At 64.1% G+C, this 456948-nt stretch carries 429 protein-coding genes, 7 tRNA genes, 1 other RNA gene, 23 pseudogenes and 1 riboswitch (2 of these 461 running past the window's edge); of the genes and pseudogenes, 179 read left to right on the forward strand and 281 right to left on the reverse strand.

What is annotated here, in order from left to right:
• From OKW39_RS02135 to OKW39_RS02145, 3 genes are all read right to left on the reverse strand, one after another.
• Positions 1-1462, reverse strand: partial view of a glycosyltransferase family 4 protein gene (locus OKW39_RS02135; protein ID WP_429561951.1) — the 5' portion only. 992 nt of this gene lie to the left of the window's left edge; only the first 1462 of its 2454 coding nucleotides appear in the window; the start codon lies at positions 1460-1462; its stop codon lies beyond the left edge, outside the window.
• Positions 1459-2925, reverse strand: a complete 1467-nt coding sequence (locus OKW39_RS02140; RefSeq protein ID WP_184033630.1) for a flippase — start codon at positions 2923-2925, stop codon at positions 1459-1461. Before OKW39_RS02140 ends, OKW39_RS02135 begins: the two co-directional genes overlap by 4 nt.
• Positions 2926-2987: 62 nt before the next feature.
• Positions 2988-5189: a hypothetical protein gene (locus OKW39_RS02145; protein ID WP_429561952.1), complete on the reverse strand. Its 2202-nt coding sequence runs from the start codon at positions 5187-5189 to the stop codon at positions 2988-2990.
• A 559-nt stretch (positions 5190-5748) separates the two neighbouring features.
• Between OKW39_RS02145 and OKW39_RS02150 the strand changes: the two genes are divergently transcribed.
• From OKW39_RS02150 to gmd, 3 genes are read left to right on the forward strand one after another with little or no spacing between them, the layout of a single operon-like run.
• Entirely contained in the window at positions 5749-6831 is a 1083-nt protein-coding gene (locus OKW39_RS02150; protein WP_429561953.1) for an acyltransferase family protein, read from the forward strand.
• Complete coding sequence (locus tag OKW39_RS02155) at positions 6828-7577, forward strand: SGNH/GDSL hydrolase family protein (RefSeq protein WP_429561954.1); 750 nt, start codon at positions 6828-6830, stop codon at positions 7575-7577. Before OKW39_RS02150 ends, OKW39_RS02155 begins: the two co-directional genes overlap by 4 nt.
• Before the next feature lie 56 nt (positions 7578-7633).
• A complete protein-coding gene (gene gmd / locus OKW39_RS02160; RefSeq protein WP_090804840.1) occupies positions 7634-8677 on the forward strand; it encodes a GDP-mannose 4,6-dehydratase in 1044 nt (347 codons plus the stop codon).
• A gap of 45 nt (positions 8678-8722) precedes the next feature.
• Here gmd and OKW39_RS02165 read toward each other — a convergent pair whose 3' ends face one another.
• The 15 genes from OKW39_RS02165 to OKW39_RS02235 form a co-directional block, all read right to left on the reverse strand.
• On the reverse strand, positions 8723-9088 hold the full coding sequence (locus OKW39_RS02165) for a response regulator (RefSeq protein WP_018418019.1): 366 nt from the start codon (positions 9086-9088) through the stop codon (positions 8723-8725).
• Positions 9089-9119: 31 nt separating this feature from the next.
• Positions 9120-10106 (reverse strand): chemotaxis protein CheX, encoded by a 987-nt coding sequence (locus OKW39_RS02170; protein WP_429561955.1) that lies wholly within the window; start codon positions 10104-10106, stop codon positions 9120-9122.
• A gap of 33 nt (positions 10107-10139) precedes the next feature.
• Complete coding sequence (locus OKW39_RS02175) at positions 10140-10679, reverse strand: hypothetical protein (protein WP_090804836.1); 540 nt, start codon at positions 10677-10679, stop codon at positions 10140-10142.
• On the reverse strand, positions 10676-11407 hold the full coding sequence (locus OKW39_RS02180; protein WP_429561956.1) for a methyl-accepting chemotaxis protein: 732 nt from the start codon (positions 11405-11407) through the stop codon (positions 10676-10678). The genes OKW39_RS02175 and OKW39_RS02180 overlap by 4 nt, the downstream gene beginning before the upstream one ends.
• A 37-nt stretch (positions 11408-11444) precedes the next feature.
• Positions 11445-13823: an ATP-binding protein gene (locus tag OKW39_RS02185; RefSeq protein WP_429561957.1), complete on the reverse strand. Its 2379-nt coding sequence runs from the start codon at positions 13821-13823 to the stop codon at positions 11445-11447.
• Between the two features lie 330 nt (positions 13824-14153).
• Positions 14154-15320, reverse strand: coding sequence for a glycosyltransferase family 4 protein (locus OKW39_RS02190; protein WP_429361258.1), 1167 nt, complete (start codon positions 15318-15320; stop codon positions 14154-14156).
• Positions 15321-15390: 70 nt separating this feature from the next.
• Positions 15391-16620: a glycosyltransferase family 4 protein gene (locus OKW39_RS02195; RefSeq protein ID WP_429336445.1), complete on the reverse strand. Its 1230-nt coding sequence runs from the start codon at positions 16618-16620 to the stop codon at positions 15391-15393.
• Positions 16617-18119, reverse strand: coding sequence for a glucose-6-phosphate isomerase (locus tag OKW39_RS02200; protein WP_429361262.1), 1503 nt, complete (start codon positions 18117-18119; stop codon positions 16617-16619). Before OKW39_RS02200 ends, OKW39_RS02195 begins: the two co-directional genes overlap by 4 nt.
• 3 nt (positions 18120-18122) lie before the next feature.
• Positions 18123-19283 carry a glycosyltransferase family 4 protein gene (locus OKW39_RS02205; protein ID WP_429561958.1) on the reverse strand — a complete coding sequence of 387 codons (1161 nt, stop codon included), beginning with the start codon at positions 19281-19283 and terminating at the stop codon, positions 18123-18125.
• A complete protein-coding gene (locus OKW39_RS02210) occupies positions 19280-20221 on the reverse strand; it encodes a glycosyltransferase family 2 protein (protein WP_187610089.1) in 942 nt (313 codons plus the stop codon). Before OKW39_RS02210 ends, OKW39_RS02205 begins: the two co-directional genes overlap by 4 nt.
• 56 nt (positions 20222-20277) lie before the next feature.
• Entirely contained in the window at positions 20278-22476 is a 2199-nt protein-coding gene (locus OKW39_RS02215; protein ID WP_429563442.1) for a polysaccharide biosynthesis tyrosine autokinase, read from the reverse strand.
• A 136-nt stretch (positions 22477-22612) separates the two neighbouring features.
• Positions 22613-23833, reverse strand: coding sequence for a polysaccharide biosynthesis/export family protein (locus tag OKW39_RS02220; protein WP_429561959.1), 1221 nt, complete (start codon positions 23831-23833; stop codon positions 22613-22615).
• On the reverse strand, positions 23812-24267 hold the full coding sequence (locus OKW39_RS02225) for an exopolysaccharide biosynthesis protein (protein WP_090804816.1): 456 nt from the start codon (positions 24265-24267) through the stop codon (positions 23812-23814). The genes OKW39_RS02220 and OKW39_RS02225 overlap by 22 nt, the downstream gene beginning before the upstream one ends.
• Before the next feature lie 33 nt (positions 24268-24300).
• A complete protein-coding gene (locus tag OKW39_RS02230) occupies positions 24301-25746 on the reverse strand; it encodes a UDP-glucose dehydrogenase family protein (protein ID WP_429561960.1) in 1446 nt (481 codons plus the stop codon).
• 80 nt (positions 25747-25826) lie between these two features.
• Positions 25827-27224 (reverse strand): undecaprenyl-phosphate glucose phosphotransferase, encoded by a 1398-nt coding sequence (locus OKW39_RS02235; protein WP_429561961.1) that lies wholly within the window; start codon positions 27222-27224, stop codon positions 25827-25829.
• A 607-nt stretch (positions 27225-27831) separates the two neighbouring features.
• On the opposite strand from OKW39_RS02235, the gene OKW39_RS02240 reads away from it, so the two are divergent.
• A complete protein-coding gene (locus OKW39_RS02240) occupies positions 27832-29391 on the forward strand; it encodes a mannose-1-phosphate guanylyltransferase/mannose-6-phosphate isomerase (RefSeq protein ID WP_429561962.1) in 1560 nt (519 codons plus the stop codon).
• A 69-nt stretch (positions 29392-29460) separates the two neighbouring features.
• Here OKW39_RS02240 and OKW39_RS02245 read toward each other — a convergent pair whose 3' ends face one another.
• The 3 genes from OKW39_RS02245 to OKW39_RS02255 all read right to left on the reverse strand — a co-directional run bounded on the left by OKW39_RS02245 (position 29461) and on the right by OKW39_RS02255 (position 31932).
• Complete coding sequence (locus tag OKW39_RS02245) at positions 29461-30651, reverse strand: transposase (protein ID WP_429561963.1); 1191 nt, start codon at positions 30649-30651, stop codon at positions 29461-29463.
• A 572-nt stretch (positions 30652-31223) separates the two neighbouring features.
• A complete protein-coding gene (locus OKW39_RS02250) occupies positions 31224-31523 on the reverse strand; it encodes a YciI-like protein (RefSeq protein ID WP_018418036.1) in 300 nt (99 codons plus the stop codon).
• A 151-nt stretch (positions 31524-31674) separates the two neighbouring features.
• Entirely contained in the window at positions 31675-31932 is a 258-nt protein-coding gene (locus OKW39_RS02255) for a hypothetical protein (protein WP_429561964.1), read from the reverse strand.
• A gap of 39 nt (positions 31933-31971) precedes the next feature.
• Here OKW39_RS02255 and OKW39_RS02260 point away from each other — a divergent pair, with 39 nt between their 5' ends.
• From OKW39_RS02260 to OKW39_RS02270, 3 genes are all read left to right on the forward strand, one after another.
• The gene (locus OKW39_RS02260) at positions 31972-32271 is read left to right on the forward strand and encodes a PsiF family protein (protein WP_090804806.1); all 300 of its coding nucleotides are present in this window, start codon (positions 31972-31974) and stop codon (positions 32269-32271) included.
• Positions 32272-32507: 236 nt separating this feature from the next.
• Positions 32508-32957, forward strand: a complete 450-nt coding sequence (locus OKW39_RS02265) for a hypothetical protein (protein ID WP_090804804.1) — start codon at positions 32508-32510, stop codon at positions 32955-32957.
• A 386-nt stretch (positions 32958-33343) separates the two neighbouring features.
• Positions 33344-33931 (forward strand): BPSL1445 family SYLF domain-containing lipoprotein, encoded by a 588-nt coding sequence (locus tag OKW39_RS02270; protein WP_090804802.1) that lies wholly within the window; start codon positions 33344-33346, stop codon positions 33929-33931.
• Positions 33932-34135: 204 nt separating this feature from the next.
• Here OKW39_RS02270 and OKW39_RS02275 read toward each other — a convergent pair whose 3' ends face one another.
• The 10 genes from OKW39_RS02275 to mltG all read right to left on the reverse strand — a co-directional run bounded on the left by OKW39_RS02275 (position 34136) and on the right by mltG (position 43960).
• A complete protein-coding gene (locus OKW39_RS02275) occupies positions 34136-35203 on the reverse strand; it encodes a glycosyltransferase family 4 protein (protein ID WP_090804800.1) in 1068 nt (355 codons plus the stop codon).
• 269 nt (positions 35204-35472) lie between these two features.
• Positions 35473-36885, reverse strand: coding sequence for an alpha,alpha-trehalose-phosphate synthase (UDP-forming) (otsA, locus tag OKW39_RS02280; protein WP_429336436.1), 1413 nt, complete (start codon positions 36883-36885; stop codon positions 35473-35475).
• 186 nt (positions 36886-37071) lie between these two features.
• Positions 37072-38295: a mechanosensitive ion channel family protein gene (locus tag OKW39_RS02285; protein ID WP_429561965.1), complete on the reverse strand. Its 1224-nt coding sequence runs from the start codon at positions 38293-38295 to the stop codon at positions 37072-37074.
• Positions 38296-38414: 119 nt separating this feature from the next.
• Positions 38415-38771: a Rap1a/Tai family immunity protein gene (locus OKW39_RS02290; RefSeq protein ID WP_090804794.1), complete on the reverse strand. Its 357-nt coding sequence runs from the start codon at positions 38769-38771 to the stop codon at positions 38415-38417.
• Between the two features lie 185 nt (positions 38772-38956).
• Positions 38957-39688 carry an ankyrin repeat domain-containing protein gene (locus OKW39_RS02295; protein WP_090804793.1) on the reverse strand — a complete coding sequence of 244 codons (732 nt, stop codon included), beginning with the start codon at positions 39686-39688 and terminating at the stop codon, positions 38957-38959.
• A 52-nt stretch (positions 39689-39740) separates the two neighbouring features.
• The gene (locus OKW39_RS02300; RefSeq protein WP_429561966.1) at positions 39741-40532 is read right to left on the reverse strand and encodes a TatD family hydrolase; all 792 of its coding nucleotides are present in this window, start codon (positions 40530-40532) and stop codon (positions 39741-39743) included.
• A gap of 93 nt (positions 40533-40625) precedes the next feature.
• Positions 40626-41141: an N-acetyltransferase family protein gene (locus tag OKW39_RS02305; protein ID WP_429361279.1), complete on the reverse strand. Its 516-nt coding sequence runs from the start codon at positions 41139-41141 to the stop codon at positions 40626-40628.
• Positions 41142-41190: 49 nt separating this feature from the next.
• A complete protein-coding gene (locus OKW39_RS02310; protein ID WP_429561967.1) occupies positions 41191-42234 on the reverse strand; it encodes a DNA polymerase III subunit delta' in 1044 nt (347 codons plus the stop codon).
• Positions 42235-42329: 95 nt separating this feature from the next.
• Entirely contained in the window at positions 42330-42950 is a 621-nt protein-coding gene (gene tmk / locus OKW39_RS02315) for a dTMP kinase (RefSeq protein WP_429561968.1), read from the reverse strand.
• Positions 42950-43960, reverse strand: a complete 1011-nt coding sequence (mltG, locus tag OKW39_RS02320) for an endolytic transglycosylase MltG (protein ID WP_429336430.1) — start codon at positions 43958-43960, stop codon at positions 42950-42952. The genes tmk and mltG overlap by 1 nt, the downstream gene beginning before the upstream one ends.
• 534 nt (positions 43961-44494) lie before the next feature.
• On the opposite strand from mltG, the gene OKW39_RS02325 reads away from it, so the two are divergent.
• The 3 genes from OKW39_RS02325 to OKW39_RS02335 all read left to right on the forward strand — a co-directional run bounded on the left by OKW39_RS02325 (position 44495) and on the right by OKW39_RS02335 (position 47186).
• Positions 44495-44791: a hypothetical protein gene (locus OKW39_RS02325; RefSeq protein ID WP_090804775.1), complete on the forward strand. Its 297-nt coding sequence runs from the start codon at positions 44495-44497 to the stop codon at positions 44789-44791.
• 310 nt (positions 44792-45101) lie between these two features.
• Entirely contained in the window at positions 45102-46169 is a 1068-nt protein-coding gene (locus OKW39_RS02330) for a YgfZ/GcvT domain-containing protein (RefSeq protein ID WP_429561969.1), read from the forward strand.
• Positions 46170-46319: 150 nt separating this feature from the next.
• Positions 46320-47186, forward strand: coding sequence for an NRDE family protein (locus OKW39_RS02335; protein ID WP_018418053.1), 867 nt, complete (start codon positions 46320-46322; stop codon positions 47184-47186).
• A gap of 65 nt (positions 47187-47251) precedes the next feature.
• Here the strand turns inward: OKW39_RS02335 and OKW39_RS02340 are convergent, their stop codons facing one another.
• The 5 genes and pseudogenes from OKW39_RS02340 to OKW39_RS02360 all read right to left on the reverse strand — a co-directional run bounded on the left by OKW39_RS02340 (position 47252) and on the right by OKW39_RS02360 (position 52322).
• Positions 47252-48211 carry an alpha/beta hydrolase gene (locus OKW39_RS02340; RefSeq protein ID WP_429363711.1) on the reverse strand — a complete coding sequence of 320 codons (960 nt, stop codon included), beginning with the start codon at positions 48209-48211 and terminating at the stop codon, positions 47252-47254.
• A 92-nt stretch (positions 48212-48303) separates the two neighbouring features.
• Positions 48304-49185, reverse strand: coding sequence for an SDR family oxidoreductase (locus OKW39_RS02345; protein ID WP_429561970.1), 882 nt, complete (start codon positions 49183-49185; stop codon positions 48304-48306).
• A 52-nt stretch (positions 49186-49237) separates the two neighbouring features.
• Positions 49238-50236 (reverse strand): NADP-dependent oxidoreductase, encoded by a 999-nt coding sequence (locus OKW39_RS02350; protein ID WP_429561971.1) that lies wholly within the window; start codon positions 50234-50236, stop codon positions 49238-49240.
• 28 nt (positions 50237-50264) lie between these two features.
• The gene (locus OKW39_RS02355) at positions 50265-50750 is read right to left on the reverse strand and encodes a PaaI family thioesterase (RefSeq protein ID WP_026225390.1); all 486 of its coding nucleotides are present in this window, start codon (positions 50748-50750) and stop codon (positions 50265-50267) included.
• 64 nt (positions 50751-50814) lie between these two features.
• Positions 50815-52322, reverse strand: a pseudogene (locus OKW39_RS02360) (PLP-dependent aminotransferase family protein).
• Between the two features lie 178 nt (positions 52323-52500).
• On the opposite strand from OKW39_RS02360, the gene OKW39_RS02365 reads away from it, so the two are divergent.
• A complete protein-coding gene (locus OKW39_RS02365; RefSeq protein WP_429361287.1) occupies positions 52501-52893 on the forward strand; it encodes a hypothetical protein in 393 nt (130 codons plus the stop codon).
• Positions 52894-52962: 69 nt separating this feature from the next.
• Entirely contained in the window at positions 52963-53472 is a 510-nt protein-coding gene (locus OKW39_RS02370) for an LEA type 2 family protein (protein WP_090805759.1), read from the forward strand.
• Positions 53473-53492: 20 nt separating this feature from the next.
• Here OKW39_RS02370 and OKW39_RS02375 read toward each other — a convergent pair whose 3' ends face one another.
• From OKW39_RS02375 to OKW39_RS02385, 3 genes are all read right to left on the reverse strand, one after another.
• Positions 53493-54671: an acetyl-CoA C-acyltransferase gene (locus OKW39_RS02375; RefSeq protein ID WP_429561972.1), complete on the reverse strand. Its 1179-nt coding sequence runs from the start codon at positions 54669-54671 to the stop codon at positions 53493-53495.
• A gap of 147 nt (positions 54672-54818) precedes the next feature.
• Positions 54819-56909: a 3-hydroxyacyl-CoA dehydrogenase NAD-binding domain-containing protein gene (locus OKW39_RS02380; protein ID WP_429561973.1), complete on the reverse strand. Its 2091-nt coding sequence runs from the start codon at positions 56907-56909 to the stop codon at positions 54819-54821.
• A gap of 147 nt (positions 56910-57056) precedes the next feature.
• Positions 57057-58748 (reverse strand): 3-(methylthio)propionyl-CoA ligase, encoded by a 1692-nt coding sequence (locus OKW39_RS02385; RefSeq protein WP_429561974.1) that lies wholly within the window; start codon positions 58746-58748, stop codon positions 57057-57059.
• 155 nt (positions 58749-58903) lie between these two features.
• On the opposite strand from OKW39_RS02385, the gene OKW39_RS02390 reads away from it, so the two are divergent.
• The 5 genes from OKW39_RS02390 to OKW39_RS02410 all read left to right on the forward strand — a co-directional run bounded on the left by OKW39_RS02390 (position 58904) and on the right by OKW39_RS02410 (position 62777).
• A complete protein-coding gene (locus OKW39_RS02390) occupies positions 58904-60460 on the forward strand; it encodes a protein adenylyltransferase SelO (RefSeq protein WP_429336419.1) in 1557 nt (518 codons plus the stop codon).
• Between the two features lie 98 nt (positions 60461-60558).
• Positions 60559-60981: a peptide-methionine (R)-S-oxide reductase MsrB gene (msrB, locus tag OKW39_RS02395; RefSeq protein ID WP_429361292.1), complete on the forward strand. Its 423-nt coding sequence runs from the start codon at positions 60559-60561 to the stop codon at positions 60979-60981.
• 162 nt (positions 60982-61143) lie between these two features.
• Positions 61144-61674, forward strand: coding sequence for a septation protein A (locus tag OKW39_RS02400; protein ID WP_090804756.1), 531 nt, complete (start codon positions 61144-61146; stop codon positions 61672-61674).
• A gap of 1 nt (position 61675) precedes the next feature.
• Positions 61676-61987, forward strand: a complete 312-nt coding sequence (locus tag OKW39_RS02405; RefSeq protein WP_013089413.1) for a BolA family protein — start codon at positions 61676-61678, stop codon at positions 61985-61987.
• A gap of 10 nt (positions 61988-61997) precedes the next feature.
• Complete coding sequence (locus OKW39_RS02410) at positions 61998-62777, forward strand: peptidylprolyl isomerase (protein WP_429336418.1); 780 nt, start codon at positions 61998-62000, stop codon at positions 62775-62777.
• Between the two features lie 165 nt (positions 62778-62942).
• On the opposite strand, the gene purL is transcribed toward OKW39_RS02410, so the two are convergent.
• Positions 62943-67232, reverse strand: a complete 4290-nt coding sequence (gene purL / locus OKW39_RS02415; protein ID WP_429561975.1) for a phosphoribosylformylglycinamidine synthase — start codon at positions 67230-67232, stop codon at positions 62943-62945.
• Between the two features lie 268 nt (positions 67233-67500).
• Here purL and OKW39_RS02420 point away from each other — a divergent pair, with 268 nt between their 5' ends.
• The 3 genes from OKW39_RS02420 to pgi all read left to right on the forward strand — a co-directional run bounded on the left by OKW39_RS02420 (position 67501) and on the right by pgi (position 72585).
• Positions 67501-68796, forward strand: coding sequence for an FAD-dependent oxidoreductase (locus OKW39_RS02420; RefSeq protein WP_429561976.1), 1296 nt, complete (start codon positions 67501-67503; stop codon positions 68794-68796).
• 178 nt (positions 68797-68974) lie between these two features.
• Positions 68975-70615 carry an NAD(P)H-hydrate dehydratase gene (locus tag OKW39_RS02425; RefSeq protein ID WP_429561977.1) on the forward strand — a complete coding sequence of 547 codons (1641 nt, stop codon included), beginning with the start codon at positions 68975-68977 and terminating at the stop codon, positions 70613-70615.
• Between the two features lie 347 nt (positions 70616-70962).
• The gene (pgi, locus tag OKW39_RS02430) at positions 70963-72585 is read left to right on the forward strand and encodes a glucose-6-phosphate isomerase (protein WP_429336414.1); all 1623 of its coding nucleotides are present in this window, start codon (positions 70963-70965) and stop codon (positions 72583-72585) included.
• 136 nt (positions 72586-72721) lie between these two features.
• On the opposite strand, the gene OKW39_RS02435 is transcribed toward pgi, so the two are convergent.
• Positions 72722-73408, reverse strand: a complete 687-nt coding sequence (locus tag OKW39_RS02435) for an ABC transporter ATP-binding protein (protein ID WP_026225394.1) — start codon at positions 73406-73408, stop codon at positions 72722-72724.
• On the opposite strand from OKW39_RS02435, the gene OKW39_RS02440 reads away from it, so the two are divergent.
• Both OKW39_RS02440 and OKW39_RS02445 read left to right on the forward strand, forming a co-directional pair.
• On the forward strand, positions 73407-74111 hold the full coding sequence (locus tag OKW39_RS02440) for an arylesterase (protein ID WP_429561978.1): 705 nt from the start codon (positions 73407-73409) through the stop codon (positions 74109-74111). The two genes, OKW39_RS02435 and OKW39_RS02440, sit on opposite strands and share 2 nt — an antisense overlap.
• A gap of 117 nt (positions 74112-74228) precedes the next feature.
• The gene (locus tag OKW39_RS02445; protein WP_090804745.1) at positions 74229-74570 is read left to right on the forward strand and encodes a hypothetical protein; all 342 of its coding nucleotides are present in this window, start codon (positions 74229-74231) and stop codon (positions 74568-74570) included.
• A gap of 82 nt (positions 74571-74652) precedes the next feature.
• On the opposite strand, the gene OKW39_RS02450 is transcribed toward OKW39_RS02445, so the two are convergent.
• The 8 genes from OKW39_RS02450 to tig form a co-directional block, all read right to left on the reverse strand.
• Complete coding sequence (locus OKW39_RS02450) at positions 74653-76587, reverse strand: SurA N-terminal domain-containing protein (RefSeq protein WP_429361299.1); 1935 nt, start codon at positions 76585-76587, stop codon at positions 74653-74655.
• Positions 76588-76673: 86 nt separating this feature from the next.
• Positions 76674-76750 (reverse strand) — tRNA-Asp (locus OKW39_RS02455).
• A 47-nt stretch (positions 76751-76797) separates the two neighbouring features.
• A tRNA-Val gene (locus OKW39_RS02460) sits at positions 76798-76873 on the reverse strand.
• A 101-nt stretch (positions 76874-76974) separates the two neighbouring features.
• On the reverse strand, positions 76975-77247 hold the full coding sequence (locus OKW39_RS02465; protein ID WP_429561979.1) for an HU family DNA-binding protein: 273 nt from the start codon (positions 77245-77247) through the stop codon (positions 76975-76977).
• A 318-nt stretch (positions 77248-77565) separates the two neighbouring features.
• The gene (gene lon / locus OKW39_RS02470; protein ID WP_018418078.1) at positions 77566-79986 is read right to left on the reverse strand and encodes an endopeptidase La; all 2421 of its coding nucleotides are present in this window, start codon (positions 79984-79986) and stop codon (positions 77566-77568) included.
• A 201-nt stretch (positions 79987-80187) separates the two neighbouring features.
• On the reverse strand, positions 80188-81459 hold the full coding sequence (clpX, locus tag OKW39_RS02475; RefSeq protein ID WP_013089402.1) for an ATP-dependent Clp protease ATP-binding subunit ClpX: 1272 nt from the start codon (positions 81457-81459) through the stop codon (positions 80188-80190).
• Positions 81460-81655: 196 nt separating this feature from the next.
• Positions 81656-82309, reverse strand: a complete 654-nt coding sequence (clpP, locus tag OKW39_RS02480) for an ATP-dependent Clp endopeptidase proteolytic subunit ClpP (protein ID WP_429361301.1) — start codon at positions 82307-82309, stop codon at positions 81656-81658.
• A 194-nt stretch (positions 82310-82503) separates the two neighbouring features.
• Positions 82504-83850: a trigger factor gene (gene tig / locus OKW39_RS02485; RefSeq protein WP_187610119.1), complete on the reverse strand. Its 1347-nt coding sequence runs from the start codon at positions 83848-83850 to the stop codon at positions 82504-82506.
• A 542-nt stretch (positions 83851-84392) separates the two neighbouring features.
• Between tig and OKW39_RS02490 the strand changes: the two genes are divergently transcribed.
• From OKW39_RS02490 to OKW39_RS02500, 3 genes are all read left to right on the forward strand, one after another.
• Positions 84393-85538, forward strand: a complete 1146-nt coding sequence (locus tag OKW39_RS02490; protein WP_429561980.1) for a glycerate kinase — start codon at positions 84393-84395, stop codon at positions 85536-85538.
• 63 nt (positions 85539-85601) lie between these two features.
• Positions 85602-86051 carry a MarR family winged helix-turn-helix transcriptional regulator gene (locus OKW39_RS02495; protein ID WP_429561981.1) on the forward strand — a complete coding sequence of 150 codons (450 nt, stop codon included), beginning with the start codon at positions 85602-85604 and terminating at the stop codon, positions 86049-86051.
• 119 nt (positions 86052-86170) lie between these two features.
• Positions 86171-86458 (forward strand): hypothetical protein, encoded by a 288-nt coding sequence (locus OKW39_RS02500; protein WP_090804736.1) that lies wholly within the window; start codon positions 86171-86173, stop codon positions 86456-86458.
• A 120-nt stretch (positions 86459-86578) separates the two neighbouring features.
• Here OKW39_RS02500 and OKW39_RS02505 read toward each other — a convergent pair.
• Positions 86579-86665, reverse strand: a tRNA-Leu gene (locus OKW39_RS02505).
• 230 nt (positions 86666-86895) lie between these two features.
• Here OKW39_RS02505 and OKW39_RS02510 point away from each other — a divergent pair.
• On the forward strand, positions 86896-87732 hold the full coding sequence (locus OKW39_RS02510) for a squalene/phytoene synthase family protein (protein WP_429361305.1): 837 nt from the start codon (positions 86896-86898) through the stop codon (positions 87730-87732).
• Between the two features lie 42 nt (positions 87733-87774).
• On the opposite strand, the pseudogene OKW39_RS02515 reads toward OKW39_RS02510, so the two are convergent.
• A pseudogene (locus tag OKW39_RS02515) lies at positions 87775-88819 on the reverse strand (DUF1501 domain-containing protein); the annotation flags it as partial.
• Between the two features lie 415 nt (positions 88820-89234).
• Complete coding sequence (locus tag OKW39_RS02520; RefSeq protein ID WP_187610122.1) at positions 89235-89561, reverse strand: hypothetical protein; 327 nt, start codon at positions 89559-89561, stop codon at positions 89235-89237.
• Between the two features lie 227 nt (positions 89562-89788).
• Between OKW39_RS02520 and ompR the strand changes: the two genes are divergently transcribed.
• From ompR to OKW39_RS02535, 3 genes are all read left to right on the forward strand, one after another.
• Positions 89789-90523 (forward strand): two-component system response regulator OmpR, encoded by a 735-nt coding sequence (ompR, locus tag OKW39_RS02525; protein ID WP_006048917.1) that lies wholly within the window; start codon positions 89789-89791, stop codon positions 90521-90523.
• Between the two features lie 43 nt (positions 90524-90566).
• The gene (locus OKW39_RS02530) at positions 90567-91916 is read left to right on the forward strand and encodes an ATP-binding protein (RefSeq protein ID WP_429336409.1); all 1350 of its coding nucleotides are present in this window, start codon (positions 90567-90569) and stop codon (positions 91914-91916) included.
• Between the two features lie 76 nt (positions 91917-91992).
• Positions 91993-92541, forward strand: a complete 549-nt coding sequence (locus OKW39_RS02535; RefSeq protein ID WP_090804730.1) for a peroxiredoxin — start codon at positions 91993-91995, stop codon at positions 92539-92541.
• A 34-nt stretch (positions 92542-92575) separates the two neighbouring features.
• Here the strand turns inward: OKW39_RS02535 and ispF are convergent, their stop codons facing one another.
• Complete coding sequence (ispF, locus tag OKW39_RS02540; RefSeq protein WP_018432029.1) at positions 92576-93055, reverse strand: 2-C-methyl-D-erythritol 2,4-cyclodiphosphate synthase; 480 nt, start codon at positions 93053-93055, stop codon at positions 92576-92578.
• Between the two features lie 82 nt (positions 93056-93137).
• On the reverse strand, positions 93138-93851 hold the full coding sequence (ispD, locus tag OKW39_RS02545; RefSeq protein ID WP_429449702.1) for a 2-C-methyl-D-erythritol 4-phosphate cytidylyltransferase: 714 nt from the start codon (positions 93849-93851) through the stop codon (positions 93138-93140).
• Between the two features lie 122 nt (positions 93852-93973).
• On the opposite strand from ispD, the pseudogene mfd reads away from it, so the two are divergent.
• From mfd to mscL, 4 genes and pseudogenes are all read left to right on the forward strand, one after another.
• Positions 93974-97454: pseudogene (gene mfd, locus OKW39_RS02550) on the forward strand (transcription-repair coupling factor).
• A gap of 170 nt (positions 97455-97624) precedes the next feature.
• Positions 97625-98857: an acetylornithine deacetylase gene (gene argE / locus OKW39_RS02555; RefSeq protein WP_429561982.1), complete on the forward strand. Its 1233-nt coding sequence runs from the start codon at positions 97625-97627 to the stop codon at positions 98855-98857.
• Positions 98858-98946: 89 nt separating this feature from the next.
• Positions 98947-99981, forward strand: coding sequence for a threonine ammonia-lyase (locus tag OKW39_RS02560; protein WP_090804696.1), 1035 nt, complete (start codon positions 98947-98949; stop codon positions 99979-99981).
• Between the two features lie 99 nt (positions 99982-100080).
• On the forward strand, positions 100081-100527 hold the full coding sequence (gene mscL / locus OKW39_RS02565) for a large conductance mechanosensitive channel protein MscL (protein ID WP_090804694.1): 447 nt from the start codon (positions 100081-100083) through the stop codon (positions 100525-100527).
• Between the two features lie 123 nt (positions 100528-100650).
• On the opposite strand, the gene OKW39_RS02570 is transcribed toward mscL, so the two are convergent.
• The 4 genes from OKW39_RS02570 to OKW39_RS02585 form a co-directional block, all read right to left on the reverse strand.
• The gene (locus OKW39_RS02570; RefSeq protein WP_429561983.1) at positions 100651-102624 is read right to left on the reverse strand and encodes a response regulator; all 1974 of its coding nucleotides are present in this window, start codon (positions 102622-102624) and stop codon (positions 100651-100653) included.
• 28 nt (positions 102625-102652) lie between these two features.
• A complete protein-coding gene (locus OKW39_RS02575; RefSeq protein ID WP_167368652.1) occupies positions 102653-102805 on the reverse strand; it encodes a hypothetical protein in 153 nt (50 codons plus the stop codon).
• An 80-nt stretch (positions 102806-102885) separates the two neighbouring features.
• The gene (locus OKW39_RS02580) at positions 102886-104496 is read right to left on the reverse strand and encodes a sensor histidine kinase (RefSeq protein ID WP_429561984.1); all 1611 of its coding nucleotides are present in this window, start codon (positions 104494-104496) and stop codon (positions 102886-102888) included.
• Between the two features lie 143 nt (positions 104497-104639).
• Complete coding sequence (locus OKW39_RS02585) at positions 104640-104813, reverse strand: hypothetical protein (RefSeq protein ID WP_167368651.1); 174 nt, start codon at positions 104811-104813, stop codon at positions 104640-104642.
• Between the two features lie 68 nt (positions 104814-104881).
• Between OKW39_RS02585 and OKW39_RS02590 the strand changes: the two genes are divergently transcribed.
• A complete protein-coding gene (locus OKW39_RS02590; RefSeq protein WP_090804689.1) occupies positions 104882-105373 on the forward strand; it encodes a hypothetical protein in 492 nt (163 codons plus the stop codon).
• Between the two features lie 149 nt (positions 105374-105522).
• Here OKW39_RS02590 and OKW39_RS02595 read toward each other — a convergent pair whose 3' ends face one another.
• The gene (locus tag OKW39_RS02595; protein WP_429561985.1) at positions 105523-108006 is read right to left on the reverse strand and encodes an AsmA family protein; all 2484 of its coding nucleotides are present in this window, start codon (positions 108004-108006) and stop codon (positions 105523-105525) included.
• Positions 108007-108176: 170 nt separating this feature from the next.
• On the opposite strand from OKW39_RS02595, the gene OKW39_RS02600 reads away from it, so the two are divergent.
• Both OKW39_RS02600 and OKW39_RS02605 read left to right on the forward strand, forming a co-directional pair.
• Entirely contained in the window at positions 108177-108917 is a 741-nt protein-coding gene (locus OKW39_RS02600; RefSeq protein WP_429561986.1) for an ABC transporter ATP-binding protein, read from the forward strand.
• Positions 108914-109720 carry an ABC transporter permease gene (locus OKW39_RS02605; protein WP_090804683.1) on the forward strand — a complete coding sequence of 269 codons (807 nt, stop codon included), beginning with the start codon at positions 108914-108916 and terminating at the stop codon, positions 109718-109720. Before OKW39_RS02600 ends, OKW39_RS02605 begins: the two co-directional genes overlap by 4 nt.
• Before the next feature lie 69 nt (positions 109721-109789).
• Here OKW39_RS02605 and OKW39_RS02610 read toward each other — a convergent pair whose 3' ends face one another.
• Both OKW39_RS02610 and OKW39_RS02615 read right to left on the reverse strand, forming a co-directional pair.
• The gene (locus tag OKW39_RS02610) at positions 109790-110338 is read right to left on the reverse strand and encodes a DUF6013 family protein (RefSeq protein WP_090804681.1); all 549 of its coding nucleotides are present in this window, start codon (positions 110336-110338) and stop codon (positions 109790-109792) included.
• 233 nt (positions 110339-110571) lie between these two features.
• The gene (locus OKW39_RS02615) at positions 110572-111588 is read right to left on the reverse strand and encodes a zinc-binding alcohol dehydrogenase family protein (protein ID WP_429561987.1); all 1017 of its coding nucleotides are present in this window, start codon (positions 111586-111588) and stop codon (positions 110572-110574) included.
• 112 nt (positions 111589-111700) lie between these two features.
• Between OKW39_RS02615 and OKW39_RS02620 the strand changes: the two genes are divergently transcribed.
• Entirely contained in the window at positions 111701-112669 is a 969-nt protein-coding gene (locus tag OKW39_RS02620) for a LysR substrate-binding domain-containing protein (RefSeq protein ID WP_429561988.1), read from the forward strand.
• Positions 112670-112694: 25 nt separating this feature from the next.
• On the opposite strand, the gene OKW39_RS02625 is transcribed toward OKW39_RS02620, so the two are convergent.
• The 4 genes from OKW39_RS02625 to OKW39_RS02640 all read right to left on the reverse strand — a co-directional run bounded on the left by OKW39_RS02625 (position 112695) and on the right by OKW39_RS02640 (position 118424).
• On the reverse strand, positions 112695-112997 hold the full coding sequence (locus tag OKW39_RS02625; RefSeq protein ID WP_429561989.1) for a hypothetical protein: 303 nt from the start codon (positions 112995-112997) through the stop codon (positions 112695-112697).
• Positions 112998-113084: 87 nt separating this feature from the next.
• The gene (gene ligD, locus OKW39_RS02630) at positions 113085-115901 is read right to left on the reverse strand and encodes a DNA ligase D (protein ID WP_429561990.1); all 2817 of its coding nucleotides are present in this window, start codon (positions 115899-115901) and stop codon (positions 113085-113087) included.
• Positions 115902-115949: 48 nt separating this feature from the next.
• Complete coding sequence (locus OKW39_RS02635; protein ID WP_429561991.1) at positions 115950-116987, reverse strand: Ku protein; 1038 nt, start codon at positions 116985-116987, stop codon at positions 115950-115952.
• 201 nt (positions 116988-117188) lie between these two features.
• Complete coding sequence (locus OKW39_RS02640) at positions 117189-118424, reverse strand: cytochrome P450 (protein ID WP_429561992.1); 1236 nt, start codon at positions 118422-118424, stop codon at positions 117189-117191.
• A 216-nt stretch (positions 118425-118640) separates the two neighbouring features.
• Here OKW39_RS02640 and serB point away from each other — a divergent pair, with 216 nt between their 5' ends.
• Positions 118641-119480, forward strand: a complete 840-nt coding sequence (gene serB, locus OKW39_RS02645) for a phosphoserine phosphatase SerB (RefSeq protein ID WP_429561993.1) — start codon at positions 118641-118643, stop codon at positions 119478-119480.
• Positions 119481-119558: 78 nt separating this feature from the next.
• Here the strand turns inward: serB and OKW39_RS02650 are convergent, their stop codons facing one another.
• From OKW39_RS02650 to OKW39_RS02715, 14 genes are all read right to left on the reverse strand, one after another.
• Positions 119559-119690, reverse strand: coding sequence for a hypothetical protein (locus tag OKW39_RS02650; RefSeq protein ID WP_260321381.1), 132 nt, complete (start codon positions 119688-119690; stop codon positions 119559-119561).
• 51 nt (positions 119691-119741) lie between these two features.
• On the reverse strand, positions 119742-120191 hold the full coding sequence (locus OKW39_RS02655) for a hypothetical protein (protein ID WP_244144987.1): 450 nt from the start codon (positions 120189-120191) through the stop codon (positions 119742-119744).
• 183 nt (positions 120192-120374) lie between these two features.
• A complete protein-coding gene (locus tag OKW39_RS02660) occupies positions 120375-121559 on the reverse strand; it encodes a cystathionine beta-lyase (RefSeq protein WP_429336394.1) in 1185 nt (394 codons plus the stop codon).
• A gap of 84 nt (positions 121560-121643) precedes the next feature.
• Positions 121644-122321 (reverse strand): hypothetical protein, encoded by a 678-nt coding sequence (locus OKW39_RS02665; RefSeq protein WP_176078939.1) that lies wholly within the window; start codon positions 122319-122321, stop codon positions 121644-121646.
• Between the two features lie 63 nt (positions 122322-122384).
• A complete protein-coding gene (gene bktB, locus OKW39_RS02670; RefSeq protein WP_429361320.1) occupies positions 122385-123569 on the reverse strand; it encodes a beta-ketothiolase BktB in 1185 nt (394 codons plus the stop codon).
• Positions 123570-123656: 87 nt separating this feature from the next.
• Positions 123657-124607, reverse strand: a complete 951-nt coding sequence (locus OKW39_RS02675) for a sugar kinase (protein WP_429561994.1) — start codon at positions 124605-124607, stop codon at positions 123657-123659.
• A gap of 3 nt (positions 124608-124610) precedes the next feature.
• Positions 124611-126005, reverse strand: a complete 1395-nt coding sequence (gene rimO, locus OKW39_RS02680) for a 30S ribosomal protein S12 methylthiotransferase RimO (RefSeq protein WP_429561995.1) — start codon at positions 126003-126005, stop codon at positions 124611-124613.
• An 81-nt stretch (positions 126006-126086) separates the two neighbouring features.
• Positions 126087-127130 (reverse strand): tRNA dihydrouridine synthase, encoded by a 1044-nt coding sequence (locus tag OKW39_RS02685; protein ID WP_090804657.1) that lies wholly within the window; start codon positions 127128-127130, stop codon positions 126087-126089.
• A 273-nt stretch (positions 127131-127403) separates the two neighbouring features.
• Entirely contained in the window at positions 127404-128030 is a 627-nt protein-coding gene (gene phaR / locus OKW39_RS02690) for a polyhydroxyalkanoate synthesis repressor PhaR (RefSeq protein ID WP_429336390.1), read from the reverse strand.
• Positions 128031-128167: 137 nt separating this feature from the next.
• Positions 128168-128908 carry a 3-ketoacyl-ACP reductase gene (locus OKW39_RS02695; RefSeq protein WP_090805746.1) on the reverse strand — a complete coding sequence of 247 codons (741 nt, stop codon included), beginning with the start codon at positions 128906-128908 and terminating at the stop codon, positions 128168-128170.
• A gap of 227 nt (positions 128909-129135) precedes the next feature.
• The gene (locus OKW39_RS02700) at positions 129136-130317 is read right to left on the reverse strand and encodes an acetyl-CoA C-acetyltransferase (RefSeq protein WP_090805745.1); all 1182 of its coding nucleotides are present in this window, start codon (positions 130315-130317) and stop codon (positions 129136-129138) included.
• A gap of 196 nt (positions 130318-130513) precedes the next feature.
• Positions 130514-132328, reverse strand: coding sequence for a class I poly(R)-hydroxyalkanoic acid synthase (gene phaC, locus OKW39_RS02705; protein ID WP_429563443.1), 1815 nt, complete (start codon positions 132326-132328; stop codon positions 130514-130516).
• Positions 132329-132933: 605 nt separating this feature from the next.
• A complete protein-coding gene (gene pgeF, locus OKW39_RS02710; RefSeq protein WP_429361325.1) occupies positions 132934-133797 on the reverse strand; it encodes a peptidoglycan editing factor PgeF in 864 nt (287 codons plus the stop codon).
• The gene (locus tag OKW39_RS02715) at positions 133794-135044 is read right to left on the reverse strand and encodes an RluA family pseudouridine synthase (RefSeq protein ID WP_429561996.1); all 1251 of its coding nucleotides are present in this window, start codon (positions 135042-135044) and stop codon (positions 133794-133796) included. Before OKW39_RS02715 ends, pgeF begins: the two co-directional genes overlap by 4 nt.
• A gap of 38 nt (positions 135045-135082) precedes the next feature.
• Between OKW39_RS02715 and OKW39_RS02720 the strand changes: the two genes are divergently transcribed.
• Entirely contained in the window at positions 135083-135943 is an 861-nt protein-coding gene (locus OKW39_RS02720) for an outer membrane protein assembly factor BamD (RefSeq protein ID WP_090804648.1), read from the forward strand.
• A 93-nt stretch (positions 135944-136036) separates the two neighbouring features.
• Here OKW39_RS02720 and rlmD read toward each other — a convergent pair whose 3' ends face one another.
• From rlmD to surE, 6 genes are all read right to left on the reverse strand, one after another.
• Positions 136037-137467: a 23S rRNA (uracil(1939)-C(5))-methyltransferase RlmD gene (gene rlmD, locus OKW39_RS02725; RefSeq protein ID WP_090804646.1), complete on the reverse strand. Its 1431-nt coding sequence runs from the start codon at positions 137465-137467 to the stop codon at positions 136037-136039.
• Between the two features lie 149 nt (positions 137468-137616).
• On the reverse strand, positions 137617-138393 hold the full coding sequence (locus tag OKW39_RS02730; RefSeq protein WP_429336387.1) for a 3'-5' exonuclease: 777 nt from the start codon (positions 138391-138393) through the stop codon (positions 137617-137619).
• A gap of 4 nt (positions 138394-138397) precedes the next feature.
• The gene (gene rpoS / locus OKW39_RS02735) at positions 138398-139486 is read right to left on the reverse strand and encodes an RNA polymerase sigma factor RpoS (RefSeq protein ID WP_429336386.1); all 1089 of its coding nucleotides are present in this window, start codon (positions 139484-139486) and stop codon (positions 138398-138400) included.
• An 11-nt stretch (positions 139487-139497) separates the two neighbouring features.
• Positions 139498-140448, reverse strand: a complete 951-nt coding sequence (locus OKW39_RS02740) for a peptidoglycan DD-metalloendopeptidase family protein (protein WP_090804640.1) — start codon at positions 140446-140448, stop codon at positions 139498-139500.
• A 5-nt stretch (positions 140449-140453) separates the two neighbouring features.
• Positions 140454-141665: a protein-L-isoaspartate(D-aspartate) O-methyltransferase gene (locus tag OKW39_RS02745; RefSeq protein WP_429561997.1), complete on the reverse strand. Its 1212-nt coding sequence runs from the start codon at positions 141663-141665 to the stop codon at positions 140454-140456.
• Positions 141662-142420, reverse strand: coding sequence for a 5'/3'-nucleotidase SurE (gene surE, locus OKW39_RS02750; RefSeq protein ID WP_184063695.1), 759 nt, complete (start codon positions 142418-142420; stop codon positions 141662-141664). The genes OKW39_RS02745 and surE overlap by 4 nt, the downstream gene beginning before the upstream one ends.
• A 344-nt stretch (positions 142421-142764) precedes the next feature.
• Here surE and OKW39_RS02755 point away from each other — a divergent pair, with 344 nt between their 5' ends.
• On the forward strand, positions 142765-143739 hold the full coding sequence (locus tag OKW39_RS02755; protein ID WP_090804634.1) for an NADPH:quinone oxidoreductase family protein: 975 nt from the start codon (positions 142765-142767) through the stop codon (positions 143737-143739).
• A gap of 78 nt (positions 143740-143817) precedes the next feature.
• Here the strand turns inward: OKW39_RS02755 and OKW39_RS02760 are convergent, their stop codons facing one another.
• The 8 genes from OKW39_RS02760 to ffs all read right to left on the reverse strand — a co-directional run bounded on the left by OKW39_RS02760 (position 143818) and on the right by ffs (position 152253).
• Positions 143818-144642 (reverse strand): ABC transporter permease, encoded by an 825-nt coding sequence (locus OKW39_RS02760; RefSeq protein WP_429361331.1) that lies wholly within the window; start codon positions 144640-144642, stop codon positions 143818-143820.
• 71 nt (positions 144643-144713) lie between these two features.
• Positions 144714-145526, reverse strand: a complete 813-nt coding sequence (locus OKW39_RS02765; RefSeq protein ID WP_184064908.1) for an ABC transporter ATP-binding protein — start codon at positions 145524-145526, stop codon at positions 144714-144716.
• 127 nt (positions 145527-145653) lie between these two features.
• A complete protein-coding gene (locus tag OKW39_RS02770; protein WP_429561998.1) occupies positions 145654-146691 on the reverse strand; it encodes an ABC transporter substrate-binding protein in 1038 nt (345 codons plus the stop codon).
• 160 nt (positions 146692-146851) lie between these two features.
• Positions 146852-148093 (reverse strand): CaiB/BaiF CoA transferase family protein, encoded by a 1242-nt coding sequence (locus tag OKW39_RS02775; RefSeq protein ID WP_184028952.1) that lies wholly within the window; start codon positions 148091-148093, stop codon positions 146852-146854.
• 108 nt (positions 148094-148201) lie between these two features.
• Positions 148202-148798, reverse strand: a complete 597-nt coding sequence (gene recR / locus OKW39_RS02780; RefSeq protein WP_018418135.1) for a recombination mediator RecR — start codon at positions 148796-148798, stop codon at positions 148202-148204.
• A gap of 227 nt (positions 148799-149025) precedes the next feature.
• Positions 149026-149352 carry a YbaB/EbfC family nucleoid-associated protein gene (locus OKW39_RS02785; RefSeq protein WP_008923976.1) on the reverse strand — a complete coding sequence of 109 codons (327 nt, stop codon included), beginning with the start codon at positions 149350-149352 and terminating at the stop codon, positions 149026-149028.
• Positions 149353-149425: 73 nt separating this feature from the next.
• Positions 149426-151972, reverse strand: a complete 2547-nt coding sequence (locus OKW39_RS02790; protein WP_429561999.1) for a DNA polymerase III subunit gamma/tau — start codon at positions 151970-151972, stop codon at positions 149426-149428.
• A gap of 182 nt (positions 151973-152154) precedes the next feature.
• An RNA gene (ffs, locus tag OKW39_RS02795) (signal recognition particle sRNA small type) lies at positions 152155-152253 on the reverse strand.
• A 508-nt stretch (positions 152254-152761) separates the two neighbouring features.
• Here ffs and trxA point away from each other — a divergent pair.
• The 7 genes and pseudogenes from trxA to OKW39_RS02830 all read left to right on the forward strand — a co-directional run bounded on the left by trxA (position 152762) and on the right by OKW39_RS02830 (position 159989).
• Complete coding sequence (trxA, locus tag OKW39_RS02800) at positions 152762-153088, forward strand: thioredoxin TrxA (RefSeq protein ID WP_013089343.1); 327 nt, start codon at positions 152762-152764, stop codon at positions 153086-153088.
• A gap of 281 nt (positions 153089-153369) precedes the next feature.
• The gene (gene rho, locus OKW39_RS02805; RefSeq protein WP_090804624.1) at positions 153370-154638 is read left to right on the forward strand and encodes a transcription termination factor Rho; all 1269 of its coding nucleotides are present in this window, start codon (positions 153370-153372) and stop codon (positions 154636-154638) included.
• 110 nt (positions 154639-154748) lie between these two features.
• Positions 154749-155231 (forward strand): annotated as a pseudogene (locus OKW39_RS02810) (MFS transporter); the annotation flags it as partial.
• Positions 155232-155264: 33 nt separating this feature from the next.
• Positions 155265-156098 (forward strand): zinc-dependent peptidase, encoded by an 834-nt coding sequence (locus tag OKW39_RS02815; RefSeq protein ID WP_090804623.1) that lies wholly within the window; start codon positions 155265-155267, stop codon positions 156096-156098.
• Between the two features lie 180 nt (positions 156099-156278).
• On the forward strand, positions 156279-156542 hold the full coding sequence (locus OKW39_RS02820; RefSeq protein WP_090804621.1) for a type B 50S ribosomal protein L31: 264 nt from the start codon (positions 156279-156281) through the stop codon (positions 156540-156542).
• A gap of 307 nt (positions 156543-156849) precedes the next feature.
• Entirely contained in the window at positions 156850-158607 is a 1758-nt protein-coding gene (locus OKW39_RS02825) for an ArnT family glycosyltransferase (protein ID WP_429361333.1), read from the forward strand.
• 2 nt (positions 158608-158609) lie between these two features.
• The gene (locus tag OKW39_RS02830; RefSeq protein WP_429361335.1) at positions 158610-159989 is read left to right on the forward strand and encodes an MATE family efflux transporter; all 1380 of its coding nucleotides are present in this window, start codon (positions 158610-158612) and stop codon (positions 159987-159989) included.
• Positions 159990-160109: 120 nt separating this feature from the next.
• On the opposite strand, the gene OKW39_RS02835 is transcribed toward OKW39_RS02830, so the two are convergent.
• Positions 160110-160520 carry a carboxymuconolactone decarboxylase family protein gene (locus OKW39_RS02835; protein WP_090804613.1) on the reverse strand — a complete coding sequence of 137 codons (411 nt, stop codon included), beginning with the start codon at positions 160518-160520 and terminating at the stop codon, positions 160110-160112.
• Positions 160439-160966 carry a MerR family transcriptional regulator gene (locus OKW39_RS02840; RefSeq protein WP_090804611.1) on the reverse strand — a complete coding sequence of 176 codons (528 nt, stop codon included), beginning with the start codon at positions 160964-160966 and terminating at the stop codon, positions 160439-160441. The genes OKW39_RS02835 and OKW39_RS02840 overlap by 82 nt, the downstream gene beginning before the upstream one ends.
• Positions 160967-161276: 310 nt before the next feature.
• Between OKW39_RS02840 and OKW39_RS02845 the strand changes: the two genes are divergently transcribed.
• Positions 161277-161852, forward strand: coding sequence for a ComEA family DNA-binding protein (locus OKW39_RS02845; protein WP_429562000.1), 576 nt, complete (start codon positions 161277-161279; stop codon positions 161850-161852).
• A gap of 102 nt (positions 161853-161954) precedes the next feature.
• Positions 161955-162386 carry a YidB family protein gene (locus OKW39_RS02850; RefSeq protein WP_429562001.1) on the forward strand — a complete coding sequence of 144 codons (432 nt, stop codon included), beginning with the start codon at positions 161955-161957 and terminating at the stop codon, positions 162384-162386.
• A gap of 179 nt (positions 162387-162565) precedes the next feature.
• On the opposite strand, the gene clpB is transcribed toward OKW39_RS02850, so the two are convergent.
• Positions 162566-165163: an ATP-dependent chaperone ClpB gene (clpB, locus tag OKW39_RS02855; protein ID WP_090804607.1), complete on the reverse strand. Its 2598-nt coding sequence runs from the start codon at positions 165161-165163 to the stop codon at positions 162566-162568.
• Positions 165164-165333: 170 nt separating this feature from the next.
• Complete coding sequence (locus tag OKW39_RS02860) at positions 165334-165864, reverse strand: Rrf2 family transcriptional regulator (protein WP_429562002.1); 531 nt, start codon at positions 165862-165864, stop codon at positions 165334-165336.
• Between the two features lie 265 nt (positions 165865-166129).
• Here OKW39_RS02860 and OKW39_RS02865 point away from each other — a divergent pair, with 265 nt between their 5' ends.
• The gene (locus OKW39_RS02865) at positions 166130-166684 is read left to right on the forward strand and encodes a group III truncated hemoglobin (RefSeq protein ID WP_429562003.1); all 555 of its coding nucleotides are present in this window, start codon (positions 166130-166132) and stop codon (positions 166682-166684) included.
• Positions 166685-166756: 72 nt separating this feature from the next.
• On the opposite strand, the gene OKW39_RS02870 is transcribed toward OKW39_RS02865, so the two are convergent.
• The 6 genes from OKW39_RS02870 to OKW39_RS02895 form a co-directional block, all read right to left on the reverse strand.
• On the reverse strand, positions 166757-167233 hold the full coding sequence (locus OKW39_RS02870) for a molybdenum cofactor biosynthesis protein MoaE (RefSeq protein WP_090804601.1): 477 nt from the start codon (positions 167231-167233) through the stop codon (positions 166757-166759).
• A 56-nt stretch (positions 167234-167289) separates the two neighbouring features.
• Complete coding sequence (gene moaD / locus OKW39_RS02875; RefSeq protein ID WP_090804599.1) at positions 167290-167547, reverse strand: molybdopterin converting factor subunit 1; 258 nt, start codon at positions 167545-167547, stop codon at positions 167290-167292.
• 45 nt (positions 167548-167592) lie between these two features.
• Positions 167593-168828, reverse strand: coding sequence for a molybdopterin molybdotransferase MoeA (locus OKW39_RS02880; RefSeq protein ID WP_429562004.1), 1236 nt, complete (start codon positions 168826-168828; stop codon positions 167593-167595).
• Positions 168829-169042: 214 nt separating this feature from the next.
• Positions 169043-170494: a threonine synthase gene (thrC, locus tag OKW39_RS02885; protein WP_429562005.1), complete on the reverse strand. Its 1452-nt coding sequence runs from the start codon at positions 170492-170494 to the stop codon at positions 169043-169045.
• Between the two features lie 8 nt (positions 170495-170502).
• Entirely contained in the window at positions 170503-171834 is a 1332-nt protein-coding gene (locus OKW39_RS02890; protein ID WP_090804593.1) for a homoserine dehydrogenase, read from the reverse strand.
• A 102-nt stretch (positions 171835-171936) separates the two neighbouring features.
• Positions 171937-173184 (reverse strand): pyridoxal phosphate-dependent aminotransferase, encoded by a 1248-nt coding sequence (locus tag OKW39_RS02895; RefSeq protein WP_090804591.1) that lies wholly within the window; start codon positions 173182-173184, stop codon positions 171937-171939.
• Positions 173185-173638: 454 nt separating this feature from the next.
• Here OKW39_RS02895 and OKW39_RS02900 point away from each other — a divergent pair, with 454 nt between their 5' ends.
• From OKW39_RS02900 to OKW39_RS02960, 13 genes are all read left to right on the forward strand, one after another.
• Positions 173639-174013: an Mth938-like domain-containing protein gene (locus OKW39_RS02900; RefSeq protein ID WP_090804589.1), complete on the forward strand. Its 375-nt coding sequence runs from the start codon at positions 173639-173641 to the stop codon at positions 174011-174013.
• 95 nt (positions 174014-174108) lie between these two features.
• Positions 174109-175950 (forward strand): glycosyltransferase family 39 protein, encoded by a 1842-nt coding sequence (locus tag OKW39_RS02905; RefSeq protein ID WP_429336371.1) that lies wholly within the window; start codon positions 174109-174111, stop codon positions 175948-175950.
• Positions 175951-175974: 24 nt separating this feature from the next.
• Positions 175975-176346 (forward strand): SMR family transporter, encoded by a 372-nt coding sequence (locus OKW39_RS02910; RefSeq protein ID WP_013089326.1) that lies wholly within the window; start codon positions 175975-175977, stop codon positions 176344-176346.
• Positions 176347-176522: 176 nt separating this feature from the next.
• Entirely contained in the window at positions 176523-177674 is a 1152-nt protein-coding gene (locus tag OKW39_RS02915; RefSeq protein WP_429562006.1) for a DegT/DnrJ/EryC1/StrS family aminotransferase, read from the forward strand.
• Between the two features lie 6 nt (positions 177675-177680).
• On the forward strand, positions 177681-178724 hold the full coding sequence (locus OKW39_RS02920) for a glycosyltransferase (protein ID WP_090804585.1): 1044 nt from the start codon (positions 177681-177683) through the stop codon (positions 178722-178724).
• The gene (locus tag OKW39_RS02925) at positions 178721-179650 is read left to right on the forward strand and encodes a formyltransferase (protein ID WP_429562007.1); all 930 of its coding nucleotides are present in this window, start codon (positions 178721-178723) and stop codon (positions 179648-179650) included. Before OKW39_RS02920 ends, OKW39_RS02925 begins: the two co-directional genes overlap by 4 nt.
• Positions 179647-180693: a bifunctional UDP-4-keto-pentose/UDP-xylose synthase gene (locus OKW39_RS02930; RefSeq protein WP_090804581.1), complete on the forward strand. Its 1047-nt coding sequence runs from the start codon at positions 179647-179649 to the stop codon at positions 180691-180693. The genes OKW39_RS02925 and OKW39_RS02930 overlap by 4 nt, the downstream gene beginning before the upstream one ends.
• A 10-nt stretch (positions 180694-180703) precedes the next feature.
• On the forward strand, positions 180704-181597 hold the full coding sequence (locus OKW39_RS02935) for a polysaccharide deacetylase family protein (RefSeq protein WP_090804579.1): 894 nt from the start codon (positions 180704-180706) through the stop codon (positions 181595-181597).
• 208 nt (positions 181598-181805) lie between these two features.
• Positions 181806-182267 (forward strand): peroxiredoxin, encoded by a 462-nt coding sequence (locus OKW39_RS02940; protein WP_429361345.1) that lies wholly within the window; start codon positions 181806-181808, stop codon positions 182265-182267.
• Positions 182268-182384: 117 nt separating this feature from the next.
• On the forward strand, positions 182385-182519 hold the full coding sequence (locus tag OKW39_RS02945) for a hypothetical protein (protein WP_260321379.1): 135 nt from the start codon (positions 182385-182387) through the stop codon (positions 182517-182519).
• 103 nt (positions 182520-182622) lie between these two features.
• On the forward strand, positions 182623-184470 hold the full coding sequence (locus OKW39_RS02950) for a PhoH family protein (RefSeq protein ID WP_429562008.1): 1848 nt from the start codon (positions 182623-182625) through the stop codon (positions 184468-184470).
• A 213-nt stretch (positions 184471-184683) separates the two neighbouring features.
• Positions 184684-185835, forward strand: coding sequence for an NlpC/P60 family protein (locus tag OKW39_RS02955; RefSeq protein ID WP_429361347.1), 1152 nt, complete (start codon positions 184684-184686; stop codon positions 185833-185835).
• A 51-nt stretch (positions 185836-185886) separates the two neighbouring features.
• Positions 185887-186693 carry an SDR family oxidoreductase gene (locus OKW39_RS02960; protein ID WP_090804571.1) on the forward strand — a complete coding sequence of 269 codons (807 nt, stop codon included), beginning with the start codon at positions 185887-185889 and terminating at the stop codon, positions 186691-186693.
• A gap of 141 nt (positions 186694-186834) precedes the next feature.
• On the opposite strand, the gene OKW39_RS02965 is transcribed toward OKW39_RS02960, so the two are convergent.
• The 10 genes from OKW39_RS02965 to OKW39_RS03010 form a co-directional block, all read right to left on the reverse strand.
• Positions 186835-187845, reverse strand: a complete 1011-nt coding sequence (locus tag OKW39_RS02965) for an inorganic phosphate transporter (RefSeq protein ID WP_090804569.1) — start codon at positions 187843-187845, stop codon at positions 186835-186837.
• Positions 187845-188471: a DUF47 domain-containing protein gene (locus OKW39_RS02970; protein WP_090804567.1), complete on the reverse strand. Its 627-nt coding sequence runs from the start codon at positions 188469-188471 to the stop codon at positions 187845-187847. Before OKW39_RS02970 ends, OKW39_RS02965 begins: the two co-directional genes overlap by 1 nt.
• 115 nt (positions 188472-188586) lie before the next feature.
• A complete protein-coding gene (locus tag OKW39_RS02975) occupies positions 188587-189975 on the reverse strand; it encodes a replicative DNA helicase (protein WP_090804563.1) in 1389 nt (462 codons plus the stop codon).
• A 168-nt stretch (positions 189976-190143) separates the two neighbouring features.
• Positions 190144-190596, reverse strand: a complete 453-nt coding sequence (rplI, locus tag OKW39_RS02980; RefSeq protein ID WP_090804561.1) for a 50S ribosomal protein L9 — start codon at positions 190594-190596, stop codon at positions 190144-190146.
• A gap of 27 nt (positions 190597-190623) precedes the next feature.
• Positions 190624-190899 carry a 30S ribosomal protein S18 gene (rpsR, locus tag OKW39_RS02985; protein WP_013588504.1) on the reverse strand — a complete coding sequence of 92 codons (276 nt, stop codon included), beginning with the start codon at positions 190897-190899 and terminating at the stop codon, positions 190624-190626.
• A gap of 2 nt (positions 190900-190901) precedes the next feature.
• The gene (gene priB, locus OKW39_RS02990) at positions 190902-191201 is read right to left on the reverse strand and encodes a primosomal replication protein N (RefSeq protein ID WP_008922420.1); all 300 of its coding nucleotides are present in this window, start codon (positions 191199-191201) and stop codon (positions 190902-190904) included.
• Between the two features lie 69 nt (positions 191202-191270).
• On the reverse strand, positions 191271-191645 hold the full coding sequence (gene rpsF, locus OKW39_RS02995; protein WP_013089311.1) for a 30S ribosomal protein S6: 375 nt from the start codon (positions 191643-191645) through the stop codon (positions 191271-191273).
• A gap of 190 nt (positions 191646-191835) precedes the next feature.
• A complete protein-coding gene (locus tag OKW39_RS03000; protein WP_429562009.1) occupies positions 191836-192852 on the reverse strand; it encodes an anti-sigma factor family protein in 1017 nt (338 codons plus the stop codon).
• Positions 192842-193714 (reverse strand): RNA polymerase sigma factor, encoded by an 873-nt coding sequence (locus tag OKW39_RS03005; protein WP_429336364.1) that lies wholly within the window; start codon positions 193712-193714, stop codon positions 192842-192844. Before OKW39_RS03005 ends, OKW39_RS03000 begins: the two co-directional genes overlap by 11 nt.
• A gap of 175 nt (positions 193715-193889) precedes the next feature.
• A complete protein-coding gene (locus OKW39_RS03010) occupies positions 193890-194804 on the reverse strand; it encodes a substrate binding domain-containing protein (RefSeq protein WP_184029161.1) in 915 nt (304 codons plus the stop codon).
• A 172-nt stretch (positions 194805-194976) separates the two neighbouring features.
• Between OKW39_RS03010 and gcl the strand changes: the two genes are divergently transcribed.
• The 3 genes from gcl to OKW39_RS03025 all read left to right on the forward strand — a co-directional run bounded on the left by gcl (position 194977) and on the right by OKW39_RS03025 (position 198675).
• Positions 194977-196752, forward strand: a complete 1776-nt coding sequence (gcl, locus tag OKW39_RS03015; protein ID WP_187613692.1) for a glyoxylate carboligase — start codon at positions 194977-194979, stop codon at positions 196750-196752.
• Between the two features lie 129 nt (positions 196753-196881).
• The gene (gene hyi, locus OKW39_RS03020; RefSeq protein ID WP_429336363.1) at positions 196882-197691 is read left to right on the forward strand and encodes a hydroxypyruvate isomerase; all 810 of its coding nucleotides are present in this window, start codon (positions 196882-196884) and stop codon (positions 197689-197691) included.
• A gap of 72 nt (positions 197692-197763) precedes the next feature.
• On the forward strand, positions 197764-198675 hold the full coding sequence (locus OKW39_RS03025) for a 2-hydroxy-3-oxopropionate reductase (RefSeq protein ID WP_429361353.1): 912 nt from the start codon (positions 197764-197766) through the stop codon (positions 198673-198675).
• Between the two features lie 259 nt (positions 198676-198934).
• On the opposite strand, the gene OKW39_RS03030 is transcribed toward OKW39_RS03025, so the two are convergent.
• The 6 genes from OKW39_RS03030 to OKW39_RS03055 all read right to left on the reverse strand — a co-directional run bounded on the left by OKW39_RS03030 (position 198935) and on the right by OKW39_RS03055 (position 205371).
• Positions 198935-199981: an asparaginase gene (locus OKW39_RS03030; RefSeq protein WP_429406202.1), complete on the reverse strand. Its 1047-nt coding sequence runs from the start codon at positions 199979-199981 to the stop codon at positions 198935-198937.
• Between the two features lie 178 nt (positions 199982-200159).
• A complete protein-coding gene (locus OKW39_RS03035) occupies positions 200160-201086 on the reverse strand; it encodes a CysB family HTH-type transcriptional regulator (protein ID WP_090804544.1) in 927 nt (308 codons plus the stop codon).
• Positions 201087-201204: 118 nt separating this feature from the next.
• On the reverse strand, positions 201205-202263 hold the full coding sequence (locus tag OKW39_RS03040; protein ID WP_184064820.1) for a sulfate/molybdate ABC transporter ATP-binding protein: 1059 nt from the start codon (positions 202261-202263) through the stop codon (positions 201205-201207).
• Positions 202264-203271 carry a sulfate ABC transporter permease subunit CysW gene (cysW, locus tag OKW39_RS03045; protein WP_429336360.1) on the reverse strand — a complete coding sequence of 336 codons (1008 nt, stop codon included), beginning with the start codon at positions 203269-203271 and terminating at the stop codon, positions 202264-202266. It abuts the gene before it with no gap.
• Positions 203268-204164, reverse strand: coding sequence for a sulfate ABC transporter permease subunit CysT (cysT, locus tag OKW39_RS03050; protein WP_429336359.1), 897 nt, complete (start codon positions 204162-204164; stop codon positions 203268-203270). Before cysT ends, cysW begins: the two co-directional genes overlap by 4 nt.
• Positions 204165-204324: 160 nt before the next feature.
• Positions 204325-205371, reverse strand: coding sequence for a sulfate ABC transporter substrate-binding protein (locus OKW39_RS03055; protein WP_429562010.1), 1047 nt, complete (start codon positions 205369-205371; stop codon positions 204325-204327).
• A 311-nt stretch (positions 205372-205682) separates the two neighbouring features.
• Between OKW39_RS03055 and lexA the strand changes: the two genes are divergently transcribed.
• The 3 genes from lexA to OKW39_RS03070 all read left to right on the forward strand — a co-directional run bounded on the left by lexA (position 205683) and on the right by OKW39_RS03070 (position 207517).
• Positions 205683-206333, forward strand: coding sequence for a transcriptional repressor LexA (gene lexA, locus OKW39_RS03060; RefSeq protein WP_026225415.1), 651 nt, complete (start codon positions 205683-205685; stop codon positions 206331-206333).
• Positions 206334-206435: 102 nt separating this feature from the next.
• On the forward strand, positions 206436-206780 hold the full coding sequence (locus OKW39_RS03065) for a hypothetical protein (RefSeq protein WP_429361361.1): 345 nt from the start codon (positions 206436-206438) through the stop codon (positions 206778-206780).
• A 119-nt stretch (positions 206781-206899) separates the two neighbouring features.
• Complete coding sequence (locus tag OKW39_RS03070; protein WP_090804533.1) at positions 206900-207517, forward strand: DUF2939 domain-containing protein; 618 nt, start codon at positions 206900-206902, stop codon at positions 207515-207517.
• 118 nt (positions 207518-207635) lie between these two features.
• Here OKW39_RS03070 and OKW39_RS03075 read toward each other — a convergent pair whose 3' ends face one another.
• Entirely contained in the window at positions 207636-208103 is a 468-nt protein-coding gene (locus tag OKW39_RS03075; RefSeq protein WP_090804531.1) for a universal stress protein, read from the reverse strand.
• Between the two features lie 419 nt (positions 208104-208522).
• Between OKW39_RS03075 and nodI the strand changes: the two genes are divergently transcribed.
• A complete protein-coding gene (gene nodI, locus OKW39_RS03080) occupies positions 208523-209437 on the forward strand; it encodes a nodulation factor ABC transporter ATP-binding protein NodI (protein ID WP_184063813.1) in 915 nt (304 codons plus the stop codon).
• 19 nt (positions 209438-209456) lie between these two features.
• Positions 209457-210285 (forward strand): annotated as a pseudogene (locus OKW39_RS03085) (ABC transporter permease).
• 92 nt (positions 210286-210377) lie between these two features.
• Here OKW39_RS03085 and OKW39_RS03090 read toward each other — a convergent pair.
• Positions 210378-210800, reverse strand: coding sequence for a hypothetical protein (locus tag OKW39_RS03090; protein WP_090804526.1), 423 nt, complete (start codon positions 210798-210800; stop codon positions 210378-210380).
• Positions 210801-211080: 280 nt separating this feature from the next.
• Positions 211081-212064: a LysR family transcriptional regulator gene (locus tag OKW39_RS03095; protein ID WP_429361364.1), complete on the reverse strand. Its 984-nt coding sequence runs from the start codon at positions 212062-212064 to the stop codon at positions 211081-211083.
• Positions 212065-212319: 255 nt separating this feature from the next.
• On the opposite strand from OKW39_RS03095, the gene OKW39_RS03100 reads away from it, so the two are divergent.
• Complete coding sequence (locus OKW39_RS03100) at positions 212320-213744, forward strand: M20 family metallopeptidase (RefSeq protein WP_429562011.1); 1425 nt, start codon at positions 212320-212322, stop codon at positions 213742-213744.
• A gap of 93 nt (positions 213745-213837) precedes the next feature.
• On the opposite strand, the gene OKW39_RS03105 is transcribed toward OKW39_RS03100, so the two are convergent.
• Complete coding sequence (locus tag OKW39_RS03105; protein WP_429562012.1) at positions 213838-214890, reverse strand: NADP(H)-dependent aldo-keto reductase; 1053 nt, start codon at positions 214888-214890, stop codon at positions 213838-213840.
• A 168-nt stretch (positions 214891-215058) separates the two neighbouring features.
• On the opposite strand from OKW39_RS03105, the gene OKW39_RS03110 reads away from it, so the two are divergent.
• Both OKW39_RS03110 and OKW39_RS03115 read left to right on the forward strand, forming a co-directional pair.
• Complete coding sequence (locus tag OKW39_RS03110; RefSeq protein ID WP_018418198.1) at positions 215059-215286, forward strand: DUF3820 family protein; 228 nt, start codon at positions 215059-215061, stop codon at positions 215284-215286.
• Positions 215287-215534: 248 nt separating this feature from the next.
• Complete coding sequence (locus tag OKW39_RS03115; protein WP_018418199.1) at positions 215535-215780, forward strand: hypothetical protein; 246 nt, start codon at positions 215535-215537, stop codon at positions 215778-215780.
• Positions 215781-215950: 170 nt separating this feature from the next.
• Here the strand turns inward: OKW39_RS03115 and OKW39_RS03120 are convergent, their stop codons facing one another.
• The gene (locus tag OKW39_RS03120) at positions 215951-216286 is read right to left on the reverse strand and encodes a sulfotransferase (RefSeq protein WP_429563444.1); all 336 of its coding nucleotides are present in this window, start codon (positions 216284-216286) and stop codon (positions 215951-215953) included.
• Between the two features lie 346 nt (positions 216287-216632).
• Here OKW39_RS03120 and OKW39_RS03125 point away from each other — a divergent pair, with 346 nt between their 5' ends.
• The gene (locus OKW39_RS03125) at positions 216633-216998 is read left to right on the forward strand and encodes a hypothetical protein (protein ID WP_429336353.1); all 366 of its coding nucleotides are present in this window, start codon (positions 216633-216635) and stop codon (positions 216996-216998) included.
• Positions 216999-217360: 362 nt separating this feature from the next.
• Positions 217361-218107: a trypsin-like peptidase domain-containing protein gene (locus OKW39_RS03130; protein ID WP_429562013.1), complete on the forward strand. Its 747-nt coding sequence runs from the start codon at positions 217361-217363 to the stop codon at positions 218105-218107.
• Positions 218108-218139: 32 nt separating this feature from the next.
• Here the strand turns inward: OKW39_RS03130 and OKW39_RS03135 are convergent, their stop codons facing one another.
• The 3 genes and pseudogenes from OKW39_RS03135 to OKW39_RS03145 form a co-directional block, all read right to left on the reverse strand.
• The gene (locus OKW39_RS03135) at positions 218140-218292 is read right to left on the reverse strand and encodes a hypothetical protein (protein WP_429562014.1); all 153 of its coding nucleotides are present in this window, start codon (positions 218290-218292) and stop codon (positions 218140-218142) included.
• Positions 218289-218468, reverse strand: a pseudogene (locus tag OKW39_RS03140) (SOS response-associated peptidase family protein); the annotation flags it as partial. The gene OKW39_RS03135 and the pseudogene OKW39_RS03140, both read right to left, overlap by 4 nt.
• A gap of 149 nt (positions 218469-218617) precedes the next feature.
• The gene (locus OKW39_RS03145) at positions 218618-219517 is read right to left on the reverse strand and encodes a LysR family transcriptional regulator (protein WP_187628925.1); all 900 of its coding nucleotides are present in this window, start codon (positions 219515-219517) and stop codon (positions 218618-218620) included.
• Between the two features lie 242 nt (positions 219518-219759).
• Here OKW39_RS03145 and OKW39_RS03150 point away from each other — a divergent pair, with 242 nt between their 5' ends.
• Positions 219760-220602 carry an NmrA family NAD(P)-binding protein gene (locus OKW39_RS03150; protein ID WP_429562015.1) on the forward strand — a complete coding sequence of 281 codons (843 nt, stop codon included), beginning with the start codon at positions 219760-219762 and terminating at the stop codon, positions 220600-220602.
• Between the two features lie 300 nt (positions 220603-220902).
• Here the strand turns inward: OKW39_RS03150 and OKW39_RS03155 are convergent, their stop codons facing one another.
• Positions 220903-221862, reverse strand: a complete 960-nt coding sequence (locus OKW39_RS03155) for an SOS response-associated peptidase family protein (protein WP_429562016.1) — start codon at positions 221860-221862, stop codon at positions 220903-220905.
• A gap of 530 nt (positions 221863-222392) precedes the next feature.
• Positions 222393-223199 carry an HNH endonuclease gene (locus tag OKW39_RS03160; RefSeq protein WP_429562017.1) on the reverse strand — a complete coding sequence of 269 codons (807 nt, stop codon included), beginning with the start codon at positions 223197-223199 and terminating at the stop codon, positions 222393-222395.
• 142 nt (positions 223200-223341) lie between these two features.
• On the opposite strand from OKW39_RS03160, the gene OKW39_RS03165 reads away from it, so the two are divergent.
• From OKW39_RS03165 to OKW39_RS03180, 4 genes are all read left to right on the forward strand, one after another.
• Positions 223342-223965 carry a hypothetical protein gene (locus OKW39_RS03165; RefSeq protein WP_429562018.1) on the forward strand — a complete coding sequence of 208 codons (624 nt, stop codon included), beginning with the start codon at positions 223342-223344 and terminating at the stop codon, positions 223963-223965.
• Positions 223966-224370: 405 nt separating this feature from the next.
• Positions 224371-224886: a hypothetical protein gene (locus OKW39_RS03170; RefSeq protein WP_429562019.1), complete on the forward strand. Its 516-nt coding sequence runs from the start codon at positions 224371-224373 to the stop codon at positions 224884-224886.
• An 855-nt stretch (positions 224887-225741) separates the two neighbouring features.
• A complete protein-coding gene (locus OKW39_RS03175; protein ID WP_429562020.1) occupies positions 225742-226683 on the forward strand; it encodes a hypothetical protein in 942 nt (313 codons plus the stop codon).
• A 95-nt stretch (positions 226684-226778) separates the two neighbouring features.
• A complete protein-coding gene (locus OKW39_RS03180) occupies positions 226779-227489 on the forward strand; it encodes a hypothetical protein (RefSeq protein ID WP_429562021.1) in 711 nt (236 codons plus the stop codon).
• Between the two features lie 810 nt (positions 227490-228299).
• Here OKW39_RS03180 and OKW39_RS03185 read toward each other — a convergent pair.
• Positions 228300-228890 carry a hypothetical protein gene (locus tag OKW39_RS03185; protein WP_429562022.1) on the reverse strand — a complete coding sequence of 197 codons (591 nt, stop codon included), beginning with the start codon at positions 228888-228890 and terminating at the stop codon, positions 228300-228302.
• Between the two features lie 1091 nt (positions 228891-229981).
• Here OKW39_RS03185 and OKW39_RS03190 point away from each other — a divergent pair.
• Positions 229982-231193, forward strand: a complete 1212-nt coding sequence (locus tag OKW39_RS03190) for a hypothetical protein (RefSeq protein ID WP_429562023.1) — start codon at positions 229982-229984, stop codon at positions 231191-231193.
• A gap of 126 nt (positions 231194-231319) precedes the next feature.
• Here OKW39_RS03190 and OKW39_RS03195 read toward each other — a convergent pair whose 3' ends face one another.
• From OKW39_RS03195 to OKW39_RS03275, 17 genes are all read right to left on the reverse strand, one after another.
• Positions 231320-231565 carry a hypothetical protein gene (locus OKW39_RS03195; protein ID WP_429562024.1) on the reverse strand — a complete coding sequence of 82 codons (246 nt, stop codon included), beginning with the start codon at positions 231563-231565 and terminating at the stop codon, positions 231320-231322.
• Positions 231562-231882 carry a hypothetical protein gene (locus OKW39_RS03200; protein ID WP_429562025.1) on the reverse strand — a complete coding sequence of 107 codons (321 nt, stop codon included), beginning with the start codon at positions 231880-231882 and terminating at the stop codon, positions 231562-231564. Before OKW39_RS03200 ends, OKW39_RS03195 begins: the two co-directional genes overlap by 4 nt.
• Before the next feature lies 1 nt (position 231883).
• Positions 231884-232435: a glycoside hydrolase family 108 protein gene (locus tag OKW39_RS03205; protein ID WP_429562026.1), complete on the reverse strand. Its 552-nt coding sequence runs from the start codon at positions 232433-232435 to the stop codon at positions 231884-231886.
• The gene (locus tag OKW39_RS03210) at positions 232419-232880 is read right to left on the reverse strand and encodes a hypothetical protein (protein WP_429562027.1); all 462 of its coding nucleotides are present in this window, start codon (positions 232878-232880) and stop codon (positions 232419-232421) included. The genes OKW39_RS03205 and OKW39_RS03210 overlap by 17 nt, the downstream gene beginning before the upstream one ends.
• A complete protein-coding gene (locus OKW39_RS03215; RefSeq protein ID WP_429562028.1) occupies positions 232861-233268 on the reverse strand; it encodes a putative holin in 408 nt (135 codons plus the stop codon). The genes OKW39_RS03210 and OKW39_RS03215 overlap by 20 nt, the downstream gene beginning before the upstream one ends.
• 95 nt (positions 233269-233363) lie before the next feature.
• On the reverse strand, positions 233364-233888 hold the full coding sequence (locus OKW39_RS03220) for a hypothetical protein (protein ID WP_429562029.1): 525 nt from the start codon (positions 233886-233888) through the stop codon (positions 233364-233366).
• Positions 233885-234778 carry an arabinofuranosidase catalytic domain-containing protein gene (locus OKW39_RS03225; RefSeq protein WP_429562030.1) on the reverse strand — a complete coding sequence of 298 codons (894 nt, stop codon included), beginning with the start codon at positions 234776-234778 and terminating at the stop codon, positions 233885-233887. Before OKW39_RS03225 ends, OKW39_RS03220 begins: the two co-directional genes overlap by 4 nt.
• The gene (locus OKW39_RS03230) at positions 234775-235617 is read right to left on the reverse strand and encodes a hypothetical protein (protein WP_429562031.1); all 843 of its coding nucleotides are present in this window, start codon (positions 235615-235617) and stop codon (positions 234775-234777) included. Before OKW39_RS03230 ends, OKW39_RS03225 begins: the two co-directional genes overlap by 4 nt.
• Before the next feature lie 150 nt (positions 235618-235767).
• Positions 235768-236247 carry a hypothetical protein gene (locus tag OKW39_RS03235; protein WP_429562032.1) on the reverse strand — a complete coding sequence of 160 codons (480 nt, stop codon included), beginning with the start codon at positions 236245-236247 and terminating at the stop codon, positions 235768-235770.
• A 62-nt stretch (positions 236248-236309) separates the two neighbouring features.
• Positions 236310-237239: a hypothetical protein gene (locus tag OKW39_RS03240; protein WP_429562033.1), complete on the reverse strand. Its 930-nt coding sequence runs from the start codon at positions 237237-237239 to the stop codon at positions 236310-236312.
• A complete protein-coding gene (locus OKW39_RS03245) occupies positions 237229-237906 on the reverse strand; it encodes a DUF2612 domain-containing protein (protein ID WP_429562034.1) in 678 nt (225 codons plus the stop codon). Before OKW39_RS03245 ends, OKW39_RS03240 begins: the two co-directional genes overlap by 11 nt.
• Before the next feature lie 2 nt (positions 237907-237908).
• Positions 237909-239126 carry a baseplate J/gp47 family protein gene (locus OKW39_RS03250; protein WP_429562035.1) on the reverse strand — a complete coding sequence of 406 codons (1218 nt, stop codon included), beginning with the start codon at positions 239124-239126 and terminating at the stop codon, positions 237909-237911.
• Entirely contained in the window at positions 239126-239479 is a 354-nt protein-coding gene (locus tag OKW39_RS03255) for a hypothetical protein (RefSeq protein ID WP_429562036.1), read from the reverse strand. The genes OKW39_RS03250 and OKW39_RS03255 overlap by 1 nt, the downstream gene beginning before the upstream one ends.
• A 76-nt stretch (positions 239480-239555) precedes the next feature.
• Entirely contained in the window at positions 239556-240299 is a 744-nt protein-coding gene (locus OKW39_RS03260; protein WP_429562037.1) for an oxidoreductase, read from the reverse strand.
• Complete coding sequence (locus OKW39_RS03265; protein ID WP_429562038.1) at positions 240289-241170, reverse strand: baseplate hub protein; 882 nt, start codon at positions 241168-241170, stop codon at positions 240289-240291. Before OKW39_RS03265 ends, OKW39_RS03260 begins: the two co-directional genes overlap by 11 nt.
• Positions 241167-241463, reverse strand: coding sequence for a phage baseplate plug family protein (locus OKW39_RS03270; protein WP_429562039.1), 297 nt, complete (start codon positions 241461-241463; stop codon positions 241167-241169). The genes OKW39_RS03265 and OKW39_RS03270 overlap by 4 nt, the downstream gene beginning before the upstream one ends.
• Entirely contained in the window at positions 241463-242254 is a 792-nt protein-coding gene (locus tag OKW39_RS03275; RefSeq protein WP_429562040.1) for a hypothetical protein, read from the reverse strand. Before OKW39_RS03275 ends, OKW39_RS03270 begins: the two co-directional genes overlap by 1 nt.
• Before the next feature lie 124 nt (positions 242255-242378).
• Here OKW39_RS03275 and OKW39_RS03280 point away from each other — a divergent pair, with 124 nt between their 5' ends.
• The gene (locus OKW39_RS03280) at positions 242379-242774 is read left to right on the forward strand and encodes a hypothetical protein (protein ID WP_429562041.1); all 396 of its coding nucleotides are present in this window, start codon (positions 242379-242381) and stop codon (positions 242772-242774) included.
• A 17-nt stretch (positions 242775-242791) separates the two neighbouring features.
• On the opposite strand, the gene OKW39_RS03285 is transcribed toward OKW39_RS03280, so the two are convergent.
• The 23 genes and pseudogenes from OKW39_RS03285 to OKW39_RS03395 form a co-directional block, all read right to left on the reverse strand.
• On the reverse strand, positions 242792-244789 hold the full coding sequence (locus OKW39_RS03285) for a phage tail tip lysozyme (RefSeq protein WP_429562042.1): 1998 nt from the start codon (positions 244787-244789) through the stop codon (positions 242792-242794).
• On the reverse strand, positions 244773-244943 hold the full coding sequence (locus OKW39_RS03290; RefSeq protein ID WP_429346359.1) for a transglycosylase: 171 nt from the start codon (positions 244941-244943) through the stop codon (positions 244773-244775). The genes OKW39_RS03285 and OKW39_RS03290 overlap by 17 nt, the downstream gene beginning before the upstream one ends.
• A 53-nt stretch (positions 244944-244996) precedes the next feature.
• Entirely contained in the window at positions 244997-245368 is a 372-nt protein-coding gene (locus OKW39_RS03295) for a hypothetical protein (RefSeq protein WP_429562043.1), read from the reverse strand.
• A gap of 11 nt (positions 245369-245379) precedes the next feature.
• Positions 245380-245814 carry a phage tail fiber protein gene (locus OKW39_RS03300; RefSeq protein WP_429346357.1) on the reverse strand — a complete coding sequence of 145 codons (435 nt, stop codon included), beginning with the start codon at positions 245812-245814 and terminating at the stop codon, positions 245380-245382.
• Between the two features lie 82 nt (positions 245815-245896).
• Positions 245897-247387 carry a DUF3383 domain-containing protein gene (locus OKW39_RS03305; protein WP_429562044.1) on the reverse strand — a complete coding sequence of 497 codons (1491 nt, stop codon included), beginning with the start codon at positions 247385-247387 and terminating at the stop codon, positions 245897-245899.
• Between the two features lie 63 nt (positions 247388-247450).
• Positions 247451-248047 (reverse strand): phage neck terminator protein, encoded by a 597-nt coding sequence (locus OKW39_RS03310; protein ID WP_429562045.1) that lies wholly within the window; start codon positions 248045-248047, stop codon positions 247451-247453.
• 3 nt (positions 248048-248050) lie between these two features.
• The gene (locus tag OKW39_RS03315; RefSeq protein ID WP_429562046.1) at positions 248051-248446 is read right to left on the reverse strand and encodes a hypothetical protein; all 396 of its coding nucleotides are present in this window, start codon (positions 248444-248446) and stop codon (positions 248051-248053) included.
• Complete coding sequence (locus OKW39_RS03320) at positions 248443-249024, reverse strand: hypothetical protein (RefSeq protein WP_429562047.1); 582 nt, start codon at positions 249022-249024, stop codon at positions 248443-248445. Before OKW39_RS03320 ends, OKW39_RS03315 begins: the two co-directional genes overlap by 4 nt.
• Positions 249024-249458: a DUF4054 domain-containing protein gene (locus OKW39_RS03325; RefSeq protein WP_429562048.1), complete on the reverse strand. Its 435-nt coding sequence runs from the start codon at positions 249456-249458 to the stop codon at positions 249024-249026. Before OKW39_RS03325 ends, OKW39_RS03320 begins: the two co-directional genes overlap by 1 nt.
• Positions 249459-249475: 17 nt before the next feature.
• Positions 249476-249958, reverse strand: a complete 483-nt coding sequence (locus tag OKW39_RS03330) for a hypothetical protein (RefSeq protein ID WP_429562049.1) — start codon at positions 249956-249958, stop codon at positions 249476-249478.
• A gap of 72 nt (positions 249959-250030) precedes the next feature.
• Positions 250031-251134: a hypothetical protein gene (locus tag OKW39_RS03335; RefSeq protein ID WP_429562050.1), complete on the reverse strand. Its 1104-nt coding sequence runs from the start codon at positions 251132-251134 to the stop codon at positions 250031-250033.
• A gap of 81 nt (positions 251135-251215) precedes the next feature.
• Positions 251216-252106: a phage cement protein gene (locus OKW39_RS03340; protein WP_429562051.1), complete on the reverse strand. Its 891-nt coding sequence runs from the start codon at positions 252104-252106 to the stop codon at positions 251216-251218.
• A 27-nt stretch (positions 252107-252133) separates the two neighbouring features.
• Positions 252134-253510 (reverse strand): DUF2213 domain-containing protein, encoded by a 1377-nt coding sequence (locus tag OKW39_RS03345; protein ID WP_429563445.1) that lies wholly within the window; start codon positions 253508-253510, stop codon positions 252134-252136.
• A gap of 156 nt (positions 253511-253666) precedes the next feature.
• A pseudogene (locus OKW39_RS03350) lies at positions 253667-253999 on the reverse strand (NUDIX hydrolase); the annotation flags it as partial.
• Between the two features lie 59 nt (positions 254000-254058).
• Complete coding sequence (locus tag OKW39_RS03355; RefSeq protein ID WP_429562052.1) at positions 254059-254739, reverse strand: phage minor head protein; 681 nt, start codon at positions 254737-254739, stop codon at positions 254059-254061.
• 188 nt (positions 254740-254927) lie between these two features.
• Positions 254928-256508 carry a DUF1073 domain-containing protein gene (locus tag OKW39_RS03360; RefSeq protein WP_429562053.1) on the reverse strand — a complete coding sequence of 527 codons (1581 nt, stop codon included), beginning with the start codon at positions 256506-256508 and terminating at the stop codon, positions 254928-254930.
• Entirely contained in the window at positions 256505-258088 is a 1584-nt protein-coding gene (gene terL, locus OKW39_RS03365; protein ID WP_429562054.1) for a phage terminase large subunit, read from the reverse strand. The genes OKW39_RS03360 and terL overlap by 4 nt, the downstream gene beginning before the upstream one ends.
• The gene (locus OKW39_RS03370) at positions 258039-258434 is read right to left on the reverse strand and encodes a hypothetical protein (protein ID WP_429562055.1); all 396 of its coding nucleotides are present in this window, start codon (positions 258432-258434) and stop codon (positions 258039-258041) included. The genes terL and OKW39_RS03370 overlap by 50 nt, the downstream gene beginning before the upstream one ends.
• 14 nt (positions 258435-258448) lie before the next feature.
• Positions 258449-259870 carry a site-specific DNA-methyltransferase gene (locus OKW39_RS03375; protein WP_429562056.1) on the reverse strand — a complete coding sequence of 474 codons (1422 nt, stop codon included), beginning with the start codon at positions 259868-259870 and terminating at the stop codon, positions 258449-258451.
• Positions 259871-260029: 159 nt separating this feature from the next.
• Positions 260030-260653: a DNA-binding protein gene (locus OKW39_RS03380; RefSeq protein ID WP_429563446.1), complete on the reverse strand. Its 624-nt coding sequence runs from the start codon at positions 260651-260653 to the stop codon at positions 260030-260032.
• 21 nt (positions 260654-260674) lie between these two features.
• On the reverse strand, positions 260675-261142 hold the full coding sequence (locus OKW39_RS03385; RefSeq protein WP_429562057.1) for a hypothetical protein: 468 nt from the start codon (positions 261140-261142) through the stop codon (positions 260675-260677).
• A complete protein-coding gene (locus tag OKW39_RS03390; RefSeq protein ID WP_429562058.1) occupies positions 261139-261705 on the reverse strand; it encodes a Lar family restriction alleviation protein in 567 nt (188 codons plus the stop codon). Before OKW39_RS03390 ends, OKW39_RS03385 begins: the two co-directional genes overlap by 4 nt.
• The gene (locus OKW39_RS03395; RefSeq protein ID WP_429562059.1) at positions 261702-262184 is read right to left on the reverse strand and encodes a DUF1643 domain-containing protein; all 483 of its coding nucleotides are present in this window, start codon (positions 262182-262184) and stop codon (positions 261702-261704) included. Before OKW39_RS03395 ends, OKW39_RS03390 begins: the two co-directional genes overlap by 4 nt.
• Positions 262185-262216: 32 nt before the next feature.
• On the opposite strand from OKW39_RS03395, the gene OKW39_RS03400 reads away from it, so the two are divergent.
• Complete coding sequence (locus OKW39_RS03400) at positions 262217-262483, forward strand: hypothetical protein (protein ID WP_429562060.1); 267 nt, start codon at positions 262217-262219, stop codon at positions 262481-262483.
• A 14-nt stretch (positions 262484-262497) separates the two neighbouring features.
• Here the strand turns inward: OKW39_RS03400 and OKW39_RS03405 are convergent, their stop codons facing one another.
• The 6 genes from OKW39_RS03405 to OKW39_RS03430 all read right to left on the reverse strand — a co-directional run bounded on the left by OKW39_RS03405 (position 262498) and on the right by OKW39_RS03430 (position 266560).
• Positions 262498-262830, reverse strand: a complete 333-nt coding sequence (locus OKW39_RS03405; RefSeq protein WP_429562061.1) for a hypothetical protein — start codon at positions 262828-262830, stop codon at positions 262498-262500.
• A gap of 226 nt (positions 262831-263056) precedes the next feature.
• Positions 263057-263278 carry a hypothetical protein gene (locus OKW39_RS03410; RefSeq protein ID WP_429562062.1) on the reverse strand — a complete coding sequence of 74 codons (222 nt, stop codon included), beginning with the start codon at positions 263276-263278 and terminating at the stop codon, positions 263057-263059.
• Positions 263275-264411: a DUF1376 domain-containing protein gene (locus OKW39_RS03415; protein ID WP_429562063.1), complete on the reverse strand. Its 1137-nt coding sequence runs from the start codon at positions 264409-264411 to the stop codon at positions 263275-263277. The genes OKW39_RS03410 and OKW39_RS03415 overlap by 4 nt, the downstream gene beginning before the upstream one ends.
• Entirely contained in the window at positions 264381-265379 is a 999-nt protein-coding gene (locus OKW39_RS03420) for a phosphoadenosine phosphosulfate reductase family protein (protein ID WP_429562064.1), read from the reverse strand. Before OKW39_RS03420 ends, OKW39_RS03415 begins: the two co-directional genes overlap by 31 nt.
• Complete coding sequence (locus OKW39_RS03425) at positions 265376-266134, reverse strand: hypothetical protein (protein WP_429562065.1); 759 nt, start codon at positions 266132-266134, stop codon at positions 265376-265378. The genes OKW39_RS03420 and OKW39_RS03425 overlap by 4 nt, the downstream gene beginning before the upstream one ends.
• Before the next feature lie 105 nt (positions 266135-266239).
• Positions 266240-266560, reverse strand: coding sequence for a CII family transcriptional regulator (locus OKW39_RS03430; protein ID WP_429562066.1), 321 nt, complete (start codon positions 266558-266560; stop codon positions 266240-266242).
• A gap of 493 nt (positions 266561-267053) precedes the next feature.
• On the opposite strand from OKW39_RS03430, the gene OKW39_RS03435 reads away from it, so the two are divergent.
• A complete protein-coding gene (locus OKW39_RS03435; protein ID WP_429562067.1) occupies positions 267054-267320 on the forward strand; it encodes a hypothetical protein in 267 nt (88 codons plus the stop codon).
• A 111-nt stretch (positions 267321-267431) separates the two neighbouring features.
• Here the strand turns inward: OKW39_RS03435 and OKW39_RS03440 are convergent, their stop codons facing one another.
• Positions 267432-267674 (reverse strand): hypothetical protein, encoded by a 243-nt coding sequence (locus OKW39_RS03440; protein ID WP_429562068.1) that lies wholly within the window; start codon positions 267672-267674, stop codon positions 267432-267434.
• A gap of 95 nt (positions 267675-267769) precedes the next feature.
• Here OKW39_RS03440 and OKW39_RS03445 point away from each other — a divergent pair, with 95 nt between their 5' ends.
• Positions 267770-268006 carry a hypothetical protein gene (locus OKW39_RS03445; protein WP_429562069.1) on the forward strand — a complete coding sequence of 79 codons (237 nt, stop codon included), beginning with the start codon at positions 267770-267772 and terminating at the stop codon, positions 268004-268006.
• Between the two features lie 68 nt (positions 268007-268074).
• Here OKW39_RS03445 and OKW39_RS03450 read toward each other — a convergent pair whose 3' ends face one another.
• Entirely contained in the window at positions 268075-268344 is a 270-nt protein-coding gene (locus OKW39_RS03450) for a Cro/Cl family transcriptional regulator (protein ID WP_429562070.1), read from the reverse strand.
• Here OKW39_RS03450 and OKW39_RS03455 point away from each other — a divergent pair.
• Complete coding sequence (locus tag OKW39_RS03455) at positions 268343-268861, forward strand: helix-turn-helix domain-containing protein (protein WP_429562071.1); 519 nt, start codon at positions 268343-268345, stop codon at positions 268859-268861. The genes OKW39_RS03450 and OKW39_RS03455 overlap by 2 nt on opposite strands.
• 320 nt (positions 268862-269181) lie before the next feature.
• Here the strand turns inward: OKW39_RS03455 and OKW39_RS03460 are convergent, their stop codons facing one another.
• Positions 269182-270150: a LysR family transcriptional regulator gene (locus OKW39_RS03460; protein WP_429562072.1), complete on the reverse strand. Its 969-nt coding sequence runs from the start codon at positions 270148-270150 to the stop codon at positions 269182-269184.
• Positions 270151-270818: 668 nt separating this feature from the next.
• On the opposite strand from OKW39_RS03460, the gene OKW39_RS03465 reads away from it, so the two are divergent.
• The 14 genes from OKW39_RS03465 (at position 270819) to OKW39_RS03530 (ending at position 278347) form a co-directional block, all read left to right on the forward strand.
• The gene (locus OKW39_RS03465; protein WP_429562073.1) at positions 270819-271046 is read left to right on the forward strand and encodes a hypothetical protein; all 228 of its coding nucleotides are present in this window, start codon (positions 270819-270821) and stop codon (positions 271044-271046) included.
• 20 nt (positions 271047-271066) lie between these two features.
• The gene (locus tag OKW39_RS03470) at positions 271067-271261 is read left to right on the forward strand and encodes a hypothetical protein (protein WP_429562074.1); all 195 of its coding nucleotides are present in this window, start codon (positions 271067-271069) and stop codon (positions 271259-271261) included.
• A gap of 127 nt (positions 271262-271388) precedes the next feature.
• Complete coding sequence (locus tag OKW39_RS03475; protein WP_429562075.1) at positions 271389-271772, forward strand: hypothetical protein; 384 nt, start codon at positions 271389-271391, stop codon at positions 271770-271772.
• Positions 271769-271939 (forward strand): hypothetical protein, encoded by a 171-nt coding sequence (locus tag OKW39_RS03480; RefSeq protein ID WP_429562076.1) that lies wholly within the window; start codon positions 271769-271771, stop codon positions 271937-271939. Before OKW39_RS03475 ends, OKW39_RS03480 begins: the two co-directional genes overlap by 4 nt.
• Positions 271936-272067, forward strand: coding sequence for a hypothetical protein (locus OKW39_RS03485; RefSeq protein WP_429562077.1), 132 nt, complete (start codon positions 271936-271938; stop codon positions 272065-272067). The genes OKW39_RS03480 and OKW39_RS03485 overlap by 4 nt, the downstream gene beginning before the upstream one ends.
• A 110-nt stretch (positions 272068-272177) precedes the next feature.
• Complete coding sequence (locus OKW39_RS03490) at positions 272178-272399, forward strand: hypothetical protein (protein WP_429346328.1); 222 nt, start codon at positions 272178-272180, stop codon at positions 272397-272399.
• A 5-nt stretch (positions 272400-272404) separates the two neighbouring features.
• A complete protein-coding gene (locus OKW39_RS03495) occupies positions 272405-272710 on the forward strand; it encodes a hypothetical protein (RefSeq protein WP_429562078.1) in 306 nt (101 codons plus the stop codon).
• Between the two features lie 75 nt (positions 272711-272785).
• Positions 272786-273046, forward strand: coding sequence for a KTSC domain-containing protein (locus OKW39_RS03500; RefSeq protein WP_429562079.1), 261 nt, complete (start codon positions 272786-272788; stop codon positions 273044-273046).
• Positions 273043-273843: a RecB family exonuclease gene (locus OKW39_RS03505; protein ID WP_429562080.1), complete on the forward strand. Its 801-nt coding sequence runs from the start codon at positions 273043-273045 to the stop codon at positions 273841-273843. Before OKW39_RS03500 ends, OKW39_RS03505 begins: the two co-directional genes overlap by 4 nt.
• Before the next feature lie 9 nt (positions 273844-273852).
• Positions 273853-275076 carry a hypothetical protein gene (locus tag OKW39_RS03510; RefSeq protein ID WP_429562081.1) on the forward strand — a complete coding sequence of 408 codons (1224 nt, stop codon included), beginning with the start codon at positions 273853-273855 and terminating at the stop codon, positions 275074-275076.
• Between the two features lie 28 nt (positions 275077-275104).
• Positions 275105-276022, forward strand: a complete 918-nt coding sequence (locus OKW39_RS03515; protein ID WP_429562082.1) for a DNA translocase FtsK — start codon at positions 275105-275107, stop codon at positions 276020-276022.
• Positions 276019-277758: an AAA family ATPase gene (locus OKW39_RS03520; RefSeq protein ID WP_429562083.1), complete on the forward strand. Its 1740-nt coding sequence runs from the start codon at positions 276019-276021 to the stop codon at positions 277756-277758. The genes OKW39_RS03515 and OKW39_RS03520 overlap by 4 nt, the downstream gene beginning before the upstream one ends.
• Position 277759: 1 nt before the next feature.
• The gene (locus OKW39_RS03525; RefSeq protein ID WP_184005966.1) at positions 277760-277948 is read left to right on the forward strand and encodes a hypothetical protein; all 189 of its coding nucleotides are present in this window, start codon (positions 277760-277762) and stop codon (positions 277946-277948) included.
• A gap of 138 nt (positions 277949-278086) precedes the next feature.
• Positions 278087-278347, forward strand: coding sequence for a pyocin activator PrtN family protein (locus tag OKW39_RS03530; protein ID WP_429562084.1), 261 nt, complete (start codon positions 278087-278089; stop codon positions 278345-278347).
• Positions 278348-278353: 6 nt separating this feature from the next.
• On the opposite strand, the gene OKW39_RS03535 is transcribed toward OKW39_RS03530, so the two are convergent.
• On the reverse strand, positions 278354-278878 hold the full coding sequence (locus OKW39_RS03535; protein WP_429562085.1) for a hypothetical protein: 525 nt from the start codon (positions 278876-278878) through the stop codon (positions 278354-278356).
• Between the two features lie 56 nt (positions 278879-278934).
• On the reverse strand, positions 278935-280002 hold the full coding sequence (locus OKW39_RS03540) for a tyrosine-type recombinase/integrase (RefSeq protein WP_429562086.1): 1068 nt from the start codon (positions 280000-280002) through the stop codon (positions 278935-278937).
• Positions 280003-280141: 139 nt separating this feature from the next.
• Here OKW39_RS03540 and dusA point away from each other — a divergent pair, with 139 nt between their 5' ends.
• The 3 genes from dusA (at position 280142) to OKW39_RS03555 (ending at position 281917) form a co-directional block, all read left to right on the forward strand.
• On the forward strand, positions 280142-281131 hold the full coding sequence (dusA, locus tag OKW39_RS03545) for a tRNA dihydrouridine(20/20a) synthase DusA (protein WP_429562087.1): 990 nt from the start codon (positions 280142-280144) through the stop codon (positions 281129-281131).
• 89 nt (positions 281132-281220) lie between these two features.
• Positions 281221-281296 (forward strand) — tRNA-His (locus tag OKW39_RS03550).
• 351 nt (positions 281297-281647) lie between these two features.
• Complete coding sequence (locus OKW39_RS03555) at positions 281648-281917, forward strand: hypothetical protein (protein ID WP_018418204.1); 270 nt, start codon at positions 281648-281650, stop codon at positions 281915-281917.
• A 224-nt stretch (positions 281918-282141) separates the two neighbouring features.
• Here the strand turns inward: OKW39_RS03555 and OKW39_RS03560 are convergent, their stop codons facing one another.
• Both OKW39_RS03560 and OKW39_RS03565 read right to left on the reverse strand, forming a co-directional pair.
• A complete protein-coding gene (locus OKW39_RS03560) occupies positions 282142-282384 on the reverse strand; it encodes a DUF6566 family protein (protein WP_429336332.1) in 243 nt (80 codons plus the stop codon).
• Between the two features lie 147 nt (positions 282385-282531).
• Positions 282532-282729, reverse strand: a complete 198-nt coding sequence (locus tag OKW39_RS03565) for a hypothetical protein (RefSeq protein ID WP_013089281.1) — start codon at positions 282727-282729, stop codon at positions 282532-282534.
• Positions 282730-282967: 238 nt separating this feature from the next.
• Here OKW39_RS03565 and OKW39_RS03570 point away from each other — a divergent pair, with 238 nt between their 5' ends.
• Positions 282968-283228, forward strand: a complete 261-nt coding sequence (locus OKW39_RS03570; protein ID WP_090804375.1) for a hypothetical protein — start codon at positions 282968-282970, stop codon at positions 283226-283228.
• A 35-nt stretch (positions 283229-283263) separates the two neighbouring features.
• Here the strand turns inward: OKW39_RS03570 and OKW39_RS03575 are convergent, their stop codons facing one another.
• From OKW39_RS03575 to ssuD, 5 genes are all read right to left on the reverse strand, one after another.
• The gene (locus OKW39_RS03575; RefSeq protein ID WP_008922916.1) at positions 283264-283479 is read right to left on the reverse strand and encodes a TOBE domain-containing protein; all 216 of its coding nucleotides are present in this window, start codon (positions 283477-283479) and stop codon (positions 283264-283266) included.
• Between the two features lie 144 nt (positions 283480-283623).
• Positions 283624-285000 carry an IS4 family transposase gene (locus OKW39_RS03580; RefSeq protein WP_090800641.1) on the reverse strand — a complete coding sequence of 459 codons (1377 nt, stop codon included), beginning with the start codon at positions 284998-285000 and terminating at the stop codon, positions 283624-283626.
• 91 nt (positions 285001-285091) lie between these two features.
• On the reverse strand, positions 285092-286093 hold the full coding sequence (locus OKW39_RS03585) for an ATP-binding cassette domain-containing protein (RefSeq protein WP_429562088.1): 1002 nt from the start codon (positions 286091-286093) through the stop codon (positions 285092-285094).
• The gene (ssuC, locus tag OKW39_RS03590; RefSeq protein ID WP_429562089.1) at positions 286090-286938 is read right to left on the reverse strand and encodes an aliphatic sulfonate ABC transporter permease SsuC; all 849 of its coding nucleotides are present in this window, start codon (positions 286936-286938) and stop codon (positions 286090-286092) included. Before ssuC ends, OKW39_RS03585 begins: the two co-directional genes overlap by 4 nt.
• 74 nt (positions 286939-287012) lie before the next feature.
• A complete protein-coding gene (gene ssuD, locus OKW39_RS03595; RefSeq protein ID WP_429562090.1) occupies positions 287013-288173 on the reverse strand; it encodes an FMNH2-dependent alkanesulfonate monooxygenase in 1161 nt (386 codons plus the stop codon).
• A 530-nt stretch (positions 288174-288703) separates the two neighbouring features.
• Here ssuD and OKW39_RS03600 point away from each other — a divergent pair.
• A complete protein-coding gene (locus tag OKW39_RS03600) occupies positions 288704-289129 on the forward strand; it encodes a hypothetical protein (RefSeq protein ID WP_090805723.1) in 426 nt (141 codons plus the stop codon).
• A 64-nt stretch (positions 289130-289193) separates the two neighbouring features.
• On the opposite strand, the gene OKW39_RS03605 is transcribed toward OKW39_RS03600, so the two are convergent.
• Both OKW39_RS03605 and OKW39_RS03610 read right to left on the reverse strand, forming a co-directional pair.
• Complete coding sequence (locus OKW39_RS03605; RefSeq protein ID WP_429562091.1) at positions 289194-290330, reverse strand: enoyl-CoA hydratase/isomerase family protein; 1137 nt, start codon at positions 290328-290330, stop codon at positions 289194-289196.
• A gap of 46 nt (positions 290331-290376) precedes the next feature.
• On the reverse strand, positions 290377-291225 hold the full coding sequence (locus OKW39_RS03610; RefSeq protein ID WP_429562092.1) for a TetR/AcrR family transcriptional regulator: 849 nt from the start codon (positions 291223-291225) through the stop codon (positions 290377-290379).
• Positions 291226-291368: 143 nt separating this feature from the next.
• Between OKW39_RS03610 and OKW39_RS03615 the strand changes: the two genes are divergently transcribed.
• Positions 291369-292343 carry an NAD-dependent epimerase/dehydratase family protein gene (locus OKW39_RS03615; RefSeq protein ID WP_429562093.1) on the forward strand — a complete coding sequence of 325 codons (975 nt, stop codon included), beginning with the start codon at positions 291369-291371 and terminating at the stop codon, positions 292341-292343.
• Positions 292344-292436: 93 nt separating this feature from the next.
• Here OKW39_RS03615 and OKW39_RS03620 read toward each other — a convergent pair whose 3' ends face one another.
• On the reverse strand, positions 292437-292721 hold the full coding sequence (locus OKW39_RS03620; protein ID WP_184029285.1) for a DUF1488 domain-containing protein: 285 nt from the start codon (positions 292719-292721) through the stop codon (positions 292437-292439).
• 198 nt (positions 292722-292919) lie between these two features.
• Positions 292920-293207 (reverse strand): hypothetical protein, encoded by a 288-nt coding sequence (locus OKW39_RS03625; protein ID WP_429562094.1) that lies wholly within the window; start codon positions 293205-293207, stop codon positions 292920-292922.
• Positions 293208-293509: 302 nt separating this feature from the next.
• On the opposite strand from OKW39_RS03625, the gene OKW39_RS03630 reads away from it, so the two are divergent.
• Both OKW39_RS03630 and OKW39_RS03635 read left to right on the forward strand, forming a co-directional pair.
• Positions 293510-293701: a hypothetical protein gene (locus OKW39_RS03630; RefSeq protein ID WP_090804358.1), complete on the forward strand. Its 192-nt coding sequence runs from the start codon at positions 293510-293512 to the stop codon at positions 293699-293701.
• 82 nt (positions 293702-293783) lie between these two features.
• Positions 293784-294173 carry a hypothetical protein gene (locus OKW39_RS03635; RefSeq protein ID WP_090805720.1) on the forward strand — a complete coding sequence of 130 codons (390 nt, stop codon included), beginning with the start codon at positions 293784-293786 and terminating at the stop codon, positions 294171-294173.
• Positions 294174-294219: 46 nt separating this feature from the next.
• Here the strand turns inward: OKW39_RS03635 and OKW39_RS03640 are convergent, their stop codons facing one another.
• The gene (locus tag OKW39_RS03640; RefSeq protein ID WP_373685677.1) at positions 294220-294552 is read right to left on the reverse strand and encodes a DMT family transporter; all 333 of its coding nucleotides are present in this window, start codon (positions 294550-294552) and stop codon (positions 294220-294222) included.
• Positions 294553-294562: 10 nt separating this feature from the next.
• Positions 294563-295060: a heme-degrading domain-containing protein gene (locus tag OKW39_RS03645; protein ID WP_184043993.1), complete on the reverse strand. Its 498-nt coding sequence runs from the start codon at positions 295058-295060 to the stop codon at positions 294563-294565.
• 223 nt (positions 295061-295283) lie between these two features.
• Here OKW39_RS03645 and OKW39_RS03650 point away from each other — a divergent pair.
• From OKW39_RS03650 to OKW39_RS03680, 7 genes are all read left to right on the forward strand, one after another.
• Positions 295284-295360 (forward strand) — tRNA-Met (locus OKW39_RS03650).
• 360 nt (positions 295361-295720) lie between these two features.
• Positions 295721-296266, forward strand: coding sequence for an NUDIX hydrolase (locus OKW39_RS03655; RefSeq protein WP_090804352.1), 546 nt, complete (start codon positions 295721-295723; stop codon positions 296264-296266).
• Between the two features lie 9 nt (positions 296267-296275).
• Positions 296276-297013 (forward strand): leucyl/phenylalanyl-tRNA--protein transferase, encoded by a 738-nt coding sequence (aat, locus tag OKW39_RS03660; protein WP_184068639.1) that lies wholly within the window; start codon positions 296276-296278, stop codon positions 297011-297013.
• A 101-nt stretch (positions 297014-297114) separates the two neighbouring features.
• Positions 297115-297960, forward strand: coding sequence for an arginyltransferase (locus OKW39_RS03665; protein ID WP_184029302.1), 846 nt, complete (start codon positions 297115-297117; stop codon positions 297958-297960).
• 126 nt (positions 297961-298086) lie between these two features.
• Positions 298087-299109 carry a quinone-dependent dihydroorotate dehydrogenase gene (locus tag OKW39_RS03670; RefSeq protein ID WP_429562095.1) on the forward strand — a complete coding sequence of 341 codons (1023 nt, stop codon included), beginning with the start codon at positions 298087-298089 and terminating at the stop codon, positions 299107-299109.
• 106 nt (positions 299110-299215) lie between these two features.
• Positions 299216-300010 carry a cystine ABC transporter substrate-binding protein gene (locus OKW39_RS03675; RefSeq protein ID WP_429361483.1) on the forward strand — a complete coding sequence of 265 codons (795 nt, stop codon included), beginning with the start codon at positions 299216-299218 and terminating at the stop codon, positions 300008-300010.
• Positions 300011-300205: 195 nt separating this feature from the next.
• Positions 300206-300865 carry an amino acid ABC transporter permease gene (locus OKW39_RS03680; RefSeq protein WP_090804344.1) on the forward strand — a complete coding sequence of 220 codons (660 nt, stop codon included), beginning with the start codon at positions 300206-300208 and terminating at the stop codon, positions 300863-300865.
• Between the two features lie 34 nt (positions 300866-300899).
• On the opposite strand, the gene OKW39_RS03685 is transcribed toward OKW39_RS03680, so the two are convergent.
• The 5 genes from OKW39_RS03685 to OKW39_RS03705 all read right to left on the reverse strand — a co-directional run bounded on the left by OKW39_RS03685 (position 300900) and on the right by OKW39_RS03705 (position 306373).
• Positions 300900-301946, reverse strand: a complete 1047-nt coding sequence (locus OKW39_RS03685) for a Gfo/Idh/MocA family protein (RefSeq protein ID WP_429562096.1) — start codon at positions 301944-301946, stop codon at positions 300900-300902.
• 183 nt (positions 301947-302129) lie between these two features.
• The gene (locus tag OKW39_RS03690; protein WP_090804340.1) at positions 302130-302849 is read right to left on the reverse strand and encodes a FadR/GntR family transcriptional regulator; all 720 of its coding nucleotides are present in this window, start codon (positions 302847-302849) and stop codon (positions 302130-302132) included.
• Positions 302850-302989: 140 nt separating this feature from the next.
• Complete coding sequence (locus tag OKW39_RS03695) at positions 302990-303223, reverse strand: hypothetical protein (protein ID WP_090804338.1); 234 nt, start codon at positions 303221-303223, stop codon at positions 302990-302992.
• Positions 303223-304377 carry a mannose-1-phosphate guanylyltransferase gene (locus OKW39_RS03700; RefSeq protein ID WP_429562097.1) on the reverse strand — a complete coding sequence of 385 codons (1155 nt, stop codon included), beginning with the start codon at positions 304375-304377 and terminating at the stop codon, positions 303223-303225. The genes OKW39_RS03695 and OKW39_RS03700 overlap by 1 nt, the downstream gene beginning before the upstream one ends.
• Before the next feature lie 136 nt (positions 304378-304513).
• Complete coding sequence (locus tag OKW39_RS03705) at positions 304514-306373, reverse strand: alpha/beta fold hydrolase (RefSeq protein WP_429562098.1); 1860 nt, start codon at positions 306371-306373, stop codon at positions 304514-304516.
• 473 nt (positions 306374-306846) lie between these two features.
• On the opposite strand from OKW39_RS03705, the gene OKW39_RS03710 reads away from it, so the two are divergent.
• The gene (locus OKW39_RS03710) at positions 306847-308316 is read left to right on the forward strand and encodes an oligosaccharide flippase family protein (protein WP_429562099.1); all 1470 of its coding nucleotides are present in this window, start codon (positions 306847-306849) and stop codon (positions 308314-308316) included.
• A gap of 98 nt (positions 308317-308414) precedes the next feature.
• Here OKW39_RS03710 and OKW39_RS03715 read toward each other — a convergent pair whose 3' ends face one another.
• The gene (locus OKW39_RS03715) at positions 308415-308948 is read right to left on the reverse strand and encodes a GNAT family N-acetyltransferase (protein ID WP_429562100.1); all 534 of its coding nucleotides are present in this window, start codon (positions 308946-308948) and stop codon (positions 308415-308417) included.
• A 367-nt stretch (positions 308949-309315) separates the two neighbouring features.
• On the opposite strand from OKW39_RS03715, the gene OKW39_RS03720 reads away from it, so the two are divergent.
• The 7 genes from OKW39_RS03720 (at position 309316) to OKW39_RS03750 (ending at position 318488) form a co-directional block, all read left to right on the forward strand.
• Positions 309316-309567 carry an acyl carrier protein gene (locus OKW39_RS03720; protein ID WP_090804328.1) on the forward strand — a complete coding sequence of 84 codons (252 nt, stop codon included), beginning with the start codon at positions 309316-309318 and terminating at the stop codon, positions 309565-309567.
• Positions 309564-310871 carry an acyl-CoA dehydrogenase family protein gene (locus OKW39_RS03725; RefSeq protein WP_429562101.1) on the forward strand — a complete coding sequence of 436 codons (1308 nt, stop codon included), beginning with the start codon at positions 309564-309566 and terminating at the stop codon, positions 310869-310871. The genes OKW39_RS03720 and OKW39_RS03725 overlap by 4 nt, the downstream gene beginning before the upstream one ends.
• On the forward strand, positions 310872-311927 hold the full coding sequence (locus tag OKW39_RS03730) for an amino acid--[acyl-carrier-protein] ligase (RefSeq protein ID WP_429562102.1): 1056 nt from the start codon (positions 310872-310874) through the stop codon (positions 311925-311927). It begins immediately after the preceding gene.
• Positions 311924-312997 (forward strand): DUF1839 family protein, encoded by a 1074-nt coding sequence (locus tag OKW39_RS03735; RefSeq protein ID WP_429336315.1) that lies wholly within the window; start codon positions 311924-311926, stop codon positions 312995-312997. Before OKW39_RS03730 ends, OKW39_RS03735 begins: the two co-directional genes overlap by 4 nt.
• 15 nt (positions 312998-313012) lie before the next feature.
• Complete coding sequence (locus tag OKW39_RS03740) at positions 313013-315703, forward strand: glycosyl hydrolase 2 galactose-binding domain-containing protein (protein WP_429562103.1); 2691 nt, start codon at positions 313013-313015, stop codon at positions 315701-315703.
• A 628-nt stretch (positions 315704-316331) separates the two neighbouring features.
• Positions 316332-317066 (forward strand): Crp/Fnr family transcriptional regulator, encoded by a 735-nt coding sequence (locus OKW39_RS03745; protein ID WP_090804319.1) that lies wholly within the window; start codon positions 316332-316334, stop codon positions 317064-317066.
• Positions 317067-317102: 36 nt separating this feature from the next.
• Positions 317103-318488 carry an undecaprenyl-phosphate glucose phosphotransferase gene (locus OKW39_RS03750; protein ID WP_429562104.1) on the forward strand — a complete coding sequence of 462 codons (1386 nt, stop codon included), beginning with the start codon at positions 317103-317105 and terminating at the stop codon, positions 318486-318488.
• Positions 318489-318764: 276 nt separating this feature from the next.
• On the opposite strand, the gene OKW39_RS03755 is transcribed toward OKW39_RS03750, so the two are convergent.
• Both OKW39_RS03755 and OKW39_RS03760 read right to left on the reverse strand, forming a co-directional pair.
• A complete protein-coding gene (locus tag OKW39_RS03755; protein ID WP_026225425.1) occupies positions 318765-319187 on the reverse strand; it encodes a helix-turn-helix domain-containing protein in 423 nt (140 codons plus the stop codon).
• A 493-nt stretch (positions 319188-319680) separates the two neighbouring features.
• Positions 319681-320910, reverse strand: coding sequence for a glycosyltransferase family 4 protein (locus tag OKW39_RS03760; protein ID WP_429562105.1), 1230 nt, complete (start codon positions 320908-320910; stop codon positions 319681-319683).
• 347 nt (positions 320911-321257) lie between these two features.
• On the opposite strand from OKW39_RS03760, the gene OKW39_RS03765 reads away from it, so the two are divergent.
• Positions 321258-321500 carry a hypothetical protein gene (locus OKW39_RS03765; RefSeq protein WP_429361499.1) on the forward strand — a complete coding sequence of 81 codons (243 nt, stop codon included), beginning with the start codon at positions 321258-321260 and terminating at the stop codon, positions 321498-321500.
• A gap of 49 nt (positions 321501-321549) precedes the next feature.
• Here OKW39_RS03765 and rpiA read toward each other — a convergent pair whose 3' ends face one another.
• The 3 genes from rpiA to rnr form a co-directional block, all read right to left on the reverse strand.
• The gene (gene rpiA, locus OKW39_RS03770) at positions 321550-322245 is read right to left on the reverse strand and encodes a ribose-5-phosphate isomerase RpiA (RefSeq protein WP_018418246.1); all 696 of its coding nucleotides are present in this window, start codon (positions 322243-322245) and stop codon (positions 321550-321552) included.
• 374 nt (positions 322246-322619) lie between these two features.
• Positions 322620-323363, reverse strand: coding sequence for a 23S rRNA (guanosine(2251)-2'-O)-methyltransferase RlmB (gene rlmB, locus OKW39_RS03775; RefSeq protein WP_184029367.1), 744 nt, complete (start codon positions 323361-323363; stop codon positions 322620-322622).
• 132 nt (positions 323364-323495) lie between these two features.
• On the reverse strand, positions 323496-325979 hold the full coding sequence (gene rnr / locus OKW39_RS03780) for a ribonuclease R (RefSeq protein WP_429562106.1): 2484 nt from the start codon (positions 325977-325979) through the stop codon (positions 323496-323498).
• A gap of 409 nt (positions 325980-326388) precedes the next feature.
• Here rnr and OKW39_RS03785 point away from each other — a divergent pair.
• Positions 326389-326475: transfer RNA gene (locus OKW39_RS03785), tRNA-Leu, on the forward strand.
• 226 nt (positions 326476-326701) lie between these two features.
• A tRNA-Leu gene (locus OKW39_RS03790) sits at positions 326702-326788 on the forward strand.
• Positions 326789-327840: 1052 nt separating this feature from the next.
• On the opposite strand, the gene OKW39_RS03795 is transcribed toward OKW39_RS03790, so the two are convergent.
• Positions 327841-328203 carry an SMEK domain-containing protein gene (locus OKW39_RS03795; RefSeq protein WP_429363717.1) on the reverse strand — a complete coding sequence of 121 codons (363 nt, stop codon included), beginning with the start codon at positions 328201-328203 and terminating at the stop codon, positions 327841-327843.
• A 29-nt stretch (positions 328204-328232) separates the two neighbouring features.
• On the opposite strand from OKW39_RS03795, the pseudogene OKW39_RS03800 reads away from it, so the two are divergent.
• The 3 pseudogenes from OKW39_RS03800 to OKW39_RS03810 form a co-directional block, all read left to right on the forward strand.
• Positions 328233-329064, forward strand: a pseudogene (locus OKW39_RS03800) (metal ABC transporter solute-binding protein, Zn/Mn family).
• A gap of 286 nt (positions 329065-329350) precedes the next feature.
• A pseudogene (locus OKW39_RS03805) lies at positions 329351-329491 on the forward strand (GTP-binding protein); the annotation flags it as partial.
• A gap of 106 nt (positions 329492-329597) precedes the next feature.
• Positions 329598-329744: pseudogene (locus tag OKW39_RS03810) on the forward strand (GTP-binding protein); the annotation flags it as partial.
• A gap of 119 nt (positions 329745-329863) precedes the next feature.
• On the opposite strand, the gene OKW39_RS03815 reads toward OKW39_RS03810, so the two are convergent.
• From OKW39_RS03815 to OKW39_RS03830, 4 genes are read right to left on the reverse strand one after another with little or no spacing between them, the layout of a single operon-like run.
• Positions 329864-330916 carry a FecCD family ABC transporter permease gene (locus OKW39_RS03815; protein WP_429361503.1) on the reverse strand — a complete coding sequence of 351 codons (1053 nt, stop codon included), beginning with the start codon at positions 330914-330916 and terminating at the stop codon, positions 329864-329866.
• Positions 330917-330918: 2 nt separating this feature from the next.
• Positions 330919-331926: an ABC transporter substrate-binding protein gene (locus tag OKW39_RS03820; RefSeq protein WP_429562107.1), complete on the reverse strand. Its 1008-nt coding sequence runs from the start codon at positions 331924-331926 to the stop codon at positions 330919-330921.
• Positions 331923-332732 carry an ABC transporter ATP-binding protein gene (locus OKW39_RS03825; protein ID WP_429361507.1) on the reverse strand — a complete coding sequence of 270 codons (810 nt, stop codon included), beginning with the start codon at positions 332730-332732 and terminating at the stop codon, positions 331923-331925. The genes OKW39_RS03820 and OKW39_RS03825 overlap by 4 nt, the downstream gene beginning before the upstream one ends.
• A gap of 20 nt (positions 332733-332752) precedes the next feature.
• Positions 332753-334966 (reverse strand): TonB-dependent receptor, encoded by a 2214-nt coding sequence (locus OKW39_RS03830; protein WP_429562108.1) that lies wholly within the window; start codon positions 334964-334966, stop codon positions 332753-332755.
• Between the two features lie 274 nt (positions 334967-335240).
• A riboswitch (cobalamin riboswitch) is annotated at positions 335241-335384 on the reverse strand.
• Positions 335385-335650: 266 nt separating this feature from the next.
• On the opposite strand from OKW39_RS03830, the pseudogene OKW39_RS03835 reads away from it, so the two are divergent.
• Positions 335651-335809 (forward strand): annotated as a pseudogene (locus OKW39_RS03835) (SET domain-containing protein-lysine N-methyltransferase); the annotation flags it as partial.
• A gap of 47 nt (positions 335810-335856) precedes the next feature.
• On the opposite strand, the gene OKW39_RS03840 reads toward OKW39_RS03835, so the two are convergent.
• Complete coding sequence (locus OKW39_RS03840; RefSeq protein ID WP_429563510.1) at positions 335857-336279, reverse strand: hypothetical protein; 423 nt, start codon at positions 336277-336279, stop codon at positions 335857-335859.
• Here OKW39_RS03840 and OKW39_RS03845 point away from each other — a divergent pair.
• From OKW39_RS03845 to hisI, 4 genes and pseudogenes are all read left to right on the forward strand, one after another.
• The gene (locus OKW39_RS03845; RefSeq protein ID WP_429336307.1) at positions 336253-336522 is read left to right on the forward strand and encodes a hypothetical protein; all 270 of its coding nucleotides are present in this window, start codon (positions 336253-336255) and stop codon (positions 336520-336522) included. The two genes, OKW39_RS03840 and OKW39_RS03845, sit on opposite strands and share 27 nt — an antisense overlap.
• 41 nt (positions 336523-336563) lie before the next feature.
• A complete protein-coding gene (locus OKW39_RS03850; protein ID WP_429562109.1) occupies positions 336564-337091 on the forward strand; it encodes a Fur family transcriptional regulator in 528 nt (175 codons plus the stop codon).
• A gap of 118 nt (positions 337092-337209) precedes the next feature.
• Positions 337210-337434 carry a hypothetical protein gene (locus OKW39_RS03855; RefSeq protein WP_090804297.1) on the forward strand — a complete coding sequence of 75 codons (225 nt, stop codon included), beginning with the start codon at positions 337210-337212 and terminating at the stop codon, positions 337432-337434.
• 55 nt (positions 337435-337489) lie between these two features.
• Positions 337490-337891: pseudogene (gene hisI, locus OKW39_RS03860) on the forward strand (phosphoribosyl-AMP cyclohydrolase); the annotation flags it as partial.
• Positions 337892-337904: 13 nt separating this feature from the next.
• On the opposite strand, the gene OKW39_RS03865 reads toward hisI, so the two are convergent.
• From OKW39_RS03865 to OKW39_RS03895, 7 genes are all read right to left on the reverse strand, one after another.
• Complete coding sequence (locus OKW39_RS03865) at positions 337905-339269, reverse strand: dihydroorotase (protein ID WP_429563447.1); 1365 nt, start codon at positions 339267-339269, stop codon at positions 337905-337907.
• Positions 339263-339835, reverse strand: a complete 573-nt coding sequence (locus OKW39_RS03870) for a 6-pyruvoyl trahydropterin synthase family protein (protein WP_429336306.1) — start codon at positions 339833-339835, stop codon at positions 339263-339265. The genes OKW39_RS03865 and OKW39_RS03870 overlap by 7 nt, the downstream gene beginning before the upstream one ends.
• A 16-nt stretch (positions 339836-339851) precedes the next feature.
• A complete protein-coding gene (locus OKW39_RS03875; RefSeq protein ID WP_090804292.1) occupies positions 339852-340412 on the reverse strand; it encodes a carbonate dehydratase in 561 nt (186 codons plus the stop codon).
• A complete protein-coding gene (cysS, locus tag OKW39_RS03880; protein WP_429562110.1) occupies positions 340409-341755 on the reverse strand; it encodes a cysteine--tRNA ligase in 1347 nt (448 codons plus the stop codon). The genes OKW39_RS03875 and cysS overlap by 4 nt, the downstream gene beginning before the upstream one ends.
• Before the next feature lie 62 nt (positions 341756-341817).
• Positions 341818-343011 carry a CobW family GTP-binding protein gene (locus OKW39_RS03885; protein ID WP_429562111.1) on the reverse strand — a complete coding sequence of 398 codons (1194 nt, stop codon included), beginning with the start codon at positions 343009-343011 and terminating at the stop codon, positions 341818-341820.
• Positions 343012-343151: 140 nt separating this feature from the next.
• Positions 343152-344372 carry a zinc metallochaperone GTPase ZigA gene (zigA, locus tag OKW39_RS03890; RefSeq protein WP_429361518.1) on the reverse strand — a complete coding sequence of 407 codons (1221 nt, stop codon included), beginning with the start codon at positions 344370-344372 and terminating at the stop codon, positions 343152-343154.
• Between the two features lie 24 nt (positions 344373-344396).
• Positions 344397-345044 carry a DUF1826 domain-containing protein gene (locus OKW39_RS03895; RefSeq protein ID WP_429562112.1) on the reverse strand — a complete coding sequence of 216 codons (648 nt, stop codon included), beginning with the start codon at positions 345042-345044 and terminating at the stop codon, positions 344397-344399.
• Between the two features lie 809 nt (positions 345045-345853).
• Between OKW39_RS03895 and OKW39_RS03900 the strand changes: the two genes are divergently transcribed.
• Together OKW39_RS03900 and OKW39_RS03905 are read left to right on the forward strand one after the other, a co-directional pair.
• Entirely contained in the window at positions 345854-346123 is a 270-nt protein-coding gene (locus tag OKW39_RS03900; protein WP_222944748.1) for an ArsR/SmtB family transcription factor, read from the forward strand.
• A gap of 13 nt (positions 346124-346136) precedes the next feature.
• Positions 346137-346493 (forward strand): hypothetical protein, encoded by a 357-nt coding sequence (locus OKW39_RS03905; protein WP_167368641.1) that lies wholly within the window; start codon positions 346137-346139, stop codon positions 346491-346493.
• A 12-nt stretch (positions 346494-346505) separates the two neighbouring features.
• Here OKW39_RS03905 and OKW39_RS03910 read toward each other — a convergent pair whose 3' ends face one another.
• Positions 346506-347627 (reverse strand): type IV toxin-antitoxin system AbiEi family antitoxin, encoded by a 1122-nt coding sequence (locus tag OKW39_RS03910; RefSeq protein WP_429562113.1) that lies wholly within the window; start codon positions 347625-347627, stop codon positions 346506-346508.
• A 436-nt stretch (positions 347628-348063) separates the two neighbouring features.
• Between OKW39_RS03910 and OKW39_RS03915 the strand changes: the two are divergent.
• Positions 348064-348746, forward strand: a pseudogene (locus tag OKW39_RS03915) (IS630 family transposase); the annotation flags it as partial.
• Positions 348747-349037: 291 nt separating this feature from the next.
• Positions 349038-350081, forward strand: coding sequence for a type VI secretion system protein TssA (gene tssA, locus OKW39_RS03920; RefSeq protein ID WP_429562114.1), 1044 nt, complete (start codon positions 349038-349040; stop codon positions 350079-350081).
• A 65-nt stretch (positions 350082-350146) separates the two neighbouring features.
• Here the strand turns inward: tssA and OKW39_RS03925 are convergent, their stop codons facing one another.
• The 19 genes and pseudogenes from OKW39_RS03925 to tssB form a co-directional block, all read right to left on the reverse strand.
• Positions 350147-350500, reverse strand: a complete 354-nt coding sequence (locus OKW39_RS03925) for a hypothetical protein (RefSeq protein WP_429562115.1) — start codon at positions 350498-350500, stop codon at positions 350147-350149.
• A 300-nt stretch (positions 350501-350800) separates the two neighbouring features.
• Complete coding sequence (locus OKW39_RS03930; RefSeq protein WP_187610332.1) at positions 350801-351520, reverse strand: PP2C family protein-serine/threonine phosphatase; 720 nt, start codon at positions 351518-351520, stop codon at positions 350801-350803.
• Positions 351517-353037, reverse strand: coding sequence for a type VI secretion system-associated protein TagF (tagF, locus tag OKW39_RS03935; RefSeq protein WP_429562116.1), 1521 nt, complete (start codon positions 353035-353037; stop codon positions 351517-351519). Before tagF ends, OKW39_RS03930 begins: the two co-directional genes overlap by 4 nt.
• Positions 353034-356630, reverse strand: a complete 3597-nt coding sequence (tssM, locus tag OKW39_RS03940) for a type VI secretion system membrane subunit TssM (RefSeq protein ID WP_429562117.1) — start codon at positions 356628-356630, stop codon at positions 353034-353036. Before tssM ends, tagF begins: the two co-directional genes overlap by 4 nt.
• A 4-nt stretch (positions 356631-356634) precedes the next feature.
• Positions 356635-358035 carry a type IVB secretion system protein IcmH/DotU gene (gene icmH / locus OKW39_RS03945; protein WP_429361533.1) on the reverse strand — a complete coding sequence of 467 codons (1401 nt, stop codon included), beginning with the start codon at positions 358033-358035 and terminating at the stop codon, positions 356635-356637.
• Positions 358032-359396, reverse strand: coding sequence for a type VI secretion system baseplate subunit TssK (tssK, locus tag OKW39_RS03950; protein ID WP_429562118.1), 1365 nt, complete (start codon positions 359394-359396; stop codon positions 358032-358034). The genes icmH and tssK overlap by 4 nt, the downstream gene beginning before the upstream one ends.
• A gap of 78 nt (positions 359397-359474) precedes the next feature.
• Positions 359475-361001 carry a type VI secretion system-associated FHA domain protein TagH gene (gene tagH / locus OKW39_RS03955; protein WP_429562119.1) on the reverse strand — a complete coding sequence of 509 codons (1527 nt, stop codon included), beginning with the start codon at positions 360999-361001 and terminating at the stop codon, positions 359475-359477.
• Complete coding sequence (locus tag OKW39_RS03960) at positions 360998-361552, reverse strand: DUF6931 family protein (protein WP_090804266.1); 555 nt, start codon at positions 361550-361552, stop codon at positions 360998-361000. Before OKW39_RS03960 ends, tagH begins: the two co-directional genes overlap by 4 nt.
• Positions 361549-363435 carry a type VI secretion system tip protein TssI/VgrG gene (gene tssI, locus OKW39_RS03965; protein WP_429562120.1) on the reverse strand — a complete coding sequence of 629 codons (1887 nt, stop codon included), beginning with the start codon at positions 363433-363435 and terminating at the stop codon, positions 361549-361551. Before tssI ends, OKW39_RS03960 begins: the two co-directional genes overlap by 4 nt.
• 389 nt (positions 363436-363824) lie before the next feature.
• A complete protein-coding gene (locus tag OKW39_RS03970; protein ID WP_429562121.1) occupies positions 363825-364829 on the reverse strand; it encodes a TcdA/TcdB catalytic glycosyltransferase domain-containing protein in 1005 nt (334 codons plus the stop codon).
• A gap of 64 nt (positions 364830-364893) precedes the next feature.
• Positions 364894-367698 carry a type VI secretion system ATPase TssH gene (gene tssH, locus OKW39_RS03975; RefSeq protein ID WP_090804260.1) on the reverse strand — a complete coding sequence of 935 codons (2805 nt, stop codon included), beginning with the start codon at positions 367696-367698 and terminating at the stop codon, positions 364894-364896.
• An 84-nt stretch (positions 367699-367782) separates the two neighbouring features.
• A complete protein-coding gene (tssG, locus tag OKW39_RS03980) occupies positions 367783-368799 on the reverse strand; it encodes a type VI secretion system baseplate subunit TssG (RefSeq protein WP_090804258.1) in 1017 nt (338 codons plus the stop codon).
• Positions 368763-369221 carry a type VI secretion system baseplate subunit TssF gene (locus OKW39_RS03985; RefSeq protein ID WP_429562122.1) on the reverse strand — a complete coding sequence of 153 codons (459 nt, stop codon included), beginning with the start codon at positions 369219-369221 and terminating at the stop codon, positions 368763-368765. Before OKW39_RS03985 ends, tssG begins: the two co-directional genes overlap by 37 nt.
• Positions 369222-369243: 22 nt before the next feature.
• Positions 369244-370656, reverse strand: a pseudogene (tssF, locus tag OKW39_RS03990) (type VI secretion system baseplate subunit TssF); the annotation flags it as partial.
• 5 nt (positions 370657-370661) lie between these two features.
• Positions 370662-371165, reverse strand: coding sequence for a type VI secretion system baseplate subunit TssE (gene tssE / locus OKW39_RS03995; RefSeq protein ID WP_429336287.1), 504 nt, complete (start codon positions 371163-371165; stop codon positions 370662-370664).
• A 13-nt stretch (positions 371166-371178) separates the two neighbouring features.
• Complete coding sequence (locus OKW39_RS04000; protein ID WP_187610344.1) at positions 371179-371991, reverse strand: type VI secretion system accessory protein TagJ; 813 nt, start codon at positions 371989-371991, stop codon at positions 371179-371181.
• A 57-nt stretch (positions 371992-372048) separates the two neighbouring features.
• On the reverse strand, positions 372049-372552 hold the full coding sequence (locus OKW39_RS04005; RefSeq protein ID WP_429562123.1) for an Hcp family type VI secretion system effector: 504 nt from the start codon (positions 372550-372552) through the stop codon (positions 372049-372051).
• Between the two features lie 111 nt (positions 372553-372663).
• Positions 372664-374157 (reverse strand): type VI secretion system contractile sheath large subunit, encoded by a 1494-nt coding sequence (tssC, locus tag OKW39_RS04010; protein ID WP_429562124.1) that lies wholly within the window; start codon positions 374155-374157, stop codon positions 372664-372666.
• Positions 374158-374165: 8 nt separating this feature from the next.
• Positions 374166-374687 (reverse strand): type VI secretion system contractile sheath small subunit, encoded by a 522-nt coding sequence (gene tssB, locus OKW39_RS04015; RefSeq protein ID WP_090804246.1) that lies wholly within the window; start codon positions 374685-374687, stop codon positions 374166-374168.
• A 95-nt stretch (positions 374688-374782) separates the two neighbouring features.
• Between tssB and OKW39_RS04020 the strand changes: the two genes are divergently transcribed.
• The 4 genes from OKW39_RS04020 to OKW39_RS04035 all read left to right on the forward strand — a co-directional run bounded on the left by OKW39_RS04020 (position 374783) and on the right by OKW39_RS04035 (position 378414).
• Complete coding sequence (locus OKW39_RS04020; RefSeq protein ID WP_429562125.1) at positions 374783-375010, forward strand: hypothetical protein; 228 nt, start codon at positions 374783-374785, stop codon at positions 375008-375010.
• 95 nt (positions 375011-375105) lie between these two features.
• Entirely contained in the window at positions 375106-376092 is a 987-nt protein-coding gene (locus tag OKW39_RS04025) for a hypothetical protein (protein WP_429562126.1), read from the forward strand.
• Positions 376089-376979 carry a c-type heme family protein gene (locus OKW39_RS04030; protein WP_429336283.1) on the forward strand — a complete coding sequence of 297 codons (891 nt, stop codon included), beginning with the start codon at positions 376089-376091 and terminating at the stop codon, positions 376977-376979. The genes OKW39_RS04025 and OKW39_RS04030 overlap by 4 nt, the downstream gene beginning before the upstream one ends.
• Before the next feature lie 28 nt (positions 376980-377007).
• Complete coding sequence (locus OKW39_RS04035) at positions 377008-378414, forward strand: serine/threonine-protein kinase (protein WP_429562127.1); 1407 nt, start codon at positions 377008-377010, stop codon at positions 378412-378414.
• Positions 378415-378526: 112 nt separating this feature from the next.
• Here the strand turns inward: OKW39_RS04035 and OKW39_RS04040 are convergent, their stop codons facing one another.
• The 6 genes from OKW39_RS04040 to OKW39_RS04065 form a co-directional block, all read right to left on the reverse strand.
• Positions 378527-378670: a hypothetical protein gene (locus OKW39_RS04040; RefSeq protein WP_429336281.1), complete on the reverse strand. Its 144-nt coding sequence runs from the start codon at positions 378668-378670 to the stop codon at positions 378527-378529.
• Positions 378667-379221, reverse strand: a complete 555-nt coding sequence (locus OKW39_RS04045) for an RNA polymerase sigma factor (RefSeq protein ID WP_429562128.1) — start codon at positions 379219-379221, stop codon at positions 378667-378669. Before OKW39_RS04045 ends, OKW39_RS04040 begins: the two co-directional genes overlap by 4 nt.
• Before the next feature lie 523 nt (positions 379222-379744).
• A complete protein-coding gene (locus OKW39_RS04050) occupies positions 379745-380629 on the reverse strand; it encodes an anti-sigma factor family protein (RefSeq protein WP_429361558.1) in 885 nt (294 codons plus the stop codon).
• 222 nt (positions 380630-380851) lie between these two features.
• On the reverse strand, positions 380852-381916 hold the full coding sequence (locus tag OKW39_RS04055; protein WP_429563448.1) for a catalase family peroxidase: 1065 nt from the start codon (positions 381914-381916) through the stop codon (positions 380852-380854).
• Complete coding sequence (locus tag OKW39_RS04060; RefSeq protein ID WP_429562129.1) at positions 381900-382832, reverse strand: anti-sigma factor; 933 nt, start codon at positions 382830-382832, stop codon at positions 381900-381902. Before OKW39_RS04060 ends, OKW39_RS04055 begins: the two co-directional genes overlap by 17 nt.
• The gene (locus tag OKW39_RS04065) at positions 382832-383383 is read right to left on the reverse strand and encodes an RNA polymerase sigma factor (protein ID WP_090804226.1); all 552 of its coding nucleotides are present in this window, start codon (positions 383381-383383) and stop codon (positions 382832-382834) included. The genes OKW39_RS04060 and OKW39_RS04065 overlap by 1 nt, the downstream gene beginning before the upstream one ends.
• A gap of 285 nt (positions 383384-383668) precedes the next feature.
• Here OKW39_RS04065 and OKW39_RS04070 point away from each other — a divergent pair.
• Positions 383669-383818 (forward strand): annotated as a pseudogene (locus tag OKW39_RS04070) (glutathione S-transferase family protein); the annotation flags it as partial.
• Between the two features lie 99 nt (positions 383819-383917).
• On the opposite strand, the gene pqqD reads toward OKW39_RS04070, so the two are convergent.
• From pqqD to OKW39_RS04085, 3 genes are all read right to left on the reverse strand, one after another.
• The gene (pqqD, locus tag OKW39_RS04075) at positions 383918-384199 is read right to left on the reverse strand and encodes a pyrroloquinoline quinone biosynthesis peptide chaperone PqqD (RefSeq protein WP_429336634.1); all 282 of its coding nucleotides are present in this window, start codon (positions 384197-384199) and stop codon (positions 383918-383920) included.
• 161 nt (positions 384200-384360) lie between these two features.
• Positions 384361-384435 carry a pyrroloquinoline quinone precursor peptide PqqA gene (pqqA, locus tag OKW39_RS04080; protein ID WP_090805708.1) on the reverse strand — a complete coding sequence of 25 codons (75 nt, stop codon included), beginning with the start codon at positions 384433-384435 and terminating at the stop codon, positions 384361-384363.
• A 302-nt stretch (positions 384436-384737) separates the two neighbouring features.
• A complete protein-coding gene (locus tag OKW39_RS04085) occupies positions 384738-386723 on the reverse strand; it encodes a sigma-54-dependent Fis family transcriptional regulator (RefSeq protein WP_429562130.1) in 1986 nt (661 codons plus the stop codon).
• 369 nt (positions 386724-387092) lie between these two features.
• Here OKW39_RS04085 and OKW39_RS04090 point away from each other — a divergent pair, with 369 nt between their 5' ends.
• The 6 genes and pseudogenes from OKW39_RS04090 to OKW39_RS04115 all read left to right on the forward strand — a co-directional run.
• Complete coding sequence (locus OKW39_RS04090) at positions 387093-388820, forward strand: methanol/ethanol family PQQ-dependent dehydrogenase (protein WP_429562131.1); 1728 nt, start codon at positions 387093-387095, stop codon at positions 388818-388820.
• 116 nt (positions 388821-388936) lie between these two features.
• Positions 388937-390208, forward strand: coding sequence for a c-type cytochrome (locus OKW39_RS04095; RefSeq protein WP_429562132.1), 1272 nt, complete (start codon positions 388937-388939; stop codon positions 390206-390208).
• 86 nt (positions 390209-390294) lie between these two features.
• On the forward strand, positions 390295-390609 hold the full coding sequence (locus OKW39_RS04100) for a high-potential iron-sulfur protein (protein WP_429562133.1): 315 nt from the start codon (positions 390295-390297) through the stop codon (positions 390607-390609).
• A 147-nt stretch (positions 390610-390756) separates the two neighbouring features.
• Positions 390757-390801: pseudogene (locus OKW39_RS04105) on the forward strand (hypothetical protein); the annotation flags it as partial.
• A 12-nt stretch (positions 390802-390813) separates the two neighbouring features.
• On the forward strand, positions 390814-391023 hold the full coding sequence (locus tag OKW39_RS04110) for a hypothetical protein (protein ID WP_429562134.1): 210 nt from the start codon (positions 390814-390816) through the stop codon (positions 391021-391023).
• Positions 391024-391387: 364 nt separating this feature from the next.
• Positions 391388-391540: pseudogene (locus OKW39_RS04115) on the forward strand (GFA family protein); the annotation flags it as partial.
• A gap of 197 nt (positions 391541-391737) precedes the next feature.
• Here OKW39_RS04115 and OKW39_RS04120 read toward each other — a convergent pair.
• The 4 genes from OKW39_RS04120 to OKW39_RS04135 all read right to left on the reverse strand — a co-directional run bounded on the left by OKW39_RS04120 (position 391738) and on the right by OKW39_RS04135 (position 393267).
• Entirely contained in the window at positions 391738-392058 is a 321-nt protein-coding gene (locus OKW39_RS04120) for a type II toxin-antitoxin system PemK/MazF family toxin (protein WP_429562135.1), read from the reverse strand.
• Positions 392052-392300: an AbrB/MazE/SpoVT family DNA-binding domain-containing protein gene (locus tag OKW39_RS04125; protein ID WP_429562136.1), complete on the reverse strand. Its 249-nt coding sequence runs from the start codon at positions 392298-392300 to the stop codon at positions 392052-392054. Before OKW39_RS04125 ends, OKW39_RS04120 begins: the two co-directional genes overlap by 7 nt.
• A 244-nt stretch (positions 392301-392544) precedes the next feature.
• Positions 392545-392952: a GFA family protein gene (locus OKW39_RS04130; RefSeq protein ID WP_429562137.1), complete on the reverse strand. Its 408-nt coding sequence runs from the start codon at positions 392950-392952 to the stop codon at positions 392545-392547.
• Between the two features lie 30 nt (positions 392953-392982).
• Positions 392983-393267, reverse strand: coding sequence for a hypothetical protein (locus OKW39_RS04135; protein ID WP_090804206.1), 285 nt, complete (start codon positions 393265-393267; stop codon positions 392983-392985).
• Positions 393268-393349: 82 nt separating this feature from the next.
• On the opposite strand from OKW39_RS04135, the gene imuA reads away from it, so the two are divergent.
• The 8 genes from imuA to OKW39_RS04175 all read left to right on the forward strand — a co-directional run bounded on the left by imuA (position 393350) and on the right by OKW39_RS04175 (position 407461).
• Complete coding sequence (imuA, locus tag OKW39_RS04140) at positions 393350-394057, forward strand: translesion DNA synthesis-associated protein ImuA (protein ID WP_184029676.1); 708 nt, start codon at positions 393350-393352, stop codon at positions 394055-394057.
• A complete protein-coding gene (locus OKW39_RS04145) occupies positions 393987-395456 on the forward strand; it encodes a Y-family DNA polymerase (protein WP_184071321.1) in 1470 nt (489 codons plus the stop codon). Before imuA ends, OKW39_RS04145 begins: the two co-directional genes overlap by 71 nt.
• Before the next feature lie 19 nt (positions 395457-395475).
• Positions 395476-398625 (forward strand): error-prone DNA polymerase, encoded by a 3150-nt coding sequence (locus tag OKW39_RS04150; RefSeq protein ID WP_429562138.1) that lies wholly within the window; start codon positions 395476-395478, stop codon positions 398623-398625.
• Between the two features lie 47 nt (positions 398626-398672).
• On the forward strand, positions 398673-399632 hold the full coding sequence (locus OKW39_RS04155; protein ID WP_429336270.1) for an SOS response-associated peptidase family protein: 960 nt from the start codon (positions 398673-398675) through the stop codon (positions 399630-399632).
• A gap of 233 nt (positions 399633-399865) precedes the next feature.
• On the forward strand, positions 399866-402262 hold the full coding sequence (locus OKW39_RS04160) for a phosphoketolase family protein (RefSeq protein ID WP_429361572.1): 2397 nt from the start codon (positions 399866-399868) through the stop codon (positions 402260-402262).
• A 33-nt stretch (positions 402263-402295) separates the two neighbouring features.
• Complete coding sequence (locus OKW39_RS04165; protein ID WP_429562139.1) at positions 402296-404791, forward strand: glycogen/starch/alpha-glucan phosphorylase; 2496 nt, start codon at positions 402296-402298, stop codon at positions 404789-404791.
• Entirely contained in the window at positions 404781-406877 is a 2097-nt protein-coding gene (gene glgX / locus OKW39_RS04170; RefSeq protein ID WP_429562140.1) for a glycogen debranching protein GlgX, read from the forward strand. The genes OKW39_RS04165 and glgX overlap by 11 nt, the downstream gene beginning before the upstream one ends.
• A gap of 116 nt (positions 406878-406993) precedes the next feature.
• Complete coding sequence (locus tag OKW39_RS04175; RefSeq protein ID WP_429361578.1) at positions 406994-407461, forward strand: protein kinase; 468 nt, start codon at positions 406994-406996, stop codon at positions 407459-407461.
• Positions 407462-407584: 123 nt separating this feature from the next.
• Here the strand turns inward: OKW39_RS04175 and OKW39_RS04180 are convergent, their stop codons facing one another.
• Genes OKW39_RS04180 through OKW39_RS04200 form a run of 5 tightly spaced genes read right to left on the reverse strand, consistent with a single transcriptional unit; the run spans position 407585 to position 412864 of the window.
• Complete coding sequence (locus OKW39_RS04180; protein ID WP_090804188.1) at positions 407585-407965, reverse strand: potassium channel family protein; 381 nt, start codon at positions 407963-407965, stop codon at positions 407585-407587.
• A gap of 52 nt (positions 407966-408017) precedes the next feature.
• Positions 408018-409031 (reverse strand): DUF2955 domain-containing protein, encoded by a 1014-nt coding sequence (locus OKW39_RS04185; protein ID WP_429361580.1) that lies wholly within the window; start codon positions 409029-409031, stop codon positions 408018-408020.
• Positions 409032-409038: 7 nt separating this feature from the next.
• Positions 409039-410175, reverse strand: coding sequence for an HlyD family secretion protein (locus tag OKW39_RS04190; RefSeq protein ID WP_429361582.1), 1137 nt, complete (start codon positions 410173-410175; stop codon positions 409039-409041).
• Positions 410172-411713: a TolC family protein gene (locus OKW39_RS04195; RefSeq protein ID WP_429336633.1), complete on the reverse strand. Its 1542-nt coding sequence runs from the start codon at positions 411711-411713 to the stop codon at positions 410172-410174. The genes OKW39_RS04190 and OKW39_RS04195 overlap by 4 nt, the downstream gene beginning before the upstream one ends.
• 29 nt (positions 411714-411742) lie before the next feature.
• Entirely contained in the window at positions 411743-412864 is a 1122-nt protein-coding gene (locus OKW39_RS04200) for an AI-2E family transporter (RefSeq protein WP_429336263.1), read from the reverse strand.
• Between the two features lie 210 nt (positions 412865-413074).
• On the opposite strand from OKW39_RS04200, the gene OKW39_RS04205 reads away from it, so the two are divergent.
• A complete protein-coding gene (locus tag OKW39_RS04205) occupies positions 413075-413350 on the forward strand; it encodes a hypothetical protein (protein ID WP_429562141.1) in 276 nt (91 codons plus the stop codon).
• Here the strand turns inward: OKW39_RS04205 and OKW39_RS04210 are convergent.
• From OKW39_RS04210 to OKW39_RS04225, 4 genes and pseudogenes are all read right to left on the reverse strand, one after another.
• Entirely contained in the window at positions 413313-413714 is a 402-nt protein-coding gene (locus tag OKW39_RS04210; RefSeq protein ID WP_429562142.1) for a GFA family protein, read from the reverse strand. The genes OKW39_RS04205 and OKW39_RS04210 overlap by 38 nt on opposite strands.
• 93 nt (positions 413715-413807) lie before the next feature.
• Positions 413808-414236, reverse strand: a complete 429-nt coding sequence (locus tag OKW39_RS04215) for a YybH family protein (RefSeq protein ID WP_429562143.1) — start codon at positions 414234-414236, stop codon at positions 413808-413810.
• A 183-nt stretch (positions 414237-414419) separates the two neighbouring features.
• Positions 414420-415352 (reverse strand): hypothetical protein, encoded by a 933-nt coding sequence (locus tag OKW39_RS04220; RefSeq protein WP_429563449.1) that lies wholly within the window; start codon positions 415350-415352, stop codon positions 414420-414422.
• A gap of 132 nt (positions 415353-415484) precedes the next feature.
• Positions 415485-415616, reverse strand: a pseudogene (locus OKW39_RS04225) (tautomerase family protein); the annotation flags it as partial.
• Between the two features lie 181 nt (positions 415617-415797).
• Between OKW39_RS04225 and OKW39_RS04230 the strand changes: the two are divergent.
• Positions 415798-416703: a GlcG/HbpS family heme-binding protein gene (locus OKW39_RS04230; RefSeq protein ID WP_429361588.1), complete on the forward strand. Its 906-nt coding sequence runs from the start codon at positions 415798-415800 to the stop codon at positions 416701-416703.
• Between the two features lie 156 nt (positions 416704-416859).
• Here OKW39_RS04230 and OKW39_RS04235 read toward each other — a convergent pair whose 3' ends face one another.
• The 3 genes and pseudogenes from OKW39_RS04235 to OKW39_RS04245 form a co-directional block, all read right to left on the reverse strand.
• Positions 416860-417288 carry a YciI family protein gene (locus tag OKW39_RS04235; RefSeq protein WP_184066858.1) on the reverse strand — a complete coding sequence of 143 codons (429 nt, stop codon included), beginning with the start codon at positions 417286-417288 and terminating at the stop codon, positions 416860-416862.
• Between the two features lie 106 nt (positions 417289-417394).
• Positions 417395-418411, reverse strand: coding sequence for a phosphate ABC transporter substrate-binding protein PstS (pstS, locus tag OKW39_RS04240; RefSeq protein WP_429363721.1), 1017 nt, complete (start codon positions 418409-418411; stop codon positions 417395-417397).
• Positions 418412-418703: 292 nt separating this feature from the next.
• Positions 418704-418871 (reverse strand): annotated as a pseudogene (locus tag OKW39_RS04245) (LysR family transcriptional regulator); the annotation flags it as partial.
• On the opposite strand from OKW39_RS04245, the pseudogene OKW39_RS04250 reads away from it, so the two are divergent.
• Positions 418870-419310 (forward strand): annotated as a pseudogene (locus OKW39_RS04250) (SDR family oxidoreductase); the annotation flags it as partial. The pseudogenes OKW39_RS04245 and OKW39_RS04250 overlap by 2 nt on opposite strands.
• Positions 419311-419601: 291 nt before the next feature.
• Positions 419602-419904 (forward strand): DUF4148 domain-containing protein, encoded by a 303-nt coding sequence (locus OKW39_RS04255; protein ID WP_184029736.1) that lies wholly within the window; start codon positions 419602-419604, stop codon positions 419902-419904.
• A 229-nt stretch (positions 419905-420133) separates the two neighbouring features.
• Here OKW39_RS04255 and OKW39_RS04260 read toward each other — a convergent pair whose 3' ends face one another.
• The 3 genes from OKW39_RS04260 to OKW39_RS04270 form a co-directional block, all read right to left on the reverse strand.
• Entirely contained in the window at positions 420134-420322 is a 189-nt protein-coding gene (locus OKW39_RS04260; protein WP_429562144.1) for a hypothetical protein, read from the reverse strand.
• A gap of 115 nt (positions 420323-420437) precedes the next feature.
• Positions 420438-420740, reverse strand: coding sequence for a hypothetical protein (locus OKW39_RS04265; protein ID WP_429336260.1), 303 nt, complete (start codon positions 420738-420740; stop codon positions 420438-420440).
• A complete protein-coding gene (locus OKW39_RS04270; RefSeq protein ID WP_429336259.1) occupies positions 420737-421111 on the reverse strand; it encodes a phage holin family protein in 375 nt (124 codons plus the stop codon). Before OKW39_RS04270 ends, OKW39_RS04265 begins: the two co-directional genes overlap by 4 nt.
• 224 nt (positions 421112-421335) lie before the next feature.
• Between OKW39_RS04270 and OKW39_RS04275 the strand changes: the two genes are divergently transcribed.
• Complete coding sequence (locus OKW39_RS04275) at positions 421336-421737, forward strand: DUF6566 family protein (RefSeq protein ID WP_429336258.1); 402 nt, start codon at positions 421336-421338, stop codon at positions 421735-421737.
• Positions 421738-421772: 35 nt separating this feature from the next.
• Here OKW39_RS04275 and OKW39_RS04280 read toward each other — a convergent pair whose 3' ends face one another.
• Positions 421773-422018, reverse strand: a complete 246-nt coding sequence (locus OKW39_RS04280; RefSeq protein ID WP_429336257.1) for a hypothetical protein — start codon at positions 422016-422018, stop codon at positions 421773-421775.
• Between the two features lie 118 nt (positions 422019-422136).
• The gene (locus tag OKW39_RS04285) at positions 422137-423546 is read right to left on the reverse strand and encodes a 3-deoxy-D-arabino-heptulosonate 7-phosphate synthase (protein ID WP_429562145.1); all 1410 of its coding nucleotides are present in this window, start codon (positions 423544-423546) and stop codon (positions 422137-422139) included.
• 372 nt (positions 423547-423918) lie between these two features.
• Here OKW39_RS04285 and OKW39_RS04290 point away from each other — a divergent pair, with 372 nt between their 5' ends.
• From OKW39_RS04290 to OKW39_RS04325, 8 genes and pseudogenes are all read left to right on the forward strand, one after another.
• Entirely contained in the window at positions 423919-425169 is a 1251-nt protein-coding gene (locus tag OKW39_RS04290) for an MFS transporter (RefSeq protein WP_429562146.1), read from the forward strand.
• A gap of 332 nt (positions 425170-425501) precedes the next feature.
• A pseudogene (locus OKW39_RS04295) lies at positions 425502-426366 on the forward strand (TetR/AcrR family transcriptional regulator).
• Positions 426367-426579: 213 nt separating this feature from the next.
• Positions 426580-429078, forward strand: coding sequence for an acyl-CoA dehydrogenase (locus OKW39_RS04300; protein ID WP_429562147.1), 2499 nt, complete (start codon positions 426580-426582; stop codon positions 429076-429078).
• A gap of 144 nt (positions 429079-429222) precedes the next feature.
• Positions 429223-430647: a 3-oxoacyl-ACP reductase gene (locus OKW39_RS04305; RefSeq protein ID WP_429562148.1), complete on the forward strand. Its 1425-nt coding sequence runs from the start codon at positions 429223-429225 to the stop codon at positions 430645-430647.
• Between the two features lie 14 nt (positions 430648-430661).
• On the forward strand, positions 430662-431594 hold the full coding sequence (locus tag OKW39_RS04310; RefSeq protein WP_429562149.1) for a MaoC/PaaZ C-terminal domain-containing protein: 933 nt from the start codon (positions 430662-430664) through the stop codon (positions 431592-431594).
• Between the two features lie 59 nt (positions 431595-431653).
• Positions 431654-432955, forward strand: coding sequence for an acetyl-CoA C-acetyltransferase (locus tag OKW39_RS04315; RefSeq protein ID WP_090804156.1), 1302 nt, complete (start codon positions 431654-431656; stop codon positions 432953-432955).
• A 34-nt stretch (positions 432956-432989) separates the two neighbouring features.
• Positions 432990-434777, forward strand: coding sequence for an AMP-binding protein (locus OKW39_RS04320; RefSeq protein ID WP_429562150.1), 1788 nt, complete (start codon positions 432990-432992; stop codon positions 434775-434777).
• 97 nt (positions 434778-434874) lie between these two features.
• The gene (locus tag OKW39_RS04325; protein WP_429562151.1) at positions 434875-435813 is read left to right on the forward strand and encodes a DUF1571 domain-containing protein; all 939 of its coding nucleotides are present in this window, start codon (positions 434875-434877) and stop codon (positions 435811-435813) included.
• Here the strand turns inward: OKW39_RS04325 and OKW39_RS04330 are convergent.
• From OKW39_RS04330 to OKW39_RS04345, 4 genes and pseudogenes are all read right to left on the reverse strand, one after another.
• Positions 435810-436238 carry a hypothetical protein gene (locus OKW39_RS04330; protein ID WP_184029836.1) on the reverse strand — a complete coding sequence of 143 codons (429 nt, stop codon included), beginning with the start codon at positions 436236-436238 and terminating at the stop codon, positions 435810-435812. The genes OKW39_RS04325 and OKW39_RS04330 overlap by 4 nt on opposite strands.
• Before the next feature lie 60 nt (positions 436239-436298).
• On the reverse strand, positions 436299-437876 hold the full coding sequence (locus tag OKW39_RS04335; RefSeq protein ID WP_429562152.1) for an FAD-binding oxidoreductase: 1578 nt from the start codon (positions 437874-437876) through the stop codon (positions 436299-436301).
• Positions 437877-438019: 143 nt separating this feature from the next.
• Positions 438020-438275, reverse strand: a pseudogene (locus OKW39_RS04340) (sigma-70 family RNA polymerase sigma factor); the annotation flags it as partial.
• Positions 438276-438301: 26 nt separating this feature from the next.
• Complete coding sequence (locus tag OKW39_RS04345) at positions 438302-438439, reverse strand: hypothetical protein (RefSeq protein ID WP_167368637.1); 138 nt, start codon at positions 438437-438439, stop codon at positions 438302-438304.
• Between the two features lie 439 nt (positions 438440-438878).
• On the opposite strand from OKW39_RS04345, the gene hfq reads away from it, so the two are divergent.
• Entirely contained in the window at positions 438879-439352 is a 474-nt protein-coding gene (hfq, locus tag OKW39_RS04350; RefSeq protein ID WP_090804149.1) for an RNA chaperone Hfq, read from the forward strand.
• 30 nt (positions 439353-439382) lie between these two features.
• Here the strand turns inward: hfq and OKW39_RS04355 are convergent, their stop codons facing one another.
• Positions 439383-439610, reverse strand: coding sequence for a hypothetical protein (locus OKW39_RS04355; protein ID WP_090804147.1), 228 nt, complete (start codon positions 439608-439610; stop codon positions 439383-439385).
• Between the two features lie 182 nt (positions 439611-439792).
• On the opposite strand from OKW39_RS04355, the gene OKW39_RS04360 reads away from it, so the two are divergent.
• A complete protein-coding gene (locus OKW39_RS04360; RefSeq protein ID WP_090805694.1) occupies positions 439793-439984 on the forward strand; it encodes a hypothetical protein in 192 nt (63 codons plus the stop codon).
• A gap of 223 nt (positions 439985-440207) precedes the next feature.
• Here OKW39_RS04360 and OKW39_RS04365 read toward each other — a convergent pair whose 3' ends face one another.
• Together OKW39_RS04365 and OKW39_RS04370 are read right to left on the reverse strand one after the other, a co-directional pair.
• Positions 440208-440924, reverse strand: a complete 717-nt coding sequence (locus tag OKW39_RS04365) for a DUF2968 domain-containing protein (protein WP_429562153.1) — start codon at positions 440922-440924, stop codon at positions 440208-440210.
• A gap of 107 nt (positions 440925-441031) precedes the next feature.
• Positions 441032-441298 (reverse strand): hypothetical protein, encoded by a 267-nt coding sequence (locus OKW39_RS04370; RefSeq protein WP_429562154.1) that lies wholly within the window; start codon positions 441296-441298, stop codon positions 441032-441034.
• Here OKW39_RS04370 and OKW39_RS04375 point away from each other — a divergent pair.
• Together OKW39_RS04375 and OKW39_RS04380 are read left to right on the forward strand one after the other, a co-directional pair.
• Positions 441219-441416 (forward strand): annotated as a pseudogene (locus tag OKW39_RS04375) (ShlB/FhaC/HecB family hemolysin secretion/activation protein); the annotation flags it as partial. The gene OKW39_RS04370 and the pseudogene OKW39_RS04375 overlap by 80 nt on opposite strands.
• Before the next feature lie 201 nt (positions 441417-441617).
• The gene (locus tag OKW39_RS04380) at positions 441618-442103 is read left to right on the forward strand and encodes a DUF2147 domain-containing protein (RefSeq protein WP_429562155.1); all 486 of its coding nucleotides are present in this window, start codon (positions 441618-441620) and stop codon (positions 442101-442103) included.
• Positions 442104-442262: 159 nt separating this feature from the next.
• Here the strand turns inward: OKW39_RS04380 and OKW39_RS04385 are convergent, their stop codons facing one another.
• The 6 genes from OKW39_RS04385 to typA form a co-directional block, all read right to left on the reverse strand.
• Positions 442263-442721 (reverse strand): transposase, encoded by a 459-nt coding sequence (locus OKW39_RS04385; RefSeq protein WP_429562156.1) that lies wholly within the window; start codon positions 442719-442721, stop codon positions 442263-442265.
• 99 nt (positions 442722-442820) lie between these two features.
• Positions 442821-443918: a cell division protein ZapE gene (zapE, locus tag OKW39_RS04390; RefSeq protein ID WP_090804139.1), complete on the reverse strand. Its 1098-nt coding sequence runs from the start codon at positions 443916-443918 to the stop codon at positions 442821-442823.
• Between the two features lie 88 nt (positions 443919-444006).
• Positions 444007-445449, reverse strand: coding sequence for a dihydrolipoyl dehydrogenase (lpdA, locus tag OKW39_RS04395; protein WP_429336245.1), 1443 nt, complete (start codon positions 445447-445449; stop codon positions 444007-444009).
• A 138-nt stretch (positions 445450-445587) separates the two neighbouring features.
• Positions 445588-446862, reverse strand: coding sequence for a 2-oxoglutarate dehydrogenase complex dihydrolipoyllysine-residue succinyltransferase (odhB, locus tag OKW39_RS04400; RefSeq protein ID WP_184029896.1), 1275 nt, complete (start codon positions 446860-446862; stop codon positions 445588-445590).
• 141 nt (positions 446863-447003) lie between these two features.
• Positions 447004-449865, reverse strand: coding sequence for a 2-oxoglutarate dehydrogenase E1 component (locus OKW39_RS04405; protein ID WP_429361620.1), 2862 nt, complete (start codon positions 449863-449865; stop codon positions 447004-447006).
• A 405-nt stretch (positions 449866-450270) separates the two neighbouring features.
• On the reverse strand, positions 450271-452100 hold the full coding sequence (gene typA / locus OKW39_RS04410) for a translational GTPase TypA (RefSeq protein ID WP_090804133.1): 1830 nt from the start codon (positions 452098-452100) through the stop codon (positions 450271-450273).
• A 326-nt stretch (positions 452101-452426) separates the two neighbouring features.
• Between typA and OKW39_RS04415 the strand changes: the two genes are divergently transcribed.
• From OKW39_RS04415 to OKW39_RS04430, 4 genes are all read left to right on the forward strand, one after another.
• Complete coding sequence (locus OKW39_RS04415; RefSeq protein ID WP_429562157.1) at positions 452427-452942, forward strand: MarR family winged helix-turn-helix transcriptional regulator; 516 nt, start codon at positions 452427-452429, stop codon at positions 452940-452942.
• Positions 452943-452994: 52 nt separating this feature from the next.
• On the forward strand, positions 452995-454515 hold the full coding sequence (locus OKW39_RS04420; protein WP_429562158.1) for an efflux transporter outer membrane subunit: 1521 nt from the start codon (positions 452995-452997) through the stop codon (positions 454513-454515).
• Between the two features lie 83 nt (positions 454516-454598).
• Positions 454599-455840 (forward strand): EmrA/EmrK family multidrug efflux transporter periplasmic adaptor subunit, encoded by a 1242-nt coding sequence (locus OKW39_RS04425; RefSeq protein ID WP_090804128.1) that lies wholly within the window; start codon positions 454599-454601, stop codon positions 455838-455840.
• 34 nt (positions 455841-455874) lie between these two features.
• Positions 455875-456948 carry the 5' portion of a DHA2 family efflux MFS transporter permease subunit gene (locus OKW39_RS04430; protein WP_429562159.1) on the forward strand. The gene runs 489 nt beyond the window's last position, so only the first 1074 of its 1563 coding nucleotides appear in the window; the start codon lies at positions 455875-455877; its stop codon lies beyond the right edge, outside the window.

The following is a 456948-nucleotide window of genomic DNA, read 5'->3' on the forward strand; positions in this document are numbered from 1 at the left end:
CGAGTACAGTGACCTCGACGCCGGTTTTCGCGAGTGCGGTGTTGAACGGCCCGTCGTCGAACAGCACGACCTCGATGCGCGAGCGCAGCGCCTTGACGATTTCGAGCAGCGACAGTTCGGCGCCGCCGAGCACGCCGCTCTGATCGACGGCAAGAATGCGCGGCACGTTCGCGGCGCCCTGCACGGCCGGCCGATACGGCGTATAGGCCGGCAGCGTCGCCGTGCACAACGCGGGCACCGCCGCGCGCACCTGCGAGAAAAAGCGCTCGCGGAAATGCGCGGCCGAAAACTGCTCGGCGTTGCCGCGGCAATTCTCCGGCAGGAACCGGTGCCGAAGCTCGTCGAAACGATTCACGGCAGCGATGATCGAGTCGGTATCCTGTTCATCGAAGAACATGCCGGTCGGCTTCGGCTCCGACAGATCGCGCACCGTTTCGAGCGCCCCGCCCTTGCCGTACGCGATCACCGGCGTGCCGCAAGCCTGCGCCTCGACCACCGAAATGCCGAAGTCCTCTTCGGCCGCAAACACGAATGCCTTCGCGCGGCTCATGCGGTCCTTCAGCACCTCGAACGGTTGATAGCCCATGATCTCGACGTTCGGCCCCGCCTTCGCGCGGATCTGCGCCATGTCGGGTCCGTCGCCGATCACGACGAGCTTGCGCTCGGGCATCCGCTCGAACGCCTCGACGATCAGATCGATTTTCTTGTACGGCACCATGCGCGAGGCGGTCAGATAAAAGTCTTCCTTCTCCGTGCACAGCGTGAACGCCTCGACATCGACCGGCGGGAAGATCACCTGCGCGTCGCGCTGATACACCTTCTTGATGCGTCGCGCGATGAACGCCGAGTTCGCGACGAAGCCGTCGACCGAGTTGGACGTGCGGATATCCCAGTTGCGCATGTAATGCAGAATCAGCCGCGCCAGCGCCGACTTCGGGCCGTTGGTCAGCTTCGACTGCTGCAGATACTGATGCTGCAAATCCCACGCATAGCGGATCGGCGAATGCACGTAGCTGATATGCACCTGATCGGGACCGGTCAGTATGCCCTTGGCGACCGCGTGACTGCTCGAGATCACGACGTCGTACGCCGACACGTCGAGCTGCTCGATCGCGAGCGGCATCAGCGGCAGATACGAGCGGTACTTGCTGCGCGCAAGCGGCAACTTCTGGATGAACGACGTCGTCACCGGCTTGCCGCGCAGGAAGCTGCGATCGTCGAGAAAGTCCACGAGGCTGAACAGGTCCGCGTCGGGAAAGCACGCGATGATCTGCTCGAGCACTTTCTCCGCGCCCGCGTAGGTGACGAGCCAGTCGTGCACGATCGCGATGCGCACGCTTTTGCTCGCGCGCGGTGCGGTACGGCGCGGTGCCGGCTGGATGCCGGGCACGCTCGTCAGTTCGTCGAGCGCGCTGCGCGTCGCGGGCCTCAACAGTTTTTTTTCAAGGACGTCATGATTCATGCGCTTTTCCTCGGATTCAGTCGCAATAGCAGTGAACGCGCAAGATTGCGCAAGGCGGGCGTCATCGTGATCGACCACGCGACGTTCGCGCCGACCATCAGCACACCGGCGGCGATCGCGAGCGCGAGGCTCGGCAGGAAGCTGGCGAGCCACAGACTGGCGAGCAGGAAAGCGAGATGGGCGAGCATGTCGAGCACGATCTGGCGCGCGCGGATCGCGGCGAAACGCAGCAGCACCGCGTAGTCGAACAGCGCGCGGGCAGCGACCGCGACCGCCGCGCCCGTCAGCCCGAAATGCGTGATACCGAGCCACAACGCGCCGGCGAAAAGCGGCAACTCGACGAGGCCGATGCGCGCGGCGGTGGCTGGATTGACCTGCGACTGAATCAGGATGCGCGTCACGTTCGCCTGGCCGACGAGCCACACGGCGACGATCATGATGCGGCCCACGGGCGCCGCGACCGTCGCGATCTCGTTGCCGACCCACAGATGCAGGAACGGTTCGAGCACCAGCATCGCGATGAGCGCGACCGGCGTGAACACGCCGTTCAGAAATTCGAGCGATTGCTGCGTGATCGTGTCGGCGTCGGCGCGGCCGACTGCGGAAAGCCGCGGAAACAGCGTGCGTACCAGCGCGGTCGGCACGATGTTCAGACGCGTGACGAGATTCTGCGGCACCGTGTAGTACGTGACGAAACGCGCGCCGAGCCGTGAACCGAGCATGACGCGATCGAGCGAATCGGCGACCATCGTCGTCACGCTCGCGATCAGCATCCAGCCGCCGAAGTTGAACAGCCCCTTTGCGACGCCGAGCCGCGGCGGCTGAATGCTGCGTATTTCAAGCACTTTCAGCGCGTAGCGGCCGAGCAGCAACGCCGCGAGAATCCGCGCGACGACTGCCGCGGCGAGTACGTTCTGCAAAGTCGCGCCGAGCCACCACGCGGCACCGAGCGGCAGCAGCTGGAACAGGAACGTGCCGATGGTCTGGTTCGTGTTGTAGACGCCGAAGCGTTCCGCGCCGTTGATCGCGCCCGCGAACACCCACGACACGTTGGCGATCGGAATCGCGACCGCGAGCCACGGCAGCGCCATATAGACTTCGTGCTGCAGCTCGGGCGATACCTTCGTGAAATACGCGGTGTACAGGAACGCGCCGAAGTAGATGATCAGACCGCCGACAACGCCGGTCGTCAGATTGAGCCAGGTTGCGCTCCAGAACACGCGTGCGCTTTCCTGCTGATCGCCCGACGCGCGCGCCTTCGAAATATGGTTCTGCGCGGCCATGCTCATGCCGAGATCGAGAATCCCGAAGTAGCCGATCAGCGTCCACACGAGACTGATCACACCGTAGCGCTCCACGCCGAGCAGCCGGATATACGACGGCACGGTCACGAGCGATACGAACGTCGGCAGCACGAGCCCGAAAAAGTTGATCGCCACGTTCCTGAGAATGCCTTTGTCCATCGAATCCCTTCGGTTTTGCGGTTAGATTGGGTGCGGGGCTGCGTCAGCGAGGCCAACGCACCTCAAGGCTTCCAGCGATACATCAGCACCTTGCCGCGCGCGTCTTCCTCGACGAACACCAGGTACTCGCCATCGCCGCGCTTCGTCGCGCTGATACCGTTCGGCACGTCGACCCAACCCGACGCGCGGCCCACTTCGGGGCCCGGCCGGATCACGCCGAGTTCCTTGCCGCTGTCCTTGTCCCACACGTGCACCGCGCCGACCGGCTCGACGCCGAACACGTACTGTCCCTCGACCGTGACGCCGATGATCGTCGCAATGGGCTTGCTCTGCGTCTGCCAAGGCAGCGTGATCGCGTAGCGCTGCACCGGCTTGCCGCTCGACCACTTGTCATAGCGCACCAGCACGCGGCCCACTTCCTTCCAGAAGCCCTGCGCGGTCGGCATATCGGCCGTATACCCGCTCACGTACATCGTGTCGGTGTCCGATTCATAGATCGCGCGATGCAGTTCGCTGAACGGTGCCGGCACCGGGTACTGCGTCAGGTTCGAGTACGAGTAGACCGGGTTGCCCTTCGCATCGAGTCCGCCGAAACGGAAGCGATAGATGCCCTTCGTATCCCGGGTACGCCAGATGTCGCCGGCCATGTCGACCCACCAGCCCCAGCCGCCCGCGAGCTTCGTGCCGCTCGTGTTCAGCGTGTATTCGTCGCGATCGAAGCGCCCGTCGCCATTCGTGTCGCGCCAGATCCAGTCACCGCCCGGCGGTGCATTCGGCACCTTCGCGACCGCGCGCTCGCGACCTGCGATAAATCCCGAGGGAATCGCGGTCTCCCCGTCATGCTGCGGATCGAAGCGATAGATCTTCAGATGATCCGCATACATGTCGGTCAGATAGAGGAACGTGTGCCCCTTCAACCGCCGCGCGATCGGCAGACCCGGATACTGGTCGGTATGGAACACCGGATCGTCCGGGTACTTGAACCGATTCGACAGGAACCCCGCGTATTTCCAGTCCTGTCCAGACGGCTTCGACAAATCGAGTTCGAAGCGCTTGTTGCCGGTATAGACGCTGTCGGGCCGGGCCGGATCGATCCACGCGCCGTCGACGAACAGCAGCCCCTCGACCTGCCAGTTGCGCTTGCCGTTCGGCGCATAACTTTCGAGCGTCGCGCCGAGGCCCGCGCCGATCGGCTCGTAACGCGGACCGATGCCATTGGTCGACACGTACACGTTGCCGCGCGCATCGACACCCACGCCGGTCAACCCGTTGAATCGCAACGGTCCGGGCTTGCCCGCGACGCCGCTGAAAATGCCGCCGCGCTCGCCGAGCGTGCCCGACTCCGTGTAGCGGCCGTCGCGCTTCGTGAAGAACAGCACCTGCTGGCGCGGACCGTTATCGGCGATCAGGAGGCGGCCTTGCGCATCGACGGCGAGGCCGACCGCGACCGTATCGGCCGGCAGCGTGATGGTCTCGTCGATGCGCTGACCGGTCGCCGTGTAATGCTCGATACCCGGCGCGCGATCGCCGCGCGTGCCGCTGAGCACCCATAGCGTGCCGTCGGGCGCGAGCGCGATACGTCCAGGCTCGTGCACGTTCCACGTTGCTTTCTGCTGCATCGATTCGGCATCGTAGACTTCGATGCGATTGCGCGCGGTATTGGCCGCGAACAGCGTCGTGTCGTTCGCGGCGAGCCCGCCGATCTCAGCGTTCGTGCCGGTCGGCACTTCGTTCATCATCAGAAAGCCGGCCGCGAGCTGCGCGTGCGGGTCCGCGTTTTTAGCGACGGGCTGAAACGGTGCCACGCGCTTCGGCTCGTCGATCAGGCGCCGCGAGATACCAAACCATTGCTTACCCTTGTCCGGCCACACGCCCGGCTCGACCAGGCGTCCCTTTTCATTGCCGACCGCGATCGCGACGAACGCATACTTCCGGTTGACCGCGATCGCATTGCCGCCGGCGTTGCCCCAGCCATGCGTGCCGCCCGCGAAGCCGAGCATCTTGCCGTCCTGATAGACGCTCGCTTCAGCGCCGCTTTCGTCCCACGGCGCGTTCGTATAGACCTTGCCGTCGGGCGTGACCGCGATCGCGGTGATATCGATCTGCGTCCATGTGCCATCGCCAAAGCCGAAGCTGTTGCCGATCCATGAGGTCTTCGCGTTCAAAGCGGTTTCGGCGCGCGCCGGCAGACCGGCCGATGCGGCGACGACGCCGGCAGCGCAGGCTGTCAGGGCGAACCAGCTTTTGAACGTGATACGGCGCAAGGCGGAACCTCCAGTCGATGTCCGGTCAACGCGATGCACGCGGACCTGCGCCCGCTCGGGGCGAAATTCAGTGATGTGGCAAAGCGAAACGAAGCGCAACCGATTGAAGCGCGGCACCTGAAGGCAGCCGTCCGCACGGCTAAGTTACGCGGAAAAAATGCGGTGACGAAAATCGAAAATAATTCAAAAATATTCGTCCGCTTATACGTCGCAAAAGAAACGATTTTAAAAATCGATAAACGCGCAAGCCTCGCCGTCAGGTCGCCTCTGTCGCGACGATCCCCCGTTCCTACCGATGTGATATCAGGCAATGCGCATTTGTTACGGATTGCCCGATGCTCACCACATAAGCATATAAATCTTTCGAGAATGGCCAAAGAAATACCCTGTTTCAATCTGATTCAATTAGCCCATTCCATCGGGTTTTTTCTCGAGTTTCTTTTCCCTAGAATCGATTGCACTTCAGTTGCGACGCGAAGCTCGCGCCTGTTCGCCGACCATTCGTTGCGAACCGCGCGGCCCTTCGTCCGGCCCATCCGCTTTACACCATGGACGGTTCATGACAGCCAGCGCATTGCCCCTCGCGCCCTCCCATTCCCGCATCGTGCAGCTCGACGGTCTGCGCGCGATCGCCGTGCTCGCGGTGTTCGCGCAGCACGCGTTGAAAGCGCCGCTATGGATGGGCGTCGATCTGTTCTTCGTTTTGAGCGGCTTTCTGATCAGCGGCATCCTGCTCGATCGCAAGTCGCGCCAGCAGTCGTATTTCAGCTATTTCTATGCGCGGCGCGCGCGCCGCATCCTGCCGCCGTACCTGCTGCTGATGGCCGTGTCGTCGCTGCTGTTCGGCCTCGCGTGGGCGCAGCACTGGTACTGGTACGCGTTCTTCGCGACCAATATCGGCGATGCGCTCAATCAAAGCGGTCATGACAGCCTCAACGTGCTGTGGTCGCTCGCGGTCGAGGAGCAGTTTTACATCTTCTGGCCGTTCGTGATCCTGCTCGTGCCCGAGCGTCTGCTTGGGCTGGTGGCGGCCGCACTGATCGTGCTGGTGCCGCTGCTGCGCGCGCTCGCGACGCCGTGGTTCGATTCGTTCTGGCCGATCTACTACCTGACGCCGTTCCGCATGGATCTGCTCGCGGCCGGCGCGCTGCTCGCGGTTGCCGTGCGGCGCGATCGCAATGCGCTCGAACCGTTCAAGGGACTCGCGGTGCTCGGCGCTCTGGCCGCGCTCGCGGTGCTGGCATGGCTGCATCTGCACTACCCGCGTTTTCGCGCAGCGAATACGCCGTTGTCGAATGCGGGGCTGTATAGCGTGTCGCTGGTGCTGTGCACGTCGATCGTCGTGATCGCGCTGCAGAGCAAGGGCATCGTGAAGCGGCTGTTGTGCAATCGCGTGCTCGTTTATATCGGCACCGTCAGCTACACGATCTATCTGATCCACCTGAGCGTGCTGTACATGGTGTGGCCGCTGCATCTGAATCGCTATCTGAGCGCCGCGATCGCGCTCGCTATCACACTCGTGTACGCGAGCATCACGTGGTTCGCATTCGAGAAGCGCCTGATTTTCGGCGCGCGCGGGTCGAGAGCGACGACCGGCGCCAGCGCCCACGTTGCGCGGCAAGCACCGCAAGGCCGCGCATGAACCGCCTGGCCGTTGTTGCTGCCCACGTGCTGGGTGTCGTGTCGGCGCTGATGCTGATCGCCCCGACAACGCGCGCGGCCGTGGCCGGGCCGGCAGCGTCATCGCCGACGCAACTGCTGATCGACGCTTACGGCGACTCGACCACGCTCGGCATCACCTGCAGCGATGGCCACTGCGGCCCGCAAGCCCGCAACGCCGTCACGTATCTGCAGCAAGCGTTGCAGGCGCATGACGGCGAGCGCGTGCGCGTCACGAACTACGGCGTCGGCGGCACGATGGCCTGGCAGTTGCGCGACGGCACCGGCAACCGTCGCGCGGGGCCGACGGCGGGACTGCCGTGGCGCGAACGTCTCGCCGCCTCGCCCGCGCGGGTCGTGTTGATCAACTACGGCATCAACGAAGTGATGCACAACCAGACGCCCGAGCAGTTTTACGCGGCCGAGACGTCGCTCGTGCAAACCGCGCGAGCGCTCGGCAAGGAGCCTGTCTTGCAGACCTCGAACCCGATGCCCGATGACCGGCTCAACGCCCGGCTCGCCGCGATGATAGCGATGACGCGACGCGTGGCCGCCGAACAGCAGGTGCCGCTCGTCGATCAATACGCGTATGTGAGCAGCCTGCCCGACTGGAAGTCGCTGATGTCGGACGGCGCGCATCCAAAGCCGGAGTTGTACCGGCTGAAGGCCGAACAGGATTATCGGGTCGTCGAACCGTTGGTGCGGCGGCTGCTGGACAACGCGCATTGAGCCAGGCCCTCACGCGCGTTCCGTTCTCTTTTCTCTCACAAACTAGAAGGCAAGCTATGAGCCAACCACGCAAAGCGATCATCACCGGCGTATCCGGACAGGACGGCGCTTATCTGACCCGGCTGCTGCTCGACAAGGGCTATCACGTGACCGGCACCTACCGGCGCACGAGTTCGGTCAACTTCTGGCGCATGCGTGAGCTTGGCGTGCTCGATCATCCGAATCTGCGTCTCGTCGAACACGACCTAACCGACCTCGGCTCGACGCTGCGCCTGCTCGACGGGACGCAGGCCGACGAGCTGTACAACCTCGCCGCGCAGAGCTTCGTCGGCGTGTCGTTCGACCAGCCGGTGACCACCGCCGAAGTGACCGGCGTCGGCGCACTGAATCTGCTCGAAGGCCTGCGTATCCTGAGCCCGAAGACACGCTTCTACCAGGCGTCGACCTCCGAGATGTTCGGCCTCGTGCAGGCGGTGCCGCAACGCGAAAGCACGCCGTTCTATCCGCGCAGCCCGTATGGCGTCGCGAAGCTGTTCGCGCACTGGTCGACGATCAACTATCGCGAGTCGTACGACCTGTTCGCGAGCAGCGGCATTCTGTTCAATCACGAATCGCCGCTACGTGGCCGCGAATTCGTCACGCGCAAGATCTCGGACACGGTCGCGAAGATCAAGCTCGGCAAGCAGGACGTGCTCGAACTCGGCAACCTGAGCGCGCAGCGCGACTGGGGCTTCGCACTCGAATACGTCGAGGGCATGTGGCGCATGCTGCAGGCCGACGCGCCCGACACCTTCGTGCTCGCGACCGGCCGCACCGAAACGGTTCGCGATTTCGTGCGCATGGCGTTCACGGCGGCCGGCTATCAGCTGGAATGGTCGGGCAAGGACGAGCGCGAGACCGGCATCGACGTCGCGACCGGCAAGACGCTCGTGCGCGTCAATCCGAAGTTCTATCGGCCGGCCGAAGTGGACCTGCTGATCGGCTGCGCGGACAAGGCGCGCGACACGCTCGGCTGGCAACCGCAAACCTCGCTCGAGCAGCTTTGCCAGATGATGGTGCAGGCGGACATCGCGCGCAACGAGCACCACGAGACGTTCTAACCCGGCATCCGTGTGCGGCGGCGCTCGCCGCCGCACACTGCCCCGTCAACCCGCCAGTTTCCGGAACGTCTCCAGCACCGCATCGCCCTTGAACGGCTTGACGATCCAGCCCTTCACGCCGGCGGCCTTGCCGCGCTCCTTCATCGCGGGGCTGCTTTCGGTCGTCAGCATGATCACGTTGACGGTCTTGTTCGCGAGTTCGCCGCGGATTTTTTCGACCATCGTCAGGCCGTCCATGTTCGGCATGTTCACGTCGCTGACGATCAGGCGGATATTCGAATCCGTTTTCAGCTTCGCCAGGCCATCCTTGCCGTCGATGGCCGTCGCGACGTCGAGACCGTTTTTCGCCAGAAAACCCGCGACTTCATCGCGTACCGTGCTCGAATCGTCCACCACCAGAATCTTTGCCATAACCATTCCCTTGCGTCACCGACGCGTCGTATCAAAACAGATCGAGTTCGCCGGACTCGACGAGATCGTCGACATCCACCGCGTTTTCAGAAAAATCTTCGGGTGACCAGCTCAGGTTGAAAACGAAGCGCTGGTCGATCGATACCGACTGTCCGCTCGCGGCGTCGCTCAATCGATATTGAAACCGCAACTGCGGATTGTCCGAGCCGAACGAGATGTAGCGATGCTTGTGATTGACCAGCAGTGGCACCTGCACCTGCACCTGACTTGCATCGCGAGCGTTCTGCTGACCGAGGAAGCGGTCCTTGAATGCCCCCCAGATCAGATTGGTCAATTCGCCGAGCACGTCGTTCAGATCGCGAAAGCCCGGTTGCCCCGCGCCCATGCCGGGCTCGCGTGCCGCGCGATCGCGATCGATCATGCCGAGCAGCGGCTCCTCTTCGGCCTGCATCAACATATAGCCGCGACACCAGTTGCCTTCGAGCGGAATCAGGCTGAAGACCTCGCCGAAGATGATTCGATCGCGCACGATACTGGGCGTGTCGCGTTGCACCGTGACGCCGTCGAACAACGTGGCGAGCCGCGCTTGCGTGATCTCCGCGATACCGCGCACGAGCGCGTTCGGGAAGTCGAGGCTGAAGATGTATCGATCGACGGCTTCACGCAGCGCCGTCAGATCGGCGGCATTGAAATGCGCGCATGCCGCGTTCGTCAACGGCTTCGGAAGCCGTTCGAGCGGCGCGTGGCCGCTCGAACGCAGGATCACCGGCAGTTCGGGGCGCAAGGCATTGATGCGCGCGGCGCTCGTCGCCGCCTGCTCGACCGATCCGCCGTAGTTATCCGCCAGCAGAACGCCGCCGAGATCGATATTGGTGGCCAGTACCGAGCCGAGGCGGTTGCTGTCGCGCACCTTCAGTGCGATCAGGTTGTGTTCGTCGAAAAAGAGCTTCAGCGCTTGCGCGTGTGCCGGACAGTCGTCGAGCACGAGCAGCTTGCTGACGGGCTTGCTGGTATTCATCGTGTTTCAGTCTGCGAATGCAGTGTTGAGGGGCTAGAAAAGTTCGAGTTCGCCTTCGGCCTCGTCGGCCGTGGCGAGTTCAGCCTTGAAATCGAGGGGCGCCTGCGCGCATAGACATAGCGTGACACCCAGCCGGGCCGCACCGCCGATCGTCAGCTCGTACGCCCACACGTGATCGGGCCGCAACTCGTCGAGATACTCGACACAGGCGCTGTTCAATTCATACGGCGTCGACATGCCAAGATCGGGAAAATGATTGACCAGTTGCTGGTTCATGTAGCCGCAGCACAGGTTGCCGAGTTCCATCAGCGTTTCCGACAGCGAACGCGTCGTGTCGCCGCTGGCGTAGTAGGCGTGCGTCGCGTCGTCCTTGCCGAAATGCAGCACGAACAGCAGACGAAAGCCGATCGACGAGATCGTCAACGCCATCGCGCAAGGTCCGGCCGGATGATCGCGATCCCACCTCGGCACTGCCGTGATCTCGCACGAATCGCCCGGCGTCGCGGGCAATCTCGCGCGCGCCGCGTGACAGAAGATGTCCGCGATGCTTTGCTTCGCCTGATCGGTAATCACGCCGCGGCCTGCTCGAGCCGGGATTGGAACTGGGTCGCCAGCGCTTCGACGCCGCCGAGCGACGCCGTGATCATCTTGCCGCCGGCCTGGATGTCCTGGAACGTCGCCGCCGTCGTCAGGTCGTTGCGATGCAGGCTCTCGCGATAGCTCTTCGACAACTCCTGCGAGCGCGACGCCAGCGAGCGCACTTCGCCCGCGACGATCGAAAAGCCGCGACCCGCGGTGCCGGCGCGCGCCGCTTCGATCGACGCATTCAGCGAAACGATCAGCACGTGCTGCACGATCGCCGACAGCTCCTGGTTCTTCTTGTGCATGTCGCGGTTCTGCGACATCAGTGAAATCATCTGCTCGTGCCAACGCTCGAACGTGATGGTCAGCGTCTTCAGACGGCCCGCCTCGTGCGCGATCCGCGTCGCATGCTGCAGCCATTCGTCGCTTCGCGAACTCGCGGCGTCGAGCGACGCCTGCAACGCTTCGCGATCGTGCGCGCACTGCCCCGCTTGCGCGCGCAGATCGGCTAGCATCGACTCCAGTGCGGCGCGCTCGCTGTCGGCCTGCTCGCCGAGCCGGACCGCCGCGTCGAGTTGCTGCTCGAGACCCTGCCGCGCGAGCGCGTCGACACGTTGCGCCTGCGCACCCGCGCGAAGCTTCCGACGATAAAAAATTCCCGTCGCGAGTGCGCAGAGAATACCGCCAACGCCTGCGGCCAAAAGATAGCTTTCAAGCACAACCTGCTCCCATCGCTTCGTTCAATCCATCAGGCCGTCAGCCTGCTACCGCATCCGCGTCACGCTCGCGCGCTGCATCGGCGGACGCCTCGAGACTGTCCACGGCCCAGTCCTCGGGGAACGACACGACGGTCTGAAAGCGGCGATAGTCCGCGCCGCGACGATCGTCGGTGAAACGCAATTCGATGCGGCCATGCTCGCGCCGCACGAAATCGCGCACGGCATCCATGCCGACGCCGCGGCCCGAAATCTCGCTGACGGTCTGCGCGGTCGAGAAGCCGGAACGGAAAATCATCTCGGCAATCGCTTCGTCGCTGAGCGCGGCATCGGCGTCGATCCAGCCGCGTTCGATCGCGGCCCCACGGATTTTCGCGAGCGCGAGACCGCGGCCGTCGTCGCTGATGGTGATCTGCAGCGCGTGATGGTCGACGCCCACTTCCAGTTCGATGACGCCGGCGGCGTCCTTGCCGTTCGCGACACGCTCGGCGGCAGGCTCGATGCCGTGGTCGACCGAGTTGCGCAGCAGGTGCGTGAACACATTGCGCAGCGTATGGCTGACCTCGCTGCGCACGCGGTAGCCGTTGTTGTCGATGCTGACGACCGGCGCCTCCTTGCCGAGTTCGGCCGCCAGAGACGGCAGCGAGTCGAGCACGCCCGCGAGCGCTTCGTAGATCGATTCGGTGCCCAACAGACGCAGTTCGCGCTGCAACGATTCGCGCATCGACACGAGCGCGTCCCGGTCGGCCGGATCGGCGCTTTCGAGCAGATCCAGCTGCTTCTGGATCAACTCGCGATCGACCATCAGGTAGCGATCCACCGCGCCGCTCTGGCCCGGCCCCTTGCGGCCGAGGCTCACTTCGTTGATCGTCGCGTAGGTTTCGAGCGCGGCCTTCACGCGCTGCAGATCCTCGATCAGAAGCTGCTGGTCCCACGCTTCGCTGCTGTCAGCGCGGCGCAATGCGTCGTAGCGCTGTTCGGTTTCGTGGACGATGCCGGTCAGATGCTGAAGGCTGTACGTGCGCGCATTGCCCTTGACGGTGTGCATGTTGCGGAACAGCTCGGCGACGGCTTCGTGACTCGGCTCGTGATGCTGACGGATGATCCGTTCGTTCTCGCTGATGAAGCCCGTCGCGCTTTCGACGAAGTGATGGAACTTCTCCTGACTCACCGCGAGAATCTCGCCGATCATTTCCAGCCGGCGCTTCTGTTCGCCGGCCTCGGCGGCGAGCTCGCGCAGTTCGGTCACGTCGCGCACGCACAGCATCAAACGCAGCACGACGTCGTGTTCGTCGGTGATCGCCGACCAGCTCAGGTCGAGCGTCTTCACGCGGCCATCGGCCATCGGCTTGGCGATCTCGTTGACGAGCAGGTGCTGATTGAACTCGAAGTTCATGCTGTCTTCACCGATGCATGCCTGCAGCGCCGCTTCGATCTGCGAGAGCGCATCGCTGTTGATATCGGTGCCGCCGAACACGAGATCGAGCAACGGACGGCCCGCAATCTCGCGCGTCTCGAAGATGGCCTCGAGATAGGCGGAGTACTCCGGATGCACGACCACGCCTTCGACCACCGTCAGAATCCCCTGCTGCATGTTTTGCAGCATCGCCTGGATATCGGCGGTCTTCTGCTTCAGTTGCAGCGAGCTTTGCTGGATCTTCTCGATCATGCCGTTGAACGCGACGATCGAATGACCGATCTCGTCCATGCGTCCGACCGGCACGCGGCGCGTGAAGTCCTGGCTCGCCGCGATCTCGCTCATCTCCACCTGCATGCGGCTCAGCGGCCGGGTGATCTGGCGATACAGCAGCGCGCTGATCAGCAACAGCACCACGATAGCCGCGCCGGTCGCGGCGCCGATCGCCGTCGTCGTGGTGGCGAGCGCGCTGTTCAGTTCGTCGATCGCGGCATCTTTCTGGCGGTTCTTTTCGATCCGCAGCGTCTCGACGATGCCTTCGAGTTCATCGCGGTATTGCGCGACGTTCGCGAACAGATAGGCCTGCGCCAGTTCGTTCTTGCCGTCGGCCTTCATCTTCGCGGTGTCGTTGACCGCGTTGAAATAATTCGCGAGGCTGTCGCGCGCCTGGCTCACGAGCCCGGTTTGGGCCTGACCTTGCGCGGCCTTCGCCTGCACGTCGAGCGCCGCCTGCAACGACGCTTCCTTGCTCTTCAGCAGGTCTTGAGCCTGCGAGACCATGTTCGCGTCAGGCGCATAGACGAGCGTCATCATCGCGAGCTGCACGTCCTTGACTTGCGATACGAGGTCTGCCGACGCGAGCGCGCTCGGCACGACGCCCTGGGTGACCTGCCTGACGTTGGCGGCGCTGTTGCGGGTCTGAAGCACGGCGTATCCGCCAATGGCGGATAGCGCGACAAGCATCAGAATGACGAGAAGCGTGATGCGGTGGCGGATGGTCATCTGAAAATCCCCGAGATCTGAAAATACAAGGTCCCCGCTTTCTGGCGGGACGCCCGTGTGTTTTTGTACTTTCGGGCGCGGGGATTATCGTCGCGGATGTGTGACGTAAACGTGACGAAGTCGACGCCGGGCGCCACATTTCAGGGATTTGAAAAATAAGGTCGGAAAATCGCGGCCAAGGGCTGATCCGGGCTCAAGTTCAACAGAAAAGTGCCGTTATTTGCAGCCTATTTTTTTTGCCGGTCTTGCGGCGACATGAACGCGAGGCCCGAACGCAGCGATCCGAGCCTCGCCCCTTTTTTCATTCGATTGAACCGCCGCCGCTGCGCTTCAATGCAGCACGCTCCCCGCAATCGCTTCGGCATACACCGCCGCGACCCGCTTCGCGATCACCGCGTTATCGAAGCGTTCGCGCGCATAGCGGCGGCATGCATCCGCATCGGGCAACTTCAGCGTACCGTTCAGCGCGCCGGCGAGACCCGCGGCGATCGCAGCTGCGCCGGTCTCCGGCAACACCAGATCGGGCGACAATCCCGCCACCGCCTCGGGCAATCCGCCGACCGGCGTCACCAGCACCGGCGTGCCCGACGCAAGCGATTCGACCGTGATGAGCCCGAAGCCTTCCAGCGCGACGGTCGGCACGACGCTGATGTTGGCCGCGCGATACAGCGCCGCCAGATGCTGATCGGGCACGAAGCCGAGCAGCTTCACGTTGTGTTCGAGCCCCGCGTCGGCGATGCGCGCCTCTAGCTCACCTTCGAGCCGACCCTTGCCCGCGATCAGCAGCAGCACGTCGGGCGCGCTGCGTTTGAGCAGCTTCACCGCATCGATCAGATCTTCGAGACCCATGCGCCGCACCAGCCGTCGCACCGCCAGCACGATCGGTCGGTCCTGCGGCAATTGCAGACGCAGACGCGCCTCGGCCTGCGTGATCGGCAGATTGAACTGCTCGACATCGACGCAGCCCGGCACCACGCGCACGCGCTCCGGCGAGATGCCGTAGCGCGTCGTGAGAATCTTGCCGAACGCGTCGGACAGGACGATCAACCGCGACGAACGCGCGTATACCGACTGCTCCAGATAACGCTTCGCGCGCTGGCCGAACGAATCGGCGCCTTCGACGTGGCTCTCGTCGGCCCACGGTCCCTGAAAATGCGACACCTGCGGAATGCCGCGCGTCACGTCGAGCCCCGGAAACGTATAGAGCGCGAAGTGCGACGAAATCACATCGGGCCGCGACGTGCGGATTTCGTGGCGCAGCGCGCGGCGTGCCGCCATTAGCCGCAGCGGCAGCGATTGCGCGGCGGGGCCGAAGCCGTTGATCGCGCCACCGGTATCGGCCGCGACTTTCGGCGAGCCGGCGACGACGCCGCGCACCGCGACGCCCGCGCCCGGCAGCGCGCCGACCAGCGAGTAGTACATGCGGTCGAGGCCGCCCGCGCGTTCGGGAAACCAGTGCATCCCGATCTGCAGTGATTTGATTGAGCCAGTCGTCATGATGGTGTGCCCCTGTGTGTTGCTTGCGGTGAGTTGCTATGTGTAGACGTGGACGGCGCGCCTCGCGCGGTCATTCCACGCTCTTCTGTCCGGCGAGATGGTTCAGCGTCAGCGCATCGTTCTGCGCGACGACCGTCGCTTCCGTCTGGCTGCGCCGGCGGTTTTCCTGCTGCCCCGCCAACTGCCGGTACAGCGCGATGTATTGCGCGGCCATGCGCGCCCAGCCGAAGCCGGTCGCGAGTTCGCTCGCGGCTTTGCCCATCGCGTGGCGCGCGCTGTCGTCGCCGGCGAGTTGCGCGACCGCGCGAGCGAGCGCTTGCGGGTCGTCGGGATCGTCCAGCACGATGCCGCACTCGGGCGTGATGATCTCGGCGCCGCCGGCGGTGCGCGCGGTCACGACGGGCAGCCCCGCCGCCATCGCTTCGAGCAGCGACAGACTCATCGCTTCGTAGCGCGACGGGAACACGAACGCGTCGACCGAATGCATCAGCACCGGCATTTCCTTCACGAGCCCGAGAAAATGCACGCGATGCGCGATGCCGAGCGCCTTCGCCTCGTCCGGATACGGGCTGCCCGGCAGAAAGCCGGCCACCGCGATCTGCACATGCTCGGGCAGATGCTTCAACGCGGCGAGCACGGTGCCGAGATTCTTGCGCGGCGTGCGCAGGTCGCCGACGAACAGCAGCAGGAACACATCGTCTGGTAACCCGAACTTTGCACGATCGCCGCTCGCCGCCGCGAAGCCCTGCGTGTCGACGCCGTTGTAGATGACGTCCACGCGGTTGCGCGGCGTGAGACCGATCGCGCGGATTTCGTCGGCGACCTTCTGCGACACCGCGGTGATCACCTTCGAGCGCCGGTACGCCCAGCGCTCGAGCAACGCGTTGCAGCGCGTATAGACCGACTGGTACGCGGACCACACGCCCTTCGTGAGACCGAACGGGTAGTACTTGCTCGCGAACCAGCCGCTATGCACGAAATGCGAGGTATTGACGTCGGCGCGCATCCAGGTGATGAAGCCGTTCACGTGCAGCACGTCGTAGTCGCGGCGATGCGCGCGCAGCCACAGTGCGCTCTTCGCCGCGAACACCTGCTGGCGCAGCAGATTGGTGGGCCACCAGCGGCCGATCTTCACCGGCGCCCAGCGCACGTTAGGATGCGCGAGCAGCTCGGGCGCCACGTGCGACGCGACCAGCGTCACGCGGATGTTCTCGTCGAGCGCCGCGCGCGCGATCTCGTGGTTGACGCGCCCCTGGCCGTCGTTATGGCGCACTACGTGCGTGACAATGGCGACTCTCAATCCGTGCCTCCGTGGAGAAATAGCGTGCGTGCGCGGTTCATTTTTTCGTGGTGAACCGCGGAAAGAATCGAAAAAGCGCCCATGAAAAGCAGCAGGCCGCCGGTGCCGACCAGCGAGTTCGTGAACACGAGCATCGCGAAGGTCGCAAGACACAGGCTCAGGCACGCGGAGACGAACTTGTCGTCGCGCAGCCTGAACGAGCCGAGCACCGCGCGCGTCAGCAGCCACACGATGCCGGACATGTACAGCAAGGTGCCGGGCCAGCCGAGCACGAACGGAATGTTCATCACGCCGCTGTCGAAGTTGCCGTACTGGCCGAGCTGGCCGCCGTCGTTGGACAGTTTCGTCGAGGTGCCGGTCGCGCCCATGCCCTCGCCCGAGACGTCGGTAAACGCGGTCTTCGCGAAGGTCGCGTAGAACTCGTTTCGCGCCGCGTAGCTCTGGTCGTCGTGCAGATTGACGATCGTGTTTAGCCGCGCCTGCATCCGCTCGGCCACCGGGCCGACCGCCAGCAGCGGCACGCACAAGCCGGCGAGCAGTACCGCGCTCGCGACGATGCGCACGCGCACCTTGTTGTTCGACTTCACGAGCTGGATCAGGAGCGCGATGACCCAGCCTCCCCACGTCGAGCGCACGAGGCTCAGCGCGAACGAGAAGAAGCCGAGCGCGGCGGCGATCCAGCGCACGCGATGCTGCGCGGCCATCACGAACACCATTGCGCCCATCATCGCGAACGCGAACGGGCCCGACGAGTTCATCGTGCTGAACACGCGTACGCCCAGCGGCACCGGGTCGCCCTGCGAGTTCATCTGCGAGCCGAGCATCCACAGCGCGTCCCACGGCGGCATGATGAAAAACTGGATCAGGCCGTAGCCGCCCATCACCAGCATCCCCCAGATGAACGTGTTGATGATCGTGTCGCGATACTGCGGATACTGGCGCGTGTGCGCCATGATGTGAAAGCCGATCAGGATCGGGTAGAGCCAATTTGCGAGGTCGTAGGTGGCCGCGAGCGGGCCGCTCGACATCACGCCGATCAGGAACGCGTAGATCAGGCCGAGCAGGATCAGCAGCACCGGCAAGCCTCGGCGCTGCGCGAGCAGCCGGTAGTAGCGCAGCAGCGACAGCCCGCTGATCATCGTGACGGCGAGCGGCGCGACCTGGATCAGGCTCGTCGGCGTGAACGCGCCCTTTGACCAGTCGGCGAGACGCCGCACTTCGGGGCTCAGGAACCACAGCCACCACATGAAGCCGATGTAGCGCGCCGGGCTCTTGAAGTAGAGCCACAGACCCGTCAGGATCGCCAGCACCGGGAACGCCAGCGTGAGCACCGTGCCCTGATGCGCGACGATCAGCACCGCGGCGATCAGCCACAGCAGGAGCGGCGGCAGCCATTCTCGCGGGCCGCCTGACAGCAGCCCGCTCGCGGCGTCTTTTGCAGGGCCGGCGTTGGCCGCGCCTGTCGGCGGCAACGGGTTCGCGCGCGGAATCGTCGACATCGCTTATAGGCCTCCGCGCGATTCGCGCCCCGGTGCGGCGGGCTGCGCGTGCGTGGCCGCGCCGGCGTGCGCGCTCGCCTGCCCGCGCGCGCTCAGCATCTCGCGCGTGATCCGCACGTGCTGCATCGCGTAGTGCTGGGTGGTCAGATCGCGCGCGAGCAGACCGGCCGCGGCTGCCTGCGCCTGGCGCAGCGCCTCGTCAGGCTCGGCGGCGAGCCGGTCGAGCGCATCGCGCAGTGCCTGCGGATTGAACGGCGGCACGTAGGCCGCTTCGTCGGCGGGAAAATAGTCGCGCAGCGCGCCGACGTCGGTCGCGACCATCGGCTTGCCGACCGCCGCCGCTTCGAGCATCACCGTGATACCCGACGCGTGCGAGTTCGGCCGCAGCGGCACGACGATCACGTCGGCCCAGTCGTACAGCTCGTGCTGCTTTTTGATGCCGGAAAACAGCGCGATCTCGACATTCGACGCGCGCAGCGACGCGGGAATGCGCCGCCGCGTCGCGAGCTTCACCGTGTAGCGCGGATCGTTGCCGACCGCCTTGATCAGCGTCTCCCAGTCGCGGTCGCGATCGTTGCCGATCGCCGCGATGCGCAGCGGCGTGCGCGGCGTCCACTGCGTCGGCGGAGTGACCGGGAAGTCGCGCGTGTTCAGGCCGTACAGCAGCGGCGTCGCGTCGCGATGGAAATAGCGTTGGCACAACCCGGCGTTTTCGCTAGCGAGTGTGGTCAAGCGATCCGCCCGCGTCATCAGCTTGCGATACAACCAGCTGCGCACGATGCCGTACGACGGCCACTTGTCGAGCAGCCACACGCTTTGCGCGAGCAGCAGCGGCGACGCGCCCGGCCCCGCCTTGCGCCCGCACAGTAGCAGCATCAGCGCGGCGGACAGCCACTCCTGCTCGGTATGCGTCCAGATCACGTCCGAGCGCAGCATCTGCGCGCGATTGCGCCACGTATGGATGAAATCGAAGCCGAGCGCGGCCTTCAGCGCGCGCCGTACGAGCCGCACGGGCCGGCTTTCGCGCGCGTCCTGCGAATAAGTCAGCGCGAATGCTTCGGACTGCGCATGGTGATAACCGTACAGGCAGCCGATATCGTCGCCCTTGCGATAAAAACGCGGATCGGCGCCGTAAAAGAGATGAACGTGAACCTTCGTGCTCATGCGGACACTCCGCTCTTCGACAGCGCGCGCCGCGCCTCATGGGCGCCTGCGCGAACCTCGCGCCAGCGCGACAGCTTCAACTGCGCCTGCTTCGACAGCAGCGCAAGCGCCGCATGCGTGAGGCCCGGATAAAGCCGTGTGCCCACCAGCGTCCACCACCACCACGCGGCTTCGCGGCGCAGCGGCGGCAACTGGTCGCGCAGGATCAGATGAAAGTTGAACGCGGCGTTGCGCAGTGCGGCCATCGTCTGCGCGTCGCGTTTGTCGTCGTCGAAACGCTCGGCCGGGAAATGATCGACCGCGATCTGCGGGTCGTACACGAGCTTCCAGCCCGCGTTTTTCACCGCGAGGCTGAACGCCATGTCGTTATGCACCTGCGCGCCCGCGCCGCGCAGACGCGCGTCGAAGCGGATCGTGCGCACCGCTTCGCGCCGGTAGCTCATGTTGGCGCCCTTCAGGATGTCGACCTCGCGCGCCGCACCGACACCCAGATGATGATTGCCGATGATCTTGCCGTGCGCGGTCACCTTGCCGACCAGCGGCCGCTCGCCGTCGAGCACGCGGCCTTTCTCGTGCACCCAGTCGCGCCCGCCCAGCGCGCCGAGGCGCGCATCGGCTTCGAACGCGGCCGCGATGCGCTCGACCCAGTCGCGGCGCGGCGCGGCGTCGTCGTCGGTGATCGCGATCACGTCGCCGCTCGCGGCGTCGAGCCCGCGATTCAGGGCCGCGACCTGGCCGGGTATGTCCACCGGCGCGATCACGAGCGGCAGGCGGCCGCCCGTGGACGGATCGCGCAGGCACGCATGGGTCGCGTCGTCGTCGACGCGCGCGACCACGATCACTTCGTCGGGCGCGCGCGATTGCCGCTCGAGCGCCGCGAGGCAGCGCGCCAGATCGGCCGGGCGGCGATAAGTCGGTACCAGTACCGTCAGTTTCATCGTGATCTCCTCTGTTCCTGTCGTGCAGAAGTCGGTGCTCGAGTGCGGAGCCCGCGTCACGTGCTCAGGTATGCCTGAGTCGCCGCGTAGCCGCGGTCGTAGCCGACCCGCGAGCGCGCCGGCATGCCGTTGAAGATGCCGCCCTGCACGTGAACGCCCGCCGAGCGCAGGCGTTTCAGCGCATCGGCCAGCTCGAGCTCGCTGTGCATGCCCGAGCGCATCACGAAGAACGTCGAGCCCGCATACGCGCCGATGATCGACGCATCGGTCACCGCGAGCACCGGCGGCGTGTCGATCAGGATCACGTCGTAGCGCTTCGCGAGGCCGTCGAGATACTGCGGCAGACGCGGCGACATCAGCAGCTCGGACGGATTCGGCGGACGGCGGCCGCACGAAATGAAGCTCAGGCCTTCGATGCTCGAACCGCGAATCGCCTCCTCCAGCGAGATCTGGCCGCTCAGCAGCTCGGACAGGCCGTTTTCCTGCAAGCCGCCCAGGTAACGTTCGAGCGTGCCGCGCCGCATGTCGCCGTCGATCATTAATACGCGCTTGCCCGAATGGGCGAGCAGCATCGCCAGGTTCACGCTGAGGAAGCTCTTGCCGACGCCGGCCATCGGCCCCGTCAGCATCACGATGCGGTTGCGCGCGTCCATCAGCGTGAACTGCATCGCGGTGCGCAGGCTGCGCAGACTTTCGATCGTCACGTCCTTCGGCCGCGCGTTCGCAAGCACCGGACGCAGCCGTTCGCCGCCCCGCGCATAGCTGTTTTCGAGCTGCACCTGCTCGGCGCTTTGCGGCACGAGCCCGAACACCGGCAGATGGAACGCGCGCTCGACGTGATCGGGGTCGTCGATGCCCTTGAACAGATTGCGGCGCAGGAACACGAAACCGGTGCCCGCGATCAGCCCGAGAATCACGGCCGCCGAGATGATCAGCATCTTCTTCGGCTTGACCGGCGCGCCGGGGCGCAGCGCGGCGTCGACGACATGGACGTTGCCGCCGGTGCCCGCCTTCTGCACCGACAGCTCCTGCACACGATTGAGCAGCAGCACGTAGATGTCTTCGGCGACCTTCGCGTCGCGCTGCAACTGCACGGCCTTCACTTCGGTGGCCGGCAGATTGCGGAAGCGGTCCGCGTATTTGGTGCGCTGCGCCTGCAATTCGGCCATCTGCTGACGCGCGGCGACGAGCGTCGGATGGTCGTCGCCGTAGCGCTCGGCGAGCTGCGTCATCTGCAGACGCAACGCGGCGATCTGCTGCTCGTATTGCACGCTGCCTTCGAGGTAGACCTTCGCCTCGTCGCTCGCGTTGATCGAGCCGGACTGACGTTGATAAGCGGTCAGCGCGGCCTCCGCGCGTTCGAGATCGGCCTTCAGGCGCGGCTCCTCGCTCTTCAGGAAGTCGAGCATCCTGCTCGCGTCGGCCTGCTTGGTCGACACGTGCTCGCGCAGATACGACTGCGCGAGCGCATTGGCGACGAGCGCCGCATGCTCGGGACTCTTGTCCTCCAGCGAGATCTGGATCACGCCGGTCTGCTTGCCCTGCTCCTGCACCGTGATCGCCGACTGGAACGCGGTGATCGCATCGAGATCGTTCGAGCGCACGACGGTGAACTCCTGCCCGGGGCGCGCGATCAGCGTATTGACGACCATCGTCACGCCCCCGCCCTGCGCCTGCTGCCCGACCTGGCCGCGCAGCAGCAGCGAGCCGTTCGGCGCGAACAGTTCATAGTGCTGCGCGTCGATCACGCGCAGCAGCAGCTTCTCGCCTTCGAGCGACGGCGTCACGTCGATCGAATCGACGTCGACTTTTTCTCCGCCCCATGCGTAGGACGTGAGCCCCAGCCACGCGCGCGCGGGCTGGCCCGGCGTCGCGAGGCGCGCGGCGATGCTGCCGAGCAGCGGGATCGTCTTCGGCGTAACGCTGAAGTTCAGCTTGAGCTGCTGCACGACCGGCGCGACCACGCCACGGCTCTTGATGATTTCGATCTCGGCGTCGGTCGGCAGCGACGTCGAGCCGCTGGTGATCGCGGCGCCGGTCTGCGTTTGCGTGAGCGCCTGCGACATGCTGTCGGACTGCTCGACGCGCACGTGCGCATCGGCCGAATAAGTCGGCCTGGCGAGGTAGCAGTACGCGACCGCCATCGCGACGATGATCGCGGTGATCGCGAGCAGCCACCAGATGTCGTCGAGGATCACCTGCACCAGTTGTCCGAGGACGACGTCTTCTTCTTCGGTCTTGATCGGACCAGCCATGTGTGGAGAGAGTTGGTTGCTCACTGTTCCATCCCGTGTCGTTGGCTTCGGCTTTCGCGTCAGCGGTACTTCTGCTTTCGTTGCACGTCCCGCACCGCCCGGACAACAGCGGCGCGGGACATTACAGGCCAAACGTTCAGCGCGTCAGCTGCTTCAGATAGAACAGCGTCTGCACGCTCGGCAGCACCTGCTGCAACACACGGTTGAACGTGGTCGACGCGGCGGTGCCCACGTACACGACGTCGAGCGGCTGCAACTGGAACTGCGAGGACAGCATGATCGAGTCCGGCTGCGTCATGTCGAGGCGGAACACCTCGGGCGTGGTCGGATGCTCGCGCATGCCGCGCATCACGTAGATCTGGCGCGGATTGGCGTCGGTGTTGAGGATGCCGCCCCCTTGCGTGAGCGCGTCGGCGATCGTCATGCGGCCGCGCGCGATCGGCACCTGGATCGGCGTCTTCACTTCGCCCAGCACGAAGATGCGGCTGTCGGTGCGGTCCGGCACGTTGACCACGTCGCCGTTCTGCAGCATCACGTCCTGGGTGGTATCGCCCTGATCGAGCATGCGATCGGCATTGAGCACATAGAGCTTGTGGTTGCGCGTGAGTCGCACGCGCTGGATGTCGGCGTCCGGGTTCGTGCCGCCCGAGCGCGTGATCGCGTCGACCAGCTTCAGCGGCACGTCGCTGACCGCGAGCGGTCCCGGCTGCTTCACTTCGCCCGTGACCTGCACCTTCTGGCTGCGATACGACAGCACGCGCACGTCGACCTGCGGATTGCGGATATATGGCACGAGGCGGGCGGCGAGCTGATCGCGCAGCTCGGTCGTGGTCTTGCCCGCGGCCTGGATGCGGCCGACGAACGGGAAAAAGATCGTGCCGTCGGCGGCGATGGTCTGGCCGTACGGATCGGCCTGGCCCGGCAGCGCGGCCGTATACGGCTGCTGCAACGCACCCGCGATCGTCTGCGTGGTATTGCCGCCCGAGGACAAGGTACTGCCCTGCGGCGTGGTCAGCTCGGGGTGATCCCACACGGTGATGCCGAGAATGTCCTGCGGCGCGAGGTGGTACACATACAGCGACGGATCGGACAGCGCCGCTGGCGGCAACGGCTGAATTTTCGCGGCGGCGGCTTGCGCCTGCGCCATGATCAGGTTCGCGTCGATCAGATGGACCGGATAGGTTTCGCTCGACGCCTGATCGTTGTCCTTGAGCCGCGACGTGTCGAGGTAATTGCCCGGTGCGGTCGCGCAGGCCGACAGAAAGGACGTCAGCAGAAGTGAGGCGGCGAGCTTCGTGCGCAAGCTCGCGAATGAGTTTTCGATGCGGGGTTTCTTCAGCATATTTTTTTCAGCCATCCCATGACCAGATGTTCGATGAGCACGAGACTCTCCCTGTATTCGTCTTCCGCGCCGCCGTGCGGATCGGCGACGTCCGAATCGGCTTCCCACTTGCCGAGCGGATAGACTTTGCCGCGCGCGGACGGATCGAGCGCTTCGACCTCGCTCACCTGCGCGCGCTCGGTCACCAGCACGAGATCTGCCGCGCGCACGAGCGATCGCTCGAGGCGCCGCGCGTGGTGAACGCCGGCCGCGACGCCGCGCTCTTCGAGCAGGCGCCGCATCACCGGGTCCATGCCGTGGCCGTTCACCGCACGAATGCCCGCCGAATGAAACGCGATAGGTGCGGCGCCCGAGCGCGGCGCGCGCGCCTGGCTCGCCTTGAACAGCATCTCGGCGGCGGGCGAGCGGCACACGTTGGCGTGGCACACGATCAGAACGTTGTCGAACATGGCGGACTCTCTCGCGCGGCGATCGCGGTGGCTTCAGCGGCCGGAGGCTGCCGTCGCGGCGAGGTCCGCCGCCTGCATCGAACCTTTCGCGCCGACACGCGCCGGCGCGTTGCGCAACGCATGCCGCCGGCCGATCGCGTGATACTCGATGCCGAGTTCGAGCAGCACGTCCGGCTCGTACAGATTGCGGCCATCGAAGATCAGCGGCGTCTTCAGCATGCGCTTCAGCGCATCGAAATCTGGACTCTTGAAGACCTTCCATTCGGTCAGGATCACGAGCGCATCGACGCCGCTCGCCGCTTCCATCTCTTCACTCACGAACGAAAGTCGCGCATGCTGCTGCGGCACGTCCTTCAGATCGAGCGCGAGCACGCGCTTCGCTTCGTCGATCGAGACCGGGTCGTAGGCCTTCACGCGCGCGCCGCGGCCCAGCAGCCCGGCGATCAGCTCGCGGCTCGGCGCCGCGCGCATGTCGTCGGTGTTCGGCTTGAATGCGAGACCCCAGACGCCGAACGTGCGGTCCGACAGATCCTCGCCGAGACGCGCGACGATCTTCTGCGCGAGGATCTGCTTCTGCGCATCGTTGACCGCTTCCACCGCTTCGAGAATGCGCAGGTTCGCGTTGTGATCGGCCGCGGTGCGGATCAGCGCCTGCACGTCCTTCGGAAAACAGGAGCCGCCATAGCCGCAACCCGCGTAGAGGAAGTCATAGCCGATGCGCGGATCGGAACCGATGCCGCGGCGCACCGCCTCGATATCCGCGCCGACGCGATCGGCCAGATTCGCGAGCTCGTTCATGTACGAGATGCGCGTCGCGAGCATCGCGTTGGCCGCGTACTTGGTGAATTCGGCCGAACGCACGTCCATATACAGTGTGCGCTCGCGATTGCGGTTGAACGGCGCATACAGGCGCTTCATCAGTTCGCGCGCCTTTTCGCCGGGCACGTCCTCGTCGCAGCCGAGCACGATGCGATCGGGCCGCGTGAAGTCTTCGACGGCCGCGCCCTCCTTCAGGAACTCCGGATTCGACACGACCGAGAACATCGGCTCGACGCCGCGCGCGGCCAGCTCGGCGGCCACCACTTCGCGCACGCGCGAGGCGGTGCCGACCGGCACCGTCGATTTGTCGACGATCACCTTGAAGCCGGTCATATAACGGCCGATGTTGCGCGCGGCCGCGAGCACGTATTGCAGATCGGCGGAACCGTCTTCGTCGGCCGGCGTGCCGACCGCGATGAACTGGATGTCGCCGTGCGCGACCGCGGCCTCGACGTCGGTGGAGAACGTCAGGCGCCTGGCGCGGCGATTGCGCGCGATGATCTCCTGCAGCCCCGGCTCGTGGATCGGCACGCCGCCGTTGTTGAGCACGTCGATCTTGCGCGCGTCGACGTCGAGACAGAACACGTCGTGGCCGATGTCGGCCAGACACGCGCCGGTCACGAGGCCGACATAGCCGCTACCGATGATCGTCAGGTTCATGGATTGCACCTCGGTAAAAAAGTTGATTCAGGAATGCGCTCGCGCGATGCGTGGCATCGGCGCGGCCCGGCGCTCAGCGTTCAATAGGCGTTGCTGCCCGCGAAGCCCTTCCACAGCGTCAGCACGACGATCTTGATGTCGAGCCAGAAGGTCCAGTGCTGCATGTAGTACAGATCGAGCTTTACGCGGCCCATCATCTTTTCGATGCGATCGGTTTCGCCGCGATAACCGTTGATCTGCGCCCAGCCGGTAATGCCCGGCTTGATCCGGTAGCGGTGCATGTAGCCCTTCACCAGATCCTTGTAGATGTCGTCGTGCTCGAGCGCATGCGGACGGGGACCTACCACCGACATCTCGCCGCGCAGCACGTTGATGAATTGCGGCAGTTCGTCGAGGCTGGTGCGGCGCAGGAACGCGCCGACCGCGGTAATGCGCGGATCGCGCCGCGTCGCCTGGGTGATCTTGCCGGCCGCTTCCGTGTGGACCTTCATCGAGCGGAACTTGAAGATCTCGAACTCGCGGCCGTCGATGCCCTTGCGCCGCTGGCGGAAAAACACCGGCCCCGGCGAGCTGAGCTTCACCATCAGCGCGATCGCGAGCATCAGCGGCGACAGCGCGAGCAACGCGCCGAACGCGAACAGGCTGTCGAACACGTGCTTGGGCAGCACGCGCAGATCGGTGATCGGCGAGGCGGCCAGATTGATCGCGGGCACGCCGAGCAACTCGACCATCGGCTGATTGAACAGCGTCAGGCTGCCGACGTCGGGGATGAAGCGGATGTTCACGAAGTCGTTGCGCAGATCCATCACGAAGCGATGGATCGCCTTCTCCTTCGAGATCGGCAGCGCGAGCCACAACTCGCGGATCGCGCGCTGCCGTACCAGTTCGATCATGCGCTGATAGTCGCGCTCGACCGGCACGCCCGCGACCGCGTGCGCCGCGTCCGGGTCTTCGTAAGGATTGATCGTGCCGTCCTCGTCGAACACGACGACGGGCTTGAAGCCGGCTTCGGGACGGCCGCGCATCTGTTCGATCAGGAAGCGGCCGTACGGCGCGCCGCCGACGATCGCGACCGCGCGCTGGTTGAAGCCCTCGCGGCGCAGCCCGCGCAGGATCGAATAGACGATCACCTTCGTGACGACCAGCAGCACGATCGACGCGAGCGCCCAGTAAACGAGCCACAGCCGCGACAGGCTGTCGGCGCGGTGCACGCTGAAGCTGATCAGCACGCCGGTCACTTCGACCATCAGCCAGCCGCCCGTGACGCGCGACAGCAGATCGTAGAGCGGCTTGCCACGCCACGACTGATAGATGCCGAGCGGCGGGAAGAACACCACCACGAGCAGGCAGCCGAACGCGAGCGACACGCTTTGCATATCGTCGAGCCATACCACTCTGCCGCTGTGCACGCCCGCCGCCAGCACCGCGGCGAGCGCGACCATGGCGATGTCGATGATTCTCGCTAGAACGCTCAGCATGCGCCGCCCCTCTGTTCGTCAGTCAAGTGCGATCCGTCGGTTGGTTGAAATGGCTGTTGCATGCGGGTTTCATCGTTGGGCTTTTTTATTTCCGATCTGCCTGGCGGCGCGATTGGACTGAATTAGCCTGAATGGCCAGACCGCAAATTCCAAATGCGAATGAGTGAATACCCTTGTTCATACATCAATAAAGCGGTATTAAAATTCCCACGACAAGACCGCAAAAAATCTCAAATTGTATCGGTCAAAATTTCGGCATTTTTTATGCATTTTGTGCGGCAATTGTTGCCGCAATGCGGGCCCGACAGAAGGTTCCGGGCACCCCATCTCAGCGCTTTCACATGGAAGCTTTCGCTTTGCCAACAGTTCTGGCGCGAAGCTCGGGCTCCACTCGTGCTGTCATTCTTGCGCATCATTAAGCGAAAAAAATGCTTGCTGATTTTTTTCAGGTAATTTTTATTTATAAATAAATCGACGAGACATTTTTTGGTGAATTTCGAATAAATTCGACGCGCCTTTTATCGGAATTGTATTTAACGCGCTTTTATTGATTCGCGACTTCGTGATAAAACTCGACGCATTCATCCAGCCTCGAGGAGAGTTCACCATGACAGCTCCGGCCCCGGTCACGCCTGCCGGCACCCGGCCCACCCCCGCCCAATCGCCCATGCCCTCAACCGCAACCAGCGTCAAGCTCAAGGTTCATCCCGTGATTCTCGCGGGCGGCTCGGGCACCCGGCTGTGGCCGATGTCGCGCGAGCAGCATCCGAAGCAGCTGATCGGCCTGCTCGGCGAAGAGTCGCTGCTGCAATCGACGACCCGCCGTCTCGATGGGCTCGAAGCCGGTTATCCGCTTGCCGGCCAGCTCGTGGTCGTCGCCAATGAAGAACAGCGCTTCACGACGGCCGAACAATTGCGCACGAGCGCCAAGCCGAGCCGGCTGATACTCGAACCCGTGGGCCGTGACACCGCGCCCGCGTTGACGGTGGCCGCGTTGTCCGTCGCCGCGCAGGATGAAGACGGCATCATGGTCGTGATGCCCGCCGATCACGCGGTCACCGACAGCGCAGGATTTCACGCGGCGCTCGCCGCCGGCGTACAGCATGCGGCCGCTGGCCACATCGTCACCATGGGAATCGTGCCGACGCGTGCCGAAACCGGCTACGGCTATATCCGCATCGGCGCGCCGCTCGGTTCTGACGATGCGCAGACCGCAGCAGCGGCTCGCCCGGTCGCGCATCGCCTCGAGCGTTTCGTCGAAAAGCCGCATCTGGAACTCGCGCAGCGCTATGTCGAATCACGCGAATACTGGTGGAACAGCGGTATTTTCATCGTGCGCGCATCGACGTGGCTCAAAGCGATCCGCCATTTTCAGCCGGCCATTTACGCAGCATGCGAATCGGCCTTCGCGGGCAGCACGGCGGACGGTGACTTCTTCCGGCTGCAACGCGATGCGTTCAGCGGCTCGCCGTCGAATTCGATCGACTACGCGGTGATGGAAAAGCTCGGCGCCGATCAGAGCATCGCGTTGGGCGTGGTCGTGCCGCTTGCAGCCGGCTGGTCCGACGTCGGTTCGTGGGACGCGATCTGGGACATCAGCGAGAAGGACCCCGATCGCAACGTGAGCCGCGGCCGCGTGATGTTCGAAGGCGCGAACTCCACCTTCGCGCATTCCGAAGGACGACTGATTGCCTGCGTCGGCACGCAGGATCTCGTCGTCGTCGAGACCGCCGATGCGATTCTGGTCGCCGACAAATCACGCGTGCAGGACGTCAAGAAGATCGTCAACCGGATTCGCGAGGATGGCGGGCTCGAAGCGGCCAATCATCGCAAGGTGCATCGGCCGTGGGGCAACTACGATTCCGTCGACACCGGCGAGCGCTTCCAGGTCAAGCGGATCGTCGTGAAGCCGGGCGCGCGGTTGTCGCTGCAGATGCATCATCATCGCGCGGAGCACTGGATCGTCGTGCGCGGCACCGCGCTCGTCACGCGCGGCGACGAACGCTTTATCGTGTCCGAAAACGAGTCGGCCTATATTCCGCTCGGCGTGACGCATCGCCTCGAAAACCCGGGCAAGATGCCGCTCGAAATGATCGAGGTGCAGTCGGGTTCGTACCTCGGCGAAGACGATATCGTGCGCTTCGACGATACGTACGGAAGGCAATGAGGCGCGAGCGGTCGCAATGACGAAGCGGGAACCTGCGGCGGCGCAAAGCGGCCGCGGGGACCGCCGGGCTCATCCCACGTATGAGATGAGTTCTTTGTAGGTTGCGGATAAGCGCTCCGCGGTGCCGCTGTCGGTCGTCACCGTGGGCGTGCTTGCCCCGCCCGCGGTCGCGGTGTCCGACGGATAGCGGCGCAGCGTCCCGCGTAATGCATTCAGTGATGGCTTCAGCGGCCCGTGCAACGGCGCGCCGTGATTGCCCGGGTGATTCGCGATGCCATTGACCGATGCCGGTTCCGGCGCATGACGCAGGCCTGACAACGAACGGTCCGCGGACCGCTGCGCAAGGTTCGCCGACGCGGGCGCGGCCGTTGCGTGGACCATGGTCGTGGCCGCCGCGTCGGTCGCGCATTCGCGATCGATCCACTGACGCGCCCAGTCGAGCGCGAACTGCTGCGCGTGCTGCGCATCCGCGAAGCGCGGGCCGACGAGGCCAGAGCGCTCGACGCGCTTGCCGTCCCTGATGATCTCCGCCCACCCGCGATACATCGCATTCGGCACTTCCTCGACCACCACGTAGATCAGATAACCGCGCGAATCGGCGACCTGCATGCCGCGCGGGGCGAGGCCCAGCGTCAGCGACGGGCGCGGGTCGTCGACCGCGACGCTCTCGACCGTTTCAAATGCGGCCGGTTCGACGCGCATCTCCGCCGCCGTCGCGGACCTCGCCACTGCAGACGTCGCGAACGCCGATGTCGCCCCCGCGCTCGCCGGCGCAAGCCCCGACAATTGCCGCGTGATGTCGCCGATCGGATCGGCCGTACGCCATTGGCTCAACGCGCTCGCGGCGCCGGGCGCCTGCCACGACTCGGGACTCTTCCACGACACGCCGCGCAGATTATTGTCTTCGCGCGGGCTCGGGGTTTGCGCAACCGGTGCCGCGGGTCTGGCCGTAACGGGCGGCGCCGGTTGGGGAATGTATGCGAACGTGCGCCCGCTCTGCGACAGCAGGCGGACCATCTCCAGCAGTGTGCCGTTCAGTTGCCACTCTTCGAAGCGGCGGCGGCAGGTGGGACCGGACGGATAGCGGCCCGGCAGCTTCGACCACGGCTCGCCGGTGGTCATGATCCACAGCACGGCATTCGTCACGATGCGCGGTTCGGCGCGCGGCCGGCCGCGCCGGTTCAGACGGACGGCCGGCTCGTCGGAGACGAGCGGCGCGAGCAGCGCCCATTCGTCGTTGTTTAGCTCATCGAAAAACATTGGATTTTCTCCACGCGGCCTGGCCTGGCCGCGGCGTTGGGCCTGCCACGGATTCTCAGCGTTCACGACCCGTGTGCGGCCCTCGGTTGCACAAATTTGTTTGGTCCGTTCGGCTCGCTGGAGCAGCCCGCCCACACGTGGTGCGGCTCTTCCCTATTACGAAGCACAAAACGCGGTCTCACTCGTGCGTGGGAAAATTTGTGCACGAAGCATACCATTCCAATCTTTGCATGAGTACAGTTGAGACAAGTGTTACGGATAGAAACAATCTTGTCGGTTTCGTTGCGTCGATTCTCGTATTGCCGTAACAGAAGCCGCTGCTTATCCGGCATCGGATCTGTCTATTGCAAAGCACAATACCGCATGACCGAACAGAATGGGATTTAGAAATGTCATTGCCGATCCAGCATGCATTTCTATGCGCTTTGATGGTTGATGTGAACATCGGTTTCGAGCGTCGGCGAAAGGACTGCGACGCGCCCGCGCGGTGACGTGGAGGCAACGGGAGGCGGCCGCCGCGCATGCGCGGAGTTCGAGGCGTGACAGAAGCGATGAAGTCGCTTCGAACGACGTTACGGGCGCACTGGTTTCGATGCGTGCTCACCGACGACCGTGGTCCATTCGCGCACGCGCCAACGCGTAACCAGTCCGGAGAGTACGTACGGATCGGCGGTAGCAAAGGCCTCCGCCACCGCAGGCGACGCGCCGGTGAAGAGCAGCACCGCACCGTCCGTCGGCTCCGCGAGTGCGCCGGCCAGCAGCAGTTCGCCGCGCTCGGCGGCGGCCCATGCGAGTTTCAGATGCGCGTCGCGGTGCTCGCCGCGCCGCTCCAGATAGTCGGGTACCAACTCGTACATCAACAGGTAATGCATGGTGAGTCTCCTCGCGAGGTTGAGGGTTGGCAGAGAGCGGCATGCGCCGGAGCGCAGTTGAGGATAACGGCGACTACCGAATTTCATGCCTATTTTCTATTCGGTTGCATTCGCAGCAATAAGAAAATTCTCATTGCCTGTTAACCATAGATCAAAATAGCGGGAACCGTAATTTCGTTTCAATAAGCTTGAAATAAACGTCACGAGCAATCTGCATTGCATGACAAAATTCGCGCTCTCGTTCATTCGATTGTTTCAAACGCCGCAGCGCCAGGTGCGCCACGCTGCTCAGGGAAAACGAGCGCGGACCGCTGTCAACCGGAATGCATTTTGAGCCGTTCTGGCAGACGCCATTTGCCATAATGGATGCGCCGATGGGCCCATGGATGCCGTCGTCGCCCGCGCGCATGAACGATCAGAAACGTTTTCACCACCGATGGAGTGTCCCATGAAAATCCAATCCGCTATCGCTACGCTGGTGTTGGGCGCGGTACTCGTATCGCCGGCGTTTGCGCAGAACAGCCAGCAAACCAAGATGGCCGACTGCAACAAGCAGGCCGGCGACAAGAAAGGCGACGAGCGCAAGGCGTTCATGCAAACCTGTCTTTCCGCGAAGCCGGCCGCCGCCGCGCCGATGAGCCAGCAGGACAAGATGAAGGTGTGCAACAAGCAGGCGGCCGACAAGAAAGGCGACGACCGCAAGGCCTTCATGAAGACCTGCCTGTCCTCCTCGGCGCCGGCCCACTGAGCGAAAGGCGTAGCCGTCCCCCACGCCGGCGCCCTCCGATCGACGCGGCGCCGGCGCATCGTTGCGCCCACGCGGCGCTCCGATCGAGTCCCCCGCTTCGTCGTCCACCCGCCGCAACGCGCCGTTTTCTTCTATGATGGCTGCGGAGACGGCCCACCCTCACTCATATAGAACCAAACAACTACGCGGGCCGCCATCTTGTCGTTGGTGCTACTGAGCATCGATCGGAGGCAAGGATGGTATCGAAGCACAAAAACCGCTGGTTAAGGCGGTGGTTGCTGGTCATCATATTCTGGGCCGTGCCTGTGGCGATCGTCGCGGTCAACGAGATCCGAGAGGAAATGTCGTACAACGCGGTCGATCTCGACCGCGCGCTGACCACCTGGAATTTCACCCAGGCGCAGCGCGCCGCCGGGGCGCCCGCGCATTGCCATGGCAAGCCCGACGAGGCCAAGGCGGCCGGTTGCCCGGCCGACGTACTGGCCGCCAACGCGCCGCGCCAGCAGGACGCGATCAACGAATACAGCGTGCGCCGCTCGACGCTATTCGCCTATCTGTGGCACGCGTTCGTCGGCTATTGGATGGTGCCGGCGGCTATGCTGTTCGCGATCGGCGCGATCATCGGCATGGTGCGCCGCGCGCTGCGGCGCCCGCCCGCGGTCAAGAGTCCGGCGAATCATGGGTGAGCGGCGGCCGCGCCGCTTGCACTTCGCCGCAATTTGCTGCGCCGAAACAACACTCTCATTGCCATGTCGATGGGCCGCCGCGCGACGCGAAAATCGGTAAAAACCGGCGCATCGTGCGGCCACGCCGAAGCGTCCCCACAATCGCCGCGACTCGGGCGCTGTTCGGCGTCGCCCCTCGGATCGTCGCGCGACGCGTGCTCGGAAGTCGCGCGCAAGGCCGGTCAAATTTACTGGGAAGACCTCTTGCGATCAGGCTCAAACCCTTGTCCCATAAGGCTTTTCGCGTTGTCACGCAGCGCGCCTTTTGCACCAGCGTGTGTTATAACTCAAAGGCAACCAGGCGACACCACCACGGTTGCGCCCCGGATCCATGACGGAGAAAAACGATGCAAAGACGACACTTCATGTTGAAGACGACCGCTGCGCTTGCTTTCGGAGGCCTTGCACTCGCCGGCTGCACGACGACGGGCAACACGCCGGAAAATGCTCATGTCGACGCCTCGAAACGACAGTCGATCGACGCCAGCGTCGATGGCACGCTGTCCAAGCTGTTCACGACCGTGCCGGGCTCGCGCGAGCTGGTGTCGAAGGCGCGCGGCGTGCTGGTGTTCCCGTCGGTGCTGCAGGCGGGCTTGATCGTCGGCGGCCAGTATGGCGAAGGCGCATTGCGGGTGGGCGGCGCGACGGTCGGCTACTACAGCACCGTGTCGGGCTCGTTCGGCCTGCAGGCGGGCGCGCAGTCGAAGGCGATCATCTTCCTGTTCATGACGCAGGATTCGCTCGACAAATTCCGCAACGCGGAGGGCTGGTCGGCCGGCGTCGATGCATCGGTCGCGCTCGTGAAGATCGGCGCGAACGGCGCCGTCGACACGACCACGGCCACCGCGCCGGTGCAGGTTTTCGTGATGACCAACGCGGGCCTGATGGGCGACGTCTCGCTGCAAGGCACGAAGGTCACGCGGCTGAAGATCTGAGCGCGCTCATCGGCGCGCTTCACTGATCACTAGCGCGCATCGCGGCGAAGGCCGCGCGGAGGACCCTGCGCGGGTCGTCGCGCGGCCTTTTTGTTATGTATGCCGATGCCGACGCTCGGGAACGGAAAAACTCGCGCGCAAAAAAACGGCGCCGCGCATCGCGCACCGCCGTCCTTCGCTTCGACACGTCCCAACGATCCCGCGTCAACGGCCCGACGAATCGACCACCTTGAACCTCGAGCGCTTCTGTGCGCGAATCACCAACTGATAGGCCTCCACATACTCACGCGCCATCCGGTGCGACGTGAAGCGCTCCTCGAAACGCCGCCGCACGCCCGCGCGCGACACCTTGTGCAGCCGGTTCACGGCCGCCACCGCGCCGATCTCGTCCTCGACGATGAACCCGGTCACGCCCTCTTCGAGCACTTCGGGCACCGAGCCGCGGTTGAACGCGATCACCGGCGTGCCGCAAGCCATCGCTTCGATCATCACGAGACCGAACGGCTCCGGCCAGTCGATCGGAAACAGCAGCGCATGCGCGCCCGACAGAAACTCGGCCTTCTGATGATCGGCAATCTCGCCGATGTACTCGACGTACGGCAGGTCGAGCAACGGCCGGATATCGCGCTCGAAGTACTCGCGATCGGCCGCATCCACCTTGGCGGCGATACGGATCGGCATGCCGCAGCGGCCGGCGATGCGGATCGCCGTATCGACGCGCTTTTCCGGCGAAATCCGGCCGAGAAACGCGAGGTACTTCTGCTCGACCGGTTGCGGCGTATAGAGCTGCGCCGGCAGGCCGTGATAGACCGTGGTGAGCCAGCGCGCCTGCGGCAGCGGATGACGCTGAGCGTTCGAAATGGAGATCACGGGCGCGGTGTTGAACGTGTCGAACACCGGCTGCTGCTCGGGCAGATCGAGCCGGCCGTGCATCGTCGTGACGAACGGCGTGTCCTGCCGCTTGAATACCGAGAACGAGTAGTAGTCGAGGTGGAAATGCAGCACGTCGAACTCTTCGGCCTGGCGGCGCACGAGTTCCATCAACAGCATATGCGGCGCGATGCGGTCGCGAATGCCCGGATCGAGCCGCAGCGCGCGCGGCCACACCGCTTCGAGCTTCGCGCTCGTGACGGAGTCGCCGCTCGCGAACAGCGTCACGTCGTGGCCCTGCTCGACCAGCGCTTCGGTGATGTACGACACGACGCGCTCCGTGCCGCCGTAGAGCTTCGGCGGCACCGATTCGGTCAGCGGGGCGATCTGCGCAATCTTCATATTGTGTCTCCGTGAGCCGGCGGCTGGCGCGCAATCGCGATGCCGTCGGCGACGCCGAGTATGACAGCGCCATGACGTCGGAACAATGCGCGCGGTCCCTAACGCGGTCCCTAAGCGTCGCATGCATCGTCGCTACGGGGAATTATTCCCTGGCATCGGTCGAAAAGCCGCAGGTCTTGCAATTGCTCGGTGCTGTTACAAGCGGCTTACATCCGGTGACACGCGGCCACGCGCCGGGTTTGCGCGGGCTTTGGGCCGTCGCCGCGCCGTCATTTGTGGCCGCCGCCCTCGCCCGACCCGCGCACTGGCATGCTGCGCAAATCCCTGAGGAAGCTGTCGCGCCACACTCCGAGATCGTTCTTACGCAGCGCGGCCATGTCGATCTCGTGACGCCGCTGGCGCGCGTCGAGCGGCATTTGCAGCGCGCGTTGCAAGGCCTCGCACATGCCGATCGCATCGTGCGGATTGACGAGCAGCGCGCCAGAGAGCTCGGCGGCCGCGCCCGCGAAAATCGACAGCACGAGCACGCCGGGATCGTCGGGATTCTGCGCGGCCACATACTCCTTCGCGACGAGGTTCATGCCGTCGTGCAGCGGCGTGACGAAGCCGATCTGCGACTCCCGAAACAGCGACATCAGCTTCCAGCGGTCGTACTGCTGGTTCAGATAGCGGATCGGCGTGTAGTCGAGCCCCGAGTAGCGGCCGTTGATGCGCCCTGCCTCGTATTCGAGATCCTGGCGGATCTTCTGATAGGTCGCGACGTCCGAGCGCGTAGGCGGCGCGATCTGCACGAGCGTGACGTTGCCGCGCCATTCGGGCGAGCGTTCGAGCAGCAACTCGAACGCGCGAAAGCGCTCGACCAGTCCCTTCGAATAGTCGAGCCGGTCGACGCTCATGATCAGCTTGCGCCCCTCGAGGCTTTGCTTCAGCTCGAGCACGTGCTGGCGGCTTTCGTAGCGCTTGGCCTGCTCGGCGATTTCGTCGGGGAACACGCCGATCCGGTAGACGCCGGTGCGCAGCTTGCGCCCGAACGCCTCGACGAAGCCGTCCGCGCTCACCGTGCCACGCGCGTGACGCGTCACGTAGTCGTGGAATGCCTGCTGGTCGGTGGCGGTCTGGAAGCCGAGCAGGTCGTAGCACGACATCGACTTCACCAGTTCCTCGTGCGGCGGAATGTTGAGCAGGATCTGCGGCGCGGGAAACGGAATATGCAGGAAGAAACCGATGCGGTTCGTCACGCCCTCGCTGCGCAGCGCCTCGGCAAACGGGATCAGATGGTAGTCGTGAATCCAGATGATGTCGTCGGGTTCGAGCAGCTTGACCAGCTTGTGAGCGAGCCATGCGTTGACGCGCCGGTAGCCCGCGTACTCCTCGCGCTCGTAGCGCGCGAGGTCGTTGCGGTAGTGGAATACCGGCCACAGCGTCGCGTTCGAGAAGCCGCGGTAGTACTGGTCGTAGTCCTTGCGCGTGAGGCCGACGGTTGCGAAGGTCACCGCGCCGTCCTGCTCGAGCATCGGCCCCGCGTTGGCGACCGTTTCGCTGACTACGTCGCCGCTCCAGCCGAACCAGACGCCGCCTGCATCCTTCAGCGCGCCGAATACGCCGACCGCGAGTCCACCCGCCGATCCCTTGGTCTCCGTCGGCGTCGCGACGCGATTCGACACGACGATCAATCGGCCCATAGTGCATGTCCTCCGTCATTCTTGCGATGCGCCGCGACGCCTGAGCAGGCGTGGCGCGCCCGTTAGTAGCAATCGGCGTGCCCGCGCATCGCCGGGCTTGCCGAGGGCGGTCGCCGCACGCGGCTCGCGATACCCAACTCGCAATTTGCCACTCGCCGCTCGCGATTCGCGATCCGCAACGCCCGCCTAAGCCTGTTCCTTCGCCTTCTGCGCGACCTCGCCCGCGCCAGTGCGGCCGATGCGGCTCGCCACCGGATCGGCTTCGGTATGCGCGGCGGTGCTGCCGGCTGGCGCCTGCCGGCTGCGCGGCAGCCAGTCGCTCGGGCCAGCGCCACCGGTCTCCAGCTCCGCCGACACCTCGGCACGCGCCCGCGGCAGGTATTCCGGGTAATGCCGATGAACGAAATCGAGCAGCCCTTCGCGCACGCGGCAGCGCAGATCCCACGCAAGGCCGGAATCGGGCGCGCTGACGAGCGCGCGCAACTGCATCGCGCGCTCGGTGCAGTCCGTCACCTGCAGCACCTGCACGCGACGGTCCCACTCGGGCGCGTTCTCGACGATGCGCGCAAGCTCCTCGCGCAGCGGCGCGAGCGGCATCCGGTAATCGACGAACAGGAACACGGTGCCGATGATCTGCGAGCTGCTGCGGGTCCAGTTGGAGAACGGATTTTCGATAAACCATTGCAACGGCACGATCAGACGGCGCTGGTCCCACAGCCGCACCGACACGTACGTGCCGGTGATCTCCTCGATGCGTCCCCACTCGTCCTGGATCACGACGACGTCGTCGAGGCGGATCGGTTGCGACAGCGCGATCTGCAAACCGGCGATCAGGTTGCCGAGCACCGGCCGCGCCGCGATACCGGCGACCAGACCGGCGACACCCGCCGACGCCAGCAGGCTCGCGCCGATCTGCCGCACGTTGGGCAAGGTCATCAGCGCACCGCCGACACCGATGATCACGATCACGATCATCACCGAGCGCGCGAGTACGCGCGCCTGCGTATGGATGCGGCGCGCCTGCAGGTTATCGGCGGAATCGAGCGGATGGGCGCGGATGATCGCTTCGCCGATTGCCGCGGCCGAGCGCACCGACAGCCACGTCAGCGCGGCAATCAGCGCGATGCCGGTGATGTCGCGCACCGGTTCGATGAAGTTGAGGGTGTCGGGTGCCTCGGACCCGACCCACGCGAACACGAGGATCACGAGGGCGAACAGTGACGGCTTGTCGATGTAGCGCAGCACGACGCTCGTCAGCGCGTGCGGCCGCGCGAGACGCTTCACGACGCGCGCGCCGATGCGGTGAATGCCGCTCGCCACGATCGCCGCGATGGCCGTCACGATCAGCGTGCCGGGCCACGTATGCAGCGGCGCGGCCGCCACGCGGTAGAAGTCGTCGATAGTAGGCATAACGGGCATCTTCCTCCGGGCTCGATGAGCGGCGGCGCGCCTGCGCGACGACTGACATCCGGGGCGCACGACCGCGCCTGGGCGTTACAACGGGTTCTTCGATGCGCCGCGGTTATCGATCAGCCGCCGCTCTTGCAGGGAAACGCCTTGCCGAGACCCAGCGAAATCGCCGTGCTCGCGTTGTAGCCCGCGGCGTTCGGGTTCTCGGCGATGTACTTGCGCACCGCGTCGGTCAACTGCGCCGAGCGCGCATCCGGCGGCAGGCAGAAGTACTGGCCGACGCGCGGACCGGTGGTGCCGCCGATCGCGTCGATCGTGTTGAAGATGCCGTCGGCCGCGCCTTCGATGTAGGCCGCGCAGGCGCTACGCGAAGCCACGTCCGTCTTGGTGCACAGCTTGTTGAGGTCGCCTCCCGTAAACGCGGCTGCCGAAAGCGGCAAGGCAAGCGCGCCGGCGAAAATCAAAGCCCGCAGCATGGTGTTCCTTTCCAGGGTTGTTTATTCACGCGGTCTTTCTGCCGCGTCCGGACGGCGCGCTACGCGGCGCGCCGAAGTCGTCATTCTGCACTGTTTTATGCGGCGGCAGCAGGCCGGCAGCCGCGCGGCTCGGACAAAACGGCTGCAAAGCGGCGCGGCATGGCGAGGCGCCTGCCGACAAAACGTCATTGCTTCTGCTGCTGCGTCTGCTGCATGCGCGCCGTGAGCCCTTCGACGACGTCCGGCTCCTTGTAGGTCTTGGCGAAATCGAGCGCGGTCATGCCGATCTGGTTTTTCACCGACAGGTCCGCGCCGTTGTCGAGCAGCAGCTTGACGGTGGAAACGTGGCCGCCGCGCGCGGCCATCATCAGCGGCGTGGTGCCGTTCGGCGAGCCCGCGTCGACGTAGGCCGAGTGGTCGAGCAGCACCTTGACGATGTCGTCGTGGCCGTTCGCGGCCGCGTAGTGCAGCGGCGCCCAGCCCTTCTTGTTGACCTCGGCGCCCTTCGCGATCAGCAGATTCACGAAGTTCAGGTCGCCGACCAGCGACGCCATCATCAGCGCGTTTTCGCCGGCCTTGTCCTGAATCTCGATATCGGTCTTTGGATTCGCAAGCAACGCGGCCGCGACCTTGTCGGATTTCTCGCGCGCGGCGATCACGAGCAGCGGGATGCCCTGATTGTCGACGCTGTTCGGGTCCATGCCCTTCGCGAGCAGCTTGTTGACGCCGTCGACGTCGTCGAACTTGACCGACTTGATCAGCGAGTCGATCGGCGCCGCATGCGCGGGCACCGCGACGAGCGCCGCGCACGCGAGCGCGGCGGCGCACGCGAGACGGCGCGCCGGCGCGAGAGCCCGGGCGGCCGACCCGGCGGACAGCGGTTGGAAATCAGCGGACGACGTCGAAATATTTTTCATATGGTACTTTAGGAAATCTTCCTATCCCTTTGATGTTACGCGGCTTTTTGGTTCAGATTCGGGCCGGCGCGGCGAGTCCGAACAGTCTGAAGAAGTTTTGCGTGGTGGCGGCGGCCAGCGCCTCGTCAGGCATCTCGCGTTGCTGCGCGATGAAGCGTCCGACATAACTGACGTACGCAGGTTCATTCGGTTTGCCGCGATACGGCACCGGCGCCAGGTACGGCGAGTCGGTTTCGATCAGCAGACGGTGGAGCGGCACGCGGCGCGCGACGTCCTGCACATCGGTCGCGCTCTTGAACGTGACGATGCCCGACAGCGAAATGTAAAAGTTCTGCGCGAGCGCCTGCTCGGCGATGGCCCACGGTTCGGTGAAGCAATGCACGACGCCGCCCGGCACGCCGGCGCGCTCCTCGGCCATGATGCGCAACGTATCTTCCGACGACGAGCGGGTGTGGATGATCAACGGCTTGCTGGTCGCGTGCGCGGCGCGGATGTGCGTGCGAAAGCGCTCGCGCTGCCACTCCATGTCGGCGATCGAGCGGCCTTCGAGGCGGTAGTAATCGAGCCCGGTTTCGCCGATCGCGACGACCTTCGGGTGCCCGGCCAGTTCAACCAGCTCGGCTACGCTCGGCTCGCGCATGTGCTCGTGATCGGGATGCACGCCGACCGACGCGTACACGTTGTCATAGCGGCTGGCGATGTCCAGTACCGACGGCAGCGTTTCAAGATCCACCGACACGCACAACGCGTGCGAGACCGAATGGCTGCGCATGTTTTCGAGCACTTGCGGCAGACGGTCCGCGAGTCCTTCGAAGTTGATGTGGCAGTGTGAATCGACAAACATGGTCAGGTCCTGCGAAAAAGGGGCTTGCGGCTGGGCGATGGCGTGGCCGGGGCCGCTTGGGACAGCTCAGGTGGCGCTGCTTGCGCAGCGTGCTCAACCGGCGTGCGCAAGACGCTTGCCAAGAATCACCAGATCGCGCTCGACGCCATCCAGCACCGCGACGCGCGGTAGCGTGCCCCAGGCATCGAAGCCGAAGCCGCGGAACAGCCGCACGCTCGCTTCATTGTGACCGAACACGAAGCCGAGCACCGTATCGATGCCAAGCCCCGGTGCCGCGTCGAGCGACGCCGCCAGCAGTTGCTTGCCGAGTCCCTGGCCGCGCGCGCTTTCGTCGAGATAGATGCTGACTTCGGCGGTGCGCTGATAAGCCGGCCGGCCATAAAAATCGGAAAAACTGAGCCACGCGATCACGCGGCCCGCCTGCTTCGGATCTTCGAGCACCCACAGGGGCCGCTTCTGCGGGCTGTGCGCATGAAACCACCCATGCCGGCTCTCGACGCTGACCGGCTCGAGGTCCGCGGTGACCTGGCGCGACGGGATCGTCGAATTGTAGATGGCGACGATCGCGGGCAGATCGTCGAGCGTGGCGTCGCGGTAGGAAAGGCTCATGGCGGGTTGGCTTGAATGAAAAAAGACGGCAGGCTGTCCGGCTGCGGGCTCACGCAAACAGCGCGCGATAGCCGATGAACAGTTCCTCGAATACGAGCCGCGCGTTCAACGGATGGTTCTCGACCGCGCGCTGGCGCGTGACGGTGCGCAGAAAACGCGCGAATGCATTGGCGTCGGCCTGGGTGGCGCAGCGCGTGAGCGCGGCCGACGCCTGCGGGAAATAGCGCGGCGCGCCGGCGGTGCGCTGCGCGAGCAGATCGTACATCCAGCGCTGCAGCCAGCCGAGCACGAGCGGCACTGGGAGCTTCTGCAGCGCCTCGCCACACGCGAATGCGTCGCACCCGGCGCCGGCCGCGAGCTGCTTGAGCGTCCAGTTGCGCAGCGGACGGTTTTCGTCGCTGGCGAGCGCGAGCGCGGCGAGCGGCGCGCCACCCGCTTCGGCGAGCAGCGCGCAGGCGTCGTCGACGCCTTGCGCGGCCAGCCACTGCGCGGCGGTGTCCGGCGCGGGCACGCTCATCGGCCACTGACGGCAGCGGCTAATGATGGTCGGCAGCAAACGGTCGAGGCGCGCCGACACCATCAGGAACACGACGCCCGCGGGCGGCTCTTCCAGCGTCTTCAGCAACGCGTTGGCGGCCGCGACGTTGAGCGCCTCGGCCGGATACAGCACGACGACGCGCGCGCCGCCGCGATGCGAACCGATGCCGACGAAGTCGAGCAGACCGCGGATCTGTTCGATCTTGATTTCCTTGCTCGGCGTGCGGGTCTTCTTGCCTTCGTCGCCATCGGCTTTTTCGGCCTTGTCGTCGGCGCCGTTCGCGGCGTTCGCGAGGCCGGCTTCGGCGGCGAGTGCCTCCGGCACGACGATGCGGTAGTCGGGATGATTGCCCTGCGCGAACCAGTTGCAGGCCACGCACGCGCCGCACGGCTCGCCGTTCGGTTGCGGCGCCTCGCACAGCAGACCCTGCGCGAGGTGCTGCGCGAAACGCAGCTTGCCGATGCCCGCCTGGCCGTGCAGCAACAATGCGTGCGGCCAGTGGCCGTGCAGTTGCTGCAGGCGATTCCAGTCATCGGCTTGCCACGGATAGATCATCGTTTGTCTTTTTGAATCAATCGGTTGTAGGCGCTACTTCAGATGTCGAGTGAACTTCGCACGAGATTATAAGAAGCGGTTATATCTATTTCCAATCAGAGGGTTGCAATCAACTCCTCAAGCTGCTTCTGAATTCGAACGATGCTCTGCGAAGAGTCGATGATAGCGAATCGATATGGCGCTTCTTCGGCGCGGCGCGTGTATTCGGCGCGCGTGCGCTCGAAAAACGCCGCCGACTCGCTCTCGAAACGATCCGGATTACGCACCGCGCTGCGCCGCTCGTTGGCGACGGCGGGGGGCAAATCGAACAGCACGGTCAAATCCGGCTGGAAACCGCCCTGCACCCAGCGCTCGAGCGTCTCCAGCTTGTCGCGCGGCAAGCCGCGGCCGCCGCCCTGGTAGGCGAAAGTGGCATCGGTAAAACGGTCGGACAGCACCCAATCGCCGCGCGCGAGCGCCGGCTCGATCACCTCGGCCAGATGCTGACGGCGCAGCGCGAACATCAACAGCGCCTCGGTTTCGAGATCCATCTTCTGATGCAGCACGATATCGCGGATCTGCTCACCGAGCGGCGTGCCGCCCGGCTCGCGTGTCATCACGACCGAGCGGCCGCTCGGCGCGAGCTTCGCCTCGAGCCGTTCGCGGAACCAGCCCAGATGGGTAGTCTTGCCCGCGCCGTCGATGCCTTCAAACGTAATGAATTTGCCGCGCGCCATCATTGCCCTCGAATGTATTTGTCCACGGCCTTGTTGTGTTCGCCGAGGGTGTCAGAAAAGATGCTGCTGCCGTCGCCGCGCGACACGAAGTACAGCGCGTTGCTTTGCGCCGGGTTCATCGCCGCCTGCAGCGACGCGACGCTCGGCAGCGAGATCGGCGTCGGCGGTAGGCCCATCCGCGTGTAGGTATTGTATGGAGTGTCGGTCTGCAGGTCTTTCTTCCTGATGTGGCCGGCGTAGCTGTCGCCCATTCCGTAGATCACGGTCGGGTCGGTCTGTAGCGGCATGCCGGCGCGCAGACGGTTGGCGAACACCGCGGCGACGAGCGCCCGGTCGGACGCCTTGCCGGTTTCCTTTTCGACGATCGACGCCATCGTCAGCGCGTCGTACGGGGTCTTATACGGCAGGTTTGGCGCGCGCGAGAGCCACGCCTCGTCGAGACGCACGCGCATCAGACGGTAAGCGCGGCGATAGATGTCGAGGTCGCTGGTGCCCTTGTCGAACAGGTAGGTATCCGGGAAAAACAGCCCTTCGCCGTTGCCGATCGACGCCTCGGGCGCGCCGATTGCGCTCATCAGATCGGCGTCGCTCATGCCGAGCGTGTCGTGCTTCAGCGCGGGATTGGCGTCGAGTTCAGCGCGCATATGTTTGAAGGTCCAGCCTTCGATGACCGTCGCCACATATTCGTTGACGTCGCCGCGCGCGATTTTCTGCAGCACCTCGTAGGGCGTGATGCCGCTCTTGAACTCGTAATTGCCGGACTTCAGCTCGCTTTGCAGCCCGAGCAACCGCGTCATCGCGATGAACAGCTCGGGCTCGACCAGCACGCCGCCGCGATTGAGCTGCAGCGCGACGCTGCGCAGGCTGCTGTGCGGCTTGACGGTGACGTCGAGTTGCGCCGGGGTCAATTCGAGCGGGCGGGTGGCCCAGTAGTATCCAGCGGCGATGGCCGCCGCGGCCAGCACAACGACGAGCGCGCCGGCGACGAAACATTTCTTCAGAAGGGACACGACAGGAAAGAATTAGCGTTTAGATGGCAACGAACTGATTTTTAACGGGAAAGTCTTGCGTCGGTCAACATTGAGACTGTGCCGTTTTGCAGCCCTTTCGGCCTTTTGCGACCTGTATTGTATAGATGCGGGCACCAGATGGTCACGGCCGGAAACAACAATATGAATTCCGCTGGCGTCCGTCTGATGCTAGTCGAGGCGTACGCTGTCACAACATAGGTCAGAGTTTCAAAGGTTCGACAATTCCCGACCAAACGCCTTTTCGGCTCCTGCCGCTTTTGGCCGTTGTTGACAGTTTCAAACGATGGTTCGGGGGCGACCTACACGCCGCCGCGAAAGACCCGAGCACGAGCTGCGGCAATTGGGAGACTCCACGCGCCGTTTCGAGATGGATGAGGCTGAGTGTTTCGCGGACTACCATTCAGACATGGAGCATGTGTCAGGTGGCCCGAGCAATGTATCAAGATCCACGTACCTATGCGCTCTGCGCACAGCGAGCATTCGATAAATTCCAGGCATGCAGGGGATATTGAGATGACTAAACCGGATCGGGCTAGCGTCATTTTTTATGACGCCGATACTCAGCAATTAAAGATGTGCACAGTTTCACGGGTTCACGTGCAAGCGGCGATTGATCGAGCGCTGGCAATCACTATCCCACCGGATGCTCCGGAAAATTCAATGTTGCCAGTGACAGACGAAGACGCTCGGAAGCTTGGAGGAATGGCGATTCTGATTCAGGCAATCGCGCATCCCGAATTGCGCGAACGGCTGAAAATCACGACTGAGCAGCCGATGGACTGGGCACCGGCCAAGCCGCCCACGGAATGACAGTGGCTCGTCCGCCTTACTCAGTGGCCCCGCCGCAGCCACCCCGGCGGCGGCTCGTCTGTGACCGCGGCAGCGGACAGCAGATCCGGCACGTCGGGTGCCTGCCCATCTTGCGCCGGACCCTCTGGCAGAACACCCCAACATGGTCACAATATGGGCACAGCCGGAGGGTGATAACCTCCAATCCCCTGCTGCGCCAGGCTCTCGGAAAGCCTTCATTCGCCAGGGACTTGCGAAACGCGACAGGGCTGGACTGAATATAATGACTGTTTGCCTTCGCCAAAGTCAGAATTGACTGTTCCCGGAATCCATGAACACACCGCTCGTGAACGCCTCAGGTAACGCTTCCGGTCTCACTCCCGCCGCGGCGGCGCCCGCCGCCCTGCCCATCCTGCCGCGCCCGTCGGCCGAAGAATTCACCGCCGTGCTCGAGCACGGCGCGTACATGCCGCTACCGCAGTTCGGCGTGATCGACACGACCGGCGACGACGCGGCGAGCTTCCTGCACGCCCAGTTGACCAACGACGTCCAGCATCTCGACGCCGCGAACGCGCGCCTCTCCGGCTACTGCTCGGCCAAGGGCCGGCTGCTCGCGTCGTTCCTCAGCTGGCGCAGCGGCGATACGATCCGCCTGCTGGTATCGAAAGACGTGCAGGCCGCGGTGCAAAAGCGGTTGTCGATGTTCGTGCTGCGCGCCAAGGCCAAGCTCGCCGACGCGAGCGGCGAGTTCGCGGTGGTCGGCCTCGCGGGCGACGTGCGCGGCGCGCTGTCCGGCGTGTTCGACGCGCTGCCCGACGGTGTGCACGTGCAGGTCGACGGCACAGCGGGCACGCTGATCCGCGTGCCTGATGCGTTGGCGCGCCTGCGCTATCTGTGGATCGGCCCGAAGGCGCAGATCGAAGCGCTGCTGCCGTCGCTCGACGGCAGGCTAAAGCACGTGTCGCCGGCCGTGTGGGACTGGCTCGACATCCGCGCGGGCGAGCCGCGCATCACGCAGCCGGTCGTCGAGCAGTTCGTGCCGCAAATGGTCAACTTCGACGTGCTCGGCGCGGTCAATTTCCGCAAGGGTTGCTATCCGGGTCAGGAAGTGGTCGCGCGCAGCCAGTATCGCGGCACGATCAAGCGGCGCACGTCGCTCGCCAACGTCGCAGGCGAGCTGGACACGGTGCGGCCCGGCACCGAGCTGTTCCACTCGGACGATCCGGGCCAGCCGTGCGGGATGATCGTCAACGCGGCATCGGCGCAAGGCGGCGGCGCCGATCTGCTGGTCGAGATCAAGCTCACGGCGCTCGACAGCGGCAGCGTACATGTCGGCGCGGCCGACGGCCCCGCGCTGCGCTTCCTGGCGCTGCCCTACGGGCTGCCTGCCGAAGTCTGATCGTTGGAGAGGGTAAAAAAAAAGCGGCGCAATCTGGCGCCGTTTTTTTATTGACTGCTTTATTCTCGTCTGTTTTTTGCCGCTTTCGTTTGCCGCCTGCGTCGCTGCATCAGGCGGCCGCCCCATGCTCTGAACGGGAGATGCTCCCCGATGTGCCTGATCGTTTTCGACTGGCGACCTGATGCGCTCGATGGTCCGCTGTTCACGCTCGCCGCGAATCGCGACGAGTTCTTCCGCCGCACGGCCGAGCCGATCGGCTGGTGGCGCGACGCGCCGGAGGTGCTGGGGGGCCGCGACCTCGTGGGCGGCGGCACGTGGCTCGGGTTATCGCGCGACGGCCGCTTCGCCGCGCTGACCAATTACCGCGCGCCGGGCGAAATGCGCGCCGATGCGCCGACCCGCGGCACGCTCGTCAGCGACTGGCTCACGAGCGCCGCGCGCGACGCCGACGGCAATCCGCACGAGACGCCGCTCGCGTATCTGCGGCACGTCGCGCAAAAAGGCGACATCTACAACGGCTTCAATCTGCTGGTGGGCGACTGGACGCGTCGCGAGCTCGCGTGGTACTGCAATCGCGGCGCCGTCGACGCAAACAGCGGTCCCGCGCTGCTCGCGCCGGGCACGCACGGCATCTCGAACGCGGTGCTCGATACCGCGTGGCCGAAGCTGGTCAAAAAGCGCGGCGAGCTCGGCACGCTGCTCGCGCGCGATCCGATGCCGCCGCTCGAACGCCTGATCGATCTGATGCGCGATCCGCGGCTCGCGCGCGACGACGAATTGCCGTCGACCGGTATTCCGCTCGAACGCGAACGCGTGCTGTCGGCGGCGTTCATCGAATCGCCGGATTATGGGACGCGCAGCACCACCGCGCTGCGCGTCGCCGCCTATGGCGACGTGATCGGCGTCGCGGTCGCCGAGCGCAGCGACGACAACGGCTCGCACCGGATCGTGCGGCCCGGCGATTTCGAGCGCAGCTTCGCGTTCAATGTCGAGCGCGACCGGATGAGCGTGGCGTGATCGTTTGAGCACCGCCTGGCCGGCGCATTCGCCGCCGGCCGCCCATCGCTTCGCGATCACCGCCCTCACCCGATGCCGAATGCCGCGCGCAACGCCGCCGCGGCGTCCGCATGCGCCTGCGCGACTTCGGGCACGAAGCCGCCCATCTTGAAGAACTCGTGGATCATGCCGGCGTAGCGTTTCAACGTGACCGGATTGCCGAGCGCACGGAGTTTCTCCGCATAGGCATCGCCCTCGTCGCTGAGCGGATCGTATTCGGCGGTCGCGATCCACGCGGGCGCGACGCCGCGAAAATCCGGCGCACCGCGCTCGCCGTCGAGCGGCGCGAAACGCCAGTCGTCGCGATCGCCGCTATCTCGCACGTAGTGCTCGAAGAACCACTGGATCGTGTCGCCCGACAGCAGGAAGCCGTCGGCGAGGCGCGAGTGCGAGTCGGTCTGCTGATGGCCGGTCGTGCCCGGATAAATCAGCAATTGCAGCGCGAGCGCGAGGCCGGCGTCGCGCGCGAGCACCGCGCAAACCGTCGCGAGCGTGCCGCCCGCGCTATCGCCGCCCACCGCGAGCCGCGTGCCGTCGATGCCGAATTCGGCCGCGTGCGCGTGTAGCCAACTGAGGGCGTCGAAGGCGTCGTCGACAGCGGTCGGAAACTTGTGCTCGGGCGCGAGCCGGTAATCGACCGACAGCACCGCGCACTGGCCGTCGCGCGCGAACATCCGGCACAGCGCATCGTGCGTATCGACGCTGCCGACCGTGAAGCCGCCGCCGTGGTAGTACACAAGGGCAGGCAGCGGCTCGGCCCAGCCCGGCTCGACCGGACAGTACAGGCGCGCGCGGATCGTCGCGCCGTCGCGCGTCGGCACGCGCAGATCTTCGACGGAGAACATCGGCGCGCTCGCGATCTCGAGGATCGGCGCGCTTTTCTCGTACGACGCGCGCGCCGCTTGCGCGCTCATCTGGTGATACTGCGGGCGTTTGGCCCGCGCGATCATGTCGAGCACCTGCTCGATCGTGGGATTCAGCGGCATGGTTTCGGCAACGTGGTGCGCGTCGCGCATCGGGCGGCGCGCAGTGCGCCAAGGGTTGACAAAAGCCGGCGCACCGGCCGCGCAGCCGGCCGCTACTGCGCGTTCTTCACCTCGGGCTTCAGCGACATCGGATCGGACGGCTCGCGCAACTGCTCGATATCCTCGTGACGCAGCTTCACGGTCGCCATGATGCCCGGATGCGTGATGATATAGAAACGCCGCGCGGCGATCGCCTCGAACGCGATGTCGGCGACATCGTCGGCGGTGAGCTTGCCCGACTGCACCGCGCGCTGCAACTGCTTGCCGGCCGCGATCTGCGAGCGCGTCGGCCGGTCCGCGTTGCGCAACTCGTCGGGACGCGCGCGCTCGGCCTCCGCGATGCCGGTCGGCACGAAGGCGGGACACAGCAGCGAACAGCCGACCTCGCCGCCCGTGCCGGCCTGCGCGAGCTTCAGGTCGTGATACAGCGTCTCGGTCAGCGCCACCACCGCATGCTTCGACGCGTTGTAGATGCCCATTGCCGGTGGCGCCAGCAGCCCCGCCACCGACGCCGTATTGACGATATGCGCGGGCTCCTTCTGCGCGAGCATGATCGGCGCGAACGCGCGCACGCCGTGCGCGACACCCATCACGTTGACGCCGAACACCCACGACCAGTCGTTCGCCGAGCTTTCCCACAGGAAGCCGCCGGTGCCGACGCCCGCGTTGTTGAACAGCACGTGGACCTTGCCGAACGCGGCGAGCGCCGCCTGCGCGAGCGCCTCGACCTGCGCGGCGTTCGATACGTCGGTCGGCACGCCGATCGCCTCGGCGCCGGTTCCGCGCAAGGCGTCGACGGTTTGCGCGAGCTGGTCGGCGTTGACGTCCGCGAGTACGAGCTTCATGCCGAGCGCCGCGCCCTTGTGCGCGAACGCGCGGCCAAAGCCGCTGCCCGCGCCGGTGATCACCGCCACCTTGCCCGCGAATTCGAACATTCTGTGACTCCCTCGTTGAGTGGCGGCTTGCCGTTGCACGATGACGTCGCGCTCAGATCAGCTTGACCAGTTGCTTGCCGAAGTTACGGCCCTTCAGCAAGCCGATGAATGCCTCGGGCGCGGCTTCGAGCCCTTGCGCGATCGTCTCGCGATACTGCAGCTTCTTCTGCGCGACGAGCGTGCCGAGCTGCCTGAGCGCCTCGGGCCACACGTCCATGTGTTCGCTGACGATGAAGCCCTGCACGAGCAGCCGCTGCGTCAGCATCAGCGACGGATGCTTGAGCGGCAGCGGCTGGCCGTCATAGCCCGCGATGAAGCCGCACAATGCGATGCGCCCGAACGCGTTCATGCGCGCGAGCGTCGCGTCGAGCCCGTCGCCGCCGACGTTCTCGAAGCAGCCGTCGACACCGTCGGGCGTGACGGCCTTCAGGTCCTGGTACAGGTTACCGGCCTTGTAGTCGACGCACGCGTCGAAGCCGAGCGTCTCGACCACATAGCGGCACTTGTCCGCGCCGCCCGCGATGCCGACCGCGCGCGCGCCCGCCGCCTTCGCGAGCTGACCGACCACGCTGCCCACCGCGCCGCTTGCCGCGCTGACGACCACCGTCTCGCCGGCCTTCGGCGCGATGATGCGGTTCAGCCCGTACCATGCGGTGACGCCCGGCATGCCGACCGGCCCGAGATACGCCGACAGCGGCACATGCGTGTCGTCGACCTTCTGCATGCCCGTGCCATTGGAGGTGCCGTACTCCTGCCAGCCGAACATCGCGACGACCTTGTCGCCGACCGCGAACTTCGGATTCCTCGTCTCGACGACCTCGCCGACCGTGCCGCCGATCATCACTTCGTTCAGCGGCTGCGGCGCCGCGTATGACTTGCTGTCGTTCATGCGTCCGCGCATATACGGATCGAGCGACAGATAGTGGTTGCGCACCCGTACTTCGCCCTCGGCGAGCGGCGCGAGCGGCGTTTCGACGAGCTTGAAGTTATCGGGCGTGGCTTCGCCTTGGGGGCGCGAAACCAGCAGCAATTGGCGATTGATCTGGGCCATGCGGTCGTCTCCTTGGGTTGTTGGGTGCTCAGTCGCTCGGACCGGGCTTCGCCGCCGGGTCGCTGCGCAGACGCTGCCGCGTGACGTCGCGGCCCACCGCGAGGCGGCGCATGTATTTGAAGGTGCCGAGCGCTTTCGCGACGAAGTGGCCTTCGCTGTCGCGGATCTCGCCTTCGCAATAGGCCATCGTCGTCGAGCGATGCAGCACGCGGCCGGTCGCGCGCAACTCGCCGCGTCCCGGCTGCATGAAGTTGACCTTCATCTCGACGGTGACGACGCCGACGCCGTCGCCGGCGAGACTGCGCGCAGCCATCGCGAGCGCGACGTCGGCGAGCGTCATCGTGACGCCGCCATGCGCGACGTCCCACGTGTTCATATGATCGCGTTGCAACGGCAGCACGACTTCGCTGACGCCGTCGGCGGCCGACAACAACTGTGCGCCGAGACGGTCGATGAAGGGGCTTTCGGGCAACGATGCATGGCCCGTTCTGGATGAGGTCGATGGATCGGTCATGGCTCAGATATCAGATTTCGTAGCCGACGGCGCGTGTCGAGCGTACGGCGGGAAATGATACCCGCTATCGCGTTGACGCATGAGCTGCCATCCGTGCCGCGAGGCGCCCCAGTCTGCGCACCGCTTCGTCGGTCTGATCCAGATCCGCACTCGGACAGCTGAGCCGAATGAAGTGATCGAAACGCCCGGCGTTCGAAAATACCGTGCCCGGCATGATGCGAATACCGTCATGCAACGCGGCGTCGAATAAAGCCGACGACGATACGTGACGCGGCAATTCGATCCAGAAAAACATCCCGCCGCGCGGCGGCGTGAACCGCGTGCCGTCGGGAAACGATGCCGCCACCGCCGCGGCCATCCGCTCGCGCCGCAGTTGCAAGCTCTCGCGCAAACGCCGCAAATGGCGCTCGTACGCGCTCGTCTCCAGGAACCCGGCGAGCACGACTTGCGACAACTGCTCGTTGTGGCGCGACTGCGCGAACTTCAGCATACCGATGCGCGGATGCCACCGGCCGCCGTTGATCCAGCCGACGCGCATGCCAGGCGCCAGCGTCTTGTTGAACGATGTGCAATGGATCACGGTGCCATCGGTGTCCCACGCCTTCAGCGAGCGGGGCGGCGGCGCTGCATCGACGAGCTCGCGGTAGGGATCGTCCTCGATCAGCGCGATGCCGGCGCGCGCGCACAGTTCGACGAGGCTCGCCTTGTGCGCGTCGGGCATCACGCTGCCGAGCGGGTTTTGCAGGTTCGGCACCACCACGACCGCCTTGATGTCGGGATGCGTGTGCAGCGCGAACGCCAGCGCCTCGATCGCGAGGCCGGTGCTCGGGCTGGTCGGAATTTCGAGCGCGCGCAGACCGAGACTTTCGAGCGCCTGCAGCAAACCGAAGAAGCACGGCGATTCGACCGCGACCGTGTCGCCCGGCTGCGTCACCGCGCGCAACGCGAGGTTCATCGCTTCGACGCCGCGCCGTGCGTCATGATGATGTCGTCCGCGCCGATCTGGCTGCCGGCCTCGAGCGCGCGCCGGGCGATGATCGCGCGCAACGCCGGATCACCCTGATCGGGCCCGACGGCGGTCAGCAAGGTGGGCCGCCGGCGCAACGCGTGCACCGCGGCCTTTTGCAACGCATCGGTCGGATAGAGATCGGGCGACGCGGTCGCGCCGCCGAGATTCAGCGCGTGCGGATAGCGCTGAAATTTCGACACGAGCGCCGAAATCTCCGAGTGAATGCCGACGAACTGCGCGGCGGCGCCGGGCTGCATCGCGAGATCGGGCTCGGCGGCGCAGGGCAACGCAGCCCTCGGCGGCACGCGCACGAAATAGCCGGCGCGCGGCCGGGCGTCGATCAGCGCGGCGCGTTCCAGTTCGCGATAGCTCTCGGTCGCCGTCGCGAGGCTCACGCCGTGGCGCTGCATGAACGCGCGCATCGACGGCATGCGGTCGCCCGGGCGCAGCGCGCCGTTGCCGATCGCGCGGCGGTATTGGTCGGCCAGTTGCCGGTACAGCGGCTGGCGCTCGGCTGGCCGGTCCGTCGAGGGACCTTGCGGTGTGAAGGGGGATTCGCTCATGAACCGATGGTGCGGATAGTCCGCGCGCCGCGACAGATACACATCGACGTGATTCGGACCGATACAGCGTGACGAAACGCACCACTGTACCGGTTCGGATTGTCGACAGCTGCGCCTGTTTTCATCCGGACGGATTCCCTAAGCTGTGTGACACGAAGACGGTTTAAAGGAATCGGTCATGCCTGTGCGTCCATACCACGATCGCTTGTTACCCGGTGCCGAACTGGATTGCACCGCGGCGTCGCATCTTGCCGCCGGTCAGATGGCCCTGCACGACTTGCGCGCGCGCAGTTCGATCATCGCGGTCGAAGGTGCATTGCAACTCGTCTTCCGCGATCATGCGCTGGCCTGGCTCGGCAACGACGCCCCGCTCACGTCGCTCACGTTGCACGAAGGCGAGCGGTTTGTGACCTCGCAACGTGGCGTCGTGTCAATCCGCGCGACGCGGGCCGATCGCGCTGCATTCATCGTGCTGCCTGCACACGCTGAACACAGCGCGCGCGGTTTCGTTCTGCAAGCCGCTCGGCGTCTCGCTTGCGTCGTGCGCACACGGTGGCGGCGCGCCGCCTGAAACGTCGCTGCGCGCGCCACGTGGCCCGTTACAATGCATGACCAACCCGCTTCGTTCGAGGTGCAGGTCATGTCATTCTTTCGCGCGCTGCAGCCGGGCCTGGTCTCACGGGTGTGGCGCCTGTTCGCCGCCGGCGTCGCTGTCACGCTGACACTCGCTGGCTGCGCGGGCCTGTTCGGCGCCGACCCGTTGCGCGTCAATGTGGCGGGCATCGAGCCGATCGCTGGCCAGGGCATGGAGATGCGCTTCAACGTCAAGCTGCGCGTGCAGAATCCCAACGACTCCGCGGTCAGCTTCAACGGCGTGTCGCTCGATCTCGAGCTGAACGGCAAGCCGTTCGCCACCGGCGTCAGCGACCAGAGCGGCACCGTGCCGCGCTTCGGTGAAACCGTCGTCACCGTGCCGCTGACCGTGCCGGCTTTCGCCGCGGTTCGTCAAGCCTTTGCGCTAGCCGGCGCCGCGCAGTCGGGACAGGTTCCGTACGTTCTGCGCGGCAAGCTCGCGGGTGGCGTGACCGGTACGACGCGATTCACCGATCAGGGAACGCTGAGCCTGCCGTCGTCGGACACGGGCTCGTAATGACGCCGGCCCACGCCCGCTCAAACCACTTCGAACAAACCCGCGGCGCCCTGCCCGCCGCCGATGCACATCGTCACGACGACGAACTTCACGCCGCGCCGCTTGCCTTCGATCAGCGCATGGCCGACGAGCCGCGCTCCCGACACGCCGTACGGATGGCCCACCGCGATCGCGCCGCCGTTCACGTTCAGGCGGTCGTGCGCAATGCCGAGCTGGTCGGCGCAATAGAGCACCTGCACCGCGAATGCTTCGTTCAGCTCCCAAAGGCCGATGTCCTCGACCTTGAGGCCGGCTTTCTTCAACAGCTTCGGCACCGCGAACACCGGGCCGATGCCCATTTCGTCGGGCTCGCAGCCGGCCACCGCGAAACCGCGGAAGATGCCGAGCGGCTGCAGCCCTTCGCGTTCGGCCAGCGTCGCGTTCATCACGACGCAAGCGGATGCGCCGTCCGAGAACTGGCTCGCATTGCCCGCGGTGACCACGCCGCCCGGCTGCGCGGTGCGGATCTTCGACACGCCTTCGAGCGTCGTGTCGGCGCGAATGCCTTCGTCGCTGCTGACGGTCACTTCCTTCGTGTAGAGACGGCCGCTCGTCTTGTCAGCGACGCCGGCGAGCACCGTCAACGGCACGATTTCGTCCTTGAATCTACCGGCTTCGAGCGCGGCCGCCGCGCGTTGCTGCGAGCGCACGCCATATTCGTCCTGGCGTTCCTTCGAGATCGAGTAGCGCTTCGCGACGTTCTCGGCGGTCTGCAGCATCGACCAGTAGATTTCCGGCTTGTGCTCGGTGAGCCAGCCGTCGGTCATCATGTGGCGGTTCATCTCGTTCTGCACGCACGAGATCGACTCGACGCCACCCGCGACGTACACGTCGCCCTCGCCGGCGATCACGCGCTGCGACGCGAGCGCGATCGTCTGCAATCCCGACGAGCAGAAACGGTTCACGGTCATGCCCGGCACGCTGACCGGCAAGCCCGCGCGCAATGCGATCTGCCGCGCGATATTGCCGCCCGTCGCGCCTTCCGGATTCGCGCAACCCATGATCACGTCCTCGACGCGCGCCGGATCGAGCTTCGCGCGCTCGACCGCGGCCTGCGTCACGTGGCCGCCGAGCGTCGCGCCGTGCGTCATGTTGAACCCGCCGCGCCACGATTTGGCGAGACCCGTGCGGGCGGTGGATACGATTACGGCGTCAGTCATGCATGTCTCCAATTGCAGTGTCAGTAGTGGCGCGCCGGCTCACTGCCGTGCGTTCAAAAGCGCATCACCGCGCCGCCTCTGTCGTTTGATGCGAGCGATGCGGGGGAACCCCGCACCGCTCAATTCGTGGGCTGAAGCCGGCCGCGCTCAGCCGTTGAACCCGCGACCTTCGGCCGCGAGCTTCGCGATGCTCGGCGCGAGCTGCCACGCGTCGCCGTTCGGCCGCGCCGCATAGCAGCGAATCGCGCGCTCGACGTTGTAGAGCCCCACCGTGTCCGCGTACAGCATCGGGCCGCCGCGATAGAGCGGGAAGCCGTAGCCGGTCAGATAGACCATGTCGATATCCGACGCCTTCGACGCGATGCCTTCCTCGAGAATCTTCGCGCCTTCGTTGACGAGCGCGAACACCAGACGCTCGACGATTTCCTCGTCGCTGATCTTGCGGCGCTCAGCGTGGGTTTCCTTCGAGTACTCGCCGATCATTTCGTTGACCACGCCCGAAGGGTATGCGGTGCGATCGCCCGCCTTGTAGTCGTACCAGCCGCCGCCGGTCTTCTGGCCGAAGCGGCCCATCTCGCACAGACGGTCGGCGATCTTCGAGTAGTGCATGTCGGGGTGCTCGAGATAGCGGCGCTTGCGGATCGCCCAGCCGATGTCGTTGCCGGCGAGGTCGCTCATGCGGAACGGACCCATCGCGAAGCCGAACTTCTCGATGGCCTTGTCTACCTGCGCTGGCAACGCGCCCTCTTCGAGCAAGAAGAGCGCCTGACGAACGTATTGCTCGATCATCCGGTTGCCGATAAAGCCGTCGCACACGCCCGACACCACCGCGGTCTTCCTGATCTTCTTTGCAAGCTTCATCACGGTGGCGAGCACGTCCTTCGCGGTCTCCTTGCCACGCACGACTTCGAGCAGCTTCATCACGTTGGCCGGGCTGAAGAAGTGCATGCCGACCACATCCTGCGGACGTTTCGTGAACGCGGCGATCTTGTCGACGTCGAGCGTCGACGTGTTCGACGCGAGGATCGCACCGGGCTTCGCGACTTCGTCGAGCCGGCGGAACACCTGCTCCTTCACGCCCAGCTCTTCGAACACGGCTTCGACGATCATGTCTGCGTGCTTCAGGTCGTCGTAGGAGAGCGTCGAGCTCAGCAGCGCGAGGCGCTGTTCCATCACCTCGGGCTTCAGCTTGCCTTTCCTGACGGTCGCCTCGTAGTTCTTGCGGATCGTCGCGAGACCGCGGTCGAGCGCTTCCTGCTTCGTTTCCAGCAGCGTGACCGGAATGCCCGCGTTCAGGAAGTTCATCGCGATGCCGCCGCCCATCGTGCCGGCGCCGATCACGGCCACCCGATCGATGTCGCGCACCGAAGTATCTGCCGGCACGTCGGGAATCTTGCTCGCCGCCCGCTCACCGAAGAACGCGTGACGCAGCGCGCGGCTCTCCGGCGTCTGCACGAGCGCGATGAAGCATTCGCGCTCGAATGCGAGGCCCTTGTCGAAGCCGTCCTTCACACCGGCTTCGACCGCGTCGATGCATTTATGCGGCGCCGGGAAGTTCTTCGCGATTGCCGCGACGCTATTGCGCGCGAACTGGATGAAACCGGCCGCATTCGGATGTTCGATCTTGCGCTCGCGCACCTTCGGATGCGGGCCGGCCGCGGCGCCGACCTTGCGCGCGAACGCGAGCGCGGCTTCGGCCAGTTCGGCGGGATTCGCGACGACTTCGTCGAACAGCCCCGAATCGGCGAGCTTTTCCGAGAGCACCGGCGCGCCCGACACGATCATGTTCAGCGACGCTTCCAGACCGATGGCGCGCGGCAGACGCTGCGTGCCGCCCGCGCCCGGCAGGATGCCGAGCTTCACTTCGGGCAGCGCGATCTGCGCGCCGGCCGCGGCGACGCGGTAATGCGCGCCGAGGGCAAGTTCGAGGCCGCCGCCCATCGCGACGCTGTGGATCGCCGCGACGACCGGCTTCGCGCTGCCTTCCACGGCCTTGATGACGGTCGCGAGCGTCGGCTCCTGGGTCGCCTTCGGCGTATTGAATTCGGTGATGTCGGCGCCGCCCGAAAAGGCCTTGCCCGCACCCGTCAGCACGATGGCCTTGATGGCCGGATCGTTCTGCGCGCGCTCGAGCCCTTCGACGATACCCGCGCGCGTCGACAGACCGAGTCCATTGACGGGCGGATTGTTCAGCGTGAGGACGGCCACGCCGTCATGAGTTATGTAGTCCACTGCCATCTGCGTGCCTCCGTGCGATCCATGCATTGAGGCGGCGCATGATGCGCCGCCCGTCCGGTTCATCGAGCCTGCTTATGGTCAGACTTTTTCAAGCGACGGTTCCGGGGTCAGCAGGCACGATACACCAAAAAAGAACGAACGTTCAATTTATTCCCGAGTGGGGTTTCCCCTGGGACTCGGGGTCAGCGGACAGTTGCGGCCGTCTTCGAGCGCGGACGGCAGCACGTGGTCGCGGAACAGATCGCGCAGCTTCAGCTTCTGCAGCTTGCCGGTCGCCGTGTGCGGTAGGTCGTCGACGAACACGACGTCGTCGGGGATCCACCACTTCGCGACCTTGCCGTCGTAGTACGCGAGCAGTTCGTCGCGGGTGACGTCTTGCCCCGCGCGTTTGACGACGACGAGCAACGGGCGCTCGGTCCACTTCGGATGCGCGCACGCGATGCACGCGGCTTCCGCGACCGCCGGATGCGCTAGCGCGACGTTCTCGACGTCGATCGAGCTGATCCATTCGCCGCCCGACTTGATCACGTCCTTCGAGCGATCGGTGATGTGCAGGAAGCTGTCGGGGTCGATCGTCGCGACGTCGCCGGTCGGGAACCAGCCGTCGATGAGCGGCGAGTCTTCCTTGCGGAAATACCGGTCGATGACCCACGGCCCGCGCACGTGCAGATCGCCGAACGCGACGCCATCCCAAGGCAGCTCGCGGCCATCCTCGCCGACGATCTTCATGTCGACGCCGTAGATCGCATGACCCTGCTTTTCGAGCAGTTTGCGCTGATCGGCGAGCGGCCGCTGGCTCTGCTCCCAGGTCAGCTTCGACAAGGTACCGAGCGGCGACATCTCCGTCATGCCCCATGCATGGATCACCTGCACGCCGTAGTCGTCCTCGAGTATCCGCAGCATCGCGGGCGGACAGGCGGAACCGCCGATCACCGTGCGCTCGAGCGACGAAAACCTCGCGCCCGTTTCGCGCAGGTGGTTGAGCAGACCGAGCCACACGGTCGGCACGCCGGCCGAGAACGTGACGCGTTCGCTCTCCATCAGTTCGTACAGCGACTTGCCGTCGAGATCCTTGCCGGGGAACACGAGCTTCGCGCCGGTCAGCGGCCCCGCGTGCGCGAGGCCCCATGCGTTGACATGGAACATCGGCACGATGGGCAGCACCGAGTCGCGCGCCGACAGGTTCATTGCGTCGGGCAACGCCGCGCCGAACGCGTGCAGCACCGTCGAGCGATGGCTATACAGCGCGCCTTTCGGATTGCCGGTCGTGCCCGACGTATAGCAGAGATACGACGCCTGGCGCTCGTCGAGCGCGGGCCAGTCGAAGCGGCCGTGCTGCCCGTCCATCAGCGTTTCGTAGCACAGCACCGACGTTTGCATCGGCGGCCGATGCGCTTCATCGCATAGTGCGATCCAGCCGCGCACGCGCGGACACTGCGGCGCGAGCGTGTCGACCAGCGCGGCGAACGTCGTGTCGAACAGCACGTACGCATCGTCGGCATGATTGACGATATAGGCGATCTGGTCGGGGAAAAGCCGCGGGTTGATCGTGTGACACACGGCGCCGAACCCGGTGGTGCCGTAATACGCTTCGAGATGCCGGTAGCCGTTCCACGCGAGCGTCGCGACGCGTTCGCCCGGTTCGACACCGAGCGCGATGAGCGCCTGCGCGAGTTGCTTCGCGCGCTGCTCGCAATCGCGGTACGTGTAGCGATGCAGGTCGCCTTCGATGCGCCGCGACACGATCCCGGTGCTGCCGAAATGCCGCGCGGCATGCGCGAGCAACGATGACACGGTGAGCGGCACGTCCATCATCTGGCCCAGCAGCGGCGTCGTCATAAGGCGGGGTCTCCTCGGCTTGTCAGTGGATCGATGGGTTGGCGCAAGATCGTGGCGGCGTCGAGCGCAGCAGCATGGTCCGAACGATGAAGGCGGCCGCCCAGCAGCGCCGCGGGCGCGGACTTACAATATCGGCTAATCCAGAGGCGCTCAACATGTCGTTTTCCCCAAGCTTTGCAGGGCTATCCGCAGCTTTGACGGATCTTTCCAACACACTCGCCACTCCCCCAGCCAACGCGTTCGCGCGGCTCGGCGGCACGTTCCTCACGCGCCTGCCCGCCGCGCCGCTCGACGCACCCTATCTCGTCGGCTTCTCGGCCGAGACCGCCGCGCGGCTCGGGATGCCCGAGGGCATCGAGCGCGATCCGGGCTTTATCGAGCTGTTCTGCGGCAACGCGACGCGCGACTGGCCGGCCGACACGCTGCCTTATGCGTCGGTGTACTCGGGGCATCAGTTCGGCGTGTGGGCCGGCCAGCTCGGCGACGGCCGCGCGCTCGGTCTGGGCGAGCTCGAACACGACGGCGAGCGCAACGAACTGCAGCTCAAAGGCGCGGGCCGCACGCCCTATTCGCGCATGGGCGACGGCCGCGCGGTGCTGCGCTCGTCGATCCGCGAATATCTGTGCTCGGAGGCGATGCATCATCTCGGCATTCCGACCACGCGCGCATTGTGCGTGATCGGCTCCGACCAGCCGGTGCGGCGCGAGACGATCGAAACCGCCGCGGTGGTCACGCGCGTCGCGCCGAGCTTCGTGCGCTTCGGCCACTTCGAGCACTTCTACGCGAACGATCGTGTCGACGCGTTGCGCGCGCTCGCCGATCACGTCATCGAGCGCTTCTATCCGCATTGCAAGGAGGCCGACGATCCGTATCTGGCGCTGCTCGCCGAGGCGGTGCGCTCCAGCGCGGATCTGATGGTCGACTGGCAGGCGGTCGGTTTCTGTCACGGCGTGATGAATACCGACAACATGTCGATCCTGGGCCTGACGATCGACTACGGCCCGTTCGGTTTCATGGATGGCTTCGATGCCGGCCACATCTGCAATCACTCCGATACGCAGGGCCGCTACGCCTACCGGCTGCAGCCGCAAATCGCGTACTGGAACCTGTTCTGCCTCGCGCAGGGACTGCTGCCGTTGTTCGGCGAGAAGCACGACGAAAGCGTGCGCGCCGACAAGGCGGTCGAAGATGCGCAGCACGTGCTCGCCGGCTTCAAGGACCGTTTCGCGCCGGCGCTCGAAAACCGCATGCGCGCGAAGCTCGGCCTCGAACAGGCGCGCGACGGCGACGACGCGCTGGTCAACCGGCTGTTCGAAGTGATGCACGCGAACCGCGCCGATTTCACGCTGACGTTCCGCAATCTCGCGCGCCTGTCGAAACACGATGCGAGCGGCGACACGCCGGTGCGCGACCTGTTCCTCGATCGCGTCGCCTTCGACGCATGGGCGAACGACTATCGCGCGCGGCTCGCCGAAGAGTCACGCGACGACGTTGCGCGCGCCATTGCAATGAATCGCGTGAACCCCAAATTCGTACTTCGCAACCATCTGGCGGAAACGGCGATCCAACGCGCGAAGGAGAAGGATTTCTCCGAGGTGGAACGGCTCGCGGCCGTGTTGCGTCACCCGTTCGACGAGCAGCCCGAATACGCGTCGTATGCGGGCCTGCCGCCCGACTGGGCGAACTCACTGGAAGTGAGCTGTTCGTCATGACGCGCCGGCGCGGTTGAATCGCCACGGCCGTGCCTCCAGAAAACACCGGCACGAACCAGCACAAACCCGCGAGACAAACCCGAGACAGGAACCCGACCATGAGCAACCCCGACGATCTCAAGCATGACGCCCCAGCCGTACAGAAAAGCGACGCCGAGTGGCGCAAGCAGCTGACCGACACGGAATACCAGGTGACGCGCCATGCGGCCACCGAGCGCCCGTTCACGGGCCGCTACGACGATCACTGGGAACGCGGCGTCTACGACTGCGTGTGCTGCGGCACGCCGCTGTTCGAATCGGACACCAAGTTCGACGCCGGCTGCGGCTGGCCGAGCTATTTCCGCCCCATCAACGGCGAGGTGATCGCCGAGAAGACCGACCGCACACACGGCATGCTTCGCATCGAGGTGCAGTGCAAGAACTGCGGCGCGCATCTGGGCCACGTGTTCGAGGACGGACCGGCGCCGACCGGTCTGCGTTACTGCATCAATTCAGCTGCGTTACAATTCGAGCCCAAGTAACGCGGCGCGGCAGCATCCCTGCCCGCCTTCGGCGCCGCATTGGAAGTGCGCGCGGCGCCCTTCCAATGCGGCAGTCCCGCTCGCCAGCGGGCACCGCGCACCTTGCACGCCAGGCGGGCGCGCTTCAACGTTCGACTCACTCTCCGACTTCCCGATCAGATAATGAAATTCCTGTTCGATCTGTTCCCGATCATCCTGTTCTTCGTCGCCTTCAAGATCTGGGGCATTTTCACGGCGACGGCAGTGGCGATCGTCGCCACGCTGGTGCAGATCGCGTGGGTGGCGTTCCGCCACCGCAAGGTCGACCCGATGCTGTGGGTGAGCCTCGGCGTCGTCGTCGTATTTGGCGGCGCGACGCTCGTGCTGCACAACGACACCTTTATCAAATGGAAGCCGACCGTGCTGTACTGGGCGTTTTCCGTCGCGCTGATCGTGTCGCAGCTCGGCTTCAACAAGAACCTGATCGAAGCGATGATGGGCAAGCAGATCACGCTGCCGCACGCGATCTGGGGCAAGCTGAACCTGATCTGGGCGGCGTTTTTCGTGCTGCTCGGTCTGCTGAACCTGTTCGTCGCGTATCACTATACGACCGATCAGTGGGTCAATTTCAAGCTGTTCGGCGCGACCGGCTGCCTGCTCGTGTTCATCGTCGGGCAGAGCCTGTGGCTGTCGAAGTACATGAAGGAGGAATGACATGAGCGACCTGTTCATGCACGCCACCACCGCCGAGCGCGCCGCGCTCATCGAGGCGCGCCTCGCGGCCGCGCTCGCGCCCGTCGAATCGATCCGCATCACCGACGACAGCGCGCAGCACGCGGGCCACGCTGGTGCCGCCGCCGGCGGTCATTTCAGTGTCACGATCGTGGCCGTCGCGTTTGCCGGCAAGCCCCGCGTGGCGCGGCATCGCATGGTGTATGATGCGCTGGCCGATGCCATGCAGCGCGGCATTCATGCCCTTGCCATCACGGCGTACACGCCCGAAGAATTTGCTTTGTTGCCCCGCTAGGAACCTTTCGATGACCTTGAAGAAAACCCGCCACTGGGTATTGCTGGCTGCGTTCGCGGCCGCACCTGCATTCGCACAGAACATCGCCGTGGTGAACGGCACGCCGATTCCGAAGTCGCGCGCCGATGCATTGATCCAGCAACTGGTTCACCAGGGACAGCAGGACACGCCGCAACTGCAGCAGGCCGTGCGCGAAGAGCTCGTGAATCGCGAAATCCTGATGCAGGAAGCGCTGCGTCGCGGGCTGCCGAACCGTCCGGACGTCAAGGCGCAAATCGCGGTCGCGCAGCAAACTGTCGTGCTGCGCGCGCTGATCGAAGACTTCGTAAAGAACAATCAGCCGACCGACGCCGAAATCACCGCGCGCTACAACGCGCTCGTCAAGGATGCGGGCGGCAAGGAATATCACCTGCACCATATCCTCGTCGACAACGAGCAACAGGCGAAGGAGCTGATCGCGAAGATCAAGGCCGGCGCGAGCTTCGAGGCCCTGGCCAAGCAGTACTCGAAGGACCCGGGATCGGGCAAGAACGGCGGCGATCTCGACTGGTCGGACCCGAAGGCCTACGTGCCTGAATTCGCGGACGCGGCCACGCATTTGCAGAAAGGCCAGATGACCGACACGCCGGTGCATACGCAATTCGGCTGGCACATCATCCGTGTCGACGACATCCGCGCCGTCACGCCGCCGCCGCTCGAGCAGGTGCGCGCGCAGATCGTGCAGCAGATCCAGCAGGAAAAGCTGCAGGCGTTCGAAGAGAATCTGCGCAAGAACGCGAAGATTCAGTAAGGGTCGGCGGGCAGATTGTCTTCGGATAGTCCGCCTGGCTCTGAAGCCTGAATGCGATAAAGCCGCCCGTGGGCGGCTTTTTTGTTGCTGCAAGATTTGCAGCGGCGGCGTGCGTGGCTGCCGCAACCAGGAGCCGCCGCACGCGGGCGGCAGCCCCTCGACTCATCAACCGAGCCAGCGACGCGCGTTCTGGAACGCGCGCAGCCACGGGCTCGCGTCCGTGCCGATCTCGCCCCAGCCCTGCGGATGCCAGCTCATCTGCACCGCGCGATGCACGCGCTCCATGTGCGGCATCAGCACCGTGAAGCGGCCATCGGCCGTCGTGACCGACGTGATGCCCTCGGGCGAACCGTTCGGGTTGAACGGATACTGCTCGGTCGCCTGACCACGGTGATCGACATAGCGCATCGCGACCGCGACCTTCGACTTGTCGCCCTGCTGCGAGAAGTCCGCAAAGCCTTCGCCGTGCGCGACCGCGACCGGAATGCGCGAGCCTTCCATGCCGGCGAAAAAGAGCGACGGCGATGCCTGCACCTCGACGAGCGAGAAGCGTGCCTCGAACTGCTCCGACTTGTTGCGCGTGAACTTCGGCCATGCTTCGGCGCCGGGGATCATCGACGCGAGGCTGCTCATCATCTGGCAGCCGTTGCAGATGCCGAGCGCGAACGTGTCGCCACGACTGAAGAACGCGGCGAACATGTCGGCCAGTTGCGCGTTGAAGCGGATCGTCTTGGCCCAGCCTTCGCCGGCGCCCAGCGTATCGCCGTACGAGAAGCCGCCGCACGCGACCGCACCCGCGAAATCGGCGAGGTTCGCGCGGCCCGCGAGCAGGTCGCTCATGTGCACGTCGTGCGCGTCGAAGCCGGCGCGATCGAATGCATAGGCCGTCTCCAGATGCGAGTTCACGCCCTGCTCGCGCAGGATCGCGACGCGCGGACGCGCGCCCTTGCCGACGCCCCGAAGGAAGTCCCCTTGGGGGACGCCCCGAAGGAAGTCCCCTTGGGGGACGCCCCGAAGGAAGTCCCCTTGGGGGACGCCCCGAAGGAAGTCCCCTTGGGGGACGCCCCGAAGGAAGTCCCCTTGGGGGACGCCCCGAAGGAAGTCCCCTTGGGGGACGAACGGAGCGGCGACATCGTCGGCCGGATCGAAGCTCAGCACCGGCGTGATGCCCGGGTCGGCCGCATCGAGCAGCGCGTCGTATTCGGCGTCGGCGCAAGCCGGGTTGTCGCGCAGACGCGCGATGCGCCAGCTCACTTCGCTCCACGTGCGATGCAGTTCGGCACGCGGCGCCTCGTAGAGCTTCTTCGCGTCGCGATAGATCTCGATCACGTCGCGCTCGTTGGTCTTGCCGATCACGTGCGAGCACGCCGACAGATCATGCTCGCGCAGCGCGGCGAGCACCGCGTCGCGATCGGCCGCGCGCACTTGCACGACGGCGCCGAGTTCTTCGTTGAAGAGTGCGCGCAGCGTGCGGTCGTCGCGGCGGCCGCTGGTCTGCTTCGCCCAGTCCTTCGCGTCGCCGTAATCGGATTCGTGATGCGCGTCGAGCACGAGCATGTCGACGTTCAGCGACACGCCCGCGTGACCCGCGAACGCCATTTCGCAAACCGTCGCCCACAAGCCGCCGTCCGAGCGGTCGTGGTACGCGAGCAGCTTGCCGTCGCTATTGAGCGCCTGGATCGCGTTGAAAAAGCGCTTCAGATCTTCCGGATCGTCGACGTCAGGCACCGTGTCGCCGACCTGCTGCGTGACCTGCGCGAGAATGCTGCCGCCCAGACGCTGCTTGCCGCGGCCGAGATCGATCGCAATCAGCACCGACTCGCCGACTTCGCTCACGCGCTGCAGTTGCGGCGTCAGATGCTTGCGGACGTCTTCAACCGGCGCGAACGCGGAGATGATCAGCGACACCGGCGCGACCACTTCCTTCGCGACGCCGCTCTCTTCCCAGCGGGTGCGCATCGACAGCGAATCCTTGCCGACCGGAATGCCGATACCGAGCGCCGGGCACAGTTCCATACCAATCGCCTTGACCGTGTCGTAGAGCGCGGCGTCTTCGCCAGGCGCGCCGCACGCGGCCATCCAGTTGGCCGACAGCTTGAGTTTGTCGAGCGACGCGATCGGCGCTGCCGCGATGTTGGTGATCGCCTCGCCGACTGCCATACGGCCGGAGGCCGGTGCGTTGATGACGGCGAGCGGCGTGCGCTCGGACATCGTCATCGCTTCGCCGCTGAAGCCTGCGTAATCCATCGTCGTGATCGCGACGTCGGCCACCGGCACCTGCCACGGACCGACCATCTGATCGCGCGCGGTCGTGCCGCCGACCGAGCGGTCGCCGATCGTGATCAGAAACGACTTGCTCGCGACCGTCGGATGACGCAGCACGCTCTGCGCGACGTCCTGCAGCGCGAGGCCGGTCACGTCGACCGGTTCGAGCCTGCGCTCGGCACGCTTTACGTCGCGGTGCATACGCGGCGCCTTGCCGAGCAGCACTTCCATCGGCATATCGACTGGCTGGTGCGCGCCTTCCTGCAGTTCGGAATCAATGAGCTTCAGTTGACGCTCGGCGGTGGCCGTGCCGATCACCGCGAACGGGCAGCGCTCGCGCTTGCACATCGCTTCGAACGCCGGCAGATCGGCCGGCGCAATGGCGAGCACGTAGCGCTCCTGCGCTTCGTTCGACCAGATTTCGCGCGGCGACAGACCGCTCTCTTCGAGCTGGATCTTGCGCAGTTCGAACAGTGCGCCCTTGCCCGCACCGTCCACCACTTCGGGGAACGCGTTCGACAGACCGCCCGCGCCGACGTCGTGAATACTGAGGATCGGGTTCTTGGCGCCGAGTTGCCAGCACGCGTTGATCACTTCCTGCGCGCGTCGCTCGATTTCCGGGTTGCCGCGCTGCACCGAGTCGAAGTCGAGCTCGGCGGTGTTGGTGCCGGTCGCCATCGAGCTCGCGGCGCCGCCGCCCATGCCGATGCGCATGCCCGGGCCGCCGATCTGGATCAGCAGCGAGCCTTCCGGCAGATCGTGCTTGTGCGTGTGCTGGTCGGAGATATTGCCGATGCCGCCCGCGATCATGATCGGCTTGTGATAGCCGCGCACGAGACCCGCGACGTTCTGCTCGTAGGTGCGGAAGTAGCCGCCGAGGTTCGGCCGGCCGAATTCGTTGTTGAACGCGGCGGCGCCGAGCGGGCCGTCGATCATGATCTGCAGCGGCGAGGCGATGCGGTCCGGGCGGCCGTACGCTTCGTGCTGGTCGGCCGGATTGCGCCGCGCGAGCGGCTGAGCGGTGTCGCGGGCGTTTTCCCACGCCTCGACGCCGTCCGGCAGTTCGAGGTTCGATACCGTGAAGCCCGCGAGGCCCGCCTTCGGACGCGCGCCGCGTCCGGTCGCGCCTTCGTCGCGGATTTCGCCACCTGCGCCGGTCGCGGCGCCCGGGAACGGCGAGATCGCGGTCGGGTGGTTGTGCGTTTCGACCTTCATCAGCGTGTGCGTGAGCTCGACGCTGCGGCCATAGTGCTCGGGCAATTCGCTCGCGCCGAGCTGCGCCGGCGTGCGCGGGAACCAGCGCTCGGCCATGCCGCCGACCATGATCGCCGAGTTGTCCGAATACGCGACGATCGTGCCCTGCGGGTTCAGCTTCTCGGTGTTGCGGATCATGTTGAACAGCGACAAGTCCTGCTTCTCGCCGTCGATCGTCCAGTCCGCGTTGAAGATCTTGTGGCGGCAGTGCTCGCTGTTGGCCTGCGCGAACATCATCAGCTCGACGTCGGTCGGATTGCGGCCGAGCTTCGTGAATGCGTCGACCAGATAGTCGATTTCGTCGTCGGCGAGCGCGAGGCCCAGTTCCGCGTTGGCGGTTTCGAGCGCGGCGCGGCCGCTCGCGAGCACGTCGACGGTTTGCAGAAGCTTGGCCGGCAATTCGTCGAACAGATGCAACGCATGGTCGCGCGACGGCGCGACGCTCTCGGTCATGCGATCGTGCAGCGCGGCGGCGACGGCCGCGCGCGCTTCGTCCGACAGCGTCTTCTTGCCGCCGAGCAGGCCGCTTTTCAGCGTCACCGAGTACTCGACGCCGCGCTCGATGCGGCGCACCCGCGTGAGCCCGCACAGATGCGCGATGTCGGTTGCCTTGCTGGCCCACGGCGACACGGTGCCAAAGCGCGGCACGACGAGGAAGGTCTCGACCGCGCCACGCTCCTTGCCTTCTTCGAACGGATTGCCGTAGTGCATCAGCGCCTCGATCTTCGCGCTGTCTTCAGCGGACAGTTCGGTCTGGGCATTGACGAAGTGCAGATACTGCCCGCGCACGCCGGTGATATTCGGGTCGATGCGCGTGAGCGTGTCGAGCAGGCGGGTTTGACGAAAATCGGAGAGGGCCGAAGCGCCGGGGAAACACGAGAAGTGGGCCATGGGACTTGACGTTGCGTCGCTCATTGATGCCGGGGAGCCGCGCATGCAGGCGACGTGAGGCGGAAAGGAAGTCGGGGATTATACCCCGGGAACGGGCTTCCAGCGGGCTCCGGGGTGCGTGGGCGGCGGGCCGCGCCTGCCCGCGCGAGGCGTCGCCGCGGTGCCCGTCGCGTCGCCGCGCGGGTGTTTTGACTGCTATCATTCGCGTTTCACCAGATCGGCGCACGCGACCCGGGTTTCACCCGGCGGCGCGCCGCATGTCACAGCCAGCGGGAACGCGCGCGAGCCGCCCGTCGGCACATCGAATCAGAGCATGGATGTCATCGTCATTGGCGGCGGGGTAGCGGGCGTCGCCACCGCTTATCACCTGCGCGCGGCCGGCCACCGGGTATGCGTCGTCGAGCGTCACGCGACCGTCGCGCAAGGCGCCACCTACGGACAAGGCGGCAACGTGCTGCCGACGCCGCTCGACGTCTGGTTCGGCCCGACCTTCATGGCGAGCCGCTACAACGCGAAAAATGGCGTGATCAGCAAGACCGGCTTCAACGGCGCCGCGCGGCAGTTCATCAAGCAGCTCGGAGCATGGCAGGAACCCGAGGCGTTCGCGCGCCAGTACGCGCTGCTGCGGCCGCTGATCGAATCCTCGCGCGATGCGATGGCCGATGTCGAAGCCCGCTTCGGCCTCGAATTCGAACAGGCGAGCGGTCTGCTGTACCTCGTGCGCAGCGCGCACGAATGGGAGCTGAACGCAGCCGCGCTCGATCTGCTGCACCGGTTCGAGGTGCCGCATCACGTGCTGAGCCCGGCCGAATGCGCGGCGTTCGAGCATGCGGTCCCCACAGATCCTGAATTCGCCGGCGGCGTGCTGTTCGAGCACGAGCGCACCGCGAACTGTCCGCTTTTTACCAAGCTCGTCAAACAGGTGCTCGATACCCAAGGCGCCGTGCAGTTCATGCCGAACTGCGAGGTGACCGGCATTCGTCTCGACAGTCAGCGCGCGGCGGTCGAACTGGCGCCGCGCGACGGCGCGCCCCGCTCGCGCGAGATCGACGTGGTCCAGGCCGACGCCGTCGTGGTCGCCGCCGGTTACGGCAGCCTCGCGCTGCTCGAACGCGCGGGGCTCAGGCTGCCGCTGCATCCGCTGCGGCTGCATTCGCTGGTCGCGCCGATCGCGCACGAGGAATGCGCGCCGCACGTCGCGATCGTCGATGCGGTCAAGCGCATCGGCATCAGCCGCATGAACCATCGGCTGCGGATCGCGGGCGGCGCGGTGCTGCAAAGCGCGAGCCAGATCGACAAGCCGCTCGGCGAAGCGCTGACCAAGGAGGCGCTCGCGTTGCTCGGCCAGGCGACGCACGACTGGATTCCGGGCGCCGCGCGCATTTCGGCGGCGCTGCCGTGGGAAGGCGTGAAACTGCTGTCGCCCGATGGCTTGCCGGTGATCGGCAACGCGCTGCATCCGCGGCTGTTCATCAACGTCGGGCATGGTCCGGCCGGCTGGGGCCTCGCCTGCGGCGCGGGCAAGCTCGTTGCACAGCTGATGTCGGGACAGACGCCGACGTTGCCGCAAGACACGCTCGCTGCATTGAGGCCGGAGCGGTTCCAGTAAGGTTTCGTGCGGTTCCAGGCGGGTATGGCGGGCTGACAGCCCGCTGTCGATACCCCGCGTTCATCGCGCCGCTTCCGCCGCACGCACCGAAACAGCCGCACGCCTTGCGCCTATCGGCACTAACATAGCGATTCCAAAGTCTGCCCGCCGCGCCGCGGGCGCACCGCCAGGTTTCGCCATGACAGACGCAGAAAACTCGCTGCTCTCCCTTTTCGATCCGCTGACCGACTCGCAGCCGCTTGCGCTGCCGCTGCTGACGCTGACCGACTTGCGGATCGCCGAATCCCTGGCCGCCACGGCCCTGCCCGAGCACACGCTGATGGCGCGCGCCGGTCATGCGGCCGCGCGCTGGCTGCTCGAACGGATCGCCGCGGATACGTCGGTGACGAAGTCGCAGCAGCGCGCGTGGCTGGTCGCCGGCCCCGGCAACAATGGCGGCGACGCGCTGGTCGTCGCGACGGAACTGCACAAGGCCGGCATCGCAGTCGAAGTCTGTATGCCGGTTGAAGTGAAGCCCGCCGACGCGCGCTGGGCGCTCGACGCCGCGCGCGCCGCCGGCGTGCCGATCGATGCGGCGCCGCCCGCCTCGCTCGACGGCTATGGCTGGCTCGTCGACGGTATGTTCGGCATCGGTCTCGCGCGGCCGCTCGACGGCGTCTTCGCGACGCTCGCGCGGCAGTTGTCGCAGCGCACGAAGGCGCGCCCGACACAAGGCGCCGTGCTCGCGCTCGATGTGCCCAGCGGGCTCGACAGCGACACCGGCGCGGTGATCGGCGGCAACGGCGCGGCGGCGATCCATGCGACGCACACGATCACGTTCATCGGCGCGAAGCCGGGGCTTTTCACCGCGCAAGGCCGCGATCTCGCCGGGCGAGTGACGGTCGCACCGATCGGGCTCGTGGCAGGGATCAACGACGGGGGCAGCCAGGACGCTGCCACCAGCGCCTCACGTGCGGCGATCCAGCTCAGCGCGCCCGATCTCTTCGGCCCCTTCATGCCCCCACGCAACTTCGCGACCAACAAGGGCACCTTCGGCAGCCTCGCGGTGGTCGGCGGCGACACCGGCATGTGCGGCGCGCCGATTCTCGCGGCACGCGCGGCGCTCTACACCGGTGCGGGCAAGGTCCACGTCGCGCTGCTCGGCGAAGGCGCCCCGCCCTACGATCCGCCGCACCCCGAACTGATGCTGCATCCGATCGACACGCTGCCGCTCGATTCGATGGACGCACTCGCGATCGGCTGCGGCATGGGGCACGGCGAACGCGCGACGCGGGTACTGCACGACGTGCTGCAACTCGACGTGCCCAAGCTGTTCGATGCCGACGCGCTGAACCTGGTCGCCAAGGATCCCGCGCTCGCCGCGGAAGTCACCGCGCGCGGCGTGCAAGGCGATCCGTGCATTTTCACTCCGCATCCGCTCGAAGCGGCGCGCCTGCTTGGCAGCGATGCGGCGAGCGTGCAACGCGACCGTCTCGCGGCCGCGCGTGCGCTCGCGGCGCGTTTTGCGAGCGTCGTCGTGCTGAAGGGCGTCGGCACGATCATCGCCGCGCCCGACGGCCGCCTCGCGCTGAACCCGACCGGCAACGCCGCGCTCGCGACGGGCGGCACCGGCGACGTGCTCGGCGGCATCATCGGCGCGCTGCTCGCGCAGCATCTGCCACGCTTCGAGGCGGCGCTCGCGGGCGTCTATCTGCACGGCCTTGCCGCCGATACGCTGACCGCGCAGGGCCACGGCCCCGCCGGGCTGACGGCCGGCGAGCTGGCACCGATGGTGCGTACCTTGTTGAACCGGCTGTTCTATTCGGCGCCGCTTGCTTGACGCGCGCGATTGCTCTGAATACGAATCGCGTCCGCGGCGCTCGTTCACACCGATGACACATCGCGATCCCAATCATTGCGAGCGCGCGCAACGCCCAGCTGCCCGTCGCGCATCCCCGCTATACTGATTGCCTGCGCCGCGCGTCGGATCGATCGCGGGTCGCGGCGATACTCCAGCGGGCGCGGGCGCCGCCTCGCGTTTTCGCGAAGTTCATCCGCTTCGCGAAGTATCGTCGGCACCTGTCCCGATCCGGGCCGCGTGGCATCGCTCTGACTGCATCGCCGCATCATTCTCGGCCACGCTTCATGCGCGCGCCTTCCTTCGTGCCCCTTGGTTAGACGGACGCTATGACCCAGAACTCGCTCCCCTCCTGGTCCTCGCTGCAGACGCATTACGACACGATTCGCGATGCGCATCTGCGCGACTGGTTCGCCCCCGAGAACGATCCCGCTCCCACGCGCGCCGAACGCTTCACGTTCGCGGGCGGCGGTCTCTCAGCCGATTTCTCGAAGCACCGCATCACCGCCGAAACCCTGCAACTGCTCGTGCAACTCGCCCGCGAAGCCGGCGTCGAAAAGCGCCGCGACGCGATGTTCGCGGGCGAGGTCGTCAACCCGACCGAAGGCCGCGCCGCGCTGCACACGGCCTTGCGCGCAACCGACCCGAAGGCGCCGTTCTTCGCCGAAGTGCAGGCCGAGCGCAAGAAAATGGCCGCGTTCGCCGAGCAGGTCCGCAGCGGCGCATGGACCGGCTACACCGGCAAGCGGATCCGTCATGTCGTGAACATCGGCATCGGCGGCTCGGATCTAGGGCCGAAGATGGTCGTGCACGCGTTGCATCATCTCGCGACGCCCGAGATCTCGACGCACTTCGTGTCGAACGTGGACGGCGCCGATCTGTACAGCGTGATGCAGCAGATCGATCCCGAAGAGACGCTCGCGATCATCGTGTCGAAGACTTTCACGACGCTGGAGACGATGACCAACGCGCGCTCGCTGCGCGACTTTTTCATCCAGAAAGGCTGCCCGGAAAGCGCGCTGGCGAAGCACTTCGTCGGTGTGTCGGCCAATACCGCCGAAGTCGTCAAGTTCGGCATCGCGCAAGAGAACGTGTTCTCGATGTGGGACTGGGTCGGCGGACGCTACTCGCTGTGGTCGGCCGTCGGTCTGTCGATCATGATCGCGGTAGGTCCGCAACAGTTCGACGAGTTGCTCGCCGGCGCCAACGAGATGGACCAGCACTTCCGCACCGCGCCGCTCGACAGGAACCTGCCGGTGCTGCTCGGCATGATCGGCATCTGGTATCGCAACTTCTTCGGCTCGCAGAGCTATCTGGTCGCGCCGTATTCGCAGGCGCTGCATTTCCTGCCGTCGTATCTGCAGCAGCTCGAAATGGAGAGCAATGGCAAGTCCGCGCGTCTCGACGGCGCGTTCGTCGACTATGCGACTTCCGCAGTCACATGGGGCGAGCCGGGCACGAACGGTCAGCACGCGTTTTTCCAGATGCTGCACCAGGGCCCGACGATCGTGCCGATCGATTTCATCGCGCTGCTGACGCCCGAGCATCCGCTTGCGAGCCATCATCCGAAGCTGCTCGCGAACTGCTTCGCGCAGAGCGAAGCGTTGATGCTCGGTCGCACGCTTGAAGAAGCGAAGAAAGTGGCCGGCCCCGACAAGCCGGAACTCGCACCGCACCTGACGTTCCCCGGCAACCGCCCCACCGCGACGCTGCTGCTCGACGCGTTGACCGCGCGCACGCTCGGCGCGTTGATCGCGCTTTATGAGCACAAGGTGCTGGTGCAGGCGTCCGTGTGGAACATCAACCCGTTCGATCAGTGGGGCGTCGAACTCGGCAAGATTCTCGGCAAGGTGGTCGAGGCCGATCTGGGTGCGGCGAGTGCCGACGTGAAGAAGCATGACTCGTCGACGGCGGCGCTGATCGCGCGGGCCCGGGCTGCGTTGAAGCGCTGAATGGAAGTCTGGAGCGCACGATAGCGGGGGATTACGCGCCACAAACAGAACAAAGCGGGCTACGGCCCGCTTTGTTTTTGCTTCGACGACGACATGCTCGAGGTAGGCGAGCGCAAGCCCGCGATCCTCCAGACCATTAAGCGAGCCGCCCCGCTTCGATCGTCACCGTCGTATCGCAACGCCGCGCGAGTTCGATGTCGTGTGTCACGAGCACGAGCGTCGCGCCGTGCGCGCGATTCATCTCGAACATCAGATCGATCACCGCGTGGCCGGTGGCCGCGTCGAGACTGCCGGTGGGTTCGTCGGCGAACAGGATCGCCGGGCGCGTGACGAACGCGCGCGCGAGCGCGACGCGCTGCTGCTCGCCGCCCGACAGCAGCTTCGGATAATGACCGGTACGCTGCCCGAGCCCAACCTGTTCGAGCAGTTCACGCGCACGCGCGGCGGCCTCGCGTGTGCCGATGCCGCCTTGCAGTTCGAGCGGCAACGTGACGTTTTCGAGCGCGGTCAGATGCGGCATCAACTGAAACGACTGGAACACGAAGCCGACCGCGCCGCTGCGCAACGCGGCGCGGCCGTCTTCGTCGAGCTCGCCGAGTTCGCGCCCGAGCAGCCGAACCGAGCCCGCGCTCGCGCTGTCCAATCCCGCGAGCAAGCCGAGCAGCGTAGACTTGCCCGACCCGGATGCACCGACGATCGCGACGCTGCTGCCGGCATCGATGGCAAGATCGATGTCATCGAGAATCGTCAGTTCGCCCGCAGCATCCTTAACCCTCTTGCACAAACCCCGCACTTCAATGACTGGATCAGTTCTGTTTGGCATGGTGAAGCGTAGGTTGAAAGTGCGCGCCATCGCCCCGCGCGCCGCGGCGCTGTCTGCGGCATTCGGCGCGACCATGATGGCCGCCGCGCTGGTTTCGTTACCGTTGCGGGCTCACGCGGCGAATACGCCCGAACCCGCGAAGCCGGTGATCGTCGTGCTCGGCGACAGCATCTCCGCCGAGTACGGGCTGCCCCGCGATACGGGCTGGGTCGCGTTGATGCGTCAGCGTCTGGCCGAAGAGCGCATCGATTATAGCGTCGCCAATGCGAGCATCAGCGGCGACACGACGAGCGGCGGACGCGCGCGTCTGCCCGCGCTGATGGAACGGCTCAAACCGAGCATCGTGATCGTCGAGCTCGGCGCCAACGACGCGTTGCGCGGCGTGCCGCTCTCGACGACCGAGGACAACCTGCGCACGATCATCGAACAGGCGCAGCAAGGCCACGCGAAGGTCGTGCTCGTCGGCATGTACGTGCCGCCCAATTACGGCCCCGACTATACGCAAAAGTTCCACGGCCTCTACGGCCAACTGTCGAAGGAGTTCCATGTGCCGCTCGTGCCGTTTCTTCTCGCCGGCATCGCGGATAAACCGGACATGTTCCAGGCCGATCAGCTCCACCCGACGCGGCAGGCACAGCCGCTGCTACTCAACAACGTGTGGCCCGCTGTCAAGCCACTTCTTCGCACAAGTTCGCCGCACTGAAAGACATGCTAACGACTTGTTTCCGGAACCTGGGGGAACATGGATCGCCGAGCCGTTCGACATATGGGCAATCCCTGCCACCCGGCTCATTCTTGAGCGACTTCTGAGGAGATAACGTTGAAATATTTACCGTTAATCGCTTTGACCATTGCCATCTCGGCCTGCGCGGCTCAACCGCCGGCCGGCGTTCAGTCGGTGGGTCAAAGCCAGCAGCCGCCTCGCGCCGTCGCAACCTGCATCGCGCAAAAATGGGCGGATAGTTCGCAACAACAGGTAATCTCGCAAAACATCCTCGCCAACGATCAGGCCATGGACGTCTACGTCCCGGGCCAGCAGCCGCCCAACGGCGCGGCCGCGGTGGTCCGTCCTTCGTATAGCGGTAAGGGCACGTGGGTCGGCTTTCGCGCCGGCGGCGCTGGCGGCGGCAACGCCACCGGCGCGATCAGCGGCTGTCTGTAAAGCTGCCACCCGGCTGTAGATAAAAAAAAGCCCCGCAAATGCGGGGCTTGCTTTTGGACGAGCAGGTAATGCTTACTGCGGCTTACTGATCGGCCGGCTGGGCGGCGCTGTCGAGCGTACCGTAGATCTTCACCTTCGAGCGCTCGCGCAGCGCTTTCAGATAGGCTTCGGTCTCCGACTGCGCGTCCACCTGCGCGATCTGCTGCTGCGCGACAGCGAGATGCTGCGCGTCGGTGGCCGCGGGCTGCACGATCTGGTTCACGCGATAGATCGCATAGCCGTCGTCGCCGAGATCGACACCGACGTAGGCCGGCAACTTTTGCGCATCGACCTTGTAGATTGCGCTCAGTGCGGCAGGTGGCACGCCCTGCGCGTCATTGCGCGACACCTTCAGCGGCGACGAGAAACCGGCGGTCGCCTTCGACTTCTCGAACTCGGCCAGCTTCGCGACGCCGTCCTTGTGCGCTGCTTCGTTCGCCTGCACGGCGATCACCTTCTGACGCACCGCGTCCTTCACCGCGTCGAATGCGGGCACGGCAGCGGGCTTGTAGTCGGTCACGCGCGCGGCGATCAGCGTGTTGTTGCCGACGTCGATGGCCTGCGTATTGTTGTGCGCCGATACCGAGTCGTTCGCGAACACGGCTGCGAGGAACTTCGGGTTGTTCAGCGGGCTGTCGGGCGGCAGCTTCGGATCCGGCTGCGGCGTGACCGTCGCGGTCTGGATCTGCAGCTTGAATTTGTCAGCGGCCGGCTGCAGGCTCTTGGCCTTTTCATAGACGAGCGACGTGAAACCTTCCGAACTGTCGGTGAATGCCTTGTTCGCCAGTTGCGTCTTCAGCTCCCTGGCGATCTGGTCTTTCACTTCGTCGAACGACTTCGTGACCGCCGGCTTTACATCGGTGACCTTGATGATGTGGAAACCGAAGTCGGTCTGGACGATGCCGCTGATTTCGTCCTTCTTCAGCGCGAACACCGCGTCGTCGAACGCCTGGCCGCCCGCGATCATGCCGCGGCCAAAGTAACCGAGATCGCCACCCTTCGATGCCGAACCCGGATCCTGCGAGTTCTGCCGCGCGATCTGCGCGAACTGGTCCGGATGCGCCTTGAGCTGCGCGAGCAACTCCTCGGCCTTCTGCTTCGCTTTGGCCTTGTCGGCCGCGCTCGCGTCCTTCGGTGCCGCGATCAGGATATGGCTCGCGCGCACTTCGCCTTCGGTGCGGAAGTGGGCGATGTTGTCGTCGTAGTACTTCTTCAGGTCCGCGTCGCTCGGCTGCACCGATGCGCTCAGCGCGGCCGGCGACATCACCAGGTACTGGATCGCCGCCGTAGCGGGCGTCGCGAAGTCGTTGCGATGCGCGTCGTAGTACGCTTGCAGTTGCGCATCGGTCGGCTGGATCTTCGCCGCGTAATCGTGCGGATGGAACGCGATGCCCTGCACTTCACGCTGCTGCTGCGCGAGCTCGGTCAAGTGCCGCGCGAGCGTCTTCGACGTGAACGCGCTCGCCTCGATGCTCGCGGGCAGTTGTTGCATAGCGAGGTTGTAGCGCACGCGCTCGTCGTACTGATCGGGCGTCATGCCCTGCATCGCGAGCAGTTGCTTGTAGCGGTCGAGGTCGATCGACCCGTCGGGATTCTTCAGCGACGAGATCACCGGATCGGACAGCAGCGCGCGGCGCACCGCTTCGTCCGATGCGCTCAGATGCAGACGCTGCGTTTCGTCGGCAAGCACACGCTGCTCGATCATGCCGTCGAGCATCTGGCGACGGCGCTCCGGCGTGTCGAACGACTTCATGTCGAACTTCGCGCCGAGCATCTGACGCCCGCGGTCGATCTGCTGGCGCATCGCGTCGTCGTATTCGACACGGGTGATCTTGTGACCGTTGACACTCGCGACGTTTGCACTTTCGTCAAAGAAGCCGCGGAAACCCTGAATACCCACGAAACCCAACCCCGGCAAAATGACGAGGATGAGCATGAACATCATCAGGCGTTGGTGATTGCGGAAAAAATCGAGCATGCGTGAGGGGTGCCAAAAACAGAACGCCCGATCTTACAACAGCGGGCAACAAAAAAGGCGAACCGGAGTTCGCCTTTCGTGGATACTGGCGGAGTGGACGGGACTCGAACCCGCGACCCCCGGCGTGACAGGCCGGTATTCTAACCGACTGAACTACCACTCCTTATACTGCACTTTTGCGACTGGAAACACTGCAGCCGAATCTGAAACTGGTGGGTGCTGAGAGGCTCGAACTCCCGACCTACGCCTTGTAAGGGCGCCGCTCTACCAACTGAGCTAAGCACCCGTTTCGTGACTCAGTGCTTGATGTGTTTTCTGCCTTGCCGCTGCCCTCCCCGTGAATCGTTCATGCAGCCGGGTTAAGCAATTCCTCAAGCAGCAAGCGCACTAGTTTAGCGCATCCTTCAGAGCTTTGCCAGGCCTAAATTTAGGAACTTTTGCTGCCTTGATTTTGATCGCGGCGCCCGTGCGCGGATTGCGTCCGGTGCGCGCGGTGCGCTTGCCGACCGCGAACGTGCCAAAGCCGACCAACGTCACAGATCCGCCCCTCTTCAACGTGTTTTTGACGCCCGCGATGACCGCATCGAGTGCACGGCCCGCCGCGGCCTTCGAAATGTCGGCTTGCTGTGCTATGTGATCGATCAATTCCGTCTTGTTCATTCAAACCCCCGTGAATATTTATTGGCAATCGTGACAGTGCTTTCCAGCACCTCCCGCCACGCGGCCGGCGCGAACGCCAAGCCGCCTCATTAGAAGCGGCCGAAACCCTTGTGTCAACCGGGGTTGAGCCTGATCGGCGTTATTTTAGAGGGGCGCTTTTGTCACAGTATGTTGCAGCGGAAAGACTGGCGATCCCGCTTGGCGACGAAGCCGCGCGGGCAAAAAAACCCGCGGCTCTTGACCGCGGGTTTTCTGCTTCAGCGAACGACACCGCTGCAGAATGCTTTGGTGTCAGCGCGTTCTGACGCGCATCGAACCTTAGTGCTTGACGACGTCCGTCGCGGCATCCTTGCCCGGCTCAGCCCCAACCGGCGCCGAGGGCTTCGGTTCTTCTTCCGGTAACGCCTGCGGTACACGCTCGAGCGCAAGTTCGAGCACCTTGTCGATCCAGCGGACCGGCACGATTTCGATCGCGTTCTTCACGTTGTCCGGAATCTCCGTCAAGTCCTTGACGTTTTCTTCCGGAATCAGCACCAGCTTGATGCCACCGCGATGCGCCGCCAGCAGCTTTTCCTTCAGGCCGCCGATCGGCAGAACTTCGCCACGCAGCGTGATTTCGCCCGTCATCGCGACATCGGCGCGCACCGGAATACCGGTCAACACCGACACCAGCGCGGTCGTCATCGCGATACCAGCCGAAGGACCATCTTTCGGCGTTGCGCCTTCCGGCACGTGGATGTGAATGTCCTGCTTCTCGAACGCTTCGTCCTTGATGCCAAGACGACGCGAACGCGAACGCACGACCGAGCGCGCCGCTTCGACGGATTCCTTCATCACGTCGCCGAGCGAACCCGTGCGGATCACATTGCCCTTGCCCGGCATCACCGCGGCTTCGATGGTCAGCAGATCGCCGCCCACTTCCGTCCACGCGAGACCCGTGACCTGGCCCACCTGATTTTCCTTCGCGGCCAGACCGAAGTCGTACTTGCGCACGCCGAGGAACGTGTCGAGGTTGCTGCCGTCGACCTTCACCGCGCCTTCCGCCTTCTTCAGCAGAAGCATCTTCACGACCTTGCGGCAGATCTTCGAAATTTCACGCTCGAGCGAGCGGACGCCCGCTTCGCGCGTGTAGTAACGAATGATGTCGCGGATCGCAGTTTCCGTCACATCGACCTCGCCATCCTTGAGGCCGTTGTTCTTCTTCTGCTTCGGCAGCAGATAACGCTGCGCGATGCTGACCTTCTCGTCTTCCGTATAACCGGACAGACGAATCACTTCCATCCGGTCGAGCAGCGGCGGCGGAATGTTCAGCGAGTTCGACGTCGCCACGAACATCACGTCCGACAGATCGAAGTCGACTTCGACGTAGTGGTCGGCGAACGTATGGTTCTGTTCCGGATCGAGCACTTCCAGCAGGGCCGACGACGGATCGCCGCGGAAATCCTGACCCATCTTGTCGACTTCGTCGAGCAGGAAGAGCGGATTGCGCACGCCGACCTTGGTCAGGCTTTGCAGGATCTTACCCGGCATCGAACCGATGTACGTGCGACGGTGGCCACGAATCTCGGCTTCGTCACGCACGCCGCCCAATGCCATGCGCACGAACTTGCGGTTCGTCGCGCGCGCGATCGACTGACCGAGCGAAGTCTTACCGACGCCCGGAGGCCCCACGAGGCACAAGATCGGCGCCTTGACCTTGTCGACACGTTGCTGGACCGCGAGATACTCGAGAATACGTTCCTTCACTTTCTCGAGACCGAAGTGGTCTTCGTCGAGCACGCGCTCCGCATTCGACAGGTCGTTGTTGACCTTGCTCTTCTTGCGCCACGGCAAGCCGATCAGCGTGTCGATGTAGTTGCGCACGACCGTCGCTTCCGCCGACATCGGCGACATCAGCTTGAGCTTCTTCAGCTCGGCGTCGGCCTTCTTCTTCGCTTCCTTCGGCATGCGGGCGGCCGTGATGCGCTTCTCGAGTTCTTCGAGATCCGCACCTTCTTCGCCTTCGCCGAGTTCCTTCTGGATCGCCTTGACCTGTTCGTTCAGGTAGTACTCGCGCTGACTCTTCTCCATCTGACGCTTCACGCGCCCGCGGATACGCTTTTCGACCTGCAGGATGTCGATCTCGGCTTCGAGTTGCGCGAGCAGATGCTCGAGCCGCTCGATCACCGGGAACATCTCGAGGATGTGTTGCTTCTGGTCGAGCTTGAGCGGCAAATGCGCCGCGATCGTGTCGGCGAGACGCCCTGCCTCGTCGATACCCGACAGCGAGGTCAGGATCTCCGGCGGGATCTTCTTGTTCAGCTTCACATACTGGTCGAACTGCGACACGATCGCGCGACGCAGCGCTTCGGTTTCAGCGCTGTCGGCGTGGTCAGGTTCGAGCGGCATGACTTCGCACGAGAACTGCGTTTCCTGTTCTTCGATGGAAAGCGTCTTCGCGCGCTGCAAGCCTTCGACGAGCACCTTCACGGTACCGTCGGGCAGCTTCAGCATCTGCAGGATGTTGGCGATACACCCTACTTCGTACATGTCCTTTTCGGTCGGCTCATCTTTCGCAGCCGTCTTCTGGGCGACGAGCATGATGTGCTTGCCGCCTTCCATCGCTGCTTCGAGAGCCTTGATCGACTTCGGGCGGCCTACGAAGAGCGGAATCACCATGTGCGGGAAAACGACTACGTCGCGCAGCGGGAGCAGCGGCAGCGTAATGCGTTCCGGCGGGAGGAGTTGGGTTCCTGACATTTCATTTCCCCATGAGTGGAATCAGTTCGTTCGATAGGTGAGGCCAGCAGAAAATATTGCAAGCCTCCGCGTGTGGGAAAAGTTCAGTGACTCCGAAGGTTCAGTGACTCCATAGTTGAGAACAACCAGCCTGACCACACGATAAACGAAAAAGCCGTTCACGTCGCCATGAACGGCCTTTTTGCAGAACTCGAAAGCCGATCAGTTCGAACCCGCGACCTTCGGCGCGTCTTCGTAGATCAGCAGCGGTTTGCCGTCGCCGTCGATAACGTTGTCGTCGATGATGACCTTGCTGACACCTTTCATTTGCGGAAGGTCGTACATGACATCAAGCAACGCCTGTTCCAGAATCGAACGCAGGCCCCGCGCGCCCGTCTTGCGGCGGATCGCCTTACGCGCCACGGCCTGCAACGCGGCCGGACGGATTTCGAGCTCGACGCGCTCCATGCTGAACAGCTTGTGATACTGCTTGACCAGCGCATTCTTCGGTTCGACGAGAATCTTCATCAGCGCCGCTTCGTCGAGCTTGCCGAGCGTGGCGACCACCGGCAGACGGCCGATCAGCTCCGGAATCAGGCCGAATTTGATCAGATCTTCCGGCTCCACTTCGCGCAGCACTTCGCCGGCGTCGCGGTCCTGCTTGCTCTTCACGCTCGCGCCGAAACCGATGCCGGTCTTCTCGGTGCGATCGACGATGACCTTCTCAAGGCCGTCGAACGCACCGCCGCAGATGAACAGGATGTTCGTCGTATCGACCTGGATGAAGTCCTGGTTCGGATGCTTACGGCCACCTTGCGGCGGCACCGACGCCATCGTGCCTTCGACCAGCTTCAGCAGAGCCTGCTGCACACCCTCGCCCGACACGTCGCGCGTGATGGACGGGTTGTCGGACTTGCGACTGATCTTGTCGATTTCGTCGATGTAGACGATGCCGCGCTGAGCCTTGTCCACCTCGTAATTACAATTCTGCAGCAGCTTCTGAATGATGTTCTCGACGTCTTCGCCGACATAGCCGGCTTCCGTCAGCGTGGTCGCGTCGGCAATCACGAATGGCACGTTCAGAAGGCGCGCGAGCGTCTGCGCAAGCAGCGTCTTGCCGGAGCCGGTCGGGCCGATCAGCAGGATGTTGCTCTTGGACAGCTCGATTTCATCCTTCTTGTCGAGATGCTTGAGGCGCTTGTAGTGGTTGTAGACCGCGACCGCGAGGATCTTTTTCGCGCGCTCCTGACCGATCACGTACTGGTCGAGAATTTCGCGGATTTCCTGCGGGGTCGGCAGATCGGACTTGGACAAGCCGGCCTCGATGCCCGCGCCTGCAGCCTCGTCACGAATGATTTCGTTGCACAGATCGATACATTCATCGCAGATGAATACCGACGGGCCAGCAATCAGTTTCTTGACCTCATGCTGGCTCTTGCCGCAAAACGAGCAATACAACAGCTTTTCGCTGTTAGAACCTTTCTTGTCCGCCATAGATGTGTGAGCCTCCGGACACCGGATTAGATAATACGCCGTTTGCCCCCGCCACGCAGTCTGGGCGCGGCAGGGCTAGTGAGCACGATAACGGCGCTTGCCGCAGACGCCCGGACGGAAGTGGAACATTCACAACCGACCCGATGACGGTTTTGCCGCAACAGTGGGCAAAACAGCAGGGCAAAACCGTACCAGATCAGGGACGCTTGTGCGCCACCTGGTCGACGAGGCCGTACGCCTGCGCGTCATCGCCGGACATGAAATTGTCACGGTCGGTGTCACGCGCGATGCGTTCGACCGGCTGACCGGTGTGGTGCGCGAGCAGATGATTCAGCCGATCCTTCAGGTACAGGATTTCACGCGCCTGGATTTCAATGTCCGATGCCTGGCCGCGCGCGCCGCCAAGCGGCTGATGAATCATCACGCGCGAATTCGGCAGCGCGAAACGCTTGCCCTTAGCACCGGCCGCGAGCAGGAACGCGCCCATGCTCGCCGCAAGCCCCATGCACAGCGTCGAGACGTCCGGCTTGATGAACTGCATCGTATCGTAGATCGCCATACCGGCAGACACGGAGCCGCCCGGACTGTTGATGTAGAAGTAGATGTCCTTGTCCGGATTCTCGCTTTCCAGAAACAGCATCTGCGCAACCACCAGATTGGCCGTCTGGTCGTTCACTTCGCCCACGAGGAACACGATGCGTTCCTTCAGCAGACGCGAATAAATATCATAGGAGCGCTCGCCCCGACCGCTCGTTTCCACGACGATCGGCACCAGACCGAGTGCCTTCGCTTCGAGATCCCGGGACGACTGGGAGGTCAACGTGTCCAGCATTTGGGCGCGAAAGGTCATGCAATGGATCCTTGTCTGGAAATATTCTGAATATTAGCTGCTGGACACAGGTTGGTGCGACGAGCCCGTATTCAAGTGCCGTCTTCGTGTGCGCCGCACGACCGGATCCGCTACGTCACACAGATTCATAGCACAAAAAAACGGCGTGCCGGCCGTCGGTCGCTCCGACAGCCGGCACGCCGTTGCAGCGACGCTTACGCTTGCGCCGTTGCGCTTGCCAGTTCCTCGAAGCTCACTTCCTTGTCCGTCACCTTCGCCTTGCTGAGGACGAAGTCGACGACGTTGGCTTCAACGACATACGCTTCCATTTCAGCAAGACGTTGCTGGTTGGAATAATACCAGCGGACGACTTCCTTCGGGTCTTCGTAGCTTTTCGCGAATTCATCGACTTCGGCACGGATCTGCTCCGGCTTCGCCTGCAGTTCGTTCGCCTTCACCAGCTCGGCCAGCACGAGACCCAGCTTGACGCGGCGCTCGGCCTGCTCCTTGAACATCGCGGCCGGGATCGGCGCGTCCTTCGCGTTCGGCACGCCGCGCTGTTCCAGATCCTGGCGAGCCATCGCGACGAGGCGCTCCTGATCCTGCTCGATCAGCGCGTTCGGGACGTCGAGCTCCGAGATTTTCAGCAGTGCGTCCATCACCTGGTTCTTGACGATGGCTTGCGTGCGGCGCTTCGCTTCGCGCTCGAGGTTGTCCTTGATTTCAGCGCGCATCTTGGTCAGATCGCCGTCTTCGATGCCGAGCGATTTCGCGAATTCGCCGTCGACTTCCGGCAAATGCGGCCATTCGATCTTCTTCATCGTGATCGTGAATTGCGCCGTCTTGCCCGCCACTTCCTTGCCGTGGTAGTCGTCCGGGAACTTCAGGTCGAATTCCTTCGCTTCGCCGACCTTCAAGCCGAGCGCCGCTTTTTCGAATTCCGGCAGCATGCGGCCTTCGCCGAGGATGAAGCCGAAGTCTTCGGCGCTACCGCCCTGGAATGCTTCACCGTCGATCTTGCCGACGAAGTCGACCGTCACGCGGTCGCCGTCTTTGGCGGCCGTGTCCGCGCCGCCGTCGCCGTGCTCGCCTGCCTCGCCGCGAGCGAGGAAGTGCACGCGCTGTTTGCGCAGGATGTCCAGCGTGCGGTCGATTTCCGCTTCGCTGATGCTGGTCATGGTGCGCTCGATTTCAGCCGTGGCGACGTCGCCCAGCTTCACTTCCGGATACACCTCGAAGGTCGCGTCGAACGCGTAGCTGCCTTCACCAGCGTCGGTCTTCGGCGCGAAGCTCGGCTGACCCGCGACACGCAGGTTTTCGGTGCGGCTGATGTCGAAAAATTCCTTGCCGACCTTGTCGCTCAGCACTTCGGCTTCCACCTGGCCCGAATACTGTTGCGTCACCATCTTGAGCGGCACCTTGCCCGGGCGGAAACCCGGCATGCGCACGTTCTTCGCGAGTTGACGGATACGCGAATCCACTTCCTTCTGCACGGCATCCTTCGGCAGGGAAATCGTCACGCGGCGTTCGAGCTTGCCGAGGTTTTCAACAACGTTAGCCATGGCTTCAATCGTCCTAAAATTATTCGAGCGAATCAGTTATCTTCTCCGTGCTGCCCGTCGATGTCGCTTCGCATCGATTTGCGCCGATTGCATCGATCACGCACCTGCGCCGCGGGCTTGCAGGCCGTCGGCAGCACGGTTGAGTCCAAAGAGCCGAATATTTTAGCAAACTATTTGCGCGCCTAGCCGGGATTCGATGATTGCATCGAGTTTTCCCTGCATTCCGGGCGTTTTGAGCGCCATTTTCGGTTAGTTTTGACACAGCGAGCGCGATTTGCCGCTGGCATCGCTATCCGGTTAGCGTCGTGCGTTCCTCGGCGCTCTTTCGTCATGCAACAGAACGTTCGCGTGGACGCTCGCACCCGCTCGCGGCCGACGTGTCGTGGCCGCGATCCCGCCTATGCCTTTCGACATATTCAGCCGACGCCCCCATGCTGATAAGCTAACGCACTCGGTCGGGCCGCCACCGCCGGTCACCGGCAGCCGGTCGCTTCATCCGCTCCGGCAACCGCTTACAACGACTCAAACCTCTCAGAGACACCATGCCGAATTCGTCGTCCTCGCCTGTCGTCGTCATCGCTCCCGATTCATTCAAAGGCTCGCTCAGCGCGGAACAGGTCGCGCAAGCGATCGCATCCGGCGTCGAGCGCGCACGCCCCGACGCGAGCGTGCGCATCTGTCCGATGGCCGACGGCGGCGAAGGTACGCTCGACGCAATGCTCACGAGCGGCGGCGAGCGCCGCACGCTTAGCGTGCGCGGCGCGGCCGGTCCGACGCGCGCAGCGCTGACGGGCCTGCTCACGGACGGCAGCGCCATCATCGAAACGGCGGAAATCGTCGGCATTACGGACCCCGTCGGCATGGGCGTGCCGGTCGAGGCGCGCAGCACGCGCGGCATGGGCGAAGCGATTCGGGCGCTGCTTGATGCCGGCGTGCGGCGCTTTTTCGTCGCGCTCGGCGGCAGCAGCACGAACGACGGCGGCGCCGGCCTGCTGACCGGCCTCGGCTTGCAACTGTTCGACGCGCACGGCAACGTACTCGAAGGCACACCCGAGCAGCTTGCGCGCGTGGCGCGGGTCGATGCGTCGCTGCTCGACGCGCGGCTTGCCGACACGCAGTTCGTCGGCATGTCGGACGTCGACAATCCGTTGACCGGCGCGCACGGCGCGACCGCGATCTTCGGTCCGCAAAAAGGCGTGAAGCCAGAACAGGTCGCGCCGATCGACGCGGCGCTCGCGCGCTTCGCCGATCTGCTCGAAGCCGCGCTCGGCCGCACCGCGCGTGACCTGCCGGGCGCGGGCGCGGCGGGCGGCCTCGGCTTCGCATTGCACATGCTCGGCGCGCAGTTCGAGCCGGGCGCGGAAACCGTCGCGCGGCAAATCGGCCTCGACGCCGCGCTCACGGGCGCCAACTGGCTGATCACCGGTGAAGGCCGTTCCGACGTACAGACGCTGCACGGCAAGGCGCCGTTCATCGCCTGCGCGCATGCGCGTGCCGCGGGCGTGCCCGCCACGCTGCTGTCCGGCGCGATCGACCCCGCCGCGCTGCCGCGTCTTGCCGAATACTTCGGCGGCTGCTTTTCTCCGGCGCCGGGGCCGATCACGCTCGACGTCGCGATTCGCGACGCGGCGCGCCTGCTCGCCAACGAAGCCGAGCAGCTGACGCGCCTGAAATACGGCGTGCGTTGACCCGCGAAACGGTTGCCGCAACAATCACAGCGCCACGACCGTTCCACTCATCACGGGGTGACCATGAAGGACTCCGCCAAAGCCGGGCTCGAGCAGTTCCTCACGTATCGTCTGCATGTACTGAACAAACTGGCCGAGCGCGGCATCAGCGCGCGCTACGCGGCGAAGCTCGACGTGACGCTGCCCGAAGCGCGGGTGATTGCGACGGTGGGATCGTTCGGACCGTTCTCGATCATGGAGTTGGCACGCCATGCCAATCTCGACAAAAGCCAGGCGAGTCGCGCGGCCGAAGCGCTGATCCGGCAGGGACTCGTGCAGCGCGAAGCGAGCGCCGCGGACGGCCGCGTCGTGCTGGTCTCGCTGACGCAGGAAGGCCGCGCGCTGTATCGCAAAGTGATGCCGATCGCGCGCAAGTGGAACGGCGATATGTTCGACTGCCTCGACGAAGAGGAAAGGGCCGCGTTCGGCGCGGCGCTCGACAAGGTGATCCGTGCCATGAACGCGCAGGAGTGATAGCGCGCGGCGAACCGGCCGTGTTTGAAAAGCGCCGTTTCACGGCATTGGGCGGCGCGTGTCAAAATTGAGCCTCGGCCAACGCGCCTTCACCCTCTTTTTCATCCAGGGACGCTTCAGTGGACATCAACAAACAGGTCGCGGCACTCACTGCGTCGGAACTCCAGACCGCCGGCGCGAGCCAGGCGAGCGCGATCGCGGTCAGCGTCGTACTGCGTCATCTTCGTTCGCCGGAACTGGCGAAACTGCTGTCGTCGGCATTTGAAAATCATCAGGCGGTGATGCTGCAAACGCCATGGCCGGACCAGATGCTGCAGGCGTTCGAGTCGACGCGCCGTTTCCTCGAAGGCGCCGCGCAAGCGGAATTGCCGGGCTCGCAGGAAGTGCCGGGAACGCCGGGTGCCTGAGTCGCGCGGTCGCGATGAAAGGCAGCGGAGCAACACTGAGGCCTTTCAGAAGACCGCGCAAAAAAGAAAAAACCCCGTCGGTCCAAAGACTTGACGGGGTTTTTCTTGACTACCAATAAGTGGTGCGAGGGAGGGGACTCGAACCCCTACACCCTTGCGGGCGTCAGGACCTAAACCTGGTGCGTCTACCAATTTCGCCACCCTCGCAGCCGGGTACGCCGCAAAGCGTCGCGCCCGATTGTCCTGTGCACTCCCAAGCGCGCTGAACACGTGCCCGAAAGCGTAAGCGCGAGATTCTAACCGATTGATTCGCGCTTGTCTGCACCCGACGGTATCTGCGCGCGCGACGCCGATGCTACAATTTTCGGCTCGTCGAGACGGGCGCCGCGACGGACGTCGGCGCCCTTCTCGCCAGTCCTTCCCCACACTCTCATCCCGTGAATTTCGACGACTATTGCCAGCAGAAAGCGGCGCCCCCAGGATCGAGCACCTACTATGCGCTTCGCCAGGCGCGCGCCGCCAGTCAGCCGCTGTTGACGGCGCTCTTCGCATTGCGTCGCGAGTTCGAGGAAACGGTCAAGGAGACGAGCGATCCGGCGGTCGGCCGCACGAAGCTCGCGTGGTGGCAGAAAGAAATTGCCGCGCTGGCCGCCGGCTCGCCGTCGCATCCGGTGTCCAAGGCACTCGCGGCCTATCTGCCCGACGCGCAGGCCGAATATCCGGCTCTGCAGGAACTGCTCGCGGGCTTCGAGATGGATCTCGACCAGGCACGCTATCTCGACTATCCGAACCTGCGGCGCTATGTGCAGGGTGTCGGCGGCAATTTTGCGTCGCTGGTGTCGCGCGCGGCTGCAACCGGGTCGGCCGACGATGCCGCGCATGCGTCGGCGTGGGCCGCTCCGCTCGGCGAGGCGCTGATGCTCGCGCAGTTCGTCGCCGAAACCGGCAACGATGCCCGGCACGGCCGCATCTACGTTCCGATCGACGAGATGCAACGCTACAACGTCACCGCCGCCGATCTGATCAACCGCAAATACACCGACGCTTTCACCGAGCTGATGCGGTTCGAAACGAATCGCGCGCGCGACGCGGTGCAGACCGCGCTCGCCGCGGTGCCCGCCAGCGCGCGGCGCGCGCAGCGCACGCTGCTCGCGCTCGCGGCGCTTGCGTTGGCGTTGCTCGATGAAATCGAGCGCGACGGTTATCACGTGCTGCATCAACGCATCGCGTTGACGCCGATCCGCAAGCTATGGATCGCGTGGCGCGCGAAGTAGCCTGAGCGCCGGGCGCGTCGATTCGCGCCCAGCGCCCAGCGCTCACGCCCGCAGCAACGGCAGCGGCTCGAGCCGCTGCTGCAGAGTCGCAGGCGCGTCCAATCCCCACCAGGCCCGAGCACCGTCGCATAAAGCTGGCGAAAATCCACGCCGACCGGCAGGTTGCCATTCCCATCGAGCCGCGCAAGCATCGGCGGCACGCCAAACAAACCGCCCTGCACGCGACCGCCCGTCACGAAGTGCGGCGCCACCGTGCCGTGATCGGTGCCGTTGCTCTGGTTCTCGCGCGGACGGCGCCCGAATTCCGCGTACGTCATCACGAGCGTATCGTTCCACCGGCCCAACTCGACGAGCGCGGCCTGCATCGCCACCATCCCTTCCGCGAACTGTTTGAGCAACTCGGCCTGTTGTCCCGGCTGGTTCTGGTGCGTATCGAAACCGTTCAGCGTTAGCCGGATCACGGCCACGCCCTGCCCGCTCAACGGCTGCTCCAGTGGCGCGCGTCCGGCGCCAGCTATCTTCAGCGTGTCCGAAGCGGCCAGCACCTGCATTGCCGTTTTGATCGAACTGCCGAACGCGCCGCCCGGAAACGCGGTCTTCAACTGAGGCTGCCTTTGCGTCGCACGCAGACGACCGGCCGGTTTCACGATGTCGTTTTCGACGTCGAGAATAGGCGCGAGCGCGGGATTGACCAGCGCGATCGCGCGCGCGCCGTTTGCGAGCGGCCCCATTTCGGCGCTGCCGATCACGACGCCGTCGGCCGCGAAACCGATGGGCACCGGCCTCATCGCGAACGCGCGCGTGAGCCAGCCGTCGCGCAGATATTGGTCGGAGCGTGAGCGGTATCCCAGATCTCGATCGAACGGAAATGCGACAGGTTCGGCTGCGCATAGCTGACGCCCTGCACGATCGCGAGCTGCCGGCTGCGCGAGAGCGGCATCAGCGGCTCCAACGCGGGATGCAGCGCGGTGCGCTCGTCGAGCTGGATCATCTGTTCGCGTTTGATGCCGATGTTTTTGCGCAGCACGAGGTACGCAGGATCGGCGAACGGGATCACGGTGTTCAAACCGTCGTTGCCGCCTTTCAGCGTCGAACTGTTGATCCAGGACGGGCCGCCCGGCCATCCTTTGAGGTTCGGCGGATAGAACAGGTTGTCGCCGAGCGCGCGTAGCGTCACCTCGATGTCATAACCGCTCGCGCGAAACTGCATGGCGATCGGCTCGACGCGTGCCGGGTCCGGCGTGTCGGAGATGCGACGCTGATCCGGCGTCCATGCGTTGCGCTCGGCGCGCGTTGGGATCGGCTCGAATACAGTCGGGAGGTCGCGATATCGATTCGCGGCGCGCGCTCGTGAGTGGCGTGACATCGTGAGCCGAGGCGCCTGTATGCACCAAGACGCGCACAAAAACGCGCCGGCGCTGGCGACTCAACGGAGCAGCGGATCAGAAAGTGGACGCTGAAGATGCAACGGGATTTTTCACGCGGCAATGCGCGCGCTGGGATTAACGCTTGTACAACTCGCGCACGGCGTCTTCGATGTGCTGCCGCAACAGCCGACGCTCTTCGGGCGTCATATGCCCGTCGCGGCGACGTTGATCGAGATCGGGGGGAACCGCGGTGCGCAGCATCGCGTCAGAGGCAGGGCGATCGATGCTCGGGTTGTGGCGGCTGGTTCTGCCATTACCCGAGCGGGGCGCATGCTCGCTCGCCGCTCTATCCGCGGACGGCTGCGCATGAGCGAGCGTCGGGCCCAGTGTGCCTGCCAGCGTACCGGCAACCGCCAGTGCAATCACGCTCAGGCGCACGTTCGGCCAAACCCCTCCCTTCATGTTGTTCCCTTCGTGGCGCGGCAACCGGCTACCTCAGATGCGTATACAAACCCCGGTAACAGCCGGGTGCGAGAGTTTTGTCGAGTGAAGTATCCACCGAACAGCCGCATTCAGTAAAGCAGTCTAAACGCGCATACTTTACGTCGCGCCACACCGCGGGTAAATTTTGTAACCGACTGTAACCCCAGAAATGGTGTAACCGCGCACCACTTTCTAATCGCGCTAAGATGCCGACCATGGAAACCAAAAACCCTTCGAAAATCCTCGTCGTCGACGACGATCCACGCCTGCGCGATCTTCTGCGCCGCTACCTCGGCGAACAAGGCTTCAACGTCTACGTCGCCGAAAATGCGCCGTCAATGAACAAGCTCTGGGTGCGCGAGCGCTTCGATCTGCTGGTGCTCGATCTGATGCTGCCCGGTGAGGACGGCCTGTCGATCTGCCGGCGACTGCGCGGCAGCAACGACCGCACGCCGATCATCATGCTGACGGCCAAGGGTGAGGATGTCGATCGCATCGTCGGCCTCGAGATGGGTGCCGACGACTATCTGCCCAAGCCGTTCAATCCACGCGAACTGGTCGCGCGCATTCACGCGGTGCTGCGTCGCCAGTCGCCGTCCGAGTTGCCGGGCGCTCCGTCCGAGACCACCGAGGTCTTCGAGTTCGGCGAGTTCGCGCTGAATCTCGCCACCCGCACGCTGACCAAGGCCGGCCAGGAAATTCCGCTCACCACCGGTGAGTTCTCGGTGCTGAAGGTATTCGCGCGTCATCCGCGTCAGCCGCTGTCGCGCGAAAAGCTGATGGAACTCGCACGCGGGCGCGAATACGAGGTCTTCGACCGCAGCCTCGACGTGCAGATCTCGCGTCTGCGCAAGCTGATCGAGCCGGATCCGGGCAGCCCGCGCTTCATTCAGACCGTGTGGGGCCTCGGCTACGTCTTCATCCCCGACGGTGCAGCCTGAGTTTGTGCTCCGTTTTTGTTTCTGTGTCACATAAGAAGGGCCCATGCGGATCGACCGGCGCCTCCTGACGCTCGCGTTCGGCGGCCTTTTCTGGCGGACCTTTCTGCTGATCGCGCTGTTGATCGCAGTCAGTCTCGCCGCGTGGTTCCAGAGCTTTCGCGTGATCGAGCGTGAGCCGCGCGCGCAGCGCGTGGCTCTGCAACTCGTCGCGATCGTCAAGCTCACGCGCACCGCACTCCTCTATTCCGATCCTGACCTGCGGCGCGCGCTGCTGCAGGATCTGGAGAGCAACGAAGGAGTGCGCGTGTACCCGCGCGAACCCACCGACAAATACAAACTCCAGCCCGACGAATCGTTGAATCGCCTGATCGAACACGACATCCGCGGCCGTCTCGGCGACGACACCATAATCGCGCAGAGCGTCAACGATATCAACGGCGTATGGATCAGCTTCAAGATCGACGACGACGATTACTGGGTCGCGCTCGACCGCGATCAGCTCGACAACGCCACCGGCCTGCAATGGGCCGGCTGGGGCGTGTTCGCGCTCGCGCTGTCGCTGTTCGGCGCGGCGTTCATCACGAGTCTGGTGAACCGGCCGTTCGCGCGTCTGGCGATGGCCGCGCGCCGGGTCGGCTCGGGGCAATCGCCCGAGCCGCTGCCCGAGCGCGGCATGGGTGTGGCCGCCGAAACCAATCGAAGCTTCAACCAGATGGTGCGCGACCTCGAACAGCTCGAGGCGGACCGCGCGCTGATGCTCGCGGGCATCTCCCACGATCTGCGCACGCCGCTCGCACGGCTGCGGCTCGAGACCGAAATGAGCCCGTCCGATCAGGCCACCAAGGACGCGATGGTCGACGACATCGAGCAAATGGACATGATCATCGGCCGCTTCCTCGACTACGCGCGTCCCGTTCAGCGTGTGCCGGAACCGGTGGACCTCTCGGTGATCGCGAGCGAACTCGCCGCACGCATGCAAAGCGAGGACAGCATGCGGCTGATCACGCGGCTCGCTCCGTCGGCGGTGATCGAGGCCGATGAAACCGACATGCGTCGCGTGGTCGGCAATCTGCTCGAGAACGCGCGCAAATATGGCCTCAGCGACGGCGACGGTGTGCCGCGCGTCATTCTCGAAACGCGCGTGTCCCACTCGCGCGTCGAACTCTCGGTGGTCGACGAAGGCCCCGGCATTCCCGAAGACCAGCTCGCGCTCGTCACGCGGCCGTTCTATCGTGTGAATTCGGCGCGCACCCAGGCCAACGGCACGGGCCTCGGCATGGCGATCGTGCAGCGGCTCGTCGCCCGTTATCGCGGCGCGCTGCGGCTTCGCAACCGCTCGCCCGGACCCGGGCTTGAAGTGACGATCGAGTTTCCGCTCGCGAAAAGCGCGTGAGCCGAGGACGCGCGGCACCGCGCGCCGTCGCTATTCGAAACACGCCGCTTGTTGCGACTTCCGAAGGAGCCTTTGCATGAAAACCGTTGGCGATAAACTCGAAGCGTTCACCGTCATTGCCGCCAAGCCGGGCTTCAACCATCACGAAGAACACGGCGTCTCGGCGTTCGAATACATCACCGAGCAGTCGTTTCCAGGCAAATGGAAAATCATTTACTTCTATCCGAAGGATTTTTCGTTGGTCTGCCCGACGGAAATCGTCGAATTCAGCAAGCTCGTCAAGGAGTTCGAGGACCGCGAGGCCGTGCTGCTCGGCGGCAGCGTCGACAATGAATACGTGAAGCTCGCATGGCGCCGCGAGTACAAGGAGCTCGACAGGCTCAACCACTACTCGTTCGGCGACGTGAAAGGCGAGCTGATCGACCAGCTCGGCGTGCGCGACAAGGAAGCGGGCGTCGCGCTGCGCGCGACCTATATCGTCGATCCGGACAACACGATCCAGCACGTGTCGGTCAACAATCTGTACGTGGGCCGTAATCCCGAAGAAGTGCTGCGCATCCTCGACGGCCTGCAAACGGACGAGCTGTGTCCGAGCAATCGGACGATCGGCGGCGCGACGCTGTAAGCGGCACCGCCCGTCACCCAAACAAAAATCCCGTTCAGCTCCTGACCAACAACACCGCGGCCTGCGCCTCGATGCCCTCGCCGCGGCCGAGATAACCGAGCTTCTCGTTCGTCTTCGCCTTGACGTTCACGCGCTCGATCGGCAGACCGAGGTCCGCCGCGATATTGGCGCGCATCCCTTCGATATGCGGTGCGAGCTTCGGCGCCTGCGCGATCACGCTGCTGTCGACGTTGCCGATCGCAAAACCGGCCGCCTTCACGCGCGCCACGCATTCGCGCAGCAGCACGCGGCTGTCGGCGCCGGCGAACTTCGCGTCGGTATCGGAGAAGTGGCGGCCGATATCGCCCAACGCGGCCGCGCCAAACAGCGCATCGGTGATCGCATGCAGCAGCACATCCGCGTCCGAGTGACCGAGCAGCCCGCGCTCGTACGGAATCGTTACGCCGCCGATGATCAACGCGCGCCCCGGCACCAGCGCATGCACGTCGTAGCCCTGCCCAATTCTGAAATCCATGTGCGTCACGCCCTCAAGTGCTGAAGCTTTTAAAGCTTCTTTAAAGCCTTTCTAAATCTTTCCAATCTGCCCAGGCGCGGTTTCACGAACCGGCGGGGCGGCTCAGAATCGCCTCGGCCAGATCGAAATCTTCCGGATACGTGACCTTGAAGTTCCGCAGGCTGCCTTGCACGAGCTTCGGCGCGTGGCCCGACCATTCGATCGCGCTCGCCTCGTCGGTCAGATCGTGGCCGTCGGCCTGGGCGCGCAGGATCGCCTCGCGCAGCATGCCGATGCGGAACATCTGGGGCGTCTGCGCCTGCCACAAGCCGTCACGTGCTTCGGTATGGGCGATGCGGCCATCGGCCGACGCGCGGTCGATACGCTTCAAGGTATCGGCGACCGGCAACGCCATGATGCCGCCGACCGCATCGTCCTTGAGCGAACCGATCAGCGTGCGGATCAGCGCCGGCGTGATGCCCGGCCGGGCCGCGTCGTGCACGAGCACCCAGTCGGCGTCGTGGGCGCCGAACTCGGCGAGCGCGTGCAGACCGTTGAGCACCGACGCCTGGCGCGACGCGCCGCCCACGCGACGCACCGCGAAGCGCAGATTGCCGAAGCGGCGGGCGTCGAAGTGCTGGTCGTCGGGCGCGATGACGACGAGCGTCTGCGTGAATTCGCTGCACGCGTCGAACGCGGCGAGCGAGTAATGCAGCATGTCGCGGCCGGCGACAGTGCGGTATTGCTTGGGCATCGCGGCGCCGGAACGGCTGCCGGTGCCTGCGCACGGGATCAGGGCAAAGAGACGGGAAGTCACGAGTGCGGATGCCGCCAGGTCAAAGTAAAGGACGGATTTTATAATAGGTCCTTCGCATCCACGCCCGTACACGCGTAAACTTGGCCGTCGCGTGAGCCCCGAGCCGCCCCTTTTTCTCCTTTATGCCAGACATCGCCGCATCCTCGCAGTCCTCCCCGCCCGTCGCGCTCGTCAAGGCCGGCCAGCGTTTCGCCTTCGACGGCACGCGCGGTTCGTCCGACGCGCTGCTGATCGCCCGCTACCATCTCGCGTATCGCGAGAAGATGCCGCTGCTTGCGGTGGTCTGCGAAAACGCGCTCGACGCGCAGCGGCTGTCGCAGGAAATCGGCTTCTTCGCGCCCGACGCGCGCGTGCGCCTCCTGCCCGACTGGGAGACGCTGCCTTACGACACGTTTTCGCCGCACCAGGACCTCGTCTCCGAGCGTCTCGCGACGCTGCACGACCTCGGCGAAGGCCGTTGCGACATCCTGCTCGTGCCGGCCACGACGGCCTTGTACCGGATGCCGCCTGCATCGTTTCTGGCCGCCTACACGTTCTCGTTCTCGCAAGGCGAACGGCTCGACGAAGCGAAGCTGAAGGCGCAGCTGACGCTCGCCGGCTACGAGCACGTGAGCCAGGTGGTGCGTCCCGGCGAATATTGCGTGCGCGGCTCGCTGCTCGATCTGTTTCCGATGGGCTCGCCGCTGCCCTACCGGATCGACCTGTTCGACGACCAGGTCGACTCGATCCGCGCGTTCGACCCCGACACGCAGCGCAGCCTCTATCCGGTCAAGGACGTGCGCCTGCTGCCGGGCCGCGAATTCCCGTTCGACGAGGCCGCGCGCACCGCATTCCGCAGCCGCTGGCGCGAGACTTTCGAGGGCGATCCGAGCCGCGCGTCGATCTATAAGGACATCGGCAACGGCGTGCCGTCGGCGGGTATCGAATACTATCTGCCGCTGTTCTTCGAGGAGACGGCCACCCTCTTCCATTACCTGCCCGACGGTTCGCAACTCGCGTTCGTCGGCGATCTGGACGCGGCGATCCGGCGCTTCACCAACGACACGAAGCAGCGCTTCAATTTCCTGTCGCACGACCGCGACCGGCCGATTCTCGAACCGCAGAAGCTGTTCCTGTCGGACGAGGATTTCTTCACGTTCGCGAAACCGTTCGCACGGCTCGTGCTGCCCACCAACGGCGACGGCGCCTGGTCGATCGCGCTGCCGAACCTCGCGATCGATCGTCACGCCGACGATCCCGTCTCGGCGCTGCGCGCGTATCTGAGCGCGACGCCGAACCGGGTGCTGTTCGCCGCCGAATCGGCGGGCCGCCGCGAGACGCTGCTGCAACTGCTCGCCGACAACCAGCTGAAGCCCGCCTCGGCCGACAGCTTCGCCGACTGGCTCAAGAGCGACGCGCGTTTCTCGCTCGGCGTCGCGCCGCTCGCGAACGGCTTCGCGCTGCCGGGCGACGGCATCGCGATCATCACCGAAACCGAGCTGTACGGGCCGCTCGCGCGCCGCGCGGGACGCCGCCGCCAGGAACAGGCGAGCAACGTCGATTCGATGGTGCGCGATCTGTCCGAGCTGAAGCTCGGCGACCCGGTCGTGCATTCGCAGCACGGTATCGGCCGCTACATGGGTCTCGTGACGATGGATCTCGGCGAAGGCGAAACCGAGTTCCTGCACCTCGAATACGCGGGCGACAGCAAGCTCTACGTGCCGGTCGCGCAATTGCACGTGATCTCGCGCTATAGCGGCGCCGATCCGGAAAGCGCGCCGCTGCATTCGCTCGGCTCGGGCCAGTGGGAAAAGGCCAAGCGCAAGGCCGCGCAGCAGATCCGCGACACCGCCGCCGAGCTGCTCAACCTGTACGCCCGCCGTGCCGCCCGCGAGGGCCACGCGTTCGCGCTCGAACCGAAGGACTACGTGAAGTTCGCCGAGAGCTTCGGTTTCGAGGAAACGCCGGACCAGGCCGCCGCGATCGCGGCCGTGATCGGCGACATGACGAGCGGCAAACCGATGGACCGGCTCGTGTGCGGCGACGTCGGCTTCGGCAAGACCGAGGTCGCATTGCGCGCGGCGTTCATCGCGGTGATGGGCGGCAAGCAGGTCGCGCTGTTGTCGCCGACCACGCTGCTCGCCGAGCAGCACACGCAAACCTTCAGCGACCGCTTCTCCGACTGGCCGGTGCGCATCGCCGAGCTGTCGCGCTTCAAGTCGACCAAAGAAGCCAACGCGGCGATCCGGCAGATCAACGAAGGATCGGTCGACATCGTGATCGGCACGCACAAGCTGCTGTCGTCCGATGTGCAGTTCAAGCGGCTCGGACTCGTGATCATCGACGAGGAGCATCGCTTCGGCGTGCGTCAGAAGGAGGCGCTGAAAGCGCTGCGCGCGGAAGTCGACGTACTGACGCTGACCGCGACGCCGATTCCCCGTACGCTCGGCATGGCGCTCGAAGGCCTGCGCGATTTTTCGGTGATCGCAACGGCGCCGCAAAAGCGCCTCGCGATCAAGACCTTCGTGCGGCGCGAGGAAGACAGCGTGATTCGCGAAGCAATGCTGCGCGAGTTGAAGCGCGGCGGCCAGGTCTACTTCCTGCACAACGAAGTCGAGACGATCCAGAATCGCCGGCAGATGCTCGAAGAGCTGGTGCCCGAAGCGCGCATCGCGGTCGCGCATGGACAGATGCACGAGCGGGAACTGGAGCGGGTGATGCGCGACTTCGTCGCGCAACGCGCGAACGTGCTGCTGTGCACGACGATCATCGAAACCGGCATCGACGTGCCGAGCGCGAACACGATCCTGATCCACCGCTCCGACAAGTTCGGCCTCGCGCAATTGCATCAGCTGCGTGGCCGCGTCGGCCGCTCGCATCACCAGGCGTACTCGTATCTGCTCGTGCACGATCCGCAGGGGCTCACCAAGCAGGCGCAACGGCGGCTCGAAGCGATCCAGCAGATGGAGGAACTCGGCTCGGGCTTCTATCTCGCGATGCACGACCTCGAAATTCGCGGCACCGGCGAGGTGCTCGGTGACAAGCAGTCGGGCGAGATTCACGAGATCGGCTTCCAGCTTTATACCGACATGCTCAACGACGCAGTGAGGGCGCTCAAGAACGGCAAGGAGCCAGACCTCACCGCGCCGCTCGCCGCGACCACCGAGATCAACCTGCATTCGCCGGCGATCCTGCCGTCGGACTATTGCGGCGACGTGCAGGAACGGCTGTCGCTGTACAAGCGCCTCGCGAACTGCGAACACAACGATTCGATCGACGGCATCCAGGAAGAGCTGATCGACCGCTTCGGCAAGCTGCCGCCGCAGGCGCATGCGCTGGTGGAGACGCATCGACTGCGGCTCGCCGCGAAGCCGCTCGGCATTTCGAAGGATCGATGCCGGTGAAGCGGTGATCGGCCTGCAGTTCATCCCCAATCCGCCCGTCGACGCGATGCGGATCATCGAGATGGTGCAGAAGCACAAGCACATCAAGCTCGCGGGTCAGGACAAGCTGCGTATCGAAACGCGCAGCCCGGATCTCGCGGTGCGCGTCGCGACCGTCAAGGAGACCTTGCGCGCGCTCGGTTCGCCGAGCCGCGGCACGGCGGCGGCGCCGGCTCGCTGAGCGCGGCACGCTGTGCGCACAGGCTCGTGAAAACCGCAGAAAACGGGGGGACGTCCCCCGTTTTTTGCATCGATGCTGCGCTGCGCCAACGCGAGCCCGGCTTTTTGGACATCCTGACGAAAATGCAATTTGGGATATGATCGATAGACACAAAACGCTGGAGTCATGTCATGTCTCACGTCGCTGAAACAGCGCAATCGTTGCAGTCGTCCGCCTCCTCCACGTCCCCCGCTTCTCCGATATCTCTGCCCTGGGTCACCCGTCTCGTGTCGATGGACACGGTGAGCCGCAATCCAAACCTCGGCCTGATCGAAACCGTGCGCGACGAACTGCGCGCGGTCGGTATCGACGCGACGCTGACGCACGGCAAGGGCGGCAAATGGGCGAACCTGTTCGCGACCATTCCCGCGCACGACGGCGAAACGAACGGCGGCGTCGTGCTGTCGGGCCACACCGACGTCGTGCCGGTGGACGGCCAGCAATGGGACAGCGATCCGTTCAAGCCGGAGATTCGCGGTGACAAGCTCTATGGCCGCGGCACCTGCGACATGAAGGGCTTCATCGGCGCGGCGCTCGCGCTCGTGCCGGACATGCAGCGCACGAAGCTCGCGAAGCCGATCCACCTCGCGCTGTCGTTCGACGAGGAAGTGGGCTGCGTGGGCGCGCCGCTTCTGATCGCCGATCTGATGAAGCGCGGCGTGAAGCCGGACGGCTGCATCGTCGGCGAGCCGACCAGCATGCGCCCGATCATCGCGCACAAGGGCATCAACGCGTATCAGTGCTGCGTACGCGGCCAGGCCGCGCATTCGTCGCTGACGCCGAACGGCTTGAACGCGATCGAGTACGCGGCTCGCCTGATCTGCTACATCCGCGACATGGCCGACCAGTTCCGCGCGCAAGGCCCCTTCGACGAACTGTACGACGTGCCGTTCAGCACCGCGCAGACCAGCACGATCACGGGCGGCAACGCAATCAACACGGTGCCGGCCGAATGCCAGTTCCAGTTCGAGTTCCGCAATCTGCCGACGCTCGATCCCGAGCAGATCTTCGCGCGCATCGACAGCTACGCGCGCGAAACGCTGCTGCCGAAAATGCTGCGCGAGCATCCGTCGGCCGCGATCGAGATCACGAAGATCGCCGCGGCGCCCGGACTCGATTCGTCCGAACAGGCCGCGATCACGCAGCTCGTCCGCGCACTGACGGCCGACCAGGACAAGCGCAAGGTCGCATACGGCACCGAGGCCGGCCTGTTTTCGAACGCGGGGATTCCGAGCATCGTCTGCGGCCCCGGCGACATCCAGCAGGCGCATAAGGCGAACGAATTCGTCGAGCTCGCGCAGCTCGTCGCGTGCGAGCGCTTCTTGCGCAAGTTCATCCACAGCATGTCGGTCGAGGCCGCTTAGCCCGTTTCGTTGCAGCGGCGCGCAGCCGCAGTGAACCTGCGCGCCGAGCCACGGGCCTCAGCGACATCGACGACTCCGGAGCGACCGCCATGTCCAGCGCCATGCCTCAGCACACGGATCACACGATCGACGGTGAGCCGATCCCCACGCTCGACGACATCGCCGCGCAGCACTTCGCGTTGACGCCCTGGGTCGCGCGCACGCCGGTGTTCGACCGGCTCGACTTCTCATCGCTGCGCGGCACCGTCGTCAATTTCAAGTTCGAGCTGCTGCAGGCGGGCGGCAGCTTCAAGGCGCGCGGCGCCTTCACGAACCTGCTCGCGCTCGACGACGCGCAAAAGAGCGCGGGTGTCACCTGCGTGTCGGGCGGCAATCACGCGGTGGCGGTCGCCTATGCGGCGATGCGCCTCGGCGTCAGCGCCAAGGTCGTGCTGTTCAGCGCGGCGAATCCGGCCCGCGTCGCGTTGTGCCGCGAGTACGGCGCCGACATCGTCTATGCGGAAGATCTCGCCGAAGCGTTCGAACTGGTGCGCCGCGTCGAGGCCGAGGAAGGCCGCTATTTCGTGCATCCGTTCAACGGCTATCGCACGGTGCTCGGCTCGGCGACGCTCGGCTACGAATGGGCCACGCAAACGCCCGACCTCGAAGCGGTGATCGTGCCGATCGGCGGCGGCGGACTCGCGGCCGGGGTCTCCACCGCGCTGCGGCTCGCGAATCCGAACGTGCACGTGTACGGCGTCGAACCCGAAGGCTCGGACGTGATGAGTAAGAGTTTTGCCGCCAACCATACGGTCAGAATGGGCCACATGCACAGCATCGCCGATTCGCTGATGTCGCCGCATACCGAGCAATACAGCTACGAGCTGTGCCGCCGCCATGTCGATCGGATCGTCACCGTGTCCGACGACCAGTTGCGCGAGGCGATGCTGATCCTGTTCAATCAGCTGAAGCTCGCGGTCGAGCCGGCTTGCGCGGCCGCCACGGCCGGATTGCTCGGACCGCTGCGCGAACAGTTGCAGGGCAAACGCGTGGGCGTGCTGCTGTGCGGTGCCAATATCGACCCGGTCAGTTTTGCCGCGCATCTGGAGCGCGCGCGCCATAGCGAGTCACAGTTTCCTCATTAGCGACGCGCAGCAGATGCGCTTGTTGCCTTGCGGCTAAAGCACTAGCCTATCCGCTTCAGGTTGGTATGATTCGGCTATTCACATCAGGGAGGTGTAGGCATGAGCATGATCCAGGAATTTAAAGAATTTGCCCTCAAAGGCAACGTGATGGATCTGGCGGTCGGTGTGATTATCGGCGGCGCGTTTTCCACCATTGTCAATTCCGTGGTTAAAGACCTGATCATGCCGGTTGTCGGGGTCGCTACCGGCGGCCTCGATTTCTCCAATCTGTTCGTTCGCCTGGGCCATATTCCGGCCACTTACAAAGGCAACCCCGAATCGTATAAAGACCTGCAGACAGGTGGCGTGGCGGTGTTCGGTTACGGTTCATTCATTACCGCGACGATCAACTTCATCATTCTCGCGTTCATCATCTTTCTGATGGTCAAATTCATCAACAAACTGCGCAAGGAGCCGCAAGCCGCGCCGGCGGAGCCGCCGCCGCCGCCGGAAGACGTGCTGCTGCTGCGCGAGATCCGCGATTCGCTGAACAACCAGCAGCGTTAATCGTCGAATCAAGCTCGGGTTGGACGGCCTGAGCCAGTGAAATCAAAAGGCCTGTTGCGATCGGCGTCGCGACAGGCCTTTGTGTTTTCACGCTGCCTTCAGCGCGCTGCGCTTTATCGAGCCTTACCCTTCCTTTTGCGCCTTCAATTGCGCCGCACTTTCGATCATCGCTTCGAGCTGGCCGAAATTGACAGGCTTCGTCAGATGCGATGTAAAGCCCGCGCTCAAACAGCGGCGCACGTCCTCGTCGGTGCCGAAGCCGGTCAGCGCGACGGCTGGCACGTCGGAATGTTCGCGAAACGCCTTGACGAAATCAAGACCGGTGCCATCGGGCAATCCGACATCGCTGACAACCAGATCGAACCCGTGCAACTGCGTCGCGGCAAGCGCATCGTCGACCCGCCCGACCACCGTCACCTGATGACCCAAGCCGCGCATCAATTGGGCCATCACGTCGGCGGTGTCGGCATGGTCCTCGATCAGCAGCACGGACAGCGAACTCGCCGGCTGCAGGTTGCTCGGCACGATGACCGGCGGCGCGGTGGCCCGCGCGGCGGCAGTCGGCAGCGTGATCGTGAAGGTCGCGCCGCAATGCGGACCGGGACTCCGCGCGGTCACAGTGCCGCCGTGCACGTCCGTCAAAGCCTTCGTGATCGCGAGACCGAGACCCAGGCCGCCGAACTGCCGCGTCGTGCTTTGGTCGCCCTGCTCGAACGCATTGAACAGCTTGCCGATCTGCTCCGGCTCGATGCCGATGCCGGTGTCTTCGACCGAGATCTGCACCTGCATGCGTTCGTCGCGTGTGCGCACATAGATATGGCCGCCGTCCGGCGTGAACTTTGCGGCATTGCGAATCAGGTTCCACAGCATCTGTTGCAGCCGCGCGCGATCGGCGAGCACGTAGTGATGCGTCGCGTGCTTCTCGACATGCACGTCCTGCTGCTTGACCTGGATTTCGCTGCGAAAGAGTTCGAGCACGCTGTCCATCACCTCGTGTACGTCGACGGTCTCCAGCGACAGCCGCAGCTTGCCGTTCGCGACGCGCGTCAGATCGAGCAGATCGTCGATCAGCCGCGCCTCCAGTTCGACGTTGCGGCGGATCATGCGCACGCTCGCACGCGCCTGCTCCGGCAGTTCCGGGATCATCTCGAGTACGCTCGCGCCCGCGAGCACCGGCGTGAGCGGTGTGCGCAATTCGTGCGACAGCATCGCGAGAAAACGGTCCTTCGCGCGATTCGCTTCTTCGGCGGCCTGGCGCGCGGCCTGCTCGGACTCGAGCAGTCGCTCGCGCTCCTCGATCGCCTCGCGCTGCGAGTGGATGTCGGTGCAGCTACCGAACCATTTGCTGACGTTGCCATCGGCATCGCGCATCGCGACCACGCGCACGTCGAACCAGCGGTACTCGCCGTCGTGGCGGCGAATCCGCATCTCGTGCCGATAGTCGCCGCTGCGGCTCGCGACGGCCTTCAGCCAGCTTTGCCGGATCTGCTCGCAATCGTCGCGATGCACGGCCTCTAGCCACGCGAGACCATGCGAGCCATGTTCGGGCAAGCCGGTGTAGTCGTACCATTGCTTCGACAGGAAGTCGCAATCGCCGGCCGCGTCGCAGGTCAGCACGAGATGCGGCAACGTCTCCGACAGCGTGCGGTAATGCAGCTCGCGATCGCGCAGCAGCAGCGCTTCGTCGGACGCGCGTTGCAGCCGCACCTGCGACAACACGCGCTCCACGGCCTCTGGCAGATAGTCGAGATAGTCGCCGGACTTCGGCACCACGTCGGACACGCCCGCGCGCAGCGCTTCGATCACGCGCGACTCGTCGGTGAAGCCGGTCACGAGGATCGCCGGAATGGGCACGCCCTCCGCGCGCAGACGCCGGAAGAAATCGAGCCCGGTCTCCGGTCCGCTCAGCTGATAATCGAGCACGAGCAGCTCGGGGGCGCGGCTCGCGAGCCGCTCGCGGGCCGCCTCGACGCCGGCGCAGATCGTCACCCGGCAGCCGGCGCGTTCGAGCGACTTGCGCGCGAGCCGCAAGATGCCCTCGTCGTCATCGACGACGAGCACATAGGCGGCGTGCGGCGTGGACACTTCTTCGATCATGCAGGTGCTCTCCGGCTCGGTACGGTGCTCATCTTGTCATGAACGGCTTTCGGACAGCTTCAAGGCGGCGCGAGCCGCTGCCCCGGCGGCAGTTTGACCACTTGCAGGAAAAAGCCGAGAGCGTCGCGTGGCCGTCGTCGTCTTCGATCACAACGATGCTGACCGCTTGCGCGTGATTCATAGGCTCTCCGTGCCAACGATTCGTCATCCATGCCGCCGGGAGAAGGGCTGCGACGGTGCCCCCGCCGGCGTGCGCCGCGCTCAGAGGCGCGCCGGCTGCTCGGGCAGCACCACGAAAAAGGTCGATCCGGCGCCTTCGGCCGATTCGACCCAGACGCGCCCGCCGTGCCGCTCGACCGCGCGCCGCACCACCGCGAGGCCGATCCCCTCGCCGCTTGCGACGTCCCCGTGCAGACGCTGGAACGCGCGAAACACCTTCGACAGATACACGGCCGGAATGCCGAGCCCATTATCGCGGACGTAATAGATGCGCATACGGACCGCGCGCGGCTCGCTTTCGTCGACGGGTTCGGGCGCGAGCGCGCCGACCTCGATGCGCCCGCGGCGCGCCGGATCGAGGAAAGTCAGCGCATTGCCGATCAGATTGCTGAAGATCTGCTCGACCGCCGCCGGATCGCCCCATGCGGGCGGCAGCTCGCGCACCGTGACGCTCGCGGCGCGGTGGTCGATCGTGCCTTGCAGCCCATCGACGACTCGCGCCACCGCGCGCTCGACGCTGACCCGCTGCCACTGATATTCGAGCCGTCCCGCGCGCGAGATGCGCAACAGCGCGTCGATGATCGCCGCCGCGCGCGCGACCGCGGTGCGCAAATAGTGCAACGACTCGCGCACGTCGCCATCGAGGATCTGCGTCATGCGCCGTGCTTCGTTCTCCGGCAGACGAGCCTGTCCGACGAGCACGTCGAGTTCGTCGCACGACACGTGCAGCTCTTTCGAAAACCCCTGCAGATTGACGAGCGGCGAGCGCAGATCGTGCGACACGCTGTAGATGAACATCTCGTTGTCCTGCGTTTCCTGGCGCAATTCCTCATTGACGGCCGCCAGTTCGCGCGCGCGTGCTTCGAACTCCGTCTTCAGCGCCTCCTGCCCGGCTTCCGCCTCGCGCAGACGCGCATCGGTCTGATGTAGCACCGTGTCGAGCGCGGCGATTTCGTCGCTGCCCGACAACGGCGCCGCGAGCGGCCGGCCGCTGCCGAGCCGCTCGGCGTTATCGGTCAGCACTTCGAGGCGTTGGCCGATGCCGCGCACGAACCCGAAGGCGGTGACCGCCCAGATCAACATCGAGCCGAACACCGCGGCGATCAGCGCGCGCTGCTGAAGCTCGCGCCGCTCGCCGAGCGCGCTCGAGCGCTCGACGTCGAGCTCCGACGCCGCCGCGCCGAACTGGGCCAACTCGTCGCGGAACACGGCGATCTGCTCCGGCAACTCGCCGGTTTCGAGCGCGATATAGGGGCGTAGACTGCGCCCCTCGTGCAACGCCTGCGAGATCGCGACACTCTGTTCGCGATACGCGTCGATCGCGTGCCGCATGCTGCGCACGCGCTCGGCCTGGGCCGGCGTTTCGGCGACGAGCGCATCGAGCTTCGCGAGCCGGTCATTCAGGTCGACCCACACCGCATGGCGGTCGATCAGCGAGGCGCTGCCCGTCACCATCGCCGTGCGCACGCGGGCGGCCTGACGCAGCAGCGGATCGACGATGGCCGACGACTCGTAGAGGATCTGCTTGCTGTTGTCGACCCATCGCGCGGCCTGCGCGGTCCGCTCCTGGGTATCGAAGACGACCCCGAGCAGCGCGAGTTCGACCACGCTCGGTATCGCGATCAGCAGCAGACCTTTGGTGAATAGTTTCATGGTTCCGTCAGGGCGTTCAGGCTGTGGTTCAGGCTGTCACTCGAACGGCGGGGCTCGCGCGCACCCGTCGCGCCCTGCAAGGCGGGCGCCGCGCGGCTGGACGGGCCATTATCGACGTGAATCAGAGATATTTCAACGACGCGTCAGCAGGCGCTCGACCACACAAAAATGACTTTTTTATTGGGATGGGATGTTTTTTCCGCGCCGCCTGCGTCTATGATGGAGACAAGGTGTGCTGGGATGCGAATGCGCGCGGCGAGGCGGTTCGGCATGATTCGTGCGGGAGGCGGTGGGGCGATGCGGTAGCGTCGAATCATCGTGAATCCGGCCTTGTCGTATGCTATAAAACATCGACGTGCGGCGCGCGAAAGCCGGGAGTGGTCGCATGAAGACGCAGCGATTCTTGCAATTCTTTTTCAGGCGAATTTTTATGTCCTTCCCGAAAAAGCGTAGGCGCGCGAAGGTGGACGGCGACGAGTCGTTCCTCGCGGTTCTGCGGCATTTCAAGCCGTTCGGTCAACTCGACACCAAGATTGCGCGGGCTCGCGCGCAGGACGAACCGGTGCTCTATGCACACGTGCTGCCCGGACTCGACGTGCTTCTATGCAGTGTGCGCGGCGCACAGCCGCCCTACCCCGCACCAGCCGAATTGCGGCGGCGCTGCCTCGAATCCATTACCAACGCGCTGGAGCAGCCGCTCGATGGTCTCGAGAACGGCGGCTACTGGTACGAGGCCGACGGCTTCGGCTTCCTCGTGTTCGCGAGCCGTGCGCGCGGCAAGATTCTGACGGAGTTCGGCGCGACACGAATCGGTACCCGGCGCGGCGTGCGTCGCCAGGATGCGTCGGGCGATGCAACCCCACGTTCGCTCAGATAAGCCAATCGGGCACCCTGAAGTTCAGGGCTGCTGACAGGTCGTTCTCTTCGCTTCATCGAAACCCTGGCTCGACGGCAACCGCGCGCAGTTCCTCACGCGGCATCATGCCGTTGATTCGGCGATCGCATCATCGACGCGCTCGCCGCGCTTCAGCTGCCCTTGTATTCGGCCGCGCTCGCCGGCGACGACGTCGCTGGCTTACGATCCACCGCGGCTGGCGACGATGCGCCGCCCGAAGACTTGTTGACCGGCGCGCCCTCGAGCGATATCGGCGCCTTCGGCTGTTGCTTGACGCCCGGCGGCGGCGCCTTCGGCATCTGCCGCGCTTGCGCGAGCAATCGCGCGCACGGCAGCGGCTTGTTGTTGCTCGGCGCGAGCAGCGGGATCAGCGCCGCGAACGGATTGATCAGCCCGAGCCCGACCGCCGCGCCGCCGCGCAACGCGAGCGCGGCCGCATTGACGCCGACGTGCGGATCCTTGAAGGTGCCCTTCACGTACAGCGGCGAGCGCAGCGAAAAGACCCGGAAGCCCTTCGTATGCGGATGCACGCCCAGGTCCATCGTCTCGTCGCGCAGATTCACCTGACCGTCGATGATGATCACCGCGTCGCCGGTGTCGAGCGCGAACACGCGCGCTTCGAGCACGCCGTCGGTCGCGACGAAATCGGCGGCCGCGCAGTTGATCTTCACGTTGCTAGTGCCGAACAGCTTTTCATAGACGACGTTCGCGACGTTGAGCCCGGCCGCCTCCATCAGCAGACGGCTCACGGTGCCTTCGGTCACGAGCGCCTTCAACTCGCCGTTCGAAGTCGCCGCGAGCGCCGCCGGCGAATTACCGGTCGCGGACAGCGACGCATCGCCGTTGATCTCGCCGAGCGCGTTCTGCATCGTCTTGAAGGTCGGGAACAATTGCTTCAGCTTGACGTGCCGCGCCGACATCGCGAAGCGGCCCTTCAGCGGCGCCGCGCTGCCATCGAGATGAATATCCGACGCGAGCGAGCCGCCCGCGACGCCGAACTTCAGCGGCACGAGCGACAGCACGCCGTCGGTCATCACGACGTGCGTGTACAGATCCGTGATCGGCAGGTTCGCGTTTTTGATGATGCGCCGGCCGGTGAACTTGACGTCGGCGTCGATCGCCTTCCAGCGGTCGGTGCGGAACTCCTCGACCGGCAGCACGCGGTTGCTCGGCTGCGCGGCCGCGTCGCCGCGCCTCGCCTTGCTCGCGCTCGAATCGGCGCCGATCACTGGCGCGAGATCCGAGAACTGCAACAGATGCGACTCGAGTTCGCCCTGCAGCAGCGGACGTGGCTCGCGCCCGGTATAGGTCAACGAACCGTTCAGATCGCTGCCGCCGACCCGGCCTGTAAAGTTTTCATACGTGAACACGTTGCCGCTCGATTTGAACTGACCGATCAGACGACCCTCGGTCGCGTACGGCGGGGTCTCGGGCAAGGTCACGCCGGTCAGCGAATACAGGCGCGCCATGCTGTTGCCCTGCAGCCAGAGGCGCAGATCGAGCGCCCCGAGATGCGCCGGATCGGTGAGCGTGCCGACGAAGGCGATATGCAGATCGCCGGCTTTGACATCGGCCTGCACCGGGAACGGCCGGTTCGCGTCCTGCAGCGCGAGCACGCCGCCGAGCTTGCCGCTGCCCGACACCGGCGTGCGGTTGTAGGTGCCCTTGACGGTCCAGCCGATCGCATAAAGCGGCGTCGCGCGCCTGGCGCCAGGTGCGGTACCGCTCGCCCCCGAGACAGCCGCGGCCGGGCTGGCGCTCCCGCTGGTGGTTTCGGCCGGTGCGGCGGCGCCGCTCGTCGCGAGCGCGCCGGAACTCGCGGCCACGCCCGACGTTGCGGATGCGCCCGATGCGCCCGACGCCTGCGCCGCCGCTTCATAAGCCGCCGCTGCGGAAGCCGCCTTCGCCTCCGAGGCCGCCTCTGCCTCGGCCTGCGCGGCGAGTTGGCGCGCGCCCGCCCGGCCGACGGCCTGAGCCGACGCGCTGCGCGAGGCCTCTTCCTGCTGCTTCAGCGCGTCGCCGATCGGGATCGGCTGCCCGAGCGTATCGACGACCATCTGCACCTCGACCTTCTTCTGCTGATCCGACAGCGCGATGTTGCCCTTCGCGAACGCGATATCGTGCAGATCGAGCTTCCACTCGGTGGGTCTGCTCGACGACGGCAGCTTGAAGGTCCAGTTATTGCGCCCGTCGACAAGACGTTCCAGATCGACCGACGGATTCACGAGGTTGATCGCCGGAATCTCGATGTCGTGCGCGAGCAGCGGCAGCACCTCGACCTCGAAGTCGATTTCGTCGAGCGTCGCGAACTGCGGCTGTTTGGTCCAGTCGGGATTGCCGATCGCGATGTTGGCCGCCGAAAAGCGCGGCCAAGGCACCCAGCCGCGCCAGCCGGTCTCGCCGACCGCATGACGCCAGCCCACCTTCAGGTCGCCGTTGATCGCAAACGGCCGGCCGATCGCCTGGCTGACCTTGTCGTCGATGTAAGGCCGCGCGCGGTTCCAGTCGAAGCTCAGGATGAAGATGACGAGCGCGACGATCAGAATCACGAGCGCCGCCAGCAGCCATGCAAAGATTTTTCCGACCCGTCGTCCGGTGCCGCTCGACCCTGCCATTGAAAAGCTCCGCGTGTTGTTCCACGTTATGCACCGTGCAGCAGTTATCGTACCTGGCGCGCGAGCATGAATCGCCGCGTCGGTCGTGCGCTGTTGCGCCTCGTCGCTTTATCATGGCGCACGCTTTACCGACAGCCCCACCGGCACACCCTCCCCACGGCGTTCCAACCATGACCGATGTTCCCTTCGTCCTCGCCGACGGCATCGTACGGCGCGATGCGCAGCGCGGCCAGACGCTGTTGCAGCCGACCACCTTCGCCCTGCGCGCCGGCGAGCGGGTCGCGATTACCGGACCGTCCGGCTCCGGCAAGAGCGTGTTTCTGCGCGCGCTCGCGCTGCTCGATCCGGTCGATGCGGGGCGCATCCTGTGGCATGGCGCGCCGCTCGAGCGTGCGCGGATTCCGCGCTACCGGCGCGCAATCGCGTATATCCGGCAGCGGCCCGCGCTGATCGACGGCAGCGTCGAAGACAATCTGCGCTATCCGTTTGCGCTGCGGGCATATCGCGACGCGCGCTTCGATCGCGCGTGCGCGACCAGGCTCGCGATGCAGGCCGGCCGCGGCGAGGACTTTCTCGGCAAGCGCGCAAGCGAATTATCGGGTGGCGAAGCGCAGATCGCCGCGCTGATCCGCGTGCTGCAACTCGCGCCCGAAGTGCTGTTGCTCGACGAGCCGACCGCATCGCTCGATCCGGCGTCGTCGCGCGCGATCGAAGCGCTCGTGCAGGCGTGGTTCGATGCCGCGCCGGGCGCTCACGCATCGATGTGGGTGTCGCACGATGTCGAGCAGGCGGCACGCATGAGCGAACGGCATCTGACGATGCGCGCCGGCGTACTGGCCGAACACACTTGCGTGCGGCGCGATGCGGACCAACGCGCTCCCGCCGACCAGCGTCGGGAGCCCCGCCAATGAGCCTGCAGAATCTGAGCTTGTGGGACGTCGCGATCGCGACGCTGCTGATCGTCGTGAATGGCGCGGTGTCGGTCGCGCTGAAGCTCGATCTCGAGCGCAAGCTCGCATGGGCGGCGGTGCGCACCGTGGTCCAGTTGCTCGCGATCGGCTATGTGCTCGGCTGGGTGTTCAGTTTCGCTCGCTGGTACGTGGTGCTGCCGCTGATGATCGTGATGACGCTGATCGCCGGTTTCGCAGGCGCGCAGCGCGGCAGCCACACCTATGCCGGACAACGCGCCGACAGCGTGCTGTCGATCTGGGTCAGCTCGTGGCTCGTGGCCGCGGTGGGACTGTTCGTCGTGATCCGCATCCATCCGTGGTACGCGCCGCAATATGCGATTCCGATTCTCGGCATGATCCTCGGCAACACGCTGACCGGTGTATCGCTCGGCATCGAGCGGATGACCGAGGAGCTGACCGCGCGGCGCGACCGCGTCGATATGGCGCTCGCGCTCGGCGCGACACGCTGGGAGGCCGCGCAGGCGCCGGCGCGCCAGGCGGTGCGCGCGGGCATGATGCCGACGTTGAACCAGATGGCGGTGGTCGGCGTTGTCAGTTTGCCGGGCATGATGACCGGTCAGGTGCTGGCCGGGCAGTCGCCATTGCAGGCGGTGCGCTATCAGATCGTCATCATGTTTCTGATCGCGGCGGCGTCGGCGCTGGGGACCGTGGGCGCGGTGCTGCTCACGTACCGGCGGCTCTTTTCGGCCGAGCATCAGTTCTTGCCGGCGCGGCTCGTCGAGCGTGAGGCACGCAAAGAATGACGCACAAGGATGACGCGCTAGCGCGTGCTACGCTCGCGCACGCGGCCATCACGCCGCACGCTCGAACCTTCACCGCTTCGCGGTGACGGCGATCTCCGTGCCGTCGGTCAGCGTCAGCGTTTTCGTCGTGCCGTTGACCGGCATCGTGAAACGCACGATCTGACTCACGCTCACATCGTTCGGACACTTGAGCGTCTTGCCGCCGCTCGTCACGGTTTTCACGCCATGCGGCGTCTGCGCCTGGAAGTTCAGTTGGACGGCCGCGGTGCCGTCGCTCGACACCACCGGCGAGAAGCGGATCTGCGTCTGGCGGATCATCGCGCCATTCTCGTCGACCGGCAGCGACGCATAGTCCGGGCATGCGTCCGTCGCGGCCACCGGACCGCCGGGCGGCACGGTCTTCCACGTGAAGTCGTCCGATTCGCCCGAGCGGATCGTGCGGGTCTCCTGGGAATTGCCGAACTGTTTCGACGTGACGCGAACGGTGTAGCGGATCGGACCGTCGAGCGGGGCCTTGTTGGTCACCGTGATCGGCGTGGCTGCGCGAGCAGCCGGCACGAGCGCGCAGGCGAGAGAAGCGACAACGGAAACGGCGGAGAGTTTGAAGCTGAAGCTCATACTGTCACCTCGTTGTTGTGCCGCTGCGCGCTCGCGTCGACGCGACTGCCTGTGCACTGTTCACGCACTGCCGAGGGCCGGCCGGTTCATACCGGCTGGCCTCGCCGCAAGACACGCAACCGTTTTGGCATGCTGCGTCGTCAGTCTAACGCCAAGCGCGCTGCCGCGCGTGTCGTGTCGGCCCGGGTGTTAACCCGCTTGCGGCGACGCGCTTTCTGCGCGTCGATTTCATCTCAGAAGCCGGTCAGCACCAGCTTGCCGATCGCGCGTCCTGCTTCGAGCAACCCATGCGCGCGACGCAGATTCTCCGCGTTGATGCGGCCGAGGTCCTGGCCGAGCGTCGTGCGCAACGTGCCGGCATCGACGAGCCGCGCGACCTCGGTCAGCAGCTTGTGCTGCTCGATCATGTCGGTCGTGCCGAACATCGAGCGGGTGAACATGAACTCCCAGTGAAACGCGGCGCTCTTCGCCTTCAGCAATTCGACGGGCACGGCGGCGCTGTTCTCGACGATCGTGCAGATGCCGCCTTGCGGCTTGATCAGTTGCGCGGCGGCCGGGAAATTACGGTCGGTGTCGTTGAAGATCAGCACGTAGTCGACCTGCTCGATGCCGATCTCCTTCATCTGCGCGGGCAGATCGCCGAAGTGATCGACGATGTGATCCGCGCCGAGCTCCCGTGCCCATTTCGCCGATTCGGGCCGCGACGCGGTCGCGATCACCTGCAGCTTGCCGAGCTGCTTCGCGAGCTGGATGCCGATCGAGCCGACCCCGCCCCCCCCGCCGAAAATCAGCACCGTACGGCCTGCGTCGGCGCCCTGCGGCGATACGCCGAGGCGATCGAACAATGCTTCCCACGCAGTGATCGCGGTCAGCGGCAATGCGGCCGCGTGCGTGAAATCGAGCGACGCCGGCTTGTGTCCGACGATCCGTTCGTCCACCAGATGAAACTCGCTGTTGGCCCCCGGCCGCGTAATGCTGCCCGCATAGAACACCGGATCGCCGACCTTGAACAGCGTGACCTCGGGGCCAGCTGCGACGACAGTGCCGGCCGCATCCCAGCCGAGCACGCGCGGCGTCTTTTCGACGGTGTCTTTCGGCGCGCGCACCTTGGTGTCGACCGGGTTCACGGAAATGGCTTCGACCTTGACCAGCAGATCGCGGCCGGTCGCTTCGGGTTTCGGGATCTCGACGTCGACGAGCGCTTCGGCGTGATCGAGGGGCAGATAACGGTAGAGTCCGACGGCTTTCATGGCTGCTCCTTGTGGGTTCGGTTGATGTGCACGCATGACTCGTATCGTAGGATGGTTCTTATTCTGATAAAACAGCCATAATCACTGAATCATTTTTTGGTTTTTCAGAATAATGGACGATTCAAGCCCGGCCGGCCGGTCCGTGCCCAGCGAACGCGAACGGCTCGATCTGCTCGACGTCGCGTTGTTCGTGCGTGCCGCGCTGCTCGCCAACGTGTCGGCGGCCGGGCGCGAGTTCGGTTTCTCGGCGGCGGTCGCGAGCGCGCGGATCGCACACCTCGAAAAGATCCTCGGCGCGCGTTTGTTGCATCGGACCACGCGCCGCATCAGCCTCACCCAGGACGGTGAAGTGTTCATGACGCGCGCCGAGGCGCTGCTCGACGCGGCCGCCGCAGCGCGCGCATCGGTCGGCCGCGCGCAGGCCGAGCCGCAGGGACGGCTGCGCGTGTCGATGCCGTCGTCGTTCGGGCGTCAGCATGTGTCGCCGGTGATCAGCGAGTTTCTGCGCCGCTATCCGGGGGTCAGCGTCGATCTGCGCCTGACCGATCAGGTGGTCGATCTGGTCGACGCGGGAATCGATGTCGCGCTTCGCGTCGGCGTGCTGAAGGATTCGTCGCTGGTCGCACGGCGGCTCGCGGTCAACCGCCGCGTGCTGTGCGCGGCCCCCGCCTATCTGGCCGCGCGCGGCACGCCGCATCATCCGTCGGATCTCGCGGGGCACGAGTGCATCATCCTGTCGGCGCAGCGCGACTGGCGCTTCGTGACGCCCGCCGGCCCGCTCGACGTGCGCGTGAGCGGACGCCTCGTCACCGATAACGGCGAGGTGATTCGCGACGCGCTGCTCGCGGGCTTCGGCATCGCGCTGAAATCGACATGGGACGTGGCGCCCTATCTGCGCAGCGGCAAACTCGTCAGCGTGCTCGACAGCTATCCTCTCGCGGACGACGTCGCGATCTGGGCCGTGTATCCAAGCCGCGCGTTCGTGCCGCCGAAGACGCTCGCCTTCATCGACTTCGTCGCCGCGCATTTTGGCGATCCGCCGTACTGGGATCGCGAGCCGGTTGGCCTGGCGGGCGCGTAGGCGGCGCGATGCCCGCTACGCCGCGTCAGCGCTTGCCGACCTTTGCGCCGCCCTGCTTGCGATCCGAGTTCACATCGGCATGCGCGTCGTTCTGCGTGCGTTGCTGATACTCGCCGCCGCCGCGGCGGTCGGTATCCAGCTGCCCATGCGCGATGTCGTCATGTGCCTGCTTGCCGACATGGCGCGGCTCGTCCTCGTGCTGCGACTCGGGATGCTGGTCGGCTTCATGCGGCAGCGGCGCCGCGGCTTCCTGCAACGACTTCGGATCCTTGTTCGCGTGCGGGTCGGCTTGCGCGTCGCCATCGGTCGATTGCGGCAGGGTCTTCATTGCATTGCTCCTTCGCGAAGCGCGTTCGCGCGCCAAGTACGCACGGCGCATTCGCGGGTTGGATTCAGCCACCCGGACGCGCGCTCATCACGCGACGCCCAGACGTTTTTTCATCGCCGCGGTGATGCGCTGACGCGTCTTTGCGTAGCCGGCCCACGGGTCGTTTCCGAGGCCGTCCACGCGCTCGTGGACGTTGCGGATGCCCCATTGATCGCCGCTCGTCGTGCTCTCCAGTTCGTCCCACGCGAGCGGCACCGACACCCCGAGCCCCGGCCGCGCGCGCGCCGAGAATGCGGCCACCGTGCTCGAGCCACGGTTGTTGCGCAGATAGTCGATGAAAATCTTTTTCTTGCGATTCTGCGCGCCCATCTTGGCGCTGAAGTACTGCGGCAGCGTCGTCGCCATGTGCTGCGCGACCGCCTGCGAGAAATCCTTCACTTCGTCCCAGCCGGCCTGCTTCGCGAGCGGCACGACCACGTGCAAGCCCTTGCCGCCGCTCGTCTTGCAGAACGACTTCAGGCCCAGTTCGTCGAGCAGCGAGCGGGTCAGTTGCGCGGCCTCGACCATGCGTTCCCAGCCGAGCGACGGGTCCGGGTCGAGATCGAACACCATGCGATCGGGCTTTTCGATATTCGACGCGACCGCATTCCACGTATGAAACTCGACGGTGCCCATCTGCGCGGCGCCGACCAGCGCGGCGAGCGTGTCGATCGTGATCAGCGGAGGATGGCCCGGATCGAGTCCCTCGTGCTGCGTGACGTGCGGAATCGACAGCTTCTGGCTGTGCTTCTGGAAGAACAGCTCACCGCCGATATCCTCCGGCGCGCGCACCAGCGCGACGGGCCGCTCGCGCAGATGCGGCAGCATCCATTCGGCGATTGATTCGTAGTACTGCACCAGTTCGAGCTTGCTTGCGCCGCTGCTCTTGTCGATCACGCGATCGGGATGCGAGATGCGCACGCCGGCGATTTCGCTCTGTGCACGCGAGCGTGTTGCCGTGGTTCGGGCGGGCGCGCTTTCCTTGGCGGCGGGCCTGGCGGCACTGGCGGTCTTGCTGGTTGCGCGCTTTTTCGGCGCGCCTGTTCGTGGCGTATCGGCGGTGGCGGTTTCGGTTTGCTGTTGCACGTCGGCTCCTTGTCGAGCGGTTTCCCTGACGATCTGGCGCGCCGGCTTGTCGTCGCGCAGGCTGACGAACGACGCCTGGCGCACGATGCCGTCGCCCGTCCATTCGGCGAAGTTGCATTCGGCAACGAGCACCGGCTCGACCCAATGCACGGGCGTGCGGCTGCGCTCGCGCGGTGTGCTCGCGAACGGCATGCGCTTGCTCGCGTGCGCGTCGAGCGCCTGTTTGACCGAGCGCAGCAGCGCGGCGTCGAAGCCGGTGCCGACGCGGCCTGCGTACTGCAGCCGGCCATCGGCGTCGTAGACGCCGAGCAGCAGCGCGCCGAACGCCGAGCGGCTGCCGCCCGGCTCCGAATAGCCGCCGATCACGAACTCCTGGCGGCGCCGGCACTTCAGCTTGATCCACGACGGCGAGCGGCTCGACACATAGCTGCTGTCACGCCGCTTGCCGATGATGCCTTCGAGCGCCATATCGCACGCGCTCTTGAGCAGCTCGTCGGCGCTGAACGCGAAGTCGTTCGAAAAGCGCAGCACGCGATCGTCGACGCCTTCGAGCAGCGCCCGCAAAATCGCGCGGCGCTGTTCGAGCGGCACGTCGCGCAGGTCGTAGCCGTTCAGAAACGGCAGATCGAACAGATAGATCACGATGTCCTGCGGGCGATGCGCATCGAACGCGTTTTGCAGCAACTGGAAGTTCGGCACGTCGCGTTCATCGAGCACGACCGCTTCGCCGTCGAGCCACGCGCTTTGCACATCGAGTGCCGCGAGAGCCTCGATCTGCTTGCTGAACTTTGCGGTCCAATCGTTGCCGTTGCGCGTGAAAACGCTGACGGGACCGCCCTTCGCTTTCGACGCGTGGTCGATGCGCGCGAGCACGCGGTAGCCGTCGAACTTGATTTCGTAGAGCCAGTCATCGCCTGGCGGCGCGCTGTCGACGAGCGTCGCCAGCTCCGGCTTCAGGCTCGCGGGCAAGGCCGCTGCGACCGCGCCTTCGATCGATGGCGATGCGGCGAGTTCGCGTAGCGACTGCGCGCTGCGCGTCGCGACGATGTCGGGGCGTTTGGGATCGGCTGCGCGGCGCAAGGATGCGGATTTCGCCGGCTTGCCCGCGCTCGTGGCCTTGCCGTCGCGCGAGGTTTTCGTCTGCGCTGTCGATTGCTTCGTTTTCCTGCCTTTCGAAGCCCCGTCGGCCAGCACGCTGCCCGGCAGCTTCTTCAGCACGTCGTAGTCGCTTTCGTCGCGCGCTTCCTCGTCGCGCTCCTTGATCAGCAGCCATTGCTCCTTGTCGCCGCTGCCGCGCATGTGGCTCCGTACGAGCGTCCAGCCGCCATGTAGCTTCTCGCCGTGCAAATGAAACTTGAGCTTGCCGGCCGCATACGACCGCGCGGCTTCGGCCGCGCCGCCCGCCGGCTCCCATGTGCCGCGATCCCACACAATCACGGTTCCCGCGCCGTAGTTGCCGGGCGGAATCTCGCCCTCGAAGGTACCGTATTCGACCGGATGGTCCTCGACGTGCACCGCGAGCCGCTTGACCGACGGGTCGAGGCTCGGCCCCTTCGGAACCGCCCACGACAGCAGCGCGCCGTTCAGTTCGAGCCGGAAGTCGTAGTGCAGACGCCGCGCGTCGTGCTCCTGGATCACGTAGGAGAGCGTATCGGGCGCGGCACGCGTCGCGCGCTTGCCGGTCTTGCTCGCGGCGCGCTCGCGGGTCGTCGCGCCGGCCGGCTCCGGCGTGTCCTCGAAGCGGCGCTTGCGATGATAGTGCTCGAGCCGGTCGTTCATGGCGATGACTCCGGTGCGTTTGGTGCCATAGACGGCTCGGCCGCGCGCTCAGGCCGCCGCGCGCCGTTTGCGGGACGTTGCGGTGGTTTTCGACGTCGCGCGCCCGCTCCCGCCGCTGCCGCCGCTGCCGCCGCTGCCGCCGCTACCGCTGCGACTGCGCGCCGTGCTTGCCGCGCGCGGCTTTTTGCGCGCGGGCGCGGCCGCCTCTTCATCGGACTCGGCCTCGCTATCGCTCTGATCCTCGTCCTCGTCGGCGGCGCGCTTGCGGCCCGTGGCGGCCTGCTTGCCCTTGCCGCGGCCAAGACTGCGGCGCAGCAGATCGGACAGGTCGAGAATGTCGGCGGACTTGCGCGACTCGTGCGGCGTTTCGACCTCGACGACCTCCTCGGTCTTGCCCGCCTGGATCTTGCGCTCGACGAGCGCCATGATGTCGTCGCGAAACGTATCGTGATACTGCATCGGGTCCCACGTCTCGCTCATGTCGTCGATCAGCTTTTTCGCCATGTCGAGTTCTTTCGCCGTCACGCCGGCGGCCTTCATGCCTTCGGGCGGCACGTTGAATTCGTCGAAATTGCGCACCTCGTCGGCCCAGCGCAGCGTGTTCAGCGCGAGCATCGGACCGAGCGGAATCAGCGCCGCCAGATGCTGCTTGTTGTGCAGCACGACACTGGCGACGCCGATCTTGCCCGACGCCGTCATCGCCTCGCGCAATAGCGCATAGACTTTTTCACCCTTGCGGTCGGGCGTCAGGAAATACGGCGTATCGAGATAGAGAAACGAGATGTCGGGGGCGTCGACGAACGCGAGGATGTCGACCGTCTGCGTCGACTCGGGGTTCGCCGAGCGGATTTCGTCGTCAGACAGCACGACGTAGTGATCCTTCTCGTACTCGAAGCCGCGCACGATGTTGTCGCGGGTCACGTCCTTGCCGGTCCGCTTGTTGAACTGCTTGTAGCCGATCGGATCGATCGTGCGCTTGTCGAGCAGATTGAAGCCGACCTTCTCCGACTGCGTCGCCGGATAAAGCTGCACCGGTACGTGGACGAGCCCGAAACTGATTGCGCCCTTCCAGATCATGTGTGCCATCGCGCGCTCCCCTGTCCCATGGCCCTGAGATCTCAGGCGAAGCAGCAAGCGTGCCCGCGTTTCGGCGCGCTCGACACTGCCGCCACGCGTAAAGCAGGAGCGGGTCGGCTCGGCGGTGTGCCGTCATGGGGTTGTAAGTCTTGCGACGAGGCGGCAAAACCTACGGTTTTCCTGGTGCGCGCGGTCTATGCGGCGCCCGCATCAAGGCTCGAGCAGGACCGGTACCGACGCAAACCCGCGAAACCGCACGCGAGCGCCCCGCGTCGGCTCACCATCGACGCGATACGCCGGGAAGCGCTGCACGAAGCGCCCGATCGCAATCCGCGCCTCCAGCCGCGCCAGCGACAGACCCGCGCACTGATGAATCCCGAACCCGAACGCGAGATGCCGGTTCGGGTCGCGGCGGATATCGAAGCGGTCCGGCTCGGCAAACTGCTCGGGATCGCGATTGGCCGCGCCGATGCACAGCGTGACCGGCGTGCCGCGCGCGAGCGCGACGCCGCCGATCTCGGTATCGACGGTGGCCATGCGATTGCCGAGTTGGTTCGAACTCTCGAAGCGCAGGCACTCCTCGACCGCGGTGCCGATCAACTCCGGCTCGCGCAGCAGCGCGGCACGCTCGTCAGACCACTCGCTCAGCGTGACGAGTCCGTTGCCGATCAGGTTGGTGGTCGTTTCATGCCCGGCGTTCAGGATGAAAATGCAGTTCTGCAGCAGTTCGGCTTCAGATAGCTGCTCGTGCGGCCCCTCCCCCTGGATCAGCCGCGTCAGCACGTCGTGCTGCGGATCGCCCGGCTCGCGGCGGCGTCGTGCGACGAGGCCGCGCAGATAGTCGACGAATTCGCTGACCGCGCGATTGCCACGCTCGAACTGCGCGTCGGTCAGCGACGGCTCGAGCGCGCCCAGTATCGCGAGCGACCAGTCGCGCAACGGCGCGCGTTCATCGTGCGGCACCTCGAGCAGATTGCCGATGACCTCGACCGGAATCGCCGACGCGAATTCGCCGATCAGATCGATACGCCCGCGCTGCGCGGCCGCATCGAGCAGGCCGTCGACGAGCCGGATCAGCGCGGGCTCCATCGCCGCGATCGCGCGCGCGGTCAGCGCGCCGGCGATCAGCTTGCGCACCCGCGTATGGCGCGGTGGATCGTTGAACACGAGACTCGTGGTGTGATGCGCGTAGAGCAGAAAGTCGCCGTATTTCGGGCGGAACTCGACGGTCTTGTCGGAGCTGAAGGTCTTGGGGTCGCGGTAGACCGCCTGCACGTCGCGAAAGCGCGTCAGGAACAACGAGCCGTCCGGCATGCGCCGGATTGGCTCATAGCTGCGCAGTGCGTGATAGACCGGATAGGGATCGGCGTAGAACGCCGGGCTCAGATGACGCAGATCGAAGTCGCGGGCAAGGGAGGATGCCTCGCTGGCGGTTGCCGGGGTCATGCGTTGTCTCCGTGGGGCGTCTTGTTGCGCCAGGGTGGGGTGGTGGGTTCGTGTGAGCGTATTCGTTCGGCCTGCTCCGTTACGGCGATGCGCCGGACGCCGGGTTCAGCCAACGCGACGACCAGCCGCAGGCGACGGGCCAACGCACAGAACCGATACAATAGCGGGATTTTCCGCGCGCCACGCGCCTCTTTCTTCCCGCGTCACCGGTCGTCCATGAACCTCGTCATTCAAAGCGTCGCCCCCCTTTGCGCCGACCACCACAAAACGCTCGTCGCGCTCGCACGCGGCTCGCACGCCGCCGTCATCGACGAGCACGCGATTCGCATCGCCGGCGCGAACCTCGCGCAACGCGCCGACGTCGAAGCGTATTGCTATGCGCATCGACTCGACTACGCGTTTGTCGAAACCGGCCGCCAGTTGAGCGACTTCGGCCTCGTCGCGATGGACATGGATTCGACGCTGATCACGATCGAGTGCATCGACGAAATCGCCGATTTCTGCGGGATCAAAGCCGAAGTCGCGGCGATCACCGAGGCTGCGATGCGCGGCGAGATCAAGGACTTCAACGAGAGCCTGATTCGTCGGGTCGCGCTGCTGAAAGGGCTCGACGCCAGCGCGCTCGAGCGCGTGTACGAGGAGCGGCTGCGGTTGTCGCCGGGCGCCGAACGCATGCTGGCCGGCGCGAAACAGGCGGGCCTGAAAACGCTGCTCGTGTCGGGCGGCTTCACGTTCTTCACCGCGAAGCTGAAGACGCGCCTTGGGCTCGATTTCACGCGCGCGAACACGCTTGAAATTATCGACGGCAAGCTGACCGGCAATGTGATGGGCGAAATCGTCAATGCCGAGGTGAAAGCGCGCACGCTGCGCGAAACCTGCGCGACGCTCGGCATCGAACCGTCGCGCGCAATTGCGATGGGCGACGGCTCGAACGACCTGAAAATGATGGCCGAAGCGGGACTCTCCGTTGCATTCCGGGCGAAGCCGGTGGTGCGGGAAGCAGCCAGCGTGTCGTTCAATTTCGTTGGACTGGACGGTTTGTTGCGGTTGGTTTGAGGCTGGCGCTCGAGGGATCCGTTATCGCTCGCGTCGGCACAACGACCGACGCGCTAGCGAGCCGCGCGAACCGTTGCGTTATCTGTTGAAAATGGCCGGCAAGAACAGCGCGAACATGCCGATGGAAATCAGGATGCTGAAGATCAATACGCCCTTCATGATGCGATCGTGATTTTTGCCTATTTCCAATGACAGGATAAATTGTTTCATAAGCTCCTCCACAAGACAGAACAAGTATAAGAGCTGCACTATCCAATAAAACTAATTGAGGTAAATGTGCAGGGCCGCGGATAGAAGCGCCGCCAGGCAGGTCATGAAAATTGACGTGCCTATCGCCCCACGTGATAGCGCGCCAACCACGGACTCGGTCTGCCGGTGATCGATAACGATGGCGAAGCCGTCCCGCCGCACCTTGAGTAAGCACGCCATCACGGCTATGGAACAGGCGAACGCCAACCCGCAGAACCCAACGATCCCCAACGCAAGCATCGACGTCTCCACGCTGCCCTGCTCCAAGGCCATCACCGCCTCATAAATCGCGGCGGCGCAAAGTCCGATCGCACACCAGAACAGTTGCCCGTCCTTGACCGACGCCGCAATCATCGTCCTGGCAACGCGCCAGCCATACGCGGGCGCGACGAGCGCGAGCGTAAAGATCGGCCCGGCAATCGGCACCGCAAGGTTCAGCAACAGCCAGAAGAAAAGATTCATCCAAGCCCCTCCCCCGAGCGCCGCAACGTTATCCGTCAAGCACACGATCGTAGCGTCGCGCCGCGGCATCGAACATTCGGCCGAACGGTCGGGTCTGCCTGATACTCAGGGCAACAAAAAAGCCCGCCGGGAACACATCCCGGCGGGCTTCTCGAACAACGTGTCGAACAGGGCTAACGCGTGTTAAGCCAGCTTGGCCAGGCTCTGCTCGATATCCGCACGCAGGTCCGCCTCGTCTTCCAGACCGATATAGAAGCGCACCAACGTGCCGCGACGCGGCCACTGCGCCGCAGTGCGCATCGACGCGATGTCGTACGGCATCGCGAGGCTATGCGCGCCGCCCCAGCTCCAGCCGAGCGAAAACAGTTCGAGCGACTCGCAAAACGTGTCGATCCGCGCCGCGCTGTACCGTTCGTCGAACACCACCGAGAACAGTCCGCCCGCGCCGCTGAAATCGCGCTTGTACACTTCGTGCCCCGGACAGTCACCGAGCGCCGGATGCAACACCGCGACGACTTCCGGCCGGCTCTTCAACCACGTCGCGAGCGACAGCGCCACGCGATCGTGCTGCGCGAAACGCAACTGCATACTCGGCAGGCTGCGCAGGATCAGCGAGCAGTCGTCCGAGGACACGCCGATGCCCATGCGCATGCGCGCCGCCTTCAGCTTCACATGCACGTCGTGGTCGACCGTGATCGTCGCGCCCATCAGCACGTCGCCGCCGCCCGATTGGTATTTGGTCAGCGCCTGCACCGAGATGTCGACGCCGTGGTCGAACGGCCGGAACGCGAGGCCCGCGGACCACGTGTTGTCGATCGCGGTGACGACCTTGCGCGCGCGCGCCGCCGCCGTGATGGCCGGTACGTCGGGCACTTCCATCGTCACCGAGCCGGGCGCCTCGATCCAGATCAGGCGCGTGTTCGGCTGGATCAGACTGGCGATGCCCGCGCCGATCAGCGGATCGTAGTAGCGCGCCGTGATACCGAAATCGCGCGCGAGCCAGTCGCCGTGGTCGCGGTTCGGCGAGTACACGTTATCGGGAATCAGCACGTCGTCGCCGGCCTTCACGAGGCCGAAGTAGACGTTCGAGATCGACGACAGCCCCGACGGCTGCAGCAGCGCATGATTGCCGCCCTCGATCGCGGCGAGGCGCTGAGCGAGCGCGATCTGCGTCGGCGTCGCATGCAGGCCGTAGCGCCATTGCGCGTCGTTTTTCCAGTCGAGCGCGCGCATCGCGGCGAGGTCGGGAAACACCACCGTCGACGCGCGCGTGACGGGCGTCGAGAACGATTCGAAGCCCGGCGTGATCTGGTCCTCGGCACGCACGATGCGGGTCTGCAGGCCATGTTTGAATGTGGATTCAGTCATGTGAAGCTCGGTGAAAAACATAGTCAAGCGAGCCTGAAGCAACGGCCGCGCTGCGCGATTCCGGATGCCCGGCGCGCGTGCGCATCAGTAGCCCGTTTGCAGGTTGCTGACGCCGCCCACTGGGTGCCCGCCGGCAGCGGGTGCCGGCGCGGGAGCCGCCGCGCCGTTGGCCCCGGCCGGTTGCGGTGAGGGGGCTGCAGGCCTCGTCGCCGCACCGCCGGCCGAACCGGCCAACGGCACCGCCTGCCCTGCCGCCAGCGGCTTCAGGTTGAATTCCTGAGGGTTCGAATCGTCGACGTTCATGCGGTCGCCTTCGAGCGAGCCGTCCGCCGCGAACTTGCCGACCCAGTTGCCGGTGATATGCGTGCCGTCGTTCGATTCCTCGACTTCGAGCGTATCGCCGTCGCGATCGCCGGCGATCAGAATCACCTCGCCGCTATCGGTGTACTGATACTCGCCGTGCACGCCAGATGGATCGTCGGTCTTGGGCCCGAGCCGCAGCACGATCGGCCGCGCGCCGAGCGTGCCCACGTAGCGCGGAAACTTCGCGAACTCGGGGCTCGGTTTCAGCGGCAACTGGATCGGCGGCGGCGCGGCCAGTTCCTTGACCGCATCGCTTTCCGCCCACGCCTGCGACGGCATCCACAGCACCGTGCCCGTACACAACAGCGCGGCGGCGCTCACCACCACGCCGGCGCGCCGGCGCAAGGCGTGCGTTGCCGTGCGGGTTGCCGAACCCTTCGTCACTTTCGCTTCCTGCATCCCGTCGATCCTTGTTGCTGGTTCCTGCTTGCCACCTATATCGCGCCGGCCTGCCGTGCGCGGTCACAGACGCTCGAAAACCGCCGCGATCCCCTGCCCGCCGCCGATGCACATCGTGACGAGTGCATAGCGCCCGCCGATGCGCTGCAGCTCGTACAGCGCCTTCACGGTGATCAGCGCGCCGGTCGCGCCGATCGGATGGCCGAGCGAAATGCCCGAGCCGTTCGGATTGACCTTGGCCGGATCGAAGCCGAGCTCCTTGCTGACCGCGCAGGCCTGCGCGGCGAAGGCCTCGTTGGCCTCGATCACGTCGAGATCGGCGACCGTGAGACCCGCCCGCTCGAGCGCCTTGCGACTCGCCGGCACCGGGCCGATGCCCATGTACGCGGGATCGACGCCCGCATGCGCGTACGACACGAGTCGCGCCAACGGCTTCACGCCGCGCCGCTCGGCGACGCTACGCTCCATCAGCACGACGGCCGCGGCCGCGTCGTTGATGCCCGACGCGTTGCCCGCCGTCACCGTGCCGTTGTCCTTTACGAACACCGGCTTCAGCTTCGAGAAGTCTTCCGCGGTTGCGTTCAGCCGCGCGTGCTCGTCGGTGTCGAACACGACGTCGCCCTTCTTCGACGCAATCGTGATCGGCAGAATCTGTTCCTTGAAGTAGCCGCTCGTGATCGCGTGGGCCGCGCGACGATGCGACTCGAGCGCGAGCGCGTCCTGCGCGTCGCGCGAGATCTCGTACTTGCGCGCGACGTTCTCGGCGGTCACGCCCATGTGGATCGACTGGAAAGGATCGTTGAGCGCGCCGACCATCATGTCGACGAGACGCGCGTCGCCCATGCGCTGTCCGAAGCGCGCGGCCGGCATCGAGTAAGGCGCGCGGCTCATGTTTTCAGCGCCGCCGCCGATCGCGATATCGGCATCGCCGAGCAGCACGCTTTGCGCGGCCGACACGATGGCCTGCAAGCCCGAGCCGCACAGCCGGTTCACGGTCAGCGCGGGCGTATGCTGCGCGACCCCGCCGTTGATTGCCGCGACGCGCGCGAGATACATGTCTTTCGGCTCGGTGTGCACGACGTTGCCGAACACGACGTGTTCGACTTCGTCGCCCGACACGCTCGCGCGCTCGAGCACTTCGCGCACCACGCGCGCGCCGAGATCGGTCGGCGCGAAATCCTTCAGGCTGCCGCCGAACGTGCCGATTGCCGTGCGCACACCACTTACCACCACTACGTCCCGTTGCATCGCTTGTCCCTCCTGTTGTCTCTCCAGTCTGCCTGGATGATTGCACCAGCGCGGGCCATGCTGCGCCGCGCGCGGCTTACGTAAAACCTAGTTCGCCAGCCGCCGCTCGACTGTCTCGCGCGACGGAATCGGCGCGACCGCGCCATAACCTTGCGTGGACAGCGCGGCGGCAACGTTCGCGTAACGCGCGGCGGCAAATGGATCGTCGCCCGCGACGATGCGCGCGATAAAGGCGCCGCCGAAGCAGTCGCCGGCGCCGGTCGCATCGACCGCGTCGACGACATGGCCCGGCACGACGCGCCGCTCGTTCGGCGTCGCGATATACGAGCCGTCCTTGCCGAGCTTCAGCGCGATCACGCCCGGACCATGCGACAGCAGAAAATCGACGATCTCGTCACGGCCGGTCAGCCCCGTCAGTTCGGTCACATCGTCCCAGCTCGGCAGGCAGATGTCAGTCTGGCGGATCGCCTCGAGCATCACCGCGCGCGCCCGCGCCAGCGGCCACAGCTTAAGACGCAGATTGGTGTCGAAGCTCACGCGCGCGCCATTCGCGCGCGCATGCGCGATCGCTTCGAGCGCGGCGTCGCAGGCGCTGACGCTGATCGCGAGACTGATGCCGGACAGATGGACGACCTTCGCCGCCGCGAGCGCGTCGCGCGGCAGATCGGCGGGTGCATAGCGGCTCGCCGCCGAGCCCGCGCGCAGATAGTCGAACGCGTGGCCGTTGGGGCCGTGAGACACGAAATAGACGCCGGTCGACGCTTGCGCATCGATGCGCACGAACGACGTGTCGACCTGCTCGCGCTCCCACAGATCGACCAGCAGGCGTCCGAAATGATCGGCGCCGACCGCCGACACGAAACCGGTCCTCGCACCCTGGCGCGCGGCCGCAATGCAGAAGTTCGACGTGTCGCCGCCGAAGCCTTGCAAGTAGTTCGGTTGATCCTTCGCCGACTGGTTGAATTCGATCATCGCCTCGCCGAGCGCGAGGATGTCCGGTGTGTGAGCTTCAGGCTGTGCGGCCGCGCTGTGCGTCATCGCTTAGACCTCGCCCCACAAATCGTGGCCGTCCGCGCCGGTGATCTTCACCGATACGAAATCGCCGACCTTGTAGCGCTTCGACGCCTTGGCGGACGGCGCGATATAGACGACGCCGTCGATCTCCGGCGCATCCGCCGCGGTGCGGCCGATGCCGCCGTCCGCGTTGATTTCGTCGACGAGCACCTTCAGTGTCTTGCCGACCTTCCTCGCGATGCGCTTGGCCGACACCTGCTCGGCCACTTCCATGAAGCGCGCGCGACGTTCCTCACGCACTTCATCGGGCAGCGCGCCGTCGAGTTCATTCGCGCTCGCGCCTTCGACCGGCGAATACGCGAAACAGCCGACGCGATCGAGCTCCGCCTCGCGGATGAAATCGAGCAGTGTCTCGAACTGCTCTTCGGTCTCGCCCGGAAAGCCGGCGATGAACGTGCTGCGGATCGTCAGATCGGGGCAGGTCTCGCGCCAGGCCTTGACGCGCTCCATCACCTTCTCGGCGTTGGCCGGGCGCTTCATGCGCTTCAGCACTTCCGGATGTGCGTGCTGGAACGGCACGTCGAGATACGGCAGCACGTGGCCCTTGTACGGACCCTCGGCCATCATCGGAATCACTTCGTCGACGCTCGGATACGGATACACGTAATGCAGGCGCACCCACGCACCATATTGCGCGGCGAGTTCGCCGAGCGCGGCGACCAGATCCGTCATGCGCGTCTTGATCGGCTTGCCGTTCCAGAAACCGGTGCGGTATTTGACGTCGACGCCATATGCGCTCGTGTCCTGCGAGATCACGAGCAGTTCCTTCACGCCGGACTTGAACAGGTTCTCCGCTTCGAGCATCACTTCCGCGACCGGGCGCGACACCAGATCGCCGCGCATCGACGGGATGATGCAGAACGTGCAGCGGTGATTGCAGCCTTCGGAAATCTTCAGGTACGCGTAGTGGCGCGGCGTGAGCTTGACGCCCGCGGCGGGCACCAGATCGACGAACGGATCGTGCGGCTTCGGCAGATGGCTGTGCACCGCCTGCATCACCTCGCCGAGCGCGTGTGGGCCGGTTACGGCGAGTACCTTCGGATGCACTTCCTCGATCAGCCCTGAACCGCTCGCGCTCTTCTTCGCGCCGAGGCAGCCGGTGACGATCACCTTGCCGTTTTCGTTGAGCGCTTCGCCGATCGCGTCGAGGCTTTCCTGCACGGCTTCGTCGATGAAGCCGCAGGTGTTGACGACCACGAGGTCCGCGCCGTCATAGGTGCCGGAGATTTCGTAGCCTTCGGCGCGCAACTGGGTGATGATCTGCTCGGAATCGACGAGGGCCTTGGGGCAGCCGAGAGAGACGAAGCCGACTTTCGGCGTGGCGCCCGGCCCGGCCGGAGCGTTCGAGGGGGTGGAAGACATGGGGAACCGCTTGAAGACGTTAAACCCTGAATTGTAGCGGTTCGCCACCGCCACCGCTCGTAAGTCTTTGAATTCTAGTCTTCAAACCGGGATGGGTTCGGCAGGACCGGGTTGATTCAGCTCACTATTTTCGTCGCTGGAAAGGTGCTGACGCGTGGGCGCCGACGCGTCTCCGGCCGCCAGCGCCTGGCCGATTACCGTAAGAATTTCGTCAGAGTCCTGCACTCGCCGGATCGCCGCATGCAGTTCGGCGGCTTGCGGCCAGGTCCGCTGCAGGTAGCTGAGCCACTTCTTGACGCGGCCGTGCTCATGGGTCAGCGTGCCATGCGCCCGCAGCTTGTTCATGTAGCCGACGATCGAACCCAGCACCTGCTGCCATTCGTCGGCAGATGGACACGGGTCGACGAGCCCGCGGATTCGCTGCGCGAGGAACGGATCCGACACGGCGCCGCGCCCGATCATCACGTCCGCGCAGCCGCTGACCGAGCGGCAACGCTGCCAGTCCGCCACCGTCCAGACTTCGCCGTTCGCGATGACGGGCACGTCGACGGCGTCGTCGATGCGCGCGATCCACTCCCAGTGCGCAGGCGGCCGATAGCGGTCGTCGCGCGTGCGCGCATGCACGACGAGCGAGGCCGCGCCGCCGTCCGCGAGCGCCTGCGCGCATTCGATCGCCTGCGACGTGTCGGACACGCCGAGGCGCATTTTTGCCGTCACCGCGATATCGGCAGGCACCGCGGCGCGCACGGCCGAGACGATCTGGTTCAGCAACTTCGGGTTCGCGAGCAGCATCGCGCCGCCGCCGTGCTGATTGACGACTTTGGCGGGACAGCCGAAGTTCAGGTCGATACCGTAGGGCGACAGCATGGCCGCGTACGCGGCATTGCGTGCCATCCACTCGGGATCGCTGCCGAGCAGCTGGATCACCATCGGCGTGCCGCTGGCGGTCACGCTCGCGTGCAGGATTTCGGGCGCCTCGCGCTCGTAGACGCGGGTTGGCAGCAGCGAGCCTGTGATGCGGATGAACTCGGACACGCAGCCGTCGAAAGCGCCCGCGCTCGTCAGCACGTCGCGCAGCACATAGTCAGCGAGCCCTTCCATCGGGGCGAGAAACAGCCGGCTCATGAGCGGCGTGGGTGAACGGCGGGTCAGAGCAGAATGATCCGCGCGGCCTTCGCAACGGAAGACGCTGACGCGATCAGGGAGACGGTCTGAAACATAGGACGGGTCCAGCGGAAGAAACGGTAACGGCGCAAGCAGCGGTGTGCCGGCAGTGGACGCAACGGATATCGAGCCGCGGCCGGAATCCGGTTCCGACGGAACAGCGTCCCCCCGCGCGGGCCGCCATTGTAGCGCGTCGGCGGCTGCACTCCCGCGAGCTCGCCGCCATTCACTCCTTCACTTCTTCTCCGTCTCCGGATTGGCCTGCGGCGTGGCCGGCGCATTGCTCGCATTGCTCGCATTGCTCGCATTGACCGCGCCGCCCGGCGTAAACGGGAACGTGGCGAACATGGTCTTCGCCTGATTCTGCATCTGCTCCTGCATCTGCACGAACATGTTCTTCGATTGCTCGATGTAGCTGGTCATCATGCCCTGCATCATCGGCGCCTGCATGTTCATGAACTGCGACCAGACTTCGGGGTTCATCGCCTTGCCTTCATAGAGATTCTTCGACTGGTCGGCAAGCTTCGCCTGAATGTCGATGAAGGCCTGGATGTTCTTTTCCAGATACGTGCCCATCATGCCTTGCATCGCATGACCGTAGAACCGGATGATCTGCGACAGCATCGACGACGAGAACATCGGCAGGCCGCCGCTCTCTTCTTCGAGAATGATCTGCAGCAGGATCGAGCGCGTCAGGTCCTCGTTGCTTTTGGCATCGATCACCTTGAAATCTTCCTGATCGAGCACGAGTTGCTTCACATCAGTCAGCGTGATGTAGGTACTCGTCTCGGTGTCGTAGAGCCGACGATTCGGATATTTCTTGATCAGTCGTTCGGCCGTTTTCTTTGTAGTAGTAGTCATGTAACGCCTTTAAGCTCGAGTTAAGCAAACGCGGAAACGGCGTCCGGGCTGTGCAACGGGATCCATTGCGCAGCCGGGACGCCGGCGAAACCATCTGAGCCGAAGCGCGCCGCCTTCCGGTCCGGCGCGCCGATGGCTCAGCCCATATGCAAGCCGCCGTTCAGCGAAAAATCGGCACCCGTGGCGAAGCCCGATTCTTCCGACGCAAGCCACGCGACGATCGAGCCGATTTCGTCCGGCTGACCGAGGCGGCGCACCGGAATCGTCGCGACGATTTTTTCCAGCACGTCCGGGCGGATCGCCTTGACCATGTCGGTGCCGATGTAGCCCGGCGACACGGTGTTGACCGTCACGCCCTTGGTCGCCACTTCCTGCGCGAGCGACATCGTAAAGCCGTGAATGCCGGCCTTCGCGGTCGAATAATTGGTCTGGCCGAACTGGCCCTTCTGGCCGTTCACCGACGAAATGTTGATCACCCGGCCAAAGCCACGCTCGACCATGCCGTCGATCACCTGCTTGGTGACGTTGAACAGGCTGGTCAGATTGGTGTCGATCACCGCCGTCCAGTCTTCGTGCGTCATCTTGCGGAACACGACGTCGCGCGTGATGCCGGCATTGTTGACCAGCACGTCGATCTCGCCGACTTCGGCCTTGACCTTGTCGAATGCATCCTTGGTCGATTGCCAGTCACCGACGTTACCCTCGGAGGCGACGAAGTCGTAGCCGAGTACCTTCTGCTCGTCGAGCCACTTCGCACGGCGCGGCGAATTCGGGCCGCAGCCGGCGATCACCCTGAAGCCTTCCTTGTGCAGACGCTGGCAGATGCTGGTGCCGATGCCGCCCATGCCGCCCGTTACGTACGCAATTCGCTGTGTCATAAACCACACTCCGTTATCGTTGTCGAGGCGCCTGCCGGCGGCCTCGTGCCTCGCCTGATGCTGGTTCGCGTTGCCGCCGGGCGACCGTCTGGCAACGCGCACTGCCGACACGAGTCACCTGTTGCAACGCGCCGCGCCGCCAGTTGGCGTGCCGCGCGGCCAGCTGCCTGTGCCGGCGAAGACCGCGCGCGACCGGTCACGAATGCGCGCGGCGTACCCAGCGTACTTTAAACGCGCTCGACCGCGAGCGCGACACCCATGCCGCCGCCGATACACAGCGACGCCAGACCCTTCTTCGCATCGCGCTTCTGCATTTCGTGCAGCAGCGTGACGAGAATCCGGCAACCGGACGCGCCGATCGGGTGGCCGATCGCGATCGCGCCGCCGTTCACGTTGATCTTCGACGTGTCCCAGCCCATCTGCTTGTGCACGGCGAGCGCCTGCGCGGCAAACGCTTCGTTGATTTCCATCAGGTCGAGATCGGCCGGCGTCCAGCCCGCGCGCTCGAGGCAACGGCGCGAAGCCGGTACCGGGCCCATACCCATCACCTTCGGATCGACACCCGCGTTCGCGTATGCCTTGATGCGCGCGAGCGGCGTGAGGCCGAGCGCTTCCGCTTTTTTCAGCGACATCACGAGCACCGCGGCTGCGCCGTCGTTCAGACCCGATGCGTTGGCCGCCGTGACCGTGCCTTCCTTCGAGAACGCCGGCTTCAGGCTCGCGAGTGATTCGGCCGTCACGCCATGACGCACGAATTCGTCGGTGGTGAAGCGCAGCGGCTCGCCCTTGCGTTGCGGAATCTCGACCGGCACGATTTCGTCGTTGAAGCGCCCCGCCTTCTGCGCGGCTTCCGCCTTGTTCTGCGACAGCGCCGCGAACGCGTCCTGCTGTTCGCGCGTGATGCCGTGCTCCTTCGCGACGTTCTCGGCCGTCACGCCCATGTGGTACTGGTTGTAGACGTCCCACAGGCCGTCGACGATCATCGAGTCGATCAGCTTCGCGTCGCCCATGCGGAAACCGTCGCGCGAACCCGGCAGCACGTGCGGCGCGGCGCTCATGTTTTCCTGGCCGCCTGCCACGACGATGTCCGCGTCACCGGCGATGATCGCGTTGGCCGCGAGCATCACGGCCTTCAGACCTGAGCCGCAGACCTTGTTGATCGTCATGCCCGGCACGGCCGACGGCAAACCCGCCTTGATCAGCGCCTGACGCGCGGGGTTCTGACCGGAGCCCGCCGTCAGCACCTGGCCCAGAATAACTTCGCTCACCTGTTCCGGCTTCACGCCTGCCCGTTCGAGCACGGCGCGCACCGCGAGCGCGCCGAGTTCAGGTGCGGCAATCTTCGCCAGCGACCCACCAAACTTGCCCACTGCAGTACGAGCGGCCGATACGATCACAACATCAGTCATTTCCATATCCTCCGGGCATCCCGGCCAACTGCGCCACAGCCCGTTACGTTAAAAATTGCGTTGCAACTTGCGTTGCTCTCACGCCTTCATCAACCAGACGCTCATTCACCTGCCAAACACCTATGCACCGGCCGACTGCGCACTATGCCGACGTCGACAGCAATGTCGTACGCGCGCGTCGAACCCGTGCGTGAACCTACTCCCGTTGCCGCACGTAGCGGCCCGGCGCCGGCTCGATGACCGGGAATTCGTCGGAGCCCAAATTGGCGCGCGGCTTCACTTTCTTGCCGCCGTACTGATCGAGCCAGTCGGTCCATTCCGGCCACCAGCTGCCGGGCACTTCGGTCGCCGCGTCGAACCATTCGTCCGCGCTTTCGGGCAGCGTGTTCGCGTCGGTATCGAGCTTCCAGAAGCTGCGCTTTTTCTTCGCGGGCGGATTGATCACGCCGGCGATATGGCCCGACGCGCCGAGCACGAACTTTAGCGGCCCGGTCAGCAGCGGCGCCGACGCATACGCGGTTTGCCACGGCACGATATGGTCTTCGCGCGAACCGTAGATGAAGGTCGGCACGTCGATCTTCGACAGATCGATCGGCTCGCCGCAGGTGGTCAGCGCACCGGGCTCGCGCAGCTTGTTCTCGAGATACGTGTTGCGCAGATACCAGACGTACATCGGCCCAGGCAGACTGGTCGAGTCGCTGTTCCAGTACAGCAGGTCGAACGGTACCGGCGTGCGGCCCTTCAGGTAACTGTCGACGACGTAGTTCCACACGAGGTCGTTCGGGCGCAGGAACGAGAACGTGTTCGCGAACTCGACGCCGCGCATCAGTCCCGGCGGCGCGCCGTTCTTGCCGCCGATGCTCTGCTCGCGCATCTGCACGTGCGCCTCGTCGACGAACACGTCGAGCACGCCCGTGTCGGAGAAGTCGAGCATCGCGGTGAGCAGCGTCATCGACGCGGCCGGATGTTCGCCGCGCGCCGCAGCCACCGCGAGCGCGGTGGCGAGCATCGTGCCGCCGACGCAAAAGCCGAGCGTATTGATCTGCTCGCGGCCGCTGATCTTGCGCACGGTGTCGATCGAGGTGAGCACACCCTCGCCGACGTAGTCGTCCCACGTCTTGTGCGCGATGGACTGATCCGCGTTGCGCCACGAAATCAGGAACACCTGATGGCCCGAATCGAGCCCGTGCGCGACGAGCGAGTTTTCGGGTTGCAGGTCGAGAATGTAGTACTTGTTGATGCACGGCGGCACGATCAGGAGCGGCCGCTCGCGCACGGTCGCCGTGCGCGGCTTGTACTGGATCAGTTGCAGCAGATCGTTCTCGAACACGACCGAGCCTTCGGTGTTCGCGAGGTTCTCGCCGACCGCGAAACGCGATTCGTCGGTTTGGGAAATCTTGCCGCGCTGCATATCGGTGAGAAGGTTCATCACGCCCTGGCGCAAGCTCTCGCCTTTACTGTCGAGCAGCGTTTTCTGCGCTTCGGGATTCAGCGCGAAGAAATTGCTCGGCGAGGCCGCCGCGGTCCACTGCTGGACCGCGAAGCGAATGCGCTCGCGGGTTTTCGGCTGGGTATCGAGCGCATCGACCATCTGCTGCAGATAGCGCGCGTTCAGCAGATACCACGCGGCGGTGAACGCGTAGGCGGGCGCCGCGCTCCAGGCGTCCGCGCTAAAGCGCCGGTCCTTGAGCTCGGGCGCCTTGATCGCCGACGTGGTGGCCTGCTGGATCAGCTCCATCGCCTCGCGCGAATAGTCGGTCTGCAGCTTCTGCAAACGCTCGGGCGGAATCGCGGCGGTGGGAATGCTCAGCCCCGGCAACGACGGCAACGCACCGGCGGCCAGCTTGCTGAAGTCGGGCATGCCGGGAAACGCCGGTATTTGCGGGAAGCCCGCCGTTATCTGTGCAAGGTCCGGCATCTGCGGCATTGAGGGCATCTGAAATGCCGAGCCATTGGGCTGCGCGCCGAACGAACGCCAGGCGTTCATCCAGGCGTCGAGAAATTGCTGCATGCCTGCGGCTGACGATGCACCGCTCGTACCGGCCTGCTGCGTCTGCTCCTTCGAGGAGTCGGTGCTGGGGGAAGCTGAGGAATGAGATGCTGCCATACCTGCTTTTGACCGGTAAGTCCTTGCGGACGGGTTGAGAGGCAGGTCCGTGCGCATGTGGCGATTGCTCGCGACTTCGTCACGCCCTGTCCCATGAACGAGGAGGAGCTTAGAAGGAACATTCTTGCTCCCCATCACAAGGCATGTCAATGCTTGCTCCCGATTTTGCCGCAGTGCGATAGTTTTTTAATTATCGTTTTCCCTGTATGGCAAATCGCGCTTTAACGAGTCAAATGACCCTGCCGCGGGTAAATCCGAAAAACTCCAAGGGCGCATGGCACTTAAGCATATTTATTCGTTCGGTCGCCCACACAGCCGGCGGGCGATTCGCGCTATCGGCGGGCCTTCCGGCAGCGCAACAAAAAATGCGTGTGAAGGCCGGGGAACGGGCCGTCAGCGACGGGTCGGCAGTGGCATTCGCGAATAACGACCCGGTGCGCATTCACGCGAAATAAAACCACGGCTCGATTTTAAAAGTATGACAAGATGCGCCCGCGCGCCATCCCGAATTAATCGGCAATTGATTGCGCCTGTTCGTCGATCCAGATCAACGCGGCCATGCGACCGGTCTCGCGATCACGGCGATACGAATAAAAACGCTCGCGCAACGTGACCGTGCACAGATCGCCGCCGCTGATGCGCGTAAGGCCGAGCCGCTGCAGGCGCAGGCGCGCCAGCGCCGGCAGATCGGCGAGATATTTGCCGGCATTCGCGGGATGCGCGACGAACGCCTGCGCGGTCGCGTCGCGTTGTGCATCGTCGGCACCGGTCATGAAGGCGTCACGCACGTCTGCGCCGACTTCGAATGCGGTGGGCCCGATCGACGGCCCGAGGTACGCATGCAGCGCGTTCGCCCGCACACCCGCCAGCGCCGCGACCCGCGCGGCGGTCTGCTCGACGATGCCCGCCGCGAGTCCGCGCCACCCGGCATGCGCGGCGCCGACCGCGCGCCCCGCTTCGTCGCACAACAGCACCGGCATGCAATCGGCGACCATGACGACGCACGCGATGCCCGCGCCATCGGTGACGCTCGCGTCGGCGCGCGCCGGCGCACCATGCTCGCGCGCGTGCGCGATCGCATCCTCGGCGCGGACGATGCCGGCGCCATGGATCTGTTCGAGCCACGCGGCCTCGCGAACACCGGCAAGCGCGACGAGCCGTGCGCGATTGCTCGCGACCGCGGCGGGATCGTCGCCGGTCTTCATGCCCAGATTCAGCCCGCCGGGCTGGTCGGCGCCGTCGCGCCAGCGGCCGAACGGCGCGTTGCTGACGCCGCCGTCGCGGGTGGTCACGAGCGCGCGCACGCGCGGCGACACGTTCCATGCGGGTTGCACGACATCGGCAAAACCCAGCTCCGGGAGATTGGTGCTCATGCGTGATCGTCCTCGTCGTGGTCGCTGTCTTCATCGTACGCGCCGTCGTCGACCGATGCATCGTAGTCCTCATCCTCGCCATACGCATCGTCGAACTCGCCCGCGTCGTCGCGACCCAGACCGAGCGCGGCCGACAACGCCTCGATGTCGGCCGGCACCTCGGCGCGCCATTGCATCGAGCGGCCGGTCTTCGGATGAATCAGGCCGAGCCGCCACGCGTGCAGCGCCTGGCGCGCGAAGCCGTCTGGCAGCGGCGTGACCGAGCGCTTGCCGCGCGCGCGTCCGTACACGGGATCGCCGAGCAACGGATGACCGATGTGCGCGCAATGCACGCGAATCTGATGCGTGCGCCCCGTCTCCAGATCGCAGTGAATCGCCGTGACCGGCTGACGCTGCCAGATCGCCGAGGCCACGCGCCGGAAATGCGTGCGCGCCGGCTTGCCGGCCGCGCCCGTCACCACGGCCATGCGCGTGCGCTCGCGCGGATCGCGGCCGATCGGCGCGTCGATCGTGCCTTTGTCGGGCAGGTTGCCCCACACGAGCGCGAGGTAGCGGCGCTTGACCGTGCGCGCCTGCAACTGGCGCACGAGGTCGGTCTGCGCCTCGAGCGTGCGCGCGACCACCATCAGCCCCGAGGTCTCCTTGTCGAGCCGATGCACGATGCCCGCGCGCGGCAGACCCGCCGCGGACTCGCCATAGCGGTAGAGCAGCCCGTTCAGCACGGTGCCGCTCCAGTTGCCAGCCGCCGGATGCACGACCATGCCGGCCGGCTTGTTGATGACGACGAGCGTGTCGTCCTCGTAGACGATGTCGAGCGGCACCGGCTCGGGCGTGAAGGCGAGCTGCTCGGGCAGCAGATCGGGCACGAGCTCGATCGTCGCGCCAAGCGGCACCGGCTGGCGGATCTTCGCCGCCTTTCCGTCGACGCGCACCCGCTGCGCCTCGATCCAGCTTTGCAGACGGCTGCGCGAGAACTCCGGGAATACTTTGGCGAGCACCTTGTCGAGGCGCTCGCCGGCCAGTTCGTCGGGTACCACGACGCTGCGCGGCGCTTCGTCGGCCGCGCGCACGGGCACGGGTGCCGCCGCGGCCGCAGAGCCTTGCGGGCTGCTTGCGGCGAGCGCGTCGCCGGACAAATCGTCGTCGAGGGAATCGACGCCCAACGCGTCGGCCGGGTCGGCGCTTACGCTATAATCTTTGTTGCTATTCCCGGCGCCTGCGGCGCCTGGAGTATTTGAGCGGGTCATTGAATCTGGGTCACCTGGACGTAAAGCTAGACTGGAAAATGCGAGCCTTGAACACCATCACTGAAGCGGCGATCAATTTGGCGGCCATCAAGAAGGCGGCCCGGAAAGTGGCCGGATACATTGCGTGCGCCGCGGCCGTCGTCGCTGTTGCGGCTTGCCACGGCCTGCCGGAGAAGACCGACGAAACGGCAGCGTGGAACAACAACAAATTATATACGGAGGCGAACGACGCCCTGACCGGTGGTGACTGGGGCAAGTGCGCGAAGTATTTCGAGCTGCTCGAGGGCCGCGACCCGTTCGGCCACTTCGCCCAGCAGGCGCAGATCAACGTCGCGTACTGCAACTGGAAAGACAACGAAAACGCCGCCGCCGACCAGGCCATCGACCGCTTCATCCAGCTGCACCCGGATCATCCGGACATCGCCTACGCGTATTACCTGAAGGGCATGATCCACTTCAACGACGACCTCGGTCTGTTCGGCCGCTTCTCGGGCCAGGATATGAGCGAGCGCGATCCGAAGTCGCTGCGCGAGTCGTATGACGCGTTCAAGGTCGTGGTGGACCGTTTCCCGAACAGCAAGTACGCGGCGGACGCCGCGCAGCGCATGCGCTACATCGTGAATGCGCTCGCATCGCACGAAGTCCACGCCGCGGACTACTACTATCGCCGCGGCGCCTATGTCGCCGCCATCAACCGTGCGCAGCTCGCATTGCGCGAGTACAAGAACGCGCCGGCCATCGAAGACGCGCTGCACATCATGATCCTGTCGTACGAGAAGCTGAACAACCAGCAACTCGCCGACGACACTCGTCGCGTGCTGGCCGGCACCTTCCCCGACAGCCCGTACGTGACCGGCCACGCACGGCCCGGCACGGCGAAGTCGTGGTGGCAGTTCTGAGCCCTCACGCGCCGACGGCACACTGACCTTCGTCTAAAAACGAAAACGCCACGACCTCGGTCGTGGCGTTTTCGTTTATGCGCGCCGCGAGACTCAATCGCGCTCGAACAGCGCAATCGATTCCACGTGCGACGTATGCGGGAACATATTGACGACGCCCGCGCCCACCAGCCGATAGCCGGCCTCATGCACGAGCAGCCCGGCATCGCGCGCGAGCGTGGCCGGCGCGCACGACACATAGACGATGCGCGTCGGCAGCGGCCCGTTGCCGCTCTGCGCGATCTCCGCGAGCGCCTTCGCGATCGCGAGTGCGCCTTCGCGCGGCGGATCGACGAGGAACTTGTCGAACTGGCCGAGCGCGCGCAAGTCGTCGGCGGTGACTTCGAACAGGTTGCGGCACGCGAACGACGTATGCCCGGCGACGCCATTCAGCTCCGCATTCGCGAGCGCGCGCTGGGTCAGCACTTCGCTACCCTCGATGCCGACCACTTCCCGCGAGATTCGCGCGAGCGGCAGCGTGAAGTTGCCGATCCCGCAGAACAGGTCGAGCACGCGGTCGGTGCGTGCCGGCGCCAGCAGGCGCAGCGCGCGGCTCACCAGCACGCGGTTGATCGCGTGATTGACCTGGGTGAAATCAGTTGGCTTGAACGGCATACGGATGCCGTATTCGGGCAGCGTGTAGTCGAGCTGCACGTCGAGAGGATAAAGCGGCGTGACCGTGTCGGGACCGCCCGGCTGGATCCAGAACTGCACCTTGTGCTCGTCCGCGAACTCGCGCAGCACCTGCTCGTCCCCGGCCGTCAGCGGTTCGAGGTTGCGCACGACGAGCGCCGTGACCGACGAGCCGACCGCGAGCTCGAGCTGCGGCATGCGGTCGTAGATAGACAGCTTGCGGACCATGAAACGCAGCGGCATCAGCATCGCCGACACATGCGGCGGCAGCACCTCGCAGGTCTTCATGTCGGCGATATAGCTGCTCTTCTTCTCGTGAAAGCCGATGCGCATGCCGCCGCGCTCCGGCAGGTAGCGCACCGCGAGCCGCGCGCGATAGCGATAACCCCAGGACGGCCCGTGAATCGGCCGGAACACCGTTTCGGGGCGCAGCTTCGCCAGATGCTGCAGGCTGTCCTCGAGCACGCGCTGCTTGACCGCCACCTGCGCGCGCATGTCGAGATGCTGCATCGAGCAGCCGCCGCAGATGTTGAAGTACGTGCATTTCGGCGTCGTGCGGATCACGCTTTCGCGGAACACCTGGACGACTTCGGCCTGCTCGAATTTCGGCTTGCTGCGATGCGTCGAATAACTGACGAGTTCACCCGGCAGCGCGCCTTCGACGAACACGACCTTGCCCGGCGTGCCGTCTTCGCTCGTGGTGCGGCCCACGCCGCGCGCTTCCATATCGAGCGAAACGATTTCGATCAGCGGTTCGTTGCCGGTAATGACGGGCGCCGGCGCCGGGGCGTGCGCCCTGGCATGCTTCGATGAGCGCCGCGGCGAGCGACGTTGGGGGGCAGTTCGGGACACCTGCGGACTTCCTGACAAACTATGGGGGAAAGGCGAGATTGTAGACGAAGCGCCGGGCTTGCCTGCGATGCGGTGCGGACCACACGCGGAGCGAGTGCGGATCGCGGCCCGGATTGCGGCTCCCCGGCGCAGGCTCTGCTCGCGCGCGCTTACTGCTCGAACGCCGCCAGATACTCGGCCCACTGCGGCGCGCCTTCCAGCGCGAGCGCGTTCTTCACGAGGTTGATCTCGTCAGCATACTCCGACGGCGAAAAGCCACCGCGCATCAGTTGGAAGCGGCAATACAGCAGGTACGTATTGACGACGTCGGTCTCGCAGTAATTGCGGATTTCCTCGATACGCCCTTGCTGGAACGCCTGCCACACCTGACTGCCGTCCATGCCCATCTTGCCCGGAAAGCCGCACATCTTCGCGAGCGCGTCGAGCGGCGCGTTCGCGCGCGCCTGGTACATCGCGAGCACGTCCATCAGATCGGTGTGTCGCGCGTGGTAGCGGCTGATGTAGTTGTTCCACTTGAAGTCGCGGTCGTCCTCGCCGAGATCCCAGAACCGGTAGGCGGGGATGCCGTTGACGAGCGCGCGGTAGTTGAGCACCGGCAGATCGAAACCGCCGCCGTTCCACGACACGAGTTGCGGCGTGTACTTTTCGATCACGCGATAGAACGACTGCACGAGCGTCGCCTCGCCGTCCTCGGGCGTACCGAGCGAGCGCACGCGAAAACCGTTGTTGTCGCGGAACACGCAGGAAATCGCCGCGACCCGCTGGAGGTGATGCGGCAGAAAATCGCTGCCAGTTTTTTCGCGGCGTGCGGCGAACGCGTGCTCGGCGACGTCGGCGTCGCTCATCGACGCGGGCAAATCTTCAAGCCGGCGGATGCCGGCGACATCGGGAATCGTCTCGATGTCGAAAACAAGAATCGGTGTCATCAGGTCAGAGAACGGCGTCTTTGCGGACACCGTTTGAGGCAAAGAAGCGCTTCAGTCGCACCAACGCTTCCTGTTGGATCTGGCGCACACGCTCGCGCGTGAGGCCCATTTCGTCGGCCAGCTCCTCGAGCGTGGCGGGCTCGATGTGATTCAGACCGAAGCGCCGCTCGATCACATGGCGGTGCTTGTCCGACAAACGCGCGAGCCATGCGCGTGTCAGTGTTTCGAGCTCGCGATGCTGCACTTCGGCGTCTGGCGACTGGCTCTGGTCGTCCGACAGCAGATCGAGCAGGCTGCTCGCCGGATCGAGATCGAGCGGCGCATCGAGCGAGGCGGTGTGCTCGTTCAGCGCGAGGATGTCGGTGACTTCGTCGGTGGTCTTGCCGGTCAGATAAGCGATGTCGTCGATGCTCGCGTCGCGGCGCTCGGCCGCCTCCCCCGAATTCATCGAGTTCTTTTCCAGATGGCGCTTCGCGCGCAACACCTGGTTGAGCTCACGAATCACATGCACGGGCAATCGCACCGTACGCGCCTGGTTCATGATCGCGCGCTCGATGCTCTGACGGATCCACCACGTCGCGTAGGTCGAGAAACGGAAGCCGCGCGTCGGATCGAATTTTTCGATTGCGTGCATGAGGCCGAGGTTGCCCTCCTCGATCAGATCGAGCAGCGGCACGCCGCGATTCAGATAACCCTTGGCAATGCTGACGACCAGCCGCAGATTGCGCTCGATCATCACCTGCCGCGCTTCGAACTCGCCGGCCTTGGCAAGGCGCGAATATTTCTGCTCTTCCTCGACGGTGAGCAACGGCTTCACGCTGATGCGATTCAGATAATGCTGGATCGTGTCGGCCGTGAGTTCGGCCTGCAGCAGTGCGCGGAAATCGTCGGCGTCGGGCGGCGCCTCGCCGGTGGTTTCGCGCGCGTCAGCGCTCTCGCTTTCGTCGAGGCCGCTCTGGCGTTCGTCGGGATCGCGCTCCTCCGCGACCTCTTCTTCCACTTCCGAAGCGCCGCTTTCGTCCACTGCGGCAGACGTGACTTCGCTGATCGTCTCAGACTCGGCTTGCGGCGGGCGGCGCTTCGATTTCGGCATGGTCGTATCGCTTATTGCGGCGGCAAATACTTCAGTGGGTCGACTGGTTTACCCTGTCGGCGAACTTCGAAATGCAACATCACACGGTCGGAATCGCTATTGCCCATCTCTGCGATCTTCTGCCCCTTCGTAACCGCGTCCCCCTCTTTTACCATCAAAGCGCGGTTGTGTGCATACGCGGTGAGATAAGTTGCATCATGCTTGATGATAATGAGATTGCCGTAACCACGCAGCCCATTTCCGGCATAGACGACGCGACCATCGGCTGACGCTTTAACCGGCTCGCCCGCGGAGCCGCCGATATTGACGCCCTTGTTGGTCGAGTCGTTGAACGTGTTGAGCAGCGGACCGCGCACCGGCCATGCAAATGCTACGTTGCCTGCCGCGGCGCTGCCGACGTCGGCGCTCGCCGCAGAGGGATTGGCCGGAGGCGCAGCTACCGCACCATTCGCGGGCGTACCGTTCGTCGCGCCGCCGTAGAGCGGCGGCATCGCGGCGCCTACCACGGCCGGCGCGTTGTTGTTCAGCGGTGCGCTTTGCACCGCGCCCGTGCTGCCGATCGGCGCGGTCGACACGCCCGGCGTCATGGCCGCGGTATTCGCGCCCGGCGGCACGACGCGCAGCAGCTGGTCGACTTCGATCTGATTCGGGTTGGTCAGGTTGTTCCACGTCGAGATGTCGCGGTAATTCTGGCCGTTTTCGAGCGCAATGCGGTACAGCGTATCGCCCGGCTTCACGCGATAGTAGCCGGGCGGCGGCGGGCCGAGCGGCACCGCCGGTTGCGCCGCGCCCTGCGCGGTGGCGAGCGTGCCGCCGCCGGAGCGGTCGACGACGGGCGCCTGGTCGAGCCGGGATGCACAGGCCGTCATCAACAGGGACAAGGCGAGCACGCACACGCTGCGCTGGGTTACGGTCAGGGGGGTATTCGGGGTGGTTCTCTGCATCGCGCGCAACATACTCATCGGTGTCAAATCACTCCGGATTTTAAGGGTACAAAGAAAACGCGATCAAGCCGCGACTCGCGCCATTGCGCGGGGCCGAGGCGCTCGATCAGCGTCAGCACCTGGCTCTGTCCTTCCTGCGAGCCGACCGGCGCAACCAGACGTCCGCCGATCGCAAGCTGCTCGAGCAACGCCTGCGGCACGTCGAGCCCGGCCGCCGCGATCACGATCGCGTCGAACGGGGCCGCCGACGGCAAACCGAGCCGCCCGTCGCCGTAATGCAGCCGGATATTCGGAATGCGCAGCGGACGCAGATTCGTCTTCGCGCGCTCGGACAGCGGCTTGATGCGTTCGATCGAATAAACCTCGCGTGCGACCTGGCTCAGCACCGCCGCCTGATAGCCGCAACCGGTGCCGATTTCGAGCACCGTGTTCAGCGCGCGCCCGGCCGCCGCGAGTTCGATCATTCGCGCAACCACCGACGGCTTCGAGATAGTCTGGTGATGACCGATCGGCAGCGCGGCATCTTCGTACGCCTGGGCCGCAAGACCCGGATCGACGAACATGTGGCGCGGCACCGCCGCCATCGCGTTCAGCACACGCTGATCGCTGACGCCATTGGCTCGCACGCGTTCGACCATGCGTTCGCGAACCCGTTCCGAGGTCAGCGCCAAGGCGTTGTTCATCGCGCCGCTGGTCGCGCCGCCGAATGCGCCGCTCATTGCACCGGCCAACGCGGCGTTCGGCGCGGGTTTCGCGCTTTGCTGCAGTTGCGACTGGAGTGGCGATGGCGTCGCGCGTGCGCTGTGGCCAGACGCATGCGCCGAGTTTTTGCCTGGCTTGACCGACGACTTTGGTGCTTGCTTGACAGGCTGCCCCGCCAATGCACCAGCCAACGAGTTCGCCGTTGTCTTTGCGACTGGCGCGGCCTGCGGCTTTGGCGGCATCGCACCGGTCGCCGCCGTTGACATACCGAACGAAGCGCTTTGCGTCTTCGCCTGGGGAATCACCTGGGGTCGCGTCGCCGGCGTAGATTGCGCAGCAACTGAGGTCCTCGCTTGCGCCCGTGCGGCCGCGCCGCCCTGCGTCGGTTTCGCCGACTGCTGCCGTGCGTTCAACGCCGCGCTCGCCGCGAGCGCCGCCGCGCGCATCTCACCCGGACGTCCCTCGGGCCGGCGCGGTTCGCGCACCAGGTCCTCGAGACCTAACGGAAAGCGCTTCGCGCGCTCGCCGGTCATGAACTGCCGCTCCCGGCGCGCAGCCAGTCGCGCGCCGCAGGCAGCATTTGCGTGTAGGTCAGATCGAGCTGCAGCGGCGTGATCGACACGGCGCCGTTGGCCACCGCATGGAAGTCCGTGCCTTCGCTCGCGTCGCGCGCCTGGCCCGAGGCGCCGATCCAATAGATCGGTTCGCCGCGCGGATTGGTCTGGCGGATCACCGGCTGCGACGGATGACGTTTGCCGAGTCGCGTGATCTGCCAGCCGCGCAGTTCGTCATACGGCAGGTTAGGGATATTGACGTTCAGCAGCGGATGTCCCGGCAACGGCCGCGCGAGATAATGCGCGACGATTTCGGCGGCAACGCGGGCCGCGTCTTCGAGATGCGCCCAGTCCTTGTCGACGAGCGAGAACGCGATGGCCGGCACCCCGAACATGATGCCTTCGGTGGCGGCTGCGACGGTGCCGGAATACAGCGTGTCGTCGCCCATGTTCTGGCCGTTGTTGATACCCGACACGACCAGGTCCGGTGTATGGTCGAGCATGCCGGTCAGTGCGATGTGCACCGAGTCGGTCGGCGTGCCGTTCACGTAGTAGAAACCGTTCGCCGAACGCAGGACCGACAGCGGCCGCCACAGCGTCAGGGAATTCGACGCGGCGCTGCAGTTCTGTTCGGGAGCCATCACGGTGACGTTGGCGATCGGCTTCAGCGCTTCGTAAAGCGCGGCGAGGCCCGGCGCCAGATAACCGTCGTCGTTGCTGAGTAGGATTCGCATGCGCCGATTGTAACCGAGGAAAGATGGCACGCGAACGACATGGACGGCGTGTCTGCGTGGCGTGCACAAGCGTCGTGCGAGCCAGTGTTTTCCAGTTGCGCGGATGCTCGTATCGAACGCAAAGATGCTGCTTCGCACTGAACGCGCGGCCGTGCGCGCCCGTCGATGAATCGGCATCCTGTGCGTACTTCGCGCTGTGCAATGCAATACGGCTTGCGCGAGAAGCGCGCGCGACGCATCGAAAGCGCGCTGCACGTCGTAACCCGCAGCGCAATAAATCGCACGGTCGTGCGCTTTGTTTTACACTCGAAAACAGTGCCAACCCTGAACGATACGGAGACACGATGCGCGCGATTCGCTGCAAGCAGTACGGGCCGCCCGAGAGCCTGGTCGTCGACAACCTGGCGGATCTCGAAGCGCCGCCTGGCCACGTCGTGATCGACGTGAAGGCCGCGGCCGTCAATTTTCCCGACGTGCTGATCATCGAGAACAAATACCAGTTCAAGCCGCCGCTGCCGTTCACGCCCGGTTCGGAAGCCGCGGGCATCGTGCGCGCGGTGGGCGAAGGCGTCACGCAGTTCAAGCCTGGTTCGCGCGTGGCCGCGTTCACCGGCTCCGGCGGTTTTGCCGAGCAGGCGCTTGCGCCCGCCGCGGCCTGCGTGCCGCTCGACGATGACGTGTCGTTCGAACTCGCGGCCGCGTTCACGCTCGCGTATGGCACCTCGCATCACGCGGTGGTCGATCGCGGCGCGCTGCAGCCGGGCGAGACGATGCTCGTGCTCGGCGCGGCCGGCGGAGTCGGGCTGGCGGCGGTCGAAATCGGCAAGGCGCTCGGCGCGCGCGTGATCGCGGCGGCATCGAGCGACGAAAAGCTCGCGACCTGCGTGAAGCACGGCGCGGACGCGACGATCAACTACAACACCGAGGATCTGCGCGAGCGCATCAAGGCGCTCACCGACGGCAAAGGTCCGGACGTGATCTACGACCCGGTCGGCGGCGTGTATGCGGAGCCGGCGTTTCGCAGCATCGGCTGGAGGGGGCGTTATCTGGTGGTCGGCTTTGCGAATGGCGAGATTCCAAGGCTGCCGCTGAACCTGATGTTGCTCAAGGGCGCAAGCGTGGTCGGCGTGTTCTGGGGCGACTTCGCAAAGCGTGAGCCGCAGCGCAATCGCGCGGCATTCGAGCAGATGACCGGCTGGATTCGTGAAGGCAAGCTCAAGCCCTACGTGTCGGCCCGCTACTCGCTCGACGACACCGGCCGCGCGTTGCGCGACATGGCCGAGCGCCGCGTGATCGGCAAGGTGGTCATCACGCCGTAGCACAACCCATAAAGCAGCATCAAAAACGGCGCGGCGGCCGACTGCGATTTCGGCCGCCGCGCCGCTTGCGATCCAGGTTCACAACTTCTCTGTATCCCCGGTGCGCGGCTGCCACTTCATCAAACGCCGCTCCGCGGTCCCGACGATCGCATCGAGAATCAGCGCGAACGCGGTCAACACCAGAATCCCCGCGAACACCGTGTTGATATCGAAGGTGCCCTCGGCCTGCAGGATCAGATAGCCGACGCCGCGCGCCGAGCCCAGATACTCGCCCACCACCGAGCCGACGAACGCAAGCCCCACCGACGTATGCAGGCTCGAAAACACCCAGCTCATCGCGCTCGGCAGATAGACAAAACGCAGCAGCTGTTTGCGGTTCGCGCCGAGCATGCGCGCGTTCGCGAGCACGACCGGGCTCACTTCCTTCACGCCCTGGTAGACGTTGAAGAACACGATGAAGAACACCAGCGTGACGCCGAGCGCGACCTTCGACCAGATGCCGAGGCCGAACCATACGCCGAAGATCGGCGCGAGAATCACGCGCGGCATCGAGTTCGCGGCCTTCACGTACGGATCGAACAGCGCGCTCGCGGTCGGCGCGAGCGCGAGCCACAGGCCGACGCCGAGCCCGATCATGGTGCCAAAGACGAACGCGAGCACGGTCTCGACGAGCGTGATCCACAGATGCAGATAGATCTCGCCGCCCGTGAACCATTCCCAGATCCGCTGCAGTACTTTCTGCGGCTCGCCAAAGAAAAACGCCGCCTTGTTCGGATCGTCGAAATAGAACGGCGGTATCAGCGTCGGGCTCGTCAGCACGTACCACAGCACGAAGCACAGCACGAGCAGCAGCCACTGCCAGATCACCAGATTCGCCCGGCTCGGGCGCAACGTCTTCCACATAAGTTGGTTTGCCTTGGACGATTATTGAACACGTCTTCTTTTCGATGCGCAGGCGGGCATGCGCGGCACATTTAAACAGCGGTCAGTTGCTGCTGATAACCCTTGAGCACCTCGTCGCGCAGCACTCCCCAGAGCTGCGCATGCAACTCGACGAAGCGCGGATGCGAACGGATTTCGGCGACATCGCGCGGCCGCGGCAGATCGATCCGGAACTCGCCGATCGGATGCGTCGCAGGCCCGGCCGACAGTACCACCACGCGGTCCGACATCGCGATCGCTTCGTCGAGATCGTGCGTAATGAACAGCACGGCCTTGCGCTTCGCGGCCCAGAGATCGAGCAGCTCGTTTTCCATCAACTGCCGCGTTTGAATATCCAGCGCGGAAAACGGCTCGTCCATGAGGATGATGTCGGGGTCGAGGATCAGCGTCTGCGCCATCGCGACGCGCTTGCGCATGCCGCCCGACAGCTGATGCGGATAGCGGTCGCCGAAGCCGCCGAGACCGACACGCTTCAACCACTCTTCGGCCTTCGCGCGCGCTTCCGAGGCCGGCACGCGGTGAAACGACAGGCCGGCCATCACGTTGTCGAGCGCCGAGCGCCACGGCATCAGCGCATCTGCCTGGAACATATAGCCCGCACGGCGATTCAGGCCACTGAGCTGTTCGCCGAACACGCTGACGCCGCCCGCCGACGGCTGGAGCAGCCCCGCGCCGATGTTCAGCAGCGTGGACTTGCCGCAGCCAGTCGGCCCGACGACCGACACGAATTCGCCGGGCTCGATGCGCAGCGTCGTGTCCTTAACTGCCGTGTAGCGCTGTGCGCGGTTGTCACGCGCGGCGAACGTGCAGGTGATGTTTTCGAGCGCCAGGGCAGCAACGGTCATCGTACGGCTCGCTTCGGGAATCGGGTTAGCGGGGAGTTGTCGCGGCGACGCTGGGGCGACGGCTGTGGACGCGGCGAATCGCCCTGTCCACGTCCCATTCGATGCGCCTGTGCGCGCGCCGCGTCGTTTATGCCTTGACGGTCGCGAGCGCCTTCTTCACGAAGTCGTTGGTCCACGTCTTCGACAGATCGATCTGCGCGTTCTGGATCACCGGATCGAACGCTTTCAGCGTCTTCAGCGACGTCGCGGGACCGTCGGCGGGCATCAGGCCGTCGGGCGACATCGCTTCGCGCACGTGCTGCCACGCGTCGAGATAGAGCGCGCGGTCGCCGAGCAGATAGCTCTCCGGCACCGTGTTGATCAGTTCGCTGCCGCTCGCGTTCTGCAGCCACTTGAGCGCGCGCACCATCGCATTGGTCAGCGCCTGCGTGGTGTTCGGGTTCTTCGTGATGAACGACTGCGATGCGTACAGGCAGCCCGCCGGCATGTCGCCGCCGAACACGATGTGCGTATCGGTGAGCGTGCGGGTATCCGACACGACGCGCACGTCGCCGGCGCGCTCGAGGCGCGTGACGACCGGATCGAGATTGGCGATCGCGTCGATCTGCCCGGACTGCAGCGCGGCGATCGCGCCGGCACCGGCGCCCACGCCGATGAACGCGACGTCCTTCGGACTGAGCCCCGCTTTCGCGAGGACGAAGCTCGCCATGATCGACGTCGACGAACCCGGCGCGGTCACGCCGATCTTCTTGCCCTTCAGATCGGCGATCGACTTGTAGTTCGGCATCGTCTTCTTCGACACCGCGAGCACGATCTGCGGCGCGCGGCCCTGCAGCACGAATTCGCGGAACATCTGCTTTTTCGCCTGCAACAGCAGCGTGTGTTCGAACGCGCCGGAGACCACGTCGGCGCTTCCGCCGACTGCCGCCTTCAACGCCTGCGAACCGCCCGCGAAGTCGGAAATCTCGACTTCGAGCCCCTCGTCCTTGAAGTAGTTGCGGCGCTCGGCGATCGTCAGCGGCAGGTAGTAGAACAGGTTCTTGCCGCCGACCGCGATGGCGACCTTGGTGGTCTCGGGCTTGCCCTGCGCGAAAGCGAACGGCGTGGCCGCGAGCGAGGCGCCCGCGAGCGCCGCACCGCCGGCGAGGAAGGTTCTGCGTTGCATGGTCCGTTGTCTCCAGATTTTTTGTAGTCCGGCTTTTTGACCGCCCGTGCGCGCGTGGCGCAAGCGCTTGGCCACGGTGTGGGGCTGCCGGTCGCAAGGCGCGAATCGTGCGTCAGCGCCGCGCTTTACGCGCCTTTCTCTATGCGTTGCGCTGTGCGCATCAGACGATCTGTTGCGCCCGCAACCGCGCGATGCCGTCAGCATCATAACCTAGCGATTGCAGGACTTCATCGGTATGTTCACCCAGTTCTGGCCCCAGCCAGCGCGTCTCACCGGGCGTCGCCGACAGCTTCGGCGTAACCGCGGGCAGCGTGATTTCCTTGCCGTCCTGCCATTTGAACCGCTGGATCATCTGCCGCGCGATGAACTGCGGATCGGTGAACATATCGGCGACGCTGTAGATGCGGCCCACCGGCACGTCGGCCGCATTCAGCACCGCGAGCGCTTCGTCGATCGTGCGCGTGGACAGCCACGCGCCGATCGCGGCGTCGATTTCCTGCGTGCGCAGCACGCGGCCATCGTTATGCGCGAGCGCCGGATCGTTGGCGAGATCGTCGCGTTCGATCGCGATCATCAGGCGCCTGAAGATCGGATCGCTATTGCCGCCGATCACGATGCTGCCGTCGCGGCACGGATACGTATTCGACGGCACGATGCCCGGCAGAGACGCGCCGGTACGCTCGCGCACCATGCCGTAGACGCCGTATTCGGGCACCACGCTTTCCATCATGTTGAAGACGGCCTCGTACAGCGCGACGTCGACCACCTGCCCCTTGCCGCCGTTCACCTGCTTGTGATGCAGCGCCATCAGCGCGCCGATCACACCGTGCAGCGCGGCGATCGAATCGCCGATCGAAATGCCGATGCGCGGCGGCGGCAGATCCGGATAGCCGGTGATATGGCGCAGACCGCCCATCGACTCGGCGATCGCGCCGAAGCCGGGCCGGTCGCGATACGGGCCCGTCTGGCCGTAGCCCGACAGACGCACCATCACGAGGCCGGGGTTCTCGGCGGACAGCACGTCGTAGCCGAGCCCGAGCTTTTCGAGCAGACCGGGCCGGAAATTCTCGACGACGATATCGGCCTCTTTCGCGAGGCGCCGCACGATCTCCTTGCCCTCTTCGGCTTTCAGGTTGATCGTGACGGACTTCTTGTTGCGCGCCTGCACGGCCCACCACAGCGACGTACCGCCGACTTCCGGGTACAGCTTGCGCCATTTGCGCAGCGGGTCGCCGCCTTTGGGGTCTTCGATCTTGACGACGTCGGCGCCGAACTCGCCGAGAAAACGCGCGGCGAACGGCCCGGCAATCAGCGTGCCGAGTTCCAGCACCTTGACGCCGGCGAGCGGACCGCACGCGTCATGCGGTGCGGCGCTCGCGCCTGATTCGGGGGTGGCGCTCATGAGTCTCCTTGGTTCTGCATCGTTGTGTACCCGGTCTGTCTGGTTTGCAACGACTTGCGACGATGCGTGCCTGGACGGATATGGCGGCGGCCAACGAAAGCCGCGTGGCTACATCGAACGACGGTCGAGCATCGCGCGCGCGATCGTGCCCGCGTCGACATACTCGAGCTCGCCGCCCACCGGCACGCCGCGCGCGAGACGCGTCACGGCAAGGCCGCGCGCCTTCAGCGTCTGTCCGAGGTAATGCGCGGTGGCCTCACCCTCGTTGGTGAAATTGGTGGCCAGCACGACTTCCTTGACGACGCCATCCGACGCGCGCTTCACGAGCCGGTCGAAATGGATTTCCTTCGGGCCGATGCCGTCGAGCGGACTCAACCGCCCCATCAGCACGAAATAGAGGCCGCGATAGGTCATCGTCTGTTCGAGCATGATCTGGTCGGCCGGCGTTTCGACGACGCACAGCAGCGACGGATCGCGCTCCTCATCGAGGCAGACCTCGCAGATCTGCGCTTCGGTAAATGTGTTGCACTTTTCGCAGTGACGCAGATGCTCGGTCGCGAACAACAGCGAGCGCCCGAGCTTTTCGGCGCCTTCGCGATCGTGCTGCATCAGGTGATACGCCATGCGCTGCGCGGACTTCGGCCCGACACCGGGCAGCGCGCGCAGCGCTTCGACGAGCGCCGACAGGGCGGAAGGTTGTTTCATGCGGATCGGCGTCGACGTGGGTGGTGCTCGGGTGGGCGAATCGGGATGCGGGGGTGTTGCTCGAACCGGGCCGCGTTTTCACGCCGTGACGACGCTTTCACGCGCGGCTGCAGGTTCGATGTTTCCAGCCTGCACGCGGCGCGCGGCGGCGAGCGTCTGCGTTCGCACCGCGGCAATCAACCGCCGCGGCGCTCACCCGCTTCAGCCCGTTCTCAATCAGAACAGGTTCAGAACGGCAGCTTGAAACCCGGCGGCAGCGGCAGGCCGGCGGTCATGCCGCCCATCTTTTCCTGCGCGGTCGCCTCGGCCTTGCGCACGGCGTCGTTGAACGCGGCGGCGACGAGATCTTCCAGCATGTCCTTGTCGTCGGCGAGCAGGCTCGGGTCGATCGACACGCGGCGCACGTCGTTCTTGCAGGTCATCGTCACCTTGACGAGACCGGCACCCGACTGCCCCTCGACTTCGATCTGCGCGAGTTGCTCCTGCATCTTCTTCATGTTTTCCTGCATCTGCTGGGCTTGCTTCATCAGCCCGGCGAGTTGGCCTTTCATCATGGACGTGCTCCTTCTAGATAGCGTGGAATCTGGCATTCCGGCGCCGCGCCGCGACGACGCCGCGAACGATGGATCAGTGGGCCGGCGACGCGCCGTTCGGGGCGGCGTCCGGGGTAATCGGGCGGATCGAGCCCGGCACGATGCTCGCGCCGAACTCGCGAATCAGCGACTGCACAAACGGATCGGCGCTGATCTCGCGCTCGGCTTCCTGCTGGCGCTGCGCGCGCAGCTTCGCGTCGTGCGCGGCGGCGGTACGGCGCGCCGGGCCGACTTCGACCTGCACGTCGACGTTCTGGCCGAGCCGCTCGACGAGCGCTGCCTTCAGTTTAGCGACCTGTGAGGCTTCTGCGTATTGCGGCACCGGCACGTTGAGCTTCAGCGTGCTGCCGTCGAGCGCCATCAGTTCGCTGTTGAACGCAAGCTGATACGAGATGCCCTTCAGCGGCAGATCAACGGCGAGCGCCGGCCAGTCGCCGGTGAAACCTAGCGGATCGAGCGGCACGGCAGGCGGCAGCGGGCGCGTATCGGCGAGCGGCGCCGGCGCGGCCGCGCCGTCCATGCGGACGTCGTCGGGGCCGCGGTCGAATACCGGCACGAAGTCGTCGTCTGGCGGAATGAAGTACGCGTCGTCCGCGGCCGACAACGGCAGGTAGTCGTCGGGTGGCATGTCGTCCCATGGTGGGATCGACGGGCTGTTCTGCTGCGCGTTGCTGCTCGCGCCGCTGTTTGCGTCGCGAGCGGGCGCAGCCTGTACGGCGGTGTCCTGCGACACACGGCGTGACGCACCGGGCGTCGGCACCGGCACAACCACACGCGGCGCGGCGGGTTTCGGTGCGGCCGGCTTCGGTGCGGGGGGTGCGGCCGGCTTCGCGGACACTTCCGTGTTAGCGCGGCCACGGTCGGACGATACTTTCATGCCGGCGTTGCGCAGCACGTCGAGCGCGGCGCTGGCGCCGCCCGCGCGGCGCGGCACGGAGTCGGCTGCGGCCGCCGGTGCCGCCGTTGAAGCGGGCGCCGCCAATTCCGGCCGCGCTTCCGGTTCCGGTGACGTGGCCTCTTCCGCGCGACCAGGCGCGGCAGTTGCAAGCGCGCTCGGTGCGGACGAAGGTGCGATGTCGGAAACTTCGTTCGAGACCGGCGCGCTCGAGCTGGCGATCGTGGCGACGGCATTCGCGGGCGCGTCTTCCCACGGCGCCAGCGGGGCTGCCGCATTGGCAGGCGCGTCTGTCACGCGGGCGACTTCGGCGTTGGGCGATTGCGGTGCTTCTTCAGATTGCGCGGAGTCGGCTGCGGGCTTCGCGATCGGCTTTGCAGTCGGCGCGGTCGATTTCATCGCGTCGCCCTGCTCCTCGCCGGCAACGCCTACCTGAGGTCCGCGAACGGGCGCAGCAGCTGCCATGGCCGTCGCGGACGACGGTGACAGCGCGCGCAGCGCGGCAACCGTCGGTGCACCCGAGCGCTGCGCACCGGCGCCGGCGCCGCCTGCACCGCTCTGCGTGCCAGCGGCTCCCGCCGCTCCGCCACCGCCGCCTGTCGGCGCCGGCTCGAACGCGAGCATGCGCAGCAGCGTCATCGTGAAGCCCGCGTATTCGTCGGGCGCGAGGCCCAGTTCGCTTCGGCCGATCGTCGCGATCTGATAGAACAGTTGCACCTGCTCGGCGCTCAACGCGTCGGCGAAACGGCGCAAGTCGGCCGCCTCCGGCCATTCGTCGAGCACCGACGAAGGCGCGAACTGCGCCCACGCGATCCGATGCAGCAGGCTCGCCAGGTCTTGCAGCGCCGTCGAGAACGACAGGCTGCGCAAGGCCATCTCGTCGGCGACCGCCAGCACCGCCGCGCCGTCGCCCTGCGCGAGCGCGTCGAGCAGGCGGATCAGATAGCTTTGGTCGAGCGCGCCGAGCATGCCGCGCACCGCGTCTTCACTGACCTGGTTCGCCGAATAGGCGATCGCCTGATCGGTCAGCGATAGCGCGTCGCGCATCGAACCGTCGGCCGCGCGCGCGAGCAGGCGCAACGCCTGCGCCTCGTGAGGCACGCTCTCTTCGCCGAGAATGCGTTCGAGATGCGACACGATATGGCCGGCCGGCATCTGCTTCAGATTGAACTGCAGACAGCGCGACAGCACGGTGACCGGAATCTTCTGCGGGTCGGTGGTCGCGAGGATGAACTTGACGTGCGGCGGCGGCTCTTCGAGCGTCTTCAGCATCGCGTTGAACGCGTGGTTCGTCAGCATGTGCACTTCGTCGATCATGTAGACCTTGAAGCGCGCATCGACGGGCGCGTACACTGCGCGCTCGAGCAGCGCGGCCATTTCATCGACGCCACGATTACTCGCTGCGTCCATTTCGACGTAATCGACAAAGCGCCCTTCGTCGATCTCGCGACACGCACGGCATACGCCGCACGGCGTCGACGTCACGCCGGTCTCGCAATTGAGCGCCTTCGCGAAGATGCGCGACAGCGTGGTCTTGCCGACGCCGCGCGTACCTGTAAACAAATAGGCATGGTGCAGACGGCCGCCGTCGAGCGCATGGGTGAGCGCGCGCACCACGTGCTCCTGTCCGACGAGCGAAGCGAAATCCTTCGGCCGCCATTTGCGTGCGAGAACTTGATAGGTCATCCGGAAATTGTATCAGTAACAATGGCGCGCAAAACCGATTCGGGAAGACGCGTGAAATGCGCGAAACGGCCACGACGACGCTCCATCCGAAGACGGCGAACGATCAATACAAAAGCTGGGAATGACTGGGGAGAAACTGCGCAGAAGCCGTGAGAACGGTCGCGGAGAAAAAAGCAAGGAAAGGTGACGAGCCCGACCCTCGGCACTGGTGGAAAACGGCTGTGGCTGCTTCGTTCCCGACCTGACCAGGTTGACCATCCCTCCATGCGAGGAGGCCCGTCACGAAGGATTCTATCATTGCCGCGCGCATTGTGCGACTGTTGACATGAGCAAAACGCGAACGACGCTCCGCTTCGAACGGCTTCGCGCGGTTTGCGGCCGCTTTCTGCACGCCGCCAGACGCCCTCCCGGCCACCGCGGCGACGCCCGCCACGCGCGGCACTTGAGTTCGCCGCGCGCGACTCCATTTAGATTGCAACGCGGTCGCCGTGAGCCGCAGAAACCGGTCGACGCTGCGGCGGCGGCCTATTAGCCCCACTGCTTTGATGAGTACTATCGCCATCGGCAACGCATAGCGAATTAAGCTACACTGCCAGTTGAAAGACCCGCATACGCGACTCTTTCCGCGCATTGCGTGAAAATCCGGCGTTTTTTCAGACGGTTTTTCTGATTTTCACAGGCATGCGCGGCGAGGCTCCGGATGCGGCAAAGCGAACGGAAGTTTTCCCAGTTTTGACGTATCGTGGCGAGCAATTCAGGCGGGCCTCGAACCGAGAGAGGTATTCATAAATGAGCGAACAAATCAAGCATATTAGCGACGCATCGTTCGAACAGGACGTCGTGAAATCCGATAAACCCGTGCTGCTCGATTTCTGGGCCGAATGGTGCGGTCCGTGCAAGATGATCGCGCCGATCCTCGACGAGGTCGCGAAGGACTACGCCGATCGCCTGCAAGTCGCGAAGATCAATGTCGACGAGCATCAGTCCACGCCGGTCAAGTTTGGCGTGCGCGGCATCCCAACATTGATCCTGTTCAAGAATGGCGCCGTTGCCGCTCAGAAGGTCGGAGCTCTGTCGAAGTCGCAACTCACCGCGTTCCTCGACGGCAACCTGTAAAGCAAGCAGTACGCCGCGGCGCTCGCGGGTCCATCGCGCGCCGCAGGCAGTTGGAGAATCGGGCGCATCGGGTGAGCAAACCGCCGCGCCCGCCGGTCAAGCGTGTTGTCAGTCGGCAACACGCTTTGCAACAAAGATGCCACGCTGCCGCACTGGCTTAAATTGGCGTGTGCTATGCTAGAATCCACAAAACGTCGAAAAGACGTGTAAGTCTTTGAGCGGTTCCGCTCACCCTCCTCCCAGATTTCATTTCGTCGCACCTTCTCCTGCGGGTTCTCCGTATGCATTTATCCGAGCTTAAGACTCAGCACGTCTCCCAATTGATCGAGATGGCCAATGGCCTCGAGATCGAAAGCGCGAACCGCCTGCGCAAGCAGGAATTGATGTTCGCCATTCTAAAAAAACGAGCCAAAGCGGGCGACACGATCTTCGGCGACGGCACCCTCGAAGTGCTGCCGGACGGTTTCGGCTTCCTGCGTTCGCCGGAAACCTCCTACCTCGCCAGCACGGATGACATCTACATCAGCCCGTCGCAAATCCGCCGCTTCAATCTGCATACGGGCGACACGATCGAAGGCGAAGTGCGCACGCCGAAAGACGGCGAGCGCTATTTCGCGCTGGTGAAGGTGGACAAGGTCAACGGCCAGCCGCCGGAGGCCTCGAAGCACAAGATCATGTTCGAAAACCTGACGCCGCTGCACCCGAACAAGGTGCTGCTGCTCGAACGTGAAATGCGTGGCGAAGAGAATGTGACCGGCCGCATCATCGACATGATCGCGCCGATCGGCAAGGGCCAGCGCGGCCTGCTCGTCGCGTCGCCGAAGTCGGGCAAGACCGTGATGCTTCAGCACATCGCGCACGCGATCAAGCAGAACCATCCCGACGTCGTGCTGTTCGTGCTGCTGATCGACGAGCGTCCGGAGGAAGTGACGGAAATGCAGCGTTCGGTGGCCGGCGAAGTGATCGCCTCGACGTTCGACGAACCCGCCGCGCGTCACGTGCAGGTCGCCGAAATGGTGATCGAGAAGGCCAAGCGCCTCGTCGAAATGAAGAACGACGTCGTGATTCTGCTCGACTCGATCACGCGTCTCGCGCGCGCTTACAACACGGTGGTCCCGGCCTCGGGCAAGGTGCTGACGGGCGGTGTCGACGCGAACGCGCTGCAGCGCCCGAAGCGGTTCTTCGGCGCGGCGCGCAACATCGAGGAAGGCGGATCGCTGACCATCATCGGCACGGCGCTGATCGAAACCGGCAGCCGCATGGACGATGTGATCTACGAAGAGTTCAAGGGCACCGGCAACATGGAAGTGCACCTCGAGCGCCGTCTCGCCGAGAAGCGCGTCTACCCGTCAATCAACCTGAACAAGTCGGGCACGCGCCGCGAAGAGCTGCTGATCAAGCCCGAAGCGCTGCAGAAGATCTGGGTACTGCGCAAGTTCATTCACGACATGGACGAAGTCGAGTCGATGGAATTCCTGCTCGACAAGATCCGCCAGACGAAGAGCAATTCCGAGTTCTTCGACATGATGCGTCGTGGCGGCGGCAGCTAACGCGCGACGTTCGTGCCGGCCGTATTAGTCGGCAACTGCAACGCATGAAAAACCGCTCGCAAACTGCGAGCGGTTTTTTTTCGTCTATCGTCCGCAGAGACAATGCGCCGCGTTTTGCGAAGCTGCTGCCGCGCAAGAAGTGGATCATCGTGCCGGGCTTCGGGGCGGCCGCGTTCGCCGCCGGGTGGACGACACGCATGTCGCCGGACGTCGGCGAGGCGGCGCTCGCCCTGCCGCTGCTGCTGCGCGGCCTGCTGTTGCTGTTCATCGTGCCGCCGGTCGCGAATCTGACGTGCCGCATCTTCTTGATCGAGGAGGAGTTCACGCACGGCTACCGGCTGAAAAACATCGTCCGGCAGTTGACGCTCTCCTTCGCGACCGCCTCGGTGATCATCGTCGAGCGGCACCGGCTCGCGCTGCATCAAAGTCGCCTCGCGGAGTCCGTGAATCCGTACAATCCGGTCTACCAGAACACGCTCGCGATCGCGTCGATCAGCCGGTCGATTGCGCAGCAGGCCAGTTTGCTCGCGTCGCTCGACGGTTTCTATTTTCTGATCGGCGTCGCGATATGCGGCGGCCCGTTCGCCGCGTAGCAAAAACAGATCGACTGAAGGTGGGCTCCAAGCATGCTGTCGAAACTCACGAACTGGCTGGGCGCACGGCGTCGCGAGCGCGCGCTGCGAGACTACGCGATCGACGATTCCTTGTGGCAGGCGACACTCGCCGGCCTACCCTTTCTCACGCATCTGGAAGCGCCCGATCTCGCGCGGCTGCGCGAGATGACGACTCTCTTCCTCGCGCAGAAGGAGTTCTCGACCGCGCACGAGCTCGAGCTGACCGATGCGATGACGGTCGGCATCGCCGCGCAGGCGTGCCTGCCGGTGCTGAACCTGAGCCTCGATCTGTATCGCGGCTGGGTCGGCGTGATCGTCTATCCGGGCGAGTTCGTGATCCGCAAGACCGTTGAGGACGAAGATGGCGTCGTGCACGAAATCGAACACGACGCCAGCGGCGAGGCGTGGGAAGGCGGCCCGGTGGTGCTGTCGTGGGAAGACGCGCAGATGACCGATGGCAGCGACGCATACAACGTCGTGATCCACGAGTTCGCGCACAAAATCGACATGTTCAACGGCGAAGCGGATGGCCACCCGCCGCTGATGCGCCGCTGGCACGCGCCGCTCGATGCGCAGGCATGGGCCGATGTGTTCGACCATGCATACGATCACTTCTGTGCGAAAGTCGACGCGGTGCCCGAGCGACGCTGGGCGCGTTTCGAACGCGAGTCGCTGATCGATCCGTATGCGGCGGACCATCCGTCGGAATTTTTTGCCGTATGCAGCGAGGCGCTGTTCGTGCGGCCCCAAGCGTTCGAGGCGGAGTATCCGGAACTGTACCGACTGCTCGCGCGCTACTACCGGCAAGATCCAGCGCGCGTCGGTTTGACGTTCACGCCCATTTGAGACGCCGCGAATGTGGGCGCCGCTTGCGCCGCAAGAGAATCCGCTGGCAGAAAAATCGCCAAGCGACTGATTTTCTGCCATAATCGCGGTTTTTCGACCGTAGGCAAGTGGCTCGCGCCTGAAGGCAGTCCCATTCGAGGCTGCACGCGGGTTGGCTACCGCCAGATTAAAGGAAAGACCATGAAAGAAGGCATTCACCCGAATTACCGCGAAGTCCTGTTCGTCGACATGTCGAACGACTTCAGGTTCGTGACGCGCTCGACCATCCAGACGCGCGAAACCGCGGAATTCAACGGCAAGACCTACCCGCTCGCGAAGATCGAAGTGTCGTCGGAATCGCATCCGTTCTACACCGGCCAGCAAAAGATCATGGACACGGCCGGCCGCGTCGAGAAGTTCAACAAGAAGTTCGGCGCACGTGCTTCGGGCAAGGCAGTAAAGTAATACCGCAACGGTACCGGCTTCCGGCCGGCAACGGAGCAAACAGAAAGGGCAGCGCGAGCTGCCCTTTTTTGTCGCCTGCGCTTGTGCGCCCGCTGGTTCGCACGCCGCGCGAAGCCTTCAGCCGGAAGGAGCACGCCGCGCTTTCGCGACACTGTGTTACAGCTTGTGCATTGACGTTGCCGGGCGTTACCGGCCGTGACGTGCATCGCACGGCACGACTACAATGCCGGATGCTCGAAACGGGCCCTCGCGCCCTGACCTGCCGGGCCGCTCCGGCTGCATCGTTTATCCAGACTCCACACACCGCATGAGACCTGTCGTTCGCCTCACCGCCTCTGCGACCAGTGCGTTGCCGCGCTGGCTGCTGCTGGCCATCTGTATCGTCTACGCCTCGTTCGGCCTGTTCGGCCGCGATCCGTGGAAGAACGAGGACGCAGCCGGCTTTGGTGTGATGTGGACGATGGCGAACGGCGGAGCGCACGATTGGCTGCTGCCGAATCTGGTCGGCAAATATCTGACCGAGGACGGCCCGCTCGGCTACTGGCTCGGCGCGAGCGCGATCCGCGTCCTCGCACCGTGGGTCGACGCGAGCAACGCGTCGCGCGTGTTCACGGGCCTGCTGTTCTGCGCGGGCTGTGCGTTCGTCTGGTACGCGGCGTATCTGCTCGGCCGGCGTCCCGAAGTGCAGCCATTCAAATATGCGTTCGGCGGCGAGCCGGAACCGCGCGACTATGGCCGCACGCTCGCCGATGGCGCACTGCTGATCCTGCTCGCGTGCTTCGGCCTCGCCGAGCGCGGTCACGAGACCACGCCGCAGCTCGCGCAGTTCGTCTGCATCGCGATGCTCGTGTACGGCCTCGTGCGCATGATCGACAAGCCGATTCAGGGCGCGCTGATCTGGGGTCTCGCGATTGGCCTCGTCACACTCGCGAGCAGCCCGGTGCTGGTCGGCGCGCTGCTGCTCGGCACGCTCGCGATGACGCTGATCGTACGCGAAACGCGATTGCGCTGGCTGCTGCTTGCGGGTCTGCCCGTGGCGCTCGTGCTCGCGGTGTCGTGGCCGATCATCGCGCTCTCCGCGTTCCCGGACGACGCTGCCTGGTATCTGAACCAGTGGCTGCACGTGAGCCTGAGTTCGTTCGCGGGCCCGCCCGGCTCGGTCGCCGCGTATGCGCTGAAAAACCTGCCGCTCTTCACGTGGCCCGCCTGGCCACTCGCGCTGTGGTCGTGGTTCAGCTGGCAGGGACTGCGGCGCGCGCCGCACGTGGCGATTCCGCTGTCGGTGATCGGGCCGCTGTTCGTGCTCGTCGTGCTGCAAAGCCATCAGTCGAACCGACTCTACATGCTGCTCCTCCCGCCGCTCGCGGTACTCGCCACTTTCGCGCTGCCGACGCTCAAGCGCGGCGCGATCAACGCGATCGACTGGTTCGCGCTGCTGAGCTTCACGATCCTCGGCAGCTTCGTATGGCTCGTGTATGTGGCAGGCCTGACGGGCTTCCCGCATCCGCTCGCGCGCAATCTCGCGCGACTCGCGCCCGGCTTCGTGCCGCAGTTCAAGATTCTGTCGTTCGTGTGCGCGGTCGCGGTGACCGTGTGCTGGTTCCTGCTGGTGCGCTGGCGCCTCGCGCGTCATCCGAAGGTGCTGTGGCGCAGCGTCGTGCTGTCGAGCGCCGGCACCACGCTGATGTGGGTGTTGCTGATGACGCTGTGGCTGCCGGTCGTCAACTACAGCCGGACCTATCGCGACGTCGCGCAGCAGATCGCCGCCCATTTGCCCGATGACTACACGTGCATCGCGCCGGTGCGCCTAGGCAATGCGCAGATCGCGACATTCGCGTATTTCGGCGACATGCATTTCTCGTTCGACCAGGACTGCGACGTGATCCTGCGTCAGGACTCGCAGGACTACGGCAACCCGAGCGCGATGCCCGACTACGTCTGGAAGCTCGTGTGGGAAGGCCGCCGCGCCGCTGACCGCGACGAGCGCTTCCGCCTGTACGTGCGCATCGACCGTCCCAAGCCGCCGCCCGCCAAGCGCCGCAACTGGCACAAGAAGCGCGACTGACCATGTTCGCCGACGTACGGAAGATCGCCGCGCTCGCGTGGCCCGTATTGATCGGCCAGTTGGCCATCATCGCGTTCGGCGTGATCGACACGGCGATGGTCGGGCGCTACTCGGCCGTCGATCTGGCCGCGCTCGGCCTCGGCTCGTCGATCTACGTCTCGGTCTATATCGGCCTGACCGGCATCCTGACCGCGCTGCAGCCGATCACCGCGCAGCTGTACGGCGCGCGTCGCTACGGCGAGATCGGCGAAGAGGTCCGCCAGTCATGGTGGCTTGCCGCCGCGCTGACCGTGATCGGCTTTCTGATCCTGTTCTTCCCCGGACCGCTGCTGGCGTTGTCGCGGGTGCCCGACGCGCTGCACGAGCGCACGCTCGCGTACCTGCGGATTCTCGCGTTCGGGCTGCCCGCCGGCCTCGCCTTCCGGGTCTACGGCTCCGTTGCCAATGCGCTCGCCAAACCGCGGCTCGTGATGTTCCTGCAGATCGCCGCGCTGCTGCTGAAAATTCCGCTCAATACCTGGTTCATTTTCGGCGGCCTCGGCGTGCCCGCGCTGGGCGGTCCGGGCTGCGCGCTCGCGAGCACGCTGCTCAACTGGGCACTCGCGGCGCTCGGCATGCTGCTGCTCGCGCGCGTCGACGATTTCAAGGCACTCGGCATCTTCACGCACTTCTGCTGGCCGGTCTGGAAGCGCCAGGCCGCGCAACTGCGGCTCGGTATTCCAATGGGGCTGTCGTATCTGATCGAGGTCACGTCGTACACCTTCATGGCGCTTTTCATCGCGCGTTTCGGCACGACGACGCTCGCCGGGCACCAGATCGCCGGCAACGTCGGCGCGGTGCTCTATATGACGCCGCTGTCGATCGGCATCGCGTCGTCGACGCTGGTCGCGCAGGCGCTCGGCGCGCATCGGCCGCAGGCGGCGCGCACGCTGTCGCGTCACGGCATCGCGATGGCGGTTGCGATCGCGTGCTGCTATGGCGCGCTCGTGCTCGTGCTGCGGCCGTATATCGTCGACGGCTATACGACGAACGCGCAGGTGGTGGCGAAGGCGTTGCCGCTGGTGCTGATCGTCGCCTGCTACCACCTGTTCGACGCGTTGCAGATCTCGACCGCGTTCGTGCTGCGCGCCTACAAGGTCGCGGTCGTGCCGACCATCATCTATGCGGTGGCGCTGTGGGGAGTCGGGCTCGGCGGCGGCTATGCGCTCGGCTTCGATACGACCGGCCTCACGCCGCCCTGGCTGACCGGCGCGCGCGGCTTCTGGGTCGCCAATACCGCAAGTCTCGCGATTGCCGGGCTCGGCTTGCTCGTGTACTGGCGATTCGTGAGCCAGCGCTATTTGCGCGAGGCTGCGGCGGTGCTGGTTGATTCGGCTGTTTGAGGGGATGGAGGGTTGCGAAGGCCACGAATAGCACCGACCGGACCGTCAGTTGCGCCCAAGCCGGGGTGAGAGTCGACCTGTTCTGCATCCGCCTTTCCTTCCCCACGCAGCTCAGCCCGCTCACGCCGCGTATGCGGCCTGCCCCTCCCGATCCTTGGCCTCGAAAATTTCCCGCGCCGCGAACAGCGCATTGAGCGCGGCCGGAAAGCCCGCATAAAGCGCCATCTGCATGAACACCTCGACGATCTGCTCGCGCGTGCAGCCGACGTTCAGCGCCGCCTCGATATGTACCTTCAGTTGCGGCTGCGCGCAGCCGAGGGTCGCGAGCGACGCGATCGTCGCAATCTCACGCGTGCGCAGATCGAGCTGCGGCCGGCTGTAGATATCGCCGAAGCCGAATTCAATCAACAGGCGTCCGAATTCCGGCGCGACGGGCGCGAGCGCGGCGATTACCTGCTCGCCCGCCGAACCGTCGATTTCCCTGAGCTTGTCCCAGCCCCGCGCGTAGCGGTCGTTGTGTGCGTAGTCCATTGCGAGTCCTTATCGGGATGTGAGGGCGACGAGGCTTCGTCGTCCTGTCGTGCCGGATCGGGCTCAAGCGCGCCGCTCGTGGCCGCCTCGTAGTACGCGATCTTGTCGTCGATCGCGCCGAGGTTGCTCTGCAGATCGGCGATCCGCGCGAGCAGCGCGGTGCGATGCGCAACCAGCAGGTCGCGGCGTGCGCGCATCGTCGGATGGCCTTGCGCGCGCAGCGCGGCGATCTGCTGCATGCCGGAGATCGACATGCCCGTTGCCTTCAGACGCATCACGAAGCGCAACCAGTCGAGATCGGCCGGCGAGTACAGCCGGTGCCCCGTCTGCGTGCGTCCGACCGGCCGGATCAGGCCGGCCTGTTCGTAATAGCGCAACGTGTGCGTGGACACGCCGATCGTTTCGGCGACCTGACCGATGGTGAGCGCGGTTGAGTGTTTCGACATGACGGACTCAGGTTAGGACTTCGAGTGCACTCTAAGTCAAGCGTCGGACGCTGTCATTCCTTTGCGTTGCTCATTCTTTATCGCAGACGAGTTATCGCGATCGATATCGACCGATAAATTCACCGGCACTGCATGCCGCCAAAAGCTTTAAATATTGTGTGGTGGATTTACTTGTCATCAATCGATCGGTATAAATCGTCCGCTATCTCAAATCGGGCCTGCGATTTGTCCTATGCTTAAACGCAGCGCCCGCTGACAGGATAGGTCGTCCGTTCCCGGCTAACTTTTTGCCCTCAATGGAGTGCTTGCCATGCTGAAGAAGCTTTTCATGCTTTGCGTCGCTGTGGCTTTGTCGCTGTCGGCCGGATTTGCCGCGGCCGTGGAAGTGAATACCGCCGATCAGGCCACGCTCGAATCGGTCAAGGGCATCGGCCCCGTGCATGCGAAAGCGATTCTCGCCGAACGCGCCAAAAACGGCCCGTTCAAGAACGCCGACGATCTCGCCGCGCGTGTGAAGGGCATCGGCCAGAAATCGGTCGAGAACCTCGAAGCGGCCGGACTGACGATCAACGGCTCGTCGGCACCGCCGACCGGCGCGAAGACGTCCACCAAGCCGGCCACGAAGACCACACCGGCGGCTCCCGCGGCAACCACCGCCGCCGCGCCCGCTGCCACGACGGCAGCGCCGGCCGCGGCTGCCCCCGCCTCGGCCGCGAAGCCGTCGAAGTCGAAGAAGAAGGACAAGGCCGCAGCATCCGAAGCGGCAGCCGCTTCGGCTCCGGCCGTCGCGGCTAGCGCACCGGCCGACGCGTCCGGCACCAAGGCTTCGAAGAAGAAAGCGAAGAAGAGCAAGGCGGCATCCGCCGCGGCTGCGTCCGGCGCTTGAGCCCGGCGGGGCTGCCGCCCTTGCGTTTCACCGCGACGCGCAACCGCGCGTCGACGTCACCCGCCCGGCCGTCATACGCGCCGGCATTGAAGAGAGACCGTCATGAGCCTACTCGACACCATCGGTTCCCTGCTTGGCAAATCGCCAGAAGGCGGCGGCCAGCAAGCGCTGATCGCCGCCGCGCTCGAATTCGTCAACAACCAGCCTGGTGGCCTGAACGGCCTGATCCAGCGCTTCCAGGAAAAGGGCCTCGGCGACGTCGTGTCGTCGTGGGTCGGCAATGGCGAAAACCAGCCGATCGCACCCGACGCGCTGCATAACCTGCTGGGCTCGGAAGCCGTGACCGGTCTCGCCGCCAAGGCCGGCGTCCAGCCGGATCAGGTGACGGGTCTGCTGTCGCAGATCCTGCCGCACGTCGTCAACGCGGCCACGCCGGAAGGCGAAGTGCCGGCCGATGGCAAGCTGAACGCGACCACGGTGCTCGGCGCGCTCGGCGGCCTGTCGGCGCTGCTCGGCAACAAGGGCAACGCTTAAGCACGCTGTGCGCCATGCGCTGGCGGCTTGCAGAGACCTTCGCTCCACGGTGATGCCACCGGTTTGAAATCGGCGGCCAAAAGAAAACCGGCAACGAAGTCACCTTCGTTGCCGGTTTCTTAACGTTGGCGGGAACGACTCGCCTGCCGTCGTCCCTTCGCATCATCAAGCCATCGCCTTCAGTGCACGACGCGCTCGAACAGCAGCTTGCCGTCGTCCACTTCGACCGGAATCACATCCTTCGGACCGAACTTGCCGGCCAGAATCAGCTTCGCGATCGGGTTCTCGATCTCCTGCTGGATCGCGCGCTTCAGCGGCCGCGCACCGAACAGCGGGTCGTAGCCGACCTTGCCGATGTGCTCGAGCGCCGCGTCCGACACCACCAGCTGCATGTCGAGCTTCGCGAGCCGCTCGTGCAGACGCTGCAGCTGGATCCGCGCGATCGACTGGATGTTCGAGCGATCGAGCGCATGGAACACGACGACGTCGTCGATCCGGTTCAGGAACTCGGGCCGGAAGTGCAGCTTCACCTCTTCCCACACGGCGTCCTTCACGGCTTCCTGCGGCTCGCCGACCATCGCCTGGATCACCTGCGAACCGAGGTTCGAGGTCATCACGATCACCGTGTTCTTGAAGTCGACGGTGCGGCCCTGGCCATCGGTCATACGGCCGTCGTCGAGCACCTGCAGCAGCACGTTGAACACGTCCGGATGCGCCTTCTCGATTTCGTCGAGCAGGATCACGCTATACGGCTTGCGGCGCACGGCCTCGGTCAGATAACCGCCCTCCTCGTAGCCGACGTAACCCGGCGGCGCGCCGATCAGACGCGCGACGCTGTGCTTCTCCATGAACTCGCTCATGTCGATACGGATGAGATGCTCTTCCGAATCGAACAGGAAGGACGCCAACGCCTTGCACAGCTCGGTCTTGCCGACGCCGGTCGGCCCGAGGAACAGGAACGAGCCATACGGACGGTTCGGGTCCGACAGACCCGCGCGCGAGCGGCGAATCGCATCGGCGACCGCGCTGATCGCCTCGTCCTGGCCGACCACGCGCTCATGCAGCTTCGACTCGATCTGCAGCAGCTTTTCGCGCTCGCCCTGCATCATGCGCGACACCGGAATGCCGGTGGCCCGCGACACGACCTCGGCGATTTCTTCCGCGCCGACCTGCGTGCGCAACAGACGCGGACGCTTCGGACTGTTCTGCTCCTCGGCCTCGGCGCGCGTGACTTCCTTCAACTGCGCCTCGAGACCCGGCAGCTTGCCGTACTGCAACTCGGCCACCTTCTCGAGCTTGCCCTCACGCTGCAGACGCACGATTTCCGCACGCGTCTTCTCGATCTCTTCCTTCAGTTGCGCGCTGCCCTGCACCGCCGCTTTTTCCGCGGTCCAGATTTCATCGAGGTCCGAATATTCGCGGTTGAGCCGCTCGATTTCCTCTTCGATCAGCTGCAGACGCTTCTGCGACGCTTCGTCCTTCTCCTTCTTCACCGCTTCGCGTTCGATCTTCAGCTGGATCAGACGACGGTCGAGCCGATCCATCTCCTCCGGCTTCGAGTCGATTTCCATCTTGATCTTCGACGCGGCTTCGTCGATCAGATCGATCGCCTTGTCGGGCAGGAAGCGGTCCGTGATGTAGCGATGCGACAGCTCGGCGGCCGCGACGATCGCCGGGTCGGTGATGTCGACGCCGTGGTGCAGCTCATAGCGCTCCTGCAGACCGCGCAGGATCGCGATGGTCGCCTCGACCGACGGCTCGTCCACCAGCACCTTCTGGAAACGGCGCTCGAGCGCGGCATCCTTTTCGATGTACTTGCGGTATTCGTCGAGCGTGGTCGCGCCGACGCAATGCAGTTCGCCGCGCGAGAGCGCCGGCTTCAGCATGTTGCCAGCGTCCATCGCGCCTTCGGCCTTGCCGGCGCCGACCATCGTATGAATCTCGTCGATGAAGACGATGGTTTGCCCTTCGTCCTTCGCGATGTCGTTGAGCACCGCCTTCAGGCGCTCCTCGAACTCGCCGCGATACTTGGCGCCCGCGAGCAGCGCGGCCATGTCGAGCGACAGCACGCGCTTGTTCTTCAGCGTTTCCGGCACTTCGCCGTTGACGATGCGCTGCGCGAGCCCCTCGACGATCGCGGTCTTGCCGACGCCCGGCTCGCCGATCAGCACCGGGTTGTTCTTGGTGCGGCGCTGCAGGATCTGAATGGAACGGCGGATTTCGTCGTCGCGGCCGATCACGGGGTCGAGCTTGCCTGCGCGGGCGCGCTCGGTCAGGTCGATCGTGTATTTCTTCAGCGCTTCGCGCTGGCTTTCGGCGTCCTGGCTATGCACCTGCGAGCCGCCGCGCACCGCGGCGATCGCGGTTTCGAGCGCCTTGCGCGACAACCCATGCTCGCGCGCGAGACGGCCGGCCTCGCCTTTGTCGTCGGCGACCGCGAGCAGGAACATTTCGCTCGCGACGAACGTGTCGTTGAGCTTCTGCGCTTCCTTATCGGCCTGGTTCAACAGACCGGTCAGTTCGCGGCCGATCTGCACGTTGCCATCGGTGCCTTGCACTTGGGGCAGCCGCGTGACCGCGTCGTTCAGTGCGGTTTGTAGAGGTTGTACATGCACGCCGGCGCGCGACAGCAGCGAGCGAGCGGAGCCGTCCTGCTGCGCGACGAGTGCCGCGAGCACGTGGACGGGTTCGATGTACTGATTGTCGTGGCCAACCGCCAGACTCTGGGCGTCCGCGAGCGCTTCCTGGAATTTAGTGGTGAGTTTGTCGATTCTCATCAAGAGACCTCCAATTTCGATTACCACCAAAATGAGGCGTTTTATTAGGGTTTCAAGCGCTTTTTTGGCCTCGGCCGCAACTATTTGACATTTGAGCGCAAGAACTGCCGCGATCCTTCCCCAGTGGCGCGGCCGGGCGGGTTTGCGCACCCGGGAGCCGGCCGGATGTTCTAGTTCTTGTGGCCCAGCGTCGCCGGACTGCCGCCGCGCGTGCTATCCGATACCATCGTAATCGGCGGCGGCACCATCTGAATCGTGGAGCCTAACCCGAGCAACGCCGCGAGCGGACTTTTCGGTTGCGCGACTTCGCCGATCGTAAAACGATCGTGCTCGGCGAGAAATGCGAGGTTCGCCGCCTGCAACGCGCCACGCAGCCGGCACTGCGTCGTGATGACGCAAGGCCGCTGTTGGCCCTGCCGGTCCGGCAGACAGCCGACCAGCGCAAAGTCGCTTTCCGTGACCCGCACCACGTCGCCGACGGTCAGCGACAGCGATTGCGCGCCGAGCCGCAAGCCGCCGTTGCGGCCGCGCACGGTTTCGACCCAGCCGAGCTCGCCCAGCTGCTGCACGACCTTCATCAGATGGTTCTTCGAGATGCCGTAGGCTTGCGAAATGTCCTGAATCGTCGATAATCCGTCGCCCCGCACCGCGAGGTACAGCAGCACGCGCAGCGCGTAATCCGTATAGTCGGTAAGTCTCATAGGTCCCGGTATAGCTTGAAAGGCTGCGAGCAAGCGCCTTGAACGTCCCGATAACCGCGTCGAGGCAAGGGTTGCCGGGAACGAGCGCTACGCCCTGGCATGACTGGCTGGCATGAGTGGCCGGCGGGCGTCGTTCCCCGAATCGCGCTGCAATACAGTTTCGGATAGCAATAGTAGCTTTTTCCGCATCAACCGTTTGTTAGAAAAACGGGGGGTCAAGGTTCAGTTCAGCCGTCATCGGCAACCGCAATTTTCTGGAATCCGCATGAATCCGTCTTTCCCCGCCGCGCGGCCGGTCGAACGCGCGGCCGAACCCACCGACGCCAATATCCGCGACCTCGTCTATGGCTTTTACGATCGCGTGCGTGCCGACCCGCTGCTCGGTCCGGTCTTCGACGCGAAGCTCGCGGGCCGCTGGGACGACCATCTGCCGAAGATGTGCACATTCTGGAGCAGCCTCGTGCTCGGCGCGAAGCAGTATCGCGGCAACGTGCAGCAGGCGCATCAGCCGCTCGAAGGCATCGAGCCGCAGCATTTCAGCCGCTGGCTGTATCTGTTCCTCGATACGGTCGAATCGCGCTATCAGCCGGCCGCGGCGGTCCGTTTCATGGAGCCGGCGCTGCGGATCGCGCAGAGTCTGCAGCTGAGCCGTTTCGGCTGGGATTACAAGATCCCGCCGGAGCAGCAGGCGCTGCTCGAGCGGGTGGCGCCGAAGCGTCGGCCGCGAGTTGGCGACGTTGACGACGATGGCGAGCATCCGTCGCGGCAGGCTGGGGAGCCGTTTCCGGTGCCGATCACCGGACGCTCGCGGGACGAGTGAACGTCGACGCGCCGACGCCCCTCACACAAAGACGCCGCGTGCGCCGTCGCAACTCCGCGGCCCGCGACTCGTTTACTCCGGAGTCCGATTTCCCGAATCGATTCCCCAGCGCGCGAGCGCGGCATCGTCGGTCACGCGCGCGTCGACCCAGCGCTCGCCCGCGTCGGTTTTCTCCTTCTTCCAGAATGGCGCTTCGGTCTTCAGATAGTCCATCACGAATTCACACGACGCAAACGCGTCGCCGCGATGCGCGGCCGTCGTCGCAACGAGCACGATCTGATCGAGCGGATACAGCTTGCCGACGCGATGCACGATCAGCACCTCGATGCCCGGCCAGCGTTCGCGCGCACGCTCGACGATCGCCTCGAGCGACTTCTCCGTCATGCCCGGATAATGCTCGAGCTCCATCGTCTCGACCGCGCTGCCCTCGTTGAGATCGCGCACGGTGCCGACGAAGCACGCGAGCGCGCCGATCCTCGGATTGCGCGCGCGCAGCGCGGCCACCTCGGCGCTGAGGTCGAAGTCTTCGGTCTGGACGCGAACGGGCATGGACAGCTCCTGAGGGCTTTTGTCGCTGGCGTGAACGTGATGTGCGAGAGCGCGGTTCAGCCGCCGGTGACGGGCGGAAAGAACGCGACCTCGCAGCCCTCGGTGATGCGGGTGCTCGCGCCGGTCATCACGTGGTTGCAGGCCATGCGCAGCGCGCGGCCTTCGGCGAGCGTCTCGGCCCAGATGCCGCCACGCACGCGCAGCCACGCGCGCACATCGCCGACGGTCGCGATGCCGTCGGGCACCTCGACGCTTTCGTCGGACGTATTGAGCGCTTCACGCACGCTCGCAAAATATCGGAGTTCAATCTTCATCGGGATACCGTCGGTCTATGCCGCGCATGCCGCGGATGACCGGCCTCAGTTCAACAGTTCGGAAAACGGAATGAAGCGCACGGTTTCGCCGGCGCTGATCGCGTGGTTCGGCGGATTGTCGATCAGACCGTCGCCCCACACGGTCGACGTCAACACGGCCGAACTCTGATTGGCAAACAGATCGAGCCCTCCCGCCACGTTGACGCGCGCGCGCAGGAACTCGTTGCGGCGATCGGCCTTGCCCTGCGTGAAGTCCGCGCGCAGCGACAGCGCGCGCGGCGCGACCGCCTGCACGCCGGCCAGCCGCAGTACGAACGGACGCACGAACAGCAGGAACGTCACGAAGCTCGACACCGGATTGCCGGGCAGGCCGATGAAAAACGTTTCGGCCGGCTCGCCCCCATTTGCACCACCCGCACCACCCGCACCACGCCGCACCGCGCCGAACGCGAGCGGCTTGCCCGGCTTCATGGCGATCTGCCACATCGACAGACGCCCTTCGGCCTCCACCGCCGGCTTCACGTGATCCTCCTCGCCGACCGACACGCCGCCGCAGGTGAGAATCAGATCGTGCGCCTCGGCGGCTTCGCGCAGCGTCGCGCGGGTCGCGTCGAGTTGATCGGCGACGATGCCATAGTCGGTCACGTCGCAGCCGAGCTTCTCGAGCAGGCCGCGCAGCGTGAAGCGATTCGAGTTGTAGATCGCGCCGGGCTTCAGCGGCTCGCCGGGCATCGTCAGTTCGTCGCCGGTGAAGAATACGGCGACTTTCACGCGGCGGCGCACCTCGAGCCGCGCGCATCCGACCGACGCGGCAAGCCCCAACGCCTGCGGCGTGAGCCGCGTGCCGGCCGGCAGGATCACCGAGCCCGCGCGAATATCGGCGCCCTGTGCGGTGATCCACTCGCCCGCCTGCGGACGATGCACGAGCGTCACCTCGTCGCCAGCCGCCTCGGTCTGCTCCTGCATCACGACCGCGTCCGCGCCGGCGGGCACCGTCGCGCCGGTGAAGATGCGTGCCGCGCTGTTGGGCGCGAGCGGCGTCGGCGCATGGCCGGCCGGAATGCGTTGCGAGACCGGCAGGCGCCTGCCGTGCGCGAGATCGGCGATGCGGACCGCGTAGCCGTCCATCGCGCTCGTGTTCATCGGCGGCACGTCGAGCGGCGACGTGACGTCGGTGGCGAGCACGCGATTCAGCGCGTCGAGCGTCGGCAGCGTTTCGATATCGTCGAGCGCGCGCGCGGCGTCGAGCAGGATCGCCAGCGCATCGGCAGTGGCGAGCATCGGAGCGCGGGACGTGGGTGTGGACATCTGGAGGGTGGAAGCCGCAGGTTAAAAGAACATTGTAGCGGCCGATGCCGTTAGCCTGGGCGGCCGGGCGTTATGGGGAGCTGTTTGTGTTTTTCGATGCGTGGCCGCGGAGGGTGCGGCCAGCGTTTTCTCGTAGTGCGGGCGTGAGCGTCGATCAACGCGAAGCGACACGCGGCCCCGCTCGCCCTTATTCGCCGGTATTCGCGACGATGAAGTCCTTCACCCGCTGCGCATCCGCGGGCACGACCTCGAAGCGCTGCGGCAGCGACTCGAGCCCCGAGAACGCCGCCGGCCGCTCCGGTTCGCGCAGCAGCGCCTCGCGGATCGTCTCGCCGAACTTGATCGGCTGCGCGGTCTCGAGCACGATCATCGGAATGCCGGACTGCAGATGCTCGCGCGCGACCTTCACGCCGTCGGCCGTGTGCGTGTCGATCATCGTGTCGTAACGCTGGAACACGTCGCGGATCGTGTCGACGCGGGTGTCGTGGCTGCTGCTGCCCGACACGAAACCGAACTCCCTTACGCGCGCGAAGTCGCCACTTGCCGCGAGATCGAAACCGCCCTTCTCCTCGACGTCGCGGAACAGTTGCAGCACGCGCGCCGGATCGCGGCCGAGCAGGTCGTACACGAAGCGCTCGAAGTTCGATGCCTTCGAGATGTCCATGCTCGGGCTGCTCGTGTGATACGTCTCGGCCGCCTTGCGTACGCGGTAAATACCAGTGCGGAAGAACTCGTCGAGCACGTCGTTCTCGTTGGTCGCGACGACGAGCTTCTCGATCGGCAGACCCATCATGCGCGCGATATGACCCGCGCACACGTTGCCGAAGTTGCCCGACGGCACCGTGAACGACACGCGCTCGGCGTTCGACTTCGTCGCGGCAAAGTAGCCCTTGAAGTAATAGACGACCTGCGCGACGACCCGCGCCCAGTTGATCGAGTTGACCGTGCCGATCTTGTACTTCGCCTTGAACGCGTGATCGTTCGACACCGCCTTCACGATGTCCTGCGCGTCGTCGAACACGCCTTGCACCGCGAGGTTGAAGATGTTCGGGTCTTGCAGGCTGTACATCTGCGCGGTCTGGAACGCGCTCATCTTGTTGTGCGGCGACAGCATGAACACGCGGATGCCCTTCTTGCCGCGCATCGCGTATTCAGCGGCGCTGCCGGTGTCGCCCGACGTCGCGCCGAGAATGTTCAGCGTTTCGCCATGCTTCGCGAGCGCGTACTCGAACAGGTTGCCGATCAGCTGCATTGCCATGTCCTTGAACGCGAGCGTCGGACCGTTCGACAGTTCGAGCAGCGACAGCGGCGCGCCGTCTTCGACGCCGAGCGTCTTCAGCGGCGTGATCTGCGCGGCGCTTTCGTCGTCGCGCACGTTGCAGTAGGTCGCGGCCGTGTAGGTCTTGCGCGTCAGTGCGCGCAGGTCGTCGGCGGGAATGTCGTCGCAGAACTTCGACAGGATCTCGAAGGCGAGATCCGCGTACGGCAGCGTGCGCCAGCGCGTGAGTTCATCCGGGGTGACGCGCGGATAGTCGGCCGGCAGATACAGGCCGCCGTCTTTCGCGAGACCGCCGAGCAGGATCTCGGAGAAGGTATGGCGCTCGCCGGCTCCGGCGCCGCGCGTGGAGAGGTAGTTCATAGTTCGGCCTAGTTCAGCGCTTCCATGCGCAGCTTCGTGACTTGCGAGACGACGGTCTCGAGCGCCTCGATCGACCTGATCGCGGCATTGACCTGCTTTTCGACCGTCTCGTGCGTGATCAGCAGAATGTCGGTTTCGCCCTTGCCGTTCGCGTCGACGAGCTCCGATTCCTTTTGCAGCAGCGCATCGATCGAAATGCCGGTGTCCGCCAGAATGCGCGTGATGTCGGCGAGCACGCCGGTCACGTCGGCGACGCGCAGGCGCAGGTAGTAGCCGCTCGTGACTTCTTCGATCGGCAGGATCGGGGTGTTCGACAGGCTGTCCGGCTGGAATGCCAGATGCGGCACGCGGTGCTCGGGGTCGGCCGTGTGCAGACGCGTCACGTCGACGAGATCGGCGACCACGGCGGAAGCCGTCGGCTCGGCGCCCGCGCCCTTGCCGTAGTACAGCGTCGTGCCGACCGCGTCGCCATGCACGACGACCGCGTTCATCGCGCCTTCCACATTCGCAAGCAGGCGCTTTTCCGGAATCAACGTGGGGTGCACGCGCAGCTCGATGCCCTTGTCGGTGCGGCGCGTGATGCCGAGCAGCTTGATGCGGTAGCCGAGCTCCTCGGCGTATTTGATGTCGATCGCGGCGAGCTTGCTGATGCCTTCGACGTACGCGCGGTCGAACTGCACCGGCACGCCGAACGCGATCGCGCTCATGATCGTCGCTTTGTGCGCCGCGTCGACGCCCTCGATGTCGAAGGTCGGGTCGGCTTCCGCGTAGCCGAGCTCCTGCGCGGCCTTCAGCGCGGTCGCGAAATCGAGCCCACGGTCACGCATCTCCGACAGGATGTAGTTCGTCGTGCCGTTGATGATGCCCGCGATGTACTGGATGCGGTTCGCCGTCAGCCCTTCGCGCAGTGCCTTGATGATCGGAATGCCACCCGCCACCGCCGACTCGAACGCGACCATCACGCCGTTCGCGCGCGCCGCCTCGAAAATCTCCGTGCCATGCACCGCGAGCAGCGCCTTGTTGGCGGTGACCACGTGCTTGCCGTTGTTGATCGCGCGCAGCACGAGGTCGCGCGCGATGCCGGTGCCGCCGATCATTTCCGCGACGATCGCGATCGAAGGATCGTCGACGACCGCGTTGAAGTCATCGGTCAGCGCCACGCTGCCGGCTTCGCCGCCGAGCGCCGCGGTCGCCTTGGCCGGGTTGCGCACGGCAATGCGCGCAATCTCGATGCCGCGACCCGCGCGACGTTTGATTTCTTCCTGATTGCGGCGCAGTACCGTGAAGGTCCCGCTGCCTACCGTGCCGAAGCCCAGCAGTCCAACTTTGATCGGTTCCATGCAGCGTGTGTTTCTAGTAGAGGTTTGAAAAGGGTGTCGGGGGTGGCACGAGCGGCGCGCCTCATTTGACACATCAGGCGCCACATCGTACGCGACCCCGGCTCAGGCTGTGTGACGTTTGCGGTAGCCGTCGAGGAAGCGCGCGATCCGGTTGATCGAATCCGCGAGGTCGTCGACGTTCGGCAGGAACACGACACGGAAGTGATCCGGCGTCTTCCAGTTGAAGCCAGTGCCCTGCACGAGCAGCACGCGCTCTTCGAGCAGCAGGTCGAGGATGAACTGCTGGTCGTTCTGGATCGGATACACCTTCGGGTCGAGGCGCGGGAACATGTACAGCGCCGCCTCGGGCTTCACGCAGCTCACGCCGGGGATCGCCGTCAGCATGTCGTAGGCGAGCTCGCGCTGCTTGTACAGGCGCCCGCCCGGCACGATCAGGTCGTTGATGCTCTGATAGCCGCCGAGCGCGGTCTGGATCGCGTACTGGCCGGGCACGTTCGGGCACAGCCGCATCGACGCGAGGATGCCGAGCCCTTCCAGATAGTCTTTCGCGAGCCGGCGGTTCTCGCCGGTCAGGCCCGAAATGGCCATCCAGCCGGCGCGATAGCCGCACGAGCGGTAGCTCTTCGACAGGCTGTTGAACGTGACGGTCAGCACGTCTTCGGACAGCGACGCCAGCGACGTGTGCGTCTTGCCGTCGTAGACGATCTTGTCGTACACCTCGTCGGCGAAGATCACGAGGCCGTGCTGGCGCGCGATCTCGATCAGGCCGAGCAGCAGTTCGTCCGAGTACAGCGCGCCGGTCGGGTTGTTCGGGTTGATCACGACCAGCGCGCGCGTGTTCGGCGTGATTTTCGCGCGGATGTCATCGAGGTCGGGCATCCAGCTATTCGACTCGTCGCAGATGTAGTGCACCGGCGTGCCGCCCGCGAGGCTCACGCCGGCGGTCCACAGCGGGTAATCGGGCGCGGGCAGCAGCACTTCGTCGCCGTCGTTGACGAGGCCCTGGAGCGCCATCACGATCAGCTCGGACGCGCCGTTGCCGAGGTAGACGTCGTCCAGTTCGACGCCGTGCACGCCCTTTTTCTGCGTGTAGTGCATGATCGCCTTGCGCGCGGCGAACACGCCCTTCGAGTCGGAGTAGCCCGACGAGCTGGGCAGGTTCAGGATCATGTCCTGAATGATCTCGTCCGGCGCCTCGAAGCCGAACGGTGCCAGATTGCCGATGTTCAGCTTGATGATGCGGTGACCCTCTTCTTCGAGCCGCTTCGCATGTTCGAGGACGGGCCCGCGAATGTCGTAGCAGACATTCAACAACTTGTTGGATTTGAGAATCGGTTTCACGGCGGGCACTTCATCCTGGTTGATGGCTGGGGCAAACCTTGGGCAAACGGGGCCTGGCTGACGACGCCGGGCCGCTCTGATTCACCGCTACGGGGAATTCGGACGCGGCGGCGACGGCGACGGCGGCCAGCCGCGAAATGGGTCGAACTGTCGAGCGGCTGCGGCTTTCCGGGTTCCGGCGTGGAAAAAAACGCAGCGAAAGCGGGCGATGCCAACCCAGGTGGCCGGTGGGCCACGCCGATGCGCACAGCGCGGCTTGTGGCGGCGCTTGGGCGAGGGGCGCCGCAAGGCGGCTAAAAAGTTATAATTTAGCGGATTTTGGCCGACTTCCGCAATGCACCACCGCATCGGCAAGCCTTTTCGGCCTTCTCGTGTGTGACACGCGTCGAACCGCGCGGCCTGTGCGACGTGCAGCCAGGCCGGCAACACGCATGACGTCTCACGACGACTTCGGAAAACCAATTTGAAACTACATCAGGATTCCAGCGGCGCGCTCAATACCGTTACCGGCTATGGCGCCGACTACGTCGAAATCAATCTGGTGCGTCACGCGGGCAGTATTCTCGTGCTGCCGGACGCGCCGGTCATTCCCTGGCCCGTCTCGTCGTTCGAGCAGTTGAGCGCCGAGCATTTCGCGATGCTGGTCGACGCCGCGCCCGAAGTGGTCGTGTTCGGCAGCGGCGAGCGGCTGCGCTTTCCGCACCCGCGCCTGACCGCCGCGCTGACCGCGAAACGCATCGGCGTAGAAACGATGGACTTCAAGGCCGCCTGCCGCACCTACAACATTCTGATGGCCGAGGGCCGCAAGGTCGCGGCCGCGTTGCTGATCGAGGCCTGAGCGTGCCTGGCGCCGGCGCGCCCGGCCGGCCCGGTTCTGGCCCCCCGCGTCGCGCCCGTGCGCGCGCCGTCGATAACAAGAAGGGTTGATATTTCATGAACGATACGCCGTCGAGGCTACCGCTCAATCGCACCGCGATCCTGTTGCTGGTGCTGGTTCTCGCCGTGATCTGGTTCGTGCCGCTCGGCTGGCGCCATCTGCTGCCGAGCGACGAAGGCCGCTACGCCGAAATGGCGCGCGAAATGTTCCTGACCGGCGACTGGATCACGCCGCGCTACAACGGCTACAAGTACTTCGAGAAGCCGCCGCTGCAAACCTGGGCGAACGCGCTGACGTTCGCGTGGTTCGGCATCGGCGAATGGCAGGCGCGTCTCTACACCGCGCTGACGGGCTTCGCCGGCGTGCTGCTGATCGGCTTTACCGGCGCCCGCGTGTTCAACGCGGCGACCGGCGTGTTCGCGGCACTCGTGCTCGCCTGTTCGCCGTACTGGAACCTGATGGGCCACTTCAATACGCTCGACATGGGCCTGTCGCTCTGGATGGCGCTCACGCTGTGCGCGCTGCTGCTCGCCCAGCGCCCGAACCTGCGGCCCCCATGCGTGCGCGGCTGGATGTGGGTGTGCTGGGCGTCGATGGCGCTGGCGGTGCTCTCGAAGGGCCTGGTTGGGCTGATCCTGCCGGGCGCGGTGCTGGTGCTCTACACGCTGATCGCGCGCGACTGGGCGCTGTGGAAGCGTCTGCATCTGGTGAGCGGGCTGATCGTTTTTCTCGCGATCGTGACGCCGTGGTTCGTCCTCGTGCAGCAGCGCAATCCGGAATTCCTGAACTTCTTCTTCGTCGTTCAGCAGTTCAAGCGCTATCTGACGCCCGAGCAGAATCGCCCCGGCGCGTTCTACTACTTCGTGCCAGTACTGCTGGTGGGCTTCCTGCCGTGGCTGTCGGTAACCGTGCAAAGCGTGCGCCACGCGTGGCGCCAGCCGCGTCAGCCGAACGGCTTCGCGCCGGTCACGCTGATGCTCACGTGGATCGTCTTCATTTTCCTGTTCTTCAGCGCGTCGCACTCGAAGCTGCTGTCCTACACGCTGCCGATCGCGCCGCCGATCGCGATGCTGATCGGCATGTATCTGCCGCTCGTCACGCGCGAGCAGCTGCGCCGGCATCTGGCGGGCTACGCGCTGTTTTTCGTGGTCGCCGCGTTCGCGGCGCTGTTCCTGCCGCGCTTCGGCACTGCGCGCAATCCGGCCGAGCTGTATGCCGAATACCGCGTGTGGGTGCTCGCCGCGCTAGCCGTCGCGTTCGTGCTCACGCTGTTCGCGCTGTGGCTGAACCGCCGCGGCCAGGGCGGCGTGGGCGCCAACGCGCGAGTCGGTCTCGGCAGCCTCGCCGCGTTCGGCGCGGGCTGGCTGCTGCTCGGCACCATCGCGGGCACCGGCCACGACGTGTTCGGGCGCCTGAGTTCCGGCGCGCCGCTCGCGCCCGCGATCAAGGCCGAGCTCGCGAAGCTGCCGCCCGACACGCCGTTCTACTCGGTCGGCGTGCTCGACCACACGCTGCCGTTCTACGTCGGCCACACGATGATCATGGTCGCGCACCCGGACGAGCTCGCATTCGGCGTGTCCGTCGAGCCGCAAAAATGGGTGCCGACGGTCGACGCGTGGATCGAGCGCTGGAAGGCCGATCGCTACGCGCTCGCGCTGATCCCGCCGCCGACCTACGACCGCCTCGTCAAGCAAGGCGTGCCGATGCAGGTGATCGCGCGCGATCCGCGCCGCGTGGTGGTGATGAAGCCGCTCGCCGACGCGGCTGCCGCCGCCCCGGCCGCAGCGGCGGCGGCAGCACCCGCTACCCCCGCTAACGCCGCCTCGGCAGTCGTGGAAGTGAGGCCCGCGGCATCGGCCACGCCGGCCCCCGTCTCCACGCCCGCGGCAAAGCCCTAACCCTTTCGAGAACCAGACCGTTCGATGAACCCGATTTCCCTGTTCTGCATCCTGGCCGGCGTCACGCTGAATGCCGGCGCGCAGTTGCTGCTCAAGGCCGGCACGAATGCCGTTGGACACTTCGAATTCACCCGTGCGAACATCCTGCCCATCGGCTTCAAGCTGGCAACCCAGCCGCCGATCATCGGCGGACTCGCCTGCTACGTGATCAGCGTGGCGGTGTGGATCATCGGGCTCTCGCGCGTGGACGTGTCGATCGCCTATCCGATGCTGTCACTGGGCTACGTCGTCAACGCGATCGCCGCGTGGTACCTGTTCGGCGAAGTGATGTCGGTGCAGAAGCTGGTCGGCATCGGCATCATTCTCGTCGGCGTGGTCGTGCTCGCGCGCAGCTAGGCGCGGCGCCCCGCGTAGGAACCGGCGCGGCACACGCGCCGCCTAAGCGTGACGTAAGGTAGGCCGCGGTAAGCTGAGCGGTTGCGTTTTTTAAGCCGCGGCCTTGGGTTTGCGGGTAGTTTGTGGTTTACTTCGCGCCCGTCGGGCCGCGCCCCTTTCAATCGAGCGATGCATTCATGAGCCAGTCACAAGTCCCGTTTTTGCCGTTTGTCAAACCCGAGATCGACGAGGAAACGATCCAGGGCGTCGCCGACGTGCTGCGTTCCGGCTGGATCACCACCGGCCCGCAGAACCAGAAGTTCGAGGCCGCGCTGTCCGAGTTCTGCGGCGGCCGCCCGGTGCGCACCTTCAATTCCGGTACCGCGACGCTCGAAATCGGCCTGCGCATCGCCGGCGTCGGTCCCGGCGACGAAGTGATCACAACGCCGGCCACCTGGGTGTCGACCTGCAACGTGATCCTCGAAACCGGCGCGACGCCAGTGTTCGCCGACATCGACCCGATCACGCGCAACATCGATCTCGACCTGCTCGAAAAAGCGATCACGCCGCGCACCAAGGCGTTGCTGCCGGTGTTCCTGTCGGGCCTGCCGGTCGACATGGACCGTCTGTACGAGATCGCCCGCGCGCACGAGCTGCGCGTGATCGAAGACGCCGCGCAGGCATTCGGCTCCACCTGGAACGGCGAGCGCATCGGCAAGCTCGGCGACATCGTGTCGTTCAGCTTCCACGCGAACAAGAACCTGACCTCGGTCGAAGGCGGCGCGCTGGTGCTGAACAACGAGGAAGAAGCGGTGCTCGCGCAGAAGTACCGGCTGCAGGGCATCACGCGCACCGGCTTCGACGGCATGGACTGCGACGTGCTCGGCGGCAAGTACAACCTGACCGACGTCGCCGCGCGTGTCGGCCTCGGCCAGCTGCCGCATCTCGAGCGCTTCATCGCGCAGCGCAAGAAGCTCGTGCGCGCGTACTTCGCGCAACTCGAAGGCGGCGCGGCCGTTCAGCTCGGCGTCGGCCTGCCGCCCGCGGACTTCGAAAACAGCAACTGGCACATGTTCCAGATCACGCTGCCGCTCGAAAAACTGTCGATCGACCGCGCCGGCTTCATGGGCGAGCTGAAGGAGCGCGGCATCGGCTCGGGCGTGCACTACCCGGCGCTGCACCTGTTTTCCCTGTACCGCGCGCGCGGCTTCAAGGAAGGCATGTTCCCGCACGCGGAGCGCTTCGGCGCCACCACCGTCACGCTGCCACTCTTCACGCTGATGAACGAAGGCGACGTCGAGCGCGTGTGCCGCGCGGTCAACGAAATTTGCGAACACTACGGAAAATAAGCGGACATGACTTATTCGGAACATCGCGCCGTCGCACCGGAAGTGTCGATCATCATTCCGGTGTACAACGAGGAAGCCGGACTGGGCGCGCTGTTCGCGCGCCTCTATCCGGCGCTCGACGCGCTCGGCACCGGTTATGAAGTGATCTTCATCAACGACGGCAGCCGCGACAAATCCGCGGCGCTGCTCGCCGGGCAGTTCCGCGCGCGCCCCGACACCACGCGCGTGATCCTGCTGAACGGCAACTACGGCCAGCACATGGCGATTCTCGCGGGCTTCGAGCAGTCGCGCGGCGACATCGTGATCACGCTCGACGCCGACCTGCAGAATCCGCCCGAGGAAATCGGCAAGCTCGTCGCGAAGATGCGCGAAGGTTTCGACTACGTCGGCACGATCCGCCGGCAGCGCCAGGACAGCCTCTGGCGCCGCAAGGCGTCGCGCGCGATGAATCATCTGCGCGAGCGCATCACGCGCATCAAGATGACCGACCAGGGCTGCATGCTGCGCGCCTACAGCCGCCATATCGTCGATACGATCAACCGCTGCGGCGAAATCAACACGTTCATCCCGGCGCTCGCGTACACGTTCGCGCAGAATCCGGTGGAAATCGAGGTCGCGCACGAGGAACGCTTCGCCGGTGAGTCGAAGTACTCGCTGTACTCGCTGATCCGTCTGAATTTCGACCTCGTCACCGGCTTCTCGGTGGTGCCGCTGCAATGGCTGTCGTTCATCGGCGTGATCCTGTCGCTAGGGTCCGCGGCGCTGTTCGTCCTGCTGCTGATTCGCCGTTTCGTCATCGGCGCGGAAGTGCAAGGTGTGTTCACGCTGTTCGCCATCACGTTCTTCCTGCTCGGCGTGATCATCTTCGCGCTCGGCCTGCTCGGTGAATACATCGGCCGGATCTATCAGCAGGTGCGTGCGCGGCCGCGTTATCTGGTGCAGACCATTCTCGAGCAACGCGACGGCGGGGCCGTCGCCGAAGCGCCGCGTCAGACCGTCGTGCAAGGCGTGCAGCCGGTGCCGGTCGCCGACCAGGGACACCATCCATGAAGCCGCGCGCCGTCGTATTCGCGTATCACAACGTCGGCGTGCGCTGCCTGCAGGTGCTGCTCGCGCGCGGCGTCGAGGTCGCGCTCGTCGTGACCCACGAAGACAACCCGAGCGAGAACATCTGGTTCGGCAGCGTCGCATCGGTGGCAGCCGGGCACGGCATTGCCGTCGTCACGCCGGCCGATCCGCAGAGCCCCGAACTGCGCGCCGCGGTGAGCGCCGCGCGGCCGGACTTCATCTTCTCGTTCTACTACCGCCACATGTTGCCGCTCGACCTGCTCGCGATCGCCGCACGGGGCGCTTACAACATGCACGGCTCGCTGTTGCCGAAGTATCGCGGCCGCGTGCCGACCAACTGGGCGGTGCTCAACGGCGAAAACGAAACCGGCGCAACGCTGCACGAAATGGCCGCGAAGCCCGACGCCGGTGCGATCATTGCGCAAACCCCGGTGCCGATCCTGCCCGACGACACCGCCGCGCAGGTCTTCGACAAGGTCACGGTCGCCGCCGAGCAAACGCTGTGGCGCGTGCTGCCGGCGCTGCTCGCGGGCGAGGCGCCGCATCTGCCGAACGATCTCGCGCATGGCAGCTACTACGGCGGGCGCAAACCGGAAGACGGCCGCATCGACTGGAATCAGTCCGCGCAACAGGTCTACAACCTGATCCGCGCGGTCGCGCCGCCGTATCCGGGCGCTTTCACCGAGCTGAACGGGCGCCGTTTCATCGTCGCGCGCGCGCGTCTGGCCGCGCCCGGCGCGCTCCGCTCGGATTTGCCCCCGGGCCTGCACGTAAGCGATAATGCCGTTTTCGCGATCTGCGGCGACGGCCGCGCGATCAACATCCACGAATTGCGGCACCAGCACGACGGCGGCGAGTCTGCCGTCAGTCCGGCGGAATTCGCCCAGCTCATCCAATCTCATTCATGAAAAAAGTCCTGATTCTGGGTGTGAATGGCTTCATCGGCCATCACCTGTCCAAACGCATTCTCGAAACCACCGACTGGGAAGTGTTCGGGATGGACATGCAGACCGAACGTCTCGGCGACCTCGTCAATCATGAGCGGATGCACTTCTTCGAAGGCGACATCACGATCAACAAGGAATGGGTCGAATATCACGTCAAGAAGTGCGATGTGATTCTGCCGCTCGTCGCGATCGCCACGCCCGCAACGTATGTGAAGCAGCCGCTGCGCGTGTTCGAACTCGACTTCGAGGCGAACCTGCCGATCGTGCGTTCAGCCGTCAAGTACGGCAAGCATCTGGTGTTTCCGTCGACCTCCGAGGTCTACGGCATGTGCACGGACGAGCAGTTCGATCCGGAAGAATCGCAGCTGTCGTACGGCCCGATCAACAAGCCGCGCTGGATCTACGCGTGCTCGAAGCAGCTGATGGACCGCGTGATCTGGGGCTACGGCATGGAAGGCCTGAACTTCACGCTGTTTCGTCCGTTCAACTGGATCGGCCCGGGCCTCGACTCGATCTACACGCCGAAGGAAGGTAGCTCGCGCGTGGTCACGCAGTTCCTCGGCCACATCGTGCGCGGCGAGAACATCAGCCTCGTCGATGGCGGCGCGCAGAAGCGCGCGTTCACGGACATCGACGACGGCATCAGCGCGCTGATGAAGATCATCGAGAACAAGAACGGCGTCGCCACCGGCAAGATCTACAACATCGGCAACCCGATCAACAACTTCTCGGTGCGTGAGCTCGCGCACAAGATGCTGGCACTCGCGGCCGAATTCCCCGAATACGCGGACTTGGCCAGGAAAGTGCAACTGGTCGAAACGTCGTCGGGCGCGTACTACGGCAACGGCTATCAGGACGTGCAGAACCGCGTGCCGAAGATCGACAATACGAAGCAGGAACTCAGCTGGGCACCCACGTCGACTTTCGACGAAGCGCTGCGCAAGATTTTCGAAGCGTATCGCGGCCACGTCGCGGAAGCCCGCGCACTCGTCGAACAGCAATAAGGGCGCGTCCTTGGCTCGCATCGTCCTGAAGATCGACGTCGACACGCTGCGCGGCACCCGCGAAGGCGTGCCGAATCTCGCGCGCATCTTCGACCGCTTCAAGGCGCGCGCCACCTTCCTGTTCAGCCTCGGGCCCGACCACACCGGTTGGGCGATGCGCCGCGTACTGCGGCCGGGCTTTCTGAAGAAGGTGTCGCGCACGTCGGTGGTCGAGCATTACGGCCTCAGGCAGTTGATGTACGGCGTGCTGCTGCCCGGTCCGGACATCGGCGCGAAGGCCGCGGCCGAGATGCGCGCGATCCACGAAGCCGGCTTCGAGTGCGGCATCCATACGTGGGATCACGTGTACTGGCAGGACAACGTGCGCGCCAAAGATCGCGCGTGGACCGTCGCGCAGATGCAGCGGAGCCACGCGCGGTTCATCGAGATATTCGGCGCGCCGCCCGTCACGCACGGCGCCGCGGGCTGGCAGATGAACGGCCACGCGTTCGAGCAGATCGACGCGTGGGGCATGCGCTACGCTTCCGACGGCCGCGGCCACTCGCCATATCTGCCGGTGGTCGACGGCAGGACGCTGAAGCACGTGCAGATGCCGACCACGCTCCCGACGCTCGACGAAGTGCTCGGTGTCGATGGTGTCGATACGCACAACGTCGCCGCGTGGATGCTGAAACGAACTGAAAAAAATCCGCACGACCAGGTGTTCACGCTGCACGCGGAACTCGAAGGACAGAAACTCGCGCCGGTTTTCGAACAGTTGCTCGAAGGCTGGCGCGCCCAGGGCCACACGTTCGCGACGATGGGCGATTACTACGCCACGCTAGACCGCGACACGCTGCCATCGTACCCTGTCGCGTGGGGCGAGATTCCGGGACGCTCCGGCGAACTGATCGTCCAGCCCTGAAGGCCCGCGACGCGGGAGCCGTTAGAAGGCGCGCCGCTTGTCGCCCGCCCGTTGCCGGCCTGTTGCCCGCCTGTCACCCGCTTCCTTGCCGGGTCTGACGATCGGACAACCGCGCGCCGACCGTATTCCCGAACAACAACAACCTCGACGACAGACCGGCCGACGCCGCGGCACCTAGCGACGCCAGCCCCAACAACCGGAGAACCTCGTGTCCATCGCAGTCGACCAACCCATCCCCGACTTCACCGCCGCCGCGACGGGCGGCGAAATCACGCTGTCAAAGCTGCGGGGCAAGAAGGTGGTGCTGTATTTCTATCCGAAGGACAACACGCCGGGCTGCACGACCGAAGGGTTGCAGTTCCGCGATCTGTATCCGAAGTTCAAGAAAGCCGGCGCGGAAGTGATCGGCGTGTCGCGCGACAGCCTGCGTTCGCATGACAACTTCAAGGCTAAGCTCGAACTACCCTTCCCGCTGATTTCCGACCCGGAAGAAACGCTGTGCGCCCTCTTCGCCGTCATTAAAATGAAGAAAATGTATGGCAAAGAGGTGCGGGGAATCGAGCGCTCCACGTTCCTCGTCGACGCCGATGGCGTGCTGCGCCACGAGTGGCGCGGCGTTAAAGTGCCGGGCCACGTCGACGACATTCTGGAGGCTGTACAAGCGCTTTGATGCGCGTTATATTGGCCCGCAATGAGTGCCTGTCCACCCCACATTGTTCTCCGCTGCGCCAGCCCTGACGGCCGCCTGACCGGATCCACCGGTGCCGTTCGGAGCGTGAGGCGCAACGTGAGCATCATCGTCGAGCCGCTTGCCCCGAATGCCGGGGCGGCGGCTTTTTTAATTGCGCGCGACCGTTCGTTCATCGGTTCACGCGCTTCCGTCAAGGAGCCTATCGAAAACCAGGCGAACCGGCATCTCTAGACCGAATGCGCGCCTCCTCGCGCAAACTCGATGTCCCATGAGGGCATCGTCAGAATGCGACGGGCGGCGCACGATATGTGACCCGATCATTTCGAGGGAAACCATGCCTTTGCCTACTCCCCCCAACAAGCTCGGCAATCTTTTGTCGCCTGACGAATACAAGGCCAAAGCCGTCACGCCCGCGCGCTCCGCCGCGAAAAAACAGGCGCGTGAAGGGGAATCCGCAGAGTCGGCCGATTACGGCCGCGTCAATGTCGCCACACCGATGGCGCACGCTGCCAACGCCGCCACCACGTTGTGGCCCGTGCCCGCCGTCGAGTCGCCGCCCGCCGCGCAACCCGCGCCCGCGCGCGGCCGCAAGGCGAGGCAGACCGCCGCGCTGTTGCAGCCGGTTCCGTCCGCACGCCCGCAGTTCGAAGCCGACGCGGCCGAAGCGCAGCCGGTCGTCGCACGCGCGCCTGCCGCGAAGCAGCGCACGGACGAAACAGCCGCCGCGCCCGCCGCAGCGAGCCCTGCCGCCACGCGCAAGAAACGTGGCACGGGCGCCACGCCAGCCGAGGTGCAGAAGCTTTTCGTGCTCGACACCAACGTGCTGATGCACGATCCGAGCTGCCTGTTCCGCTTCGAGGAGCACGACGTCTATCTGCCGATGATGACGTTGGAAGAGCTCGACAACCACAAGAAGGGAATGTCGGAAGTCGCGCGTAACGCGCGTCAGGTGAGCCGCACGCTCGACGCGCTCGTCGCGAACGCGGGCGACATGGCCGACGGCATTTCGCTCGCGCGTCTGGGCAGCCGCGAGGCCTCCGGGCGGCTGTACTTCCAGACCCGGCTGACCGCGATCGAGCCGGTCGAAGGTCTGCCCGAAGGCAAGGCCGACAACCAGATCCTCGGCGTCGTGCGCGCGCTGCAGCGCGATCGCGCGGATCGCCAGGTCGTGCTGGTGTCGAAAGACATCAACATGCGCATCAAGGCGCATGCGCTCGGTCTGCCCGCCGAAGACTACTTCAACGACCAGGTGCTCGAGGACAGCGACCTGCTGTACACGGGCATCCGCGCGCTGCCGCAAGACTTCTGGACCAGGCACGCGAAGGGCATGGAAAGCTGGCAGGACACGAAAACCGGCACCACGTACTACCGCGTGACGGGTCCGCTGTGCGCATCGATGCTGGTCAACGAGTTCGTTTATCTGGAGCCGCAGAACGGCGAGCCCGCGTTTCATGCGCTGGTGCGCGAACTGAACGGCAAGACCGCGCTGCTGCAAACGCTGCGTGACTATGGCCACCACAAGAACAACGTGTGGGGCATCACGGCGCGCAATCGCGAGCAGAACTTCGCGCTGAACCTGCTGATGAATCCGGACATCGACTTCGTCACGCTGCTCGGCCAGGCCGGCACCGGCAAGACGCTGGTCGCACTCGCGGCGGGTCTCGCGCAGGTGCTCGACGACAAGCGCTACAACGAGATCATCGTGACGCGCGCGACGGTGCCGGTCGGCGAAGACATCGGCTTTCTGCCGGGCACCGAAGAGGAAAAGATGCAGCCGTGGATGGGTGCGTTCGACGACAACCTCGAAGTGCTGCAGAAAACCGACGACGCCGCCGGCGAATGGGGCCGCGCCGCGACCCAGGAGCTGATCCGCTCGCGCCTGAAGATCAAGAGCATGAACTTCATGCGCGGCCGCACGTTCGTCGACAAGTATCTGATCATCGACGAGGCGCAGAACCTGACGCCGAAGCAGATGAAGACGCTCGTCACGCGCGCGGGTCCGGGCACGAAGATCATCTGCCTTGGCAACATCGCGCAGATCGATACGCCTTACCTGACCGAGGGCAGTTCGGGCCTGACCTATGTGGTCGATCGCTTCAAGGGCTGGGCGCACAGCGGACACGTAACGCTCGCGCGCGGCGAGCGCTCGCGCCTCGCTGACTACGCGTCGGAGATTCTCTAGAGGTTCGCCGGTTTTTTTTCCGGCTTTTGATCGCAGGCCGCGTCCGGTTCGTTCCGGACGCGGCCTTTTTATTGCGCCGGCGTTCCACGCAGGCAACACTTAGCGCACAAACTTCAAGTAATTTATCAACAATTCTTGCCGCGGCCTTGTTGGGCGGCTACCATCCCGACATCCTCAGTGAGTAAATGGGCGCTTACCGCCCGTGCCGTCTTCATGCGCCGACTCGCCTTATCGCTGCTGCCCGTCCTGCTGCTCGCCGCCTGTGCCGGCGCGCCGCAGAAGACGTCGCGCGGGTCAGGCGGCAGCGTCGTCGCGAACGGCGCCTATCGCGCGCCGCCGCCCGGCTTTCCCCACTTCGTCGATCACAGCATCGGCCGCGAGGAAATCTCCATTCAGGCGATGAGTCTCGTCGGCGTGCCCTACCGGTGGGGCGGCAATACGCCCGACAGCGGCTTCGATTGCAGCGGGCTCGTGCGGTACGTCGTGCTGCGCGCGGCGTCGGTGAACCTGCCGCGCACGACGGCCGAGATGAGCGGGCGCGGCGAGTCGATCGAACCGGACGAAATCGCGCCAGGCGATCTGATCTTTTTCAACACGACGGGGCGCGCGCATTCGCACGTCGGCATCTACGTGGGCAAGCTGCGCTTCGTCAACGCGCCGTCGACGGGCGGCACCGTGCGGCTCGACTATCTGACCAATCCCTACTGGGCGAAGCGCTTCGACGGCATCCGCCGGATGGCGGGACCGGCGGCAACGCCGGCGCCGTTCAATACGCCGAGCTATCAGGCTGCGGCGCCGCAAACCGAGCGAGGTGCTGCGGCCGCGGCGACGGGCACGGCAACAACCGTGGCAGTTCCGGCAGCGTCGACCTACGCGGGCCCGACGGCGCTGTCCGGCCCGGCGTCGATGGCAACGGCCCGGCCGGTCGCGAGCGCGACGCCGGCGACCCGTGCAGGCGGCGGCACGCCCGTCGTGCAAGCCGATCAATTCGAGCCGCCACCGTCGGGCCTCGGCGCCGCGCAACTGCAGGCACGCTCAGCGGGCGCCGTGGCAGCGACGATGGTCCCCGCGGCTCAGGCGAGCACGTATGAAAGCGGCGCTCGTTCGCCCGCTCAACCGATGCAGTCCGCGACGACCGCCCGCACCGTTGCCCAACCTTCACCCGACCCGATCGACGCCGCCGCCGATGCATTCGAACCGCCGCCACCCGCCTCCATCGCGGAACGCCAGGCGCGGCAGATGCAGCAGACCGAAGGCACTGGATCCGTGCAACTCATGCGTGCGTCGACGGCTTCCCACGGCGTGCCCGCACCCACGCAAAGCAGCGACGACCCGATCGCCCGTTTCGCGAACGGCAACTTCTGACGCCGTGATCTGCTATCGTCATCGATATTCTTTCGACGGCGGGTAACGACCATGGAACTCGGGCTCAGAAATAAGGTGGTGCTCATCACCGGCGGCAGCAAAGGCATCGGTTTCGCCTGCGCGCGCGCCTTCGCACAGGAAGGCGCGAAGGTCGCGATCGTGTCGCGCGACCCCGCCAACCTTGCGCGCGCCTACGAACAGCTGAAACAGGAAGGATTCCACGTGCACCGCACGCGCGCCGACCTGCACGAAGCGCACAGCGCCGCCGATATCGTCGAGGAAGTCAGCACCGCCGTGGGCCCGATCGACGTACTGATCAACAGTGCCGGCGCCGCGCGCCGGTACGACCCCGAGACGCTCGATGCCGACGCATTCCGCGCGACGATGGAAGCGAAGTATTTCCCGTATATCTATCCGCAGCAGGAAGTGCTGCGCCGTATGGCCGAGCGCGCGAAAGCCAACGGCGGTGCCGAGCCGGGCACGATCGTCAATATCATCGGCATGGGCGGCAAGGTCGCGAGCGACATCCATATCGCAGGCGGCGCGGCCAACGCGGCGCTGATGCTCGCGACCGTCGGCCTCGCGCACTACTACGCGCGCTATGGCATCCGCATCAACGCGATCAATCCGGGCTCCACGCTGACCGAGCGCGTCGAGGAAGCGGTCCGGCTGGAAGCGGCGCAGCAAGGCATTGGCAACGACGAAGCGCTGGCCCGCGGCCAGGCCCGGATGCCGCTCGGGCGCTATGCAAAGCCGGAGGAAATCGCCGACGTGGCGCTGTTCCTCGCGAGCCGCCGCGCGAGCTATGTGACGGGCGCGATCATTCCGATGGATGGTGCGAATGCGCCGCTGATCTGAACGCGTCGTGCAACGCGCTTTTTAGTCGAACTGCGTAGGGACACCGGTGCGATGCCATGGGCGGCATGTAGCCGAAGCCCGCGCGTGCTGTTCAGCCAAACTCAGCCGAACCCGGCAGCGCAGGTCTGCATCGCATGGTGATTACAGGAAGTGGTGGCCCAGCCACCAGGCCCCGCCGGACAGCACCGCGGAAGCCGGGATCGTCAGAATCCAGGCCCAGACGATGTTGCCGGCGACACCCCAGCGCACCGCGCTCAGCTTCTGCGTCGCGCCGACTCCGACGATCGCGCCGGTGATCGTATGCGTGGTAGAGACGGGAATGCCGAGCGCCGAGGCGGTAAAAAGCGTGATCGCTCCGCCCGCCTCCGCGCAGAAGCCGCCGACCGGCTTCAACTTCGTGATTTTCTGGCCCATCGTGCGCACGATGCGCCAGCCACCGAACAGCGTACCGAGACCCATCGACAGATAGCAGCCGCCGATCACCCACAGCGGCGGCGCGTCCGCCTTCATCGACGCGAAGCCGGTGGCGATCAGTAGCATCCAGATGATGCCGATGGTTTTCTGCGCGTCGTTGCCACCGTGACCCAGGCTGTACAGGCCAGCGGAGAACAATTGCAGACGCCTGAAACGACGGTCGACCTTGCTAGGCGGCGTGCGGAAATACAGCCACGACACCAGCAGCATGAAAAACGAGCCGAGCACGAAGCCGAGCAGCGGTGAAATGAAGATGAACGCGACGGTCTTCATCAGGCCATCCCAGTTCAGCGATCCCCAGCCCGACTTCGCGAGCGCGGCACCCACGAGGCCGCCGATCAGCGCGTGCGACGAGCTGGACGGAATGCCGTAGACCCAGGTGATCACGTTCCACGCGATCGCGCCGACCAACGCGCCGAAGATCACGTAGTGGTCGACGATGTCCGGGTCGATCGTGCCCTTGCCGACGGTCGCGGCCACCTTCAGGTGAAACACGAAATACGCGATGACGTTGAACGCCGCCGCGAACGCCACCGCCTGCTGTGGCTTCAGCACGCCGGTCGACACGACCGTGGCGATCGAATTCGCCGCGTCGTGAAAACCGTTCATGAAGTCGAACACCAAAGCAATGGCAACCAGGCCGGTGACGACCCAGATAGCGAGTTGTATCGATTGCATTATGCGTTTTCCAGCACGATGCCTTCGATGATGTTGGCCACATCCTCACACTTGTCCGTGATCGTTTCGAGCAGCTCGTAGATCGCCTTGAGCTTGATCAGGACCTTGACGTCGTCTTCCTCGCGGAACAGCTTCGACATCGCCGCGCGCAGCACGCTGTCGGCTTCCGATTCGAGCCGGTCGATGTCCTCGCAGGCCTTCAGGATCTGGCTCGCCTGCTTCATGTCCGACAGCAGGCTGACCGCGAACTGCACGCGCTCGCAGGTTGCCGTGCAGATATGCGCGAGCTGGCTCGCCTCCGACGTGACCGCTTGCACGTCGTACAGCGAGATCGCGGTGGCGACGTCCTCCATCAGGTCGAGGATGTCGTCCATCGTCGTGATCAGCTTGTGGATCTCGTCGCGGTCGAGCGGCGTGATGAAGGTCTTGTGCAGCAGGTCGATGGCTTCGTGCGTGAGCTTGTCGGCCGCTTTCTCGGCCTTTTGTACGTTCTGCTTGTGGGTTTCGGCGTCCTGCAGATTGTCGATCAGGAGCTCGAGTTCGCGGCTTGCCGAGATGATGCACGTTGCGTGCGAATTGAAGATTTCAAAGAACTTGCCCTCGGTGGGCATGAATCGACCGAACATTGGGATCCTGGAAATGGGTCACGTTATGGCTGACATAAAACCGCCATATTGTACCGATCCGCCATCATTGCCGCACTCGCGACAGCGCCGTTACAACAGCCCACGGCGCCTTGCGTCACTCGCCGCCGTAGAAGTTCTGCGCGCCCGCAAAGTTGTCGAACTTCGTGTATTGGCCGTGGAACGTGAGCCGAACGGGACCGATCGGACCGTTCCGCTGCTTGCCGATGATGATCTCCGCGGTGCCCTTGTCGGGGCTGTCCGGGTTGTACACTTCGTCGCGGTAGATGAACAGGATCACGTCGGCGTCCTGTTCGATAGCGCCCGATTCGCGCAGGTCCGACATGATTGGCCGCTTGTTGGGCCGCTGCTCGAGGCCGCGATTCAGCTGCGACAACGCGATCACCGGCACGTCGAGCTCCTTCGCGAGGCTCTTCAGCGAACGGGAGATTTCCGAGATTTCGGTCGCGCGGTTTTCGCCCGACGACGAGCCGCTCATCAGCTGCAGATAGTCGATGATGATCAGTCCGAGCTTGCCGCACTGGCGCGATAGCCGGCGCGCGCGCGAGCGCAGTTCCATCGGGTTCAGACCGCCGGTTTCGTCGATGAAGATCTGTGCCTCGCTCATTTTCTGCACCGCATGCGTGAGCTTCGGCCAATCCTCGTCGGTCAGACGCCCGGTTCGCATGCGATGCTGATCGAGCCGGCCGACCGAGCCCAGCATACGCATCGTGAGCTGCGTGCCCGGCATTTCCATCGAGAACACCGCGACGGGTAGTCCGTACTCGACCGCGACGTATTCGCCGACGTTCATCGAAAACGCCGTCTTACCCATCGACGGACGGCCCGCGACGATGATCAGCTCGCCGCCGTGCATGCCCGAGGTCATACGATCCAGATCGACGAAGCCGGTCGGCGTGCCGGTCACGTCGCTCGGATTGGCGGTGTGATAGAGCGTGTCGATCCGCTCGACCACCTGGGTCAGCAGCGGCCCGATCTCGAGAAAGCCCTGGGTGCCGCGCGCGCCGTCTTCGGCGATCGAGAACACCTTCGATTCCGCTTCGTCCAGCAATTGCCGGACTTCCTTGCCTTGCGGGTTGAACGCATCGGCGGAGATTTCATCGGCGACCGACACGAGCCGGCGCAGCACCGCGCGGTCGCGCACGATTTCCGCATAGCGGCGGATGTTGGCCGCGCTCGGCGTGTTCTGCGCGAGCGCGTTCAGGTAAGCGAGGCCGCCGACCTCTTCCGCCTTGCCCGAAGTGCCGAGCGCTTCGTAGACGGTGACCACGTCGGCCGGCCGCGTGGCCGCAATCAGCTTGCCGATGTGCTCGAAGATGATGCGGTGGTCGTAGCGGTAGAAGTCGCTTTGCGCGAGGAAGTCGGCGATGCGGTCCCAGGCCGCGTTATCGAGCAGCAGGCCGCCCAGCACCGATTGCTCGGCTTCGATCGAATGCGGCGGGACTTTCAGCGACTCGAGTTGGGGATCTTTGGACGGTGCGTTCATGGGGAGGAATTATCGGGCAATCCGGCGACGGCTGCGAGCGGAAAAAACGCAAATACGGGGATATACGAGAGATAGTCGGGCACAAAAAAAGCAGGGGCCGGTTTCCCGGCCCCTGCTCTTCACCAGCAATACGCTGGCTGATCCTGCCTGATGCTTGATGCGGTCGGCTTAGACGTGCTCGCCGATCACGGCCACCGTCACATCGACGAGAACGTCGGTGTGCAGCGAAACCTGAACCGGGTGCTCGCCAACCATCTTCAACGGGCCTTCCGGCAGACGCACTTGCGCCTTTTCCACTGCGAAGCCTTGCTTGCCGAGCGCTTCGGCGATGTCAGCGTTCGTCACCGAGCCGAACAGACGGCCGTCGACGCCAGCCTTCTGTTTGATCTGAACGGTCTGGCCTGCCAGCTTTTCGCCTTGAGCCTGAGCGGCTGCCAGCTTTTCAGCGGCGTGCTTTTCGAGTTCTGCGCGGCGCACTTCGAATTCAGCGAGGGCTTCCTTCGTTGCACGACGAGCTTTCTTGTTCGGGATCAGGAAGTTACGTGCGTAACCGTCCTTGACCTTCACGATGTCGCCGAGGTTACCCAGATTGACGACTTTTTCCAGAAGAATGATTTGCATTCGGATGCTCCTTATCGCGTCGTCGGGTTAGGCCTTGTGCTGGTCGGTGTACGGCACCAGCGCGAGGAAACGTGCGCGCTTGATAGCCGTGTCCAGCTGGCGTTGATAATGCGCCTTGGTACCCGTGAGACGTGCCGGCGTGATCTTGCCGTTCTCGCCGATGAAGTCCTTCAGCGTTTCGATGTCTTTGTAGTCGATGTACTCGACGCCAGCAGCCGTGAAACGGCAGAACTTCTTGCGCTTGAAGAGCGGGTTCTGTTGCTGACGACGCTTGTCGAATTTCTTACCAGTCGGGCGGGGCATGATTAGTCCTTTCCAATGTCCTGCAATGCTGTGATGTGAAATACCAGAGTTCGCGCGTTACGGTGCTTTTTAGCCAGAAAACCTGTGAAGAGCGTTTCGACGCCCATCTGACAGTTTTCGAGCTTACCGCTCGCTTCGCCCGCGGCGACCGCCTGCATGGTCAGTTCGACCTGACGGGCAATGCCCGCCTCGACGACTTCCGTGCGGTGGTGCAACGTGCAGCTGGCAATCGGAACGCCGGCGGGGGTGTACCGCACCGGTTCGCGTTCGACGACGCTCGCCGTAAGTTGCAGCCGGTTCATGTACCTGTCTATGTCTTCGTGTACGTGAGCGGAGCGACGCTGCGTGTCTGGCAGCTTAAATAATGAGTCTTAAGCCTGCGCTTCGGTCGGCTGAGCTGCTGCCGACTTCTTGGCTTCTTCGCGCTGCACTTCCTTCATCATCGGCGACGGGCCGGTTTCGGCCTTCTTCATCTTGACGATGAGGTGACGCAGAACGGCGTCGTTGAACTTGAATGCGTGTTCCAGCTCGTCGAGCGTGGTCTGGTCGCACTCGATGTTCATGCAGACGTAGTGAGCCTTCGCGAGTTTCTCGATCATGTAGGCCAGTTGGCGACGGCCCCAGTCTTCGACGCGGTGGATCTGACCACCGTGCGACGTGATCGTGCTCTTGTAACGCTCGATCATGGCGGGCACCTGCTCGCTTTGATCGGGATGCACGATAAAGACGATTTCGTAATGACGCATTACACACTCCTTGTGCTGACTTTTGGATAGAAGCCGCCCGGGCGTCGGAACCGGTGCGGCAAGTGAGAAGCCCAAGAGTCTAACCCGAATGGGGACGGGTTGCAAGGAATTCCGCCGATTCGGCTGCGGAATCGGATGTATTTTCAAGAGCTTAGGTGGTGGGTCGCGGAAGTCGGGCCGTCCTTGCCCCTCAACCCGCTTCCGTGCGCTGGCTGCCGCTCTGCAAACGCGCTCTGAGCGCCGCTTCGAGTCCCTTGAGCGCATCGGGTGCGGCGTCCGAGATCGCCCACCAGGTCATGCCCGCCGCGTCCCAGTGCGCGATCGAATAGCCGTCGTGGGCGAGCGATGCCGGCGCCGCGCCGTCAATGCCACGCGTCGTGGACTGCGGAAACACATACACGTCGATCACGTGCTTGCCGTAGCGGTACACGAGCACCGCGACCCGCTGGTGCGCGAGGTAGTCGAGCCGGCCCCCCTCCAGCGCGAAGCCGGCCGCCGCGAGGTCCTCGACCGGCGGCGAATAGTCGAGCCGACCGTTGAACCATGGCTTGACCGTGTGACGGTCGGTCGAAATTACGTCGATGTCGCGGCCGGAAACCTGCGCGCGCACATGGCTTTCGACGAGTTCGTCGGTGAATGGCGTGAATTCGGCGGGACGGCGCAGCGTCAGCGTCAGGACAGCGGTGGCCACACACAGCGCAATCACGAGCACCGCGAGACCGCCGCGCGCGACCACGCGGTTGGCGCCGCCGGCGGCATGCGGTCCGTTGACGCCGATTAGCCGGCCGCGTGAATCGCCCGAGCGACCCGGACCGCTGAAGCCACTGAGCCACCGGTCGAGCCACGCGGGCCGCCGCGCCCAACGACGCTGACGCTGAGGTTCGTACGTCGCCATGTCGGTCATCCCGGCGCTAGCGCTGCCGGTAGACTCCTCCTCCGCATCTTCAGGCGCCGCCGTCGTGGCCAACCCCGCAGTTCCTCCCTCGACCGCGCCGGGCAAGCCCGCCACGATCCGCGCCCGCAACGACTGCGGCGCCCGATGATACGGCCCCGCGCGCAGCGCGCCGCTCAGCGCGCGCAGGTTGTCGCTCGCGCGCCGGCAGTCGTCGCAGCTCTCGATATGCTGCTGGACCCGGCGCGCATCGGGTGCCGGCAGTTCGTGATCGGCATTCGCCTCGAGGAGCGGCCGAGCTTCGTTACAGTCCATCCGGCGTCTCCTGAGCGGGGTCGGCGGCAGCGCCGGGAATGTTGAGGGGCCGGCCGTCGGCAAACGCCCGGAGTTGCGTCACTGTTGCGGTGGCGGGCACGACCGCCGATGATGCCGCGCGGCCGTCGCCGGAACTTCGCGGTGGCCGGTCGGACGCCGCGCAGGGCGTGGACGACCCCGAGGGCGCGACTGCCGCCGACTGCACGACTCGCCCGGACTGCGCCCCCTGCTCCAGCGGCGCTTGCGTCGACCCGCGCCGGTCACCCTGCCCGCCTTTGCGCCCCCCGCCAACCGACTCCCCCCCGCCTCGCTGCTGCGCCATCAATACCTCCGCCAGCTTGCGCCGCCCACGCGCGAGCCGCGACATCACCGTACCGATCGGCACATCGGCCACCACCGCGATCTCCCGATATCCCATCTCCTCGAGCTCGCGCAAGATCAACACCTCCCGATACTCGACCGGCAAACGCGCCAACGCGTCGTGTACCTGGCGCGCATCCTCGTCGCGGATCAGCAGCGTCTGCGGATCGTCGCCGCCCGCGCTCCAGCCGTCGAGGGTCGCGTCGTCCATCGTTTCGTCGAATTCGAGCCTGTCGTGCGACGGCGCGCGCCGGCGCCATTCCGTGTACCAGGTGCGGCGCACGATCGCGAGCAGCCACGGCCGCGCAGAGTCGCCGCGAAACGTATCGAAGAAGCGGAACGCGCGCATGAATGCTTCCTGCACGACGTCCTCGGCATCGTTCGGATTGCCGCACAGCCAGCGCGCGAGGTTGTACGCGGCGTCGAGATGCGGCAACGCCAGTTGCTGGAAGCGGCGGCTTTTCGCTGCATCGGCATCGGCGTCTGAATCGGTCTGGACCACGTGGGCCCCTCCAAGGGCATGGCGGCTGCGTCGTGCGGGTCGCTGTTGCGCGTCCCGCGTAGTGTCGTTCCTGACGTGTCTTTCACAGCAGAACTGGCCATCGACCGAGTTTATTCCCGACTCAGGCGAGCATTCGCAAGAAAGACCGCGATCGCCTGCGCGCCCCGCTCGCCAGCTAGTACGATGGCCGGTTCCAGTAGTCGTCGCTCGCGTACACGTCTTTCAGATAGTCGATGAAATAGCGCACGCGCGCCGGCACGAAGCGCTGCTGCGGATAGACCGCAAGAATGTCGTAATCGGGCAGCGCATAGTCGTCGAGCACGGTTTCGAGCTCGCCGCGCGCGAGCTGCCGCTGGATTTCCCACGTCGAACGCCAGCCGAGTCCGAGCCCCTCCGAAACCCAGCGATGCAGCAGTTCGCCATCGTTGCAGTCGAGCGAGCCGCCCACCCGCACCGTCGCGAGCTTGCCGTTGCGGCGGAAATACCAGCCGCGGTTCTGCCCGCCTTGCAGATTGAACGCGAGACAGTTGTGGGCCGGCAGATCCTCGAGCGTCTTGGGCTTGCCGTGACGGCGAAAATAGTCGGGCGTACCGCACACCACGCGCCGGTTCGACGCGAGCTTCACCGCGACGAAGTTCGGATCGACGGCGCCGCCGATGCGGATCGACAGATCGTAGCCCTCGCGCACCAGATCGACGACCCGGTCGGTCAGATTGAACGACATCTGCAACTCGGGTTTGTCGCGCAGAAATGCAGGCGCGAGCGGCGCGACGTGCTTACGCCCGAACGCGGCGGGCGCCGACACGATCAGATGGCCGTTCACCGCGCGGCGCCCCGCGCTCAGTTCGTTTTCCGCCTGATCCCATTCGCTGAGAAGCCCGCGGCAGCGTTCGAGAAACGCGGCGCCGTCCTCGCTGACGACGAGCCGCCGTGTCGTGCGATACATCAGCTTCACGCCGAGGCGCTTCTCGAGCGCATCGATGCGCCGCCCGAGAATCACCGGCGACACCCCTTCCTCCAGCGCCGCCGCCGCGAGACTGCCCGCATCGGCGACCCGCACGAAGGTTTCGATCTGTTTGAAGCGGTCCATGTTCGTCTCCCACCTCTCTCTTGCCGGGCTGATGCCGGCCGTGCGCCGGGCTTCACGTCATTCCATACTTTTTGTTTCGGAATAAGCGACCCGGACTGATCTTATCAAACCTTTGGCGCAGGCCTACAGTGTCCCTCAACCGACGTAATTCCCCGACCTTGAGGAGACATTCATGGCCAAAATGAGAGCCGTCGACGCCGCCGTTCTGGTGCTCGAAAAAGAAGGCATCGATACCGCGTTCGGCGTGCCGGGCGCCGCGATCAACCCGTTCTACTCGGCGATGCGCAAAGCCGGCGGCATCAGCCACGTGCTCGCGCGCCATGTGGAGGGCGCATCGCACATGGCCGAGGGCTACACCCGCGCGCAGCCGGGCAACATCGGCGTGTGCATCGGCACCTCGGGCCCCGCCGGCACCGACATGATCACCGGTTTGTACTCCGCGCAGGCCGACTCGATTCCTATTCTGGCTATCACAGGCCAGGCGCCGCGCGCGCGTCTGTACAAGGAAGACTTCCAGGCCGTCGATATCGAATCGATCGCCAAGCCCGTCACCAAGTGGGCCGTGACCGTGCGCGAGCCGGCGCTGGTGCCGCGTGTGTTCCAGCAGGCGTTCCATCTGATGCGCTCGGGCCGCCCGGGCCCGGTGCTGGTCGATCTGCCGATCGACGTGCAGCTCGCCGAAATCGAATTCGACATCGACACTTACGAACCGCTGCCGGTCTACAAGCCGAAGGCGACCCGCAAGCAGATCGAAGCCGCGCTGACGCTGCTCAACGATGCCGACAAGCCGTTGATCGTGTCGGGCGGCGGCGTGCTGAACGCCGTAGCCGAAGACCTGCTCGTGAAGTTCGCCGAAACGCTCGGCGTGCCGGTGATCCCGACGCTGATGTCGTGGGGCGCGATTCCCGACGACCATCCGCTGATGGCCGGCATGGTCGGTCTGCAGACCTCGCATCGCTATGGCAACGCGACGATGCTCGCGTCCGACTTCGTGCTCGGCATCGGCAACCGCTGGGCCAACCGTCACACCGGCAGCGTCGATGTCTATACGAAGGGGCGCAAGTTCGTGCACGTCGATATCGAACCGACGCAGATCGGCCGCGTGTTCGGCCCGGATCTCGGCATCGTGTCGGACGCGAAGGCCGCGCTCGAACTGTTCGTCGAAGTCGCCAGCGAATGGAAGGCCGCGGGCAAGCTGAAGGATCGCGCCGCGTGGGTTGCCGATTGCCAGCAACGCAAGCGCACGATGCTGCGCAAGACGCACTTCGACAACGTGCCGATGAAGCCGCAGCGCGTCTACGAAGAGATGAACCAGGTGTTCGGCCGCGACACGTGCTACGTGAGCACGATCGGCCTGTCGCAGATCGCCGCCGCGCAATTCCTGCACGTGTACAAGGCGCGCAACTGGATCAACTGCGGCCAGGCCGGCCCGCTCGGCTGGACGATTCCGGCGGCGCTCGGCGTGCGCGCGGCCGACCCGCAACGGCCGATCGTCGCGCTGTCGGGCGACTACGACTTCCAGTTCATGATCGAGGAGCTCGCGGCCGGCGCGCAATTCAAGCTGCCGTACGTGCATGTCGTCGTGAACAACTCGTACCTCGGGCTGATTCGCCAGGCGCAGCGCGCGTTCGAGATGGACTACTGCGTGCAGCTCGGCTTCGAGAACATCAACTCGCCGGAGATGAACGGCTATGGCGTCGATCACGTCGCCGTCGCCGAAGGTCTCGGCTGCAAGGCGATTCGCGTGTTCAAGCCGGAAGAGCTGAAGCCGGCGCTGCAAAAAGCGCAGTCGATGCTCGCCGAGTTCAACGTGCCGGTGATCGTCGAAGTGATTCTCGAACGCGTGACCAACATCTCGATGGGCACCGAGATCGACGCCATCAACGAGTTCGAGGAACTCGCGGAAAAGCGCGAGGACGCGCCGACGGCGATCAGCCTGCTCGATTGAGCGTTGCGTCTTCGCGGTATTCGCAGCATTCAGCGCGCTCGATGCGCGAGGGCCGAGCTCATGCTCCGCGCCCTCGCCTCATCACGACCAGCGCGCCACTCCCTGACCGACCTGAGAGACAAAAGCACCATGCCTAAATTCGCAGCGAACCTGACGATGCTGTTCAACGAAGTGCCGTTCCTCGACCGTTTCGCGGCGGCGGCCAACGCCGGCTTTCATGCCGTCGAATTTCTGTTTCCCTATCCGTATTCGATCGCCGAATTGAGCGAACGTCTGCAACAGAACCGCCTCAAGCTGGTGCTGCACAACCTGCCGGCCGGCAACTGGGAAGCCGGCGAACGCGGCATCGCGTGCCTGCCCGATCGGGTCGCCGAGTTTCAGGAAGGCGTGGGCCGCGCGATCGAATACGCAAGCGCGTTGAAGGTGCCGCAACTGAACTGCCTCGTTGGCATTCCGGGCGCGAACGTCGACGCCGACACCGCCCGCGCAACGATCGTCGACAACCTGCGGTTTGCCGCGCGCGAGCTCAAGAAGGCCGGCATCCGGCTGCTCGTCGAGCCATGCAACTCGTACGACATTCCGGGCTTCGCGCTGAACCGTTCGCGCGATGGACTCGACGTGATTCGCGAGGTCGGCTCGGACAATCTGTTCCTGCAATACGACATCTATCACATGCAGCGGATGGAAGGCGAACTCGCGGCGACAATCGAAAAGAACCTCGCGCAGATCGCGCATGTCCAGCTCGCGGACAACCCCGGGCGGCACGAACCGGGCACCGGCGAGATCAACTATCCGTATCTGTTCGCGCTGCTCGACTCGCTCGGCTACGACGGCTACGTCGGTTGCGAATACAAGCCGCGCACGACGACCGATGCCGGCCTCGGCTGGGTGCAAAGCGTGGCAGGTCAGGCGCGTGGCGCGGCGCATGCGGCGGCTTGAGGCGCCTTGGGGTTCCTGATGGAACCCTGAAGCCTCAACGCACGGCCCCTATCAACCTGGAGATTCACACACATGGCAAAGATCGGCTTCATCGGACTCGGCATCATGGGCGCGCACATGGCGCGCAACCTCATCAAGGGCGGTCACTCGCTGTTCGTGAACGGCGCGTATCCGGTACCGGACGACATCGCGAAGAGCACCAGCGTGGTCGCCAGTTCGACCGCGGTCGCGCAGGCCGCCGAGATCGTCATCATCATGGTGCCGGACACGCCAGACGTCGCCAACGTGCTGTTCGCCGACGACGGCGTCGCCGCTGGCCTCACCAAAGGCAAGCTCGTCATCGACATGAGCTCGATCTCGCCGCTCGACACCCAGGCGTTCGCGAAGAAGATCAACGCGCTCGGCGTCGACTATCTCGATGCGCCGGTGTCCGGCGGCGAAATCGGCGCGCGGGATGCGTCGCTGACGATCATGGTCGGCGGTCCCGAGAAAGCCTTTGCGCTGGCCAAGCCGTTGTTCGAGCTGATGGGCAAGAACATCTCGCTGATCGGCGACAACGGCGCGGGTCAGACCTGCAAGGTCGCGAACCAGATCATCGTCGCGCTGAACATCGAAGCGGTCGCGGAAGCGCTGCTGTTCGCGTCGCGCTCGGGCGCCGACCCAGAGCGCGTGCGGCGCGCGCTGATGGGCGGCTTCGCGTCGTCGCGGATTCTCGAAGTGCATGGCGAGCGCATGACGAAGCGCAGGTTCAATCCGGGTTTCCGGATCGAGTTGCATCAGAAGGACTTGAATCTCGCGCTCGATGGCGCGCGTAAGCTCGGCATCGCGCTGCCGCATACCGCGAGCGCGCAGCAACTGTTCAGCGTCTGCGCCGCGAACGGCGGCAAGGCGTGGGATCACTCGGCGATGGTGCGCGCGCTCGAAATCATGGCGAATCATGAGGTCGCGCAGGCGCCGGATAGCGAGGAAGCGAAGGCGGCTTGAAGTCTTCGTGCTTCCTCTTCAGTTCAGCTCGCCGTTGATTCCGCCGGTTGCCGCTTCGGCATCGGCGAGCTCACGGTGAACACAGGTGGGGCGCCCGTTCGTTGCACGGCAGCTTGGGTTGCCGGCGCGGCGTAACGGGCAAATCGCGCCGCTCTGGGCTGAGAGCGGCAAGTGGGGTCCGCAGCGGCACCCGTCGGTGACGGGGAAGCCTTGGTCGGTCAGACGTCGTCGTCGGGTGTCCGGCTGTCGGATTCGCCAATCAATACGTATCGAACACCTTCTGCAACGCCGCCGGCGCAGTGTGGCCCGCGGCCAGCGCCAGCATCAGCAGCACCCTCGCCTTGTACGGATTCAGCGAACCCGCGCTGACGAAACCGAGCGCATCGTCGGCCGCCGCGCCGTTGCGCATCACATGCCCCGAACCCACGCGCGACGAGCGCACCACCGCCACGCCGCGCAACGCGGCATCCGCCAGTGCCTGTTGCAACGACTGGTGGATCGAGCCATTGCCCGTTCCCGCCACGACGATGCCGCGCACATCCGCGGCCACCAGCGCATCGATGGCGATCCGCGACACGCCCGCATAGCTCGTGACGATCTCCACCTGCGGCCACGCCGCATCGATTGCGAATTCGCTCGCGACCGTATGCGCGCGCACCACGCCGCGCTGGAACTCGACGCGGCCATCCTGCACCCAGCCGAGCGCGCCGATTTCGGGCGACTGGAACGCATCGACCGCATAGGTGCTCGTTTTCACGACGTCGCGCGCGCTGTGAATCCGGTTGTTGAACGCAACCAGCACGCCCTGCCCGCGTGCCGCCGCGTGCGCGGCGACCGTCACCGCATTTAGCAGGTTCAGCGGACCGTCGGCGGAGAGCGCCGACGCTGGGCGCATCGCCGCAGTCAGCACGACCGGCTTGTCCGACTTGACGGTCAGATGCAGCAGGTAGGCGGTTTCCTCGAGTGTATCGGTGCCGTGCGTGACCACCACGCCGTCTACGTCGTCCGTCGCGAGCAGCGTGTTGATGCGTTGTGCGAGTGTGGTCCACAGCGGCAGCGACATGTCCTTGCTGTCGACGCTGGCGATCTGCTCGGGCGCGATTCGCGCGACCGTAGACAACGCCGGCACCGCCGCGAGCAGTTGATCGACGCCGACGACGCCCGCCTGATAGCCCGACGTATTGGCCGCATCCGGGGCCGCGCCGGCGATCGTGCCGCCGGTCGCGAGCACCGCGATGCGCGGCAGCGTCGGCGCGGTGCTATGGCCGGGGGGAATCGGGAGAGAGGGAGAAGTCGAGGTATTCATGGCGGCGATTGTAAGCGATGCGCTTCGCGTCGCCATGCGTGGAAGACCGGACGCGGGTTCGGCTTGCGCGAGCGTGCGCAACGCGCGAGCGGGCTTAAATCTCATGCGGTGCCCAACTGCACTCATCACCACAAGTATTGACGACGGGTGCAAGTCCCACCCTAAGCTGCTCGCAGCCCTAAGCCGCCTCGCGCAACTGCGCCGCGATGTCTGCCTCGCTCAACTGCGGCGCGAACATCTCGATCAACCGATAGGCGTACGCGCGCAGGAACGCGCCCTTGCGCAAGCCGACACGCGTCGTGCTCGCCTCGAACAGATGCTGCGTGTCGAGCGCGACGAGTTCGCTGTCGCGCTTCGGGTCGTAGGCCATTGCCGCGACCACGCCGATGCCCATGCCGAGTTCGACGTAGGTCTTGATCACGTCGGCGTCGATCGCGGTCAGCACGACGTCGGGCAACGCACCCGCTTTCGCGAACGCCTGATCGATATGCGAGCGGCCGGTGAAGTCCTGGTCGTAGGTGACGATCGGGAATTCGGCGATCTCGTCGAGCGTCAGATTCGCTCGGCCGACGAGCGGATGATCCTTCGGCACCACCACGACGTGATGCCACGAATAGCACGGGAACGTGACGATGTCGGGAAAACGGTCGAGCGCCTCGGTCGAGATGCCGATATCCGCCTCGCCGTTGATGATCATCTGCGCGATCTGCTGCGGGCTGCCCTGGCGCAGCGCCAGATGCACTTTCGGGAACACCGACGTGAACTGCCGAATCACCTTCGGCAATGCGTAGCGTGCCTGCGTGTGGGTGGTCGCGACGACGAGGTGGCCGCTGTCCTGATCCGCGTACTGACGCGCGACGCGGCGCAGATTCTCCGCATCGAGCAGCATCCGCTCGATCAACTGATGCACGGCCTTGCCCGGTTCGGTGAGCCCGGTCAGACGCTTGCCGCGGCGGATGAAGATGTCGACCCCGAGTTCGTCCTCGAGATCCTTGATCTGCTTCGATACGCCCGACTGCGACGTGTAGAGCACGTTCGCCACTTCGGTCAGGTTCATGTTCTGCCGCACGGCTTCGCGCACGAAGCGCAATTGCTGGAAATTCATCGTTGTGTCTCCGGTTCCGCCAGAGTTGAGTTATTGGAGCCGCACATGCCAGGCGAAGCACGCGGTACGGCCGATACGTTCTCTCCTGTCCACAGCGCCGCACAGCGGCGCCGCCATCTCACTGCGCCGGAAACACCCGCAGCGCGCGCGGCACCGCGGTGACGCCGTCGCCGACCGCGAGTTGCAGATCACGCCACGTTTCGCGATCGAGTTCGGCTTCGAGCAGATTGCCCTCGCGACCGGCGAGCTCGACGCGCACCGAACCGCCGAGCGTCACCACGCGCCGCACGTCGACGACAATGCCCTCGCGATGCCCCGCCGCCTGCGGATACAACTGCAGATCGTGCGGCCGCACATAGGCGAACGCCGGGCCCCTAAAACCCGCCGCGATCGCGACCGGCAGCGCCGCGCCATCGACGACGAAGCCTTGCGCATCGACGCTGCCGTGCAGACGGTTCGCCGCGCCGAGAAACTCGTAGACGAACGGCGTCTGCGGATGGTCGTACACCTCCTGTGGGCTGCCGACCTGCTCGACATGCCCGCGATTGAGCACGACGATGCGGTCCGCCACTTCGAGCGCTTCTTCCTGATCGTGCGTGACGAAGATCGTCGAAATATGCAGATCGTCGTGCAGGCGACGCAACCAGCTGCGCAGTTCCTTGCGCACCTTCGCGTCGAGCGCGCCGAACGGCTCGTCGAGCAACAGCACCTTCGGCTCCACGGCCAACGCACGTGCGAGCGCGATGCGCTGGCGCTGGCCGCCGGACAGCTCCGACGGATAGCGCTGCGCGAGCCAGTCGAGCTGCACGAGCTTCAGCAACTCATGCACCTTCTCACGAATCACCTTCTCGGACGGACGTTCCTTGCGCGGCTTCACGCGCAGCCCGAACGCGACGTTTTCGAACACCGTCATATGCCGGAACAGCGCGTAGTGCTGGAACACGAAACCCACCTCGCGCTCACGCGCGCCGACCGCCGCGACATCCTGGCCTTGCAGCTCGACCCGGCCGCCGTCCGCATATTCGAGGCCGGCGATCACACGCAGCAACGTCGTCTTGCCGCAACCCGACGGCCCGAGCAGCGCGACGAGTTCGCCCGGCGGAAAGTCGAGCGACACGTTGTCGAGCGCGACGAAATCGCCGAAGCGCTTTTGCAGGTTACGAACGGTGATACCCATTTACAGCTCTCCTTGCTTGAGCGGATGTCGCTGCGACGCAGGCGTGGCGTTGACGAAAAACGAATGCGAAGCGGACTGCGCGCTATTGGCCTGCGAAGCGCCGGACGGCGACACGGGCCCCGCATACGCAGGCACTTCGCGCGCCGCCGACAGTTCCGCCGACATATGACGCTCGGCCAGCAGCTTGAGCCCCAGCGTGACCAGCGCCAGCAGCGCGAGCAGCGAGGCCACGGCGAACGCGGCCGAGAAGTTGTACTCGTTGTAGAGGATTTCGACGTGCAGCGGCATCGTGTCGGTCTGCCCGCGAATATGGCCCGACACGACCGACACCGCGCCGAACTCGCCCATTGCGCGCGCATTGCACAGAATCACGCCGTACAGCAGACCCCACTTGACGTTCGGCAGCGTGACGCGACGGAACGTCTGCCAGCCCGATGCGCCGAGCACGTGCGCGGCTTCTTCCTCGTCGTTGCCCTGCGCCTGCATCAGCGGAATCAGCTCGCGCGCGACGAACGGGAACGTGACGAAGATCGTCGCGAGCACGATGCCCGGCACCGCGAAGATGATCTGCACGTTGTGATCTTCGAGCCACGGGCCGAACCAGCCCTGCGCGCCGAACATCAGCACGTAGATCAGGCCGGAGATCACCGGCGACACCGAAAACGGCAGGTCGATCAACGTGGTCAGCAGCGCCTTGCCGCGGAATTCGAACTTCGCGATACACCACGACGCCGCAAGGCCGAACACGAGGTTCAGCGGCACTGCGATCGCCGCGGTGAGCAGCGTCAGTTTGATCGCCGACAGCGCATCCGGATCGGCGAGCGCTTCGAAGTAAAAACGCAGCCCCTTGTTCAGCGCCTGGTAGAACACCGCGGCGAGCGGCACGGCCAGAAACAGCGCGAGAAACAGCAGTGCGAGGCCGATCAGCAGCCAGCGCACGAGCGCCGGCTCGGTGACCGGATCGGGGCGACGCGCCACGCTCGCGGGGTGGGTCGGAACGCGGCTCATTGCACACCTCCACCAATAGCGGCGACGCTCGTGGCCACTGGCGCCGATGCCGTCTTGCCGCGGCTCGTGCGCCGCTGCAGATACCACTGCAGCGTGTTGATCGACAGCAGCATCAGGAACGACACGACCAGCATCACGACCGCGAGCGCCGTCGCGCCCGCATAGTCGTATTGCTCGAGCTTCGTGATGATCAGGAGCGACGTGATCTCCGACTTCATCGGCACATTGCCGGCGATGAAGATGACCGAGCCGTATTCGCCGAGCGCGCGCGCAAAGGCGAGCGCGAAGCCGGTCAGCAGCGCCGGCAACACGGCCGGCAGCACGACGCGGCGAAACGTGAGCCAGCGCGACGCGCCGAGACACGCGGCCGCCTCCTCCTGCTCGCGCTCGAACTCCTCGAGCACCGGTTGCACCGTGCGCACGACGAACGGCAGGCCGATGAACGTCAGTGCGACCAGCACGCCCGCCGGCGTGAACGCGATCTTGATGCCGAGCGGCGCGAGGAACTGGCCGATCCAGCCGTTGCCCGCATACACGGCCGCGAGCGAAATGCCCGCCACCGAGGTGGGCAACGCGAACGGCAGATCGACGACCGCATCGACGATACGCTTGAACGGAAACGTGTAGCGCACCAGCACCCACGCGACGAGAAAGCCGAACACCGCGTTGATCAGCGCGCCGCCTAGCGCCGAGAAAAACGTCAGCCGATACGACGCGAGCACACGCGGCGACGTGACCGCGCGCACGAACTGATCCCAGTCGAGCGTCGCGGTTTTCAGAAAGGTCGCCGCCAATGGAATCAGCACCACGAGGCTCAGATAAGCCACCGTGATGCCGAGTGTCAGGCCAAAACCGGGCAATGCGCTCGGCTTGCGGAAGGTCAACGTGGTCATGCTGGATACTCGTTCATGGTTGATGCTCGCGCGGTTGTTCGTTTTGCCGTGCTGCCGTACTGCGGTACTGCCGCACTGCTGGCCACCGGACCCCGGTTAGCCGAAAGCGCGCCCATTGGGCGCGCCCTTTTTCCCCTGGCTGTGATTCAGGCGGTGGTTCTTACTGCGGCTGATAAATCGAATCGAACACGCCGCCGTCCGCGAAATGAGTCTTCTGCGCGTTGGTCCAACCGCCGAACGAATCGTCGATCGTGTACAGCTTCAGCTTCGGAAACTTCGCGGTCAGATCGGCGGGCACCTTGCTGGAACGCGGACGATAGAAATTGCGCGCGGCGATCTCCTGACCTTGCTCGCTATACAGGAAGTTCAGATACGCCTCGGCCAGCTTGCGCGTGCCGTGTTTGTCGACGACCTTGTCGACCACCGCGACCGGCGGCTCGGCCAGAATGCTCACCGACGGCACCACGATCTCGAACCTGTCCGGACCAAACTCCTTCAGCGCCAGGAACGCCTCGTTTTCCCACGCGATCAGCACGTCGCCGATACCGCGCTGCACGAAGCTCGTGGTCGCGCCGCGCGCGCCCGAATCGAGCACGCCGGCGTTCCTGTACAGCTTGCCGACGAACTCCCTGGCCTTCTGGTCGTTGCCGCCCGGTTGATGCTCGGCGTACGCCCACGCGGCCAGGTAGTTCCAGCGCGCGCCGCCCGAGGTCTTCGGATTCGGCGTCACGATCGACACGCCCGGTTTCACCAGATCGTCCCAATCCTTGATGTGCTTCGGGTTGCCCTTGCGCACCAGAAATACGATCGTCGACGTGTACGGCGATGCGTTGTCCGGCAGACGCTTTTGCCAGTTCTTGTCGACGAGCCCCTTGTTCGCGAGCGCGTCGATGTCATAGGCGAGCGCAAGCGTCACGACGTCGGCCTGCAGTCCGTCGAGCACCGAGCGAGCCTGCGCGCCCGAGCCGCCGTGCGACTGCTTGAAGGTGACGGCTTCGCCGGTCCTGGCCTTCCATTCCTTGCCGAATGCCTGATTGATGTCCTGATACAGCTCGCGCGTCGGATCGTAGGACACGTTTAACAGCGTGGTGTCGGCGTGCGCGACGCCGCTTGCGCCCAACATGCCGAACGCACCCGCCGCGCCGACGGCGAGCGCCGCGATCAGTTTTCCGGTTCGAGCCGCAAGCCCCATATGCCGATGGTTCATTTCAATTTTTCTCCGCGTGATGGTCCGCTGATGAGCGTCTGGTGTTGTTCTGCGTCGCGGCCACGTGCACATGAGCGCCAACCGGAGGCCAGTCTATCGAAGCGCTTTCATTATTAAAAATAATGTTTCTTCATTTTTTAATACTCAAAAGTGGTAACGACAGATGCGCCGGCTGCTGGGACGCCGACAATGCCGTCATGTCGCCGATAAACGACGCCCCAGCGTGGCCGTTGCGCCAAACTTAAAGTAAAGCTTGAAATGCGCGGAATACTGTATAAAAATACAGTTACCTGTTCATACATACAGTGGCCATGACAAAACTCACCGCACGACAGCAGCAGGTTTTCGATCTGATCCGCCGCGCGATCGAACGCACCGGCTTTCCGCCCACTCGCGCGGAAATTGCCGCCGAACTCGGGTTCAGCTCGGCCAATTCCGCGGAAGAGCATCTGCGCGCGCTGGCGCGCAAGGGCGTGATCGAACTCGCGGCCGGCGCGTCGCGCGGCATCCGCCTGCTGTCCGGGCAGGAGGACGCGCCGTATCAGTTCACCCTGCCGCATGCGGGCCTGATGCAGTTGTCGTTGCCGCTGATCGGCCGGGTCGCGGCGGGTAGCCCGATCCTCGCGCAGGAACATATCTCGCAGCACTACGCGTGTGACCCGGCGCTGTTCTCGAGCAAGCCCGACTACCTGCTGAAGGTGCGCGGCCTGTCGATGCGCGACGCGGGCATTCTCGACGGCGACCTGCTCGCGGTGCAAAAGCGCACCGAAGCGAAGGACGGCCAGATCATCATTGCGCGGCTTGGCGACGACGTGACGGTCAAGCGTCTGAAGCGCCGGCCGAACGGCATCGAACTGATCGCCGAAAACCCCGATTACGACAACATCTTCGTGGAAACCGGCAGCGCCGATTTCGCGCTCGAAGGGATCGCGGTCGGGCTGATCCGCCCCAGCGAGTTCTGATCTGTCGCTGTCGCCAGAACGCTTGCGCCGGTTTGTCCGACCCAAGCCGCATTTACGCCTGCATCTATGCCCGCATCTACGCCGAATCGCCTGGAGAGACTCATGGAACGCCTTGCCCGCCTGTTGCCCTTTCGCCAGTTCGGCCGTCTGCGCCATCTGCGCAAGCTCACGCCCTGCGCGCTAATCGAGGCGCCCGCTGCGCGCACGCCGTCGCTGTTCGACGCGGTTGCCGAAGCTTCCGGTCTGCCGTCGTCGTTGCCGGCGTTCGCGCGCGTGTCGCTGAATTCGGCGCTGAACATCGTTGAGCCCGCGCGTCGCGCGCCGGTGCGGGTCTATCATGGACCGTCGCGACTGATCATGGTCGGCACGGTCGACGCCGTATGCCGTATGATCGATCGCTGCATAGCCGACGAAGCCAACGTGCACGGCGCGGTGTTCGAAGCCTGAGCGAATCCTGAGTACGCATGCAACAAGCACTTCGGATGTTCAGAGATTCGTGTGGGATGGGATCGTTCCGACCTCGCCGTGCTCGACGTTAGATCATCACTGACGTGGAGTCCCATTCGATGACAATTCGGAAACGCATACAGGGCAGCGCCACCCGGCCGCTGCTGATCACGCTGATCGTGGTGATCGTGATTGCCGCGCTGGGCTTTATTTATGCGTCACCGTATCTCGCGGTGAACAATCTCAAACGCGCCGCCGATGCGCGTGACGTGCAAACCGTCAATCAGTACGTGGACTTTCCCGCGCTACGCGATAGCCTGAAGCAACAGGTGGGCGCCATGCTGACACGCCGGCTCGAGGCGGATGCCGGCAACAAGATGGCCACGATCGGCGCGGTGATCGGCGTGACGCTGATCGGCCCGCTCGTCGATGCCTATGCGACACCCGACGGCGTCGCGGCGCTGCTGAACGGCATGCCGCCGCGTGGCACGCCGGGCGAGCAACCGTCCGCGCCGCCAGCCGCGGGCGGCGAAGCGCCGGCCGCACCAGCCGCGGGCGACACCACCACGCAGGCCAGCGCACCGCCGCCCGGGCGTCAAAGCACGGCCGGCTATCGCAGTCTCAACGAGTTTGTCGTCACGTACCGGCGTGGCGAAGGTAACGCGAACTATTCGGCAATCTTTCGTCGCGAAGGTCTGGTCACGTGGAAGCTCGCGGCGATCAATCTGAACGAGTGAGATCGAAGCCTGGCCGGATGGGATGCGTGGCTGGCCATCGGGGCCGGCCACGCGACAGGGTCTATTCAAATCTGGGCTCGATGACGGGGCGCGCGGCTTCGCGTCCCTCACTAGCCCATTACGCCGCAGCCGCCTGCTGCTGCTCCTGCGCGGACGAGCACGCCACCAGAATGCTGCACGACACGCGGTCGAGCAGCGGCGTGTTGCCCGCCCCCATCCACCACCGTGACAAACCAGTCCGGCAGCGATGACCCACCACCACGAGGTCGACCTGCAACTCGTTGGCAAGATTGGCGATCTCGTCGATCGGATGACCGAATGCGAAATGCCCTTGCGCGCTCACGCCTCGCTCGGTCAGCCAGTTCACGCCCTCCTGCAGAATCTCGCGGGCCGTTTTTTCGAAGCTGCTGCACGCGACGTCCGTCAACAGGCCCGCGCTCTGCGCGATGCTCGAACGCATGTCGACGACCGACAGCAGATGCGTTTCTGCCTTCAGTTCCAACGCCAGATCGGCACCGCAACGCAGGGCTTTCCGGCCTTCGCGCGAGCCGTCGTAGCACAACAGGATTTTCTGGTAGCTCGCCATCTGTTTTCTCCATTCGCGCGGAAAGCGCGGTCTGAATCAATCATGGTGCGCCGCAATTCGGCTTGCAAGGGATGGAAAACGCTAAGTGCATACTCGGTGCATGCCGATCCAGTCTGCACAAGCGTTGGGCGACCCGACGCAGCGTTTGCACGCGTATGCCGCAATGCAAAACTTCGTTTGCGAACGCTGCGTCGACACACTGCGGGCCGGTTGACGTGCCAGTCGTGCCACCGCCAATCAGCGGCGCCAATCGACACCGACGAGCGCATCGCACACCACGCATGACGCGTTCCCGGACACCCGCTCGCATCAGCGATCCGATACCTGGAGTAAGCGGCTTCGCGTGCGCAATGCGTGCATCGCAGGTATGTTGTGTCTTGCGCGTACGTTGTGTCTTTTTCCGGAGCCTTGCTCGAGCCATGCCCACCGCCCCCATCGAATTCCATCAGGTCAGGAAAAGCTACGGCGAAAAAACGGTCGTCGACGGATTGTCGTTTCATGTGAACACCGGCGAATGCTTCGGGCTGCTCGGCCCCAACGGCGCCGGTAAGACCACGACATTGCGCATGCTGCTCGGCATTGCGGCGCCCGACGCCGGCGCGATCCGGCTGTGCGACGAGCCGATCCCGGGCCGCGCGCGCCTCGCGCGCTCGCGCGTCGGCGTGGTGCCGCAGTTCGACAACCTCGATCCCGATTTCACGGTGCGCGAAAATCTGCTCGTATTCGGTCGCTACTTCGGTCTGAGCGCCGCGCAGTGTCGCGCGGCGGTGCCGGGTCTGCTCGAATTCGCTCGCCTCGAGAACAAGGCGGACGCGCGCGTGAGCGAACTGTCGGGCGGCATGAAGCGGCGCCTCACGCTCGCGCGCGCGCTGATCAACGATCCCGACGTGCTGATCATGGACGAGCCGACCACCGGTCTCGATCCGCAAGCGCGCCATCTGATCTGGGAGCGGCTGCGCTCGCTGCTCGCGCGCGGCAAGACCATTCTGCTGACCACGCACTTCATGGAAGAAGCCGAACGGCTCTGTCATCGACTGTGCGTGATCGAGGAAGGCCGCAAGATCGCCGAAGGCGCGCCGCGCGAGTTGATCGAGTCCGAAATCGGCTGCGACGTGATCGAGATCTACGGCCCCGATCCGTTTGCGTTGCGCGACGAACTCGCGCCGCTCGCCGAGCGCACCGAGATCAGCGGCGAGACGCTGTTCTGTTACGTGAACGACGCGCAGCCCGTGCATATGCGCCTCAAGCAGCGCGCCGATTTGCGCTATCTGCATCGGCCGGCGAATCTCGAGGATGTGTTTCTGCGGCTCACCGGTCGCGAAATGCAGGACTGAATCCATAGCGAGACACTTGATGGACGCACGTACTTACGAAACCCACGACGGCACGCCATCGGCGCAAGAACCGTTCGGTGCCTTCCCCGCCAATGCCACGAACTGGATCGCGGTGTGGCGCCGCAATTACCTGGTGTGGAAAAAGCTCGCGATCGCGTCGATGTTCGGCAACTTCGCCGATCCGATGATCTATCTGTTCGGTCTCGGCCTCGGGCTCGGGCTGATGGTCGGGCACGTCGACGGCGTGTCGTATATCTCGTTCCTCGCGGCGGGCACGGTGCCGTCGAGCGTGATGATGTCGGCGAGCTTCGAGTCGATGTATTCGGGCTTTTCGCGCATGCACGTGCAGCGCACGTGGGAAGCGATCATGCATACGCCGCTCACGCTCGGCGATATCGTGCTCGGCGAGGTGGTGTGGGCCGCCAGCAAATCGGTGTTGTCGGGTGTGGCGATCATGCTGGTGGCGGGCGCGCTCGGCTATGCGAGTTTTCCGTCGATGCTGCTCGCGCTGCCGGTCATCGTGCTGGCCGGTCTCGCGTTCGCGAGCCTCGCGATGATCGTGACGGCGCTCGCGCCGTCATACGACTTTTTCATGTTCTATCAGACGCTCGTGCTCACGCCGATGCTGCTGCTCTCCGGCGTGTTCTTTCCGATCTCGCAACTGCCCGGCGCCGCGCAAGCGGTGACTGCCGCACTGCCGCTCGCCAATGCGGTCGACCTGATGCGCCCGGCGATGCTCGGTCGGCCGATGGAGCACGCGGCGCTCCATGTGAGCGTGCTGGGCCGCTTATGCGATCGGCGGCTTCATCGTGTCGGCGATCCTGCTTCGGCGTCGCATGATGAAGTAAGCCGAACGCGCGGGCGGCGCGTTGCGCCTGCACCCGCGCAAGACGACGCCGCGTCGGTCGTCGCACGGCGTGTTTGCTATCGTTGTGCGCGCTCAGTCCTCGTCATCGGTCCACGGAATGTCGACGTCGGAGATGAACGCGACCGTCGCGAACGGGCCGCCCTCGTGACGCCCGATCTTGCCATCGGCGCGCTGCCATTCCACCCGGAACACGGTGACCGGATCATCCGCGATCAGCCGCACCGTGCGCAATTCGTCGGGATCGGCGTCCTCGACCGGACCGTCGAGCGAAATCAGCAGCGCCTGTGGCCATAGACCATCGGCGGGATCGTAGATCTTGTCGCCGTCGTGAATCAGCGTGAAGGCTTCCACGCCGATGGTCGCCGACGCATCGACGATCATCTTGGCGAGCGCACGCAACAACGCGGTCGCCCGCGCCGAGTTCGCCTGACGGATCGCGAGATCACCGCGCGTGAGAGCCTGCTCGAGTTTTGGATTGGTTTTCTGTTGCGCCATGGCTGTGTTGGTCCTATCGCTCTGTCGTGGGCAACGCGCCATCGGGACGACGCGCCGCGTTTCTATTTGGGTCCATCTATTGCCGCTTGTGTGCATTGCAGCATCGCGGGCTGGGCGGCAGGTCCGCGGTTCGACTGTCATTGTTCCGCGTTTGCCCTGATCGTGGCGCGCACCATCAGGGTCGTTTTCTCAGGGCCGTCCTTGCCGTCCACCACAGTTTAGGTCGTGATTCGGATTCCGGGAGAACATTTGCCGCTTAGTGCGCGGCATGTGTCGCATTTCATGCATCGGCTCGCGGGCGCCGCGGCGTACGTTTACCGCGTCCACCGGCGAGCTTCGACGCCTGCGCCCCAGCCGGCTTCGCATCCGCGATCCGCGCGATCAGATGGTCGCGAAACGTGCGCACCGACGGGGGCAACTCGCGCCCCGCCATCGTCTGCACCTGGATGCTGCGCTGGCGCATCTGCGGGTCGGTGAGCGGAATCACGACGAAGCCGTCGTCGGCATAGCGGTCGCGCACCGACAGCAGCCCCGTGAACATGATCGCTCCGGACCGCTGCGCGTAGCGATAACTCGCGCCGCTGTTGTTGCAGATCAGATCCGGCTCGAGGAGGATGCCTTCGAGCGCGCACGTGATGTCGATCAACTGGCGAATCGTGGTGCCCGTCTCCGACAACACGAGCGGATAGCGACTCACCTCGGCGAGCGACAGTTTCGCGCGCGCCGCAAGGGGATGATCGGCGCGCAGCAGCACGAACACCGGCGCGCGTTCGGTGTGCTCGACCTTCACGCCCTTCTCCGGCGCGAGGCTGAACGACAGCGCGATATCGACGTCACCGTCGCGCACGTGGCGAGTGGCGTCGGCCGGCGACATCACGGTCAGCGTGAAATCGATGCCGGGGCGCTCGGCGCGGAAATCCGCAATCGCGGTGGGCAGGAAGTCGACCGCAAAACCCTCGGCGGTCGCGATCTTGATCCGGCTGCCGTGCAAGCTCGCGAGGCCGCTAATCTCTTTCATCACGTGCTCGGCTTCGAGCAGGCTGCGTTGCGCGTACGCAAGCAGCCGCTCACCGGCCTCGGACAGCGTCATGCCGCGCGGACGCCGCTCGAACAGCGTCACGCCGAGCTCGCTTTCGAGCCGCACGATTTGCCGGCTGATCGCCGATACCGCGACGTGCAGCCGCTCGGACGCGTCGCTCAGCGAGCCGCCGCGCGCGACTTCGACGAAATAACGCAACGCGATGCCATGCAGTGAACGTGCCATCCTGGACGCCTCGATCGAATCAGTTGCAACGGTGCCATGGGTGGGCGGGTGCCGCGGTTCAAGCCGACGCGCGACGCTTTGCTTTTCCGGCAAGGCAAGCTTCGAAACACGATCATTGTGACAAAAATGGCGCGCTTCTAGAATCGGTCGCAATCACGTTGCAGACGATTCGCCTGAACGCCGCGCCGAGCATCGAGCCATCGAGCCTCGCGGCCCTCCGCCCCTTCACCCATCCCCCGCATCGGAGACATCGACATGAGCCGCAACCAGGCCATCGAGCTTGCCACCCGGCACTTCGAATCCGGCGCTTTTCTCGCCGATCTGAACCGTCGCGTCGGTTTTCGCACCGAAAGCCAGGAAAGCGATCGCGGCGCACTGCTGCTGTCCTATCTGACCGACGAAATCCAGCCCGAAGCGGAGCGCCTCGGCTTCAGCACGCGCATCGTCGATAACCCGGTCGATGGCTTCGGTCCGTTCCTGATCGCCAACCGTCACGAAGGCGATCATCTGCCGACCGTGCTGATCTACGGCCACGGCGACGTCGTGCGCGGCTACGACAGCCAGTGGCGCGCGCCGCTGACGCCGTGGGCGGTGAGCGTGGAAGGCGAGCGCTGGTTCGGTCGCGGCACCGCCGACAACAAAGGCCAGCACTCGATCAACCTCGCCGCGCTCGCGAGCACGCTCGCCGCGCGCGACGGCAAACTCGGCTTCAACACGAAGCTGTTGATCGAGATGGGTGAGGAAACCGGCTCGCCGGGGCTCGACGCGATCTGCCATGCGCATCGCGACGAACTCGCCGCCGACGTGCTGATCGCCTCCGACGGTCCGCGTCTCGCAGCGCGTCGTCCGACCGTGTTTCTCGGCTCGCGCGGCGCGGTCAATTTCAGGCTGTCGCTGAACCTGCGCGACGGCGCGCATCACTCGGGCAACTGGGGCGGCTTGCTGCGCAATCCGGCGACGGTGCTCGCCAACGCGCTCGCGAGTCTCGTCGATGCGCGCGGCGTGATCGCAGTCGACGGCCTGCGTCCGCCGCCGATCCCCGAGGCCGTGCGCCGCGCACTTGCCGACATCACGGTGGGCAACGGTCCGGGCGACCCCACCGTCGATGAGAACTGGGGCGAGCCGGGTCTTTCCGCGCCCGAGCGCGTGTTCGGCTGGAACAGCTTCGAAGTGCTGGCCTTCAAGGCGGGCAATCCGGAGAACCCGGTCAACGCGATTCCGCCGTCGGCGTTCGCGGTCTGCCAGTTGCGTTTCGTGGTCGGCACCGATTGGGAAAACCTCGGCAAGCATCTGCGCGCGCATCTCGATGCGCACGGTTTTCAGCTGGTCGAAATCGACGTCGAACGCGGCGCGCCAGCCACGCGGCTGGATCCCGACGATCCGTGGGTCACGTGGGCGATCGCGTCGCTCGAAGCGACCACCGGCAAGAAGACCGCGCTGCTGCCGAATCTCGGCGGCACGCTGCCGAACGAGGTATTCGCCGACACGCTCGGTCTGCCGACGATCTGGGTGCCGCATTCTTATCCGGCCTGCTCGCAGCATGCGCCGAACGAGCACCTTCTGGCTCCGGTGGTGCGCGAGGGCCTGCAGATGATGGCGGGACTGTTCTGGGATCTCGGCGAGAACTCGCCGCTTGCGGCGAAGCGCGAGACGGTGGATACGGCAAAGGCCGCGGGTTGAGTTCGGCCGACGCCAAGTGATTCGCTGCGCCTTGCGGCCGCCCCGGCAATCGACCGGGGCCACCGCGGCAAGCGCGTCGCGCTTACCTCGACATCAAGGCGCCGGATTCGGCTGCAGCTCGTGCAGCCTGTCGATTTCCGCCAGCACTTCCGGCGACAGCTTCACGTCCGCGCTGGCGATGTTTTCCTTCAATTGTTCGAGCGAGGTCGCGCCGATCAGATTGCTGGTCACGAATGGCCGGCTATTGACGAACGCGAGCGCGAATTGCGCGGGGGTCATGCCGTGGCGCTTCGCGAGCTCGACGTAACGCGTGGTCGCCTGCACGGCTTGCGGCTTGCTATAGCGCTGGAAGCGCTCGAACAGCGTGATGCGCGCGCCGGCAGGACGCGCGCCGCCTTCGTACTTGCCCGACAGCCAGCCGAACGCGAGCGGTGAATACGCGAGCAGACCGATGTTGTCGCGATGCGCGTACTCGGACAGACCCACTTCGTACGTGCGGTTCAACAGGCTGTACGGATTCTGGATGCTGACGATGCGCGGCAAGCCGAGTCTTTCGGCCGCGCGCAGAAACTGCGCGACGCCCCACGGCGTTTCGTTCGACACGCCGATATGGCGCACCTTGCCAGCCTTCACGAATTCGGCGAGTACCGTCAGCGTTTCCTCGATCGGCACCGTGTACGCGTCGTCGACCCACGGATACGACGGACGGCCGAACGTCATCGTGCTGCGATCGGGCCAGTGCAGCTGATACAGATCGACGTAGTCCGTTTGCAGACGTTCGAGGCTGCCGTTGAGCGCCTCGGTCAGGTTCTTGCGATCGAACTGGTTGCCCTCGCCGCGAATATGACGCGGATTGTGCGGCTGACGCGCGGGGCCCGCGATCTTGGTGGCGAGCACGATCTTCTCGCGCGCGCTCTTGTGCTGCGCGAGCCACGTGCCGATGTAGCGCTCCGTCGAGCCTTGCGTTTCGGCGCGCGGCGGCACCGGATACATTTCCGCGGTGTCGATCAGGTTCACGCCGTGATCGAGCGCGTAGTCGATCTGCGCGTGCGCTTCCTGCTCGGTGTTCTGCTCGCCCCACGTCATCGTGCCGAGACCAATCAGGCTAACCTGCACGTCGGAGTCGCCGAGTCTGCGGTATTCCATCTAACTTGTCCTGTTGAAGAGGTGAACGGAAAGCGCAGACGTTATCACGCCGGCGCATTACCTGCAGCAAGGCTAGAATGCGGGGCCATGCGTTGCAGCGCGCCGCCTGGTGCTTGCGCGCTGCGCGCTTTGCGCTCTCGACGCGCGTTTCATCATGACCTCGTTGCCATGAATCACGAACACCTCGAATTGCTGGTCACGCGCGTGATGCCCTACGGGAAATATAAAGGCCGCGTGATCGCCGACCTGCCCGGCCACTATCTGAACTGGTTCGCGAGCCAGGGCTTTCCGCCCGGCGAGATTGGCCGTCTGCTCGCGTTGATGCACGAGATCGATCACAACGGTTTGAAACCGCTGCTCGACCCCTTGCGCAAACCGAAGCCCCTGGAGCGTTGAGAGCGTCGCCGTGAAAGCGTTGCCAGGCAGGCTGAAAGTCGCGGCGCAGGCAAACTGCAAGCAATGTAGGACAGTACAAATTCATACAGGTTTTTTCTTGCGGATCGCGTTTGCGTGGCCTTTAATCGGCATAGGTCGTCGCGCTGTGAAACGTCGAGAGTGAAGCGGATCAGTCGTCATTCGCTGAACAATTTCGATGTGTTCCGGCGCCGTGCGATCCCCCCGCCTTCGTGACTCCCTGCATGTCCATGTCGCAATTCAGCCTGTCGGCGTTGCTCGAATTCATCGGCCACGATCTGTCGCCGGTGCGCGCGGTCATCCTGTTCTTCGTGATCGGCTACGTCGTGGTCGGACTGCCTGTGCATTTTCGCCAGGGCGCCGCCTCGCGCGACATTTGGGGCACGGCCGCCGGCGTGACGATGGCCGCGATCTACGCGGCGTTCATTGCCGGCGTGTACCCGTGGCTGCATCACGTATCGGTGATCGCGCGTTGAGCGTCGGCCGCCGTCAGGTCGGGACCGAGACCTTCCCATAGCGGTTCACGCAATTCGCCTCGCGGCTGCCAGCGCCGCATCGACGTTCGATACAACGGTCGGCGCATCTGTGCGGAACTCGCGGTACTGACACTCCGCATCGTCTCGCGAAATGCGAGGCAACGTTCGTCTCACTCGAGCCCGCAATGCGCGAGCATGCGACGCCCGTTCGCCTCGCAAGCGTCGACCAGCTCCTCGTGCTCGATCTCGATCATCACGCCCGCGTGTAGAACGCGCCGCCAGTGCGTTATCAACGCATCGTACGCGCGCTGACAGCGGCCCGGCTCGCCGAGGTGGCAGCCGAACGCCACGTCGCGAAAAATGCGCGAGAAAATCGATAGACAGGGCTGTAATCGCGAGCGGCGGCCATGATTGATGCGCGCGTTCGGCAGCGCGAGATGAATGAGGCGACGTTGATGAAGTTGAACGGGTATTGGTCGGCAAAGCGCGCGAGCGGGCCAAGCGATTCCGCCTCGTTGTCGCGCATGCCCTGGCGATACAGCACGTCGCCTTTGAGCAGATGATCGAACGGGGCGGGCAAGCGAATCGCTTCCGACTTAAACGACGAATCGTCCGATGGAAGTTAGCAGCCACGCCCGTCAGTAACGTATCAGATCGTTAACGAAGTGTTACCGCAACGCCGCTCGGTAATACGCGAGAAGATTGGCGAAACGGTCGAGCGTCGCGGCAACGGCTCGCGTGGTCGAAGCCCCGAGCGCGCACCGCCGCGCCGGCGCGGGTAACGCTCGGACACAAACGCGGCTGAACTCCGTTGCGCGCGGTTTTTCTGAGGTTTACGTGAAGGAGAAAATCGTGACCAGGCTCATTGCATCGATGACGCTGCTAGCGGCCGCGGCAGCGAGCATCACTGGATGCGTCGTCGCGCCGCCAGCGGACTACGGCTATGCGCAACCCTACTATCCCTACGCGTATGGACCGCCTTACTACGGACCGGCGTACGGCTCGGTTGGTATCTATGGCGGTTTCGGAGGGTCGTGCTGCTATTACGGACATGGGTATTGGCACGGGCGCGGCGGATGGCATGGCGGTGGCGGGCACGGCGGGCACGGCGGATGGCATGGCGGGGACGGCGGATGGCACGGTGGCGGATACGGCGGCATGCACGGCGGCAGCAGCTCGTGGAGCAGTGGCGGCGGGACGGGGGGACATGGACACTAAGGCATTGACTCATTGACGAACCGGTGCCCGCCTCTGTCGCGACAGTGATATGGCTCCAGCGCCCGGCGGTTTCTGGCCTTGCGGTAAAATTATCGTTTTGATTCAAGCCGCCTGGCCGCTCCATGTCTTTACCTCGCACTCCCAGCCCCCGCCGCGTGTCCGTTGCACCGATGATGGATTGGAACGACGAATAACCGGAAAGAATCGACACGAAAGGCGTACCGAGATCGGCCAGACAGTCGCGTAGCACTGGCGTAGCACCGGGACGCAGGGGAGGTCGTTGTTCAACGCAACTACAAAAGAGAAAAATGTCGAGCCCACCACAAGTTGCTGTCGAGTCAGTCAGATCCGTGCATCTCACGATGAGTTTCTCTGGTCAGTCTCTGTCGACTGGAACCGGATTTTTTGCGCGGAGCGGGAGCGGGAGAATTTGTCTTATCACGAACCGTCACAACGTCACGGGGCGAGACCAAAACACCGGGAACACACTTTCGCCTACCCTCGCGATTCCGAACGTGCTCACGATTCGAATGCCAATTTTGGGCGCTGTACCGCCGAACTATGGGACAGGCGCGGCTGGAGGGCAACGAGTGAACTGGGAGGCTATCACCCTGGATCTGCTCGTAGAAAACGAGCCGCAGTGGGTCGAGCATCCCGCGCTCGGCGAACGAGCGGACTTCGTCGCGATCCCGATTGACAGGGTTCCTGCAGACGAGCAGTTACTCTATGAGATGGTCACCGCTACTGATAGGCAAATTCTGCTCCGTCCGACCGATCATGTTTCGATCATCGGTTTTCCGTTTGGCATGGCAGCCGGGGAGAATCTCGCCATCTGGGTCAACGGGACGGTCGCTTCGGAGCCAGACCTCAGCTATAACGAACTGCCAGTGATGTTGGTCGATTGCAGGGGACGACCCGGTCAATCCGGATCACCGGTCATTGCATTCCGCTCCGGCGGCATGGTGCCGTTACGTAGCGGGAACACCGCCATGATGGCTGGGCCGTTCAGCAACTTCATTGGCATCTACAGCGGACGCATCCACAAGGATTCAGACATAGGAATGGTCTGGAAAGCGGAAGCGATTCAACAGCTTCTGGCAACGATCTGACTTTTTGGGGAAGCTGCCTTTGGCGGCTTTTTTCACGCCCGCTCGCCCGGCTCGCGCGGCTCGTCGCCGATGAACCGCCGGCTGATCATCTTGCAATTGAGCGAGGTCGGCTCCTGCGCGACCGTCCGGTTGCAGAAATGCAAGGTTGCGACGACGGCGAAATACTCTGCGTCGTACCGCTTCATGCCGCCATCCGATGCTCGAGTACGGCCGATCGCAATCATCCAGGACGGCGTGCAACATTGCCAGATTTGCCGGATCAGGACTCAACCACGCGTCGATGTTCTCGGGCTTGATCGGAACGATGCATCGGTCATCACCTGTTGCCGAGACTTCCGGGCGGCGGCTCGTCGGCGACCGCACACGACCCGTTACAGACATTGTTCCCCTCAGTCTGATCGCTGAAAAGGGGTCATTCAAATTAACCAGATTGCCTGTCAACTCAGTCGTTGCGCGCGTGCTTAGACCGCCGTGAGACGGCCGTTCCGCCCCGCCCTTTGCAGACCCGCCTCACCCGGCGACCAACGCCCTAAGGATCTCGCGCACCCAGCGATGGCCGGTGTGTCCGTGACTGCGCTCATGCCACAGCATGCCCACCTCGAAGCCCGGAACGGAAATCGGGCATTCTACGATCCGCAATGCATCGGTGTGATCGCGCACAAGCCGTTGCGGCACTAGAGCAACGAGGTCGGAGCGGGACACGATATCCAGCACAAACAGGAAGGAGGCCGCGGACAGCACCACGTTGCGCCGAAGGCCTAGGGCCGCCAACGCGTCGTCCACGGGCGTGACGAAGTCGCCGCCGCGTAGCGACACGATGACATGCTCAAGCTGCGCGAACTGCAAAACCGTGAGCTTTCGTCGCAGCTTGGGATGGTCGCGGCGGCCTATCATCACGTAGCGTTCGTTAAACAGGTGGCGGCTGCGCAGGCCAGTCGGGGCGTCACTGGGCGTCATAAACGCGAGGTCGACCTCGCCGTGAGCCATTTGCGTTGGCAGTTGCGGAACGTCCAGCATACGCAACGCTATCCGCACACCAGGCGCCTGTTGTCGAAGCTCCAGGAGTAGCGGCTGCACAAGCGCAGCCTGTAGATAGTCGGTGCAGGCGATAGCCATAGTTAGTTGCGCCCGCGCGGGATCGAAATGGCCATGCTGGATCACCGTTGCACGCAATTGATCAAGCGCATTGCACAAGGGCGCCAGCAGTTCGTCGGCTTTCGCCGTGGGAGTCATGCCGCGTTGCGCCGGGATCAGCAACGGGTCACCAAACAGGTCGCGCAAGCGTGCGAGCTGCGCACTTACCGCTGGTTGGCTAAGGTGTAGGCGGCGGGCAGCGCGCGTCACGTTTTGCTCTGCGAGCAAGGCTTCGAGGGTGACCAACAGGTTCAGGTCTATGCGTTTGGTATCCATGGCATGGATAGTAGAGCAAGAGATTGACGATTTCACTCTATAGCATTTTTTGTCCAGACTGCACATGTCGGCGCGCGTGTTGCGTGCCTGTATGGAGAGTCTCATGACGCCTTTTGCACCATTGCCCTTGATCACCGTCGCTGGCGCCTCCAGCAAGCAAGGCCGCAGCGTGGCCTGCGCCCTGCTGGATAGCGGTCGCTACCCGCGTGCGCGCTCTCGCACGAAGTGCAGATAGCGCACCCATGCGCGAACTGGCCCAGCGCGGCGCCGAGATCGTCATCGCGCCGTTGGAGGCGGGTCGCCAAGCCGAGCTTGCCGCGGCTATGCGCGGCTCGTACGGTGCCTTCCTGATGACACCGCCAATAGCGCCCGTGCCGCCGCCGGGCCGCCCCGAATTGGCGCTGGGGCTCGAGTTGGCTGATGCGGCGCTCGCCGCGGGCGTGGAGCATATTGTCTGGAGCAGCCTCGAAAACGTTGAGGCTCGCACGGGGGGCACCCTGTGGGCGCCACACTTCACCGAAAAGGCCTTGGTGGAGGCATACTTGCGCACGCTGCCGCTGCGCAGCTCCTTCATCCAGCTCGCTTTTTTCTACAGCAACTTCCTTGAGTACTACGTACCACGGCCGGAAACCGACGACAGCCTCAGCTTCGCCGTCTATCTGCCGCCAGATACGCCCGTGCCATTTGTCGATCCGCTGACCGCAACCGGTCCCGCGGTTCTGGCGCAATTTGACGAGCCGGAGTCTTATTCCGGCCAAACCCTGCCGGTGATCGGTGAGGTCCTGACCGCGCGCGAGATTGTGGACACCTTCGTCCGCGTAACAGGCCGGCGTGCGCACTACGCCTCAGCGTATACGCGCGAGGAATTACTACGTCACTTTCCCGCGTTCGGTGCCGATGAGTGGCTGGTGCGCGAACTTGTGGGAATGGTTACCTATGCGGTCGAATACGGGTACTACGCGCCAGAACGAGACTTGACGTGGAGCCGGCGAAACGATCCCGACGCACTGACATGGGAAGGTTTTCTGCGGCGCAGTGGTTGGCGTGGAGAACTCACCAGCTTCCGGGTTGCAACGGGTTTATAGACGATTACGCACGCGGTCGACTAAAAGGCCGTCTGGCTCGGAGGGCTTATCAACATACGCCCTTCCGAGGTAAAGCTCGACCAGTATTTCTTATCGCAAAAAATGCTCCACGGCTCCGGCGGCGAAATGGGCCGCGGTGCAGGAAGTTGACATCTGGCCGGCGTCCTTCCGGGTTCCTGTAAAGCGAGCAGGAACCCCGAAAGCGGTCAACTATGACCGACCGCTGTTGGCCGCCTCCTGCCGCTGGACCGCCTTCCATCCTAGGCGCACGGTCGACGGTTACACCCGCACCGGTGCCCGTCACGCCGCCAATCGATGCTCGTAGTACGGCCGCTCCCGATCGTCCAGAATCGCATGCAGCGCGGCGAGATTCTCCGGATCGGGGTTCAGCCACGCGTCGACACTCTCGCGTTTGACAGGCACGATACAGCGATCATGTCCCGCTGCGGCCACCTCGGGCGGCGGCTCGTCTGTGATCGCAGCAAACGACAGGAGGTCTGGCTCGCCGGATCCCGTCCAGCGCGACCACAGACACGCAACGAGCATTTCGCCGCCGACGCGCGGCCGGAATTCAAGGACGACGTTTTCGTCTTGCTCGCCCTCCTTCAGCTCGCGCCCCTCCATCTTGGCGCGGCTAACGTTCTCGTAGAAGGCGCTGACGACCATCAGGCCGTGAGAGTAGCCAAATAGCTCCTTCCAGAAGCCTTCGAGATTGTCGCGACGCGCGTTGTACGTGCCGGGGTACTTCGTGTCGTAGAACGGCGGCTTGCCTGCTGGCCGACACTGATACCGCATCGGCTTGATCACCCGGCGCCCATCCTCGATGAGCATGACAGGCGCATAGCCGCCGGGGAAAATCCGCGAATCCCGATCTTTCAGTTCAACGCGACGGATGTCATCCAGACGACGCCGGGCCGCGTCGATCTTGTCAGTCGCGATGCGCCTGCTTTCCGTGGCCACCTTGGTGGTTTTGATCTGGAGAGTGTGTTCAGCGTCTGCGAGCCGCGCGCGCTGCTTGAACAACTCCTGTTCAAGCGCTGCAGTCTGCTCCAGATTGAATTGGTCGATCAACGCCTTGATCTCGCGCTCGATTTCGTTTTTCGGGTCGGCAAACGCCGCGTCGACGGCCTTGGGGATCTTGACCTTCTTTTTCTGCGAGCGCTCCCAGTACAGTTGCGCGAACTCGCGGAGTCTGATGTCCGCGCCGAACTCCCTCACGTACCTACGATAGTCCGCTTCTATTTGTGCCGAGTAGCACATAGCGTCACCTCGAATTTTTGAGAGGTCCCTATGATACCGCCGCCGCGCCTAGATATACTGTATATCCATACAGTATTACGTACCCCCATGTCACACATCCGCTACGCGGACGCCGCGACTGACCACCCCTGCCGTCTTTGCGAGCATTGGGGCGGCGACATTCCGAGTGAATCGCACGCATTTCGCATCCAAGCTAGAGGCCGTCCATCGGCCCGGTCGGATATCCGCTGGTTCTTTTATTCAATCCACCCGAGGCCTCGAGCGAAACTGTATGCGGCACAGACTGCAGCCACGCATGCACACATGGCGGCCCAAGCGTTCACACGGCTGATCCGTTGCAGCTCACCGATGAATGTATCTATGTTGTCCGGAACCTTGACCAGTGACGACCAAAGCCAAAAAACGGCAGCCCCGACAGAGGCCACCGCGCCGACCGTTCCAACGAGGATATCCAGTTTCGCCATCGCGCCAGCGTACACGGATGCGACAAGCTCATGCAATGGGCCTCGGTTTCCATCAGCAACGAAAGGTCAGACAGCCAGCGAGCCTTCGCGCGTGAGGAACAGTTCGTGGTGGTACTTCAGATGGTCAGCGGACGGTTGCTCTTGTTCGCCGGTTGGAAGCGCCGCGAGTCGTCGGCCGCGATACCGGGCGTATTCCGACGATTCGAGGGAGCGCGAGACGGCCACGCAGCCTGTGGCATCCACAGCCACCATGTGCAGATCGAAAAGCGTGTGGATGTCAGCGCGCAACAGGAGCCCGTTGGCGGTAGCGTAGTTCGTTTCGAGCGCATGCGGCACGATATGGGCCGCCTCGAGCAGCGGTTCCACGGTTGAGCCGCTGACGGCACAGGTGGTCCCGTAGGCACAAAGGAGACGACTACGGAAATCTCGCTGCCCGCGACGAGTCAAGATCGTCGCAAGCTGCCTTTCCTCGCTTTCCCATTGATGACGATCGCTGTCCGACACAGGCGCCTCGGCGGCATTTGTCTCGTTCCGCGACTGGCCTCCGGCGTGCAATTCGCCAGAGGGTCCGGCAGTGAACCGGCGGAAATCCACGTACTGCTGCTCGAGGTCGTGGCCAACCGTGCGCCACCCGGCACGCTCCCAGGCGACGGCGTGGACGTGTGAGTCGGTATTGCTCCAGAACGGTGGGTGATCGTAAGCCGAGGGCGGCAGCCGCTTTCCAAGGATCCTGTTGATCTCGTCAAACGTGAGCCGGACGATGTCGCCGGGAAGACTGCGCAGGTGGGCTTCGAGGGCGTCGTATCTCGCCATGTTGCGTTCTGGCCGCGCAGGTGACGCGCGGCACATGAGGGCTGTCGGAATGAACAGCATACGCGTAGACCCGTCCCGTTGTGGGCGGTGTGCGCGCCCCACATAAAATTCCCCCTTCCTTGACGGCGCCCGCAACCATCCTATCTTCCATGGAGGGGCCCGCCGCCCACGCCTGCAGAAGACCCGCAACGAGGAGACCACGATGGAAATCAATCTGTTCAAGGATCTGGTCGACGCGGTCGGTGCCGCAGGGGACGCCATCTCCAAGGTTACCGACGGCGTCGCGCACATGATCTCGACTGGCGTGAAAGGCTACGACGCGGCAAGAGCGAGAATCGTCTACGCAAAGCTCCTGAAGGCGAGTGCCCAGTATGAAGACCTCATGGCCTTTCAAACGCCGATGACACTCGACTTGCGGAACCTCGCTGAATCCGCGGAACACGGGGCCGGCGAGAGGCTAGACGAGAAAAAGCTGGCCGACAGATGGAATCTGGTGGCGGCAGATGCATCGCAGATATTGCTCCAGGTCTCGGAGCTTCTAGATGAGATCCGACGAGATCGCTCCGACTTCGTACTGGAGCCGGCCTATGCAAAGATTCGACAGCTCTTGAGCGCTAGGGTGTCCCTTCTTGAACAACTGGTGTCCATGGGACCTCCTACTTCGCCAGAGGAGGCGACGCTTGTCCGCAACGTCGAGATACGATACGACATGTTGATTTATGAACTCGCACTGGCACGCGATGGGATGAATACCTACCTCAAGTCCCTGAAAGCGCCGAAAAAGATCCCGGCCCGCCAGAAGCGCCGTCTGCGAAAGCCGAGGTAGGCGAATTGCCGTTCTGGCATCCGCATTACTGTATATCCATACAGTAATGCGCACCCCATGTCTCACATCCGCTATCCGGACGCCGCGACTGACCGCCCCTGCCGTTTCTGTGAGCATTGGGGCGGTGAGGTTGCGGGCGGATCGCACGCGTTGTGCGTGCGCGGCGGCGGCCGGCAAGTCCAAGCGAACCCAGACAGCGGCTGCGTCTATTGGGTCAGAGCCGTCGGCGCCAATGACGACTCGACTCAAGATGATCAAGCGAGCAGGAAAAAGGCATGGCGCTAGCCCACTTCGGGGCAGCCGGCTTCCAGGTGCACCGCCAGCTTGCGAGCAACTCTTTCCGTCGATAGAATCGTTTCCCGTTACAAATTGTAACAACCATAAATCCACAATACGGGAAGCAAAATGAAAAAAGCGACATTGGGGACTCTCGCATGCGTCGCCGCGCTCAGCGGCTGCGCATCTATCGTCGGGGGAACGAATCAAGTCGTCTCCGTGCAGACAGTAAAAGGTGGAGACGAATTCGCCGGCGCTGCTTGCAAACTGGAAAACGACAAGGGAACGTGGTTCATCAAGACGCCCGGATCGGTGACCATCCACCGAGCCTACGGAGATCTGAGTGTGAAATGCGAAAAGGATGGCGTTGATCCGGGCATCGCAACCGTGAAGTCGAGCACAAAGGGCATGGCCTTCGGCAACATCCTTTTCGGTGGGTTGATCGGCGCTGGCGTTGACATGAGCACCGGCGCCGCATACGACTACCCAGCGCTCATTACCGTAAGCATGGGGTTGACCACGATTATTGAGCCGCCGAAGAAGGCCGACGATCAGAAGGCTGCCGCGAGCGATGCATCGCCGGTCGCTGGCCCCACCCTTGCCGCAGCGAAAGACCTGAAGCCAGTCACTAACACCACGAAGTGATCACGTCGCCGGCGCGAGGCTCAGATCATCAATAGCCTGCCGCCGGCATGCCCTCTGCCTTCGCGGCGACAGGAAGCAGGCGCAGGCTCAGTCAGAGTGCGGATGCGTGCATTGGCTCAGAGCGATCGGGGCTGATGATGACCTCGACGAGCGCCCACGTCGATGCTAGCGAGGCGCAGAATGTCCGCCTAACAAGGCCGGCCGCTCGAAAATTTCAGAGTTGTCCGATCGCTCACGACGGGCAGAGATAGGAGACTTCGCCGCCGGGTTTGCATCCCCTGGGACCCGGTTTGTCGTAGTTGGCACCTTTCCGCCGCACCCTGACCGGGCGGCGGTTTTTTATTTTTTCGGGGAGTTTCTGGGCCGACCGACAGCGACCTCAACTCAGCCGCTCAACATGCATTCTTCCAAAAGACCGTTTCCGAAGGTAAAACGGTCCTTCGCATGCAGTCCGACGGCTATTCAGAGCAAGCGCCGTTTACGCTCGTGGTGTATAGCAGCGAAAGCCGGAGATTTTCGGCACTTTTTGATTCCGTTTCTGCTTACGGCGAAAGCACATGACAACATGTGCTCGAAAGCGCTGTCGTTATCAAACATTTTGGCGGGAGACGGGCGGGGCAGCGGGTTGTCTATGTTTTGCGCTGATGCACATACCTTCGCGTGCGTGGGGTCACACCGGCGCGAAACCGGAAGCGCCGGGGCGTGGTCCTTGTACACTGACGGGTGCGCGAACAAATGGGGCTCACGATGACGAAAGATAGAGTGCCGATGTATCCACGGGATAACGCGGGGTCCTTCAAGGTGCCGGCGACGAAGGACGGGGCGATTCAACGTCTCGTGCCGCTTGGAGACCACATGGAAATCTATTCGCCCGAGGAAACGTTCAGGATGCAGACGCCTGAATCGATCGACCCCGACCGGACGAACCCCAACGCGATGTTCGTCAACGTGAAGATAGCGGACGTAGGATCCTCGTCGCCAATTATCGCCCGCACGCTGCTCATGGCGAATGACATGCTGCATAACCGGACTATCTTCCGGGACGACGCGCACATAGACGCGGCGCTTAAGCTCATGCACCGGATCAAGACTTCACTCCTGCACTGCGAGCAGGCGGCCGACGAACTTATCAAATCGGTACACGCTCAGTGTAAGAGTTTCGGCCAGACGGAGCAGGCAGCAAACGCCCGAACGTATGCGAACTTCCCAATCGTCGCAGATCTCGACGCGAAGGTGACCGCGTTCTTGATTCCCGCACGTCGGGCCATCACGGATATCTGTCAGATCCCCCAGCACTTCTGGAAGCTCGGCAGCACACATAGCAACTTGGACCACCTGCTCGACAAAGAGATCGCACCACTGCTCGGCGAAAAGCATCTCATGGTGCAATGGTTCCGCGAAATGGTTCCGACCATCGGGCGCATCGTGAATTTCCGTAACGGGCAGGAACACGTCGGTACGACCAAAGGGCGGCCGCTGGTGATCGAGAATTTCGACATGCTACCGACGAACGAAGTCCATGTGCCAGTGTGGTATCTCGAAGGTGAACGACCAAGCTCGATCGCCGATGAGATGCCGCGCATGGTCAATCAGCTTTTGCAGTTCGCGGAGACGATGTTCGTCGCGTGCGTCGATGCCAACCTGCCGACATTCCCTCCGATGGTGCTGCAACGCAACGAGAAGCCAGACCCGCTGTGCCCGATCTCGTACACGCTGGTCATCGACGCGAGCCGCTTCACATTTCCACAGTCAGCTTCTCCACAATCTCAGCCTCCTGAATCGACCGGCGGTCAATGACAGTTCGCGGGAGTACGACGACGCAATGAGTCGACATAACCACAATGTACCTATCGGAGGTCAGAAATGCGCCGGAACAAGAGGAGATAGCCCATATGCACAACGCGTCATTCTGGCGTCGCTATTTTCGAAGCATGTTCAAACCGCATCTAGAGCGGACATTACAGGTGCTCGAGCATCGTCTTCTCCCGACCTTCGACGGGATTGAAACTGAAGCGACAGCGCTTCAAGAAAAGACGTACAACGAGCTGGTGTCGATGCCGCTTGATCCTGACGTAGTCGACGAGTCCATGCTGGCCGAATCTGCGTTTGAAGCTGGCTACGCGCATTATTCCGGGATGGAAGCCGTCCGGCAGTCGCTCGTCAATTCGTTTGCGCCAATGCTTTATCACACTTGGGAGCAGCAGCTGTTGGCGTTCCACCGTAAGGAAGTTTTGCACCCAAATGAAGAGCACAACAATGATTTCTTGAAGCTATCAGTGCTGCGCAAGCGGCTCGCGGCCGACGGTCTCGACATTACCCAATTGCCAACTTGGTCGCGCATCGACCAATTGCAGTTAGTAGCGAACACCGTGAAGCATGCTGATGGCGACTCCGCCGATAACCTGAAGGCACATCGCCCCGAGTTCTTCGAACCGCATCATGCGAATGGGAAGCTCACCGCGATGCCATTTCGTTATGTCCCAAGCGTCTATCGGCCTATGTCGGGCGAAGACCTGTATCTAACGATGACGGACATCCAGGTGTACGGCCGTTCGACGATCGAGTTCTGGGATGAGTTTGCGGACGCTCTAGAGCGCGCGTAGCGTCTGACCGCTTGTTGGGGTGGAGTTGCCATCTGAATGTCTCGTCTATGAATCAGACGAAGGTCCCTTCATGGCCGATGCATCGGCCACCGCATTGACCATCGATCCCAGAAATACCGGACGAACCGTTTTGCATCGGCTGCTGCCATCCGCCAGTCCGCCTGAACCGGCATGCCTCCTCGTCGCAAGCGGCTGCTTGAAAAACACGGGCCCAAGAAAGGCGAGACAGAAGCCGACAGTAATGAACGGCTCCTCCGGCCAGACGCTTGTATAGCCAAGCCAGATAAGGGCGACGGGTCGGATGATGACCTCGAGGAGCGTCCCGGTCGACGCTAGGTGGGTGCGAAACGCCGATCCAGCGAGCCCGGCCACGCGAAGATTTCAGAGTTGTCCGACGGCTCACCAAGAGCAGACGTAGGAGACTTCGCCGCCGGGTTTGCATCCTCTGGGACCCGGTTTGTCGTAGTTGGCACCTTTCCGCCGCGCCCTGACCGGGCGGCGGTTTTTTTATCTTTTCGGCGAATTTCTGGGCGGACCGATAGCGACCCGGAGCTGCCGTTGGATTCCGCCGCGGCAAGTGGCAGCTTTCAAGGTGTGACGGTCATTCAGAGGGGCAGGTCTCCGCCTTCCGCCCCAGCTTTCGCAAGTGGTCTGTCTTTCAATCTCTAAATGTTGCGAAATTTCCATTTCAGGCGACGTGGCCTGATAGGTCTGGTTGTCATCTTGCTGGCAGACTACTGTTCGCACTGACGCTGCACCGTGCGCCTGAGTGATGGACATGTCCAGTGGTTGCCAGCAAGCAAGCGATTTTCAGCGATGCGGCCAGACACCCGTCCACACCGCTCCGAAAGGCAGTTGGCAATTGAAGTCGGTATCGCATTGGCCTAGCGGAATCATGAAATCGGTCGGTTGAATCGGCTTGCCGGGGTCTTTGATGCACCCACAGTCGAGGGAAAGATTGACCTGCGTGTTTTCATCAATGGTCACGTTCGGGGCAATAGCTTGTGCGGAAATTAATTCGAACCGTTGAGGCGGGTCCGGCCGGTTCACCGCACCTACTACCCCGAACAGCTGAACCTCTTGGCTCTTATGCCCGTTGTTGAACACTTCCGCGTACACGTGACCGGATACGTAGCACTGAGGCATGATCTGAGTGAGGGTCACCTTGAAGTGACGCTCACCGTGAACCTGCACTTCTTCGAGAGATGGCTTGCTGATTACGATCTTTCCGAGGTTCAGGCTTTCCCAATTGGCGGTTTTCTGCGCCGAAAATTTCGGGTAAGGTCCGTCGCCGTCGTACCCTGGACATTGCGCCGACACGCTGTCGGCATGTGAAAGTCCCACGTGCAAAATGAGAACCGCACCGAGTAGTGCGACACGACGCCACGAACGTGTTTCCATGGTCGGCATCCATCAGGTATGCGAACAAAAGACTTCGATCATGGGCCGATCCGCGGTCGAAATCCCGCAGCCCCGATCAAGCGCGCCAGATCGCCAATTAAATGGTAGGTCACCGCTGTGGCACTGAAGGGGGATACCTTCTGTTCAAACCTACATCTTGACTGTTCAAAGCGATCGCAACTCGTGCACGCCCAGCTTTCTGTCGCGGAGATAGGATCGCCCTTGAACAGCACTCGTTTTCGGGGGTCCTGTGACCGTTTGTAGAGGCGGACGTCTGAAAGTCCGACCGATGGTGCGGGCGAATGACGCTTCATGGCCCTTGGCCATCGATCCCAGAAATGTGCGACGAACCGTTCTTTATCGGCTGCTGCTATCCGCCAGTCCGCCTGAACCGGCATGCCTCCTCGTCATAAGTGGCTTCTTGAAAAACGCGAGCCCCAGAAAGGCGAGACAGAAGCCGACGGTAATGAACGGATCCCCGGACCAGATGCTTGTTAGCCAAGCCAGATGAGAGCGATCGGCTCGGACGATCACCTCGAGGAGCGTCCACGTCGACGGTAGCGGCGCCTCTCAGTACTGCGCAGCATCACAGATCACCATTCCTGCGCCGCATAGGCCCGATTAAATCCCCGCCGGGTATCGATGCCGAGACGCTCCGGATCTCGGTCGTGGGACGCAGTACGGCCACGTCCGGTCATTCACATGCAGGCAACGATAGACATTTAAACGGCCGTTCCGAACTCGACGTCCGCGGGCATCAGCGGCTCATGACCTCGCAGGTTCGCCCAACGGTGCAGCATCAAACTAATGCTCCATTTTGATGTTGCTGGACCATCGAACGTAGTCTAAGTTAAAACGACGTGCTCGCGCCCGGCAACGATGAGGTCGTCACCATTGCCGGACGCATGCCGCTACGCAGGTGTTCGGCCAGGTTTCCAAGGACGAGCAACATGATGCTCGCCAGAGCAACAGCATAAACCCTGTCCAGACCTAAAACCGACACTGAGATGCGTGGAACTCGATCGCCTAGGCCGACGCTCGCGCGGGCGATGTCGCCGTGACCCGGGCGTTCTCTTGCCTTAGGAGGGCATATGCCAGCGCGCAGCTTTCAGGTTGTCATCCAAAACGACAGTGCATCACTGACCCTCAATAAGACGTTTGATCACCTATGCAGCGGCGTGTACACCGCAGGGTGGCTCCCTCCTATGAGCATTGCACCCGGTGCTTCTGGGGGAATCCAGAGCGAAAGCGATGGTTTTATGGCCCCAACAGAGGCGTACGTTAAGTACGATGTGGATAATGGCGCCGGCAAACAGGGCATGCTGTACGTGTACTGGCACAACCCATGGGCGGGCAATACGACGTATAAAATCGGTACCGACTACACCGACATACTGCCCGATTGCGATTACTCCCGCCCTTCTGGGAGTTCAAGCGCTTTCAATGCACCCGGACCCGGCCTGGACTTTACTTGCACTTACCAGTTCTCCACCGACGCCAGCGAGGCGCAGACCCTGCCTGAAGTAGCTATCCTCGCGGGCGTCACCGTAACCACCGGAGTGGGAGGGGTCCTGGCGGCCATTGGCGAACTAATCGGGACTACAGGCATCGCACCCCACGCCTTCCTCAAAATACAAGTCTCCGACGCGTTGAATGCGCCTCCAGTTGCGCCACAATTGTTTGGCGAACAGGTGGACAGTGTCTCGATTGCCCTATTAACCAAGTCAACTCCGCAAGATTGGATGGGTCAGTGGAATTACGATAATGGATTGGTCGACGTTATTATCCAAAAGGCCGCTAGCGGTTTGGGTCTTCAGGCCATGGTCAACGACGGAACGACAAAACCTCCCCTTTCTTTTGAGCAGGAATTTGTCATCGGTCCGACGAGTCTTGTGGGACCAGCACGCGCAGGGCTTCAGGCGCTCATCGAGCAGCAAACTCAAGATCCTCAACTACGCGCCGCATTTGCGACTGCAGCAGAGACAACCATTCAACTTGCGGCAAAGACACCGCTGTCATACCGGTCAGCGTTAAATCATTTTCAAAATCTTGTTGCGGACGTGAAAACGAGCACTCCGACATCCGTAATTCAGGCCCAAGCAGTCTATGTTGGACGTGCGCTAGGGACGTTACTTAACAATCAGGGGGCGGCCGTCTACCTGAACAATAATGTCGTATTGCTACTATACGGCCGGTTCGCAAACGCCCGTCAGATCGGATCACAGATTCAATTCCAGAGATTCGATAACCTCAGTATGCCGATAACCGATGTCACACTAGCCCACGGTGGTATAGCGCAGTAAGTCGCGAAAGAAAACCCCGATGAGCGGAGTGCCTTAGGAGCAGCCGTTGAGCCAGCCTCGAGTCGATCGGCCGCGACGGGTCGAATGCGGAAGTTCGACATCGAACCGCTGCAGTCGAGAGCGGCGTTATTCTGGCGCTGCTGGGTTTGCGCGGACAGCATCCGGGCAGTTGGCGATAAAGGCCCGGTCGTGGGCGATGATCTGACGCTTCGTTTCGGGCGTATCGTCCGGGCTCGCCAAGATGAACTTCACCCACTCGCAGCCCTTGTCGACGATCTTCGTTTGAACGGGGGGCGTCGACGATTGTTGAGCGGGCTGCAACACCGTGCAGCCCGCCAACGACATTGAGACAAGCACCGGCGCGATTTTCATGGCTGCTTGTCCTTTCGCAGTGCGCCGAGCCGCTCGAGTTCGGCATCGAAATCGCCGGGCGCAAGCGCAGCCGCATCCTGGTCGGCCTTCGCGCGATTTGCTATCGCCTGCTCCCCTGCCTGCGCCGCCGCGGCGTTAGCCTGGTCAGCGGCGCTGCGCACTTCTGCCGCCTGCTGTTTTGCCTGCGCTTCACCGGTCTGTGCCTGAGCGACCCTCGTATCAGCAGACTTCGTCTTCAGCCAACCGAACAGGACGCCGCCCGCGAGACCGAAGAGACCAATCAACGCCGGCCACGCTTTCTTCAATAGAACGAACATTTCACACTCCAAAAGCACGGTTGACTTGCCAGCCATATTCGAACGCCTCCTGCGACGGGGTCTTTTCGGCCAGCTCGATATAGCGCACCGACTGCTGCGCACGGATCATGTTCAGCAGCACGTCCCGACCGGCAGCACCCCGTTGCGCGTAAAACGCATTGAGTGCAGCAAGCGTCAGCGGTCCGATACCTCCATCGACGGAAATATCCGAGAAGGCTTTGCCCTGGTTGTTCAGGACATTGAGTGCGCGCTGCATGTACCGCACGCCCGTCGCCGGCCCCATATTCACGCCGATATCGAAAAGCTTCTCGGCAAGGTTCGCGTCGATCGAATAGACCTGGTCGAATCTAGGCACGACCCAGTAGCGTTGGCGGTAGACCTCGACGGCCGTCGATCGCGGCATGTCTTTCACCGCCCCGCTATAGCCATACGCACGCGCGGTGGCAGCAGTGATGCCCCAGATGGTTTCGCCACCGTTGTCGGCCGGATTATTCGAATACTCGCCTTCCCGCCCGATGAGCGCGTCGATGAGATCGTCAGGCACGTTTGCCATGTCTCTTCCCTCCTTTGGTCAGGCTGCGCTCGGCACGACAACGCGCTCGCTCGGCGCGGCGGCGCTCGAGCGCGTCGACAAGCGTGCGCCAAAGTGGGCGCAAATCACCGCCGTACAGATACACGACCCACGCAATTCCAATGTTCGACGTGAGTTCCGATGGCTCAACCGGTGTCTCGTAGTGCCCTGACCAGATTCGCAGTGCCAACGCTGCATACGAGCAGCAGATCGCCGCGCGCAGCCAGCGAACGGGACGCTCGACGGTCGCGCCCCGCGGGATGCTCGCGAAGACGAGCCGCAGCGAGATGTACAACGCGACGATGCCGTTAAGAAGCAGCAGCACGAAGTCCAGACCGTCGCGTGCATGCAGATAGCGCATCGCCATGTACACGTACCGCAACTCGTTCGACAGAAACGCCCACACGTCAGTTAGCAGAGCCATCATCGGATTTCCTCCCCGGCAGTTTTCCCAATGCCCACGATCGCACCTGATCGAGCGTCGCGCCCACGTTCGCCTCGATCCAACTAAGAACGAGATCGGTAATCGTGACGATCGAAGCAGCGCACGCGAACCCCGCCAACCACGACGGCAACCCGGGCCAATGCTCCATCGCCCACGACGATAAGGAGAAGCCGCCGAGCAACGTCACGATCGAATAAACGAACTTGCGAAACCACGACGGCTCATGCGAGCGCATCATGAAAACGCACGTCCCACACACCACACCTACGACGAGTTTTGGATCAACCTGTGAATGCAGAAGCGTGATCAACACGCCGCTCGTCATTCCTGCACTGATCGCCGCCCCCGTCGATGAAACAGGCTCTGTCATTGGCTCTCCGATAAGAAAGCGGCCACCAAATGGCGGCCGTAAACGAAAAAGCCGCCCGAAGGCGGCGAATCTGAAAGCGTTAGAACAACATGCTGCTACGTTGATGTTTGCTCCGCCGGCCATTCAATCTGCGGCATCCCCGCAGTGAACATCGCGAGCGCCGGCAGGCGCTTCTCGCCGCTCCGCACCGCTGCGATTTCGGCAAGGCCGTATCCCCACATTGCGTCGCGCCAGTCGCGCATTGCGCGGGCCTCAGCGGCAAACGTTGGGATGCTGCTCTCCAGATACGTGATGCCCGACTTGATGTCGTCGTAACCACGGCTGCGCGCCGCGGCGTCCATCGCCCGCTGCAACGCGTCGACGTAGGCGGTTGCGATCGTGTCATCGTCCGTGACTGGTTCAGCGCGCGCAGTGCGAACCACATCGCCGTCCAGGTAGGGTTCGACTTCGACGCGCTTAGTGAGCGCGTCGAACTGGATATCGTCGGCAACGGGATAAACGTGGTTATCCGCGAGCCAGGTTGCAGACGGCGCGCCACCGGCAAAACTGACGTTCGGGAACAGATTCCCAAGCAAATCAATCTTGAACGAACCATCGGGATTCTCTATTGCGTATCTCATGGAGTTCCCCAGTAAGCCTGCTGGTTTTGATAGAGGGCGCCTTCCGCTCCGGGCGGGAGGAGGATCGCCTCAGCGAGAAAAGCGGTCATGATCGAGCCGAAGGTCCCGGTTCCGGGCTCATATGGGACGCCCAGCACCACGCTATCCACCGTACCTGCTGCCGACCCGCCCGTGCTGGATGTGTACCGCGAGCCGTTAAGCCAGAGCGTTAGCGGGTTTTTCGAAAGAAGTGCGCTCGCGCTATTGAGGTTCGTCGGCGACGCGTTGCCTGAACTTCCGACGGAGTAGCTATTCGATAGAACGCCATAGATCCGTTGTGACGCGACAGTACCGGAAGTTACGAATCCGATCTCGTATCGGATCTGGTCGCTCGTCGCTGGCGTCCTAAGGAATGGGTATACGACGCCAGTGCCGCGCTGGACCGTGCAGTTGAATACGGTGTTCAGCGTGAAGGGATACGTGCCCGTGTTGATATCCGGCAGCGGCGCGCTCAGCGTCTGAGCGTTTCCACTGTCGTCGTAGGAATACGACTGCACCGCCGGTTGACCGTTGACCAGGACCAGTACGCCACCCTTGGCGACGTACGGTTGCGCCCCTGCCATCGCCGTTGCGTGATACCCCTTTCCGCTCTGGTCGTACCATGTGCTGACCGTGGCGTCGCTCACGCCTACAAATTCCATCAGCGCCGCGATATCCAGATCGCCCTGCGGCGTAAAACGGATGTTCCGTACTGCGCTATCCGATGCACGCACGACTTCAATGGCTGGCCCCCGCCAGCGGCCGGTAAGCCGCCTCAGGCTGTATGCAGCGACGGGCGAGACGCCGAGCGTGTCGAGCGGACCAATGAAAGCCTCTGTCGCCCATCTGAGACGTTTCGCGAGCTTGCTCATTGATCCTGTCCTGCCACAAAGCCGAAGTAGGTTTGCCCCCCGTCCTGTGTGTATATCGGGAACGTGTCAATCCGACCCTCGACGTTGGTAAGAAATGGCGCCGTGCCGCCAGGCCAACGAAGGTTCGACGGCCACGTGATGGCTGCGCCCTCGCCTGCATCCACGAGCAGGACAAATTCCCCCGCAGTGCCTTCAGGAGGTGGGTTCGCGAACGAAAGCGCGCAGGCGACGCCCGCATTCAGCGTCACGTTGTAAAGGATTTCGGGGGTACCGCTGCCAAGCGGCGCAAGGTCGAGCGTGATCTGGGCGGCCGACGCTACGTTCTTGATCAGCGTTGCTGGCAGCCCTTCAAGGTCGCTGTACTGCCCCGACGTTGCCACTTTCGCGAGCTGTGGCTTGTTGAGGATCTTTGCGATGCCGTCTTCCGCACCCCAGTCCGCGTTCACCTGCGCTGCCGGAATATCCGGCTGGTCCTCCAAGTCGTCGAAGCTTCCGCTCGTTGCGACCTTCGCAAGATTCGGGCGATTGAGAATCTGGCCCGGCCCGCTTTGCGCGTCCCAGTCGGGGTTCAGCGAAAGCCAGTTGCGCGCGCTGCCGTCCGTCGCGTCGGGGTCCGTCGTGTTGTTGTCGCCGAGGTTGAACCAGAAGCCCGACAGGTCCGCGCGCAACAGCACCGCGCCCTGCGGGTAGCCGCCTACGTTTGGGTCGTTTGCGAATGAACCGTTATATGTGAAAGACCCGCCCAACTGCGCCCACCGAGCGGTGAGCGCCAGCAGATAGAGAATTCCATTTACGTCCTTCCCAAACGGTGGGATGCCGCCTTTCAGCGGGTCGGTCATCGTAAGCGGCGGAAAGCCGTCAACCAGGGACGCAGCGCCCTTCGTCGTACCGATCTGCGATTGTTGCGGGATGTCGTTGCGCTGGCCATGCTGTGCAAATGGCACAGGCATAAGCGTCGGAAATTGTTTCGCTTCCATGTGGCGTTGCCTTTAGAGACTGACTACGTTCGAAGGAAACGTTGCGGCGTTGCCCGCCTGCAATTGCGCGAGCGCCTGCTTGCATGCCGACACATACTTCGCGGCGGCTTTAGCGAATGCCATGAACGTGGCCGTATCAGGAAACACATGCGGCTTGTCGCTCGTATCGGTCCACGGCAATGTCGTTTGACCGTTCGTGAACTCCTGATATAGAGCGACGAACTGCGCTTCGGCGCTCACGGTGGACACCTCGCTCTCCGACACGCCGTACGTCCCATTTAGCGCGGGGGTCGCCACGCAAGCGACCTCGATGCCCTGCGCTATCGCCGCCGCATATTGCTGGCCAGGAGTCAGCGAAGGCTCGACATACGCACCGATGTCTCCGTATTTGCCTGCGACAAGATCGGCGTATATCTGGCGTCCGTGGTCGACCGGATCAGCTTCCGCCGCGAGGAAAGGAAGTGGCGTCGCAAATTCTGCAAACTGAACCACGCAATGAATCGTTTTTCCGTCTGCACTGGCGAAGACCGGATCTGTAATGCTTGTGTAGTGCATCATGCAATCCGTTGAGCGAGAAACAGCTGGATTGAATTGCTCCCGAAGGCCTCGTAGGGATTCGTGAGCGCGAGCGTCCGCCATGTGCCCGGAAGGGCAGTGTTACCGGCAGCGCCATAGGCGATAAGGCCGGAGACAGTTGAACCAAGGCTATTGGCTGCGCTATTGGAACCGACGCACAATGAGCCGACTGTCGCAAAGCCGACGTCATAAGTCAGATAGTTCCCAGCTGGCTGCTTGCCGTTGACTTGGCTCTGAAGATCATCGTGGACGCCGTTTATGTTGTTCTGTAGGTTCCGGACGTTGGCATTCAGTTCTTCTTCGAAGACGAAATTGCCAAGGTCGATTGAGTCAACAGTGGCGGAAAGGCCAGCGCCATTCGCGCGCCAGCCGACATGAACCTTGTTGTCCGCCTGACCGGCGCCCCCACCCTGCTCGACGGGGGTGAATCCGAGTGGGGCCTGGAAGGCGGGCTTGTTGAGGATCATCCCTGGCCCGCTGTCTGCGTTCCAGTCGGCGTTGAGCGCAATCCAGTTGCGCGCGCTGCCGTCGGCTGCGTCCGGGTCCGTCGTGTTGTTGTCTGCGAGGTTGAACCAGAAACCCTCGCCGTCCGCACGCAACAGCACTGCTGACTTTGGATAGCCACCAAGATTGGCGTTGCTCTCAAACGCCGGATCGTACGTAAATGAACCGCCGGCCTGCACCCATCGCGCAATGGCAGACAGCAGGAACAGGATACCGTTGAAGTCCTTGCCGTCAGGCGGAATGCCCCCCTGCGTCTTGGGCTGCATGGTGGTAGATGGGAAACCATCGTTCAGCGATGCCGCGCCGGGGGTCTCCGCGGCCTGCGATTCCTCCGGGATCGTGTTTCTAAGCCCATTTGCCGCAAACGGCACAGTGACAAGAGAGGGTTTCTGGTTAGCTTGCATTCAGGACACCGCTGGAAAACACGCCTTGGTTAAATGGCTGGAAGTCGTTGGCCTCGTTCGAAAAGCCAAATACATCGTCAGATGCTTCGACGATGTTGCACAACACACCTGTCGGCCGCGGAAGCACGCCGGATTGCGTCAGGATCGCAACCTCCAGAACCGACAGCTCGAACTCGAAGACGTACTGCATGGTCATTCGGCCAGTGTCGAGGACATAGCAGCGGCCCCGCCCGGCGAACAGATAGCCGAGCAGCTTGTTCAGCGACGCGCACGAACAGTCAGTAATGTTCGCCATCGCCTTTGTCATGATGAGCGTCCGGTACGTCTCTGGATCGACCTCGACGTTTCTAACGACCGGTGGGGAACCGTCGTTGAACACACCGTAGTTGAACGGCTGCACGCCTGTCGTCGGACGGGATGCGTCAAATGCTTCGGCAAACCCAAACTGTGCGGGCGGTAGTGCGGCCTGCACCATGCGCGAAACGTTGACGATCTTCCCCCAGATCTCGAGACCGTGGATATTGGCCGTCTCGACATTCCAGATCGTGTTGAAAAAATTATCGAGGTCCGCTCCCGGATCGATGCACTGGTTCAGGTAATCGATCAACCCGGTGATGGTCGGACTATTTGCGTACTGCGCCAGCAGCGTAGCTTCCACGTTTCTCATAGCTACACCTGCACCACAGCAATGTTGGACGGATCGAGCGTTGGATACTGGTCGATGCCGAACGACAGCGATGTCTGATTGACGTTGATCGGATCGAAGCCGAGCGAAATGGAGAAGATGTTCACGTTCTCATCTGTCTCAGCCACGCCGGCGTAATACCGACCTGCGTACGTCGTGGAGCCGATGCGCGCCCTCGCGCGACCGTCGTCGCCGTTGAACGCCGCAAGGATGGCCTGCTGGATCAGCTCACCGACGTTTGACGGCAACAGGTCATTGGACTGAATCTGAACCATGAAGTAGCACTGGACCGGCGCCGCAGTCACCCACAGAATTTCATATTGGGGCTGCGGCTGTTCGTAGCTGGTGTCAAAGACGATGTACGAGGTATCCCCGTTGTAGTCGCAACCCGGTGCCTTTTTGTTCCAGATCGCCTGCGCGATCGCCGATGGCTCGCCACCGACGACCGATACAAACAGGGAATGCGCGAGCAACGGATAGTTCGTCGCCCCGAAAATCACCACCTTGCCTTTCGGGTTGTCGAGTACACAGGCGTCGAGGACGTTCGGCACCGACAGCACCCTCGCGTACACCGATTGCACCATGTTGACCGAATTCGCCGCGACGGAAAGACGTCGCCGCGCTTCGAATGCTGCGCGGCTCTCCACGTTTTGCCCGGGGAATCCCGCTGTCAGGTTCGTCACCCGATCCCAACCCTGGGCGGCTGTGAAAATCCTCGACAACGCCCCAATCGGGCATGCGATTGGACCGGGCGTCTGGCATTGAAACTGCACGTCGACGTACCCCGACGCGCCAATCGTCACCGCACTCTGCGAGCTATACAGATAGCCGTTGACGTCGCGCGCGACGGAGCCCGCCGGAATGGGCGATTCTACGAGCCCATAGCATCGGCCCGTAACAACAGTCCCCGTCGCTGCCATCCGGTCTAGAAAATAGATGCGACCGATGGCATCCTGCCAGCGGCCCGAAGCGTGGTCAGGATCGACCTGATTCGCCACTTCGAGCATGTCATCGTTCTTGCTCCCGATGACCGCGGTTACCGACTGCGCGAGTTGCCCCTGCGGGGTCGTGAGGCCCGGATTGACGCCACCACCAAATGCTGCATCAATGTCGGCCTGTAGACCTTCCAGCACTGCTGATTCAGCCGGCACGACCGGCCCCGCATCGGTCCATTCAATCGCGGGTACATTCGTCGTTGCCATCAGAAGCTCACCATTTGCGAATTGCCGCTTGCGTCGGTCACATCAATCTCACCGCTTATCTTCCGGTCGGCGATCGTGAGGCTCACCACCGTCGCTGAACCTACGTTGGGAACGGTTCGCGCGGCCTCCTCGAGCTTTGCTCTCACGAACGACGCCGGCGGAAGTTGCCCAAGCATGTTTTGCCAGTAGGGAACGCCGAGCGTGGTGTCGTACCAGCACTCGCCGAGAAAGGTTCGGATTGCGCTCGCGACGTCCTGCGCAATCTGATACGGCTCGGTCGCGATCGCGATATTTCCGGACGCATCAAGCACTAGATCCCATGCCGTGCGGTCCAGCAAAAGCGTTTTGGTCATAGATGGAACGCATGAATGCCGAGAGCTCCAGCCGATGGGTCGGGGGCTCTCGCCTGTTGCAGATTGATGATTTGCGCTACAGCGGCGGGCTCGTAGGAGTACCCGGCGGTTCGGAGGTGTGCCGGTGCGTGTCGTCAATACGCTTGCCGTTCGCGAAGACCTCTCCGATGAAGTCCACCGCGCCTGTGATCGTGGCCGCCAAGCCCTCAGCGGCACTACCCGCCATCCCCCCAAGCCATGTCAACAGACCACGAATCGTCACCGCAGCGCTGAATGTCGATTGGGGACTTGTCACGTTGAATGCCCTCGATGCATCGATAACCACTTCTGGCGCGATGAACCGGATGCGCTTCGGCGAGACAATATCAATACCGTCGTCGGCGTAGCAGACGTACTGGCTAGGCGCGCTCGCCGCGACCACTGTCGCCACATAGAACGAATCTGACATATCGTGTTTGCGCAGGCTCCCCGGTGCAGCCACGTCGTTGTTGGCGATGACCGACGAGCTATCGCGATCGCACACCGCAACGAGGCCGATATCGCCCTCGGCAGGGTCGAGAATCATGGCGTTGGCGCCGCCTTGCATCCGCATGTACTTGATGCCCCGAATCGTGTCGTGCGGAATCACGTTCCCAAGGCTGTCGAGCTGGGAAACGCATGGCTGAACATCGACGGTTCCTATACCTGCGACATCGCCCGCCTGGCTCGCGCTGACGACCTTCGCGAGATAGCAGGTGCGTACGTGTGCCAGAGCCTGCGCGACAAGCAGGCGCGCTTGACCGTACGCGGCAAAGACTTCCGGAGTGAGCTTAGTTGACACGGCAGTAGGTGAATCCTGGGAGGTTTAATCGAAGGTCGGTGAACCAACCGCCGTTCGGCGTCAGCGTCGTCAGATCGTGGGTGAGGCTGATGATCGACCACTTGCCGGTCGCAAGCGGGATGATCGACTTGACGTTCACCTGGCTCCCGTACAGCAGGGCGGGATCGAACTCGGCGCGAACAACCATTCCTGTTGGCTCAAACTTCGGATAACCGATGAGTCCCTGACCGGGCGCCAGATTGACTTCAGGAAGCTTGGGGAAGCCGTCTGCAGGCCAGATGTGCAGCACGCGCCGATGGTCCAATAGCGCAACCGTCCGGCTCGCCATTGCCAGCCGTTCGATCTGATCCATCGTGCTGCCCCACAGGTATTGACCGGAGATCTTCGCGGTGACGCCGTGATCCTGAAACGTCAGGCCTGCCTGCTGAGCAAGCCCTGCAATGAGACTTCTCACGTCGAGCGTGCCCTCATAGTGCTTGGGCGCGGCGGGCGTGACTTGCTCCATCAACGCGCCGCGCCCGGTCACCACGAACGAGGACTCACCGTTGTCATCGAATTGCGGGACCGCGCCAAATATCGTTCCGTCGAAAACGGTATAGAGCATCTCGCCCGCGTTGCCGGCCGTGACCGTGATCCTGTTGGTGGCGTTCAATACCCCTTCCCGGTTCCAGATCGTCAGAGCGTTCATATCCAACAGGCGCATCCCAAAGATTCGGATCGCAATCGCGTAATGCGCAAACGCTCCGCGCGCCTCTGAACTGATCGACGCTTGAATGCGATGCCTTTTCAGAGACAGCGTCTTGCTTCCACCAGGGAAAGCGTCATCGGCAAGCGTAAACTGCACGTCGATCTGTCGTTCCTTGAACGTCACGACGCCTCCTCCACGTATCGCAATTCCCAGCGCGACCCGAGTCCGGTGTATTCGGGGTCGTCCGTGCCTTGCAAATCCACGAAAACGAGATCGCCCTGGAAGCCCAGATACGCCTGCCGCACGAGAAAAACACGATCGCGGCACAACACGGCTGCCATCACAAGTCGGCCTGCGACGTACAGGTCGAGATAAAGCCCAGTGTTTTTTTGGTACACCTTGAGGCCGCAATTCTGGAGCGCGAGTGTCAAGGTGAGAGTTTGTGAAGGCTTTGCTGTCAGCGGAATGGTTTGCATTAGGTGAAGGCCCCGACGCCGGCCGTCTCGAGCGTGGCGCGCACACCGGACATGACCTGCGTCATCTGATTGCTGATAGTCGACGTGATCTTGCTCACATCCTGATTGACGGCGCTATACACGCTCGTCACGGAATTGACGGCCTGCTGTAGAGGCGTCTGCCGGTTCGTCGCCCTGGGAAGGTCCGACGCGGCCGTATCAGCAGTACACACTTGCCCCTGACTTTGCGGATCCGCGCCCGAAGGCTGCGCCGTGTCCGTGTACGACGCGTATGCATCCACACGAATCTCTGCGAAGTGCACCTCGGCGACGATCATGCTCACGCCGTTCGTGCTCGTCCGCTTGTAGTCGACGCGATCTACGTTGTAGCTGGGATAGACGAACTCCGGCGAGATGATGTTGATGAGCTGGAGCGAACTCTTCAGCGACTTCACCGCGATAAGGAACGCCGAAAGGTTCATGTTCTTTCCGCCGCAACTCAGCCTCAACGTGAGGTCCTCCGGCAGCGCGATCTTGTTGTAACTCGAAAAGCTGCCCTGCTCTACGGGTGCAGTGCCGACGCGCGCCTCACCCTTATAGCTAAGGTCTACGACCGAATCTGGCGTGACAAGCGCGTTGCCGTTCCGGTCGGCAATAATCCACTGCGGCGCGTTGCTCGGCAGCAATCCGAAGTAGTCAAGGCCTTGCAGCAATTGCGTCGCGCCTGTGCGCACGCCAATCGCCGTCGGCAGCCGGTTGAGGTCCGGCACACCGGGCAACGCCGGCACATCGGGAAAAGGGATTAACGGCATTCTCGCAACCAAAGAAAAAGCCCTCGGGAATAGTCGAGGGCTCACATAACAGAATTTGACAGTCAGTTATTTCGGTATAGGCGGCGGGCTAGAATCCCGGCCATCGCCACAGGAAAACTAAAAGATGAAAGCATTCGTTGTGGGTATCACGGCTGCACTTGCGTTAAGTTCGATTTCCGCACCGGCAGCGGCTCAATCCTCCTTTGAAGATCAGCAGCGGATCCAACGTGCAATGGAAGACTGCAGAATTGCTTATGGCGTCTATGCTCAAGCGGCGATGGTTCGCGATGCCGGCGGCAACCCTCAAGATGCGCTGCGGTACATTTTGCAACTGGTATCGAAGAATCCCGAAGATCAGCGCCCTACTGAAAAAATGATTAAGGACGTAGTGAACAGGGCCTACTTCGACGAGCAATTCGTGCGCTTGTCCCAGGACGACTTCTTCTCTAGCAGCGACGCGGAGTGCGGTCATGCACGAAACTTTGCCCAGCCAAACCACAAACTTAAGCCGCTGAAGTAGCGGCTTGGCATGCGCAGTCACGTCACCGGAATCGCGCTGTTCGCCATAAGGCCATGCTGATTGATTTCAGCGCGCATATCCGACGCGACAGCGCGGCCGTCGTTGGTGTTTGAGCCGTAGACATTCACCGTGCCGATGTTCGTTTCGACAGTCGAGGTCGTCGTCGTGCCCCCGGCTTGGGAGCGAGTCGCGGCGGCGTACATTGGCGCGAGCGACGCGCCGTCGAGCGAGGCGTGAAGCGAACTTGCGGCTGAAGAACGCTTCTCGATCTCGGCCGCAACATTCAAGGGACGCTCGTACCTCGATGAAATAATGCCGCCCGCCTCACCTGCTGAAGTTGTTGCGCGCAACGCTCGCCCGGCGGCTTGTTCACGCCCCTTGGTCAGTTCATAGTTCACGAACTGCAACTGCTCATCGAGGGTCGAGTTGTGTATGTCCTTGCCGAATACGCGCTTGAACTCTCCCTGCCTGTCGGCATGCCATTGCGCAACACCGTAAGCGGCTCCGTTGTCGCCTTTGATGTTTGGTCGCAGCCCACTCTCGACATTCAGGTTCGCGACGATCCCGCTCGCCTGCTCTTTCGTCCACCCCATCCGCATAAACGCGGCTACCGCCGCCTTGGCGTTGCCCGACGTAACAGGTCCGCCGGATGACATCTCTGCCGCGCTCGCGTTCGTAGATATCGCATTCGCAAAGTCTTTGGCCGCGTCGACAAGCGCCTTGGATGCGGTCTGCTGAGCAGAGGCTGCATCGCTCAGTTTGCCGGCGGCATCCTTCGACACCTGCGCTGCCTGTTTCGTGTCGCCGGGCCACTTTCCTCCCGCCGCCCTCTCGGCCGCGCGAATCTTTTTGAGCTGCTCATCCTCGCCGGTATTCAGATTCTCGGTATGGAACATGCCCCATAGCGCTGCGCCCACCGGGCCGAGGAACCGCAACGCGCTACCGCCCGCCGCCGCTGCGCCGCCAGCGCCCGCGGCAGCCTCGACGCCTGCCGCACCAGCCGCACCTGCTGCGCCCACCTCTGCGCCCGCACCGGCAAACATGCGCAGGAACTTGGACGCGGCTGACCGGCCAAGCAGCCACGTACCGATCGCGCCGATCGTCCCAGCGCCGGCGACACCGACGGCGGCACCCGTGGGATGCTCTGACGCAAAATTGCCCAGCGCTTCAAGCCCCTTCGTCGCTCCCTTCATCGCGGCATCGAAGCCCGGGAAGTTCTGCAGCGACATTCCGATCTTCGTCTTGAGGTCTTGATAGGCTTTGTCGAGCCCCTTGGCATCCTCCGCTGCCTGATTGTTCGCGCCAGCAGCGTTGTTGTAGGAGTCAGCGATTCCCTTCGCGCCGCTCTGGACGAGCTGGATCATCCCCGAGCCAAAACCAAGCGCCGGTGTGTTGCCGAGAAGGTTGGCAATGTCGGCGTTTGACTTGCCCTTCATCGAACCCGCGATCTGCGTGAAGATGTCCTGAAACGATCCCTGCATCAACGCGTTGTTCGAAACGCCGACCATCTGCATCCCGGCCTGCAGCGTCGCGTCGGCCTGATCCTGTCGCCCGAGCTTCACATCGGAACGGAATTTCGCGATGCGTGCGGCAAACTGATTAAACTCAGCAGGGTCGCCGCCGAGCTTCGTCATGACGTTCTGCCACTTCTTCAACTCGTTCGCCGAGTATCCAAGCAGTTGCGATTGCGTCTGGAGCTGCGAGAGACCGCTGACGGTCCTCCTGATCATTTTCCCGAGGCCAGTCGCGGCGAACGTGCCGGCCGCCATGTCCAGCAGTTCCAGCTTCACTTTGCCGTACTGCTCGGCCAGCTTCTTCGCCGCCTGTTCCTGCTTTTTTACCTGCGCGATCTGAGCATCGGCTGCTTTTTTCGATGACTCCGTGATCTTCTTGGTCACCTCATTCTGCGTCGAAACCATCCGCTTGCCGGCCGCCTCAGCATCGTCCGCGCCAGCCTTGTAGCCGGACGTGTCGAGTTTGAGCGTCACGAGCAGCGCATCAATGATCGTCGCCATTTCGTACCTTGTTCTGGTTGTGGATATTGACCGAATGGACCTCAATCATGTCCCACATGTCTTCCAGGCCATACACGGTTTGCAGTTCGATCAGCGTGCACAGTCCGCTGCTGAGTGCGAACCCAATCGAGTGCGGCACATTCGCGTAATCCATCAGCGGCACATTCGGGCCGTCAGGGATGCCGAAATCCAGTCCTTGACGGCCGTCTAAAAACCCGTGTGGAGTCGAAACACCTCACGGCGCAGCACCACGCGCGTGACCACTTCCTCGATATCGTCGGCAACGAGGCCGCGCACGACTTCTGGCTTCGAAGGATCCGGAATGATCGAGACGCACTCCATCATTTCGTCGATGAGCGGCTCGGCTTCGTGGAATTCGACACGCATCAATGCATCCAGGCCGACTCGTGCCATCGCGCCCATGCCCTCACGAATCGCGCTCTCAGGAATATTCATCCCTGCGCGCCCGAGAGCGAGCAGCGCGCGAATCGCCCACTTCTCACCGCGCTCCGCAGGCATTTCAACGAGCTTGAAAACCTTTCCCTTGTCGCGGCCCTCGGCCTGCACGGTGTAGGTCACAGACTTTCTGGTCATGCTGTAGCCTCGCCGATGACCTGTTCGAATGCGATTGTGAACGACACATACTCGAGCACTTTTTTCGCATTCACCATCTTGTTGCCCGTTCGCAGGATGCCGTTCATGAGCGAATAGCGGCGCGCGATTGAGGGAATCGAAATCGAGCCGTTGCAGTAGTACACCTCGCGCGCGGTGCGCTGCGCTGTCATCCAGTTCTCGAAGACCGGCAGCGACGGCGAATCGGGCATGATCGCCACCCGCAGCATCGTCGGGTTAAAGATGAAACCGCCGCTCATATGGCCGTCGACGCCCATGACGATCTCGGCCATTTCCACCGCCTCGGCGCTGAATGCGTCGTCAGCCGCATAGCCTTGAATTGTCTGCGGCGTGGGATAGAGATTCGTCACAGCAAGACTGAAAGCCGAGTTTGCCGAAGTAATTGTTGCCATCGAGGCACTCCAAAAAAAGCGAAAACCGCCCGAAGGCGGCTTCCAAATGCGTAAGCGGAACCGTTACGTGGTTCGGTCGGCGTCACACCACACAGACGCTCGCGAGGTCGAGCGCCTGCATGCTCTCGCCATCTGTGTAGTAAAGAGTCATCGGCGGGCTCCCGCGCGCAGCGCGGATATCCGCCGTCGCCGGGGCGATGTAGAGGTAAAAGCCTTTCGCCTGAATCGTCATCGAAGCGTCGAAACCGAGTGCGTTCTGGATCTGTGCGACCTCGGAATACGAGAGCTCGATACCGGTGCGGATCGCACCGTAGTTGAGCGCTTTACTGATCGGGTCGAGGCACGCGGCGTCGACCAGCGAATCCCCCTGCGGGTTGTAGGGCAGCGAATTGATCGACATGAGCAGTTGGACCATCGCCAACTGCAGGTTTGCGTTCAGCCAGATCTGGTTGAGGAAGCTATCGAGCCAAGCCCAGGTGCCCGAAATCACGCCGGCGTACATGAAGTTCCACGATGCGGTGGAGTTCGCGTATACGCCATAGAAGTTGTAGCCGTTTGCCTTCAGCGCGAGCGCATCGGACGCGCTGTTCACCGCCGGCAACAAGCCCGACTGCGTGCGAAACGCGAGCGTCGCGCGACCATTGCGGCGGTCGAAATCGAGCGACGCCGCGAACCCGAGGATGAACGCGGCGTGCGTGTGGTCACCGAACAGCGGCACAGTGCCTTCCATTTCCGCCTGCTTCACCGCGTAGCCCCACGTCGTCGTCGAACCCGCCACCTTCGCATTCGGATCGGAGTCGTACCCGACATACGCGAACCGCTCGCCAGTGCTATTCGCCCACTTCGAAAACTCCGTTTTATCGGCCGTCTCCGGTTCCCACGTCGTCGTGAACAGGGCCCAATTTTGCGTCAGTCGGTCGACGAGGTTCGCCATGAACGTTCCGGGGTCGTCCGCATCTGCGCCGGGAGAAACCGTGGCACCTGCTGCTGTCGTCAGGCCGAGCACATCGGCAGGCGAGCCCGGTACTGGTAGCCCGCCGGGACTCGTGACTGACGACGACGCGCCGGTCGTGCCGCTCGTGACGACAAAAGCCTGACGCAGCGAGTCGAAAGTCACATCAGCAGCCAGGTCCGCGCCCAAAGTCTGCGCGGCATCGGAGAAGCTGGTGACGTCCGACAGATCCACGTTAGCGTCCTTCTGCACGCCGTCGATCACAATGCTGAACGTCCCGCTCACAGCCCTCAGCTCGTCGAGCGTCATCGAGGCGCGCGACGCGCCGCGCATCGACCCGGATGCCGCCTGCTCGTTGAATCGAACGAGATACAGGGTGCCCGGCGTCTTCGTGCCGTTCGTGAACCCGCGGAAGTAGATGTTCGCCATTTCGGCTTCGATGGACTGCGCACCGGCGTAACTGGCAACGTCATCAGCGATGGCGAAGGGAATCGCCTGTCCGTTCGGAATTGCCGCCGATTGCGACACAATCAGACCGTTCAGGTTGACGGCGTTGCCCGAAGCGCTAAGCACGCTCGGCAACACCCTCACGATCTGCGAGATGGGAATAGCTTGGGTCATGGGTGCTCCAATGACAATAAAAAAGCCACCCGAAGGTGGCTCTGTGTGCAGAGACGATGACGATTACTTATGCGCTAGACGGTCGACATTGATCAGGCCGTTCCACGCCTGTCGGACCGTAGTTTCAGCCGTTACCGGGTTGCCCGCGGTGCCGATTTCCAGGCTGTCTGCGAATTCCTGCGCAACCGTGACGACAGGCTTGATCTGTAATTGAAGGTCGATCGTCCATCGGCGCTCGACCTCGTTCTCGGCATTGCGAAACGGCACCTGTCGCGCTTCGCTTGTGTAAAGCGGCGCGATCTCGATGCCGGATGCGGCCAGTGCATCGACGCCGTATGAGTCGCGAAACAGCGTCGTGATGATCTGTGCGTTGTCGGCGCTTGCCGGGCCGTGCACGTCGAGTTGCACCGTCAGCCGTGTCGACTGCGACACCTGCTTCACGGACGGTGCGGCGGGAAACCCGTCGCTATACCGCGTGACGTTCGTCGCGAGGCGATCGCGCAACAGTGGCCACATCACGACGAAGTCAGGAGATTGCGGCTCGGACACCCGGTTGTCCTGTCCCTGCACGACCTCGATACCATCGGCCAAGATGCCGAGCAGGAACGCGCGCAGCGCGGCGAGCGCCTCGGATTCCGTGAAGGAAAGTTCTGCGCGCATCGGTCAGTCCATCTGCAACTGGATAGCGAGCGCACACCAGTCGGCCCACGTTTCCATGACCTGAACGACCTTCCACGTGGTGCCCTGCAGGGACTGCGGCACAGAATCCGCAAGGGCGAAGACACAAAGGTCACCGCCCTGGTTGTCGCGCCGGTATACGCCGCGCCAGTCACCATTCAGGTAGGCCTTGCGCAACACGCCCTGAATGTTGAGCCCGTCGAGCTGCTGGAGCTCGGCCGCGCTGAGCGCCTGCACCTGCACCGTTTCGCCCGACTCGGAATAGTCCGGAGTGCGCTTCCCGTCGGCCGCGGTCGCATAGCCGGTGCTGCGCTTTAGCGTCACCTCGACGAACGGATTGACGGTGCCAATCGCGCCTGAGACGATGTTATGCAAATTCATTTTGTCACCCGGTGGCTCGTGCTGTTCATCATGTGCCCACTTTCGATTAGCGGGTCGTTGAACCCTTTCTGTGCGATGGTTGATGACGCGTTTTGCGGGTCGGAAAAGTCGCGAATCGATTCCTGCAACTCGCCCTGAATCAATTCGCCCATCTGCGCGAGCGCGAGCGGCGCGTCATAGTCGTTGGCCTTCAGCAACTTGCCTATGTCGCTGCCCCAGTGCCCGCTTTCCTTCTGGACCATGCCGCGGAAGTACGGTCGCGGTGGGATCGTCACGGTATGCTCGGGCACGAGGTGAGTCGTCTCGAAGTTCGATTGCGCGTGTTTCACGAACCGGCCGCCCTTCAGGAAATCCCCCTCCTTGTTGACCTTCCGGTGCAACGTGACTTCGTGCTCGGGGATCGTCACATCGCCGCCGAACTCGTTCATCGCGGCGATCAGCGCGACAGGCGTGCCATCGGGATAGGTCGCGTCCTCCATGAATCCGACTTCCAGCGTGCCCGGCTGCGCGATCTTGGCCGCGAGCTCGCGCAGGTATGCCTCGAGCTTCTCGCCACCCGAAAATGCCTTGCCTGCCATCACCACCTCCACCCGCCGCGCCCGCTCCACGGGTTGACGATCGGCGCCGGGCCCGGCACGTAGCGCATCGAGCGGTACTTCGCTGTCGCCTGCCAGAACGCCAGCCCATATTTCGACTGCGCGTACCACTGCGCGCTGCCCGCCGGCAGATCGAGTTGCGTCTGCACCGACACGCTGCCCTCTGTCGCGCCACCGATCCTGCCCACGAGTAGCGACGAAGCCTGGCCGTTCAGCGGGGCGTTCAAGGCCGCGATATGTGCCGTCACCATGTTGAGCAGCAGCGCGCGCTCGCACAGATCGCGCACAATGCTCTGCGGACTGTTATCGCAGTAGAGCTGTGCCTCCTTGAAGTACTCCTGCGCCAGCTCGGCGCTGACCCACCGTGCGAGTTCCGGATAGCGCGTGCTCCAGCGGGCGTATGAGAACTGAACCACGCCAACGCAAACCATGATCAGGTCGCCCGCTTCATGTCGGAGGTGGACAGACCTTTCGGCAGGTTGGCCGGGTCGAGACGCTCGACATTCGACTTCATCTTTTCTTTTTCGCGCGCCTCGGCCAGCGTGCTCGCGTGCTCGACGTGCGCGAAGATCATGCCGTTGACGATGAAGTCCGCCTCGCTGTTCTGCTCGAGCCACTCCTCCCAGAACGCTTTCGGGATGCCGCGGGTGATCGCATAGCCGAATTCGATCTGCTGGTGCGGCCCTTGGTTCTGCGGGAACGAATTCCCCTGAATCTTGAACGTCTTCGCTCCGCGGCGCGGTTCGGCGATCTTGTACGTGCGCACGCCGCCGCCCATGACCGGCTCATTGCGCTCGCGGAAATCGTAGAGCCGCATGGTCAGATCCATCGGCAATTTGGACGCGACACTCACGACGGCGGTAGACGCTACGTTGTTGCCCTTCCTAAGGGTGTTGGTGGATTCTTCGGTGGCCACATTTCTCTCCGGAAATAAAAAAGCCCGGGCACGCCGGGCGCGAATTGCTCAAATCGGTCAAATGCTCGGTCGTTACGCGCCGACCATCGTCGACATCGCAAATGGCTGGCGCAGGATGAAGCCCGACGACCCTTGAGCCATCTTCTGACTCCACGAGGAAAGTCCCGGCACCACGGGGCCTGCCCACAGCTTTGCGTTGAAGCTGCAGTAACCGGAGTTCTGACCGCCGGCGTCCGGGCACCAGCACTGAACGATCTCGCCGATGGCAGACCCCTGCGGGTTCTGCGGCGAAAGCGCTCCGTACTGCATAGCTGTCTTGACCGTCAGATTCGGGAAGTTCTTCTTCAGCAGGTCCGCCACGTTCACGTTGAAGGTGTTCGTTGCGGTCATCGCGCCTTCACGGCTCGGCGACATGCCGAGAACGAATCGCGACTTCGTGTTGATGCGGCCTGCGGACTGATTGATCTGCTGGATCACGAGCGCCTGGACGTCCTCGAAAATCTCGTTCGCGCTGGCATTGATCGACGTGCCATTCAGCCACGCGACGCCGCCGTTCGCCTTCGGAATCGGTGTGATCGCCTCGTGCAGCGAAGGATCGTTCAACGCACCGTAGTTCTGCAGGCCGTCGACGCCGCGGAAGTAGGTCAGGTTGCCGAACTTGTTCAGGCCGTCGATCGCCGCCTGTTTCTGCTCGGCAACGAAACCGATCTTCGCGAGCCCAACGCGCGCGATCTCCAGTTCACCGTATTCGACGATGGTTTGATAGAGATACGGCTGCCGTTGCGGAAAATTCGTGTTGATACCGGCACGACCGTTGTTGTTGAAGTCGCCGTAACTCGACACCTCGTACGTGCGTTCGACCACCGGGAAGATCAGCGCGGACGATGTCCATTCGCCCTTCTTCTCCTCGCCGAAGATCTCCGCCGCCTCGTTGGGTGCGGTGAGAATCTGCAGAATGTCGGGGTCCGTATAGAACGTGAGGTATGCCGGAATGCCCGAGTTCGGCGTGGTGATCAATTCCGGCTGCGCGTCCATCGCCAGATTGATGTCCTCTTTCCATTCGGGACGGCAGAACGCCTGCGAGCCGGGAAAGTTGATGCCCCAGCGGGTTCGGTGATAGTCGAGCGCGACACGCTGGTCGTGCGGCGCCATGTCATACGCCATTTTTTTGGCCATGGTGAATTCCTCGAGCAAAAACAAAGGCGCCCGAAGGCGCCACTGCTGCGTTGATGGTTGTCCGTAAGCGTGTGAAGTGCCTTAGCCTCGCAGCCAGGTCGTCATCTTCACGAGTTCGTCGGGAGCGCCGGCAGACGCCGCGACCCATTTCGTTTTCGTGCCGCCGATCGTTTCCATCGCCTCCGATGCGACCGTCTGCCCGATGTTGACCGCGTACGTACCCGCGCCGCCCATGCCGGTCAACTGCCCGATCACCGCGGTGCCATCGGCCACGCTCGCGCCAGTAATGGCGTCTCCGACACCAATCTCGCCCGAGTCGACATCGGTCACGGTCAGCGTGCCGCCAGAACCGGTGATCTCAGTCGAGTCGATCGATTGCGCAATGCTCACCGCGTACGTGCCGTCCGTGTCCACACCGATGATCTCCGTGCCATCGGCGACACCCTCGCCGCTGATCGTCTGCCCGACGCTCAGCACGCCAGACGTAACTGCCGTCACCGTAAGCGTGTTGCCTTCGATCGATCCGGTGACGACGTTCGGATCGATTTGCCCGGTGACGCTCGCGCCCGCCCAGTTCTTGTCGAAGCGGATCTGACCCGTCGAATTGTTCGCGTACGCCGGCTGGTCGCGAGCGCTCGTTGCGTCGCCGTCATTGCGAACCCAGAAGCCACCCGCGCTGAACAGCGTGATCGGAGAGCCCACCGGCATCACGAGGCCATACTCGGCGAGGAACGCGGTGATCAGTGCCTGCTGATCGCGACGAACGAAGCCCGAGGGCTCGCCCGCGCCATAGCTGTTCACGCGTCGTGGATCGACCGGATCCAGCCAGGCGAAGCGGCCGACCGTCACGCCGTTGCCACCGGCAATCAGCGCGGCTTCGCCCGCGTTCACCGTCGCTCGCGGGTTCGAGTCGCAGAAGTCGCCGAGTACTGCCGGCGCCGCCTGCACATTTACCTGTCGGGGAAAACTCATAATCTGCTCCTGAGATGGGACCGAGGGTTAGCGGCCGAGGCGGTGGACGTTCGGAAAAACCTCTTCCATGTCGTTTGGCGGTGCGATCGCCGAATCTTCCGCGATGCGGTGCCGCGGCTGCTCGCCGCCCGGTTTCGGTTGGGCGAGCAGGATTGCCTTGTAGGCGCTCGGGTGGACGTCCTTGATGTCCACTTTCAGCACCTCAAGTGCGCCCTTGTAGACGCCGTCGGCACTGTCCATGGCGGTGAGCTTGCCGACGTACGGCTTCACCGCTTCCTCGGCCTCCTGAATCGCGCGCAGGCGCGCGATGGTGGCCTGCTCGGTCTCCGCTCGCGCGGCATCGACGGCCACCTTGATCGCCTTGTCCATAGCCGCTCGGTTCATCGGGTTTTCCTCCTTATTGGTCTGATCGCCCGGAGTCGCGTTGGCTGCGCCGGGGGTTTGCGGCGGATTGTCGTTCGCCGTCGGGTTCGCGGCCGCCCCGCCCTGGGCTGCCCCCGCGCCGTTCGTTTCGTCCGTCGCAGCCGGCGCCGCGGTCAGCATCGCCTGAACCTGCGCGAGATCCTCGTCGCTGATCTTGCCGCGAAGCAGGGAGAGAATCCCCTCAATCTTCGGATCAACATCGTCGGCAGCGACCTCGTCGTCATCGACCTTTTCGCCGTCGAGCGTGTCGAGCAGCTCGATCACGTCTTCGATATCGGCATCCTTGGCCAGCAGCGGCTTGATCGCCGAAGCAATGGTCGGCTTCTTCGCCAGCCAGTTGCTTCGCTTCACGCCCGCCAGAATCGCACTCAGATTCGCATTCAGGTCGGGGGCCGCATCCGCGGCGATCTTTGGCTTCAGGACAGCCAGCAAGGCCCCCTTCGCCATAACAGCTTTCTTACTGAGAGACTTGCTCACTGTCGTAACTCCCATCGGGTTGATTGAATCGGCAACCAGCACATCGGGGCCCGCACGGCCCTTGCGCACCAGCGCCACGTGGTTCGCGCGGATGTCGCGCATGACCCCGTCGTAAGCGACGCCTTCATACTCGCCGGGCGTCATGTCGGCTTTGTAGTAGTACGCGCAGCTGATTTCCTGCTGCTCGCCTGACTCGACGCCGCGAATGGCGTCCTGCACCCAGATGACGAGCGAATTGTCGAGATACGGCGCGTTGAACGCGGCGTCGGTGCCGGTCGCGCCCACAACGCATTCCGGCCTGTGGTCCTCAGCACTCACCGGCACGTGATCGTTGAGCAACGGCACGCTGTTCCACGTCGGCACCGACTTCGCCAGTTCATCCGGATCGCGCAGCAGCATGTACGCGCGATTCGGATCGAGCCCGAGCTCCTCGTAACCGACGATCTCGTCGCCGCGGTACGGGCAGACCATCGCTTTCGAGATGTGGCTGACCTCGATGCGCATGCGGCCGTCCTGATCGACGGTTCGCACGCTCGCGCGATCGAACGCCAGGCCGCGCACGCTATCCGCGGCGGTGCGCGCTCCGACCGACGTCTCGATCGTTTCCTTTACTCCGGGGTGAAGCGGCTGCGGCGGATTGTCGAGTGGAGCCCAGCGGAACGCGGAGTGCTCCTCGACCTGCAACCGTGGCTTGAACTTCCGGATGACGTTCATGCGGAACGTCACGAAGTCCACACCGTCGAGGTCTTCGACGCTGCTCATCAATCCAAGCTCGCCATACGGCATCGCGCCGATTTCCTCGCGCGTTTCGCGAATTGCCGTCTGTTCGGGCGTTTCGCTGCCGTCCGACTTGCCGCCCGGAAAATCCCATTCGCCCGGATGGTTAGACGTTGAGCTGCGCAGCAGAAACAACGCTTCGCGCTGCGGCGTCAGCAGGCAGATGCCGGCGCCCTTGATGCGCTCGTCTGCTGCCATCGATGCTTTCTTTCCCATGCGAAAAAAAGCCCGCACGAGGCGAGCTGTCTGAACCTTACTGTTGGATGGTGTGCGCGCTAATCGGCGTCCGCCGTCGCGGCTTTGATCGTCGAAGCGAGCAGCGGACGTGAGGCGGTACCGGTGTCGCTGAGCGTGAGCGCAGGCAGGATCGACCGCGACACGCAACGGCAGTTAATCAACTGCCCGGGAAAGATGTATTCGCCGTCGATCAGCATTCCCTTGTCTATATCGAAGATCTTCCCGTCTGCTTCCAGGTGCGACTTGCGCGGTTCCTTTCCGCCGTGGCTGTGCAACCATTTCGCCTGCGTGATGCCGAGCGACCGTTGCCGCACCCGTGTAATCGTTGCTGTGGCCTTGTTGTTCTGGTCACGCGCGATCAGAGCCGCGCGCCGCCGCGTCACCCCGTACCGCTGCTGCAACTCATTCGTCAGGGTTCCGAGATCGCGTCCGGTCGAGACGCTGCGCATCACCAGCCCTTCGACCTCGCTCAAATGCTGCGACGCGATCGATTTGATCAGGCCGATTTGCTCGCCGATCGTCGCCTGCATTACGTCGTTGGCCTCGCGCGTCATCGTGAACTCGACGGCAAATCCACTGCGCTTCAGGATCGACTTCAATGAGCTGTCGACGCGCGCGGTGGCATTCGTTGCGAAATACTTAGCCAGTTCCGGCGCGGCTTCGTCAAAGCGTTTCAACCACCGGATCGCCAGCTTGCGCATGGCCGCGCGCAGCGCCATCGCAGGACTCATTGCGTCCTGGGCGATCTCCGGCGAGTTAGCGCGGTAGCTAGCCCGTAGCCAGTACAGCAGGCTCGCGTGCATCTCGTCGACGAGCGCTTCGAGCTTCCGGCGGTATGCCGCTTCGAGTCCCGCGTTCGGGTGTATGGCGCCAAGCACGATCGACCGCCGGCGTGCCGGCGCGCGCGTCATGCTGGCACCATCTGCGGCTGGTTCTCGTGCTCCTCCAGCCCGAACTCGTTCGGGCCCGGTCGACCGCTCTCGGTGACGGGCTCCGGCAGTTCACGGTCGAGATCAAGCGCCGGATACGGCGAATCCTCCTCGTTCGAGATACGCGTGCGGCGCTCTACGGGGAAAAGCACGCCAGCCTCGATATCGTTCCGGTCCGTCTCCGAGTTGAGTTTGCGGATGTTCGCCTTCTGCTCCTCGGTGATGACCTTGAGTTGGTTCCAGGCGAACCCGATTTCCGGGTCGATCTCGCCGAACAGCGACAGCTGCACGAGGTTGAGAATCTTCGACACGTGCGGCGTGTATATTTCCTGATTCGCCGCAATGGTGTCCTGAAATACTTCGATCTCGTCCTGACTGGAAGCGTTCAGGCCGGCCGGCGTGATGCCGGTGAGGTACACCAAAGGAAGCCCGGATGGTGCGCACTGCTGTTCCTGCGACTGCGCCTGCAGCTTGTCGAGGCCGCCGAGGGGCGCCGACACGTTGCTGAATTCCTCGGTGTCTTTGTTGATCGCGTTCACGCCGTGGTTGTCGCGCGCGAGATTGAAAATCTCCATGCGGTTGTAAAAGTTTTCCGCGCCACCGCCTGCGATCACTTGCGCCATGTCTGTCGCAAGCGTCCACACCGTGAATGCATGAATTAGGTCCGACACCGACTGCCGCGTGCGGAGCCAGTTATCGACATAGGGCTTCATCATCTGCGTGAGCGACAAGCCGGCGAAGGCGTACGCTGGCTTCAGAATGTCCGGTACCTCACGCGAGACGATTGTCAGCAGGCGGCTCGAATGAATTTCCTTACCCATCACGAACCAGCTTTCCGGCTTGTAGAACGTCGGGTCGAGCGGATCGTTGGCGTTGAACCGGTTCGGATATGTCCAGATCGGCTCGATCACGGTTAGGCGCTTGATCGAGCCTTTGCCGACCTTGACCGGCGACTCGACGAGTTCCGTTTTCAATTCGTCGCGCGCGTCGGGCCCCGACCCTGTGCCGAGGTCGATGTAGATCTGCGAGCGACCGAAAAACCCGTCCTGCTCGATCGCCTCGCGCATCTTCGCGCGAACGTTCAAACGCTTGAACTCCGCCTCGATCTGTTTGATCTTGTCGGACTTGTCTTTCTCCCCCGTCGCCTGAATCTTGATCCACTTGCGCGTCATCTCGCGCGCATACACCTCGGCGGGCTTGCGGAACTCAGGGATTTGCGCCCAGTTCGCCAGCGTGGCGAATCCGGGGAACGCATAGCCTTCGCCGAAGGCAGCATTGACGTTCTCGAGCAGCCCCATCGCCGACGCGGCATTCGCGTCGAACGCCGCATCCATCGCGATGCGCGCGCCAGTGTCGCCTGTCGGCAGCACGCCCTTCATCGGCTCGTACGGCCGGAAGACGTTGCGGCTGGATGGCTTCTTACGCGTCGGCGACTTCGCGCGCATCGCGAGGACGGCCTCGGCCGATACCTTCATCGCGATGGCCTTCACCTGCTCGGCCGGCGCGTTCTGGCTCACCTGCTCCGCCATGCGGTTTTTCTTGCGTTGCCTGCGGTTCATGTACGTGTTCGACCCATTCGGGCAAATTGCTTGACTGTGTCCGCGCTGACCACCATCGGCCCCGCTCCACCCAGCATGTCGGCGATTGCATCCACCATCGGATCAATCTGGTCATCGTGCTCATGCGTGTCGTCGGGTGTGAATGCTTCACACTCGCCAATAAAGTCGTTCACCCACGGCGCGTTGAGCGGCACGTAGACGTTCCCCGAATCGATATGACTCACGACGTCCATCACCCGCGTGAGCTTGTCCTTGTCGCGGCCAATGCCCACCACCGGCACGCCGCCCTCGGTCTTCACTTCCTGAATCAGACCGGTACCGCTCGCCTTGTCCTCGACAACCATCTGACGCAGCACTGGCGCATCGGGGTCGCCCGCGCCGATGGCAGCGTGCTTGTTCCAGAAGTCCTTCGCGCGCCGTTTGAGCTCGGGCGCTTCCCACTTCCCTCGCACCAGGTCGATCAGGTAGATGTGGTTGTCGTAACCGTGGCCCCAACACTCGAGCACGCTGTAGTCGTGGCGCTCCTCGGTTTTTTGCGCGGTGTCCGCGTACACCTTCCGGTACCGCAGGCGCGGCAGCACCTCATAGCGGCCGAACTTGGCACCGTGAATAATCCCGCCGCCGAGCGGCGTCGGCCGCTGCTGATACTGGCCCGAGAACACGAACCGGTCAGCCTTCTCCGTGGCGAGCAGATCGTCCAGCGGCTCCTTGTACGGCCAGTACGAAAAACGGCCGTGTTCGTCGCGCTCGTCGCTGTCGACGAGCTCCTGAATGTGCTCGGGCAACGTCTCGACATAGGCGTCGTCGATCAGCGCCGGGATCTCGATGTACTCCCAGTCGCCCGGCACCTTTCCGGATCTGATGAAGCCGGTCGGGTCCTCCTCGGCCAGCCGCTGCATGATGACGATGATCGGCGTGTCCGGAGTTGCTTTCCGGCTCTTGACCGTCGAAATCAGCCTGCGATTGGCCTTGTTGCGCGCCGGCTTGCTGTACGCGTCCTCGACCTTCAGCGGGTCATCGATGATGATCGCGCCCTGCCAGCCCTCGGCCATGTGGCCGGCACGAAAGCCGGTGATCTGGCCGCCAAGCGAGACCGCGTACACGCCGCCCGCTTTCCGGCCGTCGGCCATCACGTTCCAGCGCTTCTTCGACTTCGCGTCGTCAGCGATGGTCAGAGGCCACAGCGCCTGATATTCGTCCGATGCGACGATCTCCTTCGCCGTCTCGCTGTTGAGCAGCGCTAGGTCGTCGGAATACGAGATGTGCAGGAAGCGCGCACGCGGATTTAGCGCGAGGCCGCGGGCAATCAGGTTGATCGCGACCAACTCGGTCTTCGACGAGCCCGGCGGCACGTTAATGACGACGTTCTTCAGCTCGCCGCGAATCACGCGTTCGACCGTGTCGGCGATCAGGACGTGGTGCCAATTGACACGAAACTTGATGCCCTGCCGGTGCTTGAAAAAAAACCTGCTGAAGAACAGGTGACTTTCTTCGCATTTCGCCTTGGTTACGCAACGCTCAAGCTCCGCCTCAGTACTTCTCTTCGAGCTTCTGGACAACGGCTTTGACTGCATCTTCATTCACGACCGTGGTCCTGTTCTCGACGGGCGCACCGTCCTTACCCGTCAACTCGACACTTTGCGGCGGCTCCTTCATACCCAAGCGCACCTTCGCAAGGAAGATCGCGACGCCCGGAGCGGGCTTCGTCTTGGACGTCGCCATGCGGAACAGGCTCTGGCGCAGCGCGATATCTGCTTCGAGCTGCCCCGTTTCGATCTCGCTCTTGAAGTGCTTCCGAAGCGTCGGCTTGCTGATCTGCATGACCTTGCAGATGTCGGCTTGGGGCACGCCGATGCCGACGAGCGTCTTCACCTTCTGCCGGTCACCATCCGTCGGCTCGTACGGCGGGCGCCCATTCCTTGACATATCGAATTTGAGCTCTATGTTGTCGCGTTATTCAATCGGCGCTCTCGTACCTGATCGAAGGTCTCTCCGGTTTCCTCGAGCATGGCGTGACCTTTTGTAGTCGCCTCCCACCGCAGGATTGCCAAGTCAACGTCACGAGGCGCAAGCTCGACGCCAACTCCGCAGCGCTCCGCGTGCGTCGCTGCGAGGATCGTCGATCCGCTTCCGCAAAACGGGTCGAATACAACCTCGCCGGGGTCGCTGTAGACCAACGTGAACCATTTGGGTAGGCCGACAGGAAATGCAGCTGGATGGCCAGTCGCCTGATGGGTCGAGGCGAATGTCGGCAGCCTGTTACCCGGATAGGCAAGGCCGGGGGATGTTCTCCCTTCAAACCACTCGTGGCCCGGGATTCCCTGCGCGGCTGCATTTGACAGACTTCCGTTCTGCGCCCACGTCGTGTTGCCCGCCCCCTTTCCGATGGCTTTCGGCACATCGTCCGAAGCCTGCTGGACCCGCTCGGGCCTCATCTTCCAGTCACCACGCGCGAACTGATAGACGGGCTCAAATTGATTCTTGAAGCGGCGCACGACCTGCTTCGGCACACCGTTGCGCTCCCAGCAAAACTCTGTGGCGAAATGCCACCCCCATTCCCTGGCGTGCGCGAGCACAAGGTCGAAAACGTACAACTCGGTATCAAGCCCCTCCGCAGCGGCCTTGATGTTCACGAACCAACTTCCGTCAGCGTTGATGTGGCGGGCTACGTTCGCTGCAACGGGCGCGAACCAGCGCACGTATTCAGACGGCTTGATGGGTTCGAATCCACTGCTCGGGTCGTAGACTCGCTGTTGCGCATAGGGAGGTGACGTAAACGCGACCTGTATGTGACGGCCTTGCAAGGCCCGGTCAACGTCCTCGCAGCTACGACAGTCGCCGCACAACAGGCAGTGATCGCCCATGCGCCAAAGATCTCCGCGCATGGTCACCGCCGTCGCCCGAAGATCGATGTCCGGCTCCGCCGTCTCATCACCGCCAACGACTTGCTCGTGGGCGATGTATAACTCATCGAAACCTGCGAGACGTATATCGAAGTCGATCGACTGGAGGTCGCGCAATTCGATCTGGAGGAGTTCATCATCCCACTCAGCAACCTCCGCAAGCCGATTGTCCGCGAGCATGTACGCCCGCTTCTGCGCCTCAGTCCAACCACGCGCGACCATCGTGGGCGCCGACTCGAGGTCTAGCTGGCGAGCAGCCAGCACACGACCGTGCCCCGCGATGAGATTGCCGTCCTCATCGACAAGGATCGGGATCGTCCAACCCCATTCGCGGATCGACGCCGCAATCTGTGCGATCTGCGCGTCGCTGTGCGTGCGAGCGTTTCTTGCACTGGGCACCAGCTTTTTGATCGGCCAGCGTTTCACCTGATCGGCGGGCCAGGCGCGGTTCTCGGACATTTCTTTCCTCCATCGCCCCTATTTGATAGGGGAAAAAAACCCGTAAAACGAATCGCGCGCAGCAACGAAAAAGCCCGCTGGCTTGCGCTCAGCGGGCTTTTGGTCGCACGTATGACGTGTATCGAATACTGCGGATTATTGTGCACGAAATGCACCGCGTCAAGCCGTCACGGCAGTCTCCAGCAATCGAAGTTCGCCAAAACGCCGCTCCATTGCAGCCCACGCGACCTCTTCGACGCCTTTTTCGTCGCTTTTCTCGCTGCCTTTCCGACCGGCTTTCCTGCTGCCCTCGATCCATCTGCGTACTGCGGAATTCTGGGCACTGACCGTGTTCCGGTGAGCACCGCACTCATCTGCAATGTCGTTCAGGCTCTTCCGCTGCTTTTTCGACGTGAAGATGTTCTCGATAATCGTCCGCCGCACGCGGTAATGCGAGAAGCCCGACACGAACGCGGTGGACGCCTCGGTAAGCCAGGTGATTGCCGCGCGCCACTCCTCGTTCGGACGGCGCTTGCTGCAGCATGGCCGGCCGCAGCTGCACGGGGTGTCGTGCGGTGCTGTTCGGGCGATCAGCACCGCGAGATGCAGATCAGGCAGCTCCCACATTTCTCGGCGGATCTGACCGGACTGGCCCGCACCGTCCAGCCCGACGAGCCCCATGCCCTTCTCGACCGACTCGCCCTTCAGTCGCTTGGCCATCATCGTTTCGCCATATTGCTGCGTCGAATAGCAAAGCGCGAATCGCACCGCGTCGAACGCGCTCTTGAACTGAATCTCGTCCATCATCTGCACTCCCGTAGATCCTCACCCTTGCCGCGTCAGCAGCTCACGCGCCGCTGCGATCGCCGAACCGTCGCGGACCATCTTTCCCGTGACGCGCACCACGCGCCAGCCGGCGAGCGTCGCGGCCAGATACTTCCGTGCGTCCTGCTCGAACCCGGCGCCGCGCGTATGCCGGCCGCCGGAATGAATGCCGCCCTCGACCTCAACCGCGACGCGCTGCTCGGGCCAGCAGAAATCGAAACGCCACTTGCGCAGCGGGTCGAACTGATACTCGCGCGTCGGCGCTGGGAGTTTGTCGGCGCGCACGTGCAGCGCGAACAGTTCCTCGATGGCGCTGGGCGGCGCTGGTGCTTTCCGCTTCGGCGCGGCGCCGACCATCTGGCGAATCGCCTGCTCAAGTGGTGCCGGCGTGGATGACACCAGCACGCGCGCCGCGTTCGAGATCTCTTTGCGAATGCGCGTGGCGCTCGAGCGGCGCGTCGTGCTCATCCCTCACCTCGCAGCGCTGGCTGTTGAGACAGGGCGTCACGCGCTTTCTCGTGCGCTGCTTCGAAGCGCTCAACATCAAACGTGACGAGCGCACCGTCGACTCGATCCCACGTAGACCCGTACATGTTCGACAACTCTTGCAGAGCCTCGCGAAGAATTGCCGCATCCCTGATCGGCGCTCCATCCTGGGGTGGGGTGAGCGCGGCGGCAAGCATCTTGCGGTAGATCGCCCCAATACTCCATGCGGAATCGTAGCGATGGCTCTGTCCGACGAAGGTCATCTGGTCGGTCGGCTCGGCCGGAACCAACTTCCAGCCATCCGGCACTCCCGCCTGCCCAGTCGCCTGAGCGCTTGCAGCGGCGCGGCGGTTCCATGCGGCGATTGCCGCGGCATCGGATGCGTGCCGCATCGTCGCACCGTCACATTCTTCGCACTGGACGTAATGCTGTGGATCAACATATGACGACCCGAAACTACCGATCGTCACTTCGTCGGAGCCGCAAAACGGGCACGGCTTCAGTTCGTCGCTCACCGCTTGCGCGCAGTCGTGGGATGGGGTCATGGTTGGTTCCATTCGATAAGCGGCTGGTCAGCGCGCACGTAAAGGGGATGACGCGGCGACCCGTCTTTTGTCGTGCCGAGACACCAGAGACGTGCGCCTGCGTCTGTCAAAATGCTGGCGACGCGCACGGCACGATCCGGCTTCGCATTCGAGCCCCACGCACATACGACGTCGCCGCACTCTCGGGCGAAGTTCCACAAGTAGTCGTCGTTGTCGGGGCCGACCGGGTCGGGATGCGCCCACAGGGCGGCCGGATTCGTCGAGCGCAGCGCATAGACGTTCGCGACGGCCAAGCCGTTGCAATCCCAAAGCTTGGCGAAGCCACGGCAGCGCCGAATAGTCGGGTCGTCGAGGCTGGCGTCTGCGGTGCTCGGGTTGAGCATCAAGAACAACGCGGTCGACTTCATCGGCGCCATTGATTCAGCCTGGCGCTTCAGCAAGTATCGATAGCTACCACAAGGGCTGATAATCGCGCTCATGCTAGGATTCCTCTCATCATGGGGAGACGGACATGACAACGCACTTGTTTCATGAGTTTCCGCAGGACGAACAAGATGATGTGACGGCCGCCGCGGCTGCTGAAGGATTCGACATTGGCGAATTCACTATCTTTGATGAAGAACAGTATCCTGCTCGCGGAACTGTTGGGGCGATCCGACGACAAGTCACAGTGACCCGGCTGATCAACAACACAATCAGGATCTACGACGCCGGCCATGGCACTGCCTGGACGGTCGAATTCGAGCAGGATTTGGCCGCCGGCGCGTTCGGCCCGTGACATCTCTTTCAACTTCACTTCTTTTCTCCAGTAGTCGGTGCGGCATCGCGCAGGAGGTCCAGTGCAAAGCTAACGATGCCGTGCCATGTGAAACGCTTGTAGCCGTTCTGGCTGTCCACCATGTGCTTCTTCGCAAGACGAATTGCGAGCGCTCCGATGGGCTCGCCTGTCGGAGCCACAGTCGCGGCAGCTTGGGGAGCGGTGGCTTGCGATACTGCCTCGCCCTCGCTTCGCCCAATTGCGCGACCTTCGTTGAAGCCGCGCTTGTATGCTTGCTGTTCGATCTCTTCTTGGTCGCACGCCGCGCGCTCATCGGACTGCACTGCCACAGGGTTCGCTTCCATCATCACCACTCCAATCGTTAAAAACCGTTATCAATTGCTATCCGTCACCGATTGCGATGCACCTGAACATTTCTGAACATTCGCCGCATGTGTCGGGTGTGCACCCTCGGGAAACGTCAGTCCCAATGCGGCGTACGCTACGCGGTAGACGTTCGTCGGCTTCGGCGGCCGCCCTGCCTCGTATTCGTCGACGAGCTTGCGCGCCCATGCTTCGGATCGGAAGTCATGGTCAGAACGGAATCCCGTCGAAGTACTCGACGCGCTGCATCGCGACAGCGCAGTACGACATTTCAGCCCCGAGCACGAAAAACTCGCGCCCCGGATTTGAGATCGCGAGCCGCTCGGCTTCCGCGACGGCGCTGCCAGCGCTCAAGTGCCGGAAGCTCGGCGGCTTCTCGCCAGTCGGGCACCACACGATCCAGAATTTTTGCTCTTCGGTTTTCGTGCTCATGACGCGTGACCTCCGCGCAAAACTGCGCTAACCGGCACAAGGCCGTTCCGGCGCGCATCCGGAAAGTGTTCCGCCCACCATGACCCGTCGCCGGCCGCGTTGAACACGCGCAGCTTGAATTCGGCATCCGGCTCCCCGTCCATCTGCTCGACGTCGAGCTCGCGACCGTACGCAACGATCCCCGACCAGCTTCGATGCCATGGCCCCGTCGATGCCGTCGGCGCCGCAGATGCCGCGCGGCGTGCAGCCAGCACATCGCCGAGCAGGGAGTCGATGAACCCAACGTTGATCGGCTGCGAGGAAGCCGCCTTCGAGCGCCTCGCGACCGCCTTGCCGACGGCTGTTGAGACGTCCACTGGCGTTGCGCCGACCGTGAGCCAGCTTTCGATCCGCGCGTCGTCATCGTCAACCGCGATGCCGTTATTCCGTAGCGCTTCGACGAGAGCGGCGGCAGGCGGCGACTCGCCATTGCACGCGCAACCACTGTCGGTTGTTATGCCGCTGCTGCTAGGGTTTACATATCCTTCTCCCTGTCCCTGTCCATTAAGAGCGTTTTCCGGTGGATTTCCTCTGGCCGCTTTTGCCTTTCCGCTGGAAGGTTGGGAGTTTTCCGCCGGAAACAGATCGCGTTCCATCGGAAACCCCATTGCTATCCATGTGTCTAGATCCGGAATTTCCAGCGGAACAAGTCCGATTTCCACGCGCTTCTTATTCTGTTTCCGAACACGGTCCTCAAGTTTGCCGTAGACGTGACGGTGCTTCGCGCGCCACGACTCGTTCGCTTTCTCCGCGACGACCGGGTGATAGAGGCGCCCATCAGAACACTTGATCCAGCCACGCAACGCACCCTCTCGGACCTTCTTCCATTCAGCCACGACTCGACCGTAGCCGGCCAGCTGCGATAGCACGCGGTCGTCGTCCGGCAACGATGCCGCCGGAACCTGATGCCACGACGCACACCACAACAGCACGGCACTGCGGAATTCCTCGCCGGTAGATAGCGCGGCGATATCGCTGTCACGCAGGCGCACAACGTCAAGCGGCATAAACGCAAAGTCGCGTAGGTCGCAATCCGCGGGTGTCAGCGGGTCCGGTAGTTCTCTCATTCGCACAGCCCATATGCAGACGCGCATGCCGTCGCCGGCGCCGCGTCCGCGAGTAAGTCGTATTGGCGGCCGCCCCAAGTTGTCTTGGCCCACTCCACGACTTCCAGAATCGTTGTCGCCTGGCCGGCGTGGCCCTGCGTGCCTCGGTGGAAAAACGACACCGGGGAATCACGACGGCAGACGAGCGAGACGATTCGCTCCCATTCGGCTACACGTGCGACGTGTTGAGGGAATCGACGCGCAATCGCGGCCAATTCAGCTTTTGAGCAGTTGATGCAGGGCATGCAGCCGACGCGTGTCATGCCCTGCAAGTACAGCGGATTCGGTTCGATACCGGCCAGCGCGTGAGCTTCGAAGACGTTGCCCACGTTCCAACGCAGAATCGGTCGATAGATGGAGAGACCGCCTCCGACTACTTCGAATGCTCGGACACAAGCACCGGTACCCTGCAGCCTGGATCGTCGGGACTCGCTTTCATCTATTCGCACGCCCTGCCACGACCAAACCGCATACCCTTCGTCGATGCGCGCGAGCGCGTACTCGGTCAGTGGTTCGGTTTTCAGGTATTCGGTACAGAACTGGCGCTTGCGCGAGGGAAAGCCACCACGGACCATGCACAGATCGAGAAACGGAATACCGGTCGGATGCAGTACTTCCAGCGCGCCTGCGGCGAGCTCCCGTGTCCAGTGGTACCGAAACTTCCGGCGCCCGTAGACCGCCGATTCTGGCTCGCCGGCTGCGATCCGCGCCAGATTCGCGCGCTTCGTCGCGAACTCGTCGACGAACGAGGCTCGCACCACGTCGACTGTTATACCGAGAGCGCGCGGCAGATAGTCGAGCGCGTATTCGTAGGTCGATTCGTGCTCATTGCCAGTGTCGGCGAACACGAAACGGCAGTTCTCCCGGCCGTGCAATTCGATTGCGACGAGAGCGGTAGCCGTGCTGTCCTTGCCGCCGGACATTGAGACGACGTGGAGTGTCGGACGCTCGTTCACGCGATCTCCAATGCAAATGCCTGCTGAATCGGCGCCGTTGAGCGCTCCCAAAACGTTGGCGACTGGTAAATCTCGATCCGTTCGCGCATTACCTGCGCACGCGATTCCTTCGTCGGCGGCGTGTACGGACCGCGCCACGCGCCATCCATTCCGATGTTTCTGGCGATATTGGTGCTGTCCGCGCTCGCGAATGGGAACCGCGTGAACACGTCTGGATTCAGCATGCGGAGCCCGTGCAACTTGCACACCGGGCGTCCGTCGCGGTCACACACGACGTCCATTGCTTCAGACATTCGCGTGTACCAGGCCGCGGTGCCGACCTTCGCGAACTCGCCCGAGCTGCCAAGACAGACACGCGGCCACGTTGACGCAAGGCGTTCAAGCCGTTCGAGGCTTTCGTGCAGATGCCAGACCGGCGCACCGATCCACGGCGCACGGAAGCGCCACGGCCACTCAGCGATCAACGCGTCATTCGCCGCCTCGTCGCCGTCAATCACGTCAGGGATAACCGCGAAGTCGAAAGACGGGTACCTGTGCAGTTCAGCGACCCACCGATAGAACCGTGACCAGTCCCGCGCAGGACGGCCGGCGCGCCATGCTGAGAACGCCCCGTTATCGACCGCGAAGGACTGACACAGGTCGATCGCGAGTCCAAGTTGCTCGGGATGCTCGAAAGAGACGAACGCGTGGCCGCCGCTGATAGCACGCGCTGAGGCGGTGGCTGGTGTAATGGGAGTGCCGTGGTAGGGAATCACGCGACCTCCAGCACAAGTCCCGAGCCGAAGTGACATCTATCGATCCAGGCGCTCATGATTGCCCGGCCCTTTCTGGTCCTGAATCGGACCCATTCATCGCCGCGCTCACGACGGCATCCCCTTCAAACGTTGCTGTCGCCGCATCTGCAGATACTTCTCGCTCATGCTTTCGAGTGCTGTCAGTTCCGTCTGGTCGACGACCATCGAATCGAGCGGCGCTATCTGTAGTCCGAGCGCGGCGAGCAGATGGGACCATCGCGGCAGATCTTCCAGCGTGCGGCTGATCGTGCTCGCGCTCACCCCCAGGCAATCTGCTGCACGCGCCTGGGTCGTGCGTGCAACGGCGCGCAAGATCTCGGTTTCGTTGCGTGCACCGAGCATGCGTGTGTTTTCAATCTCGTCGGGTGAAACTTCTTCGGTACTCATGCTTGCCTGCGATGTGAGACGCCTGCGGCTCAGCCGCGCTTTATTGAGAAGAAGGAGCTTCCAACCATGCCAGGATTCACGTCGGCTACCAGGCCATCAACATCAACCCATTTCATGAAAGGAAGCCCCTATGAGCGAAAACTCAGGAATCTCAACCACTGTGTTGCTCTCCGCAGTCGAGACACTTTTCGCGACTCACCCGAATCCCGAGCACTTGCGTCGGGCGTGGATGAAAGAAGTCGAGCGCCTTCATGCATACCGAGCCGCTCCGGGCACAAAGCCGGACCCGTCGATGTCGGCGGCTGCGTCGATTGCAGAGGCCTTGCTAGAGGCGATCCCCAGGTAGATCGCCCCCGAATCCATTCGCAAACTGCGTCCACGTCGCCGCGCTCCGCGCGACGGAACACCCCCTGCCAGTACCTGACCTCTTGTGCAGAGGGTTGCGGCCTGGCAGCCGCGTTCGCATCAATCGTGTTCATAGACAGAGGCTCCTATGAGAGAAATCGAAAAACTTAAATTGCTCGTCGCAGAACTTGAAGGACACGTCACCGCGCTCGTCGCCTTTTCCAACTCGTTGCTGAGCGAATTGCCAGAAGCAAGGCGCCTAGCCATCGCCACGAAATTGGAATCGCAGTGCGAGCAGACGTCGGCGTTCCTTTTGGGGCAACCGGACCCTTATGCTGAGCGGCAGATTGCAGCGCTCCAGCTGACGCGGGATACGATCCGAGGCGACGACGGTTCTCAAGCCAGAAACGCATAGCCGAGAGAGTCGCCGGCTCGACGCATGCGGTGCCGACAGAGACGCGTCCTCGCATTACGGAGGCGCGCTGCGACCGCCGGCCACGAACTGGTTTGAACGCGAGTTGCTTTCTCACGCAGCCTCCTCGGTAGCCGGAACGGTCAGCATCCGGCGGCTAAGCTTTTCAACGTGCTGGATATCTTCGCGTCGCGTTACAACGATCGCTGCTACCGCATAACCAGTTAGTGATGCCGTGGCAGCGAGTGGATGAACCCGACCGGCCGTCGTGATGAAGTAGCTCTCGACCGGCGTATCTGCTTCATTGGTGGCGCGGCCCAACAGCCACCGAAGAAGCCGTAAGTAGAGTCGCTTCATCACGCTGGCTCCTTTGTATAGGGGCGAGGGTTCCGGCTCTCGCCAGTAGAATCGCAGTCACCACAACCTGATCCACCCTTTTTCAAGGAACCCCCATGACTGATTTGCAGGCCAAGCTGGCCCAACACACGCTGAATATCCCGTGCGGAAATTGCGGCGAGAAGGTCGCGGTAACGATCGGTCGGCTCAAAGAAGACAATCACCTCGTTTGCAGCGGTTGCGGCGCCAGCACGACAGTCGAGCATGTCGAGCAGATGGAGCGCGACTTGATCGGTGCTGTCGAGGAGCAGACGGCCAAAATTCGGGCGCTCATGAGCAAACTCGGAAAGTAGCCGCGTAGCATCGCCGAGAAGGGTCTCCGCGCTCGCGGTCGAAGCGACTAGCCTGATTTGTTGGTGCATCACACCACCTCCTGCGCAACAGGAACGGGCGGCGAACCGGGCTTGTCGATCAGTTCGGGCCAGTGCTCGTGCCAGTCTGTCGGACGAAGATCCCATCGCATCAAGTAATAATCCGAACGCTGTTCGATCTTGACGCAGAGATCTGTACGAAGCCGTTGGCCACTGCTGATGGCCTTTCGGAGATATCCAATGGTCGTGCCGCAGGACCGTGAAAACGACTCCTGGTCCCGCGGCGACATCGCATTGAGAAAGAGGCGAAGTTTTTTCATGAACCAAATATTACCAAACGGTGATCTAAAAGCAATACCTTTTAGTGTTTTACCGAATGGTCATCGCCTGCCAGAATTCGGCATGAGCACAGCAGAACACCGACGAGAACGCCTCAGGCATCTGATTGACTCCCGCTATAAGGGGCGGCAAGTCGATTTTTTGAAGGACAGTGGGGAGAGTCAGAGTGAGATCTCTGGCATCCTCAACGGGCGCAAGTCGTTCGGGGAGAAGAAGGCAAGGAAGATAGAACGGACTCTGGACTTGCCGGAGGGTTGGCTCGATTCAACGACCCCAGCACGTCAACCTTCGGCAGCGGAACTGCTTTCGATGCAAGTCGAGCGGATTCGCAGCATTCTTTCTGGACGGTCCGCGCAAGATGTAGAGCGAGCGATACGCATTCTCGAAGTTGCGCTTGCTGATGAGAAAGTGGCCACCGAACCGCCTACGGAGCACATCGAACTGCAAGACCCCGAAATCAGGTCAACGGAGGGTCCAAGGAAGCGCGGAACCCGTTAGCCCCCCAGGCCGCGAAAGCGGCTATTTTTGCGCCGAGTTGATAGTTTTTAACGATTGGCTCGGACAAATCTAAGATTCGTCCTATAGAGAGGGATATATGTCACTGAAGTACTGCATCATGTGTGAGCGTCCGGTGGAACCGAAACGAAAGATTGGAATCGGGACATTGCTGCTTGTGCTCCTTACCAGCGGATTCTGGCTGCTGACGATCCCGTTCTACCAAAAGCGATGCCCTATCTGCACCGGATCATCCCTGTTAGACCCCAAGGAGATGGCAGCGATGAAGCGTGCGCAGTCCGAGCGGAGTTCGCCCTTCTAACTTAGACCAGCAGATCGACCAATCGGAGCATCTGCCTGGTTTCGCGCGCCCCGCTTTGCCTGCTTTCAAGAATAGCGTCGATCAGGCATTCGATAAAGCAGGACGCGGCAGGCTCCAGTGGACGTCCGGCGAGCGTGACAATGCCAAACGTCTGCTTGTCCATTTCGTCGCTCACCGGGATGACGCACAGGTCGTCGCGCCTTGCGCACAGTTCGATCGCCGGCCACGAGAATAAGCTGAGCATGTCGGTCTGCTGCAGCAGCGTCACCGCAATGGGGAGGGAGTGAACGTAATGTATTGCCTCGGGCTCTGGCAAACCGTGCCGCACGAAGATGTTGGCGGAATAGCTCTCGCGCCCCGGCGCTCGGGTCAGCAGCCACTCCTGATTCCGCAATTCCGCGAGTGACCGCCTGTCCGCGCAAGGATGATTCTGTCTCGCCACGACGCCAGATCTGGTGGTAAAGAGAGGCCGGAAATCGAACTCCGTACCGACTCCCTCTGGAGGCACGCGGCAAACCAGAACGGCGACACTGCCGTTGCGCAGGCGGGGAACCCCGAGCGCAAGATACCCTTCCGCGATTTCCAACTGGGTACCGGGGAGCCGCTCTCGAAGTCGCGTGAGCGTGCCCGCCAGAAAGGCCGTCGCCATCCACGCCGGCAGAGCAAACGAGAGTCTCCCACGCGGTTGCTCATGCATCGTTTGAAGATCCTCGAGCGCAAGCGCCCCCTGCCCCAAGATCGCGCGGGCGTGCTTCAGCAGAGTCTGGCCACGGGCGGTCAGCACGATCCCGTTCCCGATCCGTTGTATCAGTTGCATATGAAAGCATGCCTCCAAATGGCGGACATTTTCGGAGACCGTCGACTTGGCGATGCCAAGCATTTCTGCCGCGGCGCGAATGCTGCCGGCCTCCGCGACGGCGACCAGTGCGCGAAACCACTGTAGCCGCGCGTCGTACAGATCGATGTTCATGGTTAACCCTGAATTTTTGGCAACAAATTTTGTGCCTGAATTTTTGGGTGATGTCTTTTCGCGTATCGATCGCCCGCTTAGGCCCGTCCGGTTTGAGTTTACGGAGGTGTCCGGGATTTCCGGCCACGTCCGGAAATGCCGGCCCTTTCGCGGATCCCGGCGAACCGCTACGTTATGGACTGCTCAACAAGGCGTTCCCGTTGAGTGAAAGGCGCCAAGGCTTGAGCAAGAGGGTTTCGATATGCTGGATGTAACAAACGGCTGGACACCGGCAACAATATGCGACGCGAATAAAGGCGTGCTCAGCCCGGCTGCGACCGTACTGCTCTGCGGGCATAGGGCATAGAGGTCAAGGTGGGCGTGATCAACTTTCCAGTGAGCGCCCGCCGTCGGCACGAGCGCACGACTCCTAGCCCCAACATGGCGCCGGCGCAACCCAAAGCCGTCCTGTCACGCGTCTCGCCCGAAGCACGGGCCCTTGACCTCCAAGGGGACTACGTCCGCCAACGCCTTTTACTTCTCGAAGATTTACTCCTGACCGCGTCTGATGTCATTCGCGAACTGCGTAATCGCTATCCCGATTTATAGCCAAAACATTACCGTTTGGTGTTGACATACAATCACTATTTGGTAATATTCCTCCATCGCACTCACCCGATGGAGGAACGATGCCCTGCACCCCACCTAACAAGCAGTCCGGAAAAGAGCGCGGCTGGAACACCGACAACGAAATCGAATTCATCGACCGCCTCGCCACCCGTGATGCAGCTCCCGACCTTCTCCGCGGATATCTGCTCAGTCTCGGTAAGCGCACGGATTTCGCGACGCTCGAACACGACAGCCTCGTGACCCACGTCCAACTGCGCCTGTCGGAAGTCGAACGTCGACCCTCCTGACTCACCATTCGGGAGCCACTATGAAAGAGCAGCCTCTTCTTCTTTCTCGAGCGAGTCAGGTGTTCGACAGCTTGCTCGCCCACGCCCAGGCCGAGCAGAAAGCGGCCGAACAGGTGACCGACCACTCGGGCGCCGCAGCGCCCGACAGCGCGGAAGCGTCTCAAGTCGATGGGCCGCCGCGGCACCGCACCTTCGTTATCGCGGGGGTGCAGTAATGTCCGCACTCGCAAAAGACTTGCTCGCGCTCCGCGCGCTGCCGGCGCCCGAAGGCGCGTCACACGGCGCGCTGACTGAACACCTCATGCGCGCGATCGCGTGCGCCCTGATTTCGCGAGGTGCCGCGTGAGCGCGATCAAAAACGGCGGGCCGGCGTTTCCGGTCGAGTGGATAAACAAGATCGACTCCGGCATGACGCTGCGCGACTACTTTGCGGTGCGGGCGCCAGCGGACATTCCCGAGTGGTTCAAGTACGTGCCCGCGACGCCGCGGCCCGCCGTTTCGATTCCGCACGAATCTCTCACACCCGAGCAATACAAAGAATGGGATGGTCTCGGCGATTGGCTCGACGAAAGCGACGCGAGCCCCGAAGTGAACGCGTTCGACGAGAAGTACGAGTCCGAGCGTGCCGCGCTTGAAGCATGGGATGCAGAGCAGCGAGTCGCCCGTTATTACGCCTGGCGCTGGGCATACGCCGATTCCATGCTCCGCTCGCGAGGTGCCGCATGAATGCCCGCCTCCTGCTCGGCCGCGCTCCCGGCGATAACGCGCTGCTCGCCTCGTGCCCGCGCGCGCGCCGTCGCCTTCGTGCGCTCGCGACCATGCTGGCCTATGGTGTCGCGGCCGGTGCTTTCCTCTGGCTCGTCGTCGCGCTGCGCGCTGGTGGTGCCGCATGAGCTCGACCTTCACCTTTCTTGGCGTGTGGACGCTGATTGCCCTCGCCTGCAGCGGCTTGTGGGCCTTCGTCCGCAGCGATCGCGCCGTGCGCAGACTCGATGCGTTCGAGCGCTGTCACCCTGGTTGAACGTGGTTCGCAATGGTCTTGCTGCTCGTCTGCGCCGCTCTCGCTTTGGTCGACATCAACACCGATGTGGCACCGCAACTCACCAACAACACCAACGCCCGAGGTACAGCATGAATTTACCCATCCACGTGATGCACGATCCACGCGAGCTGGACACCACGAAGATCGACTGGCACAGCAAGGGGCACTCGAGCGCGACGATGATCAAGGAAGGGGTCTACCCTCCCAGCGCGACGCGCGAAGACGTCGAGAACGCCGTGCGCGGAACCTTCGGCGGCCGCTTCGAGCACTTCGGCGGCGGCCGGTTCAAATACATCGCTTACACAGACTGACCACGATGCGCTGTCACTTCGAAATTCTGCACGCGCCGCTCGATAGCTTGACCGTCGCCGAACGCGGTGCCCTTGCGCTCGCGGAGGCGATGCAACTGGTGCGCGTTGCGGCGAACGATATCCGTCTGAACTGGTGGATGAGCCGACGCGACATGTCATTCCGGGTCGGCTACTTCGCTGGCGTCCGCTCGGCCACACTGGCTGCACTGAAACACGGCGATGACGGCTACGACGAATTGAGGGAACTGGCCGGACGATACGCATCCGAGGTCGAGTTTCTTGCGTGGCCCTATCTCAGATGCGTCGCGTAGTGAAGCCCAATAGCAAGCACTGATCAACCCCTCACCCTAACGTCCGATATGAACACATCCAGTCCGAAGATCGCAATGGATTCTGTGGAGTCCTCACAGATCCACAGCATTGGATACGACTCTGCAACGAACACGCTTGCCGTGCGGTTCAAGGGAAAGAACGGCGAACCAACGTCGCTTTACCACTACGCGAACGTGACGCCGGCCAACTTCGTCGCGTTCAAGAATGCTAAATCGATCGGCTCGCATTTCTATAAGCACATCAAGTTGTTCGCCGAGCGCTTTCCTTGCGTCTGCGTCGAGAAAATGCCGTACACCAGGCAGGCCTCCAAATGAGTACGGTCACGGTTCGCGCCTCGAGCTGGGGAACGCTTTTCGACTGTGCCATGAAGTTTGAAGGCGAACACCTTCTCGGCATGCGCAAAGCGTCCGGCCTGCGCGCCACGCTCGGCACGGCGGTGCACGCCAGCACCGCAGCGAACGATCAGGCGCACCTCGACGGCAACCCGCTGTCGCCTGACGATACCGCTGGCGTGTTCATCGACACCCTGCATAACCCGACGCAAGACGTCGACTACAGCGACGACGATCTGACGTTGCGCGAAGCCGAGCGGATCGGCCTGTCGCTGCATACGCGGTATTGCCTGGAGATCGCCCCTCAGTTCGAGTACACGGCGGTCGAAATGAAGCTCTCGCCGTTCGAGATCGACTGCGGCGGCGGCACCATCGTGCGCCTGACAGGTTCGATGGACCGCGCACGCGTCGCGCGCCGGGAAGAGGGAATTGCCATTCCTGACCTGAAGACTGGGCGCGCCATCATTCAGAACGGCCAGGTGAACCTCAAAGGCAAGTCGGCGCAACTCGGCACATACCAGCTTTTGTACGAGTACACCACGAAGGAACCGACGGTGGGCGGCCAGATCATCGCCCTGCCGACCGCTGGCAAGACATCGCCAATGGTCAGCCCGTTGTTTGACGCGCGACGCGTCATGGTCGGCACCGAAGACCACCGCGGGCTGATCCAGTTCGCTGCGGAAATGTTTCGCAGTGGCCTGTTTCCCCCCAATCCCCAATCGGTCCTCTGCTCGCCGAAGTACTGCGCGCGGTGGAAGACCTGCATGTTTCACGCTTAAGAGGATCCTATGTCGACCCCGACAACTGTAGAAAATCTGCGCAACCCCGCGCCACGCGAAGCCAATTTGCCCGCCGTTGAAATGGGGTTCGGCACGCTGCAATCGTTCGAACTGATGCAGCGCGCTGCAAAATTGCTGACCAACTCGACGTTGGTACCGGTTGCGTATCGTGCCCAGACCGAAGTCAAGGAGTACGGCAAGGTCACCGGCTATGAAGACAATCCCAACGGGCTTTCCAACTGTGTCGTCGCGCTGAACATGGCGCAACGCATGGGCGCCGATCCGCTGATGGTGATGCAGAATTTGTACATCGTCGAAGGCCGCCCCTCCTGGTCATCGCAATTCATCATCGCGGCGATCAACTCGTGCGGGAAGTACTCACCGCTTCGCTTTGACTTGAGCCCTGCAACCGAGCCCGAGGAAGTGACCTACAACGCGACCGAGTGGCAAGAGCAGCCGAATGGCCGCGCCAAAAAGGTAAGCGTACCCAGGAAGGTAACCGTTCGGCATCAGACTTGCGTCGCGTGGGCGATTGAAAAGCAGACCGGTGAGCGCCTCGAATCACCGACCATCAGCATTCAGATGGCGATTGACGAAGGCTGGCTCACGAAGAATGGCAGCAAGTGGATGACGATGCCTGAAGTGATGCTTCGATATCGATCCGCCGCCTTTTTCGGCAAGCTCTATGCGCCCGAATTGCTGATGGGTCTCCAGACGGCAGAGGAAGTCACCGATATCGTCGACATGCACGCGGATGGTTCGTACACAGTCAACCGCACGACCGTCGACGATCTTCGCACCGGTCGTGTGCCGGCGGCTGAAGTTGTTCAGGGCGCCCAAGCATCAGCACAACCGACCTCGCCTGCGGCTCAGCGATGCGAACCCCCGCCGAACAACGAAGCGAAGCAGGAGCAGACCGTCGCATCTACCGCGCAGGTATCTGCGCGGCAAAAGCCAGACAGCCAGCAAGACGACTTCGCGTTCGACGAATCGGGACTGATTCAGGGCATCCGCGAGGACCTCGAAACCGCGAACTCGCCCGAGGAAATCGACCTCGCGCGCAGCGCGATCAGCGGCGTCTCGGACGAGGCGGCTAAAGCGGAACTCAACGCCCTGGCATCGAGGCGCGTGCGCGAACTGAGTGGCGCACAGGAGTCGCAATCTCAATCCCGCCAGCGACAAGCGACCACGCCGTCGCAACGCCGGCCGCGCGGACCCATCAGCGCCGAATAACCCTTCATTCGAATAAAAAGGAGCATCAGTGAGCAATTCGGAAGAACACAAGGCGGTCCTCGGCATGACCGCGGCCACTGTCGGCAAGGATCTGCTGTCGGCAACCGTCCTCGAACTGAAAATGCTTCCCGACGTGTGGGTCAAGCTGTCCGAGACCAAGCAAAACGACATCATTGACCGGCTGCGCAAGCGCGTCGAGAACGCGGTCAAGATGGCCGTGCATCTGATTGCCAGCGACGGGCGCATGGTCGTCGCCGGGGACCTCGAGCAGATCACCATCAAGGACGGCGCGAAAGCCGTCATCAAGGTCGGCAAATCGGCGCCCTCGCTGCACGAGCTCTACGACGCACAGGGAAAGCAGGTGCTGATCGTCGTGTCCGACGCCGGCGAGCATACGGGCGGCATGGACGAGGTGCGCGGCGAAAACGATCAGCGCGGCCTCGACCTCGGCGGCGAATACACCTCCGAGGACGGGGATGGAATGGACGGCCCGCACACTAACGACGACGATGTTGTCGACGCCGAATTCCGCCCCGTCGCCGCGCTCGGCGACGGCCCGCTGCAATCCGAGATCGACGAGCAGCACGAAGCGGGTCGCAAAGCTGCTGCCGACGGACTGCCCAAAAGCGAGTGCCCGGTCATGCGCGGAGATCTGTGCATCGCGTGGGTAAAGGGTTGGAAGTCGTGGCGCAAGGAACAGGCCGAGGCTGCCGAGAGTCATGACCCCGTCGACGAACTGTTCGAGCAGGCGGCGGCCCTTGTGCGCGAGCACAAGCGCGCGACGATCAGCTTCCTTCAGCGCCGCCTGAAGATCGGCTACAACCGCGCAGCGATCATCATCGAGCAGCTCGAAAAGCGCGGCGTCGTGAGCACGGCCGACGAAATGGGCCGTCGAACAGTGACCGATGCCAACGACTGCGACGACCTTGCCGGGGACGAAGCATGAAGTTGACTCATATCCTCGTGCGTGACGTTCTCGGCATCGCCGAGGCCGACGTCCGCCTGACCAAGCCCGTCGCACTGTTCGCCGGCGCCAACGGCGCCGGTAAAAGCAGCATTCAGGAAGCCGTGCGCATGGCGCTGACTGGCGACACCGTGCGGGTGTCGTTGAAGAAGGCATACGGTCAGCTTCTGCACGACGACGCGAAGGACGGCCAGATCATCGTCACTGCCGGCGATGAAGCGAATAGCATCAGCCTGCCCGCCGGCAAGCTCGCGCGCGGTCTGACCGACGATCCGCGGCTTCCGATGGTGCTCGACGCCCAGCGGTTCGCCCAGCTTGACGACAAGGCACGCCGATCGTTCCTGTACGAACTGATGGGAGTGAAGGTCGGCTCCGATGAAATCCGGCGTCGCCTCGTTGCCCGGCTGTTCGACCAAACACCTATGTCCGATGCGGACAAAAAGCGGATCGAGTCGGTAATTCCGATGGTGCGCGCCGGTATCGACGCCGCCCACAAGGAAGCGGGCGACAAGGCGCGAGCCGCAAAAACAGCGTGGCGCGTTGTGGCCGGCGAGACCTACGGCAGTTCAAAGGCTGACGGCTGGGCGCCCGCCGCGGTCACGTTCGACGAAGCCGCGTTGCTCAAGCTCGAGGCGGATCTCGAATCGCTCGACGGCGAGATCGGCGACGTGCAGCAGGAGATCGGCGCGGCCGAGGTCGCCCAAAACACGGCCCGCGAACGGGCAGAACAGGTCGCTTCCCTGCGCACCACTGCCTCCCAGTTCGCACGCCTGACCGATCTTGTGCAACGGGCAGATAACGAGGTGGCGGAGTTCGAACCGCAGGTCGACAGCCTTCGCGAGCGTGCGGGCGGCACGCCGGCGGGTATCGAATGCGCGTGCCCCGAGTGCGGAGCCCTTCTCCGCTACCTGAACGGCGTGCTGAGCGCCAACGTTGCCGCGGTGCGCGACGATGAGGCGATCGCCAAGCTTCCCGAATACGAAGCGAGTCTGACCATGCTGCAGAACGCCGCAGCCAATCGCCGCCGCGAGTTGGAGGCGGCCGACACTGCAGCGAAGCAGTTGCGAGCCATCGAGGGAGAGGAAGACACCGACGCTCCCGTCATCGACGTTGACGGCCTTCGACAGGAACTCGCGGACTTGCAGGCGCGGCGGCGAACTATCATCGCGGAGGTCGAGAAGCACCGCGACCAGCAGCGCGCCGCAGCAGCAGCCGCGGAAAAAGAGCGCGACGCGGCCTCGCATCACGCCGATGTGCAGGCGTGGGAAGCGATCGCCGACGCGCTCGCGCCAGATGGCATTCCAGCAGACCTGATGCGCGACGCGTTGCAGCCGCTTAACGAGCAGTTGTCCGCGCTCGCAGAAATGTCCGAGTGGGCTGACGTGACTGTCATGCCTGATATGGAGATTCTGGCGGACGGCCGCCCGTACATGCTGCTGTCTGAATCGGAACGGTGGCGCGCCGACGCGCACCTGGCCTGCGCTATCAGCCTGATCAGCGGTCTGCGTTTGCTGGTGCTGGACCGCGCCGACGTATTGATCGGACCCGAGCGCGATCGGCTGTTTTACTGGCTTGACGATCTCGCTTACGCCAACCAGATCGACACGGCTCTCATTTTCATGAGTCTCAAGGAACCACCGAAGGGACTCCCGGAAACCATTGAGACGTTCTGGATCGAAGGTTCGACGGTGCGCGCCGTCGCGATGGAGGTCGCCTGACATGCGCCACGTCTCCACCACCGAAATGATTCAGCGACTGTCCGGCCTGCTCGGCACCGACGACCTGACCGAATGGGAACAGGGATTCGTGCGCCAGCTCGATGCGATCCGAAGCACTGGCCATGTCACGAGCCTGAGCGACAAACAGGTCGAGCGACTGGACGAGCTGCACGCGAAGCATTTCGCCTAACCCCCGCGGCGCGCCGGCAAGTCGCAGAGACATTGAGCCTCGAAAGCCGCGCGCCCAAGGCGTCCTTTTCGACGGCCTGACTACGACCGAAGCAGCAGCACGAGCGATCGAAACAACGCGACCAGCATGGAGCCTGAAATGAATACCGTCTTCCTTCTGATGGCCCAATACAACGCGGCCGCGGTAATCCCGATCGAAACCGTGTGCCGCGACTACTTCGCGCCGCTCACGGTGCCGACTCTGTTGCGCAAAATCTCCGCTGGCGAAATTGCGCTGCCGCTCGTGCGTATGGAAACGTCTCAAAAAGGCGCGAAGGGCGTGCACCTGAACGACCTCGCTGAATACATCGACAAGCGGCGAAAGGCGGCCGTGAAGGAATGTGCTCAACTCTGCACGTGAGGGCGCTCAGTCGTCTACTGGCCTAAAACGCCATTCATAGCGCTGCTGCGCGTTTCTGTCTCCCACCAGCCGAAACTGTCGCGTCTGGTGGCCGAATGGCCAATACCATGGCCGGTACTCGACAGCCACAGAGATATCCGCGAAAAGCACGTCGGTATTGGGGATCGCATCATGAAACGAAAGCGTGACCTTTTCGCCCGCCGACATTTTGTGATGATGCCAGTTGGGGAATACAGCAAACGAACCGATCTGCCGCATTGATTGACAGCGCTTCCTACTCTCGGGCGTTGGCGCTGTGGCGATGTCGATCTCGCAAATACCTAGCATGACCTGCACATCATCGAGCGCGACCACACCGTCATTCTTTACGGTTATTTGTGCACTGAACAGGTCAGAAGGATCGGTGAGGTCGCCCACGTCTACAGTTGCACTTGGCAAAAAATACATTGCTGCTGTCACGGCGCCGAGAATCACCGCGACGCCCGAAAAGAGCTTCCATCCCGTCGAAAGTGCCCGCAATGCGGCTTTCATCTTGTGGTCCCTTGTTATGGCGCGGCTTCACTGGTTTGCCAGATGATCTCTATTGATCATGGCGCGACCGCATCCAGCCACTTCCACCCCTCCATGCAATCGCCGCGCGCCTTTATGTGCGTGTAGCGTTTCAGCGATGACCACGATCTATGGCCGGACACTGCCGCCACGTGGGGTATCGTCCAACCAAGTTCGAACAGGCGTGACACGCCATGATGCCGCATGTCGTGCAGATGCAAATCCTCGATTTCTAAGAACCGGCACGCGCGCGTGAACGCGGCGCCAACGGCATCGTCCGTGTACGGGAAAATGCGCCCCTCTTTTGTCGGCTGCGCCTTGATGATGCGCATCGCCTCTGGCGGCAGATCGCACCAGACGTCGTTGCCGATCTTCTGGCCCGGGTGCTTCAAGTCTCGCACGAGCACGCGGCTGTGCGTCTCGTCGAGGTCCTCATGTGCGATGCGCAGCATTTCCTCGAGGCGACGGGTGGAGAAGATCGCGAACGCGGTCAGCGCTTGCATCGGGGCACTCGCCGGGCGACGCACGCGGACCTCGCCGAAGTGAGTCATGATCCGGTCGAGTTCGTCTAGAGTCGGCCTGCGGTCGCGCTGCCGGGACTTGCCGGTCGCGCCGAGCTTCTTCAGCACCGTGCGAGCGTCAACAAGCTGCTTTTCGTCCAGCGGATAGCCCCACGCTGGCCGCGCAACATGCACCACCGCGGCAAGGTGCGACATGTAATTCTCGACAGTCTGGGGTTTGACCTTAAGGCTTTGGGCGAACTGCACAAATGCTTGGCTGCCGACCCGGCTGCAGGTCATCCCACCTATCGGTGCTACCTGAATCGCGCGTAGCACCTGCTCTTTCGTTCGCCCAATCGCGCGGCGGGACTCCCTGATATAGCGATCGATCACGTCGGCGAGCGTGGGATCTTCCTTCGCGGCGGACTCTAGCGCGCCGGGCTGGGCCAGCTCCCGCTCCCGCTTGTCGAGCCATGACTGCGCCGCCTGGCGCCGGTCGAACGTCTTCGATTCCGTGTAGACGACCTTTCCGCCCTCCTTCAGGCGGATCTGCGCGGTGTAGCCTATACTCTTGTCCTTGCGCTCCCGCGCCGATATTGTTCCCATCGTCTCCCCGGTGCTACAGACCAAAACTCGGTCCTACATCGTAGCACTTGGCCGTGAAACGACCGGAAAACGACTTAAACTGCGTTGAATCACGCAACGCCGAAACACCCGCCAAGCCCAGTGCTGGCGCTGAAAGCCAATGAATTCAAGCCCTCGCCGCATTTCTGTGGCACCGATGATGGATTGGACGGATCGCCATTGCCGCTCGCTGCATCGAATGATTTCGCGCCATACCTGGCTTTACACGGAGATGGTGACGACCGGCGCGCTGTTGCATGGTGACGTGCCGCGTCATCTCGCATTCACGCCCGACGAAGCGCCAGTCGCGCTGCAACTCGGCGGCAGCGAGCCCGACGATCTCGCGCGTTCGGCCAAGCTCGGCGAGCAATGGGGCTATGACGAAATCAATTTGAATTGCGGCTGCCCATCCGAGCGCGTGCAACGCGGCGCGTTCGGCGCATGCCTGATGAACGAGCCGCAACTCGTCGCCGATTGCGTGAAGGCGATGCGCGACGTCGTATCGGTGCCAGTCACGGTCAAGCACCGCATCGGCGTCGATACGGTCGAGGAATACGGCTTCGTCCGCGATTTTGTCGGCACGATCGCGCAAGCCGGCTGTGAGGTCTTTATCGTTCATGCGCGCAACGCGATACTGAAGGGCCTGAGCCCGAAGGAAAATCGCGAGATTCCGCCGCTCAAGTACGACTACGCGTATCAGTTGAAGCGCGATTTTCCGCAGCTGGAAATCGTCATCAATGGCGGTATCAAGACGCTCGACGAAGTCGACGCGCATCTTCAGCACGTCGACGGCGTGATGCTCGGGCGCGAGGCGTATCACAACCCCTACCTGCTCGCCGATGTCGACGCGCGCTTCTACGACTCCGCGCAGGCGCCGCTGACCCGCGAGCAGGTCGAAGCGAAACTGATCGAGTATTGCGCGACCGAAATGGCGCGCGGCACCTATCTCGGCGCGATCATGCGCCATGCGCTTGGGCTGTATCGCGGCGAAGCGGGTGCGCGTGGTTGGCGTCGAGTTTTGTCCGACAGCAAGCGACTTGCGGCCCGTGATCTGACCATCTTCGACGAAGCAAGACAGCATCTGCGCGAGCCCATCGAAATTTTTGAATAAAGGACTAGGCAAACCACCATCTAGTCCCTATAATCTCGTTTCTTCGTCGGCGAGACAGGTTTTTAGAGCAAGTCAAGCGGATGTTAGTGGTGGCTGTAGCTCAGTTGGTAGAGTCCAGGATTGTGATTCCTGTCGTCGTGGGTTCGAGTCCCATCAGCCACCCCAAAGAATTCAAGCAAACGGCGTTGTGAGCAATCACAACGCCGTTTTTGTTTTGCTGACGGCCTTCTGCGTTTTCCATGATTTCTGTGCGGTTTTCCGCACTGCAATCACCCCTTCCCGCCTTCTCCCGCCTCTCAAAAACCGCTTGGCCAATAGGGCCGGTTCACCGGTCCGCCTTGCGGCGCGTACGTCTGAACGATTGTTTCTTCGTCGGGAATAGTAATTTCAGATTATCGGCACAAATTTTCAATAGTAGGGGTATACACTGGCTTCCATCGACGTTGCAGACACCTGGTTCACTGGCTCCTGCAACATCTTCCTGAAATGCAGACGAAACGTTATCGGAGTCCTACCATGAAGACCAAGTTTATCGCCGCCCTGCTGGTTGCCGCTTCTGCCTCTATCGCCGCTCCCGCTTTCGCCAGCGGCTATGGTCCGGCACCGTACTACCGTCCGTCGGTTGGCGCGCCGGCTTCGCAACAAGGCCAGAACGCGCAGACCGTCGCTGCTGAACGCGCCAACGCGCAATCGAATGCATACGGCGGCGTGAATAGCGTGTCGACGCAATCGGGCACGCGCAGCGAACCCACGTCGGGTCCGCAATCGGTGTTCTTCGGCCACTAAGCCGCCAGCAGTACCGTCAGATCCGCTGCCTCTGAAGCCAGCGATCAAACTGGGCGCCGCGCATGCAGTATCGATGCCGGCGCCTAGTTGCATTTACGGCAGCCGTGGTATCCGGTACGTTGCCCGGGTAACGTTCGGTTTGCAACCGTTGTCTCGTGCGCCTGCCGCTTCCTTGCCTCATCCGAACACGACGTCCCCTTCCGTCGCGACGCGGCTATCCGCGTCTAACTCGCCAGCCCCGCATCGATCAATTCGCGCGACGCGCGAAAAGTCGCCTCGGCGGCCGCATGCTCGGTGGACCACAAGCTATCGATATGCACGAGCTGCCAGTCGACCACCGTCGAATCGTCGCGCAGCACCCGGAAATGCGCCTTGACGCCGGTCAGTATCTGTTCCACCGCCACCTCGACGTCGTAGTCGCCATAGCGCGCCTGATAGTCGCCCATGTCGACGCCCTTCGGCTCCATGCTCGTCTCCGTGGTTTCGCTGATCGCCGGTAGCCGGACACGCGCGTCCAGCTGGCGTCGCGCTGGCCAATCACCTGCTCGCGGCTCACCCGCGACGCGCCGCCTCGCTCTACACACCGGCCGTGCGGCCGGCCGCCGATCAGCGGATCAGTTGCAATCGCCGGAAAGATACTGCCGGCCGTTGCAGTTGATTTCGACCCCACCGCTGCCCGCTTCGGCAACCAGGTCGCATGCCAGCAACTCCGCCGCAACGGACTGCGCGACTTCGGGCGCCGTCTGTCCGACGCCAACGTCGTTCAGACGCCGCAACGCTTCGACCGCTTCAGGACTCAAGGACTTCGACATGGCCGTCTCCGTCGGATGCTCAATTCATCGTAGCAAGTTTCATCGGCGGATGCAGGTGTGCGCCTGACGAGCCCGCTCCCCGGAGCGTCGAGCCTGGCAATCGGCGTCTGAAACCGGCGTGACCGTTAGGAGCACGCCTCAACGCGCCAGCAGCGGCCCCGGAACGCGGCCTGCTACTAGCTACTCGTGCACACAGCCGCGTGTCTGCAGACGGCACGCGACATCCAAGGAGAACGACATGAAGCGAGGCAATTGGGCCACGTTGACGGCCACCGCCGCCGCGCTCGCGGCGCTCTTCGCGAGCGGCGCGAGCGCCGTCGCGCAGACGGCGCCCAGCGCGCCGCCGGACAGCCATGCGCCGATGGCCAAACCGCCCGAGGCCGCCTCGGGCGCCGGCAGTTCGAGCAACCCGGACAACATGCCGATCAAGCGGCCGGCGAAGCCAACCAACGACCACATGTCGCACGAGCCGCCCGCAAGCGGCGCAAACGCGAAATAGCCGCTGCGCACGCCGCTCGCATTGGCGGAGCGTCATCAAAGCCGCGCGATCGACACCTCGGTCGACTTCACGAGCGCGACCACCTCCGAGCCGACTTTCAGTTCGAGTTCGTCGACCGAGCGCGTCGTGATCACCGACGTGACGATACCGAACGGCGTCTCTACGTCAACCTCGGACACTACCGAGCCGCGGATGATTTCCTTGACCTTGCCTTTGAACTGATTGCGCACATTGATGGCGGAAATGCTCATTTCAGATCACTCCACAGAAGCAGTTGATAACGGAATCGGATCGATTTGCCAGGAAAACTCAGACGGCCCAGCGCACTTCGGTCGGCCGCGTGAGACGACCGGCTTCGGGCAAGCCATACGGGTCATAGGGCGAATGGCACTTACTTAAGCCCGTGGAGCGTGCCCATATTTTTGGACGCGCTCACGTGCGATGTGACGAGGCTCTTTCAGCCATGGGTAGGACTTCGGTCTTCGTTTGCGCATTCGTGGTTCGATGCGACCGGGGCGACTCCCAACGCAAGACTGCGTGATCAGGTTGAACAGGAGACTCTGGTTGTGAGTTGCCGTCAGACCTCTGGCCAGCCATTCAGTCCATAACTGCACCGTGTGTTTGAAACTCAGTGTTCTCGGGTCAGTGGCATGGTGACTGGCGGCCTGAGCCATCAGCAGCCGAATCACGTTGTAGGCCAGCAGATGGACCCAGATCTCCTTTTCGTTCATGTGGGCAGTCTGGCAATGCAGCACATCCATGCCCATCGTCGTCTTGATGTTACGTAGATCCAGTTCCACGTTCCAGCGCCTGGCGTACAACTGCGAGAGGTCCTGTTTGCTGGTCTTGCGTGCATCAAGCATCGTGGTGACCAGCACCCGGTGATGCAGCCTGGACTCGCGCACCATCAGTTCATCGGGGAAGGCCTGGTACTGCTCATGCGTCATCCAGTCGGGACGCTGCCGGGGTTTGGGCCACGTCACAATGTGATCGCGCGTGCCCAGGGACCGGCCTCGCCGAAAGTCGGTGCGGCGTGCCCCATGCTGTTCCATCACGACGTCCACCCCGGCGGCGATCATTGAGGCCATCAGAAAGTAGTGGCAGTACAAGGCATCGGCGACGATCACGTCACCTTTGCGAAACGTGCCTTGCAGCATGCGAAACGCCGTCAGCTCCCCGCTGCCTTTGCCCGCGTAAGTTCCGACCGCCGACTCCAGTACTGCGCCGCTTGCCAGACAGATCACCGCAACCAGATAGGCCAATGGAAAGCCCACTCCTTCGGCCTGAGCACTGGACTGCGGGAAACGGGCCTGGTTCGACGGCGTATCGGGCATCGAGATCCCGGTGCCGTCAACCAGCTTGACCGGGCGCCCGCGCCACTTCCAGGCAGGCTCGGCCTGCTCATGCAGTTGGCGCCCCGTCTCGCGCGCCAACTCCCGCACCATCGTCAGCGGCAGTCTCTGGCGAGCGCGGCAGTAGCCTCCCGTACGCACACTCATGGGCCGCAGCCCGTCGGCAGCTCGCTGCGCCGCCCACCCGTTGACTGCCTTCTGACAGGAGGCGTCCTCTTCCAGCGCCTGGCGCATGAACATCGACAGTGTCACCGTCGGCGGATACAGCCGTTCCCGATGTTCTGGCAAATACGCTTCCGTTATGCCCAACAGCCCCGGGCTCGTCAGTATGTTGAAGTAGTCTACCGCCTGGGCCCTGCACGCCCGGCTTTGAACCCTGCTTCGTGTTTGCCTGTGATGACTTCGTGCATTACGATCCATGGGGGCTGATCTTTGGAATGAGACGGTGTTTGCCTGGTAACAACCATCGTATCAATCCCTGGATCAGCCCCCTCCCTTTCTCTTCAAGCACTTACCCGCGTCTTCTCCTCCATGTAGGCTTAAGTAAGTGCCATTCGTCATAGGGCTGATACGCGCGATGCGCCAGCGTGTCGTTGTTCGGCGCGTTGTTCAGCACGCGTTGCAGCACGTGGTCTTCGAGTGCGGCGAAGCCCGCCGACGCCCGCGCGCGCGGACGTGCGAGCGCGACCGGCTGATCGAGCGCGATGCGGCCTTCCTCGATCAGCAGAATCCGCTCGCCGAGCGCGACGGCTTCGTGCACGTCATGCGTGACGAGCAGCGCGGTGAAGCGATGCTCGCGCCACAGCCTTTCGATCAGCGCGTGCATTTCGATGCGCGTCAACGCATCGAGCGCGCCGAGCGGCTCGTCGAGCAGCAGCAATTGCGGACGATGCACGAGCGCCCGCGCGAGCGCGACGCGCTGCCGCTGACCGCCCGATAGTTGCGCGGGCCAGTCGTTCGCGCGTTCGAGCAAGCCGACTTCGGCGAGCACCGCGCGCGCATCGTCGCGCGCGCCGCGGCCGAGGCCGAGCATCACGTTTTGCAGCACGCTTTTCCACGGCAGCAGACGCGCATCCTGAAACATGATGCGGGTGTCGAGCGGACCGCCGTTCCCGGCGCGCTTTTCGAGCACACCCGAGCTGGCTTCTTCGAGACCCGCGACGAGCCGCAGCAAGGTCGACTTGCCGCAACCGCTGCGGCCGACGATCGCGACGAAGCTGCCCCGCTCGATCGACAGATCGAAGCCCGACAGCACCTCGCGCTCGCCATAGCGCTTGCCGACGCCGCGCAATTGCACCGCGTAGTCGCTCGCCGGGCGCGCGTCACTGCGGGCCAGCGTGGGAGCGGGTTGCAAGCCGGCTTGCGAGCCGTGATGAGTCCCGGCCGCCCCGTCCCGCTCAACCTCCACAGCCTCGATCGCGTCGTGATCCGCGAGCCGCGGCTGCGCGAGTTCGGTCTCGAGATCGCTGCCCGCGATACCGCCGAACGCCGTCGATAGCGTCGTTGCGCTCATGCTTTTGCTCCTCGCTGATAGGCCGGATGCCATCGCAGCGACACGCGCTCGAGGCTCTTCGCGAGCATGTCCGCGAGTTTGCCGAGCGCCGCGTACAGCAGAATGCCGACCACCACCACATCGGTTTGCAGGAATTCGCGCGCGTTCATCGTCATGTAGCCGATGCCCGATTGCGCGGAAATGGTCTCGGCGACGATCAGCGTGACCCACATCAGACCGAACGCGAAACGCACGCCGACCAGGATCGACGGCAGCGCACCCGGCAGAATCACGTGGCGGTACAGCGCGAAACCTTTGACGCCATAGCTGCGCGCCATCTCGGTCAGGTTCGCGTCGACCGAACGGATGCCGTGAAACGTGTTCACATAGACCGGGAAGAACACGCCGAGCGCGACGAGGAACACCTTCGCTTGTTCCTCGATGCCGAACCACAGGATCACGAGCGGAATCATCGCGAGCGCGGGAATGTTGCGGATCATCTGTACGGTCGAATCGAGCACGATTTCCGCGGGTTTGAAGAGACCCGTCGCCAGTCCGAGCACGAAACCGATGCCGCCGCCGATCGCGAAGCCCGACACCGCGCGCCAGGTGCTGACCTTCACGTCGGCCCACATTTCGCCGGACTGGATCAGCGACCATGCGGCCTTCACGACCGCGAGCGGCTCGGGCAGCACGCGCGTCGACAGCGCGCCGCTGCGCGCGGCGATTTCCCACGCGAGCAGGATCGCGATCGGCGCGAGCCACGGCAGCAGGTGCGCGCCGAAACGGCGCAGCGCGGCAGCGCGCGCCGTGGACGCGGGCTGCGGGGTTACCGCCGTTCCCGCGCTCAAAGTGGTGTCACTCATGTTGGCTTTTCTCCTTGCCTGTCGATCGTCGTGCGCGTGTCGCGCAAGCCGGGCGACCCATGCTATGCGCGCGCTCAACTCGCGCTCGCCGCCTTCGGCAGATAGCTGGTGCCGACGATTTCGCCGAACGGCCCCGACAACGGCCCGTTCGCAACCTTGCTGAAGCGTTGCGGCAGCAGCGGAAACACGAGTTCGGCGAAGCGGTAGGATTCCTCGAGATGCGGATAGCCCGACAGGATGAACGTCTCGATGCCGAGCGCCGCGTACTCCTTCATACGCGCGGCCACCTGCTCCGGACTGCCGACCAGCGCGGTGCCCGCGCCGCCGCGTACGAGCCCCACGCCCGCCCACAGGTTCGGATAGATCTCGAGCTGCTCGCGCCCGCCGCGCCTGCCGCCGTGCAGCGCGGCCATACGGCGCTGCCCTTCCGAATCCATCTTCGCGAACGACGCCTGCGCACGCGCGACCGTGTCGTCGTCGAGCTTGCTGATCAGCTTGTCGGCCGCGGCCCACGCTTCCTCCTCGGTCTCGCGCACGATCACGTGCAGACGGATGCCGAAGCGGATTCGCCGGCCGCGCGCCGCGGCGCGTGCGCGAATGTCGGCGATCTTCTTCGCGACCGCTTCGGGCGGCTCGCCCCACGTCAGATAGGTGTCGATGTGCTCGGCCGCGATATCGTGCGCGGCCGCCGACGAGCCGCCGAACCACAGCGGCGGATGCGGGTTTTGCACCGGCGGATATAGCGCCTTGCCGCCCTTCGACCGCAAATGCTTGCCGTCGAAATCGATCGCTTCGTTGCTGTGCGACGCGGCGAGCAGCTTGCGCCAGATATGCAGGAATTCGTCGGTGATTTCGTAGCGCGTGTCGTGATCGACGAACACGCCGTCGCCGGCCAGTTCGGCCGCGTCGCCGCCCGTCACCACGTTGATCAACAGACGCCCGTTCGACAGCCGGTCGAACGTCGCCGCCATACGCGCGGCGAGTCCCGGCGACGACAGCCCCGGGCGAATCGCGACGAGGAACTTCAGCCGCTGCGTCGCGGCAATCAGGCTCGACGCGACGACCCAGGCGTCCTCGCACGAACGGCCGGTCGGCAGCAGCACGCCCTCGTAGCCGAGCGTGTCGGCGGCGACGGCGATCTGCCGGAAGTAGTCGTAGTCGGCTGCGCGTGCACCTTGGGACGTACCGAGATAGCGGCTGTCGCCGTGAGTCGGAATGAACCAGAACACATTCATGTTGTTACTCCTGCCTGTTCCTGACGTAATGAAAACGGTGAGCGCGAGCGCCGGCCGCGCGCATCGAGCCGGCAACCGGCAAAGCGCTGCGACGCGTTGAAGGATTGAGAAACGGACGATGGACTCAGGCCATCGGCAACTGCGTCAAATCGATGAAGGCTATGCGCCGGGCGGACGACACCGCGAACACGACCGCGCGTGAGCCCTGCGACAACGGAGATTCGGTGTGAGGCTCGACATTGCGACGGCTTTCCTCGACCAACGTGCGCGTGATGCGCTCGATTTATCGGACGACGGCGACACCCGAGCCGTCTGCATGAGGAAACAGTCTATGGAGCGGTCCGCGGCTTTTGAACGATTTTATTGAGCTTAGGATTTCCGCTTTCGTGATTAGCCCGGTTCTACCGCATACGGTTGTTGCGCTTTATACACGCGGCCCCGGCCGCCCAACCCCGGTCGATATAATGGCGCTCGTTTCCAATCACCCGGTACAGGTCTTGCGAGTCGCCTGTACGTTGCCGGTGCAATGCATGCAAAAAATTATTCTGCCGTTCGTCGCCGGTTTTCTGGCTTCTTTGTTCTTTCGCGAATCGACGCTGGCGCTGATGCACGCTGCCGGCATGATCGACCCCAGCGGTTTTTCGACCGCGCCGTTTTTGCCGCTCGGCCTGCCTGAGTTCATCGCGAACGCAATCTGGAGCGCGTGCTGGGCCGTGCTGATGGCCTGGCTGCTGCGCGTCGCGCCGCATCGGCGCGCGCCGTGGGTACCCGCGTTCGTGTTCGGCGGCATCGTGCTGACGGCGGCGAGCGTGTTCGTCGTCGATCCGCTGCGCGGCATCTGGCCGAGCGGCAACATGCTGCCGCGCCTCGCGGTGGGCTTCACGGCGAACGCGATGTGGGGCTGGGGTGCGCTCGTGTTCATGCGCGCGTTCATGGCGAGCGAGGCAGAGGAATAAGCGCGGCGAACATGAATTCGCGCAACGCGTAGATTCGCGCGGACGGGTTCGCGAGGCCGCGCGTTCAGCCGCGCAGAGCGCCCAGCGGGTGCTCGTTCGCCGGCCACGGGCTGTCGAACATCTGCTCCACATCGGCCCGGTTGACGTCCTCGATGCGCGCGAAACGCCAGCGCGGCGCGTTGTCCTTATCGATGATGCGTGCGCGAATGCCTTCCACCGTATCGCCGCGCAGAAAGCTCGAACGCGTCAGATCGAGATCAGTGCGCAGCACGTCGGCCATCGACCCTTCCGCGCGCGTGACCACTTCGAGCGAGACCGCCATCGACAGCGGCGAGCGCTCGCGCAGCACCGCGATCGTCTGCTCGGCCCACTCCGCCGCGTCGCCACCGCGCTCGCGTTCCTGTTCGAGCGACTTGAGTATCCGCGCGACGTCGGGCAGCGCGAAATGCCGGTCGATCAACGTCCGCGCCTTCGCGAGCGCGCTCTCCTCGGGCCGCGGCGCGACCTGATACGCGAGCGTCTCGCGCTCGACGCACGCAACCACATCAGCACCGCGCTCGAACGGTTCGCGGCTCAACGTATCGACGAGCGCGGGCAACGCCGCGTCGTCGATGTAGGCATCGGCGAGGCCCGCGTACAGCGCGTCGGCCGCGCCGATCGTCTCGCCGGTCACCGCCAGATAGCGGCCGATCGCGCCGGGCGTGCGCGCGAGATACCAGCTCGCGCCGACATCCGGAAAGAGGCCGATACGGGTTTCGGGCATCGCCATCTTCGTCGATTGCGTGACGACCCGCAGGCCGCCGGTGCGATGTGCGCCCTGCGAAATGCCCACGCCGCCGCCCATCACGATGCCGTTCATCAACGCGATATACGGCTTCGGATACACGAAGATCGCGTGATTGAGCCGGTATTCCTCGCTGAAGAACGTATCGCGCGCCTCCTGGTCGCCGGTTTGCGCCGCTTCGTACATGTGGCGGATGTCGCCGCCCGCGCAGAACGCGCGCTCGTGCCGGCTGCGCACGACGACGGCCAGCACCTCGGGGTTCTCGCGCCACTGGTCGAGCGCCGCGTGGATCGCGCGGATCATGCCGGTCGACAGCGCGTTCAGCGCTTTCGGCCGCTCCAGTTCGATGAGACCGATGCGGTTGGCTACGTGGGTCGCGATTTCGTCGCTAGTGGCGGGCAAGGCGGACGTGGACATGGAGAACTGGGCGCGGCGGCGCGGCATGAGGTGGAACCGAACGTTATCACGGGCCTGCCGCTTTGCGTTTGGTGGGGAGCTCGGGGGCCGGGTCCGTGGAGCCGGCCGACTTGGCGTGGCGCCGCGCGACGGTTTTTTTGCCGCGGACTGCGGCGCTGTTCGATGCGCCCGCCGCCACGGCCTGCGGCACACCGAGCCATGCGTCGAGCGTCACGCCGACGAGCGTCTCGAGCGGCGCGCTCGGAAACACCGGGCACGTGAGATTCAGCGCGACGATGCCATGCAGACTCGCCCACAACGCCTCGGCCCAGATGGCCGGCTTCATCGATGCGACCGACGCCGACAGACGCCCCGCTGCTCGCAACTCGTCGAGCGCGTCGATCATGATGTGCAGCGCGGCGTCGCCGGGATCGTCGTCGGCAACGCCGCCGGCGGCGTTGCCCAGGGAGGCGGTCGAACCACCGCTCCCGGCGTTCGCGCTTGTGTCGCCCGTGTTGCCGTCGTGTTTGCCAGTGCCCACCCCGCCCCTGAGCGCCGCGCCGGTATAGCTCGGGTCCTCCATGAAAATCAGCCGGTACGTTTCAGGATGCTCGATGCCAAACGCGACGTACGCGCGCCCGAGCGCCTTCAGCCGTTCGGCGGGATCCGCGATCTGCACGAGCGGCACGAAGGTCGCGAGCAACTGCGCGTAGCCTTCGGCGCACAAGGCCCGCGCGATGTCGTCGCGACTCGCGAAATGCAGATACAACGTGGCGGGCGAATATTCGATCGCGTCAGCGATCTTGCGCATCGACAGCGCGGCAAAGCCCTCGCCCACGACGATGCGCCGCGCGGCATCGAGGATGCGTTCGCGCAGTGCCTGCTTCTGGCGGTTTTTTCGTTCGGCGATTCCCATGACTCGCAATTTTCAGATTGACAAACTGAAAAGTCAATTTAAACTGAACATCGTTTACTTAACAATGTTCAGTAAATTTTCATCTGTCAAATCGAGCAGCCACGAGCGCGCGACGATGTCGCGCCGCCATCTGAGGGGTCGTCATGCAAGCCACGGGAAAGGTCGGTTTATTCGGTGCAGCGGGCGCTGCGGGTCGAAGCATCGCGACGGCGCTTGGCGCGGCGGGCCGCGATTACCGGGTGGTCGGCCGCTCGCGCGAGGTATTGCAACGGACTTTCGGTGACGACCCGCACGCGGAGATCGTCACCTGGAACCCCGACGACCCCGCCTCGATCCGCGCCGCGACCGCCGGTCTGCAGACCGTGATTTACCTCGTCGGCGTGCCCTACGACCAGTTCGCGCAGCACCCGCCGTTGATGGAGAAAACGCTGGCTGGCGTGACGGCCGCCGGTGTCGAGCGCTTGATTCTGATCGGCACCGTGTATCCGTATGGCCGCGCGCGCGGCAACCCGGTCCGCGAAGATCATCCGCGCGAGCCGCACACGTTCAAGGGCCGCATGCGGCTTGAACAGGAAAAGCTCGTGCTGGCCGCGCATGGCCAGAAAGGTCTCGAAACGCTGGTATTGCGACTGCCCGATTTCTATGGACCGGGGGTCGAGCGCAGCCTGTTGCACGGTGTCTTCGTTGGCGCCGCTACCGGCAAGCGCGCGCAGGTGCTCGGTCCCGTCGACGTACCGCACGAATTCATCTATCTGCCGGACGTCGGTCCCGTGGTCGAACGACTCACGCGCACGCCCGAAGCCTACGGCCGCTGGTGGCATCTCGCGGGCGCCGGCACGATCACGCAGCGCGAGGTGGCTCGCGAGGCCTACGCGCTCGCGGGCTCCAGGCCGAAGCTGACGGTGGCCGGCAAGGGCATGCTGCGCGTGCTCGGGCTATTCAATCCGCTGATGCGCGAGTTGGTCGAGATGAACTATCTGATGACCGAGCCGCTCGTGCTCGATGATTCGGCGCTGGCGACGTTGATCGGGCCGCTCAGGAAGACGTCGTATCAGGAAGGGATCAGGCGGTGCTTCGAAGCGGCGCGCGAGGTAGTGCCGGCACGCGACATGAATTAGCGGCAAGGCGTTGGCGATGCGTAGGTGAAATGAAAACCGCAGAGATGGACCTGCACCCGGCCTCCGGCGCCGACGGTCCGTAGGCAGGTCCGCTTAGCCTGCCATCTGCCCCGGCGGAAAGTGGCCACTCTTGAGCAGCACGGGTGTGCCGTTACTGATCTGCAGATGCTCACGCGCAACGGCCTCGATGCGCGGCCGGCCCGCATCGAACGCGCGCAGCCAGCCGTCGAGGTCCTCGCTGTAAGCGCCGAAATGATCCTCGAGCGCTTCCACCGAGATCGCGCACGGCACCGGCTCACCGTCCACCAGCGCGGAAAACACGACGGTCAGGTTGGAGTCGCGGTAAGCAGGCGCGTCTTCGGGAAAACGGATTTTCATGGTCGCCTCGTCAGAAGTTGGCGGCGGGAACGTAGCTTGCGCGCAAGGCCGCTGCGCGCCGCCGATCCTCGCAAGTCCCGCCATGGTACTCGCGCCGCCGGATCACGGTCCAGCGCGCGCGAGGGCCAGATTCAGGGCATCGCGCGCTGCCTTGGCGAGCCCATCGGCGGGCCCTTTGCACGGAAATCGCCGACACGCTCACGGCCCATCCAGCAATCGGTCGACATACTCGCGGGCCGCCCGTTCGACGAACGCGAGCGCCTCTTCTTCACTGTCGAAGCGTTGCCGGTCGCCGAGCTCGAGCAGCGTTTCCATCCGGTGCGGATCGTCCGGGCCGAGCTCAGCGAGGCTGACCGTGCCGACGTAAGTACCGTCCACTTTGGTGTGCGCGTCGCCTGACGTGTCCGACGTGCTGCCCCCTGGCACGAGGCGCGCGGCGGCGCTGATGAAATAGCCGCGATAAGGGCCACTGACCCGTTCAGCCATCTTCGTCCTCCTGTTGCGGTTGCAAAGCTGGCGCCAGTCGCAACGGCGCCGCCCTGATGCTTCAGCATGCGGCGCGCCGCTGCACTGGGTGTGTGCGGGCGGCCCGTCCCATAACGATAAGGCGCGTTGCAGCGCGATAAGTTCTGCTCGCGAGACGCGCCCCCGCGCCGCGCCAAAAGAGCCGCGCCAAAGAACCGCGCCGCACTTCAGCCGCGCGCGCTGGTCGAACGGTCCATACCGGCATGCTCCATGCTGTCGCACGGTACCTGTTACGACGCCATTTCGAGGCCAGCGAGCGCAATATGGGAAAATATTTTCTGCACGATCATGAACTGCCCGAGCCGGATGCGGCGAACCGCTGGTTCGAGTACGCCGAAAGTCACGGCATCGACATCCCAAAAGCGATCGGCATCTGGGAAGACGCAGCCACTGAAGAAGGCGCGGAAGCCCGGCGGCTCCTCAACGCGGCGGGCATCACGGTCGAAATGACCTGAGCCGTGACGCGCGTCCTCGCGCTCCACAGCGGCCGACCCGACCCGGCAGCCCCCCTCTATCTGAATGAAAGGACACAACACGATGCAATTCACGACGCAACCGCGACGCGCCGGCCGATTCCACCGCCTCCGATCCAGCGCCGCGCTTGCCCTCGTGCGTCGCGCGTCGCTGTCGGCCGCCTTGCCCGCCGCGCTGCTGCTCGCCGCGGGACTGGGCGGCTGCGCGTCGTCGAACACGACCACGCTGATCAATCTGCCCAACGGCCAGACCGGCTTCGCGGTCAACTGCAGCGGCGCCGACGCCGGCTCGAGTTGGGCCTCGTGCTACGTGCAAGCAGGTAAGGCCTGCGGCGCGACCGGCTACGACATCGTGTCGAAGGACAACGACGAAGGCGGCACCGCCGGCGGCAGCGTCACGAACGTGGCGTCGGCGAACGTGAAGGGCCGCTCGATGATCGTGCGCTGCAAGTAAGCCGATTTACGTGCCTGGCGGCAATCGCGGCGGCTGGCGCGGGCGCTCAATGCGCCTGCATCTTCGAGAAGAGATTCAACACCGCGACGCCAGCGACGATCAATCCCAGCCCGATGATCGCCGGCACGTCGGGTACCTGCCGGTACAGCACTAGCGCGACCAGCGTGATCAGCACGATGCCCGCGCCGGACCAGATCGCGTAGACGATGCCAACTGGAATGCTTCGGAGCGTCAACGACAGGCAATAGAACGCGATGCCGTAGCCGAGCACGACGACCATCGACGGCAGCAGCCGTGAAAAGCCGTCCGAGGCCCGCATCGCGGAAGTCGCAATCACTTCGGCGACGATCGCGATCGCGAGCAGCGCATACGGGGGTATGCGCATCGCGTCAGTTTTTCGCGAGCGCGAGCTTGCCGTAGTCGTGACCGAGATGCGCGCACAACGCTTCGACCACGAGTTCATGATCGGCGCGCTGCGGCAGACCGGACACCGTGATCGAACCGATCACGCCCGCCCCTTCCACCGCCAGCGGAAACGCGCCGCCGTGCGATGCATACTCGGTGGCCGGCAGTCCGTGCTTGTCGGCGAGCGTCGCGCCCGCGAGCTGCATTTTCAGACCGATCGCGTACGAGCTACGGCGAAATTGCGCGACCGTGTTGCCCTTGCGGCGCGCCCAGTCGACGTTGTCGGGCGTCGCGCCGTCGAGCAGGCTGAAGAACAGCGGCTGGCCGAACGTGCGCACGTCGATCGCAGCGGCAATGCCGCGCGCTTTCGCGACTTCGTGCAGATACGCGCCGACTTGCCACGCGCGGTCGGCATCGAAGCGGGGAAACACGAGGGTCTTTTCCTGAATGGCGATGACCTGCAGGTCGTGAGCGATATCCATGGGGTTCAGAACGGGTCGGGGCATCAGAGTCAAAGGGGCCGCCGTCGCGAAGATCCGGCGAGCCGCGTGGAGAATCTGAATTCTAGCGCAGCGTCCGCGCACGGCTTTCCAGAGCCTTTCCGATAGGCGACGTCGCGCGGGCAGAGCGAAGCGCAATGAAGCCAATTCTTACATGGCTATTGCGCTGGTCGTATGGCTGGTCTATAATCTTTTCTTCGACGGACGCGGGGTGGAGCAGTCTGGCAGCTCGTCGGGCTCATAACCCGAAGGTCGTAGGTTCAAATCCTACCCCCGCAACCAACCGAAATCATTGAAGGGTTACAACGCATTGGCGTGTAACCCTTTTTTGTTTTTGTGGCCTTGGTCTGGCGATCCCCTTGACCGCCCCACCCTCAGGCAAAAAAAAGCGCGTCAACTGAATGACGCGCCAAGCCACGGGGCAATGTCCAAGAGAGAAAAGATGACTGCGGTGGACGCGGTGGCCTCCATCGCAACCATCAGGACCGATGCCATCAGCGCATCCAAAAATCGACTGTCAATCAATGTCAGACACGACGGCGCTCGCCGCCTTGGACGTCGTCTCGCGCAGCCCCTGTCGGCGCCTCAGTAATCCCCCGCCCCGGTGATAAACTCCTATCACCCTTTCTCGTCCCCTTTCCAATGAAATTCTGTTCTGTCTGCGGCCACGGCGTCAGTCTGAGCATTCCGCCGGGCGACAATCGCGAGCGCTTCGTATGCGGCAGTTGCGGCACCGTGCATTATCAGAATCCGCGTAACGTGGTCGGCACCGTTCCCGTGTGGGACGACAAGGTGCTGCTGTGCCGTCGCGCGATCGAGCCGCGCTACGGTTACTGGACACTGCCCGCCGGCTTCATGGAAATGGGAGAAACGACGGCCGAAGCCGCCTCGCGCGAAACGCTCGAGGAAGCCGGCGCCCGCGTCGAGGTGCAGAACCTGTTTTCGCTGCTGAATGTGCCGCACGTGCATCAGGTGCATCTGTTCTACATGGCGCGGCTGCTCGATCTCGACGTCGTCGCCGGCGAGGAAAGCCTCGAAGTGAAGCTGTTCGAGGAGCACGAGATTCCGTGGGACGAGATCGCGTTTCCGACCGTCGGCCAGACGCTGCGCTTTTTTTTCGCCGACCGCGCGGCCGGCAGTTTCGGCCTGCATACCGGCGACATCTTCCGCTCCCTGCGCGAAGGCTGAGCGGCGCGCATGGTTCCCTGGCTCGGAGCTGACGACCCGTTTCCGCCCGTCGAGCGCGCGCTCGGCGCCGCGAGCGGCGCGCCCGGTCTGCTGGCGGCAAGCGGCGATCTGCTGCCGTCGCGCCTCATCGACGCGTATCGGCGCGGCATCTTCCCGTGGTATTCGGACGGCCAGCCGGTGTTGTGGTGGAGCCCCGATCCGCGCATGATCCTGCGCCCCGCCGAGTTCAAGGTGTCGCCATCGCTGCGCAAGACGCTCAAGCGCGTGTTGCGCGACGACGCGTGGGAAATCCGCGTCGATCACGATTTCGCCGCCGTGATGCGCGCCTGCGCGCAGGCGCCGCGCCACGGTCAGCGCGGCACGTGGATCACCGCCGACGTCGTCGAAGCCTATTCGTCGCTGCACCGCCTGGGCGACGCGCACAGCATCGAAACCTGGCTCGAGGGCAAGCGTGTAGCGGGATTGTATGGCGTGTCGCTCGGGCGGATGTTCTTCGGCGAATCGATGTACACCGACGTCACCGACGGCTCGAAAATGGCGCTGGCCGCGCTGGTCGGCCACTTGCGACGTCACGAAATAGAAATGATAGACTGCCAGCAGAACACGTCGCATCTGGCGTCGCTCGGCGGCCGCGAGATAGCGCGCAAGGCGTTTGTCGCGCATGTTCGCGCGTCTGTCGGCGCGCCGGCCATCCCGTGGCGCTTCGACAAGACCGCCCTGCTCGACATCCTCGCGCGGGCGGCGTAGGAAAAATCAGGCCGAATCCGGTCCGCCGCCCATCGAATAGCGGCATCAACCGCCGGGCGTGCCGGGTTTGCATTACCAGAGACGCATCGAGAGCTGCCAACGTGACTCATCCCAACGAGCTGCCTCTTTCTCCGCTTTCCGCGCTGCAATTTTATGCAACGGCGCCCTATCCCTGCAGTTACCTGGACGGCCGCATCGCGCGCTCGCAGGTCGCCACACCCAGTCACCTGATCAATTCGGACGTCTACACCGACCTCGTCAAGGCAGGCTTCCGGCGCTCGGGCGTGTTCACGTATCGCCCGTATTGCGACGGCTGCCGCGCGTGCGTGCCGGTGCGCGTGCCGGTCGAGCGTTTTCAGCCGAACCGCACGCAGCGGCGTGTATGGAGAAAGCACGGCGACCTGATTGCGACCGTCGCGCCGCTGCACTACGACGAGGAGCATTACGCGCTGTATATGCGCTACCAGTCGGCGCGCCACGCGGGCGGCGGCATGGATCGCGACAGCCGCGACCAGTACGAGCAGTTCCTGCTGCAAAGCCGGATCAACTCGCGGCTCGTCGAGTTTCGTGAGCCAGCGCCGCTGCAGCCCGATGGGCGACCTGACGGGCGACCTGACGCGCGGGGCGCGCTGCGCATGATCAGCATGATCGATATCCTCGGCGACGGGTTGTCGTCGGTGTACACGTTCTTCGAGCCGAGCCTGCCGCACGCGAGCTTCGGCACCTACAACATCTTCTGGCAGATCGAGCAGGCGCGCAGCCTGAACCTGCCGTACGTGTATCTCGGCTACTGGATTCGCGAAAGCCCGAAAATGGCGTACAAGGCGAATTTCCGGCCGCTCGAAGGCTTGATCGACGGCGCGTGGCGCGTGCTCGATCCGGCCAGCATCGACCTGCCGCCGGTCGATTTCGCGATGCATGGACGACGCGGGCCGCTCAGGCCGTAGTCGAGGCGCCGTCCGTCGAGTCGTTGCCGGGTCCCGCTCGTCGCCGGCAACGCCCCACCAGTCTCATCAAAGCCCAAAGCCGGTAAAATAGCGGGTTCCCATTTTCCGGCCGTCCGGCTTCATCCCGTGCTCAGCTCCCTTTATCCGCTCGTTCGCGCCCAACTCTTTCGCATGGACGCGGAAGACGCTCACCATCTGACTTTGCGCATGCTCGGCGCCGCCGGTCGCACCGGCCTCGCCGGCGCGCTCGCGTCGCGCGTGCCGGATTCGCCGCGCACCCTGATGGGCCTGACGTTCCGAAACCCGGTCGGACTCGCGGCGGGCCTCGACAAAGACGGCGCGTGTATCGACGGTCTGGCGGCGCTCGGCTTCGGCTTCATCGAAGTGGGCACCGTGACGCCGCGCGCGCAGCCGGGCAATCCGCGTCCGCGCATGTTCCGGCTGCCGCAGGCGAACGCGGTGATCAACCGGATGGGCTTTAACAACGCCGGCGTCGACCAGTTCGTGAAGAACGTCCAGGCCGCGCGCTATCGCGGCATCCTCGGTCTTAACATCGGCAAGAACGCCGACACGCCGATCGAGCGCGCCGCTGAAGACTATCTGTACTGCCTCGAGCGCGTGTACCCGTTCGCGAGCTACGTGACGGTCAACATCTCGTCGCCGAATACGAAGAACCTGCGCCAGCTGCAGGGCGCCGACGAACTCGACGCGCTGCTCGCCGCGCTGAAGGACAAGCAGCAAAGACTCGCCGACATGCACGGCAAGCTCGTGCCGCTCGCACTGAAGATCGCGCCCGACCTCGACGACGAGCAGGTCAAGTCGATCGCCGACACCTTGCTGCGCCACAAATTCGAAGGCGTCGTCGCGACCAACACTACGCTGTCGCGCACCGCCGTCGCCGGCATGCGGCATGCTGACGAAGCCGGCGGCCTGTCGGGCAAGCCGGTGTTCGACACGTCGAACGAGGTGATCCGCAAGCTGCGCGCCGAAGTCGGCGAGGCGGTGCCGATCATCGGCGTCGGCGGCATTTTCTCGGGCGACGATGCGCGCGCGAAGCTCGCGGCCGGCGCGTCGCTGGTGCAGCTTTATACTGGTTTCATCTACCGCGGTCCGGCGCTCGTCGCCGAATGCGCGCAGGCGTTGCGCTAGGCATCCGCGCCGCTGCATATAGACATAAACAAACGGTATTTAGGTTGCGATAGGCTCGTTTGCTATGCTCTCGACCGTCAAAACATCAGACGTACAAAGGAACATGATGAAATTCGGCCTGTTGAAGAAGCTCCTCGCCACCGCGCTGATCGGCGCGTCGCTGAGCGCCGTTACGGCGCACGCGGAAGACCTGCTCGACCAGGTCAAGCAGCGCGGCACGCTGCGCATCGGTCTCGAAGGCACCTTCCCGCCGTTCAACTCGAAAGCGCCGTCGGGCGAACTGGTCGGCTATGACGTCGACATCGCCAAGGCGGTCGCGGCCAAGCTCGGCGTGAAGCCCGAGTTCGTCACGACCGAGTGGAGCGGCATCATCGCCGGTCTGCAGGCGGGCAAGTTCGATGTGATCGTCAACCAGGTCGGCATCACCGACGCGCGCAAGCAGACGCTCGACTTCTCCCCGGCGTACACGTACTCGGCGGCGCAACTGATCCAGCGCAAGAACGACACGCGCCAGTTCACCTCGCTCGAAGACCTGAAGGGCAAGAAGCTCGGCGTCGGTCTCGGCACGAACTACATGGACATGGCGAAGGCAGTGCCGGGCATCGACGTGAAGACCTACCCGGGCGCACCCGAATACCTGCGTGATCTGGCCGCCGGCCGGCTCGACGCGGCGTTGAACGACCGTCTGATGCTCGCGTACCTGCTGAAGAACTCGAACCTGCCGCTGCGCACCGGCGCTAACGTCGGCCCGGGCAACCCGTCGGGCATTCCGTTCAGAAAGGGCAACCCGAAGTTCGCGCAGGCGATCGACGACGCAATGACCCAGCTCGAAGCGGACGGCACCTTCACGAAGATCTCGGACAAGTGGTTCGGCATCGACGTCAGCAAGCCGATCAAGTAGCACGCGTGGAGTCGAACGAAGGGCGGCATCGATGGCGATGCCGCCCTTCGCGCTTTTTGCGGCCCACGCGAGCTGCGTGAGCCGCGGGAGCCAAACCGCGCGCCGCGTATACCCCGAGCCGCATCGCGCGGCCCGCGCCTGAGCGCGCGCCAAAGTTTATGATGTGCGCTTTGTGCGTCAATAAGAACACTGCCCATGTCCATCACATCCCTGCTGCTCCAATCAGTGCCGGTGCTCGCACAAGGCGCGCTGCTGACGATCAAGTTCGCGATCCTGTCGATGATCTTCGGCCTGATCGGCGGCGCCATGCTCGCGCTGATGGGCATCAGCCACAGCCGTCCGCTGAACTGGATCGCGCGCGTCTATGTGAGCGTGATGCGCGGCACGCCGCTGCTCGTGCAGATCTTCGTGATTTACTACGGTCTGCCGAGCTTCGGCATTTCGCTCGATCCGACGCCGGCCGGCGTGATCGCGCTGTCGGCGAACGTCGCCGCGTATCTGTCCGAGAGCATGCGCGGCGCGATTCTGGGCATCCACCAGGGCCAGTGGCTCGCCTCGTACAGCCTCGGGCTGTCGCGGCGTCAGACGCTGCGCTACGTGATCGCGCCGCAGGCGCTGCGCATCGCGGTGCCGAGTCTGTCGAACAGCCTGATCAGCCTGATCAAGGACACCTCGCTCGTGTCCGTCATCACGGTGACCGAGTTGCTGCGCAGCGCGCAGGAAATCATCGCGTCGACCTACCAGCCGCTGCCGCTTTATCTTGCGGCCGCGGCCGTGTACTGGGTGCTGTGTCAGGTGCTCGAGTGGGCGCAGCGCTGGTACGAGCGGCGGCTGTCGCTGCCGACGCGGCACTGAGCGCCGCCCACTCCTTTTCGTTGCCCCCAGCGGCTCATTCCCCAGCGAACTTGAGCCCCAACACCGCGCGCGCCGCGTCGGCCATCGCGATCATCTGTCGCGACGTGTCGTGCGGCATCAGCGGACTCTCCAGCACACCCGCGCGAATTAGCTCGCAAAAGTGCGCGGTCTCGTAGTTCAAGCCGCCGCCTTCGAACGGTTCGTCGAGTTCGACGACCCCGCCATCCGCATAACGGATCGTCGCGCGCGACGGGTTCCACCACGGCTCGTGCAGCGTCACGTGACCGCCTTGGGCCATCAGCAGCGCATCGCCCTTGCCATGCAGATCGAGCCCGCAGAATAGCTGCGCGATACCACCGCGCTCGTGCTGGCTGTTCAGACTCGCGAACGTATCGACGCCGGTCGCGCCAAGCCGGCCGAAGCTCTGCACGTCGCGTGGCGCGCCGAGCCAGTCGACCGCGAGAAACATCTCGTAGATGCCGATATCGAGCAGCGCGCCGCCCGCGTGCTCGAACGACAGCGACGGATGATCGGCCGGCACGCCCGGCACCGAGCAGCCCGCGCGCACGAGCCCGACCTCGCCGATCGGCTCGGCCGCGAGGCGCTCGCGCAACCTTCTGTAGAGCGGATAGAACGGCGGCTTCATCGCTTCCATGAAGAGCCGTTGCGATGCGCGCGCGGAGTCGAGCACGCGCTCGAGCTGCGGACGATTGATACACGCGGGTTTCTCGCACAGCACGTGCAGCCCCGCTTGCAACGCGGCGATCGCATAGTCGGCGTGACTGTCCTGCAGCGTCGCGATATAGAGCGCGTCGATGCCGCTCGCGAGCAGAGTGTCGAAACTGGCGCAGACGGCGCCGCCGAATTCATCGGCGAACGCCTGGGCCGGTTCCACGCGACGCGACCACAGCGCCGCGAGCCGCGTCCGCGGCACGAACGCGAGCCCTTGCGCGAAGCGGCGCGCAATCCGGCCGGTGCCGACGATCCCCCAGCGGATCTCGCGCGATGAAGTGGTGTCCCGCGCTGCCCGATCGGTCGGTTGGGTGCTGGCTGCGTGCAGTGCCGCTGTCGTATCTGTCATCGTGTGTGCAAAGGTCCATGCGGTTCGGAACAGCCGCTATTGTCACCGATGCCGCTTGCGAACGCGGCGAACCCGGCCGATCGAACCATGCGGCATCACTGCCGCGCACCGACCTTCGACACCCCACCCCGCCGCTCCCGCCGGACATTGACAGATACGCTCAGCCCGCGCTCGCAATCACGCTCAAACCCGCGCCGGCGGCTCCGCGGAAAACCGCCCGCCGACCTCCTCGGCCGCGTAATCGATCATCGCGAGCGCAGCGATCTCGGCCTCCTTCGGATCGCGCCGCTCGATCGCTTCGATGACGCGTTGATGCGATGCGATCGCACTCTCCCACAGCCCTTCCCGGTCGTGCACGACCGGATTGAGGGTCGACAGCGCGCCGCGAATGATCGCCGCCATCTGCTTAAAGAACTGGTTGCCGCTCGCGATCACGATGCGCGTATGGAACAGCTCGTCGGCTTCCTGATAGCCGGCCTCGCCCGGACGGATCATGCGAAACGCCTCGAACGCCTCGCGAATCGCCGCGACTTCCGCGGCACTGCCGCGCGCGGCCGCCTGCGCCGACGCGCGCGGTTCGATCAGCATGCGAAACTCGATCACGTCACGCAGAAACATCGGATCGGGCTTTGCACGGAAACGCCAATTGACGACGTCCTCGTCGATCATGCGCCAGTCGCTCATCGGCCGGATGCGCGTGCCGATCTTCGGCCGCACGTCGAGCATGTCGCGCGCGAGCAGCATCGATAGCGCCTCGCGCATCACGGTGCGGCTCACATCGAATTCCTTCGACAGCACATCCTGCGGCGGCAGAATCGCGCCGTATTTTTCCTCGACGATGCCGCTGACGAGCCCGTCCATGACTTTGCTCACCAACGAGCGATCCTTGTTTGCGTGTTCCATGACATATCCCCGAAGCGGTGTTGACCCCGCGTGGCCTGTTGATTGAAGGGCCCGTACGTATCTGTTATGCCAATAGAATCGTTTTTCGATACGTTGCAAGCTTCGAAACGGATGCGCCAGTGGGACACTTCCTGACAGGGTTATCCCTCTGAAGATTTGTTTCGTTCGTGTAACGCCATCTGTTTCGCCAGGCACAAAGCTCGCTCGTCAAAGCGTGCCTGCGTTGTGGGGTTTGAATTGTGCGCATTCGCACGTTGGCGTGATGAAATTGTCTGATTTGCACGGACGTGGTCGGACGCCTGCGTGTTCCGGCGAACAAAGATCGGCTCCTGCGCCTCCGACAGCACGCTGACGCCGAACAGCTCGGCGTCCATCAGCCGTGCAAGCGCACGATGTCGTCTTCGCCGGGATCGCCGTCCGAATGCACCTCGATGATTTCCAGCGGCGTCTTGCCAGCATTTTCGAGCCGATGCCTGACGCCCAGCGGAATCAACGTCGACTGATTCTCCGACAGCAGGAAGCGCTCGTCGCCGTCCTTGCTCGACGCGTCCCACACCGAGTCCCAGGCGCCGCGGTCCGACCAGCCCGCGTCGAGCGGCACCGTCACGCCGACGAGACGCGCGTCGGTGCCCATGCGCTCCATCACCGCATAGTCGACTGAGTCGGACGGACACGCGGCGAACGCGTCGCGCGCGAGATGCAGCGCGCCGGCCTCGTCGATGCTCGCGCCTGCGAATGCGTCCTTGCAGGCCGCCGCGATCAGCGGACGGCACAGGCCGATCGCGTCGAGCCACACCGACGCGCGCACCACGAACATGCCGCTGTTCCACCAGTACTCGCCCGACGCGAAGTAGCGCTCGGCCAGCTCGGCATCGGGCTTCTCGACGAAGCGCTCGATCGTCCGCGCGCCCCGGTTTCCCAAGGCCGCGGCGGTGCGGATATAGCTGTAGCCGGTCGCCGCGCGCTGCGGCGGCACGCCCAGCGTGACGATCGCGCCCCGCGAGGCATGCGCGAGCGCTTCCTTGAGCGCCGCGCCGAACGCCGCTTGATCGGCGATTGGATGATCGGCGGGCAGCGCGACCAGCATCGGATCGTCGCCGGCCGCGGCCGACGCGCGCGCGGCGAGCGCCGCGACGGTCAGCGCCGGCGCGGTGTTGCGCGCCATCGGTTCGAGCAGTATGCGCACCGGCTTGCGGTACTGCTCGACGCGCTCGAGCGTCGGCAGCCGCAGTTCCTCGCAACAGACCACCAGCGGCGCGGCGGGCGGCGTGGTGCGGGCCGCGTCGGGCGCGGCCGGGTCGAACGCATCGTCGAGCCGGCGCAGCGTCGCTTCGAGCAGCGACTGGTCGCCCATCAGCCCGATCCGCTGCTTCGGATTGCGTTCGCGCGACAGCGGCCACAGCCTCGCACCGGAGCCGCTCGCTAGAATCACCGGTTGCACGGTCAGTTCGCGCAGCGCGGCGGCGGTCCCAGCCTGCGGCGCGGGCGGATTCGCGGGCCAATTACCTGGCTCTACCATTCGATTCATTTGCGATCCTGTCGAATCCAGATCCTGTTCACGGGCCGGCATGACGCCAGCAAGTGCCTCGTGGTCTCACGCGCGTTCAGTCGTATGCGCGCGACACACAGCGCGGTCTGGGCGCCCCTGTCTGTCCGCGTGCTCCCTATGCTTCTCCGAACGGACGCAACGCCCCCGCGGCGCGATGTTCATCGTGCCTGTGCAGCTCGCCGTCGAGCGCCGCGCTGTCGGGCTGACGCAGCTTCGTGAAGCCGCCGCGATAGACGTTCTCGACGTACGACATGATGTTTTCCTGCGCCACCGACGACAGGATCGCGTGATCGGTGTGCTTGCAGAAGGCCACGTGAATGCGCGTAAAGCGCGCGAGCCGCGTGCCGCGCACGCCGAAGTAGCGCTCGAGCTCCTCGACGCCTTCGTCCAGCACACCGAACACCAGGTGCGTGTCGACGCCCCGTGCCTCTAGGTTCGCGAACAGATGCCGCTCGTCACGCGCGCCGAATTCGAGGCCACACAGTTGCTCGATCCGGTCGGCCAGCGTTTCGCCGGTCCGCGCGAGCTGGCGTACCACCAGCTCGCGCACGAGGCCCCAGCCGCCCGTCTCGCCCTTGAGCACGCGCAGCCATTTGCCCGGCTGCTTCATCGAGCGCATGTAGTTGCGCGTCGAGCCGAACGCGGACACCGGGATCATCGGCTTGCCGTGTTCGTCGCAGACGTTACGCCATCTGAACTTCTGCACGTTGACGATCACCGCGCCCACCACCGCCGCTTCGCGCATCGCCGCATGCAGGCCGGCGTAGGCGCCCGAGCAGATGCCGAGCAGCAGCGCGCCCGCATGACCGCGCGCGGCAAGCCAGCGCGACGCGTACGCGGCGTCGCCGACACTCGACTGAGAGTACAGCGCGTCGAGGCTCAACGTGTCGCACGACGGCATGCTGTCGCCGACACCACGGACGTCGATGCGCAGCGACGCGATCCCCTGGCGTGCGAGACGCCGCGCGAAATGGACGCCGAAACGCCCATTGCCGATTCGCGACACCGCGCCGGTATTGAGCAGCAGCACCGCTGGGGCGCGCGCCGCCGCGGCGCCGTCGGGCCGGCAGTAGATGCCGAACACCTTGCCCTCGTTCAGCCACACCGGCGTCTCGTGCAGCCTCGGCGCGACATAGTGACCGCCCGCCGGCTGTTCGCCTCGCTCGGGCACGCGCGCCACCGTTTGGGTCGTTTGGGCCGTTTGCGCGCTCCCCGCCAGCAGCCAGTTCTCGATGGTCTCGAACGCGGCGTGCGGTATTTCGCTTTCGAGCGGTTCCATCATGAAGCGGCTGTATTCGTCGAACGGGTGACGCTCGAGCTCGACGCCATGTTCGCTGTAATGCGCGGCGAGCGCACCGGCGCGCGCCGGGTTCAGTGAATCGAGCAGCAGCACGCGCGCGGCCGGCCGGCTCGTCGCGCGATACAGATCCGCCGCGTGCAGGCTTTGCAGCGTGTCGCGATACATGCGAAAGCCATACGCTTCGACGAACTCGTCGGTATCGGGCTCGACCACGCAATCCATCGCGGCCGGATCGTTCAACCACTGCCGGTAATGCGCGCGCAATTCGCGCTGGTAAGTCTTGCCCGACAGCACCGGCGACATCAGCACGAGACCGTGCACATCCCCAAGTTCCTGCGCGGCAAGCGCGGCCAGCATGCCGCCGAGACGCAGACCGCACACGCTGACACGCTCGACGCCGGTCGCCTCGCGCAGCTGCGCGACCGCCTGCTTCACGCTGTCGATCCATGCGCGCCACAGGCCGGCGTCGGTCGGGTCGCCGGCTGAGTCGCCGGTCGCCGGGTAGTCGAAGCGCAGCACCGGCATGCCGCGCGCGGCGAGGCGCTCGGCGAGCCGGCGCATGCCGCGATACGTGCACAGCGTGTCGTAGCCAAACGGGGAACACATCACAACGCCATCCGGGCCGTTGGCTGGATGCAACCAGCCGAATTTGCCGTCGAAGACGATGGGTCTCACGGTCCGCTCCTTACTCTTCCTTTTCAAATGATTACAACAAAGGTGCTCTCGCGCATATGTGCGTCGCGCCACATTAGTTTGGGTTCCGAATCGCGCTGCGCTGGCGTGTGTCGATGAGCGTGCTGTGCAGTGCAGTGCAGCATGCCCCGCGTGTGGACCGACGCGCGGCGGATCGCGTCGGTCATGCGCTGTGGTCGATGCCGGCGGCTGCGTGCAGCGTGCCGCGAGCATTACGTGATGGAGACGGCGCGGGCGCGCTTAGGAATGCTCCGCAATGCGGTGCGCGCGGCCGGCTCGTGGCCAACCACTGCGCTACCCTATGAGCTTTGCCATTTAACCCCCTGCCGATCGCGGCTATCTGTACGGCCACCCACACAGTCACGCGGCGCCCGGGGGCAAGATGCAAGACCTGCGACGCGTTGATGCCGCCGCGTATGTCCGCGCGGCCCTTCTCACCGGCCCGGCAATGGAACATGGAACGAAGCATCGTCAGGAACATCTTCATCAACCTTGCCGGCGCCGTCGCGCCGACCTTCGTTTCCCTCGTGACCGTGCCCACCTACATTCATCTGCTGGGCGCCGAGCGTTACGGGGTGATCAATCTGGTGTGGGCGCTGATCGGCTACTTCAGCGTCCTCGATCTGGGCACCAGTCTGGCGACGGAAAACCAGATCGCCAAGGCTCGCGCGGCCAGCGACGATTCGATCGAACCGATCTTCTGGAGTGCGTGGTTCATGAATCTCGGTACCGGCATCATCGGCGGCGCGCTGATCTATGCCGGAGCCATTGTCTACATCACCTACGGCGTGAAAATCGAGCCGACGTTCCAGCATGAAGTGATGGCGAGCCTGCCGTGGATCGCGGTCGCTGTGCCGATCGCGAACGTGACCTGGGTGTTCGCGGGCGCGATTACCGGCGTCGAGTGCTTCACGAGCTACAACATCAACCAGACGCTCGGCACCGCACTGTTCCAGTTGCTGCCGATCGCGGCGGTCCTCTGCTTTTCGCCGTCACTGGCGATCGCGATTCCAGCCGCCGTGATCGCGCGTTTCGTCGGCGGCCTGATGCTGGGCGTGGCCGCCATTCGCGCGCTCGGCATTCGCCGTATGCAGATGCCGCAATGGCGCTTGATGATCGGGCTGTTCCGCAACGGCCGCTGGCTGCTGATGTTTTCCGGCGCCAACATGATCGCGTCGACGCTCGACCGCGTGTTCATCGGCGGACTGCTCGGCGCGCGCTTCGTCACTTACTACGCGACGCCGCAAAACCTGATCAATCGATTGAACCTGCTGCCGCTCGCGATGGTGCGCACCCTGTTTCCGCGACTGTCGGCGGCGTCGCGCGAGGATGCGGATGCGCTCGCGCACAACGCGCTCGCGTTTCTCAATGGAGCATTTACGCCATGCGTGATCATCGCGCTGTTCGCGCTGAAGCCGTTTTTGCTGCTGTGGCTCGGACCGCAGCTCGCCGCCGCGGCGCCGGTCGCGAGCGTGCTGATCCTCGGCGTGTGGCTGAGCGGCCAGTCGAGCATCCTCGGCAGCCTGTTGCAGGCGCAGACCCATCCCGTGGCAGTGGCGAGCGTCAGCTGGCTTCAGTTGCCGTTCTTTACCGGCGCGTTATGGTGCGGCATCCACTGGTTCGGCATCATGGGCGCGGCGGTCGTCGTCGTGCTGAAGGTGCTGCTCGATTACTCGGTGTTGCTCGCGTTCTCACGGCTGCATGCATGGACGATCGTGCGCAACATGCTCGCGCATCTCGCGTTTCTGCTCGTCGCGCTCGCGCTCGCGGATTCGATCAGCGCGTTGCTGTTGGCGATCGTCGCCGCGCTCGCGTTGAGCGCGGCGAACTTCGGCATGTCGCTGCGCGGGTCGAGCGAGTTGCGCGGCGCGCTTCACAGGCTCTGGCTGCGTTGCGCGCCGTCGTCCGGACGGGCACGAGGCTGAGTCCCGGCGCGCGCAATCAATGACGCCGGTCCACCGCTCGTTCGCGGTCGGTGGACCTGGATGCCAAGGCTGAAAACACGTACCCAGCCGACCCGGCATCACAACAGTTCGAACGTATTGACGAACGATGCGCCGTCGCGCTCGCGGCGCCTCGGACCGAAGCGCGCCTGAGCACCGCGCACCTGACGCGTGAGACCGATGAACGGCATACCGTGTTCGAGGTACGGTCCCTCCGTCTTGCGAAAGCCGAACTGCTCGTAGAACCCGCGCAAGTCAAGCGGTGCGCTCACGCGCGTGGCGCGGCCCGGCCAGCGTTGGGCGACCGCTTCGAGCACACGCTCGATCAGCATCTCGGCGGTGCCGTCGCCGCGCCGCAGCGGACTCGTGAGCACCTTGTCGATCGTCACTTCCGGATCTTCGGAATCGCCGGGCTGCACCCGCGCATAGGCGAGCACCGGCATCGGTCGCGCCATGTCTTCGACCGCGAACACATGCAAGGCCTGCTCGTCGCGACCGTCCGCGTCGAGGCACACATGCGACTGCTCGACGACGAATACCGCACTGCGCGCACGCAGCACGACATACAACTCACGTGCAGATAGCTGATCGAACTCCAGCGTTTTCCAATTCATCACGCCCCCGGCTGTCAAAATTTTCGGCGGGTCCGGCGATGCCTGCCGTGCGCGACGGCAGGCCGATCCATGACGGTCCCTCATCATCGACTACACGGTAACGTGCGCTAAAGATGTGCTTCCGTGCGCCATCGCACTGACGCTCGGGGTTGACGATCCTTAAATACGAGCCAACGAAGCGCAGCCTTGCCACGTTCGCCCGGTAGCGCAGATGGCTTCACGCAGGCCCGCCTGCAACACTGCACTGCACCACCGCGAACGCACGCCGCGGTCTTCGCACCGCAGGAAACTACACACGAAAATCAGGTGCCGACGTCATTCGACCTCGGTACCCATCGGCAGACCTTTGACCATAAGGGAGCACTGCATGAAAACTGCATTGAGACGCATCCTTTCCGAATCCGCACGCCTGGATGTCCCGCTGGAAAGCCTCGCCGACGACGCCGACCTCTATGCTGCCGGACTCTCATCGCTCGCGACCGTGCATCTGATGCTTGCCATGGAAGACGAATTCAACGTCGAAATTCCTGACCGTATGCTGACGCGCCGTCTGTTCTCGAGCATCGACTCGATGGCCGCCGCGATGACGGAGTTGCAGCAGGCCAAGGCGGCAGCATGAGTGCGCCGCTGCTGGGTCAGGCCGCCGCAGCGGCCTGCGGGGCGGCCTCGAACTCGACTACTGACGCCCGGACCGGCGCTGGCCGGGGCGCTGCCACCGGGACGCTGAGCGCGCTCGATACCGGTCCCGAATGGCGTGCTGCAGCGCATCGTTGCGCGGCGATCGCCGCGCAGTACGCGGACGCCGTGGACTGTGAGGCGCGCTTTCCGGTCGAGGCGTTCGACGCGCTCAAGGCCGAGCGTTTGCTGTCGGCGATGGTGCCGACCGCTTTCGGCGGCGCGGGCCTGTCGCTTGCCGATATCGGTGCGATCTGCGAAACGCTGGCGCAGGGCTGCGCATCGACCGCCATGATCTATGCGATGCATCAGATCCAGGTCGCGTGCATCGACTCTCATCGCGGCGCCTCCGCCTGGCAAGCGAGCCTGCTTGCACAACTGGCCGAGCAGCAATGGCTGCTCGCGTCGGCGACGTCGGAAGAGACGATCGGCGGCAACATGCGCACGAGCGCGTGCTCGGTGGAGCTCGATGGCGCGCGTTTTCGGATCGAAAAGCTCGCCCCGACGATCTCGTACGGCGCGCACGCCGACGGCATCCTCGTGACCGCGCGACGCACCGCCGACGCGGCCGCGTCCGATCAGGTGCTGATCGTCGCGCTGCGCGCCGATACGCAGCTCGAGCGGCGCGGCGGCTGGGACGCGATGGGCATGCGCGGCACCTGCAGCGAGGGCTTCCGGCTCGTCGCGACGGGACTGGCCGAACAGATCCTCGCGACGCCGTTCGCCGACATCGCCGATCAGACCATGCTGCCCGTGTCGCACACGCTGTGGGCGTCGGTATGGACCGGCATCGCCGTCGACGCGGTCAATCGCGCGAAAGCGTTCTTCCGCGCGCAGGCGCGCGCGAAGCCCGGCACGATGCCGCCGGCGGGGCTGCGGCTCGCCGCAGCGGTCGGGCTGCTGCAGATGATGCAGGCGCGTCTATCGGTCGCGCTGGAGGCCGCGCGCGCCGCGCATCAGGCACGCGAGGGCGCGACCCAGGCGGACGCCCCGCTCGCGGCGATGCTCGGTTTCGCGTCGGACATGAACACGCTGAAGACCAGCATTTCGACCACCGCGCTGCAGGTCGTACAGGAAGTGCTGATGATCTGCGGCATGGCGGGCTACAAGAACGGCACGCCCTATAGCGTCGGCCGCCATCTGCGCGACCTGCACTCGGCGCCCTTGATGATCAATAACGACCGTATCGCGCAGAACACCGCGAGTCTGCTGCTCGCGCAACGTCCTGCCGCGCCGGGGAGACCCTGAATGAAGCTGATGACCGATACCGCCGCTATCGCCGCGGCGGCCGTGGGGCCTTCGCTCACGCTGCGCGACGAGATGCTGGCCGCCGGCCTGCTGATCGACACCGGTGAAAACGGACTGTATGGCCGCAGCCAGGTTTTCGAGGACGTGGTCGAGCGACTGAACCTCGCGATTACACAGTTGGGTAAAGATCAGCAAGCCGAAGTATTGCGTTTTCCGCCCGCGATGCGCCGCACCGACTTCGAGGATAGCGAATACCTGAAGAGCTTTCCGAATCTCGCGGGCACCATCCATTCGTTTTGCGGCGACGACATGGGCCACCACCGTCTGCTGCGCGCGCTCGACGATGCGAAGGCCGACAGCGACGACGACCGCGTCGACGCGTGGCTCGCGCAACAGAAACCGACGCGCGTCGTGCTGACGCCGGCCGCCTGCTATCCGATCTATCCGGTGATGGCGCGGCGCGGCGCACTGCCCGCCGACGGCCGCACCGTCGACGTGCTGTCTTACTGTTTCCGTCATGAGCCGTCCCTCGATCCGGGCCGCATGCAGATGTTCCGTCAACGGGAATACGTGCGTCTCGGCAGCCCCGAGCAGGTGATGGCGTTCCGGCAGATGTGGATCGAGCGCGGCTCGCTGCTTGTGAAGCTGCTAGGCTTGCCGGTCGAAGTCGATCTCGCGAACGATCCGTTCTTCGGCCGCGGCGGCAAGATCGTCGCCGATAGTCAGCGCGCGCAGGCGCTCAAGTTCGAGTTGCTGATCGCGCTCGCCGATCCGCGCGGCAAGACGGCCTGCCTGTCGTTCAACTATCACATGGACCACTTCGGCGCGATCTGGAAGATCGCCTGCGAAGACGGCGCGACCGCGCATACGGGCTGTGTCGGCTTCGGCATGGAACGCATCACGCTCGCGCTGTTCCGTCATCATGGGCTCGACGTCGACGCGTGGCCCGACGACGTACGCGCGCTGCTGTGGGGCGATACCGAGACCCGCGTCGCGGATGCGCTGCAGGCAACGCAAGCGACGCCAACGGCGACCGTCGCCGGGGAGCGCGCATGAATCCATCGCCGACTTCGGCGCTTGCCGGCGCGCTCGCCAACTCGTCGTTGCCGCGACGCGCAGGCGATCCGCCGACGCATCAGCAGACCCACGCGGTGCCCGGTGCCGGCACGCAGTTGCGCGAGCACGTAGCGCACGCGCTGCATCAGGGCGAACGCGTGTGGCAGGAGACCAACTGCTACGTCGATCTGTGGATCGAGCTGCTGCATGGCTTCGGGCTCGATCCGCGCGCGGCGCTCGCGTTCACGGTCACGCAGGATTTCGAAGGCGATCAGTTCACGTTCTTCAAGTTTCCGCTCGACGATCTCGAACGTCTGTATGGCACCCAGGTGCAGGAGCTCGCGATCTACGACTCGCTCGAAGAACGCGTGCTCGCGCAGACGCTGCGCGGCCACACCGTGCTCGTCGAGGTCGACGGCTACTACCTCCCCGATACGCGCGCGACCTCGTATCGCCGCGAGCATCCGAAGACCACGATCGGCATCGACTTCGTCGACACCGCCGCGCGCCGCCTCGGCTATTTCCACAACACCGGCTACCACCGGCTCGAGGGCGACGACTACGACGGCGTTTTTCGCAAGCTGCCGCATTTCGCCGCGCAGCCCGATCTGCTGTTTCCCTACGTCGAGTTCGCCAAGCAGGCGCGGCCCGCGCTCGAAGGCACCGCGCTCGCGGAGGCGTCGGCGGAACTGCTGTGCGCGCATCTGGAACGGCGTCCGTTGACCAATCCGATTTCGCAATGGCGTGCCGCGTTTCCCGCGCATCTCGATACGCTGTTCGAGCGCGACGAGGCGTATTTCCATCTGTACTCGTTCAATCTGATGCGGCAGCTCGGCGCGAACTTCGAGTTCCTGTCGAAGTATCTGCAGTGGCTGTCCGCGCAAGGCTTCGAGATTCCGCCGACGATACCGGCCGCTGCGCAACGCATCGCGTCGGAGTCGATGGTGATGCAGTTCCGGCTCATTCGCGCGATCGCGCGCGGCCGTCGCGATACCTGCGAAGACTGCTTCGACGTGCTTGAAAGCGCTTATGAAAAAACGCTGCCACCGCTGGCCGCTCTGGTGCGCTAATACGGTGATGCGTGGTTGCGCGCACTTCGTGCCGCGCGGTTTTTCCGGGAATTGACCGTGGATGTATCGACACTCGATCCGCCCGCTGACGAGGGCGATGCTGGCCGTGCGCGCGCGACCGGCGCGATCGCGCAAGCGCATGATGCAGGCACTGCCCGCGCCGCGCCCTCGCTATGGCCGCAACGGCTCGACACCGGCTGGGCCTGTCTGAGCACCCCGCCGCACGCCTATGCGTCGCCGGCCGATCTGCCCGCGCAAGACTGGCTCGCCGCACAGGTGCCCGGCACCGTCGCGAGCGCGCGGCTCGCCGCCGGTCTGCTCGATGTCGATCGCCCGCCACCGCTCGCATTCGACGATCACTGGTATCGCGTCACGCTGATCGGTACGGGGCGGCGCCGCTTGCGTTTTCATGGACTCGCGACGCTCGCGCAAGTGTGGCTCGACGATGTGAAGCGGCTCGATTCCGCATCGATGTTCATCGCCCATGATCTGGATATCGAACTGGACGGCCGCGCGACGCTCGTGCTGTGCTTTCGCTCGCTGACGCCAGCGTTGGCGGCCAAACGCTCGCGTGCGCGCTGGCGGCCGCGGCTCGTGTCGCCGCCGACGCTTCGCAGCGTGCGCACCACGCTGCTCGGCCATATGCCCGGCTGGTGTCCGTCGATTCAGACGGTCGGCCCGTGGCGTCCGATCGAAATGCTCGGCGACGCGCCGCACGCATTCGACACGATTGATCTGACCAGCCGGCTCGAGCAAGAGGATGGGGTAGTTTCGTTGACTTTACGTTTCGTACGCCCCCACGACATCGCGGCCTGCCGCGCGACACTTTCTTGCGCCGACCATGTTTCGTCTTTGCAATGGCACGATGCATATACACTCACCGGCGACGTGCGCGTGCCCCACGCGAAACGCTGGTGGCCGCATACGCATGGAGAGCCCACTTTATATCCTCTGACGTTGCAGCTCGTCGACGGCAACGTGATCTCTCAGTCTCTGGGCTCGATCGGCTTTCGTCGTATCGAAGTGGACCGCGGCGCCGATGCTGCGGGTTTCGCCCTGCGCGTGAATGAAGTGCCCGTATTCTGTCGCGGCGCGTGCTGGACCAGCGCCGATCTCGTCACGCTAGCAGGCACCGAAACGCAATTGCGCCACACGTTCGAGCTCGCGCGCGCCGCTGGCATGAACATGCTGCGCGTCGGCGGCACGATGCTCTATGAGTCCGATCTGTTTTATGCGCTCGCCGACGAGTACGGCCTGTTGATCTGGCAGGACTTCGCGCTGGCGAATTTCGACTACCCGAACGATGCCGCGTTCAGCGCATTGATCGAGCGCGAAGCGAGCCAGTTCCTAAGCCGCACGCGTCGCTTTGCCTCGCTCGCGGTGCTGTGCGGCGGCAGCGAGGTCGACCAGCAGGCGGCGATGTTCGGACTGCCCGCGGCGCAGCGCGCGCAAGCGTTGTTTACCGAGCTGCTGCCCGCGCTCGTCGCACGCGAACGTGAGGACGTGCCCTATGTCAGCAATTCGCCATCGGGCGGCGCGTGGCCGTTCTCGACTAACGAGGGCGTCACGCACTACTACGGCGTCGGCGCGTATCAGCGCCCGCTCGCCGACGTGCGCCGCGCGCAGGTGCGCTTCGCGGCCGAATGCCTGGCATTCGCCAACGTCCCCGACGAGGCGACGCTGCACGACGCGCTCGGCACGATCCACACGCACGATCCGCGCTGGAAAGCCGCCGTGCCGCGCGATCCTGGCGCAGGCTGGGATTTCGACGACGTGCGCGATCATTATTTGCAGGCGCTTTACGGCGTCGAGCCGGCGCGCTTGCGCTATGAAGATGCGGCGCGTTATCTCGATCTGTCGCGCGCGGTGGTTGCCGAGTTGATCGGCGACGTGTTCGCCGAGTGGCGGCGCGCGGGCTCGTCGTGCGGCGGCGGCCTCGTGTGGCAGTTGCAGGATCTGCGCGCGGGCGCGGGCTGGGGCGTGATCGACGCCACGGGACGGCCGAAAAGCGCGCTGCACGGCTTCGCGCAGACACTGCAGCCATTGCAGATCACGCTCACCGACGAAGGCCTGAACGGCCTCGATATTCATCTGCTCAACGAGCGCGCGCAAACGTTTTGCGGCGAACTCGAACTGGTCTGTCTGCGCGACGGCAGCGTGAAGGTCACGTCCGCGCGACGCGCGCTGACGCTTGCCTCGCGCAGCCTGCAACGCATCAGTGCGGCCGCGCATCTGGGCCAGTTCTTCGATTTCACGCATGCGTACCGCTTCGGCCCACGCGCGCACGATGTCACGATTGCAACGCTCTACGATGCCGCGAGTGGCGAGATCGTGTCCGAAGCGTTTCATCTGCCCGAGCGTAGCGTGCACGCGCGTGATGACCTCGGTATGACCGTCGAGGTCGAACGTCGTGGCGACGGCAGCGGCTGGCAGCTTGCGATCGAAACTAAGCGCTTTGCGCGCTTCGTTCATATCATTGACCCTCGTTATCGCGCGGTGCGCGACTGGTTCCATCTCGCGCCGAACCGGCGCTGTATCGTGCCGCTGCATGCGCTCGAACCGCTGCTGCCGACCACCTTCGCGGCGTCGCCGCAAGAACTCGTTGCACCTGCATCAAACGCGGCCTTTAAAGTGGATGAAACATGCGGGGCACCCCAGGGGGAAGTCCGCGCGATCAATGCGCTATCCGCCATCTTCTACGGCTAGTGGTCATTCCGAACTAGTCGCACGTACGCGAAGCGCCCCAAAGCTCGCTTCGCAGGTCTCGAACTGTCTGCCCGGCTCGCTCACTGTTGGCTCGAACGCGACTGTTGCCTGTTCTGAAAGGCCTTACGTGCGACAGCGCACGCACTCCATTTACCACTTCTGAATCATTTCCGGCACTTCACGAGGAGCGCTTCAAAACGCGCATGCGGCGCCAGGTTCAAATCTGAGACAGCTTCGACAGCACCCAGTTTTTGGCCGTGAAGCCTTTGATATCAAGGGATTCGCCCAAACCCAAAGCTTTCATACGATGCATTCCCCATCCGGCGGGGGTGTACAGAACTGAAACAAAAAGCCGCTTTTACTCTCCCGACGCGCTCCGGGTTTCTTCGCTGCGCCGCACCAGCAGGCGTTTTCCCTAACGTTGGCACGGTCCTCGCTACTACCTCCACGCAACAGAGTGTCACCGCACACGAGCGCAACAACAGAGGCGGTGGCAGACAGGCCTAAAACGGGGCCGATGCTGGCCATCCAAGCTGCTCGCCGGGCAGCCCACTGCCGAGGATGCGGGCATCGGATCAAATAAACGGAGAGAGTCGCGCGAGGCGCGACTTTCATGCGAGGACCGATCATGTTGACACTTCAATCCGATTTGCACGGTAACCATCTGCTGGGCGCAATGCCGTCGCACGAATGGCAGGCACTAGCTCCCCACCTCGAACTGGTTCATCTGCGCACCGAGCAACTGCTATGCGACTCGGGTCAACGGATCCATCATGTGTACTTCCCCACCACCGCGATCATCTCGATGCTCTCGACGATGGAAGACGGCAGCTCCGTCGAGATCGCCGCGGTCGGCCGCGAAGGCATGACCGGCGTGCCGGTCCTCACGGGCGGCGAAACCATGCCCAACCGCGTACAGGTGCAATGCGCGGGCTTCGCCTACCGGATGAGCGCACAGGCGCTCAAGCAGCAGTTCGCGCGGTCCGACTTTCTGCGCCGCCTGATGCTGCTGTATATGCACGCTCTTCTGACCCAGGTCGCGCAGACCGCCGCGTGCAATCGCCATCACGCGCTCAACAAGCAACTGTGCCGCTGGCTGCTGATCGAGGTGGACCGCGTGGCGTCGAACGATCTGAACGTCACCCAGCAGCTGATTGCCGACATGCTCGGCGTGCGCCGCGAAGGCATCACCGAAGCGGCCGGCAAGCTGCACGACGAAGGCCTGATTCATCATAGCCGCGGTCATATCAAGGTGCTCGACCGCAAAGGCCTCGAAGCCCGCGCGTGCGAATGCTACGGCCTCGTGAAACGCGAATTCGATCGTCTGCTGCCGCGACTGCGCCAGGCCGAGACCGTCGAATAAGCGGCACGCGGCTCGATGACCGGGGTCGATTTGCCTATGTTCAGGATTACTGCTCGATGTCTCGACGCACTGTTCGTGATTGCAGGCGGTCTGCTCGCCCACTGGATGCGCTTTTCCGCACCGATCGCGTTGGCCGATACCGAGCGTCTTCTGATCGCGTTCAAGTGTGTGCTGGTTCTGTTGCTGTTTCCGGGCTTCGGAGTCTATGAGACGTGGCGCGGCAAGGCGCTCGCGCCGGTGCTCGCGCGAATCGCCGCCGCGTGGCTCACGGTGGTCGCGACCGCGCTCCTGCTCGCGTTCACGCTGCATCGCACGGATGCGGTGTCGCGCCTGTGGCTCGGCTACTCGACGCTGATCTCCGGCGCGTTGATCATCGCGACACGCTGCATCATGCACGTGGTGCTGCGCTTCGTACGTCGCCGCGGCATGAACGCGCGCACCGTCGCGATCGTCGGCGCACCGGGGTTTGCGCGCACGCTGCTCGCGCATCTCGAGCATGCGCCGCAAGCGGGCTTCAAACCGGTGTGCGTGTTCGACACCAGCGTGCAAGGCCACGACGCGTATGGCGCGCGTCTGACCCGCCTACCCGTGCTGACGGATCTGGAAGCGTTCGCGACGAAGGTGCGCAATGACCGCGTGAACGAAGTGTGGCTCGCGTTGCCGCTTTCCGAGGAACACACGATCTACCGCTTCACGCGCACCTTCAGACACGACTTCGTCAATCTGCGCTTCATTCCCGACGTGCGCAGTCTGTCGCTGTTCAATCATGCGATCGTCGATGTCGTCGGTTTGCCGACGCTGAATCTGAGCGCGACGCCATTCTCGTCGCCGCAGATGTGGCCCAAGCTGATGTTCGACCGCCTGTTCGCCGTGCTCGCGCTCATCGTGCTCGCGCCGGTGTTCGCCGTGCTCGCGATCGGCATCAAGCTCACGTCGCCGGGACCGGTGTTTTTCCGGCAGATCCGCAAGGGCGTCGACGGCCAGCCGTTCGGCATCTACAAGTTCCGCTCGATGACCGTGCACCAGGAAGAGCACGGCCAGATCACGCAGGCGACCCGCAACGACTTGCGCGTGACCAAGCTCGGCAGCTTCATGCGCCGCACGAGTCTCGACGAGCTGCCGCAGTTTCTGAACGTGCTGCGCGGTCAGATGTCGGTGGTGGGTCCGCGTCCGCATGCGGTCGAACATGATGACCTGTACAAGGACCAGGTATACGGCTATATGCACCGTTACCGCATCAAGCCCGGCATCACCGGCTGGGCCCAGGTCAACGGCTATCGCGGCGCGACCACCAAGGTCGAGAAGATGGAAGCGCGCGTGAAGTTCGATCTCTTCTATATCCAGAACTGGTCGTTCTGGTTCGACATGAAGATCGTCTTCATCACGATTTTCAAGGGCTTTGTTGGCCGCAACGCGTTCTGACCATGCCATCAAGGGAATCGCATCCGGGAGTGTCGGTCATCGTGACGGCACTGCGGCGCATGCGAAGTGCGGGTACTGAAGGCGGTGCGCTGAAAGATCGCCGGAATGCGCCTGCGTTCCATTCGAGAAAAACACCCAACCGGGCAACAACGCGTACACGCCGCTGCGAATAGAAGCGCCAACGCCGGCGGCCCGATCGACAGCCGCCGTGGTTGACGCAAGATGAGCAGCCGCGACGGACCACGTCATGGACGGGTCCGCCGCGCGACACCGCCTCTACAGGAACGCACTGACATCGGTCTGAAACCGTACCGCGAGCGCCTTGGCGACTTTCTTGCTGATCGCGCGGCGTCCCGCGAGAATATCGCTGACCACGGTCGGCGACGCGATGCCGGCCAGATCCTTCTGCTTGAGACCATGCGTGATCAGCAGATGGCGCAGGACCTCGCGCGGCTCCGCTTTTGGAATCGTCAGGTTGCGCGCTTGCCAATGACCGACCAGTTCCGTCACGATCGCGTGCAGATCGGCGAGCGGATCGTTGTCGTTGCCGCTTAGATGATCGGACAGCGAATTGGCGACTCGCACCATCTGGTGATAATCCTCTTCGGTGCGAATCGGCGTGATCGGCAACTGGCTCTTCAGCGCAGCCCACGTTGCGGAGATGTCGGGAAAGGGTCCCGGAAGGCGATCGGCATTCATGAGTTTAAATTCGTCCTCGTCCAAAAGCCGTCGGCGCGTTAATCGGTGACGCGCGAATGACGACTGCCTGTTGTAGTGAATCGCCGTGACACGCCGAATTGCCGGCACGGCGAACTTCGCAGTGAGGAAATTCAGCGATCACGATAGCGAACGTCTGCTTCAGGTCGTTATGGCCACGCGAGGCATGCCGCGCCAGCGAGTATCTCGCCCATAGCGCGTGGCGCGCACCCCGATGTCGTTTTTGAAGTCCAATACTGCTTGCTTGACAATGACCCGCCGCGGCTGGCCTTGCACGCGCGGCGCCTATCGCGCGATACGCGATATGCGCTGCCGACACAAAGCGCGAAACGGACGCGCCCACACCAAGAGCCGCCCGGACGCGTTGGTCAGAACGGCTCGTTACTGCCCGTTGCGAAATCACTGCATGACGACGAAAACCTCTTTCTCTCCTATCGAAAACTCCACGAGGCGAGAACAGCGAAAGACCCTCACCTCATTGCCTCCACCCGCTTTTCGGCGCCGTGTCTCTGGCGATGCCGAGTTCCCGGGTCGCGAGATCGGGCTGCGCCCACCTCACCTGCTCCCCCGGCTCCATCGCCGGCAGACCCTGAGCGACCGCCGCAATCGTGCGCGTGACCTCGGCCATGAACGCCCGCCGGAACACCTGAGCCGAAAACCGCTCGGCATTCGCGCGACAGGCCGCCGGCGTGATGTACGCGCTCAGCCGCTCGAAGCGGTCGATCGCGTCGAGCATTGACACCGCCGTCTGACGCGCGAAGAAAACGCCGGTCGGGTGCGGGTCGCCGACCGGCACTACCGTTTCGAGCGCCCCGCCCCTGGCGAACGCAATGACCGGCGTGCCGCAGGCCTGCGCTTCGAGCGGCACGATGCCGAAATCTTCCTCGGCGGCGCACACGAAGGCTCGCGCACGCGCCAGATACTCCTTCAGTACGCCGAATGGCTGATAGCCGAGCACCGTCACGTTCGGTCCTGCCTTCGCGCGGATCGACGCCATCTGCGGCCCGTCGCCGATCGCGATCAGCTTGCGCTGCGGCGTGGCGTTGAACGTCTCGACGATCAGATCGATGCGTTGGTGCGGCACCATCCGCGACACGGTCAGATAGAAATCGTCTTTTTCGGAGCGCAGTTCGAATTCGTTCACGTCGACGGGCGGCGGAATCACCGCGGCATCGCGTCGATAGGTTTTCATCATGCGCCGCGCGACCGATTGCGAATTCGCGATCAGACGATCGACACCATTCGTCGACTGCGCGTCCCAGCCGCGCAGATAATGCAGCAACACCCGCGCGGCCCACGACTTCGGCCCGCGCAGCAGATTCGCTTCGCGCAGATACTGATACTGCAGATCCCACGCATATCGCATCAGCGAGTGCACGTAACCGATGTGCGTCTGATGAGGGCCGACCAATACCCCCTTCGCGACTGCGCAAGAACTGGTGATGATCAGGTCATAGCTCGACAGATCGAACCGTTCGACGGCGAGCGGCATCAAGGGCAAATAGGCGCGATAACGGCTGCGCGCAAACGGCAGGCCTTGAATGAACGACGTGGTGACCGGCTTACCGGCAAGCGGCGTGCGATCCTCGAGAAAATCGACGACGCTGAAAACGTCGGCGTCGGGAAAGCACTCGATGATCTGCCCGAGCACTTTCTCGGCGCCGCCGGGAGCGACCAGCCAATCGTGCACGATCGCCACTTTCATATTCCGTCCTGTCTGTCACGAATCGCCACCTGGCCTCAGAGAAGAGTGTATGTGCCACGTTCCTGACTGTGCGTGCGCGTGCCCACATTCGACATGCGACAGTACGCGGGTAATTCGGAGAGTCCGTTCGCGTCTGCAAAAACACGGCTTCATTCCCGCGCTTTCGTATGTGCACTACGCCTGACATATCGCCCCACGCCTGCTCGCCAGTCCAGCCCACACCTTTACGATCGGAGCGCTGCGCGAGCGACGGGCGAGCGACCTCGACGGCCGCAGTGCCTCGCGTGCCGTTTGGCGATCGGAGCAGTCAGTTGGGAGGGCCGGGTTCGGCCCTGGGGGAATTCGCCGTGCGCTGCACGGCGCGCGACGCAGTGGTGCTGCTGTCGGACGGTTCGTTGCGCGTGCGCTTCGAAGCGCCTGGCGCGCGGATGATCGGCGACGCGCGCGTGTCGGGCATCGCGCGGCGGGCATCGGCGGCTAATTGTCTGCGCACGGTGCCGTGCATTTTCCGCCAGGTGCGCGCGATTGCCGCCGCGGCGGGCGGTATAAGCGGGATCGTGCGGCACGACCGCAACAAAAAACGCGTGTGAACCGTTGGAGCGGCTCACACGCGTCAGAGCGAACAGAAACGCAATTCGCTTAATTCTGGCCGTACGTGATCGTTTGCACGCCGGTGTCCGTGCCGAGCAGGCACAGGTTCGCGCCGCGGCCCGCGAACAGGCCGACCGTGACGACGCCGGGCCATGCGTTGATATGCGCCTCGAGCGTGCGCGGGTCGCTGATGCTCAAGCCCTTCACGTCGATGATCTCGTTGCCGTTGTCGGTGATGAACGGCACACCCTCTTTCGTCACACGCACGACGGGCACGCCGCCGAGCGCCGTCACGCGCCGGCCGATCGCGGTGCGCGCCATCGGCACGACTTCGATCGGCAGCGGGAAATGGCCCAGCGTCTCGACGACCTTGCTCGCATCCGCGATGCAGACGAATACTTCGGACACCGACGCGACGATCTTCTCGCGCGTGAGCGCGCCGCCGCCGCCTTTGATCATCGCGCCGCTGTGATCGATTTCGTCGGCGCCGTCGACGTACACCGGCAGCGAGTCGATCTCATTCAGGTCGAGCACCTTGAAGCCGTGCGATTGCAGACGCGCGGTGGTGGCGAGCGAACTCGACACCGCGCCGCGATAGCGGGATTTGGTGGCGGCCAGCGCGTCGATGAAGCAGTTCGCGGTGGAGCCCGTGCCGACGCCGATCACCGAGCCTTGCGGCACGTTGGCATTCACGTAATCGGCGGCGGCCTGGCCGACCAGTTGCTTGAGTTCGTCTTGAGTCATGGGAGAGGCGGGGAAAGCGTGAAAAACCCGTAGTTTACCGGAGTGGCGCGGAGAAGGCCCGGTTTGGGTGGCTTTGTGCCGCGGACCACGCTTGTTTGCCGGACACGATTGGACACATTGAGACACAGGAATCATCCATCGCCATCACGAATTGATCGGCGAAATTGATCTATTCATGAATGCGCACCCGATGGACCTTGATCCCGCTTTCGAAAGGGAATACGACACTGGCTTTTGCGCCAAATTGTGGGGCTACACTAAAGCGCCTCCTGCGCAAATAGCTGTATTTTCCGCACTCAAAGCAAAACGCCCGGAACCACCACCGCGTTCCGGGCGCCCACAATCGGCCAACAACAAGAACGACGACAGAAAAACTACTTCTTCACCGCCCGCTGCCGCACAGCCTCGAACAGACACACTCCGCTAGCCACGGATACATTCAAACTCTCCACCGTCCCCGCCATCGGAATGTTCATGACGACATCGCAGGTTTCACGCGTCAGGCGTCGCATGCCCTCGCCTTCGGCCCCCATCACGAGCGCCACCGGCCCGTCGAGTTCCGTTTCGTAGACACTCTTCTGCGCGTCGTCGGCCGTGCCGACCACCCAGACACCCGCGTCCTTCAGTTCGCGCAGCGCGCGCGCCAGATTCGTGACCGTGATGTACGGGACCGTGTCGGCCGCGCCGCTCGCGACTTTCGCGGCGGTCGCGTTCAGTCCCACCGCGCGATCGCGCGGAGCGATCACCGCGTGGGCGCCGGCCGCGTCGGCGACGCGCAGGCAGGCGCCGAGATTGTGCGGATCGGTCACGCCGTCGAGCACGAGGATCAGCGGCGAGCCGCTGATGCCGTCGAGCAGTTCGGCGAGATTCTGCGCAAGCGGCAGATCGCCCGCGCGCGCGACCACGCCCTGATGACGTTCCGTGCGCGCGAGGCCCCACAGACGCGTTTCGTCGGCGGCGATCAGACGCACGCCCGCGTCTTTCGCGGCGTGCAGGAATTCGGTCATACGACGGTCCTTGCGCGTCGCGTCGTAATAGACATCCTCGACCGTCGACGCATCGTGCCGGATACGCGCGGTCACTGCGTGGAAACCGTATAAGACCTTATGACGTGCCATGACTGAACAACCTTTGATGGGGCGCGCATTCAACGCGCGCCACTGTGATGAATATGAAACCAAAAGGCAGACCGCGCGCAACCGGCACGTGCTCACGTGCCCGCTGCGCGCGGTCCCGGCGCTGTGAAAGCCTCAGCGCTTCTTGCGTGCCTGCTTCGACGCCGCCTTGGTCGCGACACCGTGCTTCCTCGCCACGCGCGCTTCCTTGACCGCCGCGCTCTGCGCGGGCGCGGCCCTCTTGCGCCGCGGACCCGGCACCGACGCGCCACTTTCCACCGGCGGCATCACGCGCACGCGCGGGCCAGCGCCTTCTCCCTTGTCCGCCGCGATACCGCGTGCCAAAGGCGGCTTGATCGGCGTATCGCGCACAAGGCGGAAGTCGATCTTGCGCGCGTCGAGATCGACGCGGCTCACCTGCACGCGCACGCGATCCGACAGCCGGTAGCGAATGCCGGTGCGCTCGCCGCGCAGCTCGTTCTTGATCTCGTCGTACTGGAAGTAGTCGGAGCCGAGTTCGGTCACATGCACGAGGCCTTCGATGAACAGCGAATCGAGCTGCACGAAAATACCAAACGACGTGACGCCGTTGACCATGCCGCCATACTCTTCGCCGAGCTTGTCGCGCATGAAATAGCACTTGAGCCACGCTTCGACATCGCGCGATGCTTCGTCCGCGCGGCGCTCGTTCGCCGAGCAGTGCAGCCCAAGTTCTTCCCAGGTCGCCACGTTGTTCGCGCGCCCGCGGGCGCCCCGCTTTTCCTCGTCGGCCTGTTGCATCGCGCGGGCGCGCGGCGACAGTGCGGTATTGAGCTCGACGCCGTGCGGCGGCTGCGGCTGATACTTGCGGCCCTGCAGGATCGCGTAGATCGCGCGATGCGTGAGCAGGTCGGGGTAACGGCGGATCGGGCTCGTGAAGTGCGCGTAGGCCTCGTAGGCGAGGCCAAAGTGGCCGATGTTGTCGGGGCTGTAGACTGCCTGCTGCATCGAGCGCAGCAGCATCGTCTGCAGCATCGAGGCGTCGGGCCGGTCGCGGATCTGCGCCATCAGTGCGGCGTAGTCGCTCGCGTGCGGCGTGTCGCCGCCGCCGAGCGTCAGGCCCATGCCGCGCAGGAAGGTACGCAGGTTCTCGAGCTTTTCCGCGCTCGGGCCCGCATGCACGCGGAACAGGCCCGGATGCTTGTTGCGCTTGAGGAAGTCCGCCGCGCACACGTTCGCGGCCAGCATGCATTCCTCGATCAGCTTGTGCGCATCGTTGCGCGTGCGCGGCACGATCTGCTCGATCTTGCCCTGCGCGTTGCAGACGATGTACGTCTCCGTCGTATCGAAGTCGATCGCGCCGCGCTTCTGACGCGCCGCGAACAGCGCCTTGTAGACGCCATACAGATTCTGCAGTTGCGGCAGCAACGCGGCGCGGCGGGTCGCTTCCGGGCCTTTGGTGTTTTTCAGTACCGCGGCAACTTCGGTGTAGGTGAGCCGCGCGGCCGAATGCATGACGCCCGGATAGAACTGATACGCCTTCACGTCGCCACGCGCGGTGACGATCATGTCGCACACGAGCACGCAGCGGTCGACTTGCGGATTCAGTGAGCACAGTCCGTTCGACAGCTTCTCCGGCAGCATCGGGATCACGCGGCGCGGGAAATACACCGACGTGCTGCGCTCGATCGCGTCGGTATCGAGCCCGCTTTGCGCAAGCACGTAATGCGACACGTCCGCGATCGCGACGATCAGGCGGAAGCCATCGCCGCGGCCCACCTGCACCGGCTCGCAATAGACGGCGTCGTCGAAGTCGCGCGCGTCCTCGCCGTCGATCGTGACGAGCGGCACGTCGCGCAGATCGACGCGATGGCGAATGTCGGCCGGGCGCACTTCGTCGGGCAGCTTCGCCGCTTCGGCCAGCGCGGCCTCGCCGAACTCGTGCGGCACGCCGTACTTGCGCACCGCGATTTCGATTTCCATGCCGGGGTCGTCGATATCGCCCAGCACTTCGACCACACGGCCGAGCGGCTGCGAATGACGGCTCGGAAAATCGGTCAGCTCGACCACCACGACCTGGCCAACTTTCGCCTTGCGGGTGTTCTGCGTGATCAGGATGTCGTGGCCGATGCGCTTGTCTTCGGGCGCGACGATCAGCGCGCCGTTCTCGTTGAGCAGACGGCCGATCACGCGCTTGTTCGCGCGGTCAGTGACTTCGACGATGTGCCCTTCGGGCCGCCCACGCCGGTCATAGCCGACGATGCGCGCGAGCACGCGGTCGTTGTGCATGACCTTCTGCATCTCGCCGTTGGGCAGGAACAGGTCGTCCTGGCCGTCGTCGCGAATCAGGAAACCGTAGCCGTCGCGATGGCCCTGGACGCGGCCCGCGACGAAGTTCGACGGATGGGTCAGTTGATAGAGATTGCGCTGATCGAGCCGGATCTGGCCGTCGCGCTCCATTGCGCCGAGACGCTTGAAAAATCCTTCGCGCTCCTGGCGCTTGATCGACAGGGCTTCGGCGATGTCGTTCGCGGCAAGCGGCATTTCGCTCGTGCGCAGCACGCCGAGGATTTCTTCGCGGCTTGGAATCGGATACGGAAATTTGCTCAAGGGCTTGTCGATGATTTTTTCTCGTTGCATGGACGTCGGTCGGCGATGTGATCCGGCCTGCAAGGCGTTTGCGTAATGCGCGCAGTCGCGCTCGGCTGCATCTGCACGGCGGCTGCGCTCGGTCATTGCACCTGCTGCTTTCTGCTCTTCTGCTCCACTGCGATTTGCACCGGAAACTGCCTGGGTCCGGCTCGTTCGACGCCAGCCGACGCGCGTCTGCCTGATCGCAAGTGACACTCGCGTCGGGACGCCGGATGTGCATCGTGCCAACGAACTACTGCGAGGCATTCTAACACCCGTGTCGGGCGCCACGCGGGCCTGCGGCGGTGGTTGGGACGCATAGTGCGCCGGGCTCGCCGCGAGGTTGAATCGCGTTCGGCAAATCGCTTGACAGGTCGGAATCTGTCGCTATAATTGCGGTCTTTGCTGTTCATCACCTGCCCAGGTGGCGAAATTGGTAGACGCACTAGGTTCAGGTCCTAGCGGTGGCAACACTGTGGAGGTTCGAGTCCTCTCTTGGGCACCAGATTCAAAAGTAGAGCCGCCTTTTGGCGGCTCTCTTTTTTTGTAAGGCCTGGTAGTCGAAATCGTTGTTTGTGTTTCGATTGCCGGATCAGCAGGACGGTGGTTCAGTAGCGATTGCATTACTTCGCTGCGCGTTCAACCGAGCGGATGAGAAAAGCAAGTTTGTTTGAAGCAGGAATTGACAAACTTAATCATCTTGCTAAAATAGCCGTCTAGCTTGAAGACGTGCCCAGGTGGCGGAATTGGTAGACGCACTAGGTTCAGGTCCTAGCGGTGGCAACACCGTGGAGGTTCGAGTCCTCTCCTGGGCACCATAAAAATAGATCCAGATCAATTAGTTGATGACGTTTGTGAAAAAGCCCGCTTTGCGGGCTTTTTGTTTTTGAAAGCGCCTGGAAGGTATATGCGTTCCACTAGAAGGCAATGTCGAATGAGTACGTTTTCGAGTACACGAAAGTTCGAGCTCCGGAAAACGTACTCACCGCACGCCTGGCATCTTTCCCTCCCCGATAACCGGGCACCACACATGAGGCAAAGTTTGTCCTTCACCACTTTGCCGCTCTATGCCGCATGGCCCACACCGTGCGTCACAAAAGATCGCTGACGAGTTACTGCGCCGGCTTGGCGATCCCGACAATATGCGCCTTAATCTCGTCGCGATCGTAAATTTGAGTTCAGCACAAATTCTTCTGCGTGGTCGCCCCCGTTCACCGACAGGGCTCCTTTGGCAGCAAGCGAGCGTAGGGAACCTGAGGGTTGTGGCTGCCTGGCAGGTTCTCGGTTGCGAGGCACACCAGGCCGACCATGTTCGAATCCGCAGCGGACCGCGCACGGCCCGCGGGCAGCCTGGTCACACCGGCCCTTGGCACGCGAGCGCATCGACCACACGATTTCGCCGCTGAAAACAAATCGATGCGTCGTCTGGCACGGGCGCTGCCCGCCTCGGACGGCGCCATGCTGCAGACGCTCTCCAGACATGGCGCTCGATCTGTGCGAGGCGGGCAGCGCCGGCATCGGCCTGCTGGAACGCAACAGTGACGGCCCCTCAGCCTTCAGATGGATCGCGGTTCCAGGCGCGTGCGTTGGCCTACAGAAACGCCTTGTTAGAGGCTCGCGCCGGCTTTGGGCACGACGTGCATCGCGAGGTCGAATGGGCCGCTCACGACCCACACCGCCCGCATTCAACGCTGAACTTCGTCAGGCTGCCTCACACCTGTTTAGCAGCGCGAGACCTGGGCGTCCGTTACGCACATGAGAGAAGGTTTCGCCGACGGCTTTCCGCTTCAACGTCCTTGAATAGAGAAAGACTCGGCTTGCGCTGCTGTTACTGTTTTGCCGCCCGCGGAGCATCAAGATATAGAGTTTTTCAGGTTTCGGATCCAGCGACGAACTTCTCAATTGCGTCCTTCACCTTCTCGATGCTTCGTGTCGACGTAACCTGCGCCCCTATCTTCCCGTCGAGCGACAAACGATCAATAGCGGGGTGGTTTGGATTTTCTATGTTCAGTTTCGTGAACGGTCCCCAGCCGCACAGGTCCGATAGCAGATCACACATCAGAGTCTCAGTGAGCCGGGTGCTGTCGAACAGGAACCCTCCGTTCTTGATTTGAAAGACTGGATGAATCTTGTGGACGCCGTGCAGCTTGGCGGGTGGGTCATCTATCCGCTCAGTGTGCTCGCGATCGTGGCGATTGCGATTACATCTATTCGCAAGGAAATTCGTGAACAGGCTTGCTCACGTGCTGTACCCCGTCGCGCTTGCGCTTGCGATTGGCGTCTGCAGCCAAACGGTGGCGGCGGCACCGTCGGTACCCGTCCGGCCGTGATTTTTACGGTGACGTCGTTAGGCAGCTCGGCGACCACCACGTGCAGGTCACAAGCATCCTGAGCAATCCCGACCAGGATCCGCACCTGTTTGAAGCCAGTCCGAAGACGGCGCGGGCGCTGCAGGGTGCGGCGCTCGTTGTGTACAACGGCGCTGATTACGACCCGTCGATGGAAAAGCTATTGGCGGCCTCGAAAAGGTCGAACCGCACGACAATTGTCGCGGCACAACTCATGGGACGAAAGTCCGGCGATAACCCGCATCTCTGGTACGACCCGAAGACGATGCCCGCCGTCGCGAAGGCGGTGAATACGTCTCTGGTAACCACCGATCCGGCGCATAAAGGTGACTACGATGCTCGCCTGGACCGCTTTCTCAACTCGCTCAAACCCGTCGACGACAAGGTCGCTGCCCTGAAAGGGCACTACGAGCACGTGCCGTTGACAGCGACGGAGCCGGTTTTTGGTTACATGACGAGTGCAATCGGTCTGGACAGGCGCAACGAGCGCTTCCAGCTTGCAACGATGAACGACACAGAGCCGAGTGCGGCGGATGTCGCGTCATTTGAGACGGATTTGACCGCTCGCCGCGTACACGTCCCACAACAGCCAGGCGAGCAGTGCAATGACCCGGCACATGCTGAAGCTCGCGAGCAACTCGCACGTACCAGCCATCAGCGTGACCGAGACTTTACCCGCTGGGAAGAATTTCCAGCAGTGGATGGGTTCGCAACCCGACGCACTATCGGCCGCGCTGAAGCGCTAGCCTGTTGAAGGCTACAGCTCCGCCCAACCGATGCCCGGACGCCCTCTTTCCCTGTCCCATCGTTGACGACGGTGCGGGTGATGCCATTAACGCACGCGCAAGCTCATGACGTTTGCCGTCCGGCAGTCGGGGCCGCGCACTTCTCCGCGCTGGGCGTCACGATGCGCGAAGGCGGTCTGATCGTTATACCCGCAGGACCGAGCAACCTTAATTGACAGGGAATCAATCATGACCGGACTCGCCGACCCGGCTCCCGTTGCCCAGACATTCTTCGTCGACGACGACAGTGCAGGAAAACTACCTGCTCGACCCGATCGTTACAGTCGTCGATGCCAGGCATGGGAATGCACAGCTCGACGAACATCACGAAGCGCAGGAACAGGTTGGTTTCGCCGACCGTATCCTCGTATCAAAGGCAGACCTCGCCGGCGAAGCGCAAACGCAGGCACTGATGCAGCGGCTGCGGCAGATGAACCCGCGCGCGCCCGCTCGACCAGCAGAAGCTCAAAGCCTTCTTCAGCACCATTGTCACGATTTACGGCACGTCGATGCTGCGCTACAAGGGTGTGCTGAACGTGGCGGGACTGGAGCGGCGCCTTGTGTTCCAGGGAGTCCACATGATCTTCGGCGCCGACCTTGGCACGCCGTGGCGGGAGAACGAGTTGCGGGAAACAAAGATCGTCTTTATCGGCAAACAGCTCCCCGCAGACGTCTTCACAGCGGGGCTGGACGGTTGCCTTAGGCTGGCCGGCTGCGACGCAACCAGCGGTTCCACACTGGCGACATCGGCGAACGGGAGCTACGCCCGTTCGCCCCGTATCAGCCACACAAGGCACGCGCCGCCAAAGAGCGAAGTAACGACGCCGATGGGCAGATCGTCGGGCGCGGCGAGCATGCGCGCGGCCACGTCCGACCAGAGCAGCAGCACGGCGCCAAAGAGCGCCGACGCGGGTAACAGCCGAGCGTGGCCGGCACCGACCAGCCGTCGGCACACATGCGGCGCAACCAGCCCGACGAATCCAATTGCACCGCTCACCGCGACCATCGCGGCCGTGACGAGCGAACTCACGACGAACACTTCGCGACGCACCCGCGCGACATCCACGCCGAGCGTTGCGGCGGCGACATCGCCACTCATCAGCGCGTCGAGCTCACGCCGGCGTGCGGCCAGCAGCACCATGCCGCCGACGGCGAACGCGGCTGGCGCGCCCAGCAGGTCCCATCGCGCCAGTCCAAGACCACCCAGCATCCAGAACAGCACCGACGACGCGGCGCGCTGGTCCCCAAGATAGAGCAGCAGGTTCGCCAGCGCCATCATCACGAACGACACCGATACCCCCGACAGCAGCAGGCGTTGCGAATCGAGCCGGCCGGCGCGCGCACCCAGCGCGACGGCGAGCGACATCGCCGCGAGCGCGCCGGCGAACGCCGTGGCTGGCAGCGTCAGCGGGCCGAACACGGCGCCGAGCCACAGCGTTGCGGTCACCGCGCCGAGCGTCGCGCCCGAACTCACGCCGAGCAGATGCGGATCGGCCAGCCGGTTAGCCGTGGCAGCCTGCAGCGCCACGCCGACCACCGCAAGCGCCGCGCCGACGACCACTCCGAGCAATACGCGCGGCAGTCGGATCATCCAGACGATCGCATCCTGCGCATCAGCCGGTACGGCTCCAGTTAGATCGCCCGACAGATGATGGAGCAGAATGCGGACGGTCATGCCCGGCGAAACCGGCACCGGTCCGAGCCCTGTTGCGACCATGATCGACCCGGCGAGCACCAGACCCAGCAAGGTGAAGGGAATGAGCGCGCCACGACGTGTTCGCGACGCCGGCCGGCCGCCCGATAGCGTATCCATGCTCAGCGCGCCTCCCCGGTAACGGCACCGGCCAGTGCGCCGAACACCTCCGGATGCAGCCCCCGCGCGAGGGTCTCGACGGCCCCGGCGTTACGCACGCCCGGCGTCGCGGCATCGTAAGGCACGACGATGAAACGGCGTGAGCGCACCGCGTCGACATTTGCGAGCACCGGATTGCCGGTGAGAAAGCGGATTTTCTGTGCGGCGGTCACGGCGCCATAGTCGACGATGACGATGGCCTGCGGATTGCGTGCGACGACGCTCTCCCAGCTGACCTGCGTCCAGCTCTGCTGAACGTCGTCCATCACATTGCGACCGCCTGCCGCGTCGATCAGGGCGGTCGGCATCGCCAGCGCCCCGGCCGTAAACGGCTTGTCCTCGCCGCTGTCGTAGACGAACACGCGCGGGCGCACCGGGTCCGGTCCCAGGGCACGCGACACCGTCGCGATACGCGCCTGCATCGACGCGACAACGCTCGCCGCACGCGCGTCCACATCGAAGATCGCGCCGAGGTTGCGCAGGTCGCGATAAACGTCGTCGAGCGAGGCCGCCGGCATCGGCATAACGTGCGCGCAGGACTCCGTGAGCTCGTACGACGCGATGCCGAAGCGTGCAAGCGCCTCGGGCGTGACGGGACCGCCGACGCGCATGCCATAGTTCCAGCCGGCCAGATAGAAATCCGCACCGGCGCCGACGAGCGTCTCGATGGACGGATAGCGGCGCGCCAGTTCCGGGATCCCCGCAAGGCGTACGCGCAGAGACGGATCGTCCGTCTTCCAGCCGCCGATTCCCGTGAACCCCGCCATCCGTGTCCTGAGCCCCAGCGCGAGCATCATCTCCGTCAGGTTCGAATCGTTGCTGACCGCCCTCGCCGGCGCACGCGCGAACGTCACATCCCGGTTGCAGCTGCGCACGGTAACCGGATAACGGTCAGCCTGTGCGTACGATGCGGCTACGCAAAAAATGGTGGCCGCCGTCGCGCGCCAGAGGGAAGTCTTCCTTTTCGTCATGTCCCGGACTCCGGTCCTGTAATCAGCGTGATGCGCGGACGTCCCGTCACCGGGTGCCGGTCGACAAGCGCATCGACGCCATACACCGTCTTCAGCAAGGGCTCGGTTAGTACCGCCTGCGGCGTGCCGCACGCGACGATCTCACCCGAGGCAATCACGTACAGCCGGTCGCAGAACGCAGCGGCGAGATTCAGGTCATGAATCGTGGCCAACGTGGTGATCCGCTGCCGCCGCACGAGGCCGAGCAGTTCGATCTGATGCCGCGGATCGAGATGATTGGTCGGCTCGTCGAGCATCAGCACACGCGGCTGCTGCACCAGTGCACGGGCCAGCAGCGCGCGTTGCCGTTCGCCGCCCGACAGCGAAGCGAACGGCCGCTGCCGGTGCGCATCGAGTTCGACATCGTGCAGCGCGGCGTCGACGAGCGCTGCGTCCACGGCGGTGTCGCCGTCAAGCAGCCCCTTGTGCGGCGTACGGCCCATCGCGACGACCTCTTCCACCGTCAGGCCGAAGTCGTCGGGCGGGTCCTGCTGTACCACCGCGATGCGTTGCGCCGCCCAGCGCCCGGACTTGACCCAGACGTCGTCGCCGTCCAGCCTGACGGCGCCGCTGTGCGGCCTTGCGTAACGGAACGCACACCGCAGCAGGCTCGTCTTGCCGCTGCCGTTGGGTCCGATCAGGCCGACGAATTCGCCCGGCTGCACTTCGAGCACGATCCGCCGCAACAGGCTCTCGCCGTCGTCCGGGCGTCTCGCGTCCCGCGACGGCGGCGACCAGCCTAGCTCTTCGATATGCAGTGAGGTCATGGCTTTGCCGATCAATGAGGCTAGAAAGTCATCGTCGCGGTGACCCACCCCGAGCGCGGCGCGCCGAGCAGCCATTCGGTGCCGTCGTTCTGCGTGGAGACCGCATAGGTCCGGTTGGTCAGGTTGCGCAGATAGAGCGCGAGCGTCAGGTTGCGCGTTGCGCGCCACGACGCGGACGCATCGACCAGTGTGTACGACGGAATCGACACGCTGTTCGCGTTGTCGCCGAAGCGCCGTCCGACATACTGCACCCCGGCTCCCGCGCGCCAGCCAGGCGCGAACGCCCAGTCAAGCCACACGTTCGCGGTCTGCTCGGGGATGTTGTAGGGCACGTTGCCCGCGCGCGACACGCTCTGACCATCGACCGCCTCGTCGAAATCGTCGTACCGCGCGCGCAGCAGCGCCGCGTTCGCCTCGACCGACCAGCCGCCGCCCAGCCGCAGCGCGCCCGACCATTCGACACCGCGCGACGACTGCCGGCCGACCTGCTCGCTCAGGTCCGGGTTCAGGGGGTCGGTGCTCACGAGGTTACGCTTCACGATCTGATACACCGCGAAGGTCCACGATCCGCGGCCGCCGAGCACTTCCTGCTTGACACCCGCCTCCCACTGCTGACCGGTCGACAGCGTGAACTGACTGTTCGATTGCGACAGCGTAATCAGCGAACTGACGCCGTCGGTGCCGGTCGTGTACTGACCGTACACGGACAGTGTCGGCGTGAGCGAGAACACAAGGCCCGTGCGCCATCCTGTATGGGCGAACGTCCTGTCGAACGACGACGCCGCAGTCGTGGCAGTCGCGAACGTGTCGCGATGCAAGTCGATATGGTCGTAACGCAGGCCACTCACCCACGCGAGCCGCTCGGTCAGCTCGAACCGGTCCTCTGCAAAAAGGGACGCCTGATGCGTGACGGTGCGAAACGCGGGCACGGTCGAATCGGGACTGTCGAACACGCCCGGATCGAAACCGAATGCCGGCACGATCGACGAGCCGCCGTATGGTGAATTGCTTGTATCGACAAACGAGATCACATTGAAGTCCGCGCCGACGACCAGCCGGTTCTGATGGCCCCATGCACGCCCGTCGATCGTCGTGTCGAGCTGGTCGCCGATCTGCCGCTGATGATGGAGGATCTCGATGTAATCGCTGCGCAACACATCGCCATCCGGCTGCAGGGCGTAGCTCTCGCTATCGTGCCAGTGGCGGTTGGTCAGCAAATAATAGAGCTGGTTGCGCACCGTGATGCCAGGCATGGCGTGCCACTTCGCGTTCAGCCGCGTCCATTGGTCGTAATAGGAGATCGCGGAATCGGCGACGTTGTAGTTCTGGTAGCGGAACGCCGGATTGAGCGCACCGTCGAGCACCGGAATCCCGAAATAGCGCGCCGGCTTCTGGCGGCCGTAGTCGTAGTCGAGTGTGAATGACAAGGTCGGATCGACGTCGAGCCGCAATGCGCCGCCGAGCGCCGTGGTATGCGAATCGCCGCGCGGTACCCAGCCGTTCGAGCGGTCGTCGCTCACGTAAAAGCGGTATGACAGCATGGGCCCGAGCGCGCCCGTCGTATCGAGCGCCACGCGCTTCTCGCCATAGGCGCCCGCGCCGAGCTGGACCGTGGTCGCGTAGTCGCGCTGCGGCGCCTTCGGCACGACGTTGATCACGCCGCCGATGCCACCCTCACCGTAGAGCACCGACGCCGGACCGCGCAGCACCTCAATCCGGTCGACCGACCACGTATCGAACGGAAAGGTCACCGTGCCTGCGCCAGGATACATGCGCGTGCCGTCATAGAGCGTCGTGATCGACTCCGGCCCGCTGAAGCCGCGCACCGAGACCGACGTGCCGCCATTGCCGGGTGCCGCGTCGGTGGCAAAGCCGGCCGCACGCGTAATGGCCTCGTTGACCGTGGTGTCGCCGCGCACCTGAATCTGCTCACCGGTGAGCGTCTCGACGCTCGCCGGCGTATCGAGGCTCGACAGTCCAAGCCGGCTGCCGGTACGGATCGGCGTGCTCAGGTCCGGTGTATCCGTATGGCCCGATGCCTGGACCTTAACAGCCGGCAGCGTCTGTGCCGGCTCCTGCGCAGATTGCGTGCTGTCTGCCGCCGGGCCGCTGCCGTCATCAGCAAACGCGGACGACGAGCCGATCAGCCACGCGCAGCCGAGCATCCCTGCTGTGAGCTGACGGCTGCGGCGTCGCTGCGTTCGCGACGGCGAAAGGATCGAGATTTTCTTCATTGTCCTGCTCTCTTTTCTTTTTTCTCTGGCGCTACCGTATGCGGTGCGCCTGTTTGTTATGCGCTCGACACACGTGCCGATCCACCATGTCATCGACGCAGTGAAACGCCGCACGATTGCCGGAAACACGAACCAGGCATGCCGTACTGACCGGCGAAACTTACCGGGTCAACACAGACGACGGGAGAAAAAGAGGAAGCAACGGGCAGCCGATGCCCGGTGGACACTGACGATGCAGGTCATGGCGGTTCTCCTGGGGTTTCGCGCCCCATGACAGGTGAAGGAAGACAAGGCCCAGGTCTGACTCCCGGTTTCAGGAAACCGGTCACAGTGGCGCGACCGCGCTGGATTTGCACCAGCTTCCGGGCTTTGCGTGCGCAATTCTAATCGATCGCACACTCAATTCCCCCGCGCCCCGGCCTGGCTAGCGCATGCCTGCCCGTGCAGGCTGCCCGCTTCACGTCGGGGTCATCGCGCCAGCGGTCGGATCGCCCGCGATTCCGGCAGAACGATATCTAACCCGCATCGTAAACGCAACACAGTTGCGATAATTAGAAAAGGGAACGCTATACTTGAGTCTGCTTCACCGCATACATTCCTGCATTCATGCCCCGCCTGATCCAGATCCGACGCAGTCCCATCCATGGCAAGGGTGTCTTTGCCGTTGCCGACATTCCGCGCGGCATGCGCATCATCGAATACAGGGGGGCGCGCATTACCCACGCGGCAGCACGACGCCAGCATCCCGTCAACGCCGAAGACCCGTTCCACACCTTTCTGTTTGCGCTGGGTGACGGTGACGGCCGCTACTGCATTGATGCGGGCACCGGCGGGAACGCCGCCCGCTGGATCGATCATCGTTGCGCACCGAACTGCGAGGCGGTTGAAGACTACGACCGCCAGGGGATCCTGCGCGTGTACCTCCATGCCGCCGCAGTGAACGATGGAACGAGCTGTGCCATGCCTGTACCCGGCTTGATTTTGCGCTGCTCGATCCAGCCATCGACGGTCGCCAGCCGGTCACGCCAGCGCGTCGCCGCGCCGACCCGGCAGGCTGGGCCCGTGACGTCGACCGCCTCGCTGCGCTGTTCGACGACTATCGGCCGCGCATCGTCTTCTGCCCGCACGAGCGTGATGGCTCTGCGACGCACATCGGTGTCCACTGGCTCGTATGTGACGCCCTGCAGCACCATACCCACGCCGTCTGGCTTGCGCAGACAGAATTCTGGGGCACGCTTGAGCAGCCCAACACGCTCGTCGAACTCGACAGCTCGATCGTCGCGACCATGATCGAGGCGTTGACCTGTCACCATGGTGAAATTGCCCGCAACCCCTATCACCTGCGCCTGATGTCATGGCTCGCGGACAGCGTGCGACGCGGTGGCGAGGCTGTGTTCGGTGCCGGAATGCAACCGCCGTCCTTCGCCTTCGGCGCGTTGTACCGGCTCGAGCGCTCGGCAGGCGGCCGGCAGACGGCAGTCGGGCGTCCGATGGCCATCGCTGCGGAGGATGGCCTGCAACCGCTGTTCGACCAAGGCATGCCGCCAGGTCCATGACGACGACCATACGACCCGCGTGGCCTTGCCCGCGCGGGACGATGTATCATTCCATCATTGGACAGTTGCATCCACGGTCATCCATGCCTACCCGCCACTCTCCGCGCAAACATCCACCACACGCTCCTACCGACTGGCCATCGCGCCTGCGCGAGGCGGGGCTGCGCTCCACCGCGCTTACCGTTGCCGTGCTCGAACGCCTGGAGGGCGCCGAACAGCCCCGTTCGCACGAAGAACTCGCCCGCGATCTGGGCGCCGCTACAGGCGCGGGAAAAGTGGATCGCGTGACCCTCTACCGGATCCTCGACCGGCTGACTGCCGTTGGCCTGCTCACCCGAATCCAGGGATCTGACCGGGCCTGGCGCCATGCAATCGCAGTGCACGAGACCTCCACTGGTTATTTCGAGTGCGATCATTGCCACAACATTTCTGCGCTTCCGGAAGATCCGGAACTGGCCGGTGTGCTCGCCCGGATAGAGCGCAAGCTTAGCCGCCGCGGCGTTCATAGCACGAACTCTGCCGTCACGATTCACGGTACCTGCCGCGACTGCTCGACCCACGGCGTGTGAGCACGCAAGATCATTGCACCTGATTCGGCGGGTCCGAAATCAGGTTATTAACGCCACTTTGTTGCATTAATAACCAACCCTGCTACCATGGGATTTTCCGCTGGCGCCCGCCGTACCCATGACCTCGCCGATTCCCCAGAGCTTCGATGACTGGCAGCACTGCATTGAGCACGAGTGCGGCATCACGCTGACGCCGGCGTTCATCCAGGCACGGCTGGCCGTACTCGGCGACCCCGACAATGCCGAGACACAGCGGTTTGCGCGGCTCTACGGCGAAGTGCACCTGCAAAGGGTGCTGGGCTGGTTTGCTGCCGCGCTGGAAAACACGTCACTTCGGGCATGATGCATCGGGTGTGACATAAACATCCGTCACCGAAGTCGAGGAAGGTCGCTCGCTCTCGCCCAGAATTGGCCCTGATGGACTGATTCCCTGCGTCGTCAGTGATGCGGGCCGGGACGACGTCCTGATGGTCGGCTATATGAACCGGGAAGCCCTTGCGCGGACGATCGAGACCGGTATCGCCCACTACTGGAGCCGCAGCCTCCAGACGCTCTGGTCCAAGGGTGCGACGAGCGGACTGACCCAGCGCGTAGTCGAGATGCGCATCGACGACGACCAGGACGCGCTGTGGATTCGCGTCGAGGTGGCGGGCAGGGGCGCGAGTTGCCACGTCGGTTATCGCAGCTGTTTTTACCGCGCGGTTGACCTGCCCGAAGCAACCTTGCGGTTCACGGAAGGTGCGAAGACGTTTGACCCCGTCGCCGTGTACGGCGACGCGCCCAATCCCACGCAGCTCTGACAGCTTCCGGGCGTCATGCCGGCGTGATCGCCATCGCCCTGTCGAAGCGGACCGGCTGTCCCACTGGGTATCCCTGCACGGCGTCATCGCGCATCACCACACGGCCACGAATGATGGTGGCGACCGGCCACCCCGTCACCCGCATGCCATCGTAGGGCGTCCAGCCACAGACGCTTGCGGTCCAGCGGTTCGTGATTTCGCGCTTTGCCTTGAGATCGACGAGCGTCAGGTCGGCGTCGTAGCCCACGTTGATGCGTCCCTTTTCCGCTATCCCGAACACCCGCGCCGGACCCGCGCTCGTCAGTTCCACCAGACGCTGCAGCGACAGCCGTCCCTTGCTGACGTGATCGAGCATGACCGGCAATAACGTCTGCACGCCCGGCATGCCGCTGGGTGACTGCGGGTACGGGCGGCCCTTCTCTTCCAGCGTATGCGGAGCGTGATCACTGCCCAGCGTGTCCACTCGTCCCTCCCGAAGCGCGCGCCACAGCGCCTCCCGGTGCCGGGCCTCGCGGACCGGCGGGTTCATCTGCGCAAGCGTGCCCAACCGCTCATAACATTCGGGCGCACACAGGGTCAGGTGGTGCGGCAATACCTCGACTGTCACCCGGCTCCGGTGCGACGCCAGCAGCGCGATTTCTTCCGCCGTCGAAACGTGCAGGATATGCAGCGGCCGTCCTGTTTCGCGCGCCATGCCGACGATCCTGCGCGTCGCATCGAGCGCGCTATCCACGTCACGCCAGCGCGGATGGTCGCGCACGTCGCCCGATGCTTCTGCGATTGACCGGCGCGCGCGCAGTCTCGCCTCGTCCTCCGCATGCACGGCCACCCGCCGCCGGCCGTGCTCGAGGATGCGCCGTAGTACAACGTCGTCATCCGCGAGCAGATCGCCGAACGAGCTGCCCATAAAAACCTTGATGCCGGCGCAGCCCGGCAACGCTTCCAGGTGGCCCAGCTCACCAGCGTTGACGGACGAGCCACCGATGTAGAACGCGATATCACACCACGCGCGTCCTGACGCTGCCGCGATCTTCCGTTCGAGGTCGTCGCGGCGCAGCGTCAACGGACTGGTGTTGGGCATTTCGAAAACGGCCGTCACGCCACCGAGCACCGCGCCTCGCGTGCCCGCTTCGAGATTCTCCTTGTGCTCGAGGCCCGGTTCGCGGAAATGGACCTGTGAGTCGATCACGCCAGGCAGCACGTGCAGGCCGTGTGCATCCACGACCTGGTCGGCGCTCCAGCCGCGCGCGTCGATCGAAACGATCCGGCCGTCAACGCAGGCAATGTCCGCCTGCCCACTTCCTTCCAATCTGACCACGGTACCGCCGCGCACGAGCAGGTCGGCATGACGGCTCGCTGCGCCCATCGACGTCAGCATGCCGGTGCGCACGCAATAGCGCTGGTCAGTTCATCCAGGATACCGGTCGTCGCCTCCCGGCGCACGGCATCCGAGAATCCGATCAGGGCGGGACTGACCAGCCCCATGCGCGGATTGTAGGCATCGCGCCGGAAGCACTGTGCGTAGCCGGTCGCCGTCTCATGCACGATCACCGACTGGACGGTGACATCCGCCTCGCCGTTACGCATCGGCATCGCACGCATCACCACATCGACCAGCACGAAGAACACGCGCGAGAGCTGCTCCGCGCTGGGCGACACCGGCAGGGCAATCCAGCGCTGCGAATGGCTACGGCACATCTCCATGTACGCCGGGTCGTCGCAGTTCCAGAACACGAGCGTATGGTCGAACGCGTCCACGATCTCCCGGACCTCCCCCTTGAGGAGGCCGAAGTCATAGACCATCTGGCCGTGATCGAGCGCATCGGCCTCGAGAATGATCTCCACGCGATAGGAATGGCCGTGGATCGACCATGCACAACGATGCGATGACGCATGCCGCACGACATGCGCACCTTCAAACGAAAACAGCTTGCGGATCAACATCAGTCATCCCCTACGGTCACAATTCGTTCGCGATGCGGCGGTATCCCTGAACGAGCCTCACATTGGTCTGGGCGACGTCCTCGGAGAACTCCGACGCACTGGCAGTCACCTTCGGAATCGTCGACAGGTCGGTGCCCGGCCCGATGCGCTGGGTCGACGGCACGTAAAAGCCTGCGGGAAGGTTGCAGCCGTCAACTACGGCATTGTGGCGGACCACACAGCCTTCACCGACGGTGCAGTTGAACAGCACGCTGTTAAAGCCGATAAACACACGGTCGCCGACTTCGCAGGGACCATGCACAATCGCGCGGTGAGCGATCGATGTATGGCTGCCGACCGTTACCGCAGCGCCCGACTTCGAGTGGATCACAACGCCATCCTGGATGTTCGAGTGCGCGCCGATATGGATCGGTTCAATGCCGCCCTGCGCATCCGTCTCGTCGGCACGGATCACCGCGTACGGGCCGATGAATACATTCGCGCCGACGATGACCCGTCCGCACAGGATGGCGGTCGGATCAACAAACGCGCTTTCGTGGACCACAGGCAGGTCCCCACGTGGATTTTTGCGGATCATGCCAGGACTCCGTGACTTCGGTGCCAGACTGTCCCTTCCAGCGTGTCCTCGATCTGGATACCGGCGCGCAGCAGCTCGTCGCGCAGCGCATCGGCCTCCCCAAACGCGTACTGCCGGCGTGCCTCGGCGCGGCGGGCCACGATTGATTCCACCCACGCGTCTTCCGTGACGGATGTCGCGTCGATACGGCCGCGCAGTGCCACCAGTGCCTGAGCCGGTTCCTGCTGCAACAGGCCGAGCAGTTGTGCGGACGCCAGCAGGCACGCCTTCGCCCATTGCTGCGCCGATCCCTGGGAAGCCTGCTCAAGATCCTCCAGCAGCCGATACAGACGGGCGAGCGCGCGCGGTACATTCAGGTCATTCGAGAGGGACGCCTCCACCTCGCTGTCGGGTCCGGTCCCAAGATGCGGAAGTCCCGAGACGGCATCGAGCGCCATATAGGCCCGCTGCAGCGTCCGGCATGCCGCCTGTAGCCGCTGCACGCTCCAGTCGAGCGGATGACGGTAGTGGGTCGAAAGCAGCGCCAGCCTGAGCGCCTCGCCGGGCGCGTGCGCGAGCAGATCGCGCACCAGCAGCACGTTGCCGAGCGACTTCGACATCTTCTGGCCGTCCACGGTGACGAAGCTGTTATGTACCCACATCCGGCAGTACGGCTCACCATCGTGCGCGCAGACGCCCTGCGCGATCTCGTTCTCGTGATGCGGAAAGATCAGGTCCTGGCCGCCACCGTGGATGTCGATGGTACGTCCCAGATGTCGCCCGATCATCGCTGAACATTCGATGTGCCATCCCGGGCGGCCGCGCCCCCATGGACTGTCCCAGCCCGAGATGTCGTCGCTCGAAGGTTTCCAGAGCACGAAGTCGAGCGGATCGCGCTTGTATGGCGCCACTTCCACCCGCGCCCCGGCAATCATGTCCCGGGTGCGGCGCCCCGACAGCCGGCCGTACTCCGTAAAGGACGGGACATGGAACAGTACGTGCCCTTCCGCCACATAGGCGTGTTTCCTTTCGATCAGGGTTTCAATGAGCCCGACGATGTCGGGGATATGCTCTGTCACGCGCGGCTCGATGTCCGGTGGAACGACGCCGAGCGCCTGCATGTCCTCGTGGTACGCGTCGATATACCGCGACGTGATGTTGCCGATCGGCACGCCGTCGCGGCGCGCCATCTCATTGATCCGGTCATCGACGTCCGTGAGGTTGCGCGCATAGAGCACGGAGCGGTAGCGCCTGCGCAGCAGCCGCACGAGCACGTCGAACACGACTGCCGGCCGTGCGTTGCCGATGTGCGCGTAGTTGTACACGGTGGGACCGCACACGTACAACGTGACCGCATCGGGCATGCCGGTCTGCAGCGGTTCCCTACGGCGGGTCAGCGTGTTGTAGAGCGCAATGGGGAGCCTCGTCATCCGGAATGCGTCTCCTGCGCACGGATGGCGCCCACCTCGCTGAACAGCCGGAAAGTCGATTCGACCGTTTCACGTTCGACCGCGCGGGTAATGAACACGATCCGCGAACGCCGGTCCTCACCCGGCCAGGCGTCGAGCGGCACCGGCGGGTGAAAGACGTGCTGTACGCCATGGATGACGATCGGCCTGTCCTCGCCTTCGACGTTCAGAATGCCCTTGATCCGCAGCATCGACGGCCCCATCAGCGACAGCAGCACGTCGAGCCAGTCGGTCAGTACCTGCTCGGGAATGGGCTCCTCGACCGTGAAGCAGAACGCGCGGATCTGGTCGTCGTGCCGGTTGACGTCATGTGCATGGTCATGACGCGGGTGTTCACCATGCTCGTGCGGCTCATCGGCATGAGCTTCCTGCGCTTCGTGATCGCCGTGTCCGGGCCCGTCACCTTGCGCATGCGCAAGGTGATCCACATGATGGTGGTCGTGATGGGCCCGGCCGTGGTGATGTCCATCGTCGCCTGAACCATACTGCTCTTCGGCGAGCCACCGTTCGACGTCCGCAATCTTGCCGTCTGCCGTGAAAAGACCCAGGTCCAGTATCCGGCTTGCCGCCAGCTCACCGTGACTGACGCGGATAATGCCCGCGGCCGGATTGATCGCATGCAGCCGATCGGTGAGCCGTTCCAGCGTCTCCACGTCCACGAGATCCGTCTTGGTCAGCAGCAGCCTGTCTGCCATCGCGGCCTGTTTGACCGCCTCGGCGTGCGCGTCGAGCGTCGCCTCCGCGTTTCGCGCATCGATCGTCGTCACCAGCCCATCGAGCCGGTAGCGCTCGCGCAGGTCGCGATGCGTGGCCAGTGTATGCACAATCGGCGCCGGGTCCGCGAGCCCGGTCGTCTCGATCACTACCCGGCTGAACTGCCGCCGACCGTCGCGCGAGAACCGCCAGTGGATATCCTTAAGCGTGCGGACCAGGTCGCCCCGGATCGTGCAGCACAGGCAGCCGCTGCTCATCTCGACCACGATGTCCTCACGGCTGTGGGCGATGAGCATGTGATCGAGCCCGATCTCACCAAACTCGTTGATGAGCACCAGCGCATCGGCCATTTCCGGCTGCTGCACCAGCCGGTTCAGTACCGTCGTCTTGCCACTGCCAAGAAAACCCGTCAGCAGCGTTACCGGAATCAGGTCCATCGCGCACTCCCCGTGTGGTATGTCCAGCTTTCCAAGATCTAGCGGTTGTGCCTGGGTGCCCGTACGGGACCCGCGCCCCCGCCGCGTCGGGCGTTGCCCACCACGCTGCGAACGACGTGTCGTCGCGCCGGCTCGCGGGGTCATACCGCGCCTTCTTCCTCGGGCACGCGGCCGCCCCACGCAGGGAACGGGTCGTCATACTGCGTCCATGCCTGCGGGCCTTCAGCCATTTCAGCGTCGGTCAGCAGGCACGCATCCAGGCGTTGGCGCAGTGCCGGCTCGTTCATGTCGACACCGATCAGTACCAGTTCCTGGCGCGCATCGCCGACGTCCGGCTCCCAGTTGCGGTTGATGAATTCGAGGGATTCGGGATCGGTCGGCCAGTGCGATTTCGGCACTGCCGCCCACCAGAGGCCCGCCATGCCGTGGCGGCACACCGCGCCCGCCTGCGACCACGAGCCCGCGTGCGTGGGACGGCTCGCGAGCCAGAAGAACCCCTTTGAGCGCACGACGCCCGGCCATTCGCTGTTGACCAGCGCCCCGAAGCGCTCAGGATGCAGCGGACGCCGTGCGCGCCACACGAAGCTGCGGATGCCATATTCTTCCGTCTCGGGCGTGTGCTCCCCGCGCAGTTCCTTGAGCCACCCCGGCGCCTTCGACGCTTCCTCGAAGTCGAACAGCTTCGTATCCAGTACGCGGGCGAGCGGCACGCGACCGAATTCCGAGATCTCGATGCGGGCCCGGGGATTCAGACTGTGCAGGATCGCCATCAGTCGCTCACGGTCAGCAACGCCGATCAGGTCGGCCTTGTTCAGCACGATGACATCACAGAACTCGATCTGCTCGATCAGCAGGTCAACGACCGTACGCTCATCTTCATCGCCGAGCGATTCTCCGCGCGACTGCAAACTGTCCTGTGAGCTGTAGTCGCGCAGGAAGTTGAACGCGTCGACTACGGTGACCATCGTATCGAGGCGTGCGACATCGGACAGGCTCTGACCGCTCTCGTCGGCAAACGTGAAGGTCTCGGCCACAGGCAGCGGCTCGGAGATCCCGGTCGATTCGATCACGAGCTGGTCAAATCGTCCCTCTTTCGCCAGGCGGTTGACTTCGAGCAGCAGGTCCTCGCGCAGCGTGCAGCAGATGCAGCCATTGCTCATCTCGATCAGCTTCTCGTCGGTGCGCGAGAGCTGCGCGTCACCGTCACGTACGAGCGCGGCATCGATGTTCACCTCGCTCATGTCGTTGACAATGACGGCGACGCGCCGCCCTTCCCGGTTGTTCAGAATGTGATTGAGCAGCGTCGTCTTGCCCGCGCCGAGAAAGCCTGAAAGGACCGTAACCGGCAGTCGTGCATCCATGAAATGACTCCTTGTATTTCTGTATCAGGGGATATCGATCGCAACCATGACGCGGGGGCTGGCGTCGGGCGGCATTGCCGGCGAACGGTGAATCGCCCCGTGCGAGCGCGCATCGGGCCACCGCTCGCCCTTGAGGACGGCAACGGTGAAGGTGGGAATGCGGTGAACACCCGCACTGTCGAGAATCAGGCCCGAGCCCCCGTCCGGCAGGCCGCCGCTGTCCGGCCCGAGCCGGCTGCGATCGGCACACCGGCCCTCAAGATATTCGGTGCCGGGGCCCCGCCACGTGCATAGCAACCGCGCCGGCACGTTGTCCACATGAAAGCGCGGACACGTCGTCTGCCTTGTTACCTCAATGCGTAGCCTTGCACTGCGACTGTCGAGCAGTACGCAGAGCGTCGCCGCAAGCGTTGACAACTCGCGCCCGAACACCGCGCCCCCCTGCAGCCGTGGCCACGGGCCATCGACCACCGGCTCACCCTTCTTCCACTGCGCCATCCAGCGTGCGGAATCAATACCTGAACGAACGACGGCATCCAGATAGCCGCTCACGCGCGCGTCGCGTAAACGCGCTGCCCACGCGATCTCACGCAGCGGATCGTGGATCGCCGACAGTTCGCCCGCCAGGTTTTTGTACGCCTGATCGCAGACGTCGGCTTCTTGCGCATGCATCACAGCTTCCTTAATCGGGTACTGCATAGGGAGCGGGCTTGCGATGCTCTCCGGCACATCGCCCGAATTATACACAAACGCAACTATGTTGCATTTGTGAAGGTTGACGGGATCGTGCGGATTGCGCGTATGCGCACGTATTGAGAGGTGACAGCAGGAACCGATCCGTCGCGTCGCGTAACAGAATGGCCACCGGCTGGATGACGGCATGTGGCACATCCCGTGCCGACCGGGGCCGCGGCGACGTTGCCCTGAAACGGGGGTGACATGCGCCGCCCCCTACTGCCGATGCATGTCCGGCGGCCAGGCTAGAACTGTCAACGCAGCCGTCGCGTTGGCAAAGCCACCCAGGCGTCCGCCTGACTACTGGGGCCCGGCATGCGCCCGCGCGACCGGCTGCGTGCTACATGCACGCGAGGGACATATTCAGGTCGATATCGGTACGCCAACCATGGGATCCACAGGACTGTTCATCCGGAAGCCCGCTGATTCGACACAGTTCGGGCGCTCGCGAAAATCTGGGGGCAAGACGCCAGCTGCCGCCACAATGGTGGCGCCCGGCGTACTGCCTTGAACTGGTGCATAACCGCCAAATCCCGCAGATCCACTGCGGCCATGCCATCCAGCCCGCATTGGCAACGGGACCTGTTGCGCCCCTACTTCCGGCGAAAGCACTTGACAGTCCCGCAGAAGCCTTTATCATTCTAACGAACTATAGATTGATAAATATGACGCCTGCCTGTACTCACAACTGTTCGGACCGGCCACCCGTTGCCGCTTCGCCCGCCCAGCTCGAAGCGGCCGGTGCGATGTTTCACGCGCTGCGCGATCCCGCACGCTTGCGGCTGCTTGTCCTGCTGTCGCAGGGCGAGCGTTGCGTCACCGAACTTGTAGGGTTTGAGCAGGCCAAGCTGGGCAGCATTTCAGCCCGACTGAAAGTGCTGCATGCCGCCCGGCTGGTGAAGCGCCGCCGGGAGGCTAAGCATGTTTTCTACGCCCTCGCGGACGAGCACGTCCTGACGCTTCTTCAGAGCGTTCTGACCCACGCCGCCGAGCACCCCGAACCTGCATCATCCTGACGGAGCAAACACCATGGCCACCTGCAACGAACCGCACCACGCTCACCACGACCACCAGCACGGTCCGCACTGCGGACATACGGCGATCCGGCATGGCGATCACGTCGACTATTTGCACGACGGTCATCTGCATCACCCGCATGGCGACCACGTTGACGAACACCGCCTCGAGGTGAACACCACCAACCCTGATCGTTGCACGCCCGATCATCAGTGCGGCGGACATGAGCCGGGCCACGTGCATGGCCCAAGCTGCGGCCACCCGGCCGTGCCGCACGGCGATCATGTCGACTATCTCGTCAACGGACATCTGCACCACCCGCACGGCAACCACTGCGACGATCACGGACCGGTCAGCATCGTTCAGTAACTTCGCATCGAGCTATCCGGCGGAATGTCCGACGTTCGTCTGACCGGCCGGCGTCCGATGCAGGGCTGCCGGTGCGACGGCCTGGCCAACAAGCCCATCCGGCTGCCCCTTGGACGGGCGCAGCAGCTTTTCCTCACAACGCGCAGGCCGCAGGTCGAGGCGTGTCACGTTGGCGAGATGGCCGAGTAAGAACGCGTGATAAAGAACGAAGAGGCGCTTTATGGTGGTCACCGCTTTCCGGTAACGGTTATCAGTTGCGTGGTGCGCTGGTAGGGCGGGATCCGCACGCAAGCGGTGACGCTTCGCGAGTGCCATCGTCACATCCGGTCTCGCCGACGGTTCGACATAAAGCGTTTGCGCGGCCGGCCGAAGCTGCCCTGTCAGTTTTGCGGCAGCAACCTCCCCGCCCCACCACGCCTGCCCTGTAGGAAGCTCGGCATGCTGCCACCACGATGGATCGCCTTCTGCGAACCGTTGCAGGTTGAGCTTCGGCAGCAGGCGAAGCGGATGGTTGGTCGCCCACTCTTCCCTGAGCGCCGCAGGATCGAGCAATCGCCGGTCGTCCGTGCCCGCCAGCAAGCCGCCCTCACGCAGGTCGTCCAGCACACTGCCAACTGTGCCAAGCGCCACACCAGCCGCTGCCGCAATTTCCCGGTATGGACGGTTAAGCAACTCTGGAGCAGATAACAGCACAAAAATCATTCTGAGCGCAGAGGCGCTCGCGGAGATGGCGGGCTTCCCCGATTTCGATGTCAAACGCCTGATCTCGGAGTTCGCGGGCCTGCCTGTTACAAGTCTGTACTGGCCAGGCGCGTGCACGTACAGATTACCGGCCAGATCGATGAGCTGCAGGTCATGCTCGACGCATTCCTCCGCCAACGCAAGCGTCAAATAGGCAGTGGCCAGCAGGACTGGAAAAGCCGCGGTGCGGTTCTTCGCCACAAGGACGCCCACTTGCGCCCGCGATCTTATCCGGCCTCGGGCCGCGAGCGTGTATTGCTGGACCGCGCCGCTCACATCGAGCGTCAGCTTCCCCTCCTTGGTCAAACCATCACTTCGCCCAGCCGGACGAAAGCCGATAACACTCAATGGAACGCGGCTGCGCCGGGTTGCGTCGCTGATAAGCTGGTTCACACTTTATGAACGCATAAAAAATCTGAACATCCCCTGACTTCCCTGCGGCACGTGTGGGCGCAGGGGAACCGTAACCTGAAACATCCATCACTGTATCGTCGACCCAGCATTGCGTTTGCGCAAAAAGCGTCACAATTTCAAGCGAGCCGCAAAATGAGTACGTAAAGAAGTACGCTTTAAGGGCGACTTTTAAAAATAATCGTTAAAAATCAATGCACTACAAGACAAATGCGAGTCCTCTCCTGGGCACCACAAGTTCTTCCGGCGTAAGCCGGAGTAAAGGCCTACGACAGAACAACGTCTGACGACGATCGTCGCAGGGTCATGCAGGATTGGGCCGACTACATTGATCGACTATTGATTTTTCCGTAAATCATGACAACCGTTGAGCGTCTCAAGCGTTATATTTTCAGGACGGTCCTGGAGACAAGTTGGCATGGCGCAACGGCGAATGAGCGAAGCAGCAAAGAAGCGATTGAAGGCGGGTCGGCTGCTGCTGGCGGGCAAGGGCTGCGCCGAGGTGGCGTTGGCGGTGGGTGTGGCTCGGCAGACGGTGTACACATGGAAGCGGCTGCTCGATGAAGGCGGCATCGATGCGCTACGAGAGGTGCGCGAGCGAGGGCGCCCGGCCCAACTCGATGAGCAACAGTTGGCGGCTGTTCGCGCCGCCCTGCTGCAAAGCCCCGTCGAGCATGGATTTGGCACTGAACTGTGGACTCTCAAGCGTGTGGGCGCGGTCATCGAACGCATGCACGGCGTTCGCTTTGGCCAGACGCAGGTTTGGCGCATCCTGGGCTCACTGGGCTTTAGCCCGCAAAAACCCGAGAAGCGGGCCATCGAACGCAACGAGGATGCCGTGCGCAACTGGAAGCGCCGCACCTGGCCGGCCCTTAAAAAAAAGCCCGACGAGAAGGGCGGCTGATTGTCTTCGTGGACGAGTCCGGCATCAGCGAGCACCCGACCAGAGTCCGCACCTGGGCGCCCAAGGGACAGACGTCCATCATCCAGTTTCACTTCAACTGGAATCACGTCTCTGTCATCGCCGGGCTCACGCGCACCGACTGTTTGTTCCGGCTGCACGAGGGGAGCATCAAGAAGGAAGAGATCGTCCAATTCCTCGGCCTTCGATCATTGCCGCTTGCTGGATGCAGGCTACGCTGTGGTGACGTCATGAATTATGGAACTCTCAAATAAACGCGCGCCAGCGATTTTCGAACCCAGGTTCTACGTCTTGCAAGGGAGCAAGCGCCTGGCGCTCGGTAGCAAAGCGTTCGATCTGCGTACCAGGCCGACGATCAGTTGAGACGGAATAACGACGGGGCACTAGCTGTTGTCCGTTTGATGCCGCGCGCTCGTTGGACGCGCCCTGTCGTTGTAGTCTCAGCGCCCTTCCTTTTTCGCCAGCCAATCATGACGCCATTCGATCCAGATCACCTGCTCCGCCCCATCGATGACAGCACGCCGACAGGCGAGAACCTCGAATACGATCCAGAATTCATCGCGCTGGAGCGGCTCGCCACACCGACATCCGAGCGGGCGATGGGCGACAGCCTGAAGGCCGCCGTAGAACCGGACTGGGATAAGGTGGCAACCGCCGCCGAGGCTTTGTTCAACCGTACCAACGACCTGCGTGTGGCCATCCATCTGACCGCCGCCTCGACCCGCATTCATGGCATTGCAGGCTGGAGCGCCGGTCTGGGGCTGGTTCGCGGTCTGCTGGAACGTTACTGGGAGGCGGCGCACCCGCAATTGGACGCCGCCGACGACAACGACGCTACCGCGCGCACCAACGCGATCATGCCGCTCGGCGATCCCCGGAGCGTACTCGCCTATTTCCGCAACGCGCCCTTCGTGAGCTCACCGCGACTCGGCCGCTTTTCGTTGCGCGATCTGCGTATCGCGACGGGCGCAATCACCCGGCCCCCCTCTGCGGAGGGCATGCCTGCGCCCACGCTGATCGATCTCGAAGCGTGCTGCATGGATTGCCCCGAACACCAGTTGCCCGATGCGGCCGCAGCACTCGCGATAGCGCTAGAGCACGCGCGCGCCATTGATGCAATTGCGAGCGAAAAGCTGGGTACCGCTGGACCCGATCTGGGCCACCTGACCGACGATATCGAAGAGTTGAAGAAGTTCGTCGATGCACAGTTGGCGCGGCGCTTTCCAGAGCGCGGCGAAGCGCTTGCCGCCGGATTGGTGTCGACCGGCGAAGACGCGCCCACGAACGCTGCCCCTCGGCGCGATAACGGACGAATCCAGGGACCCGATGACGTCGTCCTGTGCATCGACGAAATCTGCGACTACTACGAACGTCACGAACCGTCCAGTCCGCTGCCGATCCTGCTCAAGCGAGCCAGACGTCTGGTCGGCAAGCGCTTCGCGGAGGTCCTTAAAAACATCGCGCCCGGCGGCCTCGCAGAACTGCAGACGCTATCCGGGCCGGACGAAGAATAATCCCTGCAGATCGGTGCAACATTGAGCGGCTGTTGCGCTCGGACTGGCTGCTTCGAAAACGCGGCTCAATATGCGAAGACAAACCAGCAAAACACCATGACGCCCACCGCGGCCATGCCGAGCAGCACGGCGGCCCACGCGGCGAGCGGTCGCGCGTCGAGGTCCGTGCGCACTGCCCCCCCTTCAGCACTTGCCGCACTTCCGGCATCGTGACCTTCCGCCGACACGTCCGGCTGTTGCATGACGCCCGACAGCACGACCCGCCGCACGGTGTCGCCTGTACCCGCAGTGTCCCGCCCCAGCGATTCGAACAACATGCGTCGGCGGTACCGGTATTCGTTGCGCTGAATCCGCTGTAGTCGATGGGCTTCGTCGAGCGCGCGCAATGCGTCGTTGACCTGCTGCTCGTCCACACTCATGCCTGCTGCCTCCTCGGTCGCAGCCACTCGCACTGCACGACATCGCTGCGGACCGACAGCGCGGGCGGCACGATAGTCATGCCGTGGTTGCGGCGCACGGATGCCGATAACGCACCGACCATCTGTGCGGACGATGAAGTGGTGGAACGCACGCCAGTTCTCGCGGGTGCCGACCCGCTGCGAAGAACGTCGATCTGACGCTCACAACGTGTCCTGAAAGCGTCGGATAGCGCGGCCAGCTTCGGCGTGCGCCCGTGATCAGCGGAAGGGATGGGGTCCGGATGGTTCATGGCGGAAATTTCACGATGCTTCGAGCCGCACGATGACGGCGGAAATGTTGTCGCGCGCGCGACGCGCAAGGGCGAGCTCGAACAGGCGCTCGATCTGCCGGCGTGGACTGTGCTGCTCGCGACAGGCGGCGGTCAATTCGCCATCACTCAGCTCCTTGTTGACGCCATCCGAGCACAGCAGGAACTGCATGCCGGGCCGGCTGCCGGCCATGGCCCAGTCGACGTAGAGCGTCTCGTCGACGCCGACCGCCCGGGTCAGCACGCCAGTGCCCACGCCTGCCGGCGCGCGTCGTCCGAAATGCGTGATGTCGACCGGTTGACCATGCACGTGGTCGCGAGTGAGTTGCGTTAGTGCGCCGTTTTCCTGAACGTACACGCGGCTATCGCCGACCCAGCCGCACAGCACGAACTGCTGGTCATGCACCAGCAGCGCGACGGTCGAACCGATCACGTCGGTTTGTCGCGCGACGGCGGCCTCGCGCAGTTCGGTGTTCACCTGCTGCAGGCTGTCTTCGATCGCAGCAATGAAGTCGAAGACGCTGCCTTCGCGCGTCAGCGCACCAAGGCGTTCGATGATCAGCGTGCTCGCGTAGTCGCCGGCCGAATGGCCGCCCAGACCGTCGGCCACAGCCCACAGTCCGAGGTCCTCGCGAACCAGAATCGCATCTTCATTGCGGCGGCGCACCTTGCCTGTCTCGGTGTGGCCGGCGGAGCAACAATGCGTCGTCATGAGCCGACTTCAATCACGGCCAGCGGCCATTGCGCGGGCTGCGTGCCGAGGCCCGCGCACATCGCGAGATGCAGGCGGGCGTCCTCGTTCGTGGTCAATGCCAGCGCCTCGAGCAGACACGCGTGCGGAAGCTGGATGAGCGCGCGGCTGACGAGCAACAGCAGGCGATCGTCATCCTCGAGCGTGATGCACGCTTCGTCGCAATCCGGCTCTTCGGAGGCGCCGATGCCGGGCATCGCGAGCCATGCATCGCCGAACAGCAGATCGTCAAATTCGCCGCCCGCGCCTGCCGCCCGCTCGACGAACAGTGGTTGCAACTGGCCGCGCCGCCAGTGCCAGGCTGCTGCGGCGCCGATCCGCAGCAGTCGCACCTGCGCTGCGTCAAAGCGCGCGACGAGGGCAGCGCCGTTTGCTGCCGCTGCGTAACGCGCATCGTGCGCATCGTGCGCATCGTGCGCATCGTGCCGGGCGCCGCGCAGTTGCGCGTGCAGCGCCAGCAGGCCGGTCCGCAGACTGGGCAGATCCGCCGCACTGCGCTGCGCCGTCTCGCGGATGGCGCGCGCTGCACGTTGGTGCGAGTGAGACGGGCCGTCATCGGCACTCAGCACCAGCGTGCGGCCGTCGTCGAGTAGCAGCAGCGCATCGCTGGCATCTGCAGCGTGACCGGCTGCCGATGAACCGACGGGCAACACTCGATCATCGTGACCATCCTGCGCGTGCAGAGCGGATTGCCCGGCAGCGATCTCTTCATCGCCCAGCAACGCAACAGACTCCCACTGACGAGCGGATGCCGAGCCGAACTCGCGCAGCGCATCGCCCATGTCACCCATGTCGCCCACGTCGCCCGCCCTCGACACCACCGGCTCCAGTAGCGCTGCGTAGCTCAACGGCAAACCTCGCGTCGCCAACAGGCACGCAGCACGTTCGGTCCACCAGAGGCACCACGGCCCCGGCCGCTTGCCGAGTTGCGACCATGCCTCGGCCAGCACCATCCCAACGGCCGCGCTTTCGGGCATCGCCAGTCGCCATTGACCGCCGTCCCACGGCAGCGCGCGCCAGAACGCAGCCATGTCGGTCGCAGGTCGCACGTGCGTCAGCGGACCGGGCAACGCCGCCACGCGCACATCGAAGGTTTCGACGCTCACGACCTCGTGCTGCGCACTGCGATAGACGCACTCGAGCGCGTCGAACCACGCGTGATTGCCGAGCACGGTCGCGACATCGCCGCCACAGGGCGCAGCCAGTACCATCGGAAAGGCGCGGCCGAGCCGATCGACGGCCGGTCCGATCAGACCGCACCACGCGACGTTGCCGCACACCGGTGCGGGCAGCACGAAGCGCCACGCCGCGCCCTGTCGCCATGCGGCGTCCCAGTGCGCTCCGAGTTCGCGGCGCCCGGTTTCGACCGCGCGCTGGAAGTCACGGTCCCAGCCTTCGACGAACACGGACGGCAGCCGTCGCTGAACAAAATCGCCCGCGCTGGGCAACTTCCCGAAGAAGCCGACTCCACCGTTCATCGCGGACACCTGAAACGACGGACTTCGTCGTTGAGGAACGGGTTCTTCAGACTCGCGGGCGCGATCGGCAGCTTCACTGCATGGCCGCCGAAGTCGAAGGTCGCGAGATAGCGCAGGTCGCTTTGCTTTTGCAGACGGGCCGCATCGAGCGCGTGGAAGAACGCCCAGTCGCCATTGAATTTCAGCGGCGTGCCGACCGGCTGGCCGGACGTATCGAACGCACTGACGACCACGTGTCCGGGCTGCGGTCCAGGCCACGTCATCATCATGCTCGCGGAGCCGTTCGCCGCGTAGTCGTACTTCTGCCCGTCGATTTCGACGGTCAGCTTCGCGATTGCCGGATCGAGCTGCGGCGCGAGCAGCGTAAAGCCGACCTGCAGTTGCGCGCCGTTGCGGAAATAGATCTGGCGGATCGCGTCGGCACTCTGCGCTTCGCTCAGCACGGCGTCGGGGCCGGCCGGCGCGCCGGGCTTCCAGCGCCAGTTGCGGCCACTCGTGTCGACTGATTTCGCGAGCGTCGACTTGAAGAAACTGTCGAACCGTCCGCCATTGCCGAACAGCTCGGCGAAGTTCTGCACGGGGATGTCCGATGCACGGTTCGACGCAAACGGATAGCGGCCATCGACGAAGCTCGCGCAATCGTTGCCCGCTGCCTCGCGAAACTGGCTGGCGAGCGCGGCGCTGCTTCCGCTCGCGACCAGATCCGCACTCTTGCCGGTGAGGCCGGAAATCAGCGAAGCCACCTGCGGCGGCAACTGGTCGCTCTCCTGGCGCGCCGCGAGCACGGCCGGATTGTTCTGCGCGCCGGGTGCGCTCAGGTCAGTCATCGTCAACAGGTTCTTGCCGAGCTGGTCGAGCACGGTGGACATCTGATCGAGCGGCGTCGAACCCGGCGTGCCGACGCTCATCTGGTTCAACTGCGCGAAATGCGCCTCGATGGCGGCGCCCGGCTGGCTGGCCGGCGCTTCGCCTGAACCCGGTTTGGTGCTTGCGGTGCCGTTGGTCGTGGTGCCGTCCGGCAACGTCGCGCCCGCATCGCGCAATTCGCCGGCAAGGCGCGTGTTCGCAGCGCGTCTCGCGACCAGGTTCTCGCCTACAGACGCCGCCTGCGCGCCCACCGCCGAAGCCGACAAAACCGATGAAGCCGAAGTTGCACCGTCAGCCGTGGCGCCGCGCAACATGTCGCTGGTGTTGTCACGCACGAGATGCAGCAGCGCTTTCAGCGGCGAACTCGGACCCGACAGTTTCGCGGCCAGCGCACTCGCGCCCTGGATGTCAGACACCGGCTGAAGTTGCAGATCGGCGAGCAGCGCGTCCCACGCCTTGATGTAGTCCTGCTCGTACAGCGCCAGCACCTGCTGTTCGTAGCGCGAGCGCGCGAGCGGATCGATGCGGCTGGCGTTGAAGACCCAGTAGTCCTTCACGAAGCCGTCCACCGATCGATCGATTCCGCCGTTCACCTCGGCGGCGAAAACCGGCCTCGTGAACAGCGCGGGGAACGGTTGTGAAAGCGGCGCGCCACTCTTGCGGCGAAACACGCTGCCAAGCAGTCCGAGCGACTGGTCGAGTCGCACCGGCGGCGCCCCCGAACGCCCGGCGTCGAGCTGGACGCTGCCGTAGATCAGCGTCGCGAGATCGGCGGTCTTCAGCGTCGCGCGCGCCTGATCGATCAGCGCGTTGTCGAGCGTCAGCGCGCGCGGCTTCGCCGGATCGTCGACCAGCGCGGAAAAATGTTTGTCGAGCGCATTCTGGATCGCCGGGTCCTGCGGGAACATGCGTTGCCATTCGATGCGCGCGAGCGCGGCCAGCTCGCCGGGATCGAGATGCTGCGGCTGGCCGAGCATCAGATAGCCCTTCAGGTAGTCGTAGAGTGCCTGGGGAGCGTTGGCACTGGCGTTGAGTCCTTCCCGAAAGCGCACGCCGACGCCGGGCAGCAAGGTGCCGTCGAGTTCGCGCAGATACGCGGCATGCACCTGCTCGAACAACGCGTGTCCCTGGAACAGGCCGAAGCGCATCAGCCAGGGCACGTGGCCCTGATACTGGCCCGCGACGCCCTGCGCGCCCGAGATGACTTCGAGGCGCGCGAGCGCACGCGCGAAATACGTCTTGAGATCCGGTGCGCCGACGAGGCTGCTGGCTGGCGGCAGGTCTTCCAGGGTGTCCTGCACCTGCGCGACGTAGAGACGGTTGCGCGTGTAACTGGTGGCGAAGCCGGTGATCAGCAGCGCCGTGACGAGTGCGATGCCGATATACATCCCGGCCTGCATCAGCAGCTTCTGCCGTTCCAGCCGCGGATTGGTGCCGGCGAGGCCCGACTCGCGGAACAGCACTTCCTTCAGCAGCCGTTCGACGAAAAAGGTCCGGCGTTGCGTGCCGCCGCCCTGCACGCGCGCCGCGTCGACGCCGAAGGTGCGCGCGACGGCGCTCAGCATGCGGTCGATCGGCGCGCCGTGCTGGGTGCCGGAGGTCAGATAGGCGCCGCGCAACAGCGGCGCTGCGCCGTACTGATGACGCCCGAACGCGCCTTCGACGAACTGCCGCGCAATTTCGTGAAACGCGCCGAGCTGCTGCGGAAAGCTAAGCACGGCGGCGCGTCGGCTGCGATCGCGCTCCCCATGCAGACGCTCGATCACGCGCGTATTCAGACGCTCCAGCAACAGGTCGAACTCGCCCGCGAAGCGCGCGCAGGCGCTGCCGTCGATACTCGCGTCGACGGGAAACGTCATGCCCCAGACCTGATTGCGCAGATCGGGCCCGAGATCGTCGAAGAACTCGGTGAAGCCCGCCACGAGATCGCACTTGGTGAACACGAGATACACGGGCACCGCCACCTTCAGGTGCTGCGCGAGTTCGTCGAGGCGCCGGCGCACGGTGCGGATGTGCTGTTGACGCGCGTCTTCGTCGAACGTCAGCAGATCGGACACGCTCATGGTCACGATCACGCCGTTCAACGGACGGCGCCGCCGATAGCGGCGCAGCAGCGACAGAAACGCCTGCCACGCAGAAGCGTCGGCGGCCGCATCGGAGTCCTGCGTCGTGTAGCGGCCCGCGGTGTCGAGAAACACCGCCTCGTCGGTGAACCACCAGTCGCAGTTGCGCGTGCCGCCGATGCCGCGCAGCGCCTCCTTGCCGAAGCGCTCCGAGAGCGGAAACTCGAGCCCGGAATTCTGCACCAGGGTGCTCTTGCCCGAGCCCGGCGGACCGATCACGACATACCACGGCAGCGCGTAGAGATTGCTGCCATTGCTGCGGGTCTTGCGCAACATATCGATTGCTTCGCGAAAGCGACGCTGCAACTGCTCGCGTTCGGCGCTGCCGGGATCGTCGAGCGGAAGCTGCGCGTCCTGTCCAGCCAGCTCGCCGGACAGTTGCGACGTCTTGCGCCGCGCGCGCCATTGCATGACCTGTTCGACCAGCAGCCAGCCGAGCACAATCGCGAAGATCAGCGCTAGCCGGGCCGCGGCGCTCGCGAGCGGCTGCCGTTCTCCGATCCCGAGATAGGGCGCGCCCAGCCAGATCAGCGCAGCGATCAATAGCAATCCGATCGCGACGGTGAACCACCGGGACGTCACCCAGTTTTTCAGCGTGTTCATGGGTTCAGTGCTCCGGGATAAACAGGATTTCCACGCGACGGTTGCGCGTGCGGTTCGCCGGCAGATCGGCCGGCGTCGCGATCGGCTGCGACGAGCCAGCGCCGCTCGCTTCGAGACGATGCGGATCGTCGAGCCCCTGCGCGAGAATCTGCTGCGTGTTCTGCGCGCGCGCCGTCGACAGCGCGAAGTTGTCCTTGAAGGTCAGCGAACGCACGGGCTGGTCGTCGGTGTGGCCGACGACGATCACCCTGCCCTTCACCTGATTCAGCGCCGACGTGATCCGGTGCAGGAGCGACACCACGTCGGGCGCGATGTCGGCGCCGCCCGACGGGAACAGTTCGGCGGCGGCGAGACGCACCGTGTCGCGGCCATCGGGTTGTTCGTCGACGCTCAACTGGCCGGCCTGTTCCTGTGGCGCGAGCAGTTGCTTGAGCGTCACGCGCGCGGCCGTGGGCGCGGGCGTCGCGACGGTTTGCGGCGGCGGCGTGTTCTCGAGACCGATCGCGGCAAGCTGTGCGCCGACTGGCGCAGCGAGCGCGTTGAGCTTCGTGAAAAACACCAGGAATGCACCCAGCAGCACGACGGCCGCAGCCGACGCGGCGACCCACATCGGCACATGCCGCATCACCGGATTGCGGCGGTCTTCGACGCCGCGCCAATGCGGCGCCAGTTCCGCAGCGGGCGCTTCGCGCAGCCCGCGAATGCGCCGATAGAGATCGTCCTGAATGTCGGCCAGGCGCGCGAGGCCGCCTGGTTCCACGAGATAGCGTCCGCCGAAGCCCAGCGCGAGACAGATGTACATCAGCTCGATCAGATCGAGATGGCGCGAGAAGTCGACGCTCAGGCGATCGAGAATCTGGAAGAACTTCGCGCCACCGTAGGCCTCGCCGTGGAATGTCACGAGCAGCGTCTTTTGCGCCCAGCCGCTCAGGTCGCCCCACGGCGCGTTATTCACCGACTCGTCGAGCATCGTGCATAGCACGTAGCGCGCTGCCACGATGGTTTGCGTGTCGATGCCCGCGCCCTGTGCGTAGCGCTCGAAGCTGCGCACCTGTGCGACCGCCTGTTCGCGCAGACGGCCGACGTCGGCGGGCGGCGCAACGCTGTGCCGCAATTGCACCGTCAGCAGCAGCAGCGGATTGGCCGCACGGACGAGCGGATTGGCGACACCGCTCAGGAAGTCGCCCAGCTCGGCGCGCAGCGGCGGCGGGCCAGGCGGCTGCGATGGCCGGTTTGCCGGCATCACGCGCGAAGTGGGCGATGCCGGCCGCACGATGCGCGTGAGCTCGCCGGCGTCGGTGTTGAGATCGGCGTTGGGATCGGTGTTGACGGCGCGCTGCGGGCGCACCATCGTCGCATCGCCGCGCCGGGTTGCGTCGGCGGAACGGTCGTTGGTGGTATTCATGCGCGTACCGCCCACAGTTGCAGGTCGAGACCGGCGAAGCCGCTACCGAAGTGCATCGCGATGCCGCCGGACGTCTTCAACATGCGCCACATCGGCGAGTTTCTGTCGCACTCGAAATAGAGGAAGCCCGACATGTAGGGCAACTGGCGCGGCGCGACCGCCATCGGCGATACGCCGATGCCCGGCAGTTGCAGGTTCACCAGATCGCGGATCTTTTCGACAGGACCGATCTTCGATTGAGTCGGCAGTTGCCGGCGCATGTCTTCGGACTTCAGGTCGGCCTTCGCGGCGAGCACGAAGCTCGCCGTATCGAGCAGCGTGAGATCGGGCACCATGCCGACCCACACGCCATACTTGCGCTGCTGCAGCGGAATCGCGACAGCACTCTGTTCGAGCACCGCGCTCAACGCGATGCGCAGCGCCGCGATCACCGGCTCGAAGCTTTCGCGCAGCAGTTCGTGCCGATACGGCGGAAAAGCCTGCGCGCGCTTGCCCGGCGTCGTGAATGTAGCCAGCTCGCCGGCCAGTTCGAGCAGCAGCCGGTAAAGCGCTTCGGGGTGCAGCAGCGGCGCCTCGGCAAGATGCGCGACGAGCGGCTGATAGCGGTTGATCACCTGCAGCAGCAGAAAGTCCGCGATTTCCGCGGCACCGCCGCGATCGGTCTCGCTCACACGTCCTGCGAGCGCCTCGCCGCGCTGATGCAGCAGGCCGAGCAGCTCGGACAGGAAGGTGACGAGCCGCCCGGCCGCTTCGGTGCTCTGCGCGGTCGGCACGAAGCCATCGTCGAGGATCACCCGCCGATCGGCGCGGCATTCGACGATCCGTGCCAACGGAATCCGCGTCAGGCCTTCCATCGGCTGCAATTCGGGTAAAAGACGTGTACTCATGCCCGCGACTTCGAGCGCGGTGACGCCTTCCATGCTGCCCGACGCATCGCGCACTTCGGCTTCGCGCACGCGATAGCGGAACAGTTGATCGCTGCCGGCGCCGGGCCATGCGCTGTCCGGCTGCGTGGGCGAACGCAGCGGCAAGGTTAGATGAACGATCTGGTCGCGCCAGTTCGCATCGATATCGAGCGGCGGCGGCAGTGGATCATCGCCGGGCATTGCGAACGGCGTGCCGTCGGGAAACACGCCGCGTGCGCGCTTGATGCCGAGCTTGCCGATTGCGAGCAGATCGCTTTCCAGTTCGAGTTCGTGAAAGCCCCATGCGTGCGGACGCAGATTGCCCGCGCGCAGCTCCACGTAACGCTCGAAATAGCGTTCCTGCTGCTGCATGTGCTGCGGCCTGAGGAACAGGCCTTCGCTCCATACCACCTTGTTGCTCTGGGTCATGTCGGTGAACCGGATAGGGGTTGTCACACGTCGCGCGACGAGTGCGGGTCGCGACGGCCTCGGGCCTCGCCGCACCGCGTTACGCCGGCGGGTCGCGTTGGCTGGTTACGTTGGCTCGTTGCGCCGCCTTTTCAGGCGTCCGAGCTGTTCTTCGTAGGCGCGCGCGAATTCATCGCCGAAAAGCCGCCTGAAGCATTCATCGGGATTGCTCGTGACTTCTTCAAACTGTTCCTTGTAGCGCTCCCAGTGACGCGGCCGGCCACCGAGCGGCAAACGGCGCACGCTCCCTTCGGCTTCCCGTTCGATCTTCGCCGGATCGAAATGCGCGAGCAGCGACTGAAACGCGGAACGCACGCCAGCAAGCATCGCCATCTGGTGATTGCGGATGTCGTCGGCGGCATCGTTCAGCGCGGCGTTGCCGCGGAGGAAGCCGCCATCGGGCGGCGCGAGCAGCCTCATGACGGCTTCCTGCGCGGTCGGCGCGAACTTCAACGGGTTGTTTTCAGAACGCTGGATCAACGTCGCGGGCAGCCGGAAGCTGTTCTTCAGTTCGGCGCGCGCGCGTAGCACGTCCATCATCGCGTCGACGGCGATGTGGAACATTTCCATCAATTCGGGAGCGTCTTCGCCGGCGGGCGACGGGGCGGCAGAGGCGAGCGGAGCGGTCGGAACCGCAGGCACTGCCGGCGCTGCAACTGCCGCAGCGATCACGACGGGTGTTGTGTCCGGCGACGCGTGCGAATGCATCGGCGTTTCCGACTGCGTTTGATTTTGCGGCGGCACCTGCGTCGGCGACGGTGCGGGCACAAGCGCCAGGATCCCGCCAGTCGTCATGGACACATCTTCAGAAGGTTCGAGCCGCCCCTGCCCGGAACGCGCGGCGACCAGGCTCGCGCTCGCGTCCCAGTCTTCCGGGAGCACGGGCCCGCCAAGCCGTGCCGCCTCGGCCTGCGGCGGCCGGAAGCGGTCGGCCGCCGCAGGCGTGTGGTTCCAACCGGGCGCGGACGATACGCGAGGCAGCGGTTCGTCGACGTAGGACGATGGCACATCGAACAACGCGAGTGGATCGAGACTCGCACCCGGCGCCGATCCATCGGCGACGCCCGGAATCAGGCCTTCGGCCTCGCCCGCATGCTCCTGCGCCGGGGTGGCGCGCCGTGGCGCGAGCAGCAGGCTCAGGTTCAGCGGACCCCTGTTTTGCGCAGGCGCAGGCGCCGGTGCGCAGGCAGGGGCCGGCGCGGCAGCAACGAAAGACGCGGTGCGCCCCGGATCGACCGAGCCGGCCCGCGGGTCCGGTTCGGTCGCACCGTTGCCGCTCAAGCGCACGCTGACATCGAACGTGTCGATCTGCAAGCGGTCGCCTTGCTTCAGGGCGGCCGGATCGCCTTTTCGCAGTGGCGCGCCGTTCAGCGACATGCCGTTCGTGCTGCGGTCCTCGATGAAATACATGCCGTTCAGGTAGCGCACCAGCGCGTGCAGACGCGACACGCCTTCCGTGCCCAGCACCCAGTCGCACTCGTCGGAACGGCCGATGCTGCCATCGCGGCAGTCGAACACCTGCTCGCGGCTTGCGTCGAAGCCGCCGGTCCCCTCGCCTTCTATCGAGAGAATCAGCCTCTGCGCCGCGCTCATTGCATACCTCCATCGATACCTTCAGGAACACTCAGCAGGCCCAGCGCATCGCGCACGAACGCGGCACGGCGTGCATCGAACCGCGCGGGCACCAGCGCGGCCATGTAGCTCACCGCGGCCGTCGCCGCGATCGCCGTCAGATGCTCCGGCGGCGGCGTCGGCCGCTCGTGCTCCGGATTCAGGTTGCCGCCCGACCAACCTGCGGCAGCAGCCGTCCATGCGCCGATCGTCCGGTAGCGATGCGTCTTCGCGAACGCGAGCGCCGCGGCGCGTTGCGCTTCCATGGGATCGCGCACCCACGCTTCCGCGAGTTCGAGACCTGCGCGGTCGTGTTCGTCGAGCGTCTGACGGCGGCAGCACTGGCACGCCCACGCCACCGCATAACGGCGCGGCAGAAGCCGACCAAGCAGGCTCAACGCATCGGCTGAATGTCCGGCGTCGAGCAATGTCTGCACCGCCGAACGCGCCGCCATCGACGGCCGCAGGCACGCTTGCGCGCGCGTGGAAAGCCGCATCTGGCGCGCTGCTTCGAAAATCGACGGCGTGCTCATAAGATCATCGGAGCCGCGCCGCCCAGTACCGCCGTCGCGGTCCCGATCAACTGCAGGTTGGTGGACTGCACGAGGCAATCGGCCTCGGACAGGATTTCCATCGCCGCGATCGAACTCATGTTCAGATTCGCTTTCGAGTTGATTTCCATCGCAAGACCCGATGCCATCGTCACGTTCATCTCTCCGTTAAGCGAGATGCTGGTGCCTTGAATCGCGATCTCGCCGGTGCTGTTCATCGTGATGCTGGCAAGTCCGGTGACCAGCCTGATCTGGTTGCCCGCCGTCAGCGTGTAGTTGCGCGCGACCTGTACATCGTGGTCGTGCTCCGACTCTTCGCGCAGATCCTTTTGCGCGTGAATCAGCACCTGCTCGCGGCCCATCCGGTCTTCGAAGCGGATCTCGTTGTAGTCGTCACTACCGCCACCTTCGTGGCTGCGGCTTTTCACACCGCTTTGGGTCTTGTTGTCCGGCAGGTTGTACGGCGGCATGTTGTCGGCGTTGTAGACACTGCCGATGATCAGCGGCCGGTCCGGATTGCCGTCGAGAAAGCTGACCACCACTTCCTGTCCGACGCGCGGGATGAACTGCGCGCCCCAGCGCTTGCCGGCCCACATCTGCGCGACCCGCACCGGGCACGAGTTCCGCGCGTTCGGTTTGCCCTGACGATTCCAGAAGAACGTGACCTGCACGCGGCCGTATTTGTCGACGGCGATGTCTTCGGGCGTATCGCCGTACACCACCGCCGTATGCAGGCCAGCGATCACCGGACGCGGCGTCGTCGGCATCGTGCGAAACAGCTGGCGGCTGCGGATCGCCTTGAAGCCGCACTTGAACGGCGCCTCGCCATCGTCTCCACCGCCGCCCGCCGAGTAGTCCGGCTCGACGAGGCGCGTCACCGCGTCGATCACGAGGTATTCGTGATTCGCGTCGGCAAGCGGAAAGTCCTTGAGCCTGAACAGCGCACCCGTGGCGAGACCACAGGCGTCGGTGTGGCCGGCGCTCATCGCGAGCGGCACATTCAACGCATCCGCGCGCACCTGCGCGTAGCGCTGGCCGTCGGACAGACGCTCGTCGTAGCCAACGTAGTCGTACCCATAGTCGTAGATGTCGAGGCCGCTCACGTTGTGCGCGTCCTCCATGTCGGTCAGCTCTTCGGTGGCAAGCAGCGATGCTTTCGGCTTCAGATAGTCGTAGTCGTCGAGTTGCACCTTCGTCGCGTTGACCGCGCGAGAGGTCGCCCAGTCGCTGATCGACGCCTTCATGCGCTTGCCCCGCCCGATCGGCGGCGCATAGGGAATCTGCTCGAAGCCAGCCACGCTCGAGTGTGCGCCGAGCGCATCGGCGAGCACCATCGTGTGCGTGCTCTGCGTATGCGTGAAGAAGTAGTAGATGCCTTCCCGCTCCATCAGCCGGCTGACGAAGTCGAAGTCGCTTTCGCGGTACTGCACGCAATAGTCGCGCGGCGGATAGCTACCGCTGAGGCTCACCTTCAGATCGCTATAGCCGATGTCGCCAAGTACCGACTGGACGATCTGCGGCACACTCATGCTTCGATAGATGCGGCAGTCGCGTCTGCGCGTCGCCAACCACGGTTTCGGCACGAGCGTGAACGTGTAGACCGCATAGCGCACGTTGTCGATGTTGACGAAGCCGCCTTGCTCGCCTTCGCGGACAATCGCGTTGAAGTAACGCGTATAGCCTTGCGGCGTGACAAGCTTCACCGTCATCGGCGTGCCCAGCAGCGAACGCAGATCGACTTCCGCGTTCTTGCTGATCGCTTCGAGCCGATATGAAAACAGCCGACCGAGCGACTCGGTCGCGGTCATGTTTGCGAACAGGAGACTGCTGCCGAGACTGGAAGTGAGTGTGATTGCGTGGGCCATGACGTGATCTGCGAACCTTCTTTACGTTGCGGGTAAGTCGTACTGGACGGAAAGCCGCAGCGCGGTGATCGAACCGGTATCGGCGCCGCTGTTGCGAACCGGACGCCTCCAGGTTGACGGTTTTTGCCTGCTGGCATCGCTCCATCTCCCGGCGCGATTAGTACGCCCTTTGGCAAACAGAACACCCGGCCCACGCGATCTATTCCTTCGCCATGGCGCAAATGAATTTGATATAGGTCTCCTTATAGGTCTCCTGAGTGAGCGGATCCGAACCCTTATTGACCAGTTGCCGCGAATTGTCCACCGGGTCGTTCGCGACCACGGGACGGTCGTCCTGCGTGTTATGGATCAACCCGATATTGACGTGATCCCGGATTCGCTCGAAGAACTCATACGCCAAGCCAATCGTGAAAGTAACTGTCCGTGACCTTGTGCATGGGGAAGTACCAGTTATCTCGCATGAAAAGATTGTTCTGCAGTTTCTGATCCGAGGTCTGAGTGCGGACTTGCTCCTCGAACATTTTGTCCCGGACCTTTTTGAAGCCTGAACTCTCCGCTGCTGCCGTTGGTCCCGTCATTCTGATCGTGCTCGTCCGGACGTCATTCATATATTCTGTTCGCAGATCATCGCTGGTCTTGATCGATCTGAAGTTGCTGTGTATGAGCGATTTGTAGGACTTCAAGCCACCGCTGCCAGCGTGACTCGCAATGATCGAGTTGCTGATCGATGGCGTCTGGTCGCCTCTGACGTTCCGTTCCCACCAGTTTGGATCCACCCAGTCGCTCTCGCTTATTCCGTGATACCAGGCGGGATGCACGGCGGAGAATCGCGGGTAAGACTGGTGGCAGATGATTTCCCCCAAGGGACTGACGCATCTGACGTCGGTATCGACATAGAGACCGCCATGCTGAAGAAGAATCTCGATTCGCAGAATATCGCTGGCCGAACCGAAGTTGGCTCCGCGATTGACCAATTCGCGTCGGTAAATCGTAGAGTTCTTACCCATCTTCAAATCATGCTGCACCTCGCGCAGCTTGAGCCTGTTCTGCTCGCAGAAGTTTATGATCGAGTTGACCTGCCGGCCCCGCATTCCACGCAAATCCTCGCCGCGCATGTTCAGATACTGATTCAGATATCTCATCGTTGCCGAATCGCCCCCGTCCTGACCCAGACGTTGAGCCACCTCATCCCATTGGTTCGGCGTAGTGCTGGCATTGTGTTGTACGCTGATCTGGCGGCGACGTTCGCCTGTCAGTAACTGATTGGCGTCAATCCAGAGATTCACCTCCCAATCGGGGTTCAACCTTGGAAACGTTATGATGCAATCGCGGTTTCGTTGCGGGATATCGCCGCCAATCCAGATAATATGAATTATCTTTGGAATAGCTTTCACGTTTTGAACTCCTCGTAAAGGTCAATTTCTTTCGACCGCCTCAGCGCGTGGCGCCCCGGTCACACTAATCAGGAATGCTGGGAATCGCGGCGATGAGCGGCGCACACTCGTCGAAGCGATACGCAAAATCGCCGTCCTCGACGCTCACGCCAACCCGCTCGATCGCGACGCCGTCGATCATGCGTGCGAGAAACTCGCGGCTGATCGCAGGCAACATCGTGTTGGTCAGAATCGCATCGATCATCCGGCCACCCGATTCGCTCTCCGTGCAGCGACTCACGACCAGTTGCGCCACGGCGTCGTCATAGTCGAGCGGCACGCGATAGCGATCCTCGATACGCCGCTTGATGCGGTCCAGTTGCAGTCTCACGATCTTCGCGAGCATCGCGCCACTGAGCGGGAAGTAAGGAATCGGCACGAGCCGGCCTAGCAGCGCGGGGGGAAACACCTCGAGCAACGGTTCGCGCAGCGCTTTGGCGAGGCCCTGCGCATCCGGCATCAGCTCCGGGTCCAGGCACAGGCCGGCGATCAGATCCGTGCCGACGTTCGTGGTCAGCAGGATCAAGGTGTTCCTGAAATTGATCGAGCGGCCTTCACCGTCATCCATCACGCCCTTGTCAAACACCTGAAAGAAGATTTCGTGGACATCGGGATGCGCTTTCTCCACTTCGTCGAGCAGCACCACCGAATACGGCTTACGCCGCACGGCCTCGGTCAGCACTCCGCCTTCGCCATAACCGACATAGCCTGGCGGCGCGCCCTTCAGCGTCGAAACCGTGTGCGCTTCCTGAAACTCGCTCATGTTGATCGTGATCAGGTTGTGCTCGCCGCCGTACAGCGCCTCGGCGAGCGCCAGCGCGGTCTCGGTCTTGCCAACGCCCGACGTGCCGGCGAGCATGAACACGCCGATCGGACGGTTGGGGTTGTCGAGACCGGCGCGCGATGTCTGGATGCGCCTGGCGATCATCTCCATCGCGTGGTCCTGACCGACGACGCGCTCGCACATCAGGTCGGCGAGATTCATCACGGTCCGCAGTTCGCTACGAACCATGCGCCCGACCGGAATGCCGGTCCAGTCAGCGACGACCGACGCGACCGCCTGGTAGTCGACATTCGCCAGGATCAGCGGGTTTTCGCCCTGCCGCTCGGCGAGCTGCGCCTGCAGTTGTTTCAACTCGGCAAGCACCTCTGCCCTCGTGTCATCGTCGAGCGCCGGCAGCGCGAACGAGTTGGTCGATGCGTCGGACTTCGCGTCGCCGTGCGCGGTCGGTTCCCGCGCACTGCCGGCGCTCTCGCCCGGCGCGGCCTCGCCTCCTAGCCGCGCGCGCAACGCCAGAATCTGCTGGACCAGCGATTTCTCGTTGTCCCACGCGGCTTCGAACTGCTGCAACCGCAGCCGTTCCGCTTCGAGCGTCGCTGAAGCCAGCGACTCGCGAGCCTCCACCTCCATGCCGACGCTTTTCTCGCGCGCGATGATCGTCTGCTCGGTCTGCAGCGCCTCGATCCGCTTGAGTGTGTCGTCGATTTTCGCCGGCACCGCGTGCTGGCTGATCGCGACACGTGCGCACGCGGTATCGAGCAGGCTCACGGCCTTGTCCGGCAACTGACGCGCGGGAATATAGCGATGCGACAACTTGACGGCTGCTTCGAGCGCTTCGTCGAGAATCTGCACACGATGATGCTGCTCCATCACGCTCGCGGTACCGCGCATCATCAGGATGGTCTTCTCTTCGCTCGGTTCGTCCACCTGCACGGGCTGAAAACGTCGCGTCAGCGCCGGATCCTTCTCGATGTGCTTCCGGTATTCGGCCCAGGTGGTCGCGCCGATCGTGCGCAGATTGCCGCGCGCGAGCGCGGGCTTGAGCAGGTTCGCCGCGTCGCCGGTGCCCGCCGTACCGCCCGCGCCCACCAGCGTATGCGCTTCGTCGATGAACAGGACGATCGGCTTGCGCGAAGACTGCACTTCGTCGATCACCTGACGCAGGCGGTTTTCGAACTCGCCCTTCATGCTCGCGCCGGCCTGCAACAGGCCGATATCGAGCGCACGTACCTGCACGTTGCGCAATGGCGGCGGCACGTCGGCACGCGCAATGCGCAGTGCGAACCCCTCCACCACAGCCGTCTTGCCGACGCCCGCTTCGCCGACCAGCATGGGGTTGTTCTGGCGCCGGCGCATCAGTACGTCGACCAATTGGCGAATCTCGGCGTCGCGGCCCACCACCGGGTCGATCTTGCCGTCGCGCGCCTGCGCGGTCAGATCGACCGTGAACTGCTGCAACGCCTGTTGCCTGCCCATCTGCGCGGGCGCCATCGCACCGCTGCTCTCGCCCGGCGCAAGCTCGCCGGACGCAACCGCGCCGGCACGAAACCCGTCGGTGGCAAGCTGGCCGTCTTCCGGCGAGCCTTCGACGATGCCGGCGAAGTCGTCGGCCAACGTCTCGGCGCGTAGCTTGTCGAATTCCCCCGAGACATCGAGCAATGCGTGGCGCAAGTGTCGCGTACGCAAAAGGCCGACGATCAGATAGCCGGTGCGCACCTGGGCTTCGCCGAACAGCAGCGTAGCGAATACCCAGCCGCGCTCGACCGCTTCTTCCACCTCGGCCGACAGATCGGAGATGCTCGTACTGCCGCGCGGCAAACGTTCGAGTGCGACCGTGACGTCGCGTGCAAGGTGCGACGGATCCAGGCCGAAATGCCTGACGATGCGATGCAGATCCGAATCCTGCAGCTGCAGGATCTGATGAATCCAGTGCGCCAGTTCGACGTACGGGTTGCCGCGCAGCCTGCAGAACACGGTAGCGCTTTCGATACCCCGATAGGCCAGCGCGTTGAGCTTGCCGAACAAGGCGCCACGACTTATTTCAGCCATGATTCCAATCCTGTATGACCAGAGGCGGCCGCGAAGCAGTCGCCAGTTCAGTTGAAAAATGCCCGGACATGCGCACGCCGGACTTCACTCGGCCGGGCTCAACACGACCTGGTCGGCATCGTTGTGCTGCGGATAGCGGCCCATCCACGTGTTGAAGCCCATGCGGGCCGCCTGACCCAGATGCGTCAGCGGCACTTCTTCTTTCTTCAGCACGAGCTGCACGTCCCAGCCCTTCTCTTCGCCCACATACAACTTGACCGCCGCCACCAGTTGCAGGAGCGTGTCGCCGCCCGGCAAAAAACGGTTGAACTCGTTGCGGGTCAGCGGCCCGACGCGCAGCCGGAAGCGCTGCTGCGCGCCGCGCACATGCGTGCCGAGCAATGCGTCGCGGCCCATCGAGGCCATGCTCTTGCCGATATGCAAACGCGCGTCCCGAGGCAATTGCATCCACCCGGCGACGAACTCGAGCACGCGCACCGGCACACCGAAGAAGTGCTCGAGAAAACGCCTGAGTCCTTCGGCATTGCGCGCTTGCGGTACCAGACGCCCGGCGAAAAAGCGCTTGTACTGATCGGGCAGTGCGTCGCGTCCGTCGAGGTGCGGCGTGGCGATGCCGATCAGCGCGCCGACATAGGTGCGAAACCGATCCTGTTCCGGACGGTCCAGCTGCACGGTGGGCTGCGCATCGGCCCACGCGCGATAGAAGAGGCTCAGCATCCGGTGATGAAACACGTCGGCAAACGCGACGAACGTCGGGTCTTTCGCGTTCCGCTCCCGATCGACGGCGTATTCGGTGAGGTGCAACGGCAGCGGCCCGTTCGGTCCGAACAAACCGAGAAACAGCCCAACCAGCCGCGCCGGCCGGCCGGCCTTTCCCGCCTCGAAGCGCGCGATGCTGCGCGACGGAAATTCCAGTGCCGCGGCATGGGCGAGACGCACAGGATCTTCGGCCGGCCTGGTCGAATGACCGAACCGCGGCCGTTCCGGATACGCGCATTCGAGACGGCGCATTGCCTCGAAGAACTCGAAATCTTCCGGGCTCGCGCGCAACGCGGCTTCGAGCACTACAGGATCGGGCGCTTGCCGGGATTCGCGGGCCATCGGGCCACCTCGTTTCGTTCGAGCGTGCGCAACACCGTCTCGGCGAACGAATTCAGCGAGACATAGCGCGCAAAGAAATGTTGCAATACCGACGCGAGCAGAAATGCGCCGCTGCCTTCAAAAGCGGCATCGTCGCAGCTCAGCGTGATCTCGAGCCCGCGGCCATACGTGATCGGCCCGGGCACCGGCACGCGACGCGTGATGGGCTTCGCCGCGACATGCTTGATGCCTTCGATCTGCCGTCGCGTCGCGGCGTCGAACTCGTCGTGATACAGGCCGAGCATTTCGCGCAGCGCCGCCGCGCCCGTTTCGCCTTCCTCGTCGAGCAGTGACAGATAGTTCAACTGCAGGTGGCTGATGAGCCGCCACGCGGATTCGCCGGTCGCGGTCGGCGCGCGTGGCCGGGTCGGTCCACGCCACACAGCGGATCGACGCCACGGGCGCGTCGGTATCGAGCGTGAAATCGGTGTACGACTTGCCCACCGGCATATGCAGCGGCAAATCGCGATTCGTGCACAGCAGCCGCAGTCCTAACTGGCGCAGCGTGGTCGCATAGGGCGCGTCGTTGGCATCCACGAGTGCGATAAACGTTTCGCTGCCGACGTAGCTCGAGCGTGCGCCACGTTGCTTCTGGCGGCTCGAGATCAGCCGCGGCTCGCGGCGCAGCGTGTAGAAGGCCGCCTGCCCGCCGTGCCATGTGCGAGCGGTGCTGTCATAGAACGGCAGGAAGCTTTGCTCCGGCTCCTGGCGATCGCCGTAGCCCTGCACTTCCAGCACGCTGTGCACTTCGAAATCCATCGGCCGGGTGTGGTCGCCGAGCACGTGATACTCGGTGTCGCCCTGCTGCAGATGAATACGGTCCGCGCGGCGCTCGAACAGATTGATTGCCGGCGTGCAGAACAGGCGGAAGTTGCCTGCATCGATCGCGTTGTGCAGGCGCGTCACGCTGCGCTCGAGCCACACCACGATCTCGAACTCGTTGCCCCGCGAACGTGCGAGCAGCGAGCGCAGCTCCGTGAACTCGGCAAACAGGAAACGCTCCGGACACGCGAAATACTCCTGCAACAGCCGGTAACCGCTGAACGAACGGCCACCGTAGGGCAGTATCGCGTCCTCTTCGTCGAAGCCTTTGGCGCGCAGCGCCGACGCGTCATGCTGTGTCTCGATGGTTTGCCCATCCGGCGCGGTTGCGCGCACCGTATAGCCGATGCGGTTGGCCATCAGCTGCTCGTAGAGCCATCGCGGCAGATCGTCGGCGCCGGCGAGATAAACCGGCAGGCTGTCGAGCGCGAGCGTGTTCGCCGCCACGCCGGAAAGGGTTGCGAACTTCAGGCGCAAACCCGCGCGGACCTGCCCGGCTTTCGACGGCGGCGGCACGAGGTCAACGGCGGCAAGCGCCGCGGGTGTGTCCAGGTATCTCGCCTCGGTGATCGCGAGCGGCCACAGCGTCACGTCGTGCGCGGTGCGGTATTCGCACGCCGTGCGCTCGCCGAAGCCGGTGAGACCGCGCAACACCGTGTGCCGCGCGACCGGGTGTCCGGTGGCAGGAAGGTCTTCGGCTTGATCCGGATGCAACTGCACGACCGCCATCGACGGAATCGGCGTCAGGTAATGCGGGTAGATCATCTCCAGAAGATGCTGCGTGAACACCGGATACTGCGCGTCAAGCTTCATTTGCACGCGCGCCGCCAGAAACGCGAAGCCTTCGAGCAACCGTTCGACGTACGGGTCGGCGCAATCGAGACCTTCCATCCCGAGACGGCCGGCAATCTTCGGATACTCGCTCGCAAACTCCGCTCCCATCTCGCGGACGTGTTGCAGCTCACGGTTGTAGTAGCGCAAGTGTCGTGGGTCCATGACGATCAGCCGAAGCGTTGCGACACGTGAAACTCGCCGGTCTCGAGATCGACGTCGGTGCGAAGATAGAGAGAAAGCGGCATCGGGTTCGCCCACATGTCGGCTTCGATCAGGAAACGCAGCGAACGGCTGCCCATGCGCGCTTCGTCGACCTCGACGCGCACCTGAACAGTGCTGGCGATCAGACGTGGTTCGAAGTCGAGCAGCGCCGAACGGATCCGGTCCTGCAACAGCTCGGCATCGATACCCGACAACGCCGCACCCGCAAGATCGGGGATACCGAAATTCAATACGGAATTACCCACCTGCGCGAATCCGGTCAGCTCGTCGCTGCTCCAGTGCCGCGTGCAGTTGAGCAGCCACGCGATATCGCGTGTCACGTATTCGCGCAAACGCGCGGCCGTAATGACGCGCTGCTCCCGGCTCTCCTCGCGCTGCGCAGGATCGAAATCGGTGAGACGATCGAGCAGCGATGGCTGCAAACGCTCCTGGGGCATCAGTTCTGCCATGACGTGCGCCCCCTCAAGCTGTTTCGAACGTGATCGAGCGCACGTCGAGCAAAGGATATTCGTCGACGTCGGTGATCAGCATGCGCTGACCAACGCCGATGAAACAGCCGTCGCCGAGATCGGTCCACGCCGTACGCTTTGCCAGCGCGAGCGCGACGTCTTCACCTCGCTCGCTGCCGCAATAGCGGCAAGGCACGAAGCCGATCGCCTCATCACCGCTCTTCCAGGTGATTCGCACCGGCGCCCAGATCTTGTCGCGCAGATCAGTGGGCGCATCGAAAGACAGCGCAGCGACGCGCGAGAACGGCACCCACGCATAGCTGTCCTTCAGGATCACTTCGAGGCACGGCCCGAAACGCGGGTCTGCGTCGGCGATCCATTTGAACGGCACGCCGTCGATGCTGCCGCGCACCGTTTCCGCTTCGTCGAAGGCTCGCGCGCGCAATGCGAGCGCTTCGGCGATCCGTCCGCCGCACAGTTGTTGCAGCGACTGCAACAGCAAGCGCTCCCATTCCGACCGCTCGCCGACCGTTGCCGGGTTACGCAGGGCGGCCAGCACGGCTTCGCGTTCGCGTTCGCCGACCAGTGCCGCGCGGTAGGCGGCGACCATCAACGCGTTTTGTCGTTCCAGGTCGCCCGCCACGGTCAACTGGGTTCCGGCACGCTCCCAGTCACCCCGCAACGCAAGCAACTGAAACAGAAACACGCGCAGCGTCGCGTCCGCCGGCGAGTTTTTCACTTTCGCGGCCAACGCTTGCAACGCGTCGTTCAAATGACCGTCCGCGAGCAGCTTTTCAGGTTTGACATCGACTGAAGAAAGTGTCACTGGATGTGCTCCATTCAATGAAAGAAAGCGGGCGAAAAGACCGGTATCGCCGCCTGCTTACTGCTTGGTGACCTGCTGGATATCGAATGTGAAATCCTTGGTGCCGCCGTTTGCCTTGCCTTCATCGTCCTGCGGCTGGAACGAGTACTTGAACTTCCCGAAATGCAACGTGATGTTCTCGGTGAGTCGTTCGTCGCCACCGCTGCCGCCCGTGGATACCGACGTGACCAGCACCCCTTCGCTCAGCTCGATGGTCAGGAAGTCGGTCTGCTGACCCGTTGCGTTGGTGACGTACAGATAGGCGTTGTCGACGCGCGCGCCCGTGCAGCAAGCGTTTAGCAACGCGTTCGAGCAACTGTCGATGTACTTCGTGACGGTGATGTCCTGAATGTTGGCCTTGCCGCCCGATGCATAGCCCGCACCCGTGTGCAGATTGCCGGTATTGCTGGCGCCCCACGACCACGCGATGATCGGAACCTGGTTCCTGTGCTTCGAGTGATTGGAAGCGCCCTGGATCGTGACCGCTCCGGAGCCGAATTTCAGGTGCATGTCGAATGCCATAGTGACCTCTATTTGTGAGCCAAAGAGTGCGCTCGCCGTAGCGACGAACGATCAGGACCGGAACGCTGCCGCTCCGGACGATTACCTGCAAGGTGAGATGCAGCGGAAGCCTCAGGCCGCCTGCGCGGAAGGCAGTCGCGATACGAGCCGCAGCGATACGGTGAGTCCTTCGAGCTGGTAGTGCGGCTTCAGGAAGAACTTCGACGTGTAGTAGCCGGGATTGCCTTCGACGTCCTCGACGACGACTTGCGCGGCAGCGAGCGGCTTGCGGGCCTTGGTTTCCTCGCTGGAATTCACCGGATCGCCATCGACATAATTCATGACCCAGTTCGACAGCCAGTTCTCCATCTGCTCGCGCGTGCTGAATGAGCCGATCTTGTCGCGCACGATGCATTTGAGGTAGTGCGCGAAACGGCAGCACGCGAACATGTATGGCAAACGTGCCGACAGATTCGAATTCGCCGTGGCGGCCGGATCGTCGTACTCTTCCGGCTTCGCGACCGATTGCGCGCCGATGAATGCCGCGATGTCCGAATTCTTGCGATGCACGAGCGGCATCAACCCCATCTTGTCGAGTTCGGCCGAGCGCCGATCGGTGATCGCGATCTCGGTCGGGCACTTCATGTCGACGCCACCGTCGTCGCTCGGGAAGGTATGCACCGGCAGACTGTCGACCGCTCCTCCCGACTCGACGCCGCGAATCCGCGTGCACCATCCGTAGTACTTGAACGAACGGTTGATGTTCACCGCCATCGCATACGCAGCGTTCTGCCATGTGTACTTCGATGAATCCGCGCCTTCGGTGTCTTCTTCGAAGTCGAACCCGTCGACTGGGTCGGTCTTCGCGCCGTACGGCAGGCGTGCAAGCGTGCGCGGCATCGTCAGCGCGAGATAGCGCGCGTCGTCCATTTCGCGAAGCGAACGCCAGCCCGCGTAGTCCGGCGTCGTGAAGATCATCGACAGATCGCGCGGATTGGCCAGCTCGTTCCAGCCTTCCATGCCGAGCAACGTCGAATCCGCCGCCGAGATGAACGGCGCATGCGCGGCGGCGGCGACCTGCGAAATGCCGCGTAGCAGTTCGACATCCTGCGGACCGTGATCGAAGTAGTAATCGCCGATGAGGCAGCCATACGGTTCGCCGCCCAGCTGACCATATTCTTCTTCATAGATGCGCTTGAACACAGGGCTCTGGTCCCATGCAACGCCCTTGAAGCGCTTGAGATTTTTTGCGAGTTCCTTCTTCGATATGTTCAGCACCCGGATCTTCAGCATCGGATCCGTTTCGGTGTTGGTAACGAGATGGTGCAGCCCTCGCCACGCGCCTTCCAGCTTCTGAAAGTCCGCGTGGTGCATGATCTGGCTCAACTGCTCGCTGAGCTTGCGGTCGATCTCGGCGACATACGCGTTGATGGTTTGCGTCACGTCATCCGAAACGATGTGCGAATCCTGCAGCACCTGCGCAGCGAGCGTACGCACGGCCGATTCGACTTCCTGCTTCGCGCGCTCGTTCTTCGGCTTGAACTCCCTGTTGAGCAGCGCGGCGAAATCATCGGCGCCGCTCAATGAGTCCTCGACGCCTTGCTCGATCTGATTCTGGCTTTCCATGATCGCGCTCACTCCTGTGCGGGTTCGGTGTCGGCGGCTTTCGGCGCCGCGCCCAGCGATTGCAGCAAGGCGGGATCCTTGATCGCCTGCGCGATCAGCTTCTCCGCGCCCGACTTGCCATCGAGATAAGTGCCGAGGTTGGCGAGCTGCGTGCGCGCCTCGAGCAGCTTCGCGAGCGAGTCGACCTTGCGCGCCACTTCGGCGGGCGAAAAATCGTCCATGCCTTCGAAGGTGATATCGACCGCCAGATTGCCTTCGCCCGTCAGCGTGTTGGGCACGCTGAAGTTCACCCGCGGCCTCATCGACTGCATGCGGCTGTCGAAGTTATCGACGTCCACTTCCACCGCCTTGCGCGCTTCGAGCGGCGGAAGATCGCCGGCATTGGCGCCTGACAGATCCGACATCACACCCATCACGAACGGGATCTGCACTTTTTTCTGCGCGCCGTACAGCTCCACGTCGTACTCGATCTGTACGCGTGGCGCGCGATTGCGCGCGATGAATTTCTGACTGCTCTGTCTCGTTGCCATGCGCTGATTTCCTCTGGTATCCGTAGGGTTTCGTGAATCCGGCGATGCGTCTCACGAGCCTGCACTCGACTTGCCGCGTTGCAGACGCGTCGCCCATGCACCCAGAACAGCGCAGCATCGCGATCTATTCCATGTCTGTCGAAGCTGTTGCGTTCATGTTCCAGATCGCACTCGCCGCTGTCTGCGCAAATCAGAACAGCCCACCCGGGCAGATATTCCGTTGTGTCGTGGACTGGATCTTTTCGTGCGTGCGTCACGCAGAGACAGGCTCACCATATGGGACACGCGAAGGCGGGTTTGTGATCATCGAAACCCTGGAATAAACCCGCGAGCCGGCTGTTCTGTTGATACTCGCGCGATATAACGCGCCGTCTTCACCGCGCTTCGCCAATTGAAACGCTCAATCAGGCTCATCTGAATGATCTTCGGACTTTTCAAGCGGTCTGTACCGTTCGCCTTGCTGCTGCTCGCACCCTATGCCAATGCGGCGTGGACGCTCGTGCAGGCCGATGCGCCCGTCACCGTCATTCATGAGACGGGGCGTTATCAGGCAGATGTCGGGCAGCGCTTTGCGCTTGACGATATGGTCGAAACGCCGACGAGCGCAGGCGTGCAGATCCAGGACGACGCGGGCAATAGCGTCGCGCTGGGTCATGGCACTCGCGTGATGCTGATGCGCGACGCGCATATCGCGGTGCTCGGCGGCTGGCTGAAGGTGCTGCACGCGTGCGACGCAAACACGGCGAATTGCGCCACGCCTGTGATCGAAACCGCGCGCACGCGATTCACGCCCTCGAACGATACCGTGCTGGTCATCGCGGCAACGGCAACGGCTACGAATTATCGGAGTGGCAATGAGCGGAACGCCAACGTCCAGGACACCGACGCAGCGTTCTGTGAGAGCGGCGCGGCCAGCATTCTCGGCATCGGCGCTTCGCACGGCAATGTTGCGCCGCTCAAGCTCGATGCGCCTCGCTTCGCCATGCATCCCGCCGCGAGCGACACGATTGCCGTGACAGCCGGCCCTGATCCCGCTTTCGTCGCCGCGATGCCCGTTACATTCCGCGACGCGTTGCGTGTGCTGCCGATGCCGGCCCATCCACGCAACGAGCCGCCGGGCAGCATCCGACCGGTCGCTTACGACGACGTATCGGACTGGCTCGACAGCGAACTCGCGGCGCGCAGGGATCCATCGACGCGTTTCACTTCGCGCTTTCGCGCGCGCCTGACCGATCCCGCGTTTCGCCGCGCAGTCGTGCAGCGCATTCGCGACTTGCCGGACTGGCGTGCGCTGGTCTTTCCGCCGCCAGCGCGTGCCGTGATACGGAGCCCCGCAATCCAGACCGGTTCCGTCTACGGTTCCGCTTACCGTTCCGCTTACCCATCCGCCCCGGTTCGCCCATGAAGCTGTCACTCGCCATCAAGTTCAATCTCGTGTTCATCGCGATCTTCGCGATCGGACTGACCGCCATCGGATTCGTCGCGGATCGTGTGTTGCAACAGCAGGCGCTCGACGAAACCCGTCACGATGCGGACGTGCTTCTGAACGCCGCCAGCGCGATGCAGAACTACACGGCGCAACACATCACGCCGCTGCTCGCGACACAGATCAAATATTCGTTCGTGCCCGAGTCGGTGCCGGCGTACTCGGCGATCGAAATGCTGAACTCGTTGCAGAGCGTGTTTCCGAACTTCTCGTACAAGTCGGCGATGCTCAATCCGACCAACCCGCGCGACCGGCCAAGCGACTGGGAAAGCGAAGTGATCGCCCATCTGCACGACCATCCGGAATTGAAACAGGCCACCGGACAGCGTCATACGCCGGGCGGCGAGCAGTTGCTGTTTCTCGCCCATCCGAGCCGCATTACCGACGCCGCGTGCATGCAATGTCACAGCACGCCGTCCGCGGCGCCGCACACGATGATCGATAAGTACGGGCCGGCCAATGGTTTCGGCTGGACCATGAACGACGTGATCGGCGCAGAGTTCGTGTCGGTGCCGATGTCGGAGTCGATCGCGCGCGGCCGTGCGGTATGGCGCAGCCTGATGGTCTCACTGACCGCTGTATTCGCGGTGGTGCTCGTCGTGCTGAACGCGATGGTGCACTTCCTCGTCACGCGGCGTTTGCAGATGTTGTCGCGCGCCGCGGACGAAGTGAGTCTCGGCAAACTCGGCGACGTCGAACTGCCGGCCGGCGGCAGCGATGAAATAGCGTCGCTCGCGGTGTCGTTCGGACGGATGCGCACGAGCCTCGTCGCAGCGTTCGAGATGATCGAAGAGCGCCACGAGTAAGCGTGCCGCACACATCGTGGACGACTCCATGACTTCCCAAACCGGCGCGACTCCGCGACAAATCGGCCGCTATCGGGTCGAACGGGTGCTCGGTCGCGGCGCGATGGGCACGGTCTATCTCGCGACCGATCCGCATATCCAGCGCGAGGTAGCACTAAAAACGATTCGCACACCGTCACTGAACGACGGACAAGGCACGGCGGAGCCATCCGGTGCGGAGCTGACCGCACGCTTTCTCAACGAAGCGCGCGCTGCCGGCCGTCTCGTGCATCCGCACATCGTCGGCGTGTTCGACTATGGCGAGGCGCAAGGCGTCGCGTTCATCGCGCTCGAATACGTACGCGGCGAGAACCTCGCGCAACGGCTCGCGCAGCACGCCCGCGATGGCAGCATGATGCCTTTGCTCGATGCGCTCACGTGGTTCGCGCAACTGCTCGACGCACTCGCTTATGCGCACGAACTCGGCGTGATCCATCGCGACATCAAGCCCGCCAACCTGCTGATCGCGCCGCGCGGCGAATGCAAGGTGACCGACTTCGGCATCGCACAGCTCGATACAGGACGCCTGACGCAGGCCGGCATGATGATCGGCACGCCAAGCTACATGTCGCCGGAGCAGTATGCAGGCGCGGAGATCGACGCACGCAGCGACCTGTTTTCCGCCGGCGTCGTTCTGTACGAGATGCTGAGCGGGCAATGCCCGTTTAGCGGCGCGCCAGCCGCCGTGATGCATCAGGTGATGAACGAGATGCCGCCGCCCCCATCGACGCATGTCACAAGCCTGCCTGCCGAACTCGATGCCATGGTGCTGAAGGCGCTCGCCAAACGGCCAGACGACCGCTATGCGTCCGCGCAAAGCTGGCGCAACGCGTTGTTGACGCTGCACGACTCATTCATGGCGCGGCTCGATCCCGACCATACCGTCGTGCGCGCGCAGCCGTTCCGTCAGACGCTTGCGCCACCGGCGGGGGCTGCCAGACCAGACTGGCCACCCGAGTTTCTGGCCCAGCTGGAGCAACGGCTCGCCAGCCACGTCGGCCCCATTGCCTCGCTGCTCGTGCGGCGCGCCGCGTCGCATGCGACCGACTCGCAAACACTGGCGGCTCAGCTTGCGCGCCATTTGTCCAACGACGCCGCTCGTCGTGAGTTCGATACGCTGCTCAAGCAGCACGTGATCGCTTCGGGCGATGACTCGAAGCGCAGCACGCTGGCCATCGAATCGACATCCGCGGCGTGCGTGCCGCTCGATGCCGAGCACGTCGAGGCCGCTGCGCGGCGGCTCGCATCGCACGTCGGACCGTTCGCACACGTGATCGCCGAGCGGGCCGCGCGTGGCGCGGACGCAGCGACCTTCCGTGCGCGACTGGCCGACGCGCTGCCGGCGTCGGTGGATCGCGAGGCTTTTTTGCGTGCCTTCGACGACCCGCCACCCTGAGTCTCCCGGCTCGCGCCGCCGATCGATCGTCAGGCGGCCGCGATCAGGCGATCGATCCGTAACCGCAGCGCTACGGGCAATGCGGGCAAGCTTTGCCGGCCAACGATCTCAGTTATGGAAACTTCGATGCCATCAGCCATATCACGCGATTCGCAATATCGACGGACTCGTGCATCGCTCGCTCTATGTCGGCCACGCGCGCGTGAGCCAACGTACGATCGACATAAGCAAGCAGGTCGGCGTCGTCGATCGTCATCGCCCGACTTCGACCCGAGGTGGAGCCGAACGTGCGGCCGGTCCCGCGCCGCTGTCGAAGCGCGCGCCAATGCTTTGCCGCGCGCGCGACAGGCGGCTCATGATCGTGCCGATCGGAACATCGAGCACGTGCGCGGCTTCGGCGTAACTCAATCCTTCGAACGCGACGAGCAGCATCACCACGCGCTGAGCCTCGGGCAAGCGCCCGACGGCGGCGATGATCTCACGGCTCAGCAGCACATCTTCGGGGGAACGCGCGGCAGGATCGGAGACGGCTAGCAATGCGTCATCCCACTCGACACTCGCCCGGCCTCGTACGCTGCGTGCCCGCAATTCGTTGAGCCACGTGGAATGGATGATCGAGAACATCCAGCTGAGCGGTGCCGTGCCGGGCTGCAGTTGATGCGCCCGTTCGAGTCCGCGTATGCACGAACGTTGCAGCAGGTCTTCGGCGTCGTGCTGATTGCCGGACAGGCGCAACGAGAAAGCCCACAATCTGGGCAGCATTCCGGGTAAAAGGTCCGGCAAACTCTCAACGACAGTGGTGGACATGGTTGAGTGGCCAATTTCGAGTAGAGCCCTTGAACGACGGCTCGACGTGCCGCTTGAGGGTCACGTCGAACCAGGGCCTAACATCGATCACATCAGGAACAAGGCCAGACAGAATTGCTCTGGACCGGTTGATTGGTCTCTTCGCCGAGCAGAGGTTTGGCGGATCTGACGCCACCTCTTTATCTCGGACCGTTGCATGGAGTTCGTCAACGGCTTAAACGCGGATACTTGCAGAATGGCCAAAGGCAGCGCCGCTCCATTTCGATTTTGACCGAACGCGTGCGCAGGGCATCTTTATCCAAAAACCACTGTTGCGACCAATCGTTTGTGGCTATGACCTCGATTACGAATCGCGGCTCACGGGTCGCCGTTTACTGAATAGAGCGAAACAACGACCAGCGAGGTCATCGTTTCGTTTCACTACGACTCTCCTGTCATACCCCGTCACGCAAAAAACCGGCAGAACTTGACTCCGGACGCCGTCACGCGGAATGGCCCGCACTGCGATCAGATCGCGCCGCGCTCATGTACGCGCATCCCTCGGCTTCGCATCGGGCGCATCGTTAAGCGCGAACAACGCGTCCACGCTGCTGTTCGAGATCCGCTGTGCGATCGACTGGAGATCGGTTGAGTCCGGTTTGCCGATCAGCGCATAGGCAAGATCGTTCTGCCGCCACGATACGACGGTCATGCCGTTCAACTGCTGTTGCGCGATCGCCTGGTCCGGTCGCGCGTCCTTCATCACACACAGCGCAACCGGCGCGCCGTGGTCGGGCAGATAGACGATCTGGACCAGCGGCTTGTCGTTGAAGCGCAGGCGCGCGACTGCCTTGAACGACAGCCCCGCCTCCCGCAAATCCGGTACCCGCAATGCAATGCCGTCGACGTACCGGATCGCCGTGACGGTCTTCGCCGACGCGCCGAGGTCGGGCGTGATGTCGGCAACGGTATCGCGTGTATAGAGCCGTTGATAGCCCACCGCTGCATGGATCCACGACGCCGCGTCGTTCGACGCGACAATCGCGCCGCCACTGCCGGGCACGCCCAGCCATGCAGGTCCGAGCCGCATCGCGAGGCCCGCGCAAAACGCGCCGGCGACAAATGCCGCGGCAAGCCACAGCCGCGCCTGGGGCTTTCTTGCGGGTATCGGCTGATGGGATGCGTGATTCGATTCGTCGCGCCGTGCGGCGCTCGCCATTGCTTCGATACGGCGCTGCAATTCGCCCGGTAAAGGCGGTAGCTTCTGCGTTGCAAACGCCTCGCGATAAGGGAGCTGCGACGCGCGCAGCAAATCGACGCTTTCCTGCAACTCAGGCGAAACGGCGAGTTCCTTTTCGATCGATGCCGCCTCGGACGGGTCAAGTTCGCCATCGACATACGCGATCAATTTACTGTCGTCGGGTCTCATAGGACGATAGGCTTAAAGGAAGTTGAGCACGATCAGCATTCGCCTGCAACGCGCGGGTCGGGCACCGCCCGTTCGTCATCAAATTCCCATGATAACCGTAGTTGCGCGTTGTTCGCAGGTCGTACGCAGCGCGCGGATGAAGCGTGGATCACCGGCCAGGACTTGCTATTGCCAACCGTTTTCTCAGGCGTCGCTCCCGACACCTCGCGGTAGAGACGACATTCAATGACCATTCGATCCGGCAACGGCCTCCTCCCGAGTTCGGCGATTGAACGATACGCTATACGTCGACGACCGCGCGGCCAGCAACGGATCGGCGGATGGCGCGATGCCATCGGGCAGGATGGTCGGATCGAACGCGATGTCGCGACAGGGACCATCGATCTGCGTCTGCGCGCGATCGATGACGATCGTGCCCACGTCGACCCGCTCGCGTTGCGGTGAGTCGATCCATTGCCGCGTCGAGTCGTCGATCGGATCGCCGGGCATCGCGACGTTCAGCACCAGATGCCAGCGCAATGGCCCCTTCGCGAGTTGCGTCATCAGAGCGTGCGACAGAAAATCTGGATCGCTTTGCGCGCGTGCTTCGACAGGACGCCAGGGACTGTCCGGCACCACCTCCCAACGCACGAAACGCTGCACGCCCTGCGCATCCGTAGTCTGGAACGAACTGATACCGAAATAGGCCGCGTTATCGAAGCGGGACGATGGCGGGTGCAAGCGGACCCATTCGAGAAACGCGCGGGCCTCAGGATGGCCGTCGAGAAACGCCTGCATTTTTGCGGGGTTCGCCTGACCGGTGTGCGGATCCAGCGCTTCCGCCTGAAGCTGTTCGAATAGCGCCTGCGGCGTGCGCACCGCGAAAATCGGCGTCGAATTCATCGCGAGACGCCATTGCTCGCCGCGCGGCAGCGCGATCAGCAACGCGAAGCTGCGCACCAGGGCTTCGCCGTCGTCTTGTTGCGGATTGCCGCCGGGCCTCGACAGTCGCCCGACGACGGCGTAGCTGCCGCGTTCGAACACGCTTGCGCGCGATACCGACGCGCCGTTGCCGTTGCTGTCGAAGTGTCCGGTGATGCAGATGCCCTTCGCGTGGTTGCGCCGGAAGCCCGGGTGCGGCGTCGTCGTCGCTTCGAATGCATCGACGATCCGCTGCGAAGTCAGGCGCGGCGGGAACCATCCGGCGCACCAGACGAACAGCGCCAGCAGTAACATAGGCGCCGCGAAAACCGCGAGCCAGCGCAGCAGCAAGCCATGGCCTCGCTGGTGATCAGCCCGACCGGGCATCGTCATGCGCGTCCGTGCGGCCGATGGTGGTCGACACCTCGCCGCCGTAAAGGCGTTTGCCGAGTGCTTCGAGATCGACGCCGCCGTGCTCGCCGATCAGCGCATAACCGAGTTGGCCGCGCCGCCACGCCACCACGTCCATGCCGCCGACGCGATCGCGCGCGGGCGCCGCGTCGGCCTTCGCTTCTTTCAGCACGCATAACGCGACGGGGCCGCCATGCTCCGGCAGGTAGACGATCTGCACGAGCGGTTTGCCACGAAATCTCAGGCGCTGCACGCGCTTGAACGAGAGCCCTTGACTGCGCAGATCGGGAATCTGCAACGCCAGATTGTCGTATTGACGAATATCGGCGGCGGTGGCGGCGGTCGCGCCCATGTCGGGTTGCAACGAGGCGACGGTGTCGCGTGTGTAAAGCTGCTGATAGCCGGCCGCCGCAGCGATCCACGGCGACACGCCCGGATCATTCGATGCCGTCGTGATGGCGCCGCCACCGGTCAGTTGCGGCAACAGACGGAACGCGATGCCGCAGGAGAACACGCCCGCGACGAACGCCACCGCCAGCCACGGCAATGATGCGCGCGGCTTCAGCCGATGCACATTGCCACCGGACGGGATCGATGACTCACCGCTGGTCGCGGTATCGATTGCGTCGGCGGCATTGACCGCGCCTTGTGCCGACGCACCTGCCAGATGCTGTCGAATCAGTTCGTCGACGTTGCGGCGCAATGTCTCTGGCACCGGCGGCAACGCCTGCTGGCTGAACGCTTCCGCGTACGGCAATTGCGAGGCCCGCAGTATCGACAGGCGCGATGCCACGTCGTCCGACTTGCCGACCGCGCTCTCGACATGTGCGCGTTCGTCCGGCGGTAATTCTCCGTCGACGTACGCTAACAGGGTGGTGTCGTCGATCGTCATCACACTTCTCGCTCGCTGCTGGATGAGCGCGCCGCCGTGGCTTCACGATTGCCGAATTGCGCCCCAATGGTCTGCCGCGCGCGGGACAGGCGACTCATGATCGTGCCGATCGGCACGCCGAGCGCCTCGGCAGCCTCGGCGTAACTCAGGCCCTCGACGGCCACGAGCAGCATGACGATCCGTTGTGCCTCGGGCAGACGGTTGACGGCCGCGATGATCTCGCCGTTCAGCAGGTTCTCTTCCGGCGTGCGCGCATCGGGATCAGCAACGGTCTGCAGAAAATCGTCGTCCCATTCCATGCTCGAGCGGTTGCGCACGTTGCGCGCTCTCAGCTCGTTGATCCAGGTGGAATGAACGATCGAGAACATCCAGCTCAGAGGAGAAGTGCCTGGCTGCAATTGATGGGCGCGCTCGAGTCCGCGGACACAGGCCCGCTGGACGAGATCCTCGGCGTCGTGCTGGTTGCCGCACAGGCGCAGCGAGAACGCCCATAATCGCGGCAGCATTCCCGGCAGTTGACTGGGCAGACTCTCAACCTCTGCTGTTGGCATGATTGACTGGCTAATGGCGGATTGATGGCGGCCGGGCGTGGCGGCCAACGACTGGCCAATTCCGGCTGGTTTCCCCAAGCCGTATTGTGCAACGTTCGCAAAATGTTTGCCGACGCGCGGCAATCGGCTCGCAAACATCATCCGCGGGCAATGAGCGTCAGATCGGCGAAGCACGCGCGCCGTCTTTGACGGTCGCGTCGGCATTCGACGCGCCTTCCTCCGCTTACTTCATGATCCATGGTCGCCGGTGTCCTCACCGGCGCCAATGTGTTGTGGAAATTGCGATACGTCAGCCTGGCTTGCCCTTGGGCACATCGTGCGTTGATCGGGCGGGCGCTCAGGGGCTTGAACGAGATGGTCAGTATGTCGGTGGTCCACTGGCTGATGCTCGAGCACGGATGGACCTTCGCTGAGGGGCCCGGTACCGTGCCCGAAGCGCGTACGAGGAAGCAGTCGAGCCGCTATTCGAGACGCTGGCGTGGCACGAGGAGCCGCCACACACGCACTGAAGGACCGGGATGGTCGTGGGCTAGGTCAGTCTAGCCAGCCGCGCAGCCGCGCGTGATCGAGAAAGCGGTAGACGTCCGGTGCAAGTTCCGACGTGCCGAAAAGCCGTTCGAGTTCGCCGATGATGTCGTCGAGCTCGTGTTCTCCGTCGCAACGAGCGAGGATCGCGCCGGCGCTAGTGTTGAGCTTCACCATCCCTTCGGGATAGAGCAGCACATAGGCGTCCTGCGCCGCTTCCCACTGCAGGCGGAAGACGCTCCGCAGGCGGGGGCGCAGCGGCACGCCGCTATCCGCGTCACGCGTGTTCATAGGGGCCAGGCCTTTTCGACCGCATCGAGGATCGACCAGAGAATTATCGAGTTTGAACCGCAGGATATCGAGCGCGCGCTGCTGCGCCTCGGGCGTGCCCGGCGTGGCGAGCGCCGCCCGCGGCGCCACTACGGCACTGCGGGCGGCATGCCGCAGCCCGCTCAGCGATTGGCGATATACATCGTGACTTCAAAGCCGAAACGCACCTCGGCGTACGACGGAGTGATCCATTGCATGGCATGTCTCCTTGTTTGCGATGGGACGGAAGAACCGCACTCGATGCGCGGCCGTTCCCTTCAAAGCAAAGGACATGCCGATGCCGCCCCGCGAGGCTCGTTTGGCTCGCGCACAAGCCTTCGCCTGGGTATGGGCACCGACATCGTCAATTCGCTGACGTAAGCGGGACAAACGCGTCGCCATACGACGCGTTCGGGAGATGGGCAGTGTTGATTTTTGGAGCACCACTGCTGCGGGACGCAACAACGGTGTGACAGCACGTGGGCGAAACAGAAGTGCTGATGAAAGCGGCGCGATGGGTTCAGAAGTCGTCCACCTCACGATCCGGCTCGACCGCGGGCATCTTGCGATAGATCGTGTTGCGCGACACGCCGAGCTCGCGCGCGGCCGCCGAAACGTTGCCGCCATGCCGCGCGAGCGCGGCGGCAATCACCGACACGGTCACGTCCTGCAGGCGCGCGCACTCCCGCGCGAACGCATTGCCCGAGCCCGGCGTATCCGCCGCGCCGCTCGACGAAACGCCGCAGCGCAGATCATCGAAGAAGTCATCGGGCAAATGCTCGCGCCGGATCTCGCCGTCCGCGTCGACCATGGCCGCCGCGGTGCGCAGCAGGTTGCCAAGCTGCCTGAAGTTGCCCGGCCATGGACAGCGCTCGAACATCGCCATGACATCGGGTGCGACGTGAAGCGGCCGTCCGCTCGCGCTGGCGATCGATTCGCGCAGCAACATCTTCTGGATCACGACCGCGAGGTCGGCACGGTCGCGCAGCCGCGGCAGACGCACCACGAGGCCATTGAGCCGGTAGTAGAGATCCTCGCGGAAGCGGTTTTGCGCGATCATCTCGCGCAAGTCCCGGTGCGTCGCGCAGATGATCGCGACGTCCACCGCAATGCTCCTCGTCGAGCCGAGCGGGTTGACGACGCGTTCCTGCAACACGCGCAGCAGCCGCACTTGCAGCGAGTATGGCATGTCGCCGATCTCGTCGAGAAACAGCGTGCCGCCGTTTGCCTGCAGCAGCTTGCCGATCGCGCCTTTGCGCCGCGCCCCGGTGAATGCGCCCTCCTCGTAGCCGAACAGCTCGGACTCGATCAGCGTCTCGGGAATCGAAGCACAGTTGAGCGCCACGAACGACCCGGCGCAGCGCGGCGAATCGTTGTGGATCGCCTGCGCGAGCAGTTCCTTGCCCGTGCCGGTCTCCCCATTGATCAGGATCGGAATGTCCTTGCCGATCACCCTCCTGACCTTCGCAATGACCGCGGCGACCTGCGGGTCACCCGTGTCGAGATAGCTCAGACGCGACAGTCCGTCGGCCGCCTGCGGCGGCTCCTCCCGCGCCACCGCGCGGGCGCCGTCGTGCACGGCGACCGGGCGGCTGCCCTCGGCCAGCGACGCCCGCCTGAACTGCACGCGCGCGCAGACGAGCGCGCCGCTGCTCAGGTTGAGCATCAGGTGCGGGTCGAGGTTCACACGCGCGCGATCGATCAGTTGCGCGCTCGTGGCCTGGAACAGCGACGACAGCGTATGCGCGCGCAGCCCGGCGAGCGACATGCCGAGCTGGAACTGGGCACTGCGATTGGCCGACAGAAAGCGTCCGTCGCTCGTGAACGCCACGATGCCTTCCATCAGCGTGCCCAGAAACTCCGGACGACTATGGAAGGACACTTGCAGCGTTTCGTGAAAGGTGGTCGTAAAGAGATGATTCTCGATCATCTGCACCGACATTTTGGCGAGCGCCATCGTGTGCTGATGGTAGCTGCGGTAGTCGCCCGTCACGTCGAGCACCCCGATCGCGTCGCCATACGGATCGAGAATCGGCACGCTCGAGCAGGTCAGGAAGCGGTTTGCCGCGAGGTAGTGCTGGTCGCCGTGCACGACCATCGCGCAGCGCTCGGCCAGCGCCGTACCGATCGCATTGGTGCCCTGGCGGTCCTCGGCCCAGTTCGCGCCGGGCCGCAGCGCGACTTTCTCCGCGCGCGCGAGGAAGTCGTCGTCGCCGATCGAATGCAGGATCAGCCCTTCGGCATTGGTCAGCACGATCATGCTTTGCGTGTCGGCGATCTGCTCGTGCAGCGACTCCATCACCGGCATCGCATGCGCGCACAACACCCGGTTCTGCTCGCGTTTGAGCACGAGACCCGCGTTCGAAAGAACCTCGTATTCCGGCCGCGCCGACGCGCACAGACCAAACGTTTCGGAGCGTTCGTGCGCTTTCTGAATTGCCGGCACGGGAAAGTCGTTGGACCGTATGGCAGTCTGAGCCACGGCCCGGTGAACGTCATCGCGCATTGTCTCCCTCCTGGAAAGCCTGGTACCTTGCCGGACTTTTCTCCGTACTCTTAAGCAAGCTCCGGGCCATCCATTTCAGCGACAGCTTCGCCCGCGATCCGGGCGTCGCCCTCGACCCGAGCGATGCGCGCCAGCGCTGCAACTGTCCTGTTTCTCAACACTCCATCGCCCGGCGTTGTACCGGGATGCAACACATGGAGCGCTCTACGCGCGATATGTGCCGCCGCACGTTTCAGGCGTGCCGCCCTTTCGGACTCGCCCACAAAAATGGCATGTGACTTGCAGTAACGGCACCGCAACCGGATCGACACGGAACACAGGGGCGACGCCTCTGCCGGCACTGCATCGACAAACACTCAGGAGACGACCATGAAGAACCGTTCGCCCGCCGCAGGCCGGCTGGCTGTCCTTGGAGCGAGCATCGCGATCGCGATGGCACTGAACGTGGCTCCGGTGCACGCCGCCCCGGACTACCCCGCCGTGACCTACGAGCGCCTCGCTCAAGCACAGAGCGACCCAGGCTGGCTCACCTACTACCGCAGCTATAGCGGCCAGTCACATTCGCCGCTGAAGCAGATCGATGCATCGAATGTCGCCGGGCTCAAGGAGGCCTGGAGCTATCAGTTCCCCGCGGAACTCAAGCAAGGCTTCGAAGCAACCCCGATCGTCAACGGCGGCTATCTTTTCGTCAGCACGCCGAAAGACAACGTCTATGCATTCGATGTCAAGACCGGCACGAAGCTCTGGAAATACGAGCCGAAGCTCGGCGCGGAATCGTTCAGGACCGCATGCTGCGACGTAGTGAATCGCGGCGTCGCGCTGTATGGCAAGAACGTCTACGTGGCCATGCTGAGCGGCGAGGTAGCCGCGATCGACGCGCAGAGCGGCAATGTCGTGTGGAAGAAGCAGATGTTCGAACCGGGTCTCGGCTACGCGTTCTCGCTCGCGCCGCTCGCGCTCGACGGCGCGATCGTGGTCGGTACATCAGGCGGCGAGTATGGGATTCGCGGCTATATCGCCGCACTCGATCCCGACGACGGCTCGATCATCTGGAAGCGCTATACGATCCCGAATGCCGGCGACAAGGGCGGCGATACGTGGCCCGACGGCATGCAGGAACATGGCGGCGGCGCGGCGTGGCTGACCGGCACCTACGACGCCGCCACGCGGACGCTGTACTGGGGCGTCGGCAATCCGGGACCGTGGCTCGCCGCGCTGCGTCCCGGCGACAATCTGTACTCCGATTCCCTGCTCGCGCTCGATCCGAAGAACGGCGACCTGAAGTGGCACTATCAGTACACGAGTAACGACACGTGGGACTACGACGGCGTCAACACGCCGGTTCTTGCCAACATCAACTACAAGGGCAAGCAGTATGACGCCATCATCCATGCCGACCGCAACGGCTTCTTCCACGCGATCGACCGCAAGACCGGCAAGCTGATCTACGCGGAGCCGTTCGTCAAGGCGCTGTCGGTGACGGGCTATACCGCCGACGGCAAACCAGTTCAGGACGCCAGCCGGTTTCCCAAGGCCGGCACGACGATCAACACCTGTCCGAGCTTTCTCGGCGGCAAGAACTGGTGGTCGACTTCCTACGATCCCGAGCGGCACATCGCGGTGGTGCCCTCGCTGCATGCGTGCATGAGCCTGTCCGGCAAGTCGGTCAGCTACATGGAGGGTCTGCCCTACCTCGGCGAAGGCTTCGAGATCCAGCCTGAACCGGGCAGCCAGGGTTATGGCGAGCTTCAGGCCATCGATGTCAATACGGGCAAGAAGCTGTGGGGTCACTGGACCAGGATGCCCTGGAACGGTGGCGTCGCCACCACGGCCAGCGGCCTCGCCTTCAGCGGCTCGCTCGACGGCCATCTGTACGCGTTCGACGTGACGACGGGCAAGGTGCTGTGGGAGAGCCCGCAACTCGCGAGCGGCATCGTCGCGCAACCTTCCGTGTTCGAAGTCGACGGCAAGGAATACGTGGCCGTGCTCGCGGGCTACGGCGGTGCGAATCCGATCTGGGGCGGCCCGATGGCCGACGTCGCGAAGGACGTTCCGCGCGGCGGCACGCTGTACGTGTTCGCGCTCGATCGCAGCTAGGCGCAGCCACCGCACCCGCATCGTTCTGCCCATCCGGCCTTCGCAGCCGCATCTTTCCGCGCCCGCACGCAGCCCATGCGGGTGCGGTGTTCCCGCCATCACAGGAACGCACCATCATGAACATTCGATTCACTCACCTTGCTCTCGCCAGCGCGCTCGTCGCCGGCGCCACACATGTTGCCGTCCAGGCGGCCGCGCGGACGTCGTCCAGCGTCCGCGTGTGCACGATGCCCGGCAGCCCTTCGGCCGAGCTGGACAAGTCCGTTGCACGCGCGGTGTTGAGCGCGGCGGGCATTACCGCGACATTCGCGCCGCGCGGCATCGACGACGACGGCGGCGACGACGGCATCTCCGCTCGCGAGCTCTCGACATCGCTGCAGCGCAACTGCGACGTGATCGCGGGCTTTCCGCGTTCGAGCGTGGCCGACGGCTCCGACTCGCACCTGCTCTTTTCCGGGAGCTATCTGCACTCCGGTTACGTCAGCGTCACGCTGCGCGGCGGCCATGCGGCCAACACCTCCGTCGCGGCGCCGGACAGCAAGATCACCATTGCCGCCACCTGGTCGAGCCCGTCGCAACTGATCGCGGTCCAGCAGAAGAACGCGCGCTTCGATCTGGAAACTACCTCCGAGCTGACCGTCGACGCCCTCGCGAAAGGGCGCGCCCAGCGCGCGATCGTCTGGTACCCCGCCGTGGTGGCGTATCGGCATGCGCACCCGCAGCAGCACTTCGACGTTGCCGTCGCCGAGTCGCCCTATGCCGACTGGAATCTGGTGTTCGCGTCGGGGCCCGACACGCAGCCGCTGCAAAAGCGCATCGATGACGCGCTCACGCGTCTGCGCAGCGATGGCCGGCTCGCAGCGCTCACGCGCAACTGGGCGCTGCCAACCACCCTCGCGAGCGGTTCGGCGACCGCGGCCAGCACTCACGCGAATCTCGCGCGCTATCTCGACGGCCCGACCCAGGCGTCGCCGCGTGCGGACCTATGGCGCGTGGGCGGCATGCCCGCCGCCGGCGGCTTCATCAAGGTTGCGGCGACGACCGAGACACCGTCGTTCGATCACGATCAGGTCACCCACGGTGAACATCTGTATGCCGATTCGTGTGCGAAATGCCACGGCGAGAAACTCGAAGGCAACACCGCGCCGTCGTTGATCGGACCGGCCTTCGCGCCAGCGGCGAACTCGCATCTGACGATCGGCGGCATTTACCAGTACATGTCGACCAACATGCCCGCGGATCATCCCGGCAAGATGAGCGACGAGGAGTACGCCGATCTGATGGCCTTCCTGCTCTATACGAATGGCTACGACGCCGGTAGCGCGAAGCTGACCGCGCAAGCCGCGCAATCCTCGACCACACCGCTGAACGCCGGACCGCGCCACTAACAGGTTGCTTCGCACCGCATTACGACGCCACGCCGCTTCAATCGAATGCGGCATGGACGACCCATTTCTTTTCTCAGGGCATCATCATGGTCTCTCACAACCGCAGACACTTCATTCTCCAGGCCGCGGGCCTGTGTGCCGCGCTCGCCAGCGCCGAGCTCGCGTTAGCCGCGCCGCCCGCCGTCGATGAAAACGACGCCGCGGCCAGCTCGCTCGGCTATCGTGCGAAAGCGGGCAGCGTCGACGCCGCGAAGTTCCCCAAGTACCACGCGGGCCAGACCTGCGCGAACTGCCGTTTCTACACTGGCGCAGCGGGCGAGGCTTCAGGACCGTGCCCGATGTTCCCCGGCAAATCGGTTGTCGCCGACGGCTGGTGCAACGTCTATGCGCAACGAGTTTGAGCGCTGGTCCGTGGGTGCGCCGCCAAGCGGCGCACGCGCGATGGCCGCGGCCGATGCCGTGATCGGTCCCGGACGGGGGACGCGTCGGCCCCCCTTCAGGCGCTGATCGAACTCGGCCTCACGCGCGGCTTTCTCACCCGCGGCGACATCGTCGACGCCCTCCCGCAGCACGCAGCCGACGGCGCGCAAATCACCGCGGCAACGGTGACGCTGCGCGAGTTGGGCATCGCCGTGCGCGAAGCCGCCGCTACGCAGGCGGCACGGACGCCCGAACGGCATTTCGCGAACGCCAACGCCGTGCCGGGCGCGCCCGTCGATCCGCTCGTGGGCCACACGAGCGATCCGGTGAAACCGTACCTGCGCGAAATGGGAACGAGACCGCTGCTCGAGCGCCTCGGACGCGCGGCAGATTAAGCGCGAACGTCCGGTCGGATGATGCTGCGTCGCAGCCGCGGCGGTGTCGCCCATCGTCTCGACTCCCGTTTCCCTCTATCCGGAACAACATCATGAAATTCGAAGGCATCTACACCCCTGCTATCACGCCGTTGACCGCGCAAGGGCAAATCGACAAGACGCCCTTTGCCGACGTGCTCGAATCGCTGATATCGCGGCCGGCCGGATGAGCGTGTCGATGGGCCGCGAGTACTTCGAGACGGTATGCCATGCATCGAAGACCAGGACGATGCTCTGCCAGGCTACGGTCCGTTATACGTATGCTTAGGCTCCCGAGCTAACACTGGATCACTTGAACCGGAGAAGATCCATGTCGACTCCCTGGATGGGACGCTGCCTGTGCGGCGCGGTGCAATACGAAGCTCGCGGTGAGTCACTTGCGCAACTCATCTGCCATTGCAGGGATTGTCAGCGTGCTTCCGGTTCCGCGGGTTTGCCGGTCGTCGTAGTAAGAGCCGCCGGCTTTTCGTTCAAAGGCGAAATCAGGCCTCATACGAAGATCGAATGCGATCATCTATCGCGGCCCTGTGATTACCCACGAGGTAGCGCGAACGGCTATGTGACGTACATGCGCGATGGCGCCGCGTTGCTCGTCGACGAGGGATCCTCATTGCGCATGTGGGAGGCGGCTACCGGCCGGCGTGCGGAGCGCTTGCGCGCCAAGTACTTTCCCCTTCATTCAGCGAACACTTCCTGCAACGTTCTCAGGGTGTCCATCAAAGTGTTCTCGGCAACAAAACCCTCTTTCTTGACCAGCCGCACCTTATCAACGGTGCGAATTTGGTCTAGCAAAATCAATCCTTGCTTTCGCTTGAAAGTCACCGGCACGCGGAAGGGCGCGGGGCGGCCCTTCGAGGTCATCGGGGCGACAATGACCGTGCGAAGGTGATCGTGCAGTTCAGGCGGAGAGACTACGACGCAAGGACGTGTCTTTTGGATTTCGTTACCTAACGTCGGATCGAGAGCGACTAGCCAAACCTCGCCGCGCACTACCACGTTATCTCCGCATCATCTGCGTTGCCGAACTCACCCATCACCAGTGCGTCGTCGCCGGTTTCCGCAACCCGTTTGCTTGCAACGGCCCAGCCTTCGCGCACAGCTTTCTGCGGACGACGAATTACTAGCGCGTCGTTCTCGACTTCCATGTCTACCTCATCCTCTAAACCAAGCTGGGCAAGTATCGGCTTGGGGATCAACACCCCTTGCGAGTTGCCCATTTTGCGAATCGTCGTTTTCATGGCTATACCGTATATACAATGTTATACCCAGCCCAATGCGAGGTAAACACAATGTTATTACATTTTTCGAGGTTTTGAAATGAATCTAGCGCGCGCCCAGTCGTACAACGCGTCAAAGCCCGCTATCGCCTCGCGGCGATCTTTCAAGCCCGAGTTCGCCCAGTTCGCGTCCGAACGCCGTCAACTGGATGCCCACCAGCCTGACATTCCTCACCATCCGCGAAGAGCGCCCTGACCGGTGCAATCAAAGATGCCGTGTTTGCGCGGGCGGATTGCCCCAGTCGTCGTGCAGCCCATCGCGATAGGTGACTGGCGCATTCAATGCCGCATCGAGATCGAGTTCATCGAGGCACATGATGTTCACGTTGATATACGGATACCCCGTGCCGTTTGGCATATCGATGCGATCGAATACGTGGCCCCCGCAGCGTTTGCAGAACGGGTGATGCGCAACCGCATTGTGCCCCTGATATTCGCTGAGCGCGGCTTCATCCGAAAGAAGACGAAAATCTTCCCGGCGAACCTGCACGTGCCAGAATCGCAGCCTGCTGCAGTAGCTGCAATTGCACTTCGACGTGCCCTCGTCGAAATCGATGCGAGCCTCGAACTTCACGAATTGGCAATGGCAACTTCCGAGGTACGTGCGCAACATGGGGTTCTCCGGGGTTGAGGGCCGCTGCCATTATGGACGGCACGACTTCGCGCTGCCAATGCACGAGCCGTCGCAACCCTCGCAGTAATGGCGGTCGCGCACCGCGCGATCCACGCGCCAGACGTTCGCCGCAACCGGCGCCGCCGTCCCCGCCGAGCGTCCGTTTTCCCGCGCATGAAAGGTCGGCTCGCCCGCCTTGCCGCGGCGAATCGCTTCATCGATGTCCGGCTCGCCGAACACCGCTTTCAGTTCGGCCACGAACGCCGCGATCTCCGGCATCGGATGCCCGGCTGGCTTGCGCACTCGCATGTCCATGAACCCGCCCCCAAAAAAGTGCCTGTTCGCTATCTCATAAAACCATGTAGGATACTGTATATCCATACAGGTATTTTCGCAAATGACAGCCGCCCTGCCAGCACCGGAAGCCATTCACCCGTCCTTGTGGCGGGCGTCCCAGCTTGGCGCTGGCCGCGGCCGCAGCGTCGATACCGGTTATCCGGCCCTGTCGGCGGAGTTGCCCGGCGGTGGCTGGCCGCTCGGCGCGCTGGTCGATCTGCTCGTGCAGCAGGCCGGCGTCGGCGAACTGCGGCTGTTGCAGCCGGCGCTCAGCGCCGTCGGCGAGCGTCCGCTCGTCTTCGTGCAACCGCCGCATACGCCGGACGGCCTCGGGCTCAACTACATCGGCCTGTCGCTGCAGCAGGTGCTGCGGATCAATGCGCCGAAAACCGCCGACGCGCTGTGGTCCGCCGAGCAGATCCTGCGCGCCGGCAGTTGCGGCGCGCTGATCTTCTGGGCGCAGTACGCGCAGGCGTCGTCGCTGCGCCGTCTGCATCTGGCCGCGCAGTCGTCGGAGACGCTTTTCATCATGGTGCGGCCGCTCGCCACCGCGCAGGAGGCATCCCCCGCGCTGCTGCGGCTCGCGCTCAGGCCATCGGCCGAAGGTCTCACCATCGACATCGTGAAACGACGAGGGCCCGCTCGCGCAGAGCCCCTGTCGATTCCCCTTCAACCCACTCCCGTTCTGCTTTCCCGACATGCGCGTCTTTCTCGCCGTTCATCTGCCAAAGTTGCCGCTCGAGGTCTTCAGACCGAAGTGGTCGCCTGAGCCCGCGCATGGCTGCGCGGTGCTGGAGAAAGACAAGGTGGTCATGGCCGACCCCGCCGCGCGCTCGGCAGGCGTGCGTCCGGGCATGAAGCGCGGCGGCGTGCTGACGCTGTCGCCGCAGACCGAGATGTATGAGCGCGATAGCGGTCGTGAAACGGCAGCCCATCGCGAGGTGGGTATCGCGCTGATGCGCTTCTCGCCCGAAGTCGCGCTGCTCGATGAGGCGACGGTCGTCGTCGAGATCGGCGCGAGTTTGCGGCTCTTCGGCGGCCTGCTCGCGCTGTGCCGCGATACGAAAGCCATCCTCGACGCGCTCGGCTTCACCGCGCGCATCAGTGCCGCGCCGACCGGCCAGGGCGCGTGGCTGCTCGCGAAGTTCGGCAACCGGCGCGTGCTGAAGCTCGCGTCGCTCGACCAGCGCCTGTCCGCCCTGCCGATGCTCGCCGTGCCCGAAGTCCGCCCGTTCGCCGACTGGTTCACGGGCCTCGGTTGCGAGCGCATCGCCGATCTGCGCCGCCTGCCCCGCGCCGGCTTGCAGCGCCGCTGCGGCGAACATCTGCTCGACTCGCTCGACCGCGCGTTCGGGACCGCGCCCGAACTGTTCGACTGGCTCGAACTGCCACCCACGTTCTCGGCGCGCATCGAGATGCCGGACCGGCTCGAACACGCGGATGGCGCGGTGTTCGGCGCGCAGCGCCTGATCGTGCAACTGTGCGGATGGCTGTGCGCAAAACAGCTCGCGCTCACCGGCATTCGCCTGTCGCTCGAACACGAGCGCGGACGCGCTGCGATCGAGCCGACCACGATCGACGTCGCACTCGGCGAGCCGACCTGGCGCGAAGAACATCTGATGCGCCTGCTCAAGGAGCGGCTGCATCGTATCGAGCTCGCCGCGCCCGTGATCGCGTTGCGGCTCGACGCGTCGAACGTCGAGTCGGCCGCGCCCGCGTCGGACACGCTGTTTCCCGAACCGGGCGGCTCGCAGGAGGATCACGCGCGGCTGCTCGAACTGCTGGTCGCGCGGCTCGGCGAAGAGAACGTGCTGAAACCCGCGCCGAGCGCCGATCATCGTCCGGAGATCGCGAACCGCTGGCTGCCGGTGTCGCAGCCGGTCAAGCCCGGCCCGCTGCCGCAGAATCTGCCCCGCCCGACGTGGATGCTCGACACGCCCGTGCGTCTGCTGATGCGCCAGCACCGCCCGTTTTATGGCTCGCCGTTGCGCATGGTGTCGCCGGGCGAGCGCATCGAGAGCGGCTGGTTCGACGGCGAGCTCGTCACGCGCGATTACTTCGTCGCGCAGGCGGACGACCAGAGCTGCTACTGGATCTACCGCGAGCGCGTGAGCAGCCGCGACGCGGAAGAAGAGCAACGCTGGTTCCTGCATGGCCTGTTCGGCTGATAGGCGCGGATGAGCGGCCATGGACACCACCTTCACGATGCTGCCGGCGTATGCCGAGCTGTTCTGCTTTTCCAACTTCACGTTTCTGCGGGGCGCGTCGCACGCTGAGGAACTGGCCGAGCGTGCCGCGCAACTCGGCTACTCCGCGCTCGCGATCACCGACGAATGCTCGCTCGCGGGAGTCGTGCGCGCGCATGTCGCGGCGAAAGAAGCGAAGCTGCCGTTCATCGTCGGTTCGTATTTCCGGCTCGTCAATGCCGATGGTTCGCCGGCGTTCGGGCTGATCCTGCTCGCCCGCAACCGCAACGGCTACGGCAATCTGTCCGAGCTGATCACGCTGGCGCGCATGCGCGCGCCCAAGGGCGAATACCGGCTCACGCCGCAGGATCTGTCGCGGCCGGAGAAGGAGTATCGCCACCTGCTCGGCATGCCCGACTGCCTCGCGATTCTCGTGCCGGATTTCCCGGCCAGCGAAGACGCGCTCGATGCGCAGGTCGAATGGCTCGACGAAACGTTCACCGGCCGCGCATGGGTCGGCCTCGTGCTCCATCAACGCGCGATGGACGACCTGCATCGCGGCACGGTCGAATTCGTCGCGCGCAGCCGCGACGTGCCCGTCGTCGCGCTCGGCGAAGTCGTGATGCACGTGCGCTCGCGCAAGCCGCTGCAAGACACGATGACCGCGATCCGGGTCGGCAAACCGGTCCATCAGTGCGGCTATGATCTGGCGCCGAACGCCGAGCAGCATCTACGCTCGAGGTTGCGGCTTGCCAACCTGTACCCGCAAGACGCGCTGGCCGCGACGGTCGACATCATGAGCCGCTGCACGTTTTCGCTCGACGAGCTGCGCTACGAGTATCCCGACGAGCTGGTGCCGGCCGGCCATACGCCGGCCTCGTATCTTCGTCAGGAAACCTATGTCGGCGCGCAGCGGCGTTTTCCCGCGGGGATTGCGCATCACGTGCAGCAGCAGATCGAGCACGAACTCGAACTGATCGCGGACCTGCAGTACGAGCCGTATTTCCTGACCGTCTACGACATCGTCCGCTTCGCGCGCAGCCAGCACATTCTGTGTCAGGGGCGCGGGTCGGCCGCGAACTCGGCGGTCTGCTATTGCCTCGGCGTGACCGAGGTGGACCCCGCGCGCGGCAACATGCTGTTCGAGCGCTTCATCAGCAAGGAGCGCGGCGAGCCGCCCGATATCGACGTCGACTTCGAGCACCAGCGGCGCGAAGAAGTGATCCAGTACATCTATCGCAAGTACGGCCGCGACCGGGCGGCGATCGCGGCGGCGGTGTCGACCTATCGTCCGCGTGGTGCGCTGCGGGAAACGGGCAAGGCACTCGGCGTCGATCCGCAGATCGTCGATGCGGTCGCGAAGTCGCATCACTGGTTCGATACCAGTCGGGATCTGCTCGCGCGTTTCGCGGAATCCGGCCTCGATCCGAACCAGCCCCTGATTCAGGCCTGGGCGAAGCTCGCCTCGCAACTGCTGAATTTTCCGCGCCACCTGTCGCAGCATTCGGGCGGCTTCGTGATCAGCCGCGGCAAGCTCACCCGGCTCGTGCCGGTGGAAAACGCGGCGATGGCCGACCGCTCGGTGATCGAGTGGGACAAGGACGACCTCGAATCATTGGGCTTGCTGAAGGTCGACGTGCTCGCGCTCGGCATGCTGTCGGCGATCCGGCGCACGCTCGACCTCGTTTCGGAACAGCGCGGAGAACGCTTCGAAATGCAGGACATCCCCGCCGAGGATGAGGCGACCTACGCGATGATTTCGGCCGCCGATACGGTCGGCGTGTTCCAGATCGAATCGCGCGCGCAGATGAGCATGCTGCCGCGCATGCAGCCGCGCAAGTTCTACGACCTCGTCATCGAAGTCGCGATCGTGCGGCCCGGTCCGATTCAGGGCGGCGCCGTGCATCCCTATCTGCAGCGCCGTCAGGGCTTCGAGCCCGAGACCTATCCGAGCGACGCGTTGAAGACCGCGCTGGGCCGCACACTCGGCGTGCCGATCTTCCAGGAGCAGGTGATGCAGGTGGCGATTCTCGCGGCCGGCTTCACCGCCGGCGAAGCCGACCAGCTGCGACGCGCGATGGCCGCGTGGAAACGCAAGGGCGGACTCGAAAAATACTATGACCGCATCGTGCTCGGCATGCAGGAGCGCGGCTACGACCAGGCCTTCGCCGAGGCGATCTTCGAGCAGATCAAGGGCTTCGGCGAATATGGCTTCCCCGAAAGTCACGCGGCCAGTTTCGCGCTGCTGGTCTATGCGAGCAGCTGGCTCAAGCGTCACGAACCCGAAGCCTTTCTCGCCGCGATGCTGAACAGCCAGCCGATGGGCTTCTATTCGCCGTCGCAACTGGTTCAGGATGCGCAGCGGCACGGCGTCACGGTGTTGCCGGTCGATGTGACGATCAGCGGTTGGGACTCCTCGCTCGAACACCGTGCGGGGGCGACGCGCCCCGCCGTGCGTCTCGGTCTTTCGCTGCTGCGCGGCATGAAGGACGGCGCCGCCGAACGGATCGAGAACGCGCGCGCGGTTCGCCCGTTCGCGAGCGTCAACGATCTCGCGCGCCGCGCGCAGCTCGACCGCAAAGACCTGCATGCGCTCGCGGATGCGAATGCGTTGGCAGCGCTCGCGGGAAACCGCCGCGAAGCGCTGTGGCAGTCGGTCGTCGCGGTGCCGGACAAGGATATGCTCGCGGCCGCGGCGACTCAGGACGAAACGCCCGAACTGGGCGCACCGAGCGAAGCGAACGACATCGTCGCCGACTACCGTTCGCTCGGCCTGACGCTCAACCGCCATCCGCTGGAACTGCTCCGGCCGCAGTTGCTCGCGAACCGGCTGATGCCGGCCTCGACGCTGCGGACCTATCGCGACGGCCGCCTCGCGCGCGGCTGCGGACTGGTGACGGTGCGTCAGCGTCCCGGCACGGCCAAGGGCGTCGTGTTCGTCACGCTCGAAGACGAGACGGGCAACGTCAATGTGATCATCTGGCCGACTCTGCTCGAAAAACAGCGCAAAGAAGCGTTGGGCGCCGCGCTGCTCGCTGTGTACGGCACATGGCAGTGTCAGGGAGAAGTACGGCACCTCGTCGCGCAGCGGCTGGTCGACATGTCTCATCTGTTGGGCGAGTTGCAGACGACGAGCAGAGACTTCTGCTGATGCGAGCGCGCAAATGCGTATCATCGGAACAGCAAACGGAGGCATCCATGTGCTATTCGGCTCAGATTCTGGCGGACTACCGGCGCTACGTCCGCATGTTCGGCGCGCACATGAGCATCGAGGAATTCGCGCGTCTTTTCTTCGAACGCGCAGAGGACGGTCAGGCCAGGATTCCCAAAGCGATGGAAGACGCCTTCTCGGAACCGCAGTCCGACGCGCAACGGGAAGTCTGGGCGCTGATCGAGCGCTTCAGATCGCAGCAGACCGTGAAGCTCGAACAGGAACTGTTCAAACAGCGCACCCGCTTCGCCGATGCCGAGCGCTCTTTGCAGACCAAAGTCACCAGGGCGGCGACCGAGAGCAAACGGATCGCCAAAGACAAGATCGACCGCACGCTCGAGCGACTCGACGACCTCGGCCGAACCGCTCCCAAAGCAAGCGACTCGCGCATCTTTCCCGGCTACTACGCGCCGGTGATGGTGATGGAGAACGGCCAGCGCGTCGTCAAACCGATGCGCTATCAGTGCCGCCTGGCCGGCAAGCCCGCATCGTACGACACGCGCTATCCCGGCACGTACAACGCTCGTCGGGACAGTCTCGAAAGTTTCTGGAAAGCGCTATTCGGCTATTCGCATGGACTCGTGCTGGCCAGTTCTTTCTATGAGAACGTCTCGCGTGCGCGAATGGAAGGCCGCGAACCGGCGCCCGGCGAGAAAGATGAAAATGTCCGGCTCGAGTTCCGGCCCAATCCGCCTCACGACATGCTGGTCGCATGCTTATGGTCCCGCTGGAGCGGCAAAGGCGAGCCCGATCTATTGTCCTTCGCGGCCATCACCGATGATCCGCCACCCGAGGTGGCCGCTGCCGGCCATGATCGCTGCATCATTCCGATCAAGCCTGAGCATATCGACGCGTGGTTGAATCCCGATCCGCGCGATCTGGCAGCGTTGTACGCGATTCTCGATGATCGGGACCGGCCGTTCTACGAACATCGGATCGCGGCCTGAATACAAAACGCGGTTTCGCAGGCCGCGCGAGACGGTGTCGGATCATCCTTGCAATCTTCGCGCAGTAACATATTCTGCGTTATGGATGTTCATCGGCTGGCGAAGAATACCCGGTTGCAGAGGTCCGCCAACAGGCGCGATTCGGACCCCATCAATCATCGAAGCGCCTGCGCAGCGGCGCCCGACACGATCCACACCCTCGGGTTGCGGCTGCAAGCACAGGAGACGTCGGTATGGGCAAACATCCCGCGGCGGACGCTTCGCGGCAGACCGCGCTCGGCAGCGACGAACTTCAGCTGATCGATGCGTGGTGGCGCGCATGCAATTATCTTTCGGTCGGCATGATCTATCTGCTGGACAACCCGCTGCTGCGGGAGCCGCTGAAAGTCGAACACGTCAAGTATCGCCTGCTCGGACACTGGGGCGCGAGCCCGGCGTTATCGTTCGTCTGGGCGCATCTGAACCGCGTGATCAAACGCGACGATCTCGACGTCGTCTTCATGGCCGGTCCCGGACACGGCGCACCGGGCGTGCTCGGCCCCACCTATCTGGAAGGCACCTACTCGGAGATCTATCCGGACAAGAGTGCGGATGCCGAGGGCATGCAGAAGTTCTTCAAGCAATTCTCGTTTCCCGGCCATATCGGTTCGCATGTGACGCCGGAGACGCCCGGGTCCATCCATGAAGGCGGCGAGCTTGGCTACAGCCTGTCGCATGCGTATGGCGCCGTGCTCGACAACCCGGACCTCATCGTGGCCTGCGTGGTCGGCGATGGAGAAGCGGAGACCGGGCCGCTCGCCACCGCGTGGCATTCGAATAAATTCATCAACCCGGCCCGCGACGGCACCGTGCTGCCGATCCTGAATCTGAACGGCTACAAGATCGCCAATCCGACCATCCTGTCGCGCATCAGCAGCAGAGAACTGGAAGCGCTCTTTGTCGGCTACGGCTACACCCCGCATTTCGTCGAAGGATCGGATCACGCGGAAATGCATCGGAAGATGGCGCACACGCTCGATACCGTGCTCGGCGAAATTCGCGCAATCCATGAGCAGGCACGCGCGAACGGCAATCTCGAGCGGCCGCTCTGGCCGATGATCGTGCTGCGCACGCCCAAGGGCTGGAGCGGACCGAAGCAGATCAACGGGCACAAGGTCGAAGGCTCGTGGCGCTCGCATCAGGTGCCTTTTTCCGATGTGCGCAACAACTCCGCGAATCTCGAAGTGCTCGAAGAATGGATGCGCAGCTACCGGCCCGCCGAACTTTTCGATGCCGAGGGCCGGCTGATCCCCGAACTCAAGGCGCTGTCGCCCCAAGGCCCGCGCCGCATGAGCGCCAATCCGCACGCGAACGGCGGCGTGCTGCGCCGCGAACTGAAGCTGCCCGACATCCGCGCGTACGCGGTGGATGTGCAGCACGCCGGCAAGGTGCTGCAGGAGAACACGCGGCCACTCGGCGAATTTCTGCGCGACACGATGCGCGCGAACATGAACACCTTCCGCGTGTTCGGCCCGGACGAAACGGCCTCGAACCGTCTGCAGTCGATCTACGAGGTCAGCAAGAAGGTGTGGATGGCCGAGATGCTCCCCGAGGACGAGGACGGCGGCGAACTGGCGCGCGACGGCCGCGTGATGGAGATGCTGTCCGAACATACGCTGATGGGATGGCTCGAAGGCTATCTGCTGACGGGCCGCCACGGCTTCTTCCATACCTATGAAGCGTTTGCGCACGTGGTGGATTCGATGTTCAACCAGCACGCGAAGTGGCTCGACATCAGCCGCAATCACGTGCCATGGCGCGCGTGGGTGTCGGCGGAAAACATTCTGCTGTCGTCGACCGTGTGGCGGCAGGATCACAACGGCTTTTCGCATCAGGACCCCGGCTTCATCGATCTCGTCACCAACAAGAGCCCCTCGGTCACGCGCGTCTATCTTCCGCCCGACGCGAACACGCTGCTAGTGGTCGTCGACCACTGTCTGCGCACCACCGACTGCATCAACGTGATCGTCGCCGACAAGCAGAAACACCTGCAATTCACCACCATCGACGAAGCCGTCGTGCACTGCGCCAAAGGCATCGGCGTGTGGCGGCGCGCGAGCAACGACGAGGACGCCGAACCGGACGTGGTGATGGCCTCGTGCGGCGACGTCGCCACCCAGGAAGCGCTGGCGGCGACGGCGATCCTGCGCGAACGTCTGCCCGAACTGAAGCTGCGTTTCGTCAACGTGGTCGACCTGTTCAGGATGCAGCCGGCGAGCGAGCACCCGCACGGCTCGACCGAACGCGAATTCGACAGCCTGTTTACGACCAACAAGCCGGTGATCTTCAATTTCCACGGTTACCCGTGGCTGATCCACAAGCTCGCTTATCGCTTTCGCAATCACGAGAATCTGCACGTGCGGGGCTACAAGGAGAAAGGCAACATCAACACGCCGCTCGAACTGGCGATTCTCAATCAGGTGGACCGCTTCAATCTGGTGATCGACGTGCTCGACCGCGTGCCGCGCTTGCAGGGCAGATCCGCGCATCTCAGGGAAGACATGAGGAACGCGATCGTCAGCAACCTGAACTATGCGCATACGCATGGCACGGACCGCGCCGAGATCGTCGACTGGGTCTGGCCCTTCTGAACGTCACGCGCAGCATGCACCGAGGAAAGCATCATGGCCGACGCTCCCACCACGACCTCGCAGCAAAGCGCGGATGCAGCGCGCACCGGCCTGAGCGCCGCCGCGCTCCAACGCGGCGTGCTCGACAATCTGCTGTGCCTGCGGGGACGCTATCCGGCGATCGCTTCCCCGCATGACTGGTACATGGCGCTCGCGTATAGCGTGCGCGACCGGCTGCTGGCCCGCTGGGCAACCTCCGTACAGACCTACGCCGGAAGCGATGTGCGGGTCGCCTGCTACCTGTCCGCCGAGTTCCTGATCGGCCCGCAACTCGGCAACAACCTCGTCAATCTCGGCATCGAGGCCAACGCACGCGAAGCGCTGCGCGCGCTCGGCGTCGACCTCGATATGCTGCTCGAACTCGAGGAAGAGCCGGGGCTCGGCAATGGCGGACTTGGCCGCCTCGCGGCCTGCTATCTGGATTCGCTCGCAACTTTGGAAATACCGGCCGTCGGCTATGGCATCCGCTACGAGTTCGGCATCTTCGACCAGCAGATTCGCGACGGCTGGCAGGTCGAAACCACCGACAAGTGGCTGCAAAAGGGCCATCCATGGGAGATCGTGCGCCCGGAGGTTGCGTACTACGTGGGGTTCGGCGGCAGCACCCACGACGAAACCGATGCACGCGGGCACCTGTGCGTGCGCTGGATACCCACACGGCAGGTCAAGGGCGTGGCTTGCGACACGCCGATGCCCGGCTATCACGTCAACACGTGCAACACCTTGCGGCTGTGGAAGAGCGAGGCGGTCGAGTCGTTCGACCTGCAGGACTTCAACGCCGGCGACTATTACGAGGCCGTCAACGAAAAGGTCATCTCCGAGACGCTGTCGAAGGTGCTGTATCCGAACGACGAGCCCGAGATCGGCAAGCGCCTGCGTCTCGCGCAGCAATACTTCTTCGTGTCGTGCTCGCTGCAGGACATGCTGCGCCTGCTCGAAATCAGGGGCGAACCGGTCGGACACTTCGCGCAGTTGTTCAACGTGCAGTTGAACGACACGCACCCGTCGATCGCCGTCGCCGAGCTGATGCGTCTGCTGGTGGACGACAGGCAGGTGCCGTGGGACGAGGCCTGGGACATCACGCGGCGCGCGCTCGCGTACACCAATCACACCCTGCTGCCCGAAGCGCTTGAAACCTGGGGGCTGCCGCTGATGCGCGACCTGCTGCCGCGCCTGCTCGAAATCATCTACGAGATCAACCGCCGCTTCCTCGACGAGGTCCGGCAGCGCTATCCGGGCGACGACGCGCGCATCGCACGCATGTCGCTGATCGACGAGCGCGGCGACAAGCTCGTGCGCATGGCGCATCTGGCGACGGTCGGCAGCCACGCGATCAACGGCGTCGCCGAACTGCATTCCGGGCTGCTCAAGCAGACCGTGCTGCGGGACTTCGCCGAATTGTGGCCCGAGCGCTTTCACAACGTCACGAACGGCGTCACGCCGCGCCGTTTCATGCTGCTTTGCAATCCGGCGCTCGCGCGGCTGCTCGACGAGACCATCGGCGCTGGCTGGGTCACTGATCTCGCGCGACTGCGCAAGCTCGAAGCCTATGCCGACGACGCCACGTTTCAGCAGCATTGGCGTAGCGTGAAGCAGGCGAACAAGGCCGTGCTCGCCGAGCATATCCGGAGCGTCACGGGCATCGGCGTCGACACTGCCGCGCTGTTCGACGTGCAGGTCAAGCGCATCCACGAATACAAGCGGCAACATCTGAACGCGCTGCTGATCGTCACGCTGTACCGGCGCCTGCTGCGTGATCCGCAGCTCGCGCTGACACCGCGCTGTTTCGTGTTCGGCGGCAAGGCGGCGCCCGGCTACGCAACGGCCAAGCTGATCATCCGTTTGATCAACGGCATCGCCGAAGTCGTGAATAACGACCCGGTGGTGAACGGGCGGCTGAAAGTCGTGTTCTATCCGGACTTCAATGTGAAGAACGCGCACTTCATCTACCCTGCCGCCGACCTGTCCGAGCAGATTTCGACGGCCGGCAAGGAAGCATCGGGCACCGGCAACATGAAGTTCATGATGAACGGCGCGTTGACGATCGGCACGCTCGACGGCGCCAACGTCGAAATCCGCGAAGAGGTCGGCGACGAAAACTTCTTCCTGTTCGGCCTGAGCGCCGACGAAGTGGAACGTGTGAAGCGCGCGGGTTATCGCCCCGCGGACTATGTGAAGGACGACGCGGAACTGAGCGAAGTGCTGCAACTGATCGCCGACGGTCATTTCTCGCGAGGAGACCGCGAGATGTTCCGCCCGCTGATCGACAATCTGACGCACGCGGACCCGTTTCTCGTGCTCGCCGACTATACCGCCTACGTGGCGCGTCAGGACGACGTGAGCGCCGCCTGGCAGGACACGCGGCGCTGGACCCGGATGTCGATCCTGAACACCGCGCGCTCGGGCAAGTTCTCTTCCGACCGCGCCATCGGCGAATACTGCGACAAGATCTGGAAGATCCGCCCGATGAGGATCACCCTTGATCAATGACCCTGAAACGGGATCGGTGCGTGCTCATGCGGTTCGCTCCGGGTCGCGGTTTCCCGTGGGCGCGTCGGCGGTGCCCGGCGGCATCAATTTCTGCATCTTCTGCCGTCACGCGACGCGCGTCGAGCTGTTGCTGTACGACGCGGCTGACAGCCCCGAGCCGTTCCAGATCATCACGCTCGCCGCCGCTTGCAACCGCACCTTCTACTACTGGCACGTGATGGTCGAAGCGCTGCCGTTCGGCACCTACTACACGTGGCGGGCGGACGGTCCGCGCGATACGCGCTCTAGCGGCCACGCGTTCGACCCCGACCGCGAACTCCTCGACCCGTATGCCCGCGCGGTCAGCGACGTGCTGTGGACGCGGCCTCCAGTCGGCCAGCCGAATCCCGACGGGCACAAAACCCACCGCGCGATCGTGACGGAACCCCTGCCCTCGTCCCCTGGGCGTATCCCGCGCGGACTCGACGACGCGATCATCTACGAGCTGCATGTCGGCGGCTTTACACGTGATCCGTCGAGCGGCGTGCAGCATCCCGGTACCTTCGCCGGCCTGATCGAAAAGATTCCGTACCTGACGCAGCTTGGCGTGACCCACGTCGAGTTGCTGCCGGTGATGGCCTTCGACGAACAGGACGTTCCGCCCGCCACGGCGGCCCTCGGCCTGAGCAACTACTGGGGTTACAGCACGCATAGCTATTACAGCCCGCATCCTCGCTACTGCCGCGATCCCGCGCGCGCGCCCCAGGAGTTTCGCGCGCTGACCGACGCCATGCACGCCGCGGGCATCGCCGTGCTGCTCGACGTCGTGTTCAACCATACGGCCGAAGCGGGCGAGACGGGCCCCGTCATCAACTTCAAGGGCCTCGTCAACGATATCTTCTACCACCTCGACGCGGTCGACCGGCGCCGCTACCGGGACTACACCGGCTGCGGCAACACGATCAATTGCAACCATCCGCTGGTGACGACGTTCATCGTGCGCTGCCTCGAATACTGGGTGGAAGAACTCGGCGTCGACGGCTTCCGGTTCGATCTGGCGAGTGTCTTCGCGCGCGATCAGCGCGGCGAGCTGATGGTCGATCCACCGCTGCCCTGGGCGATCGAGTCTTCGCGTGTGCTGTCGCGCGTGCCATTGATCGCGGAGGCGTGGGACGCCGCCGGGATGTATCAGGTCGGCGCCTTTCCCGGCATGGCATGGGCCGAGTGGAACGGCCGCTATCGGGACGTGATTCGCCGTTTCGTGCGCGGCGACCCGGGGCTCATCGGGGCGGTCGCGACCTGCATCGCGGGCAGCTCGGACCTCTATGCGGACGACGGCAGGCTGCCCAACAACAGCGTCAACTTCGTGACGTGCCACGACGGCTTCACGCTGATCGATCTCGTCAGCTACGAATGGAAGCACAACGAAGCCAACGGAGACGAGAATCGCGACGGCAGCTCCGACAACCTGTCGTGGAACTGTGGCGCCGAGGGCGAGACCGACGACGCCCAGATTCTCGGTCTGCGACACCGCCAGGCGCGCAACGCGATGGCCATCCTGTTCCTGAGTCTGGGTGTGCCAATGACGCTCGCCGGCGACGAGGTGCTGCGCAGCCAGCGCGGCAACAACAACGCCTATTGTCAGGACAACACCCTCAGCTGGTTCGACTGGACACCCACTGAAGCCGGCTCGGCCATGTTGCGCTTCGTGCGCGAGCTGATCGTGATGCGCAAGCGCCACGCAAGTTTGCGGCGGCGCTATTTCCTGACCGGCCGGCCCTCGCCGGGGCAGACTCGGCCGGATGCGGCGTGGCACGGCGAGCGCCTGAACGAGCCGGGCTGGCACGATCCAGCCGCGCGGCTTCTCGCCGTCACGCTGGGCGGCGAAGCGCCTGGCGAGACCGCACTGCACGTGGTGTTCAACATGGACGATTGCGCCCGCACGGTCCAGTTGCCGGCGCCCGACGGGCGGCACTGGCGGCGTATCGTCGATACCGCGCGCGACAGTCCGCATGACATCGTGCAAGCGGCGCAACAGGGCGCTATCGAAAGCGATCAGTCGCGCGTGGAGGCGCGCAGTGTCGTGGTTCTGGAAGAAGCGAGCTGAACCGACGCAAATAACCCGGGTTCTTGTCCTCTAACGTCGATGCTGTGGCGGATATGCCGTGTGCAATTTCGATTTACTGGCGGAACAATCCACCGGCAACGATCGCGGAGGGCATCATGAGAATCAGCGTAGACGGGCCGTCCGTCGTCTTTGCGATGGTTGCGGTCGTGGCCCATGGCAGCGCATTCGCGAGGTCCGAAGCCTGCCATCCCACCTCCGAAAAGCAGATTTCCGCACTGTTCGATCGCTGGAACGACTCGCTGAAAACCGGCGACCCGCGGAAGGTCGTGGCGAACTACGCGCCGAACTCGATCCTGCTGCCGACCGTCTCGAACAAGCCGCGTTTGACCGCCGACGAAAAGCTCGACTATTTCAAACACTTCCTCGAAAACAAACCGGTCGGCACGATCGACTTCCGCGACATCATGATCGAATGCAACACGGCGATCGACTCGGGGCTCTACACCTTCAAGTTCGCGGACGGCTCGGTCGTCAAGGCGCGCTATACGTTCACCTACGCGTGGAATGGGCACAAGTGGCTGATTACCAGCCATCATTCGTCGAAAATGCCGGAAGGCAATTAGCCGATGTCGTTTAGAAAAAGTCAGGCTGGGACTTGAACCTCATTCACGAATGACCTGAATACGTCCAGCCTTGACTGCCGCTTTCAATACCGTCCGGTCCGTCTCATTCTGTTGCGCGCCTCGCTATCCCGTCCTTTCCGCCCGATGCGCGGCCTCCTGCACACCTCGTACAGCCGCGGCCACGATCAAGCCGGTGAATACCACGCCGATCAGCCCGAGGCATGCGGCGTCGATCCGGCCGAACGCCGAAGTGGGCACGACATCGCCGTACCCGATGGTGAGCGCCGTGATCGCGCAGAAGTACACGGTTTCACCCAGCGGCGACGGTGTCCGGTTCGCTGTCTCGACGGGCGCGCCCCAGTAGTCCATGCCAAACGTCAGCAGGACGAACAGTAGAAGCAGACCGATCAGAATCGCTCTCAGATACCACAGGGTTATCGCCATTTCCTTCAGGATCTCGCCGGCCCGAGGACGGACCGCGCCATCGCCTGTCGCATTTCCCATCGCACGCTCCTGTTGCGATCACCGGCTCGGCTTTGCAGCATGCCGCACCGCCTCACTCCGCACGGCGGTGCTGCTCGAAAAGCAGAAGCATCAAATACGCATAGGCCGTTACGGCCAGAAAGAGCCCCATTCGCACGGCAAACGCGGTGTAGACATCCTTGCCCGCCACGCTGTCCTGCACCGATTGCCCGAGCAGAATGATCATCGTCACGAGACTGTTCAGCCAGAAGCCCGGCGAACAACGCGTGGGTTGCAGGCCGTACAGCTTGCGTCCCACCAGCAGGCCGAACAACAGCATCCACAGAAAGAACATCCACAAATGCACGAACAGCCTCAGCGCAAACCAGAACGCGATGGCGAGCAGACCGCCGAGCAGCGTCGAGCCGATCAGATCGCGTGCGGCGCCGCGGGCCGAGGTCGTGCAGGTTTGTCTGCCGAGGCTAACGGACTTCATGATGATCGGCATGTAGTTCGCCGGGTCGGTCATCGCGAGCAGATAGGCCGGCATGACGACGAGCGCGGCACGCAGCGCGATATAGGCCGCCTCGTCTTCCGCCATCGCTGCCGCAGCGGGCTGTTCTCGCGCGCCCATGCTTTCAGGAAACAAGCTGTGCGCCAGCGTCGAGGCCAGCACGGCAAGCAGAAGTCCCTTCGCCAGCGCGCCGACGACCGTCAGGGCCAGTTCGAAGTCGGCCGTGCCCGCGGCGGAAATCATCGTCAGTCCCGCGACCAGAAAAGTCGCGACGAGATTGTTGCCGCCACGCAGCCCGTAACGAAACGCGAAGAACAGCATGAGGCCGACGATCATGATGCCGGCCAACGCATAGTGACGAAGCAACGGAACGAGGAGCAGGCCGCTGCCGGTGGTCGACGCCACCACCAGCGAAAGAATCACGCCGGCCTTCAACGATAGCGGGCGATTCTGCGTGGCCAGCAGAAAAACCGTGAATACCGGCGCGACGACGGGTATCGGGAAATCGAGTCCAAAGCTGACGGCAAGAGCGATCGCCGTTCCGATGGCCACACGTATCGCGCGATAACCGAGGCGCTGGGTCACGGGCTGCATGGGCTTCTCAATAGACGTAGGAGAGCCAGCTCATCAGCCGGATGAACGCGTGTCCCAGCGGGTTGAGCGGATTGCCCTGGGTCGGAAACGCCATCACTTCGGCCTGCCCGCCCACCCGCAGATCGCGCAGACGCGCGCGCTCGCTGTCGTCGAATTCGACGATTACCGGGAAACGCTGCGCGGGACGCAGCCAGTCGCGGCTATTCTGCACGGTGGGCAGGCTGCCCGCCGGCGTGCTCTGCCCCACACTCACGCCATAGCCGATACTGCGAACCCGCCCGCCGAACACTTCGCCGGGCAGCACGTCCAAGGCGATCTCGACGCGCGTGCCGGGTTTGAGATGGCCCAGATTGTTCTCCGTCATGTCGGCGCTGATCCACACGTCGCGGATCGCGATCAGCGTCATGACCGGATTGCCCGCCGCGGCGAACTGACCGACTTCCGTGCGCAGATCGGTCACGACGCCGCTCGAGCGGGCTTTGATCCGCGCGTTGGCGAGATCGAGTTCGGCCTTCTCCAGCGCGCCAGCGGCGCTGCGCAACTGCGCATTCTCCGCCTCGCTTCCGCCCTGCTGCTCCCGCGCCCGCTCGACTTCGGCACGGGCCCCGTCGACCTGGCTTAGCGCCTGTTCATGCGTCGCCCGCGCGACCTCGAGGCGTCGCAGGGAGACGGTGCCCTCGTCTTCACGATAGAGTCGCTCGAGACGGTCGCTGTCCTGGCGCGCCTTGACCTCGTTCGCGATGGCGGCCCGCAACGCCGCGACTGCCGACTCGATGCCGGCCGTGCTGGCACCGAGCTGCCGGCGCGTGGACTCCAGATCGGCGCGCGCGCGGTCAGCGGCAATGCGGTAGGGCTCGCTATCGACTTCGAACAGCACGTCCCCCGCGTTGACATCCTGGTTGTTATGGACGAACACCCGCGTCACGCGTCCCGACACCTCGGCGGCGACGGGCACGACATAGGCCTGAATCCGCGCCTGCTGCGTATACGGCGTGAAACGGTCGGCGAGCAGATACCAGATCAGGCTCAGCGCGATCAGACAGACGACCCATTTGACCGCCCTGCCCGAAGGGTCGGCGGCAGGCGTCGACGACTTCGGCGGGGCGGCGGTTCGAGGCTCGCGGGTATCCTGGGTATCGCTCATCGTGACGCCCCTTCGGCTTGCCCCGGCGTACCGGAAGACGGCGCCGTTTGGTCGAGCAGGTCGCCCCAATCGGTGCGTTGCCGCATCTGCGCGCGCGTCGCCGCGTCGACGAGCGGCTGTTCGGTTTCCCAGCCGCCTCCGAGCGCCTTGTAAAGCGCGATCACACTGCCGAGCGCATTGCTGCGATTGACCACGTACGCGTCCTGCTGCGCGAACAGCGCGCGCTGCGCATCGAGGACCCGCTGGAAGTCCGAATACCCTTCCCGATAGATCGTATTGGCGAGCGTCAGCGAGCGCCGCGCCGCGCCCTGCGCGTCATTCAGAATGGTGTCGCGCTGCAAGGCGGCGAGCAGCGCCGTCGCGGCATCGTCGGCCTCGCGCGCCGCCTCCCGCACCGTGTTCTGATAAGCGAGCGTCAACTCTTGCAGCCGCGCGTCCTGGACGCGCACGTTGTTCGTGATCCTGCCGTAATCGAACACGTTCCACGTCACGCTCGGGCCCGCGGCAAAGAGCAGTGTGCTCGGTGCGCCCGCGAGCGAACTGGCGGTCCACGTCAGCGTGCCGAGCAACGATACCGACGGGTACAGATCCGCTTTTGCCACGCCGATGAGCGCCGACTGCGAAGCCATCTGATACTCGGCCGCGCGAACGTCAGGGCGGCGCAACAGCAGATCGGCCGGTACGTCCTGCAGCACCGCATGATCCACCAGCGGCACCACGCCTTCCTTGCCCGACTGCACGTCGAGTTCCGGCAGCGGACCCGGCGCTCGCCCGATCAGCACCGACAGCGCATGACGCGCAAGCACGATCTGGCTTTCGAGATCGGGGATGCTGCTCAGCGTCCCAAGGTACTGCGTCTTCGCCTGCTGGAAGTCGAGTTCGTCGGATTCGCCAGCCTTGAAGAGCTTTTGAGCGATGTCGTAGCTGCGTTTTTGCAACTGGGCGTTCTCGCGAGCTATACGTAGCCGCGCCTGCGCGACCCGCAGCGTGAAATACGTATCCGCGACCTGCGCGTGCAACAGAACCAGCGCATCGTCGCGGTTGGCTTGCGCGGCGAAGAACCCGGCGTCGGCCGATTCGATCGCGCGGCTGAAACGCCCCCAGAAATCGAGTTCCCAGCCGATGCTGAAGCCCGCGCCGTACTGCACGAAGGCGCCCGAGCGCGGATTGAAACCATCCGAGCGCTTGCGCGCCGAAGCCAGTACATCGGCGCTCGCCTGCTGCACCTGCGGATAGCGTCCCGCGAGCGCGATGCCGAGCTGTGCGCGCGCCTCGAGCACGCGCAGTCCGGCGATTTTCAGGTCGCCGTTGTTCGCGTCGGCTTCGGCGATCAGACGTTCGAGATTCCTATCGTCGAAGATCAGCCACCACTGGCGCACATCGGGCTGTGCACCCGGTTGCGTGACCCGCGTGATCGATTCGCTACTCCAGTGCTCGCTCCACGCTTCATGCTGCGGCTTGAAGTCCGGGCCCACCCGCATGCATCCGCTCAGGCCAACCGCCGCCCCGAACAGCACTGCGATCCCGTACGGACGCATCAACGGTGACACGGAGCCATCCTCGAGCTTCAGGTCTGCTTCTGTTCGTGGGTCTGCGTGGGTTGCGTGGGTTGCCTGGGTTGAGGCTGGTCTCGGACCCAGCGCCAGAACAGCTGATAACCGACGGCCAGCATCACGGGCCCAACGAATAGCCCGATGACGCCTCCCGTCACCATGCCGCCGAGCGCTCCGATCAGCACGACGGGCATCGGCACCGCGACGCCACGGCCCAGCATCAATGGCTTGAGCACGTTGTCGGCGAGGCCCGCGACGAACACGTAAACCGAGAAGATGATGTTTGCGGTGTTCACGCCGTCCGTGACGATCACGAAGGCGATCACCGGAATGGTGATCAGCGTGGCCGGCAATTGCATGATGCCGAGCAGCAGCACGGCCAGCGCGAGCAACCCCGCGCCGGGTATCCCCTTCACGACGAAGCCGATGCCGATCAGCAGCATCTGGATAAACGCGATGCCCACTACACCCTGGGCCACCGCGCGAATCGTCGCCGTGCACAAGTCGGCGATCTGAGCGCCGTTCTCGGGGCCCGAGATGCGCGAGGCGATCTGCACCGCGCTGTGATAGCCCTTCTCACCGTGGGCCATCAGGATTCCTGCGACGATCAGCGCGACGAAAAATATCACCAGGCCGGCACCGAGCCCCGTCACCGTTGCAAGCACAGCGAGCCCGGCCTCCTTCAGCTGCGGGGCGAATTTATGCGCAAGACCGGTCAGGTCCGTCGATGCCTGTTGCCAGAAGTCGTACACACGCTGGCCGACCAGCGGCCAACTCGCCACCGAGTCCGCGGGAGGCGGAATCCGGAAGCTACCGCTCCTGGCAATGGCTATCGATTTCTCGACCGAATCGGCTACCGCGAGACCCAGCGCATACGTTGGCACCAGAATCACGACGAGCGCGACAAGGACGATCAGCGTGGCGATCAGGCCATCCTTGCCGCCGAGCATGGAGCGAAGCAGGACCTGCAGCGGATAGAGCGTGATCGCAAGAATCACCGACCAGGCCATCAGGTTAAGAAACGGCGCGAAGATCCGAAAACAGAATACGGCCAGGACCGCGATGAGTCCGGCGCGGATCAGGACGTCGAGCATCTCTCGGGATGGAGTCCGTTGGGGAATCGGTGTGAGCAGCATAAGTTGTTCTCCCGCCAGGTCCCGTCGCAGTTCGGCGGCGACACCGTGATAGGCCTGCAATCGCGAAAACTCAAACCCACTGGAACGTTCTTGACGCCAATACCAAGGCCTGCCTGCAATTCCGGCATTTTATGAAGAGGATCGCGCCGGCTTTGTCGTCGACAGAACGCGGCGTTTCACTACTATTGAACCCGCGCCTGAAATATTCAATTGGACTTTGGTCTCATAGACCTCGAGACGTCCGGAGCTCAGCCCGCCGAGCCGCCGCTCACTGCCGGAATCTGGTATCCCACCGATGCGCCGGCCACGCCGCACGCCTTGGGCGACGTCACCCGGACCGTCGCGGCCGGCGCGCCGATAGCAGGCCATCATCTGCCGCTGATCGTGCTGTCGCAGGGCGGCGGCTGGTACGGCGCCTTTCGAGTCGATGTTGCGATAGGAAGGAGACTCACCCGAATTCGTCGTGTTGCGGCAATTGGTCAGTGATCGAATACCACGGTGCCTTTGAACCCACGAAAATGTGGCCAGTGGGAGACATGGCGGGCGAGTCCGTGAGTGTTCCCAGCGTGACGTGAACGTACTGCCCCTGACGAACCACCGAGAACATCAGGCTTCCACATATTTTGCAGCGCACATCATGCGACGCTCGTTCATCGCCGAAAATCAACAGGCTGTCTTCGCCCCGAGTGATGCGCAGCTTGTCGCGCTCGATTCCCGCGAAGGGTTTGAACGCCGAGCCGGTCGCGCGCCGGCAGTTTGAACAGTGGCAGTTCAACGCATAGACGAATTCGTCTCTTACCGAGTAATGGACGGCACCGCAAAGGCATCGGCCGGCAAGCAATGGTTTCATGGCTGCTTTTAAACAGAAGGTACGTTGCAAATTGGAAAGTCACGCAGCCGTGATTATTCGCGAGCCGACGCGCGATGTCGAACCGCCAGACCGCTAGCGCCTGAAAATTACCTGCGCCGTGCCGACCTCGATCGGAGAGGAAGTGTGCTGGTGGACAATTTTCCATCCGTCGGCCTGCTGCCTCAGCGTCATGGTCAGGCGATTGTCCATGGAGCGCAGTTCCAATCCGTCGGCGTCGACGGCTTTATATGTCGCGAAGGCGTGAACGACGGCGAGGTCCGCGGCGACGATCGTTTGCGCCGCGCTGAAATCGACTATCACACGTTCTGTACCCAGCGAACCGAACCAGCCCTCCACCATGGCGCGCCACGATGCGATGCCGTGGTACGACCATGTCCCCCACATGTCGAAGACCACCGCCTCGCGGTCGTATAGCGCAACGAACGCGTCCACGTCTTTTGCCAATACCGCGGCTTTGTAGCCTTCCAGGACTCGCAGGATCGGATTGTCGAGTCGGTCCACAGTGTGCTCCCAGGTCGGATGACGATGGCGGCCAGACTTGGCGCAAAACGGCGGATCCAAGGTTCCTGACCAATTGTCTTACCAGGTAACGACGATCGACGCACCATCGGATCGACATCCCCCCGAAAAAACCTTCAACACGATATTGCGTTGCATTGATCAGATCCCCGCCCGCTGCGCGGATCACTGGGCGATCTGCTGACGTTGATACTCGTCGTGCTTCATTTGCATATAGTCGGCGCGGCTGACCTCGTGCAATTGGCGCGGATACTGCTCGGTGGCATCGAACCAGTCAGCGAGGCGTTTGTCGAGGCGGGCGTTGGGCGGGCTGGAAAGCGCGCCAAGATAAGCATCGATGGCGAGGTAGTAGCGCATCGTATTGCGTTCGACCAGGCCGCGCACGCCGCCGATGTATTGCGGCTCGCTCGTCGACGAATCGGGCGTAGCGGAAAAGCCGACCTTGTCGCTGCCGATCGTCGCCAGGTAGGTTTTCATGGCAATCCGTCCCGCCGTGCCATATCCGTACGCGTAGGTCAGGTGAATAAAGGTGCGGTTATCGCCCACCGGTATCGCTTCCAGCACGATACGGTAGTCTTTCGTGCTCAGCGGACCCTTGGCGGCAGTGAGCTCGACGCGAAAATAATCAGGGGTGCTCGCTACCGCACGAAAGTTGAATTGCACGCGGTACGACGACGAAAGCGATTCCTCGGTTTTCTTGCCGATGTTCACGGTGAGGATCGTACCGCTGTCGCTGGTCGACGCATGGCAGTATTTGGTGTTCAGATGCAGGATCAGCACGTCGCACCAGTTGGCCGGGCCCTGAGTCGGGTCGTTGAGCGCGCCGCTGACCACCGCGAAAGGATAGTTGAGCACCCCGTAAATATCGCCCTTGAGCGCCGACGGCAACTCCTGCGATTCGAGGTACAGCGGTCGCTGAAACTGGTTGTGCGCGAGTTGCTGCGTCAGACTTTGATATTTCGCGTGCAGGCGAGCCGCGCCGTCGTCCGCTTGCGCGACGACGCTCTGGCATAAGAAACAGAACACCGTGGTAATCAAGACAATCCACCACGGTCGCGTCCGCCGATTACCTGCCCGGGATGTCGCAAGCCTGCTCATGGTCCTCCTCCTACTTTGGCTCAGGTTGTGGCGCAACGGAGGCGGATCCGATCCTGGCGCCCTCGTGGTTCCGGCATATCGCCGACGTCATACGGCCATGCGCAAATACAGGCCGCGGAACCCGGACCCTCATCGCTCGCCTACGCTGATTCGCCTGACGTCCACCGACATCATCCGAGCATAGGTCTCACTCATTTTCGCCGCGAGCAGTCTTTTGCTCTCGACAGAGTAGTGATCGTTTACATCAAGCTGTAGATAAGGCATTGCGTCGATCTCCAATGAGAGTGTTGCGCACGCGCCAACTATATGCCGCGCCATCCAATCGATCAAAACCGTCGCCGCACCACGCTCCGGCGAGCCGATCGTCGCTCGTGTCCGTAGCAGTGTCGAACGCCAGGCAAGCATGGCTGACGGGCACTCTGTTTTGGCCAATTGCCCTTGCATAATGGCCTTCACTATTTACACGAAGTCCCGGATCAACGAGGTACGTTCGCTGCCGGGGAGCTCGCCACCGACATTCAACAGCGATGAGTTGTTTATTTCATTGGCTGTCCTATTGTTTGTTCGCGTTCTCGCCCACAGCGTGCCTGCTGTCAAATCGATCGTCAGGAGAATCGTCATGCGTAAGATGCTTACCGTCGCTGTCGCAGCGTTTTGTATTGCGTCCTTTTCGCACGAAAGTCGTGCCTCTGGCGATGATGATGTCCCACAAGCCCGATGCACGCTACCGCAAGGTACGGTCGCATTGGTGGAAAAGCAGTTGAATACGGTCGTGAACCTGCCCGATGCGAACGGCGGGATCTTCAAGCCTAACCGGATGTGGGCGGCCCTTGTCGATCGGCAGGGGCATCTGTGTTCGGTGATCGTGACCGGCGACGCCTGGCCCGGTAGCCGGGCCATTGCAATCGCGAAGGCTTATACCGCGAACGGTTTCAGCAACGACGCACTCGCCCTATCGACGGCAAATCTCTATGCGGCCGCCCAGCCGGGCGGCTCCCTTTACGGCCTGAATAATTCGAATCCTTTTGACGCGCGCTTCCTCGAACAGGGCAGCGGCATCGGACACACGCTTGGCGGCGTCATTACCTTCGGCGGCGGCGTCGCGCTTTATGCAGCAGGGAAAGTCATCGGAGGATTGGGTGTGAGCGGCGATAGCGCCTGCGCCGATCATGCGATCGCCTATCGCATGCGCAAGCTCGCGGGGCTCGGCACTGTACCCGCCGGCCAAGGCCCGAACAACACGGATAACATCGTCTATTCAACGAGCGGATCTCCGATCGGCTTTGAGCATCCTCATTGCTTCCCGAGCGACCTGAGCGCCGATAAGATCGAGCAGATACCTTCGCACTGACCGGCTTCGAACGGTTGGCCGGCGACACCCACTGACGACGGCAATTATCGACCCGTGGCATCGGGCTTCCGGACAACGTATCGGAAGCCCGCGTAGCGTCTCGGACAGTCGGATCTGGATTGCGTTCGTACCCGCAGACTGATGCGGTGAAAATCGTCAACGCATCTGCCCGTCAATTTGCCTGCGCAGACGATTTTCCTCGTCTTGAAGCTCGGGCGTAAAAGCTTCGCCAAAGTCCGCAGGCTCAAAGAACGGGCGAATCTCGATCTCTGAATCACTGACCATCGGATTCGGGCAGCGCTTTACCCATTCAATCGCTTCGTCCATCGATTGAACCTGCCAGAGCCAGTACCCGGCGATCAATTCCTTGGTTTCCGCAAACGGGCCGTCAATGACGGTGCGGTCCTTCCCTGAGAACCTCACGCGAGCGCCGGCCGAACTCGGCTTCAACCCGTCGCCGCCCTGCATGATGCCGGCCTTGACCAATTGCTCGTTGTACTGCCCCATCGCCGTGAGGAGTTCGGTACTCGGCATTTGCCCGGCTTCCGATTCGGGGGTTGCCTTGATCATGACCATGACGCGCATTTGGGTTTTCCCTTAGAAGACGAAAGTGTCTTGAGGCAACGGCGCCTCCAGTGACTACGACGAATGATCATAGGGGAAATCGACACGCGCCAGACACGATTGCTGGTCACGGCACTGCGAACGCGTTGTGCACCGACTTTTCGCCTGTATCGGCGGGCCATTGTGCGCGGATCTTCGTCACGACCGGCTCCGGAAGCGGTATGTAATCCAGCGCGTTGACCGTCGGCCCACCATGACTCAACGCCCATTCGAAAAACTTCAAGGTGGCTTCGTCGTGGCCCGGCTTGTTCGGCGTCGCGGGAAGCAACACATAAGTCGCGCCCATGACCGGCCAGGCATCCTTGCCCGGCTGGTTGGTCAGCGATTGCGAGAGAGAGCCCGACCAGTCGGCGCTCGCCGCGGCTGCCCTGAAGGTCGCGGCGCTGGGCTGAACGACATTACCCGCCGCATTGGTCATGGCAACGTACTTCAAGCGGTTCTGTTTCGTGAAATCCCATGCGACATAGCCGATTGCGCCGGGCAGATAGCCGACGTACGTGGCAATGCCCTCGTTGCCTTTGCCGCCGATGCCGAGCGGCCATCGCACGCTAGTGCCTTCGCCTACCCTGCGCTTCCATTCCGGACTGACCTGCGCGAGGTAGTGAGTCCAGATCAGCGTCGTGCCCGAGCCATCCTGGCGACGCACCACGGCAATCGGGTAATTAGGCATCTTGATCTTTGGGTTCAACCGCACGATTGCCGGGTCGTCCCAGAACTGAATCTTGCCGAGATAGATGTCGGCGACGACCGGCCCCGTCAACATCACCTCGCCGGCTTTGAGCCCCGGAAGGTTCACGACGGGTACCACGCCGCCGATTACGGTTGGAAATTGCCGCAAGCCGTTGCGGGTCAGTTGATCGTCGGTCAGTGGCGCGTCCGAGCCCGCAAAGTCGACTTCCCGGGCGATGACCTGCTTGAGCCCATCGGACGAACCCGTGCCCTGATAGATCACCCTGCTGCCACCCGACTTCTGGTAGTCGGCGGCCCATTGGGTGTAGAGGGGAGCGGCGAACGTGCTGCCGGCTCCCTTGATGTCGGCGGCGTAGGCCGCGGCTGCGCATGAACAGCAGATCAGACCGGCCATGATGGCGTCGGATGTTCTCACGAATGTCTCCCGTCGGTTCTTGTTCCGGGACATCGCTGATCCAGACCTGCCACCGCATGAGCTCGTTGGAGGGCGACCGTGCCGGTAATTCAATGTGCAGTTTTCATCGGGTGTGTCAGGTCTCCTGCATGACACGCCATACGACACATTAAAGAACGGTGACAGACCGAATTCCAGTTGAATCGTGCTATCGAACGCGCCGTGCCCGGCGGCCTCTTCCCCAATTGCAGGCATCCGGTTTCGGGATAGCCGACACACATCAGACATCCCTTCACGTCTCGTCCCACGGTGGCACGCCCGCGAACGCGTTGACCAGGAAATCGATTGCCGCACGAACTTTTGCGCTCACGTGGCGACGGCTCGGATACAGCGCGAGCACATCGATATCCGGCAAACGGTATTCAGGCAATACCTGGACGAGCCGGCCTGCGCGTAGGTCAGCGACGCTGGCCACCAACCTGACGAGCGCGTTTGTCGGCGCCAAGCATCAGATTCCTGAAATGATCAAGCAAGGCGGTGGGTCGATCATCTTCACGTCGACGTTCGTCGGCTACTCGTTCGCCTTCCCGGGGACCGCCGCCTATGCCGCGAGCAAAGCCGGGCTGGTCGGACTGACGCAAGCGCTCGCGGCTGAATACGTCCCGCAAGGCGTGCGCGTCAACGCGATCCTCCCGGGCGCGGTGGACACGCAGACGTATCGCGGCATGAACGATACGGCCGAATCGCAGACGTTCGTGACCGGGCTGCACGCGCTCAAGCGGGTCGCAAAGCCGGAAGAGATTGCCCGCTCGGCGCTCTACCTTGCTTCCGACGATTCGTCCTTCGTGACGGGTACCGCTTCGTTGGTGGACGGTGGGGCTTCGATTACGCGCACCTGAGCTTTCTTGACGACGGCACCCGCGGGAATGCGGATGTTCGACGACGACCCGCGAACGGCTGCTTGACCCACGCTTCGATGATGTCGGCTCGTGTCCGGAGGTACGGTCCGGATGCGCGGCCGACATCGGAGCGTTCGGGCGCGAGCGTCGACCAGCGTCGGCTGATGGACGAACCCCCTACCATGAAAAATAAACGACCACTGTACGGTTCCTCACCTAACCTTTGATCAGTTGAACCGCGAAAAGCAAAGCGCGAGTCAGCCGGAGTAACCAACAAGGAGGCGGGCCATCATGAAGACGTTAGTCCACACAGCTTGCGCGGTCGCGGTCATGGCTGTGTCAGTTGCATCGCTGGCGCAGTCGGACGGGGCGCTGACGCACGCGCAAGTGCAGGCAGAAATCGCTCAGCTCGAGCAAGCCGGCTTCAATCCGGCCAATGCGAATACCGTCGACTTTCCTACCAACATGCCGACCACCAACGCCACTGCCGCAGGCCAGAGCAGCGGCTATGGCCCCGCGACCAGCGGTACGCAGCAGATGGGTAATCCGGCCAGCACGAGTGGGATGAAGCCGGTGTTCTTTGGCGGATCGTAAGCCTGCCCGTCTGACCAGCTCGACGATGCAGAGCATGCCGTCTCCGCCGGGGACGGCGTGGAGTGTCGTGCTATGCGCGCTTGCAGAGTGGTTTCGGCTGCCGCCTGAATGCCCGAAGCCGTCATGACGACGATTTCGGACGCACCCGGTCGAGCGCCATATTGCATGGCGCCTGTTGAATTGCCTGCCTTGTTTCGCTGAGCGCCTGGCGCGAACAGCTAACACCTCGTCAGCGTTTCTTAACGTCGATGGTCAGGATTTCGTATCCGGGGTCGGCGTGCTCGCTCGCGACTTTATTCGCTTCCTCATACGAGCGAAAGGACGTGGCTTCCTTAATCTCCGGTGCCATGCCGATATCGCCGTCCTCTGCGGTGCAGAGGAACTTTTCGCCGGTCTTCACGACGTAGACGGTCGTCATATCTCCCTCCATGGCTTGCAGGGGAACTTCCAGTCTAGCAGGCTGGTAGGGTTGCACACGGTTCGCTGAGGCGATTCTGCTTTGCCTGGTCCGATCGCTGCATTCGCTCAGGGCGTCACTGCGCGATCGACCGCCGCACATTGCGGGCGATCCACGCCGCAAGACCGGAACGGCCCGCGATCGACAGCGTGCGGCGCGGCCCCAGCACGATGCCGCCGATCACCAGCGCGAGAAGCAGCGCAACATGCGGCGCCTCGGCGAGCGACGCGAGCACATTGCCGGCGGAGTAGCGCGAGGCTGCCCGCACCGCCGGCAACGCGGCAGTCTGGTTCGCCGCGACCAATGCGGCTCGCGATGCCTCCATGCGTTCCAGAATGGTGACCCGGGCAAGCTCATTTGCGTGATGTGGCTGACTCATTTGAGCGACTCCCTGAGAGCGTCGAGATCGGAATGAATCTCGGCCTTGAGCACGTGAAGCGATTGCGCCGGTTTCTGCGCCCGCAAGACGAGCAAGGACACGATGCACACGAGCAGCCACGCGGCGGCAACGCCCCAGACCACCGCAAGGAAGTAAGGCGTCTGCCACGCGGTGGCGATGATCGCGATGCAAATGAAGGACAGCGTGAACAGGCCCGCTACTGCCAACGCCACGAGTGCGCTCAACTCGCGCACCAGACGCTTTCGCGTCTCCTCGACTTCCAGCGCGAGCAGTTCGCTATAGTCGGTTACACGTTCGACGCAGAATCGCCCGACATTGCGCCACCTCGTGACCTTCGCATGGATCGACATTCCGTCCTCCTTACGATTCATTTGCGCCGGCCGCCATCAGCAAAGACTTCGCCTCTCGGCCGACAGAGCGAAGCGGCGCCAGCGTTGAGCGCAGCGCAAGAGCCGGGCCCGCGCTGAGCGATCGCACGCCGCGTGCCCGTTTCTGGACGGATGCCTGCACGCGTTCGCCCTGTCGGCACAGCGCTTGCTCGAATCAGGCAGATCATTCGCTCGCCGAGGACAGCATGACCCCGCTCCCCCCAACCGATCACACTGACCGCACCGCCGGCGCAAGCATCGGCGAGACCGGCTCCGATATGGCTAGCGCGGACGGACGCGCGATGCCGGCCGCGCGCGCCGAGCCCGGCTCCCACCACGCGATGCATGACGCGCACCGCGGCGCGCTGATCACGGTGACCGCGCATCGGAACTCGCGAGGCGCCTGGATCGCCGACGTGTCGATTTCCCGCGAGGGCCGGCCGCTGGAGATACCCGCCAATCTGGCCAACGTGGAGCCCGTGACGCCGGAATGGCTTACCGAGGCGGAAGCGTTGCGCGCCGGCATCGAACAGGGCCGCTATCTGATCGACCGGACGCTGGGCAGCGGCTCAGCACCTCTGTCGGCGTCGCTGGGGCCGGTGCGCTGACGCGGGCGTCGCAACACGCGCGCGGCGCAAACACGTTACTCGTCGCTATCGAGCCCGCCCGGCGGCGGCCCGATCGTCATGCCGGCGCCCGACCCGGTGCGGGTTCCGGGGGGATAGGCATCGGTTGCTGTCTCGGGCGGAACGTCCGCGACGCAGCGGCTCGCGTCGCCGTCGCGTAGACATTGCACGAAACGGTCCGCCTCCTGTGGCGAGCGAAATCCGTAGATCTTGCTGGCAACCTGCACCTGTGTGTCCGACAGTCGCTTCGACAGCGTTTCCATCACCACTCCTTTTTGCTCGAAGATCTATCGCTACGAGCAACGCGCGCGCCACCTCCAATGCAATCGCGCCGCGACTGCGGCACAGCGCTCGCGTTGGCCCTACGCAGACCTGGCAGGCCTAGCGCGCCGCGCTCAACCGTCTTGCGTCGGCGATGCCGACGGCGGCCCGCAAGTCGTCCGGATGAACCATCAATTCGCGGACCTCGCGCAGCGTCGCGTACTGGTCGAGCGCCGTCCGCCATCTCGGCGATTCGAGCAACTGATGCCACACCGGTTCCAGCACCGCGCAATCGGTGTCGCGCCCATCCGCCAGTGCGGCCGCGAAATCGAGGCTGGCGTGCGCCGACAGCAGCTGCATCCGGCTCGCAGGGCCCAGCACGCGCGGCGCCGCTTCGACGGGTGCGTCGCAGCAATAGAGCACGGTCCTGCGAAGACCGGCCCCGTCGCTCGTCAGCGCGGCGAGCGACGCGCCGCTCAAACCCACCGTCCCCTGCTGCGTCCGAAACGGGTAGACGGTGTGCGGGTCCGCATGCGCAAGCAGCGTCAGTCCACGCACGAGCCGCGGCAGATCGCTGGTGGCCGCATCGACCGATGCCTTCGCTTCGACGAGCAGGCAGACGTCCCACGCCGCCGCGTCGGCCGGGGGCTGTGCCTGGCGCAGCAGCACCACGTCCCATTCGGTTTTCGCGCGCTCGTGGCTCGCGGGTATCGCGGCCGGCACGCGCATCGAGTTCACGACACGGTACGAGGCGAGCGCACCCTGCGCGTCATTGAGGCGCCGCGCGAGCGCGTCGAGCGCATCGGCGGCCGATGCCTCGACCGCGGCGCCGCGCTGCTTCGAACTCAAGCCTCGTGCCACGGCAGTCGAGCTTCCCGGGCGCGGCCCCTGGCGATCCCACAGCGTCTGGTACTGACGCACGCGCTCGTCGGACGCGAGCGCGTAAAGACGGCGCAAGCGCTGCAAAGCGGCACTCTCCAGCAATTGCGCGAGACCGCGTTGCAACGCCGCGTCGTGCGCGATTTGCGGCGTATCGATGCAAGCTTGCACGGCTTCGGCCAGTTCGGGCCACGCTTCGGCGAACGCCAGCGCATGCAGACGCGCCAGCGCGTCGCGTTGCAGGCCGGGTAGCAGCCGCTGCTGTTTGGCCGGATGTGCGATCGCATTGACGGCCGCGTAGATCAGCCGGCGATCGACGCTCGCGTGCGCGGCCAGCGACGCGTACTCGCGCACCACCGTGCTGCGATGCCGTAGCAGCATCGCCTGAAACACCGGGTCGCCGGCTTCCTCGCGCATCGCCTCCCGAATCATGCGCGCGAGCGCCTCGACGAAGAAGCGCTGGTTCGCCGCATCCGGCGCTTCGCCACGCGCGCTCGCCTCGCGAGCCTGCTCGATCGCGAGCGCGAGCACGGTGGCGGGTCTCGCTTGCTGCGTCGGCGCGCAGACGGCCGCAAGCGCCGGCAGGCGATAGCGACGCACGACAGCGTCGAGCATCTCGTCGAGCAACGAAGGCGATGGCGTCAAGGACATAGCGATATGTCGATCAGTTGGCGAAATAACTGTACATGAAGGTTCGATGCGGCGCGCGGACCGGCACGGGCCGCCCCGTCAAAACGCCATTGCCATAAACTTCATAAAAAATGGGCGCTGGGAAATCCCGATAAACATTACAAAATACAAACACGAATCGAACCGGCAATTACATTTTTCCGACATTAAACATGCATGACGAATTCAGCACGAAAATTGCTCTCCGGATTAACACGGAGAAAACCGGCTTCAACCATGCAGACGTTTAATGCTCGGCGTACACTCGCCGGGAAGCGCTTGCCATAAGGCGCAAGGGCTACGGTGCCGTCCGCGATCAAAACGCGGTTTTGTGGAGACTGAGGAGAACAATCAATGAGCTGGACTCGGGAACAGAGAAACGTCACGATCGCCGCCTATCTAGGCTGGACCCTCGACGCATTCGATTTCTTTCTGATGGTGTTCGTATTGAAAGATATCGCGCAGGAATTCAATACGGACATTCCTTCGGTCACAGTCGCGATCATGCTGACCTTGATGATGCGCCCGCTCGGCGCATTGATTTTCGGCTGGCTCGCCGACAAATACGGCCGCCGTCCGACACTGATGATCAACATCGCGTGCTTCTCCCTGCTCGAACTGCTGTCCGGTCTGTCGCCGAACCTGATGACGCTGCTCGTGCTGCGCGCGCTGTTCGGTATCGCGATGGGCGGCGAATGGGGTGTCGGCGGCGCGCTGACCATGGAAACCGTGCCGACGAAGTCGCGCGGTATCGTGTCGGGTCTTCTGCAAGCCGGTTATCCGAGCGGCTACCTGCTCGCGTCGATCGTGTTCGGCCTGTTCTATCAATACATCGGCTGGCGCGGCATGTTCTTCGTCGGCGTGCTGCCCGCGCTGCTCGTGCTGTACATTCGCGCGCACGTGCCGGAGTCGCCCGCGTTCAAGACGCTCGAGAAGAAGGTCCGTCCTGGCCTCGTCGCGACGCTCAAGCTGAACGTCGGTCTGTCGATGTACGCGATCATCCTGATGACCGCCTTCAACTTCTTCTCGCACGGCTCGCAGGATCTGTATCCGACCTTCCTGCGCGTACAGCGCCAGTTCGACGCGCACACGGTGTCGTGGATCACGATCACGCTGAACATCGGCGCGATCTGCGGGGGTCTGTTCTTCGGCTGGGCGTCGGAGAAGATCGGTCGCAAGCGCGCGATTTTCATCGCCGCGTTGATCGCGTTGCCGGTGCTGCCGCTGTGGGCCTTCTCGACCACGCCGATGCTGCTCGCGCTCGGCGCGTTCCTGATGCAGATCTCGGTGCAAGGCGCCTGGGGCGTGATTCCGGTGCACCTGAACGAAATCTCGCCCGATGAAATCCGCGCGACCTTCCCCGGTCTCGTGTATCAGCTCGGCAATCTGATCGCGTCGGTCAACGGTCCGCTGCAAGCGAAAATCGCCGAAGTGCACGGCAACAACTACGCGCTCGTGCTGGCGATCGTGGTCGGCATCGTCGCGATCCTGATCTGCGCGCTGATTCCGTTCAGCCGCGAGCGCCGCGGCATCGACATGACGCAGTCCGCGCGTGAAGTCGTCGGCGCGGGCTCGACGGGTAGCGCGGTCGGAGGACAAGTTTAAGAGCTTGAGGCTTTCGAACCAGACGGCTAGCCAATGTGCGTCAACGCGTGGGAGCCGGGTCAACCCGGTCGTCGAGCGCAAGGCCAGATTACATCGCAACACGACACGAGGCCGTTCCGATTCGTTCGGAACGGTCTTTTTATTTTCCGCGCGGCATGACGCGCCGCGCTTCGCCAGCATGGCTCCCCGACAGGTCTTCTAGAGGAGTTCGTCGAGCCCGTCCCTTGATCGCACCGACCATCCTTTCTTATCCTAAAAAAACGGTCGTTTCAAATATCGATTTGAATCGCGTGTTTGCGAGCCGGCAGCCCCGGCAACTGGGAGACGGCAACATGGCAGTTCGCACACCCGGCCGGCATGCCGGCGATACGAAGTCACGCATTCTCGACGCCGCGGAGACGCTGTTCATCGAATCCGGCTATGAGGCGATGTCGCTGCGCCAGATCACTTCGCGCGCCGAAGTCAATCTCGCGGCGGTCAACTATCACTTCGGCAGCAAGGAATCGCTGATTCACTCGATGCTGTCGCGCCGGCTCGATCAGCTGAAACCGGGAGCGCCTGAAGCTGCTCGACCGTTTCGACGTCATGCTCGGCGCGCGCCTGACCTGCGAGCACGTGCTCGGCGCGATGTTCATTCCGGCGCTGCGTCTGTCGCGCGATCCGCGTGTCGGCGGCAAAGCGTTTCTGCGCCTGCTCGGGCGCGCCTACACCGATCCCTCGTCGTTCATCCGCGACTTTCTGAACGCGCATTACGAAGCGGTGGCGATGCGCTTCTTCGACGCGTTCCAGCGCGCGCTGCCGCATCTGCCGCGCGAGGAGCTCGGCTGGCGCTTGCATTTCGCGATCGGCGCGCTGTCGGGGGTGCTCGCCGGCACCGATACCGACAGCCTGATTGCCGAGTTCTCGCAAGGTAAGTCGATGAACGATGTGCAGCCCATCGCGCGCCTGGCGTCGCTGATGGTCTCCGCGCTGAAGGCGCCGCTGCCGGACGGCTCGCAACTGGCCGCGTTCGGCGCCGTGCTCGGCGATGCGACCGACGGCGGCGTGGACGGCACGTTCGCCAGTGCGCAAGAACACACCAGCGGCGAGGAGGCCGCGCGCGCAATGGCACGCGACACGTTCGACAGCAACAGCCGCGGCGGCACTATGGAAGCGGCGCCGGCAAGCTATCAGCATGGGCTGCACGGCACCGCCTGACGACGTCTCACGGCGTCATCACTCGACGTAACCACAACACGTCGTACATGGAACCCGATCGAGCTCGCTTACCCGAGCAGTACAAGCAGTACATCTACGTTGCGCAGCTGCGCCGTGCCCGTCAGTCGAATCGGTAAGACACGGTAACGCCCGACGCAAGTGCGCGACTCGCAGCTGGCCTGGCGATTGCGTCACCACAGAGGAGGAAACGTCATGCCGTGGTTCATCCTGGCGCTCGTCATCGCCGCATTCGCTCTCGTCTACGTTCAGGCCCGCGCCTCATGGTGGCTCGCGGCGCTGATCGTCTGGGTCGCGGCCGCGCTCGTGAGCGGCGCGGCCGGCCCGCTGCTGACGACACTGCTCGCGATCGTGTTCGTACTCCCCGCCCTCGTGCTGACGATCAAACCGCTGCGCCGCGCATGGCTCGCGAAACCGGTGCTCGACACGTTCCGCAAGATCCTGCCGCAGATGTCGCCGACCGAGCGCGACGCGATCGAGGCGGGCACGGTCTGGTGGGACGCCGAGCTGTTCTCGGGGCGCCCGCACTGGGACACGCTGCTCGGCTATGGCCCGGCCATGCTCAGCGCCGAAGAGCAGACGTTCCTCGACGTCGAATGCGAGCAGCTGTGCGACCTCGCGAACGACTGGGAAACCACGATGGTCTGGCAGGACCTGTCGCCGCCAACGTGGCAGTTCATCAAGCAGCACGGCTTTCTCGGCATGATCATTCCGAAGCAGTACGGCGGCAAACAGTTCTCCGCGTACGCGCATTCGCAGGTGATCATGAAGCTCGCGACGCGCTGCTCGGCCGCGGCCGTGTCGGTGATGGTGCCGAACTCGCTCGGCCCGGCCGAGTTGCTGATGCACTACGGCACCGACGCGCAGAAGAACTACTATCTGCCGCGTCTCGCGCGCGGCGAGGAAATCCCCTGCTTCGCGCTGACGAGCCCGTATGCCGGGTCCGACGCCGCCGCGATTCCCGATGTCGGCGTCGCTTGCCAGGACCTGCACGAGGGCCGCGAGACGCTCGGCTTTCGCGTCACGTGGGACAAGCGCTACATCACGCTCGGGCCGATCGCGACCGTACTCGGCCTCGCGTTCCGCGCGCTCGACCCCGACCATCTGCTCGGCGCGAACGACGAACCCGGCATCACCTGCGCGCTGATTCCGACCGACCACCCCGGCATCGACATCGGCCGGCGTCACTGGCCGTTGAACGCGGTGTTCCAGAACGGCCCGAACTCGGGCAAGGACGTGTTCGTTCCGCTCGACTGGGTGATCGGCGGACGCGCCCAGGTCGGCAACGGCTGGCGCATGCTGATGGAGTGTCTGGCGGCGGGCCGCGCGATCTCGCTGCCGTCGTCGAACGTCGGGATGGCGAAGATCGCCGTGCGCGGCACCGGCGCATATGCCGCGATTCGGCGCCAGTTCCGCACCGCCGTCGGCAAGTTCGAGGGCGTGCAGGAAGCGCTCGGCCGCATGGGCGGCAACCTGTACGTGATGGACGCCGCGCGCCGCCTGTCCGCGCAGGCGGTCGACCTCGGCGAAAAGCCCTCCGTCATTTCGGCGATCGCCAAATATCACATCACCGAGCGCGCGCGCATGGTCATCAACGACGGCATGGACGTCGTCGCCGGCAAGGGTATTTGCATGGGGCCGTCGAACTTTCTGGCGCGCGCGTATCAGCAAATGCCGATCTCGATCACCGTCGAAGGCGCGAACATTCTGACGCGCTGTCTGATCATCTTCGGCCAGGGCGCGATTCGCTGCCATCCGTACGTGTTGAAGGAAATGACGGCGACGCGCGAGCCCGATCGCGCGAAAGCCTTGCGCGAGTTCGACGCGGCGTTCTTCGGTCACGTGAATTTCACGGTGTCGAACGTGGTGCGCAGTGCCGTGTATGGGCTGAGCGGCGGCGCGCTGATCGCGAAGCCGCGCCGCGCGTATGCGCCGCTCCATGCGTACTATCGCGCGGCGACGCGTCTGTCGGCCGTGTTCGCGTTGCTCGCCGACGTGTCGATGTTCGTGCTCGGCGGCGATCTGAAGCGTCGCGAACGCATCTCGGGACGCCTCGGGGACGTGCTGTCGCAACTGTTCCTGATCTCGGCGACGCTGAAGCGTTTCGAGGACGAGGGCCGACAGCACGACGACCTGCCGCTCGTGCGGTGGGGCGTCGAGGATGCGCTGTACAAGGCGCAGCACGCGCTCGACGGCGTGCTCGCGAACTACCCGAACCGGGTCGCCGCGACGCTCGTGCGTGTGCTCGCATTCCCGTTCGGCCTGCCGCATCGCGAGCCGTCGGACCGGCTCGGCAGCGAGATCGCCGAACTGATGCAAACGCCCGGCGCCGCGCGCGAGCGGCTCGTCGCCGACTCGTACGTGCCGCACCCCGACGTCGATGCGCTCGGCTATGGCGAGCTCGCGTTCGCGCTCAATCCGCAGTTCACGCAAATCGAGCAGAAGCTGCGCGAGGCGGTGAAGCAGGGTCTGCTCGAACCGCTGCCGCAAAGCCTGCCGCAGTTCGCCGCATGGACCGATGCGGCGCAACGCCAGGGCCTCGTCGACGCGGACGAGCGGCGCGTGCTCGACGACTACGCGCGCTACGGCGCGCAGGTCGTCAAGGTCGACGATTTCCCGGCCGACTTCGACCTGCTCGCGAGCTTGCAACAGCGCAAGCAGGCGCTCGAAAAGGCGCTGGAACTGGTGGCCTGATGCGCGCGCTGACGCAGAAAAAACTACCGACCCAGCGCGGCAAACCGTACCGGAGTCACGCAACTCAAGGCACACTGACACACGTCCGGCGCCCCTGAAAATCACGGGGCTGCCTGCGGCGCGTCCAGCGGAGCAACCGATAACATGAACGACTCCTACCTGAAGTTCGTCAACTCGCCGTTCGGCGGCCGTCTCGCGCGCTCGCTCGGGCTGCCGAAGCCCGAGGTGCTGCGGCGCTATCGCGCGGACCGGCCCGAGTTCGACGGACTGATCGCGATCGGCGCGGGCCGCGAGCCGCGCCTGTTCGACGCGCTCGCGAGTCTGATCGCCACCATCGGCATGACGAGCGTCGCGCACGAAAGCGCCGGGCTGTGGGTGCCGCTCGCCCATCGCCACGGCCTGATGACCGGCCGCTTCGAGCCGGCCGAAGCCGGTGCGCCGGGCAAGCTTGCCGCGTTGATGTTCGACGCGAGCGGTATCGACGACAGCAGCCTGCTCGAACCGCTGCACGGCTTTTTCCACGACACGCTGCGCTCGCTCGGCAAGTGTGGACGCATCGTCGTGCTGGGCCGCCCGCCCGAGGCCTGCGCGAGCCCGCGTCAGTGGACTGCCCAGCGCGCGCTCGAAGGGCTCGTGCGCTCGCTCGGTAAGGAAGCGCGGCGCGGCATCGCCGCGAATCTCGTGTACGTGGCGGAAGGCGCTGAAAACGCCATCGAGGCGACGCTGCGCTTTTTCCTGTCGCCGCGCTCGGCCTATGTGTCCGGTCAGGTGGTGCGGATCGCGGCACATGGCGCGCTGCCGCACGACGCGCCCGCGTTCGACTGGCTCGACTGGCGCCAGCCGCTCGCCGGTCGGCGTGCGCTGGTCACGGGCGCGGCACGCGGCATCGGCGCGGCGATCGCGAGCGTGCTCGCGGCCGAGGGCGCGCATGTGATCGGCCTCGACATTCCGTCCGCGCGCGACGCGCTCGATGCGACGATGCGGCAGCTGAACGGCAGCCCGCTCGCGTTCGACATCGCCGCGCCCGAAGCGCCCGCGCAGATCGCCGCCGCGCTCGACGAGCTCGGCGTCGACATCGTCGTGCACAACGCCGGCATAACGAAGGACAAGACCATCGCGAAGATGACCGACGCCGTCTGGCAAAGCGTGATCGACATCAACCTGAGCGCGCAGGAACGCATCGACGACGCGCTGCTCGCGGGCGGCATCTTGCGCGACGGCGGGCGCATCGTCGCAGTGTCGTCGATCGGCGGCATCGCGGGCAATCGCGGCCAGACCAACTACGCCACGTCCAAGGCTGGCGTGATCGGCCGGGTGCAGAGCATGGCGCTGCCACTGCGCGCGCGCGGCATCACGATCAACGCGGTCGCGCCCGGCTTCATCGAAACGCAGATGACCGCGAAGATTCCTCTCGCGATCCGCGAGGCCGGCCGCCGCATGAACTCGATGAGCCAGGGCGGCCAGCCCGTCGACGTCGCGCAGACCATCGCGTGGCTCGCGCATCCGGGCTCGGCCGGCGTGACGGGCCAGGTCGTGCGCGTGTGCGGTCAAAGTCTGATTGGCGCCTGAACGGGAGCATGGGTATGGACGAACCGCGTGATCCGTTCGGCAGCCGTCAGCTCGCTCCCGCGCCGGGCGACGGCGCGCGGCCGAAAACCGTCGTCATCGAAACGCTGCCCGCGCCGGCAAAGCTGTACGGGCGCGCGCTGACGGGCATCGTCAAGCGCGGCCGCGACACGCGGCTGCCGCCGTTGCGGCTCGTGCGCCCCGCCGTCGTGCTCGAGCCCGGCCCCGTGTGGCGCTATGCGCGCGTGTGCGGCTTCATTCCCGAGCACGGCGTGCCGCTGACCTACCCGCACCTGCTCGCGTTTCCGCTGCATCTGCTGATGCTGACCGACCCCGCGTTTCCGTGGCCCGCGCTCGGTCTCGTGCATCTGGCCAATCACGTGCGGCTGCGCCGCCCGCTCGCCTACAAGGACCTGCTGCGCATCGAGGTCGAATTCGGCGCGCTGCTGCGTCACGACAGAGGTCAGGCGTTCGTCGTGCATACGCGCATCTATCGGCGCGGCGAGGCGGTGTGGGACGGCGACAGCATCTATCTGAAGCGCGCGGTGCCGGCGCTCGGCCATCCGCTCGAAGCGTTGACGCTCGGCCCCGATGCGCTGCAACGGATCGCGCGCTGGCAGCTCGCGCCGCAACTGGGCCGCGACTACGCGAGCGCGTCCGGCGACTACAACCCGATCCACATCAGCGCGCTATCGGCGAAGGCGTTCGGCTTTCCGCGCGCGATCGCGCATGGCATGTGGACGCTCGCGCGCGCGGCGTCGTCGCTGCAGCCGCCGAAGCCGCTCGCCGAAGCAACGCTCAGCGCCGAGTTCAAGGTGCCGATGCTGCTGCCGGGCGAAGCGTCGCTGTGGAGCGCATCGCCTTCGCTGATCGAGCGCGATCTCGAGGTGCGCGATATCGCCGGGGAAAAGCCGCATTTGCGCGGGCGCATGCAGTGGCGGCTGCTGTGAACCGCGAGCGCGCCGTTCGCATCGACCAATAATCTGGGAACGACCCAAAGGAGCCGAGCATGTCCCACCCGCAACCTGCCGTGCGCCGCGTCGCCGTCATCGGGGGCAACCGGATTCCGTTTGCCCGCTCGAACACCGCGTACGCGAGCGCATCGAATCAGGACATGCTGAGCTTCACGCTGCAAGGGCTGATCGATCGCTATGACCTGCACGGCGTGCGTCTCGGCGAAGTGGCGGCGGGCGCCGTCATCAAGCATTCGCGCGACTTCAACCTGACGCGCGAGTCCGTGCTGTCCACCACGCTCGCGAAGGAAACGCCCGCCTACGACGTGCAGCAGGCCTGCGGCACCGGCCTCGAAGCCGCGATCCTCGTCGCCAACAAGATCGCGCTCGGGCAGATCGACGCGGGCATCGCGGGCGGCGTCGATACCACGTCCGACGCGCCGATCGGCGTCAACGAGCGCATGCGCAAGATCCTGCTCGAAGCGAATCGCGGCAAGAGTACCGGTCAGCGTCTCGCCGCGCTCAGCAGGCTGCGGCCCGGCATGTTGTTCAAGCCGCTGTTGCCGCGCAACGGCGAGCCCCGCACGGGGCTGTCGATGGGCGAGCATTGCGAGCTGATGGCCAAGCGCTGGAACATCTCGCGCGAGGCGCAGGACGTGCTCGCGTACGAGAGCCATCGCAAGCTCGCCGATGCGTACGCGCGCGGCTTCGTCAACGATCTGATGACGCCGTACAAAGGCCTCGCGCGCGACAACAACCTGCGCGCCGACCTGTCGCTCGAAAGGCTTGCGAACCTGAAGCCCGTATTCGACCGCGACGCGGGCACGCTGACCGCCGGCAACTCGACGCCGCTGACCGATGGCGCATCCGCGGTACTGCTCGCGAGCGAAGCGTGGGCGGCCGAGCGTGGCTTGCCCGTGCTCGCGTATCTGAGCTGGTCGGAAACCGCGGCGGTCGACTTTTTCGACCAGCAGGAAGGCCTTCTGATGGCGCCCGCCTACGCGGTGCCGCGCATGCTCGCGCGCGCCGGCCTCACGCTGCAGGACTTCGATTTCTACGAAATCCACGAAGCGTTCGCGGCTCAGGTGTTGTGCACGCTCGCGGCATGGCAGGATGACGAATATTGCCGCACGCAGCTTGGCCTCGCCGGCGCGCTCGGTGCGATCGACCGCACCAGGCTCAACGTGAACGGCGGTTCGCTCGCGACCGGCCATCCGTTTGCGGCGACGGGCGGACGTATCGTCGCCGCGCTCGCGAAGATGCTGGCGCAACTCGACCAACCGGCCGGCAGCGCACGCGGGCTGATCTCGATCTGCGCGGCGGGCGGCCAGGGGGTCGTCGCGATTCTGGAACGCTAGGGCAGCGCATACCAACATTTTCAGGAGGCAACCGATGACCGAGCCCACCCAAGCCCCGCTGCACATGCCGGACGCAGGCGGCACGCCTCGTCAAAACCCGGTGCCCCACCCCGCTCCGAACACCGACGGCATCTGGTACGCGTCCTATCCGGACGACGTGCCGCGCGACATCGACGTCACGCAATACGAGTCGATCGATCAGTTCTTCGACGAATGCATCGCACAGTTCCGCGAGCGCGTCGCGTACGTGAGCGTCGGCGCGAACCTGACGTACGGTGAACTGGGCCGCAAGGCGAGCGCGTTCGCGGCGTACCTGCAAAGCATCGGCGTGGAGCCGGGCGAGCGCGTCGCAATCATGCTGCCGAACACGTTCCAGTATCCGGTCGCGCTGTTCGGCACGATCAAGGCGGGGGCGGTGGTCGTCAACGTGAATCCGCTCTACACGGTGCGCGAACTCGCGCACCAGCTAAAGGACAGCGGCGCGCAGACGATCGTCGTGTTCGAGAACTTCGCGAAGACGCTCGAAGATGCATTGCCCGGCACCAAGGTGCGCAACGTGATCGTGACCGGGCTCGGCGATCTGCTCGCCGACGGCGCGAACCTGAAGGGACACCTGCTCAATTTCATGCTGCGTCACGTGAAAAAGATGGTGCCCCCTTACAAGCTGCCGCAGGCGGTGCCGCTCCTGAAAGCGCTTTCGGCCGGTTATGCACGGCCGCACACACCGGTGCGCGCGACCCACGAAGACATCGCGTTCCTGCAATACACGGGCGGCACGACCGGCGTCGCGAAAGGCGCGATGCTCACGCACCGGAACATTCTCGCCAATCTGTTGCAGGCGAAGGCGTGGGCCGCGGGGCAGCTGTCCGGCGAGGGCGAAACGGTGCTCACGCCGCTGCCGCTTTATCACATCTACTCGCTGACCGTGAATGCGCTGATCTTCATGGGGCTCGGCGGGCGCAACATCCTGATCGCGAATCCGCGCGACATGAAGCGCGTGATGATGATCATCCGTCACGAAAAATTCACCGGCATGACCGCGGTCAACACGCTCTATAACGCGTTCCTCGACAACGAGGAATTCTGTCGGCGCGACTTCTCGGACCTGAAGCTCGCGATGGCGGGCGGCATGGCGACGCAGAAAGCCGTCGCCGAGCGCTTCAAGGCGGTGACGGGCAAGCCGATCATCGAGGGCTACGGACTCACCGAGTGCTCGCCGATCGTCTCGATGAATCCGGTCGATCTGACCAATCTGCGCGACTTCGAGGGCTCGATCGGCTTGCCCGCGCCGTCCACGCAGGTGCGCTTCAGGAAAGACGACGGCAGCTGGGCCAATATCGGCGAGGCGGGCGAGCTGTGCGTGAAGGGCCCGCAGGTCATGAAGGGCTACTGGAACCGCCCCGACGAAACCGCGAAGGTGATCGACGACGACGGCTGGCTCGCGACCGGCGACATCGGCGTGATGGACTCGCGCGGCTTTATCCGTCTGATCGATCGCAAGAAGGACATGATCCTCGTGTCGGGCTTCAACGTGTATCCGAACGAAATCGAGGACGTGATCGCCGCGCATCCGGACGTGCGCGAAGTCGCCGCGATCGGCGTGTCCGACCCCGCGCAGGGCGAGCGCGTGAAGGTGTTCATCGTGCGGCGCACGCCGACACTGACCGCCGAGCAGGTGATTGCGTACTGCCGCAAGAATCTGACTGGCTACAAGGTGCCGAAGCTCGTCGAGTTCCGCGACGAGCTGCCGCAAACCAACGTCGGCAAAATTCTGCGCCGTGCGTTGCGCGACGAGGAACTCGCGAAACAGAAGTCCGCCTGACGGGAATAAGCGTTGCTTCAAAGCGTTATTGCTTCGTTGCTTCGCGTTATTGCCTTGCATGTTGCATGAGCGGCCGCGTCACTTTCTGGAGAAATTCATGAAGCACCGCATGTCCGCCCGTTCGCATCGCCGGCGACAGCGCTTGCTGGGTGCGCTGCTCGTCGCGCTCGCCCTGCTGTCGGTGCCGACGGCCTTCGCGCAGAACGACGATCGCCCGCCCCCGCTCGACACCGCGAGCGCCGTCAAGCCGCCCACCACGCCGGCCGCGCAGGTCGGCATGCTGACGCTCGACCAGCAGGTCAAATGGCTGCGCGCCGCGCAGCAAAGCGGCACGCTCGAAAAGCTCGACGACGCGCAACTGGTCGCGCTGTTCCAGTCGCTCGATCCGCTCGCGCTGCCGCGCTATATCAAGGAAGGACCGAACGACTACCCGTCCTACGAGTTCACGATGTCGCGCTCCGAGCGCATTCGCGGCATATGGCCCGACAAGCCCGATCACATGCTGGTGCGCGTCGCGCACGACCCGCTGCGCATCTACGCGAAGTGGCTGCCCGACGGCGCGCACGCGGGCCAGGAAATCATCTACGACGAATCGAAACGTAGCGACGAAACCTACGGCCACCTCGGCGGCATCATGAAACTGATGCCGTTGTGGACGTCGCTGACCGGCGCGCTCGCACGCTCGCAATCGAATCACAGCGTGCGCGATCTCGGCACCGAGTACGTTGCCGATCAATACCTGAGTGAAGGAAAAAAATACACCGAGGCCGGCTTGCCACGTTCGGTGCAGATCGAAGTGAAGACCATCGACGGTGTGCGCGTCGTCGCGTTCACGTTCGAAACACCGGTCGGCCAGCCACGGTTCTACGCGAAAAAGGAAACGCTCGGGCTCGATCTGCGTCATCCGTTCTTTCGCAGCGTCCAGTCTTACGACAACGACGGCAAGATTTTCGAGCAGATCGTGTTCGAGAGCATCACGCCGAGGACATTCGACGATTCGACCTTCGATCCGAAGAACAAGGACTACAAGTTCTAGCGCGCGCTGCGCGGCGTCAGAGCGAAGGCCACGTGGGCGGGTTGCGCATCCAGTCCCTCGCGCGCTTCGTGACGATGCTCGACGAAGCGTCCCGTGCGAAGCGCGAGGTGTTGCAGGACGAAGTAATCGGACGCGCGCGTGAAGCCGATCAGCGCGGGCATCGCGTGCGGGGTCCGCCCAACGTCGAGCAGTGGCGCAAGTGTGGTGAACCAGAGCGCGCCCGCATCGTCGCCGGTTTCGAAGGTCGGCAACCGAAGATGCGCGGCATAGCGTGCGAACGACGCGCCGCATTCGAGCGTCGAGTCGACGATCGCGAACGCGCGCGCATCGTCAGCGCACGCGGCGGCTTGCGCGAGCCACGGCCATGCGCCGCCCGCGGCCGTCGCGAGGCATGCACCGGTGAGCATGAAAGTGCGTCGATCCATTGGCGTGTACGTTCCGTTCTGTTTGCGCTTCGGTCTGCCGTGCGTGTCCGCACGCGTCGTTCACGTGTACCCCCGCCGGTCACGCCATGCCGCCGGCCAGATGCCCTGCTTGCCCGGCGCGAGAATGCCGTTCGGATCGAGCGCATCCTTCAGCGTTTCGGCGAAGCGCAGCGACGCACCGTCGTTGAAGCTGTATTGCGCGGCCGCGAAATCCATGTACGCGAGATGCGCGCGATATTCGCCGTAGCCGGCCGCGCGCGCGTCGCTCATCAGCGAGCGCAGCAGCGCGCCGGCCTGCTCCACCTGATTCGCGTCGTCGCGATCGAAAATCGCCGCGAAAATATGATGCAGATGCCGCGCGCCCGCGGTAAAGCCACCGTAGTAGTCGAAGCCGTATTCGGCGGCGCGCGCTTTCACCATCGTGTACTGGCGCATCGCGTCGCGCCCGGTCGCCGGACAGATCGGCGCGAAGTCGACGTGCGCGCCCGCGCCGCCGCGCCAGTCGAGCATGCGAAACGCGGTCATCGCGGGAATGCCGGCCATGTTGCGGTCGCCGCCGCCAGTCGGCTGAGCATCGCCCGCATAGCGCGCCGCCGTGAGCCGCGCCTCCGGCACCCGCGCGAACGCGCGCTCGATCAGCGCGTAGCGCGCATCGATCAGCTCGGGCGTGCCGTACAGCGCGAAATGCAGGTTCCAGTGCCCGACGCCGAGTTTGTCGAGCATCGCCTGCACCGCGCTCCCGGGCATCGCGCCCGCGCCGTCGTACCACTGCCGGCGTGGCGACAGGCTCGCCGCGCGCCGCAATCCGCCCTCGATCACCGCGTGATTGCGGATCGTGCCGTCGAGCCGCAACGGCCGCAGAATCTCGACGATCTCCTCCAGATCGGCCTCGCGACGAAACTGGATTTCGCCGAGCAGATACGCGGGCGGCGCGGGCATCAGCCACACGCCGAGTTTCGTCACGATGCCGTAGTTCGACTGCATGAACATCGCATCGAACGACGGCCCGTAGCCCGGCTGATACAGCTGCCACGCAGTGCCGATCTCGACGCCGCCCATGCCGGTGCGCAGCACGTCGCCGTTGGCGAGCACGACCTCCATCCCGCATTGGGCCGCCGCATGATCGCCGTAGTCGGTATAGCCGAAGCCGCGCTCCAGCGTGTTGCCGACCACGCTGCCCCAGCCGGCAGCCGGTGGATCGACCCACAGCTTGTAGCCCTTGTCGCGCAGATGCGCGTACAGATCGAAATAGCTGACGCCCGGTTCGACCAGCGCATAGGCGAGCGTTTCGTTGACTTCGAGGATGCGGTTCATGCGCTGCAAGTCGAGCACGACCGAGCCGCTGAGACGCGGCGCCGCGCCGCCGTACGCGAAGTTGCGCCCGGTCGACACGGTCCACAGCGGAATCCGGTACTGATTGGCGATGCGCAGCACCGCACGGATTTCATCGACCGACGCGGGCAGCAGCGCGGCGCTCGCGACAAACGCCCTCGGCTCGCCAGGCGCGAACGGATCGCCATAGGCGGCGAGGCCGGCGTCGGAACGCAGCACGTGCGCTTCACCGACGATCGCGCGCCAGCCGGCGAGCGCCCGGTCGAACTGCGCGGCGGACAGGTTGGGCGGCAGCGTCTGGGGCAAGGCGTCTCCTTGTCGGTCGGGCAATCCGCGGGTGCAGTCGCGCGGGCAGCTATGCGTGCGTCGCCGCTAACGACCTTGACGACACGCTACCGCCCGCTACTGCTGCCACGTCTCAGGCTTACCACCGAGCTCGCTGCACACGTCGATCGCGACGGCGCGCTTTCGTCGTCGACGGCGATCTCGCGGCGCCCGCGCAGCTGGTCGATGTACAGATGCCGCAGGATCCGTCAGCAGCCACGCGCGCAGGTTGCTGTTCGGACGGAATGCCGACCAGCGCGCAAGCGCGCGCTCCGCCGTATCCTGCACGAGATCGTCGGCCCAGGCGCGGTCGCCCGTCAGTGCGCGCGCATAGCGGCGCAGCTGCGGCAGCCACGCGATCACTTCCGCTTCGAATGTCACCCGGCGTGCCAGGCCCGGTCGCGGCGTTAGTAGCCGCCGCCGCTGCTGTTGCTGTTGTTGCTCGAACCCGACGCGGCGTTGTCGGTATCGGCCGCGTGCGCGAGGGAGCCGCACGCGAGCGCGAGCAGGACGAAGAGCGCTGACAGAATACGGGATGCTTTCATGGTGAGCCTCCTGGCAGATGCCCGGCACGCGATCGACCGACCGGCGCGGCGGGCGGCAGGCCGCGGAATGCGGTACTGCCATACTGGACTTAACGCCGCGATCGCGTGGTTTATTCCATCGCCGTCGTGGCGCTGTTTCGCTGCGCTGTTTCTCCGGGCTTTTCGCGGCGCTTCGACGCCGCCGCCGTGGTCGCGCAACATGCCCCCTATGTTCTTCCTTTTCCGCCAACCGTGCCGGCAATGCCTGGAGAGACCGGAAGTAGACGACATTGACCAGCAGATTCGTAACTCAACGTTACAGTCCCGCGTTATCGGATGCTTATGTGCTCACAAGTCGTTATAGTGGACAAAGTTCGCCCCCGTCGACGCGTTCTGCCCCCGCATAGGGTAGAAAGGGTAAAATCGCGGCGAACCACCGTCTACCTAACCTGAATTGTCCATGGCTTCCGCAGAATCGCATCCGCAAAACGACTTCATGAACGCTGCGCGCAAGGAACGAAAGCGCGTCGAAATCTATCTGGTCAACGGCATCCGCCTGACCGGATGCATCGAGTCGTTCGATCAGTACCTGGTGATGCTGCGCACGCCGGTTGGCCTGCAAGGCATCTACAAGCGCGCGATCTCCACGATCCAGCTCGACACCGGCACGCGGCCCGCGCCGCGCACCGGCCGAACGTCGCATGGCGAACATGGCGCGCGCGGTCCGCATGGTTCGCGCGAACATCGCGAGCCGCGCGAAGGGCGTGAATCGTACGGCACGCCGTCGGCGGAACGCGCGCCGAGCGAGCGCAGCGGCAACTCCGAAGGTCCGGTGGTCGTCACGCGGCGGCGGCGTCTGTTCGGCAACGGCGGCGAAAGCGGCAATCATGGCGGCAACCACGGCGGCGGCAGCCCCGGCGGCAATCAGGAATAAATACGAAGAAGCTGTAGCGGCCGCGCCTCGCTACTCCGTGGACGGACCGAGGCGCCGCAGAATTTTCTCCAGTTGGGTCAGCTGACGCTCGGTCAGCTCGAATCTCCCCTTGACCGCCAGCACGCGGCGCCGCCAGTAGCCGGCGTCGAACAGGTGCAGCGCCGGTTGCCGGGTCTCCCAATCCAGGTGTTCCAGTTCGGCTTCCACGACGTGGGCTGCGAGCACTCGTCGCGAGCCCGCCGGCTTTTTCCCGTTCATCTGGTTCGCTGTGTGATGAATCGATGGAGGTGTCGTTCGCGGCTCGAGCGCGGCCGGGACACTCGGAGAACGAATCGATGCCGGCCGGCTTTAAACGACGCGCCTGCGCCATCTGGCGGTCGTTCGCCGATAGCCGCGATGCGCTATGCTGAATGATCGACCCTCTACCGATGGAGCACGCCATGACCAGCAAAAACCAGCATGCCTCCCGACCGGCGCGCACGCGCCGGACGCCCCCGACGTCCGCCGATACGCGGCTCGACGAAGCGCTGATGGAAAGCTTTCCCGCCAGCGATCCGATCGCCGTCGACGTGACGCAGCCGCCTCGCGAACGGATGCGCAAGACGCAAGCGGATACGCGCAAGCGGCATTGAAGTCGCGCCGTCTTGCGTCGTACGACGGCGGCGCACAACGACGCGGCAACGAGCCGTCAAGGCTCGCGAAAAATGCCGAGTGCAAATGCCGGAAAGCCCGGCGGTAAAAGTGCGATGCGCGGGCTGGCGGGGTGTGGAAAGCACCGATCAAATATAACCACGGTAACGCCCGCGGACGAGCCGGACGGCGCACCGATTTCCGCGCCGTCCCGCCACGTCGTGCTCAATGCACCGGCAAGCCGCTATTGAGCTGACGCTGCAGGTCGCGCACCTGGCGCTGCGCGACGCGCAACTGATCCTGCGCGGCGGCCTTCTGCTGCGCCAGTTCGGTCGCCTCGGCGCGCTTCTGCTCCTGCTGGCTCGCGACGATGCTTTGCTGCTGACGCGCGACGTCGAGGTCGGCCTGCAGCCGGCTCGCGCGTTCCTGCGACAGCGCGACCATGCGCTGCGTGAACGCCTTCTGCGCTTCGAGTTGCGTACGGCGGATCTCGATGTCCGACAGTTGCATCGTCTGCCGCGCGAAATCCTTGTAGATCAGCTCCGCGCGCGCGGCGTCCTGCGACTTGATCACGCGCCAGAAGTTTTTCTGCTGGAACAGCGCGACGTAGTAGGTCATCTCCTTGCCGTAGAACAGCAGGCTCGCGCCATAGCTGCCGTTATACGTGGTGCGCAATTCGCTCAGATCCGGGCCGTGGATCATCTGCTGCAATTCAGCCACGTTCCCGGTGGCGGATTGCCGGTTTTCGTCCGGCGTCAGTGCAGTGGTTTCCGCCTGGCCGGCCTGCGAGGTGTCGGGCAACGAACTCGTCGTACCCGGCTGGGAAACGACCGTACCGCTCGCACCACTGTTCTGCAGAGCCTGTGCATTCGCGCCCTGAAGGGCCCCCAATACGATGCATGCGGCCAGAGCAATCTCTCGTAGCTTCGACTTTCGGTCCATGTGATACCTGTTGAACAGATTTTGTTTTAGTAGAAAACGGGGAATTATTACTTACTTTGGCGGGTTTCGGGCTCTTCGTCGAAAATATGGTACTTGCGCGTTTGCTTCTATAACAGGCACAAGCATAGTCCCGCCTCACCGGCGCGGCGGTAGACGACGATCCGTTCGATTCCCTGCCGCTGATCGAGGCGCCCCACCGCGGTCCGAACCTGACCGTGCAGGTCGACGGCGGGAAGTCGATTTCGTTCGACGAAGTCGCGCCACGCTTCACACCGCTCGTCGGCGAGGACATGCCATGAGCCGGGCGATGCGTCGAGCGCTTCCGGCTGGAGCGCGACAGTCGAGGCCAACCGGCCGATCACGCTCGGCTTCACATATGCGCACTGCGACAGCCTCGATGTGTCCGTCGGAAAAGCGGTCGGTGATGCGCCGGTGGAGAGCGCATCGCACAGTCCGTGCATCAACGCCAGGTTCTGCTACCAGCTGAATTGACACGCTTCAGAAGTGCCGCGAGCGGATTAGAAGCTCCACTATCAAACGACGCATGCACTTTCGCGTATTCTGCGCTGACGATGCAAACGGCACACCGCTGGCACCGTTGCGCATCGCGAGGGCCGGTAACGCACATCCGACCACGATGCCCATAACGCCGCGCGACCATGATCGCGCCGTCTCATATCAAGGAGGAAGGCAATGACGCAATTCACTCGACGTGCCGGCGCGCTTGCGCTGCGCACCGCCCGTCACGCCGCGCTCGCCGGCGCCCTGCTCGCCAGCGCCGTGACCGCGATGGCGCAGACCGATACACCGATCGGCACGTGGCAAACCATCGACGATCACACGGGCCAGCCGAAGGCGCTCGTGCAGATCGCACAAGACAGCAATGGCGAACTGAACGGCAAGGTTATCAAGGGTCTCGGCGCGAACGACCAGCCGGATCGCCGTTGCACCGAATGCACCGACGCGCGCAAGGATCAACCGGTCCTCGGCATGACCATCATCAACAGCATGAAGAAGGATGGCGACGCGTGGGATCACGGCCAGATTCTCGATCCTGAAAACGGCAAGGTCTACAAATGCAAGATGCATCTCGAGGACGGCGGCAACAAGCTCGTGGTGCGTGGCTACATTGCGGTCGCGCTGCTTGGCCGCTCGCAAACGTGGATACGGCAGCAATGAGGGTCGACGTGCGGCGCATGCGTGGCGCCTGGCACGTCGCCTGAATGTGCGCATGATGCTGCAACGATGCGCGCTCGGCGCCAGGAGGTGCAACATAAAAAACGGCCGGCGATCAAGAATCGCGCGGCCGTTTTCATTGGGGCAAGCTGTTTGCGATGGTCATGCTGCCTGCTTGAGCGGTGCAGCGTAAGCGATCGGCGACGCCGGCACCGACGTGGCCGGTACCGGATTGTATACGGCGGCCGGAACACGAAACGCCGCGGGCACGCGCTTGGACGCGGCGCGCTTGTGCCGCACGCTCGCGTGCGTGCGCATACGCGCTTCCATCAATCTGCAGAAATCTTCGCTCGCGGTGTCGAGCAGTTGCTCCGTGACGTGCTTGAGCACGCCCGATTCGTACCACGACTTGAAGCGGCGATGACAGGTCTGATATGACGGGTAGCGGCGCGGCATTTTGGACCAGGTGGCGCCGCTATACATGACCCAAAGCACGCCGTTGAGCACCGAGCGGGTATCGGCAAGTGGACGGCCACGCATTTCGGTACGCGGCCGGAGTTCGGGCAGCAGTGGCGCAACGCGCTGCCATTCTTCATCGGTGATTTCGCGATACGGGTTCATGCTTCCTCCTTTGTCAGAACAACGACAAAAGATAGCCAGTTATCCGTGCGCGGAATATCAGACCACTCCGAATCCTGAAAATGTGTCGTGCGCGGTAGCTCAGGTTAGGGACGTGTCGACGATCCGGCGCGGCGTGTCGAGATACTCCTTCGACTGCATCTCGACGATGCGCGACACCGTACGCGTGAATTCATTAGCCATCGGACCGTCGACGTACAACTGCTCCGGCGGCACCGCAGCCGACATCAACAGCTTGACCTTGTGGTCGTAGAACACGTCGATGAGCCACGTGAAGCGGCGCGCTTCCGACGCCATGCGCACCGACATCTGCGGCACGTCCGACAGGATCACCGCGTGAAAGCGGGTCGCGAGTTCGAGGTAGTCGTTCTGCGAGCGCGGGCCCCCGCACAGCGTCGCGAAGTCGAACCAGACCACGCCGTCCGCGCGGCGCAGCGCCTTCAGCTCGCGCTTCTCGATATGCAGCAGCGGGCTTTCGTCGGGCACCGCGGCGAGGCGCGCGAAGGCGTCGCGCAGCGCCTTGCCGGCGGCGGCGTCCAGTGGCGTGTGATAGACCTCCACCTGCGCGAGCGTGCGCTGGCGATAATCGATCCCCGCATCGACGTTGATCACGTCGAGCTTCTGCTTGATCAGTTCGATCGCGGGCAGCATGCGGTCGCGATGCAGGCCGTCCGGGTACAGCGTGTCGGGCGCGTAGTTTGACGTCATCACGAACTGCACGCCGTTCTCGAACAGCTTGTCGAGCAGGCGATACAGGATCATCGCGTCGGCGATATCCGAGACGTGGAATTCGTCGAAACAGATCAGCCGATAGCGCTTCGCAATGCGCCGCGCGAGTTCGTCGAGCGGATCGGCCCGGCCTTTGAGTTCTTCGAGTTCGCGATGCACTTCGCGCATGAACTCGTGGAAGTGCAGACGGGTTTTGCGATGCAACGGCACGATCATGTAGAAGCTGTCCATCAGGAAGCTCTTGCCGCGGCCCACGCCGCCCCACATGTACACGCCGCGCGGCAGATCGGGGTGAATGATCAGCTTCCTGAACGCGTTCGAGCGGCGCGACTTGTATGCGACCCACTCTTCATAGCACCGCTGCAGGCGGTCGACCGCCGCGCGCTGCGCCGGATCGGATTGATAACCGCGCGTCTGCAGTTCTTTTTCGTAGTATTCGGTGACGTTCATCGTGTTGCTGCAAAAAGAAAGGCGGGAGGGATTGAACCCCGCCCGCCTTTGGTGATGCCAAGGTTGCGTTTCGGTCAGGCGTGCGTGCTTACATGTTCAGCGCGCGCTTGTCGACGGCGAGTGCCGCTTCGCGCATGACTTCCGACAGCGACGGGTGCGGATGGCAAATACGGCCGATGTCTTCCGACGCCGCCTTGAACTCCATCGCCACCACGGCTTCCGCGATCAGGTCCGATGCGTTCGCCGAGATGATATGCACGCCGAGCAGTTCGTCGGTCTTCGCGTCGGCGATCATCTTGACGAAACCGTCTGCCTTGTTGATGCCGAGCGCGCGGCCGTTAGCCATGAACGGGAACTGGCCGGTCTTGATCTCGCGGCCTTCCGCCTTCAGTTGCTGCTCCGTCTTGCCGACCCATGCGATTTCCGGTTCGGTGTAGATCACCCACGGAATGCAGTTGTAGTCGATGTGCGGCTTCTGACCGTCGATCACTTCGGCAACCAGCACGCCTTCGTCCTCAGCCTTGTGCGCGAGCATCGGGCCACGCACCACGTCACCGATCGCGTACACGTTCGGCACGGCCGTCGCGCAGTGGTCGTCCACGTCGATGAAGCCGCGCTCGTTGGCCTTCAGGCCGATCGCTTCGAGGCCGAGGTTGTCGGTGTTCGGCACGCGGCCGACCGACACGACCAGGCGGTCGGCTTCGAGCGTCTGCGCGTTGCCGTCCTTGTCCGTGTAGGCGATCGTCACGCCGTTTTCGCTCGTCTTCACTTCGCCGACCTTCACGCCGACGTGGATGTCGAGACCTTGCTTCTTGAACTGCTTGGCCGCTTCCTTCGACAGCGCCTGGTCAGCCACGCCGAGGAATTCCGGCAGCGCTTCGAGCACCGTCACGTCCGCGCCGAGGCGGCGCCACACCGAGCCGAGTTCCAGACCGATCACGCCTGCGCCGATCACGGCGAGCTTCTTCGGTGCCGTGTCGAACGACAGTGCGCCTTCGTTGTCGGCGATCAGCTTGTTGTCGACCGGAATGCCCGGCAGATGACGCGCCTTCGAACCCGTTGCGATGATCACGTTCTTCGCCGTGACGACTTCGCTGCTTGCACCATCTTCGCCTTCGCCGCTCACTTCGATCTGCACGCCGGCGTCCGTCTTGCCGGTGAACTTGCCATGGCCCTTGAGCCACGTGATCTTGTTCTTGCGGAACAGGAATTCGATGCCCTTGGTCATCTTCTCGACGATGCCGTCCTTGCGGCCCATCATCTTCGAGATATCGACCGAGACGTTTTCCACCGAGATGCCGTGGTCGGCAAGGTGATGCGACGCGTTCTCGAACTCTTCCGACGAAGCGAGCAGCGCCTTCGACGGAATGCAGCCGACGTTCAGGCAGGTGCCGCCGAGCTTCAGCGTGCCGGCCGGGTTCTTCCACTTTTCGATACATGCGACGGTCTTGCCGAGCTGCGCTGCGCGGATGGCGGCGATATAACCGCCAGGGCCTGCGCCGATCACGACGACGTCAAATTCTTTGGACATGACAATCCCTTTGATGGCGGAACGGCGCCGGGCCACCCGAGGTGGCGCGCGCCGTTCCTGTACTGCGGAATGCTAAAGACGTGCTACGGATGACGCCGGCCCGCGCAAACCGCGGGCCGGCGTCGGTGGAACGTGCGCTTACAGGTCGAGCAGCAGGCGAGCCGGATCTTCCAGCGCATCCTTCATCGCGACCAGCGACAGCACTGCTTCGCGGCCGTCGATGATACGGTGGTCGTACGACAGCGCGAGGTAGTTCATCGGGCGGATCACGATCTGGCCGTTTTCGACCACTGCGCGTTCCTTGGTGGCGTGCACGCCGAGAATCGCGGACTGCGGCGGGTTGATGATCGGGGTGGACAGCATCGAGCCGAACACGCCGCCGTTCGAGATCGAGAACGTACCGCCGGTCATTTCTTCGATGGACAGCTTGCCGTCCTTCGCCTTCTGGCCAAATTCGGCGATCTTCTTCTCGATGTCGGCGAGGCTCAGCTGATCTGCATTGCGCAGGATCGGCACCACCAGACCGCGCGGCGAACCGACAGCGATACCGATGTCGAAGTAGCCGTGGTAGACGATGTCGTTACCGTCGATCGACGCGTTCACGAGCGGGAACTTCTTCAGCGCGTGAACAGCCGCCTTCACGAAGAACGACATGAAGCCGAGCTTCACGCCGTGTTCCTTCTCGAACTTGTCCTTGTACTTGTTGCGCAGCTCCATGACCGGCGCCATGTTCACTTCGTTGAACGTCGTGAGGATGGCGTTGGTTTGCTGCGACTCGAGCAGACGCTCGGCGATACGAGCACGCAGACGCGACATCGGCACGCGCTGTTCCGGACGGTCCTTCAGCCATTGATCGGCCGATGCCGGGGCCTTGACGTCCGGCAGCGACGGCTTCGCAGCCTTCGGTGCGGCAGCCGGAGCCGGTGCAGCCTTGGCAGCCGGAGCAGCCTGGCCGGCGACGAGCACGTCGCCCTTCGTGATACGGCCGTCGCGGCCGGTGCCGGCGACGTCGCCCGCAGCCAGACCCTTCTCTGCCATCAGCTTGCCGGCAGCCGGCGAAGCAGCGGTGTTCGACCCCGTTGCGACAGCGGCCTGAGCCGCCGGTGCGGGAGCCGCGGCAGCGACCGGAGCCGGCTTCACTTCGGCTTCGACAGCGGCGGCGCCTGCGGTGCCTTCCGTGTCGATCTTCGCGATCACCTGCTCAGCCGTGACCGTGTCGCCGTCGTTCGAAATGACTTGCGCGAGCACGCCTGCTGCCGGTGCCGGCACTTCGAGCACGACCTTGTCGGTCTCGATTTCGATGAGGATTTCGTCCTGAGCGACAGCCTCGCCGGGCTTCTTCTTCCACTGCAGCATGGTTGCCTCCGAGACCGACTCGGAAAGCTGGGGAACCTTGACTTCAACAATAGCCATTATGAGTATCCTGAATACGTATCGGGTGACGGCGCTTCTTCACGACCGCCTGCGAACCGTGAACGCCGCGCCTGAACCTCATGGGAAACGTTCGGCGCGGCGCGGGAAAGCGCACTGCGCTTTCCCGGCTCGTCTGTTTCTTTATTTAGCGATCGACGCGCTCTTGAGACGGCCGAAAGCGCCTTCGATCAGCGCCTTCTGCTGCTCGTAGTGCTTCGCGTAGTAGCCGACTGCAGGCGAAGCCGAAGCCGGACGGCCGCTGTACGCCAGCTTCTGCCCTTCCTTCATGCCTTCCTTCAGATGGTGCTCGATGTAGAACCACGGGCCCTGATTCTGCGGCTCGTCCTGCACCCACACCACTTCGGTTGCGTTGTCGTACTTCTTCATTTCCGCTTCGAACTGCTTGTGCGCGAACGGATAGAGCTGTTCGATACGGATGATCGCGATGTCGTTCACCTTCGCTTCGCGGCGATGCGCGACCAGGTCGTAGTACACGCGGCCCGAGCAGGCCAGCACGCGCTTGACCTTCTTCGCGTCGATGGTTTCGTCCACTTCGCCGATGACCGGCTGGAACGAACCCTTCGCGAGTTCCGACAGATCCGACACGGCTTCCTTGTGACGCAGCAACGACTTCGGCGTCGCGACGATCAGCGGCTTGCGGAACAGGCGGATCATCTGGCGACGCAGCAGGTGGAAGACCTGCGCCGGCGTGGTCGGCTGAACGACCTGCATGTTGTGGTCTGCGCACAGTTGCAGGAAACGCTCGATACGCGCCGACGAGTGCTCCGGACCCTGGCCTTCGTAGCCGTGCGGCAGCAGCATGGTCAGGCCCGACACGCGGCCCCACTTCACTTCGCCCGACGAGATGAACTGGTCGATCACGACTTGCGCGCCATTCACGAAGTCGCCGAACTGCGCTTCCCACGCGACGAACGTGTTCGGTTCAGCGGTCGAGTAACCGTATTCGAAGCCGAGCACCGCTTCTTCCGACAGCACCGAGTCGATCACCGTGAACTTCGCCTGACCTTCGGCGATGTTCTGCAGCGGCACGTAGGTGCCGTCGTTCCAGCGCTCGCGGTTCTGGTCGTGCAGCACTGCGTGACGGTGCGTGAACGTGCCGCGGCCCGAATCCTGACCGGTCAGGCGCACGGCATAACCGGATGCGACCAGCGACGCGAACGCGAGGTGCTCGCCCATGCCCCAGTCGAGCTTCGCTTCGCCGCGGCCCATGGCGCGACGGTCGTTGATCACGCGCTCGACGAGCGGGTGAACCTTGAAGTTTTCCGGAATCGTGGTAATGCGTTCGGCGAGGCGCTTCAGTTCCGCGAGCGGCACGGCCGTGTCGGCCGCGTCGGTCCACTTGCGGTTCAGGAACGGCACCCAGTCCACCGCGTACTTGCTCTTGTAGTTCGAGAGCACCGGGTCGACCGTGTGGTGGCCCTCGTCCATCGCCCTGCGATAAGCCTTGACGAATTCCTCGCCATCCTCGGCCTTGATGACGCCCTGCTGAACGAGCTTTTCCGCGTACAACGCACGCGTGCCGGGGTGCTTCGAAATCGTCTTGTACATCAGCGGCTGCGTGACCGCCGGGGTGTCCTGCTCGTTGTGGCCCAGCTTGCGGAAGCAGACGATGTCGACGACGACGTCCTTGTGGAACTGCATGCGGAAGTCGATCGCCATCTGGGTGGCCAGCACGACCGCTTCGGGATCGTCACCGTTCACGTGCAGCACCGGCGCTTCGATCATCTTGACGACGTCCGAGCAGTACAACGTGGAGCGCGAGTCGCGCGGGTCCGACGTCGTGAAGCCGATCTGGTTGTTGATGACGATGTGCAGCGTGCCGTGCGTGCCATAACCGCGCGTTTGCGCGAGGTTCAGCGTTTCCATCACGACGCCCTGGCCGGCAAAAGCCGCGTCGCCGTGGATCTGCACCGGCAGCACCTGAACGCCGTTTTCGTCGCCGCGACGGTCCATACGCGCCTTCGCCGAGCCCTCGACCACCGGGTTGACGATTTCGAGGTGCGACGGGTTGAACGCGAGCGACAGGTGAACCGGGCCGCCTTCCGTCGCGACGTCCGACGAGAAGCCCTTGTGGTACTTCACGTCGCCAGCCGGCAGATCATCGACGTGCTTGCCTTCGAATTCGGCGAACAGGTCTGCCGGCATCTTGCCGAGCGTATTGACCAGCACGTTCAAACGGCCACGGTGAGCCATCGCGATGACGATTTCCTGAACGCCGCGCAGACCGCCGTGACGCACGACTTCGTCCATCGCCGCGATGAAGCTCTCGCCGCCTTCGAGCGAGAAGCGCTTCTGGCCGACGTACTTGGTGTGCAGGAAACGCTCGAGGCCTTCGGCGGCCGTCAGGCGATTCAGGATGTGCTTCTTCTTGTCGTTGTTGAAGCTCGGCGTCGAACGGATCGATTCGAGGCGTTCCTTCCACCAGCGCTTCTGCTCCGGATCGCTGATGTACATGTACTCGACGCCGATCGTGCCGCAGTACGTGTCGCGCAGGGCTTTGACGATCTCGCGCAGCGTCGCGCGCTCGAACCCGAAGTACAGATTCGTTGCGCTGAACTCCTGGTCCATGTCGGCTTCGGTGAAGTCGTAGAACGCGGGTTCAAGTTCGGGGATCGCGGGACGCTCGCGGCGCTTCAGAGGATCGAGATTGGCCCATTGCGAGCCGAGGAAGCGATATGCGCCGATGAGGGACTGGACGTAAACCTGTTTGCGGGCGGTTGCGAGATCTTCGCCGCCGGCCGTTGCGCGCGGCAGGAAGGCATTGGCCTTGGCGCGCTGGGCAAACGATTCGACGATCGGGCCATGGGCCACGTCGTTGGCGTTGCTGCCGTCCGATGCGGGCACGTTCTGCAACGCATCGAAATAGCTGCGCCAGGTCTCGGGCACTGACGCCGGATTATCGAGATACGCTTCGTACATTTCTTCAACGTACGGAGCATTGCCGCCGAACAGATAAGAGTTCGACTGGAATTGCTTCATCATTTTTACGCTCACCTTTCTTCGAGTTTCTCGAGAAATAGCGGGTTACCGAACCTTCCGCGACACGGCCTGACCGTTTAGCGGATTGCGCGAATCAAGTCTTGCTTGGAAGGACCTAAAACTTTGCACCCGGGAGCATAGCACAGAACGAATAGTCCAGATAGCGAACGGCACAGGCGCAAAGCCTGTGATGGCGGGCGTTTCGCGGGTGACGGGGCGCCTTTTCACAGCGCGCAACAGTGTTCTGTGAGAAATGAAGGCGAACGGCGCGATGGGTGTCTACATGTGTACCGCCCCGGAAAGTGGCAGGCATGATGCAGCGCCAAACGTTTTGATGCGCCAAAAACAAGGAAGCCACCCGAAGGTGGCTTCCGCTTCCTGCTATCCAGACGGATATTCGAGTCCGGCTTATTCGCCGGCAACCTTGTTGCGGCTCGCGCTGCGGCGCTCGTGTTCCTTCAGGTAGCGCTTGCGCAGACGGATCGACTTTGGCGTGACTTCGACCAGCTCGTCGTCGTCGATGAACTCGACCGCGTATTCGAGCGACAGCTGAACCGGCGGCACGAGACGCACGGCTTCGTCGGTGCCAGACGCGCGCACGTTGGTAAGCTGCTTGCCCTTGATCGGGTTCACGACGAGATCGTTGTCGCGGCTGTGGATGCCGATGATCATGCCTTCATACAGCGCTTCTCCCGGCGCCACGAACATGCGGCCGCGGTCCTGCAGCTTCCACAGTGCGTACGCGACTGCCGCGCCGTCGTCCTGCGAGATCAGCACGCCGTTGCGACGTTCGCCGACCGCGCCTTCCTTGACCGGCTGGTAAGAATCGAACGTGTGGCTCATCAGACCCGTACCGCGCGTGAGCGTGAGGAATTCCGACTGGAAGCCGATCAGACCACGCGCCGAAATACGGTACTCGAGACGCGTGCGGCCACGGCCGTCCGATGCCATGTCGAGCATTTCGCCCTTGCGGCGGCCAAGTTCTTCCATCACGCCGCCCTGGTGGGGGTCTTCCATGTCGACGGTCAGATTTTCGTACGGCTCGTGCTTCTCGCCGTCGATTTCCTGCATCACGACGCGCGGACGCGACACGGCCAGCTCGTAGCCTTCGCGGCGCATGTTTTCGACCAGAATGGTCAGGTGCAGCTCACCGCGGCCGGCCACTTCGAACGTCGTTTCGTCGCCGGTATCGCGCACGCGCAGCGCGACGTTGTGATTCAGTTCCTTCATCAGGCGGTCGCGAATCTGGCGGCTCGTGACGAACTTGCCTTCACGGCCCGCGAGCGGCGACGAGTTGACGAGGAAGTTCATCGTCAGCGTGGGTTCGTCGACGGTGATCATCGGCAGCGCTTCCGGCTGTTCCGGCGAGCAGATCGTCACGCCGATGCCCACTTCCTCGATACCGTTGATCAGCACGATGTCGCCCGCCTCGGCCGAGTCGACCTGCACGCGATCGAGACCCTTGAACGACAGCACCTGGTTGATCTTGCGATTGAGGATTTCGCCTTCCGGGCCCGATCGCACCGCGACGGCCATGCCCGGCTTGATGCGGCCGCGCGTGATACGGCCAATGCCGATACGACCAACGTACGACGAGTAGTCGAGCGACGTGATTTGCAGTTGCAGCGGACCTTCCGGGTCGGCCGGGCGCACCGGCACGTGCTGCAGGATTGCCTCGAACAAAGGACGCATGTCGCCGTCGCGTACATCAGGCGTGAGACCCGCGTAGCCGTTCAGGCCCGATGCGTAGACGATCGGAAAATCGAGCTGCTCTTCGCTGGCGCCGAGCTTGTCGAACAGGTCGAAGGTCTGATTGATCACCCAGTCGATCCGCGCGCCCGGACGGTCGACCTTGTTGACCACGACGATCGGCTTCAAACCCAGTGCGAGCGCCTTCTTCGTGACGAAGCGGGTTTGCGGCATCGGGCCTTCCACCGCGTCAACGAGCAGCAGCACCGAATCGACCATCGACAGCACGCGCTCCACTTCGCCGCCGAAGTCGGCGTGCCCCGGCGTGTCGACGATATTGATGTGCGTGCCCTCGTACTCCACCGCGCAGTTCTTCGACAGGATCGTGATGCCGCGCTCTTTTTCGATGTCGTTCGAGTCCATCACGCGCTCGGCGATCTGCTGGTTCTCGCGGAACGTGGCGGTCTGACGGAGGAGCTGGTCGACGAGCGTGGTCTTGCCGTGGTCGACGTGAGCAATGATGGCGATGTTGCGTAGGGCGCGGGTCATAGGAAACCTGAAGACGGTTGAGTGCGCCGCTTGCTTATGCTGCTGGTTGAGGAGCCAAACCACGACAACAAGCCCAAAGCGCACTTTTGGGAACCCAAAATTATAGCACGCATGGATGATCCTTTTCTGGTATTCCCCGATAGACCGTCCGCTCTCCGCCCTTGCGCGAGTTGCGCGAATCGCGCCTTGCCCCGCCCTACGTCATTCCGTACGGTTTGTTGCTTGAGCGCGAAATCATCCTTGCCTAAGCTGTATTAACGCTTGTCGCGTCAATCAACAGCCAGCTATACTAATGCCTAGTCAACCATTGCATTCGCACGAGAATCATGACGGAGCCGTCCAACGAATCCACGCCGGATCTCAGCGAGTACCAGCTCGGCGAAAGCGTCGGCTATCTCATCTCACGGGTGAGATCGACGCTATCAAACCTCATCACACAGCGCAGCATGGCCGAACTCGGCATCACCAGCCAGCAAGGCAGCATCCTGTTCATGGTGGCGAGCGGCAAATGCCTGCTCGCGGCTGAGTTGGCGCGTGAATACGGAATCGACGCAAGCGCCGTCACGCGCCTGATCGACCGGCTCGAAAAGCGCGGCCTGCTCACGCGGGTGCGCAGTAACGAAGACCGGCGCGTCGTGCGCCTCGCGTTGACGCCGGAAGGCCATGCGATCGCGGCTCGCATGCCGGCTATTTTCAATGGCGTGCTCGATAACCTGCTGAACGGGTTCACCCCGGAAGAAGTGGGCTTCCTGAAGAGCATGCTGCGTCGCGTGCTCGTCAATTCCGGCGAACACACGGGACTTTCCCGCGACCCCGCAAGCCATCCCGATAGCAAATCGTAATAGCTTGCTTGCTGCGTCCATCAATACATTCCACTCAAAGAAGAGTCGAGCGATGAAATCCCTTTCCCTGTCCGCGCCCGCGCTGTCGAGCCGGTCCGCTGTCGCCGCAGCGGTGACGGCGCTCGCCCTCACGGGGTGCGCGAACTACTTCGGCGTCAAAAGCGACAAGCAGATCGCGTCGCCGACGCAGTACGAGTCGACGCAAAGTCTGCCCAACGAGGGCGGCCAGTGGCCATCGCTCGACTGGGCCAACCAGTTCGGCGACCCGCAACTGCCGAAGCTGATCGCGGAAGCGCTCGAGGGCAGCCCGTCGATCGCCCAGGCGCAAGCGCGGCTCGCAAAGGCTTCCTCGTATATCGAAAGCTCGCGCGCAGCGCTGTTCCCGAAGGTCAGCGCGAGCTATTCATGGACCCGCGAGCTGTACTCGGCAAACTCCCTTTACCCGCCTCCGTTCGGCGGCACCTGGTATAGCGAGAACAACGTGCTCGCGAGCGCGTCGTGGGATCTCGACCTGTGGGGCAAGAACCGTCAGCGGCTCGGCCAGGCCGTGTCGCAGCAGAAAGCCGCCGAGGCCGATATGCAGCAGGCGCGCGTGACGCTCGCCGCGTCGGTCGCGAGCACCTACAACCAGCTCTCGCAGCTGTATGCGTTTCGCGACATCGCCGCGCGTGAAATCGCGAACCGCCAGGACGTCGGCCGTATCACGAATGACCGCGTGACGGCCGGCCTCGACACCAACGTCGAGAAGCAGACCGCCGCCGGCAACGTCGCGACGAGCCAGTCGAACCTGACCGACCTCGACGGCCAGATCACCGTCGTGCGCTACCAGTTGGGCGCGCTGCTCGGCAAAGGCCCGGACCGTGGCCTGCGGATCGACAAGCCGGTGCTCACCGGCGGCGACGTGGTCGCTCTGCCGGACAACATCCCGGCCGACCTCGTGGCGCGTCGCGCGGACATCGTCGCCGCGCGCTGGCAGGTCGAAGCCGCGATGCATGACGTGAAGGAAGCGAAAGCCGAGTTCTACCCGGACGTGAATCTCGCGGCCGGCTTCGGCTTCGACGCGTTCGGCTGGGGCCGTTTCCTGACCGCGTCGAGCCGTCAGATCCAGTTCGGCCCGGCGATCCATCTGCCGATCTTCGACGCCGGCGCGTTGCGCGCGCAGTTGAAGGGCCGCTACGCCGACTTCGAGGGCGACGTCGCGAACTACAACCAGACGCTGATCAACGCGCTGCAGGACGTCTCGACGCAGGTGTCGTCGATCCGCTCGATCGACCGCCAGGAGGGTGACGCCCAGCGCGCGCTCGACGCGTCGAGCAAGGCGTACCAGCTCGCCGTAATCCGCTACAAGGCCGGCCTGTCGCCGCAGCTGCAGGTGCTTACCGCCGACGAAAACCGCCTTGCCGCCGAGCAGACGGTCACGGGTCTGCAGATGCGCCGCCGTAGTCTGCAGATCGGTCTGATCAAGGCACTGGGCGGAGGCTTCGACGCAACCCAGACCGGTCTCGTCGTGCCGACCGATGCTCCCGCATCGGCCAACGCCGCGAACCAGGCCACGAGCACCGCCGCGAACTGAGCGAGCCCGCCCGCGCCGACGCACACGCATACACACGAACACCCGAATAAACGACGACGTTCAAAAGAACCCGGAGCACATCAATGAGCACCCCCCAGCAGCCCGCCACTCCACCGCAAGCGGCGAACAACGGCAAACGCAAGCGCATGATGACGCTGCTCGTCATCGTGATCCTGATTGCCGCGGTCGCGTACGGCCTGTACTACTTCCTCGTCGCGCGCTTCCATGAAGACACCGACGATGCCTACGTGAGCGGCAACGTCGTGCAGATCACCCCGCAGGTCACGGGCACCGTGATCGCGGTCAACGCGGACGACACCCAGGTCGTCAAGGCCGGCGACCCGCTCGTCGTGCTCGACCCGGCCGACGCGCGCGTCGCACTCGAACAGGCCGAGGCCAATCTTGCGCAGGTGGTGCGCCAGGTGCGCGGTCTGTTCGCCGACGACAGCCAGTACGAAGCGCGGGTCGCGGCGAGCCAGGCCGATCTGTCGCGCGCCCAGGACGACCTGAAGCGCCGTATGACGGTCGCGCAAACCGGCGCGGTATCGCTGGAAGAAATTTCGCACGCACGCGACTCCGTGAAGAGCGCGCAAGCCGCGCTCGACGCCGCCAAACAGCAACTCGCGGCAAACCGCGCGCTGACCGCGAACACCACGATCGCCGATCACCCGAACGTGCAGGCCGCCGCCGCGAAGCTGCGCGACGCATACCTGAACCACGCTCGCAATACTCTACCGGCGCCGGTCACAGGCTATGTCGCAAAACGCTCCGTGCAGGTCGGCCAGCGCGTATCGCCCGGCTCGCCGCTGATGGCGATCGTGCCGCTGCATGACGTGTGGGTCGAGGCGAACTTCAAGGAAGTGCAACTGAAGCACATGCGCATCGGCCAGCCGGTCGAACTGACGGCCGACGTCTACGGCTCGTCGGTGCCGTATCACGGCAAGGTGGTCGGCTTCTCGGCCGGCACGGGTTCGGCGTTCTCGCTGCTGCCCGCGCAGAACGCGACCGGCAACTGGATCAAGGTCGTGCAGCGTCTGCCGGTGCGTATTTCGCTCGATCCGCAGGAGCTGGAGAAGCATCCGCTGCGTATCGGTCTGTCGATGCAAGCTGACGTGAACATCAAGGACGACACCGGCGGCCAGCTCGGTCAGGCGCCGTCCACGGTTTACCAGACCAACGTCTTCGACAAGTACGGCGCGGAAGCCGATGCGGAAATCGCGCGCATCATCTCGGAAAACGCCGGCACGAACGCGAACGGCGGCGCGCAGAAGTCGACCGCGGCGAGCGCCGCGGCCGCCGCGAAACCGGCGGCCCATAAGAGCTGAGGGTCCGCCCGATGATTCATGGAAGGCTCTTTTAATGGCTCAGGCTCAGGCGCAAGTCCCTCACCCGCCGCTCGAGGGCGCGCAACTGGTGATCGGCACCATCGCGGTGTCGCTCGCCGTGTTCATGAACGTGCTCGACACGTCGATCGCGAACGTGTCGATCCCGTCGATTGCCGGCGACCTCGGCGTATCGTCCGACCAGGGCACGTGGGTGATTACGTCGTTCGCGGTGGCCAACGCGATCTCGGTGCCGCTGACCGGCTGGCTCACCGACCGCATCGGCCAGGTGCGGCTGTTCATGGCGTCGATCATGCTGTTCGTGCTGTCGTCATGGATGTGCGGGCTGTCGCCGAACCTGCCGTTCCTGCTTGCGTCGCGCGTGCTCCAAGGCGCGGTGGCCGGCCCGATGATCCCGCTGTCGCAGACGCTGCTGCTCGCGAGCTATCCGCGCGCGAAGGCGCCGATGGCGCTATCGATGTGGGCGATGACCACGCTGATCGCACCGGTTGCCGGTCCGATCCTCGGCGGCTGGATTTCCGACAACATCTCGTGGCCGTGGATCTTCTACGTCAACATTCCCGTCGGCGCGGTCGCGGCCGCCGCGACGTGGATGATCTTCCGTAACCGCGATTCGGTCATCAGGAAGGCGCCAATCGACGGCGTCGGCCTCGGTCTTCTGATCGTCTGGGTCGGCTCGCTTCAGGTGATGCTCGACAAGGGCAAGGACCTCGACTGGTTCTCGTCGACGACGGTCGTCGTGCTCGCGCTCCTCGCGGTGATCGCGCTCGCGTTTTTTATCGTGTGGGAGTTGACGGCCGAGCATCCGGTGGTTGATCTGTCGCTGTTCAGCCGGCGCAATTTCACCGGCGGCACGATCGCGCTGTCGATCGGCTATGGGCTTTACTTCGGCAATCTCGTGCTGTTGCCGCTGTGGCTCCAGACCGATATCGGCTACACGGCGACAGAAGCCGGACTTGTGATGGCACCCGTCGGTGTGTTCGCGATCCTGTTGTCGCCTCTGACCGGCAAGGTGCTGCCGCGTACCGATCCGCGCTATATCGCGACGCTGTCGTTCCTGATTTTCGCGCTGTGTTTCTGGATGCGCTCG

It is taken from the genome of Paraburkholderia sp. MM6662-R1, assembly GCF_050436245.1.
GTDB lineage: Bacteria > Pseudomonadota > Gammaproteobacteria > Burkholderiales > Burkholderiaceae > Paraburkholderia > Paraburkholderia tuberum.

Coding starts and splice junctions, on each gene's coding strand:
- OKW39_RS02310 (WP_429561967.1), bottom strand. CDS start 42,234: ATGATCTATCCGTGGCAAGCCGATGACTGGAATCGCCTGCAGCAACTG.
- OKW39_RS04190 (WP_429361582.1), bottom strand. CDS start 410,175: ATGAGCGATACCCAGGATACCCGCGAGCCTCGAACCGCCGCCCCGCCG.
- OKW39_RS03500 (WP_429562079.1), top strand. CDS start 272,786: ATGGATTCTGTGGAGTCCTCACAGATCCACAGCATTGGATACGACTCT.
- OKW39_RS03465 (WP_429562073.1), top strand. CDS start 270,819: ATGCCCTGCACCCCACCTAACAAGCAGTCCGGAAAAGAGCGCGGCTGG.
- OKW39_RS04155 (WP_429336270.1), top strand. CDS start 398,673: ATGTGCTATTCGGCTCAGATTCTGGCGGACTACCGGCGCTACGTCCGC.
- OKW39_RS02210 (WP_187610089.1), bottom strand. CDS start 20,221: ATGAAACTGACGGTACTGGTACCGACTTATCGCCGCCCGGCCGATCTG.
- OKW39_RS03065 (WP_429361361.1), top strand. CDS start 206,436: ATGGAACGCCTTGCCCGCCTGTTGCCCTTTCGCCAGTTCGGCCGTCTG.
- OKW39_RS03730 (WP_429562102.1), top strand. CDS start 310,872: ATGAAGCTGATGACCGATACCGCCGCTATCGCCGCGGCGGCCGTGGGG.
- OKW39_RS03555 (WP_018418204.1), top strand. CDS start 281,648: ATGAAGACCAAGTTTATCGCCGCCCTGCTGGTTGCCGCTTCTGCCTCT.
- ssuD (WP_429562090.1), bottom strand. CDS start 288,173: ATGAATGTGTTCTGGTTCATTCCGACTCACGGCGACAGCCGCTATCTC.
- OKW39_RS02530 (WP_429336409.1), top strand. CDS start 90,567: ATGCGGATCGACCGGCGCCTCCTGACGCTCGCGTTCGGCGGCCTTTTC.
- OKW39_RS02755 (WP_090804634.1), top strand. CDS start 142,765: ATGCGCGCGATTCGCTGCAAGCAGTACGGGCCGCCCGAGAGCCTGGTC.
- OKW39_RS03010 (WP_184029161.1), bottom strand. CDS start 194,804: ATGGACCGCTTCAAACAGATCGAAACCTTCGTGCGGGTCGCCGATGCG.
- tssM (WP_429562117.1), bottom strand. CDS start 356,630: ATGAACACGCTGAAAAACTGGGTGACGTCCCGGTGGTTCACCGTCGCG.
- OKW39_RS03855 (WP_090804297.1), top strand. CDS start 337,210: ATGACCTCGCCGATTCCCCAGAGCTTCGATGACTGGCAGCACTGCATT.
- tssG (WP_090804258.1), bottom strand. CDS start 368,799: ATGGCCCGCGAATCCCGGCAAGCGCCCGATCCTGTAGTGCTCGAAGCC.
- OKW39_RS04270 (WP_429336259.1), bottom strand. CDS start 421,111: ATGTCGATCCATGCGAAGGTCACGAGGTGGCGCAATGTCGGGCGATTC.
- OKW39_RS03450 (WP_429562070.1), bottom strand. CDS start 268,344: ATGAAAAAACTTCGCCTCTTTCTCAATGCGATGTCGCCGCGGGACCAG.
- OKW39_RS02905 (WP_429336371.1), top strand. CDS start 174,109: ATGAACGATACGCCGTCGAGGCTACCGCTCAATCGCACCGCGATCCTG.
- OKW39_RS04280 (WP_429336257.1), bottom strand. CDS start 422,018: ATGGAAACGCTGTCGAAGCGACTGTCGGACACACAGGTGCAGGTTGCC.
- OKW39_RS03090 (WP_090804526.1), bottom strand. CDS start 210,800: ATGGCGCAACAGAAAACCAATCCAAAACTCGAGCAGGCTCTCACGCGC.
- OKW39_RS03750 (WP_429562104.1), top strand. CDS start 317,103: ATGTTCAGGATTACTGCTCGATGTCTCGACGCACTGTTCGTGATTGCA.
- gmd (WP_090804840.1), top strand. CDS start 7,634: ATGAGCCAACCACGCAAAGCGATCATCACCGGCGTATCCGGACAGGAC.
- OKW39_RS02655 (WP_244144987.1), bottom strand. CDS start 120,191: ATGAATCTTTTCTTCTGGCTGTTGCTGAACCTTGCGGTGCCGATTGCC.
- OKW39_RS03455 (WP_429562071.1), top strand. CDS start 268,343: ATGAACCAAATATTACCAAACGGTGATCTAAAAGCAATACCTTTTAGT.
- priB (WP_008922420.1), bottom strand. CDS start 191,201: ATGAACCGGCTGCAACTTACGGCGAGCGTCGTCGAACGCGAACCGGTG.
- cysT (WP_429336359.1), bottom strand. CDS start 204,164: ATGACCACGTTGACCTTCCGCAAGCCGAGCGCATTGCCCGGTTTTGGC.
- aat (WP_184068639.1), top strand. CDS start 296,276: ATGGTTCCCTGGCTCGGAGCTGACGACCCGTTTCCGCCCGTCGAGCGC.
- surE (WP_184063695.1), bottom strand. CDS start 142,420: ATGCGAATCCTACTCAGCAACGACGACGGTTATCTGGCGCCGGGCCTC.
- OKW39_RS04060 (WP_429562129.1), bottom strand. CDS start 382,832: ATGACGATCGACGACACCACCCTGTTAGCGTACGTCGACGGAGAATTA.
- clpB (WP_090804607.1), bottom strand. CDS start 165,163: ATGAGAATCGACAAACTCACCACTAAATTCCAGGAAGCGCTCGCGGAC.
- OKW39_RS02560 (WP_090804696.1), top strand. CDS start 98,947: ATGTCCAGCGCCATGCCTCAGCACACGGATCACACGATCGACGGTGAG.
- OKW39_RS03735 (WP_429336315.1), top strand. CDS start 311,924: ATGAATCCATCGCCGACTTCGGCGCTTGCCGGCGCGCTCGCCAACTCG.
- cysW (WP_429336360.1), bottom strand. CDS start 203,271: ATGAGCCGCGTTCCGACCCACCCCGCGAGCGTGGCGCGTCGCCCCGAT.
- OKW39_RS04150 (WP_429562138.1), top strand. CDS start 395,476: ATGGACACCACCTTCACGATGCTGCCGGCGTATGCCGAGCTGTTCTGC.
- tssB (WP_090804246.1), bottom strand. CDS start 374,687: ATGGCAACGAGACAGAGCAGTCAGAAATTCATCGCGCGCAATCGCGCG.
- OKW39_RS02910 (WP_013089326.1), top strand. CDS start 175,975: ATGAACCCGATTTCCCTGTTCTGCATCCTGGCCGGCGTCACGCTGAAT.
- OKW39_RS03095 (WP_429361364.1), bottom strand. CDS start 212,064: ATGGCACGTTCACTGCATGGCATCGCGTTGCGTTATTTCGTCGAAGTC.
- OKW39_RS03625 (WP_429562094.1), bottom strand. CDS start 293,207: ATGGCTGAACGGGTCAGTGGCCCTTATCGCGGCTATTTCATCAGCGCC.
- OKW39_RS02595 (WP_429561985.1), bottom strand. CDS start 108,006: ATGGCAGGGTCGAGCGGCACCGGACGACGGGTCGGAAAAATCTTTGCA.
- OKW39_RS03215 (WP_429562028.1), bottom strand. CDS start 233,268: ATGACAGAGCCTGTTTCATCGACGGGGGCGGCGATCAGTGCAGGAATG.
- OKW39_RS03170 (WP_429562019.1), top strand. CDS start 224,371: ATGAAAAAAGCGACATTGGGGACTCTCGCATGCGTCGCCGCGCTCAGC.
- OKW39_RS03380 (WP_429563446.1), bottom strand. CDS start 260,653: ATGGACGAGATTCAGTTCAAGAGCGCGTTCGACGCGGTGCGATTCGCG.
- OKW39_RS03035 (WP_090804544.1), bottom strand. CDS start 201,086: ATGAATTTCCAGCAATTGCGCTTCGTGCGCGAAGCCGTGCGGCAGAAC.
- tssI (WP_429562120.1), bottom strand. CDS start 363,435: ATGGCCCACGCAATCACACTCACTTCCAGTCTCGGCAGCAGTCTCCTG.
- OKW39_RS02250 (WP_018418036.1), bottom strand. CDS start 31,523: ATGCATTACCTGTTGATGTACGAGTTGGTACCCGACTATCTGGAGCGG.
- OKW39_RS03290 (WP_429346359.1), bottom strand. CDS start 244,943: ATGGATTACGCGAATGTGCCGCACTCGATTGGGTTCGCACTCAGCAGC.
- OKW39_RS04260 (WP_429562144.1), bottom strand. CDS start 420,322: ATGACGACCGTCTACGTCGTGAAGACCGGCGAAAAGTTCCTCTGCACC.
- OKW39_RS02845 (WP_429562000.1), top strand. CDS start 161,277: ATGCTGAAGAAGCTTTTCATGCTTTGCGTCGCTGTGGCTTTGTCGCTG.
- OKW39_RS03600 (WP_090805723.1), top strand. CDS start 288,704: ATGCAAAAAATTATTCTGCCGTTCGTCGCCGGTTTTCTGGCTTCTTTG.
- OKW39_RS02275 (WP_090804800.1), bottom strand. CDS start 35,203: ATGAAGATTGCGCAGATCGCCCCGCTGACCGAATCGGTGCCGCCGAAG.
- OKW39_RS02765 (WP_184064908.1), bottom strand. CDS start 145,526: ATGACCGTTGCTGCCCTGGCGCTCGAAAACATCACCTGCACGTTCGCC.
- OKW39_RS04030 (WP_429336283.1), top strand. CDS start 376,089: ATGAAGCTGTCACTCGCCATCAAGTTCAATCTCGTGTTCATCGCGATC.
- OKW39_RS04265 (WP_429336260.1), bottom strand. CDS start 420,740: ATGAGTCAGCCACATCACGCAAATGAGCTTGCCCGGGTCACCATTCTG.
- OKW39_RS03530 (WP_429562084.1), top strand. CDS start 278,087: ATGAATACCGTCTTCCTTCTGATGGCCCAATACAACGCGGCCGCGGTA.
- OKW39_RS02640 (WP_429561992.1), bottom strand. CDS start 118,424: ATGACCCCGGCAACCGCCAGCGAGGCATCCTCCCTTGCCCGCGACTTC.
- OKW39_RS04065 (WP_090804226.1), bottom strand. CDS start 383,383: ATGCCAACAGCAGAGGTTGAGAGTCTGCCCAGTCAACTGCCGGGAATG.
- clpP (WP_429361301.1), bottom strand. CDS start 82,309: ATGACCTTTCGCGCCCAAATGCTGGACACGTTGACCTCCCAGTCGTCC.
- OKW39_RS02335 (WP_018418053.1), top strand. CDS start 46,320: ATGTGCCTGATCGTTTTCGACTGGCGACCTGATGCGCTCGATGGTCCG.
- OKW39_RS04420 (WP_429562158.1), top strand. CDS start 452,995: ATGAAATCCCTTTCCCTGTCCGCGCCCGCGCTGTCGAGCCGGTCCGCT.
- OKW39_RS03610 (WP_429562092.1), bottom strand. CDS start 291,225: ATGGGAATCGCCGAACGAAAAAACCGCCAGAAGCAGGCACTGCGCGAA.
- OKW39_RS03675 (WP_429361483.1), top strand. CDS start 299,216: ATGAAATTCGGCCTGTTGAAGAAGCTCCTCGCCACCGCGCTGATCGGC.
- OKW39_RS03575 (WP_008922916.1), bottom strand. CDS start 283,479: ATGAGCATTTCCGCCATCAATGTGCGCAATCAGTTCAAAGGCAAGGTC.
- OKW39_RS02930 (WP_090804581.1), top strand. CDS start 179,647: ATGAAAAAAGTCCTGATTCTGGGTGTGAATGGCTTCATCGGCCATCAC.
- tssC (WP_429562124.1), bottom strand. CDS start 374,157: ATGGAAAGCCAGAATCAGATCGAGCAAGGCGTCGAGGACTCATTGAGC.
- rimO (WP_429561995.1), bottom strand. CDS start 126,005: ATGTCTTCCACCCCCTCGAACGCTCCGGCCGGGCCGGGCGCCACGCCG.
- OKW39_RS03240 (WP_429562033.1), bottom strand. CDS start 237,239: ATGCAAGCTAACCAGAAACCCTCTCTTGTCACTGTGCCGTTTGCGGCA.
- OKW39_RS04320 (WP_429562150.1), top strand. CDS start 432,990: ATGACCGAGCCCACCCAAGCCCCGCTGCACATGCCGGACGCAGGCGGC.
- OKW39_RS04355 (WP_090804147.1), bottom strand. CDS start 439,610: ATGAACGGGAAAAAGCCGGCGGGCTCGCGACGAGTGCTCGCAGCCCAC.
- OKW39_RS02185 (WP_429561957.1), bottom strand. CDS start 13,823: ATGACCATCCGCCACCGCATCACGCTTCTCGTCATTCTGATGCTTGTC.
- OKW39_RS04185 (WP_429361580.1), bottom strand. CDS start 409,031: ATGCAGCCCGTGACCCAGCGCCTCGGTTATCGCGCGATACGTGTGGCC.
- OKW39_RS03440 (WP_429562068.1), bottom strand. CDS start 267,674: ATGAAGCGACTCTACTTACGGCTTCTTCGGTGGCTGTTGGGCCGCGCC.
- OKW39_RS02350 (WP_429561971.1), bottom strand. CDS start 50,236: ATGGCCCAGATCAATCGCCAATTGCTGCTGGTTTCGCGCCCCCAAGGC.
- OKW39_RS02285 (WP_429561965.1), bottom strand. CDS start 38,295: ATGCCTACTATCGACGACTTCTACCGCGTGGCGGCCGCGCCGCTGCAT.
- OKW39_RS02955 (WP_429361347.1), top strand. CDS start 184,684: ATGCGCCGACTCGCCTTATCGCTGCTGCCCGTCCTGCTGCTCGCCGCC.
- OKW39_RS03755 (WP_026225425.1), bottom strand. CDS start 319,187: ATGAATGCCGATCGCCTTCCGGGACCCTTTCCCGACATCTCCGCAACG.
- OKW39_RS02970 (WP_090804567.1), bottom strand. CDS start 188,471: ATGTTCGGTCGATTCATGCCCACCGAGGGCAAGTTCTTTGAAATCTTC.
- OKW39_RS04025 (WP_429562126.1), top strand. CDS start 375,106: ATGATCTTCGGACTTTTCAAGCGGTCTGTACCGTTCGCCTTGCTGCTG.
- recR (WP_018418135.1), bottom strand. CDS start 148,798: ATGAAACAACCTTCCGCCCTGTCGGCGCTCGTCGAAGCGCTGCGCGCG.
- OKW39_RS02190 (WP_429361258.1), bottom strand. CDS start 15,320: ATGACGACTGGCTCAATCAAATCACTGCAGATCGGGATGCACTGGTTT.
- gcl (WP_187613692.1), top strand. CDS start 194,977: ATGGCCAAAATGAGAGCCGTCGACGCCGCCGTTCTGGTGCTCGAAAAA.
- OKW39_RS03075 (WP_090804531.1), bottom strand. CDS start 208,103: ATGGCGAGCTACCAGAAAATCCTGTTGTGCTACGACGGCTCGCGCGAA.
- OKW39_RS02820 (WP_090804621.1), top strand. CDS start 156,279: ATGAAAGAAGGCATTCACCCGAATTACCGCGAAGTCCTGTTCGTCGAC.
- OKW39_RS02440 (WP_429561978.1), top strand. CDS start 73,407: ATGGTGAAGCGTAGGTTGAAAGTGCGCGCCATCGCCCCGCGCGCCGCG.
- OKW39_RS02570 (WP_429561983.1), bottom strand. CDS start 102,624: ATGATCGAAGAAGTGTCCACGCCGCACGCCGCCTATGTGCTCGTCGTC.
- OKW39_RS02435 (WP_026225394.1), bottom strand. CDS start 73,408: ATGCCAAACAGAACTGATCCAGTCATTGAAGTGCGGGGTTTGTGCAAG.
- OKW39_RS03000 (WP_429562009.1), bottom strand. CDS start 192,852: ATGGACTGTAACGAAGCTCGGCCGCTCCTCGAGGCGAATGCCGATCAC.
- OKW39_RS02220 (WP_429561959.1), bottom strand. CDS start 23,833: ATGGCTGAAAAAAATATGCTGAAGAAACCCCGCATCGAAAACTCATTC.
- cysS (WP_429562110.1), bottom strand. CDS start 341,755: ATGCCCGATGCGGTCACGTTGTACGTGTGCGGTCCCACCGTGTACAAC.
- OKW39_RS03100 (WP_429562011.1), top strand. CDS start 212,320: ATGAGCCGCAACCAGGCCATCGAGCTTGCCACCCGGCACTTCGAATCC.
- OKW39_RS02585 (WP_167368651.1), bottom strand. CDS start 104,813: ATGATTCGACGCTACCGCATCGCCCCACCGCCTCCCGCACGAATCATG.
- OKW39_RS02490 (WP_429561980.1), top strand. CDS start 84,393: ATGCCGAATTCGTCGTCCTCGCCTGTCGTCGTCATCGCTCCCGATTCA.
- OKW39_RS02465 (WP_429561979.1), bottom strand. CDS start 77,247: ATGAACAAGACGGAATTGATCGATCACATAGCACAGCAAGCCGACATT.
- OKW39_RS03185 (WP_429562022.1), bottom strand. CDS start 228,890: ATGGAAACACGTTCGTGGCGTCGTGTCGCACTACTCGGTGCGGTTCTC.
- OKW39_RS02425 (WP_429561977.1), top strand. CDS start 68,975: ATGACAGACGCAGAAAACTCGCTGCTCTCCCTTTTCGATCCGCTGACC.
- OKW39_RS04135 (WP_090804206.1), bottom strand. CDS start 393,267: ATGGACATGCGAGTGCGCAAGCCAGCCGGGCATCCGATGCCGGAGATC.
- OKW39_RS04055 (WP_429563448.1), bottom strand. CDS start 381,916: ATGCCCGGTCGGGCTGATCACCAGCGAGGCCATGGCTTGCTGCTGCGC.
- OKW39_RS02400 (WP_090804756.1), top strand. CDS start 61,144: ATGAAATTCCTGTTCGATCTGTTCCCGATCATCCTGTTCTTCGTCGCC.
- OKW39_RS04180 (WP_090804188.1), bottom strand. CDS start 407,965: ATGGGAAATGCGACAGGCGATGGCGCGGTCCGTCCTCGGGCCGGCGAG.
- OKW39_RS02325 (WP_090804775.1), top strand. CDS start 44,495: ATGACTAAACCGGATCGGGCTAGCGTCATTTTTTATGACGCCGATACT.
- OKW39_RS02590 (WP_090804689.1), top strand. CDS start 104,882: ATGAAGACGCAGCGATTCTTGCAATTCTTTTTCAGGCGAATTTTTATG.
- OKW39_RS02675 (WP_429561994.1), bottom strand. CDS start 124,607: ATGACGCACAGCGCGGCCGCACAGCCTGAAGCTCACACACCGGACATC.
- OKW39_RS04425 (WP_090804128.1), top strand. CDS start 454,599: ATGAGCACCCCCCAGCAGCCCGCCACTCCACCGCAAGCGGCGAACAAC.
- tagF (WP_429562116.1), bottom strand. CDS start 353,037: ATGAACGGTGGAGTCGGCTTCTTCGGGAAGTTGCCCAGCGCGGGCGAT.
- OKW39_RS02840 (WP_090804611.1), bottom strand. CDS start 160,966: ATGTCGAAACACTCAACCGCGCTCACCATCGGTCAGGTCGCCGAAACG.
- OKW39_RS03410 (WP_429562062.1), bottom strand. CDS start 263,278: ATGAGCACGAAAACCGAAGAGCAAAAATTCTGGATCGTGTGGTGCCCG.
- OKW39_RS03615 (WP_429562093.1), top strand. CDS start 291,369: ATGCAAGCCACGGGAAAGGTCGGTTTATTCGGTGCAGCGGGCGCTGCG.
- OKW39_RS03190 (WP_429562023.1), top strand. CDS start 229,982: ATGCCAGCGCGCAGCTTTCAGGTTGTCATCCAAAACGACAGTGCATCA.
- OKW39_RS04200 (WP_429336263.1), bottom strand. CDS start 412,864: ATGCTGCTCACACCGATTCCCCAACGGACTCCATCCCGAGAGATGCTC.
- OKW39_RS04145 (WP_184071321.1), top strand. CDS start 393,987: ATGCGCGTCTTTCTCGCCGTTCATCTGCCAAAGTTGCCGCTCGAGGTC.
- OKW39_RS03480 (WP_429562076.1), top strand. CDS start 271,769: ATGAATGCCCGCCTCCTGCTCGGCCGCGCTCCCGGCGATAACGCGCTG.
- OKW39_RS03070 (WP_090804533.1), top strand. CDS start 206,900: ATGACAATTCGGAAACGCATACAGGGCAGCGCCACCCGGCCGCTGCTG.
- rpoS (WP_429336386.1), bottom strand. CDS start 139,486: ATGCCGAAATCGAAGCGCCGCCCGCCGCAAGCCGAGTCTGAGACGATC.
- bktB (WP_429361320.1), bottom strand. CDS start 123,569: ATGCAACGGGACGTAGTGGTGGTAAGTGGTGTGCGCACGGCAATCGGC.
- tagH (WP_429562119.1), bottom strand. CDS start 361,001: ATGAGCGCGGCGCAGAGGCTGATTCTCTCGATAGAAGGCGAGGGGACC.
- OKW39_RS03905 (WP_167368641.1), top strand. CDS start 346,137: ATGGCCACCTGCAACGAACCGCACCACGCTCACCACGACCACCAGCAC.
- zigA (WP_429361518.1), bottom strand. CDS start 344,372: ATGGATGCACGACTGCCGGTTACGGTCCTTTCAGGCTTTCTCGGCGCG.
- OKW39_RS02420 (WP_429561976.1), top strand. CDS start 67,501: ATGGATGTCATCGTCATTGGCGGCGGGGTAGCGGGCGTCGCCACCGCT.
- OKW39_RS02665 (WP_176078939.1), bottom strand. CDS start 122,321: ATGCAGGAAGCGAAAGTGACGAAGGGTTCGGCAACCCGCACGGCAACG.
- OKW39_RS03620 (WP_184029285.1), bottom strand. CDS start 292,721: ATGAAAATCCGTTTTCCCGAAGACGCGCCTGCTTACCGCGACTCCAAC.
- OKW39_RS03305 (WP_429562044.1), bottom strand. CDS start 247,387: ATGACCCAAGCTATTCCCATCTCGCAGATCGTGAGGGTGTTGCCGAGC.
- OKW39_RS04255 (WP_184029736.1), top strand. CDS start 419,602: ATGAAGACGTTAGTCCACACAGCTTGCGCGGTCGCGGTCATGGCTGTG.
- OKW39_RS04285 (WP_429562145.1), bottom strand. CDS start 423,546: ATGTCCTTGACGCCATCGCCTTCGTTGCTCGACGAGATGCTCGACGCT.
- OKW39_RS03210 (WP_429562027.1), bottom strand. CDS start 232,880: ATGATGGCTCTGCTAACTGACGTGTGGGCGTTTCTGTCGAACGAGTTG.
- OKW39_RS04175 (WP_429361578.1), top strand. CDS start 406,994: ATGAGAATCAGCGTAGACGGGCCGTCCGTCGTCTTTGCGATGGTTGCG.
- OKW39_RS03895 (WP_429562112.1), bottom strand. CDS start 345,044: ATGCATGCGCAAGAAGCCGACGTCTGCGATCAGGCGTACAAAAACCTG.
- OKW39_RS03335 (WP_429562050.1), bottom strand. CDS start 251,134: ATGGCCAAAAAAATGGCGTATGACATGGCGCCGCACGACCAGCGTGTC.
- otsA (WP_429336436.1), bottom strand. CDS start 36,885: ATGGGCCGATTGATCGTCGTGTCGAATCGCGTCGCGACGCCGACGGAG.
- argE (WP_429561982.1), top strand. CDS start 97,625: ATGTCTCACGTCGCTGAAACAGCGCAATCGTTGCAGTCGTCCGCCTCC.
- OKW39_RS02370 (WP_090805759.1), top strand. CDS start 52,963: ATGTCATTCTTTCGCGCGCTGCAGCCGGGCCTGGTCTCACGGGTGTGG.
- nodI (WP_184063813.1), top strand. CDS start 208,523: ATGCCCACCGCCCCCATCGAATTCCATCAGGTCAGGAAAAGCTACGGC.
- pgi (WP_429336414.1), top strand. CDS start 70,963: ATGACCCAGAACTCGCTCCCCTCCTGGTCCTCGCTGCAGACGCATTAC.
- OKW39_RS03145 (WP_187628925.1), bottom strand. CDS start 219,517: ATGGATACCAAACGCATAGACCTGAACCTGTTGGTCACCCTCGAAGCC.
- OKW39_RS03165 (WP_429562018.1), top strand. CDS start 223,342: ATGGAAATCAATCTGTTCAAGGATCTGGTCGACGCGGTCGGTGCCGCA.
- OKW39_RS02870 (WP_090804601.1), bottom strand. CDS start 167,233: ATGCCCGTTCGCGTCCAGACCGAAGACTTCGACCTCAGCGCCGAGGTG.
- OKW39_RS02155 (WP_429561954.1), top strand. CDS start 6,828: ATGAACCGCCTGGCCGTTGTTGCTGCCCACGTGCTGGGTGTCGTGTCG.
- OKW39_RS02960 (WP_090804571.1), top strand. CDS start 185,887: ATGGAACTCGGGCTCAGAAATAAGGTGGTGCTCATCACCGGCGGCAGC.
- lon (WP_018418078.1), bottom strand. CDS start 79,986: ATGTCAGGAACCCAACTCCTCCCGCCGGAACGCATTACGCTGCCGCTG.
- OKW39_RS04310 (WP_429562149.1), top strand. CDS start 430,662: ATGGACGAACCGCGTGATCCGTTCGGCAGCCGTCAGCTCGCTCCCGCG.
- OKW39_RS03445 (WP_429562069.1), top strand. CDS start 267,770: ATGACTGATTTGCAGGCCAAGCTGGCCCAACACACGCTGAATATCCCG.
- OKW39_RS03115 (WP_018418199.1), top strand. CDS start 215,535: ATGTCGCAATTCAGCCTGTCGGCGTTGCTCGAATTCATCGGCCACGAT.
- OKW39_RS03245 (WP_429562034.1), bottom strand. CDS start 237,906: ATGAGAAACGTGGAAGCTACGCTGCTGGCGCAGTACGCAAATAGTCCG.
- OKW39_RS03310 (WP_429562045.1), bottom strand. CDS start 248,047: ATGCGCGCAGAACTTTCCTTCACGGAATCCGAGGCGCTCGCCGCGCTG.
- tssE (WP_429336287.1), bottom strand. CDS start 371,165: ATGGCAGAACTGATGCCCCAGGAGCGTTTGCAGCCATCGCTGCTCGAT.
- OKW39_RS03850 (WP_429562109.1), top strand. CDS start 336,564: ATGTATCATTCCATCATTGGACAGTTGCATCCACGGTCATCCATGCCT.
- OKW39_RS03255 (WP_429562036.1), bottom strand. CDS start 239,479: ATGACCAAAACGCTTTTGCTGGACCGCACGGCATGGGATCTAGTGCTT.
- OKW39_RS02815 (WP_090804623.1), top strand. CDS start 155,265: ATGCTGTCGAAACTCACGAACTGGCTGGGCGCACGGCGTCGCGAGCGC.
- pqqD (WP_429336634.1), bottom strand. CDS start 384,199: ATGAACACGCGTGACGCGGATAGCGGCGTGCCGCTGCGCCCCCGCCTG.
- OKW39_RS02860 (WP_429562002.1), bottom strand. CDS start 165,864: ATGAGACTTACCGACTATACGGATTACGCGCTGCGCGTGCTGCTGTAC.
- OKW39_RS04210 (WP_429562142.1), bottom strand. CDS start 413,714: ATGAAACCATTGCTTGCCGGCCGATGCCTTTGCGGTGCCGTCCATTAC.
- OKW39_RS03820 (WP_429562107.1), bottom strand. CDS start 331,926: ATGACGAAAAGGAAGACTTCCCTCTGGCGCGCGACGGCGGCCACCATT.
- OKW39_RS04385 (WP_429562156.1), bottom strand. CDS start 442,721: ATGAACCCGTATCGCGAAATCACCGATGAAGAATGGCAGCGCGTTGCG.
- OKW39_RS03485 (WP_429562077.1), top strand. CDS start 271,936: ATGAGCTCGACCTTCACCTTTCTTGGCGTGTGGACGCTGATTGCCCTC.
- OKW39_RS04195 (WP_429336633.1), bottom strand. CDS start 411,713: ATGCGTCCGTACGGGATCGCAGTGCTGTTCGGGGCGGCGGTTGGCCTG.
- OKW39_RS03715 (WP_429562100.1), bottom strand. CDS start 308,948: ATGAATTGGAAAACGCTGGAGTTCGATCAGCTATCTGCACGTGAGTTG.
- OKW39_RS03815 (WP_429361503.1), bottom strand. CDS start 330,916: ATGGATACGCTATCGGGCGGCCGGCCGGCGTCGCGAACACGTCGTGGC.
- OKW39_RS03930 (WP_187610332.1), bottom strand. CDS start 351,520: ATGACGACGCATTGTTGCTCCGCCGGCCACACCGAGACAGGCAAGGTG.
- rpsF (WP_013089311.1), bottom strand. CDS start 191,645: ATGCGTCATTACGAAATCGTCTTTATCGTGCATCCCGATCAAAGCGAG.
- tig (WP_187610119.1), bottom strand. CDS start 83,850: ATGGCTAACGTTGTTGAAAACCTCGGCAAGCTCGAACGCCGCGTGACG.
- OKW39_RS02495 (WP_429561981.1), top strand. CDS start 85,602: ATGAAGGACTCCGCCAAAGCCGGGCTCGAGCAGTTCCTCACGTATCGT.
- OKW39_RS03505 (WP_429562080.1), top strand. CDS start 273,043: ATGAGTACGGTCACGGTTCGCGCCTCGAGCTGGGGAACGCTTTTCGAC.
- OKW39_RS02265 (WP_090804804.1), top strand. CDS start 32,508: ATGGTATCGAAGCACAAAAACCGCTGGTTAAGGCGGTGGTTGCTGGTC.
- OKW39_RS04040 (WP_429336281.1), bottom strand. CDS start 378,670: ATGACGATCGACGACGCCGACCTGCTTGCTTATGTCGATCGTACGTTG.
- OKW39_RS04325 (WP_429562151.1), top strand. CDS start 434,875: ATGAAGCACCGCATGTCCGCCCGTTCGCATCGCCGGCGACAGCGCTTG.
- OKW39_RS03395 (WP_429562059.1), bottom strand. CDS start 262,184: ATGAGCGCGATTATCAGCCCTTGTGGTAGCTATCGATACTTGCTGAAG.
- rpsR (WP_013588504.1), bottom strand. CDS start 190,899: ATGCCCCGCCCGACTGGTAAGAAATTCGACAAGCGTCGTCAGCAACAG.
- OKW39_RS03220 (WP_429562029.1), bottom strand. CDS start 233,888: ATGAGATACGCAATAGAGAATCCCGATGGTTCGTTCAAGATTGATTTG.
- OKW39_RS04090 (WP_429562131.1), top strand. CDS start 387,093: ATGAAGAACCGTTCGCCCGCCGCAGGCCGGCTGGCTGTCCTTGGAGCG.
- OKW39_RS04275 (WP_429336258.1), top strand. CDS start 421,336: ATGACCCCGCTCCCCCCAACCGATCACACTGACCGCACCGCCGGCGCA.
- OKW39_RS03275 (WP_429562040.1), bottom strand. CDS start 242,254: ATGCCGTTAATCCCTTTTCCCGATGTGCCGGCGTTGCCCGGTGTGCCG.
- OKW39_RS02695 (WP_090805746.1), bottom strand. CDS start 128,908: ATGACACAGCGAATTGCGTACGTAACGGGCGGCATGGGCGGCATCGGC.
- OKW39_RS02375 (WP_429561972.1), bottom strand. CDS start 54,671: ATGACTGACGCCGTAATCGTATCCACCGCCCGCACGGGTCTCGCCAAA.
- rho (WP_090804624.1), top strand. CDS start 153,370: ATGCATTTATCCGAGCTTAAGACTCAGCACGTCTCCCAATTGATCGAG.
- OKW39_RS02450 (WP_429361299.1), bottom strand. CDS start 76,587: ATGCTCGATTTTTTCCGCAATCACCAACGCCTGATGATGTTCATGCTC.
- OKW39_RS04045 (WP_429562128.1), bottom strand. CDS start 379,221: ATGTCCACCACTGTCGTTGAGAGTTTGCCGGACCTTTTACCCGGAATG.
- OKW39_RS04165 (WP_429562139.1), top strand. CDS start 402,296: ATGGCCGACGCTCCCACCACGACCTCGCAGCAAAGCGCGGATGCAGCG.
- hyi (WP_429336363.1), top strand. CDS start 196,882: ATGCCTAAATTCGCAGCGAACCTGACGATGCTGTTCAACGAAGTGCCG.
- OKW39_RS03300 (WP_429346357.1), bottom strand. CDS start 245,814: ATGGCAACAATTACTTCGGCAAACTCGGCTTTCAGTCTTGCTGTGACG.
- OKW39_RS02760 (WP_429361331.1), bottom strand. CDS start 144,642: ATGTGGAAGACGTTGCGCCCGAGCCGGGCGAATCTGGTGATCTGGCAG.
- OKW39_RS03900 (WP_222944748.1), top strand. CDS start 345,854: ATGTTTCACGCGCTGCGCGATCCCGCACGCTTGCGGCTGCTTGTCCTG.
- OKW39_RS02715 (WP_429561996.1), bottom strand. CDS start 135,044: ATGACCCGCTCAAATACTCCAGGCGCCGCAGGCGCCGGGAATAGCAAC.
- OKW39_RS04100 (WP_429562133.1), top strand. CDS start 390,295: ATGGTCTCTCACAACCGCAGACACTTCATTCTCCAGGCCGCGGGCCTG.
- OKW39_RS02300 (WP_429561966.1), bottom strand. CDS start 40,532: ATGTTTGTCGATTCACACTGCCACATCAACTTCGAAGGACTCGCGGAC.
- OKW39_RS02340 (WP_429363711.1), bottom strand. CDS start 48,211: ATGCCGCTGAATCCCACGATCGAGCAGGTGCTCGACATGATCGCGCGG.
- OKW39_RS02890 (WP_090804593.1), bottom strand. CDS start 171,834: ATGGAACCGATCAAAGTTGGACTGCTGGGCTTCGGCACGGTAGGCAGC.
- OKW39_RS03845 (WP_429336307.1), top strand. CDS start 336,253: ATGATCGAGGCGTTGACCTGTCACCATGGTGAAATTGCCCGCAACCCC.
- OKW39_RS02775 (WP_184028952.1), bottom strand. CDS start 148,093: ATGAGCGCCACCCCCGAATCAGGCGCGAGCGCCGCACCGCATGACGCG.
- OKW39_RS02825 (WP_429361333.1), top strand. CDS start 156,850: ATGAGACCTGTCGTTCGCCTCACCGCCTCTGCGACCAGTGCGTTGCCG.
- OKW39_RS02865 (WP_429562003.1), top strand. CDS start 166,130: ATGAATCCGTCTTTCCCCGCCGCGCGGCCGGTCGAACGCGCGGCCGAA.
- OKW39_RS02295 (WP_090804793.1), bottom strand. CDS start 39,688: ATGAAAAATATTTCGACGTCGTCCGCTGATTTCCAACCGCTGTCCGCC.
- OKW39_RS03270 (WP_429562039.1), bottom strand. CDS start 241,463: ATGCAAACCATTCCGCTGACAGCAAAGCCTTCACAAACTCTCACCTTG.
- OKW39_RS02965 (WP_090804569.1), bottom strand. CDS start 187,845: ATGCAATCGATACAACTCGCTATCTGGGTCGTCACCGGCCTGGTTGCC.
- OKW39_RS02745 (WP_429561997.1), bottom strand. CDS start 141,665: ATGACCGGCGAGCGCGCGAAGCGCTTTCCGTTAGGTCTCGAGGACCTG.
- OKW39_RS03470 (WP_429562074.1), top strand. CDS start 271,067: ATGAAAGAGCAGCCTCTTCTTCTTTCTCGAGCGAGTCAGGTGTTCGAC.
- OKW39_RS02165 (WP_018418019.1), bottom strand. CDS start 9,088: ATGGCAAAGATTCTGGTGGTGGACGATTCGAGCACGGTACGCGATGAA.
- OKW39_RS02255 (WP_429561964.1), bottom strand. CDS start 31,932: ATGCGCGCGGGCGACGACGGCATCCATGGGCCCATCGGCGCATCCATT.
- OKW39_RS03700 (WP_429562097.1), bottom strand. CDS start 304,377: ATGAATCGAATGGTAGAGCCAGGTAATTGGCCCGCGAATCCGCCCGCG.
- OKW39_RS03180 (WP_429562021.1), top strand. CDS start 226,779: ATGCACAACGCGTCATTCTGGCGTCGCTATTTTCGAAGCATGTTCAAA.
- OKW39_RS03645 (WP_184043993.1), bottom strand. CDS start 295,060: ATGGATATCGCTCACGACCTGCAGGTCATCGCCATTCAGGAAAAGACC.
- OKW39_RS03825 (WP_429361507.1), bottom strand. CDS start 332,732: ATGACCTCACTGCATATCGAAGAGCTAGGCTGGTCGCCGCCGTCGCGG.
- OKW39_RS03320 (WP_429562047.1), bottom strand. CDS start 249,024: ATGGCAGGCAAGGCATTTTCGGGTGGCGAGAAGCTCGAGGCATACCTG.
- pgeF (WP_429361325.1), bottom strand. CDS start 133,797: ATGAGCACCAATCTCCCGGAGCTGGGTTTTGCCGATGTCGTGCAACCC.
- OKW39_RS02660 (WP_429336394.1), bottom strand. CDS start 121,559: ATGACTGAATCCACATTCAAACATGGCCTGCAGACCCGCATCGTGCGT.
- OKW39_RS03415 (WP_429562063.1), bottom strand. CDS start 264,411: ATGCGCGTCTGCATATGGGCTGTGCGAATGAGAGAACTACCGGACCCG.
- OKW39_RS02410 (WP_429336418.1), top strand. CDS start 61,998: ATGACCTTGAAGAAAACCCGCCACTGGGTATTGCTGGCTGCGTTCGCG.
- OKW39_RS04220 (WP_429563449.1), bottom strand. CDS start 415,352: ATGAGCAGGCTTGCGACATCCCGGGCAGGTAATCGGCGGACGCGACCG.
- OKW39_RS03635 (WP_090805720.1), top strand. CDS start 293,784: ATGCAATTCACGACGCAACCGCGACGCGCCGGCCGATTCCACCGCCTC.
- OKW39_RS03280 (WP_429562041.1), top strand. CDS start 242,379: ATGAAAGCATTCGTTGTGGGTATCACGGCTGCACTTGCGTTAAGTTCG.
- dusA (WP_429562087.1), top strand. CDS start 280,142: ATGAATTCAAGCCCTCGCCGCATTTCTGTGGCACCGATGATGGATTGG.
- OKW39_RS03040 (WP_184064820.1), bottom strand. CDS start 202,263: ATGGGTATCACCGTTCGTAACCTGCAAAAGCGCTTCGGCGATTTCGTC.
- OKW39_RS04300 (WP_429562147.1), top strand. CDS start 426,580: ATGCCGTGGTTCATCCTGGCGCTCGTCATCGCCGCATTCGCTCTCGTC.
- OKW39_RS03340 (WP_429562051.1), bottom strand. CDS start 252,106: ATGAGTTTTCCCCGACAGGTAAATGTGCAGGCGGCGCCGGCAGTACTC.
- OKW39_RS02685 (WP_090804657.1), bottom strand. CDS start 127,130: ATGAGCCGGCTGTTTCTCGCCCCGATGGAAGGGCTCGCTGACTATGTG.
- OKW39_RS02385 (WP_429561974.1), bottom strand. CDS start 58,748: ATGACGACGCCGCTGCTGGGCCAGATGATGGACGTGCCGCTCACCGTG.
- hfq (WP_090804149.1), top strand. CDS start 438,879: ATGGCTTCCGCAGAATCGCATCCGCAAAACGACTTCATGAACGCTGCG.
- OKW39_RS04380 (WP_429562155.1), top strand. CDS start 441,618: ATGACGCAATTCACTCGACGTGCCGGCGCGCTTGCGCTGCGCACCGCC.
- OKW39_RS04130 (WP_429562137.1), bottom strand. CDS start 392,952: ATGTTGCGCACGTACCTCGGAAGTTGCCATTGCCAATTCGTGAAGTTC.
- OKW39_RS03315 (WP_429562046.1), bottom strand. CDS start 248,446: ATGAATTTGCATAACATCGTCTCAGGCGCGATTGGCACCGTCAATCCG.
- trxA (WP_013089343.1), top strand. CDS start 152,762: ATGAGCGAACAAATCAAGCATATTAGCGACGCATCGTTCGAACAGGAC.
- OKW39_RS02380 (WP_429561973.1), bottom strand. CDS start 56,909: ATGGCAGTGGACTACATAACTCATGACGGCGTGGCCGTCCTCACGCTG.
- OKW39_RS03585 (WP_429562088.1), bottom strand. CDS start 286,093: ATGAGCGCAACGACGCTATCGACGGCGTTCGGCGGTATCGCGGGCAGC.
- OKW39_RS03160 (WP_429562017.1), bottom strand. CDS start 223,199: ATGCTGTTCATTCCGACAGCCCTCATGTGCCGCGCGTCACCTGCGCGG.
- mscL (WP_090804694.1), top strand. CDS start 100,081: ATGAGCATGATCCAGGAATTTAAAGAATTTGCCCTCAAAGGCAACGTG.
- imuA (WP_184029676.1), top strand. CDS start 393,350: ATGACAGCCGCCCTGCCAGCACCGGAAGCCATTCACCCGTCCTTGTGG.
- OKW39_RS03925 (WP_429562115.1), bottom strand. CDS start 350,500: ATGAGTGTGGACGAGCAGCAGGTCAACGACGCATTGCGCGCGCTCGAC.
- OKW39_RS02260 (WP_090804806.1), top strand. CDS start 31,972: ATGAAAATCCAATCCGCTATCGCTACGCTGGTGTTGGGCGCGGTACTC.
- OKW39_RS03105 (WP_429562012.1), bottom strand. CDS start 214,890: ATGGAATACCGCAGACTCGGCGACTCCGACGTGCAGGTTAGCCTGATT.
- OKW39_RS03605 (WP_429562091.1), bottom strand. CDS start 290,330: ATGTCCACGTCCGCCTTGCCCGCCACTAGCGACGAAATCGCGACCCAC.
- OKW39_RS02835 (WP_090804613.1), bottom strand. CDS start 160,520: ATGGACTACGCACACAACGACCGCTACGCGCGGGGCTGGGACAAGCTC.
- OKW39_RS04020 (WP_429562125.1), top strand. CDS start 374,783: ATGCACCCAGAACAGCGCAGCATCGCGATCTATTCCATGTCTGTCGAA.
- OKW39_RS02605 (WP_090804683.1), top strand. CDS start 108,914: ATGAGCCTGCAGAATCTGAGCTTGTGGGACGTCGCGATCGCGACGCTG.
- OKW39_RS03285 (WP_429562042.1), bottom strand. CDS start 244,789: ATGGCGACGATCATTGATGCGCTGCTCGTGACGCTCAAACTCGACACG.
- OKW39_RS02140 (WP_184033630.1), bottom strand. CDS start 2,925: ATGGACAAAGGCATTCTCAGGAACGTGGCGATCAACTTTTTCGGGCTC.
- OKW39_RS02230 (WP_429561960.1), bottom strand. CDS start 25,746: ATGAACCTGACGATCATCGGTAGCGGCTATGTCGGCCTCGTGACCGGC.
- OKW39_RS02225 (WP_090804816.1), bottom strand. CDS start 24,267: ATGTTCGACAACGTTCTGATCGTGTGCCACGCCAACGTGTGCCGCTCG.
- OKW39_RS04005 (WP_429562123.1), bottom strand. CDS start 372,552: ATGGCATTCGACATGCACCTGAAATTCGGCTCCGGAGCGGTCACGATC.
- OKW39_RS02880 (WP_429562004.1), bottom strand. CDS start 168,828: ATGCTCGCCACTGCCGATGCGCTGGCGATCCTGCTCGACGCCGCGCGC.
- OKW39_RS03175 (WP_429562020.1), top strand. CDS start 225,742: ATGGAAATCTATTCGCCCGAGGAAACGTTCAGGATGCAGACGCCTGAA.
- OKW39_RS02535 (WP_090804730.1), top strand. CDS start 91,993: ATGAAAACCGTTGGCGATAAACTCGAAGCGTTCACCGTCATTGCCGCC.
- OKW39_RS02620 (WP_429561988.1), top strand. CDS start 111,701: ATGGACGATTCAAGCCCGGCCGGCCGGTCCGTGCCCAGCGAACGCGAA.
- OKW39_RS02580 (WP_429561984.1), bottom strand. CDS start 104,496: ATGAAACTATTCACCAAAGGTCTGCTGCTGATCGCGATACCGAGCGTG.
- OKW39_RS02920 (WP_090804585.1), top strand. CDS start 177,681: ATGACTTATTCGGAACATCGCGCCGTCGCACCGGAAGTGTCGATCATC.
- OKW39_RS02600 (WP_429561986.1), top strand. CDS start 108,177: ATGACCGATGTTCCCTTCGTCCTCGCCGACGGCATCGTACGGCGCGAT.
- clpX (WP_013089402.1), bottom strand. CDS start 81,459: ATGGCGGACAAGAAAGGTTCTAACAGCGAAAAGCTGTTGTATTGCTCG.
- OKW39_RS02390 (WP_429336419.1), top strand. CDS start 58,904: ATGTCGTTTTCCCCAAGCTTTGCAGGGCTATCCGCAGCTTTGACGGAT.
- OKW39_RS03375 (WP_429562056.1), bottom strand. CDS start 259,870: ATGTCCGAGAACCGCGCCTGGCCCGCCGATCAGGTGAAACGCTGGCCG.
- OKW39_RS02730 (WP_429336387.1), bottom strand. CDS start 138,393: ATGACACCGATTCTTGTTTTCGACATCGAGACGATTCCCGATGTCGCC.
- OKW39_RS03960 (WP_090804266.1), bottom strand. CDS start 361,552: ATGAGCACGCCGTCGATTTTCGAAGCAGCGCGCCAGATGCGGCTTTCC.
- OKW39_RS02235 (WP_429561961.1), bottom strand. CDS start 27,224: ATGCTGAGCGTTCTAGCGAGAATCATCGACATCGCCATGGTCGCGCTC.
- OKW39_RS03520 (WP_429562083.1), top strand. CDS start 276,019: ATGAAGTTGACTCATATCCTCGTGCGTGACGTTCTCGGCATCGCCGAG.
- OKW39_RS02520 (WP_187610122.1), bottom strand. CDS start 89,561: ATGAAGGGAGGGGTTTGGCCGAACGTGCGCCTGAGCGTGATTGCACTG.
- OKW39_RS04360 (WP_090805694.1), top strand. CDS start 439,793: ATGACCAGCAAAAACCAGCATGCCTCCCGACCGGCGCGCACGCGCCGG.
- phaC (WP_429563443.1), bottom strand. CDS start 132,328: ATGCAGCAATTTCTCGACGCCTGGATGAACGCCTGGCGTTCGTTCGGC.
- OKW39_RS02975 (WP_090804563.1), bottom strand. CDS start 189,975: ATGAACGCACCGTCCAAAGATCCCCAACTCGAGTCGCTGAAAGTCCCG.
- OKW39_RS04160 (WP_429361572.1), top strand. CDS start 399,866: ATGGGCAAACATCCCGCGGCGGACGCTTCGCGGCAGACCGCGCTCGGC.
- OKW39_RS03685 (WP_429562096.1), bottom strand. CDS start 301,946: ATGACAGATACGACAGCGGCACTGCACGCAGCCAGCACCCAACCGACC.
- OKW39_RS03745 (WP_090804319.1), top strand. CDS start 316,332: ATGTTGACACTTCAATCCGATTTGCACGGTAACCATCTGCTGGGCGCA.
- OKW39_RS03840 (WP_429563510.1), bottom strand. CDS start 336,279: ATGGTGACAGGTCAACGCCTCGATCATGGTCGCGACGATCGAGCTGTC.
- ispF (WP_018432029.1), bottom strand. CDS start 93,055: ATGGATTTCAGAATTGGGCAGGGCTACGACGTGCATGCGCTGGTGCCG.
- OKW39_RS04230 (WP_429361588.1), top strand. CDS start 415,798: ATGGCCTTCACTATTTACACGAAGTCCCGGATCAACGAGGTACGTTCG.
- OKW39_RS03390 (WP_429562058.1), bottom strand. CDS start 261,705: ATGACCCCATCCCACGACTGCGCGCAAGCGGTGAGCGACGAACTGAAG.
- OKW39_RS03525 (WP_184005966.1), top strand. CDS start 277,760: ATGCGCCACGTCTCCACCACCGAAATGATTCAGCGACTGTCCGGCCTG.
- OKW39_RS03680 (WP_090804344.1), top strand. CDS start 300,206: ATGTCCATCACATCCCTGCTGCTCCAATCAGTGCCGGTGCTCGCACAA.
- OKW39_RS02305 (WP_429361279.1), bottom strand. CDS start 41,141: ATGAGCCTTTCCTACCGCGACGCCACGCTCGACGATCTGCCCGCGATC.
- OKW39_RS03630 (WP_090804358.1), top strand. CDS start 293,510: ATGGGAAAATATTTTCTGCACGATCATGAACTGCCCGAGCCGGATGCG.
- OKW39_RS03510 (WP_429562081.1), top strand. CDS start 273,853: ATGTCGACCCCGACAACTGTAGAAAATCTGCGCAACCCCGCGCCACGC.
- OKW39_RS04095 (WP_429562132.1), top strand. CDS start 388,937: ATGAACATTCGATTCACTCACCTTGCTCTCGCCAGCGCGCTCGTCGCC.
- ssuC (WP_429562089.1), bottom strand. CDS start 286,938: ATGAGTGACACCACTTTGAGCGCGGGAACGGCGGTAACCCCGCAGCCC.
- OKW39_RS04085 (WP_429562130.1), bottom strand. CDS start 386,723: ATGCGCGATGACGTTCACCGGGCCGTGGCTCAGACTGCCATACGGTCC.
- terL (WP_429562054.1), bottom strand. CDS start 258,088: ATGAAGATGCAGTCAAAGCCGTTGTCCAGAAGCTCGAAGAGAAGTACT.
- OKW39_RS02700 (WP_090805745.1), bottom strand. CDS start 130,317: ATGACTGATGTTGTGATCGTATCGGCCGCTCGTACTGCAGTGGGCAAG.
- OKW39_RS03405 (WP_429562061.1), bottom strand. CDS start 262,830: ATGATGGAAGCGAACCCTGTGGCAGTGCAGTCCGATGAGCGCGCGGCG.
- OKW39_RS03110 (WP_018418198.1), top strand. CDS start 215,059: ATGAATCACGAACACCTCGAATTGCTGGTCACGCGCGTGATGCCCTAC.
- OKW39_RS03195 (WP_429562024.1), bottom strand. CDS start 231,565: ATGAAAATCGCGCCGGTGCTTGTCTCAATGTCGTTGGCGGGCTGCACG.
- OKW39_RS03655 (WP_090804352.1), top strand. CDS start 295,721: ATGAAATTCTGTTCTGTCTGCGGCCACGGCGTCAGTCTGAGCATTCCG.
- OKW39_RS03200 (WP_429562025.1), bottom strand. CDS start 231,882: ATGTTCGTTCTATTGAAGAAAGCGTGGCCGGCGTTGATTGGTCTCTTC.
- OKW39_RS02200 (WP_429361262.1), bottom strand. CDS start 18,119: ATGTCGACGATTCCGCGCGCGAACCCGTTGCCGCCGACAGGCGCGGCC.
- OKW39_RS03580 (WP_090800641.1), bottom strand. CDS start 285,000: ATGGATCGTAATGCACGAAGTCATCACAGGCAAACACGAAGCAGGGTT.
- OKW39_RS03150 (WP_429562015.1), top strand. CDS start 219,760: ATGCGCGAACTGGCCCAGCGCGGCGCCGAGATCGTCATCGCGCCGTTG.
- OKW39_RS03535 (WP_429562085.1), bottom strand. CDS start 278,878: ATGAAAGCCGCATTGCGGGCACTTTCGACGGGATGGAAGCTCTTTTCG.
- OKW39_RS03830 (WP_429562108.1), bottom strand. CDS start 334,966: ATGAAGAAAATCTCGATCCTTTCGCCGTCGCGAACGCAGCGACGCCGC.
- OKW39_RS02610 (WP_090804681.1), bottom strand. CDS start 110,338: ATGAGCTTCAGCTTCAAACTCTCCGCCGTTTCCGTTGTCGCTTCTCTC.
- OKW39_RS04415 (WP_429562157.1), top strand. CDS start 452,427: ATGACGGAGCCGTCCAACGAATCCACGCCGGATCTCAGCGAGTACCAG.
- OKW39_RS03225 (WP_429562030.1), bottom strand. CDS start 234,778: ATGAGCAAGCTCGCGAAACGTCTCAGATGGGCGACAGAGGCTTTCATT.
- OKW39_RS04290 (WP_429562146.1), top strand. CDS start 423,919: ATGAGCTGGACTCGGGAACAGAGAAACGTCACGATCGCCGCCTATCTA.
- OKW39_RS03540 (WP_429562086.1), bottom strand. CDS start 280,002: ATGGGAACAATATCGGCGCGGGAGCGCAAGGACAAGAGTATAGGCTAC.
- OKW39_RS02290 (WP_090804794.1), bottom strand. CDS start 38,771: ATGCTGCGGGCTTTGATTTTCGCCGGCGCGCTTGCCTTGCCGCTTTCG.
- OKW39_RS04315 (WP_090804156.1), top strand. CDS start 431,654: ATGTCCCACCCGCAACCTGCCGTGCGCCGCGTCGCCGTCATCGGGGGC.
- OKW39_RS03490 (WP_429346328.1), top strand. CDS start 272,178: ATGAATTTACCCATCCACGTGATGCACGATCCACGCGAGCTGGACACC.
- OKW39_RS03030 (WP_429406202.1), bottom strand. CDS start 199,981: ATGAATACCTCGACTTCTCCCTCTCTCCCGATTCCCCCCGGCCATAGC.
- phaR (WP_429336390.1), bottom strand. CDS start 128,030: ATGACTACTACTACAAAGAAAACGGCCGAACGACTGATCAAGAAATAT.
- OKW39_RS03460 (WP_429562072.1), bottom strand. CDS start 270,150: ATGAACATCGATCTGTACGACGCGCGGCTACAGTGGTTTCGCGCACTG.
- OKW39_RS02330 (WP_429561969.1), top strand. CDS start 45,102: ATGAACACACCGCTCGTGAACGCCTCAGGTAACGCTTCCGGTCTCACT.
- OKW39_RS02650 (WP_260321381.1), bottom strand. CDS start 119,690: ATGAAACAATTTATCCTGTCATTGGAAATAGGCAAAAATCACGATCGC.
- OKW39_RS03355 (WP_429562052.1), bottom strand. CDS start 254,739: ATGGCGCTGCGCGCGGCCATGCGCAAGCTGGCGATCCGGTGGTTGAAA.
- OKW39_RS03695 (WP_090804338.1), bottom strand. CDS start 303,223: ATGGACGCCGAGCTGTTCGGCGTCAGCGTGCTGTCGGAGGCGCAGGAG.
- OKW39_RS04305 (WP_429562148.1), top strand. CDS start 429,223: ATGAACGACTCCTACCTGAAGTTCGTCAACTCGCCGTTCGGCGGCCGT.
- OKW39_RS03495 (WP_429562078.1), top strand. CDS start 272,405: ATGCGCTGTCACTTCGAAATTCTGCACGCGCCGCTCGATAGCTTGACC.
- rpiA (WP_018418246.1), bottom strand. CDS start 322,245: ATGACTCAAGACGAACTCAAGCAACTGGTCGGCCAGGCCGCCGCCGAT.
- OKW39_RS02740 (WP_090804640.1), bottom strand. CDS start 140,448: ATGAGTATGTTGCGCGCGATGCAGAGAACCACCCCGAATACCCCCCTG.
- OKW39_RS03725 (WP_429562101.1), top strand. CDS start 309,564: ATGAGTGCGCCGCTGCTGGGTCAGGCCGCCGCAGCGGCCTGCGGGGCG.
- OKW39_RS02405 (WP_013089413.1), top strand. CDS start 61,676: ATGAGCGACCTGTTCATGCACGCCACCACCGCCGAGCGCGCCGCGCTC.
- moaD (WP_090804599.1), bottom strand. CDS start 167,547: ATGAAGATTGAACTCCGATATTTTGCGAGCGTGCGTGAAGCGCTCAAT.
- OKW39_RS02355 (WP_026225390.1), bottom strand. CDS start 50,750: ATGACCGATCCATCGACCTCATCCAGAACGGGCCATGCATCGTTGCCC.
- rnr (WP_429562106.1), bottom strand. CDS start 325,979: ATGCAACGAGAAAAAATCATCGACAAGCCCTTGAGCAAATTTCCGTAT.
- tssA (WP_429562114.1), top strand. CDS start 349,038: ATGACGCCATTCGATCCAGATCACCTGCTCCGCCCCATCGATGACAGC.
- OKW39_RS03865 (WP_429563447.1), bottom strand. CDS start 339,269: ATGCTGACGTCGATGGGCGCAGCGAGCCGTCATGCCGACCTGCTCGTG.
- OKW39_RS02615 (WP_429561987.1), bottom strand. CDS start 111,588: ATGAAAGCCGTCGGACTCTACCGTTATCTGCCCCTCGATCACGCCGAA.
- ompR (WP_006048917.1), top strand. CDS start 89,789: ATGCCGACCATGGAAACCAAAAACCCTTCGAAAATCCTCGTCGTCGAC.
- OKW39_RS04050 (WP_429361558.1), bottom strand. CDS start 380,629: ATGAGACCCGACGACAGTAAATTGATCGCGTATGTCGATGGCGAACTT.
- OKW39_RS04235 (WP_184066858.1), bottom strand. CDS start 417,288: ATGCGCGTCATGGTCATGATCAAGGCAACCCCCGAATCGGAAGCCGGG.
- rplI (WP_090804561.1), bottom strand. CDS start 190,596: ATGCAAATCATTCTTCTGGAAAAAGTCGTCAATCTGGGTAACCTCGGC.
- odhB (WP_184029896.1), bottom strand. CDS start 446,862: ATGGCTATTGTTGAAGTCAAGGTTCCCCAGCTTTCCGAGTCGGTCTCG.
- OKW39_RS03560 (WP_429336332.1), bottom strand. CDS start 282,384: ATGGAGCCGAAGGGCGTCGACATGGGCGACTATCAGGCGCGCTATGGC.
- OKW39_RS03875 (WP_090804292.1), bottom strand. CDS start 340,412: ATGATCCGCAAAAATCCACGTGGGGACCTGCCTGTGGTCCACGAAAGC.
- serB (WP_429561993.1), top strand. CDS start 118,641: ATGAACCTCGTCATTCAAAGCGTCGCCCCCCTTTGCGCCGACCACCAC.
- OKW39_RS03370 (WP_429562055.1), bottom strand. CDS start 258,434: ATGTCAAGGAATGGGCGCCCGCCGTACGAGCCGACGGATGGTGACCGG.
- OKW39_RS04345 (WP_167368637.1), bottom strand. CDS start 438,439: ATGAAAGCATCCCGTATTCTGTCAGCGCTCTTCGTCCTGCTCGCGCTC.
- OKW39_RS02925 (WP_429562007.1), top strand. CDS start 178,721: ATGAAGCCGCGCGCCGTCGTATTCGCGTATCACAACGTCGGCGTGCGC.
- OKW39_RS02575 (WP_167368652.1), bottom strand. CDS start 102,805: ATGAATCACGCGCAAGCGGTCAGCATCGTTGTGATCGAAGACGACGAC.
- OKW39_RS03360 (WP_429562053.1), bottom strand. CDS start 256,508: ATGAACCGCAGGCAACGCAAGAAAAACCGCATGGCGGAGCAGGTGAGC.
- typA (WP_090804133.1), bottom strand. CDS start 452,100: ATGACCCGCGCCCTACGCAACATCGCCATCATTGCTCACGTCGACCAC.
- OKW39_RS02790 (WP_429561999.1), bottom strand. CDS start 151,972: ATGACCTATCAAGTTCTCGCACGCAAATGGCGGCCGAAGGATTTCGCT.
- pstS (WP_429363721.1), bottom strand. CDS start 418,411: ATGGCCGGTCTGATCTGCTGTTCATGCGCAGCCGCGGCCTACGCCGCC.
- icmH (WP_429361533.1), bottom strand. CDS start 358,035: ATGAATACCACCAACGACCGTTCCGCCGACGCAACCCGGCGCGGCGAT.
- OKW39_RS02830 (WP_429361335.1), top strand. CDS start 158,610: ATGTTCGCCGACGTACGGAAGATCGCCGCGCTCGCGTGGCCCGTATTG.
- rlmB (WP_184029367.1), bottom strand. CDS start 323,363: ATGGCACGTCATAAGGTCTTATACGGTTTCCACGCAGTGACCGCGCGT.
- OKW39_RS02950 (WP_429562008.1), top strand. CDS start 182,623: ATGCCTTTGCCTACTCCCCCCAACAAGCTCGGCAATCTTTTGTCGCCT.
- zapE (WP_090804139.1), bottom strand. CDS start 443,918: ATGAACGTCACCGAATACTACGAAAAAGAACTGCAGACGCGCGGTTAT.
- OKW39_RS02915 (WP_429562006.1), top strand. CDS start 176,523: ATGAGCCAGTCACAAGTCCCGTTTTTGCCGTTTGTCAAACCCGAGATC.
- thrC (WP_429562005.1), bottom strand. CDS start 170,494: ATGAACTACCTCTCCACGCGCGGCGCCGGAGCCGGCGAGCGCCATACC.
- OKW39_RS03155 (WP_429562016.1), bottom strand. CDS start 221,862: ATGTGCTACTCGGCACAAATAGAAGCGGACTATCGTAGGTACGTGAGG.
- OKW39_RS03870 (WP_429336306.1), bottom strand. CDS start 339,835: ATGTTGATCCGCAAGCTGTTTTCGTTTGAAGGTGCGCATGTCGTGCGG.
- OKW39_RS02785 (WP_008923976.1), bottom strand. CDS start 149,352: ATGATGAAAGGCCAACTCGCCGGGCTGATGAAGCAAGCCCAGCAGATG.
- OKW39_RS04365 (WP_429562153.1), bottom strand. CDS start 440,924: ATGGACCGAAAGTCGAAGCTACGAGAGATTGCTCTGGCCGCATGCATC.
- OKW39_RS02170 (WP_429561955.1), bottom strand. CDS start 10,106: ATGAATACCAGCAAGCCCGTCAGCAAGCTGCTCGTGCTCGACGACTGT.
- OKW39_RS03760 (WP_429562105.1), bottom strand. CDS start 320,910: ATGAAAGTGGCGATCGTGCACGATTGGCTGGTCGCTCCCGGCGGCGCC.
- OKW39_RS03205 (WP_429562026.1), bottom strand. CDS start 232,435: ATGGCAAACGTGCCTGACGATCTCATCGACGCGCTCATCGGGCGGGAA.
- OKW39_RS03885 (WP_429562111.1), bottom strand. CDS start 343,011: ATGGACCTGATTCCGGTAACGCTGCTGACGGGTTTTCTTGGCAGTGGC.
- OKW39_RS02770 (WP_429561998.1), bottom strand. CDS start 146,691: ATGCAACGCAGAACCTTCCTCGCCGGCGGTGCGGCGCTCGCGGGCGCC.
- OKW39_RS03565 (WP_013089281.1), bottom strand. CDS start 282,729: ATGTCGAAGTCCTTGAGTCCTGAAGCGGTCGAAGCGTTGCGGCGTCTG.
- OKW39_RS03720 (WP_090804328.1), top strand. CDS start 309,316: ATGAAAACTGCATTGAGACGCATCCTTTCCGAATCCGCACGCCTGGAT.
- tssH (WP_090804260.1), bottom strand. CDS start 367,698: ATGGCTGAAATAAGTCGTGGCGCCTTGTTCGGCAAGCTCAACGCGCTG.
- OKW39_RS03710 (WP_429562099.1), top strand. CDS start 306,847: ATGGAACGAAGCATCGTCAGGAACATCTTCATCAACCTTGCCGGCGCC.
- OKW39_RS03570 (WP_090804375.1), top strand. CDS start 282,968: ATGAAGCGAGGCAATTGGGCCACGTTGACGGCCACCGCCGCCGCGCTC.
- OKW39_RS03435 (WP_429562067.1), top strand. CDS start 267,054: ATGAGAGAAATCGAAAAACTTAAATTGCTCGTCGCAGAACTTGAAGGA.
- purL (WP_429561975.1), bottom strand. CDS start 67,232: ATGCGCGGCTCCCCGGCATCAATGAGCGACGCAACGTCAAGTCCCATG.
- OKW39_RS02365 (WP_429361287.1), top strand. CDS start 52,501: ATGCCTGTGCGTCCATACCACGATCGCTTGTTACCCGGTGCCGAACTG.
- ligD (WP_429561990.1), bottom strand. CDS start 115,901: ATGAACGACCGGCTCGAGCACTATCATCGCAAGCGCCGCTTCGAGGAC.
- lpdA (WP_429336245.1), bottom strand. CDS start 445,449: ATGTCCAAAGAATTTGACGTCGTCGTGATCGGCGCAGGCCCTGGCGGT.
- OKW39_RS02635 (WP_429561991.1), bottom strand. CDS start 116,987: ATGGCACACATGATCTGGAAGGGCGCAATCAGTTTCGGGCTCGTCCAC.
- OKW39_RS03230 (WP_429562031.1), bottom strand. CDS start 235,617: ATGACCGACCCGCTGAAAGGCGGCATCCCACCGTTTGGGAAGGACGTA.
- OKW39_RS02245 (WP_429561963.1), bottom strand. CDS start 30,651: ATGTTTTTCGATGAGCTAAACAACGACGAATGGGCGCTGCTCGCGCCG.
- OKW39_RS02205 (WP_429561958.1), bottom strand. CDS start 19,283: ATGAGCACGAAGGTTCACGTTCATCTCTTTTACGGCGCCGATCCGCGT.
- OKW39_RS03135 (WP_429562014.1), bottom strand. CDS start 218,292: ATGAAGCGGTACGACGCAGAGTATTTCGCCGTCGTCGCAACCTTGCAT.
- OKW39_RS03400 (WP_429562060.1), top strand. CDS start 262,217: ATGACAACGCACTTGTTTCATGAGTTTCCGCAGGACGAACAAGATGAT.
- OKW39_RS03055 (WP_429562010.1), bottom strand. CDS start 205,371: ATGAACCATCGGCATATGGGGCTTGCGGCTCGAACCGGAAAACTGATC.
- OKW39_RS02240 (WP_429561962.1), top strand. CDS start 27,832: ATGACAGCTCCGGCCCCGGTCACGCCTGCCGGCACCCGGCCCACCCCC.
- OKW39_RS03430 (WP_429562066.1), bottom strand. CDS start 266,560: ATGAGTACCGAAGAAGTTTCACCCGACGAGATTGAAAACACACGCATG.
- OKW39_RS02215 (WP_429563442.1), bottom strand. CDS start 22,476: ATGGCTGGTCCGATCAAGACCGAAGAAGAAGACGTCGTCCTCGGACAA.
- msrB (WP_429361292.1), top strand. CDS start 60,559: ATGAGCAACCCCGACGATCTCAAGCATGACGCCCCAGCCGTACAGAAA.
- OKW39_RS03690 (WP_090804340.1), bottom strand. CDS start 302,849: ATGGAACACGCAAACAAGGATCGCTCGTTGGTGAGCAAAGTCATGGAC.
- OKW39_RS04330 (WP_184029836.1), bottom strand. CDS start 436,238: ATGGATCGACGCACTTTCATGCTCACCGGTGCATGCCTCGCGACGGCC.
- OKW39_RS02625 (WP_429561989.1), bottom strand. CDS start 112,997: ATGAAGACCCTGCCGCAATCGACCGATGGCGACGCGCAAGCCGACCCG.
- tmk (WP_429561968.1), bottom strand. CDS start 42,950: ATGGCGCGCGGCAAATTCATTACGTTTGAAGGCATCGACGGCGCGGGC.
- lexA (WP_026225415.1), top strand. CDS start 205,683: ATGACAAAACTCACCGCACGACAGCAGCAGGTTTTCGATCTGATCCGC.
- OKW39_RS03250 (WP_429562035.1), bottom strand. CDS start 239,126: ATGGCAACGACGAATGTACCCGCGATTGAATGGACCGATGCGGGGCCG.
- OKW39_RS04405 (WP_429361620.1), bottom strand. CDS start 449,865: ATGATGAAGCAATTCCAGTCGAACTCTTATCTGTTCGGCGGCAATGCT.
- OKW39_RS03385 (WP_429562057.1), bottom strand. CDS start 261,142: ATGAGCACGACGCGCCGCTCGAGCGCCACGCGCATTCGCAAAGAGATC.
- OKW39_RS03025 (WP_429361353.1), top strand. CDS start 197,764: ATGGCAAAGATCGGCTTCATCGGACTCGGCATCATGGGCGCGCACATG.
- OKW39_RS03130 (WP_429562013.1), top strand. CDS start 217,361: ATGAGTTTCTCTGGTCAGTCTCTGTCGACTGGAACCGGATTTTTTGCG.
- OKW39_RS02270 (WP_090804802.1), top strand. CDS start 33,344: ATGCAAAGACGACACTTCATGTTGAAGACGACCGCTGCGCTTGCTTTC.
- OKW39_RS02850 (WP_429562001.1), top strand. CDS start 161,955: ATGAGCCTACTCGACACCATCGGTTCCCTGCTTGGCAAATCGCCAGAA.
- OKW39_RS02345 (WP_429561970.1), bottom strand. CDS start 49,185: ATGTTCGAATTCGCGGGCAAGGTGGCGGTGATCACCGGCGCGGGCAGC.
- OKW39_RS02720 (WP_090804648.1), top strand. CDS start 135,083: ATGCGAGCCTTGAACACCATCACTGAAGCGGCGATCAATTTGGCGGCC.
- OKW39_RS03345 (WP_429563445.1), bottom strand. CDS start 253,510: ATGCGCATCGAGGTCAGCCACATCTCGAAAGCGATGGTCTGCCCGTAC.
- OKW39_RS04125 (WP_429562136.1), bottom strand. CDS start 392,300: ATGAAAACGACGATTCGCAAAATGGGCAACTCGCAAGGGGTGTTGATC.
- OKW39_RS02150 (WP_429561953.1), top strand. CDS start 5,749: ATGACAGCCAGCGCATTGCCCCTCGCGCCCTCCCATTCCCGCATCGTG.
- OKW39_RS04035 (WP_429562127.1), top strand. CDS start 377,008: ATGACTTCCCAAACCGGCGCGACTCCGCGACAAATCGGCCGCTATCGG.